The sequence below is a fragment of the Paenibacillus sp. FSL H7-0331 genome (assembly GCF_001956045.1).
In genome coordinates, this window is the sequence record NZ_MRTH01000006.1 from 1 (window position 1) to 366,529 (window position 366,529).

Consider the following 366,529-nt stretch of genomic DNA (forward strand, 5'->3'; position numbering starts at 1 on the left):
AGGAGCACAAGGAACACAAGGACCAACAGGAGCACAGGGAACGCAAGGACCAGCAGGAGCACAGGGAACGCAAGGACTAACAGGAGCACAAGGAACGCAAGGACCAGCAGGAGCACAGGGAACGCAAGGTCCAACAGGAGCAACAGGAGTGTTGAGTTTTGCAGATTTTTTTGCGTTGATGCCTCCTGATAACGAAGCAACAGTTGCTCCGGGTACAGACGTAAGTTTTCCTCAAAATGGACCTACTAGTGGGACCTCCATCTTCCGTTCTAGTTTAAGTACATTTAACTTGTCTGTCATTGGCACTTATCAGGTCTTGTTTCAGGTGAGTGTGGACGAAGCGGGTCAACTAATTTTAACCCTCAATGGTAATGATCTAGCTTATACGGTGGTCGGCCGAGCAACCGGTACTTCTCAAATAGTAGGAATTGCTCTTGTGGAAACGACTGTCATCAATTCAATACTCACTGTACGAAATCCTGCTGGCAATGCTGCGGCACTAACCATCACTCCTCTTGCTGGAGGAACAAGGTCGGTTTCAGCACACCTTACTATCCTACAAATCGCATAGAGGGGATTATTCAAGTCAATATCCATGCATCGTGTGCAGCACCACGTCTTATCGTTATGTACACGAGGTAAGAATGTGAAAGGGTGCCGGGACTCCAATTGAGCCGGATTCAGCTGTGAAAAAGCTTGAAGGATATAAGCTCAGTCCATGAGCTTCCTTTCCGGTATGCAGAGGGACCAACTGACTTCGTGCCAGTTGGTCCGGAACATAAAGAACCCAATACTATTCAGCTCCTTAATGCTAGTATGCAACGCTATCACTTATATAAGCTGATGCTTGAACAGTCATTAAATACGAAGTCCTTGTACTTAGCTTGATCGGTATGGGGTGTATCCGCAGGAATAAACAATCAATCATCAGGTGAAGCGAAAATTGACTATTGACATGTTAAGATTTTGTAAACTATACTGATGATAATGATAATCATTATCAATACATACTAAGGGGTCTAGTGAACAAGATGAAAACAAGAATTTCCTTTGCTATCGTTCTTACATTTTTATTATCGATTTTATTAAGCGCTTGCGGATCAGAAAACACAATGAAGGAAGCTGCCAAACCAGCAGCCAAGACTGCTGAAACTACCGCTCCCACTGCACCGGCTCCAGCACCTTCAGCCGCACCAGCTGAAAAGAAGAAAACAACAATTACGCATGTTATGGGTCAAACTGAGGTGCCTGAGCGTGTTGAACGCGTTGTGGCGTTAACTCCACATTTTGCTGATCATTTACTAGCGTTAGGAATTACGCCTGTTGGATCTGTAGTGAGAGAAGCTGGCGATTTTGAGCCTTATAGCATACCTTTATTGAAGGGAACGGAATCTGTAGGTCAATCGTCTGCACCCAATCTGGAAAAGGTGCTGCAGCTCAAGCCTGATCTGATCTTCGGAGAAGAAAAAAATCATTCCAAGTCGTATCCGGCGTTAGCCAAAATCGCGCCAACGCTCGTATATGCAACCAAGGATATGGAGGAAGACTGGAATAAAGTCTTTTTGAGTGTTGGGGAGGCTGTTGGCAAGGGAGCACTAGCCAAAACCAAGCTGCAGGAGTTTGACACTAAAACAAAAGCTTTAAAAGAGAAATTGGTACCGAAATTGGGAAATGAAACGGTTCTGTTCGTTAAGGTTACAGATAAAGATACACGCGTAATGGGCAGCAAGAGTCCATTGGGCAAAATTGCTTATGCACAGCTGGGTCTGAAATACCCTGCCGGGCTGCCTGAAGAAGATGGCGAAATTAAAATAGCTCTTGAAAAGCTGCCGGAAATCAACCCTGACCATATTTTCTTGTTAGATACGAATGTACCGGATTATGTGGCGAAAATGAATGAGGCGATTGCAACCCCGTTGTGGAAGAACCTCAAGGCTGTGCAAAACAAGCATATGTATATGAAGCCGATTCGTGGTACCAAGACAGGCTTCGGATTGATTATGTACAATATATTTGTGGATGAAATTAATAAGGAGCTATTGGGCGGATGAGTCGTGACACTCAAATCAGTGAATCCAGTACTCATTCCAATCAATCGGCTTCACTGAATCAAGCTAAGAAAAGAAGGCTAAGCCCTTCTTTTCTTATTTTGCTGTTAAGTGTCGGAATGGTCATTGGCGTGCTTCTGTTCATCACGACGGGGGCGGCGAATATACAATTGTCTACCGTATGGGAGGCCATACTGCATTATGATGAGAATCAGGTTCAGCACTATACCGTGCTTTCCGTTCGTCTGCCAAGAGCCGTTACAGCGATTATTGTTGGCGGTTGTTTTGCTATATCCGGAGCGATTATGCAGGGAATGACACGCAACCCACTCGCTAGTCCGAGCTTATTAGGGGTATCGGCAGGGGCGCGTTTTGGCCTGGTGCTTGGTTTTGCCTTCCTGCCACATTTGTCGTATCAATTGATGATTGTGATATCGATGCTCGGAGCAGCATTTGGAGCTATGACGGTATATGGTGTCGGGATGCTGGCCTCATTTAAGGGCTCGGAGCAAGCCGCGCATGTGAAGCTTGCACTGGCCGGTGCGGCGGTAAGTGCGCTGCTGGCTGCTTTGTCGGAGGGGATTCAGATTTACTTTGGTATCGCGCAAGAGGTCATGTATTGGTACGCCGCTGGTATAGCGGGTGTGAAGTGGCTGCATGTGTGGACAATTTTGCCTTGGGCCGTTGTTGGTCTGGTCATATCTATCATGATTTCAAGAAATATTACGATGCTGAGCCTGGGTGAAGAAGTGGCAACGGGTCTCGGTCAGAGAGTGAAGTGGGTCAAGTTCCTGGGCGCGCTTACGGTGTTTGCGCTTACAGGTGCAGCGGTGGCTATAGCGGGACCGATTGGATTTATCGGATTGATAATTCCGCATGTAACCCGTTTTCTCATCGGTGTCGATTATCGTTGGGTGATCCCATGCTCGGGGATGTTTGGAGGCTGGTTTTTATTGATGGCGGATACGGTTTCACGGTGGGTTAACCCTCCTTTGGAGACGCCGGTCGGCATTTTGACGGCTTTGTTAGGGGTTCCTTTCTTTCTGTATTTGGCAAGAAGGGGAGGCAGGGGCAGCTTATGATGAAACCATTTGTAGGGAATCGCATGCGTCAACCCAAGCTGATTGGCAAGTTTATACTGTTGTTCCTGCTGCTGTTTGTGGCTTTTCTGATCAGCTTGAATTCCGGATTAATTCGGGTCGCACCTATGGAAGTTATTCGTACACTAGCGGGTTATGGATCCGGGGAATCCTCTATAGTCATGTTTGATATTCGGCTGCCTCGAATTGTGATAGCGATGCTGGTAGGAGCTGGCTTTGCAGTATCCGGCGCGATCATGCAGGGCATTTCGCAGAATGGCTTGGCGGACCCGGGTATCCTTGGTATTAACGCCGGAGCAGGCTTGGGTGTAGTGCTGTACATCGCGTATTTTTTTGGTAAAATCCAATTGGCACCGATCTATATGCTTCCGTTGATGGCTTTTATTGGCGCAGCGGCGGCGGCATTATTCGTTTTTACTTTGGCTTATAAGGATGGTAAGATTATTCCGATGCGTCTGCTGCTTGTAGGCATTGCTACGGGTGCGGGAATTAGTGCTGCTATGCTATTTCTGACGTATCGGATGAATGCCTACAATTATGATTTTGTGAAAATATGGTTGTCCGGCAGCATCTGGGGTACGAATTGGAGTTATGTGGTTGCGGTATTGATCTGGATGATCGTCCTGCTTCCCTATGCAATCTACAAGGCTCATCGGATTAACCTGCTGTATATGGGCGAGGAAATAGCGGCAGGAGTGGGACTGTCGGTTCAAAAGGAGAGAGCCATCCTGATGGCGATCGCAGTTGGCTTGGCGGGTTCTTGTGTAGCTGTTGCCGGTAGTATTGGTTTTGTGGGATTGATCGCGCCCCATTTGGCCAAATTAATGATTGGCAGAAACTACAAAGTGCTGCTGCCCTCAGCGGCGATTATTGGCTCTATTCTTGTCCTGATTTCGGATACGATTGGGCGTATAATTGCCCAGCCGGTTGATATTCCTGTTGGGATTGTTACCGCTGCAGTTGGTGCGCCTTATTTTCTGTATTTGTTGACGAAGAAGTGATATTTATATTTATTGAAAATCTATGAGGAGTGGTTCGTGAATGGCCAAGCTGTATCCGTATATTTACTGTGAAAATTCAAGAGAGCAAGCAGCGTTCTATGCCCAGGCATTGGGCGGAAGAATCGTAGGTATCCAGACTTTTGCGGAAATCCCTAATGTCAGCGATGAAATGAAAGATAAAGTCATGCATTTGGTGATGCAAACTTCAGACCTTGTCCTATTTATGGCAGATTCGGTTTCTGAACCCGTCAAGCGCGGTGGTGGACTTGATCTCGGATTGGAATACAAAACAGAGCAGGAAGCACGCCAAGTGTTTGAAGGCTTATCGCAAGGTGGCAGTGTGATTATGCCATTTCAGAAAATGTTCTGGGGATCGATGTTCGGCCGTCTTCAAGACCCTTACGGTGTGTTTTGGCAGATTGTTACAGAACCATCTTGAGCCTGGTCTGGTCTGAAATAAGTGATTTGGAATGGAACAACAGCGATGCCGTACATAGAAGTGCGAACATTTATAAGATGCTGTAAGGAGAAATACAAGTGTTTCGGAGACCCCGCAAGGGGTCTTTTTTTCATATAAGCACTGTAAGGAGTAGAAGGCAAATCCAAAAGTAATGAAAGAGGATATGGGTGTCTCATCCATAGAACACGACTTCAACAACGACTGAAACCCCATGCCGATGTTCTCACCAACGCACAAAGTAGGGGGTTGGACAAGGACCAAGCCGCAGGCTGGTCTTTTTTAGAGTTAGAAGGATTAATTTTGCATCAAAACTTATCTCTTGAATACAATGTTAAATATATTGACATATAAGTAACATTGATTTACAGTAAGTTAAATTATTTATTTTCGTGAACAAGGAGTGATCAACTTGGAAAAAGATAGAATTGACGATGTTGTGCTTCAATTGCCGAAGGTTGATCTTCATTTGCATCTGGATGGGTGCGTGAATCCTTCAACTATTCTGGAATTAGCTGAGGAGCAAGGGATTGTTTTGCCCGCATCAGACAGGCAGGGATTGCTTCCTTATATGCAGGTCGATGAGAACTGCAGCAGTCTTGCTGAGTATTTGAGTAAATTTGATTTTACAACCCGTTTTCTGCAAACGGGAGCGGCGTTGGAGCGCGTTGCTTATGAAATTGTTGAGCAAGCGGCGTTTCATAATTGTGCTTATATCGAGGTGCGATTTGCTCCGCAGCTTCATCGGTACAACGGATTATCTGCGGAAGCGGCGATTCATTATGTTATTGAAGGACTAAAGCGCGGTGAGCAGAAGTTTCATGTTAAAGCGAGAGTTATTGCGATTTGTATGAGAAATCATTCAATTAAAGATAACCTGGAAGTGATCGAAGCTGCGGCTGCGTATATAGGAAAAGGTCTCGGGGCTGTCGATCTGGCCGGAGATGAAGCCTCGTATGGTCCTGAGTTGTTTAGGGAGGTGTTCGCATTGTCTCACAAGCTTGGAATTCCTGTCACGATTCATGCTGGAGAAGCGGCAGGGGCTGATAATATTAAAGAGGCTGTCACGAATCTAGGGGCTTGCCGGATCGGGCATGGAGTGAGGCTAAGAGAGAACGCCGCGATTCTGGAGATGATCGTTCAACAACAAATTCCGTTGGAAATGTGCCCGGTCAGTAATATTCAAACGAAAGCTGTCCCAAGCTGGGAAGCATACCCGATTCGTGATTATTTCGATCGCGGGATTAAAATAACCGTCAATACGGATAATCCGATTGTCTCCGGTACGAATATTACGAAGGAATATCGGGTCCTGAGCGAACGGTTTGGTTTTACACTCCCTGAGCTGTCTACATTGGTAATGAATGGCGTGGATTCAGCATTTTTGGATGGACACGAGAAGAGGTCTCTCAAGCTGGATTTGCTTAGTAAATTCAAAGCCATGGGAGTTTAATTATACGAAAACATGGGTGCAAGAAGCAGTTTTGGCTATCATTACTCATAAAACCTCGAATCGGCTTGTTAATCAAAGCAGTTCGAGGTTTTATGCTGATGGCACGTATTGAATTATCATGACGATTCAAGCTGATTTGGTAAGCTCGCTTAGATCCGTCAGGATTAAGTCGAACTGAACGAGTGGGCCGAGCACGCGCAGGACAGCTTTTATAGGGGAGTCTGGGCTGAAGGCCGTACTCCTTACGACGGCTTGGGGCTCCAGATCAAGCTCGATGCTCCGGTTCGACAGATTCACCAAATAAATGCCGTTATGTAAATTCAGTAATTCGCCCACCGAGGCTTCCATCATTTCTCCTGGCGCTTCAATGGATTCTAGTGCGTAGATAGAAGCCAACTGCAGGAAAGAGGCTTCTGTAGCGCTGATCGCTGTAATTCTGGAACAGGATCGATCACTGCTGACTAAAGACTGGTAAGCTGTCCATTCATATACTGCCGCTGAATCTGTGGGGATGATCTCAATGCGAATATGGCTATCTATGAAACGTATCATATTTTTGGCAAACAAGCTGATATAATCGGTTAAGGCTTGCCCCAAGATCATGTTCTGCTTCGATAAAATGGATTCCACGAGTGCTTCGATGCTGCCGTTTACAATGGATTCGAATTGATCATCGGTCAGACTATAATCCTTTTTATATAAGTTCAAGGTTGTGCTGAAGGTTTCGTAATTCATTGTGCCTTGGTCAATCAATGCTTGTCCCAGAGTCAAATGTGCGCTTTGCTGTGAGGACAATAGTTCGGTAACGACCTCCTCAGTCAAGTGGCCCATATCGACAGCGATTTCGCCGAATCTTTTATCTATTCTTGTTTGGGTCTGGTGTACTTGTTCTACCTGCTCGGGGGTCATATAACCTTTGTTAATAGCGAGTACGCCCAGCTTGACTCTCGTTTCGGCTTGTGCCGACAAGGCCTGATCCAGCTCGGACGCGGTTACGATGGAACGGTTTAATAGAAACTGTCCGAAGTATTGTGCGAACATTACTGAACACCCCGATCCTCTACGATTTTTTTGGCAATGTCGACAATGATGTCAACTTGGATGGGTTTTTGTAAAAAGTTGTCGGCTCCCAGCTTGAGCGCTTTAATTAAATTGCTTTGTGTGCCTACGGAGGAGGCCATAACAACATGGATGGCTGGGTTGATGATTTTGATTTCCTGCAGCGCTTCTATGCCATCTTTCTTCGGCATCACGATATCCATGAGGACGAGGTCTGGCTGCTCCGTTCGGCAGAACGTGACAGCTTCTTCGCCGTCAATAGCTTCAAACAGATTGGTAAACCCGAGTTCGGCTAAGGCTCCCTTTAGCTTTTTGCGAATCAACATAGAATCGTCACATAATAAAATTTTCAAATCATACATGGGCTTCCACTCCTCAGCTATTGCTTCTCTAATGTAACCTTACGTAGATAATACTTTATATGTTAGATAATATTACAAGAATCGTTATTAAACAAGTGGGAAATTGTAAATAGTGGATGGGGATGATGGCGAAATGAGTTTGAATAAGGGGAAACAAGAGGAATTAATGAAGAAAAAGAAGAGACTCATCGGGGAGCCTCTTCTGATTTGTATCTATTCTATTAAATAACCGAAATATTCCAGACTATTGTAAGCCGGCCTCTGTATACACTTTGCGGAAAGCTTCTTGCGAGCGCTTAAGCAGCACGGAGCTTGGTTCTGTAGAAGGCTGTGGTGTTAATATTTCTTGTGCCACCAATCCGGTGTATCCGATTTGGTGGAGCCCACGTAAGAAGCCAGTCAAATCGATAACGCCTTCACCTGGATAGACACGTTCATTATCCAATACTTCAGCCAAAGGAACATCAGGTGCATCGTTGATATGAGCTAATACGATCTGACTGGCATCCAACCGCAGAATATCGTCAACACCTAATCCATTTGTATACCAGTGGTAGCTATCAAACAACAGACCTACATTACGTTCACCGATGGCATCGATCCAATCGAGGGTTTCCTGCAAGCCCCAGATAAAAGGATTGGCCCAGCGAGTCCGCAAATGGTGTGGACCTACGAATTCGAGTCCAAAGCTTATGCCGTAAGGCGCCAGGATTTGTGCGCAGGTGCGTAAACGACGAGTTGCGATTGCCATAAAATGAGCTGCATTGTGATCTGTGGACGGTAACACGTAGGTCGTGCAGGTCGTGCAGCCTACCGCGGCTGCCGCTTCAGCATCCTTGGCCAGACGAGCAAGTCCGCTGCGGAATTCCTCTTCACTGTTGCGCCATTGCACAGACAGCCCGATGCTGCCGATCTGAATACCCTGCTCACGAAGAAAGCTGTTCACTGACTCAGCGCCATCCTGAGCTATCCATTCCTCCAGTTCAGTGCCTCCGGCTGTGATGGCTTCGAATTCATGCTCTGCCGCGGCGCGCACAAAATCCTGAATGCTGCCTACAGCGCCAATACCAGCTCGTGTAAGTGCTTTTAACATGGGGGTCTCCTCCTTGTACGATCTATAAGTTCCAATCCAAGATAACCTCGTGACCTGTACGCGAAGACTCATAGATGGCATCCAGAATCAAGTTGTTTGTAAATCCGGTCATGACCGAGGTGTCCGGCTGCTTGCCTTCACGAATACACTCTACAAAATGGCGACTTAAGCGAATACGTCCGCCTTCATCCTTCTCAGGAGTAATCAATTCCACTTCTGCAGCCCTTTCAAAGGTTTCAGTGAGCAGCTTGCCTTTATTGCCAACGATGGAAGCGCCACCTTCGGAGCCCATCAAATGAATGAAATGGCTGCTGTCTGTATCCATATGTACCGCCCAGCTGACTTCCAGTGTCAAGGTACTGCCATTATCCAATTTAATCATTGCGGTTGCCAAATCCTCAACGTTGTAGCTTCCGCTCCAATCCGGAGTTCCCCAAGTGCCGATCCCACGTTTTTTTGGACCAAATTCAGCATAGGTTGAACCGAATACGGATACAGGCTTGGCATCCCCGAGGAAGAAGAAGGCCAAATCGAGCATATGCACACCAATGTCGATCAAAGGACCGCCGCCGGATTGTTGATGATCGGTAAACCAAGTACCCCAGCCCGGAATCCCTTTACGTCGGAACCAACCTACCTTGGCATTGTAGATACTGCCGATGGACCCGTTATCAATCTGCTGTTTCACTTGAAGAGGCAGCCAGTCCCAGCGCATTTGATGTGGAATCATCAGTACTTTGCCGGTTTCATGCTGTGCTTTGACGATTTCGCGTGCCGCTTGGGCATTGATAGCCATCGGTTTTTCCAATAACACATGCTTACCCGCATGCAGAGCCTGTACGGCCAGAGGTGCGTGCCATTGGTTAGGAACGCCGATAACAATAGCATCAATGTTAGGGTCCTGAATGAGTTCGTCATTAGTTTTATAGACAGTTGGGATGCCATGCTTGGCAGCGCACTGCTGCGCTAAAGGGTAATTCAGATCGGTTAAAGCGACGATTTCAACATCATCTTTCAATTGACCGAAAATATTCATGTGGACGTTGCCAATATTGCCTGATCCGATAATGCCAAGCCTTATTTTGTTAGTAATGGTCATGGTAATAGCCTCCGCTTAACTATGAAATTGAGTTTCACTTGCTTCATTTATCATAAAATGTAAGCGTGTAAAAAACATTTCATTTTTTACGGAGGTTATCCCATTTTTTCAGCAGACTTCATTTTTATAGCTTAAAGTGACCAGTCGAGAATGACCTCATGGCCTGTCTGTGAGGATCTATAGATCGCATCCAGAATCAGATTATTCGTAAAGCCACTCATAGCCGGGGTTGTCGGTTCCTTGCCCTCACGGATACATTCGAGAAAATGACGGCTAAGCCGGATTCGCCCGCCTTCGTCGTTCGCCGGTGTTACGAGTTCCACCTCGGTTGCGCGCTCGAACGTCTCGGTGAGCAGCTTGCCTTGGGTACCGCGTATCGAAGCACCGCCATCTGAGCCCATCAGATGGACAAACTGCTTGCTGTCCGTATCCATATGTACGGCCCAGCTGACTTCGATGGTCAAAGTGCTTCCGTTGTCCATCTTGATCATAGCGGTAGCCAGATCTTCTACATTAAAAGAGCCGTTCCAGTTAGGGGTGCCCCAGGTACCAATTCCGCGTTTCTTTGGTCCGAACTCTGCATAGGTCGCGCCATATACGGACACGGGCTTCACATCTCCCATGAAAAAGAAAGCCAAATCGAGCATATGCACACCAATATCAATAAGCGGGCCGCCCCCGGATTCCTCCTGTTTTGTAAACCAAGTGCCCCAGCCGGGAATGCCTTTGCGGCGGAACCAGCCCACCTTGGCGTTATAAATTTGACCAAGCGCACCTTTGTCTACCTGCTCCTTCACCTGAAGTGGAAGCCATTCCCAACGCATTTGGTGAGGGATCATCAAGACTTTGCCTGTTTCGCGTTGAGCTTTGACGATCTCGCGGGCAGAAGGAACATCAATAGCCATCGGCTTTTCCAACAGTACATGCTTGCCAGCTCTTAAGGCTTGTACAGCCAGCGGGGCATGCCATTGATTCGGAACGCAAATCACGACAGCATCAATATCGGGATCCTGAATCAGTTCTTCAGAGGTCATATAACATTTGGGTATACCGTACTCGGCAGCACGCATTTGTGCTAGTGGATTATAGGAATCGGTTACGGCAACAATATCCACTTCAGCAGGCAGCTGCTTGAACATAGTAATATGAACGTTAGCGATATTGCCCGCCCCTATAATGCCGAGGCGGATTTTGTCATTTGTATTCATGTGTAAGAAACCTCCGATTGAATTAAGTTGTGATACCATTTCATTATATAGTAAGATGTAGACGTATAAAACTAGGAACATATTTAAGGACGAATATTATAGATGTTCAGCAGGAGTGAACAGCCGTATGCCCGTTGTACCGGTTTATTTAACCCATTATCCGAATATGGATACCGAGCTTCCTTTTCATATCAAGATTAACCATCTGAAACGGGATTTTGGCTCACATCGTCATGATTTTCTGGAGTTCTCCTATGTCATTGAAGGCCGCGGCTTCGAGATTATTAATGGAGTCCAGCACCCGATGGAGCCCGGGACGTTTACACTTGTCATGCCCTACCAATTTCATTCGATCCATTCGGAGCCGGAGCACCCGCTGCGATTGTATAACTGCAATTTTGGCATACATTTGTACAACTCCTCCGAACAGCTGCCGGGATCTGTTGAAACATTAGGGGAGCGTGAATTGCTGCCTTACGTACAGGTGCCTTCAGGGGAACAGGTGAAGTTTCAGGAGATCCTGAAGGAACTGTATGCAGAATATCATGGTGAGCAAATATGGAGGCATGCGCTGATTAAGGTCAAGCTGACTGAAATTCTGGTCAGGTTTGACCGTCTGAGAAGAAGTGCGCAGCTAATTGATACTGTGAGCGAGGTATTGAAAACAGAGGGAAGAGAGCGGGGAAGATCCAATGGTGATATTTGGAAGGCGATTCAGTACGTTCACGAGCATTACCGCGAGGACCTGACGTTAACCGGTCTGGCTCAACGTTTTGGCTTCAGCGTCCCATATTTGAGTGAGCTGTTCAAAAAAACGATTGGGCAGAACTTTGTTTCGTTCGTTCATGAGGTGAGAATCCGACAGGCCTGCGGGCTGCTGATCGCAACAGAAATGACGGTATTGGATATTGCTTTAGAGACAGGTTATGGCTCTTATAATACGTTTACCCGCATTTTTAAGGAAAGCAAGGGGATGACCCCGGCCATATTTCGCAAGCAAAATAAGCTGCAGCTTACCGATCAACGGTAACTGCAGCCTGGACACATATGCACGTACCCTACATGCAAATGAAGTCATTTACTGGTGGGAGCACGATTTGTTGCTCAATCCGGTTTATGGCTTTTTGGGCGTAATCGGCAGCGTATAATTTGGAGATTGGACGAGTACATGCTCTTGACTGTCCATCACACGGACCTGCAGCTGCAGGGCTCCCGGGGTTGTAAGCATTTCCTTGGGAAGGGATGCACTTAAGCTATCCTCTGTCTGCCACACCGTGGGGATAGGGACTCCGTCCGCAAACAGGACACTGCCTTGTCCGAACCGACCTCCTTTGACCAAAAGCGTCATGGACTTGATCCAGTCCGCTACGAGGCCTTCACCAACGCCAATGCTTTCGGGTGAAACAGACTCGATAACAGGATCACCATAGCCAATCATATACGGCTGCGAAGCATCCTCTGCATCCTCGGTTTTCGTTAGAATTGCTTGCTGCCGCTCTTGATACTCCACTAAATCGTTCTCATCGATTTTCATCGCTTCATAATATTTTTTGGGCGGAATAATAGGAATCCTTTTAGATAAGTTGTACAAAAAATCGGTATAATTACTGCCCTGCAGCTTCGCGAGCTTAAGGATATAAGGACTCAGGAAAGATGGGCTCATTCGAAGAATTTCTTGACTCTCAGGCAAATAATTGTTCCAGACCAGAAGTGGGACCGTGTACATCTTTTCCAGGAAATTCGGATCATCGGGGCCCTGAATGTAGCCGCTTTTCTGATACACATAATAGTCCGTTTCCAAATGGGGAAGATGGTCGCCAAAAAATACGAGTATGGTAGGCTCCTTTAACTGGCCGAAGTACGTGACGAGCTCCTTCAGCATGGAGTCGGCGCCGCTGGCTCCCTGGGCATACGTTTCAAGAATCGATATCGCATCATCAGACATATTGCCTCGAATATTAATGCTGTTGCGCTTAAACTTATTGGCCCAGTAATGATAATGATTCTCCATCGTATTTGCAAATATAAGGTCTGGACCGCTGCTACGTTTGCTTTCTTCGATAATTCGCTTAGCAACGGCGTGGTCGCCAATATATGGACCGACATATTCATCCGGATCGAAAAATTCCAATGGAATAAAGTGTGAGAATCCGAACCGCTTGTATACATTCACGCTGTTGACATACCAATTGTTAAAAGGACTGATAACCGTTGACTTATAGCCCTGTCGTCCCAAAATACTGGCAATGGAATCGACCGGATGATCGATAACCTTCTCATAGGCAATTTCATCAGCGGGAAGAAAGCGCATTGAATTTCCTGATAACACCTCCAGCTCTACATTGGCAGTACCACCACCGTATTGCGGTGAAAGCATCGTACCGTGCGTATATTTTTCCTGAAGGGCATGAAAGGTTGGGATCGGGTCTCTGCTGAATTTGACTCCTGGAATTTGTGTAGGGTCCCAGAAGGATTCACTTAATACAATGACGATATTGGGGTTTTGCTGCAACTCCTCAGCAGTCCAGTCCGTATTCTTATCGACAAGCTGCAGTGGATGTGTACGCTCCGAGTCCGACGAGGAGGTGCTGAGAACAGCACAAAGAGAGGCAACCAGGACAAAAGCTGCTGTACGCAAAACAATGAATCGCTTTTTCACCATGGTAACGCTCCTAGTCAACAAATTTAAAGACATTATAGCATGATGCTGCTGGAATGAAGTGGTTTTTTCAAAAAAATTATAAGCGCTTCCATTCTTATGTTGAAAGCTTGAACATGCGATTAACTTTGGCAGGACACTACATAATGGAATGTGTTTAAACGTTATGTCATAAAAGAACAATTAAAGCGAATAAAGAGTGTACTAATGATATATTTTCAGATTTAATCAAATAAATAACTCATAAATAATGATTTAAATTATATATTGCGTCATAATATTATATATGGTATATATTATTTAAGGTGTATATTCTGTTTTAGAGGTATTTGACAGGCACGTTCGACTGGAAGAGTCAGAATGATATAGCGATTATGCGCTATAAATCAATCGAGGAGTGATGGGGATATGGAATCGAGTAACAGCGGTATCGAGCTTGGCACTATCATTTGTAAACACTGCGACAGCATCATTGGTACTTTGGATACGGAAAAAGTGATTGTTATTTACGGTGTTTGTGAGGATTCGAACTGTATCTCCAATCAGAATCAAAAGGAGAAAGCGACCCATGTTGAATGCTAAACGTGTCCTGCATTTTCATGAAGGGAATGCTGGTATGAAAATGCTCTTGGGTGGAAAAGGGGCCAATCTTGCAGAGATGACCAATGCTGGCTTACCTGTACCTCCGGGCTATACCATTACAACAGAAGCTTGCAGACAATATTATGCGGGCGGCGGAGTTTTACCAGAAGGATTATGGACAGAAATACGTCAAGAACTGAAGCAGATTGAGCTGAAAAAAAACCAGTTATTCGGTGGTATGGACAATCCACTTCTGGTCTCCGTTCGCTCAGGTTCGGTCAACTCCATGCCTGGCATGATGGATACGATCCTAAATCTGGGACTTAATGATGTGACAGTGGATGCTCTTGCGAGAAATACCGGGAATCCCCGGTTTGCCTATGATTGCTATCGGAGACTGATTCAGATGTTCGGGAATGTTGTTTTGGATATCGATGGTTACCATTTTGAAAAACAGCTGCATCATTTTAAGCAATTACATGACTATAACGAAGACAAGGATATTCCTGCAGAAGCTTGGATGGAACTGATTGCGCAGTACAAGGATTTAATTGAACGTAAAGCAAGAACCACGTTCCCTCAGGATGTGTACAAACAGCTGGAGCTGTCCATCGAAGCTGTGTTCCGTTCCTGGAACAATCAGCGGGCTGTGGTGTACCGAAAAGTGTATGGGATTCCTGATACGTTGGGAACAGCCGTTAATATTCAGTCCATGGTTTTTGGAAACAGGGGTGAGGATTGCGGTACTGGTGTGCTGTTTACTCGAAATCCATCTACAGGCGACAATCTTTTATATGGCGAATACCTCACGAATGCACAGGGCGAGGATGTGGTGGCGGGTGTAAGAACGCCTTCACCTATTGCACAGCTGGAGCAGGAAATGCCTGAAGTGTATACAAGGCTGGTAGAAATCGCCAACCGACTTGAAATGCATTACAAGGACTTACAGGATATCGAGTTTACCGTGGAAAAAGGAGAGCTGTTCATTCTCCAGACTCGTACTGGAAAAAGAACGGCACAGGCAGCTGTCAAATTGGCGGTGCAATTCGTTAAAGATGGCATTCTTGATCGCAAGCAGGCTTTGGAGCGGATTGAAGTGGATCATCTCAATCAACTGCTTCACCGCGCAATCGACGAGAGTGCGAAGCTGGACGTACTGGCGGTTGGTTTGCCGGCTTCACCAGGAGCGGCAACGGGGCAGGCTGTATTCGACGCCGATACGGCTGAAGAATGGGTCGCAGCCGGCAAGCGTGTTGTATTGGTCAGCTCAGAGACAAGTCCGGAAGATATTCACGGTGTCATTGCAGCCGAAGGTGTGCTTACGACCCGAGGGGGGATGACGAGCCATGCTGCGGTAGTGGCACGCGGAATGGGCAAGCCTTGTGTATGCGGCTGTGAAGAAGTTCGGATCGATCCGGATACACGTGAATTTACCGCAGGTGATACGATCATCCGTGAAGGGGATTGGATTACGCTGGATGGATCAACAGGGCGTGTCATCTGTGGCGTTGTTACGCTTAAGGAACCGCAGATGAGTGCTGAGCTTGATGAGCTGCTGAGCTGGGCGGATGAGGTGAGATCCTTAAAGGTGCGTACCAATGCCGATACACCGGAAGATGCAGCGAAAGCGCGGCAGTTTGGTGCAGAGGGAATAGGGCTCTGTCGAACGGAGCATATGTTTATGTCAGCCGAGCGACTGCCAGTTGTGCAGGCGATGATTCTTGCCGATAGTCTTGAAGATCGTCGAATTGCACTTGAGCAGCTGCTTCCTATGCAGCAAAGTGATTTTGAAGGCATATTTAGCGCTATGGACGGGTTCCCTGTCACGATTCGGCTTCTGGACCCGCCGCTGCACGAATTTCTTCCGAAGCTGGATGAGCTTCTGATTGAACAGGAACGTAAAAAATGGGCTTTGTCCGAATTGGATCAAGCCGAAGGCAATCCTGACCTGCACTCTTTAATTCGCAAGGTGAGGAACTTGCAGGAGATGAATCCGATGCTTGGTCAGCGAGGCTGCCGCTTAGGTATTGTGTTTCCGGAAATTTATGAGATGCAGACGATTGCTATTTTTCAAGCCGTACTTGCGTCTAAAGCACAGGGGATCACGGTGCTTCCAGAAATTATGATTCCTCTCGTAGGCCATGCCAATGAACTTAAATCGATGAGAATACTGGTCGAACGGGTAGCTGAAAAGATACTAGGGCCAGAAAAGCAGCAAGTTCCCTATAAGATTGGCACGATGATAGAAGTGCCGAGGGCGGCGCTGACTGCGGGCCAAATTGCTCAATATGCAGATTTCTTTTCATTCGGTACCAACGATTTAACACAAATGACGTTTGGCTACAGCCGCGACGATGCGGAAGGGAAGTTCCTTACCCATTACATCCATCACGATATTTTACCTCACAACCCTTTTCAGGTATTGGATACGGATGGGGTCGGGCAGCTGATCGGCTGGGCTGTAGACAAAGGACGTGCAACCAAGCCTGAATTGAAAACCGGCATTTGTGGTGAGCACGGAGGTGACAAGGAATCGATATTCTTTTGTCATCAAACCGGTTTGGATTATGTCAGCTGCTCTCCGTTCAGGGTGCCGTTAGCAAGAATCGCTGCCGCTCAGGCACAGCTGTTGTTTGGTCATCCAGATTCAGTATCTGCGAAGCTTCAATCGGCAGCTGCTCTCTAGGATGCTCCAGCTCAGCTTGCGAGGCTTACAGGATGGACTTATAAAAAGCTGTACAAGGACAGACGAAGCATGACTTCGATCTGTCTTTTCTTTACTTAAATCTCCGCATCAAATACTTGTATCCAAAAAATCCATTGACGTCCCAAGCCGCTTCCTCTAATGTTGACATCATACTGTTTATTACATTTCTATGACAGGAGAGGAAGCAATGAGCCGGAAAATACCGGTAAGTGAGTATACGGGGCTGTTGAACAGCTATTTAAGACCACAGCGTAAAAGTATGGCCGTGCTGGGGATTCTGCTCATCGGCGGCATTGTCATGCAGCTGATTAATCCGCAAATCATCCGTTATTTTATTGATACAGCCCAAACCCAGGAAAGCTCCAGTCCACTTATTTATGCGGCTATCTTATTTATTGGTGTTTCTCTCCTTCATCAGGGATTAACTGTAGCTGCAACCTATATTGGTGAGACGGTAGGCTGGATTGCAACCAACAAGCTACGCGGCGATGTTGCTGCACATTGTATGAAGCTGGATATGTCGTTTCACAAAGCTCATACTTCGGGTGCTATTATTGAACGGGTTGACGGAGATATTAATAATTTGGCCAATTTTTTCTCTAATTTTGTCGTATCATTATTAAGTAATTTGCTGCTGGTAATAGGTATGCTCATCCTGCTGTTTCGCGAGGGCTGGGTAATCGGCTTGAGTATGACAGTATTCGTTATATTTGCGATCTATATCATTCAGTACATACGCAAGTTTGCAGTTCCACATTGGGGTAATATGCGTCAGATGAGCTCTAGGTTTTATGGATTTCTGGGGGAGCATCTAGAGGGCACAGAGGATACCAGAGCCAATGGAGCTTCGAATTATGTGATGCATCGCTTCTATGTAATGCTGAGGGAGTGGCTGCCGCTGCGCGTGAAGGCGTTTCTTGGCTGGGCCTCCATGTGGATCACAACCCTGATTATTTTCACGATTGGTAATGCTGTCGCTTTTGGTTTAAGTGCGGTTCTCTTTAAACAAGGCTCTATTACGATAGGAACTGTGTATATGATCTTCTATTATACAGAGCTCATGGCCAAGCCGATCGAGAAGATTCGAACTCAAATGGAGGATTTGCAAAAAGCCGATGCCAGCATTATTCGGGTTCGGGAGCTGCTGGAAACCGAGTCTGCGATTCAGGATGGAATCGGTCTGCCGCTGCCGCAGGGTGCTTTATCAGTTACGTTCAATAATGTGGAATTCGGTTATGAGGATGATATCACGACACTGCATAATCTGAATCTTCATCTGGAGCGCGGTAAGGTGCTCGGAGTACTGGGACGAACAGGAAGCGGTAAAACGACGCTTGCCCGCTTGCTCCTGCGTTTCTATGATCCCCGTTCAGGGAGCATTCGTTTGGAGGGTGTCGATCTGCGTGATGCGACACTTCAGGAGCTTCGTGGGAGAGTGGGATTGGTTACGCAAAATATTGAAATTTTTCAAGGCACGGTCCGAGACAACCTGACTTTCTTTGATGAGGAGATACCAGATCAGACGATTATTCATGTCTTGGAGGAGCTTGGCCTGCAGGATTGGTTTCATTCGCTGCCTTCAGGTTTGGACAGCTTGCTGGAGTCGGGCGGAGGCGGCTTGTCCGCAGGTGAAGCGCAGCTGCTTTCATTCGCCCGCGTCTTTTTGTCGGATCCAGGACTCATCATCCTTGACGAAGCTTCTTCAAGATTAGATCCTGCTACAGAGCAGCATATCGAGAAAGCCATCAATCGATTGCTGGAGAATCGTACCTGTGTTGTGATTGCCCATCGGCTGGCAACCATCAGCCGCGCGGACTATATTCTTGTACTTGATCAGGGTCGGATTGTTGAATTTGGTGAGAGAAGCGCTTTGGCTGCGGATAGCAGCTCCCGCTATAGCCAGATGCTCGTGGTCGGAATGGAGGAGATGCTGGCATGAGTACATTTGCCTTCTTGTTTAAACTAACACGATACCGAATTTGGCTTTACATCGTGAATGCACTTGCATGGACGCTCATTTATTTGGCTCCGATTGTACCCGGTTGGGTGACCAAGCAATTTTTCGATACCTTATCCGGTTCTTCCTTATATGGTTTTAATGTGTGGACCTTGATCGCCCTGCTGATCGCTTCGGCTTTGGGACGTGCCATCATCATTATTTTTGGCTTTATTACTGATGTGCAGTTCCGTTTCCGTATTGGAGCACTGCTTCGCAGAAATATGCTTACACGTATTTTGAAGGAGCCGGGAGCCAAAGCCATTCCTTGCTCGCCGGGAGAGGCAATCAGTAACTTTCGCGATGATGTGGAGCAGGTTGAAGAAACGGTGAGCTGGTCTGTTGATGCATTCGCAATGACCTGCTTTGCTGCCGTATCCTTTTCCATTTTGTACGGGATTAATGCGACCATGACCATGTGGGTGTTTCTGCCGCTGGTCGTCGTTGTGACCATTGCCCAAGCTGCAACAACTATGCTTCAAAAGTATCGTGCGGCAAGTCGCGAAGCTACGAGTCAGGTGACTGGAGCGATCAGTGAAATGTTCAGCAGCGTGCAGTCGATTCAGGTGGCTGGAGCGGAAGAACGGGTAATTAACCGATTCCGTAAGCTGAACGACAACAGGCGCCATGCGATGGTTAAAGATCATTTGCTGACGCAGACGCTGGATTCGATTTTTTCCAATACCGTTAATATCGGGACCGGATTTATTTTGCTATTAGCTGCAGGGGCCATGCGAGATGGCAGCTTTACTGTAGGAGACTTTGCCTTATTCGTTTACTATTTGACCTTTGTTACGCAATTTATTCAAAACTTCGGGAAATTCCTGACCTATTTCAAGCAAAGCACCGTCGCTAAGGAGCGACTGGTCAGTTTGATTCAGGGAGCTGATGAGACTACGCTAACCGAGCATCATCCGCTGTACCTGCGTACATCAATCAGTGAGTCCGATCTGAATAATCAGCAGAAGCCAAATGATTCGGTCGGCAGCAGAAGCTTGGAATTGCTTGAGGTGAAAGGTCTCACCTACCATTATCCTGAGACAGGCCGTGGAATCAGCAATATTCAGCTAAAGCTGCCCAAAGGTTCCTTTACGGTAATTACAGGACGGATTGGCTCGGGCAAAACAACGCTTGTGCGTACGCTGCTTGGCCTGCTTCCGATGGATGCAGGCGATATTCGCTGGAACGGAGAAAGGGTGGAGCATCCAGGTGATTTCTTCATTCCGCCGCACAGCGCCTATACGCCTCAAGTACCAAGATTGTACAGCGACACCTTGAAAAAAAATATTTTGTTAGGTCAGGAAGAAGAAGAAGACGTTCTTCTTAAGTCGGCTGTGCATGCTGCGGTGATGGAGCAGGATGTTGAGCATTTACAGCATGGAATGGATACGATTATTGGTCCGCGCGGCGTAAAGCTCTCAGGAGGTCAAGTCCAGCGTACAGCGGCGGCCCGGATGTTCGTTCGCAATGCGGAGCTGCTCGTATTTGACGATTTGTCTAGTGCGCTTGATGTTGAAACCGAGCGCAAGCTGTGGGAACGGATTTATGGGCAGCGACAGGCGACATGCCTGGTCATATCCCATCGCAAAACTGCCCTTACCCATGCCGATCATATTATCGTAATGAAGGATGGACAGATTGAGGCTGAAGGTACGCTTGACCAGCTGCTGCAAACGAGCGACGAACTGCGGCACTTATGGCAGCTTAACGAGACGGAGCAAGAAGTGGAGCAAGAAAGCTAAAAATTAAGGAGTGATGAAATGGATTTGGCTGCTGTTCACCGACATATAGCTTCCCTTCGTCATATCAAAAAGCTGCAAACCATCAATAAGGGATTTTCCTTTGACGGCAAATACTTTCTCTATACAGATGAAATTGTACCCGTGTATGTACTGCGGACGGCTTCGATTTCACAAAGGGAGAAGAAGCAGCGTGAATTTGAGGTTGTTCGCAGTGTATTTGATCAAGGGGTTACAACCTCAGAGCCTATAGAGTTCGGCATTATTGAAGAGCTCGATCTGTGCTATATGGTGCTTGGATATGTAAATGGCGAGGACGCCGCTGAGCTGCTGCCAGCATTAACGTCAGATGAGCAATATCAGATTGGTGTTGAGGCGGGGCGACAACTGCTGCTCATGCACCGATTAAATCCACCAAATGGTCTGGAAGCGTGGGATAAAAGACGGTCTGCCAAGCATTACAGACAGCTGGCTGCTTATAGGGAATGTGGAGTCAAGATCGAGCAAGAGGAGAGAGTCATCCAGTTTGTTGAGGCGAATCTCAAGCAGATGACAGACCGCCCTAGCAAATTTCAGCATGATGATTTTCACCCAAGCAATCTGCTTGTCAATAATAGGGGATATTCTGGTGTTATCGATTTCAACCGATTTGACTGGGGAGATCCTTACCATGATTTTATGAAAATTGCCTATTTCAGTCGCCAGGTGAGTGTACCGTTCTCAATAGGACAGATTGATGGATATTTTAATAAAGAAATTCCGGAGCGCTTTTGGAGGCTATATGCTTTATATACGGCTCTTACGCTATTTCCTAATATCACCTGGACACTGGAAGTCGTGCCACACCAACTGGAATCGATGCAAGAACGTAATCGTATCGTGACGGAGGATCATTCTGGGTTTGATAAGGTAATTCCAGCCTGGTATACATCCTGATAGGGCTTTATTGATGTGCCGACATAGTCGTTACCCTGTTGTCGTTTTCTCCAATACCAGGAGAGGATGAGCAAGGTAACGGCTTATTTTTATGGATTAAAGTTTGACATAAACCAAACGTTATAATAATATATCTATATATTAATCGATATTTAGAAAGGAAGTCTATTTATGTATGAATCAGATTTACTGTGGAGGGTTCCTTTGGAGGAACTCAAGCGTGGGTATACATGGGATGAAAGCACAGATACATTTATTTGTCTAATTTGCGGTGACCAGTTCCAAAAAGGAATGATATATAGAGCTGATGACTTATATTATGAAGCGGAAAAATTCACAACCCTGCACATAGCTAACGAGCATGGCACGATGTTCCATTATTTGATCGGGTTAAACAAGAAGCTAACCGGTTTAAGCGATTTGCAAAAAAACTTGCTTCAGCTGTTTTACGAAGGACATAGCGATAATGAGATCGTCAGTAAGCTGGACGGAGGCAGCGCCTCAACCATTCGTAATCACCGATTCGCTCTGCGCGAGAAGGAAAAGCAGGCACGGTTGTTCGTCGCTATTATGGATTTACTGGAGAAAAAGAACGGCTCCGGTTCGAAGAAAAGCGAACGCACCTCCAGACAGCATGCTGGTGCCGTTCATCGCACAGTTGCAGTACGCGACAATAACTTTTCAATAACAGACAAAGAATATCAGGATACTATTCTTAAGTATTTTATAGAAGGTCCTGATGGACCTATAATCAGCTTTCCTGGTAAAGAAAAGAAAAAGTTTATCGTATTGCAGCATATCGTTTCAAGATTTAAGGCGGGCAGGCGTTACACAGAAAAAGAAGTGAATGCACAGCTGGAGCAGGTGTATGCCGATTATGTCACCCTGCGTCGTTATATGATTGAATATGAGTTAATGGACCGAGAGCCTGATGGCAGTGCTTATTGGATTAAAGAGGAGGTAACACCTATGTCTAAGGAAAAAAGAAAAGAATTATTGCTAGCCTACAAAGAGACGAAACGCCCGATGGGCATTTATCAAATACGCAATACGGTGAATGGTAAAATATTTATTGGCAGCAGTCGCAATCTGGATGGTCGATGGAATCGTCATCAGTTTGAATTGGGTATGGGTATGGAGCGTAATAAAGCATTCGAGAGTGAATGGAAGGAGCTTGGAGATAAACAGTTCGCATTTGAGACATTGGAGCTGTTGGAGGAACGGATGGAGGGTTATCAGGATATTGATCAAGAGCTGGAGACAATGCTTGCGAAATGGATCGAAAAGCTGCAGCCTTTTGGTGAACGTGGGTATAACCTTCTCTAAACACTTACAGTCTTCTCTAAATGAAAACAACCAACAATGCCTCGGTTCGCTTGCAGCTTTACCCGCAAGCACCGGGGCATGATGTATTGACCAGTATTATGGCTTGCGCACTGCAAAGGTGAGGCTGTCTGCCTTCAATAGAACAGGTTGATCATCGCGATCAATGGCCAATTCCAAAGGCTCGTCGGAGACATGGAGCTCCTCCCAGCCCTCGTAATGCTGACGCAATAGCTTCAACGCTTTTTCCTTATCCATATTTACCTCAAATAAAGCTTCCCGCGGCTTATGGGTCTTGGCATCAAACTCTTCGATATTGGTGTTCATGATGATGCAGTTGATTCCTCCGCTTTTAGTGCCTTGAACCATCGATTGGATAACTTTTTTTAACATATGAGTGGATTTGCAATGCTCGAGGCTGGAGGCAGCGACGATGTAGTCAAATTTGCCAACGGCTATTTGGTAATCACTGATGTCTGCCTGTTCGGTGTAAATAACATCCCGTACTTGATACTGCTCACTATAATGGACGAGCTTATGAAGTGCTTTTTCCAGCAGATCAACACATACAACACGACCGTCACCGGGCTTGACCTTTTGCGCCAACGGTATGCTGTTCCTTCCCACACCACAACCCAAATCCAATATACTCATAGGCTGTCCGACATTGACCTGATCGGCTAGATCCAATATGATGGCGACGGGTTCATCGAGCCAGGTTCCTTCCTCGTACAGCTTATGATCCTCGAAATACTGTTCATGGTATTCCTTTTCTTCCTTGCGAATTTTTTGCAATTGTGCGGTGTCGCTGCGGTTCATTATGAACGCCTCCTTTTGTATGTATTCTTGTTACACATGCAAGTGATACGACCTCTATGATAGCTTTACCCCAAAATGAGCGGCTTCAATAATCATTTTTCAAAATAGTTCCAGGGATTGTAAATTTTAAGTCACAAACTGCCAAAAAGATATATTGATAATTATTCTCATCTATGTTACTTTCTATTGAGATCAATTATCAACGGAACTAGTTTTTATCATAAATTATAGGGAGTGTCCTTTCTCATGCAAACTCGTAATGTCATTACAGCAGCCGTTCTTTGCTCATCACTGTTATTTTCAGGATGCAGCGTCAATACCACTAGTGTTCAGCCTGTCCCCAAAACAGAAACGGGTAAGTCTGGTGAGAGTGTAGAATTAAAAAAAGAAGTGGAGCAATACCGCAAATATGTTATTGAGCAATCGGATGCCTTCGTCAAAGCAACTACTGAATTTGTAACCGCAGTGAAAGCCGGGGATATCAAGAAAAGTCAGGAGCTGTATGCGCCAGCGCGTATGTTTTATGAGCGGATTGAGCCTATAGCCGAATCCTTTGGCGATTTGGACCCGAATATTGATGCCCGTGAAGGTGATGTTGATGACAAGGACTGGAAGGGCTATCACCGCATCGAGAAAAGCTTATGGGTAGACAAGACGACCAAAGGAATGGAATCCGTTGCCGATACTCTCTTAAGTGACAGCAAGCTGCTTCGTGCCAAAGTAGAGACTGTAGAGATTGACCCAAACATTTTATTGACCGGAGCTGTAGAGCTGCTAAATGAGGTATCATCGACCAAAGTAACCGGTGAGGAAGAACGTTACTCCCGCACCGATTTGTATGATTTTGCTGCTAATGTAGAAGGTGCTGCCAAAATATTCGAGCTGTTAAAGCCGGAGCTTACAAAGAAGGATGCCAGCTTGGTCAAAACGATCGAGAGCCGTTTTACCGCACTGACCACTGAACTTGCTGCATATAAGAAGGGCAATGGATATCTGCTGTATGATGAGCTGAAGCCGGAGCAGACGAAAAAACTCAGTCAGGCCGTGGATTCATTAGCTGAACCTTTATCCAATATGGGTAAAAAGCTGGGGGCTTAGAAGGTATGGACGATATCAATAAAAAGCAAGTGGATTCAGAAGGCAGCGTGGACCGGGAAAAGAAGGGAACACCGATTTCCCGGCGGGACATGCTGAAGATGGCTGGCGTAGGGGGAATGGGCCTCCTGATCGGATCGGTCGGTATCGGTGGCGTATTAGCCGGAACGCAAAAGGGATTCAGTTCACTAGTTGGGACGACTAACGCGGCTAGTGATCGTATCCCTTTTTATGGTATGAATCAAGCGGGCATACTTACCCCTTCGCAAAATTTCTTGTGTTTTGCTTCATTTGATTTAAGCACCACTCAGTTGGGTGAGGTAGTTGAGCTGTTCAAAGCCTGGACATCAGCCTCAGCGCTGATGTGTTCGGGAGAGCCGGTCGGAACAGAGAACACGAATCCCAAGCATCCTCCTGCGGATACAGGGGAGGCTGTAGGCTTAAGTGCTTCAAAAACGACGATTACGTTTGGGGTGAGCCCCTCCTTTTTTGATTCCCGTTTTGGATTATCATCCAAAAAACCAGACGGGCTGGCAGATTTGCCGCGGTTCAAAGGGGATAATCTTCGCAAGGAATGGTGTGGGGGAGACATCGGCGTGCAGGTCTGTTCGGACGATCTTCAGGTCGCTTTTCATGCTATTCGTAATCTTACTCGTATCGCCAGAGGTAAAGCTGTATTGCGCTGGACGCAAGAGGGATTTCAAAGGACTGGAGCAGCCGGTAACCCGAACGATACCCCGAGAAATTTGCTTGGCTTCAAAGATGGGACTGGCAATCCGGATGTGAATAATAAACAATTAATGAACGAGCTCATCTGGACGCAGTCCTCTGATGGGCCCAGCTGGATGGCAGGTGGCAGCTATATGGCTGTGAGACGCATCCGTATGCGCATCGAGGTATGGGACCGTTCTACGCTTGGTGATCAGGAGGCGACATTTGGCCGCTATCGGGATTCCGGAGCTCCGCTTGGAGGCAAGCATGAATTTGATCCTCTGCAATTAGATGCCAAGGGAGCCGATGGACAGCCTCAAATTCCGATGACCTCACATGTCAGGCTGGCGAACTCCGATGGGAAAGAAAAAATTTTACGCCGCTCTTATTCCTACTCCAGTGGTATTGACCATCAAACAGGTCAGTTGGATGCTGGGCTTTTTTTTATTAGTTACCAACGCGACCTCTCCAAACAATTTATCCCCATTCAGCAGCGGCTGGCTATGCAGGATAAATTGAACGAATATATCACACACGTCGGCAGTGCTGTCTTTGCTTGCTTTAACGGAGTTCGGGAAAGCGGGTATTTAGGGCAAGCATTGTTCGAAGGATAAATTCGTGGAGGGGGGCAGTTATGAGTAAGGTTCAAGAGTTTGTATCTCCGAAAGTTGTTTTACTGTTCGTGGCGGTTTCGCTCTTATTGTTGCTTTCGGTAGGAGGGCGAAGCTTGGCTGTGGCAGCAGAAGAGTCTGCAATTAAAGATTTACTTCCCTTAACGGGAGGAGCTTTAGTCCACGCTGGTCAAAAGGATTGGAAGCAAGCTGCTGGAGAGCTGGGAGAGTTCGAGACGAAGTGGAAGGCGTTGAACCCGCCTGATTCTGAGCTTGTTCGCAATGTAACCGAGGCCTTGGCGGTTGTCAAGCAGGCAATAGGGGAAGCAGAAGGCAAGCCGGAGCTCGCTTATCAGGCTTTTTCCAAACTAACTAAAGCTACTGAAGCCTACGTGGCTTCGCAAGAGAAGAGTGTCAGTAAGGGTGATGGCAAATCAGCTGCCAAATCGTTGCTGCCCATCCTCCAGCAAAGCTTGGATGCACTTCAGCATAATCAGCTGCAAAAGGCCCAAAGTGACTATAAGCGATTTAACAGCCAATGGTTAAAAGCAGAAAATCTTATTCGTAATGATAATGCAGCCGTCTACAGTGACATTGAAACGCAATCCAGTATGACTCGAATATCGCTCCAGGCGGAGCCGCCTCGGTTGGAAGCTGCGGTTGCAAGCATCACTGAATTAGCCAGGACGTTAGAAGACTATTCGAACGGGAAAGTGGTACCAACTCGTGTTGATACCGGATCACGATCGGTTGCAGACGCTCAGCAGCTTCTTAATCAAGCCCAGGAGGCGATACATGGAGCGCAATATGCTGCAGCAGGTGAGAAGATGCAGGCGTTCATTCGATTATGGCCTTCTGTGGAAGGAGCAGTGCTGACGCGTTCTCCTGAAATGTATACGCGAATCGAAAATCAAATGACAGAGGCTTCGGGCTATTTGTTATCGGTACCGCCCAAAGCCGATCAGGCTGCATCCGTTATTGCTTCCATGGTGAAAGAGCTGGAGCCTTACCTGGTTGCATCGGCATACACGGCTTGGGATGCAGCATTGATCTTGTTACGGGAAGGTGTGGAGACTCTGTTGGTACTGGCTGCCTTAGTTGCCTTCTTGAACCGTTCAGGCAATCCTGACAAAACCAAATGGGTATGGGGAGGCGCAGCCACAGGTCTTATTTTGAGCGGGATTTTGGCAGTAGTCCTTACTTATGCTCTGGCTAGTGTATCAGCGGGTACGACTCGTGAAATGATAGAAGGCTACACGGGGTTATTATCCGTCCTCATGATGTTGACAGTTGGAGCCTGGCTTCACGGCAAATCAAAGGTGCAGGCCTGGAATCAATATATACATCAAAGGATGGGTTTGGCGCTTGCCAGCGGAAGCCTATGGTCACTGTTTCTGGTAGCGGGGCTGGCTATATTAAGGGAAGGTGCAGAAACGACCATCTTTTATATCGGAATTGCGCCTTCTATTGAACCTTTACAGCTGATTACAGGTATTGGTGGCGCATTAGTTGTGCTGATCGTACTCGGATTTATTATGATAAAAGGAAGCGTAAAGCTGCCGATTCGTCCTTTCTTCTTGGTTGCTACGCTGCTTATTTATTACCTGGTATTTAAATTTCTCGGTCAAAGTATCCATTCCCTTCAGGTAGCAGGGCAGCTGTCGGCACACTCATCACCCGTTCTTCCAACCTGGACCTGGTTGGGGCTGTACCCGACCTGGGAAACCACATTGACTCAATTGTTCATCTTATTGGCCATAGCTCTGCAAATGATTCGCACGGAAATCAAAAAGAAAAGTACAGTCTGAAATTAAACGGCTTGCTGATATAGATTCGGATGTATTCAAGGATGCTTTGCTGTTTCGCAGCAGGCATCCTTGATATGCGTATGGGAAGGTTGATGTTTGGCCGGAAATTGGTTACATTAGTTAGAAGTAAGTACATAATAAGGAGTGATGCTGGAATGAGAGATCCACGATTGAAAATATTTGCGAACAATTTAATTCGTTATTCCGTGAGCTTGCAGCCGGGTGAACATATACTGATCGAAATGATCGGAGTGAACGATCAGGAGCTAACCAAATGTCTGATTGAGGAAGTGTACGCGGCGGGCGGGCATCCTTTTATCGAGCTTCGCGACCCTGCTGTGACCCGAAGCTTAATGCTGGGAGGCACGAAAGAGCAGTACCATACACTTCGTGATCTGGAGCTTGCAAGGATGAAACGGATGCAGGCTTATCTTGCGATACGCAGCGGGGACAATATCACAGAAACTTCTGACGTACCCGAGGATAAAATGAAGCTGTACGTTCAGGAATATCAGCGTCCGGTCGTTGAGCAGCGTGTCAATCATACCAAATGGTGCGTGATGCGCTACCCTAACGCTTCCATGGCCCAGCTGTCCAATACGAGCACCGAAGCTTTCGAGGACTTTTACTTCCAAGTGTGTAATCTCGATTATAGCAAAATGGCACTAGCTATGGAGTCGCTCGTTGCGCTGATGAACCGCACGGATAAGGTCCGACTGGTTGCACAAGGAACCGATTTGAGCTTTTCCATTAAAGATATCCCGGCAATTCCGTGTGCTGGCACACACAATATCCCCGATGGTGAGGTATTCACCGCTCCTGTTAAAAATTCGGTTAATGGGGTCATTACTTATAACGCGCCCACGATTTATACCGGTACCTCATTCGAGAATGTACAGCTGCGTTTTGTGAACGGCAAAATTGTTGAGGCAACCAGCAACAACACGAAACGGCTCAATGAGATTTTGGATACGGATGAGGGTGCACGTTATATAGGTGAGTTTGCCATTGGAGTGAACCCATATATTAAGCAGCCGATGAAGGATATTTTGTTCGATGAGAAGATCGATGGCAGCATCCACTTTACACCAGGCAATGCTTATGAGGATGCAGACAATACGAACCGTTCCTCGGTACATTGGGATATGGTATTGATTCAACGTCCTGAATTCGGAGGCGGAGAAATTTATTTTGACGATGTGCTGATCCGTAAGGATGGCCGATTTGTGATTCCAGAGCTGGAGCAGTTGAATCCGGAAAATCTGGTATAGTTCAGTATCGATACGAAGCTGGATATGACAAAGAAACCTCTCCTTTGTGTAAATTATATTTACGAAGGAGGGGTTTCTTTACTTGTTCATTTCAACTATAAGATTGGATAACCATGCCTTTTCACATTCAAGTAAAGTAATTCGATGTTTGATCGATAAATCGATTCCCGTACGTTGTCCATGCTGTGGAACAGAGGATAAGCTCGTAATTAATAACTCAACCTTTTGCAATTTAAGCTCTATCAGCTCAACAGCCTCCTGGGTACTCAGATGGTCAATGAACATAAACCCGATATCACCGGAAGGAGTCACATTGTCTAATCCGGATAAGGTTGTCCTCAGCAGCAGCTTGAATTGTTCCTCGCCGCTTGATGTAATGGTATAGATTTGCCGCGGAGGACGATTGCCTTCTTGCTCTATGGTAACATCGACATATCCCTTCTGATTTAGCCGTTTCAGTATGGAATAAGCTGTCGCTTTTTTCATGTCGGATACGCGACCCAAATTGTTCTCGATAAATTCATTGATTTTATAACCATGCTGGCTCTGGGTCATTAACAATCCCAAAACAAGCAATTCACGCTCGTCCATTCGCAAGACACCTCTTTGAGTTCATTCATTCAACAATAGAAGTTAATTAGTTACATGTGACTATATCAGTGTTATCTTACCACAAATCAGGATGAATAAGAAGGGAAAAAGCCTGCCTGTATGACCTGCTGAGTAGCGCTTATCCATTCCATTTCCGGTACTGAAGCGGTGATAGTCCGCATAACGACTTGAATATGCGTCCAAAATGCGTGCTGCTCTCGAAGCCGACTTTTTCAGTAATACCTGTGACCGAATACCGAGTCGTTTTCAGCAGCTTCTGTGCTTCCTGCACTCGGAGTTGATTGACATACTCAATGACAGTGAAGCCCGTCACTTCTTTATAAATGCGGCACAGGTAATAAGAGGAAATGTGAAAATGCTCGGCAAGTGCCTTCAAACTTAGCGGCTCGCGAAAATGCTCGTTAATATATTTGACGATATCGGATACTTTACGGTGAAGTGTGGTCGGATGCTCGGCCGGTTGGCTGGTACTGCCGGTTTGCTCGGCATGACGATACAACAGGAGCAGCAGCTCGCTTAGCAGCAGCTTGTTATAACCCGCAGCTCCGGGCTCTGCAAGCTTTTGTTCTCGCATCATTTTTTCAATAATGGATTCGGCCATGGCTAGTTCCCTCGGATTCGGATGAATCACAGGCTGCTCATCAAAGATACGGAGCAGATCAGGTACAATTTGCTGGTGAATGCCATGGATAAAGTCCTCACGAAAATTGATCAAAAACCGCTCATGGTTTGGAAATTCAGCCTGCATCGTTTTATGCAGCACATTGGGCTGTATGAGTACGATATCTCCCTTGCGGACGTGGTAAGAACGGTCTTTAATAAAATAATACCGTTCCCCTGAGCGCAGATAGTAAATCTCGTAAGAATTATGGGAATGATTTTGAGCCATTGTGTAAGGGCCGATTCGTATATTATGATCCAGATAAAAAAGATCCTTTTCCGTATGAATGAAAGGTTTTTGATTGTTAGGAACCGTCATGGTGAAGGCCACCCACTTTCTTAACTAGATTAATAACAATATAAGTGGAAAAAATGAAATGTAAGCAATTTTCGTGCTGTTTTCATGTATTTATTGCGCTATACTCACAATAGCACAGACAAGGGAGGAAATACAGATGTCAGCACGTAAAAGATATGCGCTTGTGGGTACAGGTGGGCGCGCCGCTTTTTTCTACACAGCTATTGTTGAGAATTTTAAAGAAACTTCCGATCTCGTCGCTTTTTGCGATGTGAATCAAACCCGGATGGATTATGCCAATGCCAAAATTGCACCCTTTGGCGTAGGTCCGCTGCCAACATACAAATCAGAGGATTTTGATCGTATGATTGAAGAGGTGAAACCGGATATTGTTATCGTAACAACGGTTGACCGAACTCACCATACTTATATTATCCGCGCTATGGAGCTTGGCTGTGACGTCATTTCCGAAAAACCGATGACGGTCGACGAGGTGAAATGTCAGGAGATTTTGGACGCAATCAAGAGAACGGGGCAAAACCTTCGTGTAACCTTTAACTACCGGTACTCACCGCACAACACGATGATCCGTGAGTTGATTATGGATGGAGCTATCGGCGACGTAACGAGTGTGCATTTTGAATGGATGCTGAACACGAAGCATGGCGCGGATTATTTCCGTCGTTGGCACCGGGACAAGCGTAATAGCGGTGGATTGCTCGTTCACAAGTCCACACACCATTTTGATCTGGTTAACTTCTGGCTGGGTACGCAGCCTGCAACGGTATATGCACTGGGAGATCTGATGTTCTATGGTCGCGAAAATGCCGAGAAGCGTGGAGTTACCGAGTTCTACTCCCGCGCACACGGCAGTGCCAATGCCAAGAACGATCCTTTTGCTCTTCATATGGAAGAGAATGAGCAGCTGAAGGCCATGTACCTCGATGCGGAAAAAGAAGATGGATATTTCCGTGACCAGAGTGTGTTCGGTGATGGTATCAATATTGAAGACACTATGGGTGTCATGGTGAAGTACCGCAGCAATGCGATTCTAACCTATAACCTGTTTGCCTACTCCCCTTGGGAAGGCTTCCGTGTTAACTTTAATGGTACGAAGGGCCGGATTGAGATGGAGGTTGTTGAAGCTTCCTATGTAAATTCAGGCGGCGATCAGGCTTTGGAAGGCGCAGTAAAAGGTAAGAAAATTACCGTTTATCCGATGTTCGACGCCCCTTACGAAGTTCATGTGGCAGAAAGCAAAGGTGGACATGGTGGTGGCGATCCTGTGCTGCTGAACGATTTGTTCGGTAAACCGGATCATGACCGTTTCAATCGGGCGGCTTCGCACGTAGATGGCGCAATGTCCATCCTGACTGGAATCGCGGGTAATCGCTCGATCAAGACGGGATTACCGGTTAAGGTTTCCGAACTGGTACAGTTTTAAGATATTCCATCAATAAGCCAAGTGGACAGGCATCTGCCTGAAAGCTTGGCTTTTAGTTTTATACATAGGTACATCCTTATGAGTAATTGAGAAATATTCGTAAAATTAAAGTCTGATCCTCACTCATTTGTTATAATGGAAAGCATGGCTTTAACACGGCAACAAGAAAAGAGGAGTCGCTTTGAAACGAATCGCAGAAACGATAATGGTCACCTTTGCAGGCGGCCTGTTGTTTACCTGGTTACATGTTCCGCTCAGCTGGATGCTGGGACCATTGACGGCTGTTCTGCTTTGGACTGCACTCGCGCGCCGCAGTCTGGCTTGGCCTGAAAAACTTCGAAATATGGGTTTGGCTTTACTTGGTTATAGTATGGGACTTTCATTTACGATAGAAAGTGCCCTGCAAATATCGACTCAGCTGCCGTCAATGCTGATTGCAACAATTACAACGATTGTATTCAGCCTGATCGTTGCAGCATGGACAGCCAAACAAACGAATGTTAGCTTCGAAAGCAGTGCCATTGGCAGCATTCCTGGAGGTCTGTCACAGATGGTCGTATTGAGTGAAGAAATTGAAGGTGCAGATTTAGCCGTTGTTGCCTTTATGCAAACGATTCGTTTGCTGACGGTTATTTTTACCGTGCCCTTTTTGGCAGTGCATGGCTTGGCTAACGAAGCTGTTCAAGGTGTTGCAGGACCTGATGGACAAGCGAATGGATCTGCAGATACGATTATTAGTTCCATCATGGCAGCCGCGCAGGCTATTACATCAAGACCGCTTTTCAGTGTTATCTTATTGCTATGCGTAATGGCTTCCGTCTGGATTGCCGTCAGGCTGAGGTTTCCGACACCTTATTTTCTGGGGCCTATCCTGGCTGCCTCATTGTTCACCATTGCCGGGTATGAACCACCGCATTTACCTTCGTTATTTATCATTTTGGCTCAATGGAGTCTTGGTATTTATTTGGGACTGGGGATTAAGCTCAGCAGTCTGGGGGATTGGCGTAAACTGCTTCCTTATTCGATTATGGGGAGTGTTGCCATAGTCGCATTTTCCTTGGGACTTTCCGTTGTGTTTAGTTCATTGATGCCCATTTCCGTCATGACTGCCTTTTTGGGTACGTCCCCAGGCGGAATGACGGAGATGGGTGTTACAGCAACACTAGTAGGAGCTAACGTGTCTTTGGTGGTTGCCTATCAAATGTTTCGAATATTATTTATTTTATTCGTTGTGCCTTATTTATTGAAGTGGGGATTCCGCCGCTTTCGCCGCAATCCAAATCCAGATCCACGTACAGGAGAAAGTTAATAGTTGAAGTGAACCTACATACAACTACAGTTTCTCGGCGATGCGTTGTGCTAGTCGTTCTCCCATGATGATATGACCGTAATCAGAGGGATGAATCAGATCTGCAGCAAGAGCGCTAAAATCATTCAGAACCTCATGGCCTTCAATCAAATGTAGATGGGGCAGAGCAAATTCACGGTGAAGATCGCGTATAGACTGAGAGAATTGTTTGTTGGCATTCGTTAAAGGGTTATCCTCACTGACCAGATGATCCGATGAGTTAGGAAATAAGGTGATCAGGAACACAGGTTTTCCGATGTTTTTGGTCACAATTTGATTTATTAGGTACCGCGCACGGGAAGTGAATTCTTCTGTTGTGAAAAGGTCTCTCATGTTGACGCCAAGCTCCAATACAGCGATATCCCATGCTGGTTGCTCAGCCAGAAAATCAGCGATCTCTGCTTCGCACAGGCAGGAGCCGCCCAAGCCTTTGTTCAATAGATCATAGCCGAGTCGTCGAGCAGTTTGCTGAATGTAAGCATTGTGATGCACGGTTGCGCCGGAGCCATGCGTAATGGAAGAACCGTAGGCTAACATGGTTTGACTTGGAAGCTCATGTGCGTGCGGAGGCCGGTAAACGTGCCCAAACGTTTCCAAATGATGAAATGCCACTTGAAATCCAATTCCCGCTTCATAATTGCGGCTGATTCCGATCCTCCATACATCCGAGGAGAAGCGTCCCGTCTCCAATGCCTGCTTGTGAACCTCCCCAAATCGGGCATGCTTTTCGAGCTGCAGCGTATGTACACGTCCCGGCACCAATCTGTGTACGGAATGGACATAATCCCCGTTGTAGATGACGATATCCCCTTCACCAAGCGTTGCGGTCATCACCACTCTCAGTATACGGGCTTCCGTCACAAATCGTATTTCGCAGCCTGTCGACTGCTCCGCTACATAACGACCATTGGGGCGGGTTTCTGTTCCCAGTGCGTATCTGACCTTTTGTGGAAAGCGCTGTAAAAGAAGTCCAGAGACTCCATGAGCTTGCTCCAGCTCGGCGACATTGTGAAATTCCAAATCGTTAACAATCATATGCTCACCCTAATCTATGAATTTAACAGTTTAAATTACATCTCTAATATTACTATGTTTATCATAAAAATATAAGATATTACGAAAAGCAGAATTCGACAAATAAACTTCCCTATAATCGGCCAAAAAAGGTATAATTTACAGTAAGCGAAAGAAACATGGGTGAGTCCACATATCTAGTGATTTTGGTTGTGCTATACTTGTAGGAAACAAATAACAGAAATGGGGCTGGAATCGATATGCCGCAATCATCTGCTTTAAGCCAAAAACCGTTGAAGCTGTTGTCTAATCGTGTGTGGAGAACCTATTACGGAGGTAAGCTGATCGAGGCATGGCAGGGTATCGAATCGCCGCAGGATAACTCTTTTCCTGAGGAATGGATAGCGTCAGTCGTTCAGGCGCGTAATGCGGGACGAGAAGATAAAGTGGAAGGTTTGAGTTGGGTTGAGGTTGACGGTGAAGCCCCTGTATCTTTGAAGGAACTTGTAGAGGCACAGCCTGTGTCATTTTTAGGTGAGCGTCATGCCCAAGTGTATGGAGGCCATTTGGGTGTACTTGTCAAAGCCCTGGATTCATCTGAACGTTTGACCATTCAGGTACATCCTGACCGTCAAGCTGCGCAGAAGCTCTTTCAATCCGCTTTTGGCAAGACAGAGGCATGGTATATCCTGGGCGGAAGAGTTATCAATGGAGAAGATCCTTATATACTTTATGGCTTTAAGCCAGGAATGACTCGTGAAAAGTGGGAGCAGCTATTTTGGGAGCAGGATATTGAAGGCATGCTGCAATCACTGAATAAATTAAAAGTGGAACCGGGACAGGTATTTATAGTGGAAGGCGGAATGCCCCATGCAATCGGTTCAGGTTGTTTCTTGCTTGAAATTCAGGAACCAACAGACTATACGATTCGTGTAGAACGTATGACGCCAAGCGGTAGAGAAATTGCTGAGTTTATGTGTCATCAAGGAATCGGTTTTGACCGGATGTTCGATTGTTTTCATTATGATGTATATACAGAGGAAGAGGTTGCCGCTGCTTTTCGTTTACAGCCAAAGCTTGTTCATGAATCGAAGGGATTCACAGAGAGCTCGTTGATTAGTTATGAGGATACCCGTTATTTTGCTCTGAGCTCTGTGGAAATCGCAACTTCTTGTGTACTGGGGCAGCAGGGCAGCTTCTCCATACTTGTCGTCGCTGCAGGTGCAGGCAATCTGGTTTGGAAAGACGGACGAATACAAGTTAAGCAAGGTGATCAAATTTTCTTACCCGCAGGACTTGAAGAACTGCGCTGTGAACGTACTGATGGAGTGATGCTTCATTTACTGAGATGTTTTCCACCTCAAGCTCTATTAGTGACCCATACGGAGGAACTTCATACGGATTGAAGGTAATCGCCAGACATATTGAATATACAAAATTCCGATTGTAAGGAAGGAATCTCTATTTTTCGATCTTTCATTTCAGTCATTAGAAGTTCAATAAAATCATTATCGAGATCCAGTTCCAAAGAATCCAGATAACACTCAATTAACACGATATCACTTAACGTTCTCATCATTATGCCCTCTTTCCTGTATTTCCAATATATGTACTTTCATCATATATCTATCATATAATGAAATCTCACTAACATCAGCACATTTGTAGTGCGATGGAAGGCAGACTTTAGTTGCAACCTGTTGCAGTCTTCGACAAAAAAAGAGAGAATATATATCAGAAACTGCTGTTTCTGATATACATTATCTCTTATTGTTGGTGAAATATTGTATTTATGGAGTATTACTCCCAATCTGCTACATTGTCTGTGTTATTATGTAAAAATGCGTTTATTAGAGCTTTTTCTTCTGCGTCAGACAAACCAAGGGAGTCCAAGTAGCTGCGATCATTCAGACGAGCTTCAAGAGATTCTTTATCTAATTGCTTAAGACTTTTGGCGGCTGCATACAATGCTGGGGATATTCTTTTATTTTCCATATTATCACCTCACATTCCAAATAAACCTATATATCCTTTATATCATAAATTATCGAAAAAGAAAGAGGTTTTTAGGATGAAAGAACGATTGCTTTTCAAATTTGTTCTAATTTTAATGGTTTCTATCCAACTGTGGTTCTTATATGTTAGTACGCAGTACCCAGTAATAGGGGCAGGCGTGAAGTTGAATCAAGCAGGGTCCTGGTACGTAAGTACGATCAATGAGAGAAATTCTGCTATGAAAGCAGGGCTGCAGATCGGAGATGTTATTGTACAGGTTAACGGGCGTGATCCAATTGAATATTCTTCTGTGTTCAAGTGGCATTCGCTTGATCAGGCTGATCATGTTTTAGCTTCACGGAACGGAAGTGAGTTTCAGGTTTCATTCAAAGGAGGGCGTAACTTTACCGATTATGATGCTCTGGCGGTAACGTTGGCTGCCCTCAGCTTAATCGGCTCGCTGCTGCTGCTGAAAAAAAAGCGAAACTCTCCCTCTGCCTGGTATTTAACTCTGGTATTGCTCGATATGAGCGGGGCATTCATGGCGCTTGGTGCTTCGATCAGGGGGGATGGACTGGGCAAGATCATGATGTTCCTGTTCATTATGCTGGTACCTATCCTGTTTCTTCATTTTTTTGTAGTCTTCTTGAAGGAAAAGCAGGATTATCAATTATCGATTAAATTGCTGAAAAAAATGTATACAGTCGTTACAGCAGGAATTGCCTTGATTTCACAAATCACATATTTTTGGCCATCACCTTTAACCTATAACATCTACCGCTTTAACTCCATTTTTTGCATTGTGTACTTTTTGTTTGGTTTTTTATTAGCCCTTTCTATTTTATCCAAACTGTATCTCAAGTATCGTAAAGAGCAAAGCTACATATCAACCATGATCAAAACGGTATGGGCATCGATATTCGTTTCATTCACGCCGATCGTCTGTTTCTCCTTTATTCCTAATTATTTGTATGGTTATGGTTGGATGAACTCACTTTATGCAGGCATTTTCGTTTTCTTTTTCCCGATTACACTAGCTTATTTGGTCGTAACGACCAAGCTGTACGATATTGACGTTGTGCTGCGGCGCGTACTCCTTACGGCCCTGATTGCGACGGTTCCAAGCGGTATCTTTGTCGTCATGATCAAGGTGCTCTTCCCTGCCGAGGCTGCGTTTGCAAGACTGCTGATGATGTTTGTTCTGTTCGTTGCCATCCTTACTTTGGTGTTGTATTCGCTGGAAAATATGTTCGCCAAACTCGAACCGATTCTATTTCCGCGCAAATACTATTTGCAATCCGCTTTGAAAAAAATCGCTAAAAATCTTGGTTCCATCACGAGCTTTCGGGAATTTAAAGATATTATTCTGGTGGATATCGTCAATACTTTGCAGGTATTTGGGGGAGCGATTGTTTTTCAATATAAGGATTCCTTGGAAATCATTAAAGAAGGAAATATTAATGTCTCAGAAATTGAGAGCTACTTGAATGGAGAGAAGGCGTTGCCTCCTTCTTTAACTATTTATAAGATCAACCATCAGGAAGAGTATACAAGCTACTTTGTTCTGACAGGGAAGCGGACAACCGCGTTTCTCGGCGTAGAGGAAAAGCAATGGCTGCAGTTAATCATCACTTATCTTGCTGTTAGCCTGGAAAATGTGCACTTAATCCGCAAACTCACTCTGAAGCTGGAGGAGTTGGCATCGCAAATTCCTAATGAGCAGGCTGGTAATGACTTTATATGGTTTCGTAAATTGATGTTCGAGCTGCAGGAAAAGGAACGTGTGCGCATTGCGACCGATCTTCATGATACGACGATGCAGGATTTATTTTTTCTGAAAGAACGGCTGCATCTGCTGCTCGAGAAGTATGCTTTAACGAAGCAGGATAAAACCCAAATGATCAGTATCATCGATTACATTGATGTGATTAACAGCAACCTGCGTCAAAGCTGCTTCGAACTGCATCCTTATTTGATAAAAGAAATCGGACTTGTCCGGACCATAGAGCAATTGATAGAAATGGAAGCGGCAATCGCACCTTTCGAGTTAAAGTTTAACGCAAGTCTGACCAATGTTATCGAAATGAGAGATTTGGAGACGAAGCGTCACATTTTCCGCATGGTGCAGGAGCTGATTAACAATGCCAAGAAGCATTCACAGGCTGATCAGGTACAGATTGATCTTGTCGATCATAAGAGCCTGCTTCAACTGACTTATCTGGATGATGGAGTTGGGTTTGAGTCCAGTCTGGCTTTAGTAAGAGAAATCGGATCATCCGGTACAGGTATTGAGCAGATCAAAAGCCGGATCTTATCTTTAAATGGAGAGTATGAGCTTGAATCGAGTAGAGGCAAGGGTATGCGATTGTTTGTTTCCATTCCAATGAAAGAAGGCTTATCGGCATGATGCAGATAAAAAAAGCAATTGTCACAGACGATCATCCTTTAATGGCTCAAGCTACCAAAGAACTACTGGAACAGATTGAAGGTGTAGAGGTCGTAGGTATAGCCAGCAATGGGCAGTCATGTCTGGAGCTTGTGGAGAGATACCGTCCTGATTTGGTTTTTCTGGATTACCAGCTTCCGGATCACATGGGAACGGACATTGCAGCACAAATCAAAGCCTCATACCCAAAGACGCATATCGTCTTTTTTACCGGTGTGGATGTGTCAGCTTTGACGGATGTTTTTCTGGAGCTTCAAGTAAGCGGAGTGATTTCCAAAGGCACTCGGCATGCAACGATACAGCACGTAATTGGATGCATTTTGGATGATTATATCGTGATGCCGCGTTCGGTTTTGCAAACGTTTAAGGGCAGCGCAGTGCCGTCAACTGCAGAGCTGACCGATGAAGAAGTACTCATCATGATGTTAATTATTAAGGGGACTACACTTGAGCAGATAGCAGCGCAAATTCATATAAGCAAACGGTCGGTGGATAATTATCAAAGAAAAATTTACGGGAAACTGGGGGTGAAGACGAGGGTTGAAGCCATTGAAGCATTCATCCGAAGTAAATATTACAAGGACGGGAGAGATGATTTATGATAGAGCCACGAATTGTTGAAGAGATGCAGCAGATTGTGGACAAGTACGTTACGGAACCCGATTTAAATGAGTTAATGAAAGCTTTTATTCAGGATAAAGCGACTGAAAACGCTCAATGGTCTAATATTACGCGATATACACATTATATGCTGGGTGGAGATTCGCCTCGTATTGATCTTGCAGCAGCCATGACGGAAATCGTCTTGCTATCCTTCGATATCATTGATGATTTACAGGATGGTGACAACAAGGGAAAGCCCTGGATCGTATGCTCCACCGCTTATACGTTGAATGGAATTTTGGCATTCCTGTTTGCTTTTATGACCGAGATAAGCACCTTACAAGAGAGCGACAGACAAGCAGGTTCATCCTTGATGGCGAAGCTGGGAGTTATATTGTCGCAGTCTATCAACGGACAGCAAATTGATTTGAATGACAGCATTTCATCCGAACGTGATTACTTGACCATGATTGAGAAAAAATCGGGTTCGCTGCTACGCTTTGCATGCTCGATGGGATATTTGCTGATTCCCGATCTGGATCAACGAACGATGGACACGATGGATCAGCTTGCCAATTATATCGGGATGATTTCACAGCTTGACAATGACATTCGGGACGTACTCCGGTTTGATGTGAAAAACGATTTGCTGCAAAAAAAACGTACTTTGCCAATTTTGTTTTTACTCATGGAGAAGGATGACAAATTTCCATATATACAGCAGTATTATGAGGGTCAGCTTACCTATGATCAATTTGTGATCCGTAAACGAGAGTGCATCCAATATATTGAGGATTCAGGATGTATTGAGTACTGCAGAATTATACAGTCTTTACACACAGATCAAGTGAGCCATCTGTTCGAATCCTTGCCTGGTATCGCTCCGTGGAAGGAACAATTCAAGGGTATTACGTTTGGCAAGCATACCCAGGAAATCGGATAAACGGGAGCTGGTACCATACAATTTGGAGAGTCCGCTGTTTCTTGTTATGATAGTAGGGAGAACACAGCTTTTTTCCAATACAGATAAGGAGGTAACGAAAATGAGCGACAATATTGAACAAACAGCTACCCAGGAGCTGGCAACATTTGCAGGTGGCTGCTTCTGGTGCATGGTATCGCCCTTCGAGGAGCTTCCGGGAATTATTAAAGTGGTGTCCGGTTATACGGGTGGTCACACGGTAAATCCGACTTACGAGCAGGTTTGCTCGGAAACAACCGGACATGCGGAAGCAGTACAAATCACCTATGATCCTGCTGTATTTCCTTATACGAAGCTGTTGGATACGTTCTGGCAGCAGATCGATCCGACTGATGCCGGCGGGCAATTCCATGATAGAGGCGGTTCATATCGAACGTCCATCTTTTATCATAACGAAGAACAAAGAGTACAGGCAGAGGCATCCAAGCAAGCTCTGGAGCAAAGTGGACGCTTCGACCGTCCAGTTGTAACGCCAATCGTCCCGGCAACTGAATTCTATGAGGCAGAGGAATATCATCAGGGCTATCATCATAAAAATCCGCTGCGCTATAAAAGCTACAGAAAAGGCTCGGGTCGGGAAGCTTTTATTCAGAATCACTGGAATACAGAAGCAGATAAGCAGAAGCTGAAACAAATTCTTACACCTATTCAATACGAAGTCACTCAAAACAGTGGAACGGAACCTCCGTTTCAAAATGAATTTTGGGATGATCATCGTGAAGGGATTTATGTAGATATTGTTTCGGGCGAGCCTTTGTTCAGCTCTCTGGACAAGTTTGACTCCGGCTGCGGATGGCCGAGCTTTACGAAGCCGCTCATACCTGCCAACGTAAAGGATAAACCGGATTACAAGCATTTTATGGTCCGCACCGAGGTGCGCAGCCGCGAGGCCGACTCCCATTTGGGTCATGTATTTAACGACGGTCCACAGCCGACAGGTTTACGCTATTGCATCAACTCCGCGGCATTACGCTTTGTTCCCAAAGAAGAGCTCGAGCAAGCGGGTTATGGATCTTATCTCAGCTTGTTTTAAGCAGGAGTGCGATAATACGATAAGGGGAACGACAATGATGAAATATTATGCTGTTTTTTTACCGGTAATCAGTGTGGAACGAAGCGCGCAGTTTCGGCCGCTGCATTTGGAATTTTTGGAAAAGGGCAGAAACGAAGGCTGGATCTTTGCAAATGGACGATTTGTTGACGGTTCAGGAGGGCTTGTTATTTATATCGGAGAATCCATTGATGAAGTATTGGCAAGAGTCAAGCAGGACCCGATTGTTATCGAGAACGCGCGCGGCTACGAAATCCATGAGTGGGAATTGGTAACGAAGGCTATTCTTCCTTAAAAATTACACCATATAATTAAACGATTGTTCCAGAATCATCTTCAAATAATATAAGGTGTATGAATAAATAGCCTGAACACCAGCAACTTGGCGTTCAGGCTGTTTGCATTCAGCCGTGGGTTGCTTTTATATTTCCAAAAGAAAGGGGATATGTTATACTGAATTTAGTACCAAGTACTAATACTAAGTATCAAAAAGGAGCTAAAATGATGCAGCTTATAAAGGCGCGTATTACGGCTATTGGCACCTATGTTCCAACTCAAAGATTGACCAATTTCGATTTGGAAAAACTAGTGGATACCAACGACGAATGGATTATACAGCGTACAGGAATTCGGGAACGCCGGATCAGCAAGCCTGATCAATATACCAGTGATTTATGTGCAGAAGCAGCTAATAATTTAATTAGCAGATATAACAAGTCCCTGGCTGATGTTGATTTGATTATTGTGGCAACAAGTACACCGGATTTTCCTTTTCCCAGTACGGCAGCGATCCTTCAAGAAAAGCTTGGCATATCCAGTTCAACCGGAGCTATAGATTTGAGTGCGGCATGTGCAGGATTTGCTTATGGACTTCATCTGGCTGAGGGCATGATTGCCTCAGGTCTGCATCGTAAAATACTAGTTTTTGGAGCGGATACGCTCTCGAAAATTACCGATTACACAGACCGGACGACTTGTGTACTGTTTGGTGATGGTGCGGGTGCGGTACTGGTAGAAGCAGATGCTGAGCTTTCCAGCTTTGTAGCATATCATCAAGCTACGGAAGGGAAAGGGGGATCCCACGTTTACCAAACAGGGTTGGCTGATCAAATATTCGGCACACAGTTAAATGGCAGTGGGAAGCTTGTACAGAATGGCAGAGAGGTGTTTCGCTGGGCTGTCAGAAGCGTCTCTGAAGGCATACTTGAGCTGTTAAATAAAAGTGGTCATGCTACTGCCGATATAGATTGGTTCGTGCCTCACAGTGCCAATCTGAGATTGATTGAGCCGCTTAGCGAACGTATCGGGATTTCACTCGATCAGACATTATACAGCCTTGTAAATTACGGCAACACATCAGCCGCGTCGATACCTCTCGCGCTTGACCTTGGTATTCGTGAGGGTAAGCTGAATGACGGTGACCGCATTCTCATCTATGGATTTGGTGCCGGGCTCGTACAGGCTGGGCTGCTGCTTAATTGGAAGCTGGATCCACAGCACGCTTGCAGCAACAACGAATAAGAAGAATTGAGATGGGGAATCCCATAATAACCAATAGAGGAGAATATGTTATGAAAAGACGAGTAGTAGTTACAGGATTAAGTGTGATTTCACCGCTTGGCTCCCAGGTAGATCCGTTCTGGAAACGACTTGTGGCCGGCGAATCCGGAATCTCGCGGTTAGAGGGATTTGACCCTGCCATTTTCCCAACTCAGATAGCTGGAATCGTGTCAGATTTCTTGCCTGAGACTTTTTTTGACAGCAAAGAGCTTCGTCATATGGACCGCTTTGTCCAATTTGCTACAGCGGCAGGCAAGATGGCGTTGGACGATGCCCAATTCACGATTACCGATTTCAATGCACATCGGGTTGGTGTCAGTATTGGAACGGGTATTGGTGGCATACAAACCTTGCTCGACAATCACAAGACGATGCTGGAGAGAAGCCCGCGCCGGATCAGTCCTTTTTTGATTCCGATGATGATTGCTAATATGGGTTCGGCCCAGCTATCCATCCAATTGGGTGCCAAAGGTCCCAATACGACACCTGTTAATGCATGTGCTTCCGGTAACAATGCGATCGGGGATTCCTTTCATATGATCCAAAACGGCTTGGCAGATATGATGCTTGCAGGGGGAGCGGAGTCGCCGCTTAATGAGCTTTCGTTTGGTGGTTTCTGCAATATGAAAGCTATGTCCACACACAATGACGAGCCCCACAAAGCGAGCCGTCCGTTTGATGCCAATCGTGATGGATTCGTGATGAGTGAAGGTGCGGGTGTATTAGTGTTGGAGGAGTTGGAGCATGCCTTAGCAAGAGGTGCGCGGATATGGGCAGAAATCATCGGTTATGGTCAATCTGCAGATGCTTATCATATCACTGCACCGGATCCGAGCGGAATGGGAGCTGTACGAGCGATGAATGAAGCACTAGCAGATGCGCGGATTGCACCTGAAGAAATTGATTACATTAATGCACATGCGACAGGCACACCATTGGGTGATCGGTCCGAGACGCAGGCGATCAGGCAAGTTTTTGGCGCCCATGCAGACAAGCTTAAAGTAAGTGCAACCAAATCGGCTACGGGGCATTTATTCGGAGCTGCGGGCGGGCTGGAAGCTGTGATTGCCGTGAAATCAATAGTTGAAGGTGTTGTACCGCCTACAATTAATTATGATACGCCTGATCCTGAATGTGATTTGGATTATGTACCGAATGTAGCGAGAACAACGGATCTACATACCGTGCTCTCTAACGGATTCGGATTTGGTGGTCATAATGCAGTCGTTGTGTTCCGAAAATATTAATGCTTATACGACTCACTGCTGAAATCTACTTTTTGAACATGCCTATGAATGTTTCCATTGACAAAAAGAGTTTCGCGAGTACAATTCAAATATAGGAGCTTTTTTATAGGCAACAATTTAACGACAAAGACATATATCATAAATAGAGAAATGAAAGTCAGTTATTTTTTTTTGTTTAAAAGTTGCACAAGGACAAAAGAATTAGCTGCGCACATCTTTTTCTGTTTATAGGATTGATTTGTGGTTAAATATATGAAGGCTGGATATAGAGAAGGCGGTGAGTGGATTGAAAAACAAATTAGAAAGCATACCTGAAGTAGAAGCTGGCTGGCGGCTTCCTCGTAAACAAGCCACATTGCCGGAAGTATTTCGTTCGATGAAGGTTCCTACCAAAGGCACCTGGTTTCGCAAGTTTCTGGCCTTTGTAGGCCCGGGTTATTTGGTAGCTGTTGGTTATATGGACCCGGGTAACTGGGCGACAGATATCGCAGGCGGATCGTTGTTCGGCTACACACTGCTCTCGGTAGTTCTCATCTCGAATATGATGGCGATTCTATTGCAGGCACTGGCCGGCAAGCTGGGGATCGTAACTGGAAGAGATTTGGCTCAGGCCTGTAAAGACCACTATAGTAAACCCGTTGCGATGGTGCTCTGGATTTTGTGTGAGCTTGCGATAGCGGCCTGTGATTTGGCTGAAGTTATCGGGTCCGCGATTGCATTATATTTACTATTTGGGATTCCCTTATTGTACGGAGTTATCATTACCGCGCTTGATGTGCTGTTAGTTCTTCTGCTGCAAAATAAAGGATTCCGCTACATTGAAATCCTCGTCATTGTCCTTATAGTAACCGTGGGAGGATGTTTTGTAGCTGAAATCTTCTTATCCAAACCGGATTTTGGCGGTATTATGAGAGGATTCGTACCAAGCTCAGAAATTATTACAAATCCGGCCATGCTTTATATTGCGATTGGTATACTCGGCGCTACAGTGATGCCGCACAACTTGTATTTGCATTCGGCTATTGTACAGACAAGAGATTTTGAGCAGACAGCTCTTGGCAAGCGTCAAGCGATCAAATATGCTACATGGGATTCATCGATCGCCTTATTTTTTGCATTGTTCATTAATGCGGCTATATTAATCGTCTCCGCCGCGACGTTCCATAAGGCAGGACTGTTTGATATCGCCGAAATTCAGGATGCCTATTACATGCTTACACCTCTATTGGGTACGGCTTTGGGTAGTATTTTATTCGGAGTCGCTTTGCTCGCATCAGGTCAAAATGCAACTTTGACAGGAACGTTGGCTGGGCAGATTGTGATGGAAGGCTTTCTGAACATTCGATTGCCTGCATGGCTCCGCCGCCTGATTACTCGCTTAATTGCCATTATCCCTGCGGTTGTGGTTATCGCTTTGTATGGTGATAAAGGCGCAACGGATTTATTGATTCTAAGTCAGGTAATCTTGTCGCTGCAGCTTTCCTTTGCGGTAATACCTTTGGTCATGTTTACAAGCGATAAGCTGAAGATGGGTGAATTTGCAAACCCGCTGTGGTTAAAAATTTTGGCATGGTTCGTTGCAGCGGTTATTGTCGTGTTGAACGCTTATCTGTTGATTCAAACTTTTATGGGCTAATCGTTGAAATTAACTACTAATCAAAAGAACCTCCGTTCCCGTCACATTGAGTTGTGATGGGAACGGAGGTTCTTCGATATGTGTAGGATCAGCTTAAAATATCATCGATCTGTGCGAGCTCTTCCTTGCTGAAATCAAGATTGGATAAGGCAGCGACATTTTCGACGATTTGACCTGGACGGCTTGCACCAATGAGTGCAGAGGTCACTCGACCCTCGCGCAGTACCCAGGCAAGAGACATCTGAGCAAGGCTTTGGCCGCGCTCTTCGGCGATCTTATGCAGCAGACGAATCTTGGCTACCTTTTCCTCTGTGACTGCATTCTCGTTAAGAGCACCGGTTTCCTTAGCCGCCCTGGATTCAGCAGGGATGCCCTTCAAATATTTACTTGTCAACAAGCCTTGAGCCAGTGGGCAGAATGCAATACTGCCTGTACCGTTTTGGGCAAGCACGTCCTGCAGTCCGTCTTCAACCCAACGGTTAAACATAGAGTAGCTCGGCTGATGAATAAGCAGCGGTGTGCCCAACCGATTCAGAATAGCAATCGCATCAGCGGATTGTTCAGCCGTATAGCTTGAAATCCCTACATACAATGCTTTTCCTTGTCTGACGATCTGATCCAATGCACCCATGGTTTCTTCTAACGGGGTATTGGGATCAAAGCGGTGCGAGTAGAAAATATCGACATAATCCAAGCCCATCCGCTTCAAGCTTTGATCAAGGCTGGAAATTAAATATTTTTTGCTTCCCCATTCACCATAAGGGCCTGGCCACATCCGGTAACCCGCTTTGGAGGAAATAATCAATTCATCACGGTAAGGTGCCAAATCGGTTTTCATCATTTGCCCAAACATTTCTTCAGCCGAACCTGGAGGCGGGCCATAGTTGTTAGCCAGGTCAAAATGGTTAATTCCTAAATCGAATGCTGTTCTCAGCATGGCTCTGCCGTTCTCATACGTATCCACACCGCCAAAATTGTGCCACAATCCCAGCGAGATCGCTGGCAGCAGCAGTCCGGATTTGCCGGTTCTGTTGTACTTCATAGTTCCGTAACGTTCTTCGTTCGCTTGGTAAGGCATTGTTATCCTCCTTGAAAGTTCGCATATTTCCATAGAAAGCGATCTTGCTTATCTAGTATAAGTAAAAAAGTTCCCCATGGAAAGTACTGAGATTAGATTGCCTAAGTATCAAAAAGGTAAGTAGCCCTGCCCAGATGTTCACAACCCTAAAATTTCATTTATATAAATTGACATGGGTAAATATACCTAATATTATCGAATATAGAACGAAAATATGTTTGGGAGTGACAAAAAATGAGAAAAACAGCTAAGAGATTGATGGCAGCCGCTTTGCTATGTACAGCATTGTTCAGCACTTCCGCCGTTGCTTTTGCAGATGCGGCAATGAACTTTGAAGTTACAGGTGTATCCTATGAGAATGGAACGCTCACAGCAGCAGGAACATTTTCCAACACAGGTGACAAGAACATCGAAAAGGTGACAAAAGTTACGACAAAAATCATTCTTGGTAATGATGCTGGCGATACCAAGGAAGTAGCCAATCACGTTTTTGAAGACTTGACGGTTCATCTGAAGCCGGGTGAAACTGTAGAGTACAAGTTCATTTTCTCCGACGTTCCAGAATATACAGATGCTACCAAATGGGCCGCTGAAGAAGGCGACTGGGAATTTACTTACTTCGAAGAATAGTTCTTATTGATCATACGCTGACGCCTGATTTATCGGGGGTCGGCTTTTTTTTGTTATTCGATTTATGTGCCAAGAAATGATAAAGTGTATCTGATAACGATCACATGCGGTGTGTGATCAGGATAGATATAAAGGAGACGTTGGATTCATGTTATTTTTTATGTTGTTTTTGCTGGGGATGGGTTCTTTTTTTAGTCTTGCACTTGTTTTCTTTTTCCAACGTAAGGTGAAGCTCGGTATATTATTATTTCTGCTGGCATTAGCGACAACCTTTTTATTTTATTACTCGATTTATTTGGGCTGGATCGATGTTCCGAAGTAAACTTTATCCGCATACAGTATCCTAAAAGGACGCATATCCTGCAGGAAGGACAGGGATCTGTATGAAGTCTGCCGTACCAAGACGTAGAACGAAAAGAAAAACTTCTCAACCGATGAAGCCCTATTTGAAAACCATGGAAGTTAAAGGTTTATACCGACCTGCCGAGGAAGCGGAAATAGCGGCAGAAGCGCCAGCAGCCGCAGCGGCTTCTCAGGGGTTTTCCTTGGCGAGCGCCTTTGGCGGTATCGATAGTATGATTGCAATGATGGGAAAAGCACAGCAGATGTTCAAATTATTTCAACAGATGACTCCGATGTTTAAATTGTTGAACTCGCTGGGTGGAGCGAAAGCTTTGACGGCAGGATTGGCTAAATCGAGAAGTCATATTTATCTGGGACGTCGCAGAATCAATTCCCGCAAAAGGCTGTCTGTCAAAAAATGATTAAACCTTCACAACATCCATAAAAAATGAGCAAAAGGGTGCGAGCAGCGCCCTTTTTTTCGTTTTGAACTTGATAGCTTACCTCAAGGTAAGTTAGTGGGATGAGCGACACGCCTTATATTTTGGTTGCGTTTTCGCTATGATAGAGTAGGAGGTGTTGACAATGATTAAAGGAATTGGGCATTTGGCGTTAACGGTACAGGATATGGAGAAATCGCTTCATTTTTACTGTGAGGTGCTTGGTTTTAAGAAAGCCTTTGAAATTCATGATAATGATGATTTGCCGTGGATTGTATACATTAAGGTGTGTGGCGGACAATTCATTGAGCTTTTTTATGGAGGGCTGAATAAACCGGAGCGAGTCGAGAAGCCAATCGGATTTAACCACCTTTGTCTGGAAGTCGATGATATCCACGAAATCGCTAATCATTTGAAATCGCAAGGAATTGCTTTGGATGTCGAGCCCAAACAAGGGAAAGATACCAATTACCAATGCTGGGCCAAGGACCCGGATGGCAACCGTATTGAGTTCATGCAGCTTGTACCGGGTTCAGCGCAGCTGCAAGCTTAGTTAATCTATGGATGAGCAAATAAGGAGGAACGATGATATGCAGCAGCGGAAATTAGGAAGATTAGGCTACGACAGCTCTGTGGTTATGTTCGGAGCAGCCAGTCTGGGTGCTGTCACACAGGAAGAAGCGGATGCGTCCATTGCTTATGCGCTTGAGCATCATGTCAATCATTTTGACACAGCTGCAAGCTATGGGGAAGCTGAGCAGCGGATGGGGCCCTGGATGCCTAAGATCAGCAAGGATATATTCCTCGCCACAAAAACGGGTGAGCGCACCAAGGCAAAGGCCAAGGAGCAAATCTACCGGTCATTGGAACGGCTGCAGGTGGATCGGGTTGATTTGCTGCAGCTCCATGCTGTGGGGACGCTTGAAGAGCTGGACAAGTGTACGGCACAAGGTGGCGCACTCGAGGCTTTGCTGGAAGCCAAGGATGAAGGGATTATTGGAGCTATCGGGATTACAGGTCATGGACATCAGGCACCTGCTACACATCTGGAGGCGCTGAGGAGATTTCCGTTTGAAACCGTGCTGCTACCTTTGAACTATGTTCTGTATTCGCTTCCAGAATATCGCGATGGCTTTGATCGACTGATGGAGGAAACGACTAAACAAAATACCGCACTACGTGTCATCAAAGCGATCGCCAAGGGACCCTGGGCTGAGCATCAGCAGCGTGGCTATGCTACCTGGTATGAGCCTTTTGACAACCAGGAGATCATTGATGCCTGTGTGCATTTTGTGCTCTCTTTTCCAGCTATATCGGGTTTTGCGACGGCTGGCGATGTACATCTATTTCCGAAAATCGTCGATGCAGCAGAACGGTTTGGTTCGATGAACGATGAACAGGCAGCTCGGATTTTAAGTGCCATAAGCGATTATCACTCGCCTTTCGGTGCACCGACCTCGATAGGTTGAAGGCTCATTAAATGCCTTGATTACAGAAGGACGGGGAACCCAATTCCCGATCCTTTTTTTTTGCGGATAAAACTGTATTTTGTCATGGATATAGTGTAAAATGACGGTAGTCACAAAGACAATGGAATTCAGGTGAAGATTCGCTTCACCGTCATGTTAGCTAAACTCCATGTGGAAAGTAGGAAATGAAGTGAAATTTATTCAAGTGCAAAAATCCGGTGCTCTAAAAGGTGCCGTATCCATACAAGGCTCCAAAAACAGCTCTTTGGCTCTGTTAGCCGCCTCCTGCCTGGCAGATTCAGTAGTCACATTGGACGGTATTCCGAATATTGAGGATTTGCGCGTGATTCGTCAAATCGGTCAGGACATTGGACTATACATTGAACGATTGCCTTCCGGCGAGCTGCACATGGACCCGAGACAGCTGCACAGTGCTGTTATCGATCCGGGCAAGGCTTCAGCATACCGGGCTTCATATTATTTTGTAGGCGCCTTGCTGGCTAAATTCGGCAAGGTTACTGTTGGTTTCCCGGGTGGCGATGATTTTGTTTCGCGTCCGATTGACCAGCATATCAAAGCGTTCCGATTGCTGGGTGCTGAAGTTACTTTTCACCATGACTACTATGTTGTTGAAGCGAAGGAACTGCGCGGAGCCGACATTTATTTTGATATGATTACATCCGGAGCCACGATTAATACGATGCTGGCAGCTGTCAGAGCAAAGGGTAAGACGCGTCTGATGAACGCAGCTACAGATCCTGAGGTTGTGGATACCGCCAATTTCTTGAACATGCTGGGGGCCAAGATTGTTGGTGCCGGTACAGATCAAATCCGTATAGAGGGCGTTCCTTATCTCGGCGGTGGCGTCTATCAGGTCATACCCGATCGTTTAATTGCGGGTTCTTTTCTCATGGCTGCGGGTATGAACGGAGGCAGTATCACGGTAAGAAACGTAATTCCAGAGCATTTGGGTTCGTGCACGGCCAAGCTCCGCGAAATCGGGATTGAGATTGTCATCGATGATCAGAATATTACGGCGCATTCGTCGGGCAAGCTGCGTGCGACACGGATCCGAACGGGGATGTATCCGGGGTTTGCAACGGATTTGCAGCAGCCTTTTACGGCACTACTGCTTCAATCACTTGGCAAAAGTATTGTGACCGAACGTGTATATCCGAAGCGATTCAGCCATGTACAGCAGTTGAAAAGACTGGGAGCGCAGATTGAGGTACGTAAGGAAAGTGCATTTATCAGAGGGGGCTTGCCTCTTCAAGGGAATTGGGTTCACGCAACGGATGTAAGAGCAGGTACATGTCTGCTGTTAGCTGGATTGGCCGCCGAAGGGACAACCCGAATCACTGGCATAGAGCATATTCAGCGTGGTAATGAAAATGCGATTGAGTTGTTTCGCTCGCTGGGTGCCAAAATCTCATTGGAGCAAACAGACGAAGGAACAGGCCAGCACGAGGTACAGGCTCCGTACATAGGATAAGCAACTCGGGTGTTATCGTTGTATATATCTTTTGGAATATATGAAGCTTTCAATCGTAACGGATGAAATGCGCAGGGGATGATGGAATGATGCTGGAACATACGCTATTGAGGGCGGAAGAGGTTGCTGTAGCTGCTGCACGGGAAGCTGGGAATATTGCACGCCATTTTTTTGCCGAAGGTTGTAGTATCGAAGAGAAGGGCGAGTTCAGTGATGTGTTGACTGAAGCTGACCTGAAGGCAGAGGAAGCGATTCTGGAGCGTCTTCATCAGGCGTTTCCCGATCATCGGATACATAGTGAAGAGAATGGGTGGTCTGGTGTGGACAGCGACTGGCTATGGCTGGTCGATCCGCTGGATGGGACGAATAATTTTGCTATCGGGATGCCATTATTTGGTGTTTCTGTGACCTTAATATATCGACAACAGCCAGTTCTTGGTGTCATTTACGATACGATGCAGGACAAGATGTATGTGGCCAAGCAGGATCAGGGTGCAACTTGTAATGGTGCAGCACTGGAGCTGCAGGTACGTCCTCTATCCAAAAGACTCACGATTGGTTGGATACAAGGACATGCGGTGCAGAACCATGTAGAAGCTATTCGTTTACGCAGGCATCTGGAAAGCAGTTCCAAACGGATGCTGCGGCTGTGGGCGCCTACCTTGCAGTGGAGTATGCTCGCAAGAGGGCACATTGACGGGATCATTTTGTACAATTCGGAAGGCGATGATCTATACTCCGGTTTGTTACTTGTGCAGGAAGCGGGAGGCTTGATTATGGATTTCAAAGGGAATCCTTTTAAGGGAATGAATCCCGAGCCTTATCTGATTGCATGCCATGCTAGCCGCAAGGATGCTTTGCTGCAAATGGTTAATGATGGACTTTATACTCTTGCTTAGGCGGTGTGAGGATGTTATTGAAAAAAATAATGACGATGAGTATTGCGGGAGCTTTATTGCTAAGCGGAGGTATAGCTAGCGCGGCAAATGCTTCAGCCACTCAGGGAACTGCAGGGGCTTCGACGGGATCGGCCCAGAACCATGCAACTGCCAAGGCTAAGAAAGACGAAGTGCTCAAAAAGCTGCAGGCGCAAGCCGTCAAGCTTGGTATTGATCCCAAAGATAAAACGGCCAAGCAACTGACAGCAGCTATTCAAGCGAAGAAAAAGGCGGAAGCGGCCAAGCTTGAATTAAAAAAACTTCAGAATGAGGCAGCCAAGTTAAAAATTGATCCCAATGGTAAAAGCGCAGCTGAACTCAAAGCAGCCATTAAAGCAAAGCACAATGAAACGGCGCCTGAAACAGGTAAGACAACGAAGAAATAACTCGCAATTAGCGATTGGATAAGGACTGTTGAGGGCAGTAGCTCCCATACAGTTTCTTTTTCGTTCTGCTTACCATTCGTTATTCCAAGTCATTCATCAGGTGCAAGATTCGGAGGCGTAATATGAAGAGCTTGCTCAAGGGAATGGTACTGTTTTATCGTAAATTTATTTCTCCATTAAAACCGCCAACATGTCGCTTTTACCCGACTTGCTCCCAATATGCCTTGGATGCCTTGGAGCTGCATGGACCGGCTAAAGGTTCCTGGCTGGCGGTTAAAAGAGTATGTAAATGCCATCCTTTTCATCCTGGTGGTATTGATCATGTTCCGCCTAAATCGTAGTTGATTATCATTCGACTGAACGGTAGTGGCATTGCAAACATTGTATAAAGGATGCTTACCGGCCTTTCTCTTTCTTGAAGACACCTAACAGGCCAAGTGTCAATAGCGAGACACAACCTACGACCATCATCGACAAAATCATATATACAAAATCCATCATATTATAATCACCTCTTCTTAACAGCTTATTACCTAAGTATTACCCAATATTAGAAAGAAACGTACTCGCTGATCAAAAATATTATAGGGGAATGCCGCAGCTTTGGGACTCATGGGCATATGGGCTTGACAGTCGATGTTTTGTTAGTTATATTTGGCTTAATCTATATTTGTCAATCCGATGAATGGAAAAGTACTTTGCAGAGTGTCATATAGAGAGCCGGGGAAGCTGAAAACCGGTTGACCGAAGTAAGGGAAGATGGCCCAGGAGGATATGATGGTGAGCAGCGGAAGCTTGTGATCAGGCAGGTTCTGTATGTAAGCTGTCATCGTAGTTCCGGCGTTAACGGAATGTCGCAACATGACTACTGAGCCTTGATGATCCGGATGTATCGGATTACGGGGGAAGTTGGGTGGTACCGCGTGAGCACAAGCTCTCGTCCCAAGCTGGACAGGGCTTTTTCTGTTTTTTTACGAAGTAAGTTTTCTACAAAAACAAGGTAGATGCTTACGAAGTAAGTTTTCTACGAAAAACTTTTAGGAGGGCAAACCAAATGTCGAATAAACAAAAAACGTTTTACCTAACCACCCCGATCTACTACCCAAGTGATAAGCTGCATATTGGTCATGCCTACACCACTGTCGCGGGGGATGCGATGGCCCGTTATAAAAGACTGCGCGGTTACGATGTCATGTATTTGACAGGTACTGACGAGCATGGGCAAAAAATTGAGCGTAAGGCGCAGGAAAAGGGTGTCACTCCTCAACAGTTTGTAGATGAGATTGTTGGTGGCATTCAGGAGCTGTGGTGGAAACTGGATATTTCCTACGATGATTTTATTCGTACCACTGAGCCGCGTCACAAGCTGTCAGTGGAGAAGATTTTTGCTCAATTGATGGAGCAAGGCGATATTTACTTAAGTACCTATGAAGGCTGGTACTGTACGCCCTGCGAATCGTTCTTTTTGGAAAACAAGCTCGTTGACGGTAAATGTCCAGACTGTGGTCGCCCTGTAGAGCTGATCAAGGAAGACAGCTATTTCTTCCGGATGAGCAAATATGCGGATCGGCTGCTTGAGTACTATGAGCAGAACCCGGATTTTATCCAACCCGAATCGCGTAAAAATGAGATGATTAATAACTTTATCAAACCAGGTCTGGAGGATCTGGCGGTTTCTCGTACGACTTTTGATTGGGGAGTCAAGGTGCCCGGAGACCCGAAGCATGTCATCTATGTATGGATCGATGCATTATCGAATTATATAACAGCACTTGGTTACGGGTCAGAGGATGATACCAAATTTAAAAACTACTGGCCAGCAGATGTACATCTCGTCGGCAAAGAGATTATTCGCTTTCATACGATCTACTGGCCCATTATGTTGATGGCACTTGACATTCCATTACCCAAAAAGGTGTTCGGACACGGCTGGCTGCTCATGAAGGATGGCAAAATGTCCAAATCCAAGGGCAACGTTGTAGATCCGGTTACGCTCATTGACCGTTATGGATTGGATGCACTTCGTTATTACCTGCTGCGCGAAGTTCCATTTGGCTCAGATGGCACGTTCACACCGGAAAGCTTTGTGGAACGGATAAATTTTGATTTGGCGAATGATCTGGGTAATTTGTTAAGTCGTACCGTGGCGATGATCGAGAAATATTTTGACGGTATTCTGCCTGCTTATGTAGCTGGAGCTACCGAGTTTGACTCGGTTCTGCTGGACACGATAAGCCAGGCAGCAATTAAAGTAGAAGAAGCGATGGAGAAGATGGAGTTCTCCGTAGCGTTGAGTGAAATATGGAAAATGATCAGCCGCACCAATAAATATATCGATGAAACACAACCTTGGACTCTAGCCAAGGATGAGAGTAAACGTGCCGCTCTGGGATCTGTTCTGTACGTGCTGGCAGAATCACTAAGGATTTCGTCCGTGATGCTGCAGCCTTTCTTGACCCAGACTCCGCGAGGTATTTGGCAGCAGCTTGGGATCAGCGAAGAAGCTCAGCCTGCATGGGATACCATCCATACGTTTGGACTACTGCCAGCTGGTATTCGTGTAGCTAAAGGCGCAGCATTATTCCCTCGACTTGAAATGGAGAAGGAAGTAGCTTTCATCGCAGAGGCTATGAGCGGAGGCGCTGCAGCCGTTGCTGAAGGAACTGGAGCAGAACAAGCGGCAGAGGGAACGAAGGAGCAAGCTTCCAAGCAAAGCGCTGGCAATCAAACCTTTGCCGTTAAAGGATCGGTCACAGCGGCCTCAACGGCAAGTACAGATGAAACGGCTGCGGAAATTTCCATCGATGATTTTTTCAAGGTTGAGCTTCGTGTTGCAGAAGTATTGGCTGCTGAGCCTGTCAAAGGGGCAGATAAGCTGCTGAAGCTTCAACTGGATCTGGGAACCGAACAGCGTCAGGTTGTATCGGGAATAGCCAAATTTTATACGCCAGAGCAGATGGTTGGACGCAAGGTGATCTGTGTCACTAACCTGAAGCCGGTCAAGCTGCGCGGCGAATTATCTCAAGGGATGATTCTGGCTGCTTCTCACGGAGACCAATTAACACTGGCTACAATTTCTGATGCACTTCCTAACGGATCTGTGGTAAAATGAGGAATGTTCACGTTAACATTATCCAAAGGAATCCCAATATCAGGAGGCATTCAATACGATGCAAAACAAAGATGGAATGAATTACGCCCCTCAGGGCAAACCGAATCCGGTTGTAGGTAAGGGAGAATTTCTTTTTGCTGCTGTTGCTTTGGATCATGGTCATATTTATGGAATGACTAATGGATTGATCGAAGCAGGTGCAGAGCTGGTTGCTGTATATGATCCAGACCCTGCCAAGGTAGCCGCTTTTATCAGTAAGTACCCGCAAGCAAGAGCAGCCGCTTCCGAAGCGGAAATCTTGAATGATGCTTCGATCCAATTAGTTGCAAGTGCAGCTATTCCATCGGATCGCTGCGCATTGGGACTTCGCGTATTGGACTCAGGCAAAGATTATTTTACAGATAAAGCGCCATTGACTACTTTGGAGCAGCTGGAGCAAGCTCGCGCAAAGGTTAAAGAAACCGGCCGTAAATATATGGTGTATTACAGCGAGCGTCTTCATGTGGAGAGTGCTGTATTCGCAGGACAATTAATTGAGCAAGGTGCGATTGGCCGTGTTGTTCAGGTTATCGGCTTTGGACCTCACCGTCTGAATGCACCATCGAGACCGGATTGGTTTTTCAAATTTGATAACTATGGTGGTATCCTGTGCGATATCGGCAGTCATCAAATCGAGCAGTTCCTTTACTTCACTGGAGCTAAGGATGCAAGAGTAGTTAGCAGTAAAGTAGCTAATTACAAGAACAAGGACTATCCGGAGCTTGAGGATTTTGGCGATGCTACCCTTGTGGCTGATAATGGAGCAACCAACTATTTCCGCGTTGACTGGTTAACACCAGACGGGCTGGGTACTTGGGGAGATGGCCGTATGACCATTCTCGGTACTGAGGGTTATATCGAAATTCGTAAATATATTGACATTGCCCGTGATCCAAGCGGCAACCATCTATATCTGGTTAATCAAGAGGGCGAAAAGCATTTTGCTCTGACTGGCGAAGTAGGTTATCCTTTCTTCGGACAGCTGATTCTGGATTGCATCAACCGTACCGAAAATGCGATGACGCAGGAGCATGCTTTCAAGGCAGCAGAGCTTTGTATCAAAGCACAACTTCAAGCGGAGCGCATTGAGGCAGTTTAAGAACATGAATATGCAGTTATGATTCAAAGCATCCTTCTGCGGACATGTCCCGGAGGGGTGCTTTTTGCTGTTTAATCGTAATAATTATTAACAGTTGACAAGCCGAGGAAGAGAAACGTATAATCTAAACTGCTAATGAAAATTATTACGATTTACATAAAGGGGATTATGGAATGCTTTTTAGAAAAAAATGGTTGTTTTCAATGATGATTATAGCTGGAATATCGATAGTTATGGCCGGATGCGGAGATTCCAAAGCAGCGCTTTCTCCAGATAAAATAAATGTTGTCGCCAGCTTCTATCCGTTGTACGACTTCACGAAAAAAATCGGTGGCGATCATGTGAATGTGATCAATTTGGTTCCAACAGGGGTTGAGCCGCACGATTGGTCCCCCAAGGGACGCGATATGCAAAATATATCCAGGGCGCAAATGTTTCTTTATTTGGGTGCGGGCTTTGAAGGCTGGGTCGATGATACTTTGAGCAGCTTGCAGAAGGACTCCAAAGTCACAGTGGTTGAAGCCAGTAAAGGTCTATCATTGATCGAAGCAGCAGAGGAAGAGGTTCAAGAGGCTAAAGGGAAAGCAGACAGCCACAATCATACTACCACTGAACACGGTCATGTCGACCCGCACGTTTGGTTGAGTCCTCTTAATGCCAAGCAAATGGCGCTTACAATCAAAGATCAATTGGTGAAAATCGATGCTGCTCACAAGGCGGATTATGAAGCAAATTATACTAAATATGCTGCACAGCTGGATCAATTGCATAATCAGTATAAGCAGGCATTAACTCCACTAACGAAAAAGCAGATCGTCGTAACTCATCAATCGTTCGCTTATTTAACGAAGGAGTACGGTTTAACGCAAAAGCCGATTATGGGCCTCTCTCCAGATGCAGAACCGACCTCCAAGGGACTTCAGGAAATAAATGAATTTATCCGGACGAACAACGTTAAGTACATTTTCTTTGAAGAGCTCGTATCGGATCGCTTGGCCAAAACGCTTGCCAAGGATGCAAAGGTAGAGACGATGGTGTTGAATCCAATTGAGGGATTAACGGATGAGCAGACGAAAGCAGGGGCCGATTACATCTCATTGATGCAAGTAAATTTGAAAAATTTAATAAAAGCATTACAATAGAAGAAAGAGACAAGGAAAACCTGTGATAAAGGAGCTTGCACTTATGACTTCTATGGCTGCTGACCCCCGATGTCATCGTAGTATCATTGAGATCGATGACGTCGTTTTTTTCTATGAACAAAAAAAGGTGATCGAGCATCTGAGCTTCTCGGTATTGGAGCGTGATTTTGTCGGACTTATCGGTTCTAATGGTGCAGGGAAAACAACACTGCTCAAGATGATTGTCGGTCTCCTGAAGCCGACGCAAGGTGAGATTCGTCTGTTTGGTGAGCCGGTATCTTCTTTTAGCGATTGGCACCGAATCGGTTATGTACCGCAGAAAAATTCCTTTAATCCGCTGTTTCCCGCTACCGTCCGCGAGGTTGTACAGTCCGGCTTATATGGCAAAAAAAATATGTTCAAACGGATCAGTAAGGCCGAGCAGCAAAAGTGCTCGGATGCACTGTATGCCATGCGGATTGAGGATTTAGCCGATCGCCGTATCGGTCAGCTCTCAGGAGGGCAGCAGCAGCGGGCATTTCTTGCCAGGGCTCTGATCAATAACCCTGAGCTCCTTATACTGGACGAGCCTACGGTAGGGATTGATGCCCAGACGCAGGCAGATTTTTTTCAAATGATTAGGCATATGCACCAGCACCATCATATTACCTTTTTAATGGTATCTCATGATATGGATATGATACAATCCTATCTGGGTGCTGAGCCTGTAGATAAATGCGGCTCTTTATCTTTCTATGTGAAGCATACGCACGAGCCGGAGAATTGCCTGGAAACAAATTTGACACATTCGATTCATAAGCTGCGTGAGCAGATAGAAGTTCCAGGTTAACAGATTGTCGCCAAGCTGGGAGAGGAATTTGGGTGGATATATTTTCGGAATATTTTTTTCAACGTGCTCTTATAGGCGGCTTATTGATCGGACTGACTGCGCCGCTGATGGGCATATTTCTCGTGCTGCGGCGGTTGTCCATGATTGGAGATACACTTGCTCATGTATCGATTGCAGGGGTGGCTCTGGGCTTTCTGATTAACGTGTATCCGATCGGAGTCGGGCTTGTGTTTGCTTTGCTGGCCTCATTTGCAATAGAGCGTCTTCGTAAAGCCTATAAGACGTATGCGGAGCTGTCCATTGCCATTATTATGTCGGGTGGGGTGGCTGTAGCGACGCTGCTGTTTACATTGGGCAAAGGCTTTAATATGAACGTCATGAGTTATTTTTTTGGCAGTATCTATACGTTGGATGCAACTGATTTGTGGGTGGTGTTCGGGGTAACGGTTCTTGTGGTGGGCGTGATTGCGTTCAACTATAAAGAACTGTTTCTGATGTTCTTTGATGAGGATGCTGCTGGAGTCAGTGGATTGCCGCTGCGGTTTTACAATATTATGATTACGATGATGACAGCGCTGGTGATTAGTGTCTCCATCAAAATAGTAGGTGCGCTGCTCGTATCCTCCTTGCTGACAATACCAGTAGCCTGTTCATTGCTTGTTGCCAAAAGCTTTCGTCATTCCTTATTCTGGGCCATACTCTTCTCGGAATTGGCTGTAATCGGAGGTTTGTTGTCGGCGGGGTTGTGGGATCTGGCACCAGGCGCTACAATCGTATTGTTCCTCATTGCACTGCTCATTATTATTTTGTTTATTAAAAGAGGCTTGCGTTTATAGTAAGCTTTTCAAACGAAAGGTTTGGCCAAGGAGGTTAAGTATTGGAAGTTAATTTATGGATTGCCTTATGGGCAGGGTTCGCATCGTTTATATCGCCTTGCTGCTTGCCGCTGTATCCGTCTTACCTGTCTTATATTACGGGCATATCGGTTAGTGAACTCAAAAACGCGAATTCATCTACCGGTGTACGTAAACAAACGGTGCTACATACGTTATGCTTTATTCTCGGATTTTCTATTATTTTCTATAGCTTGGGCTGGGGTGCAGGGCTCGTCTCCAATTTCTTTGCTGACTACAAAGGCTTATTGCGTCAAATAGCAGCATTGATGATCTTATTAATGGGATTATTCCTGTTGGGGATTTTTCAACCTCAGTGGCTAATGAAGGAACGTAAGCTGCAGTGGAAGCTGAAGCCTGCCGGTTACTTGGGCTCCGTGTTGATCGGTATTGGCTTTGCTGCTGGATGGTCGCCTTGTATCGGGCCGATTTTATCTGCGATCCTTGCACTGGCTGCAACGAATCCCGATTCCTGGCTGCCGCTGATTACCGCGTACTCGCTAGGATTTGCAATTCCTTTTCTTGTGCTTTCTTTTTTCATTGGAACGACCAAATGGATATTGCGCTATTCTTCGTTAATTATGAAAATAGGCGGGGGGCTGATGGTCGTGATGGCGATCCTGCTCTATACCGATCAAATGACGAGAATCACCATCTGGCTCAATCAAATTACCCCCGACTGGCTTAAATTTTAAGTGAAATAATCAATATTGGCATTCGGGAATTTATCGAATATCTGATCGGTAATAAACTCACGCAAAGCATTGGCTTGTTCATCAGGGTACACATATTTTCCTTGCCCATAACGACCCCATTTGTATTTGCGTTTAGTCTCATCAAGCTCCAGCTTGGTTTTGGGATACCGCTGTTCGATTACTCTTTTGGCGGTTTTCGTAAAGCGATGCTGAATCAGCTCAAAGGTCAAATCAGAGGTTGCTTCGTCGGGAAGCGCCTCTTTTAATTTCTCCAGCAGCTCCTGATATCCAGTTTCCCAGCCTTCATGCCAAATAATAGGTGCAATAATAAAACCAAGCGGATAGCCGGCTTTGGCGACCTTGCCTGCCGCAGTGATACGTTCTGCGAAGCTGGACGTTCCAGGCTCAAAATTTTTGATTACATAGCTCGCATTGACGCTAAAACGAAATCGGGTATGTTTATTATGATTCGCATCAAGCAGCGGCTCTACATGGTGAAACTTGGTTACAAAACGCAGTCTGCCCAGCGGCTCGTTAGCCATAAATTCAATCAATTCTTTTAAGGAGCCGCCAATATGCTCAAGTCCGACAGGATCGGAAGTACAGGCTGCCTCAAAACGGGTAATTTCCGGTGCTCTTTCTTCGATATAGGCTTTGGCCGCTTTCAAAATATCGTCGGTATTTACATAAATCCGAATATAGGGTTTAGCACCGAGCGTTGTCTGAAGATAACAATAATGGCAGTGGGCCATACAGCCTGTCGCAATCGGAATTGCGTATTCAGCGGATGGTTTGGATTGTTCGAATTTTAACGTTTTCCGTATCCCTACAACAAGTGTTCTTTTGGCGATTTTGTATTTCTCCAGCTCGCTATCTCCCGGCAGGTTCGTGATCCGATTGTGGGAGGTCGTCATGTGTATGGGTAGACCTTGCTGTTTGGCCCATTCCAGGATCCGCTGTCCTTTAGGGTAGTTCAGGGCGTCCGGTTCGAAATATACGAGCTCAGGAACAAATACTTTGGTTTCCCGTAGGCCTGGTGTTAACAGTTCGGTAGACATGGTACACCTCCTGAAAATTTGCAAGGAACAAGGCGGCCAGTGCTTATACTGAAACATGAGTCAAGGATCGGATGGTCAACACAATTACGGAATTTTGCATAAGATATAGAGATTGATAAGATGGCTCAGCTTGCTTCGGTAATGCGGCTATGTTATAGTAAAAAGCGCTTATGATGACCTTAGTGTGCTTCTTATAGCTGGAGTTCATTCTACAAAAGTGGATTTACTTCTTGAAATCAAGCAGGGTCATTGATGATGTACGGGAGGAACATAAATGGCTACACCGAGTATGGAAGATTATTTGGAGCGTATTTATAAACTTATTGATGAAAAAGGTTATGCTCGCGTATCTGATATTGCTGAGGGATTAGAGGTACATCCTTCGTCCGTCACCAAGATGATACAAAAGTTGGATAAAGACAATTATTTGGTATATGAGAAATACCGTGGACTGATTTTGACACCCAAAGGGCATAAAATGGGTAAACGATTAGTTGCCCGACATGATCTATTGGAGCAATTCTTAACGCTAATTGGCGTATCCGAGGATACGATCTATAAAGATGTTGAAGGTATTGAGCATCATCTTAGCTGGGATTCGATTACCTGCATTGAAACTTTAATCGAGTATTTTAATCGCGACCCCAAACGCGGCGAAGACTTGATGAAGCTTAAGAAAGAAATGGACGAGACCTGAGGAGAAAAAGTGCAGTGAGTATGCTCCGCTGTGCGACCGAAGTATTCTTACGATCGCTGTTGTTCATGGAATTCTTGATTGTATCCAACATTTATAGGTAGAATTCCATGAACAAAGGCGAGCGCTCCGCTTCTACAGAACACCACGGTCACTCCGCTTCTTACTCACTGAACTTCTTCTTGGTAAAAAGAAGAAAGAAGAAACATGCAAAAAAGCATCCGGAAATTTCGGATGCTTTTTTTGCGTGCTTGCACAAGAATAGCGCAAGAAACCACATCACACCGCATATACTTACTTTTTATTACTAAGTTTGCTTTACCAAACGGGTACCAAAGAGTAAAAGGAGGGTGATACATAGCGGTTCTACCCAGCTAGAAATAGCAGCCACGCGAATCCCGCAGGGACAGCAAAGGCTGCGCCCCGAGAACACGAAAGCACGGTCCAGCCGGCACCCAGAAAAGCAGCAGTCAAGCGTGTCCCAGAGGGACGAAAGCGCCCCGAGAACACGAAAGCACGGTCCAGCCGGTACCAAGAAAAGCAGCAGTCAAGCGTGTCCCGCAGGGACGAAAGCGCCCCGAGAACACAACAGTACGCTTACGATCCAAGGGAGTCCAGAGGGCATAGCCCTTTGGGGCCCTCCCTTAGGGAGGGTTTGGGAGGGGGGAATCTCATGAAAATCAATGCAGTATTTGAAGGTGGTGGAGTCAAGGGTATAGCATTGGCTGGCGCCGTTTCAGCAGCAGAAAGCAGGGGGATCGAGTTTCACCAGGTAGCGGGAACATCGTCAGGGGCTATTATAGCCGCTTTGGTGGCATCTGGTTACCAGGCTGAGGAAATGAAAGCCATTATTGAAGCGACCCCATTTAGAGCCTTCCTGCAGCGTTCCAAGCTGTTTGATGCGAAGGTAGTCGGGCCGGCTGTTCGTCTCTTGTTAAAAAAGGGGTTATATTCGGGAGAAGCTTTGGAAAATTGGATGCATAAGTTGTTATTGGCAAAAGGGATTCGCAATTTTGGTGATTTGAAAAAGAACCAGCTAAGAATTATTGCATCAGATATTTCGCAGCGCAAGCTGCTGGTGCTCCCCGATGATATTGCACAATATGGGATTGATCCGCAGCATCTGGCCATCTCCAAGGCTGTTAGAATGAGCACAAGTATTCCTTATTTTTTTGATCCTGTGATCATACGCAAAACGGCAGATAAACGATTGCCCAACGAGACTTTTGCTGAGCAATTTGTTTATGTTGTGGATGGGGGACTTTTAAGTAATTTTCCACTATGGATTTTCGATCATGATGATGTCCCTGCTCTTGATTCTATGATTCCGACTGTGGGCTTCCAGCTTGTAGGTAGAGGCTCAAGTAAGCCTAATACGATCTATGGTCCTTTAACGATGTTCAAGGCACTTTTTTCAACGATGATGGATGCTCATGACGAGCGTTATATTGAAGAGGTCAATCGATTTCGGACGATTAAAATCCCGACGCTTGGGGTAAGTATTACACAATTTGATATTCCTCTGGAAACAAGCAGGCTATTATATGACTCTGGCAAGCAGGCAGGGGAACGATTTTTCGACAAATGGAGGCTGAACGATTATAAGCAAGACTATGTACAGCATGTACTTCGCAACAATAAAGCCATAATCATTTAAAGAACGGAGAAAGCTGCGTATAAGAAGGAGCGCAGGAAAACTGGGCATGATTAGATGGCAAAATAAAAAACGGCGAGAAGCTCGCCGTTTAATGATATTTGGGAGGCTCATCCGAGCTTCCCTTATTTCCGTTGATGACACGAAATGTGGCATCCCGGGTACGTCTTTCTTTTCCTTTGCCAAAACGCGGTGAGGTCGTCTTACTTTTGCCCCATTTGTTGGGTGGGTACTTCAGTAACAGGAAAATGACGCCGAACACGACAATCGGGATGATCAGCTGGGAAGCCATCGAGGCAACACCTATCAAAGCTAATCCCAGAATAATGTAAGTTGCGACAGAATAACGGCCAGATTTCATTACGTTTCCTCCTTAAGAGTTTTCGTAGAAAACTTAGTTACTTTACAATTAGAGCTTGAGCTTCCTTATCGATTTCTCTCATCCGGTTAAAGGATGCAATGGACACTTCCACTTGCGAATTATCAGGCTGCTTGGTTGTGAGCATTTGCAGCCACAATCCTGGATAACCCAGATAACGCAGGACAGGCACTTCGCGCAAGCTGTTAGTGAATCGAAGTACCTCGTAAGAAACGCCAATGACTACAGGAAGTAGCACAATCCGCTGCACGATACGCTCAACAAACGAATCGTAAGTGAAAAATGAATAAATGATGACACCTACGAGCACAGTGAACACGATAAAGCTGCTTCCGCAGCGATAATGCAGCGTACTGAACTTTTGAACATTGGCGACGGTTAGATCCATACCAGCTTCATAAGCACTGATTACTTTATGCTCGGCCCCATGGTATTGAAACAGACGCTTGATCATCGGTGTTAAGGAAATAAAGTAAATGTAGGCTACCAGTAAAATGATTTTGATCAGGCCTTCAATTAAATTATGTCCAATCTGGTTGTGAAATACGTTAGCAAACAGCAGCTGCTCAATAATAGGAGGAACGAGTGTGAAGACGAACTTACCAAATACAAAGGACAGCACGCCGACCACGGCAACACCGAGAATCATGGACACCCGTCCAGCCATGGATTCCTTCTGTTCTTTCTTCACTTCTTGAGGGTCCTGTTCACCTTCGGCAAATGATTCCGCTGAAAAGTTCAAATGCTGCGCACCTTTGGCACTTGCTTCTACAATACCTACAATACCACGGATAAAAGGGATCTTTTTTAAGGCTTGAACCCAACCTATCTCTTTCTTGGGAACTTCTAAATATTGAATGGAATTATCTTTTCGGCGTACCGCCGTAACGTGTACAGTTCGACCTGCAAACATAACTCCTTCGATTACGGCCTGACCTCCGTAAATTCCACTTGGTTGCTCTTTTTGCGACACGTTCTGCACCTTCTTTTGTAAATGATGAGTGAGGTTTCTTCATTATTGTATCGGATTCAAAGAGAGAAAGCTACTATCGTTTAGTTAACAGAAAAATGCGTATACTAACTTTACCAGCCCGAATGGATAGTCTAACCTTTGCACGAAAATGGAGGATCACGATGGAGAAAGAACAAGCAGCCGCTCGTAGTTCTAATAAATGGTTTTTTTCATTGTATATCGGCTTTTATGCTGGATTGATTTGGGGGGCAGTCAAGATGGTGGAAAGCCTGTTTCACTTCAGTAACCTGGCTCCGGGATTTATGGTTGAACCGTTTTTTAAAAGCAGCTTTCTGGTGACGTGGCAAGGTTACTTGCTCGGTTGGTGCGTATTTATCGTGTTTTCTATTGCAGCTTCGCTGTTGTACGCATTGATTTTGGTTAAATCGGCTGGACCTTGGGCAGGACTTGGCTACGGTGCGATATGGTGGGGCTTGATTTTTTTATTGATCGGTCCCATTACAGGAATGATGAATTGGATTGCTTATCTTGATTTAAAAACGATACTGACCGAGTTGTGTTTATTCATACTTTGGGGCCTGTTTATCGGCTACAGTATTGCCTTTGAGTTTAACGATGAACGCGAACGTGAGCCAATCAAAAATGGAGGGTCCAACCCACAGCCGGAATGAGCTTATCTCTGCAAACATGAGCTTATCGAAAAAACAGTTCTCAAATCGAAGAAACTTATGGTAAAATAAGAGGTACGCGAATTTTAGTCAACTTTTGTTGGTTATGGAGGGTCTGCTTTGAAACAAATTTTGGTATTAAATGGCCCTAATTTGAATATGCTGGGTGTTCGAGAGCCAGGCATATACGGTTCATTGTCACTGCAAGCCATAGAAGATAATCTTCGAAAGCTCGCTGTAGAGCTGGATGTGGAGCTGGAATGCTTTCAATCCAATCATGAAGGCGCGCTGATCGATAAAATTCATGAGGCTTTCGGTAAGCAGCAGGGTATCCTTATGAATCCCGGAGCATTTACCCATTATAGCTATGCCATTCGTGATGCGATAAGCGCAGTTCAGCTACCATTGATTGAAGTACATATTTCCAATATCCATAAAAGAGAGCCATTCCGCCATGTTTCGGTTATAGCTCCCGTTGCGCTTGGCCAAATTGCTGGCCTTGGAGCCGATGGCTATGAGCTGGGTCTGCGTGCTTTAGTCAAGCATCTGGATGAGGCAAATCTTACGAAGTAAGTTTTCCTACGGAAAAACTCAGGTGATGCTTACGAAGAAGACTTTCTTACAGAAAGTCCTTAGGAGGGAAACCACATGCAAGGACGTTTGGATAAATTGCGTTATGCGCTTCAGGAGCAAGGGCTTCAGGCAATTCTGATTACGAATGCTACTAATCGTCAATATATGACAGGGTTCACCGGCTCCTCAGGTTATGTGCTGATTTCGGAGTCGAAGGCGTATCTGCTTACGGATTTTCGTTACATGACACAAGCTCCTAAGCAGGCAATCGGTTATGAAGTGGTGGAGCATGCACCAAAGGCAATGGCTACCGTCAAGGATCTGCTGTTGAAGTTGGGTATTACGAAGGTAGGTTTTGAGCAGGATGATATGACCTATGGAACCTTCCTTAGTACATCTGATGCATTAAGCGGGATTCAGCTTCAGGCAACCAGTGGATTAGTAGAAAAGCTGCGGATGATTAAGGATGCGTCGGAGCTGGCTGTCATGCAGGAAGCTGCTGATTTGGCTGACCGTACTTTTGATCATATTTTATCGTTCATTCAGACTGGGACAAAAGAAATTGATATTGCACTCGAAATCGAAATATTCATGCGCAAAAATGGTGCAACGTCTACTTCATTCGAGACGATTGTGGCTTCAGGTGAGCGTTCAGCGCTGCCGCATGGCAAAGCAAGTGACCGAGTGATCCAAACGAACGAGTTCGTCAAGCTGGATTACGGCGCGTATTACAAAAGCTATTGCTCGGACATTACCCGTACAGTAGTAGTTGGCCAGCCTACAGATAAGCACAAGGAAATTTACCATATCGTACTTGAGGCTCAGTTGGAAGCTCTGGATAAGATCAGACCGGGTATGACGGGTAAGGAAGCAGATGCGATTGCGAGAAATGTGATCAAACAGCATGGCTACGGGGATTATTTTGGACACGGAACAGGTCATGGATTAGGAATGGAAATTCATGAAGCGCCGCGTTTGTCGGTGCAGGGAGATACGGTTTTAACACCAGGTATGACTGTGACGGTCGAACCAGGCATTTATTTGCCAGGCTTTGGCGGGGTTCGCATCGAGGACGATATTGTCATCACAGAGACCGGTATTCACATATTAACGCATTCAAGCAAAGACTTGATTGTGTTGGCTTGAGATTAAATCTTTGGCAGCTGCTTGGGTTAGCTGATTAGCACCAGGCTGGCTGCTCACATTTTTAGGGAGGTATTTTTCCGTGATTTCAGTAAACGATTTTAAGACAGGCCTTACCATTGAAGTGGAGCATGACCTATTTACCGTAATTGATTTTCAACACGTAAAACCGGGTAAGGGTGCAGCATTCGTACGCTCCAAGCTTAAAAACCTGCGTAATGGCAATACCGTTGAGCGTACTTTTCGTGCCGGTGAAAACGTAGGCCGTGCTCACATCGAGAACCGTGAGATGCAATATCTGTATGCCAGTGGTACCGAGTATACGTTCATGGATACCGAAACTTACGACCAGTTCAGTCTGGATGCCAAGCAATTGGAATGGGAGCTTAAATTCCTTAAAGAAAACATGATGATTCATATCATGAGCTACCAAGGCGAAATTCTCGGAATTAACCTGCCAAACAGCATTGAGCTTAAAGTTGTGGAAACAGAGCCAGGTATTAAAGGCAACACAGCTACTGGTGCAACCAAGAGTGCAACACTGGAAACAGGTTTGACGGTTCAAGTGCCTATGTTCATTAACGAAGGCGATGTGCTGTTGATCGATTCCCGTGAAGGAAAATACATTTCCCGCGCTTAGTCCATACCAGATTTAAAATCTAAATCCATGCCGAAACCGGTGTGGATTTTTTGCTATCCAATTTGCAGGCTGAGTTGTTCTTATTTGATTGTAGATTATGTTATTTTTTGGTTTAATTAGAAAGGGGGATCGAACCTCTGTATATACAAAGGACTGGTGAATCAGTTGATTAATCTAAAAGAATACAAGGATACGAAGGCAATTATTGAGCTGCTCACCGAATGCATGTATCCTGATCAGGAACGAGTTCTGAGAGAATTTGAGGCCTATCAAAGTAATGAATTCAAAAGGCTGCTCGGTATCATCGAAAATGATGAATTGGTGGGGCTTATCGGAGTTATTACTCAGGATGATGATCAAGTTGAATTAAAACACATAGCAGTCAAAAGCTCACATAGAAGACAAGGCTTGGGCAAAAGTATGATTATGACATACATGGAAGAAAGCCTAGTAAGTACAGAGGATAAAACCACATTATACATAGTGAGGCATGGTCAAACGGAGTGGAATATTCAGCATAAAATACAAGGTCATCAGGATTCACCTTTGACAGAAAAAGGGATTCAACAGGCGCAGTGGCTGAGTGAAGCTTTGGGAGATGCGAAGATCGATATCATCTATTCCAGCTCAAGCCGTAGAGCGGTACGAACAGCTGAATTAATAAGACATACCCGAGATATCGAAATTAAGGAGAGCGATGCTTTCAAAGAAATGAATATGGGTGTCTGGGAGGGGAGAACACAGGAAGAGGTTCAGGATAGCGATCCGGAATCATGGGATTATTTTTGGAACGATCCAGAGAAATTTCAGATACAGGGCGGCGAAACCTTCAGTGCTGTATCCGAAAGGTCCGTGAATGAATTAAATCGGATTCTATATGAACATCGAGGCAAATCCATCCTTATTGTAACTCACAGTGTTGTTGTGAAATTATTAATGGCCTTGTTTGAAAATCGTTCGATGAACAACATTTGGAATCCTCCTTATATCCATCCAGCCTGCTTATGTAAGGTTGAGTTTTTAAAGGGTGTACCGGAAATCATTTTACACGCGGATATAGCCCATTATCAAGAAGAAGGTCTGGAACTGACTTGAATGAACTGAAAGAGAGGTGTTTGCCATGGGGAAAATAATATGTCTGGTCACTGAGGATTTTGCGGATTTTGAGATTACATTGGTATTTCATAAAATTAAGAACATAGGCCAAAGAGAGGTGATTTCAGCTGGTTACACCTATGAAGCTGTCATGAGTGAGTCCGGACTGTATTATAAGCCCAATTTGACAGTATTGGAAGCGTTGGAGCTTGAAGATATTGAAGGGCTTATTATCCCCGGAGGGCCGATTCGAAATCAACGACCAGAGCTTACTGACCTGATAGTTAAGCTGAATAGCGACAAGTTGCTGCTCGCAGCGATATGTAATGGTCCTCAATATCTGGGGAGAGCAGGAGTGCTGCACAGTCATGCATTCACCACCTCATGCTCGATAGAAGCGATCTATAAGCTTGGTGCCGAGGACCCTTTCCCAAGAGTGAACTACAGGGATGAGAGGGTTGTGAGGGACGGAAATATCATTACGGCCAAAGGCCGCGCGTTTGTTGATTTTTCATTTGAGGTATTCGATTATTTGAACATTTATGAAGATAGGTATGAAGAGCAAGAGCAGTTATTTAAAAACATAATGAACAAATAGATCGATGAGATGGACGTAATAAAGAGGTGAAACGATGAAAGAAAAGATCAATCGGGTAGATATTCAAAGAGTAGATGAGCTGGATCTGGCTAAACTGCAGTCTTTGTACATAGAAGCGGCTGCCTGGATGGAAGCGAAGGGTATTGACCAGTGGAGAACAAGTGATTTTACAACCGAGCATATGCGAAAGCTCATCCTACAGACGGAGCTGTACCAAGTGAACTGGAACGGTTCGATTATTGGAGGCTTATCGATCCAGTGGAAAGATGCTATTATCTGGAAAGAGCTGGATTGCGATAATGAAGCCGGTTACTTACATAAATTAGTCGTGAAGAGAGAATATAACGGCTTAGGTATTGGGAATACAGTGCTTCGTTGGTGTGAGGCTTATATGAAAATGAATGGTAAGAAGCTGCTCAGGCTGGATTGCGTACCGAGTAATGTGAAATTAAACGAATATTATGTAACCGCCGGATTTGAATTTCGAGGACGTACGGAGGGTAAGGGCTGGGCTGCAAATTTATATGAGAAAGCCGTTTTATGAGTGATTAAGAGCAGTAAATGCCGAGCGGACCCATATGAATACTAGTATCCATGCTTGGAAGCCCGGCAGAAGCAATTCAAGCAGTCATGTGCTCACTGACGGGCTATGGTTTCTTCAGGAGGTGATAAAATCACCGCCGTTAATATGCATCGTTTCCCCGGTTACGAAACGGGAGTCATCACTCGCTAAATAAACGTAGGCTGGCGCCAGCTCAAACGGCTGTCCCGCGCGTTTCATTGGAGTGTCCAAACCAAAGACGGAAACCTCCTGTGCGTTATAGCTGGATACAATAAGCGGTGTCCATATCGGACCTGGAGCTACAGCGTTGACACGAATGCCCTCTTCCACTACATTTAACGCAAATGAACGGGTGAAAGAGACGATTGCTCCTTTGGTAGAAGAATAATCGATTAGATTTTTGCTGCCTTGGTAAGCGGTAATGGAAGCGGTGTTGATGATACTATCTCCACGGGTTAAATGGGGTAGGGCTGCCTGTGCCATAAAGAAATAGGAGAAGATATTCGTCTGGTAGGTTTGCAGCAGCTGTTCTTCACTGATATCGGTCAGTTTTTGCTGCGGGTACTGAACGCCTACGTTATTTACAAGTATATTCAGCTTACCATAGGTTCCAAGGGCTGCATCCACAATGGATTGACAATTGCTTTTGGAACGTACATCTATACGAATGGGGAGACAGCGCTGTCCCAGCTGGCGTATGCGTGCGGCTGTTACATCCGCGTCAGGCTGCTCATAGAGGTAAGCGACGACTACATCTGCACCTTCCTTAGCAAATGCAATAGCTACGGCGCGGCCGATGCCGCTGTCTCCGCCCGTAACAATGGCAACCTTCCCTGCAAGCTTGCCGCTACCCCGGTAGGCAGGGTTTTCGTATATGGGGGGAGGGTCCATTAAGTATTCAAGGCCTGGCTGCCGATCCTGATGCTGTGGCGGAAAGGAGATGGGCTGCTCATAACACTTGTCTTCCTTGCTGTAATACGGATACATCGGATAATGGGTCATGTGAACCTCCTGCTTGTTATAAAAGCCTATAAGCCCACCCTATTCAATTGAGGCATTACTTGTGAACAAAATGTATGATCAGGGTCAAATAGACAATTTTCAAAAAAATATATAATGATTCAATACAGCAAACTGGAGGAATTACGAATGAACCCTATTTTAAACGAGATTGGTACCGTATTCATTCCGGTCAGCAGCATACAAAATGCACGCGATTGGTACTGTGATATTCTTGGACTTCCTGCAGATGGGGAAATATTGTTCGGACACCTGTATGTGCTTCCAATGAAAGGAGCAGGACTTGTGTTGGATAGCAAAATTTACTCCGAGAATAACAAGTTGAACTTTCCGGCGTTTCACTTTAATACGAACCATATTCAGGAAGCCTATCAATTTATGAAATCCAAAAATGTAGAATTAGTTACCGAAATACAACACAATCAATGGTTTAACTTTAAAGATCCTGATGGGAATTTGCTGATGGTTTGTAAATGCTGATCGATAATAATAAATGTGAAAAAAGATTATGACAATCACTGACAATCATGGATGGAGGACTTATTATGAATTGTCCTTTTAAAGAAATATTGAGCTCGGAAGAAGAGATCCGGGAAATTGTAGGGTATCCGAGTGAGCTGGTTATGAAGAAGGGGATTAATCGATTGGACCAGCATTGTCGGAATTTTATTGCCCTATCCCCTTTACTGTTTGTCGCAACCTCGGATGATCGAGGATGCTGTGATGTTTCTCCTCGCGGGGATGCGCCTGGGTCTGTACTGGTTCTGGATGAACAGTACATAGTCATACCGGAAAGACCGGGTAATCGCAGAATCGACTCACTAAGAAATATTCTACTCAATCCTGCTATTGGACTTATCTTTCTCATTCCTGGACTTGAAGAAACCTTGAGAGTTAACGGTAAAGCCTATGTGATCAAGGATGATGAGATTCTACAGCAAATGAAAGTCAGGGACAAGCAGCCAAGCTTGGGAATCGGTATCGAGGTAGAGGAATGTTTTATTCATTGTGCCAAGGCTTTCAAACGATCGGGCCTATGGGATTCTCATACGTGGGTAGATCAGGAGGAGTTGCCGTCGGTTCCCACTATTTTATCGTCTCATGTGAATTCTGCTGAATACACCGTCGACATCATTAACAAGGGACTGCAGGAAAGCTATGAGAAAAGGCTGTATTAGCTGATACATTAATAAGGAGTAACAACCTGCACGCGTGAAAACCTAACCAGGGAGAGCTGAGCATGGCACAAAAGGAAGCTATTATATTTGATCTTTTTGAAACCTTGATCACTGAATTCGTCGATGGTAGTCGCAAAGTGAGTAGAGCATCCAGAGATTACGGCAATTTAATAGGTCTTTCTAACAGCGAGTTTCAGCAGCAGTGGAACGAACGGCAAGAGATGAGAATGAATAGAGGATTTCCAACTTACCGCGCGGTTATGATGGATATTCTCGAAAAGAACGATTTGCCCTATGTAGAGCACGTTATCGAAGCTCTTTATCAGGAACGTATTCATGAAAAAAAGGTGCCTTTTATGAATATAAACACAGATGTTATCGACTTGTTGAAGCAATTGAAGAGAGAGCCTGTCAAGCTGGGCGTTATTAGTAACTGCACGGAGGAGGAAGTTCAGGGATGGGCAGAATGTCCGTTAGCGGATAATTTTGATGAGGTAATTTTTTCTTATCAAGTCGGGTGTGCGAAGCCGGATGCTGCTATCTATGAGTTAGCCTGTTCGCGTTTGGGGGTCAACCCCAAGCATTGCATGTTTGTTGGAGATGGTGGCTCTAACGAATTGGCAGGAGCTCGCAGTGCAGGTATGGATGCGTATCAGGCGGCTTGGTACGTTCCCGACTTCATCAGCAGTAAAATCTCAGGTTTTCCACGATTAACGAAACCGAATGAGCTTTACGAGCAGTTTCTGGACAAGCAGTGATAGTAATCTGCAGGCAACGTGCAGGATGAATGTCGCACAAGAAAGATTTCCGAGAGGTGATTGCCCTAATGAATGCACCGGTGTTCCAGTATAAGGACTTTATGCAGGAGGACTTTCCGATCAAATTTGAAATCAGGACGGAAACCAACTACAATCCGTTCTCTCATGGCCATGAGTTTTTGCAAATTTGTTATGTTCTGACCGGCGTGTGCCGACATGTGGTTGAAGGTCAGCAGATGGATTTGCAGCGAGGAGATTTATTCTCCATTCCCACCTCTACGATGCACTGTTTTATGCCGATTGATAAACAAGCCTTTGAACTGGTACAGCTGGATTTTATGCCTTCACTTCTCGAGGAAAACATTAAGGAACTATCGAAAATTTCATTATCCTGTCCATTGCTGATCAATTTGTCCCCCCGTTCGCAGATCGTCATCGAGCGTCTGGTGGAGGAGATTAAAAGCGAGCTGGATATTAAGGATGCCTATCATCAATATGCGGTCCGCGCTGATTTGCTGAAGATTCTCGTTATGATCACCCGCGAGGTCAGAGGCTGGGCTCAGCAGGCAGGGTCCGGCTATGAACAGGCTATTCGTGAGGTCATTCATCATATGGAGCAGCACCTCGATAAACCGCTGACTTTAAAAGAGGCGGCAGCGCGAGTATCTGTTTCGCCTAATTATTTCAGTTCGCTGTTCAAAATGGTCACTGGAGTCACTTTCAGCGGTTTTCTGTCGGAGCTGCGTTTACGTAAAGCCGGTGAGCTGCTGCTTCAATCGGATTTGTCGGTGGGAGAGGTGATGGAAGCAGTAGGCTACTTGCACACCGGGCATTTTTTTAAAACGTTTAAAATCAAGTATGGAGTCACCCCTTATGCTTACAAACGAAATCATATAAATAGCGGTAAATAGTGTAGTTTTGCAAGAAGATTGTGAGGTCCCCCTTCACGAGGCTTCAGCTATAATGAGTTTAGGAACATGATGAAGGCCTCGAACCTACTAAGCTATCATTCACAGAATTGCAGAATTGGATGAGCTGCCTGATTGGAGATTAGTGATGCGAACATTAGTAACGGTATGGAAAAAGGAACTAAAGAAGCTGATATTTACCGAAGAGGTGATCAGGCAATTAGAGTCGGTATCCGAAGTTGACTGGGTGTCAGAAGGAACACCGTATCGAGTGGATCAATTTGAACAGGACATCCATCGATATGATGCTTGTCTGACATCCTGGGGTTCGCCAAAGTTAACCGTCGAAGTGTTGGCACAAGCGAAGCAGCTAAGCTTTGTCGGTCATGCTGCTGGAACGTTAACACCCTATGTCGATCCGGCGATTTTCCAAACACCTATAAAAGTGGTCAATGCGAATACGGCGCTTGCCAAATCCACCGCTGAATTGGCTGTAACGCTGATGATGAGCGGCTCATGGGAAATTTCGAATTACCGTGATCGGTTGAAAAACGGACTGTGGGGAGACAGCGGCAGCGGCAATACAGTTATGGGACTATCTGGCCAGACAGTTGGGATCATTGGTCTTGGTGAAATTTCCAGAGAGGTTATCCGTATCCTTCATGCCTTCAACACGCGAGTGCTGTTGTATTCACCTTATTGCTCAGTGGAGGAAGCACAGGCGCTTGGCGTTTCTCTCTGCAGTCTGGAGGATGTGTTGAGGAACAGCCGTATCGTGTCCCTTCATGATACATTGACGACGTCTACAAGAGGAATGATAGGTAAAGAGCAATTAAAACTGCTTGCCGACGGTGCTTTGTTAATCAACACGGCACGAGGTCCTTTGATTGATGAGACGGCTTTGCTGGAGCAGCTTACATCCGGGCGCATATCTGCCGCATTGGATGTGTATCATAGTGAGCCTGTTCAGGCAGACTATACTCTGCTGAAGCTGCCCAATGTGTTGTGCTTGCCGCACATTGGCGCCTTTTCCGGCTATTGGAAGTCGCAGCTGGCTGCGATGGTTGTGGAGGACTTGGTCAGGTTTGCGTCAGGACAACTATGCTTAAGGGAAGTGAACGAAGAACGCTTCTTGCGAATGACTGCACAATAACTAACCATAACATTGATGATGATTGGGACTAGAATTCTAATCAGGAGAGCGAGGATACGATGAAATTATCTTTTACTACATTAGGATGTCCCGAATGGGAGCTGGATTTAATTATTGATAGAGCTGTTGAATATGGTTTTGATGCGATAGATTTTCGTGGAGTTTCCGGGGAAATGAACATCTACAAACTTCCGGCTTTCTCTGTTGATGCACTCCAGACCCGCGATCAAATTAAAGCTGCTGGACTTCAGGTATCGTGCTTTTCCAGCTCGGTACATGTGTTCTCCAAGGAAAATTTCGAGAAGAATGTAGCGGAAATCAAAGAATACGTCAAGCTCTGCACCATATTTAACACCCGTTATATTCGTGTATTCGGTGGGGCTATAGGTGACACGGATCGTGCAGAGGCTGTTCATACCATGGTACAGCATTTTCAAGAGCTGGGTGCATTGGCGAAGGCGCATGGTGTGAAGCTGCTGCTGGAAACCCACGATGACTGGACCGCAAGTGCTGATGTCCAAGCGGTTATGGAGCAGGTGGATACAGAAGCGATTGCTGTACTATGGGATCTGCATCATCCCGTCCGGACGCTGGGCGAGCAGCCGACGGATACATGGCAATCACTAAGTCCCTGGGTCGAATACACCCATGTGAAGGATTCAAAGCTCTTGCCACATACTGACGGGCAATTTCAATATTGTTTAACCGGGGAAGGCGATATGCCCTTAGTAGATACGATCAAGCTGTTACTAGAGAACGGGTATGATGGCTATTTTACATTTGAATGGGAGAAAAAGTGGCATCCGGAGATCCTGAACGCGGAGGAGTCATTCCCGCAATATGTACAATTTATGAGAGCATTGGCTTGATTCACAAGTAAGTTCTGTAGTGGATTACATGGAGTTGATTTCATAAATAAAAGACTGCTGGGGTTTGTGTTGACAACCCAGCAGTCTTTTTCATATTTGAACTAGTAATAAAATAATCGACGATAAGCACAGACAAGTACTGATCAAACAGAGGAATAGTACGACCTGCTTATGGTTGAGACCAGCACGCAGCAGACGATAATGTGCTTGGCTTGCATCTGCTTGATAAATGGATTTTCCTTGCAAAAACCGTTTGATGACGACAAAGATGTTATCGAAGATCGGTACACCGAGAGCGAGAATCGGGATAAATAGCGATAATACAGTGGCTTGCTTGAAGGCGCCATCCAAAGCTATAACCGCCAGAATAAATCCGAGAAAGGTTGCTCCGGCATCACCCATGAAGATTTTGGCGGGTGGCTTGTTATATCGCAAGTAAGCGATGGTCACACCGACCAAAATAATGGCCATAATGGCGGAGTTGGATTGACCTTTTGCTAAGGCTACGATAAACAGGGTAATAGCTGATATGGCAGAGAGCCCACCTGCAAGTCCATCCATGCCATCCGAGAAATTAATGACCGTCGTGACACCGAAGATCCATAAAATCGTTAATATAAATTGCAGCAGTACCGGAAGCACTACATATTCACCTGAAAACGGGTTATAAAAGCCATCGAAGGTGATTCCTGAAGCATAAACCAGAATAGCGGCTGATACTTGAACAATGAGCTTCGGTAAAGCAGGAAAGTCTTTGCCCTTAGTTTTGTACCAATCATCCATCGTGCCTATCACCAATAATAAAACCCCGCCTGCAAAAATAGCGCCAGTTTGTAGACTGAAATCTCTGGTAACCAGAAGATAAGTAATAAAAAAACCAATAAAGATCACATAGCTTGCCGTAAGCGGGATAGGCTCTCGGTGAATTTTACGTTCTACGTCCTGACGGGGCTTGTCCACAAAATCCAATCGAAACGCCAATTTCCCAAAAGGGGGAATGAGCAGCAGCACAATGACAAATGAAATTAGAAAGGAAAAAGCATATAAAATAATCGTCACCACCGATTGTTATGATTCCATAAGTATACATTTAATAGAGAAGAATGTCGATTGAAATCAAGCAAGCACGCAGTCAGGCAGGTCTTATTCAATTGCAGCAACTGGGGTTTGCAGGATTCTTAGGTTTCGTACAGGATCTGCCCTGTTAAGGATAGATCATATCCATGAATGGAACGAAGATCATTGTGAAATGCTTCAGATTTTAATAGCTGAAGAACGTGTTCCAGCCATACCTTGTTTTCCGGTTTTTTTAGCATGACCAGATCATATCGCTCCTGAATTAACGGAATAAATTCGAGATTACCGACGATTAAAGCTGCCTTCTCAATACCAACTCCAACATCGGCCCCTCCTGCTGCTACTTTTCCGGCTACTGCCAGATGGCTCGTTTCCTCCTGATCGTATCCGCTTATTTGACTAGACTCTATATGCTGCAACCGCAGCTGCTCATCCAACAGCACCCTGGCACCAGAACCCTTTTCGCGATTAACAAGACGAAGACCGGGTCTGCTTAAATCGCTCCAATGACCAAGATTCAATGGATTGTTGTGCTGTACGTACAAACCGGCTTGCCGTGAAACCAGATTAACTACTACATAGGAAGAGCCGACGAGCAGCGTGCGGATATATGGCAAATTATATGATCCTGTATCACCATCCAGCAAATGTGTGCTCACAATATCGGATTCACCCTTATACATCGATATTAAACTGTCCATGCTGCCAACAAATGCCCGTAAAGGTCGAATGCCTGGAATGCTTCGTTCCATATGCTTGGCTAATAGATCAAGACTCATATCTTGGCCTGTAATCACGAGATGACGAGCTCCGCTTGCGGGCGGAAAATGCTTCTCTGCCTTAGAATGGACCGTCTGAGTTTGAGCAGACTGAGGTTGTACGGATGGATAATGTGGGGGCTGAGCTTCTGCAGATAGGGGATGGAGTACTACCTGCATCGTTTTGGATCGCTGCTTGTAGGCTTCAAGATCTGCTGCGTCTACGCGCATTTGTTTGCCCACCCGGTAGGAGGGAAGCTCGCCTTTTTTGATTAGATCGTAGACGGTGAGCTTGGATATTTTTAAAAGCCTGGATATATCTTCAGTTGTATACGAGGAATCGTTGGACATGTAGACCTCCGCATGCTTGATTTGGAAAGATTCGTTTCAATTACTAATTGTATCACATATAGATTAGTTTCAGTTTTAAATCATGTTCAGTCATAGCTTGAAAAATTTCCGAATAATCAACTATAATCAAATATAACTAATTATATCTATTTATAATATATGGAGGCTCGATGATGAGGAAAAAAGCTGTAAGAAATCAATTATGGGTACCAATTATTGCGATGACTTTACTGATTGCCGGTTGTGGCACCAAGACGGAGCCAATGGCTGAAGCCGGTGCTGGTTCAAAGCAGCAGCAAAGTGCGAGTCCAGCTCAAGCGCCTGCAGAAGCGGTGGAGCTGACAATTTCAGCAGCTGCAAGCCTGACGGATGCTCTGAAAGAAATTCAGACAGCCTATCAGGCCAAAGTAAAAAGTACAAAGCTTAACTTTAATTTTGGTGCATCGGGATCGCTGCAGCAGCAAATCGAGCAGGGAGCTCCAGCTGATTTATTTTTATCCGCGGCTACGAAGAATATGAAGACGCTTGTTGATAAGCAGCTGATTGATGCAGGCAAGCAGAAAAACTTGCTGACCAACGAATTGGTCGTCGTTGTGCCTTCAGACGGTAAGGTATCCATTGGCAGCGAAGCGGATTTATCAAAGCCGGAAGTGCTCCATGTTGCAATCGGTATTCCTGAAAGTGTTCCAGCTGGCAGCTACGCCAAGGAAGCTTTAACCTATAGCAAGCAGTGGGATAGTCTACAGCCGCGACTGGTTCAAGGGAAAGACGTCAGACAAGTACTGCAGTATATCGAGACAGGCAATGCGGAAGCGGGTTTTGTTTATAAAACGGATGCTTTGACCTCATCTAAAGTAAAGGTTGCGTTTGCCGTCGATCCTAAGAGCTATCAAGCTGTTGAGTATCCTATTGGTATTGTGAAATCGACCAAGCACAGTAAGGAAGCCGAAGACTTCTACAATTATTTGCAGTCCAAAGAAGCACTCGATGTGTTCGTTAAATTTGGTTTTACGGTTCCCAAATAAATGATAGCTGAACTTCATTGGGGTGAGCTTTGGCCTCCAATCCGTCTGTCTCTTCAAGTAGCACTTCTCTCCAGCGTCGTTGCTGCCTTATTGGGAGTCGCAATTGCATGGTGGATGTCACGCAAATCGTTCAAGGGCAAGCTGCTGCTTGAAACGCTGTTTATGCTGCCCTTGGTGCTGCCTCCTACGGTAATCGGCTTTTTACTTCTAGTCATGCTTGGCAGAAAAAGTATCGCCGGCCGCTTCATGGAGTGGCTGTTTCATGCACCTGTTATTTTCTCCTGGTGGGCTGCCGTTATTGCTTCCATAGTGGTAGCCTTTCCGCTGATTTACCAGACGATGAAGGTTGGATTTGACTCAGTCGACAGCAGTGTGGAAGAGGCAGGGCGTTCTGATGGGGCGAATGCATGGCAGGTTTTTCGCTTCATTACTTTGCCTTTGGCAGCACGTTCGCTCATAACGGCTTATATTTTGGGCTTTGCCCGTGGTCTTGGCGAATTTGGTGCGACCTTAATGATAGCCGGTAATATTCCAGGTGTTACACAGACGATACCTACAGCGATCTATGTGGCGGTAGATTCAGGCAAAACAACAATGGCCTGGGCCTGGACAGTCTCGATCATTCTGATTTCCTTCCTTTTGTTGTTCATGACAAGACGTAGAGTAAATTCGTAATCACTTGGACATTGGGTAATGCTAGAGGTGGTAATGCATCTGTCTAACAATAGAGCGTGCGTTGTGACGTTCCATGGGGTTATCCAACCTCCATGTTTGACATTGATAATCGTTATCATTTAAAATGAATGCAATCCGTTTAAATCAAGATGTCAGAGGAGGCTTTTGTTGTGGAATACAGAATTGAAAAGGACACAATAGGTGAAATCAAGGTTCCTGCACACCAGCTGTGGGCTGCACAAACGCAGCGAAGCTTTGAAAATTTTAATATCGGCACAGAAAAAATGCCGCAAGCTATCATTCAGGCTTTTGCTATTCTCAAGAAAAGTGCGGCGGCGGCTAACCTGAAGCTTGGCAAGCTGGACAGTCTTAAGGCAGCTACGATTATTGCTGCTGCCGATGAAATTATTGGCGGCCAGCTTGACGATCATTTCCCACTTGTGGTGTGGCAGACGGGAAGCGGTACCCAATCCAACATGAACGTCAACGAAGTGATTGCCAACCGTGGCAATCAAATTCTCAAAGCACAGGGCAGTGATCTGAAGATTCATCCCAATGACGATGTAAATAAGTCGCAAAGCTCTAACGACACGTTTCCAACAGCGATGCATATTGCTGGATTAATCGCGATTGAAGAGCAGGTATTACCAGCCATTTCGCTGTTAAAAGAAACCTTTCGCCAGAAAAGCGAGGCATTCGCGGAAATTATCAAAATCGGCCGAACTCATCTACAGGATGCGACTCCGTTGACACTCGGACAGGAAGTCAGCGGCTGGCACCGGATGCTGGAAAAAACGGAGACCATGATCAAACATAGTTCCGAATCCTTGAAGGAGCTGGCAATCGGAGGAACAGCCGTAGGTACGGGAATCAATGCCCATCCTAAGTTTGGCGCGATTGCAGCTGAGGAAATCAGTAAGCTGACTGGCAAAGAGTTCACATCAGCTTCCAATAAATTTCATGCGTTAACGAGCCATGATGAATTGGTTTATGTACATGGCGCTTTAAAAGCTCTTGCTGCAGACCTGATGAAAATTGCTAATGATGTACGTTGGCTTGCCAGTGGACCGCGCTGCGGCATCGGAGAACTAATTATTCCGGCGAATGAACCGGGCAGCTCGATCATGCCGGGTAAAGTGAATCCGACCCAGAGCGAAGCATTGACAATGGTTGTCTGCCAGGTTATGGGCAATGATGCGACTATCGGCTTTGCGGCCAGTCAAGGCAATTTTGAGCTGAACGTATTCAAGCCGGTCATTATTTATAACTTCCTGCAATCCACAAGGCTGCTCGCGGATGCGATTCGTTCTTTTAATGATCACTGTGCAATTGGTATCGAGCCGAATTACGCAGTAATTCAAAACAATGTGGAACGCTCGCTCATGCTGGTTACCGCTTTAAATCCTCATATTGGCTATGAAAATGCTGCTGCTGTTGCCAAGCTTGCCCATAAAGAAGGGTCTACACTAAAAGAGGCTGCCGTTAAGAGCAAGCTTTTGACTGAAGAGGAATTTGATCGTCTGGTGAGACCTGAGCTGATGATTCATCCTGGCGAAGAATAAAAATCACTTGATAATAATTATCATTGTTGATAAAATGAAGCCATAATCACAAAGAAAAAAGGAACCCGAAGGTTCCCACACATTCATTTCTGAATTTTTTTGCAGCTTATTTCGATTCAAACGTTTTACAATCTGTTTCTGCAGAGCTGTGGGCTTGTTTGGGTTGATGGTTTGTAATGTAAATGGACGAAGCGGTACATTGGTTTTCATTAGCCCAGTGACGACAGGAATTCACTTCACACAACACGTCTTTAGCCATAGTCAGGCACCTCCTTTACGCAGATTGCAGCACAAATTTCATAGTTTCCTGTACAAGGTGGATCTTGTACAATTAACTAAACCCTCAATTATTTGACGATAATGAGGGTTTTTGTGTATGAATTTGTAGTGCTTCGACCAGCATAGCAAATTTTCTGACAATTATCAAATTCGGGTAAAGCAAATATTCTGATTTTCTGCGGATCACTGGACTATCGACGCCTGCTACTTGGATAGCCAAAGAGCAGCTCGTATGGAGCTGCTCCTGTACAATATTGTAGATTATGCGTGTGCAGTATTAGGCTTCGTACCTGTTCCTTTTGCTCCGTCCGTAGGTTTTTTCTTATGTGTGAACCATTGGCGAAGGTACGGCATCAGATAGTAGTCAACCCCGAATTTGCCAGTGTTCGCTCCTGCCATGAACAAGATCACACCGATAAGAATGAACCAAGGATTCGTGCTTACAGTGCCTGCGAACATGAACATGAAGTTCATCATCAGTCCGAAGAACGCTGCTGCTGTAGTCAGAACACCGAGAATCAAACCAAGGCCAACCAGGAACTCGCCAAGCGGAATCAAGAAGTTAATGATCTTGACATTCGGTAAAGCAAAGGTTTGTACAAACGCAGTAAAGGTTGGATAAATAAGTTCATTGGTTGCTTTATCGATCACGGGTTTGGTGACCGCGTTATTCAGAAATCCGGTCGCATCAAATCCTCCGGTTAACTTCTGCCATCCGTGAGTAAGCCATTCATAACCTATAAATAATCTGATGACAAGCAGGATACCTGCTGCAAATTTATTTTCTCTTAGCCATTGTCCAAACATGAGTATCATCTCCTAATTTTATTGTGAAAATATTCACATCATAGTTTAAAAAATAACGCTGATTTACTTGTGCCAGCTACGGGATCGTTTATGTGGTTGTGTTGTCATCTTCCATCAATCCTTCCGTTTGTTGTCTTTCTGTTATCTTACACCCTTAATTTAACATGTCGTTGATCCTATGTAAGTGATAATAATCACAGTGAAGAAATAATTGGATGTATCCGAGGACAATACAAAACCTCCCAAGCTCAGTAAAAACCGGGAGGTTTTTTTGCAGTAAATAAATGTAGGTTTCGATTGAAAATTCGTTATTGCGGAATATCCTGAAGCAGTAATAGGGCCATGAATTGCTCGGTCGTAAGATTACCAAAATAGTGCTGAAGATCAATGCTGTTCAACACATGAAAGAGAGCCTGCTGTTCGTACTGAATGCCTGTGAGCTGTTGTTCCAATTCCGACACGTCATGGGTACCGAAGAAATCACCGAAAATATGGATCGACGCTATTTTACCCTGAACCACGTTCAGACGTACATCGATAATACCGGAAGGAAACTTGAATGTATTCTGGATATTCGACTTTGGTGAACGGCCATAATTCCAATCCCAGCTGCGGTAGCGCTCATCAGCCAGCTTAAGAACAGCAGCCCAATCGTCTTCAGTTAAATGGTATTGGGGTACATCTGCAAGTGAGCAATCAAATAATTGCTGCAGCAAAATGTCTCTAAACTGCTTAATCGTCAACGGCTCACTTAGAAAATCCGAGATATTAGCAACTCGGGAGCGAACTGATTTAATGCCTTTTGATTCAATTTTAATCGGCTTGACTTTAAGAGCGGAAGCAACATTTTCCATTGCTGAATTAAACAGCAGGGTACCGTGACTGAACATTCGCCCCTTGGATATGTACTGAGCATTACCGGAAATTTTTTGCTCACCGACCTGAATGTCATTGCGCCCAGTCAGTACGGCTTCCACACCAAGCCGATGAAGAATCTCGATAACCGGTTGGGTGAACTTGGCGAAGTTATGAAAGGAATTCCCGTCATCCTTCGTCAGAAAACTGAAATTGAGGTTGCCCAAATCATGATAAACCGCGCCGCCACCGGAAAGACGTCTGACGATATGTAGATGATGCTGATCTACGTAATCCGTATTGATCTCTTCGATGGTATTCTGGTTTTTGCCAATAATGATGGAGGGTTCATTTATATAGAACAGTAAATAGCTGTCGTCCATCGGCAAATTGCGCAGCGAATATTCCTCCAGGGCGAGATTAATGGCCGGATCGGTGATGTCTTTATTATCAATAAACAGCATGAGATGTTGTACCTCCAGAGTAGGTTATATTCGATTACACATCATTATTATAATGAACAATGATAATCGTTATCAAATTTGTTGGACTCTATCATGCCAATATTATATAGTTCAGCATTAACAAAACCAATAATATACTTGCTGCGGCTGCAATAAGCCTATAATCATAACGGTTAAAGCGAAGCCGGAAGGCGATTGTCGGTTTGCTATCCGCACGTCCCACACCTCGTACAATCAGAATCAAAGACAAGGTTTCGCCAAGGCGCAGTAGTGAAATGAGAATCGGAATCATCGTCATTCGCATACGGAATATGGGGATCTGCCCAGGACGAAAAGGGTACTTGCCGCGCGCAGCAGCGATTCTCGCAAACCGTTGCCATTCGTCAATAATCATCGGAATGAACCGAATGATCAGCGAAGCTGTTAAGGCAAAAGGCTCAACGGGAACACGGATTCGTTTTAACCAATGAAGTCCCTGCTCCAAGCCTCGTTTTAGCCGCAAATGATTGATTCCCGATAACAGTACAAACCCTATGAGCATGATCAAGACCAGTATACTTAGTCTGAAAAACGTCTCGACAGCCGGACTCACTGCAAAACCCAGATTAAAGGGAAGCGTCCACATCGTTCCGCTCGTTTCACTCCCTGGGAGTGGTGCCTCAGCTCCTTCTACAGCAAGTCCAGACAAGACAGAGGCTATAAAAGTAAATACGATCAAACCAGCAGCAGGCTTTAAGCATTCCATCAGCGGTATACGCGCATAACGTATGACGGCCAGCGTTACAATGAAAGCAGCTATCCAGCCAAACCAATGGGTTTGGACTAGGATACCTGGCGATATGAGCATATAAACAACCCATACAGCACGAGGATCATAGGCTCTAAAGCCTGATTTCTCTGCATGCATGGAATCGGAAGCATGATTGCCAGCAGGCATGGGTGCAGGTGTTGATTCAGCAATCGGTCCAGGAGCAACTCCTGTTATACAATCAGATGTTCCTTGTACTTGCATCTTAACTTGCTCGGCCATGGGTCCGTGTACAGGATAGCTTGCTTCAGTAGAGTTATAGTCCATTGTGGTGTGTTCTTCCAGCTTTTCCAGTGTCCCTGCTGCCATATGGACCGTCAGTGCTGATTTAATGGCAGCTGCCGTCGCTTCTGCATCGGGCCAGCTCGTGATAGGCACAGGGATTCCTGATGCTTGCAGCAGGTTCAGCGTATTCAACTGCACAGGCGGAGCAAGTCCGACTTTACTCCATATAGACTTCTGTTCTGCCAGCTCAGAAGGCGACCCTTGCCAAAAGGTATCGTCATACAAAATAAGCACGGAGTCGGCAATCGTTAGCAAAGCTTCCGGATCATGTGTGACGATGATAGTGCCAAGACCTTCGGCCTTTCGTTGCTGCAGCTGTCCGTAGAGCAGGGTGGCTCCTTCGGCATCAATCCCGGCTGTAGGCTCGTCGAGAAGCAGCCAGTCGGGAGCTGCTGCCTGCAGCAGCGCAAGTGACAATCGCCGCTGCTGCCCTCCGCTCAATTGAAAAGGATCTCGCTCCAGCCATGACTCGGGCTCTCCCGGAAATAGACGGAGTGCATGCTGTATACGTTGATTGCTCTCTGTATGGGATAGCTTAAAGGGTCGAAGCGTATACTGAAATTCTTCCTTGATGGTATTGGCGAATAATTGCTGTTCCGGATGTTGAAAAGCTGTACCTAATCGCAGCAGCACCTGACGATTAGGTTTTCTCCGTTTGGAGGTACCTGTCCAGAGTGAGGTGCTTCCCAAGTTAATCTGACCGGAGGAAGGCTCACGCAGCCCGGATAACATCTCGAGAAGCATAGTTTTACCTGTTCCGCTGCGTCCCAGAACAAGGGTTAATGTGCCTGCATGAAACTGATGATTCAAAGGATTGGACAGACGGTTCCCGTTGGTTGTGAACGATGTTAATTCGCGAATAATCAAATCATCGGACATGCTTGTGCACCGCCTCTACAAGCTGCTCGGCAGTAAGCGGCCGTCTATCCAAATGGACGCCTTGTCTGATCAGCTCACGGGCCACCTGAACCGGATATGGTGGCTCAAACCCGAGCTGCTCGCAGGGAGTCATACCCGTGCTAGTTTCGGGACTCAACTCAGGTTGCAGCGGAGAATCATGAGTACCTTCGTCACCATAGAAGAAGGAAGCAGTTGGACCATCGAACGTGATTTTCCCATCCATCAGTCCGATGACACGAGTTCCTGCTGCCAGCTCTTCCATATGATGTGTCAACCAGATCACGGAAGCTCCCTGTTGATGAATGGCTTGGACAGTATTAAGCACATCCTTGCGTGAAGTTGAGTCCAGCATGGACGTCGCTTCATCGAGCAGCAGCAGAGGGGCTTTTGCTGCGATACATCCGGCAATGGCAGCCAGCTGCTTTTGCCCTCCAGACAATTCGGCAAATGGACGGTGCATGAGGTTGTCCAAACCTACTGCCAGTAGTGCCTGATGAGCAATGCCTGGGATTTGCTGCGGCTCCTCACCACGCATTTCCAATTGGAAAATGATATCCTCCCACGGCGTATCGCCAATACAATAATGCTGCTGCATCACATATGGCACAACTTCAGGAAGAAAACCTCTATCGAAATTACCGGAATGAGTGCTCTGAATTCCTGCAATAAGCTGAGCTAGTGTTGATTTTCCACTTCCGTTAGGTCCGACAATGTTCACCCATTCCCCCACGGCAATTCGCAGATCGATATGGTTGAGCACAGGGAGGGTATGCCCGGATTGATTTCTATAAACGGTTACCTTGCTCATTATTAGTTCATTACCTGCCATTATGGGTTCACCTGTATACTTTCAAATATTCAAATTGCCTCTTCCACAAGAGGAATAAGATGTGCTATACTCCTAATTGTCAACCTGATTCATACATAATAGGTTAACAAATAAAAGGAGGAAAATCAATGAATTCATCTGCATGGAATGTCAGGGGGCTTGTATTCAGTGCCCTTTTCGCAACACTTTTCATCGTATTTAGTATGATCAAAATCTCACTCGGCTTTAATCCGGTACCCTTCACGTTAGAAAGCTTTGCTGTCATGCTGGCTGGCGGACTGCTGGGAGCACGGTATGGTTTTTATAGCATATTTACGGTATTCATACTTACAGCTATCGGTCTGCCATTGCTTCACGGGCAAGGTGGGATTTCACTTATAATTGGCAAAACAGGTGGATTTATATGGATGTTCCCAGTTGCTGCATGGGCCATTGGTTGGGTGTCCAGCCGTATACGAGGTGAAGGTATAATGGCTTTCTTGCTGTTGTTCGTTACTATAGAAGCTTTTGGATCCTTGCTGCTGTACGTTGGTGGCGCTCCATGGCTTGCTTATACAGCAGGTGTATCTTTTTCCAAGGCGATGACTCTGGCTGTGTATCCCTTCATTCTACCCGATCTGCTGAAAGCACTGGTTGCAAGCTTCATTGTGCTTAAGCTGCGCAAGTATGTACCCTCATTTGCAGCTCCCAAACCAGCATCCCCGCGCATTTCCGCATGATTCAGATATCCATCCCGGTCCTTATCCTGAGGGTCGGGATTTTTTGATGCAGACGAGGCGATAATCAGGTAAAATCAAACTGGAATCTATTTCATATTTATTAAAAGGGAGATTATGTACATGATTTTTAACAAAAATGATAAGCTGGTTATGATAGGCGATTCGATCACGGACGTGGAACGCAAACGGCCGCATGGCGAAGGTCGCAATGACTCTACTGGAAAAGGTTATGTAGCCGCAGTAAATGCGCTGTTCCATTCTGTATATCCGGAGCTTTCGCTGCGGGTAATCAATATGGGTATTAGCGGCAACACGGTTCGTAGCCTTAAGGAACGCTGGCAAACTGATGTACTGGATTTAGAGCCGGACTGGGTTTCTATTATGATCGGAATCAATGACGTATGGCGTCAGTACGATCAGCCGACAATTAAGGAATCACATGTATACATAGATGAATATCGCGCTACACTTGATGAATTGGTTAAGCAGACATTACCCTCAGTTAAGGGATTAATCCTGATGACTCCGTTTTATTTGGAGCCTAACGTCAATGATCCGATGCGCCGGACGATGGATGAGTACGGTCAGGTTGTTAAGGAAATCGCTGATCAGAATAACACTCATTTTATCGACATTCAGGCTGCTTTTCAACCTGTGCTGGAGCACATTTATCCGGCTACGCTGGCATGGGATCGTGTGCATCCGAATCTGGTGGGGCATATGGCGATAGCGCGTGCTTTCTTACAGGAAACAGGATTTAACTGGAATCGATAATATTGCAGCACGCACAAAAACAATCGGATTTATTGGTCATATGCACAAAATCTGCCCTTCCACATTGTACCTCATTTTGCGGAGTGTTACATTTAACCACAAATAGAGATTGTGGATCGGGGTGTGTGGATGGCGAGTATCTTAATCAAAAATGCCCGTAATATCATCACCATGGATGCCGATAAGAACCAGTTTCCCGGCGGAAGCCTATATGCAGAGGATCAGGAAATCAAGGCATTGGGCGTAAACATTCCGTATGAGACGGCAGATGTCATCATCGATGCGCGAGGTAAAAATGTGTATCCCGGCTTCATTAATACGCATCATCATCTGTATCAAACGTTTACGCGCAATATTCCTTGGGCTCAGGATTGTGAGCTGTTCGATTGGTTAATCACCTTGTATGAGATATGGCGCGAAATGCAGCCGCAGGATGTGTACTTAAGCGCACTTGTCGGCCTGGGCGAGCTGTTGAAAACGGGATGTACGACAGCTTCCGATCATTTTTATTGTTTTCCGAACGGTATTCACGGGGAACTGATAGATGAAGAAATACGAGCGGCGCGTGAGCTGGGGATTCGTTTTTATCCGACTCGAGGATCGATGGATCTGGGACGCTCGGCAGGTGGTCTTCCTCCTGATGAGGTCGTTCAACATATAGATGTCATTTTAAAGGATACGCAGCGGGTCATTGAAGCTTATCACGATCGATCTAAATTTGCGATGACACGGGTTGGTGTTGCACCTTGCTCGCCATTTTCGGTTTCGGAGGAATTGCTGCGGCAAAGTGCATTGTTAGCACGAAGCTCCCAGGTGCGCATGCATACCCATTTGGCAGAAACGATGGATGAAGAGCATTTTTGTCTGGAGAAAAAGGGAATGCGTCCACTCGAATATATGGAGAAAACAGGCTGGGTCGGTAATGATGTCTGGTTCGCGCATGGTATTTACTTCAATGATGCTGAAATTCATCGGATGGGCTCGTGCGGTTGCGGTGTGGCGCATTGTCCGTCAAGCAATATGAAGCTGTCTTCAGGTGTGCTGCCGATTCGCAAAATGCTGAATAGTGGAGTCAAGGTAGGCATCGGTGTAGATGGCTCTGCTTCGAATGATGCTTCCAATCTGCTGGGTGAGGTTCGTCAGTCTTACCTGCTGCATAAGCTTACATCCGGGGCTCAGGGGCTAACCGCTCAGGAAAGCATGTGGCTTGGAACCGTCGGTTCATCAAGGGTGTTGGGCTGGGAGGATGCCATAGGCTCGCTGGAAGTCGGGAAGGCGGCTGATTTTTTCCTGATTGATACACGAAGGCTGGATTTTGCGGGAGCTTTATTCGATGATACTGCGCTGCCGGTTGTTGCCGGGATTAGCCAGATCGTGGATATGACCGTTGTTGGCGGCAAGGTGGTCGTGAAGGATGGCAGGCTTGTCCATATCCATGAAGAGCGGATCGCAGAAGCGGCCCAAGCGGCTGCGGCTCGGATGGTGGAAACGGCCTCCAGACGCACCGGTATTGGATACAGAAAGCATCGCAGCAGATAATCATGGATGATCATATCCATTTAACTATTAAATCTTTAATGAAGATAGGAATGAAAACCAAATCAGGCACTCGCTCAAAATGTAGAGCGCGTCGGGTTTGGTTTTTTGTGCTGGATAAAGGATGTTATTTAATGTTATATAATATAACGCAATAAAGTGTGTTAGCGGAGTTATTACTGTTGGATGTGTTGATTTAACGTATTTTATGGCCGAAATCACATAGTTGGAGGGAAATTTTTAATAAATTCAATTGTTCAAATTCAAATTAGCGAATATAATGTTAAGTATAGTGACATATAATTCGGAGGTGAATAGCATGCATATAACCGTTGAGCAGGCGCTTCTGATTTATCCGCTCTCTGAAGGGCGGCTGGTGGCTGGGAAAGATGGAGCAACGCGCATCGTGAAGTCGGTTAATGTAATGGATGCTCCGGATATTACGGAATGGATCAAAACAGGTGAAATGCTTTTTACGACGGCTTACATTATTAAGGACCATCCTGATGAAGCTATTGAGCTTATGCGTAAGTTGGATGCGAGAGGGTCGGCGGGGCTTGGAATTAAACTGGGACGATTCTGGTCGAGTATTCCGGAGTCTATTATGCAAGAGGCAGACAGACTGCATTTTCCGTTGATTGAGCTTCCTTATCAATTTACTTTTTCTGATCAAATGAATGGGCTATTCCTGGCTGAATTGGAGCGCAATACCTTATCTTTACATGATTTGTTGGATAAGCAAAAGCGGCTGATGCAATTTGCGCTTAGATCCAAATCGGATATCCGTTTTTTTGATCAGGTACTCGGGATTGTTGAGACTCCATTCGCGGTTGTCAGCTCGCGCGGGCATATGGTATATAACGCAACTTGTTATCGGGAGCAGCAGCTGCTCCAAGGCTGGCCTTGGCGGGAAGAGGCTGCCTGGGTTCGGGCGGAGCATGGCGGGTATTCGCGGATACCCATTGAGTTTGAAGGAGAATGCATCGGGTTTGCGATGTTTTATCCGGCTGATTCTGTACTTATTAAGGAAGAAGAAGGTTTGTTCTACCAAACCGCGGAAATATTGGCCTATCATCTGAGCTGTATTTATCGGGATGTGCTGCAACGTTCGTTGAATAAAGACATGGGTGATCTGTTTGTTCGTTATTTGAATCAAAATATAGATGTGGGGATGTTGATTGATTACACCGAAGAGCTTGGAGTACGTGTTCTGAGAGGCTCCTACCAGTGTGTGTGGACAAAGATTGTATCGAGCTCAGGTGATGCCATGCGATCTACGTTGTTAAAGGAAATTCGGCAGGAATATGAATACAATTTCGTATTTCGTGATTTGCAGGTTGTACATTTTTTGGTGGAGGATGGTGTGTTTTCGATCTTTAGTGCGGATGGGCTGGATAGTTCTGCGAAGCTGATGGAGCTGTTGAACCAAGCTTTGAATTCCGTTGTTAACAAAAAGATTGTTGAACATATTCAGCTATCTGTCAGCAGTAAAAAAATGAAGCCGGAGGTGCTCAGGCAGGCTTATACGGAATGCTCGGAGGTATTCGGACTTGCGCAGCGTCTGGGGATGAAGGATAAGGTAGTGCAATTTGGTGCAATTGAACTGGCTTATTTGTTTAAGCATGTGCCTGCTGCCGAGATGAGTGCTTACAGCAGTGAGGTGCTGGCTGAGCTGCTGGCTAAGGATCCGGAGTATTCGCAGGAAATGCTGCGCACGCTGGAAGCTTTCCTGGAGCATGACGGGCAAGTTAATGAGATGGCAAAGCATTTGTTCATCCACCGCAATACCGCGGCTTATCGCTTAGAAAAAATGAGTGAGATTCTTGGGATGGATTTCAAAAAAATTAATGACTTGCTGCGTTTGAAGCTGGCATTCATGTTCAGGAGGATGCTTGTGGATCCAACGAACCGTTAGGGGGTGGAGGCATGGAATTCCATGAATTACTGGACAATTGGAGTCGGCGAGAAGGAAGGGCTGTGCTTACCACGATTATTGCAGTTGAAGGGCACTCCTATCGCAAAATGGGGGCTTCCATGCTGATCTATGAGAATGGTGAGCGAATCGGAGGGATCAGTCCTGGTTGTCTGGAGTCCGACTTGGCGGAGCGCGTCGGTGAAATGCTGGTAACGGGATCTTCACAGGTTGTTGAATATGATATGCGGGATGCGGAAGACTTTGCCTGGGGTGAAGCGGTTGGCTGCGGAGGTAGTATTCGTGTTCTGCTGGAGACCATTACGGAGAGCTTAAGTGTACATTTATCAGAATTGCTCAAGCGGTTGAATTACGGGGAAGAGAGCTGTTTTATGCGTTTGTGGGATAGCGATGGCAGGTTTGTATACCGGATAGAAAAGGTTCATAAGTCGGAGGCGCATATAACGGAAAAGGGTCAAGCTTCCTTGTTTCCGCATGTTAACGATGACGGGGGCAGCTTCTTGCTTTATTGTGAGCCAAGACCACGATTAATCCTATTTGGCGCTGGTGCGGATGCGGAGCCGATTGCTGCTATGGCGGGTAGTGTCGGGTTTCGTGTCGTGGTGACGGATTGGAGAGAGGCGCTATGCTGTTCGGGGGATTTTGCCTGCTGCGATACGATTGTTGGTTTGCCTGCAGAAGTTATAGGTCGACTCGGGGTTAATGGTTCAGATTATGTGGTCATCATGAGTCATCAATTGCAGAGGGATCGTCAATGTCTGGATGCTTTATGGCTATTATCTCCCCGTTATGTGGGGTTGCTGGGTTCGACAAAACGAGCAAAGCAGCTATTGGATGGAAGGATGTCTCCGGCTTGGTTGCATTGGCCGGTAGGCTTGTCCATTGGTGCTGATGGATCGATGGAAATAGCGGTGAGCATTGTGGCGGAATTAATTGCGGTCCGAAGGCAGTCAGCGGGTGGATCGGTCAGGAGGGGGATTCATGCGTCCAACAATCATGGGAATTTATTTGGCAGCGGGTGAAAGTCGGCGAATGGGGAGGCCCAAGCTTACTATTCCGCTCGGCAGTGATGGAATGCTTGGAGGGCTGGCGCTTCAGGAAGCGGTACGTTCGGGTCTGGATCGAATTGTGGTTGTATCCCGGTATGAGGGATGCCCAGAATGGTTTCCGTTTCCTGATGAATCTGACGTCCGGGATCGCTGTGTATTCGCGGCTGCTCCTGAAGCTTCTCGTGGGATGGCCTACTCCCTGCATGCGGGTTTGTCGGCTGCGATAGGTTTATCGGAGGGTGACGATGACAAGGCGAGTGCAGTTGTTGTTCTGTTGGCCGATCAGCCGATGATTCACGCTGAATTAATCAATCGCCTAATCATGGAGTTTACTATGGACCCCAAGCTGGATTATGTGGCTGCGGGGGATTCCGGGACGGCGAAGCCTCCTGTGCTGCTTGCAGCCTCGATGTTTGATGCCGTCATGAGCTTGAAGGGTGATGAAGGTGCGCGCAGACTGCTGCTGAGCCCCGATTATCAAGGTATGTTGATTGCGGCGGAGTCTGGATTGTTCCTTGATATGGATACACCTGCAGACGTGGAAAATATTTGGCGAATCCGATGACAATGCATGAATCAAATGTTAACTACATGGTATATTTTACTGGAAAACAGGTTTTATAATTTGAAATTATTCTGGTTTTATCGTGAATTTCAAGAGAAATTAAAAATTTCGTGCATAGGATACAAAATAATTTCGGTTTTTTATTAAAAAAACCAAAGTAATGTTAAATATATTGACGTTAAAGTGACATTTGATTATAGTTTAGTCAATCGAAAGAACAGCTTATAGAGGTCAACAATCCGATATAGAAAAGTGGAGGGGATTTCGAATGAAACGTACGAACCGTTTATGGATGACAACGTTGATTTTTATCGTGGCCATGTTCGTGGGTTTAGCGGGCTGTTCACAAGAAAGCGCCCAACCGAAGCCTGCTGCACCCGCACCAGCTGATCCCAAGCCTGCCGACGCATCGGCTAAGCCAGCTGAGAAGAAAACGCCGCGAGTTGCCTTCGTTTATATCGGACCTCCAGGTGACGGCGGTTATACCTATGAGCACGATCAAGGTCGGAAGTACATGGAGAAAGAGTTGGGCATCAAAGCGGATTTTGTAGAAAATGTGCCGGAAAGCGCTGATGCGGAGCGTGTCATAACAGAGCTGGCGCAAAATCATGATCTGATTTTTACGACGAGCTTCGGTTATATGGATTACACATTAAATGTTGCCAAAAAATATCCGAAAGTGATTTTCATGCACGCCTCAGGCTTCAAAACAGCAGAAAATATGGGTACGTACTTCGGACGCAATTATCAAGCCAGCTATTTGGCCGGTATAGCCGCAGGGAAAATGACCAAAAAGAACTTGATCGGCTATGTGGGTGCATTCCCGATTCCTGAGGTTATTTATAATATTAACGCATTCACGTTGGGGGCCCAGAGCGTCAATCCCGATGTGAAGTTGAACGTGGTATGGAGCAATACCTGGTACGATCCGGCCACCGAACGCCAGGCTGCTGTCAGCTTGCTTGATAAAGGTGCGGATGTGATTGCCGCTTATCAGGATTCACCGGCTAGTCTACAGGCTGCTCAGGAGCGCGGAGCTTTTGGAGTTGGTAATGATTCCGATATGACGCGGTTTGCTCCTGATGCCTATATCACATCCGCAGTTTGGAAGTGGGGACCTTATTATTCCAAGGTTGTGAAAGACGTGATGAATGGTACCTGGAAATCCGAGCAGTACTGGGGAAGCATGAAGGACGGTATTGTAGATATTGCACCTCTGGGTAAGAATGTGCCGGACGAAGTGAAGAAGCTGGTTGAAGCTGCAAAATTAAAAGTGACAAGCGGAGAGCTTAATGTCTTTAAAGGTCCGATTACAGATGCAGCCGGAGCCGTAAAAGTACCCGAAGGTAAAGTGCTGGAAGACAAGGATATATTGAGCACCAACTGGTTTGTCAAAGGTATTGAAGGAACGATTCCCAAATAATCCAAGCTGACGTACGTGATACACCCAATCAATCCCTTCATGGAAATGAGGGGATTTGCTTTAAGGAAAGGAGGTGGGCTCGATGAGTGAATTTGCCGTTGAAATGAGAGGTATTGTCAAACGTTTCGGAGCTGTTGTGGCTAATGACGATATCGATTTCTCAGCCCGTCATGGAGAAATTCATGCGTTACTGGGAGAGAATGGAGCAGGCAAAAGCACAGTGATGTCCATTCTCTCCGGAGCTTATCGTGCGGATGAGGGTGAAATTCGAATCCGTGACAGGCAAGAGCATATTCGGAGTCCCAAGGATGCGATGAAGCTCGGTATCGGTATGATTCATCAGCATTTTCGGTTGGTTCCTGCAATGACGGCAGCGGAGAACATCGTGTTAGGCGAGCGCGGGAGTTTATGGCGGGGAAGCGGATGGATGCAGAGAAAGTTAAGTGAGCTGGGTGCATTGAGTGAACAATTCGGACTTCTGGTACCACTGACCGTTCCTATCTGGCAATTATCCGTTGGTGAGCAGCAGCGCGTAGAAATTGTAAAGACCTTGTACCGTGGTGCCGACATTATCATTCTCGATGAGCCCACATCCGTATTGACACCGGGTGAGGTGTATGAGCTGTTTCGAACGCTTAAATCGATGAAGGCTGCGGGCAAGACGGTCATCATTACCACTCATAAACTAAAAGAAGTAATGGCAGTTGCGGATGTGATGTCGATTATGCGCAAAGGTTCTATGATCGCTTCCGTCTTAAAAGAACATACGTCGGAACAAGAGCTTGCACATTTGATGGTGGGTAGAACCTTGGAGCCGATGACGTTTAATCGGAAACGGGAGATTACGGGAATATCATTGACCGTGCAGGAGCTGCATGTGAATGCGGATAACGGCGGTAAAGCACTACAAGGGATATCCTTTCATGTAGGTCGTGGAGAAATTGTTGGTGTGGCAGGGGTCGCTGGCAATGGGCAAAAGGAGTTGGCTGAAGCATTGACCGGACTTCGGTCCTGGGAGGCTGGTGGCGAGATCCACTATGACGAGTTCAAGCTGAAAGCTCCATCAGTTAGCAAGCTAATCGAGTATGGTGTCGCACACATTCCCGAAAACCGGATGAAAAGCGGCTTGGCCGGTCCTCTGAGCGTAATGGATAACTTGCTGATGAAGTCTTACAGAACCTCTCAGCGCTCCAGGTATGGTTTCCTGCTTCACAAGCCGAATCGTGCATGGTCGGAAGATCTTATTCGAGCCTACGAGGTGAAAACCGCAAGCTTGGATACTCCGGTTCGACAGCTATCCGGAGGCAATCAACAAAAGCTTGTGCTCGCCAGAGAAGCGGAGCAGAAGCCCGAGCTTCTGATTGCCGTACATCCAACGCAAGGGCTGGATGTCGGAGCGACGAGCAGTGTTCACCAAATGCTGTTTGACTTATCCGATGGTGGGACGGGGATCCTGCTGATTTCGGAGGATCTGGATGAAATTCTCAAGCTGGCTGATCGTGTGATCGTGCTCTATAACGGCCGCATTCAAGGAGAGTTTGCAGCTGACAATTACGACCGAAATCAGATCGGGCTGGCAATGGCAGGGATTGGTGAAATGGGAGGGGAGGCCGTATGAATAAGGATCCTGCTTCTATTGAGGTCATATCCTCGGGTCATACGGCTGCCCACATTCATGGCAAGTCGAAGCCAAGGATTCAATGGCTGCTGAATCCAAACGCCTCCACAGCATGGTGGGTGCCCATCGTTTCCATCGTTTTGGCCTTACTCTTCTGTGGCATGTTTATTGCGCTGAATGGAATCAATCCGATTACGGTCTATGCGAAAATGTTCACTGGAGCTTTCGGTTCAACCTATGGCTTCAGTGAAACCTTGGTCAAAGCTATTCCTTTGCTGTTATGTGGCCTTGGGGTTTCGATCGCCTATCGCATTGGAATCTGGAATATTGGAGCGGAAGGACAATTCATTGCGGGAGCGATTGCCGCTACAGGCATTACGATTTATTGGCCAGGTTTATCTGGAATGTGGTCGATTCCGGTAATGATGGCTGCGGGTATGGCGGGTGGTGCCTTATGGGGGCTGTTCACGGCGATCCCCCGAACGGTATTTCGGGTCAATGAACTGATTACTTCATTAATGCTGAATTATATCGCTATTTTATGTATGGATTATTTCGTGTTTGGCCCTTGGAAGGATCCCAAAGGGATGAATTTTCCGGGTACACCGATTTTTTCTTTAGGTCAACAGCTGCTCACCTTGGGTTCATCAAGGCTTCATATGGGATTGATCTTTGGATTAATAGCCGTTGTGCTGTACGCGATTTGTATGAAATATACAAGGTGGGGCTATGAGCTTCGATTATTGGGCGCCAATCCTGACGCCGCAACCTATGCAGGGATAGCCGTCAACAAGCATATTATTCTCGTAATGCTCATTAGCGGAGGCTTGGCTGGCTTAGCAGGGATGAGTGAAGTATCCGGTGTGACGCACCGCTTGATGTACGGATTATCGCCGGGATATGGATATACGGCCATAATCGTCGCTTGGCTGGCTAAGCTGCGTCCGCTGGGATTGATTGTCTCTTCGGTTCTGTTCGGCGGGCTTATCGTGGGCGGGTACAGCGTACAAACGATTGGTCTACCTGCTTCCCTATCACTAATGCTGCAGGGCGCGATTCTCTTCTTCTTGATTGCTGGCGATCATCTGGGACGTTATCGATTGCACCGCAGTCAGCCCAGAATGAAGGTGTAGCCTACAGATTATGCGAAAAAGATACAGCGTGAAGTTGCATTCCTTCCTGCATTCTGTGAGAGCAACAAGATTCAGGAGTGGGTATGTGGGACGCAATCCCCTAGATCAGCAATGCGGAAGGGAGTCGATAGTGACGTGGATTTTATGACGAGCTTGCTGGTTGCAGCCATTTCTGCGGGAACTCCGCTTTTGCTTGCGGCGCTTGGTGGCATTTTATCGGAACGTTCCGGCGTCATCAATTTAGGGACGGAAGGCATCATGCTGATGGGCGCTGTGCTTACCTGCATGACCTATATACAAACAGGAAGCTTGGTGGTTGCCCTTGCCGCAGCTTTATTGGGCACAGCCATGATGGGGGTACTACACGCTTTTCTGACGGTTACTTTACACGCGAATCAAACGGTTAGCGGATTGGGAATTACGTTGTTCGGGACTGGCTTAAGTGCGTATCTGGGCAAGCCATCCAGTGGTATTCCGGTTCCGGGAAAACTGCCAAAGCTCGATTTGCCATGGCTCGACAGTGTGCCGCTGCTTGGCAAAATGCTCGCACACCAGGACGTTATGGTATGGGCCAGCTTTGTACTGGTTATCGCGTTCCATTTACTTATTTATCGCACATCGTGGGGTCTTCATCTTCGAGCGGTTGGTGATAGTCCTGGTACTGCTGATGTTATGGGTATTCCAGTCGCCTTATTTCGTTATACGTACGTCATTATTGGCTCGATGTTGATGGGGCTGGCGGGTTCTTATCTGCTGCTCGCCTTTTCCTCAAGCTGGGTTGAAGGAATGACGTCTGGACGGGGGTGGATAGCGATAGCACTTATCATTTTTGCTCGTTGGAATCCGGTACGTGCTTTGTTTGCCGCCTATTTATTCGGTGGTCTGGATGCTCTCGGTTTCCGGATTCAACTGTTGGGAACGCCCATTCCTTCGTATTTTTTGAAAATGCTGCCTTATGTGATCACAATTCTCGTTTTGATGTATGTAGGCTGGAAAACGCGCAATCGTCCTTCGGGTCAGCCTGAAGCGCTTGGAGTTCCTTATTTGAGAGAGCAGCGACATTAAATCGATCGATAATCTAGATAGGGTAAGCTTACAGAGTGTGGAAGTATGCGATTATTCGTATAGACTTCGGCTGCTGAGCCATAGAATCATTAGGAGATAAGGAGTGTGAGCCTATGGCTGTGGGTAACTATCCCGCTGCTGAATTTCATAAGCGGGTATGGCAGCCGCAATCGTTAGCGGAAGCCTGGCGCTTGAAGCAAGCTTTGAAGGATCAGGCTGTAGTTGTAGCAGGCGGCACCCTTTTGCGAACTCAGTGGGAGTCAGGTACGGCCTGGATGCCGCCGCATCTTATAAGCCTGGAACAGATCCCGGGGCTGGGCGAACACAGCTGTACTGATGGGGAAATCCATATCGGAGCAGGCGTTAGCTTGGCAGATTGTCAATATGGGACGGATACGCCGCAATTGTTAAAGGAAGCGTGTCGTCATATCGCAGCTCCATCGATACGGCGGATAGGTACGCTGGGGGGGAATGTGTTGTCGCAGGTAGGAGATTCACTTCCTGCCTTGCTGGTAAGTGGTGCGGAACTGGTATGGTACGACGGTATATCGTCCATTGTCGAACCTGTTGAAGTATGGACGATACACAGAAAAGATGCTGGAATCGTAAAAGAACAACGGATTCTCACAGCCATTCGTTGGAGCCGACAAGCTGAGGATATCAACAAAACATCACGTTTTTTTTATGAAAAGGTTGGGCGTAGGGAAGGCTTTTGTCCATCGATAGTTACAATAGCGGGAGGGTTTCAAGTCGACTCAGCTGGAAGGTTTCATCAAGTTCGACTGGCAGCCGGCAGTGCCGCTGCTGTGACGGCGCGACTGAAAGAGGCGGAAGAGATATTGGAGGGTGCTCTCTGGAGTACACGATTAGCAGAGACCGTTCATCAGGCTGTCATGAAGCAATTTGAGGGCGGTTCGGATTCCTTTGCTTCGGCAAGTTATCGTAAACGTACGGCGGCTAATTTAATTGTAGCGCTGCTGTGGAATCGATTAACGTTAAATTAAATTTGACTTATTCTGCAATTTTCAGATGAAAGGCGGGATCATCATGCTGCTAGATAAACATTCGGCGGGTGGACGCTGGCACGTACGCCCGGATGGTCCGGATAAGGTAACGGGTCGGCTGACTTACTTGACGGATATGCAACTGCCTGACATGCTCTACGGTAAAATATTAAGAAGCTCGCATGCACATGCATGGATTATTACCATTGACACTAAACGAGCCTTACAGCTGCCGGGGGTATATGCGGTCATTACCCATAAAGATGTTCCGGGTATGAATCGCTTTGGGATCGCTTTTCCCGATCAACCTGTTCTGTGTGAGGATCGCGTACGATATATAGGGGATGCAGTGGCGGCTGTGGCAGCCGAAAGTGAAGAGCTGGCTGAATATGCACTGTCATTAATAGAAGTCGTATATGAGCCGCTGCCCGTAATCGATAGCCCGGAAGCAGGTCTGCTCGAGGGTGCGCCTAAGCTGCATCCTGACGGCAATGTGCTTCACCGCACGGAATACAAGCGGGGGGATTGCAATAATGCTTTTACCGAATGTGCTTATGTAACTGAGAATACGTATGTAACCCCACGTCAAATGCATGCCTATATGGAAACGGAAGGCGGGTTATTCGTACCGGAGGCCAATGGATGCCTGACCGTATATGCTCCAACGCAGCATGGCTTCAAGGATCAGATGCAGCTGGCAAGAATTCTGGCTATTCCTGAAGCTGATATTCGCGTCGTTTCCAGCCCAATTGGGGGATCGTTTGGAGGCAAGGATGAATTGAATATTCAATCCTACGGTGCGCTGCTCGCTCTGAAAAGTGGCCGTCCGGTCAAGATCCATCATTCACGGTTTGAATCCGTTCGAACCGGATTGAAGCGACATCCGATGAAGGTTTCGATGAAAACCGGAATCGATGCGGATGGATTGCTGATCGCTCATGAAGTGCGGATTATCGCGGATACGGGTGCCTATGCGACGCTTGGAGCTCCAGTTTTGAATTTTGCCACAGAGCATACACAAGGGCCTTATCTGATTCCGAATGTGTCGTTGGAAGGTGTTTCGGTGTATACGAACAATGGAGTGTCTGGTGAATTTCGTGGCTTTGGCGGCAATCAGGTGATTTTTGCTTTGGAAGGTCAACTGGATCGTTTGGCAGAGGCCATCGGGATCGATCCCTGGGAGCTTAGACACCGCAACCTGCGTGCGGCGGATTCGCCGGGACCTTTCGGACAGAAGATCGTTCCAACGGAAGGAGCCAGGCAAGTATGGGAATCCGTCGCCGGTTCGAAGCTGATGAGCGGTCGTGAGCAGCTTGCTATCAGGACGGATTTACCCTGGATTCGTCGTGGAGTAGGAGCGGCAATCGCCATGCATGGTTCAGGTCTTGGGTTTGGATTGCCCGACCCTGCAGGTGGACGGCTAAAGCTGAACGAACTCGGCAAGATCGAAGCATCCTTTGGTTATGAGGAGTTTGGACAGGGGCTTCTCGCAGCTCTTCAAATCATGCTGACAGAACGTTTTGGCTGCCACAAGGATGATCTGGAGCTTGTGATTGGGGACACAGCCCGTGTTCCGCATAGCGGTTCAACTACCGCGTCCCGGGCTACAAGTATGATGTGGCAATCGCTAGCGAGGATGGGGCCGCAATTTTCCCGTAGGCTCCTGGAAGAGGCTTCCCTGATGACTGACCGATCTGCTGACGCTTTGTCCACTGGACCTGGTGGTGTATATGCCAACAGCGGGGAACTGTTAATCAGCTATCTGGAGCTATCGGAACGAGTGAGTACACCTATTGAATGCGAAACGGAATTTCAGTTTCCAACAACACCTGATGAAATTTTTGGGGCGCATTATCTCCATACCTACACGGCTCTGGCGATTGAGGTCGAGGTCAATCTGTTAACAGGACGAGTGAAGGTAACGGATCAATATCATGCAGTAGCAGCAGGTCCAGTCATTAATCCTATGGGATTTGTTGGCCAGGTTGAAGGGGCCAGCAGTATGGCACTCGGCTTTACGCTTACCGAGGATGCAATTATGGAGGATGGACTCTACAAGACGAATAACTTTGATTCATACCTGATTCCTACTATTAAGGATACACCTAAAGGATTTCAATTGGACGCGATTGATGAACTGCCCGAAGGTGATGTGTTCGGTCCACGTGGTGTAGGCGAGATTGGAACCGTAGCCGTCGCTCCCGCTATCGCAGCAGCCGTCTATCAAGCTGTCGGTAAATGGATTCAGCAGTTGCCGATTAAACCGGAAGATTTATTATCCGATCAACCTGCAGCTTGGGGGAGGGAATGGGATCATGAAACAGCAGCTACCTGATGAAATGGATGTGGCGATCCAACTGACACTTAACGGTCAAATAGTAGAGCTTACTGTACCTGCTGAACGTCGCGTTGTCGATATATTGCGAGATGATTTGGAGTTGACCGGAACCAAGCTCTCCTGTGAGATCGGTCGATGCGGAGCCTGCATGATCCTTGTGGATGGTAAGCCGATGAACGCCTGTTTACTGATGGCCTATCAGGTGGCAGGGCGAGAATTGACAACTATTGAAGGGTTGGCTGTGGATAATCAATTGCATCCGGTTCAGCAAGCCTTTTTGGATGAAGGAGGCTTTCAGTGCGGGTATTGCACTCCGGGTATGGTGATTTCCATGGTGGGATTGCTGGAGCACAATGCGACTCCTTCACTTGATGAGATTGAGGAAGGGCTATCTGGAAATTTGTGCAGGTGTACCGGCTACGGAGGTATTCTGCGTGCGGCGGAGGCATCTGTACGCAATAAAGCCGGCTGTCCCATTGCCAAAAAATAAAGGAAGGGGTGGGCATACGAGATGACTCTATTTTCGATCAAGCAAATAAATACGATGAATCGGGATGCTTTTATGAGCACCCTCGGCTCCATATTCGAGCATTCACCCTGGGTAGCTGAAAGGGTTTATGCGTATCGTCCCTTCAAGGAAAGCAACCATTTGCACCGGACCATGCTTGAGGCTGTGTATTTGGCTCATCGTGATGAGCAGCTATCGCTTTTGCGGGCACATCCCGATTTGGCCGGGCGTTTGCAAATGAGTGACGCATCGGTACAGGAACAAAGAGGCGCTGGATTAACCGACCTGACGCAAGAAGAACTGGCGGCATTTACAGCTTGTAATACAGAGTACACTGACAAATTCGGATTTCCTTTTATTATGGCTGTGAAAGGCAGTACAAAGGATCAGATTTTGGCAGCCATGCAGCTGAGAATTCATAATGACACTGAAACGGAGCTTCGGCAAGCTCTGCTTGAGATCGCCAAAATCACTAAATTTCGAATTCAGGACATCATCCAAAGTGAAGGAGGAGGGGGGATTAAGAAATCGGATAAGAAAAGGACGATGTATTATGGGAAAGGTGATGTGCTGGTATATCGGACTTATGTGCTGCCGCTGAAGGTTAAGCCGATTCCTGAATCTGCCTACACGGGCTCGGACAATGTGATCTTTGCTCTAAATATCAAAGTCGCTGTCAGCGGCGATGCTTTTCTTACTTCCTTTACTGAAGGTGACAATAGCATGGTTGTAGCAACCGACTCGATGAAAAATTTTATTTTGCGACATGCGGCAGGCTTCGAAGGCAGTACCGTTGAAGGATTCCTACATTATATAGCTGCCAGGTTTTTGGCGACTTACTCCCACATGCAGGGGATAGATTTGTTGGCTGAACGGCTTCCTTTCGATTCCGTACAGGTTCCTGGCGCTGATGGGAAATTAACGGAAAGTGGACTTGTGTATCGGCAATCACGCAATGAAAGTGGTGTGTTTGCGTTACAGCTAGAACGTTCGGAGACAGGCATTGAGCTAGTTAAACAGACAGCGGTTATGTCCAATCTGCATCTGATCAAAGTCAGCGGCAGCTCGTTTGCCAATTTTATTCGTGATGATTACACGACCCTGCCGGAAAGCTTTAATCGTCCTTTATTTATTTATCTCAATATCGGCTGGACCTATGTCGATCCAGAAGATGCCAAAGCAGGAGATGATCATCGCTATGTAGCCCCCGAGCAAATCAGCGATATTGCCCATACGGTGTTTCATCAGGAAACCAGTTCTTCCATCCAAAGCTTGATTTACCATATCGGGCTGAAAATACTGGAGCGGTTTCCTCAGCTGGAGCAGGTATGGTTTGAATCCAATAACCGAACCTGGGAAACAGTGATCGATTCCATTAGCGGCTCTGAAGGCCAGGTTTATACAGAGCCACGTCCGCCTTATGGTTTTCAAGGCTTCTCGATGACTCAGGAGGACTTGATTGAAGCCCGGAAAAAAACTTTGACTACAGAGGAGTTTACACGATGAGCGGGCGTCTGACAACACATATACTGGACATATCGCGGGGGTGTCCGGCTCAAGGAGTTCGCGTGGAGCTATTTCTAATCACGGCAGGTGAGGGCATTGTCAAGCTGACCGAGTCTGTCACGAATCGGGATGGAAGACTGGATGCGCCGCTGCTGATTGGAAATGGCATGTTGATTGGCGTCTATGAACTGCTGTTCCATGTTGGTGATTATTATCGGGGTATCAGTGATCAGTGGAGTGACCCGATGTTTCTGGAGCAGGTTCCGATTCGGTTCAGTATAACAAACACTGAGGATCATTATCATGTTCCGCTGCTGGTAGCTCCGGGTGGTTATAGCACGTACCGAGGCAGCTAGTTTTAGGCGAAAGGGGGATGGAAATGCTCGATTTGAAAATCACTGGAGCTTTTGTTGTCATGAAGCAGCAGGTTGCTCGTATGGATATAGGTGTAATGAACGGAAGGATCGTAAGCTTGAGCGATACTGTGGCTATGGAGGCAAAACAGCACATTCATGCAGCTGGATTATATATGTTACCGGGAATGGTTGACGCGCATGTGCATTTTAACGAACCGGGAATGGGACATTGGGAGGGCTTCGAAAGTGGATCATCAGCCCTGGCAGCTGGCGGTTGTACGACGTATATCGATATGCCGTTAAATGGACTACCACCTACGGTTTCCGTACCTGCGCTTAATGCCAAGCTGCAAGCGGCGAATCGGTCTTTAGTCGATTATGCGCTATGGGGTGGGCTTGTGCCGGGCAATCTTGATCAGCTGGAGTCATTAGCAGAAGCGGGTGTCATTGGCTTTAAAGCTTTCATGTCTGAGCCCGGAGGCGATGGTGTTGGTCGGTTTGAGCGTGCGGATCGTACGACGTTATTAGAAGGAATGAAACGAATTGCCAAGCTGGGTCGTATTCTTGCCCTTCATGCGGAAGATGAGGAAATGGTTGCTGCACTGGCAGCGGAATCGATCCGTAAAGGAAAAACGGGTGCTCATGATTTTGCTGAATCCAGACCCATTTCTGCCGAATGCGCCGCAGTCCGACAGGCACTGCTGATGGCTGAGGAGACCGGTTGTGCGCTGCATTTTGTTCATATCAGCAGTGCTGAAGCGGTTTGGCTGATCCAAGAGGCTAAGTTGAAAGGGATGGATGTTACCTTAGAGACGTGCCCACACTATTTAACTCTAACGGTTGATGATATGGACAAACAGGGAGCGGTGGCCAAGTGTGCACCTCCGTTGAGAAGTATGAATGAGCAAACGAAGCTGTGGGAGGTTGTGGCTGCTGGAAGTGTGGATATCATTGCGTCGGATCATTCGCCTTGCCCGCTTGAATTGAAACAGCAACGTCATTTTTTTGAAGCATGGGGTGGCATTGCCGGTGCGCAAAGCTCGCTGGAGCTTATGGTAGACGAGGGGCATATAAAACGTAAACTCCCATTACCTTTAATAAGCGCAATGCTTTCGTTGAATCCGGCACGCCGCTTTGGACTATACCCGCAAAAGGGGGAAATAGCGCTGGGAGCAGATGCTGATCTCGTTCTGATGGATCTGGACCACTCCTATACACTGGAGAATAGCCATTTGAAACAGCGTCATGCATATAGTCCGTATGTAGGCAAGCGGTTTAACTGCCGGGTGATGTCTACATGGGTCCGTGGACAACTGGTGTATGAGCTCAATGCGGCTGATCAAATAAGTGGAAACAAGGGCCGTGTTGCCGCTGATCCTCAAGGGATTTGGTTGTCTAGTGGCGCCTGAGGCGGAACGGGCTATTCGATACCGTGTTTTAGCAAAATTCGGCTCTTGCAAACGAAGTCTTAGCGGTTTAGGAGGGAGCACATGATTAAACATCTGAATCACAATGCTTCATCCAAGGAAGTCCTTATCAACAGATTCGCCACGGAAGCAGCAGAACTGCTGGAATGGCTGGCGCAATTCGGTGCTGAACCCAGCGGAGGCGTGACTAGACTTCTGTATACCGAAGCATGGCAGCAAGCTCAGTCGGCTCTTGCGAAGCGAATGCAGTCGATTGGACTTTTCTCCTACCATGATGATGCCGGTAATGTATTCGGGCGGCTGCAAGGAACGGGTAAGGGTGTTGTAGTAACAGGCTCACATGTCGATACGGTCATACATGGGGGGCGATTTGATGGTGCTTATGGAATTATAGCGGGTATTATCGCAGCTGCCTATTTACAAGAAGCATTTGGAGCACCGCAGCTTTCTATTGAAGTGGTTTCCTTTGCGGAAGAGGAAGGCAGCCGTTTTCCATTAACCTTTTGGGGTTCTGGAAATGTAACAGGTCGGTATACAACAAGCACTCCGCCATCCATTGAGGATATCGAGGGCATTTCACTTGAGGCGGCTATGCATTCGGCAGGTTTTGGGAAAGGGAGTCCTACTGTTGGCTATGCGAATCCGGTATCTGATTGGTCCGCTTTTGTGGAGCTTCATATTGAACAAGGCAGCGTATTGGAACGAGAGCAGCAGCAGATCGGAATTGTACAGGGCATTGTCGGGCAAAGGCGGTATACATTTGAAGTGGGTGGTGAGGCCAACCATGCAGGTACTACGCCCATGTCATACCGGAAGGATGCTCTCTGCGGAGCGAGTGAAATGATCGTAGCTATTCGAGATGAGGCTGTCGCTTATGGTGATCCGATGGTGGCTACCGTTGGACGATTACAGGTACATCCCGGTACAGTGAATGTGGTTGCGGGTTCTGCAACCTTCACACTTGATGTTCGTCATCCGGAGCCGGAGATTATAGAAGTATTTTGTTCCAGCCTTCAGCAAAAACTTCAGTATATCGCCGAGCGTTCTGGACTTATTTTAAATAGCAGTCAATGGATGGACGGAGCACCTAGCTTGATGAATGGTGCATTAACGAATCTGGCACGAGGTTTATGCGATTCCAGAGGATTACACAGCAAGCTGATGTACAGTGGGGCAGGTCATGATGCTCAATTAATAGCTCCAATTTGTCCGACGCTGATGATTTTTGTACCCAGTCGGGGTGGTATCAGCCATTCACCTGAAGAATATACAAAGCCGGAGGATCTTGCCGCTGGCATTCTGGTTCTGGTTGATTTATTATACTTATTGGCTTACAAGGGGGAAAGACTATGAAACTTTATCGCGATTTGGCCCCATCGATTCGAACCATTATGACTCCTGGACCGGTAGAAGTGGATCCACGTGTGCTGCGTGCCATGTCGTTTCCGATTCTTGGGCAATTTGATCCTGAATTTACAGATATTATGAATGAAACGATGGGCATGCTTCGCAAGTTATTTCAAACCGATAATGAATGGGCTTTTCCAATAGATGGTACCTCCCGATCGGGACTTGAGGCGGTACTGACCAGCCTGATTGAGCCGGGTGATCAGGTTCTCATCCCTATTTATGGAAGATTTGGCTATCTGCTTGCTGAAATTTCCGAGCGCTGTGGTGCTGAGGTATTGACGATGGAAAAGCAATGGGGCTCCGTATTTGACCCCAATGAAATTATAGATAAAATTCATGAAACACGTCCAAAGCTTGTTGCGCTCGTTCACGGGGAGACGTCAACAGGGCGGATGCAACCGCTTACGGGTATCGGACAGGCATGCAGGGAGATTGATGCGCTATTGGTTATCGATGCAGTGGCGACGATTGGCGGTACAGAGGTGAAAACCGATGAATGGATGCTGGATGCAGTGATTGGCGGCACGCAGAAGTGTTTATCTGTTCCTTCGGGAATGGCGCCTATCACCTACAATGACCGCGTTGAAGCCAGGCTTATGCGCAGAAAAAGAATAGAACGCGGCTTGCGTGATCCTTTAAGTGATGCACTGCCAGAGGGTTCGATTATCCGAAGCAATTATTTTGACTTAAGCCAGCTTCAGGATTACTGGAGTCCGCTTCGTCTTAATCATCATACGGAAGCGACGTCGATGCTGTATGCTCTGCGTGAAGGTGTGAGGCTTGTGCTTGAAGAAGGGTTGGCTGAGAGGTTCTCCAGGCATCTTATTCATGGTAAGGCGATTGTAGCAGGGATTGAGGCGATGGGACTTAGCCAATTCGGTGATTCCGAATGCAAGCTGCCAATGGTTACGTGTATTCAGATTCCTGAAGGAATTGATGGAGAGCAGGTTAGAGGTCAACTGCTTCGAGACTTCGGAATTGAAATTGCAAGCTCCTTTGGTCCATTAAAAGGGATCATATGGAGGATTGGCTCCATGGGTTTTAGCGGTAGTAAAAGAAACGTACTGCTCACTTTGGGAGCACTGGAGGCTTGCTTGCTTCGTCAAGGGTTTAGAGCTGCGGCGGGGAAAGCGGTCCAAGCTGCACTTGATGTATATGGGAGGGTAGGCCGATGAATAATGTGATGCCGGTTGCCTATCGAGGAATGGTAGCTACTCCCCATTATTTGGCTAGTGGTGTCGGCAGCTCTATTCTGCAGCAAGGTGGGAATGCTTTTGATGCTGCCATTGCGATCAGTGCAGCCTTGTCGGTTGTTTATCCGCACATGACGGGTCTTGGGGGAGATAGCTTTTTTCTTCTATTCGATGCCAAACAGGGAGAGCTTAAAGGCTTGAACGGTACTGGAAGATCAGGTGCTAACATGAGTCCTGAATGGTTTACCCGTCAAGGCTTCACGATGATACCTCAACGTGGCGTACACAGTGTTGTAACGGTGCCGGGCATGGTGGATTCGTGGTGGGAGGTCTGGTCAAGCCATGGTCGCTTATCCTGGTCTCAGCTGTTGGAGCCGGCGATTCAATATGCTGAACAAGGGGTTCCGGTTTCACGTGATCTGGAGCGTTGGATATGCAAAGATCAAGAGCTTCTGTTGGCACAAGTAACATTGGCCCGAACGTTCATGCCGCAAGGGCTTCCTATGAAGATGGGTGACAAGCTTCGGCAGCCGGAGTTGGCGGCAACGTTAAGAGCTGTCAGCTTGGAAGGTAGAGATGCTTTTTACAAAGGTACATTGATGCATCGGATGGTTGAAGCCATGAACAAGGATGGTGGCGGGTTGACAGAATCTGATTTCCAAGCCCATCATAGTAATTGGGTAACCCCTATTTCAACGAGTTACAGGGGCAGTACACTTGTACAAATGCCTCCCAATTCTCAAGGCTTCTCAGCGCTGCAAATGATGAATATGCTGGAGCTTACTGAGCTTTCCGAGATTCCACGCAGCTCGGCAGATTTTTACCATCTCATGTCTGAGGTGATCAAAAAGGCGTTTCGGGATCGAGATGCTTATTTAACCGACCCTGATTTTGCTGATATTCCATTGGAAACGCTATTGTCCAAAGAACATGCCAAGGCGTTGTACGACGAAATCCAGAGGTCATCACCATTAGGGGAAGTTTACATGTCCAAACCAATGGGACAGGATACTGCATATGCGGCTGTGATTGATGAGGAGGGTAACGCGGTTTCCTTTATACAAAGTCTTTATTTTGATTTTGGCAGCGCCTATGTGGCGGGAGATACCGGGGTTATTATGCAAAATCGCGGCTCGTTTTTTTCGCTGAATCCATCTGAAGTGAATGTATTGGCTCCAGACAAAAGAACGTTTCATACGTTGATGCCTGGAATGGTACTACGTGAAGGTAAACCTTATTTACTGCTGGGCACACAAGGTGGAGAAGGACAGCCGCAGACGACAATCTCCTTGTTGACCGGTGTGCTTGATTATGGCTGCACAATTCAGGAGGCGATAAATTTACCCAGATGGGTATACGGTCGTACCTGGGGTGAGAATAGTGATACCTTCAAAATCGAGAATCGCGGTCTTGAGATGACGCTTCGTGAGCTGGAGCATCGAGGACATTCTGTAGAGACGCTGCTGCCATGGGATCCGATTGTCGGTCAGTCGCAAGGAATTATGATTCATAAGGATGGCAGCTATAGCGGTGCTGCGGATCCACGCGGAGACGGTTTGGCCATCGGTTGGTAAGGTCACCTATATAGGCCGGTATCCTGAATCGGGATGCCGGCTTCTTCATATATAAGTGACAATATTAGACAGTAGATGGACTGTACTTGCTCATATGTCATGCCACGTGAGGTATGGGTTTCAACTTGCAGTCCTCGGCTCCAAATAAAAGGCAACCCCCTCATGCTCATTACATGCTCGGATCGAAGCTTTGTGAGAGGTCAATATTTGTTGGGTTATCGCCAAGCCCAATCCGAACTGACCGTCCGGACCAGTCTGAAACTGATCGAATATGTGCTCCAGAAGCTCCTCCTGAATGGCCGGACCATCATTCCATATACGAACGGTCCAGCCTTTAGTTCCATCTCTATACTGAAGGGTGTCCGTCGCTTGAAGCTCGAATGTGACAGTAATCTTCCCATGAGCATAACGAAGCTGATTATCCAGTATATTCTCGATAGCCACGCTCCATTGCTCGGGATCGCCTTCCAGCAGCAGAGGACTCATGTCTGTTGTCCAAGTTAGCTCTGTTCTACGAAAACGAAGTCTTTCTATACAATCGCCAATGATCATGGAGAGATCGAATGATCGGATATTCCCCTCACGATCGGACAAATAGTTTAATTTATTTAAATAAAGAAGATCTTTGACGCGCTTTTCCAGTCTTGTGGCTTCACTCATTATGGTTTCAATGCTAGCGGCTACAGTACCTTTTGGGTAAATACCATCTAGGATGGACTGCGCATAGCTATGTATGACCATCACCGGTGTTTTCAGCTCATGGGAAATATTTTGCAAAAAAAACTGCTGTGCCTTATCCTGACGCACCAGTCTCTGTCTCATGGACTCTATCGCTTTTGCCAGTCGTCCCATTTCATCGCTGCGGTTCAGCACGAAAGGCTCGTGCCAGTCCCGCTCGGCCATTCGGCCAGCCTGCTGCTCGATTAATACAAGCGGTAATGATATATAACGGGCCAGCCATAAGCAGGGCAGCCAGCTGATGACGATCAGAACAATCATGAGCAGTACCAGTCGCCAAAACATCGTCATAATAAGATCATTGCGGTAATTGCCCCATGCGTATGAAATCATGTACCCGGTATTGCCTTCAATTTGCTCCTTACTGATCACATAAAACATCGTCCGTTCTTTGATATTCAGGGTGTAGGTCTGGGTCAGTTCCTTCTGGTTTTCAGCATCCTGCTCAATGGCTTGAACGAACGGTGGCGGTATAGAGTCTGCCAGCTTGGCGGGGATGCCCTGTTTCGTTATGACGACATGCTGAATCCCGGGTCCATTACCTGAAGGTGCAATACGAAAGGTCGTAGTTGCCTGCATCGTGCTATCGTTTATTCTTTCTGTTATGTATTTACGATTAAGCTCATTTGGGTCTTTCGTTACATCGATATCGAAAGGTAAGGCGGGATTAATGGTTGCTCTTGACGAAATTGAAGATGGTGTACTGACAGGAAGTGGCGGTAAAGGCACAGTATGTTGCGGTGAGAGCTGAATACGGATGACATCCTTGGGAACAGCTTTTTGCGAATCCAGCAATATATCATAAATTTGCTCTGTGAAAAATCCCTTAAGCGTCCATGGAAGTGAAAAAGCAAGAAGAATGAACAAACATAATGTAATGGAGGCGAACACGAGCCAGATTTTAAGAACAAGAGGCGTACTTTTCATGGTTTCACCAGCCTGTAGCCGTAGCCGTAAACGGTCTCTAATCGAAGCTCAGGCATTTTTTTACGAACCCTGCGAACCAAATCATCCACAACCCGGTCTGATCCAAAAAAGTGGTCTCCCCACACTGACAGCAGAACCTGTTCGCGCTCCAGCAGCTGCCCGGTATGGGAGGCAAAATAAACGAGCAAATCGAATTCTTTTGATGTCAGATCCAGAGGCTGGTTCATTCCGTTCAGTGCTGTTCTGGCGGACGTGTCAATACGGTAAGGAGGAAAAGAAAGCGGAAGCACTGCTTCGTTAGAGGTTTCCATGCGGAGTCTCTCGTCATAGGTACGTTCCAGCAGCTTCCGGGCTCGAATGACCAGCTCGCGCGGTAAGAAGGGCTTGGACAAATAATCGTCACTGCCCAGCTCCAATCCTACAATTCGGTCAATATCAGCATCCCGCGCAGAGATGAAGATCACTGGAAGCTTGTCACAATCCGCTTTGATTTCACGTATGAGCTGATAGCCATCAACACCCGGCAGCATAATATCGAGAATCCAAAGATGCGGACGTTCCTTCAGTGCTTTGCGTGCTTCGCTCCCATCCATAAATGTCTCTACTTCCCAGCCCTCATTGCGCAGATAGGTTGCAAGCACTTGATTCAGATTACTCTCGTCTTCCACCAAAAAGATTCGAAACACCGTTATTCTCTCCTTTTCGTATCAACACTTCCTGGATTAAAGGGAAAGAGGACGCAGCTGTCACGTCCTTTCCGTAATGTGTTATTTATTTACTTATTATTAGAAGCCTCTTCCTGGGATTGCTTCAGCCTTTCAATGGATTCGAGCATCATTCTTGTTGTTTCTTTATAATTGTCCAGCAGCTTCGGGAGCACCAGCAGGATTGATGCCTTGTCTCTTGATTCAATAGCTTGTGCAAATTCTTCCTGAAGCTTAGCTTGAGGGGAAACCTCCAAGGTTGCAGGCAATGCTTTCATTATACCATCTGGGAACGGAACGTCACTGGGAACATGGTAAGTGTCCTGAACAACCGTTTTATCCATTGTGAAGATTTTAATTTGCTGCAGCTTGTCCCCCACTACTGCTTCCTTGCTTAATTGCAATTGTCCGTCCTCTGGCAGTTGCCGCATTCTAACTATAAATGGCTCTCTTTCTGTGTGGCCGACGGGAGATTTCGTTTCAAAGTGGATGTTGATCGTAGCTCCTAACTTTTGTTGCGCCAGCTTTCGTTCCTCGAAAGCCGTATTCCAAGCTTGCTCACTGTCCGGTGTATAGGTTTTGACCAACAGCTCCAAGTAGCTGCGTTCATGTACGGGATTACTCAGAAGTCCAAAGCCTGATGCTACTGCCGCTGTTGTCCTGATTGACAGACCTGGTTTTGGTTCGGTTGGGCTCGTCGTTTCCGCAGCAGCTGCACTTGTACCTACCAATCCAAGCGTTAATGACAGCAGCATTCCCGCAGCAATCGTGTTAAATTTCATCTTTTTCATATTAATCTCTCCTTTAAGTGGTTGAATGGATGAGGTTGCTCATCTTTACAAACTTATCCTATCAAAACAATGTGGCATCATTATCGTAACTTTGTGGGAAATTGTGTGATGAATGATGGCAGGCGCACATAAATCGATACCGATCAGGCAACTATAACTTCGTATGGCTAGCAAAGGATGCGATTTCATGAAGCTTGTCAAATGCTTGATCATTGTTCTTGTCAGTGTCTGGTTGAGCTTGATCTGCAGTTCTACAATGAGTGCTGCAATTGCTCCGCTGCCGCTTGAAGCGGTGCACGAAGAGGGCGTTTATATCGAAATTAACAAAAAAAGCAATTTGCTTACCGTATATGTAAATGGCAGGGCGAATTATCGGTTTTCGGTAGCTACAGGTCGCAGTAATGATTTGACACCTGAGGGCGAATTCCATATCGTGACCAAAATCGTCAAGCCCTGGTACATGCGTAAGCAAATTCCGGGTGGTCATCCCCGCAACCCATTAGGGACAAGATGGCTCGGTATCAATGTGCCTGGATCCGGAGGTTACACATACGGAATCCATGGAACAAATCGCCCTTATTCGATTGGCAGTCACGCTTCTTCTGGATGTGTACGCATGCATAATAAGGATATAGAATGGCTGTATCGTCACATTCCGTTAGGTACCAAGGTGATTATCAAATAAATTAAATGTAAAGCTTATGTATAGAAAGCTCAGCTTCTGTACATTCTATGATTAGCGGTGAAGAAGAGAGGCGTGATTCCGTTGAACCATTCAACGAAACATCGTGGAAATTTGTTGCTTGACTCCAGATAGAAGCGGAGGGATGTGCCAAAGACACGTTAGGGTAGTACTCGTACTGCAGTAAAGTGACCAAGGTTTCTGACCCAGCTTTTGGAAAGAGCTTAAGACATTGGACCTATATCCTTTCACCGCTAAGCAGACCCCGAAAGGGGTCTCTTTTCGTTTGTGGACTTATCGGACAAAAGTACTATTTGAAGCTGATATTCACAGTTTTTTTACATTTAAATCATAGTTTAATCATGAATATACGCTAAGTTGATCTTATACTGGAGCATCTGCAAGAAAGCATCCGGAGCCGTTAGACGAAAGCCTTGACAACAAGGGCTTCTTTGTGAAGGTTAACCCTTACAAGGAAGGGACGGACAAGACTACATGGAGGTATGGAAATGATCAGGTGGATCCAAAATGTATCGAAAAAATGGGTGATTGCCGCCATTGCTATCATTGCGGTGATTGCTGTTGTAGGAGCCTCCTTTTTAAATTGGGGCGGCTTGAATAATACACAGGCTGCTCAACCGAATGCACCTGGAGCAGGTGCAGGCCAACAGCGCGGCGCTGCAGCAGCTAGACAATTCCCTGTTGAAACACAGCTCGTAAAAATGGCGGAAGTTGGCGGCGGTCAAGTCTTTACCGGCTCTATAACACCTATCTATACAACGAATATCTCCTCCAAAGTTAGCGGTAGAGTAACCGATTTATTGGTCAAAGCCGGTGACAGAGTCAAAGCCGGGCAGCCTTTAGCCAAGATCGATACCAGCACCCTGCAGCAGCAAATTGCTCAATCCGAAACCTCACTTGCCGTCAGTGCCGCTCAGCTTCAGCGAACGGCGAATGATCAGGCAAACAGTGCAGCGACGGCTGAAAAGCAATTAATCATTCAACGCGCGAACCTGGATAAAGCGATAGCAGATCAACAAAACACGATAACAGCAGCCAAACAGCAGTTGGCCTTATCACAAGCCAATTATAATAAAGCGATCAGCGATCAGCAAAATGCCATTGCGTCTGCCAAGCAGCAGGTCGCGATATCGCAACAAAACTTGAACAACGCTCAGAATACATACAATACGACGCTAGCTAATGCGCAAAATACATTGAATGCCCAGCAGGACACGACTCAAACCTCGCAGGTTAGCACAAATAACTCGCAGGCCTCCTTGCAGCTTGCTCTTCAACAGGCTATCGTGAACTTGAATAATGTGGAGGCTGCCTCCGGCGCTAAAAAAACCGAAGTTGATGCAGCTTTGGCAAAGGTGCAGTCAGCTCAGCTGGCTTTGGATCAAGCCCAACAGACCACACCAAACTCGCTCAGCTCGGCAACCGCAGCTCTGCTTAAGGCGCAAGGAGATTTGGCAGCAGCTCAAAGCTCACAAACGATCCAGGTTGCCCAGGAAACATTAAACCGCGATACGGTTGCATTAGCCAACGCGCAAAATACGCTATCGGTCATCCTCGATACGAATCAACAGAGTTTGCAAAAGGATCAGCTTTCTTATGCAAATTCAGTTGCGTCTCAACAAACAAACCTCAATGTTACAAAAGCACAGGTTGCTCAGTCCGAGCAAGCGCTGTTGACTGCACAATCAACAGATGCTGTTGTCGTATCCAGTGCCCAATACCAGCAAGCCGAAACGAATCTGAGAGTGCTTAATGAGCAGCTTCAGGACGGAGTACTATCTTCGCCGATAGATGGAGTAGTCACCGTGGTTAGCATCCCGGTTGGGCAAAATGCAACCACTCAGGCAGCTATACTTTCCATTGCAACTATTGATCCAACTCAAGCCACAGTTAATATTTCCGAAGCCAACATCGGTAAAATCAAAATTGGTATGGAGATGAAAGTTACCGTGCCAACCTTGAATAAAACGTTTGACGGAACCGTTTCAACGATCAAGCCTTTGTTGGATCCGGTAACCAAAGCTTATAGTGTCGATATCAAAGTGAGTGATCCTAAGGGAGAGCTGCTTCCGGGAATGTTTGCAACGTCAAGCTTAAAGAGTGAAGGACGTAAAGCGGTTATGGTACCAGCTGATGCTGTACTCAGCCAACCGAGCGGTTCAGCTGCTTTCATCGTACAGGACGGCCGCGCCAAGAAAGTATCTGTAAAAGTTGGAAGCCTGACGAGTGCAATGTTTGAGATTACGAGTGGTCTGTCCGAAGGTGACGAGCTTGTAGTTAAAGGGCAAGAATTGCTTTCAGACAAGGCAGCTGTGCAGATTGTTCAACCGGGCAAGGAGGGTCAGAAGCCGCAAGGCGCTCAGCAGCAGGGTGGTCAGCAAGGGGGTCAACAACAAGGTGGTCAAAATGGACAACGCCAACAAGGTGGAGGCCAAAATGGACAAAACCAGCAGGGTGCCGGACAAGGTAGCAATCAGCAGCAAGGCGGCCAAAGTGGCCAACAGGGAACTCAAGGACAGGGCGGACAACGCAATCAGGGAGGGCAGTCTGGCGGCACCGCTCCAGCGGGCAACAGCTCGCAAACTCCAGCTACAGCTAATCCCAATACCGGAACAACCGGCCAAGCAGGGAGAGCGGGTGGCGGTCAGTGAATTTAGCTAATTTTTCAGTCAACAGACCGGTAACGATAACGATGATGATGATCGCCATGATCATCATTGGTTCAATCGCAGCCCCACTTCTCCCGGTCGATTTGTATCCGAATATGGATATTCCGACGGCTACGGTTTCCGTTAACTGGGCAGGTGCTTCCCCTGGGCAGGTAGAGACACAGGTAACCAAGCGCGTAGAGGCATCGATGGCAACTATAGCCAATGTGCAATCAGTCACCTCAAGTTCTCGAACGGGAGGGAGTGCCGTCACTGTACAGTTCAACTTTGGAACGGACATCAGTGATGCTACTTTAACGATGCGGGACCGTCTGGACCGGGTAAAGCGGCAGCTGCCTACGGATGCTGATGCTCCTGTCGTGTCACGCTCTGATCCGAACAGTCAGCCTATTCTGAGCCTCGCACTCTACGGAAACAGCGTGGATCTGGTCACTCTGCGTGACCTGGCAGATAATATTGTTAGCCCTGCAGTTCAACGTGCCGATGGTGTCGCTTCCGTTGGAGTAACAGGCGGACGGGTCAGACAAATCCAATTGCTGCTTGATCAGAACAAGCTGACCCAATACGGTTTGACCTTCAGTCAGGTGACTTCGGCTTTAAGCAATGACAATCAATCAACAGACGTAGGTTTTGTCTACAAGGGTGATCAGCTCGTACCATTAAGTATTGCCGGAGAGTTCAAATCCGTCAGTGAAATTGAAAAGGTACGTGTCACCTTAGGCCGCGGCCAGTCCATTGCGCTTGGTGAATTAGGTAAAATTATTGATACGTATCAAGATGTAACCTTTGATTCCCGTCGTGATGGGGAGCAAAGCGTCGGTTTATCCGTACTTAAGCAATCCGATGGTAACACTGTTGCGGTCGCCAAAAATATTCGCAAGTCGATGGAAGAGCTGCAAAGTAAGCTGCCTCCAGGCGTAAAGCTTGGCATTTTAAATGATTCATCCAAATTTATCAGCAACTCGATTAATACCGTTATCGAGCATACACTTTTAGGTGCCATTTTCTCGATTATTATTCTTATGTTATTTTTGAACAGCGTCAGAGCTACGCTCATTATTGGTGTTGTTATCCCGATTTCTATTATCAGTACCTTTAGTATGATGTATTTCTCCCATCAGACGATCAATACGATCACACTTGGAGGTTTGGCGCTTGGTCTGGGCTCGCTGGTTGACTTTGCGGTCGTTGTTCTTGAAAGTATATACCGCAAAAAAGCAGAAGGACTGTCTCCAGTCGAAGCGGCCAAACAGGGAACAGCCGAGGTGGGAACAGCCGTATTGGCCTCCGCACTGGCACAAATTGCTGTTTTTGCTCCAACTGTATTCATTTCGGGCATTATCAAAAATTTCTTTGCTCCCATGGCGCTCACCGTGAGCTTTTCCCATATAGCGGCATTGATTGCTGCTATTACCCTGGTGCCTATGCTGGCAGCGAAGCTATTGAAGAAAAATCATGAGGAAGAGCTTCCTGAAGGACGTTCTTACAATCCGGCTGTATGGTTTGGCAGAGGGATGAACCGTTTTACGAACGGTTATACAAAAGTGCTGCGTTGGTCACTTGGGCATCGCTTGATTATCGTGCTGATTACGGTTTCGATGCTGGGCGGAAGTGTGTATTTGGCTAAATTTGTGGGCTCTGAGCTGACCCCAAAAACAGATGAAGGCCAACTATTTATTAATATTTCATTGGCACAAGGGACCAAATTTGAAATAACAAACGCATTGACTTCCAAGGTTGAAGCACTTATCAAGGATATTCCAGACATTGAATCGATCTTCACAAATGTAGGTAGTGCAGGGGGAGGCGCTTTTCAGAGCGCATCAACGAATTCTGCCAATATTTCCGTTACGCTGAAGCCTTTAGCCGAGCGGAAATTGAAAACAGAGCAAATTGTTGAACAAATTCGTAATTTGACTAATGGTAATGCAGGCGCGCAAATCTCGGTTAACGCCCGTTCCTCAATCCGTCTTCCTGGTATTGGTGGAGGTGGAGGTGCCGATATTCAAGTTAATCTGAACGGACCCGATATGGCTGTATTGAGCAAGCTGGGTGATATGGTCGCTGAGGAATTACGTGCCATTCCGACACTCAGAAACGTACAAAATACACTTGAACGCACAATACCAGCCTATGAGATGACGATAGATCGTGAAGCGGCTACCTATTATGGGATTTCGTCCAGAGAGGTTATGACTTCTCTGCGGACCGCTTATCAGGGATCGGTTGCAACCAATTTCAAAACAGGAGATACCCAAATATCTGTATTGGTTAAATATCCAACAGAGTTTACGAACAATTTGGAGAACCTGAATCAGATCGTACTGACTACATCTACGGGGACACAAATTCCTCTTAGTGCAATCGCGAAGGTTGAACCGGGCTCAGGTCCATCACAGATCAGACATATCAATCAGCAGCGTTTAACCACAGTTCAAGCCTTTGTTACAGGTGCACCAGTTGGCGATGTTGCCAAAATTGTTCAAGAACGTCTGGACACGATTCAGCCACCTGATGGCTACGCAATATCATTGGGTTCGCAGGCTGATTCCAATAGTACATTCAGCAGCCTGTACATGATGCTTATCTTGTCTATCGTCTTGGTTTACATGGTTATGGCGGCACAATTCGAATCGTTGTACGGTCCCTTTATTATCATGTTCTCGCTACCGCCTACTTTTATCGGCGCCATTCTTGGTTTGTATTTAACGAATAGAACCATCAATATGAACTCAGTAATGGGAATGATTATGCTCATAGGGGTCGTGGTCAATAACGCAATTGTGTTAGTCGACTATACAAATCAGCTGCGTAAGCGGGGGTATACGTTATTCGATGCATTAATTGAAGCCGCCAGAGTACGATTAAGGCCGATCCTGATGACCACTGCGACTACTGTATTGGCAATGCTGCCGCTTGTTATCGGCTTTGGTGAAGGGGCTGAATCGCAAGCATCCATGGCAACCGTTGTTGCCTTCGGTCTGACGATATCGACTATGGTTACATTATTGCTTGTACCTGTCGTGTACACTTTAATGGATGGCATGATGGATTTCTTTCGTAGTAAATGGAAGCGGCAATCCCCTCCAGCCCTGCCAACCAAATTATAGTCATAGCTTGTCTAGCAGGGTATAAACCGCATAAATCATGATGGAGGAGATTGTACAATGGTTCGAAACCGTTTTAAACATAAGCTTAAATTCTGGCTTTCTTTTTCGCTGACAGGGGCACTTCTGCTTCAAAGCCTGGTTATGCCGGGTGCTGCTTTTGCTGAGGGTGCTCCAACTAGCGGTAGTTCTGGTGCAGAATCCTCAGCCATAAATGCCACAAGCTCAACTTCAGCAGCGTCCATGCTCGGTGTCGCCCAGGTGATGGGTGGTTTAAGTCATACGGTCGCTCTGAAAGGTGACGGAACGGTGTGGACTTGGGGTGACAGCTTGCATGGCAAGCTCGGAACAGGTGCTGGCGTTTCCCGATACACCCCTACACAGGTGAAGGAACTATTCGATATTACGGCGATTGCGACCGGTATGAATCACACTCTCGCGTTACGTAAAGATGGCACGGTATGGGCATGGGGTCAAAATAACGCAGGACAAATAGGTGATGGGACTTTAAACGACCGCCCGGCCCCATTCCAGATCGAAGATTTAAAAGATGTCGTTGCCATCTCCGCAGGCAGCAATAACTCTATCGCTTTAAAAAGTGATGGTACCCTTGTAACCTGGGGGGATAATACAAGAGGCCAATTGGGTGATGGAACCTTTACGAGCAGGAGTAAGCCATCACAGTTGGGTTATCCTACGAATGTGAAGGCGATATCCTCCGGCTCTAATCATGTGCTGGCTCTGGTTTCGGATAATAATGTTCTTGCTTGGGGTGACAACACCTTTGGCCAAGCGGGCGATGCGGACACCAGTGAAATTGTTAACAGACCGACACGAGTCAATTTCACATACGATACTAAAGCCATCTCCGCTGGTGGTAATTTTTCGATGACGCTCAAGGAAGATGGTACGGTATTTACCTGGGGCTCTAACGCTGCCGGCCAGCTGGGCAACGGGAATACTACGGATCGGAACTTCGCCTCAAGTGTGGTTGGTGTTAATGACGCAGTGAACATTGCGGCAGGAAACTCACACGCGCTGGTTCGACATAAGGATGGCACAGTCAGCGCCTGGGGCTTGAACAACTATGGGCAGCTTGGAACAGGGAACTATAAAAATAGTGTCGTTGCATTGAAAATTGACAGCCTAAAAAATACAGCTGCTATTGGAGCGGGATCTTTCCACTCCATGGTGATCAAAGCGGATGGAACGCTTTGGGCTTGGGGTAACAGCACGCTGGGCCAATTGGGTGACGGAGCTGCTACTAGCCGAATCATTCCTGCGCTAGTCCCAAGATTTTTCTTAACTATCCAGATAACCGATCCTACATTGGGAAGTTTTAATGGTGAGATGCAATCACGGAAGCTTGCGTCAGGTGACAGCTTTACAATGGTTTGGAAGAACAACAAGCTATGGACATGGGGCGAGAACACCTTTGGTCAGTTGGGTATCGGCAGAAACGGTGGTACGAATACACCAATTGCCTTGGATGTATTGGACCCAATCGTCTCAATAGCTACTGGAACCGGGCATGCTCTGGCACTAAAAGCCGATGGGACGGTGTGGAGTTGGGGCTTGAATAGTAACAGCCAGCTGGCAGATAACACGGCAATGAACAAGAATGCACCAGCAGCGGCACCCTTGTTAACGGATATCATAGACATTGCTGCTGGAAATTCCTTTACAATTGCATTAAAGAAGGATGGAACGGTATGGGCTCTGGGTGATAATACCTTTGGCGCTCTGGGTGACGGTACGTCTAAACCAAGCATAACCCCTATTGAGATTCCAGGGTTGAAGCGGATCAAAGCCATTGCGGCAGGATATAACCATGGGCTGGCATTGGCCAGTGATGGTACGGTATGGTCATGGGGTGACAACATTAATGGACAGCTGGGCGATGGTACTTTATCGGTACGCCGCTCAGTTGTTCAACTGACAGGGTTAAGCGATGTAAAAGCAATAGCGGCAGGCCGCAATCACTCTCTGGCACTTAGAAATGATGGTACGGTCTGGGCATGGGGCTATAATGGCTATGGTCAAATTGGAGATGACTCCACAACCAATCGGTTAATTCCTACACAGGTTGGTGGTGTTTACGAAGTGACTGCCATTGCGGGAGGCAGCTATCATTCCCTTGCTGTAAAAAAAGATGGATCCGTATGGGCCTGGGGTTTGAATGTTTATGGTCAATTGGGTGATGGGACGACTACCAACAGGCAGATGCCTGTTCAAGCAAAAGCGATTACCGGTGCACAGGCTGTTTCTGCTGGCAGTGCTCATTCCGTCGCTTTGTCGGCTGATGGAGCGGTATGGACTTGGGGAGGCAATACGATTGGTCAATTAGGTGATGGTTCTTACAAAAACCGCTTGACACCAGCGATCGTATCCGGATTTGCCAACGGATTTAGTGATACAAGTGGTCATTGGGCCAGCGCGGAAATTGCTGCAGCCGTTGAGAAAGGTTACACGGATGGCTATCCGGATGGAACCTTTAAGCCTGAGGGGACTGTTACTCGAGCAGAATTTGCTAAGCTGACGGCAGCTGCACTTAAACTACCAACAGCCCAACCATCGACAGATAATGTGTGGTACCAATCTTATGTCGATGCACTTGTCAGAGCGGGGCTATATGGTCCAGGAGAAACCCAAACCATTTGGGACGCACCGATTACCCGTTCAGAAATGGCAAAAATTGCTGTGCGCGTTACTAACAAAGAACTTCAGAATGCAGCTACTGTTGTAGACAGCTCCTATGCGATGCTGAATGCTGTCCAAAAAGGAATCCTGCAAGGATTTAATAATGGAGAACTGGCACCACAGGAAACGACTACAAGAGCTCAGGCGATTACGATCATTGAAAGGCTGCTTGCTCTGAATAATGGAGCTGTGCTGTCGGTTGATGAGCTTGCTCTCAAAAATGCACAGGGGAAGTAACGGAACTAATAGATAAGAGTTACTGCAATAAACAAAGGGGCACCTATCCCGCTGTTATAATGGGGTAGGTGCTCCTTTGCTGTTTATTACAAATTGGATTTAGTTCACAGTTGCTGGGTCTGGCTTCCCAAGAAACTTCCAGAAGGTACCGCCGAGCAAATCATCTACATCCCGCTGAATTTCTTCTTCCTCCAGGCGCCAACCGGCCGTCAACAAATCATCATACTTCTCAAACAATACTTTTGCAATGATTTCACGAGAATGATCCCATTTGTAAAGTAACTGGTCAATAATCCGACAATCGGAGTGCTGTGGAATGATGCTGCCACCGAGCAATTCGAAGCGCATACGGGTAATTTCTTCGATAAGACTTGGATTGTTCAGGAACCACCAGCAGCCGAAAATTAATAAATTACGGTTTTTGCGCGCAGTAACGGCGAGCTCATGCTGATTTTCACGAGAAAGCATAGTCACTAGGAATTTCACATCCTGATACTTGCTGACGATGCGTTCCACTGTTCCGATATCACTTTTTCCCAAGCTGTCTCCAGCGCCCTTCAATGACGGGTTAACCTGACGTTTAACACCGATCATCATGGCAAACGGAATGTTAGCTTCGCGCGCAACAGGAACGATACATTCGTCAATGATCCGTCCACGCGAAGAATCCTCAGGATAGGCAAAGTCATTAGGCAGTGAAACCGCCATGTACAATGGATTAATGCGCCCAATCCAATCGGTTAGAAAACGACGAATCTCAGTAATTGTATTTCCCGAAAAGTCGGATTTAACCTCATAGCCTTGCTCTACAAGCAGAGTCCAGCTCGAATCCCACGCATTCAGCAGAGGATCGATTCGAAGTGCAGCAAGAAAACGAGGATCCTGCGGATGATTTTGAGACCATTTCTCACGTTCAAAGCTATCGAATGGATCATTCGTCATGACGACAGTTTTAACCTTGGCAAGATCCAATATGCGAGTAATATAATCTTTGGCGCTGACGTTGTTGTAATATTCACGATACATGTTCAGATCCCGCGTACTTAAATCAAAACCGAGTCTGTTCAGCACGGTGACAACACCACGACATGCTTCACTGTAAGGTGAGTGCTCAATGAATAGAGTTTGCCATATTAAATCGGCCTGCTGCTGCTTGCTCATAGCCCAAAATACATCGTAAGATAATTCGGGTTTGAAACGAAAGGTTTCGGCAATCAGGTAATGGTACGTTAATAAATCATCGACACCCCATAGAAGCAGGTCACCGAACGATTCTGCAAATAAATGTGTGTGAATATCGGTTACTTGTGTATTCCTTACCGTTTCCGTAACAAATGAATACAGATGCTCCTTCGAACGAATCGTCATAATAGAAGAGAACCCTCCCGCAAAATAAGTTTATGTTAACGTGAACAATGAACGTATTATATCATTAAATTCCATATAGGCATATACACATTCCAAACAAATTACCGTGACATAGGATAGATCGGGAACATTATGGGTAGATGGGAGCCTGTTCATATGAAAAAACATACTAATCTTATCTTAGTACTTGTACTTTACATTTTATTACTTATATTTTTATGGATATTGGGTTGAACAAAATGGTATGTAATTCATATAAAAAGCCTTGAACTGCCATAAGTTGACAGTCACAAGGCTTTTTATATTTGGACAAGCTTTAGTCAATTTCGTGGATGGCGTTCAGCCTATAAGCTCCAATTAGTTAAAAGCCCTTGTATTGAGGCTCTTCACTTTCCAGTTGCTGAACACGTCCGCTGATTTGATCGCAAACTTGTTGGGTTGTTTGAGCAGCTTGCTCAAAAATCTGCTTGGCTTCCTGATTTTGTGTACTCAGAGCAAAGGTCTCTAAGCTCGCTTGTGCACTTTTTAACGAGGCCAGTGTAGTCTTTACGCTAGATGCTACAGTCATGATTGTTCACCTCCTTGTGTTTCACCTTTTACATTGTGCTCACAATTTTTGAAATCATGACTGGAATAATTTAGAAACCATAAGTCTGAGCAATGATGCAAATAATGTTACGGTGAGGTTTATTCCGGGAAGGAGAGAATGGGGATGGATTGGGTACACATTGCTGTCAGGTCGCTTGGAGCTATCGCGATGCTGTTTATACTGACAAGGTTATTAGGGAAAAAGCAGATTTCCCAGCTCACTTTTTTTGAATATATAACAGGTATAACTCTGGGTGAGCTGGCTGGTTTTATATCGACCGATATCGAAAATAATTATATGCACGGTATTGTTGCCTTATTGGTGTGGGCTTTGGTGCCGCTCGGATTGGAATTGATTACGCTGAAAAGCGTAACGCTGAGGGGCTGGTTCGAGGGGAAGGGAACGGTCATGATCAAGGAAGGTAAGGTCATGGAAAAGAACCTCAAGAAAGAACGTTATACGGTGGATGAATTGCTGGAGCAGCTTCGAACCAAAAGCGTATTTAATCCGGCGGAGGTCGAATTTGCAATGCTGGAGGCAAGTGGAGAGCTGAGCGTCATGTTAAAGAAGGAGAATCAGCCGCTTACAGCCAAGCATCTTGGTATTCAAACTGCACCTGAACAGGCTTCACAGGCTGTTATTATGGACGGTAATATCATGGAAGAGCCGCTCGCAACAGCAGGTTTAAATCCTGGATGGCTCAGGACAGAATTGGAGAAAATCGGCGTAACAGTAGACAATGTGTTTCTGGGGACTGTTGATTCGTATGGAGCGCTGTATGTCGATTTGTATGACGATATGCTCAAGCTGCCGGTAAATAACGAAAGAAGGCTGCTATGGGCTACGATCAAAAAATGCGAGGCAGATTTAACCTTATATGGCTTATCAACAGTAGATGTATCGGCGAAGAAAATGTACGAGGACTGCACCTTGCAGCTGCAAAAGCAAATCAGGCTGCTTGAGCCCGTATTAAAAAGATAAGAAAGGAAGCGATGAAATGGCTTCAAAAACCAAGCAAAAATTGACCTGGACACAGCAGGAATACCAAGTGTTGGCCAAAAAGAAGGAGCCATCCCGGCCGGTTCTGAAAAACTGCCTGAGGGCTTTTTTAGTCGGAGGGATCATTTGTGTGATAGGTCAAGGGTTAACTGAAATGTTCATACATGCGTTCGGGTTTCCGGCAGAAAAGGCAGGTAATCCTACAGTGGCCGTGCTTATTTTATTGTCAGTCATTCTTACCTGCTTTGGATGGTATGACAAGCTTGCGCAATGGGCAGGAGCCGGTTCAGCAGTTCCCGTAACTGGGTTTGCCAACTCGATGTGCTCAGCAGCTCTTGAGCATAAAAGTGAAGGTTTTGTGTTAGGTGTGGGTGGAAACATGTTTAAATTAGCCGGATCCGTTATTGTGTTCGGCATCGTGGCTGCCTTTGTTGTCGGACTGGTTCATTTAGTTTTTAACATAGGAGGATGAGCGATGCTTCAGGGACATCAAAGCTGGGCATTTCAGAATCGACCCGTCATAACGGGTGTTGCCACTGTCGTTGGCCCTGAGGAGGGGGCGGGACCACTGGGTGATGATTTCGATATTGTTCACGGGGATATGATTCTCGCGCAGGATAGCTGGGAAAAGGCAGAGCGTCAATTGATGGATGAAGCCGCCAAGCTCGCTGTCGAAAATGCAGGATTGACAAAAGAAAAGCTTCAGTTCTATGTAGGTGGCGACTTGATGAATCAAATAATAAGCAGTACATTTGCCGCACGAACGCTAGCAATCCCATACATCGGTATTTTCGGGGCATGCTCCACCTCAATGGAAGGGTTAGCGGTAGCATCCATGCTGACGGATGCAGGTTATGCAAATGATGTAATGGCTGGAACCTGCAGCCACAATTGCACCACAGAGAAACAGTTTCGTTACCCGACCGAATATGGCTCACAGAAGCCTCCCACTGCTCAATATACGGTAACAGGTGCAGGAGCAGCTGTAGTCTCACGACATGGAAAGGGACCGGTTGTCACTGGTGCAACCATCGGTCGCGTAGTGGACATGGGCATAAAGGATCCGTTTAATATGGGGGCAGCGATGGCACCTGCCGCGGTCGATACGATGCAGGCGCATTTTAAGGATTTTGACAGAGAACCTGGGTACTACGATTTAATTGTAACAGGCGATTTGGCCAAGGTCGGCTATGATATTGCCAATGAATTGCTCATTAAGCACAAGATACCCATTCATCAAACTACGTATAACGACTGTGGCCTGATGATTTATGATCGTGAGAAGCAGCCTGTTATAGCAGGGGGGAGCGGCTGTGGATGCTCGGCCGTGGTGACCTATGGTCACATTCTTAAAAAGCTGATTAAAGGCGATTATCGTAAAGTTCTAATCATCGCTACTGGTGCTCTGCTGTCACCGCTCTCGTTTCAACAAGGGGAAAGCATACCCTGTATCGCTCATGCTGTAGCTATTGAAAGTGGGGTGAACTAAGTTTGGAAACCTTTATGGATTTTGTCTGGGCGTTTATTATCGGTGGCGCGATATGTGTGGTTGGTCAACTGCTTATGGATGTGGGGAAGCTTACCCCTGCACATACCATGAGTACACTTGTTGTGAGCGGCGCGGTGTTGGATGGAATCGGCTGGTATGATCCGTTAATTCGCTTTGCGGGTGCTGGCGCGACGGTACCGATTACAAGCTTTGGGAATGCGCTCGTTCACGGAGCTCTACAGGAGCTTAAAGAGGATGGTGCCATAGGTATTATCACAGGTATTTTTAATGTGACAAGCGCCGGTATATCATCCGCGATTATCTTTTCATTTCTGGCCGCTCTCGTTTGCAGGCCGCGAGGGTAAAGTTCCCATTTGATGAAACCAAATGCAAGTATTGTACGTAACCTTAATAAGGTCCGTTGCACTCCAGGGGCTAGTCCTTTGGAGTTTTTCTGTTTTCAAAATGTCTCCAAATGTGTAATTTTACAAACAATTTTAGCGTATTTGCACGTATACGGCCATTTTTTAATCCTGTAAAATAGAAAGAGAAACGCTCTGCCCACTTATTATATACACCCCAAGGAGGATCAGGAACATGGAGGCCATTGTCAGTGAAGATATAGGAGTGCTAAAGCGCATACAAGCGAATTTGGAGTCTTGCATCCTCGGTAAGACAGATGAAATTAAATTACTTATGACAGCCATGTTAGCAGGCGGACACGTTCTCTTGGAGGACGTACCCGGTACAGGGAAGACGATTTTAATCAAATCATTAGCCAAATCAATCCGTGGTCAATTCCGACGTATTCAATGCAATCCTGATTTACTTCCCACCGATATTACTGGAGTTTCGATATATCATCCAAAAGATGAAGTGTTCATCTTCAGACCTGGCCCAATCATGACACATATTTTGCTGGCAGATGAGATTAACCGGGCCACTACCAAGACCCAATCTGCTTTGCTGGAAGCAATGGAAGAACGCCATATTACCGTGGATGGTGACACGCATGAGCTGCCACAGCCATTCATGATGTTAGCTACGCAAAATCCGATTGATTTTGAAGGAACGTATACACTGCCGGAAGCGCAGCTAGACCGTTTCATGATGAAGTTCAGTCTGGGCTACCCGGATGAGGCAACTGAAACGAAAATGATTATTTCACAAAGCATCGTACATCCCATAGAGAAGCTGGAGCCTGTAGCTGATATTGAACACATACTCGGGATGCAGCAAAGAGCGAAGCGGGTACATCTGGATGATGCGGTCGCCAGCTATCTCGTTTCTATCACAAGGCAAACCCGTGAGCACACTTCGATTTTTCTTGGCGCAAGTCCCCGTGCGACCCTGGCGTTGGTACAGGCAGCTAAAGCCTTTGCATTACTGCAGGAAAGGGATTATGTAATCCCGGACGACATCAAGTTTTTGGCTCCATACGTGTTGGGGCATCGCCTCATTCTGAATGCTGAAGCCCGGATGGACGGTGCTACGGTGCAATCCGTATTGCAGTCTGTGTTTCAACAGGTGAGAGTACCCGTACGAATGGAGAAGTGAGCAGGATGCGAGAAGCCATCGTTCAGAAGCTTACCGAATTACCACGTATGAGCAAACAATTTTGGGCGGTCCTGCTTAGCTTGCTGGGAAGTTTGGGCTTTCTGTTGTTTCAAGGCGGGAAGCTGGCACTTATGCTGTTTGTGGTCATGCTCGTTTTAAGCATCTATTTGTTGCTCGGACAGTGGAGCGGCATCAAACGGACACAGGGTGCACGGACACTGCATAATGCCGAAACGACTAATACAATGGAAGCGGGCAGCTCACTCACAGTCACGATTCAATTGCAAATTCCTGGATTTTGGCCAATGCCTTATATATTTGTTAAAGATCGCTTGACTCACAAAAACGGCAGTGAGCTCGCATTTGAATCGACGATAGTTCCCGATTGGAGACGTCGCGGAGAGTGGGAATACCGGACACCTGCATTGCGCAGAGGTTCCTATACCTTTGGTACGACCGAATGTGTAACGGAAGATATATTTGGATTATTTGAGCATAGTGGTACTCTAAAGCTGCCCAATAGCATTGTAGTCCTGCCGCAAACCGTGCAAATCCGCGAATGGCAGCAATATCATCAAATGATGAAAGGCACAAACCACCATTCTACAACGACTCGTGCAGTGCGTGAAACTACGCAGATCAATGGCGTTCGCGAGTATATTTATGGGGATCGATTGTCTCGTATTCACTGGAATGCGACAGCCAAAACAGGAACCTGGAAATCAAAGGAATTTGAGAGGGAGTCTTTGCCCAAAACCTACCTGATTCTGGATCGTAACCGCAAAGCATACGGAGATCCGGAGGATTTTGAACTCGCTGTGTCTGTTGCTGCGTCTTTGTTTCAATACGGGGCCGGTCGCAGTCTGGCTCTGGGCCTGGTGTCTACAGGAGCGGATGATGTGTATTTCGAGCCCAAGCCTGGTCAAAATCTGCTAAAAGCGGTTCAACAGCATTTTATTCACGTGGAGGCTGACGGCACATACAATCTTCGTCAAGTATTGAGGGAAAAGGTGCAGCACCTGGTTCCCGGCAGCTTTATTACCTTAATAACTCCGCAGTATGGTGAGCCGGTAATACAAATTTTTAATTGGCTTAAGCAGCTTCAGTTGAATCCTTGTCACCTATGGATATGTTCGGGCGCTACCGATCAAGAGGCTTGGCTGAAAAGACTGCAATCGGTTGGTGTGGTTGGGTATCCGATCCATTCACTTCATGAGCTTCCGGTTGTGCTGGGAGGGAGAAGTGGATGAGCGAGCTGATGGTTGAGAGGACACCTGTGTGGCGACGCATGCTTTTGACAGATTGGCCGCATCGGTTGACGGTTTTGCTGGTTGGCTTGCTGTTACTGCAATTTGTTAGCTGGATTACAAAAGAAAATGGATTATGGCTCCCGGAGACTGTACGTATTGTTCAACTAACACTGCTAGTAACCTTTCTTCTGGAACATATTCCGAGGCTTCACTGGCTAGTGCGCGGCTTGATACAAATGATTGCTGTAATTGCTCTTAACGCTCATGTTTTACTTGATTATAAAATCATTGAAGATGTGTCGGTATCCAGCTATTTTTCTTCGCAGCTTTTTCTGAATTTATATCAATTGACGCCCTATTTATGGTTTGCACTGAGCACCTGGGTTATTTATCTGGCATTGATCTGGTGGGTAGAGGTCAAGTGGAGAGTTTATTTGCTGATGATCGTCAGTGTTCTCGCGATGTGTATCCGTGATTCCTTCTCAAATGTATATTTGTGGCCTCAGGTAGTGATGGTGGTGGGCTGCGGGTTGTTCCTGTTGATCTTATGTCATTTTCAGCGGCTGCGTCAAAAAGATCCGACTGCGTGGAGCTACCTCGCTGATTATCCGACGTCAATCTCGGTTCCGGTTATTACATTGGTCTGTTTGACGTTATCAATTGGTTCCATCATGCCGGAAGTCAGTCCTGTATTGACCGATCCATATACGGCATGGCGTAATTTTCAAGGCCAACCGGTTAATTTTACCACAGGTAAAGGTGTTGAGGTTGCAGCTGCTACGGCTTCGGGGGATGCTTCTTCCGGATACAGTCGCAATGACACGGCTCTTGGTGGGGGATTTGAATTCGATTTCACTCCGGTTATGACTGTAGAAACCTCACATCGAAGCTATTGGCGTGGCGAGACACGCAGCTTTTACAGCGGTAAGGGCTGGGAGCTCGGGGAAGGCGATAGACGTGCTCCTGTAAGTACGGTACGAGCGGATGTCGCGTTGGCCCCTGATCCAAGAGCTGCCGGCAGCAAGCTGAAAACCATTGAGGTTACTCAAACGGTAACGATTTTGTCTGAGGAAAAATATCCTGTATTATTCGGAGCTTTCAGCTTGCAAAAGGTAGTCGATCTGGGTGGTGTCAAAACAGGTTTTGAACCTTTGCTCTGGGCGCCATCGCAATCCGAACTGCGATTTAACGAACAGCAGCGTCAGGCATTTCCTAAGTCGTACACCATCGTCTCACAAATGCCGATTGTGGATGAAGAGGGCTTGCGTCAAGCGCCTGCGGAGCTGCCGAACCGTGCAGAGCTGGCTGAATACTTACAGCTGCCTGACAACACACCAAATCGTGTCCGTCAGCTGGCAGCAGATATTACGAAGGATACGGTGAGTCCTTATGATAAGGCAAAGAAAATCGAACAATATTTGCGTCAAACGTATCCCTACACGAATAAGCCTGATCTCACCAAAGGAAAAAGTCGCGATTTTGTAGAGCGTTTCTTGTTTGAAATCAAGGAAGGCTATTGTGATTATTTCTCATCGGCAATGGCAGTGCTTTCCAGATCATCCGGACTTCCTACACGTTGGGTGAAGGGATATGCTTCTGGCACTACGACAGTACCTGATGAATATTTGAATATGTCGGTTGAGCAGGGCATGCTGGACCCTGATGCTGCAGGTGTATATACCGTTCGTAATGCGGATGCGCATTCCTGGGTTGAAATTTATTTTAGCGGATATGGCTGGATTCCTTTTGAGCCTACATCAGGCTTTGTTCTGCCGCGTGCCGCGCAATTACAGGAAACCGTGATTGATCCTTCGACATTACCTGAGATTCCGGAAACTACAGAAGAGGCGGCCGTTTTTTCAAATTCAGGGCATATTGCCGGTATCAGTGGATTGGTTCTGTTTGTTATTGCATTAATTGCTTTTCTGATATGGAAGCTGCAGCTAGTCGATCTTGTTAAAGAGCGGATTGAACGCCGGAGAGCTTCACTCTTGAAGCAAAAGGTCATCGTAGAATGTGAACGAATGCTGCGGATTTGCCGACGAAATGGCTATACCCGTGATGAGCATGAGACTCTGCGAGAAGCGACCCGCCGATGGATCAAGCAGAGCAAATGGATGAAGGCCGATTTGGAGCAGGTGTTATCCATCTTCGAGAAAGCGAAGTACAGCAATGCAGAAATAACAGAAGATGATTGGCAGAGCACAACCCAATTGGTCGAAAAGCTGCGTTCGCAATTTTGATTTAGAGATTGATTGAGTAACAATTTTAAGTTCATGAAGCTGTGGCCTGGCAGCCTGCTGTCAGGCTTTTGACTGTTTATCGTTATTATTATTTTGCCACACCTAACTGGCTGTGGTATAGTTTGACGTATGTAGGTATGATCGTTCCCGAGGTGATTTCTTTGTTAAAAAGGCTGCTTCCACAATTACAAGTCAACACGATATATGATATTGATCTCAATGATCTATGGGCCAAAGGTGTTCGTGGTATTATAACAGATCTTGATAATACGCTAGTTGGTGCCAAAGCACCACTGGCTACACCGGAATTAATCGAGTGGCTCAAGGTTGTCGGACAGATTGGATTTCAAGTCGTGATTGTTTCCAACAATAATAAGCTGCGGGTTAGCAAATTCGCTGAACCGCTGCTGTTGCCTTTTATTTATCGGGCCAAAAAGCCAACCAGTGCGGCCTTTCACAAAGCACTAGGTATGATGAAACTGCTGCCAAGTCAGACAGTAGTTATTGGGGATCAGATGATGACCGACGTGCTTGGCGGGAACCGGATGGGGCTGTTTACGATTCTGGTGCTTCCAATTGCAAAGGGAGATGAAGGTTTTTTTACGAAAGTTGTCAATCGCTCGCTCGAGAAAGTAGCTACAAGTTGGATGAAAAGGTAGGTAAACCATGACAGAAGAGATTGCAGAAGTAAAAGCCTGTGCCGGCTGCGGTGTGAAGCTGCAAATGGAGCATGCGGACAAGCTGGGTTATGTTCCGGCGCAAGCATTGGATCGTTCGCCGATCATATGCCAGCGCTGTTTTCGCATGAAAAATTATAACGAGTCCTCAGGTATCACTCTAGACCACAATGATTTTTTGAAGCTGCTGAGTCACGTAGGCCATACGAAATCGCTGGTCGTCAATATTGTCGACATCTTCGATTTTGAAGGCACATTGATCAGTGGCTTGCCGCGTTTTGTTGGAGATAATCCGATTGTGTTGGTTGTCAACAAAATTGATTTGCTGCCAAAGGTGACCAATTACAACCGAATCGTCAATTGGATTCGTAAGCAGGCTAGTGAATTTGGTCTTAAGGTTGTTGAAGTTGTACTGTGTTCGGCCAAATTGAATATGGGCTTTGACCGTGTGATTAAGGCATTGGACGAGCATCGGGATGGCCGTGATATCTATGTCGTTGGAGCTACGAACGTCGGCAAATCGACATTGATTAACCGTCTGATCCGTGATTATAGTGACCTGGAATCCGAACTGACAACGTCCCAGTACCCGGGAACGACTCTAGATCTGGTGAAGATACCGATGGATGATGGTACCTTTATTATCGATACACCGGGTATTGTGTACCCACACCGATTGACAGAGCTTGTGAGCAAGCAGGATTTGACTACGTTGATGCCTGATAAAGTCGTCAAGCCGGTCGTATTTCAGTTAAATGAAAAGCAGACGATATTTTTCGGCAGCTTTGTGCGTTTTGATTTTATTCAAGGTGCACGTCAATCGTTTACCTTTTATGTATCCAATGCAATCACCCCGCACCGGACCAAGCTGGAGCGTGCCGATGAGCTGTATGCAGAGCATAAAGGTGTCATGCTCGCACCACCGACTCTTGAGGCTTTGGAGCTATTGCCGAAGCTGAACAAGGTACCTGTACGTATTCCGAAGGGTAAAATATACGACGTTTCGATATCGGGCCTCGGCTGGATTAAAGTAAACAGCGATAGTGGTGCCGATCTGGCTATTCATGTTCCCAAGGGAGTTAAGGTTGCTGTACGTGAGGCAATGATATAAAGCGGGAGGAACGAAGAAATAATGGGGAAACAGAAACTGGACAGCAACACGATTTTGTATGGTGTATTCGGGGATCCGATTCGCCATTCCAAATCGCCGATTATGCTGAATCGCGCTTTTGAGGAATCGGGAATTAACGCGGCTTATGCGGCATTTCATATTAAGCCGGGCCAGCTTAAGTCTGCTATTGAAGGAATCCGTGCGCTGCAATTTCGTGGTGTTAATGTTACCATTCCACATAAGGTAGAGGTCATGGATTACATGGACGAAATCGATGAAGGCGCCCGGATCATCGGAGCAGTCAATACGATTGTCAATGAGGATGGGCGTCTTATTGGCCATAATACCGATGGTATCGGTTACGTGAGGTCCTTGAAAGAAGAAACCGGAATCGATTTACGTGGTAAACATATATTAATGCTCGGAGCTGGGGGCGCAGCACGTGGAGTCGGATATGCACTAGCCATGGAGGGCGCGGCACATATCTATATTGCCAATCGCACCCGTGATAAAGCCATAGAACTTGCGCAATCCATGTCCAGCTTCACCACTGCCACTGGTTTAGGGCTTGATGAGATTGGTGACATTGTCGGTAAGGTCGGTTTGATCGTGAATAATACTTCGGTCGGTATGCACCCTAATATCAACGATGTACCTATGGATACTTCATTGATCCTTGATTCTACCGTAGTCAGCGATCTGGTTTACAACCCGTTGGTGACGAAGTTTCTACGTGAATCCGAATCTCGGGGTGCAACCATACACAGCGGCTTGGGTATGTTTATTTATCAGGGTGCGTACGCTTTCGAGTACTGGACAGGTGCTTCGGCCCCTGTAGCGGCTATGCGTCAGGCTGTCATTGATTCATTTAACACGTAGACTCGGAGCTTGCTGCAATTTTGAATTCATGTTAAGCCCGATCGCAGATCACTATATTTACTCAAGAATAGAGGATAACGATAATTATGCTAACAGGTAAACAAACAAGACATTTACGCGCTTTAGCGCACCATTTGAACCCGATTTTCCAGGTGGGCAAGGGTGGAGTGAACGAGCATTTAATCAGACATATCAACGAAGCATTGGAAGTACGCGAGTTGATCAAAATTACGGTGCTTAATAACAGTGGCGAGGATCGCAAAGAAGTTGGTGAACAATTGGCTGAACAAGCGGATGCTGAGCTCGTGCAGGTTATTGGTAAAATCATCGTACTGTACAAAGAGTCCAAAGATCACAAAACAATTGTGCTTCCGGTATAGATTTTTGAGCTAGAAGAGGTGAGAGCATGAAGGTTGGAATCATGGGAGGTACCTTTGATCCTATTCATATCGGACATTTGATTGCTGCCCAACACGCGTGTGAGCAGGCCCTTTTGGATGAGGTCTGGTTCATGCCAACAAATGTGCCCCCTCATAAGGAAAAAGGCCCGCTGGCTACGCCTGAGCAGCGTTGGGACATGGTATGTCGTGCGGTCGAGGACCACCCCCATTTTCGTCCTTTTGATTTTGAGTTAAGGAAGGGCGGTATTTCATACAGCATTGATACCGTAACCGAGCTTCTTCAAATCCATCCCAACATTCATTTTGCCTATATTATTGGTGCGGATATGGTACAGTATTTGCCCAAATGGTACAGGATTGATGAATTGGTGCAGAACATTACATTTATCGGCCTTCAGCGTCCGGGTTATGTATGGGATTTGAATCTGCTGCCAGAAACTATTCGTAAAGCGGTTATTGCTGTGGAAATGCCCTTGATCGAGCTCTCATCCAGCTTGATCCGACTGCGTCAAGCTGAAGGGAAATCGGCTCGCTATTTAGTGCCGGATCGAGTAAATGAATATATGGTGGTGAATCGGATTTATGAATCGCAAACAGCTGATTGATGCGGTAAAGGTACAAATGCCTGCTGCCCGTTGGGAGCACACGTTAGGTGTGATGGAAACGGCTGTGTTACTCGCGAGGAGCTATCAAGGTGATGCGGACAAGGCGCATTTGGCTGCCGTACTGCATGATGTTTGTAAATATTGGCCGGTCAAGGATCAGGGTAATGTGATTCGCGATCATGGCTTACCTGCCGATTTACTAGAGTATGATAAGGAAATATGGCATGCGCATGCGGGTGCTTTCATTGCAGAGCGGGATTACGGGGTTGACGACGAAGAGGTATTGGATGCAATCCGTTATCATACAACAGGGCGTAAACATATGACCCAGCTGGAAAAAATCGTTTGTCTCGCAGATTATATCGAACCTGGAAGAGATTTTCCGGGTGTGCATAAGATTCGAGAAATCGCCGAATATAGTATGGAGAAAGCTCTCTTGATGGCGTTTGATGGAACGATCATTTTTTTGCTGGAAAAGGGAAAAAAGGTGTATCCGCTAACGATAGAAGCAAGAAACGGTCTAGTGGATGAAGTGAAATCCGTTGGATAGATTGAATTGAAAGTAAACCCAGCTAAGTAGAAATTGCAATACAGTGAGATCGAGGAGGAAATGAAATGAGTCTTACACCAGAAAAATTAGTAGACCTAGTTGTCGAAGCAGCTGAAGATAAAAAAGCAATGAATTTGATCGCGTTAAACCTACAGGGGGTTTCGCTGATTACGGATTATTTTGTTATATGCCATGGTAATTCAGAAACACAGGTTCAGGCTATTGCTACGGAAATTCGTAAAAAAGCTGAACAAAATGGTGGTCGCGTACGTGGATTAGAGGGTATGGATACAGCACGTTGGGTACTGGTTGATTTAGGCGATGTGATTGTTCATGTTTTCCATCGTGAAGATCGGGAATATTATAATATAGAGCGTCTTTGGTCAGATGCCAAGGTGGTAGAACGCGTATGATATTGGATGCAGGAAGAACTTATAAACTGAAGGTTGCCAAGGAAATCGCTCCACACGGCTATTTTGTAACGGATGGCACTCAGGAAGTATTGCTCCATTACAGTGAGGTCGTAGGAACGATTAAGCCAGGTGATTCGGTAGATGTGTTCTTGTTCTATGATACACAGGATCGTCTTGCCAGTACGATGAAAAAACCATTGATCCAGCTGGGTGAGATTGCACTTCTGGAAGTTGTCGATATTCACCCGCGGTTCGGCTGTTTTCTGGAAATGGGCTTAGGTCGCAATTTGCTGCTTCCATTCAGGGAACAACCCGATCTGCGTGAGCTTCGACCCCAAGTAGGGGATAAGGTGTTTGTTGAACTTGCCCATGACCGACAAGGCCGATTGCTGGCAAGAGTTGCCGGTGAGGCTGAGCTTAAGCCGATGTGCTTTGACGCTCCAACCAGCTGGAAAAATACCTGGGTTAGCGCAAGAGTATACAAGCCGCTGCAGATGGGTACCTTTGTTGTTTGTGACGGAGGCGTTGTTGGATTTGGTGTCATTGGTATGATCCACTCCACTGATCGTACCAGAAAGCTGCGTCTCGGTGAGCAGGTTGATGTACGGATAAGCTTTGTTCGCGAGGATGGCAACGTGAACTGTTCAATGAAGGCTGTGAAAGAGGTTGGACGGGATGAGGACTCGGAGCGGATTCTTGCCTTTTTGCGTGAAAGACCAAACGGTTCCATGCCTTATTCGGACGAGTCCCCGGCGGATGCCATTAATGAACGGTTTCAGATCAGTAAATCGGCTTTTAAGCGGGCTATTGGTAAATTAATGCGTGAAGGCCTTGTGTATCAGGAAGGCAGCTGGACTCATCTGAAGCAGGGGCAACAACCTGAGGATAATCAGGAGCTCAAGACTGAGAGTCAGTCGGACGGAGAATAAATAGCTGTGAATTGTCAATTAGTAAAGGTGTTGAATGATTGTGGCTTATAATCAGTTTGCTTATTACTATGACCGATTGATGGAGGGCATGCCTTACGCTGAATGGCTGGAATTTCTGCAGCAGTGCTGGAAACAATATGGGCTTCCACAAACGATTGCAGATCTCGGGTGCGGTACAGGTAGTCTAGCGCTGCCGCTTGCGCAGCAAGGTCACGAAGTCTATGGCATCGATTTGTCAGAGGATATGCTGGCGGTAGCACAGCAAAAGGCACAAGAAGCTGAGTCTCAGCATCTTTTTCAGGGAAAAGGTAGAGTGACTTGGCTGCAGCAGGATTTGCGCGACTGGTCCTTGCCGGTCCAGGTTGATGCGGTAATCTCCTTGTGTGATTGTATGAATTATTTGCTGGAGGAAGAGGATGTGCAGCAGGCATTCAGGCAGGCATACGATGGTCTCAAAGCTGGAGGTATATTTGTATTCGATGTCCACACCCCTCTGCAGCTGGAAAGCTATGCGGAGGAACAGCCTTTTTTTCTAAATGAAGACGACATTGCTTATATTTGGACGAGTGAGCTGGATGAGGAACGCTGTGAAATCGAGCATTCACTAACCATATTTAGTCAGGTTCCTGCGAACATCGGAAAATCAGGCTATGAACAAGGGGACTATTTCCAGCGTTTAGAGGAATATCATTCGCAGCGTGCTTATTCGCTTTCATGGCTAAAGCAGCAGTTATTGGCTGTCGGTTTTAACGAAGTGGCTTGTTATGGTGATTTTGTATGGAAGCCTGCAACAGATACGACGCAGCGCGCCTTTTTTGTAGCGAGGAAGCAGTTGGACTCCATATAAACCAACGCTCCTGCGCTGCTACAGCTTCATAAGTAGACTCCATATACATAAAATGATTCCCCATAGTGGTAAAGCTAACAAAATTCCGTTCATGATACCCAACATATGGCCCACCTCGTTCTTGTGTGATCGGAGCTGCCGATGTTCCGCTGACAGCTGATATTGTTATCTTTTCCATTTGGGAAACTCTCTAATCATGCTGACTATCGCCGAATAGACCTCGATTCCGCTTTATATAGTGGTCATCGAGGTTTATTCACGGCATGGAGGACACTATCTAATAGAGAAAGCGGGGGTACCCCTATGAGCGATGAAAACAGCACTGTGCAGCCCTTGGTTAAGGCAAAACCGTTGGGGATGCAGCGGGAGCTTCTCCAAATTGTAGCCATGCTGACCATGCTCATTGATCATATTGGAGCAGCCTTATATCCGGATCAATTTGTGGTATTGCGTTTTATTGGACGGCTTGCTTTTCCGCTGTATGCTTTTGGTATCGTTCAAGGATACCTCTACACGCATAATATTCAGAAATACGTGCTGCGGTTGGGATTATTAGCGCTCATTTCCCAATTTCCATTTATGTGGGCCTTCGACTATATAGAAGTGAATGTGATCGGTACCTTTTTTATATGCATTTTGACATTGATTGCGATGGAACGTACGCGGATTATTTTATTGCAAATCCTGATTGCTTGTGCAGCTTTCCTGTTGTTCAGCTGGATTCCAACGGATTACGGTACCTACGCGTTGATGATGATTTTGATCTTCAGGTATACATCTTCCTATTTTGCCTTGCTATTGCATTTTTTCTTGAATCTGTACTATTACTGGACAGGCGGCGTTATTTATCAATTTATTAGCATGGTGTCTACAATCTGGTTGATTTGGGGAGCCAAAGCGAGGCCAATCCCGTTTACCATTCCACGGTGGCTCTGGTTATCGTTTTACCCTGCTCATTTATTCATTCTTGCCATCATCAAATGGCTATTTTATTGAAAAAACGGTGTGTATAAGCAGGCGTGACTTGACACAGCAGCCGTTTTTTACATATAATCGCCTTATATGAACTAGCGGCAGTGATAGGAAGTAGTAGCTACGTACCATTTTTCAGAGAGTCAGTGTTAGGGTGAGAGCTGGCATATGGGAAGAGTGAACTCGTCTTGGAGCCAGAAGGTCAATGCTTGAACGATGCTGATGTTGAATACGTCAACAGAGCAAACACAAGTCTAACCGGATCGTTGCCCCCGCGTTAAGGGGAAGAGTGAACACGGGCAAAGCATGCTCGCTGTTAACTAGGGTGGTACCACGGGAAGCACGCCTCTCGTCCCTAGCCGTTGCGCTAGCGATGAGGGGCTTTTTTGTTTGGACATAATGAAAGGGGATTAACAGGATGACAGAGGAAATCAAAGAACAGCAGGGCTATAACCCGCAGGCCATCGAGCCGAAATGGCAAACATATTGGGACAATCATAAATCCTTCAAAGTGCTGGAGGACGATAGCAAGCCGAAATTTTATGCGTTGGATATGTTTCCTTATCCGTCGGGAGCCGGACTTCACGTAGGGCATCCAGAGGGCTACACGGCTACGGATATCGTTTCCCGTTATAAAAGAATGCGCGGCTATAACGTGCTGCACCCGATGGGCTGGGACGCGTTCGGTCTGCCTGCAGAGCAGCATGCACTGGATACGGGGCAGCATCCCAGAGACATTACGATCAAAAATATTAATAATTTCCGCCGTCAAATCAAGTCGCTGGGTTTCTCCTACGATTGGGGCCGCGAGGTCAGTACGACCGACCCGGATTATTATAAATGGACGCAGTGGATTTTTATTCAGCTGTATAACAAAGGGCTTGCTTATGTAGACGAGGTTGCTGTGAACTGGTGTCCGGCTTTGGGTACGGTATTGGCTAATGAAGAAGTCATTAACGGCTTGAGTGAGCGCGGTAATCATCCGGTCGTACGTAAGCCGATGCGTCAATGGGTCCTGCGAATTACTGAGTACGCTGAGCGGCTGCTGGATGATCTGGAGGAGCTGGACTGGTCCGAGTCGATTAAAGATATGCAGCGGAACTGGATCGGGAAATCGAAGGGTGCCGAGGTTGTATTTGCGATTGATGGTCATCAAGGTGAAGGCTTGAGGGTATTTACCACTCGCCCAGATACTCTGTTTGGTGCCACCTACTGCGTTATGGCCCCTGAGCACGATTTGGTAGCGAGCATTACAACACCTGAGCAAGACGCAGCGGTGAAGGTTTACCAGGAAAAAGCCTCACACAAAAGTGATCTGGAGAGAACGGATCTGGCCAAGGATAAATCCGGTGTATTCACAGGCGCATATGCGGTCAATCCCGTTAATGGCACGAAGGTACCGATCTGGATTTCCGATTATGTGCTGGCTGGATATGGAACGGGCGCGATTATGGCTGTACCTGGGCATGACCAACGCGACTGGGAGTTCGCCAAGCAGTTTGACTTGCCGATTGTTGAGGTTATTGCAGGCGGAGATATTACGAAGGAAGCTTATTCAGGAGACGGAGCGCATGTTAATTCAGAGCTGTTGAACGGATTGACGAATGTGCAGGCGATTGCCACGATGATTGAATGGTTGGAGGCGAACGGTAAAGGTTATGGCAAGGTTACTTACAGATTGCGTGACTGGTTGTTCAGCCGTCAACGTTATTGGGGTGAGCCGATTCCGATTCTACATCTTGAGGATGGCACAATGAAAACTGTCCCTGTCGATCAATTGCCTTTGCTGCTGCCGGATATCGAGCAAATCGCTCCCTCTGGTACAGGAGAATCACCACTGGCTGTTGTCACAGAATGGGTAGAAACCATAGATCCTGAGACCGGCATGAAAGCGCGCCGCGAAACAAACACGATGCCGCAATGGGCAGGCAGCTGCTGGTATTATCTACGTTTTATCGATCCGAAGAATGACAAGGAGCTATGCTCACAGGAGCTTCAGCAAAAATGGCTGCCAGTGGACTTGTACATTGGCGGTGCCGAACATGCTGTGCTTCACTTGCTGTACGCACGTTTTTGGCATAAGGTGTTGTACGATCTGGGTGTGGTTGCAACGAAAGAGCCTTTCCACAAGCTGGTCAATCAGGGTATGATTTTGGGTGAAAACAACGAAAAAATGAGTAAATCGCGTGGTAACGTGATCAACCCGGATGAGATCGTTAATGAATTCGGCGCGGATACGCTGCGGATGTACGAAATGTTTATGGGACCGCTAGAAGCAACGAAGCCTTGGAATATTAACGGTGTTGAGGGGAATTTCCGTTTCCTGAACCGGATTTGGCGGATGTTTGTCGGGGATAATGGTCAGCTTCATTCCAAAATATCTTCTGACGAGACCTTGGGAAGTGAATCCTTCAAGCGTACATGGCATCGTTCGATCAAAAAAATTACCGAGGATTTTGAAGCGCTGCGTTTTAACACGGCAATCAGCCAATTGATGATTTTTACAAACGAGGCTTATAAAACAGATCGTCTGCCTAAAGCGGCAATGGAGCATTTTGTTCAAATGCTTTCCCCGATCGCGCCTCATATCGCTGAGGAGCTGTGGGAGAAGCTGGGGTACACGGGTTCGGTTACCTATGCCGAATGGCCTGTGTATGACGAAGCATGGACTGTTGATAATGAAATCGAAATCGTGGTACAGGTGAATGGAAAAATCGTGGAGCGCGCACTTGTTTCCAAGGACGCGGATGAAGCGGCTCTGCAAGAATTGGCGATGGGCTCTGAGAAGGTACAGGAAGCTATGGCTGGCAAAACCGTGAAGAAAGTAATCGCGGTAAAAGGAAAGCTGGTTAACATCGTAGTTGGCTAATCGAGGCTGGCTGCCAATCGAATTCTGATTGCTTGACTAATTTAAATAACCGTCCGGTTTCACGGACGGTTCATACGAGGAAAACGTGAAAGCATCGCGTTAGTCGGCACTTGCGCCGAAAAACCGTGCTTTCACTTTTTCCACATCTTCTTCATATTTGGAATGAGTTGTGCGGATAAGTTTATTAAACATCCCGTGCAGCTCATTTTCCATTATACGGAGCCCTTCGGCCGTAATTCCACCTGGCACTGCAACCTGCTTTTGCAAAGAAAGTGGCGTAAATCCGCCAACGGTCAACAGCTTGCCTGTTCCAAGCAGCATTTCGCATGCTAGTCGTGTCGCTTCAGGCTCGGAAATTCCGGTTTCTTCAACTGCGGCATCGACAAATTTTTGTATGAAATAAGCTATAAATGCCGGTCCAACACTTGTCAGGTCAGATGAAATACGCGCATGCTCCTCGGATATACGTATCGGCGTACTGATGAAGGCAAGTAAGTTCTCGACTAGGTCAATATCTTGCTCAGACATGCGATCACTATACATACATAGAGTCGCACCGCTGGATACATAGTTGGTAATGCTGGGTATTATTTTAGCAATCTTGCAGTTGAGCTGCCCTTCCAAATGACTAATAAGCACAGGGCTTGTTATGGACACAAGAATGTGTGAACCATCTATCTCGTCCTTCAGATCATCAATGACTGCTTTATATTCTAACGGCTTGACGCATATAAACAATATTTCGGAACGCTGTAAAACATCGATGCTGGAGTGGGAAACTCGGATACCGGGATAGGCAGCTGCTAATCGTTCTGCTTTGGACAGGGTGCGGTTTGTGATCGTAATTTGCTCCGGTAGGAGCGCACCCGCTTGAATGAACGCTTCGATTAATATGCTGCCCATGTTGCCCGTACCGATGAATCCAACTTGCATAGCCATCCCCCCTTGGATCAGTAGACCTTCCTTTATGCCTATGCGGATGAGGTTGGGATTATACCTGTAATTGAGTTGTGTTCATGAAAGGGAATTGTACAGTATACGATCTAAGTGGAACGCAATGATGAATCATATTCAAATTTACTCTCACCAGAACGGAGGGAATTTACTTTTGAACCTTAACAGTGGATGGAGCATCAAATGGGTAGTGTGGCTTGTAACTGCTGCTTTTATTTTGGTCATTGTGTGGTGGGGTTACTCTTTGTATGGACGTAGTTTGTCCCAGTCGACCGGATGGCACAATGCTAATGAAGAGATGCAAACGTTTTTGCTCAAGCAGTCAGAAGAAAAGCTGAAGAAGGCAGAAACTTCCGGTGAACCGGGAAAGAATTCCTCGACACCCGCAAAAGTAATCACAGATAAAAATGTTCCCAAGGACACAGAAACCACCGCCCAAACGAAACCAGACCCACTGGTGCTAGAGTCCGCTCCTGCCGTGAATAAACCCGATCCTGTGTTGCCTGACCCAGCTGCCAAGCCAGTATCAACTAAAGGCACGATGAATCTTAACAAAGCCACGCAGGCGCAGTTGATTACTATACCTGGCATCGGTGAAGCCAAAGCCAAAGCTATTATTGCCCATCGCAAGCAAATTGGAGGTTTTCAGAGAATCGATAAGCTGTTGGATGTGAAAGGGATTGGGGAGAAGCTGCTGGAGAAAATGAAGCCCTATCTGGTGCTGGAACCTTGATCAAGCCTTTTGTTTTGAGGAAAAGTATGAGAAAATAGTATCGATACCTATTCTATTATAACTTATGGAGAACCAACTAATGACAACCCGCAAAGATTGGGATACTTACTTTTTGGATATGGCTTATATGGCTTCCACCCGTTCCCGCTGTAACCGCAGACATGTTGGAGCTGTACTGGTGCAAGGAAAAAAACTTCTGGGTGCTGCTTATAATGGTGCGCCTATGGGGGTACCGGATTGTTCGGAAGCCGGCTGCATGCTTGTAGAAGAATACGAGCTTTTAAATCTTGAAGGCTCTGAGCAGGTTCTAAAAAAACAGCGCTGTATTCGCACTATCCATGCCGAGCAGAACCTGTTGCTGTTTACAGATCCAAAGGATCGTGAGAATTCTGTCGTTTATGTAACTGACCAACCATGCTGGACCTGCTCGAACATGCTGGCTAACAGCGGAGTTACCGAAATCGTGTATCATCGCCCATACAACAAGGACAGTGCCAAGGTGACAGCATTAATGGAGCAAAAAGGAATTATATTTCGCAGTTTGGAGTCCTATGTACCGCCTTCTGGAACGAGTGATCCTATCAAGGATGGTTCGGAGTGATGGACAGGAGATCTGTGAACCATGTACCGCGAAAATTCATTCCTATGAAATTGGATATTTTATTCAAGATGGTATTTGGCAGTAGCAAGGTGATATTAGGTGATTTTTTGTCCGCAGTAGTTGGCAGCAAAGTGATATTATCATACTGAGTTCAATATCAGAAGAGAAAATGGCAAACTATTTAGTAATCACTAATCACTTCATTTTTTGAAGCTTCCCAAGCTAACTGAATCAAAAAAGCCTGTAAAAAGGCTTGAGCTATGGTTGAAGTTTTTAAATGCTGGATCTGAGGAGGAATTGAAAATGATTTCAGATCAAGATTCATTGCTTGCAGATGCATACTTGGAACGAATTAAAGCATTTGCGGATGAAGCTAAAATACACGAAATTGATGCCAGTCAAAAAGAATTGATGGATAGCATAACCTCTATTAACTATGCTAAACAAGAAGGTAGGATTGAGGTTGTGAAAGAGATGTATGCTGGTGGTATGTCAATTGAAACAATAGCTAAAGTTCTCAAGCAAAGTGAAGCTGAGATCCGCAAATATGTAAATATGTAGACATCGGGATTTATAAGGATAATCATAAGCATAGTATTATGGGGAAGAACCTCTTAATGCACCCTTAGGTGCAAGAGGTTTTTTTGCGTTGTATCCGTTATTACATGAATGATGTAAAGGAGGCTGCTGGATGAATCGACCTCTCGTAGTATGCACGCTGCTGTGGATTAGCGGTTATGCATTGGCGTATTTATTCAATCTGGGCTGGTTATCTCTATATGTAAGTTTACTATTAGCAATAGCTATGGTTATATATTGGGGGTTGGGCTTGAAATTCAGAATAGGCGTATGCGCGGTACTACTCGTGTTGATTGGTGCAGGTTATTATGAGAATTATGACCAAGCCAATCGCAGTGATATTTCACTGCCGCATGATGCAGAAGGAGCTGGAGAAGCCAGCATGGTTCTGGCAGGCTTTATTGCATCACGAGTAGAGGTTGACGGGGATAAGGCATCCTTTACTTTAATGGTTGAAAGCCAACAGCAGGAGAAGCAGGAGGATGAGTCCAGCAAGCTCGGTGCAAAGCCTAAGTCTGTAAAAGAGCCGATAGCTGTAAATGTAAAGCTGTTAACCCGTGAGGAGCAGCAGCGCGCCTATTCCTGGCAGAGGGCAGATCGAGTCGTTCTCCAAGGGGTAGTCAAGCTCCCATCGAAAGCACGGAATTTTGACGGGTTTGATTATCGTGACTACTTGCGGCTGCAGCATATTCATTGGACTGTGAGTGTCAAAGGGATTGCTTCGGTACAGGTTACACAGCCACAGACATGGACCTTCGAGTCTATATTACGCTGGAATGATCAATTTCGGATGATTCTTGCCCAACGGATTTCAGACATATTCCCTGCTGCTCAGGGAGGATTTATGCAAAGCATGCTGATCGGTTTAACTGATGATATGGACCCTGTTCAATTTCAGCAATTTTCACAGCTTGGATTAACACATATTTTAGCGGTGTCCGGATTGAATGTTGCGGTATTTCTTGCTTGTTTGCTATGGATATTGCGTAAATTACGTTTTACGAGAGAGACCTGTATCCTTACAGCTATTGCGCTGATGCCGCTATACATTGCTCTGACAGGGGGCTCACCATCTATTGTTCGAGCAGGATTAATGGCGATGATCGGTTTATACGCGGCGTATCGTCATACACTAAAGGACGGCTTGCACTCCGTTCTGTTCGTAGGTTTTGTCATGCTGTTATGGGACCCATACTACTTACTGGATGTCAGCTTTCAGCTCTCATTTTTGGTAACCATAGGGTTAATTGTCGGAGTACCGCCTGTTAATACCATTCTGCCGATCCGTTCGCAGCTATGGAAAAATACACTTTCGATCTCGTTAGTAGCTCAATTGATTTCTTTTCCGGTATCGATTTATTATTTTAATCAATTATCACTGCTGTCGCTGGCAGCCAATTTGTGTCTGGTCCCTGTATTCAGTATGGTCACGATGCCAGGAGGCACTGCGGCTCTGGTTATCGGCTTCATCTATGTTCCTGCAGGGCAGGCATTAGCCTGGCTTGTCGCCAAGGTTAATGATTGGGTGTTCATGGTCGTTTCGATCTCGAGTAAATGGGATGGCTTTCAAACGATTTGGCCAAGCCCCAGCATCAGCTGGATGATTGCTTACTATATGGTTCTCACATTTCTGGTAGGAGTGCTTATTCGTTTGAAAAACGAACATCATAAAGCAGCTGAACCTATGCTAAAGGCTGTTCGACCCGGCTGGAACCTTGAAAGAAATAGCCAAATGCAATGGAATTGGATGAAGAAAAAATTGCCACTGCCTCTGGCAAGCATAAGCTTGATCGCTCTATTGGTATATGCCTATGTTCCTGACCGTTGGCATTCAGCGGGGGAGGGACATGTGGATTTTATCGATGTGGGCCAGGGGGATAGTATTTTAATACGTTCACCAATCAGTCGCAGTGTAATTTTGATTGATGGCGGTGGGACAGTAAGCTTTCATAAACCGGGAGAGGAGTGGAAGCTGCGCAAAAGTCCGTATGAAGTGGGAAGTAAGCTGCTAGTACCTTTATTAAAAAAACGCGGTATACAGCAGATAGACTATTTAATAATCTCCCATGAGGACGCCGATCATATCGGAGGCTTGCAAGCTGTATTGGAGCAAATTCCGGTAAAGCAGCTGGTGTATAATGGTACCTTCAAACCAGGCACAGCAGTAGAAAAATTGTTCCAGACTGCTTTGAATAAGCAGGTGAAGCTCGTTAAAGCCATTGCCGGAAACACACTAAAGGTAGACGCGTCTACGGAGCTGTTGGTGCTGCATCCAATACCGGGACCAGCTGCGGTGGAACTGCATATAGAGAAAGAGCAAAATGGCCAATCGGTTGTGCTCATGATGCGTATGGGGAACACAAGATGGCTATTTACCGGAGATATGGACCAAGCTGCCGAAACGGCTGTAGCACAAATGACAGCTGCTTACAAGTCCGTTGACAATACTCATACAAGTAGCCTCCAAGATGCTAAGGAGAAGCCGCTTAATTTGCCTGAATTGATGCTGCAAGGACCCATTGATGTGCTGAAGGTTGCTCACCACGGCAGCAAGACCTCTACATCCAATAATTGGATTCAGGCTTATCAGCCCAAAATGGCGGTTATATCTGTAGGTGCAAGCAATGTTTATGGTCACCCGCATCCTACTGTTGTAGAGCGTTTACAGCAGCACGGTATTCAGATTATGCGTACCGATAGGATGGGAGAAGTGCAAATGACGGTTAATAACGGAGAGATAAAGGTGAGGACGAAGCTTGAAATGAACTGATATTTAGCTATGTATGATTTATATACATAAACAAAAATAAACTCGCTCAGATTTTGAGCGAGTCCCTTCATTATTAATCTTTTAATGCCTTGTCAATCGGAATTTCTTGGCCAGCCCACGCCTTCTTTCCTGACCAATCCGCCTGCCCCTGCCAAAAAGGATCAGACGCGCTTAATCCCAGCGGTAAAAATACGGCAGAACATAAATACAAGCTGCCCGTAGATATATACGTCTCGCCAACCTCCGGTTGGTGGCCGCAGAATCCGATAGTTAGCCATCCATTCTCATCAAATGTGCCAGGAGCTTCAATCATACGTCGAATAATTGCAGTTAAAGCGCAGCGGACTTGAGCTGGTTCAATAGTGGCATCCAGCTCTTTGCGCAGCGCGACTTGACTCAAAACCTGGAAAGCGCCAAAGCGATAGGCTAGTGAGCGACCATGTGCTGGAAACGTGCCTTCAGGTGATATTAGGCGCTCCTGCTGAACAGCATAACGTTGGGCCCGCTTCACGATCCGCTCTTGTAGTGCTGCCCAGGCCTCTTCTTCACTGGCAACAGCTTCAATAATATCAACCAACATAGGTTGGATAACGAAGCTGTTGTAATAATCCGCATGATACTCCGGCCCATCCCCGTAGATACCGTCTCCTTTATACCACTGCTCATGCTGCCGGATTGCATAATCGACACGCATCCGATCCCACTCTTCACCAGCGCGGAAAAGAGCGGTTTCGATCATCGCCGCGAACAAGAGCCAATTGTTAAACCCTGGCTTGCGTGTCCGGGTTGCTTTCAGAGCTGTTACCACTTGCTGCTGTACCCGTGGCTCCAGCTTTTCCCACAGCTCTCCGGGTGCCCGAAGAATGGCATGAGCCAAAAAGGCCGCGTCCACAATGGGCTGATAACCTTCGGAAAAATTCATAAAGTCGGGGGATGAGGGATCTGTACCCGCATCAATGGCTTGTCTGGCGAGATCGGCGTAATGCTGTCTCAGACGTCCTTCTTCACCTTCACGACTGCCAGTTTCAAGCCAAGGTGCCATTCCTGTTAATAGGCGAGCCAATGCTTCCAAATGCGTATACATAGGCCTGTCATCGATTTTTCCTTCGACGGGCATTTTTTCTTTTAGCTGACGGTTGGTCAAATGATACAGCACGGGTTGTGCAATTCGACTTAAAGTATCTATCCAATAAATTCGATCTTCCTGAGCTTCCGGCATGATGAGGTTCCCTCCAACATAGTTTCGACAATTAAGTTCTCTTTTGATCATTTTATAACAAAAAAATACATGGGTCATTGGTGAACATGACAATTATCTTTGTGTAAAAATTATATAGAATCGTTTTCTAACACAAATATTGGGAGTCAAGGAAAGTTCATATCTATATATTATTGTTGGCAGGCAGCCTGCTGAACGTGTATAGTTTGTATGTTGCAGGCAACTAATCACTTGAAATCAAGGCTTCCATTTCAGCCAATAACTGCCGGAGTATACCTTGGCGCTTAAATTTGATATTCTTAATACAGCTAATTATCTTAGATGTGCAACATTATTAATTATGCTTTCGTTTATATAGTTGCAAGAGAGGGGGATCCCAGTGGTAGCGCCAGATTTGATCAAGGCTGCCCAGTCGGGCGATCGCGACGCTCTAATTACCCTGCTGCGTGAGATTGAAAATCATGTTTACCGAACCGCATATTACATTTTGGGTAATGAGCAGGACGCTTTGGATGCTGCGCAGGAAGCTTTAATACGCATTTATACAAAAATTAATTCTTACGAAGAAAAAGCGCAGTTCAAGACGTGGGTCCAGCGGATTGTTACCAATTTGTGTATCGATAAATTCAGGAAAAATAAGCCTACTGTTTCCATTGAGCAGTTTGATCTGACCTTTACAGAAACAAAGACAGTTGAACAAGAGGTTATGTCCGCATATATTGCCGAAGATATTAAAGAGGCCATTGATAAACTGCCGGAACATCATCGATCAGTCGTCGTGCTTAGGTATTTGCAGGATTTCTCCTACAATGAAATTGCCGAATCACTTGATTTGCCCATCAACACGGTTAAATCATATTTATTTAGGGCTAGGCAGCAGTTGCAAACGTTGTTGCAGGACTACAAAAAAACATCAACCGAATCGACCCGGGGATGAGCAGATAACAGGCTTGGTTCTCAAGCTCAGTCGGTTTACTGCATAGCGTTGTACACTGTCACATATCAGTTGTGAATCTTTTAGAAAGGTAGTGTGCGGGATGAATTGCCAAGAGGTGATCGAACTGATGCAGAGATATCTCGATCAAGATCTCGATAAAATAGAATATAATCAAATGCTCGATCATATACAGGATTGCCCTGAGTGCTCAGAGTTGTTTGAGCGATTATTGAATGTATCCGAGCAATTGGAAAGCTTGCCTAAGGTCACGCCTGCGTTTAGTCTGGTAGATGCGATTCTGCCTAAGCTGCAGCAAATGGATATGGTGTCAACTCCTTTGATCATGGAGGATCACGCTGCATATGCTGCTCGTGACATCTCGTCCTCTGTTCCAACAAAGCTGACAACCTCATCTGCACAGACTATGCGTAAAGATACCGTACCTGTAAGCCGAGCTTCAGATTGGCGTAGTCGGACACGTAGCTTTGTTTCAGCTAAAATCGTTGGCGGTGTGGTTGCCGCAGGTTTGGTTCTCGGTTTCTTTGTATTCAACCAGCAAGAGCAGAGCAATATGCAAAATGCAGATGGCGCTCTAATGGCTCCTAAGTCCGCCTCAACGAGCAGTGTAAGCTCCAGAGAAAAATCTGCAGCTCCTGCGGCGTCAGGTATGAGTGACTCCATAAGTACGGCTCCTACGGATATCGCTTCGGATGTTAACGGGAATGCGCAAGGACTGCAGCAGGAACAAAGTAGTGCGTCCCAGTCTTCTAAAGATTTGGTTCCCCCAACCGTGGCTCCGACTACGAGTACGCCTGCTAGCAACTCAACGCCAGCACCGAACATGGGCTCCAATAAGATAGGCGGGGCGGTGCCGCAGGCATCCAGCCCAAAGAGCTCAGCAGCCGACAGTCAGATCATGACTTCGCCAAGCACGGGTGAGAGCACTTCTCAGAAGTCCTCATCGACACCGCTGCAAGCGGGCACGGGTGACGGACAGCTGAAAGAACCTCTGACCTTTGGAGCGCAGCAGCCAGCGGCTAAAGCGGACAATCCGAGTGCCAAAGCTATTGTTCCGCAGGCAGAAACACCACGCAGCAGTCTGGCAGCACCAGGTTTATTCGGTGGGAATGCAGCTTCTTCGGCTGCATCCGATAAAAACTCTGGAGCTGGGTCAGGACAGATTGCCCAGCCAAGCACCAGCAACGAAGCTTCAGCCAATGATAGCAATGCTGCCAAATCCAAGATAGGTGAGGCTCCAGCTGCTGATCAAAGCTTCTCGTCCATGAAAATTCCAGCGGCCAGCAGTCTTGCTGCTGCTGACAAGATGTACACAGCAGTCATTAACGAGAAGCGAGTTGTTATAAGTGACAAGAATGGAAAAAGTATCTTTACATCGATGAATGTAGCAACGGATTCGGAACAAATCACATTACTGGAATGGACGGCTGATTACAAGCTGACCTATCAGATAAACAATCCAACGAGCGCGAGGACTTTCACCATCAACGCTGTAACTCGGACGGAAGCAGCTAAGTGACCATTTACAAATATTTCGTATTCAAGCACACACACATTGTGTCCCACTTGCGTATGATAGGGTAGGTTGGAAAAGGAAAAATGACGTCGTATGACCACTCGGGGAACGGTTTCTAGAGCCTTAACCCGGTTGTTTATATAGATGGGATTGGAAGCAGAGGGGTTATGTCGGAACCGTAAGGTTTTGACGTAATCCCTTTGTTGTTGTTACAATGCTCATATAAACTGGGTTAGAGGGAAATGGGTGAGCAGCAATGGATTTCAAGACTGCATTAAGAAGTATTCAAAAAGGTACATTTGCGCCACTGTATGTGTGTTTCGGTACAGAGGCCTATTTAATTCAGGAATTTTTACAGAAGCTGACGAATCGTCTCATTGATCCACAGGATGCCGCGTTTGCTGTATCCAGGTACGATTTGACAGAAACCTCGATAGATAGGGTTATTGAAGAGGCCGAGGAATTACCCTTTATTGGGCCACGTAAACTGATCGTAGCTACCAACGCACTTTTTCTGACAGGGGCCAAGGATAGCTCAAAGGTAGAGCACAGTCCCGAGCGGCTGCTGGAATATTTAAAATCCCCTGCCGATTTTTCCGTTATCGTATTGACTGTGAGTGCTGAAAAGCTTGATGAACGAAAGAAGCTCGTGAAATCACTGAAGGAAAAGGATTACTTGATATCATGCGCATCTCTTTCAGCGGACGAGTTGGGGCAGTGGGTGAAGGGAGAGGCCGAGAAGGCCGGCATTTCTTTTGCTTCTGGTGTTCAGGATCAGTTTATTATGTACACCGGAACGAACCTGCAAACCTTATCGAGTGAGCTGGACAAATGCGCGATGTATATAGGGCGCGGCGGCACGATAACGACAGATATATTAGATCAGTTGGTGACGCGAAGCATTGAACAAAATATTTTTCTGCTGATTGAGCATATTGTGCAGCTTAAATTGGACAAAGCATTTACGATGCTGGCTGAGCTTCTGCGGCGCAAGGAAGAGCCGATCAAGATCATGGCTCTGATAGCGAGACAGTTCCGTATCATGTACCAGGTAAAGGATTTGCAGCAGCAAGGCTACTCACAGCAGCAAATCGCATCGCAAATCAGTCTGCATCCTTATGCAGTCAAGATTGCTGCCGGGCAGAGCAACCGCTTTGAGGTCAGCCAGTTGTTACATATTTTGGATCAATTATCTGATCTAGACTACCAAATGAAAAGCGGTAAAATCGATAAAGCACTCGGTCTGGAGCTTTTCTTGTTAAAGCTCGTTGCCTGAAGCGAATGCCGGATCCATACGAAGCCTATTCGGTGAAGATACATCCGTGTTATAGATGTAGCTTTTCTTGCGAGATAAGAATCGTTCAGCTTTGCTGAAAACATATAAATTCTTATCTCTTCAAAAAAACGACCTGCCCCCGAAGGAGCGGTCGTTTTTATTTGTTCGCATTGGTTAATTAAGCTTGTGCTGAAAGCGCGTTAAGTCTTTTCGCTAAGCGGGACTTTTTACGGGCTGCGGCATTTTTATGGATTAAGCCTTTGGACGCTGCTTTATCCAGCTTTTGGCTGGCAGTGACCAGGGCTGCAGTTGCTGTTTCCACATTGCTGCTAGCAGCAGCTGTTTCAAAGCTCTTTACTGCTGTGCGAAGGTTGGATTTCTGGGATGCGTTGCGTAGACGACGCTTCTCATTGACTTTCACTCTTTTAATCGCGGATTTAATGTTCGGCATTGACGTTCACCTCCTAATACAACTTGCATCAACCATAGTGCTTGTTTGAAAGATCCTTTTGTTGACAACTCTAGATATTCTAACACGGCCCATATCAAAATGCAATAGATCAATCCGCAACGATTCCGACAATTGTTGCATAAGGCTGCCTGTACATTCACACACTACGGGCATAGCTATGTAAAAGGAGATGTTAGCATGGATTTAAGCGCTTATACAATTCGTACGGACCTGGCTTTGGAGGCACATGATATGGCTTCAAATTCAGGTCAGGCGATCCCCGGTGTTCATATGTCATCAGAAACGCATGATGGTATCACAGTCAGTACCACCGATATTACGTCTCAGGAGGGCTCCGCTGCATTGGGCAAGCTGCCTGGACATTATATTACCATAGAAGTGCCTCAATTAAGAAAAAAGGACAGTGTGCTCCAGGATCGTGTTGCAGCCGTCTTTGCCAAAGAGTTCGAATCCTTTATGGCTAAGCTCCAGATCGATTCGATGTCAAAGGTACTGATTGTGGGCTTGGGGAACTGGAACGTCACTCCAGATGCTCTGGGGCCGTTAGTTGTAGAGAATGTGATGGTCACCCGCCACTATTTTGAGCTGATGCCAGGAGAGGTGAGTCCGGGTTACCGTCCTGTGAGTGCGATAGCACCTGGTGTTCTGGGGACGACAGGTATTGAAACCGGTGAAATCATCCAAGGAATCGTCGAAAAATCAAAGCCGGATCTGGTCATTGCCATCGATGCACTAGCCTCGCGTTCCCTGGAGAGAGTGAATACGACCATCCAGATCGCGGATACAGGCATACATCCGGGCTCAGGGATTGGCAACAAACGTAAAGGCTTGACATTGGACACACTAGGAGTACCTGTCATTGCTGTGGGAGTGCCAACTGTCGTCTACGCCTCGACCATTGTGAATAATGCGTTTGAGCTGATGCACAAACATTTTCAACAGCAGACCGCCCATACCGGTGAAATTCTTGGAATTCTGGATCAAATGAAGGAAGATGAGCGGCTGCTGCTGGTCAAGGAAGTATTAAGTCCCTTGGGACACGATCTGTTGGTCACCCCAAAGGAGATAGACGAATTTATTGAGGATATTGCCAATATTATTGCCAGCGGCCTGAATGCCGCCCTGCATGAAGTCGTAGGGATGAATAATGTAGCCGCCTATACTCATTAGTCTATGTTGATTGTTTGGACTGACATGACAAACGCCAAGCCTGCGGCCGGAATACCGCATAGCTTGGCGTTTTTAGGCATACATGGAGATTTACTGCTGCTGAAATCAAACAATCTTGAAGCGTTTGACCAGGCTGCTCAAATTCTCGGCCATTTTGGAGAGATTTAAGGAAGAGAGAGCAACTTCTTCCATTGATGCCAACTGCTGCTCAGTCGCAGCGGAAACATTTTGTGCACCTGCTGCTGTTTCTTCTGTAGTCGAGACAATCCCATTTATAGCGAGTACCATTTGCTCGGTGTTGGTAGATATGGCTTTCAGCGATTGATGCACATGGTGGATACGATTATTAACCTCACCAACAGCTTGGGTAATTTCATCAAAGGAGCTGCCGGCAAACTGTACAGCAGCTAAACCTTCCACCATTTCCGACGTTACCAGATTCATGCTTTGGACCGCCGCTGCGGTATCCTCCTGTATCGTTTCAATCATTTCCTCAATCTTCTTCGAAGAGTTGGCGCTTTGCTCAGCGAGCTTGCGTACTTCTGCAGCAACAACCGCAAAGCCCTTTCCATGCTCTCCTGCTCTTGCAGCCTCTATCCCGGCATTTAAGGCAAGCAGATTCGTTTGTACAGCAATACTATTGATCACTTTGTTCATATCGCCAATTTCACTGGCACGCAGTGCTAAACGCTGCACGACACTATTCATGTGTCCAACTGTTTCGTGTATTGATTGAATTTGCCGGACCGCCGATTGAATCGTTTGAGTGCCTGAATGGGCATTTGTGGAAGCAAGCTCAGATGAGGCTGCTGCCTGATTCGTATGCTCTGTAATTTGTTGAATCCCTGCGTTCATCGTGGTAACGGCATCCGAGGTTTCATTAACACTGCGCACCTGTTTATCGCTATCCACGGCCATAACCTGAATCGTTTGGGCGATATGCTCGGTGGCTTGACTGGTTTGACCAGCGCTGGCTGTCAACTGCTCTGTTGAAGCGGATACTTGAATGGCGTGGTCATCAACCTCGCGAATAATATGCTGCAGATCCGTTACCATTTCAGCAAAAGAGCCGGTCAATCTGCCTATTTCATCCGTGGAATCAGCCTGAATATGGACGGTCAAGTCACCCTGTGCTACTTTTTTCGTTGCTTCAATCAATCGGTCCATCGGTTTGGTCAATATACGCGCTAGCAATAATGCGAACAGCAGTCCGACAATAATGGCCACGGGAAGAGTGATTAAGGAGATTCGTATGTCCTGATCGATGTGATTCTGGAGCAGCTGACTTTGATTGGATAACTCCTGATCATGGTATTCGATCATCTGGTCTATCGTTGTGTACAGCTTTTGTTTATGTATGTCGGTCTCGTCATCAAGCGTCTTATAAGTCGCTTTTAATGTATCGGCATTCATTGCTTTTCTTTGATCATAGGCTGCTTTTACTCTATCAAAGGTAGAAAGATAAGCCGAGGTTTCAGTAACCATTTCCACTGCCCACAGCTTTTCCTGATCGCTGCTGACATTTTTTTGGATTTCCGCTAATTGGTTATTGATCGTTTGGGTGTCCTGCTTGTACACAGCTATTGAGCCTTCATTTTCATTAATAATCAGGTCAGCCTGACTGCTGTACAACTGACCGATCATATTTTTGAATTGCAGCGCCAGCTTGGAAGCATTCACCGAACTTAACTGGTTTTGGGTAGTCTGCTTGATCTGGCTAAGCATGAAGTAATTAAATGCGATTACGCCTCCCAAAAATAAGATTAATACCCCGAATCCCATAAGCATTTTCCACTTTAACGGTAAGTTTTTCATGGCAATCCCCTTTCTTCTGACACAGCTAAATTGGAAACTACCGCTATTATATCACGAATAGATTAGAGGTAATTCAGGTTTCGATAGAGGGAGAATGAAATCTTTTCGTTCTAGATCCTACCAACAGCTCATAGATTTGTTACTAGAGAGCAGTGTACAACAAACTACAAATCCATGACGGGTTTCAGGGTGGAGGAGGATGCAGAATTGAAGTGGACAGAGGTTACTGTGGATGTAAACAAACATCGTAAAATAGGACAAGGTCTGGTAGTATATTTCCGCATTATGGCCACACTTCTAATGGGGTGTGTGATGTTTTTTGCGGCGCTTGGTCTTTTGGGTTTTGCTCAGGCCAAGCTGACGAATACGACGCCAAATTCGTCGATGAAAGGTTTGGCATCGTCAGTTTCAAGTCGATTTTTTTTGGACATGCTCGGGATGGAAATGCCGCATATGCAGACAGATCGTCAAACATTTACATTTTCGCAATCCAATGTTTCCGGATTTTTGTTCACGCTCGTTACGGATTTGAATTGGAAGGATCCTAAAACCTTTATTTCCCGTGAAATGCCCGGTATGTCTCAGGATCGTTCAGTTGTGCTGCGCAAGGGGGTACAGACAGGAGATGACGGGCCTGAAGATTACGGACCCAAGGCGGATGTCATCCCCAAAAATGGAGAGGGCGGGGAGGGTTCGATTACTGCTAATCCATCAACTCTTCCGGAGGTGGGTGAAACGACAAAGGGAGAAACGAAGGTTATTCCGCCGACGGCTCAGCCCCCACGAACTGCAGGCAGAAATGTCGCATTCATCTATCAGTCTCATAACCAGGAATCGTATTTGCCTGAATTGGATGGAGTAAAGGATCCTGACAAAGCCTATGATCCTCAGACTAATGTGACCAAGGTTGGGTTACGATTAGCGCAAAAGCTGGAGCAAGAGGGCATCGGGGCCGTTCATTCTGACAAAAACTATCCTGCTATAGAAAAAAGCTTTAATTATTATTTTTCCTATAAATATTCTTTGAAAACCTTGCAGGAAGCGAGCTCCTCTCATCCGGATCTGAAATATTATTTTGACATCCATCGGGACTCACAGAGACGGGAAAAAACGACAGTTCGGATCAACGGGAAGGATTATGCGCAGCTTTATTTTATCATTGGAGGTAAAAACCCGAACTGGAAAGAAAATGAACAGTTTGCTTCACAAATTCATCAAGCTATCGAAGCCAAGTTTCCAGGGATCTCCAAAGGCTCGTTTGCCAAAGCTGCGGAAGGCAATGGTGTGTACAATCAAAATTTTTCAGCGAACAGCGTGCTTATCGAGGTTGGTGGGGTAGATAATTCTCTGGAGGAGTGTTACCGGACTGCAGATGCACTGGCAGCAGCAATAGCCGAGGTCGTGCTGAACGTGAAGAAGGTGGATGGACCTAATACACAGCCGAAGTAGTGAAGTAATGGGGGAGCAGGAGCATGGACAATCTATATGTCAGGCTGATGATAATTGGGTTTGTGTTGGGCTTTTGCATTTTTGTGGGACTGATGCTGGTCAATCGCGCGGTTGAGGGCAGTCGCGAGCCAGTGGTTACTGAAACAATTCAACAGATGGAACCTGCAATTGCAGAGTCAAAGCCACAGGTAAAAGCCGAGCCTGATCCGGCGAATGTGCGTGAGGCATCCAAAGAAACAGCTGTTAAGGAAAAAGTAGAAGCCGAGGAGCCGCGGACTGTGATCAGCAAAGCCACGGGTGTTGGTCGATTGGGCAACAAGATCGGCGGGCTGCTGCAAATACTGGCGCATTATGGGATACAGGGGATTGTCGCTTTGTTTGAGGCGATTACCGCTTAAGGGAAATGATTACGAAGGTGACTCCATTGCCGCAAAACCACACACCTGCTATAATTAGAAGAATTGTTAAATTTGCAGGTTAGTGAGGGTCAACTTACATGGATATTCATGCCAGACAGAAAATGATTAGAAACTTTTCAATAATTGCCCACATCGACCATGGGAAATCGACATTGGCCGACCGGATATTGGAATATACGGGTGCTCTTTCATCAAGAGAAATGCAGGAACAGGTTCTGGACCAAATGGATCTGGAGCGTGAACGGGGTATTACCATTAAGCTGCAAGCCGTTCGTTTGGAGTACCGTGCAGATGACGGGGAAACCTATATTTTGAATTTGATCGATACACCAGGACACGTCGACTTTACGTACGAGGTATCACGGAGCCTAGCAGCCTGTGAGGGTGCATTGTTAGTAGTCGATGCCGCACAGGGGATAGAGGCGCAAACGCTCGCAAATGTGTATCTGGCATTGGATAATAACCTTGAAATCTTACCTGTTATTAATAAAATCGATCTACCGAGCGCAGACCCAGAACGGGTCAAGCAGGAAATCGAAGAAGTGATCGGACTGGACGCAAGCGAGGCGGTGTTAGCATCGGCCAAAGCGGGGATCGGGATTAAGGAAATTTTGGAGCAGGTGGTCAAAAAGGTTCCGGCGCCTACGGGTGATACGGAACGTCCGCTCAAGGCACTTATTTTCGACTCTCACTATGATCCCTATAAAGGTGTTATCGTGTATGTTCGTGTTATGGACGGAGCGATTAAAGCAGGTTCGAAGATCAAGTTTATGGCTACGGAAAAAGTGTTCGAGGTCATCGAGGTTGGGGCTTTTATGCCAAGAATGACGATTGTCGATACATTGAATATAGGGGATGTTGGTTTCATCGTTGCAGGGATTAAGCATGTTGGCGACACACGTGTCGGGGATACCGTAACAGACGCCAAAAATCCGGCACCAGAAGCACTTCCCGGTTACCGGAAGATCAATCCAATGGTATTCTGCGGCTTGTATCCGATTGAAAGTACGGAATATAACGATCTTCGTGAAGCGCTCGGCAAGCTGCAGCTGAATGATGCTTCGTTAAGCTTTGAGCCTGAGAGCTCAACGGCATTAGGTTTTGGCTTCCGCTGTGGTTTCCTGGGATTGCTGCATATGGACGTTATTCAGGAGCGGATTGAGCGTGAGTTCAACATTCCGCTGATTACGACAGCGCCAAGCGTTATATTCAAAGTGACACAAACGAACGGTGAAGTATTAACGATCGACAATCCATCGATGTTCCCGGAAACAGGTAAAATCGATTATGTGGAAGAGCCTTACGTCGTTGCATCTGTAATTGTACCGAATGATTATGTAGGTGCAATTATGGAGCTGTGTCAAAATAAACGCGGCGAATTTATTAATATGGAATATTTGGATACGACGCGTGTTACGCTTTCCTATAACATTCCGTTGTCCGAAATTGTCTATGACTTTTTTGATCAGCTGAAATCGAGCACAAAAGGTTATGCTTCGTTTGACTATGTCGTGTCAGGGTACAAGCAATCCAATCTGGTTAAAATGGACATCATGCTTAATGGTGAACAGGTGGATGCCCTCTCATTCATTGTACATAGAGACCGCGCCTTCAATCGTGGACGCATCATTTGTGAAAAGCTGAAGGAGCTTATTCCGCGGCAAATGTTTGAGGTGCCGATTCAGGCTGCAATTGGACAAAAAATCATTTCACGTGAAACCGTTAAAGCGATGCGTAAAAACGTACTTGCCAAATGCTACGGGGGCGATATTTCCCGTAAGCGGAAGCTGCTGGACAAGCAAAAAGAAGGTAAAAAGCGGATGAAGCAGGTTGGTAACGTTGAGGTACCGCAGGAAGCGTTTATGGCCGTGCTAAGGCTGGATGAGTAGCAGGTAAGTCGATGAGAGAGCAGGTGCTTCTTAGCACCTGCTTTTGGCGTCATAGAAGCAGCCGGCTAAAGCGTGGTAACGGAAAGGGGAACTCTGATGATTCAGCGTGAGGAAACACCACAAGCATTATATTTACACATTCCATTTTGTACCAATAAATGCCACTATTGCGATTTTAATTCCTATATATTGAAGGGTCAGCCCGTGATGGACTACCTGGATGCGTTGGAGCGGGAAATGGAGCAAACGGTGAAACTGATTCCGCCGGGTGAGATTCAAACGATTTTTGTTGGAGGGGGTACGCCGACCGTTTTGCTGCCTGATCAAATGGAAAGCTTCCTGAAAAGGGTGCATACTTATTTTCCTAATAAGTCTGCTGAGCTTGAATTTTCTATGGAGGCCAATCCGGGAACCACGGATAAGGAAAAGCTGCAGGCCATGAAGGAAGGCGGCGTGAACCGGATCAGCTTTGGTGTGCAATCTTTCGACAATGCGCTGTTGGAAGGAATAGGTCGAATTCATAATACAGATGATGTATATCGCAGTATTGAGAATGCACGGCAGGTCGGCTTCACGAATATGTCGATTGATTTAATGTTCGGGCTGCCTAATCAGACCGTTGCCGCTATGAATGATTCCCTTGATAAAGCACTTGCGCTGGGGCTGCCGCATTACTCGATTTATGGTCTAAAGGTTGAGGAAAATACGTTGTTCCACAATTTGTATCAAAAAAACCTGCTGCCTCTTCCTGATGAAGATGACGAGCTCGATATGTTTCTGCTGATTATGAAACGATTGAAGGAGGCAGGTTATTCGCAATACGAAATCAGCAATTTTGCCAAGCCTGGTAAGGAAAGCCGTCATAACAGCATGTACTGGCTGAATCGCAGCTATTACGGTCTGGGAGCTGGTGCGCATGGCTATATGCATGGTAATCGTCATGTGAACATAAAAGGCGTTCAGGCGTATATAGATGCAACACAGAAAGGCCGTCCATTATTAGAGGAGTATGCGATCAGCGAGCAGGAAGCGATTGAGGATTTTATGATGGTGGGCCTGCGGTTGTTGAGTGGGGTGAAGCGAGCTGACTTCAGACGTCAATTTGGTCTGGAGCTGGAAGCTGTGTTTGGTAGTCATTTGAATAAATTAATGGATCAAAAGCTGCTGGCCGCTACAGATGATGGATATCGATTAACCGAGCAGGGTGTGTTACTTGGCAACGAAGTGTTCGGTGAATTTTTAAGCGTTTCGGTCGAATAGCGAGTTTGCGGAAAAATTTTTAATGGATATTTTATACGTTTTGTTGTATATTTATTCATAATAATTTTTTTGTGAATGGTGGTTTTTTCAATGACTGTTGTGTGCAGGAAGGCAACGCCTGAGGACGTTGATATTTTATTTGATATTATTCAGGGTTATGCGGAACAAGGAATTATGCTGCCGAGGTCGCGAGAGGTGCTTATTGCACAGATTGATACCTTTGTTGTGGCTTTCATAGAGGAACGGTTGGTTGGCTGCGGTTCTCTTACACGACTGGGTCAGGATTTGGTGGAGATTCGCTCGCTTGGGGTAACGCAGGGTTACAAAGGTCAAGGCATCGGAAATGCACTGGTTGACTTTCTGATAGAAGAAGCGAGGGCCCAACACATACCGAAGGTTATGGCATTGACGTATGAAGTGAGGTTCTTCGAAAGAAACGGCTTTTCCGTCGTGGAGAAAGAAATTTTCCCCGAGAAAGTATGGCGAGACTGTATTCATTGTAAAAAGCAGCACTGCTGTGATGAAATTGCCGTTTTGAAGCGGCTGGATTGACTTGACACAGACCTCCGGGTCTGTTATTTTTGTATTATGAATTAGCACTCGACAGATATGAGTGCTAACATCTGTATAGAACAAGATCTTTAACCGGATCCATTATTATGAATAACTTTGGAGGGTTGAACATGCTAACCGAACGCCAACGCCAAATACTTAGTGCCATCGTAGACGACTATATCCGTTCGGCAGAACCGGTTGGCTCCAGAAGCATTTCCAAACGAGGAAATGTGGGATTCAGCCCTGCTACGATACGTAATGAAATGTCCGATTTGGAAGAAATGGGATTTCTGGAGCAGCCACATACATCGGCAGGCCGTATTCCTTCTCATAAAGGCTACCGTTATTATGTGGATCATCTGATTCCGTACGGAATTGCCAACCAAGAGGTTGATGTCTTAAAGCTGTTTTTTGCGGAAAAAATGCAGGAAATGGAGCAAGTCATTCAACATGTGGCTTCCATATTGTCGAATTTGACCAACTATACATCCATTGTGATGGGACCCGAGATGTTCAATACAACGCTTCGGCACTTACAGATCGTTCCTTTGAGTGAACGGACGGCTGTGGCGATTATCGTTACGAACAGCGGGCAGGTCGAGAACAAAACCGTGACAATCCCTGAAGGTATACCGATGTCAGAGATTGAAAAGTTCGTCAATCTATTAAATGCACGTATGCAGAACGTGCCTTTACTGCAGTTTAAATCCAAGCTGTACACAGAGATCGGCGAGGAAATGCGCAGCTACGTGTCAGGCTATGAGGAACTGCTTACGATGCTTAACAGCGTCCTTGATCAAGGTGAGGAAGACCGGATATTTCTCGGTGGGACAACGAATATGTTGACACAGCCTGAATTTAGGGATATGGAAAAGGTTAAAAGCATTCTCGATCTGCTGGCTGAGACACCCGCTTTGGTGAAGCTGTTTACAGGTACAGGAGCAGGCATCCAGGTGAGAATAGGCAGCGAGAATACAGTGGCTGCGATTAATGACTGCAGCTTGATTACTGCTTCTTATACGATAGAAGGCAAGAATCTCGGTACGATAGGCATTTTGGGACCGACTCGTATGGATTATGGCAAGGTAATGAATCTTCTGACTCATTTATCCAAAGATATGACGTTGGTTCTGGAGCGATGGTACAAATGAATCCGGTAAAGCCGATTTCAAGTGAAGGCGATGACACGTTTGCTACTATACTCAACAACGCAGGGGCGATTCGGGCCATTTGCTCTGCAGTTGAGGGAACGCTGGGTCCCAAAGGGCTTGATACGATGCTCGTGGGCGCACAGGGAGAGGTCATCATTACGAATGACGGTGTAACCATTTTGGAAAAGATGGATGTGACCCACCCTGCTGCGCGTTTATTGATACAGGTTGCACGTTCACAGCAAGAGCATGTTGGCGACGGTACAACTACCGCTACTGTGCTTGCCGGAGCCCTGGTGGCAGAAGGTGTAGCGCAGGTGACAAGGGGCGTACCGGTAGCCAAAATCGTCAAAGGGATTCAAGAAGGAATTGCTGCTGCGATAAAGCTTCTAGCGCGGCGCAGCCGAATGATTAATGGACTGGATGATCCGCTCCTGTACCGGATTGCTTATATAGCAGGGCGTGAGCATACGGATTTGGCGAAGCTTATTCTTGAAGGTGCTCACCAACTGGGTACAAATAAGCTTCAAGAAGACAGCTTTCGTTTTGCCGATGTGGTGATTTCACATAAAAAAGCGGTCAGTGAGGTATGGCCCGGGCTGCTTATACAAAAGATACCTGCTAATGCGCAAACGGATTTTCCAACCGCCCCAGCCTCGGTCCTGATCATACAGGATGCATTTGAGCCGGAAGTGATCGATGAAGAAGCGCTGATGACTGAAGCTGGCTTTCAGAAGCAGATGCAGCTGAAGGAGCAATTTCGTCAGTCGCTTAACAAGCTTCTCGAGCTGAAGGTTGGGCTTATTCTCGCAGATCGCGGAGTCAACTCCGAAGCGGAGCAGTTCTGCACCGATCACCGAATCATGGTCGTACAGCGGGTTCCGCGCCGCGAGCTCCGTCTTGTAAGCGAGTATACCGGAGCACGTCCGATACGTCGCAGCGGGCTGTATAAGCCGGCTAATGAGCTGGCAGGCTATCTGGGGTTCGCCGGTCGTGTGTCATACGATGAGCGTCTGGAATGCGTTCGCATATCCGAAGGCAGAGGACGCGCGCAGGTGACCGTCATTGTTGGTGCAAGCACGAGCGAAGTTGTTGGCGAGCGGCTGCGTATTGCCAAGGACGCTGCGGCTGCCATGCAGGCTGCGCTGCGCGGCGGATGCTTGCCTGGCGGCGGTGCTGCAGAGTTATCTGCCGCGTATGAATTGGACCGTCTGCGTGAGACGGTACAGGGGATGGAGGGCTTCGGGATCACAGCCGTTGCCCAGGCCTTGCGTAAGCCCCTTGCCCAAATCGTTGTCAATGCTGGTTATAATCCACTGGAAAAGGTGGAGGAAGTCAAAGCAGCGCAAATTGCTTCTGGGTCCGACTCATTGGGTGTGAATTGCGATAATGGCGCAATCATTGATATGCTTGAATATGGCATTGTCGATCCGGCTGATGTGAAATTGCATGCGCTGCATGCTGCTGGTGAGGTTGCGGCTGCGATTCTGCGTATACATACAGTCATCAAGATGAAGCCGCGTGTGGAAGAATAATAACCCGTCAGCAGGGTGAGTGGAAGCTCAAACTTGCTTAAAGCTCACATGCATGGTTAATATAGAGTCATGTAGATTTGATTAAGGAGGTGACAGACATTGAGTACAGAAAATAACAAAAATTTTGATGGTAACGCAGAAGCTGAACAAGCTGATGCTAAATATACCGAAGAAGCAGTTAATACTTCTTTTGAAAATGAAGCGGCTCAATCCGAGCAAGCTGATCCTCAAGAACAGGAGCTGCTGCAGCTCCGCCAACAATCGGAAGAAAATTACCAACGTTCTTTACGGACACAAGCTGATTTCGACAACTTTAGAAGAAGAACCCGTCAAGAGAAAGAAGAGTTTGCGAAATACGCCTCCCAAAAGGTGATTGAGCAGCTTTTACCTATTATTGATAATTTTGAACGTGCATTGGCTGCAGGCAGGGAAAGTAATGATTATGAAGCACTTTTGAAGGGTGTAGATATGATCTACCGTCAGCTCGACCAGGCTCTCGCAGGTGAAGGCCTGAAGCCGATGGAATCAGTTGGACAGCCATTTAATCCAGAATTCCATCAAGCCATTATGCAAGTTGAATCAGATGAATATGAAGAAGGTATTATTGTCAGTGAAATTCAAAAAGGCTACCTGCTCAAAGATCGGGTGCTGCGCCCGGCAATGGTTCAAGTAAGCTCTTAGGATTTATACTACATGGATTAGCCCCAATGATAATAAGTACAACCGCAGGTATGCGGACTGTTTGCATAGTCATTGTGTTCGTGTTTTACTGGCGTAAAAACTATTAGGAGGTTTACTATAATGAGTAAAGTAATCGGTATTGACTTAGGAACAACCAACTCTTGCGTAGCGGTAATGGAAGGCGGCGAAGCCGTTGTTATCCCTAACGCAGAAGGTAACCGTACAACTCCATCAGTTGTAGGCTTCAAGAAGGACGGTGAGCGGATCGTTGGCGAAACGGCCAAACGTCAAGCAATTACGAACCCGGACCGTACTATCAGCTCAATCAAACGTCACATTGGTACGAATCATAAAGAATCTATTGATGGCACCGACTACACGCCTCAAGAAATTTCCGCAATTATCCTGCAAAAGCTGAAAGCTGATGCTGAAGCTTATCTGGGTACTTCGGTATCACAAGCCGTTATTACTGTTCCTGCATACTTTAATGATAGCCAACGTCAAGCAACCAAGGATGCTGGTAAAATCGCAGGTCTTGAAGTTTTGCGTATCGTTAATGAGCCAACTGCTTCCGCACTGGCATACGGTATCGAGAAATCCGAAGACCATACGATCCTGGTTTATGACCTTGGTGGCGGTACCTTTGACGTTTCGATCCTGGAATTGGGCGATGGTATCTTTGAAGTAAAAGCAACCAGCGGTGACAACCGTTTGGGCGGTGACGACTTTGACCAATTGGTGATCAATCATTTGGTAGCTGAATTTAAAAAAGAGCAAGGCATCGACCTGAGCAAAGACAAGGCAGCTGTACAACGTTTGAAGGATGCAGCAGAAAAAGCGAAGAAAGAACTTTCTGGTGTATTGACAACTACGATTTCCCTGCCATTTATTACGGTAGTAGACGGAGTTCCTCAGCATTTGGAGATCAACCTGACTCGTGCCAAATTTGATGAAATTACATCTGCTCTGGTGGAAAGAACCTTAGGACCAACACGTCAAGCTTTGAGTGATGCGGGTCTGACAGCTAACCAAATTGATAAAGTCGTTCTGGTAGGTGGTTCCACACGTATTCCTGCCGTTCAGGAAGCTGTAAAACGTTTGATCGGTAAAGAGCCTTCCAAAGGCGTTAACCCGGATGAAGTCGTAGCTCTTGGTGCAGCTATCCAAGCAGGCGTATTGACTGGTGATGTGAAAGACATCGTATTGTTGGATGTAACTCCATTGTCCTTGGGTATTGAAACAGCTGGTGGCGTATTTACGAAGATGATTGATCGGAATACAACAATCCCTACTACCAAATCCCAAGTCTACACAACCTATGCCGATAATCAGCCAAGCGTAGAAATTCATGTACTTCAAGGTGAGCGCGCAATGGCTAATGACAATAAAACACTGGGCCGTTTCATGCTTGGTGATATTCCTCCGGCTCCGCGCGGTATTCCGCAAATTGAAGTTACCTTTGACATTGACTCCAACGGTATTGTTAATGTTAATGCAACGGATAAAGGAACTGGCAAAAGTCACAAAATCACAATAACTTCTTCCAGTGGGTTGTCGGATGAAGAAATTGATCGTATGATGAAAGATGCCGAAGCTAACGCTGACGAAGATCGTAAGCGTAAAGAGCTTGTTGAAGCACGCAACACAGCAGATCAATTGGTATATTCGGTTGATAAAACGATCAAGGATCTTGGCGACAAGGTAGATCAGGCCGAAATCGACAAAGCGAACGAAGGTAAGGAAAAAGTTAAAAAGGCGCTGGAAGGCGACAACCTGGACGAAATCAAAGCAGCAACTGACGAATTGACAGAGATCGTTCAACAACTGTCTGTGAAGCTGTATGAGCAAGCTGCCCAACAAGAGCAAGCGGGTCAACCGGGTGCTCAAGGCGAAGCCGATTCAGCGAAAAAAGATAACGTTGTTGATGCTGACTACGAGGTTGTTGACGAGAACAAAAAGTCTTAATTTATTCTTGAAAAACATAGGCAAGATGAAGGTCAAAGCCATTTACAGGCTTTGACTTTCCGTTTGTGGTTAGAAGAATAGGAGTGGAACGATGAGTAAACGTGATTATTACGAGGTTCTTGGTCTGAGCAAGAACGCCTCGCAGGACGAGATCAAAAAAGCATATCGTCAGATGGCTCGCCAATATCATCCTGATGTGAACAAAGCAGCCGATGCGGAAACCAAGTTTAAAGAGGCTAAAGAAGCTTACGACGTTCTGGGCGATGATCAGAAAAAGGCGCAGTACGATCGCTTCGGCCACGTAGACCCGAATCAGGGAATGGGCGGCGCAGGCGGTGCTGATTTTGGCGGCGGCTTCGGCGACTTATTCGATATGTTTTTTGGTGGTCAAGGTGGAGGACAAAGACGGAATCCGAATGCACCGCAGCGCGGTAACGATCTGCAGTATACGATGACGATCGAGTTCAAGGAAGCCGTATTTGGCAAGGAAATGGACATTCAAATTCCGCGTACGGAAACTTGTGATACGTGTCATGGCAATGGAGCGAAGCCGGGCACGAAGCCAGATACATGTACAGTTTGTAAAGGCAGTGGGCAGCAGGAGGTCGTACAAAATACGGCGTTCGGCAGAATCGTCAACCGCCGCGTTTGCTCGGCTTGTAATGGTCAGGGTCAAACCATCAAGGACAAATGTACAACTTGCCATGGTGCAGGTAAAGTGAAGAAACAACGTACCATTCATTTGAACATTCCTGCTGGTGTTGATGATGGTGCTCAGCTGCGCGTTACTGGAGAAGGTGAAGCTGGTTCCAAGGGCGGTCCTTCAGGTGATCTGTATGTTGTGATTCGTGTCAAGCCTCATGATTTCTTTGAACGTGAGAATGATGATATTTATTGCGAGATTCCGTTGACGTTTACTCAAGCTGCACTCGGTGACGAAATCGAGATTCCGACGTTGACCGAAAAAGTGAAGTTGAAAATTCCTGCTGGTACCCAAACGGATACTTACTTCCGTTTAAAAGGCAAGGGTGTTCCTCGTTTGCGCGGCTATGGTCAAGGTGATCAGCATGTGAAGGTGATTATTGTAACACCTACCAGCCTGAATGAAGAGCAAAGAGAGCTGCTTCGTGAATTTTCACGACAAAGCGGTGAACATACACACGAGCAGAATCAATCCTTTTTTGAAAAAGTGAAAAAAGCTATTTTAGGTGAATGATAACCATAAATTGATTTGAAAATTGGTAATCTGCAGTTGTAGTGGGCATATCAGGCTGATTGAAGCTTGATGTGCTTTTTTTGTATTTTATTTTTTGTATAGCTAGCCTCACTTGGTAAACAATACTGAGGTATGCAGTTAACCAATTTGAAAGAAGAGAGTGAGGCAATACTGATGGAAAAGCAGCAAAAAAGTGTAAGAACATCTAGAAATCAGTTACCGATCGCAAAAAAAGAAGATGTGGACTATAACGCTGAATTTGCCGATGACAATGACAGGATTGCATCGGAACGTGCGTCCGAGGCTGATCAACGTCAGGAATCCTGATACTGATTGCTCTGTGAAAGGAGGAGGCAGCGTTGGCTGAAAAAAGCATGCAGGCATATTTTCATTCGGCAGCAGAAGCACAAAGTATTATTACAAAGCTGAAGGCATTACGGGTGAAAGATATTCAAATAAACCAGGTGGGCTCGAACCCTTTATCTAATCAAGGTACGGGATGGGACATGCTGCAAGAAGAAAATGCAGATACCGCCATGATGAGTGCAGTTGGCTTTGAAGGTGAGGATACGGCTTCTGAGGGGGGCAGGCTGGATACCCTTTTAACGGCACTTATTGATGAGGTAAGCTATGAGCAGGCAGTACGAGTGGTTCGTGATGGCGGTGGCGTGATTTAGGTATAGGTTAGCAACTAGCAGAAGCTTCCTCGACGGAAGCTTTTTTGTTGTGCCGAAGTGTTGTATACTGGGAACAATGTGCATTCGAGCGTTTTGCTATGCAAAGCTCACATATATGCTTACGAAGAAAGCTTTGCTACACAAAGCTCTAAGGAGGATTCAAACATGCGATGGCATGAGGTAACGGTGTATACAACCGAAGAAGCAATTGAAATGGTTTCAAATTTTATTCATGAATTGGGTGCTGGTGGCGTATCGATTGAAGAGTCGGGGACGTTGAACAAGGAACGGGATACGTCGTTCGGTCAGCTGTATGATCGGCCTTTGAATGATATTCCGGAAGGTTTTGCGGTGATTCAAGGGTATTTCTCCAAGGATGTTGATATGTCTGACGTCATGGAAAGGCTGCAAGAGTCTGTGGCCCAACTAAGCGAGTATGATATCGATACGGGTAATCCGACCTTTGGATTGAAGGAAGTTGATGATGAGGATTGGGCGAATGCATGGAAGCAATATTTTAAGCCGGTACGGATCTCCGAGCGGCTGACGATTAAGCCGACCTGGGAGGAATACACACCAGAAACGGATGAGCTGATCATTGAGCTTGACCCGGGAATGGCCTTTGGAACGGGGACCCATGCAACTACCTCTCTATGCCTTCGTGCATTGGAGACCGTGATCAAAGAGGGCGACGATGTGATTGATGTTGGAACCGGATCAGGCATATTGGCAATAGCTGCGGCCAAGCTGGGTGCTCGACATGTACTGGCTGTAGATTTGGACCCGGTTGCCGTAGAAAGTGCTATGGATAATACGGCGCTTAATGGACTGACGAATCTGATTTCGGTCAAGCAAAGCGATTTACTTCAGGTGCTGAATGAGAGTGCTTCAGGTGATAGCGAGAAAGCCTCTGCACTTGGTGTACGTGTACCGGTACAGGTTGTTGTTGCGAATATTTTGGCTGAAATTATTCTTCTGTTCGTTCAGGAAGTGTATGATATATTGGAGGCTGGAGGCGTTTATGTCGTTTCCGGTGTGATTAGCAGTAAAGCGGAGCTTGTAGAGCAAGGACTTAGAGCCGTCGGTTTTACCGTTACAGAACAGATTGAGGACCAGGCTTGGGTCGTTATTATAGCTAGAAAGCTGTAGGTGAATGTATGGATTTTAGTTCTTTTTTAGCGTTTCCTGTTGAGCAAATGCCGTTTGTATTCCTCGTTTTATTAATCGGCTTTACGATTCATGAATTTTCCCATGCGATAGTTGCCGACCGTTTTGGAGATGAAACTCCACGTTCTATGGGCAGGGTAACTCTGAATCCGCGGTCACATATCGATTGGTTGGGGATGATTTTTTTCCTAGTGATCGGTGTAGGCTGGGCGAAGCCGGTGCTTGTGAATCGGGCTCGTTTCAAAAGTCCGCGCGTGATGGGCATTATTGTGTCGCTCGTTGGTCCGTTAAGCAATTTGGTGTTGGCTTTCATCAGCTTAATCGTATTTTATGCGCTGCTGCAGGGTCATGTCATTGACGGCTTTTCAGTCGGTACGGTAAAAGCAATTAAGTTATTTTTTAGTTTGATGATTATGCAAAATATATTTCTGTTTATCCTGAATCTGATTCCTTTCCCGCCACTCGATGGTTACAGGATTTTGGAGGATTTACTGCCGCGTGCATGGGCGGAAAAAATGAGATCCTATCAGCAATGGCTGTTTTATGCAATTCTGCTTATGTTCTTCATACCACCGATTCGGAATGTAACGATTGGACCGATTTTTGAATTTCAATGGACTATACTTGCTGCTTTTAATTGGGTTGCCGTACATATCTTTGGGGGCGGTGTGCTGCGCATGTAGCTTCCGTCCGTGATCAGCAGTGAGTGAAGTGTGTAGATTTTTGCGGACAATCATAGTATGATGTAGGTTGATATTTTGAATAATAGAAAGTAGAGAAGCACATGCAGCGTTATTTTATTGCACCTGAGCAATTTACTGAAGCCATGGTTACGATTTCCGGCGATGACGCTCATCATTTGGTTAGAGTGATGCGTGCAAAAGAAGGCGAGCAGGTCATTGTCAGCGATGGTGAGAGCCGTGAGGCACTGGTGCGTATTCGCGAGTTGGATAAAGATCAGGTAACAGCCGATATTGTACAACTATTATCGATGAATCATGAGGCGAACGTAGAGGTATGGATCGCTCAGAGCTTACCCAAGGGCGACAAGATGGAAACCGTTATCCAAAAGGGGACGGAAATCGGTGCTGCCCGTTTCATTCCTTTTATATCGGAGCGGACTGTGGTTCAGCTTGATGCTAAGAAAGAAGGTAAGCGTGTTGAACGCTGGCAAAAAATTGCCAAGGAAGCGGCCGAGCAGGCCCATCGCAACCGTGTACCTGTGGTTGACACACCTTTAACCTGGAAAGCTTTACTTCAGCAGGCTGGTTTGGCGGATGCGGCCTGGATCTGTTATGAGAAGGAAAATGGCTTGCAGCTTAGGCAGCAGATTCAAGCAGCATTGGCAAGCAGACAGGAAGCAGAAACTCCCACTGGTAAAATAAAGCTAATGCTCATCGTAGGACCAGAGGGTGGCTTTAGTGAACGAGAAGTTGAAGCAGCGGAAGCGGCGGGGTGTCGTTCGATCAGCCTGGGCAAACGTATTTTACGAACAGAAACGGCAGCAATGGTCGGATTAACTTGTATTTTGTACGAATCCGGCGAGATGGGAGGAAATTAGAATGCCTACAGTAGCATTTCATACATTAGGCTGTAAAGTGAATTTTTATGATACGGAAGCGATCTGGCAGCTATTCAAGCACGAAGGCTATGAGCAGATTGATTTTGAAGCGTCCGCCGATATATATGTGATCAATACCTGTACGGTAACCAACACGGGCGATAAAAAAAGCCGACAGATGATCCGACGCGCGATTCGCCGTAATCCAGAAGCAATTGTTGCAGTAACAGGCTGTTATGCGCAAACCTCTCCTGCGGAAATTTTGGCGATACCGGGTGTTGACTTGGTTATTGGGACACAGGATCGGGATAAAATCATTCCGTATGTGCAGCAGTTGGTTCAGGAGCGTCAGCCGATTAATGCGGTGCGCAATATTATGAAAACCCGCCAGTTCGAAGAGCTGGATGTACCGGATTTTGCAGATCACACAAGAGCCTTTTTAAAAATTCAGGAGGGCTGCAACAACTTCTGTACGTTCTGTATTATCCCTTGGTCGCGTGGACTCATGCGCAGCAGGGAGCCTCAGAGTGTACTGAAGCAGGCGAGAATGCTGGTTGATGCAGGTTATCAGGAGATTGTGCTGACAGGGATTCATACGGGCGGTTACGGTGAGGATATTGAGAATTATAGTCTGGCCAAGCTGCTCTGGGATCTGGACAAGGTGCAAGGTCTCAAACGCATTCGTATCTCTTCCATTGAAGCCAGCCAAATCACGGATGAGGTACTGGATGTACTGAAGCATTCAGACAAAATGTGCCGTCACCTGCATATTCCGCTTCAAGCCGGTGACGATCAGGTGTTGGCCAGAATGCGCCGCAAATATACGACGGCTGAGTTTGGTGAGAAGATCAAGCGGATTCGTGAAATTATGCCGGACGTCGCAATAACCACGGATGTTATTGTCGGCTTCCCAGGTGAGACAGACGAGATGTTCATGAATGGCAAAAGATTTATGGAGAAGATGCAGTTCTCCGAAATGCACGTATTTCCTTATTCCCAAAGAACAGGAACACCTGCTGCTCGCATGGAGGACCAGGTTGAAGAGGAATTGAAAAACACTCGTGTACACGAGCTGATCGATTTGTCGGAGCAGATGCAATTAACCTATGCGCAAAAATTCGTGGGTCACGTGCTGGAAGTGATACCGGAGAATGGCAATAAAGGTCGGGCAGATTCCATCATTATGGGCTACACGGACAACTATTTGCAGGTCGTATTTGAAGGCAGCAAGGATTCAATAGGGCGTATTTGTCAGGTTAAGATTGTTGAGGCTGGTGTCAACGAATGCCGCGGGGAACAGATACTTATACCGGAAATAGCTCGGGCTATCGTTTAAATTGAAGTGCAGCATGAACGAGGGATTTCATTCTGGTATAAGAGTGAAATCTTTCTTTTTAATTTAAAAGAAATCGGGGTGGATGGAATGAGTGAAATGGAAGGACTGAAGTTTGATCTGATGCAGCTGCCATCATATATCGATCATACACTTTTGAAGGCGGACGCCACATCTGCAGCTATATACAAGCTGTGTGAGGAAGCACTGGAATATGGTTTTTACAGCGTTTGTGTGAACGGGGTTTGGGTACCTTTGTGTAAAAAGTTACTAGAAGGCAGCGATGTGCGTGTCAGTGTGGTATGCGGCTTTCCGTTAGGCGCCACTAATCCGGCAGTCAAGGCTTACGAAGCTGCTCAAGCGGCTGAGGCCGGTGCGTCAGAAATCGATATGGTGCTTCAGGTAGGGCAACTGCTCGAAGGTAATGAGGAAGCGGTTCGTGAGGACATTCGCGGCGTGGTGAAGGCAGTAGAAGGTCGCGCTATTGTGAAAGTAATTTTTGAGACCGGTTATTTGAATGAGCAGCAAAAGATCACAGCCTGTCGGCTCTCTGAAGAAGCTGGAGCGCATTATGTAAAGACTTCGACCGGTTTCGGTCCTGGTGGTGCTTCCACTGAGGATATACGCTTGATGCGTGCGAATGTATCAGCGTCCATCGGAGTGAAGGCTTCTGGCGCTGTTCGTGATCTAGCCACAGCCCTGAGCATGATCGATGCAGGAGCAACCCGCTTAGGAACAAGCTCTGGCGTTGCGATTATGAAAGGTACTTCGAGCTCATCTACTTATTAATTTATAATGATTAGGAGGCCCCGAATGGCTGCCGTATATTTGGATAAAAAACGTAAAAGACGGCTTGAAGCGGGACATCCGTGGATTTTTCAATCCGAAGTGGAACGAACAGAAGGTGATCCTATTGCAGGTCAATTGCTCTCTGTACATACGCATAACGGTCAATATATGGCTACTGGCTACTGGAACCCGACTTCGCAAATTGTAGTGCGGATTGTTTCCTATGAGCCATTGGAGGCCATGACGCATGCCTTTTTTGTTGATAAATTTAAAATTTGTCTGGAGCATCGAGAACGTTTTGTGCCGGACGCACGCTCATACAGGCTTGTGTATGGAGAAGCGGACCGACTGCCTGGGCTGATCGTGGACCGTTTCGAGGATGTGCTTGTTGTGCAGCTGCTGACACTGGGAATGGATCTTGTACGCGAAGCGATTATTTCCGCCCTGGTCGAAGTTGTTCAGCCTTCGGGAATATATGAACGCAGCGATGTGTCTGTTCGCGAACTGGAGGGCTTGAAGCAGCAAAAGGGCTTACTATATGGCGAATGTCCAAGGCATGTTCGAATCACGGAAAATGGGCTGAGCTTGGAGATTGACATTATGGAAGGCCAAAAAACCGGCTATTTCTTTGACCAGCGTGAAAATAGAGCAGCAATTGCGCCACTCATGGTCGGCTGGGGTAAGCGCAGTGGGATCGAATTGAAGGATGTACCCGATCCGGATGGCTCGGGCGCGTTAGTGAAGATGCCAGTTAATGCAAATGGGAAAGCTGTAACCTTCCCGCTCTGGGACGGGGCAACTGTATTGGAGTGCTTTTCTCATACGGGCAGCTTTACCTTGAATGCCTGCAAATATGGAGCCAAGAAAGTAACCTGCCTCGACATTTCCGAGCATGCGATAGAAAGCGCCAGAAGCAATGTCAGACTCAATGGTTTCGAGGATCGCGTGGAGTTCGTGGTCGCGGATGCATTCGAATATTTGCGTACACAGACTAAGGGATTGGATGAGCGGCAGGAAAGATCTCTTGCAGATCGCAAGAAGCTTGATACCTCGCAGCCGCTGCAGTCTGGGGGTAGAACCTGGGATGTAGTCATTCTCGATCCTCCGGCATTCGCCAAGACAAGAACTGCAGTCGAGGGTGCAATCAGGGGATATAAGGATATTAATCTGCATGGCATGAAGCTCGTAAATGAAGGCGGATATCTCGTTACAGCCAGCTGCTCTTATCATATGAAGCCCGATTTGTTTCTTGAAGCTATACATGCCGCGGCAGTAGACGCGAAGAAGGTCCTCAGGTTGATCGAATTTCGGGCAGCAGGCAAGGATCATCCGCGGATCTTAGGTGTAGATGAAGGTCATTATTTGAAATTTGCCATCTTTGAAGTGAGAAGTAGATAAGCTTCACCGACAAGCCGTCGCTTTCTTTCAGAAAAGCGGCGGTTTTTGCCTGTCAAAATAGGTAAGCTCGTTCTCGCCAGCTTGTAAATGGAGATAACGGTTGAATTGTGTGGATAGGGCTTATATAATAGATTATATTGATAATCATTCTCAAATGAAATCGGCTGATGTCTTTCATGGAGCCAATCAAGGTCTTGTCAAGCGTGATTTACCTATTAAGGGAGGGTTTATTGTGAAACAATCAGTAGAAATTTCGATGAATATATGGGAAGCCATTCGAGAACGGCGCAGTATCGGTAGGGTTAAGCAGGACCCGGTTGAACGGGAAAAGATCGAATTATTACTTGAAGCAGCTTCCTGGGCACCCAGTCATCACGCTACAGAGCCTTGGCGTTTTTTTGTATTAACAGGTGAAGGCAGAGGTGTGTTGGGTCAGGCTTATGCGGATATTGCTGCAGAGGCAGCTCAAGGGCTTGGGCCAGAGGAGCTGGAATCCATTCGCAGTAAATCGAGAGCGAAAGCTTTTCGTGCTCCTCTTGTAATCGCCATTGCCGTCTCCCCTTCAGTGGATCCGAAGGTTAGTCGGATAGAGGAATTTGCTGCTGCCCATTCAGCCGCTCAGAATATGTTGCTTACTGCTCATGCTTTGGGTTTAGGCACCATTTGGCGTTCAGGGGATCCGATGTATCATCATCGTATGAAGCAGGCGTTTGGACTTACGGAGTCGGAGGAACTGGTAGGACTTATCTATATTGGTTACCCGGATATGCCGCAGCTTACAGGTAAAAGAGTGTCTTATGAAGAGAAAACCGTATGGATCTCAAATGAATAAATAACAAGGATAGATTACTATAATTTTGAAACAGGCTGCGCTTTGACAGAGCAGTCTGTTTGTCGTTAGGCGATACTTTTTCTATTAATTTTTGAAGTTTGATACAAAATAAGCCTGGTACTCGTCTTATATATAGCTGCAGCTGAAAGGAGGATAATCGATTGCAACATCCTACAAACGATTACTTTAAAGAAGTTTTTCATACTCATTATCCGTCAGTGCGTCGAAAGCTGGTGGCGCTCGTGCGTGACGAAGCTATAGCAGAAGACTTGGCACAGGAGGTTTTTCTCAGATTATATCGCAATCCACCGGAGGAGCCGCAAGTTATCGGTGCCTGGCTGCATCGGGTGCTGACTCGTATTGGATACGACCATCTGAATAAACAAGCGCGTGAGCGGAAGCTTCAGGAAAAGCAGGAGCAATACATGCAGACTGCCGAACAACTGGGTGCATCCAACGAACAGACATTTATTCGACAGTTGGATCAGGAGGAAGTTCGTGATTGGTTGGACCAGCTGCCTGAGCGTGACCGCAATGCACTGCTGCTTCGCTATTCCGGATACAGCTATGCTGAAATAGCTGAGCAGCTTCAGGTGAACCCACCGCTCGTAGGAACATTGTTAAACCGGGCAACCGCCAAGCTTAAACGACATGCTGAAGCACGTACGCAAATCTGACAGAAGTTAAAAGATCATCGATAAACAATGATGGGTACAAGCGATGATCGGAAATGTGAACTGCCAAGGAGGCGAAAACTGTTGACAAGATTGAAACCAACTATAGCGAATGATCCGAAGAACGAAGAGAAACTTACAAGCGCTGCCTGGGAGAGGCTGCAAGCCTCCCTTAAAGAAGAGGGAGAACAACCGCAATGGCTGTTGTTAGGGCAAAGAGCTATGGCTGATCGTACCGAGGAAGCTGCAGCAGTGAGTGAGCTGGACGCACAACAGACTCAGATACTAGGAGCAGGCAAGACGATTCATACGCCACTTAAGTCGAGCCAACCCGTATTGAATGATTCAGATGCCAAGCTAACAACTGAGGAGCGAAAGGTGCATAATCGTGCAGGAGTCTTCAGCAGCTGGATACGCCGTAATAACAAGAGAATTTGCATCGCAACTGCCGCATGCCTGCTGGTTGGCGTTATTGCTACACCTATAGGAAATGAGGCACTCGCATCCATTTTGAACAAATTTCGCATGCAGCAGGTTACCGTTGTTAATGAAAATGATCTGCAGCAGCTGTTTTACAACGCTACGAATGGGGAAACACGTGAATCCGCCAATAAGTTTGGTGATTTCACACAGGTATCAGGCAATAAATCGGGTGAGTTAACTGCTGTTGAAGCTTCCAAGCTGCTCGGACGTAGTATCGTGGTTCCAAAGGATTGGAATGCAAAGGAGCAAAAGCTGTATATCTCGCCGTCCAATGCCATTACACTCAAGCTGAAGGTAGATGAAGTGAACAAAACCATGCTTCGTCTCGGAGCAAAAAAGCTGCTTCCACAATCGATCGACGGTAAGCCGATCACGCTTGATATCGGTGAATCGGTGCATATTCATACAAGTATAAAAGATAAACCAGGTTATTCCTTCTCACAACAGCCAGTGCCGGTTATCACAGTAGATCCGACAATCCCTGTTGCAGAGGCCTATGATGCATTGCTTCAATTCCCGCTTTTGCCAGATAGTCTGAAGCAGAGCCTGCAGCAAACGAATGTATTAAGTGGAGGAGCGGTTCCGCTGCCAGTCGTGACTAATGGTCAATCGGAGAAATTAAAGCTGAATAACCTGGATATCATTATGACGACAAGCAGCTCAGGGAAATATGTTTATTATATGGCAACCTGGGTGAAAAATGGACAATTGTATACATTGAGTGGTGGGCAAGAAGTATTTGCAAACCGTCAAGCCCTGCTTGATCAACTAACAGAGCTGACTCAATTATGAAAAATGCGGTTGTGGATGCAAGAGGTTTAACGAAGGACTACGGCAACGGCCGCGGCTGCCGTGAGATTACGATTCAGATCGGTCAGGGTGAGGCATTCGGCTTCCTCGGTCCGAATGGAGCTGGTAAAAGTACATTTGTTAAAATGCTGGTTGGATTAATTCGTCCAAGTGGTGGTCGTGCATTTATTCTCGGAGAGCCTATTGGCTCTCTGGAGGCACGCAGGCATATCGGTTATTTGCCAGAGCTGTACCGCTATCAGGAATGGCTGAGCGGAGAGGAAGTATTACTGCTTCATGCCCGACTATGTGGTATGAAGGATTCGGAAGCAAAGCCTGCTATCAAACGATTGCTTGATGAAGTGGGAATTGGTCTTCGTGGACGAGACCGTGTGAAACATTATTCCAAAGGCATGCAGCAGCGGCTCGGCTTGGCATGCGCCATGATTAATGATCCACAGATTATTTTTCTGGATGAGCCTTCTTCGGCACTGGATCCGATAGGCCGCAATGAAGTAAGGGTGATGCTGCAGCGGCTGCGCAGTCAGGGGAAAACAATCTTTCTCAACTCGCATTTACTTGAGGATGTGGAGTTGTTGTGTGACCGGGTTGCCTTATTAAATAATGGTGACATCTTGCAGACAGGTACGGTTGCAGAGGTTCTTCAGGAATCGATCCGTTGGCGCTTTCGCGTCGGCGGATTTACGCCGTTTTTTTTAACGTGGCTTGTGGAGAACACAGGATTGTCTATCGTGAAGGTGGACAACCCTTTGGATTCAGAGGGTGATATCGTTTGGCTGGAAGCAGAGCTCGAGGACGACGAGCAGATCGGCTGGTTGAACAATCTGGTCGTCGAGCAAGGGCTGACCTTATATGAAGTGCATAAAGTGAAAGCACGTTTGGACGAGTGGTTTGTCGGTGCGCTCACCGGAATCAGTCATAGGGGGGAGCACATATGACAACGATTATTGCTATGACCTGGAAAGAAATGCTGCGCAAGCGTGTGATGCTATTAACTTTACTGATGACTACGGTATTCATGGTAGCCTTTTGGTTCGTAGCGCAAACGATTGGCGCAGATTTGCGGACAAATGGAGGCGGTTCTGAGCAATCGGTCTCTTATCTGATCGAACGTTTCAAGCTGGGCTCCATGATTCTTGCGCTTGGATTTTTCTTTGGCTCCTTCGTAACCGCTTTTCTATCGATATTCAGCTCCTTCTCCTCGGTAGCAGGAGAAGCAGAGCAAGGTGTGCTGCTTGCTCTACTGCCACGGCCATTAGCCAGATGGCGCTGGTACGCAGGCAGATGGATCGGTTACGTTACACTGGGGATTGGTTACGCCCTTCTGCTATTTGTTTCTATCATGCTCGTAGCGCGTTACCACGCAGCAATTCCTTTGGATTGGCTGCTGCTTGTGAAGTCATTTGTGCTTTTTGCATGGGTAGTACCCTTGCTGGTATCGGTATCTATGCTTGGCTCTTGTCTATTTTCCGCACTGGGCAATGGTGTGTTTATGACCATGCTGTTTGGTGCGGGTTGGTTGGGTGGCATGATTGAGAAGGTGTCCGGAAGCTTATTGCGTAGAGATGCTTCCCTACAGCCACTCAAAACGATAGCGGGGCTGATGTCCTTGGTGATGCCAGCGGATTCCATTCAACAGCGAATGCTGTCTGAAATGTTTTCTTTATCGGATATAACGGGTTTGATGAATATTAATCAATCCCTGGGACCATTCGGGTTCGGTCAGGAGCCCACAAACCTCTTTTTACTGTACACGGCTTGTTATACCTTGGCTGCACTGGGGCTTGGGATGTGGATATTTCAAAGAAAAGATTTGTAGGTTGGAAAATAAAGCTAAATATATAGCTCCGTGTCCTCTGATAAGGATAGCGGGGCTTTTATTTTCACATAATAGGAACAAATGTTCTTATTTGGGCTCGTGTGGTATAATACATCCATTAGATCCCTTTTGGTATGACACCAAATTTTGATACAATGAAAAGAACGGCAATAATGAACAGAACATGATCAGCGCACTTTCAGAGGTTGTAGAGGTTTAGGAGGAGAATTACATGGCTGTGCAATTTATACTGGGCAGAGCTGGCACTGGCAAAAGTACATATTGCTTGCGCAGCATGACCCATCAATTAATTGAATCTCCCGGCGGAAGGCCGCTCATTTTATTAGTACCGGAACAGGCTACTTTTCAAGCCGAGTATGCATTAGCTTCTTCCCCAGAGCTTGGAGGGACGATGCGTGCTCAGGTGCTTAGCTTTCGCAGGCTTGCCCTGCGTATTATGCAGGAAGTAGGCGGAATAGCGAGATTGCCTATTGATGATATTGGGAAAAGGCTGTTGTTGCACCATATCCTACATAAACATCGTGAACGGCTTAAACTGTTTCAGTCCTCGGCTGATCAGATGGGTTTTATAGATAAATTGGCTGATTTATTTAATGAGTTCAAGCGCCATTGTGTCACCTCGGAAGGCCTTGCCGTGTTCGTATCAGGGACATCAGGTGAGGGTCAGGCATCTCCAATGCTGGCTGACAAGCTGCATGACCTGCAGCTGGTATATGGTGAGTTCGAAGCGGAGCTTTCCCGGGCCTATCTCGATGGTGAAGATTATTTGACACTGTTGGCCGAGCAGCTTCCCAGGTCTCAATATGTTAAGGACGCCGTGTGCTGGATCGATGGGTTTCATGGCTTCACACCGCAGGAAATGGCGGCGATCGAAGGCCTGGCTGCCGCCTGCAGCGACGTTAAGATTACATTGACCCTGGATAAGGCCTATAAGCTGGGCGATAAGCTGCATGAGCTGAACTTATTTCATCGTACAGCAAGAACAATGTTAAAGCTAAAGGAACGTTTGGATCATTTGGGCCTGGTTGAGCAGGAGACGATCGTATTACCCTCGCAGCCGCCGTTTCGTTACGGGAACAGTCCGATGCTCGCTTATATGGAACAATCCTTTGAGCAGCGTCTGAAACAGCCTTACGTCCCGTCTGGCGAGATGAATCGCGGAGATATTTTGATTGCTGAAACGCCAAAGCAGCAGCTCCAATTATCAGCGGCCGTTAATCGTAGAGCCGAGGTGGAAGGGGTTGCTCGCGATATTCTGAAGCTGGTTCGTGAAGGAGGACTGCGGTATCGCGATATTGCCGTTACGCTGCGTAATACTGAAGCATACGGCGAGCTGTTGGCTGGTACCTTTAACGATTGCGGAATCCCGCACTTCTTTGATTCCAAGAGAACAATCATGCATCATCCACTGGTAGAGCTGATACGTTCTTCGATGGACGTTATTCTGCATTATTGGAAATACGATGCTGTGTTTCGTTGTGTGAAAACTGGCTTCTTTTTGCCGATAGAGGGTGAAAGCAGCTCTGAGCAGCTGGGCAGCCACGAACTCGATCAATTAGAAAATTATGTGCTTGCCTTTGGCATTCAAGGTGCCAGATGGTTTGATGGGAAGCCTTGGACCTATTCACTTCGCGCAAGCGTAGAGCAGCCTGATGTAATAACAACGGATCGAGAAACCGTTCACCTGCGCAAAATCAATGCATGTCGCAGCCTCGTCGCCCAACCGCTGCATGCTTTTCAAGAGCGTATGAAGAAAACAGTACGGATTACGGATAAGGTAACCGCCTTATACCAGCTTCTAATCGATTTGCATGTACCCGAAAGGCTGGAGAACTGGAGTCAGGCTGCATTGCAGGAGGGAAATCCTGAGAAGGCGCGGGAGCACGCCCAAATATGGGAACGGATTATTGAAATGCTGGATCAGATGGTTGAGCTTCTGAAAGAGGAGGAACTATCTGCGGAAACGTTCGCAAGCTTGCTGGAGGCGGGTATGGAGAGCATCCGGTTGGGACATGTTCCTCCATCACTGGATCAGGTGCTGATCGGAAACATGGATCGTACCCGAACAGGAGCCGTTAAGCATATATTTGTACTGGGTGTTAACGAAGGAATTATTCCAGCCAAAATCAGTGAGAATGGGGTTCTGTCCGAGCACGAACGCGAATCCTTGTCCGACCAGGGCTTGATGATGGCAGATGGTGCACGTCGTCGACTGCTCGATGAAATGTTCATGATTTACAGTACATTTTGCACGCCTTCAAGCTGCTTGTGGCTCAGTTATCCACTGGCTGACGAGGAAGGGAAAACACTGCTGCCCTCAGAAATTATTAGGCAGATGAAGCGAATGTTTCCTTTTGTAGGGGAGCGTCTGCTTGTGATGGAGCCGATTGGGACCATGAGCATGAAGGAACAATTGGAATATGTGGAGCATCCATCCAAAGCTCTCAGCTATTTGCTTGCCAAGCTTAAGTCCTGGCTGAACGGAGAGCCGATGCCGCCGGTTTGGTGGGCCGTCTACAATTGGCTTATTGAGCAACCAGAATGGGGCGGACGGTTAAAAGCGTTGATGCAGTCGCTGCAGTTTACTAATGAGGCAAAGACATTAAGTCCGACAACAAGCAGAATGTTGTATGGGGAGCATATTTTGTCGAGTGTGTCCCGGATGGAGCGTTTTGTTGCCTGCCCTTTTTCACAATTTACATCGCATGGCCTGAAGCTTCAGGAGCGCCGTATTCATCGGCTGGAATCACCGGATATCGGACAGCTGTTTCATGCTGCGCTTAGCTCGTTTGCCGTAGAGGTGTCGAACCAAGGCAGTGATTGGGGAGAGCTTAGCTCTCAGGATTGCATGAATCTGGCGGGCAATGTGGTGGATTTGTTGGCTCCTCGATTACAAAGTGAAATCCTGCTCAGCTCCAATAGACATCATTATATCGCCCGCAAGCTTAAGCAGGTTGTGGGTCGGGCTGCCATGATGCTGGGTGAGCACGCACGACGTGGAAAGTTTCAGCCAGTGGGTCTGGAAATTGGATTCGGAACGGGACAGACCATACCTCCTTTATCGTATCAGCTTGCCAATGGTATACATATGGAGGTGCGAGGTCGAATAGACCGAGTAGACCGCGCAGACACAGAGCAGGGGACGCTGCTACGCGTCATAGATTATAAATCGAGTCCAACCGCACTGCTGCTCTCAGAGGTGTATTATGGCCTATCGCTGCAAATGCTGACTTATCTGGACGTTATTCTTACCCACTCCAAAGCATGGCTGGGTATAGAAGCCAAGCCGGCAGGCGTGCTGTATTTTCACGTACATAACCCGCTGTTGCAGATGAAGAACAGAATTTCAACCGAAAAAGCCGATGAAGAGCTCCGTAAACGTTATAAAATGAAAGGGCTGCTTCGCGCTGATGCCGAAACAGCAACGCTGATGGACGGTGGGTTGATTGAAGCCAGCGGGCACTCACAGCTGATTCCGGTCGCACTCAAAAAAGATGGAAGCTTTTATAAATCTTCCTCTGTTGCCGACGATGCGCAGTGGAATACACTCCGTGATTATGTTCGCCATACGATTGAAGGGATTGGTAGCGCCATGACTGGCGGTGATGTCGGAATTGAGCCGTATCGTATGGGTGTGGACAAGGCCTGTACGCATTGCTCCTATAAATCAGTATGTCAATTCGATACTCAATTCGAAGCCAATGAGTACAAGCTCCTGCTGCCTGTCGCTAAAGATCGTGCCTTGGAGCTGATGAACGAAAGGCTGGAGGCAAAAGGTGATCTGCATGTAGTACCCTTCCGACGGACGAAAGCCAAGCAAGTGATCGATATACAGGAGCAGGAAGATGTCGGAGCTGAGCCGTTTATGAAGCAGCCTGAAGCTCTACAAGGAAAAGAAGGTGTGAACGATGATCAATAGAACCATAAAACCAGAAGGAACCTCGTGGACGGAGGATCAATGGGATGCCATTTCGATACATGGGCATGACATGCTCGTTGCAGCAGCAGCCGGTTCAGGCAAAACCGCGGTACTGGTTGAACGGATCATCCGCCGCATTTCATCAGAGCAAGAGCCGGTTGATGTAGACAGGCTGCTGGTAGCGACTTTCACCAATGCTGCTGCTGCAGAAATGAGACATCGGATTAGCGAAGCTCTGGAAAAGGAGCTGGAGCGTAACCCCGGCTCCGATCATGTACGCAGACAGCTGGCCTTAATGGGAAGAGCGTCGATAACGACACTTCATTCCTTTTGCCTGGAGGTGATTCGCACTCATTACCAGAAGGTCGGACTGGACCCGGGCTTTCGTATTGCCAATGAAACTGAAAGTGACCTGATGCGTCAGGATTTGATAGAGGAATTATTCGAGGAGCAATATGGCAGCTCGACAGAGGATAGTGATTTTTGGAAGCTGGCCGAGTGGTTTAGCGGGGAGAAAACGGATGATGCGCTTTATCGACTCGTGCAGAAGCTATACGATGATTCGCGTAGTCATCCTTGGCCTGAACGATGGTTGAGGGAGACCGCAGCTATGTTCAATAGGGGTGCGGATACACCTAATCCTTGGATTCCAGGGCTGCTGGTTTCGGTTCGAATGGAGCTGGAGGGAATATCCGCACTGCTGCAGGAAGCAATCCATTTGGCTGAGCAGCCGGGAGGACCTTCACCTTATTTATTGAATTTGCATGAGGATCTGGAAGCCATAGCTTATCTGCAGCAGGTCGCTGATTACTCGTGGGAACACCTCTACAAGTCTTTTCAAGGCGCTTCCTTTGGGAAGCTCAAGCCCTGCAAGGGCTCCGATTACGACAAGCAACTGCAGGAGCAGGTCAAGGATTTACGAAGCAAGGCCAAGGATCAGCTGTCCGATTTGACTGAGGAGCTTTTTAGCCGAACAACCGAGCAATATGAGGAAGAGCTGCTGGTGCTGGCACCTTTAATGAGTGCCTTGGTGGAACTGGTTATTGAATTCGGCAATCGCTATCAGGCTGCCAAGCAGGCTAAGGGGCTTGTTGACTTTGGGGATCTGGAGCATTTTTGTTTACAGCTGCTGTCGGATGTAGATCCGGTAAGCGGAGGAATTGGACCGTCCGAGATTGCTAAAGGCTATCGGGATCGTTATGTCGAGGTGCTACTGGACGAGTATCAGGATACGAATCGTGTGCAGGAAACGATTGTTGCTTTTATATCACGTGAGCTGCCAGGCAATCGGTTTATGGTCGGAGATGTAAAGCAGAGTATTTACCGCTTTCGGTTGGCGGAGCCTGGTCTGTTTCTGGAGAAGTATAAAAACTATCCAAGTGATGATACCGTCCCGGGACAGCGTATTGACTTGGCCCGTAATTTTCGCAGTCGTACGTCTGTTGTGAATGGAGTCAACTATATATTCAAGCATATCATGGGTGAAGCAGTTGGTGAAATTGACTATGATGACCGGGCTGAGCTTAAATATGGAGCTGATTATTACCCGGAATGGAACACAGAGACGAATGGCTCGGAAGCCATCGAGCTGCTGCTTATAGACCGCTCTGAGGATCTTGAAGCATCGAGAGCGACGGAAGATGCGGATCAGGAAACGGGGGCGTCAGATCAGGGCTCAGACGGTTTGACTGAGGGGTACGATACGGATGCTGGAATCGACCTTGCCGCAGAGGCGCGTGAGATGGAGACGGTACAGCTTGAAGCAAGAATGATTGCGGCTCAAATTCATAAACTGCTTGGACAGACCGGCGACGGTACTTTTCAGGTATTTGACAAATCGGCGAAGGGTCCGCGAGATGTGACTTATCGGGACATCGTTATTTTGCTTAGAGCGACCCAGCAGTGGTCTCCCGTTCTGATTGAAGAGCTGCGGCAGCAGGGGATTCCTGCTTATGCAGAGCTGAATACAGGGTATTTTTCCGCGATGGAAGTCGAGGTCGTGTTATCCTTGTTGAAGGTGATCGATAATCCCTTTCAGGATATTCCGCTTGCTTCCGTGCTCCGCTCGCCAATCGTTCAATTGACAACAGAGCAGCTCGCGTGTATCCGCATTGCCAGCAGTCAGGGCTCCTTTTACGAAGCGATGTGCTTGTATGCGATCGAGGGAGCACATGAATCCGGACCTGGCGGAAAGCTTGCGATGGATAGAGACTTGCAAAACAAGCTTCGCGTTTTTATGGCCCTTTTGGACGGTTGGAGGGAAGAGGCGCGACACGGCGCATTGGCAGATTTGATCTGGAATATTTTCCGGGTTACCGGCTTCTTTGATTTTGTTGCTGGGCTGCCCGGTGGTCAGCAGCGTCAAGCCAATTTAAGGGCATTGTATGATCGTGCCCGTCAATATGAAGCAACATCATTTCGCGGGTTGTTTCGGTTTCTGCGTTTTGTTGAACGGATGAAGGACAATGGGGGAGACCTTGGTACCGCTCGAGCTCTCGGTGAACAGGAAAATGTGGTGAGGATCATGTCGATCCATAAAAGCAAGGGCTTGGAATTTCCTGTTGTCTTCTGTGCGGCAATGTCCAAAAGATTCAATATGCGCGACCTGACTGAGGCTTTTATGGTTCATAAGGACCTTGGATTTGGACCCAAGTTTACCGACTCAGCAGCAAGAATCAGCTATCCCACGCTGCCTTGGCTCGCTATCAGGCGCAAGCAGCGTATGGAAATGATCGCTGAAGAGATGCGCGTGCTTTATGTAGCCCTAACCCGTGCACGAGAGAAGCTGTATATTTTGGCTACGATCAAAGGGGCAGACAAGCTGCTGCATCAGTGGTCACGGTATGTGGATCATGATAAGCTGCTGCTGCCAGATTCCGCTGTCTCTAGTGCGCGCTCATATATGGATTGGATCGGACCAGCGATCATGCGCCATCCGAGCGGGGCATCACTGCGTCATCAAGCGGGTATTAGCAACAAGCCGCCTGAATTTATGAACAAGGAAACCTCCTTGTGGCAGGTGCAGATCATTAGACCGGAGCATGCTGCCGCGCATGCCCAAGCGGCCGTTACAGCAGCTGTCGATGAACAACAAAAGCAATCCGTACTTGGATTAGAGCATGTAGAAGAAGGACAGTATTGGGAATATGAAGTTGCGCATAAACTGGCATGGACATATCCTGAAGCCCAAGCGTCCACACTGCCTTCAAAAATTTCTGTCACTGAATTGAAACGGCAGTCCGAGCATATCCGCCTGCTGGCCAATGAATCCGGTGAGACGCTTTATCCAGAGGCAGCGGAAGTGATAAACCCGGTCTATCAGCCAGTCATTGTTCGGCGTCCGCGATTTATGGAGCAGAAGAAAATGAATGCAGTAGAGCGTGGTACCGTGTTTCATGCTGTGATGCAGCATATTCCTATCACCCACGAACCTTCGATTCAGGATGTGCAGGAAACTCTGGATGATATGGTACAGAGAGAGTTAATCACAGACGAGCAGAGTCAAGTGGTGGAGCCAGAAGTCATCGCAGCTTTCTTTCGCAGCCATGTGGGACAACGCCTTTTACATTCGTCCGAGGTATATCGTGAGGTTCCCTTCAGCTATGGAATTCCTGCCAATGAGGCCTATGCAGACTCTGATTCATCCGAATCGCAGTCATCGGACATCGTTTTGCTGCAGGGTATGATTGATTGCTTGTTTGTAGAAGCAGACGGCCTTGTTCTGATTGATTTCAAAACGGACCGTGTTCCAGATGACAGTGAAACTTCTGTAAATATGATCAAAGAGCGTCATAGACAGCAAATCGAATTGTATGCGAACGCAGTGGAAACGATCTGGAAACGGCCAGTGAAGGGGAAATATATCTTTTTATTTGATGGTGCAAGATTGCTGGAGCTGTGATCCTAGCAACCATTTTTTTGACAAGACCTAACTATATCTGCTGTATAATGGGTACAGATGACATTTAAAGTCGTCTTTTTCAGAAGTAGGGGGAGAGAAGTATGAAACTATTTGGCAAGAAAACATCACATTTCAAAAAAGGTCTAGCCACATGCATGGTAGCCTCAATGCTGCTATCGGGAGCTTCTGCTGTCCAGGCGGATCCGATTTGGGATCGATGGCAAGCAGCAGAAAAGGCTAACAAGAACGGTCACCCGGAGCTTGCTGTTCCGGATTGGAAGTTTCTTGTCGACCACTATGCTTCAATTGGGGATTGGCAGGGGGCTGCATTATTTTGCGGATGGCTTGATGAGTACTATGACAAGATCCAGGATTACGAGAACGCGATTTATTATTATGAGCTGGAAAATATGTACTGGCTCAAAGACGGCAAGGATTGGGGAGCTGTTGATTTGCAACGCGCCGAGCAGATTCGGACGATTACGGATCTGTACATGTCCACGTCTGACGTTGAGGTCTTGAAGAAGCAAGGTGCTCCAGTGAGTGGCAAGCTGGCTAAATACGAACCGGAATATGGAATATATATTGGAATGTACTCCGAACAGGATCCGGCAATGGGCAATAACTTTAGTAAATCGCAATCCGTGTATGGCAGCAAGCACGCCCATTATTTAGCATATACCCCATATGATGCACCATTCCCCAAGCAGTATGCGACTAATGCCAAGCAGGCGGGGGCGGGACTGCAGATTGCCTGGGAACCGAGTAATGGTCTGGATTCCGTGCAGGATAATGCACATTTAAGGGAATGGGCACGCGCGGCTAAGGCAACAGGTATTCCGATCTTTTTGCGCTATGCCAGTGAAATGAATGGTAATTGGGTAGTCTGGCATGGAGATCCACAGAAGTATATTGAGAAATTCCGGCTAGTGCATGACGTGATGGCAGAGGAAGCACCGAATGTGGCGATGGTGTGGAGTCCTGGAGATGTACCCGCCTATTCGATGGATGTGTACTATCCGGGGGATGATTACGTCGACTGGGTTGGAGTGAACATGTATACGGAGCCTTATGAGAATGGGAATCCGGCGACTGCCAATATGCAGGCAACGAGTCCGATAGAACGGCTGGATTATTTATACAAAACCTATTCGGATCGCAAGCCACTCATGATCAGTGAAACGGCTGTATCACATTATGCTCATATTCCGCAAGAATCGTTTACTGATTACGGGCTGCTGAATTTGCATCGTTTGTACCAAATCATGCCACTTAAATACCCGCGTCTCAAATCGATCAATTACTTTAATGTGGATTTGAAGGATCGCGAGTCCCGCAATAACTATCTACTTGGCGACAATGAAGCGATGAAAAAGCTGTACAGCAGCATGATCACTGCACCCTTTTATTTAAAAAAGGTTGAGCAGGGCTCAAAGCCTGCGGATAGCGTAGGTCATATAAAGCTGAATAATCAACGGAATTCTTTTCAAGGTAAAACTCAGATCACGCCTTGGGTAAAGATACCTGACTTATATATCCATCAAATCGATTATTTCATTAATGGTAAGCTCATCGAATCGCAGAGCAATCCACCATTCGGCATTGAGCTGAACGCCGACCAGGTTCCCGAAGGCTCCACGCTGCAGCTGAATATTTATAACCGTGCTGGATATCAGGTTGCGAGCAAGTCGTATCCGTTGTCCGCTGATATATCTGTAACTATTGATGGTAAGCTGCAAAAGTACGAACAAGCTCCTGTTATTCGTGAAGGCAATACACTCGCTCCGCTTCGGGCTATCTTTGAGTCCATGGGAGCCACCGTGGATTGGGATGCGAGTACTCAGACTGCGACAGGTCGAAAGGGTGGGACTTCGGTTTCTCTACGTGTGGGTGAGCGTAAAGTGATCAAAAATGGTCAGACCATAGAACTGGAGGTTCCAGCGCAGCTCATTAACGGGTATACTATGGCGCCGGCACGTTTTATCGGTGAGGCTTTTGGCGGTGTATTGGATTGGGATAGTAAGGCACGCAAGGTTATAATCAAAACCTCCACCACAACATCCATGTTACACGACTCCCAGGCTCCGGTTTCATCAGCGTCGATGCTGCTCAATCAGCATGATCAACGATCTGAAACAGTTACAACGAGCTTGTCTGACAGGCTGGTTGCTGCTTTTCTGCTTACATGGAAAAATGTGATCATGGCTGTATCGTAGAAACGCGAACAATAATTAATAAAACAATAGATTTCATACGTTATTTCGGGGGAATCACATAAAAACATAAAGTGTTTCCCCGAAATAACCACAAAAACATAATATTTTGTATAAACATCTGTTGAATATTAACAATGTAAGGTGTATATTTCTAACAGAAAAGAAATATTTTTGACTATGGTTTTTTCAATTTGTAGCAGATATAGCAACGGAGGACTTTAATGAAAAATTGGTTGCTTCCGGCCACCGCGTTAATGAATCGTTTGAATTATATGCAAAAGTTTTTTTTAATTGGCCTACTGTTAGTGCTGCCAAGCGGACTTTTTATTACATTGCTGATAGGGAACATCAATAAGGAGATTGAATCCTTAATTAAAGAAAGACAAGGGCTCGAATATATAACGGGTGTCAGCCATTTTATTGAAGATTTACAATTACACAGAGGTATGAAAAATGCTTACTTGCACGGAGACCATTCATTTGACCAGCAGTTGACAAGCAAGCGTGTGGATATTGAAAAAGATATTCAACAAATCAGAGCGATGAACCAACTCTATGGCGAGGTACTGCAACCGGAGACACGTTTTAACCAAATGATGGATGACTGGGAGCTTATCAAAGATATTAAGTCAGTGAGTGATGCCAACTTAAGCTTTTCCATACATAGTGAAATCATTGCTCAATCCATAGCGTTAACTGAACATGTCAGCAGCACGTCAGGGTTGAAGACCGATCGGCACAACGAAAGCTATAACCTGGTTGATGGGCTAATTGGCAAGCTGCTTGTCATGCTTGAACATTTGGGGCAAACAAGAGGTATCGCTTCCGGTATTGCCGCTGATAAGCAGCTTGGAATAGATCTCAAGACACAATTAACCGTTTTGAGAGGGTTGATTCGTTCGGCTCTTGATATTGTAAAAGGGAGCCTGAATATTATTTATGAGGAAGACCCTTCGTTAAAACAACCGATTAAGCGGCAAATGGATGCTATTGAGCAAGGAATTAATCAATTCATTTACTGGCTGGATACTGAAATTATGAATGCTAACAGCTTACAGATATCATCACCAGCTATATTTGAAATAGGTACCTCCTCGATTCAAATGGGCTTTGAGCTTCAACATACCGGCATACCGATTATAGATCATCTACTTCAAGAACGCATAGAAGCATGGGTCAGACAAAGAATGATGTTTTTGGCTATATTAACGATTGCTTGTCTGGTTGTGGCTTATTTGTTTCTCGGGCTGTATCGATCTGTCATTCATTCTGTACATGCTTTGAACGATGCCTCTTCCAGACTGGCTGAAGGCGATCTGACAGCAAGAGTTAGGCTGAATTCACAGGATGAATTGCTTTCCGTGGGCACGGCCTACAACCATATGGCAGAAGCTTTTGAAAGTATATGGAGTGAGAGAAAGGCACACGAAGAGCAGCTGAAGTATCGTGCTTATCATGATCAGCTTACGGGCTTACCCAACAGAGTTAATTTTCAGGAGCAATTAAATGCACATATTGGGGATAGCAGGCGATTAGACCGAATGCTGGCTATTTTATTTATTGATCTGGACCGGTTTAAAATCGTGAACGATACGTTGGGTCATAAAGCAGGTGATCTGCTGCTTCAAACCGTAGCGGTTCGCTTGTCGGACGAGCAGTTCGCTAACTGTCAGCTCTTTCGAATGGGTGGTGATGAATTTACAGCCATTATTCCCTTTATTGAGTCCAAGGAAGAGGCGGTTTCGATCGCAGAGCGGATGCTCACCGTATTGGATCAGCCCATTACCCTCGATACATACGAAATGAAAGCTTCCGCAAGTATCGGCATCAGTGTGTATCCTTCTGACGGACAAACCTTGCAGGAACTATTAACCAATGCGGATATGTCCATGTATGTAGCCAAAAAACAAGGCAGCAATGGGTACCAATTATATCATCCATTGCTGAACGAGCAAGCTCAGAGAAAGCAAGCTATGGAATTGGAATTACGTATGGCCCTGGAAAGAAACGAGTTTTCGCTATATTACCAGCCTCGTATTCAACTGCTGGGTGGACATTATACGACTGTTGAGGCACTTATCCGCTGGAATCATCCTGAGCTGGGACTTGTCGCTCCTGCGATTTTTATTCCCTTGGCCGAAGAAACAGGTTTAATAAAACCTATCGGAGAGTGGGTGCTTCGTACTGCCTGTCGGCAAAGTAACCAGTGGCAATCGGAAGGGATAACAGATGTAAATATGGCTGTTAACATATCAGGTGTTCAATTTCAGAGTGACTACTTTATTCAAGAGATTGCTGATATTCTTGCCGAGTCCGACTTTGATCCGAATAAGCTTGAATTTGAGCTGACGGAAAGTGTTGTGATGGTTAACGTACCCCAGGCGATCTCCAAGATGAAGCAGCTCAGAGATCAAGGTATTCGAATTTCAATCGATGATTTTGGAACCGGTTTTTCATCGCTTAGTTATTTGAAATATTTTCCGGTTGATATACTAAAAATTGACCGTTCTTTCGTTAAAGATATCCCACTCGCCCCCAAGGACACGGCTATTACCAAAACAATTATCGCGCTAGCCCGCAGACTTGGCTTGGAGGTTGTTGCTGAAGGTGTGGAAACAGAGGAACAGATGGCCTTTTTGAAAAGCAGAAATTGTAACGAGGCTCAAGGCTATTTATTAAGCAAGCCATTACCAGCTCTTGAAATGACAGCGCTTTTAAAAAACCACCAACTTTCTGTCGGATAGCATCAAGCGCTGACTGGATTTTCAGACCTGCATTCGGTATGATAGAAAAGTAATTCTGATCATTGAGTATAAAGGAGGATTTCCACCTGTGAGCTGTATATTTTGCAAAATCGTAGAAGGATCGATTCCTTCCAGCAAAGTGTATGAGAATGAGCAAGTATTGGCATTTCGCGACATTCAGCCTGCTGCACCTGTACATATTTTAATTATACCGAAAAAGCATATTGCGACCATGAATGATGTTGAGGCGGATGACCGTGGATTGATCGGTGATTTACATATGGCTGCCCAGGAAATTGCCAAACAGGAAGGCGTTTATGACAGTGGCTACAGGTTGATTAACAACTGTGGCGCAGACTCCGGACAAGTGGTTTTCCACATTCATTACCATTTATTAGCTGGTGAAAAGCTTGGTGCACTCAACGCAAAATAAATTTTTGCCATCTAGGTTGACCTATGTTTGTGTATGCAATATAATTGTAGTTGATAAACTGCTTTTTTTTGTCTTGGACGGTCTGTTCGGAGGGAGGGAAAACTGGTGTCAGAAACTCGAGTTCGCAAAAATGAAACTATAGATGCTGCACTTCGTCGCTTTAAGCGCACCATCGCAAAAGATGGCGTGTTAGCGGAGGTAAAGAAACGCAAGCATTATGAAAAACCAAGCGTTAAGCGTAAGTTAAAGTCTGAGGCTGCTCGTAAGAGAAAGTTCTAGGGGGCTTAAACGATGAGCTTAAGCGAAAAACTCAATGAAGATATGAAGCTTGCGATGAAGAGCCAGGCCAAGTTTAAACTCTCCGTAATCCGTATGGTTCGTGCCTCTATCAAGAATATCGAGATAGATCAACGTAAACCCTTAGATGACCAAGAAGTACTTGAAGTTCTAAGTCGCGAGATAAAACAACGTAGGGATTCCCTCCAAGAGTTCGAAAAAGCCGGTCGTGATGATCTGGCGGAAACCGTTAAGGCTGAAATTGAAATTCTGATCGAGTACTTACCGCAGCAGCTTACTGAAGAAGAAGTGAAATCCATTGTACAGCAGACCATCCAAGAAGTGGGTGCCTCTTCTAAAGCGGATATGGGAAAAGTCATGGGTGCATTGATGCCAAAGGTGAAGGGACGTGCCGATGGCAAGATTGTCAATCAGGCCGTTCAACAGCTATTATCATAGCAGCAAAAAAACACTCCTTTTAGGAGTGTTTTTTTGTGTTTGAACAGGGTTCGATATGCTTTAAATACAACATATAGCCATCTCTAACATAAATGCATAAGCTGTGATAGGAAGAAACTGTTTTAGAAATGGCTTCCTATGAAGCTCAAAAAAAGAAAGTGCTTGCGAAGACAGCTTCCATTGGAAGCTCTAAGGAGGTTCTGATATGCATCCATGGATTCAGATCCCGATTCCGTTTATGTGGTCACAAGGTATAGCGATCTTGATGACTCCGCGTTGGATGATGGGTTTACTATTTGTAGTAGCAATAATCATTGTTGGGATGATTTCCATTCGTCGGTTCAAGCGAATCAGTAAAGGAATTGACAATGCGCTTCAAGGACAGCCAGGCGTCGATTCAGCGCTCTCCTACTCTTTGCAGCGTACAGACCTGCTGGGACAATCAGGCCTGGCTATCACCCCTTTACGGCCCTCAGGAACGATAGCAGTGGCTGATGAGCAAGTGGATGTTGTAACCTATGGCGAATTCATACCCGTGAACAAGCTGGTTGTCGTTGTACAGGTAGAAGGAGCCTTAATAAGAGTTCGTGAACAACAGGAAATCATTCATTGAAGCTAACCCAACATTCAGAGAGGACTTGAGGAGCCTTTGATGCCACTAGATCGTGGAGTCGGAGGTTCTTTTGCATGCTTTCATAAACAGCGTTTTATTCGCATATGTTGTAAACAGTATATGTGGGTTCAGTAAGGGCAGCGCAATAATTCGTTAGACTCTCAGGAAGTACAATATCCGTCGAAAAGCTCTCAAGGGGGATACAGTATGCGAAGTATTACTAAAAGTATTCATAAGCTTACCTCCCAAATGCTGGACCTTCCTCAGGATGTCACATCGGACTTGCCCCGTGTAACGATGATTGGCAATGTGCAGCTATATATTGAAAATCACCGCGGTGTTCAGCATGTTTCAAGTGAGCTGCTGCGGCTTGGCTTATCTCAAGGAAAGCTTGAGGTACATGGGAAGGAGCTAGTAATCCGGGTTATCTATCCTGAGGAAGTATACATTGAAGGGATTGTTCATGAGCTCAAATATATTCCGTAAAAGAGGTGCACCGATTTGAAATCATCCATTTTTTTATCGGTAAGAGGGTACGTCAGGGTAGAGGTTCGTGGACAGAACTTGGAGTCGTTCATTAATCAATTGGTCGAGAAGCGAATATTGGCTTGGGATATTTGTTTTTATGAGGGACATGCGAAGCTGTATTTGTCATTGAAAGACTTTTTCGGGCTTCGCCCGCTTTTAAAAGAGACAGGCTGTCGGGTCCATGTCCTCGAGCGGTTCGGTTTCCCTTTTCTGCTAAATAGACTGGAGAAGCGGAAGTTTTTTGCGATGGGTCTGATTGGATTTATCATTGGGCTTTATTTGCTGTCCTCGCTAGTTTGGCAGGTGCGGGTTGAAGGCAATGAATTGATCAGTACGCAGGATATTCTGCAGACAGCCAGGCAGGAAGGGATTTACAAGCTGCAGTGGAAATTTCGGCTCAAGGATTCGGATGTAATGTCCAAAAACCTGCAAGGAAAGCTTGCGGGAACGGCATGGGTAGGGGTTGAAATCCAAGGCACGCAGGTCATAATCAAGGTTGTGGAAGCAACTCTGCCTGACAAGCCCCAGCTGTTGAATCCTCGTCATCTGGTGGCCTCCAAGAGTGCCATGGTGACATCCATTTTTGCTGAAAAGGGAAGGCCCGTTGCCAAAATCAATACGTATGTAAAAAAAGGGGACATCCTGATATCAGGTATATTGGGGGATGAAACCCATCGGCAAACCGTAGTTGCAAGCGGTCAAGTAAAAGGGATTGTATGGTATACACCACAAGTGGAGGTGCCTCTCCTGCGGCAGTATAAGACCTATACAGGTACGACACAGAACCGTTCTTATCTGGTATTGGGCAGTCGAGCGCTGCAGCTTACGGGTTATGGCGCCTTGAGCTTTCAGAACTATGAAACGATACCGGAACGCAAGACACTGCAGTGGAGAGATTATGTGCTCCCCATCGGTTGGCTGCGAGAGCGGATTATGGAGGTCCAGCTTGTCGACCGCCCCATGGAGCTGGCGGAGGCACGAGCAGTTGGTATGGAGCAGGCCAAGCTGGAAATTATAGCTGCTGTTGGTGGGGACGCCAAGGTCGTAAATGAAAAAATTTTGCATGAAAAGACGGACAATGGTAAAGTTTATATGGAAGTGCATTTGGAAGTGGAAGAATCGATTGCCCAGGAGCAAGCAATTATACCATAACGCATTCGCTTGAAGGAAAATGCTAACGATGCTAGTTTGCGACGCAAACTATAAGGAGAAGAGGCCTGTTGACTGATCACTCACGTTTTATAAAAGTAGCTTTGAAGAATACAGCTGAGGGGCTAGCTCTCTTTGGTCCGCAGGACAAGTTCTTGCAGCTGATCGAGCAGCATACCCGTGCCAGCATTCAGTCCCGTGGTGAAGAAATCGTCATAAGGGGCGATGCCGGTGAGATGGATTCGCTTCAACAGCTATTTGACGTACTGCTAGAACTCGTTCGAAACAATTACATATTGACTGAACGCGATGTGTTGTATGCTATTGAGCTGTCCAAGGATATGAAAGCTGATCAGCTTCTGGATTTGTTCAAGGGTGATATTGCAACCACGCATAAGGGAAAGCCTATCCGGGTTAAAACCATCGGTCAAAAGCAGTACGTGTCTACGATCAAACAAAAAGATATTGTATTTGGTATTGGGCCTGCAGGTACGGGGAAAACATATCTGGCCGTCGTAATCGCGGTTACGGCTCTCAAAGAAGGTAAAGTGAAGCGGATTGTGTTAACAAGACCTGCCGTCGAAGCTGGGGAAAGTCTGGGCTTTTTACCGGGAGATCTTCAGGAAAAGGTTGACCCTTATCTTCGCCCATTGTATGATGCACTTAACGATGTCCTCGGGCCTGAGCAGGTGCTGAAATCGCTCGAAAGAGGTTTGATTGAAATTGCACCTCTTGCCTATATGCGCGGGCGGACGCTGGATGATTCATTTATTATTTTGGATGAGGCGCAGAACACAACACCGGAGCAGATGAAGATGTTCTTGACTCGTCTTGGTTTTGGCTCGAAAATGGTCATTACCGGAGATGTTACACAGATTGACCTGCCGCGCGGAAAATCTTCAGGTCTTATCGAGGTACAGCGTATTTTGAAAGGAATCGAAGAGATCGGATTTATTCAATTTTCCGAAGCGGATGTTGTCAGACATGCTCTGGTTCAAAAAATCATTATTGCCTATAACGAACAAAACGACAAATAACCTGATACGACTTAACCATCAGGATGTGTATAGAAAGGGATGACCTTTCGCAATGAACAATATTCAACGAAAACTTCAAAACCCGCTTGTTGGCTGGAAATATAGCGCCCTGGTGCGCTTTCTTCTGTTTATTCTGCTTACAGCCGTACTGTATGCATCACTGACGAACAGGATGATCCCGCAAACCTATGATATTCAAGTCGGTACTACAGCCGAAAAGGACATTCTGGCTCCACGGGCCATTGAAAACGCTATAGCGACCGAGAAGGCCAAGGAAGATGCAGCACAGCACGTACAGCCTGTGTACAGAATTGTATCTTTAAAGAATGAGGCTTTGATCGAAGCGATGTTCGAAAAGCTGCAGCAAATCAATGCCGACTCGGAGGTTACACTGGGGGATAAGGTAAATATATTTAAATCCGTGTTCCCCATTCTAGCTCAGGATCACATGGATAAGCAGATTCAGAGCTTCGCTATCAGCGGTCAATATAACGATGCATTATTACAAGAAATGCGTAAAAAAATTAATGAGCAGCAGTATCGTATTCCGGAAGAAACCTTTTACAAAATGCCACGTTTGCCCAAGGAAGATCTCACGTTGATGGAACCGGTCGCTAAAGAGATTGTGACACGGTTGATGAATGATCAGATTATGGAGGCCCAGACAGTACGTGCCAAGGTAGCTGAGCTTGTGAACAGCTCGACCTTGACGAAAAGCATGTCCAGGGAAATGGTGCAGGAAATTGTACGTGCTGCTATCACGCCTAATAAATTTCTGGATCAAAAAGGGACCGAAACGGCAAAGGGTCATGCCAGAGATAACGTAAAACCGGTATTTGTTAACAAAAACGATGTGCTTGTAAGTAAAGGTGAACCGATAACAGCTGATATTTACCAACGGTTGAGCAGTCTTGACATGCTGCAGGACGAAGCCAGTTATTGGCCGCGTATTGGGCTGATCATTATGGTATTGATGTTAGCCTTAGCTGTATTTATGTTTGTCAAACAAAGCACATTGTCCATCAGCAGTAATAACGTGCAGTTGGTTATGCTGCTTCTAATCATCATCATTAACTTGCTGGGTATGAAGCTGTTTTCCTTGGTGCAAAATTTGGATTATCCTTATATAGGTCTTCTGGCTCCAACTGCAATGGGAGTCATGCTTATTGTCATCTTATTGGATGAAAAGCTTGCTTTTATGGGGGCTATGCTGTTTGCAGTGATGGCTAGCATGATTTTCAACATGGACCATCTGCAGTCATTTGATTTTAGATATGGACTGGTCACAATGGCAACCTCATTTGCGGCTATTTTCTCCATCCAGCGGGCAGGACAGCGTTCTACCATTCTCAAGGCAGGGGTTATCGTCGCTTTGATGGGGATGCTGCTTATGGGTTCACTGCTGTTGATTGAAGATCATGAGAGCAAGCGGAATATGCTATTTGCCTTATCGTTTATCGTGGGCAGTGGTCTGCTTACAGCTGTATTCGTCATTGGACTCCTACCTTTTTTTGAGACTGCATTCGGTATTTTATCTCCCTTGAAGCTTGTGGAGTTGTCCAATCCGAACCATCCACTGCTGCGAAAGCTGCTGACGGAAACTCCGGGAACGTACCACCACAGTATTATGGTTGGCAATTTGGCAGAAACAGCGGCGGAAGCGATCGGTGCAGATGGACTTCTGTGCAGAGTAGGCGCATACTATCATGATATCGGGAAAACGAAGCGACCTGCTTATTTTATCGAAAATCAGACAAATATAGAAAATCCGCATGACAAGATGGACCCTGAGCTCAGCAAGTCTATCATTGTGGCGCATGCGAGAGATGGCGTCGAAATGCTGAAGGAATATCACATTCCAAAGCAGATTCGCGATATCGCCGAGCAGCATCATGGTACGACACTGCTGCAGTTCTTTTATCACAAAGCAAAGAAAATTGCGGAGGCAGCAGGGGACCCGACTTCTGTGGATGAGCAGGACTACCGATATGATGGTCCGCTGGCACAATCCAAGGAAGTGGCTATTGTCGGTATTGCCGATTGTGTAGAAGCTGCAGTTCGTTCCCTTCGCAGTCCTAATATGGAACAGATTGACTCCATGGTACGCAAAATTATTAAAGGCCGACTGGATGATGGACAGTTTAATGATTGTGATCTGACAACCAAGGAATTGGATCAAATAGCCAAAACCCTAAACGAAACCTTATTAGGTATTTTTCATTCAAGAATTGAATATCCAACAAATCTTCCGGCGGGGAATCAGCCTTCAACGATACAGAATCAAGAAAAAGAAAAAAGGAGCTAAAGCTATGTCTTTACGTCTTGAATGGAGCAGCGAGCAAACCCATTACGAAATTAAACAGGAGCTTGTTGATAAACTGGAGCTGCTGCTTCAGCTTGCCGGGAAATCGGAGCAGGTCACAGAGGGGGAGGTTGCTTTAACCTTTGTAGACGATGCTGAAATTCAACGTTTAAATAAAGAATATCGTGGACTTGATAAACCTACCGATGTGCTTTCCTTTGCGATGAATGACATTGGTGAGGATGAGATGGAGATCATCTATGTGGATGAGAGTGACGATGAAGATGAGTATGTGGACGAGGAAGACCTGGACGATGTTGAACGTCTCGACAAGTCTGATGAAATCGACGATTCTAACGAGCATGACACAGAGCTGGAACTGCAGGATGACGAGGATGAAGACGGACTTGTTACAATCTTTGAGGAGCCGCTGGGGGATATCATTATTTCTGTACCCAGAGCCATCGAGCAAAGTGAGGATTACGGTCACTCTGTAGAGCGTGAACTCGGTTTTCTGTTTGTACATGGTTTCCTGCATTTGATTGGTTATGATCATGACAATGAAGAAACAGAGAAAATCATGTTTGGCAAGCAGGAGCAAATCTTACAGCAGGCAGGATTGGTTAGATGAATTCGAAGGTAAAGTGGCGCAGAAGCTTTCGGTATGCGTACGAGGGAGTGAAGTATGCTCTTTCTACACAGCGCAATATGAAATTTCATTTTTTTGCCGCTTTTATCGTTCTGCTGTTAGCACTTTACTTGCATCTGCCCAAGCTTGAAATCCTGTTTATTTTAATGGCTGTAACCTTGATGATCGTGACAGAGCTTATCAATACAGCGATTGAAAAAGCGGTTGATCTTGCTATGCCTGATCGTCATCCCCTTGCCAAAATAGCCAAGGATGTGGCCGCAGCCTCAGTACTGGTGTCTGCGGTTTTTGCGGCTATAGTCGGGATGGTCGTTTTCTATGAGCCTATCGATCATCTATTCCGCAGTGCGAGGCAAGCGGAGGGTCATAGCTTTTCCGCGGCAATGGTATGGATATTACTCAGTTTGGTCATCCTGACGATTATTGTGCTGGAGACCAGATTTTCAACTAAAGGCAGTAGGTTGCGCTTGAGCTTGCTCGCAGCGCTCGCTTTTGCGATAGCTACCTTTATTGCCTCTTATGTGTCGATTACTTTTGTAGCATTACTGGCGTATTTACTTGCAATCCTCGTCATGCTGGTGCTCTATGACAAGCGCAGCCGTTCTTTTCCATCACTGATCCTGGGTGGACTAGTCGGATGCTTCGTAGCAGCCTGTGTCTATTACTTAGTGAATTAAGAAAGGAACGATGCGGATGGACAAGCAGCAGTTGGTTGGATGGGCACTGGAAGCGAGGGAAAAGGCATATGTGCCTTATTCTCATTTTAAAGTTGGCAGTGCATTGCTGGATGCGGACGGTCAAGTCCATCAGGGCTGCAACGTAGAAAATGTGGCTTACGGACCAACGAATTGTGCCGAACGCACAGCGCTGTTTCGTGCTATTGCAGATGGTAAAACACCGCGAACGTTCCGTGCCATTGCTGTCGTAGGCGATACACCTAATCCGATTACCCCATGTGGGGTATGCCGTCAAGTATTGATTGAATTATGTGCTCCGGACATGCCGGTTTATATGGCGAATCTACAGGGAGTAATTACAGAAACAACCGTAGCCGAGCTGCTACCCGGAGCCTTTACACAGAACGATTTAAATGGAGGAACAACAGTATAATGACATCAACTACCCCAAAGAAACCTTACAAATCCGGTTTTGTCGCTATTATCGGACGTCCCAATGTCGGTAAATCCACATTGATGAACCAGGTCATTGGCCAAAAAATTGCTATTATGTCAGACAAACCACAAACGACACGCAACAAAATTCATGGTGTTTATACAACTGAACAGTCTCAGATCGTATTTCTCGATACGCCGGGAATTCATAAACCGCAATCCAAGTTAGGCGATTATATGATGAAGGTCGCAGAAAGCTCCTTGAAGGAAGTGGATGCGATTCTGATGCTGATCGATGTCGTGGAAGGGCTTGGCGGTGGTGATCGCTTTATTATTGAAAACCTGAAAAAGGTGACCACACCGGTCATCCTTGTCATGAACAAAATCGATCAGATTCAGCCAGAAGCGCTGCTGCCGATCATTACGCAATATAAAGATTTATATGATTTTGCTGAGATCATTCCGGTATCCGCGATGAAGGGAAACAACGTCAATACACTTCTTGAGCAAATTACCAAATATTTGTCTGAAGGCCCGCAATATTATCCGGCTGATCAGGTTACTGACCATCCTGAGCAGTTCGTATGCGCTGAGCTGATACGTGAGAAAATTCTTCATCTGACCCGCGAGGAGATTCCACATTCCATCGCTGTAGGTATCGAGGACATGAAGGTAGAAGCTAATGGCGTCGTTCATATATCGGCCATTATTTATGTGGAAAGGGACTCGCAAAAAGGGATTGTTATTGGGAAAAAGGGCGCTCTGCTTAAAGAAATCGGGCAAAAGGCCCGCTATGACATCGAGGCGCTGCTTGGCTCCAAAACCTTCTTGGAACTATGGGTCAAAGTGAAAAAAGATTGGCGTAATCAGGATCGGGTTCTGCGTGACCTTGGATTTCGTAACGAATAATAACGAATAGCCGACTGGTGGCAGTTATTGCTTAACATAATTATCGCTCAAACGTAACATCCTATACTATCGCCAGATACCGTCCAGCTCATGATTAGAAGGAAAGCTTTTCTGCTGTTAGCAGACGCTTGGCTTACGGAGGGATGATGCAGCATGAGAGATTTTTCGTGGCAATATTTTTCGTTAACAGGTGATGTGGATGCATATCTGCTATATAAGGAGATCAACAATGATTCCGATTCAATTGATGCGGAAGAGGACTTGACATTAGAGTCTGATGATGGGCTAGAATAGCCTTTAAGTGCGAGTTCAAAAAGTCGCCTTTCAGCACCGAGAAGACTTTTTGAACTACCTCTTTCAGATGGGCTTGGGGGAAATCGGCGATGCAGTATCAGGTACAAGGAATCGTCATACGCAGCATGGATTATGGGGAAGGTAATAAAATCATTACCTTGTTTACACGCGAAATGGGCAAAATGGCAGTCATTGTCCGCGGCGCCAAAAAGCTTAAAAGCCGTTACGGCTCGGTATCCCAGTTGTTCACTTTCGGAGATTATCTGTTTTTCAGATCAGGCCAGCTGGGTACGTTAAAGCATGCAGAAATTATAGATTCGCACCATCGGATTCGGGAGGACCTTCATATGTCAGCCTATGCTTCCTACATGGCTGAGCTGACGGATCGCTTGCTGGCTGATCAAGAGGCGAATCCCTTTTTGTTTGATCAGCTGAACGCCGCGCTTCAAGGACTGGTCGAGCAGAAGGATATGCAAATCATTGCATTCATTTATGAAATAAAAATATGGGTGCAAGCCGGTTATTTGCCGGAGCTTGAAGTTTGTGTAGCCTGTAGAAACGATGGTAATACTATGGCCTTTAGTCCGGCACTCGGTGGTATGCTATGCGAGAAATGCCGGCATAAGGATCCTCAAGCGTTGTCACTCTCTTCGGGAACACTCAAGCTTGTTCGTCTGTTCGCTCATATGGACATACGCAGACTGGGACAGATTGATGTCAAACCGGAAACCAAAGCAGGTCTCAAAAGACTTATGAGGGCTTACTTCGATACCCATATTGGTGTGGCGTTAAAAACGCGAGGTTTCCTGGATCAAATGGATAAATATGGGGTTTGACATTATTCTTTCGATTTGCTAATATAATAAATTACATTAAATTATTCCTCGTCATGAGTCTCGCACAGGCTTGCTGGCGAGTTCTTTTTTTGAATAGGAAGGAAGATGTTTGCTGATGACGGATAAATCCAATCCAATTATTTTTGTTGCCTCCGATTCTGCTGGTGATACCGGGGAAGCTGTTGTGCATGCGGCAGCCGTTCAATTTTATCCCCATTTGGTAGATGTGCGTATTATGCCCTTTCTTGAAGATCAAGAGGATATCGACAAACTGATTCAAACTGCGGCTGAGCGCGATGGGATTATTTTATTTACACTGGTTATTCCTGAGCTTCGCGATTATTTGATTCAGCAGGCCATGCTGCACCAACTGATACATATTGATTTGCTGGGGCCTGTATTGAACGCTTTGGAGCAAAAAATGCAGCAAACCTCAAGACATCAGCCTGGCATGATTCATCTGCTGGACGAAGGTTATTTCAAAAAGGTAGAAGCGGTCGAGTTTGCGGTTAAATATGATGATGGACGCGATTATACGGGTGTGCTGCAGGCCGATATCGTGTTGGTAGGCGTATCGAGAACGTCCAAAACCCCATTGTCGATGTACCTTGCTCACAAAAAGTTTAAGGTTGCGAATGTGCCGCTCGTTCCCGAAATACAACCGCCAGAGCAGCTATTTACCGTTTCGAACAAAAAAATTATCGGACTTCGCATTGATCCCGACAAGCTTAATGTGATTCGCACGGAGCGTTTAAAAATGCTCGGTCTGCCCCGAACGGCTTCCTATGCCAATGTGGAGAGAATAAATGTAGAGCTTGAATACGCAGACCGGATTATGAAACGCATCGGCTGTACAGTCATTGATGTATCCAATAGAGCTGTAGAAGAGACTGCAGCTTTGATCATGGAATGGTACCGCGGCAGGTAATGCTTTTTATAATGCAGGAAGCAGGATTTTTTATTTCTTCAGCGTATATATTAGATATAGTGCTATTTATGAGCACCCAAGTGAAGCTACGCATACTCAGAAAGATGGGGTCAACATGCCTAATGCACACAAAATTATTGTGGATGCCGACGCTTGCCCGGTGAAGCCGGAAATTGTTAAGGCAGCAGCACCTTTTGGGGTTGATGTGCTGATGGTTGCTTCCTATGACCATAGGCTGGCTCCCATGGATGGAGTCGAGATTGTACAAGTTGATCGTTCCGATCAATCGGTGGATCTTTATATTGTGAATCGAATTGCTGCCGGTGACGTATTAGTAACTCAGGATTTTGGTTTAGCCGCACTTGCTTTGGGCAAAAAAGCGATAGCCTTGTCGAATCGAGGCCAGCAGTATACAGATCTGACGATTGATTTTTTACTTGATCGCAGGCATGAACAGGCCAAACAGCGGCGCGGAGGCAAACACAGCAAAGGCCCAAGACCATTCACAGATGAAGATCGACACTTTTTTCTACAATCTTTGACAAAAGTTTTGCGTGGCTTGCAGGAGATTTCCGAGAGTTAGCGAATATTATTACGTGTTAATTTGAATGAAGGTGGATAGAATGAGTAACGGACGTATTCCGGAAGAAGTCATCGAAAAGGTACTTAAGCATCATGATATTGTCGATGTCGTAGGCCGTTATGTCCATTTAAGCAAGCAGGGTCACTATATGAAAGGATTATGTCCTTTTCATTCCGAGAAAACTCCTTCCTTTACCGTCACACCTGAAAAGCAAATTTATCATTGTTACGGCTGTGGTGCCGGAGGCGGGGCTATACGATTTTTAATGGAGATTGAAGGTTTCACCTTCATCGAAGCGATTAATCAAATGGCCGCTGAAGCGAATCTGGATCTCGGTATTGATCTTGGATCGGATACTCCATCCCAGCAAAATCCGGAAAAGGTAAAGCTATATGAGGCCTACGAATTTACCGGAAAGCTGTACCAGCATATTTTGAAAAATACCGAGCAAGGCAAGCAAGCTATGGAATATTTACGTTCACGGGGGTTAAATGATAAGCTGATCGACACGTTTGGTATTGGTTATGCACCATCCAATTGGGACACACTGGCCCAACTGCTGGAGAAGCGTCAATATGCTTTACCGCTTATGGAAAAAGGAGGGCTTTTGTCTGCAAGACAGGAAGGACAAGGGTACTTCGACAAATTTCGAGACCGGATCATGTTTCCTATCCACGATTGGAAAGGACGGCTAATTGCTTTTGCGGGTAGAGCTATGGGTGAGGCGCAGCCCAAATATTTAAACAGCCCAGAGACGATGCTTTTCCATAAAAGCAAAAGTTTGTACAACATGCATCTGGCACGACCGCAAATACGTAAGCTGCAGCAAATTGTTGTTTTTGAAGGCTACATGGATGTAATCAAAGCTTGGGATGCAGGCATAACCAATGGCGTGGCAACCATGGGTACAGCGTTGACCGAAGAGCATACTGATGTGATTCGCAAGCAAGCCGATCAGGTAACGGTAGCCTACGACGGTGATTCCGCTGGACAAAATGCTGCATATAAGAGCATCCCTATTTTGGAGCAGGCCGGATGTCTGGTCAAGATAGCCATGATTCCGAATGCGCAGGATCCGGATGATTTTATTACCCATCATGGTTCTGAGCGATTTGTACGGGAAGTTATAGAAAACGCCGTACCGTCGATCAAATACAAACTTCTTTATTTTCGCAAAAATTTTAAACTGCAGGAGGACGGGGAAAAGCTTCGCTACATGCAGCAAGCGCTCAAAATTATTGCAGACATTACGTCTCCAATTGAAAGAGAGCACTATGTGAGGGAGCTATCTACAGAATTTCGTTATTCCTTTGAAACGACTTTGCAAAACCTGAACGAGATCAGGCTCCAAGCGGAAAAAAGTAGTAACTCCGGGGATAATAAAGCGAAAGCGTGGAATAATGTTAGGAATGAACGAACACCCCGGGAACAAACTCCCTCTTTACTTCCAGCCTATTACAACGCCGAGCGTCAGTTACTCGCAATTATGTTATTCGATGCTGACATCACGCTTTATGTTGAGCGGAATTTGGGAGACCAATTCAATGTGGACGCACATAATGCCTTGGCCGCCTATTTGTACGCTTATTTCGGGCAAGGATATGAGCCAAACTTTAGCAGCTTTATTGCGATGCTTCAGGAGGAAGAATTGGAGGGATTGGCAAGTTCGATTGCTATGATGGGCAACTCTCATGGAGTGAATGGTCAGGTTATCGACGATTGTATAAGCACGATCAAAAAATATAAGCTTCAAGAATCGATCAAGCAAAAAACAGAAGAAATGATAGTGGCAGAACGATCCGGTGATCTGAAGATGGCCGGTCAAATTGGCAATGAGATTACATCCCTAGTCAAACAATTAAAATCATCATGATAAGTCGTTTGAATTTATCTTTGATGGCTCTAGGGAGGAGGGAGTTAGCATATGGCGAACGATCAACACACGGAGATAGAGACAGAGTTGACGTTGGATCAGGTAAAAGACCAGCTTGTCGAGTTGGGCAAAAAACGTTCATCTTTAACTTATAAGGATATCATGGAGAAGCTGGCTCCTTTTGATCAGGATCCAGAACAAATCGATGAGTTTTTCGAGCAGCTTTCCGAAATGGGTATTGATGTAGGTAATGAATCAGACGAAGATAATGAAATCAGCCCGATAGATCGTGATAGGGATCGGGAACATGATGATTTTAACTTTGAGGATGATATTTCACTGCCTCCGGGAATAAAAATAAATGATCCGGTTCGGATGTACCTGAAGGAAATCGGCAGAGTGCCATTGTTATCTGCAGAAGATGAGATCGATTTAGCGAAGCGTATCGAACTTGGTGATGAAGAAGCCAAACGGCGCCTTGCTGAAGCTAACCTGCGTCTCGTGGTAAGTATTGCTAAGCGGTATGTCGGACGTGGTATGCTGTTTCTGGATTTGATTCAAGAAGGCAATATGGGCTTGATTAAAGCGGTTGAAAAGTTTGATCATGATAAAGGTTTCAAATTCAGTACGTATGCGACCTGGTGGATTCGTCAAGCAATCACCCGTGCGATTGCCGATCAGGCAAGGACGATCCGGATTCCGGTACATATGGTTGAAACCATAAACAAACTCATTCGTGTTTCCCGTCAATTGCTTCAAGAGCTGGGACGCGAACCGACTCCGGAAGAAATCGCCAAAGAAATGGATCTAAGTACGGATAAGGTTCGGGAAATTATGAAAATTGCTCAGGAACCGGTTTCTCTGGAAACACCGATCGGCGAAGAGGACGACTCCCATTTGGGTGATTTTATCGAGGATCAGGAAGCACTGGCTCCTGCCGATGCTGCTGCCTATGAGCTGTTAAAGGAACAATTGGAGGACGTGCTGGATACGTTGACAGAGCGTGAAGAAAACGTGCTTCGATTACGTTTTGGCCTCGATGATGGACGTACGCGTACGCTGGAAGAAGTCGGTAAAGTGTTTGGCGTTACCCGGGAACGGATTCGTCAGATCGAAGCCAAGGCTTTGCGTAAGCTGAGACATCCAAGCCGCAGCAAGCGTTTGAAAGACTTTCTAGAGTAATTGGGTTAGACCTCACTGCATCTGCAGTTAGGTCTAATTTTTTGTCTGATCATTACCGATAAATAAATGACAGGAAATGAATAAAATTCAGGAAAATGGCTGCTCAGTATTGAAGAGGTGATCGTGTGCAATGGCAATGGACGAAAAAAGAAGAATATTAATTATGGAAATTGAGCATTGGCGTAAAAGTAAGCTTTTACCGGAACATTATTGCGATTTTTTATTAAATATATATTTGGAAGATTCTTCTGATAAACCGAAGTCCAGTTCCGGGTTTCTCGGCGTAACCCCAACAGCCATCAAAGACAGTAATTGGAAAATATGGATATTGATATTTGTCGTAATTGCTCTTATTTCTTATGCTGCTCTTAATTTTACTGCTTTTGAATTACCAATGCAAATGGGCCTTTCGATGCTTCTCTTGTTTTGTTGTTATACGGTCGGAAGCCTGCAGCGATCCAAGGAGCCACTTCGAGCTCAAGTATTGTTTGGGGTAGCCTCCTTGTTTTTACTGTTTATTGGTGTGTTCATGCTCAAACTTCATGGAATGCAGAAGCCAGTGCTGGTTGTCGGATATGTAGCTGTATGCAGTATAGTCTGGTTGTTAACGGGACTGTTGTCAAGATTTATGCTTTTTCAATTGTGTGGATGGGTTGTTCTCATCTTTTGTTACGGTTGGCTGCTGCATTATCAGTTGGACCTGGCGAGTTGGATTACGCTGGAGCTTAGCTGGGTGCCGCTCAGTATCGTATTTGGCTGGATGGGCTGGATGATTCATGAAAAGAGCAAGCAGATGGGTACGGTCTTTCTTATGCTGAGCTGCATCGTATGGTTCATGCCTGAATTGTATGCTATGCTGTATTCCGAGCTATATGGTGAGGATACGGTACAAATTGTTTTTTTAGTCAAATTGTTTATTGAAGCGAGCTTGCTGTTTGCTTTAAGAAAAAAATGGATAGAGTGGGTTACATAATATGCTGCGAATATCAAAACGTTTGGAAATGATTGCGGGTGGTGTGCCGACAGGAAGCCGTTTGGCTGACATTGGTTCGGATCATGCACTGCTTCCGGTTTATTTGGCTCAAAAGAAACAGATTGTGAAAGCTGTAGCTGGAGAAGTGAACCTCGGACCCTTTCAGGCGGCCTCCAGGCAGGTTCGTGATTCTGTACTTGATCAAGTCATTGATGTCCGACATGGAAATGGTCTTGAGGTAGTAAAAGTCGGAGAAATTGATGTAATCACAATAGCGGGCATGGGCGGAGCCTTGATAGCCGATATACTCGAGGCAGGCAAGGATAAGCTGGCCGGTGTACAACTACTTATTTTACAGCCCAATGTTGGTGAGTCCAATGTGCGTTCGTGGCTTATTCAGCAGGATTGGATATTAATAAACGAGCAAATTCTCGAAGAGGATGGCAAAATCTATGAGATTTTGTCCGCAGTACCATCCCATTTGAGTCAAGTCTCGAATGTTATGCTTTATCGGGAACGTCAGCTTGCAGACGGAGTAACGGTTAATCGTGAGCTGCTGCTCAAGTTGGGGCCCTACTTACTGGATCATCCTCAAGAGGTCTGGTTTCAGAAATGGGAGTCGGAATTGGAGAAGCTGGCTATGATTGTACAGCGGCTTGCCCTATCGGCGCTGCCTGAATCCAGAATGAAGGAGCTTGAATATCAGCAAGAAATTGAACGAATCAGGGAGGTACTGGCATGCTTGCAAAAGGACAAACCGTCATTCAACTGATGGAGGAACTGGCACCTAAGCATTATGCGGTTCCTGATGACAAGATCGGGCTACAGCTGGGGACTCTGCAAAAGGAAATCAGCAATGTGCTGGTAGCGCTTGATGTGAACGATGAGGTAATTGATGAAGCAATACGGCTGCAGGCTAATTTAATCATTGCTCACCATGCGATTATTTTCAGGCCGCTTGCTCATTTGCAAACCGATTCGGTAGCAGGAAAGCTGTATGAGAAGTTAATCAAGCATGATATTGCTGTCTATATATCACACACGAATCTTGATGTGGCAGATGGTGGGGTCAATGATATGATGGCGCACGCCATTGGCTTAACAGGGCTTTCACCGCTTGAGGAATTACATACGGATAAACTGAAGAAGCTCGTCGTATTTGTGCCTGAGTCGCATTTGGAGCCTGTTAGAGAAGCCATATTTCGCGCAGGTGCGGGATCGATAGGGAAGTACAGTCATTGCAGCTTTGCTGCCGAAGGAACGGGGACCTTTTTACCTGGGGACGGGAGTACACCTTTTATCGGTAAGCAGGGCAAGCTGGAGCAGGTGCGCGAGATGCGATTGGAAACGATTGTTCCGCAAAGCATCGAAAGAAAAGTCGTTCAGGCGATGATTAAAGCTCATCCTTATGAGGAAGTAGCCTATGATCTATACACGTTGGATTTAAAGGGTCGTGCTTACGGTCTGGGCAGGATCGGTAAGCTGCAGGAGCCAGTTACCCTGGAGCAGCTATGTGAGCTTGTTAAAGCCTCTTACGAGGTTCCTGCTGTACGGCTTGCTGGTAATCCACAACGTAAAGTTCAAAAAATTGCTGTTCTTGGCGGCTCAGGCGGCAGATATGTCCGTCATGCTTTATTTGCAGGGGCGGATGTGCTTATTACTGGAGATATCGACTACCATACGGCTCAGGACGCCATGGCCGCGGGGCTTAGTATCATTGATCCAGGCCATAATGTTGAAAAAATATTGAAGCGCGGTGTAGCCGAATATTTACTGTCCAGGCTGCAGGAAAAGAAATCAAATACAGGTGTATTTGCCTCGGAAATCAATACGGAGCCGTTTCTTTTCGTTTAAAATTGGTAACGGTAAAAGGGGTCAAAGATCAAATAGCAATGAATTGTTGTTGTATTTTAACGTAAATCCCTGTATACTATCCTTTGCACATCAGGAAAGCTTGACAGACAATCGCTGGTGAGAAATCACGAGAGGAAAGTCCGGGCTCCGTAGGGCAGGATGCTGGATAACGTCCAGTCAGCGCGAGCTGAAGGCTAGTGCCACAGAAATGGACCGCCGATGACGTGGAAAGTATTCCACGAACAGGTAAGGGTGGAACCGTGGTGTAAGAGACCACGAGGAGATATGGTGACATATGTCCTGGTAAACCCCATCTGGTGCAAGACCTAATGGAACGCACGTCCCTCTGGGGACACTCCTTGCCCGGGATGCGTTCGGGTTGGTCGCTTGAGCCAAACGGCAACGTTTGGCCTAGATAGATGATTGTTGCTTCAATGGTGGGAGGCTGGTAGCCGTTACGACCACTGGAAGTACAGAACCCGGCTTAAGTGCAAGCTTTCCTGTTACCAATGAAAAACCGCCTCCTAAGGGCGGTTTTTGTGCGTTATTTTTATGGTCAAGGGGTTTGCATTCGTTCGAGCAGCCTCTGTGCCCATGAGCTCCAATAATCGAGACCGCTAATGACACCGGTATGAGCAGAGGGTTCGGCTGGTGCCGTCTTTTCGGTTGCCAGAGCCCCTTTATGGTTCACTGCGCTCTTCACGGCGGCTACGACATCAATGATGCCATAACCAAAATATTTATCCTTGCCTGCAGGTCCTGCATCAGACGCCGTATCGCGCATAATCTGCATCACTTCTTTATTCGTAAGTGATGGATTGACCGAGCGAATAAGAGCAGCCAGAGCCGTCACATGGGGACTAGCCATCGAAGTGCCGGATAGTGCCGCATACTGATTGTGCGGGTAAGTGCTGGCAATGTTGACTCCAGGCGCAGCTACATCGATGTAATCTCCGTAATTGGAGAAAGATGCCTTGTTCCGATTCGCATCTGTTGCTGCGACTGCGAACACTTCTGGATAGGCCGCAGGGAATCCGGGCTGCTCCGTATTGTCATTACCGCTAGCGGCAATAAGTACAACATCGTGATCATAGGCATAACGAATGGCATCATGTAAAAAGTTGGCATCTGCATAGTTGCCGAGGCTCATATTGATGACTTTGGCACCATGATCCGTTGCCCAGATAATGCCTTGAGCTACCGCATACGTACTGCCTGCACCACTTTGATCGAGAACCTTGACAGGAATAATTGGATTATACCAGCTCATTCCAGCAACACCCAGTCGATTGTTGACAATGGCTCCGATAACTCCGGCGACATGGGTGCCATGTCCGACATCATCCATAGGCGACATTTCGGAATTAACTACGTTGTAGCCGCTAATAAGCTGATCCTTCAGATCAGGGTGGTCAAGATCGACACCCGTGTCGACGATAGCGACGGGAACATCTTTGGAGCCTTTGCTTATGGCCCAGCCAAGCTCGGTGTCGATGGCAGGAAGGTTCCACTGATACCGTTGATATAGCGAATCATTCGGTGTCAACAGCGTGTAGTCAGACGCAGCTGGCTGTGGGCTCCCGGAAGGATTTTTGGTCACTGCGCTATTAGTCATATACAAAAAGTGAGGCTCCACGTATGCAATGTTCCACTTTTGAAAATAATTCATCAGCTGTTTGGCTTCCAGTTGTTTAGATTCAAATATATACGTATAGCCAAGCTTGCGATAAGGCTTTGAGGCTTGAATATCCGTTTCGATTTGAGCTAAATCTGCAGCGCTCGGTTGAGTCTTGAAACGCACGACAACCTGATTGACATGATAATGGCTGGTACCCTCATTCTGCTCAGGATGATTAACTTTAACGTCCTGCAATGTACGGGAATCAACGGATTCGATTTTATAACGATTATCGCTTGGATAAGTTACGATCCTTAAATTGTTAAGCTGATGATTCTCAACCTGCTGCAGGATGCTTTGTTTAACAACCCCAAGCAAGGCTTCACCGGAATTCTCTGACGGCACCCCAAGTACAAAATAGGTGGAGCCATTAGCTTGAAATGGTGCAGATTGATAAGACTTGCCTTGCTCCGTGTCCGTCTTGGCCTTCAGCAGTTCCGCCTGAGCTTGGTTCTGTATTGACTCATTAAGGCTGCCAGAATGTAGACCCGCCTCCAAAGGTTGTGAATGCTGGGTCCAGATCAGCTTCTCCATGTGTGGATGCTCTGCTTGGAGCTGCTGCATGCCTGTCAGCTTCGCCTCTGCAGTTTCTTTTTCTTTCAAATGCAGCATACGATCGAGCTCCAGACTGCACTGGCTGCGGCATAGTTCTCCGGTTACTTGAAGGTCCTGCTGCATAATGTTTTTCTTGGATTGCATCTCTGCAGCGGCCGATAAAGTCTCGAATTTGAGCGGATCCTCACTGCGAGGAAATAATAACACGCCGAAAGCGAGCACCATAACAAAAGCTAAAGCATATTTCCACATCGAATGGCCCCTCCCTTTAAAATGATACCGTTAGCGTCTCCGCAGGAATGTTTTTTACTACCGGAAATCATCGCCTTTAACATTTTGGCCAACAGACACTTTACGAGTTACTTTTAGCTTCAATTTATGGTAGGATAAAGGTGTAACAGTTCTACTAAAAAATATGATGTTTGTTGATTAAAGGAGGTCCTGCGACATGACTGTGCTGAATGTGAAAAATTTATGTGAAACTACGAAGTACAAGCTAAATGAAGCAACTGCAAAAATCGAAAAATTTCTGAATGATCATTCTCTGCAAGAGCTCAACAAAGAGCAAGAACCTGAGATGGATGAATTTTACAAAGGTTTTTTGTCAGATACCAGGCATTTGTTGGTATTCAGTGAAGTTGCTTATGAGAAGCTTGGTATGAGTTTACGTCGTCCCAGCTTTAATGTGGAATATGCGGAAAAAGTACTTTATGAAGTTTATCATAGTTCGGTGAACAGCTTCTTTTATCCGAAACATGAGTGCTATTCCGAGGATGGCCGTTACGCTTATACCGGACAGGATGCGATTCGCTTCCGCAAAAAACCGATTCGTGAGGTACGTGATTTGACCATCGAGCTTTCGAAAATTTTTGAAACGCTTCGGGAAGATCTGACTTATTATGAAACGGATTACATTACCCAAAAACGGATGCAAGGTGAGAGAGTCTAATCTTGCTTTATTGTGATGATGAAAAAAGGTGCTATGTAGCATCTTTTTTTGTTTTAGAGAGGACATGAAGCGATGAATGGACAAGAACAGGATTGGCACATTACTGCTGAACAGCTGACACCCATCAGTAAGCAGCTAATAATATGGAACCAGCATCCAAGCGGCGGATATACGGCATGTCCACTGTTTGCTAATTATGCCTATAGTTGGCTGCGGGACGGCAGCTTTATTGCCAATGCAATGGATGTTTCTGGGGAACCAGAAAGTGCGGCCGATTTTTATAATTGGGTCAACCCAATCATATTACGTATGAAAACTCGCATCGAGCTGCTTTTGGAAAGGTTTGAGCGTGGGGATAGTATAGAACAGCATGAATTTTTACATACGCGCTACCAGTTGGATGGTCGGGATGATCACAATGCAGAGTGGGGGCATTTTCAGCTTGATGGTTATGGGACCTGGCTGTGGGGGCTTGTCGAGCATTACCGAATAGCAGGGCAAACCGAGATGCCTGAGACTATTGCAGATAGTGTCGATCTGGTGGTCCGCTATTTATGTGCATTTTGGGAGCAGCCGAATTTTGATTGCTGGGAGGAGCGCGGCGATCAACTGCATCCTTCAACGCTTGCATGCATTTATGGAGGGCTCGAAGCCATTGGAAGATTTAATGGTCGTACGGACTTGCTGGAAATTTGCGCACAGATCAAACAGTTTATTGTGGAGCACATGGTGCATCCTGAGCGCGGATATGTAGTGAAAAGCATTCAGCCGACCTATACTGGAAATGAATACGAAATTGGATATGGTGGTGTAGATGCGAGCGCGCTGTGGTTGTGTGAACCGTTTCAGGTATTTGCAGCGGATCACCCTGTGATGGCAGCTACGATCAGCAAAATTGAAGCGGATTTGAAAACAACAGATGGCGGAATCAGACGTTATTCCGAGGATGAATATTATGGCGGAGGCGCATGGATTTTGCTCACCGCCTGGTATGGCTGGGTATCACTGGCCTCAGGTAAACGGCTGGAGGCTGAGCAAGCCTTACAGTGGATTGTGAAGCAAGCGGATTCGCTTGGGCGATTACCGGAGCAGGTAGCACATGCTGAGACTGATTCAGAGGTGTATCAAGGCTGGTTGAGCCGCTTGGGAACGCCTGCAACCCCATTATTGTGGTCACATGCGATGTTCCTTGTCCTTAATTTCCAACTCGTCAAATAGTATGGACTTTTCAATCCACGGGTACATTGATATAGGGGTGATGAAAATGCCAGATGTGAACTGCAGTGTAGCCAATTGTACGTATTGGGCTAACGGTAACAAATGTAATGCAAAGTCGATATTAATCGATATCGATCAGCATGCAAATGTGGATGTGTCAACAGAATTTGCTGGAGAGCATGGTTCTACAGAGCACAAGGATTATGCGGAGAACACGCAAAATACATGTTGTCACACGTTTAAAGCAAAAAAGTAAGGGAATGAATGACATTATTCTAAAATTTGTCTAGCTGGTCGTACGAAAAAAGTGTACAATAAGGTATCATCTTGTACACTAAGGAGCATTGTCTTCTATGAATATTGATCCACGAATGTTAAAAGAGCTTTTACGTATGCAATTGCTGAACAAAACGGATATTCTTTCCAACAAAGTTTCAGGCTCGAATGATGATGAATCTGAGTTTTCGGAGCTGTTAAATGATTTATTGTCACAAAACACGGACAGCCCGATGCTTAGCAATGTCGGAGCATCTGCTCCTGTAACCCAAACGGCTCTTAAACCGAGCAGCTTAAATCCATTATTCGCGTCCGCCAGTTCCTATCGTACAGGCCAAACAACCGGTTCCTCACAAGCTAAGGAATTGGACCCGTTAATTCAAGAAGCAGGCAGACGACATCAAGTTCAACCGAGCTTGGTCAAAGCGGTTATTGATGCAGAGTCGTCCTTTAACTCAAAGGCAGTATCTCAGGCTGGAGCCAAAGGCTTGATGCAATTGATGGATGCAACGGGTAAAAGCGTCGGCGTGACCGATCCTTTTGATCCTGTACAAAACGTTCAGGGCGGAACCAAGTATTTATCGAATCTTTTGAAGAAATATGATGGGAACCAGGGTGTGGCTTTAGCTGCTTATAATGCAGGCTCTGGTCGTATCGACCGTTTGGGCATTGCTAACGACAACGATTTGGCAGCCAAGATGGGTCAGCTTCCCAAAGAAACTCAAGCCTATGTTGCCAAGGTCATGAATTTACAACGCAATTATGAAGGATAACAATTAGCGACCCAAGACCTAAAGCAAGTACCCTTACTAGTGAGGGACTTGCCTAGGTCTTGTTTTTTGTGGTTGTCTACCTATAGAGGAGAAGTGACGATGTTATATTTGGACTATGCTGCAACAACGCCTCCTTATGATGAAGTCGTCGATGCGGTTGCTGAAGTCATGAAGCAGCATTATGGAAATCCCTCTTCCTTGCATCGTCTGGGTGTTGTGGCTGAACAACTGGTAAGTCAAGCCAGAGCCGTCATCGCAAGCAGCTTGAGCTGCCAGCCGGAAGAGATCCGATTCACCTCAGGCGGGACCGAAAGCAATAATTGGGCGATACAGGCCACAGCCCGCCGATTTCGGCACCGCGGTAATCATTTGATTACGACAGCTGTGGAGCATGCCTCGGTATATGAAACCTTTCGTGAGCTTGAGCGGCAGGGATTCCGAGTCACCTATTTGCCTGTAGACGCAACGGGAGCCGTGAAGCTTGAAGAGTTGGACAAGGCTCTCAGCGATGATACGATTATGGTCAGTATAATGGCGGTAAATAACGAAATGGGACGTATTCAGCCGATATCCGCTATTGGCGAGCTGCTGCGACAACGGTCTCGTACGATTGTATTTCATGTAGATGCCGTACAGGCTATCGGTAAACTGCCACTGCATCCTGGGAAGCTCAAGATTGATCTATTGTCCTGCTCTGCCCATAAGCTGCGGGGTCCTAAGGGGAGCGGTTTTTTATACGTTAGAAAAGGCTTGGAGCTTCCTCCCTTACTGTATGGGGGCGGACAGGAAGGTGGCCTTCGATCGGGTACGGAGAATGTTCCGTCGCTTGTCGGTATGGCCAAGGCAATCAGAATGGCTGTGGAGGAGCAGGAACGGTTTTATACACATACCCATCTTTTGCGAAAACAGCTGGCAGCTGCAATTCGGGATATTCCTGAGTTAAGGCTGAGCGGGTCTGATATAGAGGACGAAATGGCACCGCATATTGTGCATTTTTGTTTTCCTGGGATGAAATCCGAGGTGCTCGTTCATGCTTTAGAGGAAGCGGACATTTATGTATCCAGCCGCTCGGCTTGCTCTTCATCTGCCAACAAACCGAGCCGTGTACTCAAGGCAATGGGCTTTGATGATGCACGGGCTATAAGTGGTATTCGAGTTAGCTATTCGCTGAGTCAAACGATCGACGATATGAACTATTTTGGTGAACAATTACAAAAGGCTGTTGAGCGCTTGAAGCACACGATCACAGGGCAGCCAAATCGAAGGAGGTAGCTAGAGATGAAGCCCGATATGATTATGCTTCGTTTGGGGGAGCTTACACTAAAAGGGAAAAACCGCAGCCGGTTTGAGAAGGTCGTTTTTGAGCAGGTAAAAAAATCAGTTCAGAGCTTTTCAAGGCTTACTTTTGTACTAGAATTCGGCAGGGTGTACATACACTTAAACGAGGAGCCTTATGAAGCGGTTCAGGAACGGCTGCGGAAGGTGCTCGGCTTGTCTTCATTTAGTCCGGTGTTTACAGCACCCTTGGAGCTTGAAGCGATTCAGTCCACTGCCCTGGCAGCAATGGAAAAGCTGGAGAACGGACAAGCCGAATTCAAGGTGACTGTGCGCCGCGTCAACAAAAAATTCCCTTATGACTCACAAGAGATGAACAAGCTGGTTGCTGGCTTTGTCCTTAAGGCTATCCCTGGTCTGAAGGTCAATGTCAATCAGCCTGAGGTTGAGCTTAAAGTGGAGCTGCGCGAAAAGCAGGCTTTGATTTTTTCGCACAGCGTTAATGGAGTGGGAGGTTTTCCGCTCGGTACAAATGGGAAAGCAATGCTGATGCTTTCTGGTGGCATTGATAGCCCGGTTGCAGGGTTTCTTGCACTACGACAAGGCTTGAAGCTTGAGGCTGTGCATTTTCACAGCTATCCCTATACGAGCGAAAGATCGCAGCAAAAGGTGAAGGAGTTGGTTGCCAAGCTGTGCGGGTATGCGGGTGATATCAGGCTGCATATGGTGCCGTTCACGAGCATACAAACCCGTATTCATGAGGTTTATAAGGAGGATCTGTTTATTACGCTGCTTAGGCGTGCGATGTTTCGGATAACGGAAAAGCTGGCAGAGAACTACGGGGCATCGGCAATCGTAACCGGAGAAAGCTTGGGTCAGGTGGCCAGCCAAACCATCAACAGTATGAATGTCATCGGACGTGCCGTGGAAGTTCCGATCATCCAGCCGTTGGTTTGTATGGAAAAAAAGGAAATCATCCGGATTGCTGAAGATATTGATACGTTTGAAATTTCGATTTTACCGTATGAGGATTGCTGCACCTTGTTTATGCCTCCTTATCCCAGTACAAACCCAAGCTTGCGTATTGTAGAAAGTATTGAGAAGAGTATGGAGTGGCTGGACGCCGAATTGGACGAAGCTGTCAGGCTCACCGAACAGATATGGATTGGGGCCGATGAAAAGCCACAGTTCGCGGCTTTATTTTAAAAAGGTAAATGGGTATCACAGATTAGGCTAAGAGATGGGTGGTTGCTGAGTAATTGTATGGGAGGTAAGAAGGAATGCTGGATTGGATTTTATTATTCTTGCAGATCATGCTTATCAATATTGTTCTCAGCGGCGACAACGCTGTCGTGATCGCTTTAGCTAGTAAAAACCTGCCTCCCGATCAACGCAAGCAGGCGATATGGTGGGGTGCTTTTGGAGCAATAGCGCTGCGTGTCTTGTTGACGATTATAGCTGTATATATACTTAGCGTACCTTTTGTTCAAGCTTTGGGCTCTGTGCTGCTGTTCTGGATTGCGGTTAAGCTGTTGATTGATGAGGAAGGGATTTCGGATGTAAAGGAAGCCTCAACCTTGTGGAAGGCGATTCGTACGATTATCGTGGCAGATTTTGTTATGAGTCTGGATAATGTGCTGGCGATAGCGGCCAAAGCTAACAATAACCTGGCTGTGATCATACTTGGGATTGGGCTTAGTGTTCCGATCATAATATGGGGCAGTACGATGGTGATGAAGTTGTTGACGAAGTATCCCATATTCGTGTATCTGGGCGCTGCTCTACTTGGTTATACAGCCGGTGAAATGTTCGTCAAGGATAAAGTCGTTACCGATATTTTGTTGACTGATGTACCGCACTGGATCGTTCCGATTGCAGCAACAATAGTCGTTGTCGGAGCTGGGTTTTGGAAGAAAATAATACTGAAGCCGCGAACACACCATTTTTGAAACGGTATTGTATAGGGTGCTGAAGGTATGAGATAGGTTGCTATAGCACCTATCTTTTTTTGTTGTGTTCTTAATATGGCGTACAAGTATGGACAGTTATCGAGCGCGTAGTCAATTCATAATGGATTATGTAGTCGTTTTTATATATAATAATGATAATCATTATCAAATGAGGTGTTTCAGTTATGGAAGTAACTCCTTTTAAGCAAATTTTCGATCTTTATTTTGACTCCTTATCCTTACAGCAGCATGTCCATTCAGGTAGGGGAACGGCAGCGAGGAAGCTTGATCATGCAATCGGTGAAGGGTATGTGAATCATGTGATTACCCAATCCGGGATTGAAATTATAGATTCCAATTACCAGCTGGCAGACAACCGAAATGTGAGCTTTCATTTTAACGCGGCTATGGTTGAGCTTAGCTTTTGCCTGCAGGGAAATGGAGAAATCTATGCTTCAGGCACTCGGCACAAGCTTAAGGCTAACAACTGCTCACTCCAATTTATGCATGACTTTGACGTCTCATTTCAATATGGAATTGAGACACCCATTCGAACGTTGGCGATCTGTGTGCCAGTTTCATTGTTCGATCGCTATATGTATGATTTGGAATCGAAGGGTCCAATAAGCTTTACTGGCATACTTGGATCTAATGCTTTTCGCATGTTTCATATGTCCATACAACCGGAAACGTCGCGAATATTGAACCAGCTGATAGAAAGTCCCTTCACATCTACCATGCATCGGATGTATGCCGAGAGCAAAGCCTTGGAGCTGTTGGCTATTTTCTTTGATGCTGCTTTATTTGAACGGACAACCTCGTACAAAGCAGCTTCAATATCCAAAAATGATCGATCTAAGATTGTGAAAGCCCAAGAGGTGCTGCATGAGCGTATGGCAGCCCCACCTTCATTGATCGAGTTATCGCGTATCGTTGGACTGAATGATTACAAACTCAAAATTGGCTTCAAAGAGCAATATGGTAAAAGTGTATTTGCTTACTTGCGAGATAGGCGAATGGATAAGGCCAAGAAATTGCTGCAAAGCGGTCAAGTCAGTGTCAGTCAAGCCGCAGGTTTAGTAGGTTATGCTAATTTCAGCCATTTTGCAGAGCTGTTTCGCAAGTATTATGGATATAATCCTTCAGAGCTGATCAGAGAGCGAAATTAAAATCCCTTAAACCGTTATCCTATCCCTCTTGCGGTAGTTGCAGGATCATCGATTGTTTATACTCAGTTCATATTGAGAGTCATTATCGATGATTGAAGGGAGAAAAAGAAATATGGCAAAGAAAGCGGGAATGGCGAGACTATTCGAAATTGCCGAAGAAAAACGGGGACTTCTGCTCATCTCGTGCTTGTTATCTTCGCTTAGTGCAATGTTCATGCTTGTGCCGTATGTGTCCGTATATTTTATACTGGAAGAGCTGCTAAAGCATGCGTCAGACCCGAGGTTAGCTAATGGCGAATTAATGATCAGCTGGGGTGTAGTCGCATTACTGGGTCTGTTGGGAAGTCTGGTTACGATGTATGCTGGAGGCATGGCTTCACATATCGCTGCCTTTCGTATTTTGTATCGATTGCGTATTAAGCTTTCCGCTCATATTGGCAAGCTGCCGCTTGGTTGGCTGAACGGGACGTCTACGGGGGTAGTGAAGAAAACGCTCGACAATAATGTGGAAAAGGTAGAGACGTTCATCGCACACCAGCTTCCGGATCTGGTTCATGTGATCATGACTACGCTTCTTATGATTGTCGTTATGCTCTATTTGAATATTTGGCTGGCGTTAGCCTGCATGATTCCGATTCTGCTTGGATTCGGTATCCAGATGGCATTGATGACAGGGGCAGAAGCGAAAAGAAATATAAAGCTTTATTATGATTCACTGGAACGCATGAACGGGTCAGCTGTCCAATATGTAAGAGGGATGCCTGCGATCAAGATATTCGGGCAAACCGTACATTCCTTTCGGAGATTTTCCGCGGATATGACCAGCTACCGCGACTACTGCATCAAGTATGCAGACCAGTTTCAGAACGGGTACCTGATCTTCAAGGTCATTCTCAGCTCGTTCGCTGCCTTTGTCCTGCCGGTTGGTGTATTCCTGCTGCAGCGCGATCCTGGTAGTGTAGCCTTCGCCTCTGTGCTGCTCTTCTTTCTTGTCATGGCACCGGGCATTTCGACACCGATGTTCAAGATTATGTTTATGGCTTCCTCGCTGAGGGACATTAACGAAGGTATCGAAAGAATGGATCGGATTCTGCAAGAGACGGTGATTCCAGAACCGCTAGTTCCCAAGACTCCAACCACATTTGAGGTTAGCTTTGACAAGGTCTCTTTCTCGTATCTCAGTGAGCTGGATCACGTTCACAGCCAAGCGCTCAGCGAGCTGTCCTTTGTGGCTGAACAGGGAAAAGTAACGGCCTTGGTTGGGCCGTCCGGTTCGGGGAAGTCAACTGTAGCGAATCTGGTGCCGCGATTCTGGGATGTGGGTGAAGGTGCCGTTCGGATAGGCGGGATCGATATAAGGGACATAGGTACAGAAAATCTGATGAATACCGTAGCCTTTGTATTTCAGGAAACCTTTCTGTTCTATGACACCATCTATGAGAATATAGCTGTGGGTCGGCCTAAAGCTTCACCTGAGGACGTATATGCAGCTGCGAAAGCAGCGCAATGCCACGGCTTTATAAGCAGCCTGCCGCAAGGTTACGATACGCTGATAGGGGCCGGTGGAGTGTACCTATCCGGCGGCGAAGAACAACGGATAGCGGTAGCCAGAGCCATTCTAAAGAATGCACCTATTCTTGTACTGGATGAGGCGACGGCTTTTGCCGATCCGGAGAACGAATATGAGATGCAACTGGCCCTTAAAAAACTAACGATCGGAAAAACGGTAATCGTCATCGCACATCGATTATCAACGATTAGAGATGCAGATCAAATACTCGTATTAAACAATGGGCGTATGGAGGAGCAGGGAGAGCATGATGCATTGGTATCTAAACAGGGGCTATATGCCCGAATGTGGCATACCTATACGAATGCGGAGCAATGGCAGATAGCGAAAGGGGGCAGCCCCATATGAATATTTTTTACAATATTACAGCAGGAAGCCAGAGGAAGCTCATCAAGCCTATTGCTTATACGACTCTGGCCTATTGTCTGGGACTGATACCCTTCATACTGCTCGTGGAAGCCGCCAGATTAATATTTGAGCCTTTTGTCCATCCGGGGTCATCACTTGATATTACGAGGCTATGGTGGGTATGCGGCGCAATGGGCGCGGCACTGCTCCTACTGTATGGTATTGAAATACCGGCTTATCGATCCCAATTTAGAGGGGCATACAGCACGGCTGCATCAGGGAGGGCTGCTCTTGCTGAGCATCTGCGTAAGCTTTCATTGGGTTATTTGAACAAGCGTGATCCCGGTGATTTGGCAAATATGATGATGGGCGATTTTACATTGCTGGAGAATGGTATTTCCCATCTGGTTCCACAGATGATTGGTGCTGTCATCATGCCTGTTCTCGCTATGATCGGGCTCTCCTTTCTCGATTGGCGAATGGCTGTCTCCATGTTTGCAGCCTTTCCGATAGCTATTGCACTGCTGTTGCTGACCTCCAGATTGCAGCGCAGATTGGGCGCAAGACATATGAACGCCAAGATAGATGCGGCCAATCGGCTGCAGGAATATTTGAACGGTATTCGTGTTATCAAGGCTTATAATCTTACAGGCGAACGGTTTCTCCGATTGGAGAGCTCTTTCAAGGAATTAATGCGGAGTAGTATACGCATCGAAGGCCTGTTGGGCCCTATCATTCTTAGTGCTATTGCTTTCATTCGGTCTGGCCTGACTTTATTAGTCATTACGGGTGTTAACCTGCTGCTGGGAGGTGGTCTGGAGCTCCTGACCTTCGTCAGCTTTCTCATTATTGGAACGCGTATCTTTGATCCCTTATCTACGGCTTTTGTTAATTATGCGGAATTTCGCTATTACGAACAGGCTGGGGAGCGTATTGTAGAACTACTGCGTGAACCCGTGATGGAAGGAACTGGACAACCTCCTGAACAGCACCATATCGATTTGAGAAATGTGACGTTCGGGTATCAAGATAAAGCTGTGTTGAAAGACGTCAGTGTGAGTATTCCATCAGGGACGTTTACTGCACTTGTTGGTCCCTCAGGAAGTGGAAAAAGTACAATGATGCGAATGATTGCCCGATTTTATGATCCGGATTCAGGAGCTATATCCATGGGAGGGCGATCCATGCGGGAGATAGAACCTGAAGCACTTTTGAAAAAAGTATCGATGGTATTTCAGGATGTGTATCTGTTTCAGGATACCATTGCGAATAATATACGGTTCGGTAAAAATGATGCGACTATGGAGCAGATAGAGGGGGCAGCGCGGCAGGCTTGCTGCCACGATTTTATCATGCAGCTTGAGGATGGCTACGATACGATTGTTGGCGAAGGTGGCAGCACCCTATCAGGAGGTGAAAAGCAACGTATCTCTATTGCCAGAGCAATGTTGAAAGACGCTCCGATTATCCTGCTTGACGAAGCGACAGCTTCCCTGGATCCAGAGAACGAGGCAGAAATCCAGCAGGCAATCAACAGATTAATTCAGCATCGAACCGTAATTGCCATTGCCCATAAGCTGAAAACCGTAATGAATGCAGATGCTATTGTTGTGCTTGAGGAAGGAAGGATTGTCGAACGTGGTCGACATGAAGATTTACTCGCGCAGCGAGGCCTCTATGCACGGTTATGGAAGCTGCAAAGTGAAACATCAGGCTGGAGACTTTCGTCCCGAAAAACGACTTCAACGTGACTAATGTAAGCGTATGAAGTATAATATCATGTTTTGCCTTGCTTTTTCTTACTTAGGACAGTATAATATAGCTAAATGTCAAGCGTCGGCGCTTATGTCCGACGCTTGTTTTATGAACGGGCCCCAGCCGCTCCCCGATGAGTAGGGCGAGAGGGTCAACAAGGAGAGGTTAGGGAAAACATGCATTCAAGAGACAAAATCCGCAACATCGCGATTATCGCACACGTTGACCACGGCAAAACAACACTAGTAGACAAATTGCTTCAACAATCGGGAACTTTCCGTGATAATGAAGCAGTTCAAGAACGGGCTATGGATTCCAACGACCTGGAACGGGAACGTGGAATTACCATTTTGGCTAAAAATACAGCAATCAACTATAAAGATTATTTGATCAATATTATGGATACTCCGGGCCATGCTGACTTTGGCGGCGAAGTTGAACGTATTATGAAAATGGTTGATGGCGTATTGTTGATTGTCGATGCGTTCGAAGGTACAATGCCGCAAACCAAGTTTGTTCTTCGCAAAGCTTTGGAATCGAACTTGAAGCCAATTGTTGTTCTTAACAAAATTGACCGTCCTGCTGCCCGCCCAGCCGAGGTAGTGGATGAAGTATTAGACTTGTTTATTGAACTGGGTGCTACTGATGAGCAGCTGGATTTTACTGTTGTCTATGCATCTGCTCTTATGGGTACTTCAAGCATGGATCCAGAAGTCGAAAAGCAGGAGCCGAATATGCAAGCCATTTTTGAAACAGTAGTTAGCCGTATTCCAGCACCAACAGAAAGCGTTGAGGAGCCATTGCAATTCCTGGTAACTTTGATGGATTATAACGAATACCTCGGTCGTATTGCCATTGGCCGTGTTAATCGTGGTGTCGTTAAACAGGGTCAAGCTATTGCTGTTATTAACCGTGATGGTGTTGTCAAATCAGCTCGTGTTGAAAAGCTGTTTGGCTTCCAGGGCTTGAAACGGATTGAAATTGAAGAAGCCGGCGCTGGCGATATCGTCGCGATTTCAGGAATTAAAGATATTAATATCGGTGAAACGATGGCTGATCCGGCTAATCCGGAAGCATTGCCTGTATTGAAAATTGATGAGCCTACCTTGCAAATGACGTTCCTCGTGAATAACAGTCCATTCGCTGGACGTGAAGGTAAGTGGGTAACATCCCGTAAGCTGCGTGAGCGTCTGTTTAAAGAATTGGAAACTGATGTGAGCTTGCGTGTTGACGAAACAGACAGCCCGGATGCATTCGTTGTATCTGGACGCGGTGAGCTGCATTTGGGTATTTTGATTGAGAACATGCGTCGCGAAGGCTTCGAAATGCAAGTATCCAAGCCTGAAGTTATCATCAAAACGATTGATGGCCAAAAAATGGAGCCTGTAGAGCTTTTGATTATAGACCTGCCTGAAGAAAGCATGGGCGCAGTCATGGAAAGTCTGGGTTCACGTAAAGCAGAAATGGTTAATATGATCAACGCTGGAACAGGCAATGTACGCTTGGAGTTCTTGATTCCTGCACGTGGCTTGATCGGTTACCGTACGTACTTCCTGACTTTAACACGTGGATATGGTGTAATGAACCATGCTTTTGATAGCTATGGGCCTTACTATGGCGCTGGTGTTGGCGGACGTCACGAAGGTGTACTAGTATCCAGTGAAGCGGGCGTTTCCACTTTGTACGGTATCCTTTCCGTTGAAGATCGCGGTATCCTGTTCGTTGAGCCGGGTGCTGAAGTATATGAAGGTATGATCGTTGGTGAGCATACGCGTGATACAGACATTATTGTTAACATCTGTAAAGAAAAACAATTGAATAATATTCGTTCCGCTGGTAAAGATGATACCGTCAGAATGAAAACTCCACGTCTGTACACTTTGGAGCAAGCTTTGGAATATTTGAACGATGATGAGCTGTGTGAAATTACACCTAAGTCCATTCGTCTTCGCAAAAAGCTTTTGAACAAATCCGAACGTGAGCGTGCTGCAAAGCAACGTAAAACAGCCGAAGCAAATGTATAATGTCTAACCCTCCCAAACCCTCCCTATAGGGAGGGCCCCAAAGGGCGCTGCCCTCTGGACTCCCATGGTTGGATGCAGACTGTAGTGTTCTCGGGGCGCTTGTCGTCCCTCTGGGACACGCTTGGTTTGGGTGCTGGTTTGTACATCGAAATTTCAAAACATCTAAAGAGTCTGCCTGTGGCAGAAAGATGCCCGTTACTATGGCATCATAATTGAATATCATTTGAAGAAAGCTCTGATGACTCAGAGCTTTCTTTTTAAAATTAAACTGTAATGAAATGATAAATGCTTACACACTAATGATACTATCTAATGATACAATGAATGTATAAACCCTACCGAATAAAGGAGGTTTAATCCTATGACCGAATGGTTTCGTGAATATCCACTGATCACTTATATTTTGATTTATGTGATGATCACTTATGTCTACAACAAAGTGTTCAAAACACGTAAGCTGCCTATTCTAAAAGAAGCCATTATTTATTTGCTGCTGGGTGTTGGAGCGGGGATGCTGCTGCTGTTTCAGCTCGGCGCGCTGCCTATTGTGCCATGCTTAGCGGTTGCGATCGGATTGATGCTAATGGTACGAATTCGTTATTTTTTTCAAGATCGAAGATTGAATAAGAAGTAATATGCAGGTTTGAGGTGAGCGCGATGAGTAAACATTGGTTATCGCCTGTTCGAATTGAGGAAAACTCGGTAGTATTGGAAGCAGGGCGTATTGAGCTCGAGCCTGATGAGGCCAGAGGTTTATTCCTATCCTTGCTGAAATCGGTAAATCCGGGAATGCTGCTGTTATTCAAGTCTCATATGCTGTTAAGTGAAGACGCGGCAGAGGATTGTGGTGTGGATGAGCTGCCTTTTGATTTGGGTGATGTCGAAGAACCTATCTTGTTCGGACCGGAAGGGATTGAGCTGTCGCATTGTGCGGAGGCTTACATGGACAGGCTGCCCACCATCAGAGAAATGACAGAATGGCTGCAAGTGGCCAGACTACGTTTGTCGACAATACCTGAGCTTGAGAATGGTAGCGAAAGTAATTGGTTGTCCGCTATGCAGGTGTGGATAGAGCAGGGAAGCCAAATTATTTTGCTGCGGGAGGATGATTAGCTTGAGGCTTGAGGATGCGCTTTTTAATTGGCTGCAGATCAAGATTGTTGCCGAGGCTAGAACTGATGATATGGCTGCTGAGGAGACAAGGCTTTTTTTTGAAGAGATTTTGCGGGATGATCATGGTTTAACTGAGTTTACAACAAGCCCGGATGAACTGAGAATTACGATTTCCTATGAGCTTGAAGGGATTCGCAAGACGCTTATGTTTGACAGGGAGCTGGCAGAACAGCTGCTTACCGATATTAATTCCAATCCGAAATACAACAATGAATGACATAATTAAGCTGTAAATCGATACAATACATTATCGGCTTCTGCAAGCAGTTGTGTTCTCGGCTAGCAGCACCGGCTACATAGTTTCCTGTGAACTCAGGTTCAATGGAGAGGTCTATAGATCAGGCTTCGCCCATCAGAATGGCTGCAAGTGTCTGTGGTTGACTGACCATTCCTGTGATATAATAAGGTTGTCAACACAGCTTGCCAATAACCTAATAGACGCAGGAGGGGTAACCTATGGCAGAAACGATCACAGCACTGCCGGAGCAACTGTATACAGCTTTGCAAAAGGAATCCTTTGCACTGCTGAGTACGATTGATTTCGAATCCGGCGCACCGTCTATGAATGCCATTTCGTGGTTGTACGCAGTACATTCTGGAACTGTTCGATTTGCGGTAGACGCACGTTCACGTATTGTGAGCAATATCAAAAGCAATTCACAAGTGAATTTAACCTTTGTCGGCGCGGGTTCGGTCCATGCCATTTATGGCACTGCTAGGATCGTGGCCGAGGCTTTAAATGATGTGCCTTTCAAACTGACATGTGTGGACATTGAAATTTCTGCGGTTCGGGACGCCATGTTTTATGGTGCACGTATTTCAGCCGCACCGGAATATGAAAAAACCTATGACAAGCGTGCAGCGGATAAGCTGGATACGCAAGTGTTTGATGCGATGAAAAAAGCCTAGAGACTTGGAGCGTTCTAGGCTTTTTCTTGATCTCTTTATACTTGAACACCCTACAAGTTAGCGTTAGGCATTTGGGGTTCTTTGCTTTCCGGTGAAGGAACCGGGGCTACATCCCGTGGCAGCTGGGGAATGATACGTCCGATAATTTCTGACATTTCCTCAGTAAATCCGCTGATCGGTCTGCCGATCTTGACTTCATCCCGTACTTTTCTGATTCGGGCTGCTAAATCCATATCGGCTGTAACGATGGCATCCACCCCATAGGGGTCTTTCTTAAGAGCTTCCGCCACGGATAGCTTGATCGTTCCAACCTTGGAACGGTCCATATCTGGAGGCAGGTTAATGCCCACGACGGCCGTGTTCCCAAAAACTACGCATTTGGCGCTTTCAACCTGTGGGATGCTGGTAGCAATTTGTTCCAAATGCTCGGCAACAGTGGGGGAGTTCACAATTTCTTTTTTCTCTGTAGCGGCTTGGTTGACCTGAACTTGACGTTTCGCTTCATTCACAGGAGCGGAGTTAGCATTTTGTTTGGTTTGATTGCAACCAGCCAAGACGGACAGCACGAGAATGCTATAGACAAATAGTCTCATTAGTCATCGTTCCTTTCTACCTTATAGTTGTTTTCCTTAGTTTGTCCTTTCTAGCTGATTCCTATGTGTTATAGAGCCATACACCATACTTGGAAGGGGACGGACTTACTATGAAAAAAATATTTGTGTTGGATACGAATGTGCTTTTGCAGGACCCTAACGCGATTTATGCGTTTGAAGATAATGAAGTGGTTATACCGGCTACGGTATTGGAGGAAATTGACTCCAAAAAAAGGAACGCTGATGAGATTGGTCGCAATGCCCGGCAAATCTCCAGAATGCTGGATGGTCTGCGCACCCAAGGCAGATTATATGAGGGTATCACGCTGCCAAGCGGCGGAAGTGTCAAGGTCGAGCTGAATCACAAGAGCTTTGCCAAGCTGCAGGAAACCTTTGCAGAAGCAACGAATGACAATAGAATTTTGGCGGTTGCCTTAAATTATCATATGGAACAGCAGGAGAAACCGAATCCAAGGCCGGTTGCTATTGTGAGTAAGGACATGCTTGTACGTATTAAAGCGGATGTACTTGGCTTAACGGCTCAGGATTATTTAACGGATCGAATTGTGAATATGCCAGATATGTACACGGGGTATTTAACGATACTTGCCCATCCGGCAATCATAGATGAATTTTATACGTATCGTTATTTGAACGTCAGCTCGCTGAACCTTGCTTATCCGCTTCATCCCCATGAATTCGTTATCTTGAAGGATGAAATGGGTACCTCCAAATCCGCTTTGCTGAAGTTGAATGCCGATGGCAAGAAGCTGGAGCCGTTGTTTCTCAGTAATGATCCAATTTGGGGAATAGGGGCAAGAAATGCACAACAGCGTATGGCGTTGGAGCTGCTGCTCAATGACGATATCCCGATTGTGACCTTGACCGGAAAAGCCGGAACGGGGAAAACGCTGCTTACGCTGGCTGCAGGGCTCATGAAGGTTGAGGATGAGCGTAAATACAAAAAGCTGCTGATCGCAAGGCCTGTTGTCCCTATGGGTAAGGATATCGGGTATTTGCCGGGTGAAAAAGACGAAAAGCTGCGTCCCTGGATGCAGCCGATCTATGACAACCTGGAGTTTTTATTCGACACCAAAAAACCAGGCGATATCGAGAAGATATTAGCAGGTCTTGGCAGTATTCAGGTCGAAGCGCTTACGTATATTCGCGGACGTTCGATTCCGGGCCAATTTATTATTATAGATGAAGCGCAAAATTTATCGAAGCATGAAATTAAAACGATCGTATCCCGTGTAGGTGAGAATAGTAAAATTGTACTGCTGGGCGATCCGGATCAAATTGATCATCCTTATCTGGATGCATCCAGCAATGGACTCACTTATGTCGTGGAACGGTTTAAGGCTCAAAATATTAGCGGTCATATTACACTGGAGCGTGGCGAGCGTTCCCATTTGGCTCAGCTTGCCGCAGATCTGCTGTAGTACCTAAAAAAGCGCAGGAGAGTGTGCCCATTAGGCCAACTCATCCGCGCTTTTTTTCTGTCCATATAGCGATAACCTATGACTTCACTATTTCATGTGGAATGTCTCGATGGAGCATTGGTAGGCTCGGGCTATTCGAAGCATGAGTTCATCGGAATGATTATCGGTTAAGTATATGGCCTGGCCATTCACGATGCAGGATGCAAGCAGGTGCTCCTCCATTTGCTCCAACGCCTGGTGGGGCTGGGCGTCTGAACCTTGACTATGGATTGTAAATAAAAAGAGGTTATCTGCATAGCCATAAATACGATTGAAGTGGCTTGTAAAGCCGTAATCGGTAAATTCCTTGCGCATATTTGTTGTATGAGGAAGCAGCAGCAAGCGAAGTGTTTCCAGAGAACCCTGAAGATACGTCTCCAGCTTCAAACGAACGGCTTCAGACTGTTTAACGTTCACAAAGATTAGCAGGTCCTGATCATGATCGTACAGCACGGGAGCGTCCGTCCACAACGCGATGAATTCGCTCCAAGCCTCGGAAAGACGGATATCACTTGTATCCGCCAACAATGCAAATCTTTGCTCAATATTCATATGCATCCACATCCACATCCACATCCTCTAGTTCCTATAATTACAGCGACATTTTCAGTATAATACTCAGCTTGCCAGCTTCAAGCTTCAGACCCGTAACCGATAAAAAGGGTGCCAGATTTTGAGGGTAGATCCCCAAATCAAATTCCTGCTCCATGGCCTCGACGGTTGATCGCGGCAGATCAAATCCGTTGAATTGAAGCTGTGTCATATTGAAACGGATAAAAGCCTTGCCCTTACCTTCTTCTTTGGTGGACAATTCGTATTTTCCTTTAATCGAGACGGCAATGCCATCCTGTGTACCTGCCGTAACCAGCTCAGTATCCGTAAATCGGAAGGTCATGTTCTGAAACATCGGGTTTTTGGTTCTTAAAAACTGATTTAATTCATCGTCCGTAATTTGAAACGTATATTGAAAGCCATTAATAATTAAATGCTTTGTAATGCCGTTACCATCCTCGGAAATAATTTCGGGCAGCTGCTTAAGGGCTGCGGCTAAAGCCTGAAAATACATTTTGAAAAGCGGAATTCCTTTTTCCTTCCATGACAAAGTGAGCTGCGCCATCTGCTGGAGAATCAAGGCGGCATCCTTTTGTTTGGACAAATCCTCATCAAGCTGTTGTTGTAGTTTTACCATTTGCGCTCTTTGAGTGATGTAGCGTTCCTTGGTTTGCTGTAGTGTCGTTTGAGAGCTGACTAATGCTTTCTGAAGCTCGCTGAGCTGCCGCTTATTGTCGCTGTACATTCTGAGGGCTTCGTGGTCGTTCCGGACGATCATTTGCAAATAATCAAACGTAGTAATCGCATCTTTAAAAGACGAAATGGAAAAAAGCAGCATCCAAAGTGAATCGCGATCCCCCATATAATAAGCGCGCAGCACCTTGGCGGCATGACGTTTTGTCTCCTCAGAGCGGGCCGTTTGCTGCTGAAGCTCAAGCTCGCTGGTTGTTCTTTGTTTCATAATATGGGCTTCCTCAAGCTGTATTCTTGCCAGCTCTTGATCAATCTCGTATACGGTAAGTCCCTTTTGCAGTAAAAGCTTGACCTCTTCATCGTTAGCCGCGAGCACGCGGAGGCAGGGGGTAATGCCAATCCAAATGCATAACAACAGGATGCTGGCCGCCCGATACCAAGGCCTCATGGATGGTCTCCTCCTTAAAGTTTAGCCGGAGGCAAAACTGGCTACGAAAGCATACGCTTAGTTGTGCCTCCAAATAGCACTACTTTTAGATTATCATAACTCTATGGGAAAAATGATAAAAAAATACTTCTTCCGAAGAAGAAGTAAGAGGCAGACGAGATTTAATTATGGTTTCTTGACTGCTGGCGCTGGCTTGACGAGCTTGAGCAGGTCCTCTAGTGATTTTTGTTTGGCAGGGATTTCTTTTGTAAAGGCGGGTGCTTTATTTAATTCAGATAACGATTGTGTCCATATCAGATGATTTTCATTGGTGCTGCCATTAGCTGTGAAGGCGACATTCCATTTTTGCTCATGAATAAAGCCCTGGTTATCGATTAGAAATTCCAATGAGGAAGGGGCACGGAATTGCACTTCCTTGAGCATCGATTGCCATCCATCGATATTTGCTGCTGAAGCGAGACCATTGCTTTTCAGCAGCTCTGTGAATCCGGGAACCGCCTTCTTCCAAATATCATTAAAAGCTTGCTCGTTCTTACTATTGATGTCGAGTGTAATTCGTTTGGTGACGGTACCGTCTGCCAAAGTGACAGGATCCTTGTAGGTTTGGAGCCACTCTGGATTAATCCCATTAAGCAGCTGATTATGAATAGTAGAAGCCAAATGACTGCTGTTCTTTAACGCCTCACTGCTCCCGGCAGCTGGATTTGATGACTTTTCTGTAATTGGAAACACGAGGTACTCGTCATCCTTGTTGATGGCAGGAATTCGGAAATAAAGTTTGTTGTCCTTGATCAGCACGGGAATATCGATAAGAGAACCACCGGTCGGAGTGACTTTGAAGGTCGCTTCCAGCTGTGCAGGCTCCAAGGCGGTTAACCCATTATAGTCGATTTTGCTATCTTTTAAGAAAGCGAACAGGGCAGCGGTAAAAGGACTGGCTGCGCCTCCAAGCAGTGAAGGGTCAGCTTTGAGTTCAATAGAGCCTTTGAATTGGTAGCTTGTTACTTGTTCCTGCTTGGCGACAGCCTGCAGCAGATCGGTTTTGAGCTGATTATAGTCGGTACATCCGGTTATTAGTAAAAGAACGCTGAGCGATAATAGAAATGAGGCATAAACAGACAATTTGCGTGTTCTTGATGCTGATAGTGACAAAACAATAGACTCCTTCCGATACAACGAATTTGTTATCCTATTTATTATAACGACTACAGGTGTCTTTGTCACCAAACACAAGAGTTGTTATAAACTTAAGAAGTAAATAAATCTTGACTTTTTACGGTTGAAATAGTAGCTTTTGTTGGAATATGTCGACCCTAAGGAGTGATGAGGAGCATGCCAAACATTCATAAGCTGCAAGAAATCATTCGTGAATCCATCCAACAAAGCCCTCAGCAGGCGATTTCATTTCGGGATTACATGGAGCTGTGCTTGTACCACCCGGAGCTTGGATATTATACAAGCGATAGAGATAAAGTCGGTAAAACCGGAGATTTTTACACAAGTACCTCCATAGGCGGACTTCTGGGTGAAGTGCTTGCACAATATATGGCAGGACAGACAAGCCAAGAAGCGTGGGGAACTGCAGCGCAGTCGCTCACATTGGTAGAATGGGGCGGTGGCAACGGAGGGCTTGCCCAACAGCTATTGGACGAGCTGAAACGCAGTTACGGGGATGTCTATGCCCGTATCTCTTATATATCCGTGGAGATCAGTCCGCATCATCGCAGATTGCAGGCGGAGAAGCTGGCTGAGCACTTGTCCGATGGTAGGGTGAGCTGGATGACTGAAGCGGAATGGGAAGCCTGCGGGCCGTGGCAGCGGGCGATCGTTTTTTCCAATGAGTTTCATGATGCCTTACCTGTCCACCAAATTCAGATCAAGCAGGGGCAGGCTCAAGAAATAGGGGTGGCTTGGGACGAATCGGAGGAGCAGTTTAAAGAGGTGTTGCTTCCAGTACAGCCCGAGAGTACGCTGGACACATACATCAGAGGCTTGGAAGCGGAAGTGAGACTGCTGGACAATCAGCGTTTTGAAGTCAATCTGGAAGCTCCTGCTTGGATTTCCCGTGTCGGTCAGAACCTGGATAGCGGGCAAATCGTGGCGATTGATTATGGCGACTGCGCCGCGGAAATTTATGGTGAGCATCGGATCAACGGAACTTTGATGTGCTACAGTAACCATGTCGCAGCGGATGACCCTTATACAGCACCTGGAGAGCAGGATATGACCGCTCATGTTAATTTTACGGCGCTCATTCGAGCGGGGCTTGAAGTTGGAATGCATGCCGAGAAGTTGATGACGCAAAAACAGTTTTTAGTTGAAAATGGACTTCTGGATAAGCTGCAGGACTCCTATTCCACAGATCCATTCAGCCCGGTGGCTCGTCGGAACCGAGCGGTTCGTCAACTGCTGCTGAGCGATCAAATGAGCGAGCTGTTCAAGGTATTGATATTGAAAAAAGGTGAGCTGCTGTAAAAGCGGCTCACCTTTTTTCATGCTGTGCATGCGGATTAGATGGACATTCTGAAGAAAGACCAATACGTAAATCCGGTAAATGAAATAATCATGTACCCCCAGAACAGCAGTATGTAGGTACGTTCGGATAAGCCCAAATATCCCAAAAGCATAAAGATAACCGTTTGAGCAAAAAAGATCATAGCCATTGGAATCATACCACCGGCTAATGCCATCAATCCGATAATGAGTGTCCAAAAGCCAAGAACGCGAAACATGCGATCCATTGTTGCACCCCCTTATTGTTCTCGTTATTCACTTTTCGAAGAAAACTGACCTCGTAAGTATTCCCCAAACGATGGAGATTATCGCAGTGACAGCATTCGTCAAACTGCGGCTCTTTACTATTACACATTATACCTTTTGAGTCCATTGGTGTAAACGCCCAATCCGTGACGAAATTTAAACATTTATTGAAGTATCGTGAGATTGGGAACGGGTTACGCGTAATCCTATTTTCAGCATTTAAAAAGGTCGATTGTTGATCTGCTGTTAACAGGTATGCGCGTGGACAAAATTGGCAATACAAAATAGTAGAAAACGATTCTATGAATTCTATTATGGGCATAGAGATTAAATAATGCAGCATTCCAAGTATCATATTCGATAGATGGATGTTTAAGAATGCTTGATTAACGAGAGCTGGGAGGACTGCTATTATATGACGGCAATTAGACAGGATGCATGGAGCGAAGAGGATGATTTGATTTTGGCGGAGGTTACTCTACGGCACATACGGGAGGGGAGCACACAGCTGTCCGCTTTTGAGGAAGTAGGCGAAAAAATAGGCAGAACACCCGCGGCCTGCGGCTTTCGCTGGAATAGCTATGTCAGAAAAAATTACGAGCAGGCTATACAAATCTCCAAGACACAGCGTCAAAAGCGAAATCAGTTCAAAAAACATACGGCTTACGCTTCCGTATCCAGCAGCAATACGGCGCTATTGGATCATGGAGAAGCCAGAAGGTCCAATGAACCTTTTACCGAAGAATCGATTTCGATGGATGCGGTAATACGGTTTCTTCGCCAGTGGAAGGGGAGCTACCATGAAATGTCGCGCCATATCCGGCATTTGGAGAAGGAACTTTATGAAAAACAGGATGAGCTGGATCGACTGCGTAGAGATAATGATGTTTTGAACAAGCAGGTTAATGAGGTAGAAACCGACTATCGTGTAGTCAACGATGATTATAAGGCATTAATTCAAATTATGGATCGAGCTCGCAAGCTGGCCTTCCTTGTAGAGGAAGAGGATGAGCACAAGGCACGATTTAAAATGGATGCTAACGGCAATTTAGAAAGAATAGATTGAGAGTGGCCCTGCAGGCGTTATGCTTGCGGGGCTTATTTGTGTCTGGTAGTCTGTTATGATAAGCAAGAAGAGCGAGACTTGCCAACAAGATACGGCAAATGGGGGAATCAAGGTGAAGGTGAGAATTATTGGAGCCGGAGCGATGGGAATGCTAATGGCAGGGCGTCTGTTTCAGGCTGGAGTGTGTGTGGAGCTTGTTACGCGAACAATCGGACAAGCGAATCAAATTCGTGCAGAGGGACTGAAGCTTTCGGATATCGGGTTGCAATCAGAAGGAACGGGAGCTATCCTGAAAGTGCCAGCTCTTGCTATGGAAGAGCTGGGACAGCGGAAATCCGTAAAGCCTTCTAATAACATGAATCCAGAAGCTGGTACGGATGATCCTGATGTGATTATGCTGATGGTCAAACAAACCTCGATCACGGACGATTTGGCATTTGAACTGAGCAAGCAGCTCATACCTTCGTCCCGTCTTGTATGCTTTCAAAATGGGATTGGACATATCGATAGGTTGAGCCGCTACAATTCATTGGCGCAAATATGGATTGCTATAACGACAGACGGCGCATTCAAACAGACAGACCATCATGTAAGACATACAGGGAAAGGAACGACCTGGCTTGGACCTGCGTTGTCTAACGCTTCAACTATGGAGATGGAATCCGTACAGAATCTGCAAAATCTGCTGAATCATGCAGGATTTAGCTCGATGATGTCGAACAACATCAATAGCAAGGTTTGGAATAAGCTGCTAATCAATGCTGTTATAAATCCGGTAACCGCTATTTTACATGTTCGTAACGGCGCTTTACCCCGAACTCCGGCGGTACTGCCCTTGATGCGTTCCTTGCTGGATGAAGCATCGTTATTGGCGGACAGGCTGGGTGTAGAGCTTGCTGCCGATTTATGGGAGCAGATCCTGCTCGTCTGCGAGCGAACTGCTGATAACCATTCTTCTATGCTGCAGGATGTGATGGCAGGTAGAACAACGGAAATCGAAGCCATTACTGGTGGATTAATACAGGCTGCGAGCGGTCTTGATCTGCAGCTTCCTACCCATTCCGTTATATATGCGATGGTGCGTTCGATTGAGCAACAGATGGAAATAATATAAAATAAAGCAGGTGGTCTGCCATGAGTGCGTTGATAGAATGGCTGCAATTGGTATACAAATATTTGGCGTTAATACCACTTGTTCCATTTTTTCTGGTCTGGGGGATCGTCTTCTGGATATCCCGGGATAAACGAAAAGCGACACACCGTGCGATTGATGTTACGACCTTATTTTTAATTGGTTCGGTTTCTATCGTTTCGAGATATTTGTTTAACTCGGATATAGGGTTTTGGGGATCTATTCTTGTTTTTCTCATTGTATGCGGACTTGTAGGTAACCTGCAGGAAAGAAAAAAAGGAAAAGTGAACCCACTGAAAATTACGAAGACGCTGCTGCGATTCGGGTTTATTTTTTTGTCAGCGAGCTATGTTCTGCTTTTGTGTATCGGTATAGGTAAATACATATTGTTCAGCTAGAGGGGGACTCCAGTCGTGGAAGTACATAATCTTATGGAAGATATTGTGAAGGGTTGCTTGAAAGATTTGATGCAGCATCAGGCCAGTGCGTCAGTGCTTGAAGAAAAACAGCAAGGCGATGTGATGGCAATTGCATTAAATCGACTGCCTGCCAAGTATGTGTCCACACAGCAAGGTGAGGTTTTTGCCAAAACCCAGTTGAGAGCGCAGATGGAAACGGATGTTTATCGTGAGCTATCCTACGCCATTGAAAAAGTTCTTCAAACGGAACGTCCTTCGGATTTAAGCCAAAAAAGAGAATAATTTTGAACTATTTACGGGAGCCTAGGGATAGGCTTCTTTTTTTTGTTCAACGAATGTTAGGGTTGATGGATATAATTACAATTAGATTTAATTAACCCATGGTTGTATAATTTTGTTTTGATAACGATTGCGAATGGAGATATTATCAGAAGTCTCTTTGTGATCGAAAGAGATTTACCATTAAATTACATAAATATTTAAAAGGGGGACGTTTTATGAAATGGAAGAAGGTAATGGTTATTGCAACCGCAGCAGTCATGTTTGGTTCGGTTGCGGCAGGATGTACGAATACTAACAATCAGGCTGGAGGGACAGGGACGGGGGGCAACGCCGCGGTGCCACAGGAGTTCAGAATTAATCTGACTGCCGAGCCACCGGCGTTGGATAGCTCGATTGCCACAACGAATCCTACCTTCACGATATTGAATGCGATTAATGAAGGGCTGTACCGATTGGATGCGGAAGGGAAACCTCAGCCTGCTCTTGCCAAGGAGTTGCCGAAAATTTCCACGGATGGTCTCGTTTACACGATCAGTTTGCGCGATGGAGTGACCTGGGCGGACGGAACGCCGCTTAAAGCCAGTGACTTTGAATTTGCTTACAAACGGACTTTGGACCCTGCAACGAAAGCCAAGTATGCCACTATGCTGGCTTGGATTAAAGGCGGAGCCGAGTTGAACAAAGCGAAGCCTGAGGAGCTGGAAGCCAAGAAAGCAGCACTTGGAGTAAAGTCTATCGATGACAAAACACTTGAAATTACGTTGGCACGTCCGGTTGCCTTTTTTACAGATCAGCTTTCCATGCCGACCTTCTTCCCGCAAAAGCCTGATTTTGTAACAACACAAGGCGATAAGTATGGTGCGGATGCCGATAAAGTGATCGGTGCAGGCCCATTCAAGCTTGAGAAATGGGATCATGAGCAGCAGCTCGTCATGGTCAAGAATGACAAGTACTGGGATGCAGCGAATGTGAAGCTGAACAAAGTGACGGTTAATGTGGTCAAGGACCCCAACACATCGCTTAACATGTTTGATACAAATCAGGTTGACTTGACCGAGCTGAAGGGTGATCAGTTCCAGATGTTTCAAGGCAAGCCTGAGCTGACGCTCAAAAAGGAATTCGTTTCGGCTTATGTCATGCTTCAAAACAAGAAGGTTCCCGCTTTTGCCAATGTGAAGGTACGTGAAGCCTTGGGTATGGGGATAGATCGTAAAGCGCTCAACGACGTTGTGCTTGGCGGTTCCTCTATTCCATCAACAGGACTTGTGCCGGGTACGGTACTGGATGGAAACAAGACAGAGTTTCGTAAAGTAGCAGGAGATACTGAGCCGAAGTTTGATGCAACCAAGGCAAAGGAACTGTTGGCTGAAGGCTTAGAGGAGCTGAATTTGACAGCTTTGCCTAAATTTAAGCTGACCTCCGACGATACGGAAACCTCAAAGAAAACAATTGAATTTATCCAGGCACAATGGAAGCAAAATCTCGGCGTTGATGTTACCGGAGAATCTCTGCCATTCGCACTGCGCGTGAAAAACATGCAGGAATATAATTTTGATGCTCTGATCGGCCTATGGGGAGCTGACTATAACGATCCGATGACATTCCTCGATATGTGGCTGTCCGACAATAAATCATTTAACTATATGGAGTACAATAGCAAGGCTTATGACGATTTGGTAAAGGGTGCCGATAAGGAGCTTGACTTGGCCAAACGTTCCAAGATGCTGGTTGATGCCGAGAAGCTGTTAATGACCGATTCACCGCTGGTTCCGCTTTACTTCCGTACAAGACCTTATGCAAAGCGTGTCAATGTAGAAGGTTTGATCCTTCCGGCAATGTCCAAGGAATGGGAATTGAAGTGGGTTTCCATTAAATAAGATTAGACAGATTCACTAGCTCGATAGGGGGCCATTCTAACAAATGTTGGAGCGGCCCTCTGCTGGGTTCTAAGCTTACGAAGACAGTTTTCCTACGGAAAACTTTGGTTAATGCTTACGAAGACAGTTTTCCTTCGGAAAACTTTAGGGAGGTCCATAAACATGCTGCGCTATGCGTGCCGGCGTTTAATTTATATGGTGATTACCTTATGGGTGATTGTCACGTTTACTTTTGTATTGATGAAAAATTTGCCGGGGGACCCGTTCGGAGAAGAGTCGCTTAAACTCACAGCTGAACAAAAAACGTTGCTCTATGCACAGTATGGCTTGGATAAGCCGCTGTGGCAGCAATATTTAAAATATATGAACAATGTCATCCATGGTGATTTGGGAGTTTCTTATGCCTTTCCTACACGTAAGGTGACAGATATTATTGCCCAGGGCTTTCCGGCTTCGCTTGAATTAGGACTGTGGGCGCTGGTGATCGCTATCATTGTTGGTCTCATATTAGGTGTTATTGCATCCTTGAACCATAACAAAGGTGCTGATATCGGAGCGATGTTCACTGCAGTTATCGGTATTTCGATACCTTCCTTTGTATTGGGCCCGCTGCTCTCCTACTTCATCGGGGTGAAGCTGGGCTGGCTTCCTACCGGGATGTGGACAGGACCGTCAAGTCGGGTGCTTCCTGCGATCGCACTATCCTTTGGGACTATTGCGATATTAGCCCGGTTGATGCGAACGTCGATGCTTGATGTGCTGAGCCTGGATTATATCAAAACCGCTAAAGCCAAAGGATTGCCGCAGCGAACGATCGTCATACGTCATACTCTTCGCAATGCGATCCTGCCAGTTGTCACGGTTCTGGGTCCGGTTTTTGTCAATTTAATAACAGGAACGCTGGTGGTGGAGCAAATCTTCGTCGTGCCGGGACTCGGCAAGCATTTTGTTCAGTCGATATACTCCAACGATTATACGATGATCACCGGTCTGACCATCTTTTACTCCTTTTTGCTGGTAGCTGTCTTGTTTATAACTGATATTATTTACGGGTTCGTCGATCCCCGCATTCGTCTGACTCAAGGAGGCAGCAAGTAATGGACATGTCTAAAAAAGATTTGTTTGAGCCTCTTGTCAAGGAGAGCGCAGGTCGCGAGACCCTTGTAAGACCTTCTATGACCTATTGGCAGGATGCCTGGAGACGGCTTAAGAAAAACAAGCTGGCGATGTTCGGCTTGATTACATTGATTACGTTGGCCATACTGTCGATTGCCGGTCCGCTGCTGTCTCATTTTGATTATGCGACACAAAATTATGATATTAAAAATCAAAAGCCGTCGTTGGCGCATTGGTTTGGTACGGATGATTTTGGTCGGGACCTGTGGGTTCGCGTATGGTGGGGAACACGAATTTCGTTAGCTATTGGTCTCACCGCGGCACTGCTTGATCTGGTGTTCGGTGTCATGTACGGGGGCATATCTGCTTATTATGGGGGTAAGGTCGATGACATGATGCAAAGATTGATTGAAATCATCTATTCGATTCCTTTCCTATTGATCTCGATCTTGTTGATTGTGGTGCTCGGACCCGGGTTCAAAACGATTATTATTGCTTATGCAATCACGGGATGGGTACCGATGGCAAGACTTGTTCGAGGACAGGTGCTGTCATTGAAGGAGCAGGAGTATGTTCTGGCAGCACGAACGTTGGGTGCAGGTGGGGCACGTATTATTTTGAAGCATCTCGTTCCCAATGCACTTGGACTTATTATTGTACAAATTACGTTTATTGTTCCATCTGCTATTTTCGTTGAGGCGTTTTTGAGCTTTATCGGATTGGGGATAAGGGTACCGCTTGCATCCCTGGGAGCATTGTTATCGGACGGAGCGAATTCGATCCGTTTGTATCCGCACAGAGTTATTTTTCCGACGGTTATTTTTAGCCTTATCTTGATGAGCTTTAATCTGCTCGGGGACGGCTTGCGCGATGCACTTGATCCGAAAATGCGAAAATAAAGCAGGATGCCACAATCAAGGAGGACACTTGCCATGAAAGACAAAATATTGGAGGTCCAGAACCTCAGGGTATCCTTCCAAACCTATGCCGGGGAGGTCCAGGCTGTACGCGGTGTATCCTTTGAACTGCGTAAAGGTGAGGTGCTTGCGATAGTCGGGGAATCCGGCTGCGGCAAGTCGGTAACGGCGCAAACGATTATGAGACTGATTCCATCGCCGCCAAGTGTGATTAAGGACGGTTCCATCCGATTTAACGGGAAAACAGAGATCACGACGTGCTCAAATAAACAAATGGAGTCGATTCGCGGATCGGAAATCGGAATGATCTTCCAAGACCCGATGACCTCATTGAATCCGACCATGACGATTGGCAAACAAATTACGGAAGGTATCGTCAAGCATGAAAAGGTAAGCGGTGCAGAGGCCAATAAACGTGCAGTTGAGATCTTGAAGCTTGTTGGTATTTCCAATCCCGAAGGTCGCATGCTGCAGTATCCGCATGAATTCTCAGGTGGAATGCGTCAGCGAGTTATGATCGCGATTGCATTAGCCTGCAGTCCGAAGCTGTTAATCGCTGATGAGCCGACAACGGCGCTGGATGTAACCATACAAGCGCAAATCATCGAGCTGATGAAAAAGCTGGCTGAGCAAACCGAAGCTTCGATAATCCTCATTACGCATGATCTTGGTGTAGTAGCAGAGATGGCGCAGCGGGTACTTGTCATGTACGCAGGAAAAGTAGTCGAGGAGGGGACGGTCGATGAGCTATTTTACAATCCCCAGCATCCTTATACTTGGGGGCTGCTCCGTTCTGTTCCTCGTCTGGATCAAGCTGCAAATAGCGACCTGGTGCCTATTCCTGGAACGCCGCCCGATTTATTCGCGCCTCCGACTGGTTGTGCGTTTGCAGCCAGATGCCCTTATGCGATGAAGGTTTGTCTAGAAACCGATCCGGAACATAGAAGTGTGTCGGACACGCAATCTGCGGCCTGCTGGCTGCTGCATCCTGACGCACCACAAGTAGAACGTCCGATAGAAGCGGGAGGTGTTACCCGATGAGCAGTGCTCCATTATTAGAAGTTCGTAAATTGCAAAAGCATTTTCATATGGGTGGCGGCAAGATGCTGAAGGCTGTTGATGATTTAAGCTTCTCGATAAAGCGTGGTGAAACTTTTGGTTTGGTAGGTGAATCCGGCTGCGGTAAATCGACCGCCGGACGTACCATTATTCGTTTGTATGAAGCTACAGGCGGGGAAGTTCTGTTCAATGGGCAGCATGTGCATACTCTACGCGGTCGGCAGCTGCAGGAGTTTCGTAGTCAGATGCAGATGGTATTTCAGGATCCTTATGCTTCGCTTAATCCGCGAATGACGGTTGGAAATATCATTGCTGAAGGCATGGATATTAATCGTCTATATACAGGCAGCAAACGGAAAGAACGTGTTGTTCAACTGCTGCAGGATGTAGGCTTGAATGAAGAGCATGCAAGCCGTTTCCCTCATGAATTTTCCGGTGGTCAGCGGCAGCGTATCGGTATAGCGAGGGCACTTGCGATTAATCCGCAATTTATCATTGCAGATGAGCCGATCTCGGCACTGGACGTATCGGTACAGGCGCAGGTCGTTAATTTGTTCAAACGGTTGCAAAAGGAACGGAATCTGACCTATTTGTTTATTGCTCATGATCTTGCAATGGTTAAGCATATATCGGATCGAATTGGTGTTATGTATTTGGGCAAGCTCATTGAGGTTACCACCTCTGATGCTTTGTATGCGAAGCCGCTGCACCCTTACACACAGTCATTGCTGTCCGCTATTCCGATTCCTGATCCTCAGATCGAACGTACGCGGGAACGGATTATCCTGAAGGGTGAAATACCAAGTCCCTTGGATCCGCCAAGCGGTTGTCCATTCCGTACACGTTGTCCTCATGCTATGTCGGTGTGTGCAGATATCATGCCAGAATTCAAAGAAATAGAACCCGATCATTACACAGCCTGTCATTTATACACTTAAAATAATAAGGCCCGTCGCTCATAAGAATAATAATTCTCTTGAGCAACGGGCCTTTATGATTAGCCTTGCCAAACCTCTGGCTGGCCCTCACCATTCATATATTCTATCTGAGAGGGTGTTACTTCAATAATGACATAGTTGGGGTCCTGTTTGCCTTCAAAATATTGCTTGAAATCGTCCTGCCATAATTTTTCCTTCAGGCTTTCGTTCTGAGATATCTTCGCAGTTCCTTCTACCTGCAAAATAACGGATGATGGCTTTCCGTCAAAGCCGGTTAAGATGTGTACATGAGGATTTTTTTGCAGTTCCTCCACTTTGTGTGTTTTCTTATTGGTAGCCAGATAGATGGTTAAATTGTCATTAAAAAGCGCCATGTAACGGACCTTTGGCTTGTTGCCCTCAATTGTAGCGAACGAGCAGACCGGATTTCCACTGAGTGCTTTTACAATCTTTTCCTGAAGCTGCGTTTCTTTAACTCCCTGTACCATAAGAATAACTCCCTTCGTGGATAATTGGATGGTTGAATCGTGACTTACATCGAATCATTCTATAAAGTACCCCAAACCGACCCATTTTGAAACGAAATATTAAAAATTTGTCGTAATTTATCGTGCCAGACTTTTGACGATTTCATCGAACATGTGTACAATCAAGTAGATACATATTATAAATAAAGTGAGGCGGCTTCCGTTGTTGAAAGTGGAATCGATTCATTGGAAATCCAGCCTGCCTTTAACTGAGGATTACGTTCAAGATTATAACAAGGTAAGTGACTTATTTGAGTATGATCCTTGGAACGAATCATCTTGGGCTGAACGTGCAGCTTGGCTCGATCGCGGGAATCCTCTGGCAGCCGACCGGGGACAACTCGCTGAGGTTTTGCTAAGTTACAATAAAGCAATCGGTAATGCTCCCGAAGCTTTGGATGCAATAGGAAAGCTGAAGCAGCAGGAGACGCTTTGTATCGTAGGTGGACAGCAAGCCGGGTTATTCAGCGGTCAGGCCCTTGTTATTTATAAGGCGATCACCTTGATTCGCTCAGCAAGACTGGCTTCAGAGAAGCTGGGCCGCCCGGTTATTCCTGTTTTTTGGATTGCGGGAGAGGATCATGATTTTGACGAAGTGAACCATATGTATTACTTATCCCCGGAAATGCAGGTCAGCAAGATCAAGATTGAGCATCCGAGCGGTAAGCGTAGTACAGTGAGCAGCCTGAAGATCTCGCAGGAGCAATGGACCACGGCACTAGAGCTGTTGGATTCATCCCTGATACCGACTGAGTTCAAACCAGGATGGATGGATTTACTTCGCACCGCAGCGGCTGAATCCCACACCTTGGTTGATTTTTTCGGACGCATTATTGCCAAACTGTTTGGTGCACAAGGCTTGGTGTTGGTTAACTCCGATGATCCTCAGCTCAGACGTCTGGAATCGCCGATGTTCACCAAGCTGATTCGTGAGCATGAAGCTGTGAATGCGGCAGTACTGACGGGTCGAGACAAGTTGGAGGCTCTTGGTTATTCGTCACAGGTAGATTTGAATGAGCGCAGTGCCAATCTGTTCGTCGTGGATGATGATGAGCGAATCTTCATGTATGCGGCTGGGCCCGATGGTCCTTATACCGATCGTAAGAAGGAGCGCATTTATTCACGTGAGCAGCTGTTGGATTGGGCGGAATCGGCACCAGAACGAATCAGCAACAATGTCATGACAAGACCGCTCATGCAGGATTATTTGTTCCCTGTGCTGGGTACGGTGTTGGGCCCTGGTGAAATTGCTTACTGGGCGATCACGCGTGAGGCCTTTCATCAGATCGGACTCAAGATGCCGATTGTCGTTCCAAGGCTGGAGTTCACCATCCTGGAAGGAACGGTCCAGAAAAATATGCACAAATTCGGTCTTACCCTGGAGGATGTGTTATACCATCTGGAGGATAAGCAGGAGGAGTGGCTGCGTTCTCAGGATACACTCAAGCTTGAGGAGCGTTTTGCCGAGGTGAGAGCCCGTTTTGTCGAAGGCTACCAGCCTTTGGTTGAACTGATTGGGGGGATTAACCCAGGTATCGGCAAGCTTGGAGAAACCAACATGGGTAAAATTATTGAACAAATCCATTTTCTGGAGCAAAAAGCCAGTGATGGAGCACGTGCGCAGTTCGATGCTTCGCTACGTCATTTCCAGCGAATCGGTTTGTCAGTCGTCCCGATGGGAAAACCACAGGAACGGGTGTATAACATTTTTTCATATCTTAATAAATATGGTGATTCATGGCTGTATGAAATTGTAAACAGTGATTTGAAGCCCGATGGCAAACACAAGATTCTTTATATGTAACATACTTTTGCCCATACTTTGAAGGAGGAATAACAATGAATACGAAAGAACGCAGTATTATTAAAGATCTGGCTTTAGCACCGGAAGGACATTTGAAAATCGAATGGGTTAACGCCCACATGCCGGTTTTGAACCGTATTAGAGAGCAATTCGAGAAAGAACAGCCGTTCAAAGGATTAAAAGTAGCGATTTCTCTGCATTTGGAAGCGAAAACGGCTTATTTGGCCAAGGTTGTAAAAGCAGGCGGTGCCGAAGTAGCGATTTGCGGTAGCAATCCGTTATCAACACAAGATGATGTATGTGCAGCTTTGGTAGAAGACGGTATCACCGTATTTGCCAAGTACAATCCAGATCCTAAGGAATACAAAGAGCTATTGATCAAGACGTTGGAAACAGAACCTGACCTGATCATCGATGATGGTGGGGATCTGGTTTCCATGCTGCATTCCGAGCGTAAGGATCTGCTGAAAAACGTGCGCGGCGGAGCTGAAGAAACAACGACTGGTATTTTGCGTTTGAAAGCAATGGAAAAAGAAGATAAGCTGCAGTTCCCTATGATTGCGGTTAACGATGCTTATTGCAAATATTTGTTTGATAACCGTTACGGTACAGGTCAATCCGTATGGGATGGCATTAATCGTACAACGAATCTGGTTGTTGCCGGTAAAACGGTTGTTGTAGTAGGTTACGGCTGGTGCGGTAAAGGTGTTGCTATGCGTGCCAAAGGATTGGGCGCTAACGTGGTTGTAACTGAAATTGATGGCATTCGTGCGGTTGAAGCTTATATGGACGGATTTGCTGTTATGTCGATGGAAGAAGCAGCCAAAGTCGGCGATTTCTTCGTTACAGTTACAGGTAATCGTGATGTTATCCGCGGCGAGCATTACAAGGTTATGAAGGACGGCGCAATCTTGTCCAATGCAGGCCATTTTGACATTGAAATTAACAAGCCAGAGCTTGACGAGCTTTCCGAATCCAAACGTACAGTTCGTCGCAACATCGAAGAATACAAGCTCAAAGACGGACGCAAATTTTATTTGATCGCTGAAGGACGTTTGGTCAATCTGGCAGCAGGCGACGGTCATCCGGCAGAAATTATGGACATGACGTTTGCACTTCAGGCGATGTCTTTGAAATATGTGAACGACAACTACAATTCCATTGGTAAAAAGGTTGTTAATGTTCCTTATGAGCTGGATGAGCAAGTTGCACGCTATAAGCTGGCTTCGATGAATGTAACGATCGACACGCTGACTGACGAGCAAAAGCTGTACCTGGACAGCTGGGCAGAGCATTAATATAAGATTTCACGCAGTAAAAAGGGCGCTCAGCAATGGGCGTCTTTTTGTTGTGCTAACTAGATTGCTAGCTGAATAGACTAGAAAAGGTTGTTTACTCTCCACCATTACACCGAATTAACGGGAGGTACAAGTGGATTACACAACAATGTTAAGTAAATGCAGGTGGCTATTAGTAGGATGTGCGGTGATTGGCATGTTTGTAGTGCTTGCAGGGTGCTTGATGCGTCCTTTTCCCAATGTGCAGGGCACACCAGCTGGAAAAGAGCTGGATCATGTGAATCAGCAATCCTATGATGATTTTATTTACTCTGAGCTTGAGCTTGAAATCAACGAGCAGGAGCGGCTATGGGCTGCGAGTAAACGGGGCGTGCAAATCGTTATTGATGGAAGTCCGCTTGGTATCGTAAAAGATGAGGAAGCGGCTGCCGCTCTGCTGGAACAATATAAACAGAGCCGCCTGCCTAAGATCGGCCTAAATACTGCTACCTTGAACGGTTCAGACTCAACGAACACAGCAACAGTGGCAACCGCAGCAGATAAAGCCAAGGTTCGTATTCTGACGGCAGCTATAGATAAGGAACAGGCCACGGAGCAGCCGGGGCAGCTTCAGTCTGCCGAATTTATGCAGCACATTGAGCTTGTACAGATAGATATTGAACCGGAGGATATCGAGAATAATGACACGTTGCTGGATAAAATAGCGACTGGAGGTGTCAAACCCTTTATTTATACCGTGGTACGTGGGGATTGTATTTCGTGTCTTGCTTACAAATTCAAGATCGATAAACAAGTCATTTATAATAATAATCCGCAAATTCGTAATGACTTGATTCGTATCGGAGAACAACTGGATTTATCCGTATCACAACCGATGCTGACACTCAAAACAGTTGAGCAGCGGATAAGCTCGATAGAAGTGCCATTCACTACAGAATATGTTGAAGATAACTCTTTAAAGGCTGGTGTACAAGAAGTGGTGTCGGCTGGTATTCCTGGCTTGCTGCGGGTTGCAACGAATACGACCCGAATAGACGGCGAATTTATTGAAGAGGCAGAAGTGAATCAAACATGGATTCGTTCCGCTACCCAGGCAGTTGTGAAAAAAGGTACAATGATTGTTGCGGGTATGGGCACAGGGCAATTCTCATGGCCGGTCTACAGGGCAAAACTGACGAGCGATTATGGAAGCCGATGGGGAGGCTTTCATCCGGGAATGGATATGGTATCTGAGCAATCAGGTATTACTGCGTCAGATCATGGAGTGGTTAGCTTTGCAGGCTGGAAAACCGGTTATGGCAACTGCATCATCATTGACCATCACAACGGCTATAGCACACTTTACGGGCATTTAAGCAAGATTTCCGTAGCTCTGGATGATCGTATTGAAAAAGGGGATAAAATCGGGGTTATGGGCAGTACGGGCAATGCGACGGGTGTACACCTACATTTTGAAATCCGCAAAGGCGAGGTTCAGGAAAACCCGATGAAATATTTGTTAAAAGCGAGTTAAATGTATGATTGCATCCGTTGTCTGAAATTTTATAAGCGAAGCAGGCCGATGACCCAGAGCTCCGGTCTATTTGACATGGATTTGCAAATTGTCTCGTGAACCGCTACTCTAAAATGGAGTCCTTATGAGGTTGTCGAATATGTGGAGGGGGAGAGGTCGCTTGTTTTCTACTCGTTTTTTATGGCGTACGGTTGGGTTGGCCGCGTTGCTGTCAACGCTTATTTGTGTGTTTGGATTCGTATATGCCATTAATCAGATTATGTATCCGAAGCTTGCTGCTAATAATGATTTTGCGATTCCTGTTGAAGTTGTGAAGCCCAAAGAGTCGCCGCTCGCGTCCAAGGACAAAATTCAAATCGTGGCGCTTGGTGATTCATTGACTGCCGGAACTGGCGATTTGTCGGGACGTGGTTATGTCGGGCAAACGAAGGAAAAGCTGGAGCAGCAGCTGGGCAAGCCTGTATATATACTAAACAACTTTGCAATTCCCGGTTTCCGGACTTATGATGTGCTGAAGGATATGGATGCCAAAAAAGATATAGGCACTTCACTGTCCCAGGCGGATCTGATCCTGCTAACCGTTGGCGGTAATGATTTGTTCGAGGGTGGACAAGGGGTATTGAGTACAACCGGGGAGGAAGGCTTCAATCCCAAGGCTGCGGAAGAACGGATGCCAGAAGCCTTACAGAGGCTGGAGCAAATTCTGGATCGGGTCGCCAAGCTGAATCCGACCGCGACGATTGCTTATGTGGGCTTGTATCATCCTTTTCTGGACATGGACCCCAAACGCGAAGGAATCCTCACGGTACAGAAATGGAATGCGGCAGCTTTTGAAATTGCCCATCGTTACCCGAATATCGTCGTTGTCCCGACCTCTGATTTATTTGAGCTGAATTTAGGCAAGTATTTATATACAGACCATTTTCATCCGAATCAGGATGGTTATGAACGAATAGCCGAACGTATTGTACAAATTGTTAAATAGGGTCTCAATAGAGCGAGGTGAAACGATGTTAAATCAACGGGAAGTTGTGCTATCCGTCCAAAATGTGAAAAAATCAATCAAACGAAAAGAAATTATTAAAGGTATCTCATTCGAGGTGTACGCAGGTGAAATATTCGGATTTCTTGGGCCCAACGGCTCAGGGAAAACGACTACCATTCGTATGCTTGTCGACTTGATCGCGCCATCGGAAGGCACGATTACGATTTGCGGCTACGATGTCCACAAGGAGCACAATAAGGCACTTCAGTATGTAGGGTGTATCGTCGAAAACCCGGAGCTGTATACGTACTTAAGCGGGTGGGAAAACCTCGAGAACTTCGCTCGTATGCTACCTAATGTCGGTGAAAAGCGTATCCAGGAAGTAGTGGATATTGTCGGTATGGATGTGCGTATCCATGATAAGGTTCGCACGTATTCGCTCGGCATGCGGCAGCGGCTCGGCATTGCACAGGCTCTGTTGAATAGTCCCAAGCTGTTGATTCTGGACGAGCCTACGAACGGCTTGGACCCTCAAGGTATTAAAGAAATGAGAGAATTTATACAACAGCTGGCGCAAACAGGATTAAGCCTGTTCGTATCGAGCCATTTGCTTAGTGAAATTCAACAAATGTGTGATCGGGTCGCGATTATTAGTCATGGAAAGGTCATCAAGGTCGGCGAAGTCGATTCCCTGATCGACGAATCGGCAAGTCGTGTTATTTGGCGTGTGACACCTTTAGAAATGGCTCTGGCTATATTGCAGTCTGAAGCGGATGTAGAGATTGTTGAATACCATCAAGCTGTTGAAGATCACAAGGACCACAGTCTTCAGATAGCGAGTATTGTCACTCAGCTTAGGCCTGAAGATGTACCGTTATTGACACGAAAACTTGCGGAGTCCGGCGTATTGCTGTACGGTGTGGAGACGAAAAGCCCTACGCTGGAGGATTTATTCTTAAGTCTGACGGAGGGTGAGCGTATTGGTTAGCTTATATCCACTCATAAAAAACGAATGTATCAAAATCATTAAAAAACGCCGATTGCTGGTCGTTCTACTCATTCTTGCTGCACTGATTCCGATGTTTACTTATGCACAGATGAAGGTCGCAGAAAATAATTTGAAGCAGTTCGGTACGAATGACTGGCGGGCAGAGCAACGGCAAAAAATCGTTGACTACACGCGAAGCATTGGCAGTGCTCGTGTTCCCGAGGAATGGAAGCAGTTCCGCCGAGTCGAGGTTAAGCTGGCACAATACTATTTGGATAAAGATGTGAATCCCGCAGAGCCGAACGGGGTAACCTTTACAAGAGAATTCATAAAAAATGCGGTGGGCTTGTTTATTCCCTTGATGATCATGGTTATTGCATCGGATCTTGTATCGTCGGAGCATTCAACAGGAACCATTAAGCTGCTGCTGACAAGGCCGGTGCAGCGCTGGAAAATTTTGATGAGCAAGCTGCTCAGTCTAATTTTGTTTACATCGCTTGTCGTTATAAGTACGGGGCTGCTCTGTTACCTGATTTCAGGGGTAGTGTTCGGCTATGGCGGATGGGACATGCCTGTATTTTTTGGATTTACGATTATTGGCTCTGAGGTTGATACGACCTTTGTCCGTCCGGTCGATCAATGGCTTTACCTGATCATGGAATTTGGTCTGGTCTGGTACTCAGCACTAATTGTAGCGGTCATGTCATTGATGGTTTCAGTGCTGGTCCGCAGTACTGCTGCGGGTATGGGCTTGATGCTGGCCGTATTGATTTCGGGCACGATCCTGACGAATATGGTATCATCCTGGGAAACGGCCAAATATTTATTTATGGTGAATCTGCGTCTGACCGATTATTTGACCGGCAGCATGCCACCTATTAAAGGTATGGATTTGCCCTTCTCATTAGCCGTGTTGACGGTTTGGGGACTTGCCTCGGTAATTGCCTCCTTTGCTGTCTTCACGAAAAAAGATGTATTGAACTAATAACGCAAGATGATATAATGCACAATAGAAACCAGATGTCACAGAAGTAGAACGTAAATTATTTCCAAAACTGCGACATAACTGGGGCTTTAGGGATAAGGGGAGACTGCGATGGCGGAGCAACTGGATTTGTTAGCCAATACAACAACCACGCGGGCGGAATACGACGCTGATGATATACAGGTGTTGGAAGGACTTGTAGCGGTCCGTAAAAGGCCGGGTATGTATATAGGAAGCACAAGCTCTTCCGGACTGCATCATTTGGTATGGGAAATTGTCGATAATGCCGTTGATGAGCATTTGGCCAAATATTGTTCAAAGATTGATGTGACTATTCATAAGGATCAGTCGATTACCGTTCAGGATAATGGACGAGGCATACCGACAGGTATGCACAAAACAGGCATTCCGACACCACAGGTCGTGTTTACGATTCTGCATGCCGGTGGAAAATTCGGCGGTTCGGGATATAAGAAGTCAGGTGGACTGCACGGCGTAGGTGCTTCGGTAACCAATGCGCTGTCCGAATGGCTGGAGGTCACGATTTATCGTGACGGTAAAACTCATAAGCAGCGTTTCGAATATTGGGTCGATGATAAGGGTATTGAGCATGTAGGTGAACCTGTTGGGGGCCTGGAAGTGCTGGGCAATACAAGACAAACCGGTACGAAGGTTACCTTTAAGCCGGATAAAAGAGTATTCCAGAGCGGTATTGCGGTTACGTATGATACGCTGTACGAGCGGCTGCAGGAGATTGCTTTTCTGAACTCGGGTCTTCAAGTGACGATCAAGGATGAGCGCAGCGATAAGCAGGAAACGTTTCAGTATGAGGGTGGTGCCAGTCAGTTTGTCGCTTTTTTGAACGAGGAAAAGACGGTACTGCACGACGTGATCCATTTTACCGGGGAAAAAGAAGATATCGAGGCGGAGATCGCCCTCCAGTATAATGATGGCTACACCGAGACTTTGGTTTCCTTTGTTAACTCCATACCGACACGCGGCGGCGGTACTCATGAAACAGGCTTTAAAACAGCCTATACCCGTGTCATGAATGATTATGCGCGTAAAACAGGGATTTTGAAGGAAAAGGATAAGAATTTGGACGGTCAGGATTTGCGGGAAGGTATGATGGTTGTCATTAACATCAAGATGGGCGAGGTAGAATTCGTCGGTCAGACCAAGGATCAATTGGGCAGCGCCTCTGCGCGTGGTGTTGTGGATTCCATCGTTTCTGACAAAATGGCTGTGTTTTTGGAGGAAAATCCGCAATCGGCACAGATGATCATGAAGAAGGCTGTACAATCGGCCAAAGCACGCGAAGCGGCACGCAAGGCGCGTGAGGAAATACGCAGCGGTAAAAAGGGCAAGAGCGAGAGCTCGAATCTCGGCGGCAAGCTGACTCCTGCGCAGTCGAAGGATTACGCTCGAAATGAGTTGTTTATCGTGGAAGGGGATTCCGCCGGAGGCTCGGCCAAGCAGGGCCGTGATTCCAAGCATCAGGCCATTTTGCCGCTTAAGGGTAAGCCGATGAACCCCGAGAAAGCCAAGCTGCCCGACATTATGAAAAATGATGAGTATAAAGCGGTTATTGCCGCTATTGGTGCCGGAGTGGGTCCCGAATTCGATTCGAGCGAAAGCAACTACGGCAAAATCATTATTATGACGGATGCGGATACGGATGGAGCGCACATCCAGGTGCTCTTGCTTACTTTCTTTTATCGGTACATGAAGCCCTTAATTGACGCAGGCAAGGTATATATCGCTCAACCGCCCTTATATAAGGTGACCAAGAAATCAGGCAAAAACAGTGCGGTTCATTATGCATGGACAGACGATCAGTTGAACAAGCTTAACAAATCGCTGGGCAAAGGAACGGAACTGCAGCGTTATAAAGGCTTAGGTGAGATGAATCCGAATCAGCTGTGGGAAACCACAATGGATCCGGCAACGAGAATTTTGTTGCAGGTGCAGATAGAGGATGCGGCCAAAGCTGAAAGGCGTGTATCTACGTTGATGGGGGATAAAGTGGACCCACGTAAGCGTTGGATTATCGAGAATGTCGACTTTACCGAGTTCGAGGAGTAGATAAATAGTGACGATACCTGAAAATTTTTTACCCGCATTTTTAGAGGAAGTGGTGGGCGACCGGTTTGGTCGCTATTCCAAATATATTATTCAAGACCGCGCGATTCCCGATGTTCGGGATGGCTTGAAGCCTGTACAGCGGCGTATTCTGTACGCCATGTACGACGCAGGCAATTCACCGGACAAAATGTACCGCAAATCAGCCAAAACCGTCGGTGATGTGATGGGTAACTATCACCCGCACGGTGATGCATCGATCTATGACGGTATGGTGCGGATGGCACAGCCCTGGAAAATGGGACATATGCTTATAGACGGTCATGGCAACTGGGGCTCTGTGGATGATGATCCACCCGCCGCTATGCGTTATACAGAAGCCCGACTATCGGAAATCGCGATGGAGCTGCTGCGGGATATCGAAAAACGCACAGTGCTGTTTAAAGATAATTTTGATAATTCAACCAAAGAACCGGTCGTTTTGCCGTCCCGTTATCCGAACCTTTTGGTGAATGGTGTCAGTGGGATTTCATCCGGATTTGCAACGGAAATTCCGCCGCACAACCTGCGTGAGGTTATTGATGCCTGTATAGCCTTGATCGATGATCCTGATCTTGAGCTGGAAGCGCTGATGAAGATTATGAAAGGCCCAGATTTCCCTACCGGGGGCATTATCATGGGCTCGGACGGTATACGGGATGCTTTTCGCACCGGTAAAGGCCGTATTTATGTGCGCTCGCGTACTGAAATTGAGCAGCTGCGTGGCGGACTCCAGCAAATTGTGATCACGGAAATTCCGTATCAGGTCGTGAAGTCTCGACTTGTCACAGCTATGGAGAACATCAGGCTGGAGAAGAAAATCGAGGGCATCTCGATTGTTCGTGACGAGAGTGGACGTAATGGTATGCGTATCGTCGTTGAATTGAAAAAAGAAGCGGATGCCCAAGGGATTCTTGCTTATTTACTGAAAAAAACCGATCTTCAGGTCGTTTATAATTTTAATATGGTTGCGATTGTTAACAAAACACCGAAGCAGCTAAGTGTCATCGAAATTATGAAGGCTTACATTGAGCATCAGAAGGAAGTTGTGACGTTCCGCACTCGTTTTGATTTGGAAAAGGCTGAGGATCGCGCACATGTGCTGGAAGGGCTTGCCAAAGCACTTAATATTTTGGATGAGGTCATCGCAACGATTAAAGCTTCCAAGAACCGTCAGGATGCTCAAAATAATCTGGTGTCGCAGTTCGGATTTACCGAGCGTCAGGCGGATGCCATATTGATATTACAGCTGTATCGGCTGACGAATCTGGAGATCCATTCGATTGAAAAGGAATTAAAAGAATTACAGAAATCGATTGCAAATCTTCGATCAATTCTAAGCAGTGAAAAGAAGCTGCTTGCCGTAATTAAGACAGAAATGACCGAAATCCGTACGAAATACGGTATCGATCGTCGATCGGATATTCAGGACGAAGTGGAAGAACTCAAGGTGAATCTGGAAGTCATGGTCACGGCTGAGGATGTTTATGTAAGCTTATCCAATGAGGGATATATCAAACGGACAAGCAAGCTATCCTTCACCCGATCAGGTGGAGAAATCGAAAAAACGGGCCTTAAAGAGGGCGATTACCTTCGTTACCTGCTTGAGGTCAATACGCTGCAGAATCTGCTGATCTTCACACAAAAGGGACAGTATTATCTGCTACCCGTGCATCAGGTTCCCGAATATAAATGGAAAGAAAACGGAACCGCGATTGTTAATATTATTCCTGTTCTGAAGGATGATCGTATAATCAGCGTCATTCCGGTGAAGGATTTTAACGAGCCGGGCAAGTCATTCGTATTCGTTACGCGGCGGGGTCAAGTCAAACGTACGGAGCTGAAAGAATACGCAACAAGCCGTTCTATAGGTATTGTCGCTTGTAAAGTTGCCGATCAGGATGCGATTATTAGCGTGAGGCTGAGCAGGAACGATGAGGATATCATGCTCATCACGAAGCAGGGAATGGCCATACGCTTCAAAGAAGACGAAGTGAACGCGATGGGCCGTGCAGCTGGTGGAGTGCGTGGAATCCAGATGAAGGATGACGATGAGGTTGTGAGTGCGGAATGGATCAAGGGTGAAGAAGGCGAGCTGCTCGTTGTTACAGACCTTGGATTTGCCAAGCGCTCGCTCATTCTCGATTATCCGATTCAAGGACGCGGAGGCAAAGGAATATTTACCTTCGAATTCAGAGAAGGCGCCAGAGTGAAGCCGAATGGTGCAAGTCTTGTTAAAGCGTTCGTCGTTAAAGATGAATTATTGCTGACAGCGATTCTGCAGAGCGGAAGTCGACTCTCCTTTTCCTCGGAGAAAACACCGATTGAACAGCGGAAATCTACAGGTCGTCAAGTCATTGGTGTTACCAAAACAGATTTAATCACAGATATGCTGAAAACGGACTAGTCATAGCTATTCGTTTCCGGTTCCAGCTTTTCTGCGAATTGCAGCAGCAGCTCCAATACGGCCCACACGGGCATCGAATCGTCCAGACGTTCGAGCCACTGTGGGTCGTTCAATATGCCTCTTTGAATTGCGAGCTGTCCAATATGCTGCTTCCAAGTTTCCATAACCTGATCACTCCTTCTTATGATTTGACAAGCTCTGCCGATAGTCGAATGCCTATTCTGCACTATATGTTGAAAGGCGTCTAAAGTTCCTTTTTTTTATCGATTAATGTCTCAAAGTATTTATGGCATTAATCTTTAAAAGAGATCGAGTGGATGATATACTTAAGAAAAGTATGGATCTACAGGAGTGATGAGGCAAAGTGGTAACTCAGGAGTTTGCTAAGCTATGGTGGAAACTATCTAAGGATTTGCGCACACATATGGATCTTCAATTGTCACCAACGTTAACGGAAGGTCAATTGACCGTACTCGAGCTGCTCATGGGCCGTGATCGAATGAAGCCCTCGGATTTTATTGAATTTCTGGCAACAACACCTGCTGCAATAACTACTTTATTGGATAGAATGGAAAAAGCCGAGCTGCTCTCCCGTTCCCGTGACGAGAAGGACCGTCGTATCGTTTGGGTAGAGGTAACGGATAAAGGCAAAGCGGAATGTTTGCGGGGTACGGAAATACGAGAGCGCTTTCTGCAACAGTATTTGAGCCGAATCTCCTCGCACAATCAGCAGTTGCTTGTGTACCTGCTTGGCAAGGTGGCAAACGCTTAGCTTGAAATCATGTTCAAAGTGGAATGTCTGAGAGTAGCGGGCTGCATGAATATTGGACTTTAATGGCTGTGGAGGAACCTCATGAAAGCTCTCATCAAACCGCTTCTTGTTATCGTCGGTATGATTATTATTGTGATCATTGTTTTTAATGTGAATATTTGGGCTGGCTTTGGCCTGATCGCTGCTATTCTCATATTTGCCGCATATACATCCCGCGCAAGTCTTTATGCGCTGCGCGGCAGCAGGGAGTTTGCCAAAGGGGAAACCCCGCAAGCCCTTGAATGGTACAAAAAGGCTTATAACAGTAAACCTTGTCCAGATAAGCATCGAATTGGCTATGGGTATCTGCTGATGCGCACGGGGGATGCCAAGCAAGCTGAACAGGTTTTTGGTCCGCTTCTGAAAGCTAGCAAGAGTCGAGATACACTTGTACAGGCCCAGTGCAATCTGGCTACGGCTTATTGGCTTCAGGGTAAGCAGGACGAAGCGGTGGCTTTGCTCACAGATGTATTAAAGGAGTACAAGAATACGCTTGTGTATGGCAACCTTGGTTATTTTAAAATTCTTCATGGTGACCCAGAGGAAGCTTTGACATTTAATCTTGAAGCTTACGCTTATAATGGGGACGACCTTACGATCATGGACAATGTTGCCCTGAATTACTATGAGTTGGGACAGTGGACACTAGCTGAGGAAACGTATCAAAAATTGATGCTGAAGTCGCCTAAATTCGCCGAGCCTTATTATTACTATGCTCAAACCTTAAAGCAGCTTGGAAAAACGGATGAAGCCATTGAGCAAATCAATCTGGCTGCAACCAAAACTTTATCCTTCGTAACACCACTAACGAAAGAACAGATTGAGCAAGATGCATTGCGGCTGCGTGCACTAGATGCAGATGCAAGTAGTATGGAGGCAAATAATAGTTGATTTTTCTCATAAATAGCGGTATATTCGTCTTCAACAAACTATGTGTGACTGGCGGAGCATGGGCAACCATGGGGGAGCACATAGAAGCATTTTCGCCGTACGCCTGGGCAAAGGTAAGGAGTTCATTCTCCTTGCCTTTTTGCGTTTATACGATGGATCAGCGAAAGGATGAAGGAACATGCAGAAGACACTTATTTTGGATGGCAATCAGGTATCTATGACAATCAAGGAGCAGCTCAAGGGGAGAATTGAACATTTGGCTGCGAAGTCGATTGTACCTTGTCTGGCAACGATTCTTGTGGGCAGCGACCCTGCCTCGGAAACCTATGTACGTATGAAAAGCAACGCGTGTAAAAGGCTGGGGATGGATTCACGGCGTATTTATCTCGACGAATCGACAACAACGGAAAGCTTAATTGAGGCCATTATCTCACTAAACAACGATCCTGATGTGCATGGTATTTTACTGCAGCACCCCGTACCCTCACACATTGATGAACGGGCAGCCTTCGAAGCGATCAGCATCGATAAGGATGTCGATGGTGTGACTGCTATCGGATTCGCACAAACAGCCTTTGACTACGGCAGATTTCCTTCTTGCACACCGGCTGCAATTGTTGCTATTCTGGATGAATATGATCTATCCATTGAAGGCAGACACGCTGTCGTTATCGGCCGCAGTCCGATTCTAGGCAAACCCGTTTCCCAGATGCTGTTAAATCGCAATGCAACCGTAACGATCTGCCATTCCAAAACGCGTGATTTGGCCCAAATCGTTCGTTTAGCTGACATCGTCGTAGCGGCAGTCGGCAAACCGAAATTTGTTCAAGGCGATTGGATCAAGCCCGGCGCCGTCATCATGGATGCCGGTTACAACCCGGGTAATATTGGTGACGTCGATTATGACGCCTGCTTCTTGCAGGCCAGTGCGATCACCCCCGTTCCCGCTGGTGTAGGCCCCGTCACAATAGCTATGCTGCTCAAGCACACTGTAGACGCAGCCTTTTACTCCAATCATCTGTAATAAGCACCAGCACCCAAATTGAAGCTTGTCCCGCGGGGGCCAAAGCGGCCCGAGAACCGTAAAGTGTGCACCCAATCAGCACCCGCTCTTAAGCCTGTACCAGCACCCAAAGTCAAGCTTGTCCCGTAGGGGCCAAAGTGGCCCGAGAACCGTAAAGTGTGCACCCAAATCAGCACCCGCTCTTAAGCCTGCACCAGAACCCAAAGTCGAGCTTGTCCCGAAGGGGCCAAAGCGGCCCGAGAACCGTAAAGCGTGCACCCAATCAGCACCCGCTCTTAAGCCTGTACCAGCACCAAACCAAGCGTGTCCCGTAGGGACGATAAGCGCCCCGAGAACACCAAAGTCACTCTACAGCAAGGGAGTCCAGAGGGCAGCGCCCTTTGGAGCCCTCCCTATTAGGGAGGGTTTGGGAGGGTCCTCCCCCCAAAGGAAGGTGAATAAACCATGTCAATCCTCCGAATTCATCAATTAAGAAAACACATTCAACAAAAGGAACAGCGTGTCCTGTTTGATGACTTCTCAGTCGAGATAAACGAGCCTGAGATCATATCGGTGGTGGGAGCCTCCGGCCAAGGAAAAAGCACATTGTTGCGGATCATTGGCATGCTGGATACCCCAGATAAAGGCACTCTTACTTATCGAGGCAAGCTGTCGAATGAATGGCAGCCACCTATGTGGCGCAGCAAGGTGAGCTATGTCGCTCAGCAGGCCGTAATGCTGCCAGGAAGTGTGGAAGACAATTTACGAACGGTGAGCAGGCTGCAAAAGCAGCCGTTTGATCGTGAATTGACCAAACAGCTGCTGGAAGCAGTTCAGCTGGAAAGTTTGGATTGGAGCAAGCGTGCAGAGGATTTATCTGGCGGAGAGAAGCAGCGCGTGGCTCTGGTTCGCTCGATGCTGCTGCGTCCGGAAATATTGTTGGTCGATGAGATAACAGCTTCACTCGATGTAAGAAGCAAGCAGGCGGTTGAAGAGCTCCTGTTTGATTGGCACAGTCGTGAAGGGACTACGTTCATATGGGTGACTCATGATCTGGAGCAAGCGCGTCACACGAGCAGCCATGTATGGTTTATGGCTGAGAACAGGTTGTATGAGAATAGCCAGACAAGTGCTTTTTTTGAACGTCCGGAGACAGATCTCGCACGTAAGTTTGTGCAAGTATCGCAAGATCCTGTTGGAATTGGGGAGCATCGATGAGTACAACCGCGTTGGGCTTTACACTGGCATTCATATTTATTACGATATTCATTTCCATGCGTCAAAAGCTCGGTTTGGAAAAAGAGATATGGATCGGAACGATTCGCTCTGCTGTGCAGCTCCTGCTGGTTGGGTATTTGCTGCAGTTCGTATTTAATGCGAATCATCCGGCGCTGCTGGTGCTGATTATCGCGATTATGATTGCAGTAGCAGCTGCTAATTCAGCCAAGCGGGGAAAAGGGCTCACAGGTGTGTTCTGGCGCGTTGCAATGTCAATTGGCGCAACAGAGGCGGTCACCATGGGCTTACTGCTGGTGCTGCGTATTATCGAGCCGACTCCACAATATATCATACCTCTGAGCGGCATGATTATTGGCAGTTCGATGGTCGTCTCCGGATTGTTTCTCAATCAGATGCACTTGAATGTGCAAGCTTCCAAAGGTGAGATTGAGGCTCTGTTATCGCTGGGAGCAACGGTCAGGCAAGCGATCCAGGTATCCCTGAAGCGTTCGGTCAAATCCAGCATGATACCGACAATCGATGGGATGAAGACGATCGGGCTGGTACAGCTTCCAGGTATGATGACGGGGATGATTGTTGCCGGAGCCGATCCGGTTGAAGCCGTTCGCTATCAGATTCTGATAGTGTTTATATTGGCAGCCTCTGCCGCTTTATCTAGTATGATGCTGGGTCTGCTCAGCTATAAGCTCTGGTTTACTGAGGATGAGAAGCTTCGTATAATGGCCAAGCAGCAGGAGTAAGCCAAGCGCATCGTCCGACCTTGGACTTCCATCAAGGGGTTCGCTGCTAAGCTTGAAGGAGGAAGCATGTTCAAGAGCATTTCGCTGGAAAGGACCGTCTGCTTGGGCAGCTGTCCAATTTATAAAGTTGTATTATTTGCAGACGGAACGGTTTTCTGGGAGGGTGAAGCGTTCGTACACTGCTTGGGCAATCATGAGTGGATGATTTCCACTGATGCTGTTGAATCGATCCAACAGCTGCTGGACAGTTTTGGCTTCCGTACCTTTACATACGAGTCGGTCCTTTGGATGGAAGATCTTCCTTCATGTATGATCACAGTGGAATACATGGATGATGAAATCATTGTTCTTGATCACCCATACGGCATCACGGAATTGGACAAACATATCACAACTTTTGAAAAAGCCTTGGAGCACTTGATTGGCACTGCTCCCTATGTGGGGAGTAAAAATAAAGGTAGTTCCTAATAAGGTGGCTCAAGCTATTATTTCAGTACCAATAAGGTTATGCATAATCAGGAGCTTAAACCGAAAAACCCATCTGTCTCACTCATAGAGAGTGGCTGGTGGGTTTCCGGCATTACGTATTTATCTATCACACTATAGTTCCCACAAAGACCATGGATAAGCCGATTGCGGAGGCGTTGAGCTAAAGCTCAAGGCTTCTTTGGTCGTTGGGTGCTCAAAGCCAAGCTCCGTTGACCAGAGTGCGATTTGCTGACCTGGTTTTGTCAGGTGAGCCCCATAGCGCTGATCACCGACAAGCGGGCAGCCAATAGCTGCAAACTGGACACGGATTTGATGGGGCCTGCCCGTGTGCAGCTCAACACTAACAAGCGAACAGCCCTCTCGATGACCAAGCGCCTGATAATCGAGAATAGCTTCTTTTGCTCCTGCAGCATTGGGGGATACAACAGCAACCATATTGGTCTTGGTGTCCTTGAGCAAATGATGGCGTAATGTTGCCTGCTCCTGCTTGGGTCTACCGTGAATAACCGCTATATACCGTTTACGGATGGTTCTTGTCCTCACTGAATCCGACAGCCTTGAAGCGGCTTTGGAGGTTTTGGCAAATACCATTACGCCGCCAACGGGACGATCCAACCGGTGCACCAAGCCCAGGTACACATTACCTGGCTTCTGATGACGGTGTTTCAAGTCCTGCTTAATAAGCGTCAACAAATCGGGGTCGTGGGAATCATCCTCTTGAGTCGGTACGTTTACAGGCTTGATCACGACAATGACATGATTATCTTCGTACAAAACGGGTATCGATGAGGGTGCTTCGTTCGACAAAGATTATGCCTCCCAACGTCCCAATATGCCGCATGGCAGCATGAGCTTGGACGCCGTAATCGGTAGTCCGATTTCTCCACATGTGATGGTACCACCGTGTGCTTTGCCCATGGACAAAGCGAGAATATTTTTAAGCACCGTAGCGGAAATACCGGTTGTATAGGAGTTGATCAGCATAAATAGAGGTCTATTGGACATAATGCCCATGCATGATTCTACAAATGGGAACAGATCCGTTTCCAGCTTCCAGGTCTCACCATTCGGTCCACGTCCATAGGAGGGAGGGTCCATGATGATCGCATCATATTGACTACCGCGACGCTGCTCGCGTTGAACAAATTTAAATACGTCATCGGTAATAAAACGTACGGGTCTATCGCCAAGTCCGGATAGCTGCACGTTTTCCTTAGCCCATTGGACAACCCCTTTAGAGGCGTCAACGTGGCATACTTCGGCTCCGGCATAAGCACAAGCCACCGAAGCTCCGCCAGTGTAGGCGAACAGGTTTAATACCTTGATTTTCCGTCCCGCGCCCTGGATCTTGTCAATCATCCATTTCCAGTTTGCTGCCTGCTCAGGAAATAGTCCCGTATGCTTGAAGCTTGTCGGCTTAATATGAAACTGTAATTTGTCATAGGCGATTGTCCAACGCTCAGGTAATTGAGTACGCTGCTCCCATTGCCCACCACCGCTTGTACTGCGATGGTAATGGGCATCAGCTGCTTTCCAAGGTGCTGTTTCCTTACTGAGCGGCCAAATAATTTGTGGATCGGGACGGCGTAAAATAATGCTTCCCCACCGTTCAAGCTTTTCACCGTCGCCGGTATCGATTAATTCGTAGTCTTTCCAATCGTGTGTTGCAAACATGGAGGTACCTTCCTTCGGTGATTATGGTTTAGGCAGCGTGATGGACTTAATCAAGCCGGGTAATTCTTTTTCATTAAACTGTTTGGACAGGTCGGAGAGAAGCTGCTGCTTTAATTGATCCTTCATGGCTTCAAAGGATTGGGTGCTGCGCGACTCTACCCGAATAATATGGTAACCGAATTCGGTCTCCACCGGTTCGCTGATTTTGTTGATCTCCAGGGACAGAACCGCTTTCTTGAAGCCCTCCACCCATTTGGAAACCTCGGCATCTGTATAAAGTCCGCCGCTATCCTTGGATCCGGGATCTTCGGAATATTGTTTGGCAACTGCAGCAAAATCCTCACCGCTTTTGAGTTTATCCTGAACTTCCTTTACTTTTTGATCGATCACTTCCTTGGCACGAGGGTTGCCTTTCTCATCATTACTGCTGATCATAATATGGCGTACTGTGGCTTTTAGCAAATTTTCACTATTGCTGCTCACTTGTTGATCATACAAACCTTTAATTCGTTCATCAGTAGCCTGGGAGTTCAGCCACATCTGGGCACCGAGAATAGCTTCAACATAACTGTGCACAAGGCTTGGAGTCAATTGATTAGCGGCTAGAACCGTGTTCAAGTCTTGACCCGAGGAGGCTAGATATTTGTTCAGTTCCACCACCTGTGAATCCACGGTTACAGCGATCGATTTACGGAATTCTTCCCCAGCGCGTCCCATCAGGATTTGTTGACCGATTAGCTGCTTAAGCATATAGGTTTTGTAGCCTTCATCTTTATCATACTTGGCATTATCGGGGTCAAGTAACCGTTGGAAGTTTAAATAAGCTTCAAAAGAGCCTAAATTCACCTCTCCGCCATCATAGGTAGCAACGATAGCATTCATATCGATCTTTTTGCCAACCCAGATCGTGTCGGTATCTCCGTCATATTGAACTTCTTTACCGAGCGCTTCACTGACAAAACGCAGCGGCACATAAGTAGTTCCATTGTAGATAAAGCTTTCACCCTGCTCGGAGGTTGGGGTTTTTACATAGCCATCAAACATATATTTGATGTTTTTGAAATATACTTCTATTTGGGACCCGCTGGCATAAGCAATCGATCCTGTCAGCATAACGCCTAACGACAGACCAAGTACAAGCCCTTTAACCTTGTCATTCATTCTTATTTTCCACCTTTCTGAGTGTAGCTAGAGTATATTCCACTTTAATCGTCAAAATCCTGCTTTTTTGGGTAAAAGGAAGTAAAGACTTAAGCAAGGAGGCATTTTCATATTTTACTAAGAATTTGGAATGTTGAGAGAGGAATTTGGACTTGGATGTAGTATTTGTCTATATATGGACGGAATTCTTGAAAATAAGGGGATGGATGACTAATGACGAGCTTAATCCCCGGTCCTGACGACCTATTCTTGTTCCATGAAGGCAGCTTGTATCAAAGCTACCGAATGCTGGGAGCACACTTTATCGAGAATGAGGGAGTCGCCGGTGTCCGATTTGTCGTATGGGCACCGCATGCCAAGGAAATCAGGGTTATTGGAGATTTTAACAACTGGATTGGCACTGAGCACAACATGCGTAAAGCCAGTACCTGGGGCATATGGGTTTTATTTGTTCCGGATGTCCAGGAGGGCGAATATTACAAGTACGAGATTGTGACTGAACAGGGGGTAACGCTGCTCAAAGCTGATCCATACGCGTTTTATTCCGAATTAAAACCGGGCACGGCTTCCCGTGTCTATGAACTGGATGGTTTTGAATGGCAGGATGAAGCTTGGCAGAAGCGTAAACAAGCTGAATCCGTCTACAAACAGCCGATTAACATTTACGAAGTTCATATGGGGACTTGGAAAAAGAAGCCAGGCGGTGAATATTACACCTACCGTGAGCTTGCTGATGAAATGGTTGACTATGTGGCTGACATGGGTTATACCCACCTTGAATTACTACCGCTTGCGGAGCATCCTTATGATCGTTCATGGGGTTACCAGGCTACAGGTTATTATTCTGTTACGAGCCGGTTTGGCACGCCCAAGGATTTTATGTATTTCGTTGACCGCTGCCACAGCAAAGGGATTGGGGTCATTATGGACTGGGTCCCGGGGCATTTTGTCAAGGATGAGCATGGCCTGAGGCAGTTTGATGGGGCGCCGCTCTATGAGTACAATGATCCCAAGAAAGCTGAAAAGCCGCAGTGGGGCACGCTGATGTTTGATTTCACCAAGCCGGAAGTGATCAGCTTTCTGATTTCCAATGCGCTGTTCTGGATGGATAAATTCCATATCGATGGCTTGCGAGTCGATGCGGTAGCAAGTCTGTTGTCTTTGAATCTGGGCAGACCGCCGGAACAGAGGATTACGAATGCGCAAGGAGGGGACGAGAACCCCGAGGCTGTACAATTTTTGAAGCAGCTGAATACGACCATTTTCGCTCATTACCCGCATTCCTTAATGATGGCGGAGGATTCCAGCAATTGGCCGAAGGTGACTTCGCCTGTGCATGATGGAGGCTTGGGCTTCAATTACAAATGGAATATGGGCTGGATGAATGATATGCTGAAGTATATGGAGATAGATCCTTATTTCCGCCGCGGCAGCCACAATCAGCTGACCTTTTCCTTTATGTACACGTACAACGAAAATTACGTACTGCCCTTGTCACATGATGAGGTCGTTCACGGCAAGAAATCGCTGCTGAACAAAATGCCGGGCGATTACTGGCAAAAGTTCGCTAACCTGCGTCTGCTGCTCGGTTATATGATGGTGCATCCCGGCAAAAAGCTGCTGTTTATGGGCAGTGAGTTCGGCCAGTTTGATGAATGGAAGGACCTGGAGGATCTCGATTGGGAGATGCTTGACTACGACAGTCACCGATCCATGAAGCACTATGTTCATGATTTAAACCACCTGTACCTTAAGGAACAATCGTTATGGGAATTGGATCACCAGCCCGAGGGCTTTTCCTGGATTGATCCTCATGATAGCAAGCAAAGCATTACCACCTTCATGAGAAAATCAAGCGACCCGGATAACTTTTTGATCATCATTTGTAATTTCACTCCTGTTGTTCATGAGAAATATCGTATTGGGGTTCCGCTTTTAGCTGATTATATAGAGTTTTTTAACAGCGACCTGCCTGCATATGGCGGTTCCGGGCAATTGAATAAGAAGTTGAAAACAGAAATCGTATCATGGCATCACCAACCCTATAGTCTGCAGCTGACGATTCCGCCACTCGCGGTCGTTATTCTGAAGCCTGTCAAGATCCGCCGCAAAGCTATATCCGAAAAAAAGAAAGGGGTTAGTGTCGATGCGTAAAAAGGAATGTGTGGCCATGCTGCTTGCGGGTGGCGAAGGAAAAAGACTGGGTGTTCTGACCAGCAAGCTTGCGAAACCTGCAGTTCATTTTGGCGGGAAGTATCGAATTATTGATTTCACGCTCAGTAACTGCACCAATTCTGGAATTGATACAGTAGGCGTGCTCACACAGTATCAACCTTTGGTTTTAAATACGTATATCGGGATTGGAACGCCATGGGACCTGGATCGCAAGCATGGTGGTGTCACGGTGCTGCAGCCGTTTATGGAGCAAAAAGGTGGAGATTGGTACAAGGGAACAGCCGATGCGATATTCCGCAATGTGTCCTATATTGATCAATACGATCCGGAATATGTACTTGTGATCTCAGGTGACCATATTTACAAGATGGACTATGATGTCATGCTGGATTTCCACAAAAAGACGGAAGCGGATGCTACCATCGCTGTTATTGAAGTGAAATGGGAGGAAGCGAGCCGTTTCGGTCTCATGAGTACGGACGATGAGAACCGGATTACGGAATTTGCTGAAAAGCCCAAGGAACCCAAAAGTAATCTGGCTTCAATGGGGATTTATATTTTCAACTGGAAAGTGCTGAAGGAATTTTTGTATAAGGATGAAGAAAATTCAGAATCCAGCAAGGATTTTGGCAAGGATATTATTCCGTTGATGCTGAACGAACAGAAAAAGCTGATGGCTTATCCATTTGAAGGCTACTGGAAAGATGTCGGTACCATCGATAGCTTGTGGGAAGCCAATATGGATTTGTTGGAAGCTGAACCTGAATTTAATTTGAATGATAAAGAATGGCGAATTTATTCCGTTAATCCTTGCCAGCCTGGTCAATATTTGGCGCCAACCGCGCAAATTCGTCGTTCGCTTGTTAACGAGGGCTGCGCCGTATTTGGTGAAATCGATCATTCGGTCTTATTCTATGGTGTTGAAGTAGGCGAGAACAGCTTAATTAAAGACTCTGTCATTATGCCGAATGTGCGTATCGGAAATAATGTGAAAATATATAAATCGATCATCGGTGATGGCACTATTGTTGAAGATGGCTGCACCATTGGCGAGCCTGGTGATCATCAGGATATTACTTTGATTGGCGGCAATGAAGTAATCAGTTTACCATCCAAGATCAACGTGAAAGGGTGAGTTTGCATGAAGCGAATGATGGGCGTCATCAATCTGGTTAATGAGCCGGATGGTCTGGAAGAACTTACTTACTCTCGCAACGTCGCCTCGGTACCCTTTGGTTCCAGGTATCGACTGATTGATTTTACTTTATCGAATATGATTAATTCCGGTTTGGAAAATGTTGCCGTTTTTACCCAGCATAAATACCGCTCTCTGATGGATCATCTCGGATCTGGAAAAGAATGGGATCTGGACCGCAAACGTGGAGGCTTGTTTATTCTACCGGCGATCATGCAGGAAACGACAGGCATGTCCCGCGGTGATTTATTCCAATTTTATAGCCACCGCGATTATTTTTATCGGGCACGTGAAGAATATGTCGTGATTTCCCGCAGTCATATCGTATGCAATATTGATTTGAATGAAGTACTGGACTATCACCTGGAGAAAAATGCTGACATTACGGTTGTATACAAGCATGCGGATGACGAGGAATTTGCCAAGTTCAGGCGCATGGCCGTTAAAGAAGACGGGCAAGTCACCGTCATGGAAGATCAGAACGGTCGCTTGCGTACCGATAACATATCCATGGAAATCTATATCATGAGCAAGGAATTGCTGCTGGATATGGTGGAATCGTGCCTGGCACAAGGCTATGATCATCTGGTACGGGACGGTATTATGAAAAATATCGATAAGCTGGGCGTTTATGGATATTTGCATGAAGGTCATGCAGGCATCGTAAATACGATCCAAAGCTACTATAAGCACAGTATGCAGCTGCTGAATCCCAAGGTATGGCGCGAGCTGTTTTTCCAGAAGAATCTGATTTATACAAAAGTCAAGGATGAGCCCCCAGCCAAGTATGCCGAGCATTCCCTGGCCCGTAATGCCTTAATTGCGAATGGCTGCATAATTGAGGGCAAAGTGGAAAATAGTATCCTGTTCCGTGGTGTCAAGATCCGCAAGGGTGCCTATGTAAAAAACAGTATCATCCTGCAAAACTGCGAAATCGAGGAAAATGTGATCATTGAAAATGCAATATTGGACAAGGATGTGTTTATTAGTCGAGGTCGTGTCCTGACTGGTGATAAGCAAGCGCCATTTATTGCTTCAAAAACGAAAGTTATATAAAGAAAACTATATAGAGACTAGAGACAGGTTACATATAAAGGAGTGGTAGTTTGTCCATGAAAGTGTTATTTGCCGCATCGGAAGCTGTACCTTTTGCCAAAACAGGTGGTTTGGCTGACGTCATCGGATCGTTACCGAAGGAATTGGTCAAGCAGGGTCTGGATGTCAGAGTGATGCTGCCCAAGTATGGAGACATACCGGCACAATTTACGCAAAAAATGGAAACCGTCGCCACTTTTACACTACGGATGGGTTGGAGAGAGCTCTACTGTGGTATTTTGAAGCTTGAGCATGAAGGCATTACTTTTTATTTTGTCGACCATGAGAATTATTTTTTGAGAAGTGGTTGTTACGGGTATAATGATGATGCAGAGCGTTTTGCTTTCTTTTGCCGCGCTGTGATGGATTCCCTGCAGCATATTGATTTCATGCCCGACATCATTCATTGTCATGATTGGCAGACCGGGATGGTTCCGGTCTTGTATCGCGCCCATTTTAGCTACCAACCGGCTTATGCCCATATCAAGACGATCCTTACTGTGCATAACCTGAAATATCAGGGGGTGTTTGGTAAGGAACAGTTTATGGATTACTTTACCTTGGGTCCGGAGCACTTTGACGGATTTGCACTCGAACTACATGGAGGGGCCAGCTTCTTGAAGGGTGGCTTGTTATACTCGGATATCATTACGACGGTAAGTCCTACGTATGCCGAGGAAATTCAAACACCGTATTTCGGTGAATATCTGGACGGATTGTTACGCAGTCAAAGCCATCGTTTGCATGGAATTGTGAATGGGATTGATTATGAAGAATTCGATCCTATGACAGATCCTCATTTGGAAGTGAACTACCGAGACTCTCTAGTGAAAAAACAGCAAAATAAGCTGAAGCTGCAAGAAAAGCTCGGTCTTCCTGTGAACAAGGATGTTCCACTGATCGGGATCGTTACTCGACTCGTGGAGCAAAAAGGATTATCGCTTGTCGAGCATGTAATTGAGCAATTGATGTCTCTGAACGCACAGTGGGTTGTGTTAGGTACAGGCGAGCACCGCTATGAGCAATTATTCCGTTGGGCTGCTGACCGTTATCCCGATAAGCTGTCAACGCTGATTACGTTTAATGAAACGACAGCGCGGCAAATTTATGCGAGCTCGGATCTGTTCCTGATGCCTTCGCAATTTGAACCGTGCGGAATTGGACAATTGATTGCGATGCGTTATCGTTCAGTTCCCATTGTACGTGAAACAGGTGGGTTGAAGGATACCGTCATCGCTTATGAAGAGGAAACGGGTGTAGGCACCGGATTCAGCTTCACGCATTACAATGCGCATGATCTGCTGTACACAGTAAACAGGGCTGTCTCGCTTTACAGCAATTCCCAGGCTTGGAATAAGATTTTGGCTAATATTAAAAAGAAGGATTTCAGCTGGCGCAAATCTGCACAGCAGTACGCTTCCCTTTATAACCAACTAGTGAAATAATCATATAAAACCAACGCCCAGAGCGTTGGTTTTTGTACACGAAAGGGGAACGAACTCAAGATGAAGCCGATATACGTATTGACTGATTTGGATGGAACACTGCTGCAGCCAGATGCAACCCTTTCTTCCTATACCATTGAGGTATTAACGGAGGCCTTAGAGCAAGGACATAGAATCAGTTATGCAACAGCCAGAAGCTATACAAGTTCACATGCGGTTGTTGGTCAAATTCCCTGGAAATACCCTATGGTCTTATATAACGGAGCATTACTGTACGATCCTGTAGATGGCAAAGTGCTGGATGGCGTCTTTATGGATCTCGGATTAACGAATCAATTGATTCAGTTCGGCAAGCTGCATGGACAATGCCCCTTATTATTCGGATTGGATGAGGATGGCTCGGAACGTGTGCTGCATGAATCATTAGCAGGCGTCGGCTACAAGCAATTTGTCTCAAGCAGACCTGATGATGCAAGATTCAGAGAAATTCCCGAGCTGCGCTGTCCGGATGATATACAAACCTTGCTGCTCACCTATATCGGACATTATGACGAGATGGTGCCATTGATGGAAGCCGTGCGTGCCGCATATGGCGAACGTATTCAAATTCATTTCATGGCGGATACGTACATCACGGATCACTATTTTCTGGAATTCAGTCATGTGGATGTGAATAAAGGCAACGGTCTGAGAATGTGGGCTAAGAGTGTTGGATGTCAGACGGAGGACATTATCGCTATTGGTGATAATCTGAATGATATTAGCTTGTTGGAGGCGGCAGGGAAGAAGCTGGCTGTGAGCAATGCCAAGCTGGAGCTGCAAGCGGTAGCCGATGAGATTATCGAAGCTAATTCGGAAAATGGTGTAGCCAAATATTTGCTGGTGAGGATGACCGAGCTTCCTCAAGAGCAATACGAGCAAGTGGATTAACGGTGAGTGAGGAACTGCATAACCTTAACAAACAAAGAGTGAGATCTCTATTAGGGATCTTACTCTTTGTTGTGTGTAAATCGCTTAGGCAGTCTGTAAAACTTTGGATTTCAGATGGGCACGAATCATCATAATACGTTGCTTGACGTAAAAGTCAAAAGCAGCACCTTTAAGATCTTTAAGCGGAAAGTTTTGCTCCGTATGATTATCGATAATAACCAATGACCCATCTTCAAAAAATTTGAAGGTCAGATCCAGCCAATAGCTATCTGTAGTATGGAGAATCTTTTCGATTTGAATGTCTGTCAGCAGCTCGCTATTGGTTTCTATCAATTGTTTGTAATAATCACGTTCAATAAATCTGGCGTTAGTAGCTTGCATATTCGACACCCCTTTCGGATTACGAACGAATGTTCTTAATACCATTATACCAAACATTTGTTCGTAGTCAAGAGTTTGCAGAATATTCTTTCAAATAGTTAAATTCATAATTGAACAATGCTATAATGATTCATATAGAGGGTATTTTATAGGATGATATAAGTTATAGGGAGTTGCTGATCATGAAGTTTGAATATACTACCTTGAATAAGAAGGTTGATTCCTACGGTGTAAGCTATTTTATGGATGAGAGGGCTCACCTTCCGAAATTCAATGATATTTCCCTGATCAGAGTATTGAATATTCTTGGAGATCAAGGATGGGAACTGGTAGTCAAAGAAAACCCAAATACGTATATCCTGAAACGCCAGTTGAAATAGATGACGATATGAACAAATCAAAAGATTTTTCTCTTGCATTTTTGAATTAATGCTGATAATATTATCCAAGGCGATAACTTGTAGGACATGTTATGAGTAAGGTGGTGAAAGAGATGAGTTTAACAAGCATTGATAAACAAAATATCGTCGACGAAGTGTATGCTCAAATTAAAAATAATATTGTTAATGGCACCTGGAAGCCTGGTGATAAGATTCCTTCGGAGCATGAATTGTGCCAAATGTTCAAGGTGAGCAGAGTGAGTGTGAGAAGCGCGATTCAGAAAATGAGAGCGATCGGAATCATCACTACCAGACATGGACAAGGCTCCTTTATTTCGCAATCGATTCAGGATCGGATATTGAATGATTTAACTCCTATCATGAATATAACGGAACGGGAATTCATGGATATGATGGAGTTTCGTGAAACGATAGAATTTAAATGTATTGATCTGGCTGTCCAGAGAGCAGATGAGGACGATATCCGTCGCATTGAGCAAGCTCTCGAAAAAATGGTAGCAGGACAAAGCGATTACAAAAAATATACGGCTGCTGACATTGAGTTTCACGTAGCTATAGCCAAAGCTTCCAAAAATGAAATTCTGTATCAGGTCGTGAAAAATACCCATGCTTACTCTGAATTTTTGGAGGAGCTGAATCGAGTGTTTGGTGTCAGTGAAGAAAGTGTGGAAGGGCACATCCAACAATTAGAAGCTTTAAAGAGAAGAGACAGTGAAGCTGTTAAAGCTTTGATCAAAATAGGTATGAATGGCAATATAGAAAAGCTGCGGGAAAGAAACCAGCATTAAACAAAAGATACACCTGATGCAGATTTCTTTCGTAGTAACTTGTATGACATCATACATAATACAATTGTTGATTGCGATTGCTCGGTTCACCACAGAATACTGGAACTCGATTTCAGTCAACTTATATGGCATCCGGTGAGCCTTGCATTAACAATATATAGAAGGAAGCTATAACATAATGGAGGGAAAAGAATGAACAAAAAGATTGCACAAATGGGGTTGCTTTCTGTACTAGCACTAACTGTTGGCCTGACAGGCTGCGGAGCCAAACAAGAGGCTTCTGCAGGCAAACCAGCAGATAATCAAACGGGTAAGCCTGTGACTATCAAAATTATCTCCGTATCTCAAACGGAAAAGCCGGATGGCCCTGCTGAGAAGGAAATAGCTGATGAATACATGAGGCTTCATCCTAACATCAAGATTGAATTTATCGGAGTGCCACTGAACGATTTGTTTAAAAAGCTAACCACGCTTGCTACAGCTGGAGATTTGCCCGATGCCTTCACCAATACGCCTGAATTCATGAGAACGGCCTATGGAATGAATATTACAGCGGATTTAACCAAGCTATTGGGTGATCAATATTTGAAAGAGTTTTATCCGTACATTGTAGAAGAATCCAGCGTCGACGGCAAACTCCAATTTTTCCCATGGAATGCTACACCACAAGCATTGATCTATCGTGGAGATTGGTTCGAGGCTGAAGGGCTGAAGGCTCCAGAAACATGGGATGACTTTGTAACCGTTGCCAAGAAGCTGACCAAGGATACGAATGGGGACGGCAAGCCTGACCAATGGGGATTCGGGATGGTTGGTACGCGTAACTCTTCAGGCGGTTCACGCTTTATCCCGGTTCTCCGTTCATTCGGTGCGGATGAATTGAGACAAGATGCAAGCGGTAAATGGGTAACGGATCTGGATTCACCTAAGGCGAAGGAAGCCTTCCAGTTTTATGGTGATTTGTATACGAAACATGGTGTTGTACCTCCTGGTGTAACAGAAACCGGCTTTCCGGAAGCAGCCACTTTGATGGCTAACGGTAAGGTAGGGATGTTGATCAGCGGACCTAACGCTTTGGGTACCATCCTGGCCCAAAACCCGAGTTTAAAAGGCAAGCTCTACAGTGCACCTATTCCTAAGAAGGAAAAGAATGTATCCACCTTCGGGCTGCTTGGATATTCCATCTCTGCAGAAAGCAAAAACAAAGAAGCCGTTGTCGACTACTTGAAATTCGTAGTAAACAAAGAAAACTCGTTAAAATGGAACGCAATAAGCGGACGTTTGCCAACGAGAGTAGATGTAGGCGAAAATCAGCAATTGAATACACCAGAAATGGTCGGGTTTTCAAAATCTATTGCCAATGCCTTCCACGTACCAAATTTCTCCACCTATACGCAATTCCAGGACATAGTAGCTGAAGCTTATCAGATGCTGCTGGCCAAGGGCGGAGATGTGGACGCAGCTACGAAAAAAGCAGTCGGTCGCGCTAACGAATTGATCCAGAAAGAAGGCAAGTAAACTTTCATGCACTAATTCGAGGGGGATGTCCTCCCCCTCTTTTTCACGAGAACATGAACGAATCGTCGTATCCAAGAATATGTTCTACGTTGCAAGTTTTTGCTGACGCAAAAAGCTCTCAGGAGGAAGAAATATGAAACAATCCATAGCCAAAATCGAGTGGGCGGGGTATTGGTTTATTCTGCCCTCAGCGATTACTTTGATTTTGCTGGTAAGCTATCCACTAGTTTACGGAGCCTACATCAGTTTCTTCAATACGAATCTGGTGAACAAATGGGATTTTGTAGGGCTCGACCATTATATGAATATTTTTTCTAACTGGGATTTTGTTAATCGTATTTGGCTGACGCTGAAATACACATTTTTTACGGTAGCGGGTCATTTTGTGCTGGGGATGGGACTTGCCCTGGTTCTAAATATGAATTTGGTTGGACGCACTTTTTTCAGAGCTATTCTCATTCTTCCTTGGTTGCTGCCAGAAGTAGTCGTAGGACTTTTGTGGAAGTGGCTGTTTAATCCGATGTACGGACTGTTTAATCATTTTCTGATGAAAATGAATTTAATCAGTGAGCCGGTTTCCTGGCTTGGTGATAATACCTATGCCTTCATCGCGATCATCATCGTCTGCATATGGAAGGGCTATCCGATGGTCATGATGCTGCTGCTAGCCGGTCTTCAATCCATTTCGCAGGATATGTACGAAGCGGCCAAGATAGATGGATGCAATCGGTTCAAATCCTTCCGTTATGTCACGGTACCCAGCTTGATGCCTGTTCTTGTCGTTACATTGATTTTGGATACAGTTTGGTGGTTCAAGCATTTCACCATGATCTGGATTTTGACACAAGGTGGTCCAGGAGACGCTACTAACGTCGTCAGTATTGATATCTTCAAGAATGCTTTTGAATTCTTTGATTTCGGTAAAGCTGCCGCGATGGCTGTCGTTGTATTTTTCGTATGCTTCTTGATCGGATTCGTTTATAGGAGGCTGTTTGACAATGGCAATGACTAAAGGGAAAGACAAAGTGTTTAATAGCTTTATGTATTTGATTATGGTCGTAGCCTCGCTGATCGTGCTGGTGCCGACTTTATGGATGGTTTCCACGGCGCTAAAACCGAACGATGAAGTTATGGTGACACCGCCGCAATGGATACCGGATGCTCCGACTTGGGAATCCTTCGTCCGTATTTGGGAGGACTACCCATTTGCAACTTATTTTGCAAACAGCGTATATATCGTACTTGCTGCGACTATAATTTCCTTAGTATTTTCTGCAATGGCTGGTTATGGTGCATCCAGATTTCGTTTTAAAGGTAAGAGCACCTTCTTGACCTTTCTATTGGTAACGCAGATGTTCCCTTCAATTATGCTGCTTATTCCGTTCTATAAAGTGTTGAAGACGTTGGGATTAATAGATACCCACCTGGGTCTTATTCTCGTATATATCTCATTCACGATTCCATTCTGCACCTGGATGATGATGGGCTTCTTTCAAGGTATTCCGAAGGAGCTGGATGAGGCGGCAACGATTGATGGCTGCGGTAGAATCCGTACTTTTGTACAAATCATCTTACCTTTATCTTTGCCTGGTATCGCCGCCACTGCGATCTATTCTTTTCTGCAGGGTTGGAATGAATATATGTTTGCATTGATTTTGACGACATCGGAGGATATGAAAACACTGCCGGTTGGGATTGGACAATTAAACGGCTTTTATAAAATTGTTTGGAACGATATGATGGCAGCATCCTTCGTGTCCAGCTTGCCGCTTGTTATTTTATTCTTATTTTTGCAAAAGTACTTTATTAGCAGTTTAACGGCAGGAGCCGTCAAACAATAGAAACCATACAAACAGGATAAGACAAGGGAGAGAGCTATATGATTACAATTAGAGATGTCAAAACCATTATGACCGCACCGGAAGGTATCAATCTGGTCGTAGTTAAAATAGAAACCTCGGAGCCTGGCCTCTTCGGTCTCGGATGTGCCACTTTTACTCAAAGATATTTATCGGTTGCGTCCGTAATCGATAATTACATGAAACCATTCTTGATAGGAAAAGACGTACAGCGGATCGAGGATATATGGCAAACCGCAATGGTGAGCGGCTACTGGCGGAATGGACCTGAGTTGAATAATGCGCTGTCCGGGGTAGACATGGCCCTGTGGGATATTAAAGGGAAGCTGGCTGGGATGCCTGTGTACCAATTGTTAGGCGGAAAATGTCGTGAAGGAGCCGCTGTATATAAGCATGCGGATGGCAGCAGTCCGGAAGAAGTAGAAGCCAACGCAAAAACATATATGGAGCAGGGCTACCGTTATATTCGCTGCCAAATGGGTTTGTACGGAGGACGTGGTGCCGCTATAACTAAACCTGAAAACGCGCTGGATGGTGCTTATTATGATCCGAAAGCCTATATGAGAAGTATTATTGGTCTTTTTGAACATCTTCGCAGCAAGTTAGGTTGGGAAGTCGAGTTCATTCACGATGTGCATGAGCGTCTGACACCGATTGATGCAGTAGGCTTTGCCAAGCAATTGGAAAAGTTCCAATTGTTTTATTTGGAGGATGCTCTGCCTCCTGAGCAAATCGAATGGTTTAAAAATATTCGCCAGCACAGTACAACTCCGTTGGCTATGGGCGAGCTGTTTAACAATCCGAATGAATGGGTTCCTTTGATTGCCAATCGCCTTATTGATTTTATTCGCATTCATGTCAGCCAAATCGGTGGTATTACACCGGCCAAGAAGGTAATCTCGTTGGCTGAAACGTTCGGTGTGCGTACAGCTTGGCACGGTCCTGGCGACGTGTCTCCAGTAGGCCATGCGGCTAATGTCCACCTGGATGTTAGCAGCATTAATTTCGGTATTCAGGAATGGAACGGCTTCAAGGACGAGGTGCATGAAGTGTTCTCGGGCATTCCTGAAGTTCGCAATGGCTACGTCTATCCGAATGAAAAGCCAGGTCTTGGTGTGGATATTGATGAAAAACTGGCAGCCAAGTTTCCATGCTCCGACGTACTTCCAGCGTGGACATTAGCCAGACTTCCTGATGGAACCTCATTCCGCCCTTAAATTTCGAATGAAACAAAACGCAAAAAAACGACTGATCCTTTCAGCCGTTTTTTTGTATTTCATTTTATATGTTTATTTTACGAGACAGATTGTTCACGATCATGCTCTTCAAAATACATCGATTCCTGATTAAAGGATCGGTTAATGGATAAAAATGTGTGCATCAGCTCAAAGAGCTCGGATTGATCCAAACGGAACGAGACATCTCCAATTTCCTCGTTGTGCGAAATATTAAATGCAATCGATTTACGCTCCGAATTAACTTGAAGCTCCCATTTCTGTTTCTTTAGTACGCTTTCCCACATATGTACCACCCATTCCTTTCACTTATAGCTTGCTCAGCTGACTGTCATAAAATAAGTATATGCGCCAAAAAGGGAATTATGATGAATCATGGGCTTGTAAAGATACATTTTCGTTGTATATTGTGCAGTTGTTCAAATGGGACGGTGGTTTATGTTTGACAAAAGATGCATTTCCTCTTTACACTGGAATGAGTATGAAATTTATATGCAGCTATGAAACCAGGCAATGACTTAAAATTCTAACTATCGGGGTGCATTCGGGTATGTTTATACAGCCACAAGGTAAGCTGGCTCCAGATTTTCATGAGCATTTGAAGGTGATATTGTTAGGTACGGGAACACCGCGCAGCTTCTACGGACGCTCCAAATCGGCAGCTGTTGTATTTGCGGGCAGCAAAAGCTTTTTGGTTGATTGTGGAGGTGGTGTCGTCGATCAGATGATTAAGGCCGGGATTATGCCACAGCGTATATCGGATGTTTTGTTCACACATCATCACAGTGATCACAATTCCGGATTTTTCGATGTATTTATTAGCAGCTGGAGGACCCATGTTATTCCTGATCAAGTCTTTGAAGGCCGCAAGGTTCCCATGACTGTATATGGTCCAACGACAACCCAAGAAATTATCGGAAAAATGCGGGAATCGTTCGATTTTGACGTTAATTTGCGGGTGAATTATAACAAATCCACTGATGTGGGTGCGAATATCGAGTATGTACTTAGTAATGAAGGTGTCGTGTATGACAACGATGGTATTAAGATTACAGCCTTTGAGGTTGATCATAAGCCTGTCTATCCGGCGCTTGCTTACAAATTCGAATATAACGGGCAATCGCTTGTCATTTCCGGCGATACGATTCCCGTCGACAATATGGTTAAGTACAGCGAAGGCATCGATTTATTAATCCATGAATCCTATAACAAGGAATGGCTGGATGCGCTGATCACCCAATTCCCTGAGCAAGCAGTCGGACTCTCGAACCCGGCCAAGTACCACACCACGACACTAGAAGCAGCGGAGATAGCCCGCAAGGCTGGCGTGAAGCATCTCGTATTGACACACCATATCCCTGCGCCCATGGAAACCGAAGAGGCGGAAGAAGCTTACATAAAAGGCGTTAGAGAGATTTATTCGGGCCCCATTACGATGGCAAGAGACCTGATGGAATTTGATTTGGGTAAAAAGTAATTAAGATAATGCATAAAGGCTCCATCCGTAAACACCTTGGTCATGGGATCAGGGTGTTTTTGTTTTTGTCAGAGGGGGCAATTTGCCAAGTGGTAAAGTTTATATAATTTTAAGGATTGTTTTAGCTGAGCTTAAGGAGTGGTTTAGAGGCAGTTATGATTCGCGGGCTACAATGAGATTGTAAGATAAGAGATTGATACTAAAACCATTTGGAGAGGAAGTTAAACATGAACAAGAAATTATCACTAATTGGAACTGGCGTCGCGGTTGGAACCCTTCTGCTAGTTACATCTGCATATGCGGGTGTGAACGCATCATCGGGGTATGACTCCTATAAGACGGCGATCAAAACAACCGTTGCGGCCAAAAGCGTGACCCAAGCGGTATCGGTTACGGTGCAGGATAACGGGAAAAGCCTGATTGGAGTCAATGGAACGTTTAAAAAGAACAATGACAATCATGCCGTCAGTGCAGACGTAACGATCAAAGGCGGAGGCACGGAGCAGTCACTTAAAGTATATAACACCGATGGGAAAACTGTATTTAAAACAGGTGATAGCGATACTTATCAAGTAATCGAAGACAAGGAGGGAATGGAGCATAAGTTTCAGACAGCAAAAAATGACAAGGAACGCAGTGGTCAGGTCCAAGGAGATCAATTCAATAAAGAAGCGGAAAATCTAATTGATGCGCTGGTTGGTAATCTGCAGCAGTATGTAACAGAAAACCCGGCCGCCAACGGTGCCAAGGAGATTCATTTATCACTATCCGGCAATCAGATCCCTACAGCTGTTAACGCAATTGGATCGTTTCTGGTCAAAAAAGCTTCACACGATAATGTCCAGGGAACCCATGATAAAGCCTTCAAGACACCTTTTGGAACAGATTTTAGCGCTTTGAAGCAATCACTGCCTCAACTGTCCTCGGATGTTGCGATTACGAAGGTTGATCTGCTGGCGACTGTTGATGGAAACAGCTATATCACGAATCAAAAAGCGTCTCTGACGATAGAAGGCAAAGATGCGAGCGGTCTTGCACATGTTGTCGTGGTCAGTGTCGATTTGGGCTTGTCCGGCGTGAATACAACTACCCCGGATTCAGTTGATTTGACTGGCAAACAGGTGGAAAACGTAGATATGAAGCAATGGGAAGGTATGAAGCACAAGTAAGAGGCTTCTATAACTCAATCAGTTAATAATAATGTCAAGCTTAAAGGGCTGCGGACGGGTGCAGATGCGTTCGCAGCCTGCTTTAAGAAAGGGGGAATCCGGATGTCAGAGCCGATTATTCAATTAAATGGAATCAGTAAAACGTTTAAGAACGGACGGGGTGTAGAGCAAATTACACTTGAGGTCAATAAAGGTGATGTGTACGGATTTTTTGGACCCAATGGCGCGGGAAAAACGACCGTGATGAAAATATTGGTCGGCCTGAGAAGGGCAGACCGCGGCAGCGCGCGATTGTTCGGGTATGATGTGTCAACCCATTTTGCACAAGCGATGCAAAAAACCGGAGCGTTGATTGAGACTGCGGAAGCTTTTGAGTATATGACGGGCTACGCGAATCTGGTTCTGGCCTCGCGCTTTTATCCTGAGCTTGGCAAGACTCGGATTGATGAGGTTCTGGAGCTCGTAGGCTTGCAGAAATATAAGCGTGAGAAAGTAAGTGGGTATTCGCTTGGCATGAAGCAGAGACTTGGTCTGGCGGCTGCGCTGCTGTCGAAGCCGGAGCTGCTGATTCTGGATGAGCCGACTAACGGTCTGGATATTGAGGGTATGGTTGAGATGCGCGAATTGATGGTCAGTTTGGCGCGAGAGCAGGGGATGACCTTTTTCCTGTCCAGTCACATGATTCAGGAGATGGAGCTGATGTGCAGCCGCATTGGTATTTTGGTCGAAGGCAAGCTCGTCTGTGAAGGAGCACTGTCCGAACTGGTTGATGGTGTCCGTGTCACTTCACTTGAGCAGTTATTTATTTCATCGGTACGGCAGGAAAGGGGGAAGGTGGCACATGCATAGCTACTGGGCAGGTGTACGTAATGAAATCAGCAAGCTGATAGCAAGAAAGAAATTGGTGCTCTTTCCAGCATTGTTGCTCCTGCTGCCAATTGCGGCTAGCATTCTGCTATCACAGCTGCAAACTGGAATAGGCATTGCTGCCATTTCGTCGGGAGATTTTCCACAGCTTATGCTTGGGATATATACAAATTTTCTTCTACCGCTCTTGCTATTCATGGCGGCTTCCGATATGTTCGCAGGAGAGCTTCAGGACCGTACACTCAAAATAACGTTAACACGGCCGATTTCCCGTTTTCAAGTTTTTGCCTCGAAAATTACCGTGCTTGCGCTGTTTGCAATGGTCATTTTGGCAGCCTCTCTGATCGTTTCCCTACTGGCTGGTCTTGTGCTGCAGGCTCGTTCGGGTTTAAGTGAGTCTCTGATACAAGCCGTTATTTCCTATGTGGTTGCTTGGTTTCCAATGACGGCGCTTGCGATTGCAGCCGCGTTATTAGCGCAGTTTTTCCGCAGTGCCAGCGGCGCTCTAGCTATTTGTGTGGTGCTGTATGCCGCACTTAAAGGTCTGGGCATCTTTTACCCGCAGTTTGCTGCCTACTCACCGACATTTTATACAGATTGGCACCAGCTGTGGATCAACAGTGGAGTTTCCATCGGGAAGCTGGTGAATGCATCAACTTATTTATTGGCTTGCTGCATCTTGTGTTTTACGGCTGCATTTGCTATGTTCGACAAAAGACAATTGTAGAGGTAGTTCAAAAAGTCCATCTTTGATCACGAAGTCTCACATGAAGCTCTTTCGGCTTCGAATCTTGCATTCAGGCTCGAATTGCGGTGCTCATTTAGGTTTACCTAAAGCGTATGCTTACGAAGAAGCTTTCCTACGGAATGCTTGCAACTCCGCTCCTCCTTCTTCGTCTTCTTGCAACCTTCTCGGTGCTGAAAAATAGACTTTTTGAACATACACTTATGAGGGGATATGCATAATGTCGATCAAGGTTCGTCTGCTGCTTTCATATATTGCGATGCTGGTTGTGCCTGTGGTGCTATTCGCCTTCGCCGCAGTGATTATCGGTTTGATGATTGTAGGCGATTTTAAATCGGTGTTTCAGATTGATATGAAGCACCACAATCCATTCAAGCAGGTGATGGAGGAGCAGGCTGCAGTTTATAGCGATATTCAACAGCTTTCCTCCCAAAAACCGGAATCGTTGCTTGATCCTAATGTGATTGAGGAGCTTGAGGCCAAGTTGACGCAGTTGAACATGGGTTTGGTGATTCGAAAGGATGAGCAGCTGGCTGTAGTGTCCTCCCGATTGAATGATTCTCCGGCACTTCAGATATTACCAGCTTACGGAAATCACGATCTGGGCGAAAATCGCGACAATATGTTGAATACACGCGATCATTGGTTTTTTTACAAGCAGCTGGATTTTATATTTACTGACCAAAGTCAAGGCAGCGCTTTTTTGATCATGGATACAAATTTTTTTGAAAAATATGCGATACGGTATGCTTTGGCGCTGTTGCTGGCATTGTTTTTGATTTTGGTTCTGACGAACGGCCTTCTGACCTACTTCGTATCCCGCAGCATCATTCGTCCGCTTCGGTCTTTGAAGCTGGCTGCCGAGCAAATTGGGGAAGGGAATCTTGATGAAGTAGTTCATTCCCATTCACGTGATGAGATCGGAGAGCTGAGTGCTGCCTTTGAGCAAATGAGGCGCAGATTGAAGGATTCAGTGGAACTGCAGCTGCAGTACGAGGATAACCGGAAGGAGCTGCTTTCGAATATTTCTCATGATTTGAAAACACCTGTTACCTCGATTAAAGGCTACGTAGAGGGAATATTGGATGGTGTTGCAGGCGCGGATAAGCTTGAAAAGTATTTGCAAACGATTTATACCAAAACCGTAGATATGGATCGAATGATCGATGAGTTGTTTTTATTCTCCAAGCTTGATTTGGGCAAGCTGCCATTTTATTTTGAAGAGGTCGAGCTGGTTCCCTATCTGGAGGATCTGATCGGCGAAGCGCAATTTGATATGGAAAAAAAGGGAGTCTCGCTGACGCTGAACGTAGTCCATGCCGATCGAATAGGCAAAGTAAAGGCGGATCGCGAAAAGCTGAAGCGCGTACTTACGAATATATGGGATAATGCTGTTAAATATGGCGATAAAGAGCGGACGCGAATCGAGGTCAACCTGGATGGTCAAAAGGAGGATGTCATTCTGGAAATAGCCGATAATGGACAGGGCATATCATCCGAGGCGCTGCCGTTCGTCTTTGAACGATTTTACAGGGCAGATCCTTCCCGCAACATGGCTGCAGGTGGGAGCGGATTGGGACTTGCAATCGCCAAACAAATTATATGGGAGCACGGTGGGACGATCAGAGCTGAGAGCGAAGAGGGATTGGGTACACGAATTATTATACAACTGCCCAGGCTGAGATAGTTAACAGCCTTACCAAAGTACGGAGGGAAACAGATGAAACAGATATTGATTATTGAAGATGAACTGAGCATTGCCGAGCTGGAGCGTGACTATCTGGAGATCGACGGGTTCAAGGTGGATATGGAAAGCCGTGGTGACTCTGGTCTGCAGCGGGCCCTTGAGCATACCTATGATCTCATTATTCTTGATGTGATGCTGCCCAAAATTGATGGCTTCGAAATTTGCCGCAAAATCCGCAGTGTTCAGGATACCCCCATTCTGATGGTTTCCGCCAAAAAGGAGGATATCGATAAGATCCGCGGATTGGGTCTAGGTGCTGATGACTACATCATCAAGCCGTTTAGTCCAAGCGAGCTGGTTGCCCGGGTAAAGGCGCATTTGAAACGCTATGAGCGGCTGATGGGTCGTCGGGAAACAGGTAACCAGGAGATCCGTATTCGCGGCCTGGCTATCGATAAATCTGCACGCCGCGTGACGGTGAACGATCAGGAGGTCATGTTTACGACTAAGGAATTTGACCTGTTGACTTATCTTGCTGCCAATCCGAATCGTGTGTTCAGTAAAGATCAGCTCTTCGAGCAGTTGTGGGGAATGGATTCCATGGGAGACATCGCTACCGTCACTGTACATATCCGCAAGGTGAGGGAGAAGGTCGAGCTGGATCCGTCCAATCCGCAATATATTGAAACAGTATGGGGTGCTGGCTATCGCTTCAAGCTGTGATCTTACTGATACCTGAGAATGGCTAATCAAACTATGTAAACGTGAATCGTGGGCACTTGACGAGCTTTTTTTGAACAATCTGCGTAATTCATTGCCATATAGGGTAAACAATACTTAAGAAGTGAACGTATACATACCCAATATGAGGAGTGATTACAATGTCCAAACACATTCAAGCCTATTTTCAAACAGAAAATGAAGCCGAGCACGTTAGAACTCTGCTGCAAACCTACGATACGGAGGCAGTAGAGGTTGGCAAGCTGGACGACGGTTATGCGGGCGACAGAAGAATTATAATACCGATCGCAGATACCGGGGCCGGTACGCAAGCAAATGGAACAGGTGTGATTGGAGCCGGAGGGATTGCTCCTGCGGCAGTGATGGGTGATGAGGATGACCTTGATCTGGATGGACACCACGATTTGCATTATGCTTTGTCGGCTAAGGTGCTGGAAGAAGAGTATGAAGAGATCCGCAATATGATTCGTCATAACCGCGGTCATGTGGAGAGACTCGACTAATCATCCGCTTGAGCTGCACAGGAGGTGGAGACAATGGCCCAAATAGAAAAAAGGTCACAGGAGATCGTGAAGACAAATCTGCGTGATAACCCGGAAGGCTCTCCAACTGAAAAAGCAAGCTTGCTGGACCTCTATGAAAGTGAGCAGACCGTAGATCCAGTTCCGACCGAAGAATTGAAAATTCAACATGAGGATGAAAAGAATAAAGAAACAACGAAGAATACGTCTAGCAGTGAGAAACGTTATCCAGGCTAGATTTAATAGGATGAAAAAGCAAGGGGAACGAATACTGGGATCCAGAGAGTGGGGGTCAGTACTTTGATTTCCCTGCTTATTTATGTTCAGATAAGTGTGAAGGAATATTTCAAATCAACTTTACATACCCTATAGGGGTATGTTATTTTTAGATTAAGCACTACCTTTATATTAAGACATTCGTTGGGAGGAAATTATATGCAAAATATCACTTTAAACGTCGAAGGCATGTCCTGCGGACATTGTGTCAATTCGGTAGAAGGTGCGGTCAAGACACTTGGAGCTTCAGCCAAAGTAAATCTGGATAACAAAGCCGTAGCTGTTGAGTATGACGAAGCCAAGACTTCTGTGAAGGCTATTAAAGAAGTGATTGAAGAGGCCGGATATACAGTCGTGTAATTTGATACCGTATGACGTAGCAAGAAAGTCCCGAGGACCACAGAAAGTGGCATCGGGACTTATTTGTGTTATCTTTTAAAATATGAAAATATTAGGAGGATTGCGACTGCAGCTGCAGCTTACGAATAAACATGATGAGTGGTAGAGCTGCGACTGCGATGAAGGTGGCGACGATATATACATCGTTAACACTCGCTGTGAAGGAAAGCAGCTTAATTTGTACAGCATCCTGAACGCCGGATTTCATAATTGCTGCCGACTCACTAATACCGAAAGTTCCAAGTAAGGATGTGAAAATGGCGATCGAAAATGATCCGAACAAATTACGTACCCAGTTACTGATGGAAGAGGCATGTCCACTAAGCACAGGCGAGATTTGTTCCATACCCGCATTGCTTGCAGGCATCACTGCAAGGGCGATTCCTACATTGCGGACCATCATCCAAATCAGAATGTACATATACGGAATGTCGATGGTCAATTTGCTTAAAGCGTATGTGCCAATAATGATTAATACGATACCAATGCCCATCAGAGCACGTGGACCGATGCTCCCGTATACTCTGCCAATGATCGGCATGACCAAGGCCATAGCAAGCGAAGCGGGAAGCAGGATTAAACCCGTATCAAGCGGTGTGACATGCTGAATGTTTTGTAGAAAAATCGGGGTCAGAAAGGTTCCCGAATATAGGCTGATCGTAATAATACTGGAAATGATTAATGTGAGCGTATATCTGCCATTAGCAAATACACGGATGTTCAGCAGAGGCTCCTTCACGGTAAGTTCTCTCCAGATGAACAGAATGAGGACGATAGTACCTATAATGAACAGGGTCATGGTTTTCCAATCCGTCCACCCCCAAGCGCCACTTTGGCTGAATGCAACGAGCAGCGAGATGCTGCTGATCATAACGGTAAGCAGACCGGGAAAATCAAAGGTTTTGGGCACGCTTAGACGATAATAAGGAATCAGCCATACTACCATCACGATAGCAATCAATCCAATCGGAATGTTCATCAGGAACAGCCACTGCCAGCCGCCGACAACCATCAGCAAGCCAGCGAGGGTAGGTCCGATTGCGGGAGCTAGCATCGCCGATAATCCCCATAGGCTAATCGCCATCGCTTGTTTTTCCCGCGGGATGATTTGATAAATAATGGTCATGGTAGCTGGCATAATGAGTCCGCTGAATAAGCCTTGCAAAATACGGAATGCAATTAAAGATTCGATGTTCCAGGACATCGCGCACAGCAGCGAAGCCAATGTGAATCCAATTAAGGCAAATACATAAAGCCGTTTGTAACTGAACTTCTCACCGAGGAATCCGGCTACTGGAGCGATCGTTCCCATGGCGAGCATGAAGCCGGTCATTGTCCATTGAACAAGATGCAAGCTTGTCGCAAAGTGCTCTTCAAGCTTGGGAATGGCTATGGTGACGGTGCTTGAGCTCAAAACCGTAATAAAGGATCCAAAGAAAATGGCAAACATAATAGGCCAAAACTTGACTTGCTGTATACTTTCCGTGTTCATGTTGGTCCTCCGTTATCCGATTTATCTATCTATAATAAAACAAAAAAGATACTAAGATCAGATTGTAACATTTGAGTGCATAAATATCTAGTAATCAAACTAAATAGTTATCAAACTATTTTTAAAGATTTGGTGAAGCGAACTTTTAGTTAGACGATTTCATCTTCGATATGAAAGGGAAGATATCTCATGGAGCAAGTCACAATCAATGATTACAATCCGGAATGGAAAAGCGAGTTCATCCATGAAAAAGAGCGGATTTCCAATGCAATACCAGATATTGCGATCCAGATCGAGCATATCGGAAGTACGTCTGTACCCGGATTAGCAGCCAAGCCATTAATTGATATGATGGTGGGTGTAAAGGACTTATCATTGATTTCTTCGGTTCATAAGGAACGTTTGGCTGCAATGGGGTACGAGTTCGTGGATCATCCGGATTTTCCAGAAAGGCGTTTTTTTCGCAAAGGCCAAAGGCGTGCGGGCACACACCATCTTCATATCTATCGGTATGGTGGTGAGCAATGGATATCCAATCTGTTATTTCGCGATTATTTGATCGATCATCCGGAGGAAGCAGCAGCTTATGGGGACTTGAAAAGGAACTTACAGGAGCAGTACCCGCAGGATCGGGTTTCCTATACCAAAGCAAAAGCACCTTATATTCAACATGTGATTCAAAAAGCTCAGCAAGCAGCAAAACCAACGAGTCTGATCCAAGGCATTATTTTCGATATGGACAATACACTGTTGCAGTCTCGAATTGATTTTGCTGCGATGAAAGCAGATATTTTCAATTATTTGCATACTTCAGGAATTGTGCCTGCGGATCTTCCGCTGTCTGTGCATACGTGCGCTACGCTGATTGAGTATGGTAAGCAAAGTGGATTAAGCGATGAGCAGGAAAGAGTGGTATGGGAAATAGCTGCAAAGCATGAACTGCTGGGGATGGAGGGAGCGGGACTCGAGCCTGATGTGGAACCTATGTTAAAGCGACTTTATCAGAAATATACGCTGGCCATAGTGACGAACAATTCTATCGATGCAGCCAACGAAGCACTCCATAAAACGGGGATTCACGGGTACTTTGATCTGATCGTGGGCAGAGAGCAGATGTCTGCTCTCAAGCCCTCGCCTTCCGGCTTTCACTATGTGCTGAAGCAATTTCCACAGATAGCCCCTGACGCATGGTTATCTGTGGGCGATTCATGGATAGATGGTAAAGCTTCGACCGAAGCTGGTATCCGCTTTATTTGCTATCAAACCAATCTGGAGATTATGCATGAACGAGGGGTAACCGCATTGGCCAGAATTGAGACCATCCCGGATTTAATCAGCTTTATATAGTTTGTATGGCATTAGATACGGAAAATACTGATCTTTAATTTCTGCTGATCGGCATGGTCTCTCAACACCTCGGACGATGCGGCAATTTCCTGCATAACGGCGGTTTGATCTTGTGTGGATGCTGCTACTTGCTTAGCCCCTTGCGAGATCAATCCGGCAATATCGTCAATTTCCCGGGTGCGGTGCAGGGTTTGGCTGATTTGTCGGATTTGTTCTGCGATTACACCGGTTATACCCTCTACCGATTCGGCTGTTACTTCAGTTGCGGCTGTCATTTCAGCAAGTGTACCTATAAGGGCTTCACCTTTTGCAGCTTCCTTATCCACAGTACTTACCTGCTTGGAAATATCCGACACAACTTCATTGACCTGTGACTGAACCTCCTCTATGCGTTGGTTAATGCTATGAACCGCTTCAGTGCTCTTTTCGGCGAGCTTGCGGATTTCAACTGCTACGACCGCAAAGCCGGCACCATGCTCACCCGCATGCGCAGATTCAATGGAGGCATTCAGTGCCAGTAAATTCGTCTGATCTGCAATTTCTCCGACTACCTTGGAGATATGACTTATTTCCTGAGCGTGCTCGTCGAGCTTATGTATACGTTCTAAGGTCCCTACGTTGGCCTGGCTCAGCTCCATTAATTGCTGAACAAGCGAATGAATCGCAAGACTGCTTTCCTGCGTGGATTTGACCATGCTGCGCGATAGCTGTAATGCTTCATTGGCCTTGCTGCTCACATCATCAGCGGCCTGGGTGATCGTCTCGACAGACGTAAAGGTATTGTGGGCAGATAGTGCCTGCTGATCGGCTCCTTTGGAAATATTGTCAACGGTAATAGCTGTTGCTTCGATCTGCTGCGCAGCTTGCTGGAGTGCACTGCTTAGTGTGGAGGCATTCAGATTTGTAAAGGAAGCATTACTGGAGATGTCGGTAATAATTTGTCTCAGGTTCTCGATCATTTGATTAAAAGACAAGCTCAGAGTGCTTAATTCATCATTGCCGCGGTGAATTGGAATCGTCATTGTCAGATTGCCGCCTGCCGCTTCATCAACCGCCGCAGTTAGGCGTAGCAGGGGACTGACCAGCCAGCGCGCGGCCAACCAACCCAGGAAACCTGTCCAGAAAACGCCCATCGCCATAATAATGGACATATATAACCAATCGGTCATTTGCGGGGCTATCCAGGCTTTTAAAACAAATATGCACACAGCGCTTGTTCCATAGGTCATCATGGAGACCGCAGTAATACCAATGACCATTTTTTTGACAATACCGATTTTCATTACGATTCCTCATTTCGCACAGGGCTGTTGTTCTCACTATAGTAGTGTAACGCTTAGAGCCTATTTGATCTGTGATTAAACTCACAGTAGGCTAGTGAGCACTGCCATTTCACCTAGTCGCAAATTGCGATATAATTCTAATGTTGGTACATGGTGACCCTATCTACATTCGCAGCAGTATTCATTCTTCGGGAAAGGGATTGATTCCAATTTTAAACGTAGCTCATATCATCGGGTCCAAGCAATTCGATCAAGCGGCTTTAGGAGAGCTTTTCGCTTCAGCCAAGGAGATGGAGAACATAACCTTACAGGGAGGGTCCAATCTTCTTGCCGGTAAAATTATGTGTTCGCTCTTCTTTGAAGCGAGTACGCGTACCCGCTTTTCCTTTGAATCCGCGATGCACCGTCTAGGCGGGAGCGTGATTGGCACGGAAAATGCGGCCCAATTTTCTTCAGCTATCAAAGGCGAAACGCTGGAAGATACGATTCGTGTCGTAAGCGGATATTGTGACTTAATAGTGATGAGACATACGGAGGTGGGTGCGGCACAACGAGCTGCAGCGGTATCGACTGTGCCGATTGTTAATGCGGGGGACGGATCAGGGGAGCACCCGACACAGGCGCTATTGGATCTGTTCACTATTCAGAAGGAGCTTGGACGGATTGATGGTATACATATTGCTATGATTGGCGATTTGACCTATGGACGGACGGTTCACTCGCTAAGTTACTTGTTATCCAATTATAAAGATGTGAAGATTACCTTTATTGCTCCGGATAACGCGGTTATCCCTCAAGGCGTGAAACAATTTCTTGATGAAAAAGGAATTAACTATGAGGAAACCTCTGACCTCACGAAAGCGGCCGAGACGGTTGATGTCTTTTACCAAACACGTATCCAGAAGGAGCGTTTCCCATCTCTGGATGAGTATAATAAAGCGGCAGGCCAATATATTATTGATCGGCAGCTGCTTGATCATATGAAGGAGGAGGCACTGATTCTTCATCCACTGCCAAGGGCAGGTGAGATTCATGCTGATGTCGACACGGACCCTCGCGCCGCCTACTTCCGACAAGCACAAAATGGATTGTATATGCGGATGGCTATTATTGAGCAATGTTTAAGAGCTAAGTGAGCAGTATGAGAGGCGGGCATCTTCCTGCAAATGAGGATAGCCATAACACATAACCGAGCAGCATCAGGGCAGTTACTCCATCGGAGTGCTGTCCTTATTTGTATCCATCGAGCAAAAAGAATCTGATTAAAATGGAATATGTGTGGATAAATGGCAGTATCATGCAGGAAAGTCATTCGTTTTATTGAATTCTAAGGTGTGGTGCTTTCTGTCAGTGTCAAATCTCAATCACAAAGGAGTGATCTGGATGATTCGAGGAATCTATGAAACTCATCTACAAGTTAGCCAGTTGGAACGATCTATACAATTTTATGAAAGTTTAGGATTAGTGATCGATTCTATCAGTCATAGGCGAAAAATCGCTTTTTTTGTATTCAATAAACATACAGAACATGAAACCATGCTTGGCTTGTGGCAAGTGAGCGTTGGAGAAACAGTGAATAAACGTCATATCGCTTTTAATGTAAGCCTTGATCATGTAAGGATGGCAAAAGAATGGCTTGCTGCAAGGGGAATCGAGACCAAGTCTGTTTTTGGCAGAGATGGATCTGAACCGATTGTCCATGCGAATGACCCGGCTGCAGCCATTTATTTTGATGATCCTGATGGGAATGAACTGGAGTTTTACGCCAGAATACCTGGCGAGCCCAAAGTGGTAGACTCAACAAAATTTTTAAGCGAGTGGAATGAAGACCAATCTAGTTAAAACAAGAAGGAGAAAAAGATGAAACCGATTCGTAATTCAGCCAAGGCTGTCATTATCCAAGAAGGCAAACTACTACTTACCAAGAATCAAGATGAACAAGGCTTTTTTTATTTATTTCCAGGTGGTGGTCAAGAGTTTGGCGAGGAATTAATACATGCAGTGATTCGTGAATGTATGGAAGAAATAGGTGCAGAAATCGTAGTCAATGACTTGATACATGTAAGAGAATACATAGGCAAGAATCATCAATTTGCTGATTGGGATTCCAATGTCCATCAGGTGGAGTTTTATTTTATATGCCAGCTTAAAGATGCTCATGCGAATATATCCAATGGGATTAATCCGGATTCTTACCAGGTAGGCGTAGAGTGGGTAGATCTTGGAACATTAGAAGAAATAAGACTGTATCCAAAGACGTTAGGAACTATCCTGAAGAACAAAATGGAATCGAGAATATATATCGGAGATGTAAACTAACTAATACTGTGAGTGAATAATCGCGGTTATAACCCAACCGGATATCCAAAGAAGCAAACTCAGGTAGATGTTAAGCGACAAGGCTGCTGCGGCAGCCTCGACACTCAATATGTATATGCAATCATTATAGAACAGTTAGTTATCAAATAAGGCGAGGAATCGCTTCTGCATTTCCTCCGGACTCATGATTTCAATAGTGTTATAAATCATCCAATAATGACCGAACGGATCCTTCAAGCTTCCTGCCCGGTCACCGTAGAATTGATCCGTCATCGGACTCACGATTGTCGCTCCAGCCGCAATCGCCTGATGGAACAACTTATCCGCATCGTCAACCTTAAGATGAATACCAACGGTTGTATTGCCAAGAGTTTCCGGTCCCATAATGCCATATTCGGGGTATTCACCGGCGATTGATATTTTGGCTCCGCCGATAGTAATTTCAGCATGAGCCACTTTGCCTCCCGGCTCCGTCAAGCGGTATTTCTCTACAGCATCGAAAGCTTTCTTATAGAACTCAATCGCCTCCGCTGTATTCTTGATCCATAGAAAAGGGGTTGCTTTATTCATTTTAATTTACCTCTCTCTCTCGAAATATGATGAGCCATATGCCGTTTACTAGATACAATCTCGCCTCATATAAATATTCTAAACGAGCTCCAACCGAGCGTATAGTAAAAAAATGACCGTTTTATCTAATAATTGAATGTCCGATCATAACATAGTCATCATTTGAATAAGGTTTTAATTGTGAATTCCAACATGATTGTGATGCTTGCCTTGTCTCGAGAAATAATCAGTAGGATTGAGACTGGAAAAAGCCTGAAAATCTTTTATAAAATGCATCTGATCATAATAACCGCAAGCGATAGCGATATCTAACCAATTGACGCTATGAGCGTGATCTATTCTGTTCAATACCTCATGGAAACGGCGAAGGCGACAGAAGAGCTTTGGAGTCAATCCCACTTCTTCTTTAAAAATTTGGATAAATCTTCGTTGGCTTAAACCGATCTGTCCGATCACATCCGAGAGGGGTCTTTTATGCGGCAAAATTAGAAATTCGTTGAGTGCAAAGCTTACTGCAGGATGACGTATCAGAGGTCGGGAGGCCAGCTTTAATAGACTTTCTTCAAGTGCCCGAAACTTATCATCCACCGTTTTGGATAGAAGCAGGACCTCTTGCAGATCATGGGCTTTTGCTCCCCAAAGTGTATCCAAGGATATATGAATATTATGTAGTTCACTCACTGGAACTTTAATAAATGGATAAATACCGCCCGGTTTGAAATGTATACCCAAAACCGTAGTTTCCTCGGAAGTATCAATGATGAAAAATTCCGAATGAGGCCCGCAAACGACAGAACTGCCATATGTCTGCATGAGGCCCTTATGTTCTCGGTCAAACAATTTAATCTTACCTTCATTCAGGTTGATTACGAGTTCAATTGAACCATCAGGTAGCACGAGTTCTTTTGAATGAGGTGGAGTGTATCCTTTGAAATACCAGAAAAAATCCACAAAATCTGACAATGAAGCTTGTGGAATATGAGTGCTTAGTAGCATGGCATATGCGCGACAGGTGCTATAGACGTTAAATGCGTGAGTCGCTCCATCCTTTCTGGTAGTATTGTATAAATAACCCAATGAACATACATGACTAGTATAATCCTTTCCTGCTGATCTAAGAAGCTCGTTCAATGGATCACCTTATATTTATATAAAAATCACCGAGGAAGGCAGTGAGAATAATGAATGAGCTTGTCCGTAACATCAACTGGATGGAAAAGAATAAGGATTTGAATGCATGGTTAGAACAAGATATCTCTCACAACATAACCCCATTAGATTCTGGACTTGAAGCAGATGTGTTCTTGATCAGTACACCGGAATCTCAGTTTGTATTAAAATTATGGAATCGAGATGCTAAGCCTGATATTTCAATTCAATTTAAGCTGTTAGAGGGTATGTATGATCGGCAAATAGCAGTTTCTAAACCGTTTGGCTGGGGATTTGATGAAAAACACAATCAAGTTTTATTGACCAGTTTTGATGGTGCGCCTATCCATAAACTGAATACAACGAAACTTACAGCATTTGCAAATATGCTAACCGAAATACATGATGTATCCTTGCAAACTTTAGAGAATGTAACTGTGCCCAAATATGATTTTATAAACTATTTCTTTCCTAAAGTAGACGGGCATGTAGATATAAAACAACTGCTCATACAGCTTGTTGCAAGCTCGAATATGGAGCAGAATCGTCTTATTCATGGTGATTATAATTTAGGAAATATTCTTGAATCAGATGGAAGGTATACAATTATCGATTGGACCAACATTCAATGGGGTGATCCAAGATACGATATTGCATGGTCAATTATCACAATTTGGATTTATGCGAGTGAAAGGCATAGTTCAACTTACCGCTCTGTATTTGTATCGAAAAACAATTACTCTGAGGATGAATTAGAAATCTTTGAGGCAATGGCTTGCCTTCGATGGATTCTACTAAACAGAACTGCAAAGCTCCCCAAACGTCACAACACACTTTCTACGATTAGGACGATTTTAATAAAAAATAAGTACTTGAATGAAAAATTGCTTTGAATTTAAATCTTTGTATAAGGGAGAAATATTAAGACATATTTTAGTACATGAAATTCATCATATTGGACAGCTATCGATTTGGTCAAAAGAGTTGGGTATACAAGTTGTTTCTTCAAATTTTATTGGAAGGGATCTTGGGGAATCATTTTTATGAAGAAAATTATATTGAGATATTTACCTTTTTTATACAGGCTGAGAGTTCAACAACTGATTATGAAGAGACATTTGATTAATTTGAATCCTTCAATACATTACGCGCGTGCTATGAGCATCGAGAAGTTAAACTTTGTATGTATGAAACATAAGTCGGTTTTAAGAAGAGTTTTAGGAAACTCTGATCCTATGTTACAAGAAAATAAGATAAACAACCTCCGAATAGCACTTCTGAGTGTAAATGGGGTTACTATTCAATCCGGAGAGACGTTTTCTTTTTGGAAATTGATTGGCAAGACGACAAAGGATAAAGGATACATTGAAGGATTAATGCTATCGAATGGGGAAGTACGCACTGGTATCGGAGGCGGGCTTTGTCAATTGGCCAATATGTTATTTTGGCTGGCACTTCATACACCGCTCAGGATCAAAGAAAGGCATCATCATAGTTTTGATATATTTCCTGATGATCGAAGAATGATACCATTTGGAGTTGGTACGAGCGTCTTTTATAACTATGTGGATTTACAATTTTACAATCCAACGAATTACACTTTTCAATTCAATCTATCTTTAACTGATGATTTTTTGGAGGGATCGATCAGTAGCGATAAGGAATTGAATTACCTATACAAGGTGGATGAAAGGAAGCATACTTTTTACCAGAAGGAGAACAAATGGTATAGGGGAAATGAAATATGGCGGTTAGTATTAAGTAAAGAGGATCGAGCACCAGTCAATGAAGAACTGATCATTATAAATAATGCAGAAGTCAAATATGCGAAATCAAATCAGGCAACTCAGGAAGCGGGCTTATCAACTAACAATAATGAGGGAAGTCACTATGAATAAAAGAATTGAAAGGATTCGAAACGAAGAAAGAAAATACCATGAAGCTTGTTACGATAATTATCAATTATTTGAAGAGGGATCTTGGCTGCACAAGCCCGTAAAAACAGTAATGGATACTCTTTCTTATTTTGATTCCAATGATAAGCTGACTGTTTTAGATCTTGGTTGTGGTGTCGGTAGAAACAGTATTCCGATAGCTGAAACTTTGAAAACACGAAGTGGAAAGGTTGTATGTGTTGATTTAATGCAAGCAGCTCTCAATAAATTATTAAGGTACAGTCACAAATATGGTGTAAGCGACTATATGGAAACGTATTTATCAGACATCGGTGAATGTAACATTCCAGATAAGAAATATGACTATATCATTGCTGTATCAGCATTAGAGCATGTGGAGTCAGAACTTAAATTTACTCAAGTGTTAGATAAGATGGTACGAGGAACGAAAGATCGAGGGATCAACTGTATTATTATGAATACTAACATTCAGGAAATAGATATTTCTACAAGTACGGAATTAGAACCTTTAATAGAACTGAATATGTCAACAGATCAATCCAAGGAATTACTCGCTAGAGCCTTCGAAGATTGGGAAGTTATCTACACTACTGTAAAGTCGTTGGCGTTCAACATCGAGAGGAATGGACGTGAAATACTCCTTAAAGGTGATTGTATTACATATGTAGTTCAAAGGAGATAGGGTAATTCTTAAAAGCATTTTAATTTATTTTAACAGATAGGACTGATCCTATGTTTTTTGTTAATTCAAGAGCGATAATTGAAAGAGACTATGAAAATGAAAGACAAATTGTCATTCAAATAAGAAGTAAACCAAATGAACCATTAAAGCTTGAATTACCTGGCGGAAGAGTGGAGCCCTATGAATCCTTGATCCAGGCTCTGAGAAGAGAGGTAAAGGAAGAAACCGGACTAGAGGTAACAGAAATAGAAGGAGAAGACACAAGAATAGATACAGTTGGGTTAAATCCGGAATTTGAAGTTGAATGTATGCAACCATTCGCAGCCTACCAAACAATAAAGGGACCTATCGATTCAGTAGGATATTATTTTAGATGTAAAGCGGAAGGGGAGCTATTAAATAGCGGTGATGAAACGACAGATATAAGATGGATCAATATTCAAGAGCTATCCGATCTAATTCATAACGATCCGTTACAGTTTTCAAATGTGGATCGAGCAGGGATCATGTATTATTTAAAGCAGGTGGAAGGCAGTAACAAAAAGCTGCTTCTTGAAGGTTAATTTGTAGGGTGTAAATTGCATGTAGATTGTAAAATCTAAAAATGGGAGCTTTTTATGGAAAGTAGGAATCCAGAAGTCAGTCAAATCATTGAGAGTTTTATAACAAATGAAATATTGAATTGTAATGAGCTTGAAGCTATTATTTTGTGTGGCTCTCAAGCGACTGGTAAAGCAACCGCTAATAGTGACATTGATCTTTGTTATATGGGTGAATTTGCTGAGTTTAAGCGGGAGTACAGAATGTTTAACGGATATGAATTTCAAATAATGATAGCTCCCTGGATTTGGTATAGGGATGTTATAACTTCATTTGAAAGAACTAACAATATCGGAACCATTACATCGATGTTGGCTAATGGGATATGCTTATGGTCTCGTTCTAACTGTTGGGACGAACTACAGAAAGAAGCATTACATCATCTTAATATGGGTCCTGTGCCAGCATCGAATAAAGAACTAAGCCAAATAAGGCGTAGAATTACGGATTTATGGAATAATTATATCGATTCTGACAGTGAACTGGATTCATACTGGATTGGAAACCATTTGCTGCATAGTTGTGTAGAAGCGCAGTTTGTCATTAATAATTGGTGGTCTGTAAAAACCAAATATCAGATGCATGAATTAATGATTAGAGATCCGTATGCAGTTAAGTTCATTAAGGATTATGTAGGGATGGAGAAAACGAGGGAATCATTACAAGCCTTATGTGAACATGTACTGAATCCTATAGGTGGTTGGATAGGAGGAGAATAAATGACGATATTTTACTTAGTAAGACATGGGGAACCCGATTGGGGCTTAAAGGAAGAGCGGAATTTAAAAGGAGCAATGAGAGACTATGTTCCATTGACAGCCCAAGGAGTTATTCAAGCCGAACAAGTATTAGATACCAACTCGGACTTAGTTAACTGTGAAGTGATCATTTCCTCACCATATACGCGATCCTTGCAAACTGCGGCTATTATTAATAGAGGCTTAGGCAAACCGTTACAAGTAGAGTTCGATTTGCATGAGTGGACTCCAGATAACTGGCAGGCTGCTACAGTCAATGAAATAGAAGAGCTATGGAGAGACTACATGGAACATGGTGGCTGCTATCCATCAGGAGAAATTAAGCTGTGGGAGTCCAGAGAAAACTTGCTTAATCGAACAAGTCAAGTATTAAAGAAATATGTAAATCATTCGAAGGTTATGGTTGTTTGTCATGGCATGGTGATAGCGACTTTAATGCAATTAATATCGGAGGATGTCCAACTATGTGGAGTATATGAATATGCTTTAAATCCATAGCATTTTATGTAGGAAAGGAGTAACGGAATGAAGGATTGGGAGGAAGCCCTCACAACATTTTGCAAGTTATACTTTAATTCTGGAATGGAAATAGATTGGATATTGGTTGGCTCGGTTGGTTCTGTGATACAAGGAGCTGATATGAATCCTAACGATATTGATATATACACAAAGGATTGGGTGGGAGTCGAACAGTTAGCAGCATTACTAGAACCATTTCAATTAGATGAAAAGAGTGACCTCCCCTATCATAATGCAAACTGGCTTTCGTCGAAGGAAGAACCGTATCATACACAGACTTTTTCAACTGGGTTTACTTGGACTAAAGGGAGATGGAGAATGAACTCCTTTCTTTTGGAAGTCGTACATATTTCGGAATCGGCAGGAATTCCAGATTCAGAAGATGGAGAAGGAATTTGGGAAGGAGGTAAGTATATTTGGAATAAAGCTCGTTATGTTGATTTTAATCATTTCCGCATACCACTGGTCCCTCTTGAGATACAGCTTGAATCCAATCTCAGACGAAAACGGCAAGACCGTATTGACGCCATTATGAATAGACTCCAAACAAAAGGGTTTGATAAAGAGTTACTGAACAAGGCAATCTCTAAAACTCATTATCATTTGGTTAAAGAATTGCTATAGAAGTGTTTGCGCAAGAAATTGCACAGCAGTATAGTCATATTTAAGGAGGAGATCATATATGATTATTGGGTTCCATCACGCTCAAATTACAATTCCGAAAGGACAAGAGGACGAGGCAAAAGATTTTTATTGCCAGGTCCTTGGATTTAAAGAGATTCAAAAACCGCAATCGTTAATAGGGAGAGGGGGATTCTGGGTTCAAGTAGGCAATCAAGAGCTGCATATTGGTACCGAGGATGGGGTGGATAGATCCAAAACCAAAGCCCATTTGGCCTATAGAGTCGAGGATATTAAGAAAATGGAAGAAGTACTCAAACATAATGGAATCAGCCTATTAGAATCAGTACCTATTCCAGGTTATGAAAGATTCGAGTTTAGAGATCCATTTGGCAACAGAGTTGAATGTATTCAACCGTTATAAGTGCAAGATCGGACGTCGAATCAAAGGGTTAACAAGGATTTTTTGCAAAAGCGTCTAATACATTCGAAAGTAAGCCATACGGCTGCATCGTTTTTCATTCTGGCTTGCAGCTCATTTTCCTGATCGACTTGTTGAAAATGGGCTTCAAGCGTTGCTTCCAAACAGCTCCGAAGATCATTAATGTAATTCACATAAGGGGAATAATCGTCTAAAAACCCGTCGGCTTTATCGCGGCTCTTCATAATGATAGAAGTAGCTTCGTGATCGGTTATTTTATAAGTTTCCTTCAACAAATCCTTAACCCCGTTCAGAACCTCGTCATCCTCAAAAAAGTCAGATAAGACCATAACATTCCCTCCCCGGTTTGAGATTAGAATCATCTTGAACCACAACACGGTGCAAACCATCTGGTTATGAGAGTATCATAACAAACTTTTATGCAAAAAAGTTATAGTCGGTTGTTGAAAAATAACACGGTGTTGTTATGTTATAATGACATCAGCCTAATTTATCCCGGGGAGGGATTATGGATGTTATCAGACGATATTTTGAAAAATAGTGAGATCCAGTTTAAATACCGAGATATCTCTGTGGCAAACTATCCGGGTTTTTACCACTATCATAGAGGCATCGAAATTCTATTCGTCCATCAGGGTAAAGGACACATCATTATGAACCGCAAGATGTATGATTTGAATTCGGGCTGCATCGTATTAATTCAACCGTTCCAACTTCACCGCCTGAATTTTGAAGTAAGTGATCAAAATCCTTATGAACGTACGGTGGTGACCTTCGAACCCTCGACCTTCGCTCCTTATTTCAAAAGCTTTCCTACTGTTCTGCGATTTTTTGAACATATTTGGAAGGAAGAGCTGTCTAATCAAGTATTCCCTATGGATAGCGGAGCCGCTTATATGTCGGATATATTTGAAAGATACAACACGAAAATGTCAGATCGGCACGGAAACGAGCAGCTCGAAGCGGCTTCCATTTTGATCATCCACATTCTGGATTACCTGAAATCGTTACTTGAGGATGGTCAGCTTCAAGGGGTTCCACGTACCGAACGTAGTGTGGAAAAAATTATGCAGTGGGTGGAAGAGCACTACACGGAACCCTTTGAGCTTAGTGAACTGGCAGATGAACTTCATCTTTCCAGATATCATGTCTCTCATCTTTTTCGTAACGAAACGGGAAGCAGCATTACTGACTATGTCATTGCCAGAAGGATCAGGCAGGCCTGCTGGCTGTTAAAAACCGAATCGTTCACCATCGAACAGATTGGGTCCATGGTGGGAATCCCTAATTTCTCGTACTTCTGCCGTATCTTTAAGAAAAATATCGGGGTTACTCCCAAGCAGTACCGTGATAGCTTTATTTAACGTAAATCTAGAACGGTTAGTTGAACAGCTTGGCATATTTGCCATAGCCGCGTTTCTCAAGCTGTGCTGTTGGAATAAATTCCATCGAAGCGGAATTCATGCAGTAGCGTAGACCTGTAGGCTTGGGTCCGTCTTCAAACAGATGACCCAGATGGGAATCAGCGTATTTGCTGCGAACCTCTACACGAACGTCCCCAAGGCTGCGATCCTCTTTAGTCACAATATTGCCTGGTTCCAGCGGCTGGAAAAAACTCGGCCAACCGGTGCCTGAATCATATTTATCCTTGGAGCTGAACAGCGGTTCACCGGAGACGATATCGACATAGATGCCGTCTTGTTTGTTATCCCAATATTCGTTGTGAAACGGGCTTTCGGTTCCTTCATGCTGCGTGACATCAATTTGGAGCGCGGTCAATGTTTTTAATTTTTCGTTCTTGTTAACATTTTTGTAGGGCTCTTCCTTTGGTGTCAGCTTCACTTCGAGATCAGCTCCCCATATTTTGCTGAAGTACGCATCCCGCCCTGAGGCTTGGCGATAGCCGTTGTAGTGGTCGGGATTTTTGAGATAGTAGTCTTGATGATACTCTTCGGCTTTATAAAAGGTAGAGGCGTTCAGGATCTGCGTCACAATCGGTTTGTTAAACCTGCCTGATCCGGAGAGTGCTTTTTTGGAGGCTTCGGCTAGCTGCCGCTGCTCCTCATTGCGGGCAAAGATGGCTGTTGTATAGGACTCGCCACGATCGAAGAATTGTCCCCCTGTGTCTGTTGGATCAATCTGCCGCCAATACACTTGCAGCATTTCTTCATAGCTGATTATGTTCGGATCATAACGAATTTCTACCGATTCCAGATGGCCTGTCGTTTCGGTGATAACATCATTATACGTAGGATTATCGAGGTGCCCGCCTGTGTACCCGGATACAACGCTCAGAACTCCGGGAATTTTTTCGAAGGAGGACTCCATACTCCAAAAGCAGCCTCCGGCAAAAAGAGCAATGTCTCCGACCACGTTCGAATAACGAGAGGCTGCAGCCGCTTGGGCCGGGTTCGTAGCGGTCTGATTGTGTCGGATGCTTGGGGCATATATGGTGATGATCAAGAGCACAAGCGGGGTTGCCAAAAGCATCCATTTTTTCATATTCATCGTATCGATCACCTCCGGACTATCTACCGCTATTATAAAGCCAAATCCTTACAATAGTCTTACGTATTGTCTACGTTGGGGGATTACTTTTGAGATTTTTTTTTCAAATGCTCGGTCCAGAAGTTCAATTCTTTTTTGATCGAGTTATTTGTAATAGCTTTCTTACAAGCAGCGATTCGTTTCATATCCGTTGAGGCTAACCCAATGTCCATTAATAGACCATCCCGGAGGCGGGCATCCCCCCATTTTATAGAAGGATCGGTATGTTGCGCCCATTCAAATACCTCATCAAAATGCTCCAGTTTCATATTCGCATTTCTTTTGGAATTCTGGCAAAAGGTTTGGATCAGAATGAGCAGACGGGTATGATACTTGGGGACATCCAACTAGGGGTGCTCGTCGAACAAGCGCTTCATCTGCTCATAGTCCCAGGTTTGGGTGAGCGGGCGCAAAGCGTTAAGATAATATTTATTGCCGATTTTTTTATGATTGCATAAAGCGATGCCTGCTTCCCAGCCTGAGGTTTCTGTCGTTCTCGTAACCAATAGAGATTTGCAGTTGTCAATGACATGTCGTTCCTTGACCGGCTCTGATTTAGCGAGACTTTCAAAGAAATGTCCGGCATCAGCCAGCTCCGCATAATGCTTCAGCAGCACACGATAGCCTTGGAACCTCTGATCCTCTTCTTTGAAAATATGCAGCACGGGCAGTTGTTCAATATACGTATAGCTTTCCTGTATCCGGTTGTGAGAGACCAGCTTTTTGATCAGATCAAGCAGAAGGTGCTTATAGATGATCTTGTCCTCCACTTGACGAATATGCTCCCAGATCGATTCAACCGGGGTGTCCATTTCTTCGAATAGCTGGATCAATCGACTTTTCCATTTCAAAGAGCTCTCATATTCATTTGTGCTAATGGTTGAACGTTCCTCTTGGGGAAATATGTTTTCATACAGGACTTGCAATCGTGCAGTTGTTGCTTGAGGTCCATCCGGATGTGGTGTGTAGCATAGTTGTATGGCTTCCAGACAGCCGGCTATTGAATGGTTCATAGATAACATAGCTCCTTTTCAACCCGAATTGTCCATTTCTATTTCTATGGTAACATTTCAGCTATTTATTATCTATTTCTTCCAGAAGCAGGCTAGGAGAGACAGACTTATGGCTTGTGATATAATGGAAAAAAAGAATCGAGGTGTATCGTATGCCTGCATATATCGCACTACTCCGCGGGATCAATGTGAGCGGACAAAAGCTGATCAAAATGGTTGAGCTGAAGCAGATGTTTGAACAAATGGGTTTTGGTCGGGTTCAAACCTATATCCAAAGTGGTAACGTCCTCTTCGAATCAGAAGATTCTAAGGCGGCACTCAGAACAAGGATTGAGCAGCGGATTCAGGAGGTGTTTGGCTTTGACGTCACGGTTGTGATCAGGACGGTGGAACAATTGGAGTACATAACTAACCATTGTCCATTCGAGGCAGACCCAACGTCTGCAGTAGAGAAGGTCTATATCGCACTACTCGCAGAGGAGCCGTCTGAGGTTAACATAGCGAAGCTGCTGCTCTGTACAAGTGAAATCGATGAGTTCCAGCTCTCCAGCTCTAAGCTTGAAGTATACATATTATGTCGGCAAAGCATTCGCAAATCGGTATTTACGAATAACTTTTTGGAAAAAAAGCTGGGGGTGGCAGCTACCACTCGTAATTGGCAAACGATGAGCAAGCTTACCGTTCTGGGAAAAGCTCTGACCACAGAAAGCTGATAAGCTGTGCAGCTGTTTAAAGATCAGCAGGAAGAGGTAATAAATTATGATTATGGAACTAGCTGGATAATCGACTTGCGATCTACAAACGGATTTGCCAACGAAAACGATAGAAAGAGGCGAAATGATGGGATTTAAACCATATTCGTATTTGATTTTTTTATTATCCGACACTAGCTGGGATAGGAGTGCCTTCGCGGAGCGTCTGAAATTGAAATTTAGCGCCCCTAACATACGGATTGAAGCGACCGATCAAGTGACGATTATGACAATTGACAGCTGGAGCTTCCGTATTTATTACAACCAGGATCCGTCCGTCGTGGAGGAGTCAGCAGAGATCGCTCAAGAGTATGCAGTCGATCACGTAGACCAGGAACGTATTGCCGCATGCAGCAGAAGACTTGAAACCAGTGGGGATGCCGATCCTGATATGGATTATTTTAACGATGTGATGATTTTTCTGGAATGGGTCGAGAAGGAATATCAGGTGGCTGTGTATGACGGTCAGGAAGGTTTTTTGTAGATAGTCGAGTTGATAGGGGGAAAGCTTGGATGATAGAGCAACGAGAAGAATTGGGAGAACCGTCTGTTTTGAAAAAAAGACTGCTTGCCTTGGCGGCACTGGACATCATTGTATGTGCTGAAGAATGGCTGCGGTATCATAGCTTTGCTGCGAATTGGGCTGAAGAGCTCTCGCTAGCCAAAGTAGACAATGGCTCGGGTGATCATCTATATATCGTATTCGGGTCACAGGGGGTTATTTTGAAAGGCTTTGATCATGAATCCGCACTCAGTCCCCACGCTGGTGACGTCTATGAGGTTTGGCCAGGTATATATGATCAAGTACCGGATTCGCTGATGGCTTATCTGCAAGATCCAGCCTTGGAGCATGATGTGGTTACCTTTTGTATATGGCGAGCAAGTAACGAAGGCCAGTGGCAGCAGGGAGAGGTCCAAATTCCGCAAGGAGCTGATGATGGCTCGCGCTGGCTGTTGGGGACGATTAGTAAATCACCAGAGGATTATGTTGAATGGGCGGAAGGCTACTATGACCTTTCGTTGGATATGGAGACGGTTAAACAGATTTTTGCAGGTGCTCTAATTACAGCAGATATGATCCAATTACTTTATCCGGATAGGGATGTTGAACAGGCTCTAATGGAGTTAAATACTTTAGGTATACATAAAAAAATGACATCACAAGAATAGAAATTCAGAATAAGGATCAAATTCTTTCAAAAAGGGTAATGATAGGTGAAGAGGCTGTACATACTGCTTCTGAACCTATCTTTTTTATGTGAAAGGACTGACAAGCATGAAACGAAAAGGAACCTGCAAATATACAATACCTCTTATGCTATTGACCCTGGCGATGGCCACGGGCTGTGGCTCCAATGCGAATTCAAGTAGCAGCAGTGCTTCGATGACCGTTCCGTCCATAGCGAGCGGGGAGCAGACAAGCGGTACAGGCTCTGCTAATAATTCTGGCTCGTCCGGCGCGTCGACTCCGTCCAATGATAGCACAAGCACGGGAGCTGGCTCTCCATCAACAGGGGGAGCGAAGCCAGCCGAGCAGCAAATTCAAACAATGCTGACAGATATGCATCTGCTCGGGGATAAGCTTGGGTATGCTTGGGGAGTGACGGCTAAGGAATTCAGGCTGTACCGTACAGAGGATGGGGGAGTGAAATGGACGGCTGCTTCCCCAACCCCGGACGGACACTCCTTCCAAGCGTCACCACAAGACAATGCAGGTGTGTTTGTACTGGATCGCGATCATCTCTGGGTGTTTCAGCCTGGTGACAATGAAGGCAAGTCCCAACTGCTCCGCACGAAGGATGCGGGTAAGACATGGGAAACGGCAGAGCTGCCCAGTATGGCAAGAGCGATAGGATTATATTTTATCGACCAAAGTCATGGCTGGCTGCTGAGCTCATCAGATGCGGCCATGGGCAAATCCGAGAAATCTTTGTATGTGACCGAAGATGGAGGTGTGAGTTGGAAGCTGATTATGGAGAACACTGGCTACCTGCCAACAGATAATCCGACTCCTCAGGCGATTCCGCAAAGTGGACATTCACGCGGGATGAGCTTCAGGGACGCCATGAATGGATTTGTTCCGTTAGAAACGATAGACGGTAAGCCGGAGCTGTATGGTACGCGTGACGGCGGTCATACATGGAGTGCAATCCCATTACAGACACCGGCAGCAACGAATGAAATCTATTATTCGATTGCCGCGGCGCCGCAATTTTGGGGATCCGATCGGATGAAGGGATGGTTTCCGGTCACTGTAAGAGGGAAGGATACCCAATATTTTGACGGTTTCTTCACTACGGATGGCGGGCAAACCTGGACATACACAGCATTAAATACAGTGCCTGCTGATCTGGCGAGTACGAGCTATGATATTACCTTTGTCAACGATAAAGAAGGCTGGTATTTAAAGGATGGAAGCTTCAGCCATACCGTGGACGAAGGCACTACCTGGAAAAAGCTTGCTGCTGATCCTGTTCTGTCAGAAGCATTCAAAGCATTCCCTTATACACTTAGAATGGAATTTACCGAGGGTGGGACCGGTTGGCTGCTGCTGAGGAATGAAGCCTCGACTGGCTCAAGATTACTGCAAACGAAAGACGGCGGCACCACCTGGCAGCTGCTGTAACATATCCATGGAGGTTGGCCAGCGATGGTCAGCCTCTTTTTCAATCCAATCCTTCTAACATATTATAATAGTAAATATTACTATTTATACGGATATAAGTCTTAGAAGATATGTATCTCGTAATAAAAGTAATATAATGGTATTTTTGGTTTAATCATGAAACTGAAATATTGGAAACACGTAATACGTATTATCTCAAGAGAAAAGGAGAAAGCAATAATGGGGACGCTTCTTGGTGGAATCCTTCTTCTGACGATTGCTGTTATCCTCGTATGGATTATTTTATCACCGTTCTATGGGAGCTTAGGTAAAAAGGTGAATGAAAAGATTACCAAGATCAAAAACCGGGAGGGCGAAAAAGATGCAGACGGAGAGAAAGATAACGAATAAAAATTTTAGAACAGGTGGAATTATTGTTGGTGCTATCATTTTATTAAGCGCAGTAATTACTCCATTATTTATTACGACAATAGAGGCAGGCCATGCAGGTGTTGTGTATAATCGGAATGGTGGATTAGAGGATCAAACATTAGGGCAAGGCTGGCATATGGTCTCACCATTTAAACGAATTACTGAATACCCGATTGCAACGGAAACGGTTGAATACCGGGAAGTGAAAGTCGGAACTAGTGACGGCAAACCGATAGTGACTACATTCTCATATAATTATCACATTGATTTAGAGCATTTACCTAATATTTTCAATAAATTTAGAGGTCAGAAGGCAGATGTTATCGAAGAAGCCTTCCTTCGCCAAAGGCTTACTGAAGTAGCCAAAAATGTAACTACCAAATATTCCGTGCTTGAAGTACTGGGCGAAAAAAGTCAGGAAATTTCACTTGCCATTCAAAAGAGCTTTTCAGACGATGTCAAAGATACCGGGTTTATTATTGAGTCCGTTACATTCCAGCCTCCTGCCCCTGATGAAAATACCGCCAAAGCGATCCAGGCCAAAGTCGATGCACAGCAAAAGCTTGAGCAAGAGAAGGTGGAGCTTGAGAAATCCAAGGTTATCGCGGACAGACAACGTATTGAGGCGCAAGGTGTAGCTGACAAGGCACGTATTGAAGCAGAAGGTGTATCTAAAGCCAATGAGCTGCTGCGTCAATCCATGACCAAAGAATTGGTGGAATATGAGTGGATTAAAAAGTGGGATGGAAAAGTTCCGACGGTAAATGGTGATGGGGTAGGAGTTATTATGAATATGCCAGGTCTAGGACAAACACGATGAAATCTTAAAAGCCAAAGAGGCTGTCCCATACTGATATGCTCCCTGCGAGGGGAGCTTTTTCATGTCTGAAATCAATATCGTGCGACAGAGAAATTGGCTATCAGGGGAATTCTTAAAAGGGAGAAACTGCATGCACAAGATGAACATGCTACACTAAAGGAAAAGCACAGAGAAGGTATTGACATGTTCTGACACATTGAACATTATATATGCTCATATTCGAAATTGATATTTTCCGGAGTTATTGATACGCAATTGGACATCCACGGAATTTAGTGAATCTCTGTATAAAGGAAACGACTCCTTTCCAAAAAAATGTTTCCAATGAGCAGGATCCTCCAATAATAATCCATAACCGAGTTGATAGATATCTGCTTTGAGGCCTATCCCTTCCTTATAAGTATCATAGATTTCCTTCTTAATCTGTTTTATCGCTAGTTCCTTAAGCTGTTTTTCGCTAATGGATTGCGCCAACTCATTTAAAGTTCCTGAGAGTTTGACCTGAACTTGAAAGGTAAGTTTACCTTCTTGAATGTGGTGTTCAATCTTAACCTTCGGTTTACGTATCACGATGGTTGCAATGATTTTATTTTCATTGTCGGTGATGGAAACAGGTGTACGAATTGTTTTTGGATTAACCCATCGAAGACCGCTCAATTTCTCTTTAGTTAATTTTCCCCGTATATTCCCATGATCAATGATCATGCAGCCATCGATTTCCAACAGTTCATGATTTTTAAGATTTTCCTTCCATGTTTCTTTATTAATTGAAAGTGAAGGTAATAAGGTCGTTCTACCTAGTTCATTATAATTAGCGATAAACCGATGAAATTGAATAGGAGTGATATGAGAACTTTGCTTGTAAGTTTCCATAGGTGCGTTAAGAATCGAAGAGATCGGTGATTCATTGAAGAAAGGCGTAACACTTAATAGTTTATCCATCTGATCCTGCGTAGTATAAACCCATTTCGTGTAACGTATTTCATGGTATCTATTCGTTAAATCAAACACAACCTCAGGACCTTGTTTAAGTACCGCTTCGCTATAGATGATAGAGCTAATATGTGCGAAGAACATATGTTGTTGGGAGGTATGGTAGAGTTTGTCTATCGCATCATTAATGGAAATGCCACTCGTCCTACTGACCCAAACGCTCGCTTTTTGGCTTGGCTTGCCGCCTTCTTGCTTCGCCACGCTCGTGAAATCCAACATTACAGCGTAAACCACATATTCCCCCTTCACATAATCGATACCTAAAGTCTTCACATAGTTAATGTCTTGTACTTCTTTTGCATCCCAACATCCTGTTAATGTCCATAGGATTGCTATCATAACAATAGTTTGAAAAACTCGTGTTCGCTTCATAGCTTTTTGTGTCCTGTTCTTGTTGAGTCTTGTGTGTTTAAGGTTGCAGGGCGCCTCCATATCCGCCTCCATGATGTCGAGAATACACCTCTCCAAAAATCTCGCATGGAAAACGGTGACAAAGGAGACAAGTAAGCGAGTCCAAAAGACTTCAATGTCGTCAAATGTAAGATCACGTAAATGCCAGATAAAATAAATCCATACATGCCCAACAGGGAGGAGATGCAAAAGATTAAGAAACGAAGATAACTGACAGCTCCCGCAAGCGCTTGATTGGATAGCGTGGATGTTGCCACCGATGTGAGAGCGGCTACGACAATTAAAGATGGCGAGATTAAGGCAGCGCGAATAGCTGCATCACCAATGACAATACCGCCTACCACAGCCAGCGTTTGACCGACTGCCCGCGGCAACCTCATGCCGGCCTCACGAAATAATTCCAATATACACATCATGAGAAACAATTCCATCCCAGCAGGTAAAGGAAGCCCGATGCGGGTTTGAGTGATAGTCGCTAATAGAGGAAAAGGGAGTTGATCTTGATTAAATACGGTTAAGGAAATCCAAAATCCTGGTAATAACAAGGAAATGAGTATACCGATGATTCTTAACATGCTACCTACTCCTGCAATCCAAGCTGGAAAGTGAGCGTCCTCCGCACTTTTTAGTAAGAGAAATAAATTCACCGGAGCGACAATAACCGTTGGCATTCCCTCTATAACGAGAACAAATCGCCCGCGTGATAAGCAATCGACGACGAAATCTGGGCGTCCGGAGTTAAGGACTAAAGGGAAAATGGTGAACTGTGGCTCCTTAATATACTCTTCAAGCTGGCCACCGCTAACCAAAGAATCCACGTCAATTTTATCTAAACGGGTTCGAATGCCCTCAATAAATGCAGGGTTAATTACATCATGCAGATAAAGAAGTCCGACCTTTGTCGCACTGCGTTTACCTATAGTATATTGTTTCAAAACGAGTGATTCCGTACGAAGACGATTCCGGATGAGGGCTAGATTCATCCCGAAATCTTCGACAAAGCCATCTCGTGGTCCTCGTATAGAAACGTCTAATGATGATTCTTCAGGAGTACGCTTAGGTACATTTGCTAAATTAACAGTAAATATAATATTTTCCATTTCTGAAAAGAGAAACAATTGTCCCGAGAAAATAGCTTTTGATACATCCGCTGCAGTGACAGGTTGCAAATAGGGTTCCATTTTCAATGGAATACTCGAGAATAAATGAATCGATGTGATCTTATCAAGAACAGGCATAAGAATTTTATTGATTTGTTGGAGATCGCAGAGGTTCTCGCAATACATGATCAGGACCGACGAGAGATCATTCGCAAGAAAATGCCGACTGATTACGACGTCTGGGCACTGATTGAACCATTCTCTGAGTTTTGACTCGTTCCAATCGTTCATACCCTCGCGCCTACTTTCTTTTTAATAGTCCATGAAAGTATCCAAACGATAATGGAAACCCCAATCAAGACAAACACATTTATAGGTAGACAATAGGTTGTCAGAAAATAAATAAAAGCTGAATCCGATAATGGGATTAAGGTAAAAACACACATAGCACTCGCCGAGATCATTAACAAGTTCGTCTTATGTACATTCATTAATTTAGAAAGAACATCGGCAATTAACCATAACGACAACGAAATGCGCACAAATGCCCCTGCAAGCCACTGGTAAATGGAGAGAAAATCCAAATGCTCGATAAATCGACTAACTTGGACGAGTCTCCATTGTTCAAATGCTGGATATCGTTGTTTGGCCGCTTCGACCGTTCCAAATTCGGCGATTGAACCCATGAATGGCCCAATGGTTAGGCACGCTAAAATCAAAAGGAGGAGAATCAGCACACGATAATTTAATTTTCCTGAGATACGGTGCTGCAATAAAACAATGAGAAACAATTCACTTAAACCGCTTGCGGCGAATATGATCCCTCTAAGGACAGGACGAAACCCGTTAAATAAAATCGGTCTTAACAGCTTGTAATCCTTATGCGGCATATTCCCTGACATTACAAAGAAACCAAAAAGAACAACAAACGGCAATAAAATACCGGATGTTAAAGCTAATGCTTTTAAGCCGGAATTAGCTGCTGTCAAGCAAAGAAAAAGTAACGTCAAAATGACGATGAAGGAAGGCGTATTGGGCAAATAGGTTATTTGTGTCCAGGTAGCCGTTTCTTTTAACGTAGTGGCTCCTATTCCATACACGACAATGAGTAAGGGAAACAGGACTACCCAAGCCCAACCTTTCAAATGGCTATAAACCCAAGTAACAAATGAAACCCCATTCATCTTATGTATCGTATGACGAAGTAAGGGTAGCCACAACAAAAAACAGGCAAATGCCAAACAAACTGAAATCCATCCATCTTTTCCAGCGATGTTCAGTAGAATAGGAATAATCGTCACATGATTCAACAAACCTGATGAGAGCATGAAAATCATGACAAGTTGAAGCAGTGAGATGTTTTTGCTATTCATTGAATGACTTCCTTATCACAAAAAAAGATATCCATATTATGTGCTATAGTGATAAAGATATGCATGGTATAGAATCCATACGCAGTAGTTTCCTCGATCTGCTGTTCCACAAACTTCAGTTGCTCTTGAAACGCCAGTAGAAAGGTCAATAAGTATTTGCTGGAACGTGGGCAGAAAATAGGTGAAGTAGACAGTTGAAATATTGTACACTTGTTAGTGAATCAGGTTGAGTTTTGTGATGCAGATGGGGGAATAAGATGACAACCGTGAATACGGACAATCAGGAAGAGCTGGTATGCACCCAGCAAACACGAGAGCAATGGAAACGCAGAGAGCGGGAGTTGATCGCGTGGGTGGATCGTGATAAGCAGGTGCGGATACCTAAGCAAACCCTTCCTCTCGGTCAATTGGATATCATAGTGGATGCCGAGCTGCATGGAGCATTGACCCTGCTCAAGCAGCTGCATATACAGACAGAATTTTCATGTGCAGGAGTCAGCATCCTGGATGACCCGGAAAATCATTCACTATATGCTTACATTACCTTGCTGGCTTCTGAACAGACGGACCGATTTATTCAGCTCGCTGTACAGCAGATGAAGCATCGCTTGCTGGTCACGTATGAGCCTGCTCGCTGCCGCTACGATCTATCTTCGTTTTATATCGGTCACAATCGTTCCTTTTGCTTGCTGATGGAGCATTGTGCTCAGAGGCTCTTACACAATCCTTAACCTGCTAATTTACGATCTTGCACTGAAAAACTTGGCGATTCGGTCATTTTTTGATAAAGTGATAATATATGCATGTGATCATGTGTCACCAATGACTTCGCAAAGCTTGCAGAGATCAGAAAGGATTGTGAAGAGCAGTGTCAGAAAGCCATAATGTGCAGGATATGCTGGCAGTCATGTCGAGAAATGGCTGGAGAATTACAGATCAGCGTAGAACAATGGCGCAGATTTTTGCCAATCAGGATGGATATTTATCTCCAAAAGATGTTTATGATCAAATGACTGTTAAATACCCAAGCGTAAGCTTTGATACCGTTTATCGTAATCTTCGTATGTTAAGTGAAATGGGTGTTCTGGAGCAATTTTATTTTATGGATGGGGGTCTGAAATTCAAGGGCAGCTGTCTTTCTCATCATCATCACCATTTAATCTGTGTGAACTGTGAGAAAACCTTGACCTTCGATTATTGTCCTATGGAACAGCAGATGGTGCTTCCTGGAAAGTATAAAATATTAAACCACCGGTTTGAGGTTTATGGAATATGCGAGGAATGCCAAAATAATCCACCTACAACATAAAAGCCGAGCATTATGCTCGGCTTTTTTCTGTGCTTATTTCTTGTTGCCGTATCTCTGGTTGAAGCGGTCCACACGGCCGCCGATTTCGGCATTACGCTGCTTGCCCGTGTAGAAAGGGTGAGAAGCGGAGCTTGTTTCTACACGGATTACCGGGTAGCTGCTGCCATCCTCCCATTCCATGGTTTCATTAGAGCTTTTCGTTGAGCCTGTCAAAAACTTGTAGCCGCTGCTGACATCAAGAATAATAACCTCTTGATATTTGGGGTGTATGCCTTCTCTCATTTCTCAACATCCTATCTCTCATTTATTAGGCAGCTGGATTTCCAGCTTGCTTTATATACTCCAGGGATTTGACCATTAAGGGCCAGCTCCCGGAAGGTAATTCTCGACAGTAGCCGTTATAATTCTTTAACTACCTTTGACTTTTTTGCCACTTAATATACATTATCCTTTATTTTAATTGTAATAATTACATTTATAATAATTATATCTGATAGCTACTCCCAAAGTCAATAAGGGGCCCTGTGACATCTTGGCTAATTCAATACCTTCATTGTTATTTTTGATTTGTTGAGAAGGGCTTTCCGGCATTTACTCCTGAATTCAATAGATGTACATGAGTTTCGATGGAAAATGTACTATCGGCAAAATGCTGCTGCCAGTCAGGCTCCAACTTCTTCCAGAGATCGCGATGCCAGCGATGAAGCAAGGTTCCAATACCGATAATATCGGCTTTCTCTTTCTGCAGAAGGATCATCATGTCATTAAGCTGTTTGTTAAGCAATTGCTCAACACGTGTCGTAAAGCGATTGATATCCGTTTCATTCAAGGTCTGGGAGCAGCTGAGCTCACCCACGTTTCCTTCAACATCGAGAATGATGTTAAGAAATAATTCCTGATCCCGTAAACTGGGTTTAATCTGTGTGTGCAGCTTGCTGATTTGAAAAGAATCGTTGCTTAAGAAGTCATCGTCCTTGCTCTTTTTACATGGAAGGTTAAGAAACCCGCCTTTGTAATTATTCATCAGCATGAGTAAAAAGGGGGTTTTATCACTGGAAATGAAGCCGCTCATTGTCCCCTTAGGGAAATTAATAATAGCCATACCTGTGACCGTTGCGACCTCCTGTGTATCTTTAGTCTTGTTAACGTAGGGAATCACGGTTGTTGAGGAAGGTCCATTGGCTACTATGCTGAGGTCAGTAAGGGTGACCTCCATGGTTTTGCCGGATTGATCATGAGCGAGCTGTTCTATCGATTTTAGCTGCTGCCCTATGGTACTTTCAATTAACGGTTTCATCGATAAATAAGAGCTTGCTGGTCCATGTGTAATCATGATAGCCGTTGTTCCACGGGGCTCATGGGATCGTGTGAAGAAGTCGAGCAGTTCACCAATATTGCGATGTGCAGCGATCTCCTCGCTTATGAGCAGTACCCGCATATGACTCCATTGCAGCTTTCTTCCCAGATCGTTGGTTGCATCGCGTGAAGCTCCAAAGACAGTTGGATTTTCACTGATGATATCGACAAAGCTTGCTCCTCTAGTAGTTTCCATACTTGGAGTACTGGAACCGCCCGGCTTGTAGATTTGCGAAGTTAAGCGGATTTGACCACCTTCTGTTTGGTCAATTGCTGCCGCTTGGACGAAACCCCAGTCGGTGAGCTCAAGCTGATTCCAGCAAGCAGACAAAGTGAATGCACATATGGATAGCCATAGGGCTATGAAAAGCGATCTCAGTAGAACCCTCTCCTTCAGGAAATGCGATCACGATGTCCACGCCGATGAATTCGTCGGTTTCGGGGAGAACGCAAAAAGTATTGGAGTGGGACGCGAATGAACACATCCCGCAAATCCCGGATTTTAAGTGGTGCAAATGAAGACAGATAGGGCTGACCCAAGGCCTGTAGGCAAGTTAAGTGCAGAAGGGTTAGCAAAGCTATAGCCATAAAGCCAAAGCCTCCCAAAAGGGCAGCAGCGATCATGAACGGGAAACGTAATACTCGGATGGCAATGGCAATATCGTAATGAGGAATTGCAAAGGACGCAATCCCGGTCAGGGCAACGACAATAACCATGATGGGTGAAGCAATCTTAGCCATGATCGCAGCTTGTCCGATGACGAGAGCACCCACAATACTGACTGCCGATCCAACAGGTCGCGGGAGACGGATTCCAGCTTCACGAAGCAGCTCGAACAAGAACTCCATAATTAAGGCCTCCACAAAAGCAGCAAAAGGTATGCCTTCTCGAGTGTCCAGGATGGCTAGTAGAAGTACGGTGGGAATGAGCTCGGGATGAAAGGTAGACAGAGCAATATAGATGCTCGGCAAGGTAAGTGCTACCGTAAAAGCGATCAAGCGAAGTAAACGGATAAATGACGCGAACACCGTCCTGACATAGTAATCCTCCCCGGTTCCAAGAAATTCAACGAACAAAGCGGGACAAATCAGGATCATAGGGGAGTTCTCAACCATCACGATGATTTTGCCATCCAGTAAGGCAGCCGCAGCCGAATCGGTCCTTTCCGTATAACGAACCTGAGGGAAGGGGGAATAGTGCGAATCCTCAATCCAATCCTCAATATATGAGGTCTCGAGCACCTCGTATTGTTCGATCCCCTTAATCCGGTTACGAAACTCTGTCAGTACCTCGGGGTTGACAACGTGCTTCAAATACCCAAAAGCGATTTTGGTTTTCATTTCACTGCTGGCTGTGAAAAACTCGATTTTAAACTGAGGATTTTTGATTCGCTGCCGAAGCATCCCCAGATTCGTTTCCATATTCTCGACGGTGCCTTCACGGGGGCCATGGACGACAGGTTCATTAACAGGCTCGGTTACCAACCTTGTAGCAGGACCATCTGTTGGGTAGCCAATGGCTTGATCCCATTCATCCAAAAAGATAACTATATATCCTTCCAGTATATAATCATAAACTGCATCCAAGGTAGTAATAAGACAGAACGGTTGTGTAGAGCCGCCGTGATTACCCAAATAATCGCTGATCAGCTTCGGAGTAATGGGTGCGGAAATCCCGGTTTGATGATGGATCATTTCCAGGAGCGTGTGCATGATGAAATGATTTTTATTCATATTCACAAGCGAGCTGCAATATACGGTCAGCGCTTCGTGCTGCTGATCAGCTCCATAGGTCCATGCTTCGAAATGGATGTCCTGACAATTGGATAGTTCGTGCTCCATACGTGCTTGATTATCGGCCAATCGGCTACAGATTTGCTGCAGAGGTGGTTTTGTTATGGTCACATCCAAGACTCCCATCCTCGTTATTTGGTCATATTCTTTAACCAGGTTATGAATGTAAATAGAAATATGAGACTGCATCCAACCGCTACTACCGTAAAAGGCCAAATCACATAAACCTGCTGTTCAAAATCTGCTGGATTATTAAACAGGGTCAGTGACAGCAGAATACAAATCAGAGTGATCGGGTAGATCAGAGCCTGTTCATTCGGCAGACGAAATAGCTGAACGATGATTTGATTCAAGACGATCAGTAGTACGGTTGCTTTCATATAAGAGCCCAGAATCAAGGCGATGGCAATCACTGCTTCACTACGCTGAAAAATTTCAGGAACCTGAATTTCACTCGCCAGGCGGTACAGGGAGTAATTGTAAGTTGCAGCTGCAGCTCCAAAAGCCATCGTTGTGCACAAGGTAGACAGGATCAACACGACAGCGGTATAAGTAAATGCGGTGTAAAGCTTGGCAATTGCTGCTGGAGCATCCTTGCGATTGACGAATGGAAGGATCATGGAAAACAGAGCCACTTCACCAAAGGGAAATCCGCCTGCTATGAAAAAACCATGAAGTACCGGTTTAAACCCGTTATCCAACAAAGGTAGCAGCCGTTCAGGATCATACAAGGGAATAGCGATGATAAGAACAGCGAACGAAAAGATGACTAACAGCGCAACCAAGAGAACAAACATCCTCGCAGTGACTTGGATGCCAGCACGTGCTGTTAAAGAGGCTATGATCAAACTGATCGAATTGAACACATAAGGCGGTGTCTTGTCCATCATAACAGTGGTCAAAAAATTACCGATTCCAGTATCAATGGCCCCAATAGCAAAGAACAGCATGCCGATCAGTGGAAGCGCAATAACAACTGTCATCGCATTACCAATTAATCGTCGGCTGTAGCCGATGAGACTGATTCCGTCATGCTTGTTATATAAGTACAGGACGCAGGTTAGAACAACAATTCCTAACCCATAAGCAAGTAATAAGGATATCCACGCATCATTGCCTGCTGCTACTGTGAGCGGATTTGGAATATAAACGATTGCGGAACCGACCGTAACGACAAACAACAGTGTTGCAAGCTGTGTCGGTGATATTGAAGATAGGGGCAGCTTCTCTCTCATATACCATCACCTTTTCTTTAGCGACTTACATCCAGATAGTTGACGATTTTCTTGGCAGGTCCCCCATAGAGAGTATTCAGAACATCTTCAAAACCGGGTCCAGACACTAATGTTGAAAAAAGCAAGGACAGGTAAATGGAAGAAAGCAAGCATAAGACATAAAGGATTGTTGATTTACGGTCCAATCGCTTGTAATTATGCCAATCTCCAAGGATCAGTAGGGCAAACAACAATACGACTATGCATATTTTCTCCAGCATGTTTGGAAGCCTCCAATCACGATTGGAAATATCTCCTATAGCATTCCTTTTCAGTTGAATCCTTATACTACATGATAAAATTCTCGAAATTGTTGGGAAAATATAACAGATGTAGAGGTTCCAACGAGTTATTTTACAACGCAAATAAGTCCGCAGCTATGGGGATTCGGCTGCGGACTTATTCATGAATGCAGATACAATGTGGGGTGATAGCAAAGAAATAGAATAGGCTAGCCAAGAGAGGCTCATCAATCCTTAATCCCGGGCAATTGGGTCTCAATTTCCCGAACAAGCGCCCCATACATATCCTTTAGCATCGTAATTGTGATCAGCTCCGGGGTGTTCATGATTTCTTCCTGTGAGTGTGATTTAAGAACGCCTTCCAGGCCAATGTAATTAAATTTGAGATCCTTGTAGGTTTGATCCATTTTTTCCAGTACGACGCCAATCAGAGTAGAATAGTGTTCCATTTGCTGACCACCTTGTTTCATATTTAAAAGTACTCAATGATTATGGGGACAATTGTAACTTGATGAGGGATCGTCGTCAACCAGGCGCCACGCCTCACTTACCTGCACGATTGAATTTGTCATCCATCAAGTACAAAATTATAATTCCCATGATGGTTATCTTGGCTTTGGTGTCAGCAGGTACAGCTTGGGTCACTTACCGCTCCACGGAATCGAGTCTTCAGCAAAAAGGGGTCACTACCCTGATAACAGCAAAAATCGGTATTGAAAATGCTTTAATTGCACGAAAAGCGGCGGAAGACGTGATGGAGACGGAAATGAAGGGACAAGCCGTGCTGGCCTCTTATGTAATCGATAAGGGAATGCCTTCCTTCGCTCAGATCGGTGAGCTGGCCAAACGCTCAGGTATTGATGAGATCTGGATAACGAATGACAAGGGGCAGGTGCTGCTAACGAACAACGGTCCGAATGTAGATTTCAACTTTGGAGCAGATCCGAAGAGTCAGGCCTATGAATTCATGGATTTGACTAACGGAAAAAAAAGCTTTGTCGCACAGGCGGCCCAGCCGCGAACGATTGATCCCAAGGTGTACAAATATATTGGCGTGAGTGGATGGAGTACGCCACGGATTGTTCAGGTGGGGCGGGATGGTGCCAAGCTCATAGAGCTTGAAGGCCGAATTGGTGCGGCACCTGTATTGGCTGAGCTTAAGAAGAGCCTCGGTGACGATGTGCTTTTTGCAGGTGTTACGGATATGACGGGCAAGCTGCTGTTTGCTACGGATAACAACATGACGAACCTGGATGCGCAATTGATTCCAATGATTAGTCAAGCAGCCACAGGTACAGCTTCGACTTCACATCATTATGGAGGACAGTCAGCCAACTATTACCTTGCTTCGCTATCGGATGGACATACATTGGTTCTGGCGCTTTCCAAGCAGGTTCTTGTTCAAAATTTGTATACGACGATCATCTCCACCCTGATTGGCATTGTGTTAGCATCCGCGCTTCTATTCTTGATCGTAGATCGGCAGACCAAGCGATTGAAGCTGCTGGAGGAAGCTATGACTTCCATTGCAGATGGAGACGGTGACCTTACCAAGCGTCTTCCTGTTCGAACCAAGGACGAGATTGGACGCTTATCCAGTGCTGCCAATCGCTTTATCGGAAAAATTCATCTCATCATTCAGGATGTTAATCAAGCTTCCAGCCTCAGCCAGAAGGACTCTGATCAGATTCTTGAGGAGACGGGGAGCGCCAAAATGATCGCTGCAGAAATTAATATCGCTGTGCATGAGATCGCAACGGCTGCCTCCAGACAGGCTGAGTCGGTTGAGGAGGGCATGAATGGCGTACAGGAGCTTGCCGGTCGGATTGACAGCTCCAAAGCAAGAACGCTGGAGCTATACGCATATAACACCCGCATTAAGGACCGTCAAGAAAAAGGGATGGTATCGCTTGGGCATTTGTTGGATTCGATCCGCGATAATGTTACTACAGCCAAGGATATGGAGTCGAGCATGAGCAAGCTGATGCAAGATATTGATGCAGTAGGGGAGATGGCTACATCCATTCATGGTATTTCCCAGCAGACGAATCTGCTTGCCCTGAACGCAGGTATTGAAGCTTCACGCGCTGGTGAGCATGGACGAGGTTTTATGGTGGTCGCTAAGGAGGTGCGTAAGCTGTCCGATCAGGCGGGTAAATCCGCTGAGATCCAGACCCTGATCGGTAATGTAATCGATTCTGCCGATCGGACCTCTTATGCCGTAGGACAATCGCTTCAAATTGTCGGTGCTCAGGAGGAACAGGTGCAGTCTTCATCAGAGGCTTTCGATGCTATTCGCGAATCGATGACTCAAGTTCATTCGCTTACAGAGCAGATGGCGGCAGAAATGGATGGTTTAAGCGCACGGAAAAACGATCTGCTGCAATTTATCGAGCTTTCCTCCGCAAGCACTCAGGAGACAGCTGCAAGCTTAGAGGAAATGCTGGCAAATGTGGAATCACAGGCAGCTATATTTACAAACGTATACGATAAGGCAGTCGAATTGCAAAATCGAATGAATCAGCTTAACGAAGCCGTTCATCGCTTTAAGGTGTAGCGGATTCTCCGGTTCTTACGCCAAAAGCGCCTGCATATTCATACTAACTGAACATGCAGGCGCTGTAGGTACGGCGTGCTTATTGGTCTATATTAGGTGCCCAGGAGGGTCCTTTACATGGTACCGCCGTTTTGGCGAATTTCAACAGGAATTTCTTCTGGACCTTTATTGATATATTTGTAAATAAACGTGCCTATCTTGGCTTCATCAAAACTTGCCAGCTCCATCGTTTTGGTCCAGGCGGTCACAACAACTTCCTTGTCCGATTGTATGTCACCGTAAGGCACGGCCAGAACGCCGGAGCCTGCTTTTTTATATTTAGTCAGCGCCGTGATTTTGGCGATCAACTCAGGCGATGCGTCCTTATGGTAATAAATAATAATATCGCCATGCTCCAAATTGTGGACCAACATCTCGTTAGTTGGTTTTTCTTTGTAAAAACCATATTTCAAATCGTGTGGACTGTGCGTACCTGATGTAGGGATTTTCATCTCATAGGTCACAGGGGCTTCGGAATGCCCTCTACCGTAATCTTTATCGTCGGTTACCTGGATGGCAGCGTTATAATTCAGATTATCAATATTCGTTTTACTGGCTGCATTAAGAATCGCGTAAATTCCCACAACTACAATAGCAGCGCCAAGCAAAGAATGCGAGATGACGAGAGTGGTTTTATTTTTCTTTTTCAAGGCGACCTTCTCGGCCTTTTTCAAGCCACTCGCATTTTCCTTTTTCAATTGTGAAGCATATACATAACCAATAATGGATAATGCCAAAACGATCAATCCAATATACAAAAGCAAAGTACTCGTACCACCAGTCCCATGCTGCATATTCGCGTGCATATCCATATTCATTTCCAGCCTTGCGTTCATGATGCTTAGTCCTCCTCAATTATATATGTGTGCCAATCCTACTGCCCTTCAATGCCTGGAATCAACTTCACACTATGTATTGTAGTGTATCGCTTGAGTAATTTCAAGTTTCCCTGGACTCCAACAAATTCCACTTTCCCAGACTATGATTAACAAATTGCTATTGACGATTTTGGTTTACCCGTTTATATTTATATTGTTTCATATGAAACAAAAAAAGTGTCCGAGAGGAATGAGTTCATATTGAGTATTTCGGCAACGATTCGGGGTAGAAGGAGCATTCGTCGTTTTAATGACCGCATAGTTCCAACCGATGTGATACTGGGAATTTTAAATGATGCTATATGGGCGCCCAATCATGGATTACGGGAGCCGTGGCGATTTATTTATGTTGAGAAACCGGAAGCCAAAGAAAAAATGGCCGATTTGATGTTTGAAGCAGGGAGTCATCTGAAACGATTGAAGCTTTTACCTGAGAAATTAAAGCAGGTGATGAAACGTAAAATCGTTCAGATCCCTGCCAACCTGATCGTGGTTATGAAGTTGGATAGTCATGCTCACAAGCAGGAGGAGGATTTTGCTGCGGTATGCTGCTTGATGCAAAATATACAGCTGTTGGGCTGGGAGCAGGGACTAGGCATGATATGGTCATCGATGGAATTTATATATTCGCCCATTTTTTATGAAGGCATGGGTGTAAAATCCGGAGAAAGAGTTGTAGGTATTCTCCATATGGGCTATTTCGACAAAACACCCAAGCCTGGGACACGAACGCCAGCGGATAAGAAATTAACGATCATGTAGTCATAATTGTTTCATTCGAAACAAATTAATTTTGCCGTGGGGTGGTTTCACAATCAACGGAACCTGAGCTATAATGAAGCTTGAGATCTGGATGTAAGGAGTCGTTACCACCCATGGATATGAATGAGTCTACGAAGCATGCGATTTTTGAGCTGGGCGTGAGGATCTTTTCGCAGCACGAGCAAAGCATGGCTCGGATCAAGGATCAGATATTATTGGAAATTGTAGATAGTAAAATGAATGTAAACAATCTCAATCTGACTGATATCCACGTCATTGCCTGTATTGGGTCGTATGAACCGATAAATGTAACCTCTATCGTCGATAAAATAGGTGTTTCCAAAGCCAGTATATCGAAGATTGGGGTCAAGCTGCACAAAATGAAGCTGATTCGACGAACACAGCTGAACGATAATAAAAAGGAAGTTTACTTTCTGCTGACCGCAGAAGGGCAGAGGCTGCATAAGCTTCATGAGCGAATCCATAACGACATTGAAGCTTCGATCGTTCGGTTTCTATCCGTTTATACACCTGAACAGCTGCTTTTCGTCAAAGGATTTCTTCAGGACGCCTTGAATTTTACAACGATGCTGAATCCAGCCGAGAAGTAAAGATATAGCGTGGGGGAGAAGGTCCCCCTATTAACAGAATCTCATCCAACGGGTTCATTAAGAAGCACGCAGCGATCAGCTCGGGACTATGAAGAAGCTCCCGAGCTCAAGGAAGCTATGAGCAGAGCATGGCAGTATCAGGTCACAACCTCCGTATGCGCTGCATTTCCCCACTCATCCCAGGAGCCTTCATAGGGGCGTACATCGGAATAACCGAGTAATCGCAAGACGAAGTACGCATGTGCACCTCGCTGATTGGACTGGCAGTAAGGGACAATCGTTAGCTCCGGTTTAAGGCCTACAGCTGCAAAATCCTGCTGTAACGTTTTGTAATCCTTGAAGCGTACAACATCCTGCTCATCTGCCACAGCGAGTGCATCTTTCCATTCCTTATGAATTGCTCCCCGAATATGACCGCTTTTAAGATTGGACCGCTGATCGGCACCGGTGTATTCCTCCCGTGATCGAACATCAAGCAGAAGACTGTTGTTTAATCCATCCTGAATGTTATTTCGTGAAGTGACACGTTGCTTATCGGCGGTTAACGTGAGCGAGCCTTTTGTCACAAGCGGTGGCTCCTTCTCCGATACCTCTTTGCCAGCTGCAGTCCAGGCGATATACCCGCCATTCAGCAGTTTAATCTGATCCCGCAGACCAAAATATTCCAGTACATAAAAGACTCTTGTCGCTAGAACACCGCTCCCATCATCATAGACAACAACCGTTGTTCCATTGCTGACGCCTGATTGCTCCAGCAGCTCTTTGACTGTATCTTCCGAAGCGAACTTATATTGAGAAGGGTTCTTTAAGAGTTTGGCATCAATATGGATCGCGCCGGGGATGTGTCCAGCTTCATAGCCTTTGGCCCGGGCATCTAGCAGCACGACCTCCGGGGAGCCGAGATTTGCTTCGACCCAAGGAACATCTACAAGCAAATGTCCATTAGGATAATCCGATTCGTTGTGGGCAGTCATAATAAATCCTCCTTGTTAAATGATGAAATGATGTATGGGATGAAGTGGATACAGTGTGAGAATCAACCGAGACCGAGGTTTTCCCGTAAGGTTTGCTTGTCATAAGCTGTAGGAAACAAGCCTCTGCGCTGCAACTCGGGAACCACCAACTCCAGAAAATCATCCGTCCCCCCGAAGGTGAGCTGTGGCATCACACTGAATCCATCGGCCGCCTCTTCTACGAACCAAGTTTCCATCAAATCCGCGATATGCTCAGGTGTACCCACAGCCTGGAGCTGACCGGCACCTACCCAATACTTGTTCAGCAGTTCACGTATCGTCAGCTTTTCTTTGACGATGATCTTTCTAACCATCTGGTGAAAGGTTTGATAGGCATTAACCTGACTCGGCTCAGGAAGCTCGGGGAACGGATCATCAAGTGAATAAACCGAGAAGTCGATTCCGAGTAAGTTCGATATAGACATCACTGCTCGTTCAATAGGGGCAATTTGTTGAAGCTCGTTCGCTTTTTCCTGGGCTTCCGCATCTGTTGCACCGACAATGACGAGCAGTCCTGGCAATATTTTAATACTGTCCGGAGAACGTCCCGCCGCCGCTGTCCTTGCTCGGATATCCTGATAGAACAGCTTGGCATCCTCCAATGAATTTTGAACGGTAAAAATAAGCTCGGCATATTGGGCGGCAAACTGTTTGCCTTCTTCTGATGCGCCTGCCTGGACGAGCAGGGGTCTACCTTGTGGAGGGCGCATAATATTCAGTACACCACGAACCTTGAAATATGTCCCTTCATGATGAATATCATGAACCTTGTCGACATCGGCGTAGATCCCCGAGGCTTTATCCTGAACCAGGGCGTCTTCCTCCCAGCTGTCCCACAATTTCAGTACGACCTCTGCGAATTCATGAGCTCTTTCATAACGTTCTTTATGACTGGGCAACTGCTGCAGTCCAAAGTTAAAGGCTGTGCGCTCCACGCCCGTGGTCACCATATTCCAGCCGGCTCGGCCCCCACTGATATGATCGAGTGAAGCGAATATTCTCGCAAGATTGTAAGGCTCGTTAAAGCTTGTAGAAACGGTGGCAATCAAGCCTATTTTCTCCGTTACTGTAGCAATGGAGGATAACAATGTCAACGGCTCGAACCCCAGGATGGGACCATGCTGGACAGCCTTTGCTTCAATAGACAGTCCATCCGCGATGAACAGCGAATCAATTCGTGCAGCCTCTGCCCTAATGGCAATCTGTTGAAAATGTTTAATGTCATGTACTTCTTCCAGCCTTGTACTGGTATGGCGCCAGGCTCCTCGATGAGAACCCGCATTGTTCAAAAAAAGATTTAAGATCATTCTACGTTTGGATGGGCTCATCATTCATCACCTTTTTTAAGTAGTAGTTTGAAGCTTGAGCTCTCAATGCCTTGTCGTATATAGGATTATATTATTGTAATATTTTCCTGCGGCATTGTAAACTATTCACATTGAAATAGTTGGATATTATTTTAAGTTGTTGATATTTCGTAATTGAGAGGTATAATTTTAAATAATCCATTTTGTAAAATAATATGATAGCCAACAAAAGTTAGGGGATAAGTTATGCGCATCATCATGTCGTTTCTGAAGCCTTACCGGGTGGCCATGGTTATTGCTTTGTTATTGATGCTTGTTGAATTAATGGTCGAGCTGTTCCATCCGCTGCTCATGTCCAAAGTCATCGATAACGGAATTGTTCATCAGGATCTCTCTGTCGTGCTGTTCTGGGGAGGCGTAATGATTGTTATTTCCTTACTTGGTTTTGTCGGCGGGATTGTGAACTCATTCTTCGCCGCGCATGTCAGCCAGAACTTCGGGTTCGAGATTCGCAAAAGCCTGTTTACGAAGGTGCAATCCATTCCATTTGCTCAGTTCAATCAATTTCAGACCTCTTCCTTAATTACGAGAATTACAAGTGATGTCACCCAGCTCCAAAATACGGTATTTATGGGCTTGCGAATCATGATGCGGGCTCCATTGTTTATGATCTTTGGTATGGTGATGGCGATGATGGTTCATTTTAAAGTGGCACTTATTCTAGTCGTCATTACGCCGCTGCTCATATTGTTATTAGTTTGGATGATGAAGAGAGCGTTCTCATTATTTCGCTCTGTGCAGGAGCGGCTGGATCAAACCAATGGGGTGCTGCGGGAAAATTTGATGGGAATCCGGCTCATTAAAGCGCTTGTAAGGGGCAATCACGAAATCAAGCGTTTTTCACAGACCAATGAAGCGCTGATGGACCGGACGATGGCGGCTCTGCGATTAATTGAGCTGACCATACCGCTGCTGCTGTTGGTGATGAACCTGAGTATCCTGTTCATTCTCTGGTCAGGACATCTGCAGGTGAACACAGGGGATGCGACGATCGGCCAAATTGTAGCAGTCGTCAATTATGCAACGCGGATTACAGGCTTATTCTCTACGATCTCGATGCTGGTTATGGCTCTCTCGCGGGCCAAAGCCTCAGCGACAAGGGTAGCCGAGGTGTTAAGCTCACCTGAGGATATTGACAATTCCGTACCTGTGTCAGCTGCACATCAAATAACAAAAGGCAGTATCGTATTTGACAACGTATCGTTCCGATATCCCGATATGACCGAGGATGTGTTGAAGTCGATTTCCTTTAAGGCTCGTTCTGGGGAAACCATTGCTGTGCTTGGAGCGACCGGCTCGGGGAAAACCTCCTTATTCCAACTCATTCCCCGTTTATATGAGTCAACTCAAGGCAGGATAAGGATCGATGGTCATGAGATCCGTACCTTCAACCCGAGTGTGCTGCGCAGCGAGATCGGTTATGTACCTCAAGAGGTTGTGCTGTTCACTGGAAGTGTGAAGGAGAACATCATGTGGGGCTGTGATAATGCTACGATGGAGGAAGTGATCGAAGCCGCCCAAAAAGCCCAGATTCACGAGACGATCCTGAGCTTGCCGCAGCAGTATGAAACGATTGTCGGGCAAAAAGGTGTTAATTTGTCTGGCGGCCAAAAACAGCGGATCTCGATTGCCAGAGCTCTACTGCGCAAGCCCAAGCTGCTGCTGTTGGATGACAGCACAAGTGCACTGGATGTCAGAACTGAATCAAGATTGCTCGAAGCCTTGAGAACGCTTAGGTGTACAACCTTGATCATCACGCAAAAAATCGCAACGGCGATAGCTGCGGATACGGTACTCCTATTGGAGGAAGGAAGCTTGCTGGCTTCGGGCGATCATCAAGAGCTGCTCGCACTATCTGCACTTTATCGAGAGATCGTTCAATCTCAAATCAGAGAGGAGAACGTACAACATGCCTAATCAACCGGACCCGCAACGGAAGGTGAACCCGAAGGCTATCAAACCCGGTGAATCTTCCCCGAAGAAGCTTCCCAAAAACTGGAGCGGTACATTAAGAAAAATATGGCGTTATTGCTCTGTACATAAAGGCTTGCTTGTTTTGATTTTCCTGATGGTTCTTATAAGCTCTTCGCTTGGTCTGCTTGGACCGTATTTGCTCGGCGTAGCGATTGACAAATTTGTGGTTTCGTCTACTAGTGACGGACTTATTATGCTGCTCATCCTGTTAGCCGGAACTTATGTACTGTTTTCGCTTTCTTCCTGGCTGCAAAATTATTGGATGATCGGTGTGGCCCAGAAAACAGTCTATGCGATGCGCGAGGATTTATTTCGACAGCTGCACAGACTGCCGATTTCGTTCTTTGCCAAACGCCAGCATGGGGAATTAATGAGTCGGCTAACGAATGATATTGATAATGTGAGTCAAACCTTGAACAGCTCTTTTATCCAGCTTATTTCCAGCTTGTTTACGTTCACGGGTATGATTATTTTGATGATTTGGCTCAGTCCGCTGCTTACCTTAATCACCGTTGTCATTATTCCGGTTATGTTCCTGGGAATGAAGTGGATTACGGCGCGTACGAGCAAATATTTTAAGGAACAGCAGCAAAATTTGGGTGAGCTTAATGGTTTTGTTGAGGAAACCTTATCCGGGCAAAGTATTGTCAAGGTATTCTCACGCGAAGAGCAGATGACGGAGATTTTTTTGGCGAAGGCACAGAAACTGAAAGTATCAGGCTATTGGGCGCAAACCTATTCAGGTTTTATCCCGAAGCTGATGAACGGGCTAACGAATGCAAGCTTCGGGATTATTGCCATCGTCGGCGGAATCCTCGTCATGCACGATATCATCTCGATCGGTATCGTTGTCACGTTTTCTGAATATGCGAGACAATTTATACGTCCATTAAACGATCTGGCCAATCAATTTAATACTTTCTTGTCGGCGATTGCTGGTGCTGAACGGGTTTTTGAAGTGCTGGAGGAGAAGGGTGAAGTCAATGACGAGCAGGATGCCATGGAACTGCCGGAGCTGCGGGGAGAGATCATATTCTCCGATGTAGCCTTTTCCTACAACGAGCAAGTCCAGATTTTACGAGACGTCAGGTTCCGTGTAGCACCGGGTGAAACTCTGGCCTTGGTCGGCCCTACAGGTGCCGGCAAATCCACCATAGTTCAGCTGTTGTCCCGCTTCTATGATGCGGATTCTGGCCAAATTTTTATTGACGGCCATGATATCACTAACATTCAACGGGCGAATTTACGCCGACATATGGGCTTTGTTTTGCAGGATTCATTTTTGTTTCAAGGAACTATTCGCGATAATATTCGTTACGGAAGGCTGGATGCTACAGATTCCGAGGTGCAGCAGGCAGCGATTTCAGCGAATGCGCATGCTTTTATTATGAAGCTGCCGATGCAGTACGATACGATGCTTAAGCAGGACGGCAGCGGCATCAGTCAAGGTCAAAAGCAGTTGATGTCGATCGCCAGAGCAATTCTCGCTGATCCCTCGATTCTGATTCTGGACGAAGCTACGAGCAGCATTGACACCATAACCGAGCTCAAAATACAGGAGGCTCTGTTCCGTCTGATGAAGGGCAGAACGAGCATAGTGATAGCGCATCGACTGAACACGATTCAGCAGGCGGATCAGATTCTTGTCGTCGACAAGGGAACGATTATTGAGAAGGGCTCTCATGACTCCTTACTGCAGCAAAAGGGTTTTTATTATGGGCTGTTCCACAATCAGTCCAACGAAGAGCCGGCTTAACGCTCTGTAGAGTCTAATCTCTTCCCGCTTCATACAATTGTCGGGCCAGACGGACTGGTTCAGCTTTGGCAGTAGACATATGATCACCGTGACCTTGAATGAAACGGAATAATCCCAATCGATTGGACATGTGAGGGTGCCAGCCATACATCTGACTGCCTTGAGGCAATGCGGTATCTTCCATAAGGTACACATAGCTCTTAGGGATGTTCAGGCTATAAAACTTGGTGAGATTCAGCTTTTCAAAGAGAGGTTGGGCGGGCTCCGGTGATATTTGACTATACATGTGCTGAGCTTGCTCCAGACTTGCCAGGTTAACAAAGGTTTCCCGAAACAATGGGAAGGGAAGCATGATGGTATCGTCCTTGGAGCTTTGTCTGATCTGTTGAAATGCCTCCCGGGCAGAGTCAGGTAATTCATCAGCTACACTTTGCCCATCAAGCAGAACAAAAGCATCGAGAAATACGAGACGGTGTATGCGATCGGGTACGAGTTCGGCCACCTTTTGAATGACAGATCCACCAAAGCTGTGGCCGACCAGAATGATGTGGTGCAAGTTCATGGACTGGATGAAATGGGCAACCGATCTTGAGATCATCTCGTGGGTAACAGCCTTGTTCGGATCAGCACCATGTCCCGGATATTCAGGCGCATATACGATATGCCCCATTCTTCGCAATTCAGCGGCTATACTATCCCAAAAGCTGGAATCAGCCCATGATCCATGGATAAGAACAAAGGTAAGCGGTCGATTTGGGTACATGTGAATTCTCCTTTACAATCAGATGTATCAGCATATGTCTCAATATGCGTAAATATCCTTTGATCGTTTATGCGAATGCTTGTCCTTCTAAGGAGATTTATAATTCTGGCTTCCACAATGTTACAATAGAAAAGGTACAATCAGCTCCAGATCAAATTCAGGAAAAGAGGCTGCCTTGATGGAAAAAAGAGCATTGGGAAAAACAGGGCTTCAGGTATCGGCCCTTGGTTTAGGATGTATGGGGATGTCGGATTTCTACAGCGGGCAAAATGACGAGGAATCCATTCAAACGATTCAACGTGCGCTTGATTTAGGGGTTAATTTCCTGGATACCGCAGATATGTACGGTGTTGGAAGAAATGAAGAATTGGTAGGCAAAGCGATTCAGTCACGACGTGACGAGGTTGTTCTTGCTACCAAGTTTGGCAATGTCAGAGGGCAGGATGGAAGCTTTCTGGGTGTTAAAGGAACTGCCAATTATGTCAAAGAAGCGTGTGAAGCGAGCCTTCGTCGATTAGGTGTTGACCATATTGATCTATACTACCAGCATCGCGTGGACCCGAACACACCGATCGAAGAAACCATCGGAGCCATGGCTGAACTGGTCAAAGAGGGAAAAATCCGTTACCTCGGTATGTCGGAAGCTTCTCCGCAAACAATCAGACGAGCTTACGTTGTACATCCAATTACTGCCTTGCAGACGGAATATTCTTTGTGGAGTCGTGATGTCGAGGATGAAATTTTGCCTGCTTGCCGTGAGCTGGGCATCGGGTTTGTGCCTTATAGCCCATTGGGTAGAGGTTTTCTGACGGGGCAGATTCAACGTTTTGAGGATTTAGCCGAGGATGATTACAGAAGACACTCCCCCAGATTTCAAGGGGAGAACTTTATAAAAAATATCGAGTTGGTTCACCGTATCGAAGAGATTGCCCAAGAAAAGGGCTGCAAGCCCTCTCAGCTGGCTTTGGCATGGCTGCTTCAGCAGGGAGAAGATATTGTGCCGATACCTGGTACGAAAAAAAGAATCTATCTTGAAGAGAATATAGGTGCCCTTAAGGTCCAATTGACTCATCAGGATTTGGCAAGGATAGCTGAATTCGCACCAAAGGGGATAGCAGCGGGCGAACGTTATGCGGAAGCTTCAATGAAAAGCTTGAATTTGTAAAGTGTAATTCCTAAATGTACAGCAAATGAGGTTCTCCTGCTGGAGAACCTCATTTGCTGTTGAAAAGCTATATCGTACATTCAAGTTTTTTAATATATATGTTTGCATGCAGTTATTACTTTGTTTAAGTCATGAGGATGCAGTTCACCTACATAACCTCGTGGAACCGACATACCATTGCGATCGGTAGGCTGTTGTCTCAAATCTTTCCGCAATAGGGTAAAGGGCTTAGCGGTTCTTACAAAGGAAGCTACAGTCAGGCCAGCTTCTTGCCAATAGTCAAGCGGGATATCAAACTGATCACGTGGCTCTTGTTTCGTTATAAAATTAACGATAAGTGCCAACGTATTATTGGCTTGTTCATTTCCAACAATAACGATGGGCCGGGGCGTATTCCTATTTTCCGTATTATTCCATACAGGAGTCACCCAAATATGACCTTGAATCATCCACAGAGTAGGATTAAATGTATCCGGCATATTCCTCGTCATAATCATTGTCTACTCCTTCAAATAAAAACCCGTAGCAAGTTCCAACGACGATGCCTATTTCCTGAATGACTTCGGTTTCTGAGGTACTCTTGTTGAATTCAGTGGAATCATCAAGTTTGTTATCGATGGAAATCACCCCTTCCGTATAAAACATTATATCAATGTATTGGAGGTTTGCCAACGAGTTGGAGGGCTATATTCAGTATTTCCAGTTAAAAGTCTAAACATTCATTGACCGAATATAAAATACATCTTGCTATGAAGTTCACTTTAAGGTGTTTGGTGGATAGTGTTGCAGCTATATAGGGAATTTTAAGAACATCTTTAAAAATACAGGAAGGTGAGAAGTATGGGTTTTTCGATGAAAGAAGCTTCAGAGCGTCTTGGTGTCCCCTCTCACACGATAAGATATTATGAGAAAGAAGGTCTGCTTCCATTCATTCAAAGAGATCAATATGGAAACCGGATTTTTGAACAAAAAGATTTGGACTGGATGGCGCTAATGTCGTGCTTCCGCGCGACCGGTATGACGATTGCCGCTTTAAAGCAAATTGTCGATCTTGCCAATCAAGGCGATTCAACCCTAAGTGAAAGAAAGATGATAATGGAAAATCACAAGCTGGAGCTTCAAAAAAGACAGTTGGAGCTGGATAAAGCCTTTGAGGCTGTGAACTCTAAATTATCGATTTATGATTCCAGGCTGCAGCAACCGGATTCACCCCAAATGAATGAAATGAGGTTTTGCTAATGATTAATGAAAACACATTTCAAGCCCCGATCCTATCGGGATATGGACCACAAACCACCGCGAAGGAAGCGATGTAATAGTACGCTTAAGCGGCTGAAATCTGGGAATGCTCAGTTTCAGTCCTTTTGGCGTGTTTGGGTACTCATTACAGCTCTGTCTACACAGCACTACATATGATAAAATAAAGATAAAGTGATCCAGCTGGCAATGATGTCGGACAGGAAGGACTTACACATGAAGCATCTGCCATTACGTGTACATTTGACAAGAGCATTCACGATTATCGCCTTGATTCCGATACTGATTCTGGGCAGCATTCAGATCGTACAGATCAATCAAATTAAAGATGATTATAAACGTACCCAAATGCATACAACTCAACGGCTTGCCGATGCAGTCGAAGCTTATATTTATTACCGTCAAAATGCGATAGAGACATTGGGTGCGACGATCAGCGCTTCCCGTACTTCATTTCGCGATCGGGCTGGAATTACACCCAAAATCCAATCGCTTCAAGTTAGCCTCCCCGGATTGATCAATGTGGTTACTGCTGATCGAACAGGTATCGTAACCGCCTCTTATCCGGAAACCAATCCCGGCGGTGAGCCACTTGTAGGTGCTAGTCTTAGTCAGAATGGCTACTATGACGAGATGCTCAAATCTCAATCGACGATTATTACTACCTTGTTCCGTGGACTGCAAAGTGGTGGGCAACCGGATATCGTCATTGCTGCCCCCATTTTTAACGAGGATCGGCAATATGACGGATTTGTAGCCGCTACTCTCGATTTAAAACAGCTGGAGCTGCTGGTGACCAAATATGATTATGGGAAAAATACGTATCCTGTAGTGCTGGACCGCCTGAATCAAGTCATTTACCATCCGGACCGTCAACTAACGGCCACAATGAAAGATTTAAGCTCAGAAGCAGTCGTTCAGGCAGCAGGAGAGAACCCCGAGGGACTGGGCAGATATATGTCTTCCTTGAAGCAGCAAGAGGAGCTTGTCACCTATACTACGATCAGCGGGCTTGGCTGGAAGGTATGGGTCGGACGTTCTTATCAGACGGTCAATGAGACGTTGTTTAACTCTCTATTATTAACCTTTACGCTGCTGCTGCTTGCGATTGGCTTGACGATTGCACTTGGCTTCTTTCTTGCCAAAGGGCTGAATAATACGATTCATCTGCTCGTAGGCTACACGCAAAAGCTCGCTGATGGCAGCTACAAGGAAAGGCCAGAATCCACATCCATGCGTGGAGTTCCATACGAATTGAATGTATTGGCCAGCCGTTTTTTTCAAATGGCTCAGCAGGTGAACGAGAATCAGCAGGCGCTGCTCAGACTCAATGCGGAGCTTGAGAATCGGGTGGAGGAACGCACACAAAGCCTTTCTCGTAAAAACAAAGAGCTGGAAATCGTCAATACACTCATTACCCCTATAAGTCCTTCTCAGGAAACGCCGGAGCTTATTGAAGGAAGTATGGGTCAACTGCGCATGCTGTTGAATACGGACGTCCGGCTGCATCCTTCGTATGGGGAGGATACGCGCCCTCTGGGACTTTTTAGCAGGAAAAGAACAATCGTTGATGGAGGTAAGCATTCGCTCTCCCATGAATTAAAAGCCATGCCAACCTATATCGTTCCTGTACGTTCAGGTGCTATCGAGCTTGCCCAGCTGGCTGTTGCACAGGGGACTGAGGATGGAGCTATCACGGAGCAGGATCGCCATTTTCTTCATACGTTTGCGAACTCTGTCGCCATTATGCTGCAGAATGATCTACTGCTCAAAAGTGTTCAGCATGAGCATGCTACGCTGCAGGCTGTTCTGGAGAGTATGACAGATGCGATTGTACTGATCGATATGCAAAAACAGGTGGTATATGGAAATCGCCAAATGAGCGAAATGTTCGGGATTCCGACGCCTGATTTGCTGCAAATGAGCGAAGAGGTTATGTTTGAGACGATCAGCTTCCGAAGCCCTGATTCTCGCGAGGCCTTCTCATCATTGATAGCTCAGCAGGTTGCTGCAATTAAATTCAAACTCACAGCGAGCTCAGGAAAAGAACGTTTTATGACTGTCTCATCTTTTCATGTGCTTAATCAGGATCATGTCTATGGCCGAGGTTACGTGTGGCGCGATATTACGAAGGAGCATGAAGTCGATTCATTGAAAAATGATTTAATATCACTGGCGTCCCATGAATTTAAAACCCCGATAACCGGTATCAAAGGAAGTGTTGAAACGCTGCTCCGTACCGATGCCGATTGGGAAGAAAGCTTTAAGCAGGAACTTCTTGAAGGGATTCACGAGGATATTGGGCGTATTCAGCAATTGATAGAGGATTGGCTGGACATTTCCAAGATTGAAGCTGGTGCGATGAGGGTCAATCGAGAGCCGACCCGTATTCAATCTATAGTCAGGAACGCCATCAAACGGTTACCGAACGCAGACGAGCATTGGCTTGAGATCGATGCTTCTTTGGAGGACCGCCTGCCACTTGTTTATGCGGATAAGACTCGTCTGGAACAGGTTTTTGTCAACTTGTTTACGAATGCCATCCGATATAATGACAGACAGCCTCTCGTTCGGATATCAGCTGAGAGTGATGATACTTATGTGCATATCCGGGTTACAGATAACGGTACGGGCATTCATGCCGACCATCTGGAGCACATATTCGACCGCTTCTATCGGGTAGATCTGTCATCCAGCCGCCGTACAAGTGGTACGGGGCTTGGGCTTGCCATCTGCAAAGGCATTATGGATACACATGGCGGCCAGCTTCGCGTAGAAAGTACGGAAGGTGTAGGCAGCACGTTCATCGTTTCAATTCCCCAATATAATCCGAAAGAAGATGATACGCTGTGAAGAAACAAAAAATCCTCATTGTGGATGACGAGGCCAAAATATTGCGTTTCATCTCCGCTAATCTGAAGTCATTGGGCTATGAAACGATGACCTGTCTGAGCGGACTGGAGGCCATGGACAAGATCGATGAGATGGACCCAGATCTGATTCTTCTCGATATTATGATGCCAGGGATGGATGGGTTGGAGGTACTGCGCAGATTGCGCAGCTACTCGGACGTCCCTGTGATCATGCTGACCGCCCGCAGCAACTCAGATGATAAGGTACAAGGTTTGAATATAGGGGCAGATGATTATTTGACCAAACCCTTTTCGCTTGATGAGTTGTTTGCTCGTGTGAATGCCGTGCTGCGTCGCACCGACGGACGGGCCCTACAAACGGCAAACGCCAGTGAAATGAAACATGGTTCCATTACTGTTAACATGGCGCAGCGACGAATAAGACATCGGGAAACCGAGATCAAGCTGACGAATACCGAATATAAATTGTTCGTGCTGCTACTGCAAAATGTGGATAAAGTGATGACACATGAGCAGCTGTTAAGTGAAGTATGGGGCAGTGAATATCGCGATGATGTCGAGTATTTACGGGTAACGATCGCCCGGATTCGCCAGAAATTGAAGCACGTTAACACCGGGAGTCAATTGATAGTAAACTATCCTGGAGTTGGTTACATGATTCCTACGGAAAAAGAAACTACGGCGAATCAACCGGCACATTAGGAACAAGTAAAAAGGAAGACATCACACCCGCTGTAACGGGAGGTGTCTTCCTTTTGTGTATGTGATGGCCTTCTGGGAGAGATGCTATTACTTAACGCCTGTTAAGGTAACAGCTTGTGAATCAGCCCAACTGTTAACAGCGGCAACCGAATAAGTGACTCCGGAAATAAGCTTGCCGTTATTTTGAATATCAAATACACCTACCGCGCCTTGGCGGGATGTAAACTTATATTGTGCGGTTAGCTTGGTGCCGTCCGGTGCGGTTAATGTCACACTGCGGCCTGCGAACAGCTCATCCTGAGGATCTGCGGTCAAAGTCACGTTGATGCTCGTAGCGGAAACAGCTTCTGCTTTTTGGATCGCGAGCGGGGCTATGCTCTTGGCTGTCAGCGTCTGTCCGCCAAAAGTCGCCCATGGTGCAGATAAGGTATAGACCGAACCCGATTTCAAGGTTTCACCATTTGCAAGACGAAACTTCGGCTCCTGCTTGCCGTCTGTCGATTGGGTGAAAGGAACATAAGTTGCCGTCAAGCTGGCTCCTGCTTGGTCTGTCAGTGTAACTTGCTTAAGTCTCATGGATGGAATGATCGTAAGCGGTTTTCCGTTATAGGTATTGTTATCGTCTACGGTGAAATCCAGCCCGTTACGTTTGCCGCTGTACAGTGCAATGATGTACTGGTAGTCGGTAACACCATCAGCGAGGTAGGATTGCAGCTCAATCGTATCAGCCGCTACCTGCTCTACCGCTTTAAACGGAATTTTGATATCACTACCGATAAACGAACCCGACTTTTGACCTTTATAGGCTACTGTGTAGCTGGTACCTGCTTTTTGCGGTGAGGTCGGTACGATATAGGTTGCTTTGGCCCCAGTTTTAAGCTGCGGAATGTTTTCGAGCATCAAACCGTCCGAGAACACAAAATTTTGCTTCGCTTTCTCTACATCCGTATTTTCAGCAGTCAGAGGAGCTGAGAATGTGATTTGTACAGCAACTGCATTCAGCACCTTCACCTGGGTGATTTGCGGGATAGCCGCTTGCTGTACGGCATAAAATAACTGTGCTGTTTCTGCACGGGTAGCAGCTCTACCTGCTGTATATGAGCTGCCGAATAGAATCTGCACAGCTGCCTTATCCTGCTTCAATAGTGCTGCTGCGATCTCCACCAGCTGCTCGTGGCTTACCGTAGCGCCTGGCTGAAACCGGTCGTTATCGGCTTTCATTATGCCCCCATTGACCAAGGCATTAATATAGCTGAAAGACCAATCGGATTGTTGTACATCCTGAAAGCTGAGCTTTTTGTCCGTATTCAGATTGACATACATCGATAGAGCAGCGATCTTAGCCAGCTCGCCTCGGGTAACGTTCTGATTAGGTTTGAATTCCGTATCGGAATATCCGGACAGCACATTTTGTTTAGCTAACTCTTGAATCGCCAACTTGGATGCGGCTGTGTTTTCGATATCGATAAATTTATCTGCTGCAAGCACCTGCAGTACATTCAGGGGTGCTATGGCTGCAAAACCTACCGCTGTTGTAATCGTTAAGGTTGCTAACAAAGAGTTCCGTTTTACCATGAAGATCAATCTCCTTTTGTGTTATATTCTACTGCCTGACTTGCTGTAGGAAGTGTTCATAGGTATACAATAGCCTACAGGTCATAACATTCGAATAAAAAGCAGCAACCTCCGCATAACAAAACCATAACAAAGCTCTTCACGAAGCTTTTCGTTATGTTGACAAGCAAAAAGGATACAGAATCTTTTCACAATAAGAAAAGTTCCATATCCTGATTCTCACAGCATTATGCTAACATTATTACATATTCATTTCTCCACTGTCGTAGTTCAATTGCCATCCAATTCCGAACTTATCTGTAAGCTGGCCGTAGCACTTGCTCCAAAATGTTTCTTGCAGCTCCATCCCTACAGTACCGCCTTCTTTGAGCTTATGAAAAATTGACTTTATGGCATCAATGTCCTTAATGACTAGGGCAAGGCTGATGTTGTTTCCTACTATAAAGTTCATGTCAGGAAAGGTATCTGAAAACATCACATTGCTTCCATAAATGTTAAGTCGTGCGTGCATGACCAAATGCTTCACTTGCTCTGGAACCGTATAATCCGGGTTGGGCGGTGCTTCTCCGAAGGTCATAATATGCGGTTTATCTGTTCCAAAAACTTCTGCATAATATTCTACAGCTTCACGACAGTTTCCATTGAAATTAAAATAAACATCAATCGACATGTGCTTCACTCCCTAGTTTGAATTGGACATCAGTGCGTTGTTAAATGCCTATTATCATTGTATCATTACACACTATGATTTCAAATATACGCAACTTCCTATTAGAAACCATGCTTAGATCCTCATAGACGAGAAGGAGCAGGACCATGAAAACGGCTGTAATAGCGGCAATAACAAAAGCAAAAGGCAGGAAGTCCCTGTATCATTTTACAAGAGCGAGTAATTTATCGGCTATTGCCCATTTGGATGCGCTACTATCCAGTACTCGTATCGATCCTGACTTCGAAGGTGAGCGTCGATTAATGGCGAGAAGTGTAAGCTATGATGATTTTTCAATTACCATCAATGCTCATCTGAAAATTGTTGACAGTATGATCGATGCGGCAACTACACAGGAGCAATTTCGGGCTTGTCTGGATCGGCATGTGTTTTTTTGGCCTACCTTAAGGGATTGTCAGAAAATGGTGGATACCTACGCGCGAAGAGAGCAGGATGAAAAATTTGCTGTGCTTGAATTCGATGCGCAGTCCTTATTGTTGGAGCATTATGCCGCAGTGAAGCTGTCCAAGTATGATTCGGGGAGCTCTCCGCGGTTTCCGGCTCACTGTTCGTACAAGAAAAGCCCGGATATGTTTTTACCTTTGGAACACTTCAATACTGTAATCAGCAGCTTAGTACCTGTAAAAGCATCCGAAATACGGGAGGTGCTCGTCGAAGATCAGGTAATGGACGTGTCCAAGCATTTACGAGCGGTTTATCTCGATAATCGGGAACAGTTGCCTGATTGCTGGCAGTGTCTGATGAAGCCTCTGGCGGATCTGAAAGTCACGAATGCTAGATGATTTATAGCCTGTTTATGGTTGAAAATGGTTTGAGATTATGATAAATTCAGGTACGGCATTAGCCCGTTTGCTAAAGGAGAAAGCAGGATACGATTTATCCGCTCCTTCCATTAGCGCCCTGCTTAACGACCAACCTAAACAAATGAAGGCAGACACCTTGGATGCACTATGTACAGCTTTGGAGTGTACGCCCAGCGATCTTTGGGTACATACTCCAACATCTATGAAAGGTGCTTAGTATAGGAGGAATGGAGGAAAATCATGGCAGAAAGATCAATTGTCCCTTTTGGTGATTCAATTTTAAGAAAAGCAGCCAAACCGGTAGATGAAATAAATCCGAAAATCTTAAAACTTCTGGATGACATGGTGGATACCCTCTACGCGACTGATGGCAGGGCAGGACTGGCTGCGCCACAAGTAGGAATTCTTCGAAGAGTAATTGTCATGGATTGTGGGGAAGGTTTAATTGAGCTGATCAATCCTGAGATTATTGAATCCGCGGGTGAGCAGATAGGTCCAGAGGCTTGCCTGTCATTTCCAGGATATACGGGAATCGTGAAGCGGGTCTTCTTTACCGTTCTGGATGGCATGGCTTAGGGTGATAATACATCGCGCTAATTTGGCATTGTAGACGATAGGGGAGGAAAAACGCAATTCTTTTTTCCCAAGTATCTCTAATAATAGGGCCGGCTTGATATAGAGCATGACATAATCAAGCTCTGCCCTTTCATGTGAGCTGCCATCATGCGATTGCTCGGGATTAAACAGCATAACTCCATTTTTATGGGATAACTGAAAGCTGCCGTCCAAGTTATATTGTTGGATTCCGCGTAAAGTCACACCAAGTGCATATTCCTCGTGGCAATGCTTTTTATATGTAAACTCAGTGATGCTTGCCGATAAGGCCAGGATATCTGCTGATTTTTTATAGTTGAATTTCTCCACGTCCTTACCTCCCAATCTCTATAGGATTCCCGATACCATAATTGCAGAGTAAACTAAAAACAGCGCCATCAGGGTGTTTATCAATTTGTGATGATGAATTAAAAATCTTTTGAAAACTGCACCAAAAATAACCCAAGTGGTAAATGCAAAAAATCCGATGACGGTGATGACCATAACAAACAGGAACGATGCCAGCGATGAGGTGTAATAGGGCATAATATAGCTGGGTATTACGGTTAGCGTAAACAAAACAACTTTAGGATTTACAAATTGCATCAGCAAGCCTGAGAGAAAATTGGCGGTTTGTTTAGGTTTGGATTCCGTTGAATCCATCTTGAAGATTTGATATGCGAGATAGAGCATATATAAACTGCCTATGATCTGCATGATGCCTACAATATTCGGAATGATCCCCGCTAACATACGGTTTAGCACCACAGAAGAAGCCAGCAATATACCAAAGGCAACTGTAGCCCCGCCTACATACTCCATTGCTTTTTTTGCACCAAAATGATGCACGGCATGTAAAATGACCATATTGGCCGGCCCAGGTGTAAATGTCGCAACAACACAATAGATGAAAAAGGACGTTATATTCATAATGCCTCCTGTACAAGTAGTCACAAGAATATACACCTAATCACTATAATGCTTATAGTATATTATTGCAGAAGGCTTAACCGCTATTGTAGCAAAGAATGAACGGAATCGACATGGGTTATTATGGGTGGGAGCCACATCACTAATGAGCGAATATTTGAGGGCGTTCTTCCTTCCGGTCTTCACTGAGGAGGAAGATTCTTTAGCAACTATAATAGAGCTATCAACGTCATATGTGAATATAAAGTTTTTTTACCAAAAATAGGGTGGTGATTGCTTTGAAAAATTTTATTGTAGGAATGAGTTGTGGGATCCTTATATCAATCACGACAGCAACATATGCCGCTGAATCAATAAAAGAAGCTTCCAATTTTCCAGTGAAATTTGATTTTAACGGGCTAGCCCGTGAGCTAGAAGAAGGGTATACGGTTTTAAATTATAACGGACATGCTTATGCTCCTGTTCGCTTTATCGCCGAGAATTTGGGAGCTAATATTGATTATGATGCAGAGAATGAAAAAGTAGTTATTAAGAATGGAAACCTTGATTTATTCGATATGAATTTAAGCGGAGCTTCTGGTGGGAATTTAGTTGTTACCAAAGATGGGACACGAACTAAGGTTACAGGCCAACTGAAAATTGAAAATTTGCCAGAAGAGAAAAACACAGTGGAGGGCAGCTTATATTTTTACAATAATAATAATGAAAAAATTGGTGAGGCAATAATTAAAGGGGATCATTTCGGGAAACAAATCCAAAATTTTACCGCATTTGGTGAGGGCTATTTCGCAAATTATTCTAGTGCAAAAATGGAGATTAATTCTATCAACGGTAGGCGTGTTGGGGAAAATGCCAATGCTGATGATACTAGTATTCCACTAATTCAAATTCTAGATGATCCATTGAAAGATATTAGTAAAATTGAGATCACATATGGGCCGGGAAGGCGACTCGTTGTTAATAATGCTGAGGTGATGCGAACCATTGAAAGTAAATTAAAGGAGATTCAATTATCCAAATTATTAAATCAAGATAAAAGAGTAGGATATTTATATTTTATGGATATATATACAGGTGAGAAAAAAGTGAGATATAGTAGTGAGTTACAATTGAATGGAATCATGTATCAGCATACTGCTTTAACAGATTCATTAGATAGCTTTATTCTTGCTTTAGAACGATAATGTCTTCGACTTTAATCTGGCATGACGATGTCCCGAATTGTGAGACATAGTCATGCTTTTTATTTGTTTATGAGAGACTTTCCTAATCATCGCACAAAGCGAATCCCTATAGTTTTATTCCTGACTATAAGATTGATCGTATGCCGATCTCGCATTTTCGACTAGCGAATAATGATCTCTTGTCCATTGCTTCAGCTCTCTCATAGGTCGAAGCAACGTTTCGCCGAGCGGAGTAAGTGAATATGCGACGATTGGAGGGATAGACGGAGTAATATCGCGTTGGACCAACCCATCCCGTTCCAGCTGCCGAAGTGTTTGGGTCAGCATTTTTTTGGATATGCCTTCGATTCGTCTCCTCATTTCACCGTAACGAATTGTACCGTCTTCCAAAGAGTAGATGACCAGCGCTGTCCATTTATTGGAAATGATTTCAAGTACTTTACTATATCCGCAAACAGATATCGATATATCAGGTTGTATGGGTTTAATCGAACTTGATGATGTCATTTCATGCCCCCCTGTGCACCTTTTTGTTCCCAGGACACATTAAAGTGCCTACTTACATTATTTTAGTTCATGTATTAATGTATGTCTATACCATTCGATAAAGGGGAGATTTTCATGAAAGCATACGAAATTCAAAGTGGATTTGGGCTCGATCAACTAAAGGTAGCTGAACGTTCAATGCCAGTTCCTGGTCCTGATGAAGTACTCATCAAAATGAGGGCAGTCTCACTTAACTCCAGAGATCTGGGTGTCATTGACGGGTTTTATAACCCCAATTTAATGCTGCCTTTCATTCCGACATCTGACGGTGTTGGAGAAGTTGTCGCCTTGGGAGAGCAAGTAACCAGGTTCAACATAGGGGACCGGGTCTGCGGCATTTTTACTCAAAGCTGGATATCCGGAGAACCTACACAAGACAATTGGGTAAGTACGCTTGGAAGCCCGTTGGGTGGGCTGCTCGCGGAATATATCGTGCTTCCCGCGAAAGGCTTGGTTCGTATACCGGATCATTTGACGGATGAAGAAGCAGCGGCACTCCCTTGTGCAGGTGTTACGGCATGGCATGCTGTGGTGGAGGAAGGCACAATAAAAGCCGGTGAAACAGTTGTCGTGCAAGGGACAGGCGGCGTTTCCTTGTTCGCGCTTCAATTTGCCAAGCTTCACGGAGCGACTGTGATTGTAACATCAAGCAGCGACGATAAATTGGAGCGAGCGAAGGGACTCGGTGCGGATTTTGGGATCAATTACAGACAAACACCTGAATGGGATAAGGTCGTTCTTGAACTGACGATGGGTCGTGGAGCGGATCATATCGTCGATCTTGGCGGCTCTGCTACCTTGAACCAATCCATCTCAGCGCTGCGGGTGGGAGGACAAATCAGTATGGTTGGTGTTCTATCAGGATACCGTGTAGAAGGATTTGATATCATCCCCGCAATTCTAAGGAAAGCAAGACTCCAAGCGATCAATGTCGGTAGTCGCGACATGTTTGAGACGATGAATCGGGCAATTGATCAGAGTAAGCTTCGACCGATCATTGACATTGTTTTTCCATTCGAGCAGGCTGTTGATGCTCTGCATTACTTGGCTAAAGGCAAGCATTTTGGGAAAATCTGCATCAAATTCTAATTTGAAAACAATTTATTTAATAGCACAATTCATCAAAGACTGGTATAACAAAAAAACGGCAGAGATGCCGTTTTTTCAAAGGATGGAGCGTTATGGGTTTGAAATATTGCACGACTTCCATGATCAAACAGGTTGGACCAACATACCAACTATTATTGCACAGGGGCCCAGCGTTTTAATGTAGGGAACAACACTTTCATTTGTGCTTTGGCTTCACTCTCAGTCATTCCCGAGTTTGCTGACACCATGTGGGGCACACAAAATTCGATCATCTCATCCATAGTGGAATCTGCCGTGAATTCGCCATTTGCAAAGCAATACTTACAATAATCAGGATTGGTACTGCCATCCGCATTTGTACCCTGCATATCATTGGTTTCATCCAGCGGTGCTGCGCAGCTTTGACACGATTTAATCATATTTGTTTCCAATTGTTATCACTCCTGTTTGTTTGGTACTTGCTAGCTTAGTATACGACTCTTAATTCGACAGCAGTATGTCATATTTTAAAACTTTCAAAGATTTTGCAGCTGTATATTTTGAATAGGAAGTTTTTATAATATGACCCTACGTTGTCATATTAAGATGTATACTATTAAATTGAGGTGGTACATATGCCGATAAGTCGACATTTTGAAATCATTTATTTACTCCTGCATAAGAAGACTTTGACAGCAGCCGAGTTGGCCGAACATTTCGAAGTCTCCGCCAGAACCATTTTTAGAGATATTGATACCTTAAGCGCGGCCGGAATTCCAATCTACAGCAGCAGAGGAAAAGGCGGCGGAATTTCTTTAATGGACAGGTACGTCTTAAATACGTCTTTGTTGTCTGAGCATGAGCAAAATGATATTTTAATGGCTCTTCAGAGCTTAAGTGCTGTAAAAATACCTGAAACAAACGACGTGCTGGAGAAGCTTAGCACATTATTTAAGAAGGACATGAATAACTGGATTGAGGTGGATTTCTCCCCATGGGGAAGTCAGGACAGCCAGAGACAGATGTTCCCACTCTTGCGTCAAGCGATAATCGCCCATCATCTGATCAAGTTTCATTACTATAACACAGCGGGTGAGCAGAGTAAGCGGAGTGTTGAACCCGTCAGGCTGCTGTTTAAGAGTAAATCGTGGTATTTGGAGGGGTACTGCCGTAATAGTGAGAGCTCCCGTGTATTTAAGATCAGTCGCATGAAGGAGATCGTTGTTACCGAGATCGTTTGCGATCCAAGACCGGTAGTACCGTTTACAGATGCAGAAGACAACATCATGCGTAACTCTATCGAGGTGACTTTGCGGATTTCTGCACAAGGTGCTTACCGCATCTTCGATGAATTTGCAGAGCAGACGATTACCCGTAATGAAGATGGTACTTATAGTATCACGGTTTATTTTCCAGAGGGTAACTGGCTGGACAGTTATCTGTTGTCTTTTGGTATCCTTCTTGAAGACGTTAGTCCCGAACATTTACGCAAAAGAATGTTGGCCCAATTAGATGCGATGAGGAGTAAATTGAGCAGAGATTGAGCTGTGAAAAAGATGCATAAGACATTTCCAAACATCGATGTAGATCACTCATTTTTATGCTTGATTAATTTTTTCTTGACAAACTTATTCATTATGGAGCCAGCGAGGGATTTTAAAACAAATAAAGCAACGAGACCTGCACCAATTAATAAATAGGTTTCTTTGATCACGGTAATCCATCGATAAATAGTTTCCAAATTGTATGCTCCTAATCTGATATGGGATTTTAAAGTATTACCCAACGATTAGGTGATTTAATCAATCACAGATTTATTATCTATTATGGTGGTTACAACCTGTAACTGTCCTATTATGGGTTTTCCTTTTACCAAGGATATGCTAGACTCGAAATATCTACATCAAAAAAATACCCCAAATACTTTTTAAATAATCCATCCACTACCATCGATTAATCCCTAATAAAGCTTTTATTGAAAATTATCGAAGAATGAGGCGTTCATGACAACTTCGAAGAACGAAATCAAGCTAAGCCATGTTATTTATTTATTAGTGTTCATCCTCTTGCTGGTTGTAGTGCGTTGGAATTGGCATAATCAGCTGTCGTTACCCAATCCTCCATCTGTGAAGCAAGGCGTGTTGGATTTGCGAGGCCTAGAACTTGATCAATTACGTATCTTCCCGATGGATGGGGAGTGGCTGTTTTATCCTGGACAATGGGTAGGTGCATCCAATATTGCAGGCGCTTCGCAAGGACAGATGTTGCAGGTGCCAGGCAACTGGAATGCTGTATTTGATCCTGCAAACAAAGAGGCAAATGGATACGGAACCTATTATGTGCGTATATTGCTTGATCGTCCATTGACCGAGCCGCTTGGTATTTGGTTTCAATCGATTTATACAGCCTCTGAAGTAGAGATTAACGGGGAGGTACTTGCCCATTTCGGTGTACTTGCCGAAGGGAGGGAGGAACATGTTTCCGAAACCAAATCCTTTTTGGTACCCTTTGCGCAGACGAATCAAATGGAGCTGAATCTGTTCGTACGGGCTGCTAATCATGAGTCACCTCTAAAAGGTGGCATCATTAAATCTGTACAATTTGGGACGCAAAAAGAGGTCAACCAAAAATACTTGGTTTCCACGGGTTTGCAGCTTACCGTATGCGTGATTTTTCTACTTCATGCGTTATATGCACTGATAATCTATCTGATGAATGTCCGTAAAACAGAGTTTCTTGTGTTTTTCCTGATGATGGTGGCATCAGCCATGACGGTTGCCGTGTATCACAATGGGCTTCTATTCCAGTGGGTTGAAGCAGACTTTGCATGGAGGGTGAAGTTGAAAGCCTTTGCTTTCATGTGGTTCGCCTTTTTCGTCTTGCTGATGGGAAGAAGTTTTATTGGCAATCAACGTAAGGGTGTGGCCTATTATAGTTATGTGCTTGTGCTTATTGCTTATAATCTTTTTATTGTAATCGGTCCGGCAGAAATGGTACTTTACTCACTCGAGAAAGAGTACTACATGATGCTGTATTACATTCCACTATTCTGGACGGCGTACTATTTTATACGAATGGTGTTGAATAAAGAAGTCGGTGCCTTGTACCTGTTATTTTCGGTGATAAGTATCATCAATAATATTTTGTGGGGGACTGTGTATTATGCAGGAGCGGCGCAGTTCATGTTTTATCCCATAGATTTGATTGCTGCGATTACAAGCTTCTCTGCTTATTGGTTTAAAAGATATTTTCATAATTCAGATGAAGTTTTATTGCTCAATACTCAATTAGCTGAGGCTAACCGCTTGAAGGATCGTTTTCTAGCCAATACGTCACATGAACTGCGTACGCCACTACACGGCATTATGAACATTTCTCAAAGTGTACTGACCCGAAAAAAGGATATGCTGGATGAACAAAGTCAACGCGATATGGAACTGCTCATTATGATTAGCAACCGGATGTCGCATACGCTTAATGACCTACTTGATGTCGTGAGATTGCAGGATAAGAGGATTACGCTGCGCAGGTCGGCTGTGCAAGTGCAGTCCTTGGCAGCTGGTGTATTTGATATGCTGCGGTTTTTGACCGATGGCACAAAGGTGCAGCTTCGCCTGAACATCAAGGAGGAATTGCCTTTCGTATATGCAGATGAAGAACGTTTGGTGCAGATTCTGATCAATTTAGTGCATAATGCAATTAAGCATACACAGGAAGGCAGTGTTGAACTGGCTGCCGTGCAAGACAACGGGCAACTATGGATACATGTAAGGGATACGGGAGCAGGTATGGATGAGGCCATGCAAAAGCGTGCATTTATGCCCTATGAGCAAGGGGCTTTTGGCGGAGGCGGCATTGGACTGGGACTTAGTATTTGCAAGGATCTGGTCGAACTGCACGGTAGTGAGCTCATTGTGGAATCGCAACCGGGTAAAGGCAGCGTGTTCAGCTTTCAATTACCTATGCTGGATGATAGGCGGCAGTCATTTATACCTGATCGTACAGAGCAGGAGATGGACTCGCTGACATTGGTCAGGGCACAGATAACAGCCGAAGCCGCTGCTATGGTGGCAGCCAGTTATGAAATAAAAGAAGTTCATCCTATCTCCATACCACAGGGTGGCTCTGATCGATTCCGAGTGCTGGCAGTCGATGATGATCCCGTCAATATGAACTGCCTATTATACTGCTAACAGCTCGTGGAGAATCGGAGGATATTTATGCAGGCTTCCTTGCCGGAGCGAACGATTATGTCACCAAACCTGCGGATGCAGTGGAATTGAAGTATCGCGCCTGGTCGCTCTCGTCTTTGAAGCAAGCCGTCAATGAACGGCTGCGTATAGAGGCTGCCTATTTGCAGGCGCAAATCCACCCGCATTTTCTCTTTAATACATTGAACTCGATAATGGCTCTAAGTGAAATAGATACAGAAAAGATGCGAGAACTTGGAGAGGCATTCACATCGTACCTGCGTATCAGTTTTGACTTTTTGACCGCAGGCAAGCTGGTACCGCTGGCTCGGGAGCTTCAACTGGTGGAGAACTATGTATATATCGAGCAGCAGCGTTTCGAGGAACGTCTACAGGTGGCATGGGAAGTGAACGTAGATATGGATGTACTGATTCCTCCGCTTACAATTCAGCCGCTGGTAGAGAATGCGGTTCGACATGGCATTTTAAAGCTGTCTAAGGGTGGGACGGTACGGATTCGGATTGAGAGGCAAGCAGAGGCTGTCCGTTTTTCTGTCATAGATACGGGGATTGGAATGGATGACGAACAGATTAGCAAGTTGTTACGTCCAGCCGGTAAAGAATATCGGGGTATTGGGTTGTTTAATACGCATAGCCGATTAACACAATTGTATGGACAAGGTTTGCAAATTCAGAGCAAGTCTGGTGAGGGAACAACGGTGTCTTTTACTATACCTGATTCCTTTCGGCAGAAATGAGGCAAGCGTTTAATTGAATAAGGAAGGGGTACACGATGAACTACATAGAAATCACGAAACAAAATATTGATCGAGAGCACATTTGCTGTGCACTCGGGGCCAAGCAGTATGAACAGGCCGTACTCGAAAAAAAGCAGTGGCTTAGCGCACGGATGGATGATGGGTTAACATTCTATCGTCTGAATGAGCGCGCAAAAGTATTTATTGAGTATCTTCCTGCAGAAAAAGCGTGGGTACCAATCGTGGCTCCTAACTACATGTTTGTCAATTGTCTATGGGTTTCTGGGAGATATAAGAACCAAGGACACGGAAAACAATTGTTGGAAAAATGTAAGAAAGACGCAATGGCGCTTGGGATGGATGGCATAGTACATATTGTTGGTAAGAAAAAGCTTCCCTACCTAAGCGACAAGAACTACTTCGAATACATGGGTTTTGAAGTAGTAGATAGATCTGAGCCTTACTTTGAGCTAATGGCTCTGAAATGGAGCAATTCAGCCCCTACACCAGCATTTAACATCTCATATGTATCTGATGCAGAGGATATCCATATCTACTACACAGCTCAATGTCCTTTTGCAGTCGGAGTATTGGAGGAACTAAGGGAGGTTGCGAGTAATCGAGGATTCGCATTCCACACTCACCGTATCCAATCTAGAGAAGAAGCTCAAAAGGCTCCAACTGCTTGGACAACCTTTAGTTTGTTTTATAATGGGAGATTTGTCACACACGAAATATTAAGTCCCAATAAGTTTGAGAAGCTACTGAATGATTTGAAGTAGAGCTTCCTAAACCGAGCATTGTTTTGATAGTAGTAGTGCAAAGCCTTCTTTAAACAAAGATATAGCCACAAGAGAACGTTCTTGGCCACCTCCCGTTAAAACTATAATGGCATCAGACTCTATTGGTTTATCATTAACAATTAGAAATTGTCCTGAAAAATATTTATATACAACTTTAGAGGAATTCTGTTAAGGAAAGGGTCATAAAGGCGAATTTCTATTCAATTTGAATAAGAATTCGCCTTTTTTATGCTTTACTTTATTTTCACTCCTTCAATAGCGTCAATATGCCACATCATACATACGAGTTGCAATTCATTTTGGCAATAGTCCAGTTTATTCGCTAATTCATCTGTTGTTGCTGTGGACGGAAACTATTTTTCGTAACTGTCTAGACTTCTCCATCAATATCTCTTTTTCAAGCGAGCACATTCATTGAAATAAGGAAATAAACATCATATATGGGATCTTATTCCCAAAATGTGTTAATATAAACTGTATAGTGAATCAGGTTCAAAATTTTGAACATGACAATTCGTCGCTAACGGCATCCCAATTAAAAATTCTTAAGGACAATTTTTGTAGTAGCTTTTTCTTAATATTGTTTCAAATTGTACTTGGTACCTCAACATGATCTTCAAGTAATCTTGTATAGCAAGACATTATTTAACTACAGTTACACACATCAAAAACTGTCTGTTTCTATCTAAACGGATATGCTTTATTTTTATGAAAGCGGTTTAATCTACTCCTGCCGCAAATTAAAGGGGGGAAAAATGAGTGTGAAACGGAATAAAATAGTGTCTGCATTATTGCCTTTAGGGTTATCCATCTCTTTGCTTGCAGCATGTTCCCAAGAAGGGTCTGCGCCGGCAGCGATTGGAAACACGAATCAGAAAGATAAGAAAGACGAGCCATTAAAAATCAGTATGGCATGGGGGCTGTATAACGAGCTTCCGGATATGAACAACAGTTTTTGGAAGGAATTTAAGAAAAAAACCAATGTGGATTTGGATATTCAGTGGATACCGAGTGCTAATTATCAGCAGAAATTAGAGCTCATGTTGGCAACGGGAGATATTCCAGAAGTTGTTTTGGGGGTAGGCTACAACGTACCTACTTTTTACAAAGCAATTGAGAATGGAATGTTTTGGGATCTAACACCTTTTTTGGGCGATTTTAGCAAATATCCAAATTTGAAAAAAAACAAAGAGACCGGGGTATTCGATTATAACAGAGTAAATGGAAAAATCTACACTCTGCCCCGCATGAGATCACAGGTCCATTCCAGTCTGTTGATGCGTAAGGATTGGTTGGACAATTTGAAAATCCCGATGCCGACGACGCTGGATGAGTATAAGGCTGCTTTACAAGCGATTGTCAAAGCCAATCCGACTGGACAAAATCCCATTGGATTAACCACTCACGGGGTATTAGGTGGGGCAAGAGACGTATTTATGCCTGGCTTTGGTGTCTACGACCCAACATACGATAAAGATGGAGGGCTTATCCGCGGATTACTAACGCCGCAGTATGCCGATATGGTGGAATGGTTCCGGGGATTGTATGCTGACGGGCTGCTGCCCAAGGAATTCTCCACTATGAAAGAGCCGCAGTCTCTGGATCTGATTGGCTCTGGTAAAGCCGCGTCCTTGGGATACGTTGTCAGAGCTGACTGGCAGTACACGGAATCGAATAGAAAAATCGATCCGAATGCTCTTGTTAGATCCGCAGTACTAAAGGGTCCTAAAGGCTATGCGATTAATTTACGGTCAAATTTTGCACCAGGGATGTTCATTTCTAAAAAGGTTCCAGAGGAAAAGCTAAAGCGTATTCTTGACTTTTATGAGTCTACGGCTACGGCTGAATTCCTGAAATTCGGTGAATACGGTGTTGAAGGTATCCATTACACTATGGTGAACGGCTATCCCAAGATGACCGAGCTTGGAAGTAAAGAAATGGTCATTTCCAGCTATGATCCTTGGGTCTTGACTTATGACCCCGGCTTTAAAATCAGAAACGTAAACGCACCGCCAGAATTCAATAAAGAAACGGAAAGCCTGGTAAAAGACTGGACGGAAAAGGGGAAGTTGGACCCATTCAGCTACCTCATATCTGATACGTTCAATGATATCTGGCCGAAATATCAGGATGAATTTGATACTAAGACGGTTCAGGCTATCATCGGTAAAATCTCAATAAACGATTTCAGGGCTTATCAAGAACAATTAAGAAATTTGCCCGAGATGAAGAAGGCTTTCCAGGAATTTACTAAATCAGAGAAAGAATTTGCAGCAAATAAAGGAAAATAAACGTGTAATCAGCATAAGGCTAACTGCCAGAAACCAGCTTGAAAGCGCATACAGTTAGCTTTATGCTTCCAGTGTATAAATGAAACTAGTAGATCATGCCGAGGAGGACGGAAAATATGAGTGAAATAATAAGTATTGAAACATTTACCTCGCAATCGGTCGGTATCGTTCGTGTACGAACCGAAGATGGGTTGGAGGGATATGGTCAAGTAGCATCTTATCATTCAGATCTCTCCGCCAAAGTGCTGCACCGGCAAATCGCTCCATATGTATTAGGAGCCGATTCAGACGATATTGCAAGCTTGGCTGAACGGATCGTGATCGGCGAACATAAATTCCCAGGTTCGTATATATGCCGCGCTGTCGGAGGCGTGGACACAGCTCTCTGGGATCTCCGCGGTAAACGGGAAGGCAAGAGCGTGTGTGAGCTTCTGGGTGGAAAGCCACGCCGATTATCAGTTTACGGTTCCAGCATGAGCCGTAACATTAAACCCGAGGAAGAAGCCGAGCGATTGGTCCGATTACAGGATAAATATGGAATACGGGCATTTAAAATTCGGATTGCCGACAATTTCGGCAACGATGTCGATCGCTGGCCAGGTCGTACAGAAGCAATTGTACCTACTGTTCGTAAAGCAATTGGAGATGATACGATTCTGCTGGTGGACGCAAACAGTGGTTACACACCCAAAAGGGCGATTGAAGTCGGCCGCATGCTGGAGCAGTACAATGTAGGCCACTTTGAAGAACCATGCCCCTATCCCGAATTGGAATGGACAGCAGAGGTGGCTGCAGCGTTAACGGTTCCGGTATCTGGCGGCGAACAGGATTGCGATTTGGCGCAATTCAGAAGGATGATCCAGATGAAAGCAGTCGATATCGTACAGCCGGATATCTGTTATTTGGGCGGAATCAGTAGGGCGCTGAGTGTGGCTAGGATGGCTGAAGAAGCAGGGTTGCCCTGCACACCACATGCGGCCAACCATTCCATGGTGACCTTGTTTACGATGCATTTACTGGGTGCACTCCCTAACGGAGGGCCTTTTATGGAATACAGCATTGAGGAAACAAAGTGGTTGAATGGTCTGTATACTTCAGATCCTTTTGCAATCAGAGATGGAGAAGTGAGCATTCCTGATGAACCTGGATGGGGTGTAACCATTCATCCCGATTGGCTGGATAAAGCCGAGTATACCCTTAGTTCCCTGTAATGTGCATTTGCCGAAGGTATAGCTGACTTGCTAGGTTTCAACGTAGTTTGGAGGGTTCCTAATGGCAATATGGTTGCGTAGGAGATGGTCTGGGATCATTTCTGCTTGGTCTGATATGCGAGGTCATTTTTTCTACCGCCTCATCTGGTTGGGGATGATTTCGGCATGTATTCCGATCATCTTGGCGGGAATGGGTTACTATCAAATTGCGGTCAAGGAAGCTTACCAAAAGACCGAAGAGGAAAGCCGTGTTTCGCTGAAATTTGTGTCGGATCGAATCGATTCCTTATTGGCCGCGATCGAGCTGGAATCGTTCCAATTAGCCTTGGACCCTTCAATTGTAGATTTCCTTTCTGGCTATCGTAATGGAAATGATTATCTCATCAACAAACAGATGCTCGCTGCATTGGACCGAAAAAAAAACACAAATGACTTCATCGGGGAAATTCTGCTATATCAAGAAGGCAATAAAATGCTGAATTCGGTATATTACGGGCAAATACCTATTACGAATTATCCCTACATTGAAGATATCGAGTCCGTATTAAGCATGGATTCCCCGGAAGCTCAATGGCTGTATCTGCCGCAATCTGAAAAAAGCGGATACATTACTTTTGTTCGAAGACTGCCGTTGATGAGCGCTGCTAAAGGTATGGATAGATTGATCATTCACATTCGTGTCGATAAGCTGAAAAGTTACATGAACGACAGTTTTTTTTCATTTACTGATAAATCGTTACTTGTGACGGATGCCAAAGGCCTGACTTTATTCCATTCTCAGGGAAAAAGTAGTCTGGATACAGACGAGCACCACGATCAAAATATAAAACGAGTTGTGGAAGATCAAAAGCCATCGGACATGTTCCTTGCCACAGGCCCGAATGGGAGTGAGACACTCTACTCTTATCAAAAAACTACCTCGGGACGTATTTATATTTCCTTGATCCCGAAGGAGGCATTTGCCAAACAATTGGGTTGGATCCGCTGGATGACGATTTGTGCCGTTTTGATCTTAATCCTTGTCGCGGTGTTATTAACATTTTTCAACTCTATGCGGGTATATAGTCCGATTCAACAATTATTGAAACAGGGACGAGATTTAAGTCTTGGGACGGAACCAAATCATAATCCAAATGAAATTACTTACATCAAAGAATGTCTTAACTATTTAAACCGAGAAACGAAATCGTTATCTACTTATTTAAGGAAAATGGAACCGAATTTGCGCGAACGTTTTTTTCATAAGCTTTTGGAAAAAAGTTACGCGGATCAAAGCTTGTTGCAGAAGGAGTGCTCTGATTTGGGCATCTCTGTCTCCGGAAACTACATCGTATTGGTTGTTGAGTTGGAAAATGTTCATAAAGAAAAGCGGTTCCTGCCAGAGGACAAAGCAATAATTGGGTTTGCCATAACCAACGTGATGGAAGAACTGCTGGAAGAGTATAAATCCTTGAACGGCTATACCTTTAACCTAAATAAGGGAAACGGTATTGCTGTTGTTAGTTGTACGGACATGTCGCTGCTGGCTAAGGAGTCCCACAAATATGCAATTGCCGTATGCAATGCATTGAATCGATTCCTGAAGTTCAAAGTTTCTATTGGAATGGGTACCGTTTGCACCCATATTTTTGATGTACCGGTGTCTTATCAAGAGGCCTTATTAGCTCTTGAGTACCGTTTGATTGATGATTCCAATCCTGTGCTTTACATTGAGGATTTGGAAAATCCGCAAAGAAAGATGGTATCACTCTATCCGCATCAACATGTAGAATCGATGGTTTCAGCACTACTGTCTAAGGATGCTATAGCGGCAAAGCAGGCGTTAAAATCATTTTCTCAAACTGCCCGTCTTTCCCAATCTCATATGATTACTTATCAATCTTATCATCTTCTTTTGGCTTCCCTTATTCAGTCTGTGGAAAGTCAGGGTGGCAGTATCTTTACTGTATTGGAGAACAACTTGTTTGATCAATTGATGGAGAGAAAGACATCCACAGAAATATGTGATTGGTTTACGGATGTGTGCTTCCCCCTGATCCAAAGAATAACCGCTCAAAATGATCTGAATCAACTAGCTAAGGGCAAGTCCGATATTATGCGTGTATGCCAATATATTAGAGAAAACGTCCAGTGCGACATTTCGTTAACACAATGCTCGGAGATGCTTTCTATGACTCCGCCATATGTCAGCCGGTTATTTAAGAAAATAATGGGAATTTCGTTTGTAGAATACGTAACGAACTGCAAGATGGAGGAGGCACAAAGGATGCTTCTGGAATCCGATTGCACTCTTCAAGAAATTGCGGCAAGTATTGGATATACGGAGCGAAATCTTAGTCGTGTTTTTCATCGGTACATCCATCTGACACCAGGCCAGTTTCGAATCAAATATCGCTGAATGGCAACTTGTATTCTCTATCCCCCAACTACCAGAAAGGAGTTCTAATATCTCATGAAGCATTCGACTGAAGTTCCTTCCGTTGCATCAGTGTCCGGAATCCTAAGCCGATATTCTTCGAGCAGGCTATGGAGGCAAATTATTAAAGGGAGATATATTTATTTGTTGGCGATGCCCGGTTTTCTTTTTCTTTTTTTATTCAAATTCGTACCGATGTGGGGACTGCTGCTTGCTTTTCAAGAATACAACCCGTTTAAAGGCCTGATGGGTAGCCAATGGGTCGGTTTAAAGCATTTTACGGATTTACTGAATGATGCCAATTTTTATCGTATGCTTCGCAATACTTTACTCATTAATTTGTTCGGTCTCATTTTTTATTTTCCGATTCCTATTTTCCTGGCTTTGATGGTAAATGAAGTCAGGCATGAGTTTTTTAAAAAGATCAATCAATCGATTGTATATATGCCGCATTTTTTATCTTGGGTTATTATAGCCAGCATGACATTTTTCATCTTGTCGACAGATATCGGAATTGTCAATAAACTGTTCACTTCGTTTGGGATAGCACCCATTCCGTTCTTAACTCAATCTCAATTTTTTTGGGGTTTGATCACAGGACAAACCATTTGGAAGGAAGCAGGCTGGGGAACGATTATTTTCCTTGCGGCTATTGCAGGCGTCGATCCACAACGCTATGAAGCAGCGGTGGTTGACGGTGCTACACGCTTTCGCCAGATTTGGCATATTACACTGCCGGCGATCCGCCCCACCATTGTAGTGCTGCTGATTTTGCGACTGGGTCATATGGCCGATGTCGGTTTTGAACAAATTTTGTTAATGATGAATCCGCTTGTAAGGGAAGTAGGCGAGGTTTTTGACACCTACGCGTATACACAGGGGATTTTGCGAGGCAAGTTCAGCATCGGTGTTTCTATCGGATTATTTAAAGGGCTAGTAGGATTGGTTTTCGTGGTATCAGCTAATTATATTGTCAAGAAATTAGGTTATGAAGGTATTTATTAAGAAAGGTGGGGAGAATCCATGAGTTTTGTGCATAAGAAAAATTTAACGTTATTTGATTATGTAAACTACACACTTCTTTTGATCATATCCCTCACCAGTATATTTCCTTTTATCTATGTGTTCAGTGTATCCCTGACGGATCCAGCTACCTATATTCCATTCAAATTTTATTTGTTTCCGCAGGACTTTTCACTGGCTTCATACAAGTACATTTTGTCAACTAACAGTTTTATGAATTCGCTGAAAAGCACGATGTTCGTCACTGTCGTCGGTACGGCGCTCAACCTGGTTTTTACGTTCACTCTTGCCTATGCGTTGACCAAAAAGCATGTGATTGGAAGGAATTTCATGCTCGGATGCGTTATATTCACCTTGTTGTTCAATGCTGGAATTGTCCCTAACTATTTGTTAGTGAAAGAGTTAGGGCTGCTTAATTCGTATTGGGCGTTGATCTTAAGCAGTTTGACGAATGCATGGACGTTGATTGTGGTGAAAAGCTTTATGGATGCCCTTCCCGAAGAACTGGAGGATGCGGCAAGAATCGATGGATGCAATGATTTGATGGTGTTTTTACGTATTGTGCTCCCCCTTTCCATGCCGGCGATTGCCACGTTTACGCTATTTTTTGCGGTGTCACACTGGAATACATATTTTAATGCATTGATTTATTTGACGGATGCGAAAAAGTGGACGCTACAGGTACTGGTCAAAACCCTCGTCATCGATTCAGAATCGTCGGGGATTGCCGCAGCGGGCTCCGCAGAGGATAAAATGATTCCGCAGGAAACGATTCGGATGGCTGCCGTTGTAGTAGCTATGCTTCCAATTCTTATCGTGTATCCGTTTTTGCAAAAATATTTTGCCAAAGGTGTTATGCTGGGCTCCATCAAGGGATAGGGAAGAAAATCAGTAATCCAAAAGCAGGAGGTAGAATGGCATGAAAATTACAAATGTTACATGTATCCGGGCGAATGGTGTATTTGTCAAAATTGAGACGGATGAAGGGATTACCGGCTACGGTGAAGGTTCGAATTTTACTCCTCTAGCAGTTATCGGCATGGTGGAGGAATTAAAACCGTATATCCTCGGGGAAGATCCGCATCGAATCGAATATTTATGGCAGGCTTGCTTCCGTCGTCTATTTGCGAGAGGTGGTCCAGTGACGGGATCTGCAATTTCTGCTATAGATATGGCTTTGTGGGATATTAAGGGTAAAGCGCTAAACGTGCCCGTGTATCAATTACTTGGAGGGTTAGCGCGGGAAAAGGTGAGATTATACGGACATATCGTAGGTAATTCTGCGGAAGAAATAGCCGCAAATGCCAAGAGGCTTGCAGCAAAAGGAGTAACTGCTATTCGCTATCGCGGCTTTCACGATACCGACGATATTGACTTGCATGATCACAAGCGGGCGGTTAGACAGCAAATTGAATATACGGAGGCCATTCGTGCTGCGGTTGGCGACGATGTTGACCTCATTCTTGAATGCCACGGGCGCTATGACCCTGATTTTGCTGTAATGCTTGCAGAAGGTGTTGCGAAGTTTAAGCCCCTTTACATTGAAGATCCCATTCGTCACGAAAATCCCCAAGCGTTGGTGAGGTACAGGCAGCATACGAACATCCCGTTGGCAACCGGAGAACGCGGACATAACAAGTATGATTTCCGTGAATTTGTAGTTGACGGTCATGTCGATTATTTGCGACCCGATGTATGCTGGTGCGGCGGCATTACGGAAATAAAAAAAATTGCCGCATTTGCTGAAGTATATAATATTAATGTTGTCCCGCACAATAATTGGGGACCACTCGGGACCTCCGCAAGTGTACACATTTCTTTGGCAATTCCTAACATTACACTTATGGAAGGATTCTGGGTTGATTCCGCAAAGCCGACGGACGTAGTAACACCATGGCCAAAAATAGTGGACGGCTATGCCTACCCGCCCGTTGGTCCTGGACTGGGAGTGGAGTTTAACGAAGAGATCGCCGCTTCCATTCCGCAAAAGCCTACAAGAGTATTGCCCAAATTGAATGGATTTGATGGATCTGTAAGAGACTGGTAGGGCTCTGCGGTGTCCTTTTATAATAAGTGTAATGGATATTAAAAATCCCATCATGTTTGGTCGCAATTCGATCAATCGTGATGGGTTTTTTTGGTAAATATGGTCAATCTCAAAATCAGTTCCCCCGTGTTGTATGAAGAATTTGATACAGTAAGAAGAGAAAATAAGCCTATTTTCTTATCAGCCTGTACCATAAATTATTTGTGCACATAAAATAATCTGGCGAAGATGTAGGGAGGTTGATTATGTGAAAAAGGTTAAGTACAAGATGGGTAAATTAGGGAAACATAATTTCATGAAAAGATTTAATGCTATAAACACTTTCCTGCCTGATACTCGAATAGCCTCTAAATCCAATATAAAAACTATGATAAGATTACACGAATCACTTTATTTAAAACCTGATGAGGGTACCGGAGGTCATGGGATATATAAAATAACAAAAACTAAAAAAGGGTATTCGTTAAGAAGTGGGACTGCCACTAGATATTTCAATTCAATTGATACTTTATATCGTTCACTTCATATATTACTCACTAAAGAAAAGTATGTAGTCCAGAAAGGGATTGATTTGCTAAAACATAACAAACGAGGATTTGATATCAGAGTTATGGTGCAAAAGAACAGAAATAATATATTGATCCCGACAGGTATTATTGGAAGGTTAGCGAAGCCTAAAAAAATAGTAACTAATTATCATTCTGGAGGCACTCCTTTGCCAATAGACAAGTTACTCAAATCACATCTTAAAGGAGACTCTAGGATTAAATATATTAAAAATATGGAATTATTGAGTAAAAAAGCAAGTCATGTCCTTGGTAAAAGTTATAGAAGGAAGCGAGCTTTCGGTGTTGATATTGCAATTGATTCCAAACTGAAGCCATGGATTCTGGAGATTAATACTGAACCTGATATGAGTATTTTTAACACTTTGAAGAATAAAACGATGTACAAGAGGATTCTTGGATACTCTAAAATAAAAGGATAACAGGTAATAACAAAAAGTCCGCACGGTTGGTCAAGACCCCATTTAGTAGATATCGAAAAAAGACTCTAGGCAGCGAGCTGTCGTCGGTACTCAACCGGCGTCAGCTTCTTTAGTTTTCTTTTGTGCAAATCTAAGCTGAAATCGGAAATAGTCAAAATAATTACAATTAGGTCAGTATTACACATTTTCGAGCGGTGGTTCGCTACCTATACTAAAGGTAACCCAAGACATTATCGTGTGCGTAATAATCATTGAATATTTGAATGAGTTAATTGAGGAGGCGAACAGTTCGTGAAGGAGGTAAATACAATTAGGATGTATTCACAGCGAGGAGCCACCGGATTTAAGGAGAAAGGAAAACGCAAATCTTTGTGGCACGGCCTGAGGCGGGACAAGTTTCTGTATTTGCTTATGTTACCGGGACTCGTATTTTTCATCCTCTTCAAATATGTTCCGATGTGGGGTATTGTCATCGCTTTTCAGGACTATTCCCCTTATTTGGGAGTAGTGCAGAGCAAGTGGGTGGGGTTCGAGCATTTTAACAGGCTTTTTTCTAATCCGGATTTCGTCAAATTATTGCGCAATACGACGATGATCAGCCTCATGAGTCTGTTATTCTTTTTTCCGATGCCGATCATTTTCTCTTTGCTGTTGAACGAAGTCCGGAATGTGGTGTTTAAAAGGATACTCCAGTCGATAGTGTATTTGCCGCATTTTTTATCATGGGTCATCATTGCGGGCATCACTTTCCTGCTGTTCTCTCAGACGTCAGGGATCGTCAACCTGCTCCTTGCATCGTATGGAGAAGATAAAGTTGATTTTCTTACGAACTCCGACATGTTCTGGTGGCTGTTGACTGCGCAGTCGATCTGGAAGGATACAGGGTGGGGGACGATCATTTTCCTCGCCGCTATTGCCGGGGTCGACCCGCAGCAGTTCGAGGCTGCTAAGATTGACGGAGCCAATCGTCTTAGGCAGGTTTGGCATATTACATTGCCAGCGATTCGCAGTGTCATTCTTATTCTTTTGATTTTGCGTCTCGGTCATGTTATGGATGTCGGTTTTGAACAGGTATTCCTGATGATGAATGGGGCCGTATCGGAAGTGGCTGACGTATTCGAGACCTACGTGTACAGGATGGGAATTCAGAGTGGTCAATTCAGCTACAGCACGGCCGTAGGGCTCTTCAAGTCTGTCATAGGCCTGGTTCTTGTCATTGTGTCCAATCGGATAGCCAAGCGTTTGGGAGAAGAAGGGGTCTATTGATCCTCAAGTGGTGGACCTGTGATTAGCTTTTAGATTAGGGGGTGAAAACGATGAAAGAAAGTCTTGGTTCCCGGTTGTTCGATGCGGGAAATGTAACACTGCTTTCCATCGTCGGACTGTTAGCGCTGTTTCCACTTTATTACGTGTTCGTTGTCTCGTTCACGGATCCGTCGGAATATATTCTGAAGCAGGGCTTGGTTTTGTTCCCACACCATTGGACGTTATCCGCATATAAGTATTTGCTGTCCACTCGAACATTTATTAATGCGACGGGTGTCAGTGTATTTCTTGCAACTGTAGGCACCGTACTCAGCTTGATCGTTACTTCTGCTTTGGCATATGGTCTGTCGAGAAAACGTTTGCTAGGCCGACGGGTGATTATGCTGCTGATTCTTATCACGATTTTATTTAATCCGGGGATCATTCCCCACTATATGCTGATCCGCAATCTGGGCTTGATCGACAGCATTTGGGCGCTGATTTTACCGGCACTTGCAAGTGGATGGAATGTCATTCTAATGAAAAGCTTTTTCGATAACATTCCAGTGGAGCTGGAAGAATCGGCAGCGATAGACGGCTGTTATGATATCGGGATATTCGTCCGTATTGTTCTGCCACTTTCACTTCCGTCGCTGGCCGCATTCGGCCTGTTCTACGCGGTGGCTTACTGGAACACGTTTTTTAATGCCGTATTGTTCATCAACGATAATACAAAGTGGCCGCTTCAGTTGGTGCTGAACAATATGCTGATCAATTCCTCTACTTCGGCTGGGGGATCGGCTGCAGCAGAAATGATGGCGGAGCAGACCATTCCAACGGAAACTTTAAAAATGGCTGCAGTCGTAATTGCCATCACTCCGATTGTGCTTGTATATCCGTTTCTGCAAAAGCATTTTGCCAAAGGCGTCATGCTTGGTTCCGTGAAAGGCTGACAGGTGGGTTCAAACAACAAGTGCTCACTTCAAAATAAAATACAGAGTTCATCGAAAAGGGAGGATTTTACACATGTTTCAACACGAACCATGGTTTCGCAAGAACATAAAGGCGACTACTGCCGTCTGTCTGATTGCGGCACTGCTTACTGCCTGCGGTGGTGACAAGATAGACGGGGGGACGGCGGCAAAAGCTGATAAAGCTGGAGCTAAGGAAAAGCCAGCCGAAATCAGCATTCTCACCGAATTTAATACGACAGAGGCACCAAGTGCCGATAATCCGGTACTGAAGGAATTTGAGAAACGCACGAACACGAAGTTGTCTATTACATGGGTATCACCAAATAATTACGGGGAAAAGCAGAATACGGTGCTGGCCTCGGGGGAAATACCGGATCTGATGAAAGTCAGCGATTTAATCAACCCGCTTATGCGTCAGATGGTCGATCAGGGGGCATTCTGGGATTTGACGCCTTATCTGAAGGAATACCCGCATTTGATGGAGTATCCCAAGGAAGTATGGGAGAAGACGAGAATCAACGGAAAAAACTTCATCATCCCTTCCGTGCGTCCGCTTGAAGGAGGAAACTCGCTGCCATCCATCCGTAAGGATTGGTTGGACAAGCTGAATTTGAAAATGCCGGAAACGTTAGATGAATTGTACGGGGCACTGAAAGCGTTTACGCTCAATGACCCTGATGGGGACGGTAAACCAAACACGCTTGGCTATACGATGAATGAATACAATTTTGTGCAAAATGTGCTGAATGGCAGCAACGGTAAATGGAAGGTACAGGATGGCAAGCTGATCAACACCGAACTCGAACCGGGTACACATGACGCGCTGATCTGGTTGAATAGGCTGTACAAGGAAAAGCTGATTCCCGAAGATTTCGCTGCGATGAAAGGATCGCAAACGGAGGATATGGCAAAAGCGGGGAAGGCAGGCTTGCATACAGATACAGTAGAGGGCATCTGGCGTTCGACGGCTGAATTGGTTAAAACGAACCCGAAGGCGGATTTCCTTCCTTTCACCAGTTTAAAAGGCCCGTTCGGCAATGTTGCTTTCCAAACTTCGGGTTATTCCGGGCTGTTCCTGATTCCGAAAAAGGTTCCGGAGGACAAGGTGAAGAAAATCCTTGCGCTGATGGATTACGGAGCGTCCGAGGAAGGATTTTTGCTGGCCTGCTACGGGTTTGAGGGTGTACACTACACAGTACAGGACGGATTTAAAGTAACAACTGAGCAGGCGACAAAGGACAGCGTCGCGCAGAGCTCCTTCGGTAAAATTTTCGAACGATATGACAAATATTTGTGGGCTTACCGAACGGGAATGCCAAAAGATGTATTAGAACGCAACAAAAAGATTGTCGACGAGCGCCTGAAAATAAGCATTGCGGATCCTTCGATTGGCCTTGTGTCAGAAACGAATCAAAAGCTTGGAGCCGATTATACGAAAAAAATTATTGATTTGAAGGTAAAAGTAATCATGGGCAAAGAACCGATCGAAGCCTGGGATAACTTTGTGAAACAGTTGAAGTCGGATGCCAACTATATAAAGATTATCGAGGAATATAACAAGGCCTATCAGGACCGTGCTAAAGCAAGCAGCAAGTAGACTACCCTACATGAGGAGAAAACAATTATGAAACAGCAAGAATGCAAGCTTGACAAAGAAATAACGAAACAAGTAAAACTTGATTTCCTGCTTTATTTGCCAGTCGGATACGAAGAAACCAATCGAGAATGGCCGCTCATTCTATTCCTGCATGGACGTGGTGAGCGAGGCACGGATCTGAGCCGTCTACAACAATACGGACTCCCGAAGCTAGTCGAGGAGCAAGAGGATTTTCCATTTATCGTCGTATCGCCGCAATGTCCATTATACACGACTTGGGGTTTAGAAAGTGATGCTTTACTTGCACTGCTTGATGATGTGTCTGCGCGATACGCGGTGGATAGAAGCCGGATTTATTTGACGGGAATTAGCATGGGTGGTTTTGGTACGTGGAATTTAGCAACGGATGATCCGGAAAGATTCGCGGCAATCGCCCCGATTTGTTCCACAGGGCCAACGGAAAAAGTCCATATGCTAAAGGATGTTCCAGTATGGGTGTTTCATGGTGCAAAAGATACCACTGTACCCGTGCATCATGCAGAGGAAATGGTTGAGAAACTGAAAGCATGCGGAGGCAATCCGCGTCTGACGATTTATCCCGATGCCGATCATGCTGGCTTGACACCCGTTTTCTTCAATATGGAGATTTACGACTGGTTCCTGCAACATAGGAGGAAAACGTCGCACTCTGAATAGGTAAAAATAGACTCATCGGAGCGTATCCAATACGCTCCGGTTTTTTGTCTTTGCAGAGGGGTACTTGCAAAGGGAAATACGAAGCACGGGATCATGTATCTGGAATTTCTTCAATGGAAGCAAGAGGGAAATTGAATTCTAACCAGGAGACTTTAGTCATTGACGTTCAAGATGGTGTGGAACTTTGGTGCTATTTTATCGCCGCAACTTTACAACTCGTTTGGGTTTTCTTATCTATCGGGTATAGCTTATTTGTTACCTACAGGTACTTAGTGAATAAACCTGATGTTACTTGGGCGCATGGTCGAAAAGTAAAACGAATAAGTGAGTGGATAAATAGTTCTGCTAGCTTTAAATTTGAAGAGAGTAGTATTGGTTGGTCAAAAGTGCAGCTTTGTTCATGAAAGATATTTTACTCAAAAAGTAATTAACAATAAGAGGAATAACGGAAAATATTTTTATGTAGAAGATCAACAACAAGGTTTAAATATTTCTGAGAAGATGAAACTTTGTGATTATTGTTTTAAATGAGAAATTAAAATTGGCATTTCATCATGATAGAGAAAGGACATTATGAACCTCTCGAACGAAGAGTTAATGAGAATTATCAATACTAGACCAGAGGGGAATTATTATCCATTCGACCTAGAGGAATACGATCATGCTGCTTATCCATCTCCAAATTTGCCACTATCAGCCAAGAGGATATATTCTGAACTGATACTTACTCATTTTGAACTACTAATTGATGTGTATAATGCCCTGAAGTCACATGATTATGTGGCATTAAAATATTTTGAATATTCTTGGACTTGGCTAGAAATACAAGTCGATAGCGATTACCTTGTTTTAAGCGAATTGAAATATGAGATAATGTCCTTAAAAAATATGATATGTACTGATAAGTTCCTTTTGAAAGATGCAACATGCGATTCATTTTCAAACGTTCGTATACACAAGAATGATTTGATTCATGAAATAAGAAACAAAACAATTGATTTTATCATAGAAATACAAGGATTAAATAATGATATTTTAAGCTCCATATATTTTACCCAGCTAATGAACTTTTACAATAAAAGTAAATAAAATATGGATTTCATTTAACAGTCAGTGAAAAAATGGGGAAATGCATGGAATACATTATGAGAAAAAGAGGAGATTGAGCGTGTGGCAAATAGCCTTTACTTTAGCTTTGGTGATTGAATACTGGTACTATTTTGCAGTCACTACTTTGCTTATTATTTTTGTGATCTCGTATAATATACTAAGAAAGAAGAAAAGATTGCAAATCCATAGAAAGTATCGAAAAACGGGGGTCCTAGATGCAAAGGCTAGAAAAGAAGCTCCTTAAAATTTGATTTGGACAATCTAGTCCTTTGGAGGTCAGAACATTGTCAGATAGTGATAAGGATAGCTAAGAAAATTGAGTTTTAAAGGAAAGGAGTTGAGAAGCTTGCACCAGGGATTCAATAAGGGTGGTGGTCATCACGGCAGAACACACGATGCTGAAAAAATGTGTCCTATCATTTATAAGCGTAAACGTTTTAATACCGCTAAATGGATAGCACAACAAATGAATTGTTTGCCCAAGTGAAAAAGCAATATGACAATGATTATTGGAAACCAATCATGGAAATTTTATCGAACTCAGTGAAGCAGATAATTTAAGTAAACTAGTGATAATTAAAAACGTATTCGAGTTGTTTGGTGTAGATTCAGATATCATGGAGATGGCTCAAACATTTTCGGAAATTGGGTCAGCTTACAGTTCATTCTTTAATGAGGTCGAGCCAATAGAAATTGAAGGACTTGAAAAGATAGATAAGAATACGAATACGAATACGAATGAAATTAGAGAGCAATTAACACAAGCATATGAAGATAATAAAGAAGAAATTGAAACCACATATAAAGAACGCAATGATCAGCCTGAATTTGTAAGAACTGGTATAAAACAAGATTCAGATGGTACTAAGAGATATAGATTGCATTATAAGTGTGTCGCTTGTTGGAACAAAGAAAACCATTTTGTGTTTTTTGATTCTAAGAAAACTTGGTGTCATAAGTGTCAACATGAAATGGTTGTTCTACCTGCACATCCAGAAGGGTTTCCAAATCATGATACTTTCCAAAACTTCTTTAGAGCTGGCGAATTTTATGATTGGAATCTATGGAGAAGTGAATCACAACCTATTTAGAAACAAGAATTTCCCCTATTAACAGTAATTTATTTCGTAATACTGATAACTCTTTTTATAGATCTTTATTTTTTTCTTCTACTAGCAGTGCTCTTTCTCTCCAATAAGAAGTAATATCATTTTTGGATTCTGTTTGAATCACATTAGTATTATGAGTATTGTAACCTCCTGCCTCTAGAAACAATGAAAGTGTTACCTCGCCATGTGCTGCTTCAGTAAATTTCAAAATCGTTTCAATTGCAGGAGGATTATTTTCTTGCGATTAATCAAATTCGATATATAAGAATTTGATACGTCACAATCTCTCGAATAGGCATTCAATGATCGTTTTCCTTGAGCTTGCTTTAGTAATTCTGCAAACTGCTGCTTATTAAAATGTGTCATATATTGTTTCCTCCAGATAATCTATAAACACATATTATAAATGTTGTTATCAGTAGTCAACAAGTAAAGATATCTTTACTAACCAATTTTTTAACATCTCCTTATTATTTTTCATTGAAAGTTACCTTTTATTTACACCAAATTACGTCAGATTTCGAGTAAATTATATTGCCATATATTACACCTCCTGTTAATATTATTAAATTAAATATAATTTGGGGGTTTCATATGTATCAGCGTATCATACTTGTTTCACTTTTTCTTCTTTTGATGTCAGCTTGTGTTAATGTTCAAGAAACAACGAGTTTAGCTGATCAGTTATTTGAATCCAAAGATTTTGCTGGATTTAATAAAACAATTGAGAAATTGCAGAAAGGAAATAAGTCAGAATATGAAAAATATATTTCGGGAATCAAAGAGAAAGAATTGTTTAAACTGAGTAAGTATGATAATTTAACTAAGACTAATGAAGGTATTCCATTACTTACTAATATTACTAAAAATGTCCCTGCACTAGCTGATTATTCTAATGCTCAACTTAAAACTTTAACGGACAACAAAAAATACTTAGATCAGATGGACAGTTCGGTAAAAAATGTTTTGAATAAACATGTAATAATCACTGGAGATTTATTAAGTAAGTCCAATACACCAATAATTTTAATGGACACAATAGGTACAGTCGGTACAGCGACAAAAGAGCTAAAAGAATTAAGTTTAGATATAAACACCAATATTATTTATCTAGAATCTTTAAAAGTACCAGAACAATACTCTATTCCACATAAAAACTATATTGAATCTATTAAGAAATATAAAAGCCAATTAGATGCAAAATTTACTTTTGTTGATACTAATGCCGCTGAAATATCAACTTATAATACCTTTATTAGAAAAGGAAGTTTTTATGCTTTAAATGAGATGGATTCTATTACAAGAGAATTCGATAAATTATCAATAGGGATAAAAACTTCTGTTGATGACATGAAACAAAGAGCAACGAGTTTCCAACAATTGTTGAAATAATAATTGATTGTATGCAGCCTAATTATATTAGGCTGCATTTTTGAGTCTGTAAAATAGTTTCGTATTATGAGGTTAACCAGCTAAATCTGGTTAACCTCATTTTTTGCGTTAAAATTAGCATTAGCCGGTGAGAAC

347 protein-coding genes, 1 other RNA gene, 4 pseudogenes and 1 riboswitch are annotated in these 366,529 nt (G+C 45.5%); of the genes and pseudogenes, 274 read left to right on the top strand and 78 right to left on the bottom strand.

Annotated elements, in window-relative coordinates; all coding sequences use genetic code 11:
• The 6 genes and pseudogenes from BK127_RS10265 to add all read left to right on the top strand — a co-directional run.
• Nucleotides 1-571: pseudogene (locus BK127_RS10265) on the top strand (collagen-like protein); the annotation flags it as partial.
• A 460-nt stretch (nt 572-1,031) separates the two neighbouring features.
• Complete coding sequence (locus BK127_RS10270) at nt 1,032-2,051, top strand: ABC transporter substrate-binding protein (protein WP_076229963.1); 1,020 nt, start codon at nt 1,032-1,034, stop codon at nt 2,049-2,051.
• Nucleotides 2,048-3,130, top strand: a complete 1,083-nt coding sequence (locus tag BK127_RS10275) for a FecCD family ABC transporter permease (RefSeq protein WP_076229964.1) — start codon at nt 2,048-2,050, stop codon at nt 3,128-3,130. Before BK127_RS10270 ends, BK127_RS10275 begins: the two co-directional genes overlap by 4 nt.
• The gene (locus tag BK127_RS10280; protein ID WP_256711255.1) at nt 3,130-4,149 is read left to right on the top strand and encodes a FecCD family ABC transporter permease; all 1,020 of its coding nucleotides are present in this window, start codon (nt 3,130-3,132) and stop codon (nt 4,147-4,149) included. The genes BK127_RS10275 and BK127_RS10280 overlap by 1 nt, the downstream gene beginning before the upstream one ends.
• Before the next feature lie 40 nt (nt 4,150-4,189).
• Entirely contained in the window at nt 4,190-4,588 is a 399-nt protein-coding gene (locus tag BK127_RS10285; RefSeq protein ID WP_076229966.1) for a VOC family protein, read from the top strand.
• A gap of 430 nt (nt 4,589-5,018) precedes the next feature.
• Nucleotides 5,019-6,059, top strand: a complete 1,041-nt coding sequence (gene add / locus BK127_RS10290) for an adenosine deaminase (RefSeq protein WP_076229967.1) — start codon at nt 5,019-5,021, stop codon at nt 6,057-6,059.
• 126 nt (nt 6,060-6,185) lie between these two features.
• Here the strand turns inward: add and BK127_RS10295 are convergent, their stop codons facing one another.
• The 5 genes from BK127_RS10295 to BK127_RS10315 form a co-directional block, all read right to left on the bottom strand.
• Nucleotides 6,186-7,100, bottom strand: a complete 915-nt coding sequence (locus BK127_RS10295; protein ID WP_076229968.1) for a cyclic di-GMP-binding domain-containing protein, MshE-related — start codon at nt 7,098-7,100, stop codon at nt 6,186-6,188.
• On the bottom strand, nt 7,100-7,480 hold the full coding sequence (locus BK127_RS10300) for a response regulator (protein ID WP_076229969.1): 381 nt from the start codon (nt 7,478-7,480) through the stop codon (nt 7,100-7,102). Before BK127_RS10300 ends, BK127_RS10295 begins: the two co-directional genes overlap by 1 nt.
• Nucleotides 7,481-7,724: 244 nt before the next feature.
• Nucleotides 7,725-8,573, bottom strand: a complete 849-nt coding sequence (locus BK127_RS10305; protein ID WP_076229970.1) for a sugar phosphate isomerase/epimerase family protein — start codon at nt 8,571-8,573, stop codon at nt 7,725-7,727.
• 22 nt (nt 8,574-8,595) lie between these two features.
• On the bottom strand, nt 8,596-9,672 hold the full coding sequence (locus BK127_RS10310) for a Gfo/Idh/MocA family protein (RefSeq protein ID WP_076229971.1): 1,077 nt from the start codon (nt 9,670-9,672) through the stop codon (nt 8,596-8,598).
• A gap of 131 nt (nt 9,673-9,803) precedes the next feature.
• Nucleotides 9,804-10,880: a Gfo/Idh/MocA family protein gene (locus tag BK127_RS10315; protein ID WP_076229972.1), complete on the bottom strand. Its 1,077-nt coding sequence runs from the start codon at nt 10,878-10,880 to the stop codon at nt 9,804-9,806.
• Between the two features lie 127 nt (nt 10,881-11,007).
• Here BK127_RS10315 and BK127_RS10320 point away from each other — a divergent pair, with 127 nt between their 5' ends.
• Complete coding sequence (locus BK127_RS10320; protein ID WP_076229973.1) at nt 11,008-11,910, top strand: AraC family transcriptional regulator; 903 nt, start codon at nt 11,008-11,010, stop codon at nt 11,908-11,910.
• 84 nt (nt 11,911-11,994) lie between these two features.
• Here the strand turns inward: BK127_RS10320 and BK127_RS10325 are convergent, their stop codons facing one another.
• Nucleotides 11,995-13,539: an LTA synthase family protein gene (locus tag BK127_RS10325; RefSeq protein WP_179097438.1), complete on the bottom strand. Its 1,545-nt coding sequence runs from the start codon at nt 13,537-13,539 to the stop codon at nt 11,995-11,997.
• A 408-nt stretch (nt 13,540-13,947) separates the two neighbouring features.
• On the opposite strand from BK127_RS10325, the gene BK127_RS42410 reads away from it, so the two are divergent.
• From BK127_RS42410 to BK127_RS10355, 6 genes are all read left to right on the top strand, one after another.
• Entirely contained in the window at nt 13,948-14,121 is a 174-nt protein-coding gene (locus BK127_RS42410; RefSeq protein WP_083689220.1) for a GapA-binding peptide SR1P, read from the top strand.
• The gene (gene ppdK / locus BK127_RS10335; protein ID WP_076229975.1) at nt 14,108-16,807 is read left to right on the top strand and encodes a pyruvate, phosphate dikinase; all 2,700 of its coding nucleotides are present in this window, start codon (nt 14,108-14,110) and stop codon (nt 16,805-16,807) included. The genes BK127_RS42410 and ppdK overlap by 14 nt, the downstream gene beginning before the upstream one ends.
• A 208-nt stretch (nt 16,808-17,015) precedes the next feature.
• On the top strand, nt 17,016-18,767 hold the full coding sequence (locus BK127_RS10340; protein WP_076229976.1) for an ABC transporter ATP-binding protein: 1,752 nt from the start codon (nt 17,016-17,018) through the stop codon (nt 18,765-18,767).
• Nucleotides 18,764-20,566 carry an ABC transporter ATP-binding protein gene (locus BK127_RS10345; RefSeq protein WP_076229977.1) on the top strand — a complete coding sequence of 601 codons (1,803 nt, stop codon included), beginning with the start codon at nt 18,764-18,766 and terminating at the stop codon, nt 20,564-20,566. Before BK127_RS10340 ends, BK127_RS10345 begins: the two co-directional genes overlap by 4 nt.
• An 18-nt stretch (nt 20,567-20,584) precedes the next feature.
• A complete protein-coding gene (locus tag BK127_RS10350) occupies nt 20,585-21,499 on the top strand; it encodes an aminoglycoside phosphotransferase family protein (protein ID WP_076229978.1) in 915 nt (304 codons plus the stop codon).
• A 171-nt stretch (nt 21,500-21,670) separates the two neighbouring features.
• Nucleotides 21,671-22,825, top strand: coding sequence for a DUF2087 domain-containing protein (locus BK127_RS10355; protein WP_076229979.1), 1,155 nt, complete (start codon nt 21,671-21,673; stop codon nt 22,823-22,825).
• Between the two features lie 96 nt (nt 22,826-22,921).
• On the opposite strand, the gene BK127_RS10360 is transcribed toward BK127_RS10355, so the two are convergent.
• The gene (locus tag BK127_RS10360; protein ID WP_076229980.1) at nt 22,922-23,641 is read right to left on the bottom strand and encodes a class I SAM-dependent methyltransferase; all 720 of its coding nucleotides are present in this window, start codon (nt 23,639-23,641) and stop codon (nt 22,922-22,924) included.
• 246 nt (nt 23,642-23,887) lie between these two features.
• Between BK127_RS10360 and efeO the strand changes: the two genes are divergently transcribed.
• From efeO to BK127_RS10380, 4 genes are all read left to right on the top strand, one after another.
• Nucleotides 23,888-24,739, top strand: a complete 852-nt coding sequence (gene efeO, locus BK127_RS10365) for an iron uptake system protein EfeO (RefSeq protein ID WP_076229981.1) — start codon at nt 23,888-23,890, stop codon at nt 24,737-24,739.
• Nucleotides 24,740-24,744: 5 nt separating this feature from the next.
• Nucleotides 24,745-26,061: an iron uptake transporter deferrochelatase/peroxidase subunit gene (gene efeB / locus BK127_RS10370; protein ID WP_076229982.1), complete on the top strand. Its 1,317-nt coding sequence runs from the start codon at nt 24,745-24,747 to the stop codon at nt 26,059-26,061.
• Nucleotides 26,062-26,081: 20 nt separating this feature from the next.
• Entirely contained in the window at nt 26,082-27,866 is a 1,785-nt protein-coding gene (locus BK127_RS10375; protein WP_076229983.1) for an FTR1 family iron permease, read from the top strand.
• Between the two features lie 155 nt (nt 27,867-28,021).
• On the top strand, nt 28,022-29,137 hold the full coding sequence (locus BK127_RS10380; protein ID WP_076229984.1) for an aminopeptidase: 1,116 nt from the start codon (nt 28,022-28,024) through the stop codon (nt 29,135-29,137).
• A 78-nt stretch (nt 29,138-29,215) separates the two neighbouring features.
• On the opposite strand, the gene BK127_RS10385 is transcribed toward BK127_RS10380, so the two are convergent.
• Together BK127_RS10385 and BK127_RS10390 are read right to left on the bottom strand one after the other, a co-directional pair.
• Nucleotides 29,216-29,728, bottom strand: a complete 513-nt coding sequence (locus tag BK127_RS10385) for a PadR family transcriptional regulator (protein WP_076229985.1) — start codon at nt 29,726-29,728, stop codon at nt 29,216-29,218.
• Between the two features lie 139 nt (nt 29,729-29,867).
• Complete coding sequence (locus BK127_RS10390) at nt 29,868-30,728, bottom strand: AraC family transcriptional regulator (protein WP_076229986.1); 861 nt, start codon at nt 30,726-30,728, stop codon at nt 29,868-29,870.
• A 136-nt stretch (nt 30,729-30,864) separates the two neighbouring features.
• Between BK127_RS10390 and BK127_RS10395 the strand changes: the two genes are divergently transcribed.
• Nucleotides 30,865-32,151 carry a Gfo/Idh/MocA family oxidoreductase gene (locus tag BK127_RS10395; protein WP_076229987.1) on the top strand — a complete coding sequence of 429 codons (1,287 nt, stop codon included), beginning with the start codon at nt 30,865-30,867 and terminating at the stop codon, nt 32,149-32,151.
• A gap of 181 nt (nt 32,152-32,332) precedes the next feature.
• Complete coding sequence (locus tag BK127_RS10400; RefSeq protein ID WP_256711256.1) at nt 32,333-33,460, top strand: AbrB family transcriptional regulator; 1,128 nt, start codon at nt 32,333-32,335, stop codon at nt 33,458-33,460.
• A gap of 24 nt (nt 33,461-33,484) precedes the next feature.
• Here the strand turns inward: BK127_RS10400 and BK127_RS10405 are convergent, their stop codons facing one another.
• The gene (locus tag BK127_RS10405) at nt 33,485-34,534 is read right to left on the bottom strand and encodes an SGNH/GDSL hydrolase family protein (protein ID WP_076229988.1); all 1,050 of its coding nucleotides are present in this window, start codon (nt 34,532-34,534) and stop codon (nt 33,485-33,487) included.
• Between the two features lie 239 nt (nt 34,535-34,773).
• On the opposite strand from BK127_RS10405, the gene BK127_RS10410 reads away from it, so the two are divergent.
• Complete coding sequence (locus BK127_RS10410) at nt 34,774-35,919, top strand: type I phosphomannose isomerase catalytic subunit (RefSeq protein ID WP_076229989.1); 1,146 nt, start codon at nt 34,774-34,776, stop codon at nt 35,917-35,919.
• On the opposite strand, the gene BK127_RS10415 is transcribed toward BK127_RS10410, so the two are convergent.
• Both BK127_RS10415 and BK127_RS10420 read right to left on the bottom strand, forming a co-directional pair.
• Entirely contained in the window at nt 35,907-36,089 is a 183-nt protein-coding gene (locus BK127_RS10415; RefSeq protein WP_076229990.1) for a sporulation histidine kinase inhibitor Sda, read from the bottom strand. The genes BK127_RS10410 and BK127_RS10415 overlap by 13 nt on opposite strands.
• A 224-nt stretch (nt 36,090-36,313) precedes the next feature.
• Complete coding sequence (locus tag BK127_RS10420) at nt 36,314-36,508, bottom strand: hypothetical protein (RefSeq protein ID WP_076229991.1); 195 nt, start codon at nt 36,506-36,508, stop codon at nt 36,314-36,316.
• A 76-nt stretch (nt 36,509-36,584) separates the two neighbouring features.
• Here BK127_RS10420 and BK127_RS10425 point away from each other — a divergent pair, with 76 nt between their 5' ends.
• From BK127_RS10425 to BK127_RS10460, 8 genes are all read left to right on the top strand, one after another.
• A complete protein-coding gene (locus BK127_RS10425; RefSeq protein ID WP_076229992.1) occupies nt 36,585-38,915 on the top strand; it encodes an ATP-binding protein in 2,331 nt (776 codons plus the stop codon).
• Nucleotides 38,912-39,556 (top strand): response regulator transcription factor, encoded by a 645-nt coding sequence (locus tag BK127_RS10430; RefSeq protein ID WP_076229993.1) that lies wholly within the window; start codon nt 38,912-38,914, stop codon nt 39,554-39,556. Before BK127_RS10425 ends, BK127_RS10430 begins: the two co-directional genes overlap by 4 nt.
• The gene (locus BK127_RS10435) at nt 39,553-40,500 is read left to right on the top strand and encodes a polyprenyl synthetase family protein (protein ID WP_083689222.1); all 948 of its coding nucleotides are present in this window, start codon (nt 39,553-39,555) and stop codon (nt 40,498-40,500) included. Before BK127_RS10430 ends, BK127_RS10435 begins: the two co-directional genes overlap by 4 nt.
• A gap of 100 nt (nt 40,501-40,600) precedes the next feature.
• Nucleotides 40,601-41,572 (top strand): peptide-methionine (S)-S-oxide reductase MsrA, encoded by a 972-nt coding sequence (msrA, locus tag BK127_RS10440; protein ID WP_076229994.1) that lies wholly within the window; start codon nt 40,601-40,603, stop codon nt 41,570-41,572.
• A gap of 34 nt (nt 41,573-41,606) precedes the next feature.
• Nucleotides 41,607-41,885, top strand: a complete 279-nt coding sequence (locus BK127_RS10445; protein WP_305954291.1) for a YciI family protein — start codon at nt 41,607-41,609, stop codon at nt 41,883-41,885.
• Between the two features lie 209 nt (nt 41,886-42,094).
• A complete protein-coding gene (locus tag BK127_RS10450) occupies nt 42,095-43,111 on the top strand; it encodes a ketoacyl-ACP synthase III (RefSeq protein ID WP_144026435.1) in 1,017 nt (338 codons plus the stop codon).
• Nucleotides 43,112-43,161: 50 nt separating this feature from the next.
• Nucleotides 43,162-44,397, top strand: coding sequence for a beta-ketoacyl-ACP synthase II (gene fabF / locus BK127_RS10455; protein WP_076229996.1), 1,236 nt, complete (start codon nt 43,162-43,164; stop codon nt 44,395-44,397).
• Nucleotides 44,398-44,683: 286 nt separating this feature from the next.
• Nucleotides 44,684-46,033, top strand: a complete 1,350-nt coding sequence (locus BK127_RS10460) for an Nramp family divalent metal transporter (RefSeq protein WP_076229997.1) — start codon at nt 44,684-44,686, stop codon at nt 46,031-46,033.
• An 88-nt stretch (nt 46,034-46,121) separates the two neighbouring features.
• Here BK127_RS10460 and mgrA read toward each other — a convergent pair whose 3' ends face one another.
• Entirely contained in the window at nt 46,122-47,111 is a 990-nt protein-coding gene (gene mgrA / locus BK127_RS10465; RefSeq protein WP_076229998.1) for an L-glyceraldehyde 3-phosphate reductase, read from the bottom strand.
• Nucleotides 47,112-47,345: 234 nt separating this feature from the next.
• On the opposite strand from mgrA, the gene BK127_RS10470 reads away from it, so the two are divergent.
• The 15 genes from BK127_RS10470 to BK127_RS10535 all read left to right on the top strand — a co-directional run bounded on the left by BK127_RS10470 (nt 47,346) and on the right by BK127_RS10535 (nt 60,617).
• Complete coding sequence (locus tag BK127_RS10470) at nt 47,346-47,741, top strand: hypothetical protein (RefSeq protein ID WP_076229999.1); 396 nt, start codon at nt 47,346-47,348, stop codon at nt 47,739-47,741.
• Between the two features lie 148 nt (nt 47,742-47,889).
• Nucleotides 47,890-48,063: a hypothetical protein gene (locus tag BK127_RS43640; RefSeq protein WP_179097439.1), complete on the top strand. Its 174-nt coding sequence runs from the start codon at nt 47,890-47,892 to the stop codon at nt 48,061-48,063.
• A gap of 61 nt (nt 48,064-48,124) precedes the next feature.
• Entirely contained in the window at nt 48,125-48,505 is a 381-nt protein-coding gene (locus tag BK127_RS10475; protein ID WP_076230000.1) for a hypothetical protein, read from the top strand.
• Nucleotides 48,506-48,668: 163 nt separating this feature from the next.
• The gene (locus BK127_RS10480) at nt 48,669-49,076 is read left to right on the top strand and encodes a VOC family protein (RefSeq protein WP_076230001.1); all 408 of its coding nucleotides are present in this window, start codon (nt 48,669-48,671) and stop codon (nt 49,074-49,076) included.
• Nucleotides 49,077-49,113: 37 nt separating this feature from the next.
• Nucleotides 49,114-49,992 carry an aldo/keto reductase gene (locus BK127_RS10485; protein ID WP_076230002.1) on the top strand — a complete coding sequence of 293 codons (879 nt, stop codon included), beginning with the start codon at nt 49,114-49,116 and terminating at the stop codon, nt 49,990-49,992.
• Nucleotides 49,993-50,161: 169 nt separating this feature from the next.
• Nucleotides 50,162-51,484 (top strand): UDP-N-acetylglucosamine 1-carboxyvinyltransferase, encoded by a 1,323-nt coding sequence (gene murA / locus BK127_RS10490; protein WP_256711257.1) that lies wholly within the window; start codon nt 50,162-50,164, stop codon nt 51,482-51,484.
• Between the two features lie 86 nt (nt 51,485-51,570).
• A complete protein-coding gene (locus BK127_RS10495) occupies nt 51,571-52,383 on the top strand; it encodes an inositol monophosphatase family protein (RefSeq protein ID WP_305954292.1) in 813 nt (270 codons plus the stop codon).
• Nucleotides 52,384-52,394: 11 nt separating this feature from the next.
• Complete coding sequence (locus tag BK127_RS10500; RefSeq protein WP_076230003.1) at nt 52,395-52,808, top strand: hypothetical protein; 414 nt, start codon at nt 52,395-52,397, stop codon at nt 52,806-52,808.
• A gap of 122 nt (nt 52,809-52,930) precedes the next feature.
• Nucleotides 52,931-53,149 carry a membrane protein insertion efficiency factor YidD gene (gene yidD / locus BK127_RS10505; RefSeq protein ID WP_076230004.1) on the top strand — a complete coding sequence of 73 codons (219 nt, stop codon included), beginning with the start codon at nt 52,931-52,933 and terminating at the stop codon, nt 53,147-53,149.
• Between the two features lie 713 nt (nt 53,150-53,862).
• Entirely contained in the window at nt 53,863-55,920 is a 2,058-nt protein-coding gene (metG, locus tag BK127_RS10510) for a methionine--tRNA ligase (protein ID WP_076230005.1), read from the top strand.
• A 58-nt stretch (nt 55,921-55,978) separates the two neighbouring features.
• Nucleotides 55,979-57,058 carry a Gfo/Idh/MocA family protein gene (locus BK127_RS10515; RefSeq protein WP_076230006.1) on the top strand — a complete coding sequence of 360 codons (1,080 nt, stop codon included), beginning with the start codon at nt 55,979-55,981 and terminating at the stop codon, nt 57,056-57,058.
• Between the two features lie 173 nt (nt 57,059-57,231).
• Nucleotides 57,232-58,200, top strand: coding sequence for a metal ABC transporter substrate-binding protein (locus tag BK127_RS10520; RefSeq protein WP_076230007.1), 969 nt, complete (start codon nt 57,232-57,234; stop codon nt 58,198-58,200).
• 52 nt (nt 58,201-58,252) lie between these two features.
• Nucleotides 58,253-59,029 carry a metal ABC transporter ATP-binding protein gene (locus tag BK127_RS10525; protein ID WP_144026437.1) on the top strand — a complete coding sequence of 259 codons (777 nt, stop codon included), beginning with the start codon at nt 58,253-58,255 and terminating at the stop codon, nt 59,027-59,029.
• A 32-nt stretch (nt 59,030-59,061) separates the two neighbouring features.
• Entirely contained in the window at nt 59,062-59,865 is an 804-nt protein-coding gene (locus tag BK127_RS10530; RefSeq protein WP_076230009.1) for a metal ABC transporter permease, read from the top strand.
• A gap of 41 nt (nt 59,866-59,906) precedes the next feature.
• Nucleotides 59,907-60,617, top strand: a complete 711-nt coding sequence (locus BK127_RS10535; protein WP_076230010.1) for a cytochrome c biogenesis CcdA family protein — start codon at nt 59,907-59,909, stop codon at nt 60,615-60,617.
• Here BK127_RS10535 and splB read toward each other — a convergent pair.
• Nucleotides 60,614-61,675 carry a spore photoproduct lyase gene (gene splB / locus BK127_RS10540; RefSeq protein ID WP_076230011.1) on the bottom strand — a complete coding sequence of 354 codons (1,062 nt, stop codon included), beginning with the start codon at nt 61,673-61,675 and terminating at the stop codon, nt 60,614-60,616. The two genes, BK127_RS10535 and splB, sit on opposite strands and share 4 nt — an antisense overlap.
• Nucleotides 61,676-61,949: 274 nt before the next feature.
• On the opposite strand from splB, the gene mntR reads away from it, so the two are divergent.
• Together mntR and BK127_RS10555 are read left to right on the top strand one after the other, a co-directional pair.
• Nucleotides 61,950-62,372, top strand: coding sequence for a transcriptional regulator MntR (gene mntR / locus BK127_RS10545; RefSeq protein WP_076230012.1), 423 nt, complete (start codon nt 61,950-61,952; stop codon nt 62,370-62,372).
• A gap of 670 nt (nt 62,373-63,042) precedes the next feature.
• Nucleotides 63,043-64,026 carry a patatin-like phospholipase family protein gene (locus tag BK127_RS10555; RefSeq protein ID WP_076230014.1) on the top strand — a complete coding sequence of 328 codons (984 nt, stop codon included), beginning with the start codon at nt 63,043-63,045 and terminating at the stop codon, nt 64,024-64,026.
• Between the two features lie 88 nt (nt 64,027-64,114).
• Here the strand turns inward: BK127_RS10555 and BK127_RS10560 are convergent, their stop codons facing one another.
• Both BK127_RS10560 and BK127_RS10565 read right to left on the bottom strand, forming a co-directional pair.
• Complete coding sequence (locus BK127_RS10560; protein WP_076230015.1) at nt 64,115-64,384, bottom strand: hypothetical protein; 270 nt, start codon at nt 64,382-64,384, stop codon at nt 64,115-64,117.
• 37 nt (nt 64,385-64,421) lie between these two features.
• The gene (locus BK127_RS10565) at nt 64,422-65,375 is read right to left on the bottom strand and encodes a DUF1385 domain-containing protein (RefSeq protein ID WP_076230016.1); all 954 of its coding nucleotides are present in this window, start codon (nt 65,373-65,375) and stop codon (nt 64,422-64,424) included.
• 161 nt (nt 65,376-65,536) lie between these two features.
• Here BK127_RS10565 and BK127_RS10570 point away from each other — a divergent pair, with 161 nt between their 5' ends.
• The 7 genes from BK127_RS10570 to BK127_RS10600 all read left to right on the top strand — a co-directional run bounded on the left by BK127_RS10570 (nt 65,537) and on the right by BK127_RS10600 (nt 70,636).
• A complete protein-coding gene (locus BK127_RS10570) occupies nt 65,537-66,046 on the top strand; it encodes a YqhR family membrane protein (protein ID WP_076230017.1) in 510 nt (169 codons plus the stop codon).
• Nucleotides 66,047-66,163: 117 nt separating this feature from the next.
• Nucleotides 66,164-66,616, top strand: coding sequence for a type II 3-dehydroquinate dehydratase (gene aroQ, locus BK127_RS10575; protein WP_076230018.1), 453 nt, complete (start codon nt 66,164-66,166; stop codon nt 66,614-66,616).
• Nucleotides 66,617-66,691: 75 nt separating this feature from the next.
• Complete coding sequence (locus BK127_RS10580; RefSeq protein ID WP_076230019.1) at nt 66,692-67,762, top strand: M24 family metallopeptidase; 1,071 nt, start codon at nt 66,692-66,694, stop codon at nt 67,760-67,762.
• Nucleotides 67,763-67,841: 79 nt separating this feature from the next.
• Entirely contained in the window at nt 67,842-68,399 is a 558-nt protein-coding gene (gene efp / locus BK127_RS10585) for an elongation factor P (RefSeq protein ID WP_076230020.1), read from the top strand.
• A 165-nt stretch (nt 68,400-68,564) separates the two neighbouring features.
• Nucleotides 68,565-69,494 carry a GNAT family N-acetyltransferase gene (locus tag BK127_RS10590; RefSeq protein WP_144026426.1) on the top strand — a complete coding sequence of 310 codons (930 nt, stop codon included), beginning with the start codon at nt 68,565-68,567 and terminating at the stop codon, nt 69,492-69,494.
• 25 nt (nt 69,495-69,519) lie between these two features.
• The gene (locus BK127_RS10595) at nt 69,520-70,092 is read left to right on the top strand and encodes a DJ-1/PfpI family protein (RefSeq protein WP_076230021.1); all 573 of its coding nucleotides are present in this window, start codon (nt 69,520-69,522) and stop codon (nt 70,090-70,092) included.
• Between the two features lie 34 nt (nt 70,093-70,126).
• Nucleotides 70,127-70,636, top strand: a complete 510-nt coding sequence (locus BK127_RS10600) for a GNAT family N-acetyltransferase (protein WP_076230022.1) — start codon at nt 70,127-70,129, stop codon at nt 70,634-70,636.
• Nucleotides 70,637-70,750: 114 nt separating this feature from the next.
• Here BK127_RS10600 and BK127_RS10605 read toward each other — a convergent pair whose 3' ends face one another.
• Nucleotides 70,751-71,656 carry an SDR family oxidoreductase gene (locus BK127_RS10605; RefSeq protein WP_076230023.1) on the bottom strand — a complete coding sequence of 302 codons (906 nt, stop codon included), beginning with the start codon at nt 71,654-71,656 and terminating at the stop codon, nt 70,751-70,753.
• A 147-nt stretch (nt 71,657-71,803) separates the two neighbouring features.
• On the opposite strand from BK127_RS10605, the gene BK127_RS10610 reads away from it, so the two are divergent.
• From BK127_RS10610 to BK127_RS10635, 6 genes are all read left to right on the top strand, one after another.
• Nucleotides 71,804-72,154: a VOC family protein gene (locus tag BK127_RS10610; protein ID WP_076230024.1), complete on the top strand. Its 351-nt coding sequence runs from the start codon at nt 71,804-71,806 to the stop codon at nt 72,152-72,154.
• A 65-nt stretch (nt 72,155-72,219) separates the two neighbouring features.
• Nucleotides 72,220-72,852 carry a pyridoxamine 5'-phosphate oxidase family protein gene (locus BK127_RS10615; protein WP_179097440.1) on the top strand — a complete coding sequence of 211 codons (633 nt, stop codon included), beginning with the start codon at nt 72,220-72,222 and terminating at the stop codon, nt 72,850-72,852.
• Nucleotides 72,853-72,914: 62 nt separating this feature from the next.
• Complete coding sequence (locus tag BK127_RS10620) at nt 72,915-73,610, top strand: HAD family hydrolase (protein ID WP_076230026.1); 696 nt, start codon at nt 72,915-72,917, stop codon at nt 73,608-73,610.
• Nucleotides 73,611-73,639: 29 nt separating this feature from the next.
• Nucleotides 73,640-74,521 (top strand): helix-turn-helix domain-containing protein, encoded by an 882-nt coding sequence (locus BK127_RS10625; RefSeq protein WP_083689223.1) that lies wholly within the window; start codon nt 73,640-73,642, stop codon nt 74,519-74,521.
• A gap of 145 nt (nt 74,522-74,666) precedes the next feature.
• A complete protein-coding gene (locus BK127_RS10630; RefSeq protein ID WP_076230028.1) occupies nt 74,667-75,671 on the top strand; it encodes a hydroxyacid dehydrogenase in 1,005 nt (334 codons plus the stop codon).
• A gap of 59 nt (nt 75,672-75,730) precedes the next feature.
• Nucleotides 75,731-76,540 (top strand): sugar phosphate isomerase/epimerase family protein, encoded by an 810-nt coding sequence (locus tag BK127_RS10635; RefSeq protein WP_076230029.1) that lies wholly within the window; start codon nt 75,731-75,733, stop codon nt 76,538-76,540.
• Between the two features lie 90 nt (nt 76,541-76,630).
• Here BK127_RS10635 and BK127_RS10640 read toward each other — a convergent pair whose 3' ends face one another.
• Together BK127_RS10640 and BK127_RS10645 are read right to left on the bottom strand one after the other, a co-directional pair.
• Nucleotides 76,631-77,599 carry an MraY family glycosyltransferase gene (locus BK127_RS10640; protein WP_144026439.1) on the bottom strand — a complete coding sequence of 323 codons (969 nt, stop codon included), beginning with the start codon at nt 77,597-77,599 and terminating at the stop codon, nt 76,631-76,633.
• Nucleotides 77,600-77,718: 119 nt separating this feature from the next.
• Nucleotides 77,719-78,726, bottom strand: a complete 1,008-nt coding sequence (locus BK127_RS10645) for a substrate-binding domain-containing protein (protein ID WP_076230030.1) — start codon at nt 78,724-78,726, stop codon at nt 77,719-77,721.
• A 173-nt stretch (nt 78,727-78,899) separates the two neighbouring features.
• Here BK127_RS10645 and modA point away from each other — a divergent pair, with 173 nt between their 5' ends.
• The 3 genes from modA to fumC all read left to right on the top strand — a co-directional run bounded on the left by modA (nt 78,900) and on the right by fumC (nt 81,988).
• Nucleotides 78,900-79,751 carry a molybdate ABC transporter substrate-binding protein gene (gene modA, locus BK127_RS10650; protein WP_076230031.1) on the top strand — a complete coding sequence of 284 codons (852 nt, stop codon included), beginning with the start codon at nt 78,900-78,902 and terminating at the stop codon, nt 79,749-79,751.
• Nucleotides 79,752-80,426 carry a molybdate ABC transporter permease subunit gene (gene modB / locus BK127_RS10655; protein ID WP_076230032.1) on the top strand — a complete coding sequence of 225 codons (675 nt, stop codon included), beginning with the start codon at nt 79,752-79,754 and terminating at the stop codon, nt 80,424-80,426.
• Between the two features lie 170 nt (nt 80,427-80,596).
• A complete protein-coding gene (gene fumC / locus BK127_RS10660) occupies nt 80,597-81,988 on the top strand; it encodes a class II fumarate hydratase (protein ID WP_076230033.1) in 1,392 nt (463 codons plus the stop codon).
• Between the two features lie 106 nt (nt 81,989-82,094).
• Here fumC and BK127_RS10665 read toward each other — a convergent pair whose 3' ends face one another.
• From BK127_RS10665 to BK127_RS10685, 5 genes are all read right to left on the bottom strand, one after another.
• Nucleotides 82,095-82,247: a DUF1540 domain-containing protein gene (locus BK127_RS10665; RefSeq protein WP_076230034.1), complete on the bottom strand. Its 153-nt coding sequence runs from the start codon at nt 82,245-82,247 to the stop codon at nt 82,095-82,097.
• Between the two features lie 281 nt (nt 82,248-82,528).
• Entirely contained in the window at nt 82,529-83,074 is a 546-nt protein-coding gene (locus tag BK127_RS10670; RefSeq protein ID WP_076230035.1) for a DoxX family protein, read from the bottom strand.
• A 308-nt stretch (nt 83,075-83,382) separates the two neighbouring features.
• The gene (gene lplA, locus BK127_RS10675; RefSeq protein WP_076230036.1) at nt 83,383-84,393 is read right to left on the bottom strand and encodes a lipoate--protein ligase; all 1,011 of its coding nucleotides are present in this window, start codon (nt 84,391-84,393) and stop codon (nt 83,383-83,385) included.
• A 91-nt stretch (nt 84,394-84,484) separates the two neighbouring features.
• Nucleotides 84,485-86,365: an ATP-binding cassette domain-containing protein gene (locus BK127_RS10680; RefSeq protein ID WP_076230037.1), complete on the bottom strand. Its 1,881-nt coding sequence runs from the start codon at nt 86,363-86,365 to the stop codon at nt 84,485-84,487.
• Nucleotides 86,355-87,215 carry an energy-coupling factor ABC transporter ATP-binding protein gene (locus BK127_RS10685; protein ID WP_083689224.1) on the bottom strand — a complete coding sequence of 287 codons (861 nt, stop codon included), beginning with the start codon at nt 87,213-87,215 and terminating at the stop codon, nt 86,355-86,357. Before BK127_RS10685 ends, BK127_RS10680 begins: the two co-directional genes overlap by 11 nt.
• 128 nt (nt 87,216-87,343) lie before the next feature.
• Between BK127_RS10685 and BK127_RS10690 the strand changes: the two genes are divergently transcribed.
• The 19 genes from BK127_RS10690 to ggt all read left to right on the top strand — a co-directional run bounded on the left by BK127_RS10690 (nt 87,344) and on the right by ggt (nt 110,346).
• A complete protein-coding gene (locus BK127_RS10690) occupies nt 87,344-87,934 on the top strand; it encodes a biotin transporter BioY (protein ID WP_076230038.1) in 591 nt (196 codons plus the stop codon).
• 120 nt (nt 87,935-88,054) lie between these two features.
• Entirely contained in the window at nt 88,055-88,708 is a 654-nt protein-coding gene (locus tag BK127_RS10695; RefSeq protein ID WP_076230039.1) for an SGNH/GDSL hydrolase family protein, read from the top strand.
• 129 nt (nt 88,709-88,837) lie between these two features.
• Nucleotides 88,838-90,247, top strand: a complete 1,410-nt coding sequence (locus BK127_RS10700; RefSeq protein ID WP_076230040.1) for an 8-oxoguanine deaminase — start codon at nt 88,838-88,840, stop codon at nt 90,245-90,247.
• A 316-nt stretch (nt 90,248-90,563) separates the two neighbouring features.
• Entirely contained in the window at nt 90,564-92,159 is a 1,596-nt protein-coding gene (locus tag BK127_RS10705; RefSeq protein WP_076230041.1) for a PucR family transcriptional regulator, read from the top strand.
• An 11-nt stretch (nt 92,160-92,170) separates the two neighbouring features.
• Nucleotides 92,171-93,199 (top strand): XdhC family protein, encoded by a 1,029-nt coding sequence (locus tag BK127_RS10710; RefSeq protein ID WP_076230042.1) that lies wholly within the window; start codon nt 92,171-92,173, stop codon nt 93,197-93,199.
• Nucleotides 93,159-93,791: a nucleotidyltransferase family protein gene (locus BK127_RS10715; RefSeq protein ID WP_076230043.1), complete on the top strand. Its 633-nt coding sequence runs from the start codon at nt 93,159-93,161 to the stop codon at nt 93,789-93,791. The genes BK127_RS10710 and BK127_RS10715 overlap by 41 nt, the downstream gene beginning before the upstream one ends.
• A 268-nt stretch (nt 93,792-94,059) precedes the next feature.
• Nucleotides 94,060-95,214, top strand: coding sequence for a BMP family ABC transporter substrate-binding protein (locus tag BK127_RS10720; RefSeq protein WP_076230044.1), 1,155 nt, complete (start codon nt 94,060-94,062; stop codon nt 95,212-95,214).
• Nucleotides 95,215-95,296: 82 nt separating this feature from the next.
• Complete coding sequence (locus BK127_RS10725; protein ID WP_179097441.1) at nt 95,297-96,832, top strand: ABC transporter ATP-binding protein; 1,536 nt, start codon at nt 95,297-95,299, stop codon at nt 96,830-96,832.
• The gene (locus BK127_RS10730; RefSeq protein WP_083689225.1) at nt 96,829-97,965 is read left to right on the top strand and encodes an ABC transporter permease; all 1,137 of its coding nucleotides are present in this window, start codon (nt 96,829-96,831) and stop codon (nt 97,963-97,965) included. The genes BK127_RS10725 and BK127_RS10730 overlap by 4 nt, the downstream gene beginning before the upstream one ends.
• Before the next feature lie 144 nt (nt 97,966-98,109).
• On the top strand, nt 98,110-99,030 hold the full coding sequence (locus tag BK127_RS10735) for an ABC transporter permease (protein WP_305954294.1): 921 nt from the start codon (nt 98,110-98,112) through the stop codon (nt 99,028-99,030).
• Nucleotides 99,031-99,143: 113 nt separating this feature from the next.
• Nucleotides 99,144-100,034 carry an FAD binding domain-containing protein gene (locus BK127_RS10740; protein WP_076230046.1) on the top strand — a complete coding sequence of 297 codons (891 nt, stop codon included), beginning with the start codon at nt 99,144-99,146 and terminating at the stop codon, nt 100,032-100,034.
• Nucleotides 100,035-100,077: 43 nt separating this feature from the next.
• The gene (pucD, locus tag BK127_RS10745; RefSeq protein ID WP_076230047.1) at nt 100,078-102,369 is read left to right on the top strand and encodes a xanthine dehydrogenase subunit D; all 2,292 of its coding nucleotides are present in this window, start codon (nt 100,078-100,080) and stop codon (nt 102,367-102,369) included.
• Nucleotides 102,350-102,862, top strand: coding sequence for a (2Fe-2S)-binding protein (locus BK127_RS10750; protein ID WP_076230048.1), 513 nt, complete (start codon nt 102,350-102,352; stop codon nt 102,860-102,862). The genes pucD and BK127_RS10750 overlap by 20 nt, the downstream gene beginning before the upstream one ends.
• A 21-nt stretch (nt 102,863-102,883) precedes the next feature.
• Complete coding sequence (gene pucL / locus BK127_RS10755) at nt 102,884-104,386, top strand: factor-independent urate hydroxylase (protein WP_076230049.1); 1,503 nt, start codon at nt 102,884-102,886, stop codon at nt 104,384-104,386.
• Nucleotides 104,383-104,742, top strand: coding sequence for a hydroxyisourate hydrolase (gene uraH / locus BK127_RS10760; protein WP_076230050.1), 360 nt, complete (start codon nt 104,383-104,385; stop codon nt 104,740-104,742). Before pucL ends, uraH begins: the two co-directional genes overlap by 4 nt.
• A gap of 23 nt (nt 104,743-104,765) precedes the next feature.
• A complete protein-coding gene (locus BK127_RS10765) occupies nt 104,766-106,151 on the top strand; it encodes an allantoinase (RefSeq protein WP_256711258.1) in 1,386 nt (461 codons plus the stop codon).
• A gap of 81 nt (nt 106,152-106,232) precedes the next feature.
• Entirely contained in the window at nt 106,233-107,522 is a 1,290-nt protein-coding gene (locus tag BK127_RS10770; RefSeq protein WP_076230052.1) for a M20 family metallo-hydrolase, read from the top strand.
• Nucleotides 107,519-108,754, top strand: a complete 1,236-nt coding sequence (locus tag BK127_RS10775) for a pyridoxal-phosphate-dependent aminotransferase family protein (protein ID WP_076230053.1) — start codon at nt 107,519-107,521, stop codon at nt 108,752-108,754. Before BK127_RS10770 ends, BK127_RS10775 begins: the two co-directional genes overlap by 4 nt.
• The gene (ggt, locus tag BK127_RS10780) at nt 108,751-110,346 is read left to right on the top strand and encodes a gamma-glutamyltransferase (RefSeq protein WP_076230054.1); all 1,596 of its coding nucleotides are present in this window, start codon (nt 108,751-108,753) and stop codon (nt 110,344-110,346) included. Before BK127_RS10775 ends, ggt begins: the two co-directional genes overlap by 4 nt.
• Nucleotides 110,347-110,466: 120 nt before the next feature.
• On the opposite strand, the gene BK127_RS10785 is transcribed toward ggt, so the two are convergent.
• From BK127_RS10785 to BK127_RS10795, 3 genes are all read right to left on the bottom strand, one after another.
• Nucleotides 110,467-112,011, bottom strand: a complete 1,545-nt coding sequence (locus BK127_RS10785; RefSeq protein WP_076230055.1) for a HAMP domain-containing sensor histidine kinase — start codon at nt 112,009-112,011, stop codon at nt 110,467-110,469.
• Nucleotides 112,008-112,697: a response regulator transcription factor gene (locus BK127_RS10790; protein ID WP_076230056.1), complete on the bottom strand. Its 690-nt coding sequence runs from the start codon at nt 112,695-112,697 to the stop codon at nt 112,008-112,010. The genes BK127_RS10785 and BK127_RS10790 overlap by 4 nt, the downstream gene beginning before the upstream one ends.
• Nucleotides 112,698-112,786: 89 nt before the next feature.
• Complete coding sequence (locus tag BK127_RS10795) at nt 112,787-113,506, bottom strand: hypothetical protein (protein WP_076230057.1); 720 nt, start codon at nt 113,504-113,506, stop codon at nt 112,787-112,789.
• Between the two features lie 187 nt (nt 113,507-113,693).
• Between BK127_RS10795 and BK127_RS10800 the strand changes: the two genes are divergently transcribed.
• From BK127_RS10800 to BK127_RS10815, 4 genes are all read left to right on the top strand, one after another.
• Nucleotides 113,694-114,191 carry a L,D-transpeptidase gene (locus tag BK127_RS10800; RefSeq protein ID WP_076230058.1) on the top strand — a complete coding sequence of 166 codons (498 nt, stop codon included), beginning with the start codon at nt 113,694-113,696 and terminating at the stop codon, nt 114,189-114,191.
• Nucleotides 114,192-114,697: 506 nt separating this feature from the next.
• Nucleotides 114,698-116,860 carry an efflux RND transporter periplasmic adaptor subunit gene (locus tag BK127_RS10805; protein ID WP_076230059.1) on the top strand — a complete coding sequence of 721 codons (2,163 nt, stop codon included), beginning with the start codon at nt 114,698-114,700 and terminating at the stop codon, nt 116,858-116,860.
• A complete protein-coding gene (locus tag BK127_RS10810) occupies nt 116,857-119,988 on the top strand; it encodes an efflux RND transporter permease subunit (RefSeq protein ID WP_076230060.1) in 3,132 nt (1,043 codons plus the stop codon). Before BK127_RS10805 ends, BK127_RS10810 begins: the two co-directional genes overlap by 4 nt.
• Before the next feature lie 57 nt (nt 119,989-120,045).
• Entirely contained in the window at nt 120,046-122,922 is a 2,877-nt protein-coding gene (locus BK127_RS10815) for an RCC1 domain-containing protein (protein ID WP_076230061.1), read from the top strand.
• Between the two features lie 99 nt (nt 122,923-123,021).
• Here BK127_RS10815 and BK127_RS10820 read toward each other — a convergent pair whose 3' ends face one another.
• Complete coding sequence (locus tag BK127_RS10820) at nt 123,022-124,290, bottom strand: glucuronate isomerase (protein ID WP_076230062.1); 1,269 nt, start codon at nt 124,288-124,290, stop codon at nt 123,022-123,024.
• 361 nt (nt 124,291-124,651) lie between these two features.
• Nucleotides 124,652-124,858: a DUF1657 domain-containing protein gene (locus tag BK127_RS10825; protein ID WP_076230063.1), complete on the bottom strand. Its 207-nt coding sequence runs from the start codon at nt 124,856-124,858 to the stop codon at nt 124,652-124,654.
• Between the two features lie 144 nt (nt 124,859-125,002).
• On the opposite strand from BK127_RS10825, the gene BK127_RS10830 reads away from it, so the two are divergent.
• The 18 genes from BK127_RS10830 to leuS all read left to right on the top strand — a co-directional run bounded on the left by BK127_RS10830 (nt 125,003) and on the right by leuS (nt 142,670).
• The gene (locus tag BK127_RS10830) at nt 125,003-125,860 is read left to right on the top strand and encodes a DUF421 domain-containing protein (RefSeq protein ID WP_256711259.1); all 858 of its coding nucleotides are present in this window, start codon (nt 125,003-125,005) and stop codon (nt 125,858-125,860) included.
• A gap of 16 nt (nt 125,861-125,876) precedes the next feature.
• Nucleotides 125,877-126,350 carry a stage V sporulation protein AC gene (gene spoVAC / locus BK127_RS10835; RefSeq protein WP_076230065.1) on the top strand — a complete coding sequence of 158 codons (474 nt, stop codon included), beginning with the start codon at nt 125,877-125,879 and terminating at the stop codon, nt 126,348-126,350.
• Between the two features lie 3 nt (nt 126,351-126,353).
• The gene (gene spoVAD / locus BK127_RS10840) at nt 126,354-127,367 is read left to right on the top strand and encodes a stage V sporulation protein AD (protein WP_076230066.1); all 1,014 of its coding nucleotides are present in this window, start codon (nt 126,354-126,356) and stop codon (nt 127,365-127,367) included.
• Between the two features lie 14 nt (nt 127,368-127,381).
• Nucleotides 127,382-127,732, top strand: a complete 351-nt coding sequence (spoVAE, locus tag BK127_RS10845) for a stage V sporulation protein AE (RefSeq protein WP_076230285.1) — start codon at nt 127,382-127,384, stop codon at nt 127,730-127,732.
• A gap of 232 nt (nt 127,733-127,964) precedes the next feature.
• Nucleotides 127,965-128,924, top strand: coding sequence for an AAA family ATPase (locus BK127_RS10850; protein WP_076230067.1), 960 nt, complete (start codon nt 127,965-127,967; stop codon nt 128,922-128,924).
• A gap of 5 nt (nt 128,925-128,929) precedes the next feature.
• Entirely contained in the window at nt 128,930-130,174 is a 1,245-nt protein-coding gene (locus BK127_RS10855) for a DUF58 domain-containing protein (protein ID WP_076230068.1), read from the top strand.
• Nucleotides 130,171-132,417, top strand: coding sequence for a DUF4129 domain-containing transglutaminase family protein (locus tag BK127_RS10860; protein WP_076230069.1), 2,247 nt, complete (start codon nt 130,171-130,173; stop codon nt 132,415-132,417). Before BK127_RS10855 ends, BK127_RS10860 begins: the two co-directional genes overlap by 4 nt.
• Nucleotides 132,418-132,578: 161 nt before the next feature.
• Entirely contained in the window at nt 132,579-133,076 is a 498-nt protein-coding gene (locus tag BK127_RS10865; protein WP_076230286.1) for a YqeG family HAD IIIA-type phosphatase, read from the top strand.
• A 7-nt stretch (nt 133,077-133,083) separates the two neighbouring features.
• Nucleotides 133,084-134,205: a ribosome biogenesis GTPase YqeH gene (yqeH, locus tag BK127_RS10870; RefSeq protein WP_076230070.1), complete on the top strand. Its 1,122-nt coding sequence runs from the start codon at nt 133,084-133,086 to the stop codon at nt 134,203-134,205.
• 21 nt (nt 134,206-134,226) lie between these two features.
• Nucleotides 134,227-135,084 (top strand): shikimate dehydrogenase, encoded by an 858-nt coding sequence (locus BK127_RS10875; protein ID WP_076230071.1) that lies wholly within the window; start codon nt 134,227-134,229, stop codon nt 135,082-135,084.
• An 86-nt stretch (nt 135,085-135,170) separates the two neighbouring features.
• The gene (gene yhbY / locus BK127_RS10880) at nt 135,171-135,464 is read left to right on the top strand and encodes a ribosome assembly RNA-binding protein YhbY (RefSeq protein ID WP_076230072.1); all 294 of its coding nucleotides are present in this window, start codon (nt 135,171-135,173) and stop codon (nt 135,462-135,464) included.
• 26 nt (nt 135,465-135,490) lie between these two features.
• Nucleotides 135,491-136,090, top strand: a complete 600-nt coding sequence (locus tag BK127_RS10885) for a nicotinate-nucleotide adenylyltransferase (RefSeq protein ID WP_076230073.1) — start codon at nt 135,491-135,493, stop codon at nt 136,088-136,090.
• Nucleotides 136,068-136,640, top strand: coding sequence for a bis(5'-nucleosyl)-tetraphosphatase (symmetrical) YqeK (gene yqeK / locus BK127_RS10890; RefSeq protein WP_076230074.1), 573 nt, complete (start codon nt 136,068-136,070; stop codon nt 136,638-136,640). Before BK127_RS10885 ends, yqeK begins: the two co-directional genes overlap by 23 nt.
• A gap of 65 nt (nt 136,641-136,705) precedes the next feature.
• On the top strand, nt 136,706-137,053 hold the full coding sequence (rsfS, locus tag BK127_RS10895) for a ribosome silencing factor (protein ID WP_076230075.1): 348 nt from the start codon (nt 136,706-136,708) through the stop codon (nt 137,051-137,053).
• Nucleotides 137,050-137,982 (top strand): CvfB family protein, encoded by a 933-nt coding sequence (locus BK127_RS10900; protein ID WP_076230076.1) that lies wholly within the window; start codon nt 137,050-137,052, stop codon nt 137,980-137,982. The genes rsfS and BK127_RS10900 overlap by 4 nt, the downstream gene beginning before the upstream one ends.
• Before the next feature lie 37 nt (nt 137,983-138,019).
• Nucleotides 138,020-138,829: a class I SAM-dependent DNA methyltransferase gene (locus BK127_RS10905; RefSeq protein WP_179097453.1), complete on the top strand. Its 810-nt coding sequence runs from the start codon at nt 138,020-138,022 to the stop codon at nt 138,827-138,829.
• Between the two features lie 303 nt (nt 138,830-139,132).
• On the top strand, nt 139,133-139,825 hold the full coding sequence (locus BK127_RS10910) for a TraX family protein (protein ID WP_083689227.1): 693 nt from the start codon (nt 139,133-139,135) through the stop codon (nt 139,823-139,825).
• A gap of 394 nt (nt 139,826-140,219) precedes the next feature.
• Nucleotides 140,220-142,670, top strand: a complete 2,451-nt coding sequence (leuS, locus tag BK127_RS10915; RefSeq protein WP_076230077.1) for a leucine--tRNA ligase — start codon at nt 140,220-140,222, stop codon at nt 142,668-142,670.
• A 99-nt stretch (nt 142,671-142,769) separates the two neighbouring features.
• Here leuS and comER read toward each other — a convergent pair whose 3' ends face one another.
• On the bottom strand, nt 142,770-143,603 hold the full coding sequence (gene comER / locus BK127_RS10920) for a late competence protein ComER (protein WP_076230078.1): 834 nt from the start codon (nt 143,601-143,603) through the stop codon (nt 142,770-142,772).
• A gap of 175 nt (nt 143,604-143,778) precedes the next feature.
• Between comER and BK127_RS10925 the strand changes: the two genes are divergently transcribed.
• The 4 genes from BK127_RS10925 (at nt 143,779) to BK127_RS10940 (ending at nt 148,307) form a co-directional block, all read left to right on the top strand.
• Entirely contained in the window at nt 143,779-144,357 is a 579-nt protein-coding gene (locus BK127_RS10925; RefSeq protein WP_179097442.1) for a ComEA family DNA-binding protein, read from the top strand.
• 79 nt (nt 144,358-144,436) lie between these two features.
• Nucleotides 144,437-144,958, top strand: coding sequence for a deoxycytidylate deaminase (locus BK127_RS10930; protein ID WP_076230080.1), 522 nt, complete (start codon nt 144,437-144,439; stop codon nt 144,956-144,958).
• A gap of 303 nt (nt 144,959-145,261) precedes the next feature.
• The gene (locus BK127_RS10935; RefSeq protein WP_076230081.1) at nt 145,262-145,519 is read left to right on the top strand and encodes a hypothetical protein; all 258 of its coding nucleotides are present in this window, start codon (nt 145,262-145,264) and stop codon (nt 145,517-145,519) included.
• Nucleotides 145,520-145,649: 130 nt separating this feature from the next.
• The gene (locus tag BK127_RS10940; protein ID WP_076230082.1) at nt 145,650-148,307 is read left to right on the top strand and encodes a DNA internalization-related competence protein ComEC/Rec2; all 2,658 of its coding nucleotides are present in this window, start codon (nt 145,650-145,652) and stop codon (nt 148,305-148,307) included.
• Nucleotides 148,308-148,380: 73 nt separating this feature from the next.
• Here the strand turns inward: BK127_RS10940 and BK127_RS10945 are convergent, their stop codons facing one another.
• Nucleotides 148,381-149,526, bottom strand: a complete 1,146-nt coding sequence (locus BK127_RS10945) for a DUF2264 domain-containing protein (protein ID WP_076230083.1) — start codon at nt 149,524-149,526, stop codon at nt 148,381-148,383.
• Nucleotides 149,527-149,905: 379 nt separating this feature from the next.
• On the opposite strand from BK127_RS10945, the gene BK127_RS10950 reads away from it, so the two are divergent.
• The 3 genes from BK127_RS10950 to holA all read left to right on the top strand — a co-directional run bounded on the left by BK127_RS10950 (nt 149,906) and on the right by holA (nt 153,273).
• Nucleotides 149,906-150,463 carry an RNA polymerase sigma factor gene (locus tag BK127_RS10950; RefSeq protein WP_076230084.1) on the top strand — a complete coding sequence of 186 codons (558 nt, stop codon included), beginning with the start codon at nt 149,906-149,908 and terminating at the stop codon, nt 150,461-150,463.
• Between the two features lie 100 nt (nt 150,464-150,563).
• The gene (locus BK127_RS10955; protein WP_076230085.1) at nt 150,564-152,000 is read left to right on the top strand and encodes an anti-sigma factor family protein; all 1,437 of its coding nucleotides are present in this window, start codon (nt 150,564-150,566) and stop codon (nt 151,998-152,000) included.
• 253 nt (nt 152,001-152,253) lie between these two features.
• Nucleotides 152,254-153,273 carry a DNA polymerase III subunit delta gene (gene holA, locus BK127_RS10960; protein ID WP_076230086.1) on the top strand — a complete coding sequence of 340 codons (1,020 nt, stop codon included), beginning with the start codon at nt 152,254-152,256 and terminating at the stop codon, nt 153,271-153,273.
• A 178-nt stretch (nt 153,274-153,451) separates the two neighbouring features.
• On the opposite strand, the gene rpsT is transcribed toward holA, so the two are convergent.
• The gene (gene rpsT / locus BK127_RS10965; RefSeq protein WP_076230087.1) at nt 153,452-153,724 is read right to left on the bottom strand and encodes a 30S ribosomal protein S20; all 273 of its coding nucleotides are present in this window, start codon (nt 153,722-153,724) and stop codon (nt 153,452-153,454) included.
• A 198-nt stretch (nt 153,725-153,922) separates the two neighbouring features.
• Here rpsT and gpr point away from each other — a divergent pair, with 198 nt between their 5' ends.
• The gene (gene gpr, locus BK127_RS10970; RefSeq protein ID WP_076230088.1) at nt 153,923-154,915 is read left to right on the top strand and encodes a GPR endopeptidase; all 993 of its coding nucleotides are present in this window, start codon (nt 153,923-153,925) and stop codon (nt 154,913-154,915) included.
• Between the two features lie 105 nt (nt 154,916-155,020).
• On the opposite strand, the gene BK127_RS10975 is transcribed toward gpr, so the two are convergent.
• The gene (locus tag BK127_RS10975) at nt 155,021-156,730 is read right to left on the bottom strand and encodes a methyl-accepting chemotaxis protein (RefSeq protein ID WP_076230089.1); all 1,710 of its coding nucleotides are present in this window, start codon (nt 156,728-156,730) and stop codon (nt 155,021-155,023) included.
• Nucleotides 156,731-156,937: 207 nt separating this feature from the next.
• On the opposite strand from BK127_RS10975, the gene BK127_RS10980 reads away from it, so the two are divergent.
• The 49 genes from BK127_RS10980 (at nt 156,938) to rnpB (ending at nt 211,687) form a co-directional block, all read left to right on the top strand.
• Nucleotides 156,938-158,179: a stage II sporulation protein P gene (locus BK127_RS10980; RefSeq protein ID WP_076230090.1), complete on the top strand. Its 1,242-nt coding sequence runs from the start codon at nt 156,938-156,940 to the stop codon at nt 158,177-158,179.
• 23 nt (nt 158,180-158,202) lie between these two features.
• Nucleotides 158,203-158,577, top strand: a complete 375-nt coding sequence (locus tag BK127_RS10985) for a hypothetical protein (protein WP_076230091.1) — start codon at nt 158,203-158,205, stop codon at nt 158,575-158,577.
• A gap of 98 nt (nt 158,578-158,675) precedes the next feature.
• Nucleotides 158,676-160,487 (top strand): translation elongation factor 4, encoded by a 1,812-nt coding sequence (lepA, locus tag BK127_RS10990; RefSeq protein WP_076230092.1) that lies wholly within the window; start codon nt 158,676-158,678, stop codon nt 160,485-160,487.
• A 96-nt stretch (nt 160,488-160,583) separates the two neighbouring features.
• Nucleotides 160,584-161,747 carry a radical SAM family heme chaperone HemW gene (gene hemW, locus BK127_RS10995; protein ID WP_076230093.1) on the top strand — a complete coding sequence of 388 codons (1,164 nt, stop codon included), beginning with the start codon at nt 160,584-160,586 and terminating at the stop codon, nt 161,745-161,747.
• A 90-nt stretch (nt 161,748-161,837) separates the two neighbouring features.
• Complete coding sequence (locus tag BK127_RS11000) at nt 161,838-162,299, top strand: N-acetyltransferase (RefSeq protein WP_179097443.1); 462 nt, start codon at nt 161,838-161,840, stop codon at nt 162,297-162,299.
• A gap of 131 nt (nt 162,300-162,430) precedes the next feature.
• Nucleotides 162,431-163,453, top strand: coding sequence for a heat-inducible transcriptional repressor HrcA (hrcA, locus tag BK127_RS11005; RefSeq protein ID WP_076230095.1), 1,023 nt, complete (start codon nt 162,431-162,433; stop codon nt 163,451-163,453).
• Nucleotides 163,450-164,988, top strand: coding sequence for a TCP-1/cpn60 chaperonin family protein (locus BK127_RS11010; protein ID WP_076230096.1), 1,539 nt, complete (start codon nt 163,450-163,452; stop codon nt 164,986-164,988). Before hrcA ends, BK127_RS11010 begins: the two co-directional genes overlap by 4 nt.
• 99 nt (nt 164,989-165,087) lie before the next feature.
• Complete coding sequence (grpE, locus tag BK127_RS11015; RefSeq protein WP_076230097.1) at nt 165,088-165,669, top strand: nucleotide exchange factor GrpE; 582 nt, start codon at nt 165,088-165,090, stop codon at nt 165,667-165,669.
• A gap of 120 nt (nt 165,670-165,789) precedes the next feature.
• Nucleotides 165,790-167,634 (top strand): molecular chaperone DnaK, encoded by a 1,845-nt coding sequence (gene dnaK, locus BK127_RS11020; RefSeq protein WP_076230098.1) that lies wholly within the window; start codon nt 165,790-165,792, stop codon nt 167,632-167,634.
• 91 nt (nt 167,635-167,725) lie between these two features.
• Nucleotides 167,726-168,850, top strand: a complete 1,125-nt coding sequence (gene dnaJ, locus BK127_RS11025) for a molecular chaperone DnaJ (RefSeq protein ID WP_076230099.1) — start codon at nt 167,726-167,728, stop codon at nt 168,848-168,850.
• Nucleotides 168,851-169,024: 174 nt separating this feature from the next.
• A complete protein-coding gene (locus tag BK127_RS42970; RefSeq protein WP_076230100.1) occupies nt 169,025-169,177 on the top strand; it encodes a YfhD family protein in 153 nt (50 codons plus the stop codon).
• Nucleotides 169,178-169,209: 32 nt separating this feature from the next.
• On the top strand, nt 169,210-169,527 hold the full coding sequence (locus BK127_RS11035) for a hypothetical protein (RefSeq protein ID WP_076230101.1): 318 nt from the start codon (nt 169,210-169,212) through the stop codon (nt 169,525-169,527).
• A gap of 165 nt (nt 169,528-169,692) precedes the next feature.
• On the top strand, nt 169,693-170,676 hold the full coding sequence (prmA, locus tag BK127_RS11040) for a 50S ribosomal protein L11 methyltransferase (protein WP_076230102.1): 984 nt from the start codon (nt 169,693-169,695) through the stop codon (nt 170,674-170,676).
• 8 nt (nt 170,677-170,684) lie between these two features.
• Nucleotides 170,685-171,377, top strand: a complete 693-nt coding sequence (locus tag BK127_RS11045; protein ID WP_076230103.1) for a site-2 protease family protein — start codon at nt 170,685-170,687, stop codon at nt 171,375-171,377.
• Between the two features lie 101 nt (nt 171,378-171,478).
• Nucleotides 171,479-172,255: a 16S rRNA (uracil(1498)-N(3))-methyltransferase gene (locus BK127_RS11050; RefSeq protein WP_076230104.1), complete on the top strand. Its 777-nt coding sequence runs from the start codon at nt 171,479-171,481 to the stop codon at nt 172,253-172,255.
• Nucleotide 172,256: 1 nt separating this feature from the next.
• Nucleotides 172,257-173,591, top strand: coding sequence for a tRNA (N(6)-L-threonylcarbamoyladenosine(37)-C(2))-methylthiotransferase MtaB (gene mtaB, locus BK127_RS11055; protein WP_076230105.1), 1,335 nt, complete (start codon nt 172,257-172,259; stop codon nt 173,589-173,591).
• Nucleotides 173,592-173,687: 96 nt separating this feature from the next.
• Nucleotides 173,688-174,377 (top strand): deoxyribose-phosphate aldolase, encoded by a 690-nt coding sequence (gene deoC / locus BK127_RS11060; protein ID WP_372237350.1) that lies wholly within the window; start codon nt 173,688-173,690, stop codon nt 174,375-174,377.
• 24 nt (nt 174,378-174,401) lie between these two features.
• Entirely contained in the window at nt 174,402-175,775 is a 1,374-nt protein-coding gene (locus tag BK127_RS11065) for a class I SAM-dependent rRNA methyltransferase (RefSeq protein WP_076230106.1), read from the top strand.
• A gap of 256 nt (nt 175,776-176,031) precedes the next feature.
• Nucleotides 176,032-176,607, top strand: coding sequence for a nitroreductase family protein (locus BK127_RS11070; RefSeq protein ID WP_076230290.1), 576 nt, complete (start codon nt 176,032-176,034; stop codon nt 176,605-176,607).
• Nucleotides 176,608-176,768: 161 nt separating this feature from the next.
• A complete protein-coding gene (locus tag BK127_RS11075) occupies nt 176,769-177,284 on the top strand; it encodes a sigma-70 family RNA polymerase sigma factor (RefSeq protein WP_076230107.1) in 516 nt (171 codons plus the stop codon).
• A gap of 81 nt (nt 177,285-177,365) precedes the next feature.
• Nucleotides 177,366-178,556 carry a hypothetical protein gene (locus tag BK127_RS11080; RefSeq protein WP_076230108.1) on the top strand — a complete coding sequence of 397 codons (1,191 nt, stop codon included), beginning with the start codon at nt 177,366-177,368 and terminating at the stop codon, nt 178,554-178,556.
• Nucleotides 178,553-179,512 carry an ABC transporter ATP-binding protein gene (locus BK127_RS11085; protein WP_076230109.1) on the top strand — a complete coding sequence of 320 codons (960 nt, stop codon included), beginning with the start codon at nt 178,553-178,555 and terminating at the stop codon, nt 179,510-179,512. The genes BK127_RS11080 and BK127_RS11085 overlap by 4 nt, the downstream gene beginning before the upstream one ends.
• Nucleotides 179,509-180,393 carry an ABC transporter permease subunit gene (locus BK127_RS11090; protein ID WP_076230110.1) on the top strand — a complete coding sequence of 295 codons (885 nt, stop codon included), beginning with the start codon at nt 179,509-179,511 and terminating at the stop codon, nt 180,391-180,393. The genes BK127_RS11085 and BK127_RS11090 overlap by 4 nt, the downstream gene beginning before the upstream one ends.
• Nucleotides 180,394-180,625: 232 nt before the next feature.
• Nucleotides 180,626-184,333, top strand: coding sequence for a helicase-exonuclease AddAB subunit AddB (addB, locus tag BK127_RS11095; RefSeq protein WP_076230111.1), 3,708 nt, complete (start codon nt 180,626-180,628; stop codon nt 184,331-184,333).
• Nucleotides 184,323-188,234, top strand: coding sequence for a helicase-exonuclease AddAB subunit AddA (gene addA, locus BK127_RS11100; RefSeq protein ID WP_076230112.1), 3,912 nt, complete (start codon nt 184,323-184,325; stop codon nt 188,232-188,234). Before addB ends, addA begins: the two co-directional genes overlap by 11 nt.
• Nucleotides 188,235-188,335: 101 nt before the next feature.
• Nucleotides 188,336-190,450, top strand: a complete 2,115-nt coding sequence (locus BK127_RS11105) for a stalk domain-containing protein (RefSeq protein ID WP_076230113.1) — start codon at nt 188,336-188,338, stop codon at nt 190,448-190,450.
• Between the two features lie 221 nt (nt 190,451-190,671).
• A complete protein-coding gene (locus BK127_RS11110) occupies nt 190,672-193,194 on the top strand; it encodes an EAL domain-containing protein (protein ID WP_076230114.1) in 2,523 nt (840 codons plus the stop codon).
• Nucleotides 193,195-193,282: 88 nt separating this feature from the next.
• Nucleotides 193,283-193,627, top strand: coding sequence for a histidine triad nucleotide-binding protein (locus BK127_RS11115; protein ID WP_076230115.1), 345 nt, complete (start codon nt 193,283-193,285; stop codon nt 193,625-193,627).
• Nucleotides 193,628-193,732: 105 nt separating this feature from the next.
• Nucleotides 193,733-193,906 (top strand): 30S ribosomal protein S21, encoded by a 174-nt coding sequence (rpsU, locus tag BK127_RS11120; protein WP_076230116.1) that lies wholly within the window; start codon nt 193,733-193,735, stop codon nt 193,904-193,906.
• Between the two features lie 12 nt (nt 193,907-193,918).
• Nucleotides 193,919-194,362 carry a GatB/YqeY domain-containing protein gene (locus tag BK127_RS11125; protein ID WP_076230117.1) on the top strand — a complete coding sequence of 148 codons (444 nt, stop codon included), beginning with the start codon at nt 193,919-193,921 and terminating at the stop codon, nt 194,360-194,362.
• Nucleotides 194,363-194,567: 205 nt separating this feature from the next.
• Nucleotides 194,568-194,975 (top strand): NfeD family protein, encoded by a 408-nt coding sequence (locus tag BK127_RS11130; protein ID WP_076230118.1) that lies wholly within the window; start codon nt 194,568-194,570, stop codon nt 194,973-194,975.
• Between the two features lie 207 nt (nt 194,976-195,182).
• Nucleotides 195,183-195,461 (top strand): sporulation protein YqfC, encoded by a 279-nt coding sequence (gene yqfC / locus BK127_RS11135; RefSeq protein ID WP_076230119.1) that lies wholly within the window; start codon nt 195,183-195,185, stop codon nt 195,459-195,461.
• A 15-nt stretch (nt 195,462-195,476) separates the two neighbouring features.
• A complete protein-coding gene (gene yqfD / locus BK127_RS11140; protein ID WP_076230120.1) occupies nt 195,477-196,655 on the top strand; it encodes a sporulation protein YqfD in 1,179 nt (392 codons plus the stop codon).
• Between the two features lie 68 nt (nt 196,656-196,723).
• Nucleotides 196,724-197,689, top strand: coding sequence for a PhoH family protein (locus tag BK127_RS11145; protein ID WP_076230121.1), 966 nt, complete (start codon nt 196,724-196,726; stop codon nt 197,687-197,689).
• 52 nt (nt 197,690-197,741) lie between these two features.
• Nucleotides 197,742-199,994: an HD family phosphohydrolase gene (locus tag BK127_RS11150; protein ID WP_076230122.1), complete on the top strand. Its 2,253-nt coding sequence runs from the start codon at nt 197,742-197,744 to the stop codon at nt 199,992-199,994.
• Between the two features lie 4 nt (nt 199,995-199,998).
• A complete protein-coding gene (gene ybeY / locus BK127_RS11155) occupies nt 199,999-200,622 on the top strand; it encodes an rRNA maturation RNase YbeY (RefSeq protein ID WP_076230123.1) in 624 nt (207 codons plus the stop codon).
• The gene (locus BK127_RS11160) at nt 200,619-201,317 is read left to right on the top strand and encodes a diacylglycerol kinase family protein (RefSeq protein WP_076230124.1); all 699 of its coding nucleotides are present in this window, start codon (nt 200,619-200,621) and stop codon (nt 201,315-201,317) included. The genes ybeY and BK127_RS11160 overlap by 4 nt, the downstream gene beginning before the upstream one ends.
• 16 nt (nt 201,318-201,333) lie before the next feature.
• Nucleotides 201,334-201,750 (top strand): cytidine deaminase, encoded by a 417-nt coding sequence (locus BK127_RS11165; RefSeq protein WP_076230125.1) that lies wholly within the window; start codon nt 201,334-201,336, stop codon nt 201,748-201,750.
• On the top strand, nt 201,750-202,661 hold the full coding sequence (gene era, locus BK127_RS11170) for a GTPase Era (protein WP_076230126.1): 912 nt from the start codon (nt 201,750-201,752) through the stop codon (nt 202,659-202,661). Before BK127_RS11165 ends, era begins: the two co-directional genes overlap by 1 nt.
• A gap of 153 nt (nt 202,662-202,814) precedes the next feature.
• Nucleotides 202,815-202,955: a YqzL family protein gene (locus BK127_RS11175; RefSeq protein WP_076230127.1), complete on the top strand. Its 141-nt coding sequence runs from the start codon at nt 202,815-202,817 to the stop codon at nt 202,953-202,955.
• An 89-nt stretch (nt 202,956-203,044) separates the two neighbouring features.
• On the top strand, nt 203,045-203,791 hold the full coding sequence (gene recO, locus BK127_RS11180; protein ID WP_076230128.1) for a DNA repair protein RecO: 747 nt from the start codon (nt 203,045-203,047) through the stop codon (nt 203,789-203,791).
• 115 nt (nt 203,792-203,906) lie between these two features.
• Nucleotides 203,907-204,719 (top strand): pyruvate, water dikinase regulatory protein, encoded by an 813-nt coding sequence (locus BK127_RS11185; RefSeq protein WP_076230291.1) that lies wholly within the window; start codon nt 203,907-203,909, stop codon nt 204,717-204,719.
• 115 nt (nt 204,720-204,834) lie between these two features.
• Entirely contained in the window at nt 204,835-205,302 is a 468-nt protein-coding gene (locus BK127_RS11190) for a YaiI/YqxD family protein (RefSeq protein ID WP_076230129.1), read from the top strand.
• A gap of 40 nt (nt 205,303-205,342) precedes the next feature.
• Complete coding sequence (gene dnaG, locus BK127_RS11195; RefSeq protein ID WP_076230130.1) at nt 205,343-207,175, top strand: DNA primase; 1,833 nt, start codon at nt 205,343-205,345, stop codon at nt 207,173-207,175.
• A gap of 51 nt (nt 207,176-207,226) precedes the next feature.
• Nucleotides 207,227-208,357, top strand: a complete 1,131-nt coding sequence (gene rpoD / locus BK127_RS11200; RefSeq protein ID WP_076230131.1) for an RNA polymerase sigma factor RpoD — start codon at nt 207,227-207,229, stop codon at nt 208,355-208,357.
• A gap of 130 nt (nt 208,358-208,487) precedes the next feature.
• On the top strand, nt 208,488-209,330 hold the full coding sequence (locus BK127_RS11205) for a hypothetical protein (protein ID WP_256711260.1): 843 nt from the start codon (nt 208,488-208,490) through the stop codon (nt 209,328-209,330).
• Nucleotide 209,331: 1 nt separating this feature from the next.
• Nucleotides 209,332-210,102, top strand: a complete 771-nt coding sequence (locus BK127_RS11210) for a tRNA (adenine(22)-N(1))-methyltransferase (RefSeq protein WP_076230132.1) — start codon at nt 209,332-209,334, stop codon at nt 210,100-210,102.
• On the top strand, nt 210,069-211,184 hold the full coding sequence (locus tag BK127_RS11215; RefSeq protein ID WP_076230133.1) for a Nif3-like dinuclear metal center hexameric protein: 1,116 nt from the start codon (nt 210,069-210,071) through the stop codon (nt 211,182-211,184). The genes BK127_RS11210 and BK127_RS11215 overlap by 34 nt, the downstream gene beginning before the upstream one ends.
• 95 nt (nt 211,185-211,279) lie before the next feature.
• Nucleotides 211,280-211,687: RNase P RNA component class A (gene rnpB / locus BK127_RS11220), an RNA gene on the top strand.
• A 53-nt stretch (nt 211,688-211,740) separates the two neighbouring features.
• Here the strand turns inward: rnpB and BK127_RS11225 are convergent.
• Nucleotides 211,741-213,669, bottom strand: coding sequence for a S8 family peptidase (locus BK127_RS11225; protein WP_076230134.1), 1,929 nt, complete (start codon nt 213,667-213,669; stop codon nt 211,741-211,743).
• Between the two features lie 196 nt (nt 213,670-213,865).
• On the opposite strand from BK127_RS11225, the gene BK127_RS11230 reads away from it, so the two are divergent.
• The 15 genes from BK127_RS11230 (at nt 213,866) to BK127_RS11300 (ending at nt 228,805) form a co-directional block, all read left to right on the top strand.
• Nucleotides 213,866-214,366 carry a DUF3907 family protein gene (locus BK127_RS11230; RefSeq protein WP_076230135.1) on the top strand — a complete coding sequence of 167 codons (501 nt, stop codon included), beginning with the start codon at nt 213,866-213,868 and terminating at the stop codon, nt 214,364-214,366.
• Between the two features lie 72 nt (nt 214,367-214,438).
• Nucleotides 214,439-215,584: a glycoside hydrolase family 15 protein gene (locus tag BK127_RS11235; protein WP_076230136.1), complete on the top strand. Its 1,146-nt coding sequence runs from the start codon at nt 214,439-214,441 to the stop codon at nt 215,582-215,584.
• Nucleotides 215,585-215,630: 46 nt separating this feature from the next.
• Nucleotides 215,631-215,840, top strand: a complete 210-nt coding sequence (locus tag BK127_RS11240) for a DUF1540 domain-containing protein (protein ID WP_076230137.1) — start codon at nt 215,631-215,633, stop codon at nt 215,838-215,840.
• A 97-nt stretch (nt 215,841-215,937) separates the two neighbouring features.
• Nucleotides 215,938-216,633, top strand: a complete 696-nt coding sequence (locus tag BK127_RS11245) for a lytic transglycosylase domain-containing protein (RefSeq protein ID WP_076230138.1) — start codon at nt 215,938-215,940, stop codon at nt 216,631-216,633.
• Between the two features lie 99 nt (nt 216,634-216,732).
• Entirely contained in the window at nt 216,733-217,905 is a 1,173-nt protein-coding gene (locus BK127_RS11250) for a cysteine desulfurase family protein (protein WP_076230139.1), read from the top strand.
• 6 nt (nt 217,906-217,911) lie between these two features.
• Nucleotides 217,912-219,114: a tRNA uracil 4-sulfurtransferase ThiI gene (thiI, locus tag BK127_RS11255; RefSeq protein WP_076230140.1), complete on the top strand. Its 1,203-nt coding sequence runs from the start codon at nt 217,912-217,914 to the stop codon at nt 219,112-219,114.
• Nucleotides 219,115-219,188: 74 nt separating this feature from the next.
• Entirely contained in the window at nt 219,189-219,857 is a 669-nt protein-coding gene (locus BK127_RS11260) for a TerC family protein (RefSeq protein ID WP_076230141.1), read from the top strand.
• A 185-nt stretch (nt 219,858-220,042) separates the two neighbouring features.
• Nucleotides 220,043-221,026, top strand: coding sequence for a helix-turn-helix transcriptional regulator (locus tag BK127_RS11265; protein WP_076230142.1), 984 nt, complete (start codon nt 220,043-220,045; stop codon nt 221,024-221,026).
• 112 nt (nt 221,027-221,138) lie between these two features.
• Complete coding sequence (locus BK127_RS11270) at nt 221,139-222,944, top strand: ABC transporter ATP-binding protein (RefSeq protein WP_076230143.1); 1,806 nt, start codon at nt 221,139-221,141, stop codon at nt 222,942-222,944.
• A complete protein-coding gene (locus tag BK127_RS11275; RefSeq protein WP_076230144.1) occupies nt 222,941-224,695 on the top strand; it encodes an ABC transporter ATP-binding protein in 1,755 nt (584 codons plus the stop codon). The genes BK127_RS11270 and BK127_RS11275 overlap by 4 nt, the downstream gene beginning before the upstream one ends.
• Before the next feature lie 180 nt (nt 224,696-224,875).
• A complete protein-coding gene (gene typA / locus BK127_RS11280; RefSeq protein WP_076230145.1) occupies nt 224,876-226,723 on the top strand; it encodes a translational GTPase TypA in 1,848 nt (615 codons plus the stop codon).
• Nucleotides 226,724-227,084: 361 nt separating this feature from the next.
• A complete protein-coding gene (locus tag BK127_RS11285; RefSeq protein WP_076230146.1) occupies nt 227,085-227,357 on the top strand; it encodes a YlaH-like family protein in 273 nt (90 codons plus the stop codon).
• A 23-nt stretch (nt 227,358-227,380) separates the two neighbouring features.
• The gene (locus tag BK127_RS11290; protein WP_076230147.1) at nt 227,381-227,836 is read left to right on the top strand and encodes a hypothetical protein; all 456 of its coding nucleotides are present in this window, start codon (nt 227,381-227,383) and stop codon (nt 227,834-227,836) included.
• Between the two features lies 1 nt (nt 227,837).
• A complete protein-coding gene (locus BK127_RS11295) occupies nt 227,838-228,113 on the top strand; it encodes a hypothetical protein (RefSeq protein WP_076230148.1) in 276 nt (91 codons plus the stop codon).
• A 239-nt stretch (nt 228,114-228,352) separates the two neighbouring features.
• The gene (locus tag BK127_RS11300) at nt 228,353-228,805 is read left to right on the top strand and encodes a pyridoxamine 5'-phosphate oxidase family protein (protein ID WP_076230149.1); all 453 of its coding nucleotides are present in this window, start codon (nt 228,353-228,355) and stop codon (nt 228,803-228,805) included.
• A gap of 50 nt (nt 228,806-228,855) precedes the next feature.
• Here BK127_RS11300 and BK127_RS11305 read toward each other — a convergent pair whose 3' ends face one another.
• Nucleotides 228,856-229,398: a YhcN/YlaJ family sporulation lipoprotein gene (locus tag BK127_RS11305; protein ID WP_076230150.1), complete on the bottom strand. Its 543-nt coding sequence runs from the start codon at nt 229,396-229,398 to the stop codon at nt 228,856-228,858.
• Nucleotides 229,399-229,508: 110 nt separating this feature from the next.
• On the opposite strand from BK127_RS11305, the gene BK127_RS11310 reads away from it, so the two are divergent.
• Entirely contained in the window at nt 229,509-230,840 is a 1,332-nt protein-coding gene (locus BK127_RS11310) for a PhoH family protein (RefSeq protein WP_076230151.1), read from the top strand.
• A gap of 87 nt (nt 230,841-230,927) precedes the next feature.
• On the opposite strand, the gene BK127_RS11315 is transcribed toward BK127_RS11310, so the two are convergent.
• From BK127_RS11315 to BK127_RS11325, 3 genes are all read right to left on the bottom strand, one after another.
• Entirely contained in the window at nt 230,928-231,431 is a 504-nt protein-coding gene (locus BK127_RS11315) for a hypothetical protein (RefSeq protein ID WP_179097444.1), read from the bottom strand.
• Nucleotides 231,432-231,471: 40 nt separating this feature from the next.
• The gene (locus BK127_RS11320) at nt 231,472-232,572 is read right to left on the bottom strand and encodes a hypothetical protein (RefSeq protein WP_076230153.1); all 1,101 of its coding nucleotides are present in this window, start codon (nt 232,570-232,572) and stop codon (nt 231,472-231,474) included.
• 165 nt (nt 232,573-232,737) lie between these two features.
• Complete coding sequence (locus BK127_RS11325) at nt 232,738-233,724, bottom strand: hypothetical protein (protein ID WP_076230154.1); 987 nt, start codon at nt 233,722-233,724, stop codon at nt 232,738-232,740.
• A 180-nt stretch (nt 233,725-233,904) separates the two neighbouring features.
• On the opposite strand from BK127_RS11325, the gene BK127_RS11330 reads away from it, so the two are divergent.
• Complete coding sequence (locus tag BK127_RS11330; RefSeq protein ID WP_256711261.1) at nt 233,905-235,047, top strand: class I SAM-dependent methyltransferase; 1,143 nt, start codon at nt 233,905-233,907, stop codon at nt 235,045-235,047.
• 35 nt (nt 235,048-235,082) lie between these two features.
• Here BK127_RS11330 and BK127_RS11335 read toward each other — a convergent pair whose 3' ends face one another.
• Nucleotides 235,083-235,313 (bottom strand): DUF2626 domain-containing protein, encoded by a 231-nt coding sequence (locus BK127_RS11335; RefSeq protein WP_076230156.1) that lies wholly within the window; start codon nt 235,311-235,313, stop codon nt 235,083-235,085.
• 434 nt (nt 235,314-235,747) lie between these two features.
• On the opposite strand from BK127_RS11335, the gene BK127_RS11340 reads away from it, so the two are divergent.
• The 9 genes from BK127_RS11340 (at nt 235,748) to BK127_RS11380 (ending at nt 244,138) form a co-directional block, all read left to right on the top strand.
• Nucleotides 235,748-236,398, top strand: coding sequence for an RsfA family transcriptional regulator (locus BK127_RS11340; RefSeq protein ID WP_076230157.1), 651 nt, complete (start codon nt 235,748-235,750; stop codon nt 236,396-236,398).
• 112 nt (nt 236,399-236,510) lie between these two features.
• Nucleotides 236,511-237,512 (top strand): ketopantoate reductase family protein, encoded by a 1,002-nt coding sequence (locus BK127_RS11345; protein WP_256711262.1) that lies wholly within the window; start codon nt 236,511-236,513, stop codon nt 237,510-237,512.
• 20 nt (nt 237,513-237,532) lie between these two features.
• Nucleotides 237,533-237,928, top strand: a complete 396-nt coding sequence (locus BK127_RS11350; protein ID WP_076230158.1) for a DUF3397 domain-containing protein — start codon at nt 237,533-237,535, stop codon at nt 237,926-237,928.
• A 15-nt stretch (nt 237,929-237,943) separates the two neighbouring features.
• Complete coding sequence (locus tag BK127_RS11355) at nt 237,944-238,231, top strand: late competence development ComFB family protein (RefSeq protein WP_083689229.1); 288 nt, start codon at nt 237,944-237,946, stop codon at nt 238,229-238,231.
• A 215-nt stretch (nt 238,232-238,446) separates the two neighbouring features.
• Nucleotides 238,447-240,108, top strand: coding sequence for a peptide ABC transporter substrate-binding protein (locus BK127_RS11360; protein WP_076230159.1), 1,662 nt, complete (start codon nt 238,447-238,449; stop codon nt 240,106-240,108).
• Between the two features lie 162 nt (nt 240,109-240,270).
• Complete coding sequence (locus BK127_RS11365) at nt 240,271-241,206, top strand: ABC transporter permease (protein ID WP_076230160.1); 936 nt, start codon at nt 240,271-240,273, stop codon at nt 241,204-241,206.
• Nucleotides 241,206-242,123, top strand: a complete 918-nt coding sequence (locus BK127_RS11370) for an ABC transporter permease (RefSeq protein WP_076230161.1) — start codon at nt 241,206-241,208, stop codon at nt 242,121-242,123. The genes BK127_RS11365 and BK127_RS11370 overlap by 1 nt, the downstream gene beginning before the upstream one ends.
• A gap of 33 nt (nt 242,124-242,156) precedes the next feature.
• A complete protein-coding gene (locus tag BK127_RS11375; protein WP_076230162.1) occupies nt 242,157-243,182 on the top strand; it encodes an ABC transporter ATP-binding protein in 1,026 nt (341 codons plus the stop codon).
• Nucleotides 243,179-244,138 carry an ABC transporter ATP-binding protein gene (locus tag BK127_RS11380; protein WP_076230163.1) on the top strand — a complete coding sequence of 320 codons (960 nt, stop codon included), beginning with the start codon at nt 243,179-243,181 and terminating at the stop codon, nt 244,136-244,138. Before BK127_RS11375 ends, BK127_RS11380 begins: the two co-directional genes overlap by 4 nt.
• 59 nt (nt 244,139-244,197) lie before the next feature.
• Here the strand turns inward: BK127_RS11380 and BK127_RS11385 are convergent, their stop codons facing one another.
• Entirely contained in the window at nt 244,198-244,626 is a 429-nt protein-coding gene (locus BK127_RS11385; protein ID WP_076230164.1) for a pyridoxamine 5'-phosphate oxidase family protein, read from the bottom strand.
• Between the two features lie 211 nt (nt 244,627-244,837).
• Between BK127_RS11385 and bshC the strand changes: the two genes are divergently transcribed.
• From bshC to gyrA, 8 genes are all read left to right on the top strand, one after another.
• Nucleotides 244,838-246,469 (top strand): bacillithiol biosynthesis cysteine-adding enzyme BshC, encoded by a 1,632-nt coding sequence (gene bshC / locus BK127_RS11390; protein ID WP_256711272.1) that lies wholly within the window; start codon nt 244,838-244,840, stop codon nt 246,467-246,469.
• Between the two features lie 35 nt (nt 246,470-246,504).
• Nucleotides 246,505-247,767, top strand: coding sequence for an adenosylhomocysteinase (locus tag BK127_RS11395; RefSeq protein WP_076230166.1), 1,263 nt, complete (start codon nt 246,505-246,507; stop codon nt 247,765-247,767).
• Nucleotides 247,768-247,900: 133 nt separating this feature from the next.
• On the top strand, nt 247,901-249,280 hold the full coding sequence (locus BK127_RS11400) for a LysM peptidoglycan-binding domain-containing M23 family metallopeptidase (RefSeq protein WP_083689230.1): 1,380 nt from the start codon (nt 247,901-247,903) through the stop codon (nt 249,278-249,280).
• Between the two features lie 160 nt (nt 249,281-249,440).
• On the top strand, nt 249,441-250,265 hold the full coding sequence (locus BK127_RS11405) for a GDSL-type esterase/lipase family protein (protein ID WP_083689231.1): 825 nt from the start codon (nt 249,441-249,443) through the stop codon (nt 250,263-250,265).
• Between the two features lie 25 nt (nt 250,266-250,290).
• Complete coding sequence (locus BK127_RS11410) at nt 250,291-251,253, top strand: ABC transporter ATP-binding protein (RefSeq protein WP_076230169.1); 963 nt, start codon at nt 250,291-250,293, stop codon at nt 251,251-251,253.
• Entirely contained in the window at nt 251,246-252,238 is a 993-nt protein-coding gene (locus BK127_RS11415) for an ABC transporter permease (RefSeq protein ID WP_076230170.1), read from the top strand. The genes BK127_RS11410 and BK127_RS11415 overlap by 8 nt, the downstream gene beginning before the upstream one ends.
• A 111-nt stretch (nt 252,239-252,349) precedes the next feature.
• The gene (gene parE, locus BK127_RS11420) at nt 252,350-254,323 is read left to right on the top strand and encodes a DNA topoisomerase IV subunit B (protein WP_076230171.1); all 1,974 of its coding nucleotides are present in this window, start codon (nt 252,350-252,352) and stop codon (nt 254,321-254,323) included.
• Nucleotides 254,324-254,330: 7 nt separating this feature from the next.
• Complete coding sequence (gyrA, locus tag BK127_RS11425; RefSeq protein WP_076230172.1) at nt 254,331-256,766, top strand: DNA gyrase subunit A; 2,436 nt, start codon at nt 254,331-254,333, stop codon at nt 256,764-256,766.
• On the opposite strand, the gene BK127_RS43645 is transcribed toward gyrA, so the two are convergent.
• Nucleotides 256,763-256,930 carry a hypothetical protein gene (locus BK127_RS43645; protein WP_179097445.1) on the bottom strand — a complete coding sequence of 56 codons (168 nt, stop codon included), beginning with the start codon at nt 256,928-256,930 and terminating at the stop codon, nt 256,763-256,765. The genes gyrA and BK127_RS43645 overlap by 4 nt on opposite strands.
• A 200-nt stretch (nt 256,931-257,130) precedes the next feature.
• Here BK127_RS43645 and BK127_RS11430 point away from each other — a divergent pair, with 200 nt between their 5' ends.
• The 6 genes from BK127_RS11430 to BK127_RS11455 all read left to right on the top strand — a co-directional run bounded on the left by BK127_RS11430 (nt 257,131) and on the right by BK127_RS11455 (nt 261,918).
• Complete coding sequence (locus BK127_RS11430; RefSeq protein ID WP_076230173.1) at nt 257,131-257,538, top strand: MarR family winged helix-turn-helix transcriptional regulator; 408 nt, start codon at nt 257,131-257,133, stop codon at nt 257,536-257,538.
• An 81-nt stretch (nt 257,539-257,619) separates the two neighbouring features.
• Nucleotides 257,620-258,468, top strand: a complete 849-nt coding sequence (locus BK127_RS11435) for a tetratricopeptide repeat protein (protein WP_076230174.1) — start codon at nt 257,620-257,622, stop codon at nt 258,466-258,468.
• A gap of 34 nt (nt 258,469-258,502) precedes the next feature.
• Nucleotides 258,503-258,584: riboswitch (ZMP/ZTP riboswitch) on the top strand.
• Nucleotides 258,585-258,646: 62 nt separating this feature from the next.
• The gene (locus BK127_RS11440) at nt 258,647-259,492 is read left to right on the top strand and encodes a bifunctional 5,10-methylenetetrahydrofolate dehydrogenase/5,10-methenyltetrahydrofolate cyclohydrolase (RefSeq protein WP_076230175.1); all 846 of its coding nucleotides are present in this window, start codon (nt 258,647-258,649) and stop codon (nt 259,490-259,492) included.
• A 444-nt stretch (nt 259,493-259,936) separates the two neighbouring features.
• Nucleotides 259,937-260,689 (top strand): ABC transporter ATP-binding protein, encoded by a 753-nt coding sequence (locus tag BK127_RS11445; protein ID WP_076230176.1) that lies wholly within the window; start codon nt 259,937-259,939, stop codon nt 260,687-260,689.
• Nucleotides 260,686-261,450, top strand: a complete 765-nt coding sequence (locus tag BK127_RS11450) for an ABC transporter permease (protein ID WP_076230177.1) — start codon at nt 260,686-260,688, stop codon at nt 261,448-261,450. Before BK127_RS11445 ends, BK127_RS11450 begins: the two co-directional genes overlap by 4 nt.
• 66 nt (nt 261,451-261,516) lie before the next feature.
• A complete protein-coding gene (locus BK127_RS11455) occupies nt 261,517-261,918 on the top strand; it encodes a DUF6438 domain-containing protein (RefSeq protein WP_076230178.1) in 402 nt (133 codons plus the stop codon).
• Nucleotides 261,919-262,050: 132 nt separating this feature from the next.
• On the opposite strand, the gene BK127_RS11460 is transcribed toward BK127_RS11455, so the two are convergent.
• The 3 genes from BK127_RS11460 to BK127_RS11470 are packed head-to-tail and all read right to left on the bottom strand — an operon-like array spanning nt 262,051 to nt 264,774.
• Nucleotides 262,051-262,746: an RluA family pseudouridine synthase gene (locus tag BK127_RS11460; RefSeq protein ID WP_076230179.1), complete on the bottom strand. Its 696-nt coding sequence runs from the start codon at nt 262,744-262,746 to the stop codon at nt 262,051-262,053.
• 3 nt (nt 262,747-262,749) lie between these two features.
• Nucleotides 262,750-263,613: a class I SAM-dependent methyltransferase gene (locus BK127_RS11465; RefSeq protein ID WP_076230180.1), complete on the bottom strand. Its 864-nt coding sequence runs from the start codon at nt 263,611-263,613 to the stop codon at nt 262,750-262,752.
• A gap of 21 nt (nt 263,614-263,634) precedes the next feature.
• Nucleotides 263,635-264,774, bottom strand: a complete 1,140-nt coding sequence (locus tag BK127_RS11470; RefSeq protein WP_076230181.1) for a peptidylprolyl isomerase — start codon at nt 264,772-264,774, stop codon at nt 263,635-263,637.
• A 213-nt stretch (nt 264,775-264,987) separates the two neighbouring features.
• On the opposite strand from BK127_RS11470, the gene glgB reads away from it, so the two are divergent.
• Genes glgB through BK127_RS11495 form a run of 5 tightly spaced genes read left to right on the top strand, consistent with a single transcriptional unit; the run spans nt 264,988 to nt 271,614 of the window.
• Nucleotides 264,988-266,928 carry a 1,4-alpha-glucan branching protein GlgB gene (gene glgB, locus BK127_RS11475; RefSeq protein ID WP_076230182.1) on the top strand — a complete coding sequence of 647 codons (1,941 nt, stop codon included), beginning with the start codon at nt 264,988-264,990 and terminating at the stop codon, nt 266,926-266,928.
• The gene (locus BK127_RS11480) at nt 266,921-268,084 is read left to right on the top strand and encodes a glucose-1-phosphate adenylyltransferase (RefSeq protein WP_076230183.1); all 1,164 of its coding nucleotides are present in this window, start codon (nt 266,921-266,923) and stop codon (nt 268,082-268,084) included. Before glgB ends, BK127_RS11480 begins: the two co-directional genes overlap by 8 nt.
• 15 nt (nt 268,085-268,099) lie before the next feature.
• On the top strand, nt 268,100-269,200 hold the full coding sequence (gene glgD / locus BK127_RS11485) for a glucose-1-phosphate adenylyltransferase subunit GlgD (RefSeq protein WP_083689247.1): 1,101 nt from the start codon (nt 268,100-268,102) through the stop codon (nt 269,198-269,200).
• 56 nt (nt 269,201-269,256) lie between these two features.
• Nucleotides 269,257-270,684, top strand: coding sequence for a glycogen synthase GlgA (gene glgA, locus BK127_RS11490; protein ID WP_076230185.1), 1,428 nt, complete (start codon nt 269,257-269,259; stop codon nt 270,682-270,684).
• Nucleotides 270,685-270,744: 60 nt separating this feature from the next.
• Nucleotides 270,745-271,614 (top strand): HAD hydrolase family protein, encoded by an 870-nt coding sequence (locus BK127_RS11495; RefSeq protein WP_076230186.1) that lies wholly within the window; start codon nt 270,745-270,747, stop codon nt 271,612-271,614.
• Between the two features lie 84 nt (nt 271,615-271,698).
• Here the strand turns inward: BK127_RS11495 and BK127_RS11500 are convergent, their stop codons facing one another.
• Complete coding sequence (locus BK127_RS11500; RefSeq protein ID WP_076230187.1) at nt 271,699-271,995, bottom strand: hypothetical protein; 297 nt, start codon at nt 271,993-271,995, stop codon at nt 271,699-271,701.
• Nucleotides 271,996-272,177: 182 nt separating this feature from the next.
• Here BK127_RS11500 and BK127_RS11505 point away from each other — a divergent pair, with 182 nt between their 5' ends.
• From BK127_RS11505 to BK127_RS11530, 6 genes are all read left to right on the top strand, one after another.
• Nucleotides 272,178-272,375 (top strand): hypothetical protein, encoded by a 198-nt coding sequence (locus BK127_RS11505; RefSeq protein ID WP_076230188.1) that lies wholly within the window; start codon nt 272,178-272,180, stop codon nt 272,373-272,375.
• Between the two features lie 113 nt (nt 272,376-272,488).
• A complete protein-coding gene (locus BK127_RS11510) occupies nt 272,489-273,184 on the top strand; it encodes a FadR/GntR family transcriptional regulator (protein ID WP_076230189.1) in 696 nt (231 codons plus the stop codon).
• Between the two features lie 192 nt (nt 273,185-273,376).
• Nucleotides 273,377-274,702 carry an ABC transporter substrate-binding protein gene (locus BK127_RS11515; RefSeq protein WP_076230190.1) on the top strand — a complete coding sequence of 442 codons (1,326 nt, stop codon included), beginning with the start codon at nt 273,377-273,379 and terminating at the stop codon, nt 274,700-274,702.
• A gap of 133 nt (nt 274,703-274,835) precedes the next feature.
• Nucleotides 274,836-275,714: a carbohydrate ABC transporter permease gene (locus BK127_RS11520; protein WP_076230191.1), complete on the top strand. Its 879-nt coding sequence runs from the start codon at nt 274,836-274,838 to the stop codon at nt 275,712-275,714.
• Nucleotides 275,701-276,543: a carbohydrate ABC transporter permease gene (locus BK127_RS11525; protein WP_218639011.1), complete on the top strand. Its 843-nt coding sequence runs from the start codon at nt 275,701-275,703 to the stop codon at nt 276,541-276,543. Before BK127_RS11520 ends, BK127_RS11525 begins: the two co-directional genes overlap by 14 nt.
• A 38-nt stretch (nt 276,544-276,581) precedes the next feature.
• On the top strand, nt 276,582-277,778 hold the full coding sequence (locus BK127_RS11530) for an enolase C-terminal domain-like protein (protein ID WP_076230192.1): 1,197 nt from the start codon (nt 276,582-276,584) through the stop codon (nt 277,776-277,778).
• Nucleotides 277,779-277,855: 77 nt separating this feature from the next.
• Here the strand turns inward: BK127_RS11530 and BK127_RS11535 are convergent, their stop codons facing one another.
• The gene (locus BK127_RS11535) at nt 277,856-278,083 is read right to left on the bottom strand and encodes a hypothetical protein (RefSeq protein WP_076230193.1); all 228 of its coding nucleotides are present in this window, start codon (nt 278,081-278,083) and stop codon (nt 277,856-277,858) included.
• Nucleotides 278,084-278,346: 263 nt separating this feature from the next.
• Here BK127_RS11535 and BK127_RS11540 point away from each other — a divergent pair, with 263 nt between their 5' ends.
• From BK127_RS11540 to BK127_RS11580, 9 genes are all read left to right on the top strand, one after another.
• Entirely contained in the window at nt 278,347-279,273 is a 927-nt protein-coding gene (locus BK127_RS11540) for an MBL fold metallo-hydrolase (RefSeq protein WP_076230194.1), read from the top strand.
• 227 nt (nt 279,274-279,500) lie between these two features.
• Nucleotides 279,501-280,442 (top strand): hypothetical protein, encoded by a 942-nt coding sequence (locus BK127_RS11545; RefSeq protein ID WP_076230195.1) that lies wholly within the window; start codon nt 279,501-279,503, stop codon nt 280,440-280,442.
• A gap of 102 nt (nt 280,443-280,544) precedes the next feature.
• Nucleotides 280,545-281,291, top strand: coding sequence for an ABC transporter ATP-binding protein (locus tag BK127_RS11550; RefSeq protein ID WP_076230196.1), 747 nt, complete (start codon nt 280,545-280,547; stop codon nt 281,289-281,291).
• The gene (locus BK127_RS11555) at nt 281,284-282,036 is read left to right on the top strand and encodes an ABC transporter permease (protein WP_076230197.1); all 753 of its coding nucleotides are present in this window, start codon (nt 281,284-281,286) and stop codon (nt 282,034-282,036) included. Before BK127_RS11550 ends, BK127_RS11555 begins: the two co-directional genes overlap by 8 nt.
• Nucleotides 282,037-282,274: 238 nt before the next feature.
• On the top strand, nt 282,275-283,741 hold the full coding sequence (locus BK127_RS11560) for a sensor histidine kinase (RefSeq protein ID WP_076230198.1): 1,467 nt from the start codon (nt 282,275-282,277) through the stop codon (nt 283,739-283,741).
• Between the two features lie 33 nt (nt 283,742-283,774).
• A complete protein-coding gene (locus BK127_RS11565) occupies nt 283,775-284,464 on the top strand; it encodes a response regulator transcription factor (RefSeq protein WP_076230199.1) in 690 nt (229 codons plus the stop codon).
• Between the two features lie 158 nt (nt 284,465-284,622).
• The gene (locus BK127_RS11570) at nt 284,623-284,985 is read left to right on the top strand and encodes a hypothetical protein (RefSeq protein WP_076230200.1); all 363 of its coding nucleotides are present in this window, start codon (nt 284,623-284,625) and stop codon (nt 284,983-284,985) included.
• Between the two features lie 33 nt (nt 284,986-285,018).
• On the top strand, nt 285,019-285,240 hold the full coding sequence (locus tag BK127_RS11575) for a hypothetical protein (RefSeq protein ID WP_076230201.1): 222 nt from the start codon (nt 285,019-285,021) through the stop codon (nt 285,238-285,240).
• Between the two features lie 198 nt (nt 285,241-285,438).
• On the top strand, nt 285,439-285,639 hold the full coding sequence (locus BK127_RS11580) for a copper ion binding protein (RefSeq protein WP_076230202.1): 201 nt from the start codon (nt 285,439-285,441) through the stop codon (nt 285,637-285,639).
• Between the two features lie 91 nt (nt 285,640-285,730).
• Here the strand turns inward: BK127_RS11580 and BK127_RS11585 are convergent, their stop codons facing one another.
• Entirely contained in the window at nt 285,731-287,170 is a 1,440-nt protein-coding gene (locus tag BK127_RS11585; RefSeq protein WP_076230203.1) for a DHA2 family efflux MFS transporter permease subunit, read from the bottom strand.
• A gap of 189 nt (nt 287,171-287,359) precedes the next feature.
• Between BK127_RS11585 and BK127_RS45530 the strand changes: the two genes are divergently transcribed.
• Nucleotides 287,360-288,517 carry an HAD-IA family hydrolase gene (locus BK127_RS45530; protein ID WP_305954293.1) on the top strand — a complete coding sequence of 386 codons (1,158 nt, stop codon included), beginning with the start codon at nt 287,360-287,362 and terminating at the stop codon, nt 288,515-288,517.
• A gap of 11 nt (nt 288,518-288,528) precedes the next feature.
• Here the strand turns inward: BK127_RS45530 and BK127_RS11600 are convergent, their stop codons facing one another.
• Nucleotides 288,529-289,800 (bottom strand): methyl-accepting chemotaxis protein, encoded by a 1,272-nt coding sequence (locus BK127_RS11600; RefSeq protein ID WP_076230204.1) that lies wholly within the window; start codon nt 289,798-289,800, stop codon nt 288,529-288,531.
• 200 nt (nt 289,801-290,000) lie between these two features.
• Between BK127_RS11600 and pyrB the strand changes: the two genes are divergently transcribed.
• From pyrB to BK127_RS11615, 3 genes are all read left to right on the top strand, one after another.
• Nucleotides 290,001-290,936 carry an aspartate carbamoyltransferase gene (gene pyrB / locus BK127_RS11605; RefSeq protein ID WP_256711263.1) on the top strand — a complete coding sequence of 312 codons (936 nt, stop codon included), beginning with the start codon at nt 290,001-290,003 and terminating at the stop codon, nt 290,934-290,936.
• Between the two features lie 247 nt (nt 290,937-291,183).
• Complete coding sequence (locus tag BK127_RS11610; protein WP_076230205.1) at nt 291,184-291,642, top strand: VOC family protein; 459 nt, start codon at nt 291,184-291,186, stop codon at nt 291,640-291,642.
• An 18-nt stretch (nt 291,643-291,660) separates the two neighbouring features.
• A complete protein-coding gene (locus tag BK127_RS11615) occupies nt 291,661-292,119 on the top strand; it encodes an NUDIX domain-containing protein (protein WP_076230206.1) in 459 nt (152 codons plus the stop codon).
• A 135-nt stretch (nt 292,120-292,254) separates the two neighbouring features.
• Here BK127_RS11615 and BK127_RS11620 read toward each other — a convergent pair whose 3' ends face one another.
• Nucleotides 292,255-292,689, bottom strand: a complete 435-nt coding sequence (locus BK127_RS11620; RefSeq protein ID WP_076230207.1) for a VOC family protein — start codon at nt 292,687-292,689, stop codon at nt 292,255-292,257.
• A gap of 174 nt (nt 292,690-292,863) precedes the next feature.
• Nucleotides 292,864-293,766 carry a helix-turn-helix domain-containing protein gene (locus tag BK127_RS11625; protein WP_256711264.1) on the bottom strand — a complete coding sequence of 301 codons (903 nt, stop codon included), beginning with the start codon at nt 293,764-293,766 and terminating at the stop codon, nt 292,864-292,866.
• A gap of 104 nt (nt 293,767-293,870) precedes the next feature.
• Between BK127_RS11625 and BK127_RS11630 the strand changes: the two genes are divergently transcribed.
• The 9 genes and pseudogenes from BK127_RS11630 to BK127_RS11670 all read left to right on the top strand — a co-directional run bounded on the left by BK127_RS11630 (nt 293,871) and on the right by BK127_RS11670 (nt 299,358).
• The gene (locus BK127_RS11630) at nt 293,871-294,731 is read left to right on the top strand and encodes an aminoglycoside phosphotransferase family protein (RefSeq protein WP_083689235.1); all 861 of its coding nucleotides are present in this window, start codon (nt 293,871-293,873) and stop codon (nt 294,729-294,731) included.
• A 19-nt stretch (nt 294,732-294,750) separates the two neighbouring features.
• Nucleotides 294,751-294,885 (top strand): annotated as a pseudogene (locus BK127_RS11635) (DinB family protein); the annotation flags it as partial.
• Nucleotides 294,882-295,736 (top strand): VanW family protein, encoded by an 855-nt coding sequence (locus BK127_RS11640; RefSeq protein WP_076230210.1) that lies wholly within the window; start codon nt 294,882-294,884, stop codon nt 295,734-295,736. The pseudogene BK127_RS11635 and the gene BK127_RS11640, both read left to right, overlap by 4 nt.
• Nucleotides 295,729-296,436 carry a class I SAM-dependent methyltransferase gene (locus BK127_RS11645; RefSeq protein WP_076230211.1) on the top strand — a complete coding sequence of 236 codons (708 nt, stop codon included), beginning with the start codon at nt 295,729-295,731 and terminating at the stop codon, nt 296,434-296,436. Before BK127_RS11640 ends, BK127_RS11645 begins: the two co-directional genes overlap by 8 nt.
• A gap of 50 nt (nt 296,437-296,486) precedes the next feature.
• Entirely contained in the window at nt 296,487-296,999 is a 513-nt protein-coding gene (locus tag BK127_RS11650) for an NUDIX hydrolase (RefSeq protein WP_076230212.1), read from the top strand.
• 54 nt (nt 297,000-297,053) lie between these two features.
• Nucleotides 297,054-297,755, top strand: coding sequence for a nucleotidyltransferase domain-containing protein (locus BK127_RS11655; protein WP_076230213.1), 702 nt, complete (start codon nt 297,054-297,056; stop codon nt 297,753-297,755).
• Nucleotides 297,756-298,292 (top strand): histidine phosphatase family protein, encoded by a 537-nt coding sequence (locus BK127_RS11660; protein WP_076230214.1) that lies wholly within the window; start codon nt 297,756-297,758, stop codon nt 298,290-298,292.
• Nucleotides 298,293-298,319: 27 nt separating this feature from the next.
• Entirely contained in the window at nt 298,320-298,937 is a 618-nt protein-coding gene (locus tag BK127_RS11665) for a nucleotidyltransferase family protein (protein ID WP_076230215.1), read from the top strand.
• Between the two features lie 58 nt (nt 298,938-298,995).
• Entirely contained in the window at nt 298,996-299,358 is a 363-nt protein-coding gene (locus tag BK127_RS11670; protein ID WP_076230216.1) for a VOC family protein, read from the top strand.
• Nucleotides 299,359-299,378: 20 nt separating this feature from the next.
• Here the strand turns inward: BK127_RS11670 and BK127_RS11675 are convergent, their stop codons facing one another.
• Nucleotides 299,379-299,705: a hypothetical protein gene (locus tag BK127_RS11675; protein WP_076230217.1), complete on the bottom strand. Its 327-nt coding sequence runs from the start codon at nt 299,703-299,705 to the stop codon at nt 299,379-299,381.
• 183 nt (nt 299,706-299,888) lie between these two features.
• On the opposite strand from BK127_RS11675, the gene BK127_RS11680 reads away from it, so the two are divergent.
• Nucleotides 299,889-300,740 (top strand): AraC family transcriptional regulator, encoded by an 852-nt coding sequence (locus tag BK127_RS11680; protein ID WP_076230218.1) that lies wholly within the window; start codon nt 299,889-299,891, stop codon nt 300,738-300,740.
• A gap of 16 nt (nt 300,741-300,756) precedes the next feature.
• On the opposite strand, the gene msrA (BK127_RS11685) is transcribed toward BK127_RS11680, so the two are convergent.
• From msrA (BK127_RS11685) to BK127_RS11695, 3 genes are all read right to left on the bottom strand, one after another.
• Entirely contained in the window at nt 300,757-301,878 is a 1,122-nt protein-coding gene (msrA, locus tag BK127_RS11685) for a peptide-methionine (S)-S-oxide reductase MsrA (protein ID WP_372237349.1), read from the bottom strand.
• Between the two features lie 89 nt (nt 301,879-301,967).
• Entirely contained in the window at nt 301,968-302,192 is a 225-nt protein-coding gene (locus BK127_RS11690; protein ID WP_144026429.1) for a hypothetical protein, read from the bottom strand.
• A 78-nt stretch (nt 302,193-302,270) separates the two neighbouring features.
• On the bottom strand, nt 302,271-302,936 hold the full coding sequence (locus BK127_RS11695; protein WP_076230221.1) for a hypothetical protein: 666 nt from the start codon (nt 302,934-302,936) through the stop codon (nt 302,271-302,273).
• Nucleotides 302,937-303,088: 152 nt separating this feature from the next.
• On the opposite strand from BK127_RS11695, the gene BK127_RS11700 reads away from it, so the two are divergent.
• The 6 genes from BK127_RS11700 to BK127_RS11720 all read left to right on the top strand — a co-directional run bounded on the left by BK127_RS11700 (nt 303,089) and on the right by BK127_RS11720 (nt 307,545).
• Nucleotides 303,089-303,649 carry a DUF1697 domain-containing protein gene (locus BK127_RS11700; RefSeq protein ID WP_076230222.1) on the top strand — a complete coding sequence of 187 codons (561 nt, stop codon included), beginning with the start codon at nt 303,089-303,091 and terminating at the stop codon, nt 303,647-303,649.
• A gap of 127 nt (nt 303,650-303,776) precedes the next feature.
• On the top strand, nt 303,777-304,172 hold the full coding sequence (locus BK127_RS11705; protein ID WP_076230223.1) for a hypothetical protein: 396 nt from the start codon (nt 303,777-303,779) through the stop codon (nt 304,170-304,172).
• 29 nt (nt 304,173-304,201) lie between these two features.
• Nucleotides 304,202-304,858 (top strand): hypothetical protein, encoded by a 657-nt coding sequence (locus BK127_RS11710; RefSeq protein WP_076230224.1) that lies wholly within the window; start codon nt 304,202-304,204, stop codon nt 304,856-304,858.
• Between the two features lie 106 nt (nt 304,859-304,964).
• Complete coding sequence (locus BK127_RS11715; protein ID WP_144026431.1) at nt 304,965-306,314, top strand: WD40/YVTN/BNR-like repeat-containing protein; 1,350 nt, start codon at nt 304,965-304,967, stop codon at nt 306,312-306,314.
• A gap of 219 nt (nt 306,315-306,533) precedes the next feature.
• Nucleotides 306,534-306,704, top strand: a complete 171-nt coding sequence (locus BK127_RS43650; protein WP_179097446.1) for a hypothetical protein — start codon at nt 306,534-306,536, stop codon at nt 306,702-306,704.
• Nucleotides 306,676-307,545 carry a prohibitin family protein gene (locus tag BK127_RS11720; RefSeq protein ID WP_076230226.1) on the top strand — a complete coding sequence of 290 codons (870 nt, stop codon included), beginning with the start codon at nt 306,676-306,678 and terminating at the stop codon, nt 307,543-307,545. Before BK127_RS43650 ends, BK127_RS11720 begins: the two co-directional genes overlap by 29 nt.
• Nucleotides 307,546-307,758: 213 nt before the next feature.
• On the opposite strand, the gene BK127_RS11725 is transcribed toward BK127_RS11720, so the two are convergent.
• The 3 genes from BK127_RS11725 to BK127_RS11735 are packed head-to-tail and all read right to left on the bottom strand — an operon-like array spanning nt 307,759 to nt 311,422.
• Nucleotides 307,759-308,982 carry a Ger(x)C family spore germination protein gene (locus BK127_RS11725; protein ID WP_083689237.1) on the bottom strand — a complete coding sequence of 408 codons (1,224 nt, stop codon included), beginning with the start codon at nt 308,980-308,982 and terminating at the stop codon, nt 307,759-307,761.
• Nucleotides 308,907-310,340 carry a spore germination protein gene (locus tag BK127_RS11730; RefSeq protein WP_076230227.1) on the bottom strand — a complete coding sequence of 478 codons (1,434 nt, stop codon included), beginning with the start codon at nt 310,338-310,340 and terminating at the stop codon, nt 308,907-308,909. Before BK127_RS11730 ends, BK127_RS11725 begins: the two co-directional genes overlap by 76 nt.
• Entirely contained in the window at nt 310,337-311,422 is a 1,086-nt protein-coding gene (locus BK127_RS11735; protein ID WP_076230228.1) for an endospore germination permease, read from the bottom strand. Before BK127_RS11735 ends, BK127_RS11730 begins: the two co-directional genes overlap by 4 nt.
• 257 nt (nt 311,423-311,679) lie before the next feature.
• Here BK127_RS11735 and BK127_RS11740 point away from each other — a divergent pair, with 257 nt between their 5' ends.
• Together BK127_RS11740 and BK127_RS11745 are read left to right on the top strand one after the other, a co-directional pair.
• A complete protein-coding gene (locus BK127_RS11740) occupies nt 311,680-312,153 on the top strand; it encodes a hypothetical protein (protein WP_076230229.1) in 474 nt (157 codons plus the stop codon).
• A gap of 164 nt (nt 312,154-312,317) precedes the next feature.
• Entirely contained in the window at nt 312,318-312,731 is a 414-nt protein-coding gene (locus BK127_RS11745; protein ID WP_144026440.1) for a Fur family transcriptional regulator, read from the top strand.
• A gap of 33 nt (nt 312,732-312,764) precedes the next feature.
• Here BK127_RS11745 and BK127_RS11750 read toward each other — a convergent pair whose 3' ends face one another.
• The 7 genes from BK127_RS11750 to BK127_RS11780 all read right to left on the bottom strand — a co-directional run bounded on the left by BK127_RS11750 (nt 312,765) and on the right by BK127_RS11780 (nt 317,846).
• On the bottom strand, nt 312,765-313,013 hold the full coding sequence (locus BK127_RS11750) for a type B 50S ribosomal protein L31 (RefSeq protein ID WP_076230231.1): 249 nt from the start codon (nt 313,011-313,013) through the stop codon (nt 312,765-312,767).
• A gap of 11 nt (nt 313,014-313,024) precedes the next feature.
• A complete protein-coding gene (locus tag BK127_RS11755; protein WP_083689249.1) occupies nt 313,025-313,123 on the bottom strand; it encodes a hypothetical protein in 99 nt (32 codons plus the stop codon).
• Between the two features lie 164 nt (nt 313,124-313,287).
• Nucleotides 313,288-314,484, bottom strand: coding sequence for a Ger(x)C family spore germination protein (locus BK127_RS11760; RefSeq protein WP_083689238.1), 1,197 nt, complete (start codon nt 314,482-314,484; stop codon nt 313,288-313,290).
• Nucleotides 314,481-315,992, bottom strand: a complete 1,512-nt coding sequence (locus BK127_RS11765) for a spore germination protein (RefSeq protein WP_256711265.1) — start codon at nt 315,990-315,992, stop codon at nt 314,481-314,483. Before BK127_RS11765 ends, BK127_RS11760 begins: the two co-directional genes overlap by 4 nt.
• Nucleotides 315,993-316,012: 20 nt before the next feature.
• Nucleotides 316,013-317,116, bottom strand: a complete 1,104-nt coding sequence (locus BK127_RS11770) for a GerAB/ArcD/ProY family transporter (protein WP_076230234.1) — start codon at nt 317,114-317,116, stop codon at nt 316,013-316,015.
• A gap of 17 nt (nt 317,117-317,133) precedes the next feature.
• Nucleotides 317,134-317,376 carry a hypothetical protein gene (locus BK127_RS11775; protein WP_076230235.1) on the bottom strand — a complete coding sequence of 81 codons (243 nt, stop codon included), beginning with the start codon at nt 317,374-317,376 and terminating at the stop codon, nt 317,134-317,136.
• 248 nt (nt 317,377-317,624) lie between these two features.
• Nucleotides 317,625-317,846, bottom strand: coding sequence for a hypothetical protein (locus BK127_RS11780; protein WP_076230236.1), 222 nt, complete (start codon nt 317,844-317,846; stop codon nt 317,625-317,627).
• A gap of 149 nt (nt 317,847-317,995) precedes the next feature.
• Between BK127_RS11780 and BK127_RS11785 the strand changes: the two genes are divergently transcribed.
• The gene (locus tag BK127_RS11785) at nt 317,996-319,954 is read left to right on the top strand and encodes a methyl-accepting chemotaxis protein (RefSeq protein WP_179097448.1); all 1,959 of its coding nucleotides are present in this window, start codon (nt 317,996-317,998) and stop codon (nt 319,952-319,954) included.
• 113 nt (nt 319,955-320,067) lie between these two features.
• Here BK127_RS11785 and BK127_RS11790 read toward each other — a convergent pair whose 3' ends face one another.
• Nucleotides 320,068-320,829 (bottom strand): thioredoxin-like domain-containing protein, encoded by a 762-nt coding sequence (locus tag BK127_RS11790; RefSeq protein ID WP_076230238.1) that lies wholly within the window; start codon nt 320,827-320,829, stop codon nt 320,068-320,070.
• A 243-nt stretch (nt 320,830-321,072) separates the two neighbouring features.
• Here BK127_RS11790 and BK127_RS11795 point away from each other — a divergent pair, with 243 nt between their 5' ends.
• Both BK127_RS11795 and BK127_RS11800 read left to right on the top strand, forming a co-directional pair.
• The gene (locus BK127_RS11795) at nt 321,073-321,633 is read left to right on the top strand and encodes a nitroreductase family protein (protein ID WP_076230239.1); all 561 of its coding nucleotides are present in this window, start codon (nt 321,073-321,075) and stop codon (nt 321,631-321,633) included.
• A 113-nt stretch (nt 321,634-321,746) separates the two neighbouring features.
• The gene (locus BK127_RS11800; RefSeq protein ID WP_076230240.1) at nt 321,747-322,244 is read left to right on the top strand and encodes a MarR family transcriptional regulator; all 498 of its coding nucleotides are present in this window, start codon (nt 321,747-321,749) and stop codon (nt 322,242-322,244) included.
• Between the two features lie 137 nt (nt 322,245-322,381).
• Here BK127_RS11800 and BK127_RS11805 read toward each other — a convergent pair whose 3' ends face one another.
• Nucleotides 322,382-323,218, bottom strand: coding sequence for a sulfurtransferase (locus BK127_RS11805; RefSeq protein WP_076230241.1), 837 nt, complete (start codon nt 323,216-323,218; stop codon nt 322,382-322,384).
• A gap of 62 nt (nt 323,219-323,280) precedes the next feature.
• The gene (locus BK127_RS11810; protein ID WP_076230242.1) at nt 323,281-324,585 is read right to left on the bottom strand and encodes an LLM class flavin-dependent oxidoreductase; all 1,305 of its coding nucleotides are present in this window, start codon (nt 324,583-324,585) and stop codon (nt 323,281-323,283) included.
• A 225-nt stretch (nt 324,586-324,810) separates the two neighbouring features.
• On the opposite strand from BK127_RS11810, the gene BK127_RS11815 reads away from it, so the two are divergent.
• Together BK127_RS11815 and BK127_RS11820 are read left to right on the top strand one after the other, a co-directional pair.
• On the top strand, nt 324,811-326,541 hold the full coding sequence (locus tag BK127_RS11815; RefSeq protein WP_076230243.1) for an ABC transporter ATP-binding protein: 1,731 nt from the start codon (nt 324,811-324,813) through the stop codon (nt 326,539-326,541).
• Nucleotides 326,534-328,354, top strand: a complete 1,821-nt coding sequence (locus BK127_RS11820) for an ABC transporter ATP-binding protein (protein WP_083689240.1) — start codon at nt 326,534-326,536, stop codon at nt 328,352-328,354. Before BK127_RS11815 ends, BK127_RS11820 begins: the two co-directional genes overlap by 8 nt.
• Nucleotides 328,355-328,367: 13 nt before the next feature.
• On the opposite strand, the gene BK127_RS11825 is transcribed toward BK127_RS11820, so the two are convergent.
• Nucleotides 328,368-329,117 carry an alpha/beta fold hydrolase gene (locus BK127_RS11825; RefSeq protein ID WP_076230244.1) on the bottom strand — a complete coding sequence of 250 codons (750 nt, stop codon included), beginning with the start codon at nt 329,115-329,117 and terminating at the stop codon, nt 328,368-328,370.
• A 178-nt stretch (nt 329,118-329,295) separates the two neighbouring features.
• Between BK127_RS11825 and BK127_RS11830 the strand changes: the two genes are divergently transcribed.
• The gene (locus tag BK127_RS11830; RefSeq protein WP_076230245.1) at nt 329,296-330,282 is read left to right on the top strand and encodes an aldo/keto reductase; all 987 of its coding nucleotides are present in this window, start codon (nt 329,296-329,298) and stop codon (nt 330,280-330,282) included.
• Nucleotides 330,283-330,371: 89 nt separating this feature from the next.
• Here BK127_RS11830 and BK127_RS11835 read toward each other — a convergent pair whose 3' ends face one another.
• Both BK127_RS11835 and BK127_RS43655 read right to left on the bottom strand, forming a co-directional pair.
• Nucleotides 330,372-330,731, bottom strand: coding sequence for a type II toxin-antitoxin system PemK/MazF family toxin (locus BK127_RS11835; protein ID WP_179097449.1), 360 nt, complete (start codon nt 330,729-330,731; stop codon nt 330,372-330,374).
• Between the two features lie 13 nt (nt 330,732-330,744).
• The gene (locus BK127_RS43655) at nt 330,745-330,927 is read right to left on the bottom strand and encodes a hypothetical protein (protein WP_179097450.1); all 183 of its coding nucleotides are present in this window, start codon (nt 330,925-330,927) and stop codon (nt 330,745-330,747) included.
• Between the two features lie 207 nt (nt 330,928-331,134).
• On the opposite strand from BK127_RS43655, the gene BK127_RS11840 reads away from it, so the two are divergent.
• The 3 genes from BK127_RS11840 (at nt 331,135) to BK127_RS11850 (ending at nt 335,114) form a co-directional block, all read left to right on the top strand.
• Nucleotides 331,135-331,521 (top strand): MerR family transcriptional regulator, encoded by a 387-nt coding sequence (locus BK127_RS11840; RefSeq protein WP_256711266.1) that lies wholly within the window; start codon nt 331,135-331,137, stop codon nt 331,519-331,521.
• A 234-nt stretch (nt 331,522-331,755) separates the two neighbouring features.
• Nucleotides 331,756-334,392: an ATP-binding protein gene (locus BK127_RS11845; protein ID WP_076230248.1), complete on the top strand. Its 2,637-nt coding sequence runs from the start codon at nt 331,756-331,758 to the stop codon at nt 334,390-334,392.
• The gene (locus BK127_RS11850; RefSeq protein ID WP_076230249.1) at nt 334,389-335,114 is read left to right on the top strand and encodes a response regulator transcription factor; all 726 of its coding nucleotides are present in this window, start codon (nt 334,389-334,391) and stop codon (nt 335,112-335,114) included. Before BK127_RS11845 ends, BK127_RS11850 begins: the two co-directional genes overlap by 4 nt.
• Before the next feature lie 87 nt (nt 335,115-335,201).
• Here BK127_RS11850 and BK127_RS11855 read toward each other — a convergent pair whose 3' ends face one another.
• Both BK127_RS11855 and BK127_RS11860 read right to left on the bottom strand, forming a co-directional pair.
• Entirely contained in the window at nt 335,202-336,689 is a 1,488-nt protein-coding gene (locus BK127_RS11855) for an S-layer homology domain-containing protein (RefSeq protein ID WP_076230250.1), read from the bottom strand.
• Nucleotides 336,690-336,930: 241 nt separating this feature from the next.
• Nucleotides 336,931-337,359 (bottom strand): VOC family protein, encoded by a 429-nt coding sequence (locus BK127_RS11860; protein ID WP_076230251.1) that lies wholly within the window; start codon nt 337,357-337,359, stop codon nt 336,931-336,933.
• Between the two features lie 146 nt (nt 337,360-337,505).
• Here BK127_RS11860 and BK127_RS11865 point away from each other — a divergent pair, with 146 nt between their 5' ends.
• The 3 genes and pseudogenes from BK127_RS11865 to BK127_RS11875 all read left to right on the top strand — a co-directional run.
• Nucleotides 337,506-338,201 (top strand): DUF7002 family protein, encoded by a 696-nt coding sequence (locus BK127_RS11865; RefSeq protein WP_076230252.1) that lies wholly within the window; start codon nt 337,506-337,508, stop codon nt 338,199-338,201.
• 37 nt (nt 338,202-338,238) lie between these two features.
• Nucleotides 338,239-338,439 (top strand): helix-turn-helix domain-containing protein, encoded by a 201-nt coding sequence (locus BK127_RS11870; protein ID WP_076230253.1) that lies wholly within the window; start codon nt 338,239-338,241, stop codon nt 338,437-338,439.
• Between the two features lie 23 nt (nt 338,440-338,462).
• A pseudogene (locus tag BK127_RS11875) lies at nt 338,463-338,765 on the top strand (peptide deformylase); the annotation flags it as partial.
• Here the strand turns inward: BK127_RS11875 and BK127_RS11880 are convergent.
• Nucleotides 338,760-339,146: pseudogene (locus tag BK127_RS11880) on the bottom strand (AraC family ligand binding domain-containing protein); the annotation flags it as partial. The pseudogenes BK127_RS11875 and BK127_RS11880 overlap by 6 nt on opposite strands.
• An 18-nt stretch (nt 339,147-339,164) precedes the next feature.
• On the bottom strand, nt 339,165-339,746 hold the full coding sequence (locus tag BK127_RS11885) for a LysE family translocator (RefSeq protein WP_076230254.1): 582 nt from the start codon (nt 339,744-339,746) through the stop codon (nt 339,165-339,167).
• Nucleotides 339,747-340,024: 278 nt separating this feature from the next.
• Between BK127_RS11885 and BK127_RS11890 the strand changes: the two genes are divergently transcribed.
• Nucleotides 340,025-340,930: a stalk domain-containing protein gene (locus BK127_RS11890; protein WP_076230255.1), complete on the top strand. Its 906-nt coding sequence runs from the start codon at nt 340,025-340,027 to the stop codon at nt 340,928-340,930.
• A 114-nt stretch (nt 340,931-341,044) separates the two neighbouring features.
• Here BK127_RS11890 and BK127_RS11895 read toward each other — a convergent pair whose 3' ends face one another.
• Nucleotides 341,045-341,437, bottom strand: a complete 393-nt coding sequence (locus tag BK127_RS11895) for a winged helix-turn-helix transcriptional regulator (protein ID WP_076230256.1) — start codon at nt 341,435-341,437, stop codon at nt 341,045-341,047.
• Nucleotides 341,438-341,551: 114 nt separating this feature from the next.
• Between BK127_RS11895 and BK127_RS11900 the strand changes: the two genes are divergently transcribed.
• A complete protein-coding gene (locus BK127_RS11900) occupies nt 341,552-342,565 on the top strand; it encodes a zinc-dependent alcohol dehydrogenase family protein (protein ID WP_076230257.1) in 1,014 nt (337 codons plus the stop codon).
• A 152-nt stretch (nt 342,566-342,717) separates the two neighbouring features.
• On the opposite strand, the gene BK127_RS11905 is transcribed toward BK127_RS11900, so the two are convergent.
• On the bottom strand, nt 342,718-342,996 hold the full coding sequence (locus BK127_RS11905; RefSeq protein ID WP_076230258.1) for a zinc ribbon domain-containing protein: 279 nt from the start codon (nt 342,994-342,996) through the stop codon (nt 342,718-342,720).
• Nucleotides 342,997-343,179: 183 nt separating this feature from the next.
• Here BK127_RS11905 and BK127_RS11910 point away from each other — a divergent pair, with 183 nt between their 5' ends.
• A complete protein-coding gene (locus tag BK127_RS11910) occupies nt 343,180-344,088 on the top strand; it encodes a helix-turn-helix transcriptional regulator (protein WP_076230259.1) in 909 nt (302 codons plus the stop codon).
• A gap of 44 nt (nt 344,089-344,132) precedes the next feature.
• On the opposite strand, the gene BK127_RS43660 is transcribed toward BK127_RS11910, so the two are convergent.
• Complete coding sequence (locus BK127_RS43660; protein WP_179097451.1) at nt 344,133-344,285, bottom strand: hypothetical protein; 153 nt, start codon at nt 344,283-344,285, stop codon at nt 344,133-344,135.
• Between the two features lie 262 nt (nt 344,286-344,547).
• Here BK127_RS43660 and BK127_RS11915 point away from each other — a divergent pair, with 262 nt between their 5' ends.
• The 17 genes from BK127_RS11915 (at nt 344,548) to BK127_RS11995 (ending at nt 364,984) form a co-directional block, all read left to right on the top strand.
• Nucleotides 344,548-346,737 (top strand): HAMP domain-containing sensor histidine kinase, encoded by a 2,190-nt coding sequence (locus BK127_RS11915; protein WP_256711267.1) that lies wholly within the window; start codon nt 344,548-344,550, stop codon nt 346,735-346,737.
• A gap of 80 nt (nt 346,738-346,817) precedes the next feature.
• The gene (locus BK127_RS44735; protein ID WP_256711268.1) at nt 346,818-347,492 is read left to right on the top strand and encodes a sensor histidine kinase; all 675 of its coding nucleotides are present in this window, start codon (nt 346,818-346,820) and stop codon (nt 347,490-347,492) included.
• 35 nt (nt 347,493-347,527) lie between these two features.
• Entirely contained in the window at nt 347,528-348,274 is a 747-nt protein-coding gene (locus BK127_RS11920) for a GNAT family N-acetyltransferase (protein WP_076230260.1), read from the top strand.
• A gap of 776 nt (nt 348,275-349,050) precedes the next feature.
• Nucleotides 349,051-350,586, top strand: coding sequence for an extracellular solute-binding protein (locus BK127_RS11925; RefSeq protein WP_076230261.1), 1,536 nt, complete (start codon nt 349,051-349,053; stop codon nt 350,584-350,586).
• 116 nt (nt 350,587-350,702) lie between these two features.
• On the top strand, nt 350,703-351,797 hold the full coding sequence (locus tag BK127_RS11930) for a mandelate racemase/muconate lactonizing enzyme family protein (protein WP_076230262.1): 1,095 nt from the start codon (nt 350,703-350,705) through the stop codon (nt 351,795-351,797).
• Nucleotides 351,798-351,858: 61 nt separating this feature from the next.
• Nucleotides 351,859-354,195 carry a helix-turn-helix domain-containing protein gene (locus BK127_RS11935; RefSeq protein ID WP_076230263.1) on the top strand — a complete coding sequence of 779 codons (2,337 nt, stop codon included), beginning with the start codon at nt 351,859-351,861 and terminating at the stop codon, nt 354,193-354,195.
• Nucleotides 354,196-354,249: 54 nt separating this feature from the next.
• Nucleotides 354,250-355,218, top strand: coding sequence for an ABC transporter permease (locus BK127_RS11940; RefSeq protein ID WP_076230264.1), 969 nt, complete (start codon nt 354,250-354,252; stop codon nt 355,216-355,218).
• 18 nt (nt 355,219-355,236) lie between these two features.
• Nucleotides 355,237-356,115, top strand: coding sequence for a carbohydrate ABC transporter permease (locus BK127_RS11945; protein ID WP_076230265.1), 879 nt, complete (start codon nt 355,237-355,239; stop codon nt 356,113-356,115).
• Between the two features lie 40 nt (nt 356,116-356,155).
• Entirely contained in the window at nt 356,156-357,283 is a 1,128-nt protein-coding gene (dgoD, locus tag BK127_RS11950; RefSeq protein WP_076230266.1) for a galactonate dehydratase, read from the top strand.
• Between the two features lie 247 nt (nt 357,284-357,530).
• A complete protein-coding gene (locus BK127_RS11955; protein WP_256711269.1) occupies nt 357,531-358,271 on the top strand; it encodes a YheC/YheD family protein in 741 nt (246 codons plus the stop codon).
• Between the two features lie 315 nt (nt 358,272-358,586).
• On the top strand, nt 358,587-359,537 hold the full coding sequence (locus BK127_RS11960; protein WP_076230302.1) for an ABC transporter permease: 951 nt from the start codon (nt 358,587-358,589) through the stop codon (nt 359,535-359,537).
• A gap of 50 nt (nt 359,538-359,587) precedes the next feature.
• Nucleotides 359,588-360,469 (top strand): carbohydrate ABC transporter permease, encoded by an 882-nt coding sequence (locus BK127_RS11965; RefSeq protein WP_076230267.1) that lies wholly within the window; start codon nt 359,588-359,590, stop codon nt 360,467-360,469.
• A gap of 73 nt (nt 360,470-360,542) precedes the next feature.
• Nucleotides 360,543-362,087: an extracellular solute-binding protein gene (locus BK127_RS11970; protein ID WP_076230268.1), complete on the top strand. Its 1,545-nt coding sequence runs from the start codon at nt 360,543-360,545 to the stop codon at nt 362,085-362,087.
• Between the two features lie 27 nt (nt 362,088-362,114).
• A complete protein-coding gene (locus BK127_RS11975; RefSeq protein WP_076230269.1) occupies nt 362,115-362,783 on the top strand; it encodes a carboxylesterase family protein in 669 nt (222 codons plus the stop codon).
• Between the two features lie 113 nt (nt 362,784-362,896).
• Nucleotides 362,897-363,187 (top strand): hypothetical protein, encoded by a 291-nt coding sequence (locus BK127_RS11980; RefSeq protein WP_076230270.1) that lies wholly within the window; start codon nt 362,897-362,899, stop codon nt 363,185-363,187.
• 193 nt (nt 363,188-363,380) lie between these two features.
• Nucleotides 363,381-363,872, top strand: coding sequence for a hypothetical protein (locus BK127_RS11985; RefSeq protein WP_144026433.1), 492 nt, complete (start codon nt 363,381-363,383; stop codon nt 363,870-363,872).
• Nucleotides 363,873-364,402: 530 nt separating this feature from the next.
• A complete protein-coding gene (locus BK127_RS11995) occupies nt 364,403-364,984 on the top strand; it encodes a hypothetical protein (protein WP_076230273.1) in 582 nt (193 codons plus the stop codon).
• Between the two features lie 55 nt (nt 364,985-365,039).
• Here BK127_RS11995 and BK127_RS43665 read toward each other — a convergent pair whose 3' ends face one another.
• Nucleotides 365,040-365,210 (bottom strand): hypothetical protein, encoded by a 171-nt coding sequence (locus BK127_RS43665; RefSeq protein ID WP_179097452.1) that lies wholly within the window; start codon nt 365,208-365,210, stop codon nt 365,040-365,042.
• Nucleotides 365,211-365,596: 386 nt separating this feature from the next.
• Here BK127_RS43665 and BK127_RS12000 point away from each other — a divergent pair, with 386 nt between their 5' ends.
• Entirely contained in the window at nt 365,597-366,394 is a 798-nt protein-coding gene (locus BK127_RS12000; protein WP_076230274.1) for a hypothetical protein, read from the top strand.
• Nucleotides 366,395-366,529 lie beyond the last annotated feature (135 nt).

Excerpts from the sequence above, each read along its gene's own strand:
- BK127_RS10270 (WP_076229963.1), top strand. The coding sequence starts at position 1,032 with ATGAAAACAAGAATTTCCTTTGCTATCGTTCTTACATTTTTATTATCG.
- BK127_RS10275 (WP_076229964.1), top strand. The coding sequence starts at position 2,048 with ATGAGTCGTGACACTCAAATCAGTGAATCCAGTACTCATTCCAATCAA.
- BK127_RS10280 (WP_256711255.1), top strand. The coding sequence starts at position 3,130 with ATGAAACCATTTGTAGGGAATCGCATGCGTCAACCCAAGCTGATTGGC.
- BK127_RS10285 (WP_076229966.1), top strand. The coding sequence starts at position 4,190 with ATGGCCAAGCTGTATCCGTATATTTACTGTGAAAATTCAAGAGAGCAA.
- BK127_RS10295 (WP_076229968.1), bottom strand. The coding sequence starts at position 7,100 with ATGTTCGCACAATACTTCGGACAGTTTCTATTAAACCGTTCCATCGTA.
- BK127_RS10300 (WP_076229969.1), bottom strand. The coding sequence starts at position 7,480 with ATGTATGATTTGAAAATTTTATTATGTGACGATTCTATGTTGATTCGC.
- BK127_RS10305 (WP_076229970.1), bottom strand. The coding sequence starts at position 8,573 with ATGTTAAAAGCACTTACACGAGCTGGTATTGGCGCTGTAGGCAGCATT.
- BK127_RS10310 (WP_076229971.1), bottom strand. The coding sequence starts at position 9,672 with ATGACCATTACTAACAAAATAAGGCTTGGCATTATCGGATCAGGCAAT.
- BK127_RS10315 (WP_076229972.1), bottom strand. The coding sequence starts at position 10,880 with ATGAATACAAATGACAAAATCCGCCTCGGCATTATAGGGGCGGGCAAT.
- BK127_RS10320 (WP_076229973.1), top strand. The coding sequence starts at position 11,008 with ATGCCCGTTGTACCGGTTTATTTAACCCATTATCCGAATATGGATACC.
- BK127_RS42410 (WP_083689220.1), top strand. The coding sequence starts at position 13,948 with ATGGAATCGAGTAACAGCGGTATCGAGCTTGGCACTATCATTTGTAAA.
- ppdK (WP_076229975.1), top strand. The coding sequence starts at position 14,108 with ATGTTGAATGCTAAACGTGTCCTGCATTTTCATGAAGGGAATGCTGGT.
- BK127_RS10340 (WP_076229976.1), top strand. The coding sequence starts at position 17,016 with ATGAGCCGGAAAATACCGGTAAGTGAGTATACGGGGCTGTTGAACAGC.
- BK127_RS10345 (WP_076229977.1), top strand. The coding sequence starts at position 18,764 with ATGAGTACATTTGCCTTCTTGTTTAAACTAACACGATACCGAATTTGG.
- BK127_RS10350 (WP_076229978.1), top strand. The coding sequence starts at position 20,585 with ATGGATTTGGCTGCTGTTCACCGACATATAGCTTCCCTTCGTCATATC.
- BK127_RS10355 (WP_076229979.1), top strand. The coding sequence starts at position 21,671 with ATGTATGAATCAGATTTACTGTGGAGGGTTCCTTTGGAGGAACTCAAG.
- BK127_RS10360 (WP_076229980.1), bottom strand. The coding sequence starts at position 23,641 with ATGAACCGCAGCGACACCGCACAATTGCAAAAAATTCGCAAGGAAGAA.
- efeO (WP_076229981.1), top strand. The coding sequence starts at position 23,888 with ATGCAAACTCGTAATGTCATTACAGCAGCCGTTCTTTGCTCATCACTG.
- efeB (WP_076229982.1), top strand. The coding sequence starts at position 24,745 with ATGGACGATATCAATAAAAAGCAAGTGGATTCAGAAGGCAGCGTGGAC.
- BK127_RS10375 (WP_076229983.1), top strand. The coding sequence starts at position 26,082 with ATGAGTAAGGTTCAAGAGTTTGTATCTCCGAAAGTTGTTTTACTGTTC.
- BK127_RS10380 (WP_076229984.1), top strand. The coding sequence starts at position 28,022 with ATGAGAGATCCACGATTGAAAATATTTGCGAACAATTTAATTCGTTAT.
- BK127_RS10385 (WP_076229985.1), bottom strand. The coding sequence starts at position 29,728 with ATGGACGAGCGTGAATTGCTTGTTTTGGGATTGTTAATGACCCAGAGC.
- BK127_RS10390 (WP_076229986.1), bottom strand. The coding sequence starts at position 30,728 with ATGACGGTTCCTAACAATCAAAAACCTTTCATTCATACGGAAAAGGAT.
- BK127_RS10395 (WP_076229987.1), top strand. The coding sequence starts at position 30,865 with ATGTCAGCACGTAAAAGATATGCGCTTGTGGGTACAGGTGGGCGCGCC.
- BK127_RS10405 (WP_076229988.1), bottom strand. The coding sequence starts at position 34,534 with ATGATTGTTAACGATTTGGAATTTCACAATGTCGCCGAGCTGGAGCAA.
- BK127_RS10410 (WP_076229989.1), top strand. The coding sequence starts at position 34,774 with ATGCCGCAATCATCTGCTTTAAGCCAAAAACCGTTGAAGCTGTTGTCT.
- BK127_RS10415 (WP_076229990.1), bottom strand. The coding sequence starts at position 36,089 with ATGAGAACGTTAAGTGATATCGTGTTAATTGAGTGTTATCTGGATTCT.
- BK127_RS10420 (WP_076229991.1), bottom strand. The coding sequence starts at position 36,508 with ATGGAAAATAAAAGAATATCCCCAGCATTGTATGCAGCCGCCAAAAGT.
- BK127_RS10425 (WP_076229992.1), top strand. The coding sequence starts at position 36,585 with ATGAAAGAACGATTGCTTTTCAAATTTGTTCTAATTTTAATGGTTTCT.
- BK127_RS10430 (WP_076229993.1), top strand. The coding sequence starts at position 38,912 with ATGATGCAGATAAAAAAAGCAATTGTCACAGACGATCATCCTTTAATG.
- BK127_RS10435 (WP_083689222.1), top strand. The coding sequence starts at position 39,553 with ATGATAGAGCCACGAATTGTTGAAGAGATGCAGCAGATTGTGGACAAG.
- msrA (WP_076229994.1), top strand. The coding sequence starts at position 40,601 with ATGAGCGACAATATTGAACAAACAGCTACCCAGGAGCTGGCAACATTT.
- BK127_RS10445 (WP_305954291.1), top strand. The coding sequence starts at position 41,607 with ATGATGAAATATTATGCTGTTTTTTTACCGGTAATCAGTGTGGAACGA.
- BK127_RS10450 (WP_144026435.1), top strand. The coding sequence starts at position 42,095 with ATGCAGCTTATAAAGGCGCGTATTACGGCTATTGGCACCTATGTTCCA.
- fabF (WP_076229996.1), top strand. The coding sequence starts at position 43,162 with ATGAAAAGACGAGTAGTAGTTACAGGATTAAGTGTGATTTCACCGCTT.
- mgrA (WP_076229998.1), bottom strand. The coding sequence starts at position 47,111 with ATGCCTTACCAAGCGAACGAAGAACGTTACGGAACTATGAAGTACAAC.
- BK127_RS10470 (WP_076229999.1), top strand. The coding sequence starts at position 47,346 with ATGAGAAAAACAGCTAAGAGATTGATGGCAGCCGCTTTGCTATGTACA.
- BK127_RS43640 (WP_179097439.1), top strand. The coding sequence starts at position 47,890 with ATGTTATTTTTTATGTTGTTTTTGCTGGGGATGGGTTCTTTTTTTAGT.
- BK127_RS10475 (WP_076230000.1), top strand. The coding sequence starts at position 48,125 with ATGAAGTCTGCCGTACCAAGACGTAGAACGAAAAGAAAAACTTCTCAA.
- BK127_RS10480 (WP_076230001.1), top strand. The coding sequence starts at position 48,669 with ATGATTAAAGGAATTGGGCATTTGGCGTTAACGGTACAGGATATGGAG.
- BK127_RS10485 (WP_076230002.1), top strand. The coding sequence starts at position 49,114 with ATGCAGCAGCGGAAATTAGGAAGATTAGGCTACGACAGCTCTGTGGTT.
- murA (WP_256711257.1), top strand. The coding sequence starts at position 50,162 with ATGTGGAAAGTAGGAAATGAAGTGAAATTTATTCAAGTGCAAAAATCC.
- BK127_RS10495 (WP_305954292.1), top strand. The coding sequence starts at position 51,571 with ATGATGCTGGAACATACGCTATTGAGGGCGGAAGAGGTTGCTGTAGCT.
- BK127_RS10500 (WP_076230003.1), top strand. The coding sequence starts at position 52,395 with ATGTTATTGAAAAAAATAATGACGATGAGTATTGCGGGAGCTTTATTG.
- yidD (WP_076230004.1), top strand. The coding sequence starts at position 52,931 with ATGAAGAGCTTGCTCAAGGGAATGGTACTGTTTTATCGTAAATTTATT.
- metG (WP_076230005.1), top strand. The coding sequence starts at position 53,863 with ATGTCGAATAAACAAAAAACGTTTTACCTAACCACCCCGATCTACTAC.
- BK127_RS10515 (WP_076230006.1), top strand. The coding sequence starts at position 55,979 with ATGCAAAACAAAGATGGAATGAATTACGCCCCTCAGGGCAAACCGAAT.
- BK127_RS10520 (WP_076230007.1), top strand. The coding sequence starts at position 57,232 with ATGCTTTTTAGAAAAAAATGGTTGTTTTCAATGATGATTATAGCTGGA.
- BK127_RS10525 (WP_144026437.1), top strand. The coding sequence starts at position 58,253 with ATGGCTGCTGACCCCCGATGTCATCGTAGTATCATTGAGATCGATGAC.
- splB (WP_076230011.1), bottom strand. The coding sequence starts at position 61,675 with ATGTCTACCGAACTGTTAACACCAGGCCTACGGGAAACCAAAGTATTT.
- mntR (WP_076230012.1), top strand. The coding sequence starts at position 61,950 with ATGGCTACACCGAGTATGGAAGATTATTTGGAGCGTATTTATAAACTT.
- BK127_RS10555 (WP_076230014.1), top strand. The coding sequence starts at position 63,043 with ATGAAAATCAATGCAGTATTTGAAGGTGGTGGAGTCAAGGGTATAGCA.
- BK127_RS10560 (WP_076230015.1), bottom strand. The coding sequence starts at position 64,384 with ATGAAATCTGGCCGTTATTCTGTCGCAACTTACATTATTCTGGGATTA.
- BK127_RS10570 (WP_076230017.1), top strand. The coding sequence starts at position 65,537 with ATGGAGAAAGAACAAGCAGCCGCTCGTAGTTCTAATAAATGGTTTTTT.
- BK127_RS10580 (WP_076230019.1), top strand. The coding sequence starts at position 66,692 with ATGCAAGGACGTTTGGATAAATTGCGTTATGCGCTTCAGGAGCAAGGG.
- BK127_RS10595 (WP_076230021.1), top strand. The coding sequence starts at position 69,520 with ATGGGGAAAATAATATGTCTGGTCACTGAGGATTTTGCGGATTTTGAG.
- BK127_RS10600 (WP_076230022.1), top strand. The coding sequence starts at position 70,127 with ATGAAAGAAAAGATCAATCGGGTAGATATTCAAAGAGTAGATGAGCTG.
- BK127_RS10605 (WP_076230023.1), bottom strand. The coding sequence starts at position 71,656 with ATGACCCATTATCCGATGTATCCGTATTACAGCAAGGAAGACAAGTGT.
- BK127_RS10610 (WP_076230024.1), top strand. The coding sequence starts at position 71,804 with ATGAACCCTATTTTAAACGAGATTGGTACCGTATTCATTCCGGTCAGC.
- BK127_RS10615 (WP_179097440.1), top strand. The coding sequence starts at position 72,220 with ATGAATTGTCCTTTTAAAGAAATATTGAGCTCGGAAGAAGAGATCCGG.
- BK127_RS10620 (WP_076230026.1), top strand. The coding sequence starts at position 72,915 with ATGGCACAAAAGGAAGCTATTATATTTGATCTTTTTGAAACCTTGATC.
- BK127_RS10625 (WP_083689223.1), top strand. The coding sequence starts at position 73,640 with ATGTCGCACAAGAAAGATTTCCGAGAGGTGATTGCCCTAATGAATGCA.
- BK127_RS10630 (WP_076230028.1), top strand. The coding sequence starts at position 74,667 with ATGCGAACATTAGTAACGGTATGGAAAAAGGAACTAAAGAAGCTGATA.
- BK127_RS10635 (WP_076230029.1), top strand. The coding sequence starts at position 75,731 with ATGAAATTATCTTTTACTACATTAGGATGTCCCGAATGGGAGCTGGAT.
- BK127_RS10645 (WP_076230030.1), bottom strand. The coding sequence starts at position 78,726 with ATGTCCAACGATTCCTCGTATACAACTGAAGATATATCCAGGCTTTTA.
- modA (WP_076230031.1), top strand. The coding sequence starts at position 78,900 with ATGAGGAAAAAAGCTGTAAGAAATCAATTATGGGTACCAATTATTGCG.
- modB (WP_076230032.1), top strand. The coding sequence starts at position 79,752 with ATGATAGCTGAACTTCATTGGGGTGAGCTTTGGCCTCCAATCCGTCTG.
- BK127_RS10665 (WP_076230034.1), bottom strand. The coding sequence starts at position 82,247 with ATGGCTAAAGACGTGTTGTGTGAAGTGAATTCCTGTCGTCACTGGGCT.
- BK127_RS10670 (WP_076230035.1), bottom strand. The coding sequence starts at position 83,074 with ATGTTTGGACAATGGCTAAGAGAAAATAAATTTGCAGCAGGTATCCTG.
- lplA (WP_076230036.1), bottom strand. The coding sequence starts at position 84,393 with ATGCTGTTTATTGATAATAAAGACATCACCGATCCGGCCATTAATCTC.
- BK127_RS10680 (WP_076230037.1), bottom strand. The coding sequence starts at position 86,365 with ATGTCCGATGATTTGATTATTCGCGAATTAACATCGTTCACAACCAAC.
- BK127_RS10685 (WP_083689224.1), bottom strand. The coding sequence starts at position 87,215 with ATGGCAGGTAATGAACTAATAATGAGCAAGGTAACCGTTTATAGAAAT.
- BK127_RS10690 (WP_076230038.1), top strand. The coding sequence starts at position 87,344 with ATGAATTCATCTGCATGGAATGTCAGGGGGCTTGTATTCAGTGCCCTT.
- BK127_RS10695 (WP_076230039.1), top strand. The coding sequence starts at position 88,055 with ATGATTTTTAACAAAAATGATAAGCTGGTTATGATAGGCGATTCGATC.
- BK127_RS10700 (WP_076230040.1), top strand. The coding sequence starts at position 88,838 with ATGGCGAGTATCTTAATCAAAAATGCCCGTAATATCATCACCATGGAT.
- BK127_RS10705 (WP_076230041.1), top strand. The coding sequence starts at position 90,564 with ATGCATATAACCGTTGAGCAGGCGCTTCTGATTTATCCGCTCTCTGAA.
- BK127_RS10710 (WP_076230042.1), top strand. The coding sequence starts at position 92,171 with ATGGAATTCCATGAATTACTGGACAATTGGAGTCGGCGAGAAGGAAGG.
- BK127_RS10715 (WP_076230043.1), top strand. The coding sequence starts at position 93,159 with ATGCGTCCAACAATCATGGGAATTTATTTGGCAGCGGGTGAAAGTCGG.
- BK127_RS10720 (WP_076230044.1), top strand. The coding sequence starts at position 94,060 with ATGAAACGTACGAACCGTTTATGGATGACAACGTTGATTTTTATCGTG.
- BK127_RS10725 (WP_179097441.1), top strand. The coding sequence starts at position 95,297 with ATGAGTGAATTTGCCGTTGAAATGAGAGGTATTGTCAAACGTTTCGGA.
- BK127_RS10730 (WP_083689225.1), top strand. The coding sequence starts at position 96,829 with ATGAATAAGGATCCTGCTTCTATTGAGGTCATATCCTCGGGTCATACG.
- BK127_RS10735 (WP_305954294.1), top strand. The coding sequence starts at position 98,110 with ATGACGAGCTTGCTGGTTGCAGCCATTTCTGCGGGAACTCCGCTTTTG.
- BK127_RS10740 (WP_076230046.1), top strand. The coding sequence starts at position 99,144 with ATGGCTGTGGGTAACTATCCCGCTGCTGAATTTCATAAGCGGGTATGG.
- pucD (WP_076230047.1), top strand. The coding sequence starts at position 100,078 with ATGCTGCTAGATAAACATTCGGCGGGTGGACGCTGGCACGTACGCCCG.
- BK127_RS10750 (WP_076230048.1), top strand. The coding sequence starts at position 102,350 with ATGAAACAGCAGCTACCTGATGAAATGGATGTGGCGATCCAACTGACA.
- pucL (WP_076230049.1), top strand. The coding sequence starts at position 102,884 with ATGACTCTATTTTCGATCAAGCAAATAAATACGATGAATCGGGATGCT.
- uraH (WP_076230050.1), top strand. The coding sequence starts at position 104,383 with ATGAGCGGGCGTCTGACAACACATATACTGGACATATCGCGGGGGTGT.
- BK127_RS10765 (WP_256711258.1), top strand. The coding sequence starts at position 104,766 with ATGCTCGATTTGAAAATCACTGGAGCTTTTGTTGTCATGAAGCAGCAG.
- BK127_RS10770 (WP_076230052.1), top strand. The coding sequence starts at position 106,233 with ATGATTAAACATCTGAATCACAATGCTTCATCCAAGGAAGTCCTTATC.
- BK127_RS10775 (WP_076230053.1), top strand. The coding sequence starts at position 107,519 with ATGAAACTTTATCGCGATTTGGCCCCATCGATTCGAACCATTATGACT.
- ggt (WP_076230054.1), top strand. The coding sequence starts at position 108,751 with ATGAATAATGTGATGCCGGTTGCCTATCGAGGAATGGTAGCTACTCCC.
- BK127_RS10785 (WP_076230055.1), bottom strand. The coding sequence starts at position 112,011 with ATGAAAAGTACGCCTCTTGTTCTTAAAATCTGGCTCGTGTTCGCCTCC.
- BK127_RS10795 (WP_076230057.1), bottom strand. The coding sequence starts at position 113,506 with ATGAAAAAGATGAAATTTAACACGATTGCTGCGGGAATGCTGCTGTCA.
- BK127_RS10800 (WP_076230058.1), top strand. The coding sequence starts at position 113,694 with ATGAAGCTTGTCAAATGCTTGATCATTGTTCTTGTCAGTGTCTGGTTG.
- BK127_RS10805 (WP_076230059.1), top strand. The coding sequence starts at position 114,698 with ATGATCAGGTGGATCCAAAATGTATCGAAAAAATGGGTGATTGCCGCC.
- BK127_RS10815 (WP_076230061.1), top strand. The coding sequence starts at position 120,046 with ATGGTTCGAAACCGTTTTAAACATAAGCTTAAATTCTGGCTTTCTTTT.
- BK127_RS10820 (WP_076230062.1), bottom strand. The coding sequence starts at position 124,290 with ATGACGATTCGTTCGAAGGAGCATCTGTATTCATTTGTTACGGAAACG.
- BK127_RS10825 (WP_076230063.1), bottom strand. The coding sequence starts at position 124,858 with ATGACTGTAGCATCTAGCGTAAAGACTACACTGGCCTCGTTAAAAAGT.
- BK127_RS10830 (WP_256711259.1), top strand. The coding sequence starts at position 125,003 with ATGGATTGGGTACACATTGCTGTCAGGTCGCTTGGAGCTATCGCGATG.
- spoVAC (WP_076230065.1), top strand. The coding sequence starts at position 125,877 with ATGGCTTCAAAAACCAAGCAAAAATTGACCTGGACACAGCAGGAATAC.
- spoVAD (WP_076230066.1), top strand. The coding sequence starts at position 126,354 with ATGCTTCAGGGACATCAAAGCTGGGCATTTCAGAATCGACCCGTCATA.
- spoVAE (WP_076230285.1), top strand. The coding sequence starts at position 127,382 with ATGGATTTTGTCTGGGCGTTTATTATCGGTGGCGCGATATGTGTGGTT.
- BK127_RS10850 (WP_076230067.1), top strand. The coding sequence starts at position 127,965 with ATGGAGGCCATTGTCAGTGAAGATATAGGAGTGCTAAAGCGCATACAA.
- BK127_RS10855 (WP_076230068.1), top strand. The coding sequence starts at position 128,930 with ATGCGAGAAGCCATCGTTCAGAAGCTTACCGAATTACCACGTATGAGC.
- BK127_RS10860 (WP_076230069.1), top strand. The coding sequence starts at position 130,171 with ATGAGCGAGCTGATGGTTGAGAGGACACCTGTGTGGCGACGCATGCTT.
- yqeH (WP_076230070.1), top strand. The coding sequence starts at position 133,084 with ATGACAGAAGAGATTGCAGAAGTAAAAGCCTGTGCCGGCTGCGGTGTG.
- BK127_RS10875 (WP_076230071.1), top strand. The coding sequence starts at position 134,227 with ATGGGGAAACAGAAACTGGACAGCAACACGATTTTGTATGGTGTATTC.
- yhbY (WP_076230072.1), top strand. The coding sequence starts at position 135,171 with ATGCTAACAGGTAAACAAACAAGACATTTACGCGCTTTAGCGCACCAT.
- BK127_RS10885 (WP_076230073.1), top strand. The coding sequence starts at position 135,491 with ATGAAGGTTGGAATCATGGGAGGTACCTTTGATCCTATTCATATCGGA.
- yqeK (WP_076230074.1), top strand. The coding sequence starts at position 136,068 with ATGAATCGCAAACAGCTGATTGATGCGGTAAAGGTACAAATGCCTGCT.
- rsfS (WP_076230075.1), top strand. The coding sequence starts at position 136,706 with ATGAGTCTTACACCAGAAAAATTAGTAGACCTAGTTGTCGAAGCAGCT.
- BK127_RS10900 (WP_076230076.1), top strand. The coding sequence starts at position 137,050 with ATGATATTGGATGCAGGAAGAACTTATAAACTGAAGGTTGCCAAGGAA.
- BK127_RS10910 (WP_083689227.1), top strand. The coding sequence starts at position 139,133 with ATGAGCGATGAAAACAGCACTGTGCAGCCCTTGGTTAAGGCAAAACCG.
- leuS (WP_076230077.1), top strand. The coding sequence starts at position 140,220 with ATGACAGAGGAAATCAAAGAACAGCAGGGCTATAACCCGCAGGCCATC.
- comER (WP_076230078.1), bottom strand. The coding sequence starts at position 143,603 with ATGCAAGTTGGATTCATCGGTACGGGCAACATGGGCAGCATATTAATC.
- BK127_RS10930 (WP_076230080.1), top strand. The coding sequence starts at position 144,437 with ATGACAACCCGCAAAGATTGGGATACTTACTTTTTGGATATGGCTTAT.
- BK127_RS10935 (WP_076230081.1), top strand. The coding sequence starts at position 145,262 with ATGATTTCAGATCAAGATTCATTGCTTGCAGATGCATACTTGGAACGA.
- BK127_RS10940 (WP_076230082.1), top strand. The coding sequence starts at position 145,650 with ATGAATCGACCTCTCGTAGTATGCACGCTGCTGTGGATTAGCGGTTAT.
- BK127_RS10945 (WP_076230083.1), bottom strand. The coding sequence starts at position 149,526 with ATGCCGGAAGCTCAGGAAGATCGAATTTATTGGATAGATACTTTAAGT.
- BK127_RS10955 (WP_076230085.1), top strand. The coding sequence starts at position 150,564 with ATGAATTGCCAAGAGGTGATCGAACTGATGCAGAGATATCTCGATCAA.
- holA (WP_076230086.1), top strand. The coding sequence starts at position 152,254 with ATGGATTTCAAGACTGCATTAAGAAGTATTCAAAAAGGTACATTTGCG.
- rpsT (WP_076230087.1), bottom strand. The coding sequence starts at position 153,724 with ATGCCGAACATTAAATCCGCGATTAAAAGAGTGAAAGTCAATGAGAAG.
- gpr (WP_076230088.1), top strand. The coding sequence starts at position 153,923 with ATGGATTTAAGCGCTTATACAATTCGTACGGACCTGGCTTTGGAGGCA.
- BK127_RS10975 (WP_076230089.1), bottom strand. The coding sequence starts at position 156,730 with ATGAAAAACTTACCGTTAAAGTGGAAAATGCTTATGGGATTCGGGGTA.
- BK127_RS10985 (WP_076230091.1), top strand. The coding sequence starts at position 158,203 with ATGGACAATCTATATGTCAGGCTGATGATAATTGGGTTTGTGTTGGGC.
- lepA (WP_076230092.1), top strand. The coding sequence starts at position 158,676 with ATGGATATTCATGCCAGACAGAAAATGATTAGAAACTTTTCAATAATT.
- hemW (WP_076230093.1), top strand. The coding sequence starts at position 160,584 with ATGATTCAGCGTGAGGAAACACCACAAGCATTATATTTACACATTCCA.
- BK127_RS11000 (WP_179097443.1), top strand. The coding sequence starts at position 161,838 with ATGACTGTTGTGTGCAGGAAGGCAACGCCTGAGGACGTTGATATTTTA.
- hrcA (WP_076230095.1), top strand. The coding sequence starts at position 162,431 with ATGCTAACCGAACGCCAACGCCAAATACTTAGTGCCATCGTAGACGAC.
- BK127_RS11010 (WP_076230096.1), top strand. The coding sequence starts at position 163,450 with ATGAATCCGGTAAAGCCGATTTCAAGTGAAGGCGATGACACGTTTGCT.
- dnaK (WP_076230098.1), top strand. The coding sequence starts at position 165,790 with ATGAGTAAAGTAATCGGTATTGACTTAGGAACAACCAACTCTTGCGTA.
- dnaJ (WP_076230099.1), top strand. The coding sequence starts at position 167,726 with ATGAGTAAACGTGATTATTACGAGGTTCTTGGTCTGAGCAAGAACGCC.
- BK127_RS42970 (WP_076230100.1), top strand. The coding sequence starts at position 169,025 with ATGGAAAAGCAGCAAAAAAGTGTAAGAACATCTAGAAATCAGTTACCG.
- prmA (WP_076230102.1), top strand. The coding sequence starts at position 169,693 with ATGCGATGGCATGAGGTAACGGTGTATACAACCGAAGAAGCAATTGAA.
- BK127_RS11045 (WP_076230103.1), top strand. The coding sequence starts at position 170,685 with ATGGATTTTAGTTCTTTTTTAGCGTTTCCTGTTGAGCAAATGCCGTTT.
- BK127_RS11050 (WP_076230104.1), top strand. The coding sequence starts at position 171,479 with ATGCAGCGTTATTTTATTGCACCTGAGCAATTTACTGAAGCCATGGTT.
- mtaB (WP_076230105.1), top strand. The coding sequence starts at position 172,257 with ATGCCTACAGTAGCATTTCATACATTAGGCTGTAAAGTGAATTTTTAT.
- deoC (WP_372237350.1), top strand. The coding sequence starts at position 173,688 with ATGGAAGGACTGAAGTTTGATCTGATGCAGCTGCCATCATATATCGAT.
- BK127_RS11065 (WP_076230106.1), top strand. The coding sequence starts at position 174,402 with ATGGCTGCCGTATATTTGGATAAAAAACGTAAAAGACGGCTTGAAGCG.
- BK127_RS11070 (WP_076230290.1), top strand. The coding sequence starts at position 176,032 with ATGAATATATGGGAAGCCATTCGAGAACGGCGCAGTATCGGTAGGGTT.
- BK127_RS11085 (WP_076230109.1), top strand. The coding sequence starts at position 178,553 with ATGAAAAATGCGGTTGTGGATGCAAGAGGTTTAACGAAGGACTACGGC.
- BK127_RS11090 (WP_076230110.1), top strand. The coding sequence starts at position 179,509 with ATGACAACGATTATTGCTATGACCTGGAAAGAAATGCTGCGCAAGCGT.
- addB (WP_076230111.1), top strand. The coding sequence starts at position 180,626 with ATGGCTGTGCAATTTATACTGGGCAGAGCTGGCACTGGCAAAAGTACA.
- addA (WP_076230112.1), top strand. The coding sequence starts at position 184,323 with ATGATCAATAGAACCATAAAACCAGAAGGAACCTCGTGGACGGAGGAT.
- BK127_RS11105 (WP_076230113.1), top strand. The coding sequence starts at position 188,336 with ATGAAACTATTTGGCAAGAAAACATCACATTTCAAAAAAGGTCTAGCC.
- BK127_RS11110 (WP_076230114.1), top strand. The coding sequence starts at position 190,672 with ATGAAAAATTGGTTGCTTCCGGCCACCGCGTTAATGAATCGTTTGAAT.
- BK127_RS11125 (WP_076230117.1), top strand. The coding sequence starts at position 193,919 with ATGAGCTTAAGCGAAAAACTCAATGAAGATATGAAGCTTGCGATGAAG.
- BK127_RS11130 (WP_076230118.1), top strand. The coding sequence starts at position 194,568 with ATGCATCCATGGATTCAGATCCCGATTCCGTTTATGTGGTCACAAGGT.
- yqfC (WP_076230119.1), top strand. The coding sequence starts at position 195,183 with ATGCGAAGTATTACTAAAAGTATTCATAAGCTTACCTCCCAAATGCTG.
- BK127_RS11150 (WP_076230122.1), top strand. The coding sequence starts at position 197,742 with ATGAACAATATTCAACGAAAACTTCAAAACCCGCTTGTTGGCTGGAAA.
- ybeY (WP_076230123.1), top strand. The coding sequence starts at position 199,999 with ATGTCTTTACGTCTTGAATGGAGCAGCGAGCAAACCCATTACGAAATT.
- BK127_RS11160 (WP_076230124.1), top strand. The coding sequence starts at position 200,619 with ATGAATTCGAAGGTAAAGTGGCGCAGAAGCTTTCGGTATGCGTACGAG.
- BK127_RS11165 (WP_076230125.1), top strand. The coding sequence starts at position 201,334 with ATGGACAAGCAGCAGTTGGTTGGATGGGCACTGGAAGCGAGGGAAAAG.
- era (WP_076230126.1), top strand. The coding sequence starts at position 201,750 with ATGACATCAACTACCCCAAAGAAACCTTACAAATCCGGTTTTGTCGCT.
- BK127_RS11175 (WP_076230127.1), top strand. The coding sequence starts at position 202,815 with ATGAGAGATTTTTCGTGGCAATATTTTTCGTTAACAGGTGATGTGGAT.
- recO (WP_076230128.1), top strand. The coding sequence starts at position 203,045 with ATGCAGTATCAGGTACAAGGAATCGTCATACGCAGCATGGATTATGGG.
- BK127_RS11185 (WP_076230291.1), top strand. The coding sequence starts at position 203,907 with ATGACGGATAAATCCAATCCAATTATTTTTGTTGCCTCCGATTCTGCT.
- BK127_RS11190 (WP_076230129.1), top strand. The coding sequence starts at position 204,835 with ATGCCTAATGCACACAAAATTATTGTGGATGCCGACGCTTGCCCGGTG.
- dnaG (WP_076230130.1), top strand. The coding sequence starts at position 205,343 with ATGAGTAACGGACGTATTCCGGAAGAAGTCATCGAAAAGGTACTTAAG.
- rpoD (WP_076230131.1), top strand. The coding sequence starts at position 207,227 with ATGGCGAACGATCAACACACGGAGATAGAGACAGAGTTGACGTTGGAT.
- BK127_RS11205 (WP_256711260.1), top strand. The coding sequence starts at position 208,488 with ATGGCAATGGACGAAAAAAGAAGAATATTAATTATGGAAATTGAGCAT.
- BK127_RS11210 (WP_076230132.1), top strand. The coding sequence starts at position 209,332 with ATGCTGCGAATATCAAAACGTTTGGAAATGATTGCGGGTGGTGTGCCG.
- BK127_RS11215 (WP_076230133.1), top strand. The coding sequence starts at position 210,069 with ATGCTTGCAAAAGGACAAACCGTCATTCAACTGATGGAGGAACTGGCA.
- BK127_RS11225 (WP_076230134.1), bottom strand. The coding sequence starts at position 213,669 with ATGTGGAAATATGCTTTAGCTTTTGTTATGGTGCTCGCTTTCGGCGTG.
- BK127_RS11230 (WP_076230135.1), top strand. The coding sequence starts at position 213,866 with ATGACTGTGCTGAATGTGAAAAATTTATGTGAAACTACGAAGTACAAG.
- BK127_RS11235 (WP_076230136.1), top strand. The coding sequence starts at position 214,439 with ATGAATGGACAAGAACAGGATTGGCACATTACTGCTGAACAGCTGACA.
- BK127_RS11240 (WP_076230137.1), top strand. The coding sequence starts at position 215,631 with ATGCCAGATGTGAACTGCAGTGTAGCCAATTGTACGTATTGGGCTAAC.
- BK127_RS11245 (WP_076230138.1), top strand. The coding sequence starts at position 215,938 with ATGAATATTGATCCACGAATGTTAAAAGAGCTTTTACGTATGCAATTG.
- BK127_RS11250 (WP_076230139.1), top strand. The coding sequence starts at position 216,733 with ATGTTATATTTGGACTATGCTGCAACAACGCCTCCTTATGATGAAGTC.
- thiI (WP_076230140.1), top strand. The coding sequence starts at position 217,912 with ATGAAGCCCGATATGATTATGCTTCGTTTGGGGGAGCTTACACTAAAA.
- BK127_RS11260 (WP_076230141.1), top strand. The coding sequence starts at position 219,189 with ATGCTGGATTGGATTTTATTATTCTTGCAGATCATGCTTATCAATATT.
- BK127_RS11265 (WP_076230142.1), top strand. The coding sequence starts at position 220,043 with ATGGAAGTAACTCCTTTTAAGCAAATTTTCGATCTTTATTTTGACTCC.
- BK127_RS11270 (WP_076230143.1), top strand. The coding sequence starts at position 221,139 with ATGGCAAAGAAAGCGGGAATGGCGAGACTATTCGAAATTGCCGAAGAA.
- BK127_RS11275 (WP_076230144.1), top strand. The coding sequence starts at position 222,941 with ATGAATATTTTTTACAATATTACAGCAGGAAGCCAGAGGAAGCTCATC.
- typA (WP_076230145.1), top strand. The coding sequence starts at position 224,876 with ATGCATTCAAGAGACAAAATCCGCAACATCGCGATTATCGCACACGTT.
- BK127_RS11285 (WP_076230146.1), top strand. The coding sequence starts at position 227,085 with ATGACCGAATGGTTTCGTGAATATCCACTGATCACTTATATTTTGATT.
- BK127_RS11290 (WP_076230147.1), top strand. The coding sequence starts at position 227,381 with ATGAGTAAACATTGGTTATCGCCTGTTCGAATTGAGGAAAACTCGGTA.
- BK127_RS11300 (WP_076230149.1), top strand. The coding sequence starts at position 228,353 with ATGGCAGAAACGATCACAGCACTGCCGGAGCAACTGTATACAGCTTTG.
- BK127_RS11305 (WP_076230150.1), bottom strand. The coding sequence starts at position 229,398 with ATGAGACTATTTGTCTATAGCATTCTCGTGCTGTCCGTCTTGGCTGGT.
- BK127_RS11310 (WP_076230151.1), top strand. The coding sequence starts at position 229,509 with ATGAAAAAAATATTTGTGTTGGATACGAATGTGCTTTTGCAGGACCCT.
- BK127_RS11315 (WP_179097444.1), bottom strand. The coding sequence starts at position 231,431 with ATGAATATTGAGCAAAGATTTGCATTGTTGGCGGATACAAGTGATATC.
- BK127_RS11320 (WP_076230153.1), bottom strand. The coding sequence starts at position 232,572 with ATGAGGCCTTGGTATCGGGCGGCCAGCATCCTGTTGTTATGCATTTGG.
- BK127_RS11330 (WP_256711261.1), top strand. The coding sequence starts at position 233,905 with ATGCCAAACATTCATAAGCTGCAAGAAATCATTCGTGAATCCATCCAA.
- BK127_RS11335 (WP_076230156.1), bottom strand. The coding sequence starts at position 235,313 with ATGGATCGCATGTTTCGCGTTCTTGGCTTTTGGACACTCATTATCGGA.
- BK127_RS11340 (WP_076230157.1), top strand. The coding sequence starts at position 235,748 with ATGACGGCAATTAGACAGGATGCATGGAGCGAAGAGGATGATTTGATT.
- BK127_RS11350 (WP_076230158.1), top strand. The coding sequence starts at position 237,533 with ATGAGTGCGTTGATAGAATGGCTGCAATTGGTATACAAATATTTGGCG.
- BK127_RS11360 (WP_076230159.1), top strand. The coding sequence starts at position 238,447 with ATGAAATGGAAGAAGGTAATGGTTATTGCAACCGCAGCAGTCATGTTT.
- BK127_RS11365 (WP_076230160.1), top strand. The coding sequence starts at position 240,271 with ATGCTGCGCTATGCGTGCCGGCGTTTAATTTATATGGTGATTACCTTA.
- BK127_RS11370 (WP_076230161.1), top strand. The coding sequence starts at position 241,206 with ATGGACATGTCTAAAAAAGATTTGTTTGAGCCTCTTGTCAAGGAGAGC.
- BK127_RS11375 (WP_076230162.1), top strand. The coding sequence starts at position 242,157 with ATGAAAGACAAAATATTGGAGGTCCAGAACCTCAGGGTATCCTTCCAA.
- BK127_RS11380 (WP_076230163.1), top strand. The coding sequence starts at position 243,179 with ATGAGCAGTGCTCCATTATTAGAAGTTCGTAAATTGCAAAAGCATTTT.
- BK127_RS11385 (WP_076230164.1), bottom strand. The coding sequence starts at position 244,626 with ATGGTACAGGGAGTTAAAGAAACGCAGCTTCAGGAAAAGATTGTAAAA.
- BK127_RS11395 (WP_076230166.1), top strand. The coding sequence starts at position 246,505 with ATGAATACGAAAGAACGCAGTATTATTAAAGATCTGGCTTTAGCACCG.
- BK127_RS11410 (WP_076230169.1), top strand. The coding sequence starts at position 250,291 with ATGTTAAATCAACGGGAAGTTGTGCTATCCGTCCAAAATGTGAAAAAA.
- parE (WP_076230171.1), top strand. The coding sequence starts at position 252,350 with ATGGCGGAGCAACTGGATTTGTTAGCCAATACAACAACCACGCGGGCG.
- BK127_RS43645 (WP_179097445.1), bottom strand. The coding sequence starts at position 256,930 with ATGGAAACTTGGAAGCAGCATATTGGACAGCTCGCAATTCAAAGAGGC.
- BK127_RS11435 (WP_076230174.1), top strand. The coding sequence starts at position 257,620 with ATGAAAGCTCTCATCAAACCGCTTCTTGTTATCGTCGGTATGATTATT.
- BK127_RS11440 (WP_076230175.1), top strand. The coding sequence starts at position 258,647 with ATGCAGAAGACACTTATTTTGGATGGCAATCAGGTATCTATGACAATC.
- BK127_RS11445 (WP_076230176.1), top strand. The coding sequence starts at position 259,937 with ATGTCAATCCTCCGAATTCATCAATTAAGAAAACACATTCAACAAAAG.
- BK127_RS11450 (WP_076230177.1), top strand. The coding sequence starts at position 260,686 with ATGAGTACAACCGCGTTGGGCTTTACACTGGCATTCATATTTATTACG.
- BK127_RS11455 (WP_076230178.1), top strand. The coding sequence starts at position 261,517 with ATGTTCAAGAGCATTTCGCTGGAAAGGACCGTCTGCTTGGGCAGCTGT.
- BK127_RS11465 (WP_076230180.1), bottom strand. The coding sequence starts at position 263,613 with ATGTTTGCAACACACGATTGGAAAGACTACGAATTAATCGATACCGGC.
- BK127_RS11470 (WP_076230181.1), bottom strand. The coding sequence starts at position 264,774 with ATGAATGACAAGGTTAAAGGGCTTGTACTTGGTCTGTCGTTAGGCGTT.
- glgB (WP_076230182.1), top strand. The coding sequence starts at position 264,988 with ATGACGAGCTTAATCCCCGGTCCTGACGACCTATTCTTGTTCCATGAA.
- BK127_RS11480 (WP_076230183.1), top strand. The coding sequence starts at position 266,921 with ATGCGTAAAAAGGAATGTGTGGCCATGCTGCTTGCGGGTGGCGAAGGA.
- glgD (WP_083689247.1), top strand. The coding sequence starts at position 268,100 with ATGATGGGCGTCATCAATCTGGTTAATGAGCCGGATGGTCTGGAAGAA.
- glgA (WP_076230185.1), top strand. The coding sequence starts at position 269,257 with ATGAAAGTGTTATTTGCCGCATCGGAAGCTGTACCTTTTGCCAAAACA.
- BK127_RS11495 (WP_076230186.1), top strand. The coding sequence starts at position 270,745 with ATGAAGCCGATATACGTATTGACTGATTTGGATGGAACACTGCTGCAG.
- BK127_RS11500 (WP_076230187.1), bottom strand. The coding sequence starts at position 271,995 with ATGCAAGCTACTAACGCCAGATTTATTGAACGTGATTATTACAAACAA.
- BK127_RS11505 (WP_076230188.1), top strand. The coding sequence starts at position 272,178 with ATGAAGTTTGAATATACTACCTTGAATAAGAAGGTTGATTCCTACGGT.
- BK127_RS11510 (WP_076230189.1), top strand. The coding sequence starts at position 272,489 with ATGAGTTTAACAAGCATTGATAAACAAAATATCGTCGACGAAGTGTAT.
- BK127_RS11515 (WP_076230190.1), top strand. The coding sequence starts at position 273,377 with ATGAACAAAAAGATTGCACAAATGGGGTTGCTTTCTGTACTAGCACTA.
- BK127_RS11520 (WP_076230191.1), top strand. The coding sequence starts at position 274,836 with ATGAAACAATCCATAGCCAAAATCGAGTGGGCGGGGTATTGGTTTATT.
- BK127_RS11525 (WP_218639011.1), top strand. The coding sequence starts at position 275,701 with ATGGCAATGACTAAAGGGAAAGACAAAGTGTTTAATAGCTTTATGTAT.
- BK127_RS11530 (WP_076230192.1), top strand. The coding sequence starts at position 276,582 with ATGATTACAATTAGAGATGTCAAAACCATTATGACCGCACCGGAAGGT.
- BK127_RS11535 (WP_076230193.1), bottom strand. The coding sequence starts at position 278,083 with ATGTGGGAAAGCGTACTAAAGAAACAGAAATGGGAGCTTCAAGTTAAT.
- BK127_RS11540 (WP_076230194.1), top strand. The coding sequence starts at position 278,347 with ATGTTTATACAGCCACAAGGTAAGCTGGCTCCAGATTTTCATGAGCAT.
- BK127_RS11545 (WP_076230195.1), top strand. The coding sequence starts at position 279,501 with ATGAACAAGAAATTATCACTAATTGGAACTGGCGTCGCGGTTGGAACC.
- BK127_RS11550 (WP_076230196.1), top strand. The coding sequence starts at position 280,545 with ATGTCAGAGCCGATTATTCAATTAAATGGAATCAGTAAAACGTTTAAG.
- BK127_RS11555 (WP_076230197.1), top strand. The coding sequence starts at position 281,284 with ATGCATAGCTACTGGGCAGGTGTACGTAATGAAATCAGCAAGCTGATA.
- BK127_RS11560 (WP_076230198.1), top strand. The coding sequence starts at position 282,275 with ATGTCGATCAAGGTTCGTCTGCTGCTTTCATATATTGCGATGCTGGTT.
- BK127_RS11565 (WP_076230199.1), top strand. The coding sequence starts at position 283,775 with ATGAAACAGATATTGATTATTGAAGATGAACTGAGCATTGCCGAGCTG.
- BK127_RS11570 (WP_076230200.1), top strand. The coding sequence starts at position 284,623 with ATGTCCAAACACATTCAAGCCTATTTTCAAACAGAAAATGAAGCCGAG.
- BK127_RS11575 (WP_076230201.1), top strand. The coding sequence starts at position 285,019 with ATGGCCCAAATAGAAAAAAGGTCACAGGAGATCGTGAAGACAAATCTG.
- BK127_RS11580 (WP_076230202.1), top strand. The coding sequence starts at position 285,439 with ATGCAAAATATCACTTTAAACGTCGAAGGCATGTCCTGCGGACATTGT.
- BK127_RS11585 (WP_076230203.1), bottom strand. The coding sequence starts at position 287,170 with ATGAACACGGAAAGTATACAGCAAGTCAAGTTTTGGCCTATTATGTTT.
- BK127_RS45530 (WP_305954293.1), top strand. The coding sequence starts at position 287,360 with ATGGAGCAAGTCACAATCAATGATTACAATCCGGAATGGAAAAGCGAG.
- BK127_RS11600 (WP_076230204.1), bottom strand. The coding sequence starts at position 289,800 with ATGAAAATCGGTATTGTCAAAAAAATGGTCATTGGTATTACTGCGGTC.
- BK127_RS11610 (WP_076230205.1), top strand. The coding sequence starts at position 291,184 with ATGATTCGAGGAATCTATGAAACTCATCTACAAGTTAGCCAGTTGGAA.
- BK127_RS11615 (WP_076230206.1), top strand. The coding sequence starts at position 291,661 with ATGAAACCGATTCGTAATTCAGCCAAGGCTGTCATTATCCAAGAAGGC.
- BK127_RS11620 (WP_076230207.1), bottom strand. The coding sequence starts at position 292,689 with ATGAATAAAGCAACCCCTTTTCTATGGATCAAGAATACAGCGGAGGCG.
- BK127_RS11630 (WP_083689235.1), top strand. The coding sequence starts at position 293,871 with ATGAATGAGCTTGTCCGTAACATCAACTGGATGGAAAAGAATAAGGAT.
- BK127_RS11640 (WP_076230210.1), top strand. The coding sequence starts at position 294,882 with ATGAAGAAAATTATATTGAGATATTTACCTTTTTTATACAGGCTGAGA.
- BK127_RS11645 (WP_076230211.1), top strand. The coding sequence starts at position 295,729 with ATGAATAAAAGAATTGAAAGGATTCGAAACGAAGAAAGAAAATACCAT.
- BK127_RS11650 (WP_076230212.1), top strand. The coding sequence starts at position 296,487 with ATGTTTTTTGTTAATTCAAGAGCGATAATTGAAAGAGACTATGAAAAT.
- BK127_RS11655 (WP_076230213.1), top strand. The coding sequence starts at position 297,054 with ATGGAAAGTAGGAATCCAGAAGTCAGTCAAATCATTGAGAGTTTTATA.
- BK127_RS11660 (WP_076230214.1), top strand. The coding sequence starts at position 297,756 with ATGACGATATTTTACTTAGTAAGACATGGGGAACCCGATTGGGGCTTA.
- BK127_RS11665 (WP_076230215.1), top strand. The coding sequence starts at position 298,320 with ATGAAGGATTGGGAGGAAGCCCTCACAACATTTTGCAAGTTATACTTT.
- BK127_RS11670 (WP_076230216.1), top strand. The coding sequence starts at position 298,996 with ATGATTATTGGGTTCCATCACGCTCAAATTACAATTCCGAAAGGACAA.
- BK127_RS11675 (WP_076230217.1), bottom strand. The coding sequence starts at position 299,705 with ATGGTCTTATCTGACTTTTTTGAGGATGACGAGGTTCTGAACGGGGTT.
- BK127_RS11680 (WP_076230218.1), top strand. The coding sequence starts at position 299,889 with ATGTTATCAGACGATATTTTGAAAAATAGTGAGATCCAGTTTAAATAC.
- msrA (WP_372237349.1), bottom strand. The coding sequence starts at position 301,878 with ATGAAAAAATGGATGCTTTTGGCAACCCCGCTTGTGCTCTTGATCATC.
- BK127_RS11690 (WP_144026429.1), bottom strand. The coding sequence starts at position 302,192 with ATGAAACTGGAGCATTTTGATGAGGTATTTGAATGGGCGCAACATACC.
- BK127_RS11695 (WP_076230221.1), bottom strand. The coding sequence starts at position 302,936 with ATGAACCATTCAATAGCCGGCTGTCTGGAAGCCATACAACTATGCTAC.
- BK127_RS11700 (WP_076230222.1), top strand. The coding sequence starts at position 303,089 with ATGCCTGCATATATCGCACTACTCCGCGGGATCAATGTGAGCGGACAA.
- BK127_RS11705 (WP_076230223.1), top strand. The coding sequence starts at position 303,777 with ATGGGATTTAAACCATATTCGTATTTGATTTTTTTATTATCCGACACT.
- BK127_RS11710 (WP_076230224.1), top strand. The coding sequence starts at position 304,202 with ATGATAGAGCAACGAGAAGAATTGGGAGAACCGTCTGTTTTGAAAAAA.
- BK127_RS11715 (WP_144026431.1), top strand. The coding sequence starts at position 304,965 with ATGAAACGAAAAGGAACCTGCAAATATACAATACCTCTTATGCTATTG.
- BK127_RS43650 (WP_179097446.1), top strand. The coding sequence starts at position 306,534 with ATGGGGACGCTTCTTGGTGGAATCCTTCTTCTGACGATTGCTGTTATC.
- BK127_RS11720 (WP_076230226.1), top strand. The coding sequence starts at position 306,676 with ATGCAGACGGAGAGAAAGATAACGAATAAAAATTTTAGAACAGGTGGA.
- BK127_RS11725 (WP_083689237.1), bottom strand. The coding sequence starts at position 308,982 with ATGGAGGCGGATATGGAGGCGCCCTGCAACCTTAAACACACAAGACTC.
- BK127_RS11730 (WP_076230227.1), bottom strand. The coding sequence starts at position 310,340 with ATGAACGATTGGAACGAGTCAAAACTCAGAGAATGGTTCAATCAGTGC.
- BK127_RS11735 (WP_076230228.1), bottom strand. The coding sequence starts at position 311,422 with ATGAATAGCAAAAACATCTCACTGCTTCAACTTGTCATGATTTTCATG.
- BK127_RS11740 (WP_076230229.1), top strand. The coding sequence starts at position 311,680 with ATGACAACCGTGAATACGGACAATCAGGAAGAGCTGGTATGCACCCAG.
- BK127_RS11745 (WP_144026440.1), top strand. The coding sequence starts at position 312,318 with ATGCTGGCAGTCATGTCGAGAAATGGCTGGAGAATTACAGATCAGCGT.
- BK127_RS11750 (WP_076230231.1), bottom strand. The coding sequence starts at position 313,013 with ATGAGAGAAGGCATACACCCCAAATATCAAGAGGTTATTATTCTTGAT.
- BK127_RS11770 (WP_076230234.1), bottom strand. The coding sequence starts at position 317,116 with ATGAGAGAGAAGCTGCCCCTATCTTCAATATCACCGACACAGCTTGCA.
- BK127_RS11775 (WP_076230235.1), bottom strand. The coding sequence starts at position 317,376 with ATGCTGGAGAAAATATGCATAGTCGTATTGTTGTTTGCCCTACTGATC.
- BK127_RS11780 (WP_076230236.1), bottom strand. The coding sequence starts at position 317,846 with ATGGAACACTATTCTACTCTGATTGGCGTCGTACTGGAAAAAATGGAT.
- BK127_RS11785 (WP_179097448.1), top strand. The coding sequence starts at position 317,996 with ATGATGGTTATCTTGGCTTTGGTGTCAGCAGGTACAGCTTGGGTCACT.
- BK127_RS11790 (WP_076230238.1), bottom strand. The coding sequence starts at position 320,829 with ATGAACGCAAGGCTGGAAATGAATATGGATATGCACGCGAATATGCAG.
- BK127_RS11800 (WP_076230240.1), top strand. The coding sequence starts at position 321,747 with ATGGATATGAATGAGTCTACGAAGCATGCGATTTTTGAGCTGGGCGTG.
- BK127_RS11805 (WP_076230241.1), bottom strand. The coding sequence starts at position 323,218 with ATGACTGCCCACAACGAATCGGATTATCCTAATGGACATTTGCTTGTA.
- BK127_RS11810 (WP_076230242.1), bottom strand. The coding sequence starts at position 324,585 with ATGAGCCCATCCAAACGTAGAATGATCTTAAATCTTTTTTTGAACAAT.
- BK127_RS11815 (WP_076230243.1), top strand. The coding sequence starts at position 324,811 with ATGCGCATCATCATGTCGTTTCTGAAGCCTTACCGGGTGGCCATGGTT.
- BK127_RS11820 (WP_083689240.1), top strand. The coding sequence starts at position 326,534 with ATGCCTAATCAACCGGACCCGCAACGGAAGGTGAACCCGAAGGCTATC.
- BK127_RS11825 (WP_076230244.1), bottom strand. The coding sequence starts at position 329,117 with ATGTACCCAAATCGACCGCTTACCTTTGTTCTTATCCATGGATCATGG.
- BK127_RS11830 (WP_076230245.1), top strand. The coding sequence starts at position 329,296 with ATGGAAAAAAGAGCATTGGGAAAAACAGGGCTTCAGGTATCGGCCCTT.
- BK127_RS11835 (WP_179097449.1), bottom strand. The coding sequence starts at position 330,731 with ATGATTCAAGGTCATATTTGGGTGACTCCTGTATGGAATAATACGGAA.
- BK127_RS43655 (WP_179097450.1), bottom strand. The coding sequence starts at position 330,927 with ATGTTTTATACGGAAGGGGTGATTTCCATCGATAACAAACTTGATGAT.
- BK127_RS11840 (WP_256711266.1), top strand. The coding sequence starts at position 331,135 with ATGAAAGAAGCTTCAGAGCGTCTTGGTGTCCCCTCTCACACGATAAGA.
- BK127_RS11845 (WP_076230248.1), top strand. The coding sequence starts at position 331,756 with ATGAAGCATCTGCCATTACGTGTACATTTGACAAGAGCATTCACGATT.
- BK127_RS11855 (WP_076230250.1), bottom strand. The coding sequence starts at position 336,689 with ATGGTAAAACGGAACTCTTTGTTAGCAACCTTAACGATTACAACAGCG.
- BK127_RS11860 (WP_076230251.1), bottom strand. The coding sequence starts at position 337,359 with ATGTCGATTGATGTTTATTTTAATTTCAATGGAAACTGTCGTGAAGCT.
- BK127_RS11865 (WP_076230252.1), top strand. The coding sequence starts at position 337,506 with ATGAAAACGGCTGTAATAGCGGCAATAACAAAAGCAAAAGGCAGGAAG.
- BK127_RS11870 (WP_076230253.1), top strand. The coding sequence starts at position 338,239 with ATGATAAATTCAGGTACGGCATTAGCCCGTTTGCTAAAGGAGAAAGCA.
- BK127_RS11885 (WP_076230254.1), bottom strand. The coding sequence starts at position 339,746 with ATGAATATAACGTCCTTTTTCATCTATTGTGTTGTTGCGACATTTACA.
- BK127_RS11895 (WP_076230256.1), bottom strand. The coding sequence starts at position 341,437 with ATGACATCATCAAGTTCGATTAAACCCATACAACCTGATATATCGATA.
- BK127_RS11900 (WP_076230257.1), top strand. The coding sequence starts at position 341,552 with ATGAAAGCATACGAAATTCAAAGTGGATTTGGGCTCGATCAACTAAAG.
- BK127_RS11910 (WP_076230259.1), top strand. The coding sequence starts at position 343,180 with ATGCCGATAAGTCGACATTTTGAAATCATTTATTTACTCCTGCATAAG.
- BK127_RS11915 (WP_256711267.1), top strand. The coding sequence starts at position 344,548 with ATGACAACTTCGAAGAACGAAATCAAGCTAAGCCATGTTATTTATTTA.
- BK127_RS11920 (WP_076230260.1), top strand. The coding sequence starts at position 347,528 with ATGAACTACATAGAAATCACGAAACAAAATATTGATCGAGAGCACATT.
- BK127_RS11925 (WP_076230261.1), top strand. The coding sequence starts at position 349,051 with ATGAGTGTGAAACGGAATAAAATAGTGTCTGCATTATTGCCTTTAGGG.
- BK127_RS11930 (WP_076230262.1), top strand. The coding sequence starts at position 350,703 with ATGAGTGAAATAATAAGTATTGAAACATTTACCTCGCAATCGGTCGGT.
- BK127_RS11935 (WP_076230263.1), top strand. The coding sequence starts at position 351,859 with ATGGCAATATGGTTGCGTAGGAGATGGTCTGGGATCATTTCTGCTTGG.
- BK127_RS11940 (WP_076230264.1), top strand. The coding sequence starts at position 354,250 with ATGAAGCATTCGACTGAAGTTCCTTCCGTTGCATCAGTGTCCGGAATC.
- BK127_RS11945 (WP_076230265.1), top strand. The coding sequence starts at position 355,237 with ATGAGTTTTGTGCATAAGAAAAATTTAACGTTATTTGATTATGTAAAC.
- dgoD (WP_076230266.1), top strand. The coding sequence starts at position 356,156 with ATGAAAATTACAAATGTTACATGTATCCGGGCGAATGGTGTATTTGTC.
- BK127_RS11960 (WP_076230302.1), top strand. The coding sequence starts at position 358,587 with ATGTATTCACAGCGAGGAGCCACCGGATTTAAGGAGAAAGGAAAACGC.
- BK127_RS11965 (WP_076230267.1), top strand. The coding sequence starts at position 359,588 with ATGAAAGAAAGTCTTGGTTCCCGGTTGTTCGATGCGGGAAATGTAACA.
- BK127_RS11970 (WP_076230268.1), top strand. The coding sequence starts at position 360,543 with ATGTTTCAACACGAACCATGGTTTCGCAAGAACATAAAGGCGACTACT.
- BK127_RS11975 (WP_076230269.1), top strand. The coding sequence starts at position 362,115 with ATGAAACAGCAAGAATGCAAGCTTGACAAAGAAATAACGAAACAAGTA.
- BK127_RS11980 (WP_076230270.1), top strand. The coding sequence starts at position 362,897 with ATGGAAGCAAGAGGGAAATTGAATTCTAACCAGGAGACTTTAGTCATT.
- BK127_RS11985 (WP_144026433.1), top strand. The coding sequence starts at position 363,381 with ATGAGAATTATCAATACTAGACCAGAGGGGAATTATTATCCATTCGAC.
- BK127_RS12000 (WP_076230274.1), top strand. The coding sequence starts at position 365,597 with ATGTATCAGCGTATCATACTTGTTTCACTTTTTCTTCTTTTGATGTCA.